The organism is Actinoallomurus sp. NPDC052308, from assembly GCF_040679195.1.
Lineage (GTDB): Bacteria > Actinomycetota > Actinomycetes > Streptosporangiales > Streptosporangiaceae > Actinoallomurus > Actinoallomurus liliacearum.
Map to the genome: position 1 here is coordinate 659,458 of NZ_JBFAUM010000002.1, position 453,076 is coordinate 1,112,533.

428 protein-coding genes, 1 tRNA gene, 5 pseudogenes and 1 riboswitch (1 of these 435 cut by a window edge) are annotated in these 453,076 nt (G+C 71.0%); of the genes and pseudogenes, 211 read left to right on the forward strand and 223 right to left on the reverse strand.

The window, feature by feature from the left end; genetic code table 11:
* Positions 1-843, reverse strand: partial view of a phospholipase D-like domain-containing protein gene (locus AB0L00_RS09145; RefSeq protein ID WP_364430530.1) — the 5' portion only. It extends 387 nt beyond the left edge of the window; the window shows 843 of its 1,230 coding nt (coding positions 1-843); it begins with the start codon at positions 841-843; its stop codon lies off the left edge, out of view.
* A gap of 391 nt (positions 844-1,234) precedes the next feature.
* Between AB0L00_RS09145 and AB0L00_RS09150 the strand changes: the two genes are divergently transcribed.
* Genes AB0L00_RS09150 through AB0L00_RS09160 form a run of 3 tightly spaced genes read left to right on the forward strand, consistent with a single transcriptional unit; the run spans position 1,235 to position 4,010 of the window.
* Positions 1,235-2,257, forward strand: coding sequence for an ABC transporter ATP-binding protein (locus AB0L00_RS09150; protein ID WP_364430533.1), 1,023 nt, complete (start codon positions 1,235-1,237; stop codon positions 2,255-2,257).
* 5 nt (positions 2,258-2,262) lie between these two features.
* Positions 2,263-3,171: a sugar ABC transporter permease gene (locus AB0L00_RS09155; protein ID WP_364431602.1), complete on the forward strand. Its 909-nt coding sequence runs from the start codon at positions 2,263-2,265 to the stop codon at positions 3,169-3,171.
* Complete coding sequence (locus AB0L00_RS09160) at positions 3,168-4,010, forward strand: ABC transporter permease subunit (RefSeq protein WP_364430536.1); 843 nt, start codon at positions 3,168-3,170, stop codon at positions 4,008-4,010. Before AB0L00_RS09155 ends, AB0L00_RS09160 begins: the two co-directional genes overlap by 4 nt.
* Before the next feature lie 60 nt (positions 4,011-4,070).
* Here the strand turns inward: AB0L00_RS09160 and AB0L00_RS09165 are convergent, their stop codons facing one another.
* Positions 4,071-4,424 carry a hypothetical protein gene (locus AB0L00_RS09165; protein ID WP_364430539.1) on the reverse strand — a complete coding sequence of 118 codons (354 nt, stop codon included), beginning with the start codon at positions 4,422-4,424 and terminating at the stop codon, positions 4,071-4,073.
* A 320-nt stretch (positions 4,425-4,744) separates the two neighbouring features.
* Between AB0L00_RS09165 and AB0L00_RS09170 the strand changes: the two genes are divergently transcribed.
* Together AB0L00_RS09170 and AB0L00_RS09175 are read left to right on the forward strand one after the other, a co-directional pair.
* Positions 4,745-5,278, forward strand: a complete 534-nt coding sequence (locus tag AB0L00_RS09170) for a YbhB/YbcL family Raf kinase inhibitor-like protein (protein ID WP_345354966.1) — start codon at positions 4,745-4,747, stop codon at positions 5,276-5,278.
* Between the two features lie 65 nt (positions 5,279-5,343).
* On the forward strand, positions 5,344-5,724 hold the full coding sequence (locus tag AB0L00_RS09175; RefSeq protein WP_364430542.1) for a VOC family protein: 381 nt from the start codon (positions 5,344-5,346) through the stop codon (positions 5,722-5,724).
* 90 nt (positions 5,725-5,814) lie between these two features.
* Here AB0L00_RS09175 and AB0L00_RS09180 read toward each other — a convergent pair whose 3' ends face one another.
* Positions 5,815-7,191 carry a lysine 2,3-aminomutase gene (locus AB0L00_RS09180; RefSeq protein ID WP_364430545.1) on the reverse strand — a complete coding sequence of 459 codons (1,377 nt, stop codon included), beginning with the start codon at positions 7,189-7,191 and terminating at the stop codon, positions 5,815-5,817.
* 396 nt (positions 7,192-7,587) lie between these two features.
* Between AB0L00_RS09180 and AB0L00_RS09185 the strand changes: the two genes are divergently transcribed.
* The 6 genes from AB0L00_RS09185 (at position 7,588) to AB0L00_RS09210 (ending at position 12,247) form a co-directional block, all read left to right on the forward strand.
* Positions 7,588-8,730 (forward strand): hypothetical protein, encoded by a 1,143-nt coding sequence (locus AB0L00_RS09185; RefSeq protein WP_364430548.1) that lies wholly within the window; start codon positions 7,588-7,590, stop codon positions 8,728-8,730.
* Between the two features lie 79 nt (positions 8,731-8,809).
* The gene (locus tag AB0L00_RS09190) at positions 8,810-9,568 is read left to right on the forward strand and encodes a DUF998 domain-containing protein (protein WP_364430551.1); all 759 of its coding nucleotides are present in this window, start codon (positions 8,810-8,812) and stop codon (positions 9,566-9,568) included.
* Positions 9,565-10,413 carry an alpha/beta hydrolase gene (locus tag AB0L00_RS09195; RefSeq protein WP_364430554.1) on the forward strand — a complete coding sequence of 283 codons (849 nt, stop codon included), beginning with the start codon at positions 9,565-9,567 and terminating at the stop codon, positions 10,411-10,413. The genes AB0L00_RS09190 and AB0L00_RS09195 overlap by 4 nt, the downstream gene beginning before the upstream one ends.
* Positions 10,410-10,772 carry a hypothetical protein gene (locus tag AB0L00_RS09200; protein ID WP_345354981.1) on the forward strand — a complete coding sequence of 121 codons (363 nt, stop codon included), beginning with the start codon at positions 10,410-10,412 and terminating at the stop codon, positions 10,770-10,772. Before AB0L00_RS09195 ends, AB0L00_RS09200 begins: the two co-directional genes overlap by 4 nt.
* Entirely contained in the window at positions 10,769-11,932 is a 1,164-nt protein-coding gene (plsX, locus tag AB0L00_RS09205) for a phosphate acyltransferase PlsX (protein ID WP_364430557.1), read from the forward strand. The genes AB0L00_RS09200 and plsX overlap by 4 nt, the downstream gene beginning before the upstream one ends.
* A gap of 78 nt (positions 11,933-12,010) precedes the next feature.
* Positions 12,011-12,247 carry a hypothetical protein gene (locus AB0L00_RS09210; protein ID WP_364430560.1) on the forward strand — a complete coding sequence of 79 codons (237 nt, stop codon included), beginning with the start codon at positions 12,011-12,013 and terminating at the stop codon, positions 12,245-12,247.
* A 191-nt stretch (positions 12,248-12,438) separates the two neighbouring features.
* Here the strand turns inward: AB0L00_RS09210 and AB0L00_RS09215 are convergent, their stop codons facing one another.
* The 3 genes from AB0L00_RS09215 to AB0L00_RS09225 form a co-directional block, all read right to left on the reverse strand.
* Positions 12,439-15,147, reverse strand: coding sequence for a hypothetical protein (locus AB0L00_RS09215; protein WP_364430562.1), 2,709 nt, complete (start codon positions 15,145-15,147; stop codon positions 12,439-12,441).
* A gap of 544 nt (positions 15,148-15,691) precedes the next feature.
* A complete protein-coding gene (locus tag AB0L00_RS09220) occupies positions 15,692-15,802 on the reverse strand; it encodes a DUF397 domain-containing protein (RefSeq protein WP_364430564.1) in 111 nt (36 codons plus the stop codon).
* Between the two features lie 16 nt (positions 15,803-15,818).
* Complete coding sequence (locus AB0L00_RS09225; RefSeq protein WP_364430566.1) at positions 15,819-16,679, reverse strand: helix-turn-helix transcriptional regulator; 861 nt, start codon at positions 16,677-16,679, stop codon at positions 15,819-15,821.
* Positions 16,680-16,954: 275 nt separating this feature from the next.
* Between AB0L00_RS09225 and AB0L00_RS09230 the strand changes: the two genes are divergently transcribed.
* The gene (locus AB0L00_RS09230; RefSeq protein ID WP_364430569.1) at positions 16,955-17,803 is read left to right on the forward strand and encodes an ATP-binding protein; all 849 of its coding nucleotides are present in this window, start codon (positions 16,955-16,957) and stop codon (positions 17,801-17,803) included.
* A 193-nt stretch (positions 17,804-17,996) separates the two neighbouring features.
* Here the strand turns inward: AB0L00_RS09230 and AB0L00_RS09235 are convergent, their stop codons facing one another.
* On the reverse strand, positions 17,997-19,148 hold the full coding sequence (locus AB0L00_RS09235) for a saccharopine dehydrogenase NADP-binding domain-containing protein (RefSeq protein ID WP_364430572.1): 1,152 nt from the start codon (positions 19,146-19,148) through the stop codon (positions 17,997-17,999).
* Between the two features lie 207 nt (positions 19,149-19,355).
* On the opposite strand from AB0L00_RS09235, the gene argS reads away from it, so the two are divergent.
* A complete protein-coding gene (gene argS, locus AB0L00_RS09240) occupies positions 19,356-21,092 on the forward strand; it encodes an arginine--tRNA ligase (protein ID WP_364430575.1) in 1,737 nt (578 codons plus the stop codon).
* Between the two features lie 160 nt (positions 21,093-21,252).
* The gene (locus tag AB0L00_RS09245; protein WP_364430578.1) at positions 21,253-22,725 is read left to right on the forward strand and encodes a glutamate--cysteine ligase; all 1,473 of its coding nucleotides are present in this window, start codon (positions 21,253-21,255) and stop codon (positions 22,723-22,725) included.
* A gap of 4 nt (positions 22,726-22,729) precedes the next feature.
* Here AB0L00_RS09245 and AB0L00_RS09250 read toward each other — a convergent pair whose 3' ends face one another.
* From AB0L00_RS09250 to AB0L00_RS09260, 3 genes are all read right to left on the reverse strand, one after another.
* The gene (locus AB0L00_RS09250) at positions 22,730-22,975 is read right to left on the reverse strand and encodes a DUF2630 family protein (RefSeq protein WP_364430581.1); all 246 of its coding nucleotides are present in this window, start codon (positions 22,973-22,975) and stop codon (positions 22,730-22,732) included.
* 81 nt (positions 22,976-23,056) lie between these two features.
* On the reverse strand, positions 23,057-23,488 hold the full coding sequence (locus AB0L00_RS09255) for a hypothetical protein (RefSeq protein WP_364430584.1): 432 nt from the start codon (positions 23,486-23,488) through the stop codon (positions 23,057-23,059).
* Positions 23,489-23,634: 146 nt separating this feature from the next.
* Positions 23,635-24,672 (reverse strand): hypothetical protein, encoded by a 1,038-nt coding sequence (locus AB0L00_RS09260; protein ID WP_364430587.1) that lies wholly within the window; start codon positions 24,670-24,672, stop codon positions 23,635-23,637.
* 138 nt (positions 24,673-24,810) lie between these two features.
* Between AB0L00_RS09260 and AB0L00_RS09265 the strand changes: the two genes are divergently transcribed.
* From AB0L00_RS09265 to AB0L00_RS09280, 4 genes are all read left to right on the forward strand, one after another.
* On the forward strand, positions 24,811-25,842 hold the full coding sequence (locus tag AB0L00_RS09265; protein WP_364430590.1) for a CoA transferase: 1,032 nt from the start codon (positions 24,811-24,813) through the stop codon (positions 25,840-25,842).
* Between the two features lie 112 nt (positions 25,843-25,954).
* On the forward strand, positions 25,955-28,831 hold the full coding sequence (locus AB0L00_RS09270; protein WP_364430593.1) for an AAA family ATPase: 2,877 nt from the start codon (positions 25,955-25,957) through the stop codon (positions 28,829-28,831).
* A gap of 146 nt (positions 28,832-28,977) precedes the next feature.
* Positions 28,978-29,127: a hypothetical protein gene (locus AB0L00_RS09275; protein ID WP_364430595.1), complete on the forward strand. Its 150-nt coding sequence runs from the start codon at positions 28,978-28,980 to the stop codon at positions 29,125-29,127.
* 9 nt (positions 29,128-29,136) lie between these two features.
* Entirely contained in the window at positions 29,137-32,028 is a 2,892-nt protein-coding gene (locus AB0L00_RS09280) for an AAA family ATPase (protein ID WP_364430598.1), read from the forward strand.
* Positions 32,029-32,127: 99 nt separating this feature from the next.
* Here the strand turns inward: AB0L00_RS09280 and AB0L00_RS09285 are convergent.
* Positions 32,128-32,454: pseudogene (locus tag AB0L00_RS09285) on the reverse strand (DUF5753 domain-containing protein); the annotation flags it as partial.
* Here AB0L00_RS09285 and AB0L00_RS09290 point away from each other — a divergent pair.
* The gene (locus AB0L00_RS09290) at positions 32,414-32,839 is read left to right on the forward strand and encodes an ATP-binding protein (RefSeq protein WP_364430601.1); all 426 of its coding nucleotides are present in this window, start codon (positions 32,414-32,416) and stop codon (positions 32,837-32,839) included. The pseudogene AB0L00_RS09285 and the gene AB0L00_RS09290 overlap by 41 nt on opposite strands.
* Positions 32,821-33,240: a Uma2 family endonuclease gene (locus AB0L00_RS09295; protein ID WP_364430604.1), complete on the forward strand. Its 420-nt coding sequence runs from the start codon at positions 32,821-32,823 to the stop codon at positions 33,238-33,240. The genes AB0L00_RS09290 and AB0L00_RS09295 overlap by 19 nt, the downstream gene beginning before the upstream one ends.
* A gap of 230 nt (positions 33,241-33,470) precedes the next feature.
* On the opposite strand, the gene AB0L00_RS09300 is transcribed toward AB0L00_RS09295, so the two are convergent.
* The 3 genes from AB0L00_RS09300 to AB0L00_RS09310 all read right to left on the reverse strand — a co-directional run bounded on the left by AB0L00_RS09300 (position 33,471) and on the right by AB0L00_RS09310 (position 36,627).
* Positions 33,471-34,220 carry a hypothetical protein gene (locus AB0L00_RS09300; protein WP_364430607.1) on the reverse strand — a complete coding sequence of 250 codons (750 nt, stop codon included), beginning with the start codon at positions 34,218-34,220 and terminating at the stop codon, positions 33,471-33,473.
* A gap of 599 nt (positions 34,221-34,819) precedes the next feature.
* Complete coding sequence (locus AB0L00_RS09305; RefSeq protein ID WP_364430610.1) at positions 34,820-35,620, reverse strand: class I SAM-dependent methyltransferase; 801 nt, start codon at positions 35,618-35,620, stop codon at positions 34,820-34,822.
* A 260-nt stretch (positions 35,621-35,880) separates the two neighbouring features.
* The gene (locus tag AB0L00_RS09310; protein ID WP_364430613.1) at positions 35,881-36,627 is read right to left on the reverse strand and encodes an IclR family transcriptional regulator; all 747 of its coding nucleotides are present in this window, start codon (positions 36,625-36,627) and stop codon (positions 35,881-35,883) included.
* Positions 36,628-36,791: 164 nt separating this feature from the next.
* Between AB0L00_RS09310 and AB0L00_RS09315 the strand changes: the two genes are divergently transcribed.
* From AB0L00_RS09315 to AB0L00_RS09350, 8 genes are all read left to right on the forward strand, one after another.
* Positions 36,792-37,274, forward strand: coding sequence for a hypothetical protein (locus AB0L00_RS09315; RefSeq protein WP_364430615.1), 483 nt, complete (start codon positions 36,792-36,794; stop codon positions 37,272-37,274).
* 233 nt (positions 37,275-37,507) lie between these two features.
* Complete coding sequence (locus AB0L00_RS09320) at positions 37,508-38,194, forward strand: response regulator transcription factor (RefSeq protein WP_364430618.1); 687 nt, start codon at positions 37,508-37,510, stop codon at positions 38,192-38,194.
* Positions 38,195-38,232: 38 nt separating this feature from the next.
* Positions 38,233-39,603 (forward strand): HAMP domain-containing sensor histidine kinase, encoded by a 1,371-nt coding sequence (locus AB0L00_RS09325; protein ID WP_364430621.1) that lies wholly within the window; start codon positions 38,233-38,235, stop codon positions 39,601-39,603.
* 34 nt (positions 39,604-39,637) lie between these two features.
* Positions 39,638-41,524 carry an acyl-CoA dehydrogenase family protein gene (locus tag AB0L00_RS09330; RefSeq protein WP_364430624.1) on the forward strand — a complete coding sequence of 629 codons (1,887 nt, stop codon included), beginning with the start codon at positions 39,638-39,640 and terminating at the stop codon, positions 41,522-41,524.
* 151 nt (positions 41,525-41,675) lie between these two features.
* Positions 41,676-42,221 (forward strand): RNA polymerase sigma factor, encoded by a 546-nt coding sequence (locus AB0L00_RS09335; RefSeq protein ID WP_364430627.1) that lies wholly within the window; start codon positions 41,676-41,678, stop codon positions 42,219-42,221.
* Complete coding sequence (locus AB0L00_RS09340) at positions 42,214-43,305, forward strand: CU044_5270 family protein (RefSeq protein WP_364430630.1); 1,092 nt, start codon at positions 42,214-42,216, stop codon at positions 43,303-43,305. The genes AB0L00_RS09335 and AB0L00_RS09340 overlap by 8 nt, the downstream gene beginning before the upstream one ends.
* Positions 43,306-43,430: 125 nt before the next feature.
* On the forward strand, positions 43,431-49,217 hold the full coding sequence (locus AB0L00_RS09345; protein ID WP_364430632.1) for a hypothetical protein: 5,787 nt from the start codon (positions 43,431-43,433) through the stop codon (positions 49,215-49,217).
* A complete protein-coding gene (locus AB0L00_RS09350; protein WP_364430635.1) occupies positions 49,214-50,671 on the forward strand; it encodes a hypothetical protein in 1,458 nt (485 codons plus the stop codon). Before AB0L00_RS09345 ends, AB0L00_RS09350 begins: the two co-directional genes overlap by 4 nt.
* Positions 50,672-50,708: 37 nt before the next feature.
* On the opposite strand, the gene AB0L00_RS09355 is transcribed toward AB0L00_RS09350, so the two are convergent.
* Entirely contained in the window at positions 50,709-51,539 is an 831-nt protein-coding gene (locus AB0L00_RS09355) for an alpha/beta hydrolase (RefSeq protein ID WP_364430637.1), read from the reverse strand.
* Between the two features lie 49 nt (positions 51,540-51,588).
* Here AB0L00_RS09355 and AB0L00_RS09360 point away from each other — a divergent pair, with 49 nt between their 5' ends.
* Both AB0L00_RS09360 and AB0L00_RS09365 read left to right on the forward strand, forming a co-directional pair.
* Entirely contained in the window at positions 51,589-52,170 is a 582-nt protein-coding gene (locus AB0L00_RS09360) for an ABATE domain-containing protein (RefSeq protein ID WP_364430639.1), read from the forward strand.
* Between the two features lie 35 nt (positions 52,171-52,205).
* Complete coding sequence (locus AB0L00_RS09365; RefSeq protein ID WP_364430642.1) at positions 52,206-53,156, forward strand: hypothetical protein; 951 nt, start codon at positions 52,206-52,208, stop codon at positions 53,154-53,156.
* Positions 53,157-53,263: 107 nt separating this feature from the next.
* On the opposite strand, the gene AB0L00_RS09370 is transcribed toward AB0L00_RS09365, so the two are convergent.
* Together AB0L00_RS09370 and AB0L00_RS09375 are read right to left on the reverse strand one after the other, a co-directional pair.
* A complete protein-coding gene (locus AB0L00_RS09370; RefSeq protein WP_364430644.1) occupies positions 53,264-53,617 on the reverse strand; it encodes a MerR family transcriptional regulator in 354 nt (117 codons plus the stop codon).
* Positions 53,618-53,738: 121 nt separating this feature from the next.
* A complete protein-coding gene (locus AB0L00_RS09375; RefSeq protein ID WP_364430646.1) occupies positions 53,739-54,884 on the reverse strand; it encodes an acetyl-CoA C-acetyltransferase in 1,146 nt (381 codons plus the stop codon).
* Between the two features lie 182 nt (positions 54,885-55,066).
* Between AB0L00_RS09375 and soxR the strand changes: the two genes are divergently transcribed.
* Together soxR and AB0L00_RS09385 are read left to right on the forward strand one after the other, a co-directional pair.
* Positions 55,067-55,582, forward strand: coding sequence for a redox-sensitive transcriptional activator SoxR (soxR, locus tag AB0L00_RS09380; RefSeq protein ID WP_364430648.1), 516 nt, complete (start codon positions 55,067-55,069; stop codon positions 55,580-55,582).
* Positions 55,583-55,667: 85 nt separating this feature from the next.
* Complete coding sequence (locus tag AB0L00_RS09385) at positions 55,668-56,459, forward strand: hypothetical protein (protein WP_364430650.1); 792 nt, start codon at positions 55,668-55,670, stop codon at positions 56,457-56,459.
* Here the strand turns inward: AB0L00_RS09385 and AB0L00_RS09390 are convergent.
* Complete coding sequence (locus AB0L00_RS09390; RefSeq protein ID WP_345355100.1) at positions 56,380-56,946, reverse strand: DUF4142 domain-containing protein; 567 nt, start codon at positions 56,944-56,946, stop codon at positions 56,380-56,382. The genes AB0L00_RS09385 and AB0L00_RS09390 overlap by 80 nt on opposite strands.
* A 134-nt stretch (positions 56,947-57,080) precedes the next feature.
* On the opposite strand from AB0L00_RS09390, the gene AB0L00_RS09395 reads away from it, so the two are divergent.
* Together AB0L00_RS09395 and AB0L00_RS09400 are read left to right on the forward strand one after the other, a co-directional pair.
* A complete protein-coding gene (locus tag AB0L00_RS09395) occupies positions 57,081-57,251 on the forward strand; it encodes a hypothetical protein (RefSeq protein ID WP_345355103.1) in 171 nt (56 codons plus the stop codon).
* A 73-nt stretch (positions 57,252-57,324) separates the two neighbouring features.
* Positions 57,325-57,960, forward strand: coding sequence for a class I SAM-dependent methyltransferase (locus AB0L00_RS09400; protein ID WP_364430652.1), 636 nt, complete (start codon positions 57,325-57,327; stop codon positions 57,958-57,960).
* Here the strand turns inward: AB0L00_RS09400 and AB0L00_RS09405 are convergent.
* On the reverse strand, positions 57,920-58,921 hold the full coding sequence (locus AB0L00_RS09405) for a zinc-dependent alcohol dehydrogenase family protein (protein ID WP_364430654.1): 1,002 nt from the start codon (positions 58,919-58,921) through the stop codon (positions 57,920-57,922). The two genes, AB0L00_RS09400 and AB0L00_RS09405, sit on opposite strands and share 41 nt — an antisense overlap.
* 146 nt (positions 58,922-59,067) lie before the next feature.
* Here AB0L00_RS09405 and AB0L00_RS09410 point away from each other — a divergent pair, with 146 nt between their 5' ends.
* The 3 genes from AB0L00_RS09410 to AB0L00_RS09420 all read left to right on the forward strand — a co-directional run bounded on the left by AB0L00_RS09410 (position 59,068) and on the right by AB0L00_RS09420 (position 61,380).
* Entirely contained in the window at positions 59,068-59,544 is a 477-nt protein-coding gene (locus tag AB0L00_RS09410) for a VOC family protein (RefSeq protein WP_364430656.1), read from the forward strand.
* A gap of 125 nt (positions 59,545-59,669) precedes the next feature.
* On the forward strand, positions 59,670-60,227 hold the full coding sequence (locus AB0L00_RS09415; protein WP_345355115.1) for an RNA polymerase sigma factor: 558 nt from the start codon (positions 59,670-59,672) through the stop codon (positions 60,225-60,227).
* The gene (locus AB0L00_RS09420; RefSeq protein ID WP_364430658.1) at positions 60,220-61,380 is read left to right on the forward strand and encodes a CU044_5270 family protein; all 1,161 of its coding nucleotides are present in this window, start codon (positions 60,220-60,222) and stop codon (positions 61,378-61,380) included. Before AB0L00_RS09415 ends, AB0L00_RS09420 begins: the two co-directional genes overlap by 8 nt.
* 55 nt (positions 61,381-61,435) lie before the next feature.
* Here AB0L00_RS09420 and AB0L00_RS09425 read toward each other — a convergent pair whose 3' ends face one another.
* Positions 61,436-63,664, reverse strand: coding sequence for a SpoIIE family protein phosphatase (locus AB0L00_RS09425; protein WP_364430660.1), 2,229 nt, complete (start codon positions 63,662-63,664; stop codon positions 61,436-61,438).
* 99 nt (positions 63,665-63,763) lie between these two features.
* Positions 63,764-64,477 carry a metal-dependent transcriptional regulator gene (locus AB0L00_RS09430; protein WP_364430662.1) on the reverse strand — a complete coding sequence of 238 codons (714 nt, stop codon included), beginning with the start codon at positions 64,475-64,477 and terminating at the stop codon, positions 63,764-63,766.
* A gap of 162 nt (positions 64,478-64,639) precedes the next feature.
* On the opposite strand from AB0L00_RS09430, the gene AB0L00_RS09435 reads away from it, so the two are divergent.
* Positions 64,640-65,287, forward strand: coding sequence for a UdgX family uracil-DNA binding protein (locus AB0L00_RS09435; RefSeq protein ID WP_364430665.1), 648 nt, complete (start codon positions 64,640-64,642; stop codon positions 65,285-65,287).
* A gap of 76 nt (positions 65,288-65,363) precedes the next feature.
* Here the strand turns inward: AB0L00_RS09435 and AB0L00_RS09440 are convergent, their stop codons facing one another.
* The 3 genes from AB0L00_RS09440 to pdxH all read right to left on the reverse strand — a co-directional run bounded on the left by AB0L00_RS09440 (position 65,364) and on the right by pdxH (position 68,784).
* Positions 65,364-66,635 carry an FG-GAP and VCBS repeat-containing protein gene (locus AB0L00_RS09440; RefSeq protein ID WP_364430668.1) on the reverse strand — a complete coding sequence of 424 codons (1,272 nt, stop codon included), beginning with the start codon at positions 66,633-66,635 and terminating at the stop codon, positions 65,364-65,366.
* Between the two features lie 173 nt (positions 66,636-66,808).
* Positions 66,809-68,131 carry an MFS transporter gene (locus AB0L00_RS09445; protein WP_364430671.1) on the reverse strand — a complete coding sequence of 441 codons (1,323 nt, stop codon included), beginning with the start codon at positions 68,129-68,131 and terminating at the stop codon, positions 66,809-66,811.
* A complete protein-coding gene (pdxH, locus tag AB0L00_RS09450) occupies positions 68,128-68,784 on the reverse strand; it encodes a pyridoxamine 5'-phosphate oxidase (RefSeq protein ID WP_364430674.1) in 657 nt (218 codons plus the stop codon). Before pdxH ends, AB0L00_RS09445 begins: the two co-directional genes overlap by 4 nt.
* A gap of 175 nt (positions 68,785-68,959) precedes the next feature.
* Here pdxH and AB0L00_RS09455 point away from each other — a divergent pair, with 175 nt between their 5' ends.
* The 3 genes from AB0L00_RS09455 to serC all read left to right on the forward strand — a co-directional run bounded on the left by AB0L00_RS09455 (position 68,960) and on the right by serC (position 71,658).
* A complete protein-coding gene (locus tag AB0L00_RS09455) occupies positions 68,960-70,066 on the forward strand; it encodes a citrate synthase 2 (RefSeq protein WP_364430677.1) in 1,107 nt (368 codons plus the stop codon).
* 73 nt (positions 70,067-70,139) lie between these two features.
* Positions 70,140-70,421, forward strand: a complete 282-nt coding sequence (locus AB0L00_RS09460; RefSeq protein ID WP_364430680.1) for a hypothetical protein — start codon at positions 70,140-70,142, stop codon at positions 70,419-70,421.
* 130 nt (positions 70,422-70,551) lie between these two features.
* Positions 70,552-71,658: a phosphoserine transaminase gene (gene serC, locus AB0L00_RS09465; RefSeq protein ID WP_364430683.1), complete on the forward strand. Its 1,107-nt coding sequence runs from the start codon at positions 70,552-70,554 to the stop codon at positions 71,656-71,658.
* Between the two features lie 107 nt (positions 71,659-71,765).
* On the opposite strand, the gene AB0L00_RS09470 is transcribed toward serC, so the two are convergent.
* Together AB0L00_RS09470 and AB0L00_RS09475 are read right to left on the reverse strand one after the other, a co-directional pair.
* Positions 71,766-73,211, reverse strand: coding sequence for a DUF234 domain-containing protein (locus AB0L00_RS09470; protein WP_364430686.1), 1,446 nt, complete (start codon positions 73,209-73,211; stop codon positions 71,766-71,768).
* Positions 73,212-73,573: 362 nt separating this feature from the next.
* Positions 73,574-74,938 carry a hypothetical protein gene (locus tag AB0L00_RS09475; RefSeq protein WP_364430689.1) on the reverse strand — a complete coding sequence of 455 codons (1,365 nt, stop codon included), beginning with the start codon at positions 74,936-74,938 and terminating at the stop codon, positions 73,574-73,576.
* A 134-nt stretch (positions 74,939-75,072) separates the two neighbouring features.
* Here AB0L00_RS09475 and AB0L00_RS09480 point away from each other — a divergent pair, with 134 nt between their 5' ends.
* Both AB0L00_RS09480 and AB0L00_RS09485 read left to right on the forward strand, forming a co-directional pair.
* Positions 75,073-75,465, forward strand: coding sequence for a hypothetical protein (locus AB0L00_RS09480; RefSeq protein ID WP_364430692.1), 393 nt, complete (start codon positions 75,073-75,075; stop codon positions 75,463-75,465).
* Complete coding sequence (locus AB0L00_RS09485; protein ID WP_364430695.1) at positions 75,462-75,947, forward strand: GntR family transcriptional regulator; 486 nt, start codon at positions 75,462-75,464, stop codon at positions 75,945-75,947. Before AB0L00_RS09480 ends, AB0L00_RS09485 begins: the two co-directional genes overlap by 4 nt.
* 111 nt (positions 75,948-76,058) lie before the next feature.
* On the opposite strand, the gene AB0L00_RS09490 is transcribed toward AB0L00_RS09485, so the two are convergent.
* From AB0L00_RS09490 to AB0L00_RS09510, 5 genes are all read right to left on the reverse strand, one after another.
* A complete protein-coding gene (locus tag AB0L00_RS09490) occupies positions 76,059-77,240 on the reverse strand; it encodes a CU044_5270 family protein (protein WP_364430698.1) in 1,182 nt (393 codons plus the stop codon).
* Positions 77,237-77,773, reverse strand: a complete 537-nt coding sequence (locus tag AB0L00_RS09495; protein WP_364430701.1) for a sigma-70 family RNA polymerase sigma factor — start codon at positions 77,771-77,773, stop codon at positions 77,237-77,239. The genes AB0L00_RS09490 and AB0L00_RS09495 overlap by 4 nt, the downstream gene beginning before the upstream one ends.
* A gap of 230 nt (positions 77,774-78,003) precedes the next feature.
* Complete coding sequence (locus tag AB0L00_RS09500; RefSeq protein ID WP_364430703.1) at positions 78,004-79,941, reverse strand: hypothetical protein; 1,938 nt, start codon at positions 79,939-79,941, stop codon at positions 78,004-78,006.
* A gap of 34 nt (positions 79,942-79,975) precedes the next feature.
* Positions 79,976-80,995 (reverse strand): hypothetical protein, encoded by a 1,020-nt coding sequence (locus AB0L00_RS09505; protein WP_364430706.1) that lies wholly within the window; start codon positions 80,993-80,995, stop codon positions 79,976-79,978.
* 151 nt (positions 80,996-81,146) lie between these two features.
* Entirely contained in the window at positions 81,147-81,722 is a 576-nt protein-coding gene (locus tag AB0L00_RS09510) for a Uma2 family endonuclease (RefSeq protein ID WP_364430709.1), read from the reverse strand.
* Between the two features lie 108 nt (positions 81,723-81,830).
* Here AB0L00_RS09510 and AB0L00_RS09515 point away from each other — a divergent pair, with 108 nt between their 5' ends.
* Positions 81,831-84,086, forward strand: coding sequence for an ATP-dependent RecD-like DNA helicase (locus tag AB0L00_RS09515; protein ID WP_364430712.1), 2,256 nt, complete (start codon positions 81,831-81,833; stop codon positions 84,084-84,086).
* Positions 84,087-84,190: 104 nt separating this feature from the next.
* On the opposite strand, the gene secY is transcribed toward AB0L00_RS09515, so the two are convergent.
* Positions 84,191-85,489 carry a preprotein translocase subunit SecY gene (gene secY, locus AB0L00_RS09520; RefSeq protein WP_364430714.1) on the reverse strand — a complete coding sequence of 433 codons (1,299 nt, stop codon included), beginning with the start codon at positions 85,487-85,489 and terminating at the stop codon, positions 84,191-84,193.
* 179 nt (positions 85,490-85,668) lie between these two features.
* Positions 85,669-86,193: a hypothetical protein gene (locus AB0L00_RS09525; protein WP_364430717.1), complete on the reverse strand. Its 525-nt coding sequence runs from the start codon at positions 86,191-86,193 to the stop codon at positions 85,669-85,671.
* Between the two features lie 431 nt (positions 86,194-86,624).
* On the opposite strand from AB0L00_RS09525, the gene AB0L00_RS09530 reads away from it, so the two are divergent.
* Positions 86,625-87,077 carry a nuclear transport factor 2 family protein gene (locus tag AB0L00_RS09530; protein WP_364430720.1) on the forward strand — a complete coding sequence of 151 codons (453 nt, stop codon included), beginning with the start codon at positions 86,625-86,627 and terminating at the stop codon, positions 87,075-87,077.
* 41 nt (positions 87,078-87,118) lie between these two features.
* The gene (locus tag AB0L00_RS09535; RefSeq protein WP_364430723.1) at positions 87,119-87,442 is read left to right on the forward strand and encodes an SDR family NAD(P)-dependent oxidoreductase; all 324 of its coding nucleotides are present in this window, start codon (positions 87,119-87,121) and stop codon (positions 87,440-87,442) included.
* 19 nt (positions 87,443-87,461) lie between these two features.
* Here AB0L00_RS09535 and AB0L00_RS09540 read toward each other — a convergent pair.
* A pseudogene (locus AB0L00_RS09540) lies at positions 87,462-87,566 on the reverse strand (oxidoreductase); the annotation flags it as partial.
* Positions 87,567-87,571: 5 nt separating this feature from the next.
* On the opposite strand from AB0L00_RS09540, the gene AB0L00_RS09545 reads away from it, so the two are divergent.
* Positions 87,572-87,859 carry an SDR family oxidoreductase gene (locus AB0L00_RS09545; RefSeq protein WP_364430726.1) on the forward strand — a complete coding sequence of 96 codons (288 nt, stop codon included), beginning with the start codon at positions 87,572-87,574 and terminating at the stop codon, positions 87,857-87,859.
* 174 nt (positions 87,860-88,033) lie between these two features.
* Entirely contained in the window at positions 88,034-88,873 is an 840-nt protein-coding gene (locus AB0L00_RS09550) for a phosphoribosylaminoimidazolesuccinocarboxamide synthase (RefSeq protein ID WP_364430729.1), read from the forward strand.
* 104 nt (positions 88,874-88,977) lie between these two features.
* Here the strand turns inward: AB0L00_RS09550 and thpR are convergent, their stop codons facing one another.
* The 3 genes from thpR to AB0L00_RS09565 form a co-directional block, all read right to left on the reverse strand.
* Complete coding sequence (thpR, locus tag AB0L00_RS09555) at positions 88,978-89,532, reverse strand: RNA 2',3'-cyclic phosphodiesterase (protein ID WP_364430732.1); 555 nt, start codon at positions 89,530-89,532, stop codon at positions 88,978-88,980.
* Positions 89,533-89,684: 152 nt separating this feature from the next.
* Positions 89,685-90,929, reverse strand: coding sequence for an MFS transporter (locus tag AB0L00_RS09560; protein ID WP_364431605.1), 1,245 nt, complete (start codon positions 90,927-90,929; stop codon positions 89,685-89,687).
* The gene (locus AB0L00_RS09565) at positions 90,926-91,369 is read right to left on the reverse strand and encodes a MarR family transcriptional regulator (protein ID WP_364430734.1); all 444 of its coding nucleotides are present in this window, start codon (positions 91,367-91,369) and stop codon (positions 90,926-90,928) included. The genes AB0L00_RS09560 and AB0L00_RS09565 overlap by 4 nt, the downstream gene beginning before the upstream one ends.
* A gap of 303 nt (positions 91,370-91,672) precedes the next feature.
* Here AB0L00_RS09565 and AB0L00_RS09570 point away from each other — a divergent pair, with 303 nt between their 5' ends.
* Entirely contained in the window at positions 91,673-91,927 is a 255-nt protein-coding gene (locus tag AB0L00_RS09570; RefSeq protein ID WP_364430737.1) for a DUF2530 domain-containing protein, read from the forward strand.
* A gap of 122 nt (positions 91,928-92,049) precedes the next feature.
* Here the strand turns inward: AB0L00_RS09570 and AB0L00_RS09575 are convergent, their stop codons facing one another.
* Entirely contained in the window at positions 92,050-92,895 is an 846-nt protein-coding gene (locus tag AB0L00_RS09575; RefSeq protein WP_364430740.1) for an NAD(P)H-binding protein, read from the reverse strand.
* Positions 92,896-92,978: 83 nt separating this feature from the next.
* Here AB0L00_RS09575 and AB0L00_RS09580 point away from each other — a divergent pair, with 83 nt between their 5' ends.
* Complete coding sequence (locus tag AB0L00_RS09580) at positions 92,979-93,581, forward strand: TetR/AcrR family transcriptional regulator (protein WP_364430743.1); 603 nt, start codon at positions 92,979-92,981, stop codon at positions 93,579-93,581.
* A gap of 94 nt (positions 93,582-93,675) precedes the next feature.
* Here the strand turns inward: AB0L00_RS09580 and AB0L00_RS09585 are convergent, their stop codons facing one another.
* Entirely contained in the window at positions 93,676-96,819 is a 3,144-nt protein-coding gene (locus AB0L00_RS09585; protein ID WP_364431608.1) for a hypothetical protein, read from the reverse strand.
* Positions 96,820-97,172: 353 nt separating this feature from the next.
* Positions 97,173-97,985, reverse strand: a complete 813-nt coding sequence (locus AB0L00_RS09590) for a DUF3027 domain-containing protein (protein WP_364430746.1) — start codon at positions 97,983-97,985, stop codon at positions 97,173-97,175.
* Between the two features lie 60 nt (positions 97,986-98,045).
* Between AB0L00_RS09590 and AB0L00_RS09595 the strand changes: the two genes are divergently transcribed.
* Positions 98,046-99,449, forward strand: a complete 1,404-nt coding sequence (locus AB0L00_RS09595; RefSeq protein ID WP_364430749.1) for an MFS transporter — start codon at positions 98,046-98,048, stop codon at positions 99,447-99,449.
* A gap of 24 nt (positions 99,450-99,473) precedes the next feature.
* Here the strand turns inward: AB0L00_RS09595 and AB0L00_RS09600 are convergent, their stop codons facing one another.
* Both AB0L00_RS09600 and AB0L00_RS09605 read right to left on the reverse strand, forming a co-directional pair.
* The gene (locus tag AB0L00_RS09600; protein WP_345355226.1) at positions 99,474-99,860 is read right to left on the reverse strand and encodes a cold-shock protein; all 387 of its coding nucleotides are present in this window, start codon (positions 99,858-99,860) and stop codon (positions 99,474-99,476) included.
* Between the two features lie 45 nt (positions 99,861-99,905).
* On the reverse strand, positions 99,906-100,529 hold the full coding sequence (locus tag AB0L00_RS09605) for an HAD hydrolase-like protein (protein WP_364430752.1): 624 nt from the start codon (positions 100,527-100,529) through the stop codon (positions 99,906-99,908).
* A 242-nt stretch (positions 100,530-100,771) separates the two neighbouring features.
* Between AB0L00_RS09605 and AB0L00_RS09610 the strand changes: the two genes are divergently transcribed.
* Both AB0L00_RS09610 and AB0L00_RS09615 read left to right on the forward strand, forming a co-directional pair.
* Complete coding sequence (locus tag AB0L00_RS09610) at positions 100,772-101,176, forward strand: hypothetical protein (protein ID WP_364430754.1); 405 nt, start codon at positions 100,772-100,774, stop codon at positions 101,174-101,176.
* Positions 101,177-101,279: 103 nt separating this feature from the next.
* Positions 101,280-101,897: a helix-turn-helix domain-containing protein gene (locus AB0L00_RS09615; RefSeq protein ID WP_345355235.1), complete on the forward strand. Its 618-nt coding sequence runs from the start codon at positions 101,280-101,282 to the stop codon at positions 101,895-101,897.
* Positions 101,898-102,006: 109 nt separating this feature from the next.
* Here AB0L00_RS09615 and AB0L00_RS09620 read toward each other — a convergent pair whose 3' ends face one another.
* From AB0L00_RS09620 to AB0L00_RS09630, 3 genes are read right to left on the reverse strand one after another with little or no spacing between them, the layout of a single operon-like run.
* Positions 102,007-102,879: an ABC transporter permease gene (locus AB0L00_RS09620; RefSeq protein WP_364430757.1), complete on the reverse strand. Its 873-nt coding sequence runs from the start codon at positions 102,877-102,879 to the stop codon at positions 102,007-102,009.
* A complete protein-coding gene (locus AB0L00_RS09625) occupies positions 102,791-103,615 on the reverse strand; it encodes an ATP-binding cassette domain-containing protein (protein WP_364430760.1) in 825 nt (274 codons plus the stop codon). Before AB0L00_RS09625 ends, AB0L00_RS09620 begins: the two co-directional genes overlap by 89 nt.
* Positions 103,612-104,181: a MarR family transcriptional regulator gene (locus tag AB0L00_RS09630; RefSeq protein ID WP_364430763.1), complete on the reverse strand. Its 570-nt coding sequence runs from the start codon at positions 104,179-104,181 to the stop codon at positions 103,612-103,614. Before AB0L00_RS09630 ends, AB0L00_RS09625 begins: the two co-directional genes overlap by 4 nt.
* A 261-nt stretch (positions 104,182-104,442) precedes the next feature.
* Here AB0L00_RS09630 and AB0L00_RS09635 point away from each other — a divergent pair, with 261 nt between their 5' ends.
* On the forward strand, positions 104,443-105,696 hold the full coding sequence (locus tag AB0L00_RS09635; protein WP_364430766.1) for an MFS transporter: 1,254 nt from the start codon (positions 104,443-104,445) through the stop codon (positions 105,694-105,696).
* Between the two features lie 65 nt (positions 105,697-105,761).
* Positions 105,762-108,098 carry a helicase-associated domain-containing protein gene (locus tag AB0L00_RS09640; protein WP_364430769.1) on the forward strand — a complete coding sequence of 779 codons (2,337 nt, stop codon included), beginning with the start codon at positions 105,762-105,764 and terminating at the stop codon, positions 108,096-108,098.
* A gap of 25 nt (positions 108,099-108,123) precedes the next feature.
* On the opposite strand, the gene AB0L00_RS09645 is transcribed toward AB0L00_RS09640, so the two are convergent.
* Positions 108,124-108,561 (reverse strand): pyridoxamine 5'-phosphate oxidase family protein, encoded by a 438-nt coding sequence (locus tag AB0L00_RS09645; RefSeq protein ID WP_364430771.1) that lies wholly within the window; start codon positions 108,559-108,561, stop codon positions 108,124-108,126.
* Positions 108,562-108,756: 195 nt separating this feature from the next.
* Positions 108,757-109,957: pseudogene (locus AB0L00_RS09650) on the reverse strand (transposase).
* Between the two features lie 25 nt (positions 109,958-109,982).
* Here AB0L00_RS09650 and AB0L00_RS09655 point away from each other — a divergent pair.
* The 3 genes from AB0L00_RS09655 (at position 109,983) to AB0L00_RS09665 (ending at position 112,696) form a co-directional block, all read left to right on the forward strand.
* Positions 109,983-110,429, forward strand: coding sequence for a hypothetical protein (locus AB0L00_RS09655; protein ID WP_364430774.1), 447 nt, complete (start codon positions 109,983-109,985; stop codon positions 110,427-110,429).
* 75 nt (positions 110,430-110,504) lie between these two features.
* Positions 110,505-110,969, forward strand: a complete 465-nt coding sequence (locus AB0L00_RS09660; protein WP_364430777.1) for a hypothetical protein — start codon at positions 110,505-110,507, stop codon at positions 110,967-110,969.
* A gap of 74 nt (positions 110,970-111,043) precedes the next feature.
* Entirely contained in the window at positions 111,044-112,696 is a 1,653-nt protein-coding gene (locus AB0L00_RS09665; protein ID WP_364430780.1) for a DNA repair helicase XPB, read from the forward strand.
* 74 nt (positions 112,697-112,770) lie between these two features.
* Here AB0L00_RS09665 and AB0L00_RS09670 read toward each other — a convergent pair whose 3' ends face one another.
* Together AB0L00_RS09670 and AB0L00_RS09675 are read right to left on the reverse strand one after the other, a co-directional pair.
* Positions 112,771-112,992 (reverse strand): hypothetical protein, encoded by a 222-nt coding sequence (locus AB0L00_RS09670; protein WP_364430783.1) that lies wholly within the window; start codon positions 112,990-112,992, stop codon positions 112,771-112,773.
* Positions 112,993-113,212: 220 nt separating this feature from the next.
* Positions 113,213-114,142: an EamA family transporter gene (locus tag AB0L00_RS09675; protein WP_364430786.1), complete on the reverse strand. Its 930-nt coding sequence runs from the start codon at positions 114,140-114,142 to the stop codon at positions 113,213-113,215.
* 113 nt (positions 114,143-114,255) lie between these two features.
* Between AB0L00_RS09675 and AB0L00_RS09680 the strand changes: the two genes are divergently transcribed.
* A complete protein-coding gene (locus tag AB0L00_RS09680; RefSeq protein WP_364430789.1) occupies positions 114,256-114,378 on the forward strand; it encodes a hypothetical protein in 123 nt (40 codons plus the stop codon).
* A 73-nt stretch (positions 114,379-114,451) separates the two neighbouring features.
* Here AB0L00_RS09680 and AB0L00_RS09685 read toward each other — a convergent pair whose 3' ends face one another.
* Positions 114,452-115,042, reverse strand: a complete 591-nt coding sequence (locus AB0L00_RS09685) for a phospholipid scramblase-related protein (protein WP_364430792.1) — start codon at positions 115,040-115,042, stop codon at positions 114,452-114,454.
* A gap of 35 nt (positions 115,043-115,077) precedes the next feature.
* A complete protein-coding gene (locus tag AB0L00_RS09690; RefSeq protein WP_364430795.1) occupies positions 115,078-115,650 on the reverse strand; it encodes a TetR/AcrR family transcriptional regulator in 573 nt (190 codons plus the stop codon).
* Between the two features lie 256 nt (positions 115,651-115,906).
* On the opposite strand from AB0L00_RS09690, the gene AB0L00_RS09695 reads away from it, so the two are divergent.
* Positions 115,907-116,224 carry an HXXEE domain-containing protein gene (locus AB0L00_RS09695; protein ID WP_364430797.1) on the forward strand — a complete coding sequence of 106 codons (318 nt, stop codon included), beginning with the start codon at positions 115,907-115,909 and terminating at the stop codon, positions 116,222-116,224.
* Between the two features lie 75 nt (positions 116,225-116,299).
* Positions 116,300-116,761 (forward strand): pyridoxamine 5'-phosphate oxidase family protein, encoded by a 462-nt coding sequence (locus tag AB0L00_RS09700; protein ID WP_364430799.1) that lies wholly within the window; start codon positions 116,300-116,302, stop codon positions 116,759-116,761.
* 131 nt (positions 116,762-116,892) lie between these two features.
* Here the strand turns inward: AB0L00_RS09700 and groL are convergent, their stop codons facing one another.
* The 4 genes from groL to thrC all read right to left on the reverse strand — a co-directional run bounded on the left by groL (position 116,893) and on the right by thrC (position 121,193).
* On the reverse strand, positions 116,893-118,524 hold the full coding sequence (groL, locus tag AB0L00_RS09705; RefSeq protein ID WP_364430801.1) for a chaperonin GroEL: 1,632 nt from the start codon (positions 118,522-118,524) through the stop codon (positions 116,893-116,895).
* A gap of 462 nt (positions 118,525-118,986) precedes the next feature.
* Positions 118,987-119,187 (reverse strand): cold-shock protein, encoded by a 201-nt coding sequence (locus AB0L00_RS09710; protein ID WP_252778085.1) that lies wholly within the window; start codon positions 119,185-119,187, stop codon positions 118,987-118,989.
* Between the two features lie 486 nt (positions 119,188-119,673).
* Positions 119,674-119,952: a MoaD/ThiS family protein gene (locus tag AB0L00_RS09715; protein ID WP_364430803.1), complete on the reverse strand. Its 279-nt coding sequence runs from the start codon at positions 119,950-119,952 to the stop codon at positions 119,674-119,676.
* The gene (gene thrC / locus AB0L00_RS09720) at positions 119,949-121,193 is read right to left on the reverse strand and encodes a threonine synthase (protein ID WP_364430806.1); all 1,245 of its coding nucleotides are present in this window, start codon (positions 121,191-121,193) and stop codon (positions 119,949-119,951) included. The genes AB0L00_RS09715 and thrC overlap by 4 nt, the downstream gene beginning before the upstream one ends.
* A 15-nt stretch (positions 121,194-121,208) precedes the next feature.
* Positions 121,209-121,374: riboswitch (SAM riboswitch) on the reverse strand.
* A gap of 265 nt (positions 121,375-121,639) precedes the next feature.
* On the opposite strand from thrC, the gene AB0L00_RS09725 reads away from it, so the two are divergent.
* On the forward strand, positions 121,640-123,070 hold the full coding sequence (locus AB0L00_RS09725; protein ID WP_364430808.1) for a trehalose-6-phosphate synthase: 1,431 nt from the start codon (positions 121,640-121,642) through the stop codon (positions 123,068-123,070).
* 80 nt (positions 123,071-123,150) lie between these two features.
* Here the strand turns inward: AB0L00_RS09725 and AB0L00_RS09730 are convergent, their stop codons facing one another.
* A complete protein-coding gene (locus AB0L00_RS09730) occupies positions 123,151-123,717 on the reverse strand; it encodes an RNA polymerase sigma factor (protein WP_345355312.1) in 567 nt (188 codons plus the stop codon).
* 54 nt (positions 123,718-123,771) lie between these two features.
* On the opposite strand from AB0L00_RS09730, the gene AB0L00_RS09735 reads away from it, so the two are divergent.
* Both AB0L00_RS09735 and AB0L00_RS09740 read left to right on the forward strand, forming a co-directional pair.
* Entirely contained in the window at positions 123,772-125,670 is a 1,899-nt protein-coding gene (locus AB0L00_RS09735) for a protein kinase (RefSeq protein WP_364431611.1), read from the forward strand.
* Between the two features lie 44 nt (positions 125,671-125,714).
* Positions 125,715-126,254: a PadR family transcriptional regulator gene (locus AB0L00_RS09740; protein WP_345355315.1), complete on the forward strand. Its 540-nt coding sequence runs from the start codon at positions 125,715-125,717 to the stop codon at positions 126,252-126,254.
* 21 nt (positions 126,255-126,275) lie between these two features.
* On the opposite strand, the gene otsB is transcribed toward AB0L00_RS09740, so the two are convergent.
* Positions 126,276-127,088, reverse strand: a complete 813-nt coding sequence (gene otsB, locus AB0L00_RS09745) for a trehalose-phosphatase (protein WP_364430810.1) — start codon at positions 127,086-127,088, stop codon at positions 126,276-126,278.
* Positions 127,089-127,246: 158 nt separating this feature from the next.
* Positions 127,247-127,546 (reverse strand): DUF3263 domain-containing protein, encoded by a 300-nt coding sequence (locus AB0L00_RS09750; protein WP_364430813.1) that lies wholly within the window; start codon positions 127,544-127,546, stop codon positions 127,247-127,249.
* Positions 127,547-127,645: 99 nt separating this feature from the next.
* On the opposite strand from AB0L00_RS09750, the gene AB0L00_RS09755 reads away from it, so the two are divergent.
* The 3 genes from AB0L00_RS09755 to AB0L00_RS09765 are packed head-to-tail and all read left to right on the forward strand — an operon-like array spanning position 127,646 to position 130,335.
* Positions 127,646-128,464 (forward strand): SAM-dependent chlorinase/fluorinase, encoded by an 819-nt coding sequence (locus AB0L00_RS09755; protein ID WP_364430816.1) that lies wholly within the window; start codon positions 127,646-127,648, stop codon positions 128,462-128,464.
* Positions 128,465-128,515: 51 nt separating this feature from the next.
* On the forward strand, positions 128,516-129,709 hold the full coding sequence (locus tag AB0L00_RS09760; protein WP_364430819.1) for a hypothetical protein: 1,194 nt from the start codon (positions 128,516-128,518) through the stop codon (positions 129,707-129,709).
* Positions 129,710-129,756: 47 nt separating this feature from the next.
* Positions 129,757-130,335, forward strand: a complete 579-nt coding sequence (locus AB0L00_RS09765) for a MarR family winged helix-turn-helix transcriptional regulator (protein WP_364430822.1) — start codon at positions 129,757-129,759, stop codon at positions 130,333-130,335.
* Between the two features lie 8 nt (positions 130,336-130,343).
* Here the strand turns inward: AB0L00_RS09765 and AB0L00_RS09770 are convergent, their stop codons facing one another.
* Complete coding sequence (locus AB0L00_RS09770) at positions 130,344-130,586, reverse strand: SHOCT domain-containing protein (RefSeq protein ID WP_364430824.1); 243 nt, start codon at positions 130,584-130,586, stop codon at positions 130,344-130,346.
* A 331-nt stretch (positions 130,587-130,917) separates the two neighbouring features.
* On the opposite strand from AB0L00_RS09770, the gene AB0L00_RS09775 reads away from it, so the two are divergent.
* From AB0L00_RS09775 to AB0L00_RS09790, 4 genes are all read left to right on the forward strand, one after another.
* Entirely contained in the window at positions 130,918-133,350 is a 2,433-nt protein-coding gene (locus tag AB0L00_RS09775; RefSeq protein WP_364430827.1) for a S8 family serine peptidase, read from the forward strand.
* Between the two features lie 100 nt (positions 133,351-133,450).
* Complete coding sequence (locus tag AB0L00_RS09780) at positions 133,451-134,239, forward strand: DUF4097 family beta strand repeat-containing protein (RefSeq protein ID WP_364430830.1); 789 nt, start codon at positions 133,451-133,453, stop codon at positions 134,237-134,239.
* A 116-nt stretch (positions 134,240-134,355) separates the two neighbouring features.
* A complete protein-coding gene (locus AB0L00_RS09785) occupies positions 134,356-134,817 on the forward strand; it encodes a luciferase family protein (protein WP_364430833.1) in 462 nt (153 codons plus the stop codon).
* A 30-nt stretch (positions 134,818-134,847) separates the two neighbouring features.
* Positions 134,848-135,513 (forward strand): DUF402 domain-containing protein, encoded by a 666-nt coding sequence (locus AB0L00_RS09790; RefSeq protein WP_364430836.1) that lies wholly within the window; start codon positions 134,848-134,850, stop codon positions 135,511-135,513.
* A gap of 82 nt (positions 135,514-135,595) precedes the next feature.
* Here AB0L00_RS09790 and AB0L00_RS09795 read toward each other — a convergent pair whose 3' ends face one another.
* A complete protein-coding gene (locus AB0L00_RS09795) occupies positions 135,596-136,852 on the reverse strand; it encodes an acyl-CoA thioesterase/bile acid-CoA:amino acid N-acyltransferase family protein (RefSeq protein WP_364430839.1) in 1,257 nt (418 codons plus the stop codon).
* Between the two features lie 125 nt (positions 136,853-136,977).
* Positions 136,978-137,256 (reverse strand): hypothetical protein, encoded by a 279-nt coding sequence (locus tag AB0L00_RS09800; RefSeq protein ID WP_364430842.1) that lies wholly within the window; start codon positions 137,254-137,256, stop codon positions 136,978-136,980.
* 139 nt (positions 137,257-137,395) lie between these two features.
* On the opposite strand from AB0L00_RS09800, the gene AB0L00_RS09805 reads away from it, so the two are divergent.
* The 6 genes from AB0L00_RS09805 (at position 137,396) to AB0L00_RS09830 (ending at position 145,873) form a co-directional block, all read left to right on the forward strand.
* Complete coding sequence (locus tag AB0L00_RS09805) at positions 137,396-140,497, forward strand: FtsX-like permease family protein (protein ID WP_364430844.1); 3,102 nt, start codon at positions 137,396-137,398, stop codon at positions 140,495-140,497.
* Positions 140,494-143,055 carry an FtsX-like permease family protein gene (locus AB0L00_RS09810; RefSeq protein ID WP_364430847.1) on the forward strand — a complete coding sequence of 854 codons (2,562 nt, stop codon included), beginning with the start codon at positions 140,494-140,496 and terminating at the stop codon, positions 143,053-143,055. Before AB0L00_RS09805 ends, AB0L00_RS09810 begins: the two co-directional genes overlap by 4 nt.
* Complete coding sequence (locus AB0L00_RS09815) at positions 143,052-143,978, forward strand: ABC transporter ATP-binding protein (RefSeq protein ID WP_345355357.1); 927 nt, start codon at positions 143,052-143,054, stop codon at positions 143,976-143,978. Before AB0L00_RS09810 ends, AB0L00_RS09815 begins: the two co-directional genes overlap by 4 nt.
* Positions 143,965-144,615, forward strand: a complete 651-nt coding sequence (locus AB0L00_RS09820; RefSeq protein ID WP_345355360.1) for an ABC transporter ATP-binding protein — start codon at positions 143,965-143,967, stop codon at positions 144,613-144,615. The genes AB0L00_RS09815 and AB0L00_RS09820 overlap by 14 nt, the downstream gene beginning before the upstream one ends.
* Before the next feature lie 198 nt (positions 144,616-144,813).
* On the forward strand, positions 144,814-144,975 hold the full coding sequence (locus tag AB0L00_RS09825; protein ID WP_364430850.1) for a hypothetical protein: 162 nt from the start codon (positions 144,814-144,816) through the stop codon (positions 144,973-144,975).
* Between the two features lie 76 nt (positions 144,976-145,051).
* Positions 145,052-145,873: an inositol monophosphatase family protein gene (locus tag AB0L00_RS09830; protein WP_364430853.1), complete on the forward strand. Its 822-nt coding sequence runs from the start codon at positions 145,052-145,054 to the stop codon at positions 145,871-145,873.
* 67 nt (positions 145,874-145,940) lie between these two features.
* Here the strand turns inward: AB0L00_RS09830 and AB0L00_RS09835 are convergent, their stop codons facing one another.
* Complete coding sequence (locus AB0L00_RS09835) at positions 145,941-146,273, reverse strand: hypothetical protein (RefSeq protein WP_364430856.1); 333 nt, start codon at positions 146,271-146,273, stop codon at positions 145,941-145,943.
* Between the two features lie 311 nt (positions 146,274-146,584).
* Between AB0L00_RS09835 and AB0L00_RS09840 the strand changes: the two genes are divergently transcribed.
* Both AB0L00_RS09840 and AB0L00_RS09845 read left to right on the forward strand, forming a co-directional pair.
* Complete coding sequence (locus tag AB0L00_RS09840) at positions 146,585-147,058, forward strand: carboxymuconolactone decarboxylase family protein (RefSeq protein ID WP_364430859.1); 474 nt, start codon at positions 146,585-146,587, stop codon at positions 147,056-147,058.
* Between the two features lie 85 nt (positions 147,059-147,143).
* Positions 147,144-147,422, forward strand: a pseudogene (locus AB0L00_RS09845) (MerR family transcriptional regulator); the annotation flags it as partial.
* On the opposite strand, the gene AB0L00_RS09850 reads toward AB0L00_RS09845, so the two are convergent.
* On the reverse strand, positions 147,402-147,956 hold the full coding sequence (locus AB0L00_RS09850; protein ID WP_364430862.1) for a hypothetical protein: 555 nt from the start codon (positions 147,954-147,956) through the stop codon (positions 147,402-147,404). The pseudogene AB0L00_RS09845 and the gene AB0L00_RS09850 overlap by 21 nt on opposite strands.
* Between AB0L00_RS09850 and AB0L00_RS09855 the strand changes: the two genes are divergently transcribed.
* The 3 genes from AB0L00_RS09855 (at position 147,955) to AB0L00_RS09865 (ending at position 149,717) form a co-directional block, all read left to right on the forward strand.
* On the forward strand, positions 147,955-148,290 hold the full coding sequence (locus tag AB0L00_RS09855; protein WP_364430865.1) for a YnfA family protein: 336 nt from the start codon (positions 147,955-147,957) through the stop codon (positions 148,288-148,290). The genes AB0L00_RS09850 and AB0L00_RS09855 overlap by 2 nt on opposite strands.
* 165 nt (positions 148,291-148,455) lie before the next feature.
* Positions 148,456-149,058, forward strand: coding sequence for a TetR/AcrR family transcriptional regulator (locus AB0L00_RS09860; protein WP_364430868.1), 603 nt, complete (start codon positions 148,456-148,458; stop codon positions 149,056-149,058).
* The gene (locus AB0L00_RS09865) at positions 149,055-149,717 is read left to right on the forward strand and encodes a VC0807 family protein (protein WP_364430870.1); all 663 of its coding nucleotides are present in this window, start codon (positions 149,055-149,057) and stop codon (positions 149,715-149,717) included. Before AB0L00_RS09860 ends, AB0L00_RS09865 begins: the two co-directional genes overlap by 4 nt.
* A 581-nt stretch (positions 149,718-150,298) precedes the next feature.
* On the opposite strand, the gene AB0L00_RS09870 is transcribed toward AB0L00_RS09865, so the two are convergent.
* Positions 150,299-150,685, reverse strand: a complete 387-nt coding sequence (locus AB0L00_RS09870) for a hypothetical protein (RefSeq protein ID WP_364430873.1) — start codon at positions 150,683-150,685, stop codon at positions 150,299-150,301.
* 123 nt (positions 150,686-150,808) lie between these two features.
* Positions 150,809-151,234 (reverse strand): protein kinase, encoded by a 426-nt coding sequence (locus tag AB0L00_RS09875; RefSeq protein ID WP_364430875.1) that lies wholly within the window; start codon positions 151,232-151,234, stop codon positions 150,809-150,811.
* Positions 151,235-151,470: 236 nt separating this feature from the next.
* On the opposite strand from AB0L00_RS09875, the gene AB0L00_RS09880 reads away from it, so the two are divergent.
* Complete coding sequence (locus AB0L00_RS09880; RefSeq protein WP_364430876.1) at positions 151,471-152,709, forward strand: serine hydrolase domain-containing protein; 1,239 nt, start codon at positions 151,471-151,473, stop codon at positions 152,707-152,709.
* Positions 152,710-152,894: 185 nt separating this feature from the next.
* Here AB0L00_RS09880 and AB0L00_RS09885 read toward each other — a convergent pair whose 3' ends face one another.
* Complete coding sequence (locus AB0L00_RS09885; protein WP_364430878.1) at positions 152,895-153,461, reverse strand: helix-turn-helix domain-containing protein; 567 nt, start codon at positions 153,459-153,461, stop codon at positions 152,895-152,897.
* 110 nt (positions 153,462-153,571) lie between these two features.
* Between AB0L00_RS09885 and AB0L00_RS09890 the strand changes: the two genes are divergently transcribed.
* A complete protein-coding gene (locus AB0L00_RS09890; protein ID WP_364430879.1) occupies positions 153,572-154,528 on the forward strand; it encodes an NADP-dependent oxidoreductase in 957 nt (318 codons plus the stop codon).
* Between the two features lie 273 nt (positions 154,529-154,801).
* Here AB0L00_RS09890 and AB0L00_RS09895 read toward each other — a convergent pair whose 3' ends face one another.
* Both AB0L00_RS09895 and AB0L00_RS09900 read right to left on the reverse strand, forming a co-directional pair.
* Positions 154,802-155,197, reverse strand: coding sequence for a VOC family protein (locus AB0L00_RS09895; RefSeq protein WP_364430881.1), 396 nt, complete (start codon positions 155,195-155,197; stop codon positions 154,802-154,804).
* A gap of 136 nt (positions 155,198-155,333) precedes the next feature.
* Entirely contained in the window at positions 155,334-155,462 is a 129-nt protein-coding gene (locus AB0L00_RS09900; RefSeq protein WP_364431614.1) for a hypothetical protein, read from the reverse strand.
* 473 nt (positions 155,463-155,935) lie between these two features.
* On the opposite strand from AB0L00_RS09900, the gene AB0L00_RS09905 reads away from it, so the two are divergent.
* Both AB0L00_RS09905 and AB0L00_RS09910 read left to right on the forward strand, forming a co-directional pair.
* Positions 155,936-156,100, forward strand: coding sequence for a hypothetical protein (locus AB0L00_RS09905; protein WP_364430884.1), 165 nt, complete (start codon positions 155,936-155,938; stop codon positions 156,098-156,100).
* A 163-nt stretch (positions 156,101-156,263) separates the two neighbouring features.
* On the forward strand, positions 156,264-156,497 hold the full coding sequence (locus AB0L00_RS09910; RefSeq protein WP_364430887.1) for a hypothetical protein: 234 nt from the start codon (positions 156,264-156,266) through the stop codon (positions 156,495-156,497).
* A 479-nt stretch (positions 156,498-156,976) separates the two neighbouring features.
* On the opposite strand, the gene AB0L00_RS09915 is transcribed toward AB0L00_RS09910, so the two are convergent.
* The 3 genes from AB0L00_RS09915 to AB0L00_RS09925 all read right to left on the reverse strand — a co-directional run bounded on the left by AB0L00_RS09915 (position 156,977) and on the right by AB0L00_RS09925 (position 157,887).
* Positions 156,977-157,306: a helix-turn-helix domain-containing protein gene (locus AB0L00_RS09915; RefSeq protein ID WP_345355395.1), complete on the reverse strand. Its 330-nt coding sequence runs from the start codon at positions 157,304-157,306 to the stop codon at positions 156,977-156,979.
* The gene (locus AB0L00_RS09920; RefSeq protein WP_345355398.1) at positions 157,303-157,677 is read right to left on the reverse strand and encodes a type II toxin-antitoxin system RelE/ParE family toxin; all 375 of its coding nucleotides are present in this window, start codon (positions 157,675-157,677) and stop codon (positions 157,303-157,305) included. The genes AB0L00_RS09915 and AB0L00_RS09920 overlap by 4 nt, the downstream gene beginning before the upstream one ends.
* A 137-nt stretch (positions 157,678-157,814) precedes the next feature.
* Positions 157,815-157,887 (reverse strand) — tRNA-Thr (locus AB0L00_RS09925).
* Between the two features lie 136 nt (positions 157,888-158,023).
* On the opposite strand from AB0L00_RS09925, the gene AB0L00_RS09930 reads away from it, so the two are divergent.
* Positions 158,024-158,638 carry a TetR/AcrR family transcriptional regulator gene (locus AB0L00_RS09930; RefSeq protein ID WP_364430890.1) on the forward strand — a complete coding sequence of 205 codons (615 nt, stop codon included), beginning with the start codon at positions 158,024-158,026 and terminating at the stop codon, positions 158,636-158,638.
* The gene (locus AB0L00_RS09935; RefSeq protein ID WP_364430893.1) at positions 158,635-159,549 is read left to right on the forward strand and encodes an SDR family oxidoreductase; all 915 of its coding nucleotides are present in this window, start codon (positions 158,635-158,637) and stop codon (positions 159,547-159,549) included. Before AB0L00_RS09930 ends, AB0L00_RS09935 begins: the two co-directional genes overlap by 4 nt.
* 51 nt (positions 159,550-159,600) lie before the next feature.
* Here AB0L00_RS09935 and rlmB read toward each other — a convergent pair whose 3' ends face one another.
* The 4 genes from rlmB to AB0L00_RS09955 all read right to left on the reverse strand — a co-directional run bounded on the left by rlmB (position 159,601) and on the right by AB0L00_RS09955 (position 163,675).
* Complete coding sequence (rlmB, locus tag AB0L00_RS09940) at positions 159,601-160,530, reverse strand: 23S rRNA (guanosine(2251)-2'-O)-methyltransferase RlmB (protein WP_364430896.1); 930 nt, start codon at positions 160,528-160,530, stop codon at positions 159,601-159,603.
* A gap of 98 nt (positions 160,531-160,628) precedes the next feature.
* Positions 160,629-161,228, reverse strand: coding sequence for a Clp protease N-terminal domain-containing protein (locus AB0L00_RS09945; protein WP_364430898.1), 600 nt, complete (start codon positions 161,226-161,228; stop codon positions 160,629-160,631).
* Positions 161,229-161,371: 143 nt separating this feature from the next.
* Positions 161,372-162,763, reverse strand: a complete 1,392-nt coding sequence (gene cysS, locus AB0L00_RS09950) for a cysteine--tRNA ligase (RefSeq protein WP_364430901.1) — start codon at positions 162,761-162,763, stop codon at positions 161,372-161,374.
* Between the two features lie 60 nt (positions 162,764-162,823).
* The gene (locus tag AB0L00_RS09955; RefSeq protein ID WP_364430904.1) at positions 162,824-163,675 is read right to left on the reverse strand and encodes a DUF6585 family protein; all 852 of its coding nucleotides are present in this window, start codon (positions 163,673-163,675) and stop codon (positions 162,824-162,826) included.
* 376 nt (positions 163,676-164,051) lie between these two features.
* Between AB0L00_RS09955 and AB0L00_RS09960 the strand changes: the two genes are divergently transcribed.
* Both AB0L00_RS09960 and fahA read left to right on the forward strand, forming a co-directional pair.
* Positions 164,052-165,587 (forward strand): DUF2637 domain-containing protein, encoded by a 1,536-nt coding sequence (locus tag AB0L00_RS09960; protein WP_364430907.1) that lies wholly within the window; start codon positions 164,052-164,054, stop codon positions 165,585-165,587.
* 64 nt (positions 165,588-165,651) lie between these two features.
* Positions 165,652-166,860, forward strand: a complete 1,209-nt coding sequence (fahA, locus tag AB0L00_RS09965; RefSeq protein WP_364431617.1) for a fumarylacetoacetase — start codon at positions 165,652-165,654, stop codon at positions 166,858-166,860.
* A gap of 160 nt (positions 166,861-167,020) precedes the next feature.
* Here the strand turns inward: fahA and ispF are convergent, their stop codons facing one another.
* Both ispF and AB0L00_RS09975 read right to left on the reverse strand, forming a co-directional pair.
* Complete coding sequence (gene ispF, locus AB0L00_RS09970) at positions 167,021-167,482, reverse strand: 2-C-methyl-D-erythritol 2,4-cyclodiphosphate synthase (protein ID WP_364430910.1); 462 nt, start codon at positions 167,480-167,482, stop codon at positions 167,021-167,023.
* Positions 167,483-167,507: 25 nt separating this feature from the next.
* Entirely contained in the window at positions 167,508-167,990 is a 483-nt protein-coding gene (locus AB0L00_RS09975; RefSeq protein ID WP_252778128.1) for a CarD family transcriptional regulator, read from the reverse strand.
* A gap of 284 nt (positions 167,991-168,274) precedes the next feature.
* On the opposite strand from AB0L00_RS09975, the gene AB0L00_RS09980 reads away from it, so the two are divergent.
* On the forward strand, positions 168,275-169,006 hold the full coding sequence (locus tag AB0L00_RS09980; RefSeq protein WP_364430913.1) for a hypothetical protein: 732 nt from the start codon (positions 168,275-168,277) through the stop codon (positions 169,004-169,006).
* A gap of 194 nt (positions 169,007-169,200) precedes the next feature.
* Positions 169,201-170,109 carry a hypothetical protein gene (locus tag AB0L00_RS09985; protein WP_364430916.1) on the forward strand — a complete coding sequence of 303 codons (909 nt, stop codon included), beginning with the start codon at positions 169,201-169,203 and terminating at the stop codon, positions 170,107-170,109.
* Between the two features lie 232 nt (positions 170,110-170,341).
* Here the strand turns inward: AB0L00_RS09985 and AB0L00_RS09990 are convergent, their stop codons facing one another.
* Both AB0L00_RS09990 and AB0L00_RS09995 read right to left on the reverse strand, forming a co-directional pair.
* Positions 170,342-171,028, reverse strand: coding sequence for a response regulator transcription factor (locus AB0L00_RS09990; RefSeq protein ID WP_252778131.1), 687 nt, complete (start codon positions 171,026-171,028; stop codon positions 170,342-170,344).
* Positions 171,028-172,206, reverse strand: coding sequence for an ATP-binding protein (locus AB0L00_RS09995; protein ID WP_364430918.1), 1,179 nt, complete (start codon positions 172,204-172,206; stop codon positions 171,028-171,030). The genes AB0L00_RS09990 and AB0L00_RS09995 overlap by 1 nt, the downstream gene beginning before the upstream one ends.
* 153 nt (positions 172,207-172,359) lie before the next feature.
* Here AB0L00_RS09995 and phoU point away from each other — a divergent pair, with 153 nt between their 5' ends.
* Entirely contained in the window at positions 172,360-173,022 is a 663-nt protein-coding gene (gene phoU, locus AB0L00_RS10000) for a phosphate signaling complex protein PhoU (RefSeq protein ID WP_364430921.1), read from the forward strand.
* Positions 173,023-173,091: 69 nt separating this feature from the next.
* Here phoU and AB0L00_RS10005 read toward each other — a convergent pair whose 3' ends face one another.
* The 4 genes from AB0L00_RS10005 to mshA all read right to left on the reverse strand — a co-directional run bounded on the left by AB0L00_RS10005 (position 173,092) and on the right by mshA (position 176,622).
* Positions 173,092-173,838, reverse strand: a complete 747-nt coding sequence (locus AB0L00_RS10005; protein WP_345355440.1) for a phosphoglyceromutase — start codon at positions 173,836-173,838, stop codon at positions 173,092-173,094.
* A 30-nt stretch (positions 173,839-173,868) separates the two neighbouring features.
* The gene (locus tag AB0L00_RS10010) at positions 173,869-174,681 is read right to left on the reverse strand and encodes an SAM-dependent methyltransferase (protein WP_364430925.1); all 813 of its coding nucleotides are present in this window, start codon (positions 174,679-174,681) and stop codon (positions 173,869-173,871) included.
* Between the two features lie 122 nt (positions 174,682-174,803).
* Complete coding sequence (locus AB0L00_RS10015; RefSeq protein WP_364430931.1) at positions 174,804-175,340, reverse strand: YbjN domain-containing protein; 537 nt, start codon at positions 175,338-175,340, stop codon at positions 174,804-174,806.
* Between the two features lie 19 nt (positions 175,341-175,359).
* Positions 175,360-176,622 carry a D-inositol-3-phosphate glycosyltransferase gene (gene mshA, locus AB0L00_RS10020; protein ID WP_364430933.1) on the reverse strand — a complete coding sequence of 421 codons (1,263 nt, stop codon included), beginning with the start codon at positions 176,620-176,622 and terminating at the stop codon, positions 175,360-175,362.
* Positions 176,623-176,720: 98 nt separating this feature from the next.
* On the opposite strand from mshA, the gene AB0L00_RS10025 reads away from it, so the two are divergent.
* The 3 genes from AB0L00_RS10025 to AB0L00_RS10035 all read left to right on the forward strand — a co-directional run bounded on the left by AB0L00_RS10025 (position 176,721) and on the right by AB0L00_RS10035 (position 179,257).
* Positions 176,721-177,485: an SDR family NAD(P)-dependent oxidoreductase gene (locus AB0L00_RS10025; RefSeq protein WP_345355449.1), complete on the forward strand. Its 765-nt coding sequence runs from the start codon at positions 176,721-176,723 to the stop codon at positions 177,483-177,485.
* A 64-nt stretch (positions 177,486-177,549) separates the two neighbouring features.
* On the forward strand, positions 177,550-178,437 hold the full coding sequence (locus AB0L00_RS10030) for a class I SAM-dependent methyltransferase (RefSeq protein WP_364430937.1): 888 nt from the start codon (positions 177,550-177,552) through the stop codon (positions 178,435-178,437).
* A gap of 109 nt (positions 178,438-178,546) precedes the next feature.
* Positions 178,547-179,257, forward strand: a complete 711-nt coding sequence (locus AB0L00_RS10035; RefSeq protein ID WP_364430939.1) for a hypothetical protein — start codon at positions 178,547-178,549, stop codon at positions 179,255-179,257.
* Between the two features lie 132 nt (positions 179,258-179,389).
* Here AB0L00_RS10035 and alaS read toward each other — a convergent pair whose 3' ends face one another.
* Positions 179,390-181,933, reverse strand: coding sequence for an alanine--tRNA ligase (alaS, locus tag AB0L00_RS10040; RefSeq protein WP_364430941.1), 2,544 nt, complete (start codon positions 181,931-181,933; stop codon positions 179,390-179,392).
* 182 nt (positions 181,934-182,115) lie between these two features.
* Positions 182,116-182,610 (reverse strand): hypothetical protein, encoded by a 495-nt coding sequence (locus tag AB0L00_RS10045; RefSeq protein WP_364430944.1) that lies wholly within the window; start codon positions 182,608-182,610, stop codon positions 182,116-182,118.
* Between the two features lie 198 nt (positions 182,611-182,808).
* Here AB0L00_RS10045 and AB0L00_RS10050 point away from each other — a divergent pair, with 198 nt between their 5' ends.
* From AB0L00_RS10050 to AB0L00_RS10070, 5 genes are all read left to right on the forward strand, one after another.
* Positions 182,809-183,168: a BlaI/MecI/CopY family transcriptional regulator gene (locus tag AB0L00_RS10050; RefSeq protein ID WP_345355467.1), complete on the forward strand. Its 360-nt coding sequence runs from the start codon at positions 182,809-182,811 to the stop codon at positions 183,166-183,168.
* Between the two features lie 6 nt (positions 183,169-183,174).
* Positions 183,175-184,092 (forward strand): M48 family metalloprotease, encoded by a 918-nt coding sequence (locus AB0L00_RS10055; protein WP_364430947.1) that lies wholly within the window; start codon positions 183,175-183,177, stop codon positions 184,090-184,092.
* Positions 184,093-184,324: 232 nt separating this feature from the next.
* Positions 184,325-184,459 (forward strand): hypothetical protein, encoded by a 135-nt coding sequence (locus tag AB0L00_RS10060; protein ID WP_364430949.1) that lies wholly within the window; start codon positions 184,325-184,327, stop codon positions 184,457-184,459.
* Between the two features lie 770 nt (positions 184,460-185,229).
* On the forward strand, positions 185,230-185,421 hold the full coding sequence (locus tag AB0L00_RS10065; protein ID WP_364430952.1) for a DUF6229 family protein: 192 nt from the start codon (positions 185,230-185,232) through the stop codon (positions 185,419-185,421).
* A gap of 18 nt (positions 185,422-185,439) precedes the next feature.
* Positions 185,440-188,313, forward strand: a complete 2,874-nt coding sequence (locus tag AB0L00_RS10070) for a type 2 lanthipeptide synthetase LanM family protein (protein ID WP_364430955.1) — start codon at positions 185,440-185,442, stop codon at positions 188,311-188,313.
* Here the strand turns inward: AB0L00_RS10070 and AB0L00_RS10075 are convergent.
* The 5 genes from AB0L00_RS10075 to AB0L00_RS10095 form a co-directional block, all read right to left on the reverse strand.
* A complete protein-coding gene (locus AB0L00_RS10075; RefSeq protein WP_364430957.1) occupies positions 188,287-189,216 on the reverse strand; it encodes a sulfotransferase domain-containing protein in 930 nt (309 codons plus the stop codon). The two genes, AB0L00_RS10070 and AB0L00_RS10075, sit on opposite strands and share 27 nt — an antisense overlap.
* 6 nt (positions 189,217-189,222) lie before the next feature.
* Positions 189,223-189,324, reverse strand: coding sequence for a DUF397 domain-containing protein (locus AB0L00_RS10080; protein WP_364430960.1), 102 nt, complete (start codon positions 189,322-189,324; stop codon positions 189,223-189,225).
* A 371-nt stretch (positions 189,325-189,695) separates the two neighbouring features.
* Positions 189,696-190,502 carry an alpha/beta fold hydrolase gene (locus AB0L00_RS10085; RefSeq protein WP_364430962.1) on the reverse strand — a complete coding sequence of 269 codons (807 nt, stop codon included), beginning with the start codon at positions 190,500-190,502 and terminating at the stop codon, positions 189,696-189,698.
* A gap of 340 nt (positions 190,503-190,842) precedes the next feature.
* Positions 190,843-190,974 carry a DUF397 domain-containing protein gene (locus AB0L00_RS10090; RefSeq protein WP_364430965.1) on the reverse strand — a complete coding sequence of 44 codons (132 nt, stop codon included), beginning with the start codon at positions 190,972-190,974 and terminating at the stop codon, positions 190,843-190,845.
* Positions 190,971-191,780, reverse strand: a complete 810-nt coding sequence (locus AB0L00_RS10095) for a helix-turn-helix transcriptional regulator (protein ID WP_345355493.1) — start codon at positions 191,778-191,780, stop codon at positions 190,971-190,973. Before AB0L00_RS10095 ends, AB0L00_RS10090 begins: the two co-directional genes overlap by 4 nt.
* Positions 191,781-191,892: 112 nt before the next feature.
* Here AB0L00_RS10095 and AB0L00_RS10100 point away from each other — a divergent pair, with 112 nt between their 5' ends.
* The 3 genes from AB0L00_RS10100 to AB0L00_RS10110 all read left to right on the forward strand — a co-directional run bounded on the left by AB0L00_RS10100 (position 191,893) and on the right by AB0L00_RS10110 (position 194,953).
* Positions 191,893-192,555 (forward strand): ATP-binding protein, encoded by a 663-nt coding sequence (locus tag AB0L00_RS10100; RefSeq protein ID WP_364431620.1) that lies wholly within the window; start codon positions 191,893-191,895, stop codon positions 192,553-192,555.
* The gene (locus AB0L00_RS10105) at positions 192,552-193,391 is read left to right on the forward strand and encodes a methyltransferase domain-containing protein (RefSeq protein ID WP_364430969.1); all 840 of its coding nucleotides are present in this window, start codon (positions 192,552-192,554) and stop codon (positions 193,389-193,391) included. The genes AB0L00_RS10100 and AB0L00_RS10105 overlap by 4 nt, the downstream gene beginning before the upstream one ends.
* Positions 193,392-193,657: 266 nt before the next feature.
* Entirely contained in the window at positions 193,658-194,953 is a 1,296-nt protein-coding gene (locus tag AB0L00_RS10110; protein WP_364430972.1) for a styrene monooxygenase/indole monooxygenase family protein, read from the forward strand.
* A gap of 90 nt (positions 194,954-195,043) precedes the next feature.
* Here the strand turns inward: AB0L00_RS10110 and AB0L00_RS10115 are convergent, their stop codons facing one another.
* Positions 195,044-195,394 carry a MerR family transcriptional regulator gene (locus AB0L00_RS10115; RefSeq protein WP_364430974.1) on the reverse strand — a complete coding sequence of 117 codons (351 nt, stop codon included), beginning with the start codon at positions 195,392-195,394 and terminating at the stop codon, positions 195,044-195,046.
* Positions 195,395-195,455: 61 nt separating this feature from the next.
* Between AB0L00_RS10115 and AB0L00_RS10120 the strand changes: the two genes are divergently transcribed.
* Positions 195,456-196,019, forward strand: a complete 564-nt coding sequence (locus tag AB0L00_RS10120; protein WP_364430976.1) for an alpha/beta hydrolase — start codon at positions 195,456-195,458, stop codon at positions 196,017-196,019.
* An 80-nt stretch (positions 196,020-196,099) separates the two neighbouring features.
* Here AB0L00_RS10120 and AB0L00_RS10125 read toward each other — a convergent pair whose 3' ends face one another.
* Positions 196,100-196,495, reverse strand: a complete 396-nt coding sequence (locus AB0L00_RS10125) for a MerR family transcriptional regulator (protein WP_364430979.1) — start codon at positions 196,493-196,495, stop codon at positions 196,100-196,102.
* A gap of 94 nt (positions 196,496-196,589) precedes the next feature.
* Between AB0L00_RS10125 and AB0L00_RS10130 the strand changes: the two genes are divergently transcribed.
* Complete coding sequence (locus AB0L00_RS10130) at positions 196,590-197,330, forward strand: SDR family oxidoreductase (RefSeq protein WP_364430981.1); 741 nt, start codon at positions 196,590-196,592, stop codon at positions 197,328-197,330.
* Between the two features lie 132 nt (positions 197,331-197,462).
* Here the strand turns inward: AB0L00_RS10130 and AB0L00_RS10135 are convergent, their stop codons facing one another.
* Positions 197,463-198,416 carry a helix-turn-helix domain-containing protein gene (locus AB0L00_RS10135; RefSeq protein ID WP_364430983.1) on the reverse strand — a complete coding sequence of 318 codons (954 nt, stop codon included), beginning with the start codon at positions 198,414-198,416 and terminating at the stop codon, positions 197,463-197,465.
* Positions 198,417-198,612: 196 nt separating this feature from the next.
* Between AB0L00_RS10135 and AB0L00_RS10140 the strand changes: the two genes are divergently transcribed.
* A complete protein-coding gene (locus AB0L00_RS10140; protein ID WP_364430986.1) occupies positions 198,613-199,158 on the forward strand; it encodes an RICIN domain-containing protein in 546 nt (181 codons plus the stop codon).
* A 276-nt stretch (positions 199,159-199,434) separates the two neighbouring features.
* Here the strand turns inward: AB0L00_RS10140 and AB0L00_RS10145 are convergent, their stop codons facing one another.
* Positions 199,435-201,636 (reverse strand): MMPL family transporter, encoded by a 2,202-nt coding sequence (locus tag AB0L00_RS10145; protein WP_364430988.1) that lies wholly within the window; start codon positions 201,634-201,636, stop codon positions 199,435-199,437.
* Between the two features lie 129 nt (positions 201,637-201,765).
* On the opposite strand from AB0L00_RS10145, the gene AB0L00_RS10150 reads away from it, so the two are divergent.
* Both AB0L00_RS10150 and AB0L00_RS10155 read left to right on the forward strand, forming a co-directional pair.
* Positions 201,766-202,389, forward strand: a complete 624-nt coding sequence (locus AB0L00_RS10150; RefSeq protein ID WP_364430990.1) for a TetR family transcriptional regulator — start codon at positions 201,766-201,768, stop codon at positions 202,387-202,389.
* A 145-nt stretch (positions 202,390-202,534) separates the two neighbouring features.
* Positions 202,535-203,557 (forward strand): DUF5937 family protein, encoded by a 1,023-nt coding sequence (locus AB0L00_RS10155; protein WP_364430993.1) that lies wholly within the window; start codon positions 202,535-202,537, stop codon positions 203,555-203,557.
* Between the two features lie 106 nt (positions 203,558-203,663).
* Here AB0L00_RS10155 and AB0L00_RS10160 read toward each other — a convergent pair whose 3' ends face one another.
* Entirely contained in the window at positions 203,664-204,284 is a 621-nt protein-coding gene (locus AB0L00_RS10160) for a hypothetical protein (RefSeq protein WP_364430995.1), read from the reverse strand.
* Between the two features lie 229 nt (positions 204,285-204,513).
* Between AB0L00_RS10160 and AB0L00_RS10165 the strand changes: the two genes are divergently transcribed.
* Positions 204,514-205,701: a LamG domain-containing protein gene (locus tag AB0L00_RS10165; protein ID WP_364430997.1), complete on the forward strand. Its 1,188-nt coding sequence runs from the start codon at positions 204,514-204,516 to the stop codon at positions 205,699-205,701.
* Positions 205,702-205,747: 46 nt separating this feature from the next.
* Here AB0L00_RS10165 and AB0L00_RS10170 read toward each other — a convergent pair whose 3' ends face one another.
* Positions 205,748-206,473, reverse strand: a complete 726-nt coding sequence (locus AB0L00_RS10170) for an alanyl-tRNA editing protein (protein ID WP_364430999.1) — start codon at positions 206,471-206,473, stop codon at positions 205,748-205,750.
* A 49-nt stretch (positions 206,474-206,522) separates the two neighbouring features.
* On the opposite strand from AB0L00_RS10170, the gene AB0L00_RS10175 reads away from it, so the two are divergent.
* Positions 206,523-207,248, forward strand: a complete 726-nt coding sequence (locus tag AB0L00_RS10175) for an SGNH/GDSL hydrolase family protein (protein WP_364431001.1) — start codon at positions 206,523-206,525, stop codon at positions 207,246-207,248.
* Positions 207,249-207,266: 18 nt separating this feature from the next.
* Here the strand turns inward: AB0L00_RS10175 and AB0L00_RS10180 are convergent, their stop codons facing one another.
* From AB0L00_RS10180 to AB0L00_RS10195, 4 genes are all read right to left on the reverse strand, one after another.
* A complete protein-coding gene (locus AB0L00_RS10180) occupies positions 207,267-207,599 on the reverse strand; it encodes a DUF2516 family protein (RefSeq protein WP_345355538.1) in 333 nt (110 codons plus the stop codon).
* Between the two features lie 182 nt (positions 207,600-207,781).
* Complete coding sequence (locus AB0L00_RS10185; RefSeq protein WP_364431004.1) at positions 207,782-208,162, reverse strand: hypothetical protein; 381 nt, start codon at positions 208,160-208,162, stop codon at positions 207,782-207,784.
* An 8-nt stretch (positions 208,163-208,170) separates the two neighbouring features.
* Positions 208,171-208,557: a helix-turn-helix transcriptional regulator gene (locus AB0L00_RS10190; protein WP_364431007.1), complete on the reverse strand. Its 387-nt coding sequence runs from the start codon at positions 208,555-208,557 to the stop codon at positions 208,171-208,173.
* A gap of 100 nt (positions 208,558-208,657) precedes the next feature.
* Positions 208,658-209,548: a LysR substrate-binding domain-containing protein gene (locus AB0L00_RS10195; protein WP_364431010.1), complete on the reverse strand. Its 891-nt coding sequence runs from the start codon at positions 209,546-209,548 to the stop codon at positions 208,658-208,660.
* Positions 209,549-209,688: 140 nt separating this feature from the next.
* Between AB0L00_RS10195 and AB0L00_RS10200 the strand changes: the two genes are divergently transcribed.
* Both AB0L00_RS10200 and AB0L00_RS10205 read left to right on the forward strand, forming a co-directional pair.
* Positions 209,689-210,453, forward strand: a complete 765-nt coding sequence (locus AB0L00_RS10200) for an alpha/beta hydrolase (protein ID WP_364431012.1) — start codon at positions 209,689-209,691, stop codon at positions 210,451-210,453.
* A gap of 32 nt (positions 210,454-210,485) precedes the next feature.
* Complete coding sequence (locus AB0L00_RS10205; RefSeq protein WP_364431015.1) at positions 210,486-211,295, forward strand: alpha/beta hydrolase; 810 nt, start codon at positions 210,486-210,488, stop codon at positions 211,293-211,295.
* A 124-nt stretch (positions 211,296-211,419) separates the two neighbouring features.
* On the opposite strand, the gene AB0L00_RS10210 is transcribed toward AB0L00_RS10205, so the two are convergent.
* Both AB0L00_RS10210 and AB0L00_RS10215 read right to left on the reverse strand, forming a co-directional pair.
* Positions 211,420-211,614 carry a hypothetical protein gene (locus tag AB0L00_RS10210; protein ID WP_364431018.1) on the reverse strand — a complete coding sequence of 65 codons (195 nt, stop codon included), beginning with the start codon at positions 211,612-211,614 and terminating at the stop codon, positions 211,420-211,422.
* Between the two features lie 81 nt (positions 211,615-211,695).
* Positions 211,696-212,196, reverse strand: a complete 501-nt coding sequence (locus AB0L00_RS10215) for a hypothetical protein (protein WP_364431021.1) — start codon at positions 212,194-212,196, stop codon at positions 211,696-211,698.
* Positions 212,197-212,250: 54 nt separating this feature from the next.
* Here AB0L00_RS10215 and AB0L00_RS10220 point away from each other — a divergent pair, with 54 nt between their 5' ends.
* Positions 212,251-212,481 (forward strand): hypothetical protein, encoded by a 231-nt coding sequence (locus AB0L00_RS10220; RefSeq protein ID WP_364431024.1) that lies wholly within the window; start codon positions 212,251-212,253, stop codon positions 212,479-212,481.
* A 63-nt stretch (positions 212,482-212,544) separates the two neighbouring features.
* Here AB0L00_RS10220 and AB0L00_RS10225 read toward each other — a convergent pair whose 3' ends face one another.
* Together AB0L00_RS10225 and AB0L00_RS10230 are read right to left on the reverse strand one after the other, a co-directional pair.
* Positions 212,545-213,750, reverse strand: a complete 1,206-nt coding sequence (locus AB0L00_RS10225) for a neutral zinc metallopeptidase (RefSeq protein WP_364431026.1) — start codon at positions 213,748-213,750, stop codon at positions 212,545-212,547.
* 13 nt (positions 213,751-213,763) lie between these two features.
* Positions 213,764-214,612 (reverse strand): neutral zinc metallopeptidase, encoded by an 849-nt coding sequence (locus AB0L00_RS10230; protein WP_364431029.1) that lies wholly within the window; start codon positions 214,610-214,612, stop codon positions 213,764-213,766.
* A gap of 325 nt (positions 214,613-214,937) precedes the next feature.
* Between AB0L00_RS10230 and AB0L00_RS10235 the strand changes: the two genes are divergently transcribed.
* Entirely contained in the window at positions 214,938-216,596 is a 1,659-nt protein-coding gene (locus AB0L00_RS10235; RefSeq protein WP_364431032.1) for a DUF2207 domain-containing protein, read from the forward strand.
* A 14-nt stretch (positions 216,597-216,610) separates the two neighbouring features.
* On the opposite strand, the gene AB0L00_RS10240 is transcribed toward AB0L00_RS10235, so the two are convergent.
* The 3 genes from AB0L00_RS10240 to AB0L00_RS10250 all read right to left on the reverse strand — a co-directional run bounded on the left by AB0L00_RS10240 (position 216,611) and on the right by AB0L00_RS10250 (position 219,867).
* On the reverse strand, positions 216,611-217,531 hold the full coding sequence (locus tag AB0L00_RS10240; protein ID WP_364431035.1) for an asparaginase: 921 nt from the start codon (positions 217,529-217,531) through the stop codon (positions 216,611-216,613).
* A gap of 114 nt (positions 217,532-217,645) precedes the next feature.
* Positions 217,646-218,476, reverse strand: coding sequence for a 3-keto-5-aminohexanoate cleavage protein (locus AB0L00_RS10245; protein WP_364431038.1), 831 nt, complete (start codon positions 218,474-218,476; stop codon positions 217,646-217,648).
* A 113-nt stretch (positions 218,477-218,589) separates the two neighbouring features.
* Positions 218,590-219,867, reverse strand: coding sequence for a serine hydrolase domain-containing protein (locus AB0L00_RS10250; RefSeq protein WP_364431041.1), 1,278 nt, complete (start codon positions 219,865-219,867; stop codon positions 218,590-218,592).
* Between the two features lie 138 nt (positions 219,868-220,005).
* Between AB0L00_RS10250 and dtd the strand changes: the two genes are divergently transcribed.
* On the forward strand, positions 220,006-220,455 hold the full coding sequence (gene dtd, locus AB0L00_RS10255) for a D-aminoacyl-tRNA deacylase (protein WP_364431044.1): 450 nt from the start codon (positions 220,006-220,008) through the stop codon (positions 220,453-220,455).
* A 90-nt stretch (positions 220,456-220,545) separates the two neighbouring features.
* Here the strand turns inward: dtd and AB0L00_RS10260 are convergent, their stop codons facing one another.
* From AB0L00_RS10260 to AB0L00_RS10280, 5 genes are all read right to left on the reverse strand, one after another.
* Complete coding sequence (locus AB0L00_RS10260) at positions 220,546-220,746, reverse strand: hypothetical protein (protein WP_364431046.1); 201 nt, start codon at positions 220,744-220,746, stop codon at positions 220,546-220,548.
* Between the two features lie 146 nt (positions 220,747-220,892).
* On the reverse strand, positions 220,893-221,345 hold the full coding sequence (locus AB0L00_RS10265) for a hypothetical protein (protein WP_345355574.1): 453 nt from the start codon (positions 221,343-221,345) through the stop codon (positions 220,893-220,895).
* A 90-nt stretch (positions 221,346-221,435) separates the two neighbouring features.
* Positions 221,436-222,398, reverse strand: coding sequence for a glycine cleavage T C-terminal barrel domain-containing protein (locus tag AB0L00_RS10270; RefSeq protein WP_364431049.1), 963 nt, complete (start codon positions 222,396-222,398; stop codon positions 221,436-221,438).
* A gap of 10 nt (positions 222,399-222,408) precedes the next feature.
* On the reverse strand, positions 222,409-222,825 hold the full coding sequence (locus AB0L00_RS10275) for a Fur family transcriptional regulator (protein WP_345355580.1): 417 nt from the start codon (positions 222,823-222,825) through the stop codon (positions 222,409-222,411).
* 497 nt (positions 222,826-223,322) lie between these two features.
* Positions 223,323-223,808, reverse strand: coding sequence for an FABP family protein (locus AB0L00_RS10280; protein ID WP_364431052.1), 486 nt, complete (start codon positions 223,806-223,808; stop codon positions 223,323-223,325).
* A gap of 89 nt (positions 223,809-223,897) precedes the next feature.
* On the opposite strand from AB0L00_RS10280, the gene AB0L00_RS10285 reads away from it, so the two are divergent.
* Genes AB0L00_RS10285 through AB0L00_RS10295 form a run of 3 tightly spaced genes read left to right on the forward strand, consistent with a single transcriptional unit; the run spans position 223,898 to position 225,697 of the window.
* A complete protein-coding gene (locus AB0L00_RS10285; protein WP_364431055.1) occupies positions 223,898-224,623 on the forward strand; it encodes a GIDE domain-containing protein in 726 nt (241 codons plus the stop codon).
* Positions 224,624-224,673: 50 nt separating this feature from the next.
* Positions 224,674-225,324 (forward strand): GIDE domain-containing protein, encoded by a 651-nt coding sequence (locus tag AB0L00_RS10290; protein WP_364431058.1) that lies wholly within the window; start codon positions 224,674-224,676, stop codon positions 225,322-225,324.
* 10 nt (positions 225,325-225,334) lie between these two features.
* Positions 225,335-225,697 (forward strand): DsrE family protein, encoded by a 363-nt coding sequence (locus AB0L00_RS10295; protein WP_345355592.1) that lies wholly within the window; start codon positions 225,335-225,337, stop codon positions 225,695-225,697.
* Between the two features lie 81 nt (positions 225,698-225,778).
* Here the strand turns inward: AB0L00_RS10295 and AB0L00_RS10300 are convergent, their stop codons facing one another.
* The 9 genes from AB0L00_RS10300 to AB0L00_RS10340 form a co-directional block, all read right to left on the reverse strand.
* Positions 225,779-227,203: a metallophosphoesterase family protein gene (locus tag AB0L00_RS10300; protein ID WP_364431061.1), complete on the reverse strand. Its 1,425-nt coding sequence runs from the start codon at positions 227,201-227,203 to the stop codon at positions 225,779-225,781.
* A gap of 173 nt (positions 227,204-227,376) precedes the next feature.
* Positions 227,377-227,778: a VOC family protein gene (locus tag AB0L00_RS10305; protein ID WP_364431064.1), complete on the reverse strand. Its 402-nt coding sequence runs from the start codon at positions 227,776-227,778 to the stop codon at positions 227,377-227,379.
* 165 nt (positions 227,779-227,943) lie between these two features.
* The gene (locus tag AB0L00_RS10310) at positions 227,944-228,327 is read right to left on the reverse strand and encodes a thermonuclease family protein (RefSeq protein WP_364431067.1); all 384 of its coding nucleotides are present in this window, start codon (positions 228,325-228,327) and stop codon (positions 227,944-227,946) included.
* Between the two features lie 387 nt (positions 228,328-228,714).
* Positions 228,715-231,597: an ATP-binding protein gene (locus AB0L00_RS10315; protein ID WP_364431070.1), complete on the reverse strand. Its 2,883-nt coding sequence runs from the start codon at positions 231,595-231,597 to the stop codon at positions 228,715-228,717.
* A 10-nt stretch (positions 231,598-231,607) separates the two neighbouring features.
* Positions 231,608-232,612, reverse strand: a complete 1,005-nt coding sequence (locus tag AB0L00_RS10320) for a phosphotriesterase-related protein (RefSeq protein WP_364431073.1) — start codon at positions 232,610-232,612, stop codon at positions 231,608-231,610.
* A gap of 79 nt (positions 232,613-232,691) precedes the next feature.
* Positions 232,692-239,750 carry a hypothetical protein gene (locus tag AB0L00_RS10325; protein ID WP_364431076.1) on the reverse strand — a complete coding sequence of 2,353 codons (7,059 nt, stop codon included), beginning with the start codon at positions 239,748-239,750 and terminating at the stop codon, positions 232,692-232,694.
* Positions 239,751-239,753: 3 nt separating this feature from the next.
* The gene (locus tag AB0L00_RS10330) at positions 239,754-240,134 is read right to left on the reverse strand and encodes a YbaB/EbfC family nucleoid-associated protein (protein ID WP_364431079.1); all 381 of its coding nucleotides are present in this window, start codon (positions 240,132-240,134) and stop codon (positions 239,754-239,756) included.
* Between the two features lie 326 nt (positions 240,135-240,460).
* Positions 240,461-242,392 carry a hypothetical protein gene (locus AB0L00_RS10335; RefSeq protein ID WP_364431082.1) on the reverse strand — a complete coding sequence of 644 codons (1,932 nt, stop codon included), beginning with the start codon at positions 242,390-242,392 and terminating at the stop codon, positions 240,461-240,463.
* Positions 242,380-242,658, reverse strand: a complete 279-nt coding sequence (locus tag AB0L00_RS10340; protein WP_364431085.1) for a hypothetical protein — start codon at positions 242,656-242,658, stop codon at positions 242,380-242,382. Before AB0L00_RS10340 ends, AB0L00_RS10335 begins: the two co-directional genes overlap by 13 nt.
* 39 nt (positions 242,659-242,697) lie before the next feature.
* Here AB0L00_RS10340 and AB0L00_RS10345 point away from each other — a divergent pair, with 39 nt between their 5' ends.
* The 3 genes from AB0L00_RS10345 to AB0L00_RS10355 are packed head-to-tail and all read left to right on the forward strand — an operon-like array spanning position 242,698 to position 244,384.
* Positions 242,698-243,267, forward strand: coding sequence for a hypothetical protein (locus AB0L00_RS10345; RefSeq protein ID WP_364431088.1), 570 nt, complete (start codon positions 242,698-242,700; stop codon positions 243,265-243,267).
* On the forward strand, positions 243,264-243,884 hold the full coding sequence (locus AB0L00_RS10350; protein WP_364431091.1) for a hypothetical protein: 621 nt from the start codon (positions 243,264-243,266) through the stop codon (positions 243,882-243,884). The genes AB0L00_RS10345 and AB0L00_RS10350 overlap by 4 nt, the downstream gene beginning before the upstream one ends.
* Before the next feature lie 41 nt (positions 243,885-243,925).
* A complete protein-coding gene (locus AB0L00_RS10355; RefSeq protein WP_364431093.1) occupies positions 243,926-244,384 on the forward strand; it encodes a hypothetical protein in 459 nt (152 codons plus the stop codon).
* On the opposite strand, the gene AB0L00_RS10360 is transcribed toward AB0L00_RS10355, so the two are convergent.
* The 8 genes from AB0L00_RS10360 to eccD all read right to left on the reverse strand — a co-directional run bounded on the left by AB0L00_RS10360 (position 244,320) and on the right by eccD (position 252,727).
* Positions 244,320-245,474, reverse strand: coding sequence for a hypothetical protein (locus AB0L00_RS10360; protein WP_364431096.1), 1,155 nt, complete (start codon positions 245,472-245,474; stop codon positions 244,320-244,322). The two genes, AB0L00_RS10355 and AB0L00_RS10360, sit on opposite strands and share 65 nt — an antisense overlap.
* Positions 245,475-245,514: 40 nt before the next feature.
* The gene (locus tag AB0L00_RS10365) at positions 245,515-246,930 is read right to left on the reverse strand and encodes a S8 family serine peptidase (RefSeq protein ID WP_364431623.1); all 1,416 of its coding nucleotides are present in this window, start codon (positions 246,928-246,930) and stop codon (positions 245,515-245,517) included.
* Between the two features lie 24 nt (positions 246,931-246,954).
* A complete protein-coding gene (locus AB0L00_RS10370; protein WP_364431099.1) occupies positions 246,955-248,130 on the reverse strand; it encodes a hypothetical protein in 1,176 nt (391 codons plus the stop codon).
* A gap of 145 nt (positions 248,131-248,275) precedes the next feature.
* Complete coding sequence (locus AB0L00_RS10375) at positions 248,276-248,749, reverse strand: hypothetical protein (RefSeq protein WP_364431102.1); 474 nt, start codon at positions 248,747-248,749, stop codon at positions 248,276-248,278.
* Positions 248,750-248,886: 137 nt separating this feature from the next.
* A complete protein-coding gene (locus tag AB0L00_RS10380) occupies positions 248,887-249,180 on the reverse strand; it encodes a WXG100 family type VII secretion target (protein WP_345355639.1) in 294 nt (97 codons plus the stop codon).
* Positions 249,181-249,227: 47 nt separating this feature from the next.
* Positions 249,228-249,551: a WXG100 family type VII secretion target gene (locus tag AB0L00_RS10385; RefSeq protein WP_345355642.1), complete on the reverse strand. Its 324-nt coding sequence runs from the start codon at positions 249,549-249,551 to the stop codon at positions 249,228-249,230.
* A 281-nt stretch (positions 249,552-249,832) separates the two neighbouring features.
* On the reverse strand, positions 249,833-251,275 hold the full coding sequence (gene eccB / locus AB0L00_RS10390; protein ID WP_364431107.1) for a type VII secretion protein EccB: 1,443 nt from the start codon (positions 251,273-251,275) through the stop codon (positions 249,833-249,835).
* Between the two features lie 15 nt (positions 251,276-251,290).
* Positions 251,291-252,727 (reverse strand): type VII secretion integral membrane protein EccD, encoded by a 1,437-nt coding sequence (gene eccD, locus AB0L00_RS10395; protein WP_364431110.1) that lies wholly within the window; start codon positions 252,725-252,727, stop codon positions 251,291-251,293.
* Between the two features lie 124 nt (positions 252,728-252,851).
* On the opposite strand from eccD, the gene eccCa reads away from it, so the two are divergent.
* Entirely contained in the window at positions 252,852-256,802 is a 3,951-nt protein-coding gene (gene eccCa, locus AB0L00_RS10400; RefSeq protein ID WP_364431113.1) for a type VII secretion protein EccCa, read from the forward strand.
* Between the two features lie 88 nt (positions 256,803-256,890).
* Here eccCa and AB0L00_RS10405 read toward each other — a convergent pair whose 3' ends face one another.
* Positions 256,891-257,406: a hypothetical protein gene (locus AB0L00_RS10405; RefSeq protein ID WP_364431116.1), complete on the reverse strand. Its 516-nt coding sequence runs from the start codon at positions 257,404-257,406 to the stop codon at positions 256,891-256,893.
* Positions 257,407-257,473: 67 nt separating this feature from the next.
* Between AB0L00_RS10405 and AB0L00_RS10410 the strand changes: the two genes are divergently transcribed.
* The 5 genes from AB0L00_RS10410 to AB0L00_RS10430 all read left to right on the forward strand — a co-directional run bounded on the left by AB0L00_RS10410 (position 257,474) and on the right by AB0L00_RS10430 (position 260,943).
* A complete protein-coding gene (locus AB0L00_RS10410) occupies positions 257,474-258,526 on the forward strand; it encodes a hypothetical protein (RefSeq protein ID WP_364431119.1) in 1,053 nt (350 codons plus the stop codon).
* Positions 258,527-258,570: 44 nt separating this feature from the next.
* Positions 258,571-259,026 (forward strand): YbaB/EbfC family nucleoid-associated protein, encoded by a 456-nt coding sequence (locus AB0L00_RS10415; protein WP_364431122.1) that lies wholly within the window; start codon positions 258,571-258,573, stop codon positions 259,024-259,026.
* A gap of 104 nt (positions 259,027-259,130) precedes the next feature.
* The gene (locus tag AB0L00_RS10420) at positions 259,131-259,637 is read left to right on the forward strand and encodes a hypothetical protein (RefSeq protein ID WP_364431125.1); all 507 of its coding nucleotides are present in this window, start codon (positions 259,131-259,133) and stop codon (positions 259,635-259,637) included.
* Positions 259,638-259,741: 104 nt separating this feature from the next.
* Positions 259,742-260,161: a hypothetical protein gene (locus AB0L00_RS10425; protein ID WP_345355669.1), complete on the forward strand. Its 420-nt coding sequence runs from the start codon at positions 259,742-259,744 to the stop codon at positions 260,159-260,161.
* Between the two features lie 38 nt (positions 260,162-260,199).
* Positions 260,200-260,943: a hypothetical protein gene (locus AB0L00_RS10430; protein WP_364431128.1), complete on the forward strand. Its 744-nt coding sequence runs from the start codon at positions 260,200-260,202 to the stop codon at positions 260,941-260,943.
* Between the two features lie 25 nt (positions 260,944-260,968).
* On the opposite strand, the gene AB0L00_RS10435 is transcribed toward AB0L00_RS10430, so the two are convergent.
* Complete coding sequence (locus AB0L00_RS10435) at positions 260,969-261,424, reverse strand: YbaB/EbfC family nucleoid-associated protein (RefSeq protein ID WP_364431130.1); 456 nt, start codon at positions 261,422-261,424, stop codon at positions 260,969-260,971.
* An 86-nt stretch (positions 261,425-261,510) separates the two neighbouring features.
* The gene (locus tag AB0L00_RS10440) at positions 261,511-262,881 is read right to left on the reverse strand and encodes a S8 family serine peptidase (protein WP_364431133.1); all 1,371 of its coding nucleotides are present in this window, start codon (positions 262,879-262,881) and stop codon (positions 261,511-261,513) included.
* Between the two features lie 207 nt (positions 262,882-263,088).
* Between AB0L00_RS10440 and AB0L00_RS10445 the strand changes: the two genes are divergently transcribed.
* The 5 genes from AB0L00_RS10445 to AB0L00_RS10465 all read left to right on the forward strand — a co-directional run bounded on the left by AB0L00_RS10445 (position 263,089) and on the right by AB0L00_RS10465 (position 265,952).
* Complete coding sequence (locus tag AB0L00_RS10445; RefSeq protein ID WP_364431136.1) at positions 263,089-263,919, forward strand: hypothetical protein; 831 nt, start codon at positions 263,089-263,091, stop codon at positions 263,917-263,919.
* Positions 263,920-263,923: 4 nt separating this feature from the next.
* The gene (locus AB0L00_RS10450) at positions 263,924-264,259 is read left to right on the forward strand and encodes a hypothetical protein (RefSeq protein WP_364431139.1); all 336 of its coding nucleotides are present in this window, start codon (positions 263,924-263,926) and stop codon (positions 264,257-264,259) included.
* 4 nt (positions 264,260-264,263) lie between these two features.
* Positions 264,264-264,758 (forward strand): hypothetical protein, encoded by a 495-nt coding sequence (locus AB0L00_RS10455; protein ID WP_364431142.1) that lies wholly within the window; start codon positions 264,264-264,266, stop codon positions 264,756-264,758.
* A gap of 106 nt (positions 264,759-264,864) precedes the next feature.
* Positions 264,865-265,335, forward strand: coding sequence for a hypothetical protein (locus AB0L00_RS10460; RefSeq protein WP_364431144.1), 471 nt, complete (start codon positions 264,865-264,867; stop codon positions 265,333-265,335).
* A 26-nt stretch (positions 265,336-265,361) separates the two neighbouring features.
* Entirely contained in the window at positions 265,362-265,952 is a 591-nt protein-coding gene (locus AB0L00_RS10465; protein ID WP_364431147.1) for a hypothetical protein, read from the forward strand.
* Positions 265,953-266,010: 58 nt separating this feature from the next.
* Here the strand turns inward: AB0L00_RS10465 and AB0L00_RS10470 are convergent, their stop codons facing one another.
* Positions 266,011-266,610 carry a YdeI/OmpD-associated family protein gene (locus tag AB0L00_RS10470; RefSeq protein ID WP_364431150.1) on the reverse strand — a complete coding sequence of 200 codons (600 nt, stop codon included), beginning with the start codon at positions 266,608-266,610 and terminating at the stop codon, positions 266,011-266,013.
* 254 nt (positions 266,611-266,864) lie between these two features.
* Here AB0L00_RS10470 and AB0L00_RS10475 point away from each other — a divergent pair, with 254 nt between their 5' ends.
* From AB0L00_RS10475 to AB0L00_RS10485, 3 genes are read left to right on the forward strand one after another with little or no spacing between them, the layout of a single operon-like run.
* Complete coding sequence (locus AB0L00_RS10475; RefSeq protein ID WP_364431153.1) at positions 266,865-267,464, forward strand: hypothetical protein; 600 nt, start codon at positions 266,865-266,867, stop codon at positions 267,462-267,464.
* Positions 267,461-268,045 (forward strand): hypothetical protein, encoded by a 585-nt coding sequence (locus tag AB0L00_RS10480; protein WP_364431156.1) that lies wholly within the window; start codon positions 267,461-267,463, stop codon positions 268,043-268,045. Before AB0L00_RS10475 ends, AB0L00_RS10480 begins: the two co-directional genes overlap by 4 nt.
* An 11-nt stretch (positions 268,046-268,056) precedes the next feature.
* Positions 268,057-268,641, forward strand: coding sequence for a hypothetical protein (locus AB0L00_RS10485; RefSeq protein WP_364431158.1), 585 nt, complete (start codon positions 268,057-268,059; stop codon positions 268,639-268,641).
* Here the strand turns inward: AB0L00_RS10485 and AB0L00_RS10490 are convergent.
* The 10 genes from AB0L00_RS10490 to AB0L00_RS10535 form a co-directional block, all read right to left on the reverse strand.
* On the reverse strand, positions 268,526-269,818 hold the full coding sequence (locus AB0L00_RS10490) for a hypothetical protein (protein ID WP_364431161.1): 1,293 nt from the start codon (positions 269,816-269,818) through the stop codon (positions 268,526-268,528). The genes AB0L00_RS10485 and AB0L00_RS10490 overlap by 116 nt on opposite strands.
* A 103-nt stretch (positions 269,819-269,921) precedes the next feature.
* Complete coding sequence (locus tag AB0L00_RS10495) at positions 269,922-270,230, reverse strand: DUF1416 domain-containing protein (protein ID WP_345355703.1); 309 nt, start codon at positions 270,228-270,230, stop codon at positions 269,922-269,924.
* Between the two features lie 42 nt (positions 270,231-270,272).
* Positions 270,273-271,112 carry a sulfurtransferase gene (locus AB0L00_RS10500; protein WP_364431164.1) on the reverse strand — a complete coding sequence of 280 codons (840 nt, stop codon included), beginning with the start codon at positions 271,110-271,112 and terminating at the stop codon, positions 270,273-270,275.
* A 78-nt stretch (positions 271,113-271,190) separates the two neighbouring features.
* Entirely contained in the window at positions 271,191-271,613 is a 423-nt protein-coding gene (locus AB0L00_RS10505; RefSeq protein ID WP_345355708.1) for a DUF4395 domain-containing protein, read from the reverse strand.
* A gap of 56 nt (positions 271,614-271,669) precedes the next feature.
* Entirely contained in the window at positions 271,670-271,915 is a 246-nt protein-coding gene (locus AB0L00_RS10510; RefSeq protein WP_364431166.1) for a putative leader peptide, read from the reverse strand.
* Between the two features lies 1 nt (position 271,916).
* A complete protein-coding gene (locus tag AB0L00_RS10515; protein ID WP_364431626.1) occupies positions 271,917-272,228 on the reverse strand; it encodes a thioredoxin family protein in 312 nt (103 codons plus the stop codon).
* A gap of 207 nt (positions 272,229-272,435) precedes the next feature.
* On the reverse strand, positions 272,436-273,152 hold the full coding sequence (locus tag AB0L00_RS10520) for a zf-HC2 domain-containing protein (RefSeq protein WP_364431169.1): 717 nt from the start codon (positions 273,150-273,152) through the stop codon (positions 272,436-272,438).
* Positions 273,149-273,658 (reverse strand): sigma-70 family RNA polymerase sigma factor, encoded by a 510-nt coding sequence (locus AB0L00_RS10525; protein ID WP_364393095.1) that lies wholly within the window; start codon positions 273,656-273,658, stop codon positions 273,149-273,151. The genes AB0L00_RS10520 and AB0L00_RS10525 overlap by 4 nt, the downstream gene beginning before the upstream one ends.
* Before the next feature lie 79 nt (positions 273,659-273,737).
* A complete protein-coding gene (locus AB0L00_RS10530) occupies positions 273,738-274,442 on the reverse strand; it encodes a DUF2993 domain-containing protein (protein WP_364431171.1) in 705 nt (234 codons plus the stop codon).
* Between the two features lie 187 nt (positions 274,443-274,629).
* Positions 274,630-274,884: a MoaD/ThiS family protein gene (locus AB0L00_RS10535; RefSeq protein WP_364431174.1), complete on the reverse strand. Its 255-nt coding sequence runs from the start codon at positions 274,882-274,884 to the stop codon at positions 274,630-274,632.
* A gap of 135 nt (positions 274,885-275,019) precedes the next feature.
* Here AB0L00_RS10535 and AB0L00_RS10540 point away from each other — a divergent pair, with 135 nt between their 5' ends.
* Complete coding sequence (locus tag AB0L00_RS10540; protein ID WP_345355719.1) at positions 275,020-275,727, forward strand: response regulator transcription factor; 708 nt, start codon at positions 275,020-275,022, stop codon at positions 275,725-275,727.
* 68 nt (positions 275,728-275,795) lie between these two features.
* On the opposite strand, the gene AB0L00_RS10545 is transcribed toward AB0L00_RS10540, so the two are convergent.
* Entirely contained in the window at positions 275,796-276,068 is a 273-nt protein-coding gene (locus tag AB0L00_RS10545; RefSeq protein ID WP_364431176.1) for a hypothetical protein, read from the reverse strand.
* Positions 276,069-276,229: 161 nt separating this feature from the next.
* On the reverse strand, positions 276,230-277,069 hold the full coding sequence (locus tag AB0L00_RS10550) for a hypothetical protein (protein WP_364431178.1): 840 nt from the start codon (positions 277,067-277,069) through the stop codon (positions 276,230-276,232).
* Between the two features lie 129 nt (positions 277,070-277,198).
* Here AB0L00_RS10550 and mshD point away from each other — a divergent pair, with 129 nt between their 5' ends.
* The 5 genes from mshD to pstB all read left to right on the forward strand — a co-directional run bounded on the left by mshD (position 277,199) and on the right by pstB (position 282,182).
* Positions 277,199-278,041, forward strand: a complete 843-nt coding sequence (gene mshD / locus AB0L00_RS10555) for a mycothiol synthase (protein ID WP_364431629.1) — start codon at positions 277,199-277,201, stop codon at positions 278,039-278,041.
* Between the two features lie 290 nt (positions 278,042-278,331).
* Complete coding sequence (gene pstS / locus AB0L00_RS10560) at positions 278,332-279,432, forward strand: phosphate ABC transporter substrate-binding protein PstS (protein ID WP_364431181.1); 1,101 nt, start codon at positions 278,332-278,334, stop codon at positions 279,430-279,432.
* Positions 279,433-279,539: 107 nt separating this feature from the next.
* Positions 279,540-280,517 carry a phosphate ABC transporter permease subunit PstC gene (gene pstC, locus AB0L00_RS10565; protein ID WP_364431183.1) on the forward strand — a complete coding sequence of 326 codons (978 nt, stop codon included), beginning with the start codon at positions 279,540-279,542 and terminating at the stop codon, positions 280,515-280,517.
* On the forward strand, positions 280,514-281,392 hold the full coding sequence (pstA, locus tag AB0L00_RS10570; protein WP_364431185.1) for a phosphate ABC transporter permease PstA: 879 nt from the start codon (positions 280,514-280,516) through the stop codon (positions 281,390-281,392). Before pstC ends, pstA begins: the two co-directional genes overlap by 4 nt.
* Before the next feature lie 13 nt (positions 281,393-281,405).
* Entirely contained in the window at positions 281,406-282,182 is a 777-nt protein-coding gene (gene pstB / locus AB0L00_RS10575) for a phosphate ABC transporter ATP-binding protein PstB (protein WP_364431187.1), read from the forward strand.
* Between the two features lie 86 nt (positions 282,183-282,268).
* Here pstB and AB0L00_RS10580 read toward each other — a convergent pair whose 3' ends face one another.
* Together AB0L00_RS10580 and AB0L00_RS10585 are read right to left on the reverse strand one after the other, a co-directional pair.
* Entirely contained in the window at positions 282,269-283,303 is a 1,035-nt protein-coding gene (locus AB0L00_RS10580) for an inorganic phosphate transporter (RefSeq protein WP_364431189.1), read from the reverse strand.
* A gap of 43 nt (positions 283,304-283,346) precedes the next feature.
* The gene (locus tag AB0L00_RS10585) at positions 283,347-283,964 is read right to left on the reverse strand and encodes a DUF47 family protein (RefSeq protein ID WP_364431192.1); all 618 of its coding nucleotides are present in this window, start codon (positions 283,962-283,964) and stop codon (positions 283,347-283,349) included.
* Between the two features lie 223 nt (positions 283,965-284,187).
* On the opposite strand from AB0L00_RS10585, the gene AB0L00_RS10590 reads away from it, so the two are divergent.
* Positions 284,188-284,469: a metal-sensitive transcriptional regulator gene (locus AB0L00_RS10590; RefSeq protein WP_345355737.1), complete on the forward strand. Its 282-nt coding sequence runs from the start codon at positions 284,188-284,190 to the stop codon at positions 284,467-284,469.
* Between the two features lie 87 nt (positions 284,470-284,556).
* Here AB0L00_RS10590 and AB0L00_RS10595 read toward each other — a convergent pair whose 3' ends face one another.
* Complete coding sequence (locus AB0L00_RS10595; RefSeq protein ID WP_345355739.1) at positions 284,557-284,745, reverse strand: hypothetical protein; 189 nt, start codon at positions 284,743-284,745, stop codon at positions 284,557-284,559.
* Positions 284,746-284,841: 96 nt separating this feature from the next.
* Positions 284,842-289,314 carry a hypothetical protein gene (locus tag AB0L00_RS10600; RefSeq protein WP_364431194.1) on the reverse strand — a complete coding sequence of 1,491 codons (4,473 nt, stop codon included), beginning with the start codon at positions 289,312-289,314 and terminating at the stop codon, positions 284,842-284,844.
* Between the two features lie 205 nt (positions 289,315-289,519).
* On the opposite strand from AB0L00_RS10600, the gene AB0L00_RS10605 reads away from it, so the two are divergent.
* Positions 289,520-290,107 (forward strand): RNA polymerase sigma factor, encoded by a 588-nt coding sequence (locus AB0L00_RS10605; protein ID WP_364431197.1) that lies wholly within the window; start codon positions 289,520-289,522, stop codon positions 290,105-290,107.
* Positions 290,100-291,248, forward strand: a complete 1,149-nt coding sequence (locus AB0L00_RS10610) for a CU044_5270 family protein (protein ID WP_364431200.1) — start codon at positions 290,100-290,102, stop codon at positions 291,246-291,248. The genes AB0L00_RS10605 and AB0L00_RS10610 overlap by 8 nt, the downstream gene beginning before the upstream one ends.
* Before the next feature lie 102 nt (positions 291,249-291,350).
* Here the strand turns inward: AB0L00_RS10610 and AB0L00_RS10615 are convergent, their stop codons facing one another.
* On the reverse strand, positions 291,351-291,878 hold the full coding sequence (locus tag AB0L00_RS10615; RefSeq protein WP_345355747.1) for a gamma carbonic anhydrase family protein: 528 nt from the start codon (positions 291,876-291,878) through the stop codon (positions 291,351-291,353).
* Positions 291,879-292,092: 214 nt separating this feature from the next.
* Here AB0L00_RS10615 and AB0L00_RS10620 point away from each other — a divergent pair, with 214 nt between their 5' ends.
* From AB0L00_RS10620 to AB0L00_RS10635, 4 genes are all read left to right on the forward strand, one after another.
* Complete coding sequence (locus AB0L00_RS10620) at positions 292,093-293,013, forward strand: DivIVA domain-containing protein (RefSeq protein ID WP_364431203.1); 921 nt, start codon at positions 292,093-292,095, stop codon at positions 293,011-293,013.
* A 57-nt stretch (positions 293,014-293,070) separates the two neighbouring features.
* Positions 293,071-293,601: a peptide deformylase gene (gene def, locus AB0L00_RS10625; protein ID WP_364431205.1), complete on the forward strand. Its 531-nt coding sequence runs from the start codon at positions 293,071-293,073 to the stop codon at positions 293,599-293,601.
* 189 nt (positions 293,602-293,790) lie between these two features.
* The gene (locus tag AB0L00_RS10630) at positions 293,791-294,534 is read left to right on the forward strand and encodes a GNAT family N-acetyltransferase (protein ID WP_364431208.1); all 744 of its coding nucleotides are present in this window, start codon (positions 293,791-293,793) and stop codon (positions 294,532-294,534) included.
* A 130-nt stretch (positions 294,535-294,664) separates the two neighbouring features.
* On the forward strand, positions 294,665-295,606 hold the full coding sequence (locus tag AB0L00_RS10635) for a type IV toxin-antitoxin system AbiEi family antitoxin domain-containing protein (protein ID WP_364431211.1): 942 nt from the start codon (positions 294,665-294,667) through the stop codon (positions 295,604-295,606).
* Positions 295,607-295,871: 265 nt separating this feature from the next.
* Here the strand turns inward: AB0L00_RS10635 and AB0L00_RS10640 are convergent, their stop codons facing one another.
* A complete protein-coding gene (locus AB0L00_RS10640; RefSeq protein ID WP_364431214.1) occupies positions 295,872-296,441 on the reverse strand; it encodes a hypothetical protein in 570 nt (189 codons plus the stop codon).
* A gap of 424 nt (positions 296,442-296,865) precedes the next feature.
* On the opposite strand from AB0L00_RS10640, the gene AB0L00_RS10645 reads away from it, so the two are divergent.
* Positions 296,866-297,072, forward strand: a complete 207-nt coding sequence (locus AB0L00_RS10645) for a hypothetical protein (RefSeq protein ID WP_364431216.1) — start codon at positions 296,866-296,868, stop codon at positions 297,070-297,072.
* A gap of 321 nt (positions 297,073-297,393) precedes the next feature.
* Here the strand turns inward: AB0L00_RS10645 and AB0L00_RS10650 are convergent, their stop codons facing one another.
* The gene (locus tag AB0L00_RS10650; protein ID WP_364431218.1) at positions 297,394-298,854 is read right to left on the reverse strand and encodes a DHA2 family efflux MFS transporter permease subunit; all 1,461 of its coding nucleotides are present in this window, start codon (positions 298,852-298,854) and stop codon (positions 297,394-297,396) included.
* A gap of 287 nt (positions 298,855-299,141) precedes the next feature.
* Entirely contained in the window at positions 299,142-299,570 is a 429-nt protein-coding gene (gene arfB, locus AB0L00_RS10655; protein WP_364431221.1) for an alternative ribosome rescue aminoacyl-tRNA hydrolase ArfB, read from the reverse strand.
* 188 nt (positions 299,571-299,758) lie between these two features.
* Here arfB and AB0L00_RS10660 point away from each other — a divergent pair, with 188 nt between their 5' ends.
* Together AB0L00_RS10660 and AB0L00_RS10665 are read left to right on the forward strand one after the other, a co-directional pair.
* Positions 299,759-301,390, forward strand: coding sequence for a carboxylesterase/lipase family protein (locus AB0L00_RS10660; protein ID WP_364431224.1), 1,632 nt, complete (start codon positions 299,759-299,761; stop codon positions 301,388-301,390).
* Positions 301,391-301,483: 93 nt separating this feature from the next.
* Entirely contained in the window at positions 301,484-302,305 is an 822-nt protein-coding gene (locus AB0L00_RS10665; RefSeq protein WP_364431227.1) for an oxygenase MpaB family protein, read from the forward strand.
* Positions 302,306-302,350: 45 nt separating this feature from the next.
* Here the strand turns inward: AB0L00_RS10665 and AB0L00_RS10670 are convergent, their stop codons facing one another.
* The 5 genes from AB0L00_RS10670 to AB0L00_RS10690 all read right to left on the reverse strand — a co-directional run bounded on the left by AB0L00_RS10670 (position 302,351) and on the right by AB0L00_RS10690 (position 306,592).
* Positions 302,351-303,115 (reverse strand): crotonase/enoyl-CoA hydratase family protein, encoded by a 765-nt coding sequence (locus AB0L00_RS10670; protein ID WP_345355775.1) that lies wholly within the window; start codon positions 303,113-303,115, stop codon positions 302,351-302,353.
* A gap of 7 nt (positions 303,116-303,122) precedes the next feature.
* On the reverse strand, positions 303,123-303,896 hold the full coding sequence (locus AB0L00_RS10675; protein WP_364393026.1) for an SDR family NAD(P)-dependent oxidoreductase: 774 nt from the start codon (positions 303,894-303,896) through the stop codon (positions 303,123-303,125).
* A gap of 85 nt (positions 303,897-303,981) precedes the next feature.
* Positions 303,982-304,467 (reverse strand): hypothetical protein, encoded by a 486-nt coding sequence (locus AB0L00_RS10680; RefSeq protein WP_364431230.1) that lies wholly within the window; start codon positions 304,465-304,467, stop codon positions 303,982-303,984.
* A gap of 33 nt (positions 304,468-304,500) precedes the next feature.
* Positions 304,501-305,367 (reverse strand): RNA polymerase sigma-70 factor, encoded by an 867-nt coding sequence (locus AB0L00_RS10685; protein WP_364431233.1) that lies wholly within the window; start codon positions 305,365-305,367, stop codon positions 304,501-304,503.
* Positions 305,368-305,410: 43 nt separating this feature from the next.
* The gene (locus AB0L00_RS10690) at positions 305,411-306,592 is read right to left on the reverse strand and encodes an FAD-dependent oxidoreductase (protein WP_364431235.1); all 1,182 of its coding nucleotides are present in this window, start codon (positions 306,590-306,592) and stop codon (positions 305,411-305,413) included.
* A 189-nt stretch (positions 306,593-306,781) separates the two neighbouring features.
* Between AB0L00_RS10690 and AB0L00_RS10695 the strand changes: the two genes are divergently transcribed.
* From AB0L00_RS10695 to AB0L00_RS10710, 4 genes are all read left to right on the forward strand, one after another.
* Entirely contained in the window at positions 306,782-307,456 is a 675-nt protein-coding gene (locus AB0L00_RS10695) for a response regulator transcription factor (RefSeq protein ID WP_364431238.1), read from the forward strand.
* The gene (locus AB0L00_RS10700; RefSeq protein ID WP_364431241.1) at positions 307,453-308,760 is read left to right on the forward strand and encodes a HAMP domain-containing sensor histidine kinase; all 1,308 of its coding nucleotides are present in this window, start codon (positions 307,453-307,455) and stop codon (positions 308,758-308,760) included. The genes AB0L00_RS10695 and AB0L00_RS10700 overlap by 4 nt, the downstream gene beginning before the upstream one ends.
* Positions 308,761-308,818: 58 nt before the next feature.
* Entirely contained in the window at positions 308,819-309,769 is a 951-nt protein-coding gene (pip, locus tag AB0L00_RS10705; RefSeq protein WP_364431632.1) for a prolyl aminopeptidase, read from the forward strand.
* A 173-nt stretch (positions 309,770-309,942) separates the two neighbouring features.
* Positions 309,943-311,379 carry a cellulose binding domain-containing protein gene (locus AB0L00_RS10710; RefSeq protein WP_364431244.1) on the forward strand — a complete coding sequence of 479 codons (1,437 nt, stop codon included), beginning with the start codon at positions 309,943-309,945 and terminating at the stop codon, positions 311,377-311,379.
* 70 nt (positions 311,380-311,449) lie between these two features.
* Here the strand turns inward: AB0L00_RS10710 and AB0L00_RS10715 are convergent, their stop codons facing one another.
* Positions 311,450-311,851 carry a spore-associated protein A gene (locus tag AB0L00_RS10715; protein WP_345355793.1) on the reverse strand — a complete coding sequence of 134 codons (402 nt, stop codon included), beginning with the start codon at positions 311,849-311,851 and terminating at the stop codon, positions 311,450-311,452.
* A 252-nt stretch (positions 311,852-312,103) separates the two neighbouring features.
* Between AB0L00_RS10715 and AB0L00_RS10720 the strand changes: the two genes are divergently transcribed.
* A complete protein-coding gene (locus tag AB0L00_RS10720; protein WP_364431247.1) occupies positions 312,104-313,300 on the forward strand; it encodes a UDP-N-acetylglucosamine--N-acetylmuramyl-(pentapeptide) pyrophosphoryl-undecaprenol N-acetylglucosamine transferase in 1,197 nt (398 codons plus the stop codon).
* Positions 313,301-313,605: 305 nt separating this feature from the next.
* On the opposite strand, the gene AB0L00_RS10725 is transcribed toward AB0L00_RS10720, so the two are convergent.
* Positions 313,606-314,478 (reverse strand): putative protein N(5)-glutamine methyltransferase, encoded by an 873-nt coding sequence (locus tag AB0L00_RS10725; protein WP_364431250.1) that lies wholly within the window; start codon positions 314,476-314,478, stop codon positions 313,606-313,608.
* Positions 314,479-314,767: 289 nt separating this feature from the next.
* On the opposite strand from AB0L00_RS10725, the gene AB0L00_RS10730 reads away from it, so the two are divergent.
* The 11 genes from AB0L00_RS10730 to AB0L00_RS10780 all read left to right on the forward strand — a co-directional run bounded on the left by AB0L00_RS10730 (position 314,768) and on the right by AB0L00_RS10780 (position 325,742).
* The gene (locus tag AB0L00_RS10730) at positions 314,768-315,646 is read left to right on the forward strand and encodes a glycosyltransferase family 2 protein (RefSeq protein ID WP_364431253.1); all 879 of its coding nucleotides are present in this window, start codon (positions 314,768-314,770) and stop codon (positions 315,644-315,646) included.
* The gene (locus AB0L00_RS10735; RefSeq protein ID WP_364431256.1) at positions 315,643-316,773 is read left to right on the forward strand and encodes a GNAT family N-acetyltransferase; all 1,131 of its coding nucleotides are present in this window, start codon (positions 315,643-315,645) and stop codon (positions 316,771-316,773) included. Before AB0L00_RS10730 ends, AB0L00_RS10735 begins: the two co-directional genes overlap by 4 nt.
* Positions 316,770-317,732 (forward strand): glycosyltransferase family 2 protein, encoded by a 963-nt coding sequence (locus AB0L00_RS10740; protein ID WP_364431259.1) that lies wholly within the window; start codon positions 316,770-316,772, stop codon positions 317,730-317,732. The genes AB0L00_RS10735 and AB0L00_RS10740 overlap by 4 nt, the downstream gene beginning before the upstream one ends.
* Positions 317,725-318,498: a polysaccharide deacetylase family protein gene (locus AB0L00_RS10745; protein WP_364431262.1), complete on the forward strand. Its 774-nt coding sequence runs from the start codon at positions 317,725-317,727 to the stop codon at positions 318,496-318,498. Before AB0L00_RS10740 ends, AB0L00_RS10745 begins: the two co-directional genes overlap by 8 nt.
* A 50-nt stretch (positions 318,499-318,548) precedes the next feature.
* The gene (locus tag AB0L00_RS10750; protein ID WP_364431265.1) at positions 318,549-322,046 is read left to right on the forward strand and encodes a hypothetical protein; all 3,498 of its coding nucleotides are present in this window, start codon (positions 318,549-318,551) and stop codon (positions 322,044-322,046) included.
* Positions 322,046-322,459 (forward strand): hypothetical protein, encoded by a 414-nt coding sequence (locus tag AB0L00_RS10755; RefSeq protein WP_364431268.1) that lies wholly within the window; start codon positions 322,046-322,048, stop codon positions 322,457-322,459. The genes AB0L00_RS10750 and AB0L00_RS10755 overlap by 1 nt, the downstream gene beginning before the upstream one ends.
* Before the next feature lie 337 nt (positions 322,460-322,796).
* Entirely contained in the window at positions 322,797-323,195 is a 399-nt protein-coding gene (locus AB0L00_RS10760; protein WP_364431270.1) for a hypothetical protein, read from the forward strand.
* Between the two features lie 152 nt (positions 323,196-323,347).
* Positions 323,348-323,905, forward strand: coding sequence for a hypothetical protein (locus AB0L00_RS10765; RefSeq protein ID WP_364431273.1), 558 nt, complete (start codon positions 323,348-323,350; stop codon positions 323,903-323,905).
* A gap of 44 nt (positions 323,906-323,949) precedes the next feature.
* Positions 323,950-324,303: a hypothetical protein gene (locus AB0L00_RS10770; protein WP_364431275.1), complete on the forward strand. Its 354-nt coding sequence runs from the start codon at positions 323,950-323,952 to the stop codon at positions 324,301-324,303.
* Between the two features lie 246 nt (positions 324,304-324,549).
* The gene (locus tag AB0L00_RS10775; protein WP_364431278.1) at positions 324,550-325,086 is read left to right on the forward strand and encodes a hypothetical protein; all 537 of its coding nucleotides are present in this window, start codon (positions 324,550-324,552) and stop codon (positions 325,084-325,086) included.
* A 188-nt stretch (positions 325,087-325,274) separates the two neighbouring features.
* Positions 325,275-325,742 carry a hypothetical protein gene (locus AB0L00_RS10780; RefSeq protein ID WP_364431281.1) on the forward strand — a complete coding sequence of 156 codons (468 nt, stop codon included), beginning with the start codon at positions 325,275-325,277 and terminating at the stop codon, positions 325,740-325,742.
* Positions 325,743-325,776: 34 nt separating this feature from the next.
* Here the strand turns inward: AB0L00_RS10780 and AB0L00_RS10785 are convergent, their stop codons facing one another.
* Together AB0L00_RS10785 and AB0L00_RS10790 are read right to left on the reverse strand one after the other, a co-directional pair.
* Positions 325,777-327,099: a xylan 1,4-beta-xylosidase gene (locus tag AB0L00_RS10785; RefSeq protein ID WP_364431284.1), complete on the reverse strand. Its 1,323-nt coding sequence runs from the start codon at positions 327,097-327,099 to the stop codon at positions 325,777-325,779.
* Between the two features lie 11 nt (positions 327,100-327,110).
* Positions 327,111-328,373 carry a cytochrome P450 gene (locus AB0L00_RS10790; RefSeq protein ID WP_364431287.1) on the reverse strand — a complete coding sequence of 421 codons (1,263 nt, stop codon included), beginning with the start codon at positions 328,371-328,373 and terminating at the stop codon, positions 327,111-327,113.
* A 129-nt stretch (positions 328,374-328,502) separates the two neighbouring features.
* Between AB0L00_RS10790 and AB0L00_RS10795 the strand changes: the two genes are divergently transcribed.
* A complete protein-coding gene (locus tag AB0L00_RS10795) occupies positions 328,503-329,312 on the forward strand; it encodes a mechanosensitive ion channel domain-containing protein (RefSeq protein WP_364431290.1) in 810 nt (269 codons plus the stop codon).
* A 71-nt stretch (positions 329,313-329,383) separates the two neighbouring features.
* Here AB0L00_RS10795 and AB0L00_RS10800 read toward each other — a convergent pair whose 3' ends face one another.
* From AB0L00_RS10800 to AB0L00_RS10810, 3 genes are all read right to left on the reverse strand, one after another.
* Complete coding sequence (locus AB0L00_RS10800; protein ID WP_364431292.1) at positions 329,384-330,706, reverse strand: serine/threonine-protein kinase; 1,323 nt, start codon at positions 330,704-330,706, stop codon at positions 329,384-329,386.
* A gap of 65 nt (positions 330,707-330,771) precedes the next feature.
* Positions 330,772-332,928: an aminodeoxychorismate synthase component I gene (gene pabB, locus AB0L00_RS10805; protein ID WP_364431295.1), complete on the reverse strand. Its 2,157-nt coding sequence runs from the start codon at positions 332,926-332,928 to the stop codon at positions 330,772-330,774.
* A 65-nt stretch (positions 332,929-332,993) separates the two neighbouring features.
* Positions 332,994-333,902 (reverse strand): helix-turn-helix transcriptional regulator, encoded by a 909-nt coding sequence (locus tag AB0L00_RS10810; RefSeq protein WP_345355850.1) that lies wholly within the window; start codon positions 333,900-333,902, stop codon positions 332,994-332,996.
* A gap of 226 nt (positions 333,903-334,128) precedes the next feature.
* Here AB0L00_RS10810 and AB0L00_RS10815 point away from each other — a divergent pair, with 226 nt between their 5' ends.
* Positions 334,129-334,899, forward strand: a complete 771-nt coding sequence (locus tag AB0L00_RS10815) for an SAM-dependent methyltransferase (protein WP_364431635.1) — start codon at positions 334,129-334,131, stop codon at positions 334,897-334,899.
* 33 nt (positions 334,900-334,932) lie between these two features.
* On the opposite strand, the gene AB0L00_RS10820 is transcribed toward AB0L00_RS10815, so the two are convergent.
* On the reverse strand, positions 334,933-335,133 hold the full coding sequence (locus AB0L00_RS10820) for a hypothetical protein (protein ID WP_364431298.1): 201 nt from the start codon (positions 335,131-335,133) through the stop codon (positions 334,933-334,935).
* A gap of 168 nt (positions 335,134-335,301) precedes the next feature.
* Here AB0L00_RS10820 and AB0L00_RS10825 point away from each other — a divergent pair, with 168 nt between their 5' ends.
* A complete protein-coding gene (locus AB0L00_RS10825) occupies positions 335,302-335,946 on the forward strand; it encodes an NlpC/P60 family protein (protein ID WP_364431300.1) in 645 nt (214 codons plus the stop codon).
* A gap of 360 nt (positions 335,947-336,306) precedes the next feature.
* Here the strand turns inward: AB0L00_RS10825 and AB0L00_RS10830 are convergent, their stop codons facing one another.
* Positions 336,307-337,116 carry an SAM-dependent methyltransferase gene (locus AB0L00_RS10830; RefSeq protein ID WP_364431303.1) on the reverse strand — a complete coding sequence of 270 codons (810 nt, stop codon included), beginning with the start codon at positions 337,114-337,116 and terminating at the stop codon, positions 336,307-336,309.
* Between the two features lie 548 nt (positions 337,117-337,664).
* On the opposite strand from AB0L00_RS10830, the gene AB0L00_RS10835 reads away from it, so the two are divergent.
* Positions 337,665-339,002 (forward strand): UDP-glucose/GDP-mannose dehydrogenase family protein, encoded by a 1,338-nt coding sequence (locus tag AB0L00_RS10835; RefSeq protein ID WP_364431306.1) that lies wholly within the window; start codon positions 337,665-337,667, stop codon positions 339,000-339,002.
* 45 nt (positions 339,003-339,047) lie between these two features.
* On the opposite strand, the gene AB0L00_RS10840 is transcribed toward AB0L00_RS10835, so the two are convergent.
* From AB0L00_RS10840 to AB0L00_RS10895, 12 genes are all read right to left on the reverse strand, one after another.
* The gene (locus AB0L00_RS10840) at positions 339,048-339,881 is read right to left on the reverse strand and encodes an NAD(P)H-binding protein (protein WP_364431309.1); all 834 of its coding nucleotides are present in this window, start codon (positions 339,879-339,881) and stop codon (positions 339,048-339,050) included.
* 123 nt (positions 339,882-340,004) lie between these two features.
* Positions 340,005-342,317 carry a penicillin acylase family protein gene (locus AB0L00_RS10845; protein ID WP_364431311.1) on the reverse strand — a complete coding sequence of 771 codons (2,313 nt, stop codon included), beginning with the start codon at positions 342,315-342,317 and terminating at the stop codon, positions 340,005-340,007.
* A gap of 180 nt (positions 342,318-342,497) precedes the next feature.
* A complete protein-coding gene (locus AB0L00_RS10850; RefSeq protein ID WP_364431314.1) occupies positions 342,498-343,043 on the reverse strand; it encodes a hypothetical protein in 546 nt (181 codons plus the stop codon).
* Positions 343,044-343,386: 343 nt separating this feature from the next.
* Complete coding sequence (locus AB0L00_RS10855; RefSeq protein WP_364431317.1) at positions 343,387-343,743, reverse strand: hypothetical protein; 357 nt, start codon at positions 343,741-343,743, stop codon at positions 343,387-343,389.
* Positions 343,733-344,848 carry a hypothetical protein gene (locus AB0L00_RS10860; RefSeq protein ID WP_364431320.1) on the reverse strand — a complete coding sequence of 372 codons (1,116 nt, stop codon included), beginning with the start codon at positions 344,846-344,848 and terminating at the stop codon, positions 343,733-343,735. The genes AB0L00_RS10855 and AB0L00_RS10860 overlap by 11 nt, the downstream gene beginning before the upstream one ends.
* A 9-nt stretch (positions 344,849-344,857) precedes the next feature.
* Positions 344,858-345,241, reverse strand: coding sequence for a hypothetical protein (locus AB0L00_RS10865; RefSeq protein ID WP_364431322.1), 384 nt, complete (start codon positions 345,239-345,241; stop codon positions 344,858-344,860).
* A gap of 66 nt (positions 345,242-345,307) precedes the next feature.
* Positions 345,308-345,676: a hypothetical protein gene (locus tag AB0L00_RS10870; protein ID WP_364431325.1), complete on the reverse strand. Its 369-nt coding sequence runs from the start codon at positions 345,674-345,676 to the stop codon at positions 345,308-345,310.
* A gap of 16 nt (positions 345,677-345,692) precedes the next feature.
* Positions 345,693-346,898 carry a S8 family serine peptidase gene (locus AB0L00_RS10875; RefSeq protein ID WP_364431327.1) on the reverse strand — a complete coding sequence of 402 codons (1,206 nt, stop codon included), beginning with the start codon at positions 346,896-346,898 and terminating at the stop codon, positions 345,693-345,695.
* Positions 346,891-348,369: a hypothetical protein gene (locus tag AB0L00_RS10880; RefSeq protein WP_364431330.1), complete on the reverse strand. Its 1,479-nt coding sequence runs from the start codon at positions 348,367-348,369 to the stop codon at positions 346,891-346,893. The genes AB0L00_RS10875 and AB0L00_RS10880 overlap by 8 nt, the downstream gene beginning before the upstream one ends.
* A gap of 13 nt (positions 348,370-348,382) precedes the next feature.
* Positions 348,383-348,823, reverse strand: a complete 441-nt coding sequence (locus tag AB0L00_RS10885) for a hypothetical protein (RefSeq protein WP_364431332.1) — start codon at positions 348,821-348,823, stop codon at positions 348,383-348,385.
* 180 nt (positions 348,824-349,003) lie between these two features.
* On the reverse strand, positions 349,004-350,515 hold the full coding sequence (locus tag AB0L00_RS10890) for a hypothetical protein (RefSeq protein ID WP_364431334.1): 1,512 nt from the start codon (positions 350,513-350,515) through the stop codon (positions 349,004-349,006).
* 28 nt (positions 350,516-350,543) lie between these two features.
* Complete coding sequence (locus tag AB0L00_RS10895; RefSeq protein ID WP_364431337.1) at positions 350,544-352,490, reverse strand: hypothetical protein; 1,947 nt, start codon at positions 352,488-352,490, stop codon at positions 350,544-350,546.
* Positions 352,491-352,742: 252 nt separating this feature from the next.
* On the opposite strand from AB0L00_RS10895, the gene AB0L00_RS10900 reads away from it, so the two are divergent.
* The 8 genes from AB0L00_RS10900 to AB0L00_RS10935 all read left to right on the forward strand — a co-directional run bounded on the left by AB0L00_RS10900 (position 352,743) and on the right by AB0L00_RS10935 (position 365,997).
* Positions 352,743-353,615: an RNA polymerase sigma-70 factor gene (locus AB0L00_RS10900; RefSeq protein ID WP_364431339.1), complete on the forward strand. Its 873-nt coding sequence runs from the start codon at positions 352,743-352,745 to the stop codon at positions 353,613-353,615.
* Between the two features lie 88 nt (positions 353,616-353,703).
* The gene (locus tag AB0L00_RS10905; protein ID WP_364431342.1) at positions 353,704-354,891 is read left to right on the forward strand and encodes an FAD-dependent oxidoreductase; all 1,188 of its coding nucleotides are present in this window, start codon (positions 353,704-353,706) and stop codon (positions 354,889-354,891) included.
* A 347-nt stretch (positions 354,892-355,238) separates the two neighbouring features.
* Positions 355,239-356,738 carry a TIGR02677 family protein gene (locus AB0L00_RS10910; protein WP_364431345.1) on the forward strand — a complete coding sequence of 500 codons (1,500 nt, stop codon included), beginning with the start codon at positions 355,239-355,241 and terminating at the stop codon, positions 356,736-356,738.
* Between the two features lie 22 nt (positions 356,739-356,760).
* Positions 356,761-357,885, forward strand: coding sequence for a TIGR02678 family protein (locus tag AB0L00_RS10915; RefSeq protein ID WP_364431348.1), 1,125 nt, complete (start codon positions 356,761-356,763; stop codon positions 357,883-357,885).
* Positions 357,882-362,045 (forward strand): TIGR02680 family protein, encoded by a 4,164-nt coding sequence (locus tag AB0L00_RS10920; protein WP_364431351.1) that lies wholly within the window; start codon positions 357,882-357,884, stop codon positions 362,043-362,045. The genes AB0L00_RS10915 and AB0L00_RS10920 overlap by 4 nt, the downstream gene beginning before the upstream one ends.
* Entirely contained in the window at positions 362,042-363,394 is a 1,353-nt protein-coding gene (locus AB0L00_RS10925; RefSeq protein ID WP_364431353.1) for a TIGR02679 family protein, read from the forward strand. The genes AB0L00_RS10920 and AB0L00_RS10925 overlap by 4 nt, the downstream gene beginning before the upstream one ends.
* Before the next feature lie 30 nt (positions 363,395-363,424).
* Positions 363,425-364,042: a hypothetical protein gene (locus tag AB0L00_RS10930; RefSeq protein WP_364431356.1), complete on the forward strand. Its 618-nt coding sequence runs from the start codon at positions 363,425-363,427 to the stop codon at positions 364,040-364,042.
* Positions 364,043-364,194: 152 nt separating this feature from the next.
* A complete protein-coding gene (locus AB0L00_RS10935) occupies positions 364,195-365,997 on the forward strand; it encodes a hypothetical protein (protein WP_364431359.1) in 1,803 nt (600 codons plus the stop codon).
* Between the two features lie 124 nt (positions 365,998-366,121).
* Here the strand turns inward: AB0L00_RS10935 and AB0L00_RS10940 are convergent, their stop codons facing one another.
* The 4 genes from AB0L00_RS10940 to AB0L00_RS10955 are packed head-to-tail and all read right to left on the reverse strand — an operon-like array spanning position 366,122 to position 367,963.
* The gene (locus AB0L00_RS10940; RefSeq protein ID WP_364431362.1) at positions 366,122-366,478 is read right to left on the reverse strand and encodes a hypothetical protein; all 357 of its coding nucleotides are present in this window, start codon (positions 366,476-366,478) and stop codon (positions 366,122-366,124) included.
* Positions 366,465-366,941, reverse strand: a complete 477-nt coding sequence (locus tag AB0L00_RS10945) for a Swt1 family HEPN domain-containing protein (protein ID WP_364431365.1) — start codon at positions 366,939-366,941, stop codon at positions 366,465-366,467. Before AB0L00_RS10945 ends, AB0L00_RS10940 begins: the two co-directional genes overlap by 14 nt.
* Positions 366,942-366,959: 18 nt before the next feature.
* Positions 366,960-367,730: a methyltransferase domain-containing protein gene (locus AB0L00_RS10950; protein WP_364431368.1), complete on the reverse strand. Its 771-nt coding sequence runs from the start codon at positions 367,728-367,730 to the stop codon at positions 366,960-366,962.
* Complete coding sequence (locus AB0L00_RS10955; RefSeq protein WP_364431370.1) at positions 367,721-367,963, reverse strand: transposase; 243 nt, start codon at positions 367,961-367,963, stop codon at positions 367,721-367,723. Before AB0L00_RS10955 ends, AB0L00_RS10950 begins: the two co-directional genes overlap by 10 nt.
* 366 nt (positions 367,964-368,329) lie before the next feature.
* Between AB0L00_RS10955 and AB0L00_RS10960 the strand changes: the two genes are divergently transcribed.
* Complete coding sequence (locus AB0L00_RS10960) at positions 368,330-368,812, forward strand: GNAT family N-acetyltransferase (RefSeq protein ID WP_364431372.1); 483 nt, start codon at positions 368,330-368,332, stop codon at positions 368,810-368,812.
* Between the two features lie 324 nt (positions 368,813-369,136).
* Here AB0L00_RS10960 and AB0L00_RS10965 read toward each other — a convergent pair whose 3' ends face one another.
* Positions 369,137-369,550 (reverse strand): hypothetical protein, encoded by a 414-nt coding sequence (locus tag AB0L00_RS10965; RefSeq protein WP_364431374.1) that lies wholly within the window; start codon positions 369,548-369,550, stop codon positions 369,137-369,139.
* Positions 369,551-369,727: 177 nt separating this feature from the next.
* Positions 369,728-370,207 (reverse strand): ATP-binding protein, encoded by a 480-nt coding sequence (locus AB0L00_RS10970; RefSeq protein ID WP_364431376.1) that lies wholly within the window; start codon positions 370,205-370,207, stop codon positions 369,728-369,730.
* Between the two features lie 278 nt (positions 370,208-370,485).
* Here AB0L00_RS10970 and AB0L00_RS10975 point away from each other — a divergent pair, with 278 nt between their 5' ends.
* Positions 370,486-370,977 carry a hypothetical protein gene (locus AB0L00_RS10975; RefSeq protein ID WP_364431378.1) on the forward strand — a complete coding sequence of 164 codons (492 nt, stop codon included), beginning with the start codon at positions 370,486-370,488 and terminating at the stop codon, positions 370,975-370,977.
* Positions 370,978-371,187: 210 nt separating this feature from the next.
* Complete coding sequence (locus AB0L00_RS10980; RefSeq protein WP_364431381.1) at positions 371,188-371,733, forward strand: hypothetical protein; 546 nt, start codon at positions 371,188-371,190, stop codon at positions 371,731-371,733.
* Positions 371,734-371,866: 133 nt separating this feature from the next.
* Here AB0L00_RS10980 and AB0L00_RS10985 read toward each other — a convergent pair whose 3' ends face one another.
* Positions 371,867-373,108, reverse strand: a complete 1,242-nt coding sequence (locus tag AB0L00_RS10985) for a SpoIIE family protein phosphatase (protein ID WP_364431383.1) — start codon at positions 373,106-373,108, stop codon at positions 371,867-371,869.
* A gap of 233 nt (positions 373,109-373,341) precedes the next feature.
* Positions 373,342-374,103 (reverse strand): SDR family NAD(P)-dependent oxidoreductase, encoded by a 762-nt coding sequence (locus tag AB0L00_RS10990; protein WP_364431386.1) that lies wholly within the window; start codon positions 374,101-374,103, stop codon positions 373,342-373,344.
* A gap of 222 nt (positions 374,104-374,325) precedes the next feature.
* Between AB0L00_RS10990 and AB0L00_RS10995 the strand changes: the two genes are divergently transcribed.
* The 5 genes from AB0L00_RS10995 (at position 374,326) to AB0L00_RS11015 (ending at position 383,136) form a co-directional block, all read left to right on the forward strand.
* On the forward strand, positions 374,326-375,585 hold the full coding sequence (locus AB0L00_RS10995; protein ID WP_364431388.1) for an HNH endonuclease signature motif containing protein: 1,260 nt from the start codon (positions 374,326-374,328) through the stop codon (positions 375,583-375,585).
* A 488-nt stretch (positions 375,586-376,073) separates the two neighbouring features.
* The gene (locus tag AB0L00_RS11000; protein ID WP_364431391.1) at positions 376,074-377,516 is read left to right on the forward strand and encodes a hypothetical protein; all 1,443 of its coding nucleotides are present in this window, start codon (positions 376,074-376,076) and stop codon (positions 377,514-377,516) included.
* Between the two features lie 7 nt (positions 377,517-377,523).
* The gene (locus tag AB0L00_RS11005) at positions 377,524-380,418 is read left to right on the forward strand and encodes an AAA domain-containing protein (RefSeq protein WP_364431394.1); all 2,895 of its coding nucleotides are present in this window, start codon (positions 377,524-377,526) and stop codon (positions 380,416-380,418) included.
* Complete coding sequence (locus AB0L00_RS11010) at positions 380,415-381,602, forward strand: hypothetical protein (RefSeq protein WP_364431397.1); 1,188 nt, start codon at positions 380,415-380,417, stop codon at positions 381,600-381,602. Before AB0L00_RS11005 ends, AB0L00_RS11010 begins: the two co-directional genes overlap by 4 nt.
* A 316-nt stretch (positions 381,603-381,918) precedes the next feature.
* Entirely contained in the window at positions 381,919-383,136 is a 1,218-nt protein-coding gene (locus tag AB0L00_RS11015; RefSeq protein WP_364431399.1) for a hypothetical protein, read from the forward strand.
* 63 nt (positions 383,137-383,199) lie between these two features.
* Here AB0L00_RS11015 and AB0L00_RS11020 read toward each other — a convergent pair whose 3' ends face one another.
* The 3 genes from AB0L00_RS11020 to AB0L00_RS11030 all read right to left on the reverse strand — a co-directional run bounded on the left by AB0L00_RS11020 (position 383,200) and on the right by AB0L00_RS11030 (position 387,878).
* Entirely contained in the window at positions 383,200-383,325 is a 126-nt protein-coding gene (locus tag AB0L00_RS11020) for a hypothetical protein (protein WP_364431401.1), read from the reverse strand.
* A gap of 496 nt (positions 383,326-383,821) precedes the next feature.
* A complete protein-coding gene (locus tag AB0L00_RS11025; protein WP_364431404.1) occupies positions 383,822-385,675 on the reverse strand; it encodes a DUF262 domain-containing protein in 1,854 nt (617 codons plus the stop codon).
* A gap of 58 nt (positions 385,676-385,733) precedes the next feature.
* Positions 385,734-387,878, reverse strand: coding sequence for a DEAD/DEAH box helicase (locus AB0L00_RS11030; protein WP_364431406.1), 2,145 nt, complete (start codon positions 387,876-387,878; stop codon positions 385,734-385,736).
* A 272-nt stretch (positions 387,879-388,150) separates the two neighbouring features.
* On the opposite strand from AB0L00_RS11030, the gene AB0L00_RS11035 reads away from it, so the two are divergent.
* Together AB0L00_RS11035 and AB0L00_RS11040 are read left to right on the forward strand one after the other, a co-directional pair.
* Positions 388,151-388,666 carry a DUF4365 domain-containing protein gene (locus AB0L00_RS11035; protein ID WP_364431408.1) on the forward strand — a complete coding sequence of 172 codons (516 nt, stop codon included), beginning with the start codon at positions 388,151-388,153 and terminating at the stop codon, positions 388,664-388,666.
* A complete protein-coding gene (locus AB0L00_RS11040) occupies positions 388,663-389,775 on the forward strand; it encodes a hypothetical protein (protein WP_364431410.1) in 1,113 nt (370 codons plus the stop codon). The genes AB0L00_RS11035 and AB0L00_RS11040 overlap by 4 nt, the downstream gene beginning before the upstream one ends.
* Before the next feature lie 83 nt (positions 389,776-389,858).
* Here the strand turns inward: AB0L00_RS11040 and AB0L00_RS11045 are convergent, their stop codons facing one another.
* The 4 genes from AB0L00_RS11045 to AB0L00_RS11060 all read right to left on the reverse strand — a co-directional run bounded on the left by AB0L00_RS11045 (position 389,859) and on the right by AB0L00_RS11060 (position 393,650).
* A complete protein-coding gene (locus tag AB0L00_RS11045) occupies positions 389,859-390,977 on the reverse strand; it encodes an endonuclease/exonuclease/phosphatase family protein (RefSeq protein ID WP_364431412.1) in 1,119 nt (372 codons plus the stop codon).
* Between the two features lie 128 nt (positions 390,978-391,105).
* On the reverse strand, positions 391,106-391,354 hold the full coding sequence (locus tag AB0L00_RS11050; RefSeq protein WP_364431415.1) for a hypothetical protein: 249 nt from the start codon (positions 391,352-391,354) through the stop codon (positions 391,106-391,108).
* Positions 391,351-392,016, reverse strand: a complete 666-nt coding sequence (locus tag AB0L00_RS11055; RefSeq protein ID WP_364431418.1) for a restriction endonuclease subunit S — start codon at positions 392,014-392,016, stop codon at positions 391,351-391,353. The genes AB0L00_RS11050 and AB0L00_RS11055 overlap by 4 nt, the downstream gene beginning before the upstream one ends.
* Positions 392,013-393,650 carry an N-6 DNA methylase gene (locus tag AB0L00_RS11060; protein ID WP_364431421.1) on the reverse strand — a complete coding sequence of 546 codons (1,638 nt, stop codon included), beginning with the start codon at positions 393,648-393,650 and terminating at the stop codon, positions 392,013-392,015. The genes AB0L00_RS11055 and AB0L00_RS11060 overlap by 4 nt, the downstream gene beginning before the upstream one ends.
* 387 nt (positions 393,651-394,037) lie before the next feature.
* Here AB0L00_RS11060 and AB0L00_RS11065 point away from each other — a divergent pair, with 387 nt between their 5' ends.
* The 4 genes from AB0L00_RS11065 (at position 394,038) to AB0L00_RS11080 (ending at position 396,694) form a co-directional block, all read left to right on the forward strand.
* The gene (locus AB0L00_RS11065) at positions 394,038-395,024 is read left to right on the forward strand and encodes a hypothetical protein (RefSeq protein ID WP_364431424.1); all 987 of its coding nucleotides are present in this window, start codon (positions 394,038-394,040) and stop codon (positions 395,022-395,024) included.
* Positions 394,990-395,481, forward strand: coding sequence for an NUDIX domain-containing protein (locus AB0L00_RS11070; RefSeq protein ID WP_364431427.1), 492 nt, complete (start codon positions 394,990-394,992; stop codon positions 395,479-395,481). The genes AB0L00_RS11065 and AB0L00_RS11070 overlap by 35 nt, the downstream gene beginning before the upstream one ends.
* A gap of 329 nt (positions 395,482-395,810) precedes the next feature.
* Entirely contained in the window at positions 395,811-396,581 is a 771-nt protein-coding gene (locus AB0L00_RS11075) for a DUF5753 domain-containing protein (RefSeq protein WP_364431429.1), read from the forward strand.
* Positions 396,578-396,694, forward strand: coding sequence for a DUF397 domain-containing protein (locus AB0L00_RS11080; RefSeq protein WP_364431432.1), 117 nt, complete (start codon positions 396,578-396,580; stop codon positions 396,692-396,694). The genes AB0L00_RS11075 and AB0L00_RS11080 overlap by 4 nt, the downstream gene beginning before the upstream one ends.
* A 66-nt stretch (positions 396,695-396,760) precedes the next feature.
* Here AB0L00_RS11080 and AB0L00_RS11085 read toward each other — a convergent pair whose 3' ends face one another.
* The 7 genes and pseudogenes from AB0L00_RS11085 to AB0L00_RS11115 all read right to left on the reverse strand — a co-directional run bounded on the left by AB0L00_RS11085 (position 396,761) and on the right by AB0L00_RS11115 (position 412,974).
* Entirely contained in the window at positions 396,761-397,876 is a 1,116-nt protein-coding gene (locus AB0L00_RS11085; RefSeq protein WP_364431638.1) for an ATP-binding domain-containing protein, read from the reverse strand.
* Positions 397,859-398,746, reverse strand: a pseudogene (locus AB0L00_RS11090) (DNA/RNA helicase); the annotation flags it as partial. The gene AB0L00_RS11085 and the pseudogene AB0L00_RS11090, both read right to left, overlap by 18 nt.
* Positions 398,747-398,758: 12 nt before the next feature.
* Positions 398,759-399,373 (reverse strand): hypothetical protein, encoded by a 615-nt coding sequence (locus AB0L00_RS11095; protein ID WP_364431435.1) that lies wholly within the window; start codon positions 399,371-399,373, stop codon positions 398,759-398,761.
* A gap of 63 nt (positions 399,374-399,436) precedes the next feature.
* Entirely contained in the window at positions 399,437-403,528 is a 4,092-nt protein-coding gene (locus AB0L00_RS11100; protein WP_364431438.1) for a DNA methyltransferase, read from the reverse strand.
* Positions 403,525-406,365 carry a helicase-related protein gene (locus tag AB0L00_RS11105; protein ID WP_364431441.1) on the reverse strand — a complete coding sequence of 947 codons (2,841 nt, stop codon included), beginning with the start codon at positions 406,363-406,365 and terminating at the stop codon, positions 403,525-403,527. Before AB0L00_RS11105 ends, AB0L00_RS11100 begins: the two co-directional genes overlap by 4 nt.
* 109 nt (positions 406,366-406,474) lie before the next feature.
* Complete coding sequence (locus tag AB0L00_RS11110) at positions 406,475-411,676, reverse strand: DEAD/DEAH box helicase (protein ID WP_364431443.1); 5,202 nt, start codon at positions 411,674-411,676, stop codon at positions 406,475-406,477.
* 347 nt (positions 411,677-412,023) lie between these two features.
* Complete coding sequence (locus tag AB0L00_RS11115) at positions 412,024-412,974, reverse strand: HNH endonuclease (RefSeq protein WP_364431446.1); 951 nt, start codon at positions 412,972-412,974, stop codon at positions 412,024-412,026.
* A 576-nt stretch (positions 412,975-413,550) separates the two neighbouring features.
* Here AB0L00_RS11115 and AB0L00_RS11120 point away from each other — a divergent pair.
* Entirely contained in the window at positions 413,551-416,211 is a 2,661-nt protein-coding gene (locus AB0L00_RS11120; RefSeq protein ID WP_364431448.1) for a DEAD/DEAH box helicase, read from the forward strand.
* Positions 416,212-416,635: 424 nt separating this feature from the next.
* Here AB0L00_RS11120 and AB0L00_RS11125 read toward each other — a convergent pair whose 3' ends face one another.
* From AB0L00_RS11125 to AB0L00_RS11135, 3 genes are all read right to left on the reverse strand, one after another.
* Positions 416,636-416,995, reverse strand: coding sequence for a hypothetical protein (locus tag AB0L00_RS11125; protein ID WP_364431450.1), 360 nt, complete (start codon positions 416,993-416,995; stop codon positions 416,636-416,638).
* A 13-nt stretch (positions 416,996-417,008) separates the two neighbouring features.
* A complete protein-coding gene (locus AB0L00_RS11130; RefSeq protein ID WP_364431453.1) occupies positions 417,009-418,202 on the reverse strand; it encodes a GNAT family N-acetyltransferase in 1,194 nt (397 codons plus the stop codon).
* A gap of 201 nt (positions 418,203-418,403) precedes the next feature.
* Positions 418,404-419,297, reverse strand: coding sequence for a helix-turn-helix transcriptional regulator (locus AB0L00_RS11135; RefSeq protein WP_364431455.1), 894 nt, complete (start codon positions 419,295-419,297; stop codon positions 418,404-418,406).
* Between the two features lie 182 nt (positions 419,298-419,479).
* Between AB0L00_RS11135 and AB0L00_RS11140 the strand changes: the two genes are divergently transcribed.
* A complete protein-coding gene (locus AB0L00_RS11140) occupies positions 419,480-420,439 on the forward strand; it encodes an SDR family NAD(P)-dependent oxidoreductase (protein ID WP_364431458.1) in 960 nt (319 codons plus the stop codon).
* A 188-nt stretch (positions 420,440-420,627) separates the two neighbouring features.
* On the opposite strand, the gene AB0L00_RS11145 is transcribed toward AB0L00_RS11140, so the two are convergent.
* The 4 genes from AB0L00_RS11145 to AB0L00_RS11160 all read right to left on the reverse strand — a co-directional run bounded on the left by AB0L00_RS11145 (position 420,628) and on the right by AB0L00_RS11160 (position 424,362).
* Positions 420,628-421,623, reverse strand: coding sequence for an RNA polymerase subunit sigma-70 (locus AB0L00_RS11145; RefSeq protein ID WP_364431461.1), 996 nt, complete (start codon positions 421,621-421,623; stop codon positions 420,628-420,630).
* 124 nt (positions 421,624-421,747) lie between these two features.
* A complete protein-coding gene (locus AB0L00_RS11150; protein ID WP_364431464.1) occupies positions 421,748-422,089 on the reverse strand; it encodes an EthD family reductase in 342 nt (113 codons plus the stop codon).
* Between the two features lie 67 nt (positions 422,090-422,156).
* On the reverse strand, positions 422,157-423,149 hold the full coding sequence (locus AB0L00_RS11155) for a zinc-binding dehydrogenase (RefSeq protein ID WP_364431466.1): 993 nt from the start codon (positions 423,147-423,149) through the stop codon (positions 422,157-422,159).
* A gap of 289 nt (positions 423,150-423,438) precedes the next feature.
* Positions 423,439-424,362: a LysR family transcriptional regulator gene (locus AB0L00_RS11160; RefSeq protein WP_364431469.1), complete on the reverse strand. Its 924-nt coding sequence runs from the start codon at positions 424,360-424,362 to the stop codon at positions 423,439-423,441.
* Positions 424,363-424,499: 137 nt separating this feature from the next.
* Between AB0L00_RS11160 and AB0L00_RS11165 the strand changes: the two genes are divergently transcribed.
* Complete coding sequence (locus tag AB0L00_RS11165) at positions 424,500-424,802, forward strand: muconolactone Delta-isomerase family protein (RefSeq protein WP_364431472.1); 303 nt, start codon at positions 424,500-424,502, stop codon at positions 424,800-424,802.
* A gap of 162 nt (positions 424,803-424,964) precedes the next feature.
* On the opposite strand, the gene AB0L00_RS11170 is transcribed toward AB0L00_RS11165, so the two are convergent.
* From AB0L00_RS11170 to AB0L00_RS11180, 3 genes are all read right to left on the reverse strand, one after another.
* The gene (locus AB0L00_RS11170) at positions 424,965-425,387 is read right to left on the reverse strand and encodes a hypothetical protein (protein ID WP_364431475.1); all 423 of its coding nucleotides are present in this window, start codon (positions 425,385-425,387) and stop codon (positions 424,965-424,967) included.
* Positions 425,388-425,434: 47 nt separating this feature from the next.
* Positions 425,435-425,974, reverse strand: a complete 540-nt coding sequence (locus AB0L00_RS11175) for a hypothetical protein (RefSeq protein ID WP_364431478.1) — start codon at positions 425,972-425,974, stop codon at positions 425,435-425,437.
* A gap of 116 nt (positions 425,975-426,090) precedes the next feature.
* Complete coding sequence (locus tag AB0L00_RS11180) at positions 426,091-426,678, reverse strand: HD domain-containing protein (RefSeq protein WP_364431480.1); 588 nt, start codon at positions 426,676-426,678, stop codon at positions 426,091-426,093.
* Between the two features lie 159 nt (positions 426,679-426,837).
* Here AB0L00_RS11180 and AB0L00_RS11185 point away from each other — a divergent pair, with 159 nt between their 5' ends.
* On the forward strand, positions 426,838-427,326 hold the full coding sequence (locus AB0L00_RS11185; protein ID WP_364431641.1) for a cupin domain-containing protein: 489 nt from the start codon (positions 426,838-426,840) through the stop codon (positions 427,324-427,326).
* Positions 427,327-427,387: 61 nt separating this feature from the next.
* On the opposite strand, the gene AB0L00_RS11190 is transcribed toward AB0L00_RS11185, so the two are convergent.
* The 4 genes from AB0L00_RS11190 to AB0L00_RS11205 form a co-directional block, all read right to left on the reverse strand.
* Positions 427,388-428,647 carry a glycoside hydrolase family 76 protein gene (locus tag AB0L00_RS11190; RefSeq protein ID WP_364431483.1) on the reverse strand — a complete coding sequence of 420 codons (1,260 nt, stop codon included), beginning with the start codon at positions 428,645-428,647 and terminating at the stop codon, positions 427,388-427,390.
* 386 nt (positions 428,648-429,033) lie between these two features.
* The gene (locus AB0L00_RS11195; RefSeq protein WP_364431485.1) at positions 429,034-429,783 is read right to left on the reverse strand and encodes a DUF899 family protein; all 750 of its coding nucleotides are present in this window, start codon (positions 429,781-429,783) and stop codon (positions 429,034-429,036) included.
* 69 nt (positions 429,784-429,852) lie between these two features.
* A complete protein-coding gene (locus tag AB0L00_RS11200) occupies positions 429,853-430,182 on the reverse strand; it encodes a metalloregulator ArsR/SmtB family transcription factor (RefSeq protein ID WP_364431488.1) in 330 nt (109 codons plus the stop codon).
* Positions 430,172-430,603 carry an SRPBCC domain-containing protein gene (locus AB0L00_RS11205; protein ID WP_364431491.1) on the reverse strand — a complete coding sequence of 144 codons (432 nt, stop codon included), beginning with the start codon at positions 430,601-430,603 and terminating at the stop codon, positions 430,172-430,174. Before AB0L00_RS11205 ends, AB0L00_RS11200 begins: the two co-directional genes overlap by 11 nt.
* Positions 430,604-430,768: 165 nt before the next feature.
* Between AB0L00_RS11205 and AB0L00_RS11210 the strand changes: the two genes are divergently transcribed.
* Positions 430,769-431,209 carry a DUF6086 family protein gene (locus tag AB0L00_RS11210; protein WP_364431494.1) on the forward strand — a complete coding sequence of 147 codons (441 nt, stop codon included), beginning with the start codon at positions 430,769-430,771 and terminating at the stop codon, positions 431,207-431,209.
* Positions 431,210-431,484: 275 nt separating this feature from the next.
* Here AB0L00_RS11210 and AB0L00_RS11215 read toward each other — a convergent pair whose 3' ends face one another.
* Together AB0L00_RS11215 and AB0L00_RS11220 are read right to left on the reverse strand one after the other, a co-directional pair.
* The gene (locus tag AB0L00_RS11215) at positions 431,485-431,814 is read right to left on the reverse strand and encodes a hypothetical protein (RefSeq protein WP_364431497.1); all 330 of its coding nucleotides are present in this window, start codon (positions 431,812-431,814) and stop codon (positions 431,485-431,487) included.
* Between the two features lie 193 nt (positions 431,815-432,007).
* Positions 432,008-432,853 carry a hypothetical protein gene (locus AB0L00_RS11220; RefSeq protein WP_364431500.1) on the reverse strand — a complete coding sequence of 282 codons (846 nt, stop codon included), beginning with the start codon at positions 432,851-432,853 and terminating at the stop codon, positions 432,008-432,010.
* Positions 432,854-433,114: 261 nt separating this feature from the next.
* Here AB0L00_RS11220 and AB0L00_RS11225 point away from each other — a divergent pair, with 261 nt between their 5' ends.
* The 5 genes from AB0L00_RS11225 to AB0L00_RS11245 all read left to right on the forward strand — a co-directional run bounded on the left by AB0L00_RS11225 (position 433,115) and on the right by AB0L00_RS11245 (position 437,327).
* Positions 433,115-433,678, forward strand: a complete 564-nt coding sequence (locus tag AB0L00_RS11225; RefSeq protein WP_364431502.1) for a hypothetical protein — start codon at positions 433,115-433,117, stop codon at positions 433,676-433,678.
* A gap of 55 nt (positions 433,679-433,733) precedes the next feature.
* Positions 433,734-434,603, forward strand: a complete 870-nt coding sequence (locus AB0L00_RS11230; RefSeq protein ID WP_364431505.1) for a hypothetical protein — start codon at positions 433,734-433,736, stop codon at positions 434,601-434,603.
* A gap of 58 nt (positions 434,604-434,661) precedes the next feature.
* Complete coding sequence (locus AB0L00_RS11235) at positions 434,662-435,081, forward strand: hypothetical protein (protein ID WP_364431508.1); 420 nt, start codon at positions 434,662-434,664, stop codon at positions 435,079-435,081.
* Positions 435,078-436,082 (forward strand): hypothetical protein, encoded by a 1,005-nt coding sequence (locus AB0L00_RS11240; RefSeq protein ID WP_364431511.1) that lies wholly within the window; start codon positions 435,078-435,080, stop codon positions 436,080-436,082. Before AB0L00_RS11235 ends, AB0L00_RS11240 begins: the two co-directional genes overlap by 4 nt.
* 216 nt (positions 436,083-436,298) lie before the next feature.
* On the forward strand, positions 436,299-437,327 hold the full coding sequence (locus AB0L00_RS11245; RefSeq protein WP_364431514.1) for a hypothetical protein: 1,029 nt from the start codon (positions 436,299-436,301) through the stop codon (positions 437,325-437,327).
* On the opposite strand, the gene AB0L00_RS11250 is transcribed toward AB0L00_RS11245, so the two are convergent.
* Entirely contained in the window at positions 437,311-440,691 is a 3,381-nt protein-coding gene (locus AB0L00_RS11250; RefSeq protein WP_364431517.1) for a phosphodiester glycosidase family protein, read from the reverse strand. The genes AB0L00_RS11245 and AB0L00_RS11250 overlap by 17 nt on opposite strands.
* A 382-nt stretch (positions 440,692-441,073) precedes the next feature.
* Between AB0L00_RS11250 and AB0L00_RS11255 the strand changes: the two genes are divergently transcribed.
* From AB0L00_RS11255 to AB0L00_RS11285, 7 genes are all read left to right on the forward strand, one after another.
* Entirely contained in the window at positions 441,074-442,540 is a 1,467-nt protein-coding gene (locus AB0L00_RS11255; protein ID WP_364431520.1) for an FG-GAP-like repeat-containing protein, read from the forward strand.
* Between the two features lie 164 nt (positions 442,541-442,704).
* A complete protein-coding gene (locus AB0L00_RS11260) occupies positions 442,705-443,517 on the forward strand; it encodes an SAM-dependent methyltransferase (protein ID WP_364431523.1) in 813 nt (270 codons plus the stop codon).
* Between the two features lie 139 nt (positions 443,518-443,656).
* Positions 443,657-444,406 carry a hypothetical protein gene (locus AB0L00_RS11265; protein ID WP_364431526.1) on the forward strand — a complete coding sequence of 250 codons (750 nt, stop codon included), beginning with the start codon at positions 443,657-443,659 and terminating at the stop codon, positions 444,404-444,406.
* Positions 444,403-445,404, forward strand: coding sequence for a J domain-containing protein (locus tag AB0L00_RS11270; RefSeq protein ID WP_364431529.1), 1,002 nt, complete (start codon positions 444,403-444,405; stop codon positions 445,402-445,404). Before AB0L00_RS11265 ends, AB0L00_RS11270 begins: the two co-directional genes overlap by 4 nt.
* An 81-nt stretch (positions 445,405-445,485) precedes the next feature.
* Positions 445,486-445,881 carry a metalloregulator ArsR/SmtB family transcription factor gene (locus tag AB0L00_RS11275; RefSeq protein WP_345367505.1) on the forward strand — a complete coding sequence of 132 codons (396 nt, stop codon included), beginning with the start codon at positions 445,486-445,488 and terminating at the stop codon, positions 445,879-445,881.
* Positions 445,856-446,338 (forward strand): SRPBCC family protein, encoded by a 483-nt coding sequence (locus tag AB0L00_RS11280; protein ID WP_364431533.1) that lies wholly within the window; start codon positions 445,856-445,858, stop codon positions 446,336-446,338. The genes AB0L00_RS11275 and AB0L00_RS11280 overlap by 26 nt, the downstream gene beginning before the upstream one ends.
* Positions 446,338-447,099, forward strand: a complete 762-nt coding sequence (locus tag AB0L00_RS11285) for an SDR family oxidoreductase (RefSeq protein ID WP_364431536.1) — start codon at positions 446,338-446,340, stop codon at positions 447,097-447,099. Before AB0L00_RS11280 ends, AB0L00_RS11285 begins: the two co-directional genes overlap by 1 nt.
* 99 nt (positions 447,100-447,198) lie before the next feature.
* On the opposite strand, the gene AB0L00_RS11290 is transcribed toward AB0L00_RS11285, so the two are convergent.
* The 5 genes from AB0L00_RS11290 to mmsA form a co-directional block, all read right to left on the reverse strand.
* The gene (locus AB0L00_RS11290; RefSeq protein ID WP_364431539.1) at positions 447,199-447,813 is read right to left on the reverse strand and encodes a TIGR04222 domain-containing membrane protein; all 615 of its coding nucleotides are present in this window, start codon (positions 447,811-447,813) and stop codon (positions 447,199-447,201) included.
* Positions 447,814-447,954: 141 nt separating this feature from the next.
* Positions 447,955-449,004: a galactose-1-phosphate uridylyltransferase gene (gene galT / locus AB0L00_RS11295; RefSeq protein WP_364431541.1), complete on the reverse strand. Its 1,050-nt coding sequence runs from the start codon at positions 449,002-449,004 to the stop codon at positions 447,955-447,957.
* 28 nt (positions 449,005-449,032) lie between these two features.
* A complete protein-coding gene (locus AB0L00_RS11300) occupies positions 449,033-450,067 on the reverse strand; it encodes a LacI family DNA-binding transcriptional regulator (RefSeq protein ID WP_345367495.1) in 1,035 nt (344 codons plus the stop codon).
* Between the two features lie 23 nt (positions 450,068-450,090).
* The gene (gene mmsB, locus AB0L00_RS11305; RefSeq protein WP_364431544.1) at positions 450,091-451,335 is read right to left on the reverse strand and encodes a multiple monosaccharide ABC transporter permease; all 1,245 of its coding nucleotides are present in this window, start codon (positions 451,333-451,335) and stop codon (positions 450,091-450,093) included.
* Positions 451,332-452,879: a multiple monosaccharide ABC transporter ATP-binding protein gene (gene mmsA / locus AB0L00_RS11310; RefSeq protein WP_364431547.1), complete on the reverse strand. Its 1,548-nt coding sequence runs from the start codon at positions 452,877-452,879 to the stop codon at positions 451,332-451,334. The genes mmsB and mmsA overlap by 4 nt, the downstream gene beginning before the upstream one ends.
* Between the last annotated feature and the right edge of the window lie 197 nt (positions 452,880-453,076).

A 453,076-nucleotide genomic window follows, 5' to 3' on the forward strand; every position in this document is an offset into this window, starting at 1 on the left:
GAGCCGCTCGGCGACGTCCGTACGGCTGAGGTTGAAGGTCGTGACGCGCACCGAGGTGCCGCCCGCGCAGCCGACGCGTCCGAGCAGCGCGTACAGGGTGTCGGTCTTGGCCGAGTCGCCCGCGCGGGGGAAGGTGTACGCGGTGACGCGCCCGCTGCGGGTCACCCGGTAGTGGTCCCGCTCGTGGTGCCGGGCGGCCAGCGCGCCGAAGTAGCGGACGTACGCGTCGTAGAGCCGCGCGTCGCTGATCGTGAAGGCGTTGTTCCAGGCGTTGACGCGGTTGCGCGTGGTCAGGTTGGCCGAGGACTGCACGACGACGTTCCGAGCCCGCCCGGTGCGGGAGAACAGGAAGAACTTGTTGTGCATGATCGTGTCGCCGACGCAGCCCTTGTGGCAGGCCACCACCCACGACGACTTCTTGCGGCTGGTGCCCAGGGCCCGCTCGACGCGGCGGTAGGCGTCGTTGTCGCGGGTGCTCGCGTCGACGACCAGTTGGACGTGCGCGCCGCGTCTCTTGGCGTCGATCAGGGTCCGGGCGAACGCCTGCGACGTGAACATGAAAACCGCGATCCGGATCACCGCGCCCCGGGGCGCGTCGGCCGTCAACTGGTTGACGTGGTGGGCGATGGCGTTCTGCTCCGCCGCCGATCCGGAGGGGACGTTGAACACCGCGGAGGGCCGCAGGGCGGCCGTCGGGGTGATCCCCGGGTCGGCTCCGAGGGCTCCCGGCACGGCGGTGCCCCGCGCCGTGTCCGCCGCGGCCACCGGTGCCGTCGACCGGGCCGGTGAGGAGGCACTGGCGATGGCGACCGCACTGACGGCGGCAATGGCAAGTCCACGCATGTCCTGACTTCTCCCCGTTTTCTGAGCGAACGGCCTGAGCGAACGGCCTGGGCGAACGGCCTGGGCGAACGGCCTGGGCGAGCGGCCTACCCCGTACGCCGCCCAGAGCTCGACTGATCTAGATCACGCACTGTAGCGCCTTGGTCACACAGAACACACGGGTTACCCAAGAAAAGCCACGGATGCGGACCTGTGCGGCAACTGCCGCTGGAAGCCCGGCCAAGATCGATCTACTTTCGAGGGAGGAACCTCTGCACGGGGAAGGTCCCATGCCGGATCGACGTCCGCTGTCCCGACACGACTTCCTCTCCCACCGTCTCCTCCGTTCCGTCCCTTCCGTCACTCCGTTCGCGCCCGCCCACCGGTGAGGGTCCTCGAGGCGCGGGGCCTGGTGAAGGTGTACGAAGGCCCCCGTAAGAAGCACGTGCGCGCGCTGGACGGCGTGGACCTGGCCACCGAGCAGGGCGAGTGCCTCGCCCTGCTCGGAGCGGCGGGCGCGGGCAAGACCACGCTCCTGCGCACCATCGCCGGCCTGGAGTCCCCGACCCAGGGCGAGGTCTACCTCGGCGGCCACCTGATGAACGGCCTGCCGCCGAGGATCCGGCGGGTAGGGCTCGTGGTCCCGTCGTACGCCCTGTATCCGCACAAGAGTGTGCGCGGCAACATCGAGTTCCCGCTCAAGGCCGAGCGCGTGCCGCGCGCGATGCGCGAGCGCAAGGCGCGGTGGGCCGCCGACCTGCTCGGCATCCCCGGTCTGCTGGGCCGCCGCCCCGACCGGCTGTCCGCGGACGAGCGCCGCCGGGTGGCCCTGGCCCGCGCCCTGGTCCGGGAACCGGCCGTGCTGCTGCTCGACGAGCCGCTCTCGGGCGTCGACCCCCGCCTGCGCGCCGCCGCCCGCGACGAACTGCGGGCGCTGCAGCGGCGGCTCGGCACCGCGATGATCTGTGTGACGCACGACCAGGCCGAGGCGACCGGTCTCGGCGACCGCGTCGCGATCCTGGACGCCGGGCGGCTCCGCCAGGTCGGCACGCCCCAGGACCTGTACGACGAGCCGGTCGACACCTTCGTCGCGACCCTCATCGGCACGCCCCCGATGAACCTCGTGCCGCGCGGCGACCGGCTCATCGGCTTCCGCCCCGAGCACCTGCTGCCCGCGGAGGAGGTTCCGCCGGAGGGACGCGTCACGATGCCGCTGCGCATCGACCGGATCGAGCACCTGTCGGGCGATCGGCACGTGTACGGCTCGGTGACGCGGATCGGCCGCGAGACACGGGTGATCGCACGGCTGCCCGCCACCGTGACCACTCCGCTCGCCGCCGGGCAGGCCCACGAGTTCGCCGTGCCGGGCGACCGTGTGCGCTTCTTCGACGCCGAGTACGGCAACCGCACGGCGCCCGTACGGATCGGCGGGTGAGCCGGATGGCGGCGAACACCGCGCCGCGCGCCCGCCTCCGAGGCGCGCTCGCGGACCGGGCGGGCCTGCTCACCTGGCTGTTCCTGCTGCCGTCGGTCGTCTACCTGACGGCGCTGGTCCTCCTGCCGGTCGCACTCGCGGTCGCGCTGGCGCTGTCCGGGGTGACGGCGGCGGCCCCCGCGTACCGGTTCACCGGCGTCCGGCATTTCGGCTCGCTGCTGGGGGACGGCGCGTTCTGGCAGGCGCTCGGCGACACGCTGCTGATCACCGGCGTCACCACGGTCCTCGTGCTGGCCTGCGGGCGGGCCCTCGCCCACGTCCTGGCGGCCCGCTTCCGCGGCCGGTGGGCGGTCCGGCCGCTCGTGCTGCTGCCCTGGGTGACGCCGGCCGCGCTCTCGGCGACCTCCTGGCGGTGGCTGCTGGACTCCCCGCACTCCCCGGCCGGCCCGCTGCTGCGGGCCGCCGGCGTCGCGTCCTGGCACGGACGGCCCGCCGTGGCCCTGGGCGCGGTCGTCGCCGTGCACGTCTGGCGGCTGACGCCCCTGGCCGCCGTGGTGCTGACGGCCGGGCTCGCCGCCGTGCCCCGCGACGTACGGGACGCCGCGCGCGTCGACGGCGCGGGCGCGGTACGGCGGGCGCTCGAGGTGACGCTCCCGCTCGCGCTGCCGTCGATCACGGTGGCCGCGCTGCTGACCGCCGTCCTCACCGGCGCCGACGCGGTGATCGGCGCCGTGCTGACCGGCCCGGGCGGCCCGCCGCGGCCGCTCGCCGTGCTCGCCTTCGCACAGGGTGTCGACGGCGGCGCCCTCGGACGCGGCGCGGCGCTCGCCGTCCTGCTCCTGCCGCTGCCGCTGGCCGGAATGGCCGGCCTGCTCCGGCTCGCCCACCGGCGGGCGGATTCGGAGGCCGCATGAACGTCGGGGGGCTGGCCGCGCGTACGGCGGCGCGGGAACTCGCCCGGCAGCGGCGGCGCCAGACCGTGCGCCACGCCCTGGCGCGTTCGGTGCTCTACGCGCTGGCGACCGGGGCCTCGGTGCTCTGCGCGGCGCCGTTCCTGTGGAGCCTGTGGACGGCCGCCCGGGAGGTCCCGGTCGAGGAGAGCGTGCGCCTGCTGCGGACGACCTCGTACGGATCATGGGTGGCGCACACGCTGGTCGTCGGCGCGCTCGTCACCGTCGCCACGCTGCTCCTCGCCCTGCCGGCCGCGTACGCGCTGAGCCGGAGGCGGTGGGGTGGCTCGGTGGGCCGGATCGTCGCCGTCCTCGCCCTCGTGCCGTCCGTACTGCTCGCCCTGCCGCTGTCGTGGGCCGCGAACACGCTCGGGCTCGGCGGCTCCCTGTGGACGCTCGTGCTCGTCGAGCCGGTGGCCACCGTCCCGGTGGCGGTGCTGCTGTTCGGCGGCTTCCTGCGGGCCGTCCCCCTGGACCTCGAGGAACAGGCGCTCGTGGACGGGCACAGCCATCTCGCGGCGTTCCTGCGGGTCGTCGTGCCACTGCTGCGGCCCGCGATCGCCGCCGTCGCGGTCCTGGCGTTCACGCTGGCGGCCGGGGACTTCGTGTACGCGCGGGCGCTGGCCGGGACGCACTCCACCGTGACCGCCGGCATCCCCGCCCGGCTCGACCACGGAACGGCGTCCCTGTGGCGGTCTCTGCAGTTGGGCGTCGCGGCGGTCTCCATCCCCCTCGCCGCGGCGACCGGCCTCGTACTGGAAAGGGTCATCGCGGCGTCGGCGGCCGTCGCCGGCCGGACGTAACCGCCGAATCGGGGGCGCAGCGGCGGCACGCCGGAGATGCGCCCCCGATTCACGATCGGCTCAGGCTCCCCAGATGTCAGGGTCGGGGAGCTTGGTGTGGCGCCCGGAGAACGGGTTGAAATCGGCGCTTATCTTCGAACGATTCTGACGAACCTGGTTCAGGCTGGAATTGTCAGCGCCGGAAGCGGACTCGGGCTTGGCCGGAGCCGACTCCGTCGGCCCTTCGACGCCTTTCGCCGGCCGAACGGCGCCGATCCCGGAGCCCGAGTCGTCGCCGTTCTTCACATTCGGAGCGCCACCCGAATCCGACTGACCGGTGTTCGGCTGCGGATTCACGGCGTATGCGGGCGCTGCGGCCGCGCCGAGCACGGCCGTCAGCACCGCGCCGGCCAAGACGATCGCCTTGAGGTTCATACGCTCTCCCTTCGAATAGGACGGGCAGCGTGAGAAGCCGCCCCGCATCGCCACACGAAAGGTGAATACCCATGATCGCGGCGTCGCCACGAATTCCATGTGGCCTTTGCGGACTATCTACATCTCGGCGGATGGCACAGGGCCACATGCCGCAAATTGAACTCCGAATCAGCCGGAATCCGCGACAAATGGCGATAGCCCCCGGCCCGGCGGCCGGGGCGGCTCCGGTCGCCGTCTCGTACGGGGAGGATCACCGCGGCCGAAGTGGGCACGGCTGATAGGACTTAGACGTATCCGTCGAACCGACCGAGGAGGTTGCCATGGCAGGCCGGCCACCGCTGCCGCACGAATTCCTGCCCGAGGTCCCGTCCTTCACCGTGACCAGCGACGACGTCGCGCACGGCGAGCGGTTGTCCAACGCGCACGTGTTCAACGACTGGGGGTTCAACGGCGAGAACCGCTCCCCGCACCTGCGCTGGGAGGGCGCCCCCGCGGAGACCAAGAGCTTCGCCGTCACCTGCTACGACCCGGACGCCCCCACCGGAAGCGGCTTCTGGCACTGGGTCCTGTACGACATCCCCGCGTCCGTGACCGAGCTGCCGGCCGGTGCGGGCGGCGGTGACTTCAAGGGGCTCCCCGAGGGCGCCGAGCACGCCCGTAACGACTACGGGACCAAGGAGTTCGGCGGGGCCGCTCCACCTCCGGGAGCGCCGCACCGCTACGCCTTCACCGTGCACGCGCTGGACGTCGAGAACCTCGGCGTCCCCGAGGACGCGTCGCCCGCCGTCGTCGGCTTCAACATCACCGGGCACACCCTGGGCCGCGCGCAGATCGTCCCCGAGTACGAGAGCTGACGGCTCCGCACCCGCCGGGGCGGCCGGCGCGCCCGCCGGCCGCCCCGGCGGCTTACACTCGGCCCGTGATCGAACTGGTGCGCCTGGACCATCTGGTTCTGACCGTTGAGGACGTCGAACGGACCGTCGGGTTCTACACCCGCGTCCTCGGGATGGAGCCGGTCACCTTCGGCGACGGCCGCAGAGCGCTGAACTTCGGGCCGCACAAGATCAACCTGCACCGGCGGGGAGCGGAGTTCGAGCCGAAGGCCGCCCGCCCGACGCCGGGCTCGGCGGACCTCTGCCTGATCACCGGTACGCCGATCGACGCCGTGGTGCGCCACCTCGAGGATTGCGGTGTGCCGATCGAGGAGGGACCCGTCGGACGTACCGGCGCGCAGGGGCCGATCACCTCGGTGTACTTCCGCGACCCGGACGGCAACCTCATCGAGGTCTCGGCGTACTGAGCACGGGTGGCCGTTCGTGGGGCCGCACCAGAGGTACGGCCCCACGGTCATCGGCGCCAGGTCGCCGAGAGGGTCATGCGAGCCGGTCGGTCAGAGGGACGGGCCCGCCGCGACGACGTCGTGCGCCGTCACGTCTCCACCCGGGACGTGCCCCTCGAACGGGAACCGGTCGCCGAAGGCCGGCCGCAGATCCGTCAGCCACACGGCCTCCGGGTCGTACTTGGCGAAGAACGGCCGGTTGACGAACTCCGGGTCGCGGCACTGGATGAAGTGCAGCATGAACAGCTTCTCCCCGCCGATCTCGACGACGCCGTCGACGCAGACCTTGCCGGGGGTGGCGGACATGGACGGACCGCGAACGGTGCGGCAGAGCCCGGAGGTGTTCTTGTACGCGTCCCGGAAGACCTCGTAGGCGCGGGCGAGCGGCACGGCGAAGTAGTCCTGTGGGCCGGTGTCACGTTCCACGAACATGTAGTACGGGATCATGCCCATCCGCAACTGTCGCCGCCACATGGTCTCCCAGGTCAGCGGCGCGTCGTTGATCGTGCGGATGAGCGGGGCCTGGGTACGGATCACCGCGCCGGTGGAGCGGATGCGCCTGGTCGCCTCGGACACCAGGTGCGGTTCGAGCTCGCGCGGGTGGGTGAAGTGGGCCATGAACGCGAGGTTCTTGCCCGAGTTGACGACCTTCTCGAACAGGCGAAGCGTGTCGTCCGCGTCGGGGTCGGTGACCCAGCGCTGCGGCCAGTAGGCCAGGGCCTTGCTGCCGATCCGGATGGACTCGAGCTGCTCGAGTTCCAGCAGCGGCTCGATGTAGCGCCGCAGGACGGGCTCGCCCATGATCATCGGGTCGCCGCCCGTGAACAGGACGCTCGTGACCTCCGGGTGCGCCCGCAGGTAGCGCTTGAGCCGGTCGACATCGTCGCCCGCCATCTTCAGGTCGGGCTCGCCGACGAACTGCGCCCACCGGAAGCAGTAGGTGCAGTAGGCGTGACAGGTCTGGCCCTGCTTGGGGAAGAACAGCACGGTCTCGGGGTACTTGTGCTGCACCCCGGGCATCGGTTCCTCGTGGAGGGTCGGGACGTTGAGCTGCAACTGTCCCGCCGGGTGCGGGTTGAGTTTCAGCCGGACCTCGTGGGCGGCGGCGTTCACCTCGGCGCGGGGCACTCCCCGACGCAGCAGGTCGGAGATGCGGGCGACGTCCTCCGCGGGGAGCATGTCCTCCTGCGGGAAGACGAGCCGGTAGATGGGGTCGTCCGGGGCGGCGGACCAGTCGATCAGTTCATCGACGACGTAGCTGTTGGTGCGGAACGGCAGGACCGTGGCGACCGCCTGGATTGCCAGGCGTTGCTCGGTGGTCAGTCCGGCGCGAGCGGTGAGCTCGTCCAGATGCTTCGCCGTGAAGGCGCGGAACCTGCGGCCGGTGGTGTTCACCGCGGCCGGCACCGCGTCATTGACCAAGGTCACGTTGACGTTACTCCTCCGAGTCGACGGGAAACGCGCAAGCAGAGCCGCGCGGACCGGGCCGAAGGCCCCGCCGCAGGCGACTCGCCGTGGAGATCTCCTCCTTCACAGTCGGACCGCGACGCCATCGCGTCGCGGCATGCCACGCTCCCCACCCCCATTGAACCTGTTGAGCCCCGTTTCTTACGAATTTGATACCCGCAGAGAGGCTTACCGATGCGCAGGCGTGGGTCCCCCTAAATGATCAACGTTCGAACAGGCGCGGAAGTGTCAGGCCCGACACGCGACCCCAGTTAGTGATCTTGTCGGAGGGCTACGCCATACTGCGGGTGACGAATCCCAGCAGCGACAGAGGCCACCGTGGTCAGCGGTGTCCCTGCCGCCCCACGAGGAGAGGTCGTGGGCAGACACCGTAAGCGCCGCGCGGCACCCCGGCTGAGCCGCAGGATCGCGCTGCTCTCGGCCGGCCTGCTCATTCCCTGCACCGGCGGCGCCGCCGTACTCGCCGCGACGACCGACCTGGACCAGCACGCGGTCCCGTCGGCCCGTTCGCGCGCCGCCTCCCGGCCCGGTGCGGCGATCACGGAGGTGCCCGGCTCGCGTTCGCGCCCGGCCACCGCCCGCCCGGCGCCCACCGCCTCCCCGACCAGGGCGGCTCCGGATCCGACCGCCTCGGCCGCTCCGGCCGCCGACGTCCCCTTCGCGCCGTACGCCGACGTGCTGAGCTGGCCTCCGCTGGACTTCGCCAAGGCCTCGGCGCGGACGGGCGTACGGGACTACACCCTCGGGTTCGTCGCGGCCGGCCAGGGATGCACGCCGACCTGGGGCGGCCTGACGCCGCTCGACGACGCGGTCGTCCGCAAGCAGCTCAAGAAGGTCCCCGGAGAGACCATCGTGTCCTTCGGCGGCCCGCACGCCACCGAGCTCGCCGGCGGCTGCGCCGACACCGACGCGCTCACCACGGCGTACCGCTCCGTGCTGACCACCACCAAGGCCGAGCGGATCGACTTCTACCTCACCGACAAGGCGCTGGCCGACGGCGCGGCGGCGGGCCGCCGCGCCGAGGCGCTGGCCCGGCTGCAGCACGACCGGCCCGGGCTGCGGGTGTCGTTCACCGTTCCGCTGCGCCGCTCCGGTCTCGCCGACGACGCGCTCGCCGCGCTGCGGTCGGCGATGACGGCCGGCGTCGACGTCTCGATCGTGGACCTCGTTCCCACCGGCGGGGCCGGATCGACCGTGATCGCCTCCGCGACCGCCGCCCACGGCCAGCTCGAGCGGCTGTACCACCAGGACGCCGACACGGTGTGGCGGCGGATGGGCGTCGCGCCCGTCATCGGGGTGACGGGCACCGGCACCGGGGTGCAGCCCGCCGACGCCCGGCAGATCCGTACGTGGGCCACCGCCCGTCACCTGGGCCGCCTGTCGATGTGGTCGATCACCCGGGACACGCCGTGCACCGCGGACACCACCGCGCAGAACGACACGTGCAGCGGGCTCGACGAGGACCCCGGAGTCTTCTCCAGAATCTTGCAAGGATCGTAAGAACCTGCAGCTCTGCGGCTTAAGTCCACCGCCGTTGGGTAGTCCCAGGGACCCGCTCGGGACGCCTAGATTGGAAGCTGTGACTTCGGCGAGACCTGCACGTGAGGCGGCGATGATTCCGGCGTTCCTGCCGGTCCTCGCCGCCGTCGCAGGCGTCGTCTACAGCTCCTGGGTCCTGCAGTTCCTGATCGATCCGAAGCTGGACGCGGTCAACGGGTACGTCAGCGAGCTGTCCGCCACCGACCAGCCGTACCACGGGTTCTTCTCCGGCTGTGACTTCCTCGCGGGCACCTTGTCGATCGTGGTCGCGGCCGTCGTACTGCGCCGGCTGCGGCCCCGCGGCTGGGCGCTCGTCGGCTGGGCGGCCCTGCTGCTGTTCGGCGTCTTCTCGATCGGCGACTCCCTGTTCGCCATGGACTGCGCGCCGAACTCCGACCCGACCTGCGCGCTGCGCGAGCGGGCCGGGACCGTGTCGTTCGCCCACGAGTTCCACTCGGTGACGAGCACGCTCGTCGTCACCAGCGGCATCGTCAGCCTCATCGCCCTGACCATCGCCGCCCGCCGGTACGGCCGCTGGCCGGTGCTCGCCCGCTGGAGCTGGCCCGTCATGGTCGTGGAGACGGGCACCGCGCTGGGCACGCTGCCGCTGATGTACTTCGGCCTGATGCTGGGCGTCATGGAGCGCGTGCAGGTGACGGTGATCTCCGTGTGGCTGTTCGTCATCGCCGTCGAGCTGTACACCGGCCGGCGGCGCGCCCGCGCCGCATGGACCGCCCTCCGCCCGGTCGGGCCGCCCGACGATCGGAGCGCCGTACGGGAGAAGGCCGCCAGCCCGTGAACGACCGCCTGCCCGGCGATCTCATGACCGTCGGCGGAGACCACCTGCACGTCGTCGCGGAGGGTACGGGGAAGCCTCCCCTGCTGCTCAGCGCGGGGCTCGGCGGCGCCTGGTTCGACTGGATCCCGGTCGTCGCCCTCCTGCGCGACGCGTACCGCGCGATCGCCTTCGACCGGCCCGGCCTCGGCGGCAGCCCGCCCGTACGGCGCGCCGCGACCCTCCGCGCGGAGGCCGACCGGCTGGCCGAGCTGGCCCGGTGGGCGGGGGCGCCGGTCGTCCTGGTCGCGCACTCGTTCGCCGGGTTCCACGCCGAGGCGTTCGCCCGGCTCCACCCGGAGCTGGTCGGCGGCATGGTGCTGGTCGACCCCAGCGCGGAGCCGCGCCCGCCGAAGTACTCCCGTCCGCTCACCCGCCTCGAGCCCCTCGCGCGCCTCGCCGGCACGGTCGCCGGCGCGACCGGCGTCGCCCGGCTGGCGGGCCCCGCCGCGTACGGCCTGGCGATGCGGCTGCTGACCACGCGCGGGAACGTCGCGCCCCCGGAGTACGTCCAGGCGGTGTGCACGCGCGGGCACGTCCTGGGCACCCTCCTCGCCGAGGACTCCGTCTACCGCCAGATGGCCGCGGACCTGCTCACGCTGCGGTGCCACCGGGAGTTCCCCGACATCCCGCTGCGGGTGATCACCGCCCTGGGCGACATGCGGGGCGGCCGGGACGCGTGGCGACGCGCGCACGCCGACCTCGCGGCGCTCAGCCCGCGCGGCCGGCAGGTCGTCCTGCCCGATGTCGGGCATCTCGTTCAGATCGACCGGCCCGAGGCCGTGGCAGAGGCGGTCCGGGACCTGTGAAGGCCGTCATCCTCGCCCTGATCCCGCTGCTCATGGTGGGGAGGTGCGAGAACCCCGTCCGCAAGGTCGCGGAGAGCTCGCTGCGCAACGCGACGGCCCGCGGCGCAGCCGACGAGCTGCGCGGCCTCGGGTACACGGTCCGCCCGGGGATGCGCTGCCGTACGCTGTCGGCCGACACGCTGTCGGTCGTCCGGGTGCAGTGCGTCGGCCGGACCCGCCGCGGCGAGCCGGTCCGGGTGAACGCCGTTGCCTACCAGGCGAACTCCCCTCATCCCCGTCAGGAGTACGTGATCACGGTGAGCGGCCGCGAGGTCGTACGCAGACCCTGCCTCGGCCAGGGCTGCCAGGACCCGCAATGACGGGACCGGTCGAGGGGCGCGCCGGGAAGCGGCCGAACGCGCCAGGCGAGGGCCGCCTGGAGGCGCGGGCCGACCGGCCCGGCGAGACGGCCGGGGGCCCGCGGGTCGCGGTGGACGCGATGGGCGGCGACGATGCACCCGAGCAGGTGGTGGCCGGCGCCGTGGCCGCGGTCCGCGAGCACGGCGTCCGCGTCGTCCTGGTCGGCCACGCCCGCCGCGTCCGGGACCTGCTCCGCGAGCACGACGCGCTGGGCGAGGTCCCGATCGCGCACGCCGAGGACGCCCTCGCCATGGACGCGGGCGCGCTGGCCGGGTGGCGGCGGCCGCGTTCGTCCGTGGCGGTCGCCTGCCACCTGATCCGACGCGGGCACGCCGCCGCGCTGGTGTCGGCCGGGTCGACCGGCGGCGTGGTGGCGACCTCCCGCCTGCGCCTGCGCGGGCAGCCCGGGGTCATGCGGCCGGCGCTCGCCGTGGTCCTGCCCACGCGCCCGCGCCCGACGGTGCTCCTCGACGCCGGCGCGACCGCCGACGCCAAGCCCGAGATGCTCGTCCAGTTCGCCACGCTCGGCACCGCGTACGCCCGCATCCGGCTCGGCGTGCCCGCACCACGGGTCGGGCTGCTGACGATCGGCGAGGAGGCCGGCAAGGGCAACAAGCTGACCCGCCGCGCCCACGAGCTGCTGTCCGGGGACCTGCCGGGCGTCGACTTCGTCGGCAACATCGAGGGCGGCGACCTGATGGCCGGCGCGGTCGACGTGGTCGTCACGGACGGGTTCACCGGCAACGTCGCGCTCAAGACCGTCGAAGGGGCCGTACGGCTCGCGGTGACGGAGATGCGCGCGGCGATCGGCTCCGGCCTGCTCGCCCGCGTCGGCACGCTGCTGCAGCGCCGCGAGTTGCGCCGGCTGCGGGACCGCCTGGACCCGGAGACGCACGGCGGCGGCGTCCTCCTCGGCCTGAACGGCACCGTGGTCATCGCCCACGGCGCCTCCCGCGCGCCCGGGATCGCCGCGGCCTGCGTCCTCGCCCGCGACCTGGCCGCCGGCCGGATCGTCGAACAGATCGGCGAGGGCCTCGCCGCCACCCGCCAGAACCGCTTCTCCCGCCGCCCCCACCCCGACCCGGACCCCGGAGCACCCCTCGACCACCCCGACCCCTGACCCGCCCTGTACCCGGCGTCGCGTGATAATCGCTCCGAAACAGATCGGTTCCAAGGCCTGCTGTCTTACATTCGTTCCGTGGCAGACACGATCACCATCTGTACAGACGCGGAGATCGAGCATGCACTCGAAATCCTCACCAGGGACGGCACCTCACGCTCGGCCGCGATCCGGATGGCGGTACTGGAAGCCGCCATGCGGAAGGAACGCGCGGCGGAGATGCGCCGCGGCGTCCTCCAGATGCCTCTGGGCGAACCAGACGGGGTCAACATCGCAGCAGAACTCTCCGCCGTCCGCGATCACGAACGTCGGTAATTCACGTCGACCCCATGGCGGTCATGCAGTTCTTCGCCGAGTATCTTACGCCTCACTGGAGACAATATACGTATTAGGGATTCGCCTTCCGCTCTCCCCGCCAGCGCGGTTCAAGGTCTAGACGCCACCATCCTCTGCAGACAGCACTCCGGACGTGATCCGATCACCCGAAGTCATGACGTCTCCGGAGCTCACAGGTCACCAGACCGGCGTCTCAACTCCTTATGGATGCTTAGGACCGGCGGGCGACGCATCGCCTTGAAACCCAGAGCCTGGCGGTAGATCTCCGGCATCCAGTACTCTCCCTTGACTTGCGCTATCACGCCGCTTGATGAGAGCAGTTCGACATCTTCCAGCCCCAAGCCAAGCTTCTCGGGATCGAACGGCACCTTGCGCTCATCCGAATCCAGCTGACGGAGTTTTGTGAAGACGGCTTTGATTGCGGGTATCTCTTCGCCGATTGACGCCACCTTATCGTCACTACACGCCTTGAGGGCCGCCCGCATCGCGGAGGGCGATAGAAGCCGATCGGGCCATTTCGACTCCTCGGCGGTAAGTCGCGCCGCCTCTGCGAGGAAACCTACGACGTCGCGCGCCTGAATTTGCCCATTGAAATCTGACATCACTGCGAGGAACCACTCCTTGGAACGTGCCTCCTTTGACTTCGCAGTGCCAAGCTGCTTCCCCCAGATCTTCAGCAGATGTTCGGAGAGCTGATCATCCGATGCCGAGTGGAGGTCCATTCCTGGAGGGAGTTTAAGCGCATCAGACTGATCAGCCGTCCAAGCGACTAGACGCAGAACCTCCGTCTGATTCCATCGCAAAGCATGATTCCGGTAACGAGCCAAGAACTGAGCGGAATTCTGCTGAATAGCCCTCTGCACCAGGTCTCGCCTAACGAAGGCGACGAGTCCGAGCGGACGACCACGGAGCGACCTAAACCAATCGGGGCAGCCAGTTAGCAGCGCTCGAAGCGCCCGCTGCTGAGCCTGATCACGATGGAAGTCCTGAAAAATATCCTCCAGGCCATCAAGGACGAAAACTGCACGCTTCCTTGCCGCTAGATCAACCAGGTCTTCTTCAACAGTTTCTACTGCAGCACCGGAGATTCCCGCTGCTCGCGCGAGGCATACCAGCCAGATACGCCGCCACTCACTGTCCGTTCGATTTTCTCGGAGGTTATCCTTCAGGAAATCTTGAAGATTGGAGACTGCCGTCACTTCCGTTTCAGACAGGCTACGGATAGCTGACTCACGAATGCTTTCGATACGCTCCCGTGGCTCGTCGCCGAGATACTGCGCGGCCAGAACGGGGACGAGCGGAGCATCGACCTGAACCCCTTCGACCCCTATATCGCTTGCAAAGGTGCGCCAATCACCTCGAGTGCACATTGTAAGATATGTGAAGGTCTTGCCCGCCCCCTTAGCCCCTACAACGATCTCGATTGGAAGATCAGTTTTATGTGACGAGGCTAGACTCAACAGAGCATCCGTGCGAAGGAACGCCCTCCCACTAGCTTTTCCACTCTCCGCATATCGGAAGTCTGCAGCGAAAAGAGCCAACTTCTCGCGGTCCGCTGCAACACTTTCTACTGCAGGTGTTTCAGCGAACAACGCGTCTTCGGCACCTTGAGTGAGTTCGAGGGCCAGCGGCTCAAGCGTATCGGCGACGGCGTTGCTCATCAGCGCGTCGCGCACATCATCCCAAGCCGCCGGCAGAGCAAGGAGAGAGGGATTGAACGGGCTGAGAATCGGATCACTAACCAGTTCACGTGTCGTCTCATCGGCCTCCGAACCTTTAACCACCCCGGCAATCGCCTCTCCGATCGCACTCGAAGCGGAGCCGACGAGGTCGGCGTGATTCCGAGATTGGAACTGTGTGATTATCGCTGCCGGCACCGGATCGGTATCACGGACACTCGGTGCACGCTTACCGAGTTCACCCAGCAGGTGCACGGTGCCCTGTACAGACTGATCACTAAGAGTGGTCACAAAGATGCGCTTGACACGAGGGTCGAGAAGCACTGGCGCACTAAGCTCGCTCATTCCAGCCCGTAGATCGACTAGAATCACGTCAGCCCCTATGTAAGCAGTAAGCTCAGCCAGAGATTCCGTCAGGAAATATGGAGAGCGCCGCGGTGTAAGTAGGTGGCGCGGTTCAATGCGAGGCTGGCCAAATCTTTCGGGGTTCCGCTGTGCCGGTAGAACGAAAATGCCGTCCGCTTCCTGATTAACAAGATAGGACTGCGCGACCTGGACGGCTTTGGTGCAGTCCCCATCGATTGATCCGTGCAACAGTGCAAGGAAGTCCGAAAACGAGAAGTCGATTCTTATTCCCTGCGCGCGCAGCATCCACGTAATACCTGGAGCTTCTAGATCTGCATCCACCAAGAGGACACGAGCACCGCGCTCCGCGGATATTCTATGCGCCAAAGCGACCGTATGCAGAGTACGACCCACTCCCCCCTTGAAAGAGTGAAAAGCGCTAAATGATACATTGTGCGGCAAGGCTGCAGATTCGGGCGCTTGCAGGGGCTGACTGAGTGCCCTAACGATGCGACTATCGGTCCATTCAAGTCGCCGTGTAATTGGTGTTGGCAAGTGGTCGTCGACTGCTCTGACCGTCAAGGGTAGGGCTTGGTCCTCACCTTCGGGGTCGAGCAGTATAGTCGCCGCCTCTGTGTCTACACTCAACGGGCCGATTGCGTGGCGGAGCCATGACCATATCTCTTCACGGGAAGGGTCACCACCTACAGTGAGTTCGACACCGTCCCAATAGGCACTGGCCTCGTGCAACCACTCAGGCCAAGCACCTTGCACAGCAAGCGCACGGAAGTGCTCATCGATGTCAACCCATGTCAGCAGCCTGTCTGGAGGAGTTACTCCGGCTTCGAATGTCATCGTCCCAATTCCTCTCTCAGCCACTCCAGGAGGGTACCCAGGCAGGCAGCTATCCGTTTCTGATCATCGTCTCTCAAGGCGGCACCATATCGCCAGACCTCGTGCAATTCCGCTGGCGCAACCTTTCGACCGACGTCCACCTTAAGAGTTGGCTCACGCACCAAGTCGACGTATTGATCAGGCGGTAGTCGCAAAGCTTTCGCCAGCGCACGAAGATCATGAGTCCTGTACTTGCTGTCTAGATCCTCAGTCCCCCGGCCGTTCTCCCTATGTAGCAGTGAAGCCTTCAGCCCACATTCCACCGCATAAACACGAAGCAGACATGCAGACGCTCCGTCGCTGAGCTTGTCCGCCTGGTCCCGGTGCCCCACGTACGAGGCACGTAGTCCCGCCAACCCCACGTCGATCGCCACAGGTAAAGCCTAGGCAATGCGATGGCAGGCTGTCGCGGTGTGACGCGAATCAAGCTCCACTACCGCTTCGGGCTGGTCGTGTCCCCGAGAGTCCCCACCCTCCTGTCTCAAGCCTGTTCGCGAGCATGCGATCATCTCTGATTGGAGACGGCCGTGACAGCAAGCGCTACCTCCACACAGGCACCCTGGTTCTCACTGCGAGTCGTCTTGCGCCAGTTCGTGACGATCTGGGGGGTGCTCATCACGTAACACTCTCCTTCATCCAGCACAGATGCTTTCGGCTACTTGGATTATGAACTCCCGACTCGCCTCGATCGGCAAGGCGGCTTCTCGGAGACTGTCGTACAGCCTGAGGTGCGGCGCGACCTGGTCAGGGTCGGTGAGCGCTACGTATGAGGTGACGGTCTCGATCCCTATGACGGTGGGATCGCCGACTTCTGGGTAGCTGAACGCCGTGAACGACGTGGCCGGGATGTTGTAGTCGACCAACTCTGCGGCGATGGGGAGCACACGAATAGTGATCCGCTCCTCGTCGGCTCTCTTGGCGATGTGCAGGAGTTGCTCGCGCAGCACCGCTGCTGGCGCAGACCTACGTCGTACGGCGAACTCGTTGAGGATGACCTCATAGGTCGGGCCATCCGGCTGGCGCAGTCGGCGCTGGCGACCGGCCCGGCCTCTCAATATTCCTTCTTTGGTGACACCTGGCTGCAGGGGAGTGGGATCTGCCTCGATGCGTGTGCGGGTGTACTCCGGCATCTGCAACAGGCCAGGGATGATCGTTTGTTGATACTCGCAGATGGAGATGGCGCCGGCCTCGAGGTCGGCAGCGAGGGCCTGGCGCTCGCCCATGGCGCGGGCGGCGGAATCCCACCAGCCTCTCGACCCGGCGTCGTGCGCGGCCTTGACGATCTGGGAGTACCGCTCCCCCTCGACCTTGAGGGCTTCGAGGATGGCCAGCACCAGGTCGATGTCGAGACTGCGGCCGTTCTCCAGGCGGCTGATCGGCTGCCGGTCCCTGCCGACCAGCTTGCCGAGCGCGGCATGGGTCAAACCGGCTTCAGCGCGAAGGGCGACCAACTCGGCACGTAGCCGGTGAGCGCGTACATAGGGGCTGACCATGGGGGCTCCTCTAACGATCGCGTCGGCGGGGCAGCCGAGTTGGCCAGCCAGGCGAAGGCAGAGCTTCACGCCTCTCGGACCGGCGCTCGTATCGCTTGGCTAGCGATCATAACAGATTGTTGCGATCTGATTGCGGAGCGCTTTTAACTAGCTCATACTCATCATCTGGTTACGACTGGTGAGCAGTACGAGACCAGTGAGAAGCGCATACAGATCATCTGTAGTCCGAGACAGGGGCGGCACATGACGAAGGATCTCTACGACGAGCGCCCCAGGTGGTCGGCGTCTACGCCGGGCCGGGAGTCGTCCGGCTGGAGCCCGCGATGACCACGGGCGCGCCGATTGGCCCTTCGGCCGAGGCGGTCCGGTCCGGTGCCTGCGTCGCGGTGCCGCTGCCCATACGCCCGGAGTCGGCGCACACAGCACGGCAGGTGGTGGGACGGGTTGCTGAACAGCTCGGCCTGCCATCGACTCTCGCCGACGACTTAATGCTCGTCGCATCGGAGCTGGCGACGAATGCGCTGCGGCATGGCGGCGGGCGAGTGCGGTACCGCGGCGATCAGCCAGTGGAGGGCCTGCCGGAGTTGTGGCTCTACCTCCGAGGCACGCGTCGTACCGAACTCGTGGTCACGGCGTTCGACACAGGAGAGTTCTGGGACGCGGGGGTGAGAGTTCCGGAGAATGGCGCGGTACTGCCGGGCGTCAGCGGGCGGGGCCTTCAGATCGTCGCGGCCTTGGCCGAGACGGCCGGGGGCCGGTGGGGAATGCATCCGAGCAGGGCGCGCCTCGGGGAAGGACGGCCCGCTGGCACTGCGGTCTGGTTCGCAGTTCCCGTGCCGGACCACGCCCGTGTCTCCACGCGGGGCGCAACAACACCGGCCGGAGCCATCGACGAACTCCGCGAACTACTGCGGCTTCGCGGACTCGATCACTTGATCGCCCGTACGAACGGCCGGGAGGCGGTGCTCTCACTTCCCGGCCTCACGGTCTGGTACCGGCGGGAGAGCTACTCATGGTGCACCTCCAGCGGTGTCCGCCACGTAGTCGTCGCTGATGTCGTCGATGCCGGCGAGCAGGTTCTGGCGGAGTCCGAGCGCCTGAGTCGGAGAGCACCAGGGCTCTGATCAGCGGATGCCCAAATTCCTGCCGCTCGGGCGTGGAAGTGTGGGCACGATGCGCGGTGATGGGCGGGGCCGCAGGCTGCTTTCGGGCGGTTTGACCGCTCGCCGGGTGTCCTTTGCCGAGCGTTTCGCACGCTGCCGGATTGGTCGGCCGGGATCAGCGCCCGGCACTGCGGCCTGCGGTCTCCGTGCCTCGTCAGGCGGTCGAGCCGATGACCGTGAACTCCAGACCGGCGCGCTGGAGGCGCTCCAGGAGGGCGTCGCCCATCGCCTCCGCCGTGGTGACCTGGCCGGCGGTCTCGGGGAGGTCGTCGAAGGCCAGGGACAGGGCGGACTCGGCGAGCATCTTGGCGGTCTCGCCGTAGCCGGGATCACCGCCGGAAACCCTGGTCACGACCTTCCGGCCGCCGCCCTCTCCCACGAAGTGCACGCTGAACCAGCTCCTGGCCCGCCTTTCCGCCGACGGACCCTCCCCGGGCGTGAAACGGTCGAGCAGCCGATCTCGTACGGGGCCGATCTGGGCGGCCGCCACGGCCCCCGCCGTCCCGGCGGCCAGGCCGACGGCGGACGCCAGGTGCCGTACCGCGGCGAAGTGGCTGTAGGAGAAGTCGGGACCGTAGCGATCGAGGGCGGCCGCGGAGCGCCGGACCACGTCGGGGTCCAGAGTCGGCAACGGCAGCGCCCAGGCGCCCAGCCCGGCGTTGCGGTGCGGGCGCCCCTGGACGGCCCGGATCCGGCGGCCCGGCACGGGTGGCTCCGCCGCTCGCCGTCTGCGGTGCACCCTGGCCGCCTCACGCAGGTGGGCCATCGCGGTGATCGCGGAGTGGAGGGTTCCGCCCGACGGCACGCCGCCGGCCTGGACGTATCCGCGCACGCTCAGCGGGACGTCCTCGGGGAGCCGCTGGACGGTGAAGTAGACGCCGAGATCGTGCGGCACCGAGTCGAACCCGCACGCGTGCACGAGCCGCGCCCCGGTCTCGGCCGCGCGTGCGTGGTACTTGAGGTACATCAGGTCGACGAACTCCGGCTCCCCGGTGAGGTCGACGTAGTCGGTGCCGGCCTCGGCGCACGCGGCCACGAGCGGCTCGCCGTAGGTGACGTACGGGCCGACCGTGCTGATCACCACCCGGGCGGCCGCGGCGATCTCCCGGAGCGAGGCCGGGTCGGTCACGTCGGCGCGCAGCAGCGGCAGGTCCACGCCGAGGCGGTCGCGCAGCGCCTCCAGCTTGGCCGGGTTCCGCCCCGCGACCGCCCAGGTCCCGGTCCCGTGGGCCGCGAGGTACTCGGCGGTGAGGGCGCCGGTGAACCCGGTCGCGCCGAAGAGGACGATGTCGTACGGCCGGTCCATGGGTTTCCCTCCGTCGGACGTACCTGTCTGCTTACCGCGTGCGCCGGGCTTCGTGAAGCGGCCCGCGCCGACTGTGGCGCAGGTCGCACGATCACCGGCGCGCCGCCCGGCCGAAGGGGATATTCGGATGGGGCTGCGGCTGCTCGCCGATAGGCTTTGAAGACGTCGCAGCCGCAGCTGCCGAAGCCGTACTTCACGAGGATCCCGATGTCCGACCCGCAGCACGTTCTCGCCGCCCGCGTCCAGGCCGCCCTCGGGGCGGCGTTCGGAGAGCCCGACGCCGACCCGGTGATCCGCCCGTCGCAGTTCGCCGACTTCCAGGCGAACGTGGCGCTTCCGCTCGCCAAGAGGCTCGGCCGCAAGCCGCGCGACATCGCCGCCGAGCTCGTGGCGCACCTCGACGTGTCCGACGTCTGCTCGAAGGTCGAGATCAGCGGTCCGGGGTTCGTCAACCTGACCCTGAGCCCGGAGTGGATCGCCGGGCAGGCGCAGGAGATGCACGGCGACGAGCGGCTGTCGGTCGAGAAGACGGGCGCTCCGCAGACCGCGGTCGTGGAGTACTCCTCCCCGAACATCGCCAAGGAGATGCACGTCGGTCATCTCCGGACCACGATCGTCGGCGACGCGCTCGCGCGGGTGCTGGAGTTCCTCGGGCACAACGTGATCCGGGACAACCACATCGGCGACTGGGGCACGCCGTACGGCATGCTGATCGAGCTGCTGCTCGACGTCGGTGAGGGCTCGGCGGAGGCCAAGCTCCTGGAGACCGACCCGAACGCCTTCTACCAGATGGCGCGGCAGCGGTTCGACTCCGAGCCCGAGTTCGCCCAGCGGTCCCGGGAGCGGGTCGTGACGCTCCAGGCCCACGACCCGGACACCATCCGGCACTGGGAGCGGCTGGTCGAGCTGTCAAAGGTCTACCTGCACAAGGTCTACGGCCGGCTCGGCGTGACGCTCACCGACGATGACATCCGGGGCGAGAGCTTCTACGACGACATGCTCGGCGTCACCGCGGACGAGCTGCGGGACAAGGGCATCGCGGAGATCAGCGAAGGCGCGCTGTGCGTGTTCCCGCCCGGGTTCACCGGCCGGGAGGGCGACCCGCTGCCCGTGATCATCCGGAAGAGCGACGGGGGTTACAACTACTCCACCTCCGACCTGGCCACGGTCCGGTACCGCGTCGACAAGCTGAACGTCGACCGGATGATCTACGTTGTCGGCGCGCAGCAGGCGCTGCACTTCCAGATGGTGTTCGCGGTGGCGCGGATGGCGGGCTGGCTGCCGGAGAGCGTCAGTGCCGAGCACGCCCAGATCGGTAACGTCCTGGGCCCCGACGGAAAGATCTTCCGGACCCGGAGCGGCAAGTCGGTCAAGCTGACCGAGCTGCTGGACGAGGCCGTCGAGCGGGCCGGCGCGGCGTTCGATGAAGTCGCGCACGAGGTCGCGTTCGACGACGAGACCCGGCGGCGGATCGTCGAGGCCGTCGGCATCGGCGCGGTCAAGTACGCCGACCTGTCGGTCGCCCGCGGCAGCGAGTACATCTTCGACTTCGACCGGATGATCTCCTTCCGGGGCAACACCGGGCCGTACCTCCAGTACGCCACGGCGCGGATCCGGTCGATCTTCCGCAAGGGCGGCCTGTCCCCGGAGGAGGCGGCGGGGCCGATCACGCTCGGCCACGAGGCGGAGCGGGCGCTCGCCCTGCACCTGCTGGGGTTCGGCACCGCGCTGCAGCAGACCGGCGAGACGACCGAGCCGCACCGGCTGTGCGCGTACCTCTTCGACCTGGCCTCGGCGTACACCACGTTCCACGAGAACTGCCCGGTGCTGCGCGCGCCGGACGAAGCCACGAAGGCGTCGCGGCTGGCGCTGTGCGCGCTGACCCTGCGCACCCTCACCAAGGGCCTCGAACTGCTCGGCGTGGCCACTCCCGAGCGCATGTGAGCCGAAGGCCCTCGGCGACGAGGGCCTTCCGCGCAACTTTCGTCCCGGCGTGAGACTCTCGCCACGTCGGCCCCGAAAGATCCGGGTGCGATTCTTACCATCGCCGACGAGGGGTATGCCCCTTCGGGAACGGTGGGACGAACACGCCCGGAGGGTTGGCATGGGCAGGGACGTGGCGGCGGTCGCCATCACCAAGGAGGACCGGCGGCGCTACAGGGACAAGGTCCGGCGTTGTCTGGAGGCCCTGTCGGCGATGCTGCGCGACGGCCGGTTCGAGGAGGACCGTGCCAGCATCGGGATGGAGGTCGAGCTCAACCTCGTCGACGAGACCGGTCGGCCCGCGATGCTGAACGCGCCGGTCCTGGAGTCGATCGCCGATCCGGGCGTGTGGGCGACCGAGCTCGCGCAGTTCAACATCGAGATCAACCTGCCGCCGGGGTCGCTGGCCGGCAAGGCGCTCGCGATGCTCGAACAACGCATCCGCGACAACCTCAACCACGCCGACGGCCGTGCGCGGGCGGTGGGCGCCGAGCTGATGATGGTCGGCATTCTGCCGACGCTGCGCGAGTCCGACGTCAGTGAGGCGACGCTGTCGTCGAACCCGCGGTACAAGCTCCTCAACGAGCAGGTCCTCGCGGCCCGCGGGGAGAACCTGCCGCTGGAGATCGAGGGCGTCGAGCTGCTGCGGACCTCATCGGACTGCATCGCGCCCGAGGCGGCGTGCACGAGCGTCCAGTTCCACCTGCAGGTCCGCCCGGAGCACTTCGCGGCGTGCTGGAACGCCGCCCAGGCCATCGCCGGCGTGCAGGTCGCCCTCGGTGCGAACTCCCCGTACCTGTTCGGCAAGGAGCTGTGGCGGGAGACCCGGCTGCCGCTGTTCGAGCAGTCGACCGACACGCGGTCGGAGGAGCTGAAGGCACAGGGCGTACGGCCCCGGGTGTGGTTCGGCGAACGCTGGATCGACTCGGTGTACGACCTGTTCGAGGAGAACTCGCGGTACTTCTCCGCGCTACTGCCGATGTGCGAGGACGAGGAGCCCATGGAGGCGCTCGCCCGCGGCGAGACCCCCGAACTGGCCGAGATGTCGCTGCACAACGGCACGATCTACCGTTGGAACCGCCCGGTGTACGCCGTCGTCGACGGCCGCCCGCACCTGCGAGTGGAGAACCGCGTCCTGCCCGCCGGCCCGACCGTCGCGGACACCATGGCCAACGCCGCCCTCTACTACGGTCTGGTACGGGCCCTGGCGGAGGAGGAGCAGCCGGTCTGGGAGCGGATGTCCTTCGCGGCCGCCGCCGACAACGCGCGCCGGGGCGCGCGGTACGGCCTGGACGCCCGGCTCTACTGGCCCGGAGTCGGAGAGGTGCCGGTCACCGAGCTGGTGCTCGACCATCTGCTGCCCCTCGCCGCCGCCGGCCTCGACGGGTGGGGCGTCGACACGGTGGTCCGCGACCGGCTGCTCCGGATCATCGAACAGCGCTGCGCCACCGGCCGAAATGGTGCGACGTGGCAGGTCGCGGCCGTCCACGCGGCCGGCGGCGACCGCGAGGAGGCGCTCCGGCTGATGACGCGCCGCTACGTCGACCACATGCACACCAACGAGCCCGTGCACACCTGGCCGATCGAGGACTGACCACCTACTGGAGGTAGCCCTCGACCTCGCCGGTCGGCCGGGACTGGGCGCCGTCGGGGTCATCTCCGGCGTCCCGCCGCGCCCTGCGCTGGCGCAGGAGGTCCCAGCACTGGTCGAGCTGCTCTTCGACCGTGCGCAGCCGCTGGTGCTCTTCGTCGGCGGTCAGCTCGCCCTTCTGCAGCCGCTCGCGGAGTATGTGCTCCTCGTCCACCAGGTCGTTGATATGACCGAAGATCTCGTTGTCCTGCATCCCTGTATCACCTCTCGACGACAGTGTGGCAGTTCCGGGTCGCGAGTGGCGTTCGGGAGGGGTCTGCGCCTTTCCGGCCGGTCACCGCCGCTTGCGGCCACCGACCCGCCCGGTCAGGAACCCGACGAGGCGTACCGGTACGGCCGTGATGGGCGACTTGGCGACGGTGACCACCGCGTTGGCCGCGACGGCCGTCATCTTCGACGCGGCGGACGAGACCGTCGTGACGGCGGTCGGCGTGGCCGATTTCCTCTTCGCCGTGCTCGCGGGCCTTCTCGCCGTGCGCGCGGGTTTCTTGGCGGCCGGCTTCTTGGCCGCCGGTTTCTTGGCGGTCGGCCTCTTGGCGACCGCTTTCTTGGCCGCCGGTTTCTTGGCGGCGGCGGTCTTCGCGGCGCCGGCCTTGGCCTTGCCGGTCTTCGTGCCGCCGGCCTTCGCCCTACCGGCCTTCGTGGTGCGGCCCGAGCTCGCCGTGGAACGGCGGGCGGTCGACCGCGTCGTCGTATTCGTGGGCACTGATCCATCCCCCCGGTATTGATCAGGTACGAAGGAATGCATTCCACAATCGGCGACCATTCACACACCGACCGTAGGCATTCGAATCGGTCGAAGCGACGGGGGCGCCCGCCGTACCCGGCGGACGCCCCCGAATCTCGGCGGGATCAGCGGCCGTACTTGACGATCACGTCGGCCTTGTCGATGTCATCGCCGCCGACCGGCGCGGTCAGCGTGCCGACGCCCCAGATGGAGGTCGCCCCCTTCACCTGGGCCAACGCATTGATCTGCGTCTTGTAGCCGGTGCGCTGCGGCAGGGCCGCCAGGCTCCAGTGCCCGGCGCGGTAGCGCAGGAGCCGGGTCCCGTCCGCGACCGCCCACAGCCCCTTCGAGCCGTCGGAGACGAGGGAGCCGATGCGCCCGACCCCGGACACGGGCGAGGCGGACGCCCACTTCCTGCCGTTCCAGTGCAGGATCACGCCGCTCATGGCTCCGGACACCCAGACGTCCTTCGCGCCGAGCGCCCGGACGCCGCCCAGCATCGGGTCATCGACGGGGATCGGCACCCTGCGCCAGGTCCTGCCGTTCCAGTGCATCACGGCCGATTCGTACTGCGTCTTCCCGCGCACCAGGCCGATCGCCCAGATGTCACGGCTCGACACCGCGCTGACGTCGGACACGTAACCGGGCACGGCGACGGTCTTCCAGCGCTGGCCGTCGAAGTGCCGCGCCTTGCCCGCCCCGAGGTCGCCGGCGCCCATGCCCAGGAGCCAGACGTCCTTCGTGCCGACGGCCGCGATCGCGTCACCGGCCGGCTCGAAGGTCGTACGCGTGGGGGCGGTGTGCCACTTCTTGCCGTCCCACCGGAGCGCGTAGGCCTTGTCGCGGCCGTCCGTGCCGGTGACCCAGACGTTCGTGCCGGACGACGCGGCCACGTGGTCGAGGTAGATGCCCTCGACGGCGGAGGGGACCGCCACCGTCTTCCATGCCTTGCCGTTCCAGTGCCGGACGAGCGCGCGGTTCTTGCCGGAGACGGTCCGGCTGCCGACGGCCCAGACGTTCTTGGCGCTGACGGCCACGACGGCGCGGAGCGCCGCGTCGGCGTGGCTGCCCGCGATCCGCCAGCCGGTCGCGGCGACGGCCGACGAGGTGAAGGCGGCCGTAAGCGCCGTGGCCGTACCGACCACGGCGAGAGAGCGTCGCATGCAGAGCCTTCCGATCGAGAGGGGGAGGCCGGAGCAAGATCACAACCTACGCGAGACGACCGTTCGCGGCGACGGTATTCGGCGTGGATCGGAACTCCCGGACCAGCGAGCCGAGCAAATGCTTGGTATAACGGTTACATGGGTCTGCTCGACGGGTTGCGGGTGCTGGATCTGACGCGGTGGCGCCCGGGGCCGTACGCCACGCAGTTGCTGGCCCAGCTCGGCGCGGACGTGCTGAAGGTCGAGCCGCCGGGCGGCGAGCCGATGCGGGCCTTCCCGAGCCACTTCGAGCTGCTGAACCGGAACAAGCGCAGCACCGTCATCGACCTGCCGGCCGGCGCTGCGGGCTGCCTGGAGCTCGCGGCCGGCGCGGACGTCTTCGTCGAGGGCTACCGGCCCGGCGTCGCCGACCGGCTCGGCGTGGGCTACGACGCCGTACGAGCGGCCAACCCGCGGATCGTCTACTGCTCGATCTCCGGGTACGGTGCGAGCGGCCCGCTCGCCGCGCTGCCCGGCCACGACGTCAACTACCGCGCGTACACGGGCACCGCGCCGCCGGACGACGGCGGGCACGAGTTCCCGGTCGCGGACATGGCCGCCGCGATGATGGCCGCGTTCGCGATCACGGCCGCCTGCCACAAGGGGCGGGGCGAGCGCATCGACCTCGGGATGGCCGACGTGCTGGCCAACTGGATGGGCACCGTCCCGGTCTCCGCGGCGGCGGAGGCACCGGAATCCCGGGGACCCGTGCCGGGCTACGGCGTCTATCCGGCCCGGGACGGCGCGCGGGTGAGTCTCGGCGTCGTGTCGGAGGATCGGCTGTGGACGGCCGCCTGCCGGGCCCTCGGACTCGACCACCACGCCGGCCTGTCCTTCGCCGAGCGGCTGCGCCGCGCCGGGGAGCTCGACCGGGACCTCGCCGGCCGGATCGCCGAGCTGCCCCGTGACACGGTCGTCGCCCGGCTGACCGAGGCGGGCGCGCCGGTCGCGCCGGTGCTGTCCCCCGCCGAGATGAGGACCGTCGACCATTTCCGGGAGCGCGGCGTCCTCGACGGCACTCCCGTACGGACGGTGCTCGACCCGCCGCCGCCTCCGGGCCGCGCACCGGACCTGGGCGGAGCGCGCGGGTGGGCGCGGGCGCGCCCGGAGCCCCCGCCCGAACGCGCCTGATGGCCCTACGACCTACGTCCCTGCGGCGGCCACGACGTACCGGCGACGGTCTCGGCTAAGCCAAGGGAAAAATCACGTCTGTTTTGTCCCGCCCTGATGGCATTCTTGGGGAGTGCAGAGTCAGCAGGGGGTCAGCGCCGTCCTGGCCGGAAGAGGGGATGAGCTCGCCTTCCTGAACAGGGCTCTGCGGGAGGCGCCCGGCACCGTGCTCGTCGGCGGCGAGGCGGGCGTGGGCAAGAGCCGGCTGATCAGGGAGTTCCTGGACGCGAACCCCGACGTACGGACCTTCTGCGGCGGCTGCCTCCAGATCAGCGCGGAGGGTCTGCCGTTCGCTCCGTTCAGCGCGATGCTGCGCCGCCTGGTCCGGGAGATCGGCGTCGAGGGCGTCGCCGCGCTGCTGCCCGGCGGAACGCCGGCGGGGCTGGCCCGGTTGCTCCCGGAGTTCGGCCGGCCCGACACCGAGAGCGGCACGGCGGAGGCGCGCATCCGGCTGTTCGACCACGTGCTGCTGCTGTTCGAACGGCTCACCGAGAAGGACCCGGCCGTCCTGGTCATCGAGGACGTGCACTGGGCGGAACGTTCCACCCGCGACCTGCTCAGCTACCTGATCCGCAACCTCCCCGCCGGCCTGCTGGTGATCGCGACGTACCGCTCCGACGAGCTGCACCGCGACCATCCGCTCCGCCCGCTGCTCGCCGAGCTCGGCCGGGTCGACTGGGTCCGGCGGCTCGACCTGGACCGCCTGCCCCGCCGCGCCGTGGCCGAGCAGGCCCGCGGCATCCTCGGCCGGGACCTCGACCAGCCGAACCTCGACGCCGTCTACGAACGGAGCGAGGGGAACCCGCTGTTCGTCGAGGCCCTGCTGAGCTGCGACGGCCAGATCAACAGCGAGCTCCCCGACTCGTTGTGGGACCTGATCCTCGGCAGCGTGCGCAAGCTGCCGGAGGAGACCCAGGACGTTCTGCGCGTCGCCAGCGCCGGCGGTGACCGCGTCGAACACGCCCTGCTCGCCGCGGTCACCGGCCTGGACGACGGCGCGCTGTCCCGGGTGCTGCGGCCCGCCGTCGCCGCGAACGTCCTGGTCGTCGACGGTGAGGCGTACGGCTTCCGGCACGCCCTGATGCGCGAGGCCGTCCACGGCGACCTGCTGCCCGGCGAGCACACGCGCACGCACACCCGGTTCGCCGAGGCGCTGGAGAAGGATTCCTCGCTGGTCCCGATGGGCCGCGCGGCCGCCGAGCTCGCCCACCACTGGTACTCCGCGCACGACGCCACCTGGGCGCTGGTCAGCGCGTGGAAGGCGGCCCAGGTCGCCAAGGAGGCCACCGCGTACACCGAGTGCCTGCGCATGCTCGACCGCGTCCTCGAGCTGTGGGAGAAGGTGCCGGACGCCGCCGAGCGGCTGGGCGTCGACCACATCACGGTCCTGGAGCGGGCGATCGACGCCTCCGACCTCGCCGGGGAGACCGCGCGCGGCGTGGCCTTCGCGAAGGCGGCGCTGAAGGAGATCGACGACCCGATCCGGGCCGCCGAGGTCCTGGAGCACCGCGGTCGACTCAAGATCCACCTCGGCCATCCGAAGGCGCTGGACGACCTGCGAGAGGCGGCCCGGCTCGTGCCCGCCGACGCGCCCAGCGGGGCGCGGGCGCGGGTCCTGTCCACCCTCGCCCAGCAGCTCTACCTGCTGCCGACCGGCGCCGAGGAGGCACGCGCGCTCGCCGTCGAGGCCCTGAACACCGCCCGCGCGGTCGGTGACGCGACGGTCGAGGCGCACGCGCTGACGACGATCGCCGGCATCGACTTCTCCGACTCCGACGGCGAACGCCATCTGGCCGAACTGGCCAAGGCCGAGGCGGTGTACATGCGCGGCGGCGCGGACGACTCGGCCATGCTGCGCATCGCCACGAACCTGTCACACGTCCTGGAGGGGATGGGCGAGCACGAGCGCGCCGTCGAGGTGGCGCGGCGCGGCGTCGCGCTCGCCGGCAAGCACGGCTTGGCACGCACCTCCGGCGCGTTCCTGAGCATCAACCTGGCCGAGCCCCTGGTGTCGCTCGGCCGCTGGGACGAGGCACTGGAGGTCGTCGAGCACGCCCTGGAGCTCTCTCCACCTCCACTGACCCGCGCCTCGCTGCACCACATCATCGGCGTCATCGCGGTCGCGCGCGGCGACCTCGACACCGCCGCCCGCGCCATCGCCACGCTCGACGCGGTCCTCGCCCCGACGTTCTCCCGTACCCAGGAGCTCTTCCCCTCCGAAGGCCTCCGGATCTGCCTGCGGGTCGCCCAGGGTGACCTCGACGGCGCCCTGGACGCCGTCGAGTACGTCCTGGCGGAGCTGCAGCCGTCGGTCAGCGCGCGCTACGGCCTGCCGCTGCTGTGCGCGGCGGCGCGGGCGTGCGCGGAGGCCGGCGGCGAGCGCGCCGCGGGCCTGCTGACCCGGATCCGGGCGGCCGCCGAGAAGACCACCGACGGAGACAGCGTCCAGCAGGCGTACAAGCTGCGTTTCGACGCCGAGGCGGCCCGCGCCGACGGCGTGCTCGACCGGGCGGCGTGGGCGGCCACCGCGAGCGCCTTCGAAGCCCTCAAGGAGCCGTACCCCCTCGCGTACGCGCTGCTGCGGACCGCCGAGGCGAGCGATCCGCAGGACGGCGACGGCCGGGAGGACATCGCCGCGCGGCTCCGGCAGGCGGCCGAGATCGCCGACGACCTCGGCGCCCGGCCGCTGCGGGAACGGATCGAGGCGCAGGCCCGGCGGTCCAGGATCGCGCTGGGCGGCCGGACCGACGCCCCGGTGCTCGGCCTCACCCCACGGGAGCTGGAGGTCCTCCGGCTCGTCGCGGACGGCCGCAGCAACCGCGAGATCGCCGGCCGGCTGTTCATCTCCGCCAAGACCGCGAGCGTCCACGTGTCCAACATCCTGGCGAAACTGCAGGTCGCGAGCCGCGGCGAGGCCGCCGCGGCCGCGCACCGACTAGGCATCGTCTGAGCGTCTGAGTCCCTTAGGGCCGCTCAGTACGAGGAAGTACACCGGATAGGCGGGTGAGGGCCGCCGGATAGGACGTTCACCCGATGTGCCGGGTCCCGTCTTAGAACGAACCTGGATGGTGTCAGCGACTCACGCAGGAGGACACCATGCACCCCGACATCATGTACGCGCTCAGCACCGAGCGTTCGCGGGACCGGCAGCGGGAGGCGGCGCGGGAGCGCCGGGCCCCGCGCCTCCCCCGCGCCCGGCGGCTGTCCCTGCGGACGCCGCGGCCGCGTGCCCTCAAGGCAGCCTGAGATTCCGACATGCGTGGCATTCTGGACGGCGTGCGCGCGCATGAGGTCAGCCCCGCCTTCGTCGGACGGCAGCCGGAGATCGCCGTCCTTACCGACGCCCTCCGGCGGGCCGAGGCCGGGACTCCCGGGGCCGTGTTGATCGGCGGTGAGGCGGGTGGCGGCAAGACCCGCCTGGTCGGCGAGTTCGTCGACCGGGTGCGCCGCGAGGCCCTCGTCCTCACCGGCGCGTGCCTGCAGCTCAGCACCGTCGGCTTCCCGTACGCCCCGTTCACCGCCGCGCTCCGCCAGCTCGTACGAGAGGCGGGCGCGGCGGAGATCGCCGCGCTCATGCCCCGGGACGGTGCCCGCGACCTGGCCCGCCTGCTCCCGGAGTTCGGCGAGCCGGCCGCCGACCCGGACCCCGACAGCGCACGGGTCCGGCTGTTCGAGCAGATGCTGGTGCTGCTGGAACGGCTGGCCGACCGCCGTCCGCTGGTCCTGATCGTCGAGGACGCCCACTGGGCCGACCGGTCAACACGCGACCTGCTCACCTTCCTGCTGCGCAACCTCCGGCATACCGCCGTACTCCTCGTCATCACCTTCCGCTCGGACGAGCTGCACCGCTCCCACCCCATGCGCCCGGTGATCGCGGAACTCGAGCGCATCGAGGGCGTGGTCCGGCTGGACCTGCCCCACCTGACCCGTACGGAGACCGCCGGGCAGCTCGCCGGCATCCTCGGCCGCGAGCCCGAGCCCAAGGTCGTCGACGCGGTGTACGAGCGCAGCGCCGGCATCCCGCTGCTGGTCGAGGCGACCGCCGACTCCCCCGACTGCGGCATGTCCGAGTCCGTACGGGACCTCGTCCTCGTCGGCGTCGACCGGCTGCCCGAGGAGACGCAGGACCTGCTCCGGCTGGCCTCCACGGCGGGGGTACGGTTCGGGCACGCGCTGCTCGCCGCGGTCACCGGGCTGGACGACGGGGCGCTGTCGTCGCTGCTGCGCCCGGCCGTCGACGGCAACGTCCTGGTGGCCGACGAGCGCGGGTACGCCTTCCGGCACGCGCTGATCTGGGAGGCCCTGCACGACGAGTTGCTCCCCGGGGAGCACTCCCGTGCCCACCAGCGGTTCGCGGAGGCGCTGGAGGCGGACCCGGCGCGGAGCGTCGGGGACCGGCCGACCGTCGAGATCGCGATGCACTGGGCGAACGCGCACGACCCCGAACGCGCCCTGTGGGCGGCCTGGCAGGCGTCCCGCGAGGCCGAGGCCGCGTTCGCCTACGCCGAGCAGTTGCAGATGCTCGAACGCGTCCTGGAGCTGTGGGAGCGGGTGTCCGACGCGGCGGAGCGGACGGGCCTCGACCACGTCGGCGTGCTCCGGAAGGCCGCCCAGGCGGCCGACGCGAGCGGCGAACCCGAACGCGGCCTGGCCTTCGTCCGCGCCGCCCTCGCCGAGGTCGACGAGGAAGGCGACCCGGAGCAGGTCGCGCTCATCCTCCAGCGCCGCGCGCGGCTGAAGCGGGACCGGGGGCACGCCGGTGGCCTGGACGACCTGTGGCGCGCCGAGCGCCTGGTCTCCGAGCCCTCGCCGGCCCGAGCCTCGGTCCTCGCCCCCCTGGGCCGGATCCTCATGCTGCTGGGTCGGGGCGACGACGCCCGGCCGATCATCGAGGAGACACTGGAGCTCGCCGATCGGTTCGCCGACGACTGCGCCGCGGCCGACGCCCTGAACAACCTGGCCATCGCCGAAGCCCATCAGGGCCGGTTCGCCGAGGCAACGGACACTCTGCGGAAGGCGACGGCCCGTGCCGAACGCGTCGGAGACGATGACGCGCGGCTCCGCTCGCTGGTCAACGTCTCCGACGCCCTGCAGGCCCAGGGCCGGTCGGAGGACGCGGTGGCGGCGGCGCAGAGGGCCCTCACGATGGCCGAATCCCTCGGCCGGGCCCGTACGCACGGGGTCTTCGCGGCGGGCAACCTGGCCGAGTCGCAGTTGTCGCTCGGCCGCTGGGACGACGCGATCGAGACACTGGAGCGGGCCGAGGAGCTCTCCCCCGTCCCGGGCCTGCGCGGGCAACTGCTGCTGAGCCGCGCGCGCATCGCCATCGCCCGTGGAGACGGCGACGTGGTTCCCCCGATCGTCACCGAGCTGACCTCGTTGTGCGCGGTCGGCGACCCGTACCCGCAGCAGGTCCTTCCGCTGGCCGGGCTGCTGATCGAGTGGCGCCTTGCCGAAGGTGACGGCCCCGGCGCGGTCGCGGCCGCAGAGCGCGCCGTCACCGAGCATGAGCTGGACGGGGACCCGCGGCACAGCTGGCCGATCCTTCTCGCGGGCATCCGTGCCTGCGCCCTTCATCCCGCCGACACGCTCGCCGCCCGGCTGCGCGAGATCGCCGCGACGACGCCGGCGCACGGCCCGGTGACGGCCGCCCAGCGCACGACCTTCGAGGCCGAGTCCGCACGGGCCGCGGGCGTGCTCGACCGGACGGCCTGGACGGCCGCCGTGGCGGCGTGGGACGCGCTCGGCTGGCCGTACCCGCTGGCGGAGGCGCTCCTGCGGACCGCCGAGGCCGCCGTCGCCGAAGGGGACCGCGACGAGGCGTCGACCCTCCTGTGCCGCGCGGCGGACCTCGCCGACCGCCTGAAGGCGAGGCCGCTGCGCGCGGACATCGACCAGGTCGCCCGGCGCGCCCGGCTCCGTCTCGACGGCGGAACGGCCGGTCAGGCGCCGCTCGGGCTCACGCCCCGCGAACAGGAGGTGCTGCGCCTCCTCGCGGAGGGACGCAGCAACCGGGAGATCGCCGAGGAGCTGTTCATCTCCGCCAAGACCGCCAGCGTCCACGTCTCCAACATCCTCGCCAAACTGAACGTCCCCACCCGAGGCGCCGCCGCAGCCGCCGCCCACCGCCTCCGCCTCACCGAATGACAGAAGACCCCCGGTCACCGACCGGGGGTCTCCTCGTTCGTTGTTCAGACGGCGGAAAACACGCTGATACTGGGCGACGCCCTCGCTCTCGATCAGGAGTTCACCGCCGATGGTCTCGATATAGACCGCGTCCGGGGCCTGGCCCGGAAAGCTGATGATCGTGAAGCGTCCGCCTGTCGCGGGATGCGGGCCTGCTTCGAACGGAATGACCTGAATGGTGATGTTCGGCCGGGTCGCCATCTCCATCAGGTGCTTCAACTGAGCGCGCATGACCTCAGGACCACCGACCGTACGACGCAACGCGGCCTCGTCGATCACGGCGAACAACCGCACGGGATCGTCGCCCTCAAGGATGCGCTGCCGCTCGGCCCGAATCCTCACCCGCTTGCCCGAACCGGCGGCGACCGTCGCCGCCGCATCCCCCATCGCGCCGCCCCGGCCGTCGTGGCTGGCACTGCGCGCCCGACCCGAATGCGTCGCCAAGGCGCGTTCGTTCGCCTCGACCGCCGTCTTCGGCCACCCCTTCGACGCCTACGAGATCGGCTTAATCGCCAGCGAGATCGTCACGAACGCGATCCGCGCAGCCTGCGCACTACGCACCTGGCCGGACGACCTCTGGCCGATCGGCGTGGAGATGACCGTCACCGCCCGATGGGCGCACCTGGCCGTCACCGATCCCGACCACCGACCCATGCCCGGCAGCGACGAAGGCGGGCAACTCGCCGAGAACGGGCGCGGCCTGTCCATCTCGCGGAGGCCCGCGCCACCCGGCCGGGCTTCACCTGGCGCTGCGTGCAGACGACCGATCTGAACCTCATCCGGCTCGGCGACGGATACGTGCCCGACCTGCTCGTGATCGACGCCGACGTCGCGCGCGAGGCGCGGCGGACCGGCGCGCGTTACCTCCTGCCGCCCCAGATCGACCTGGCCGTCGAGGTCACGTTCCCGTCGAACGCCGCGAACGACCGGGAGCCCGACCTTCTAGGCCAAAAGCCCACGAAGTGGGACGGGTATGCCTCGACCGGAATCCCGTACTACCTGCTCGTCGACCGCGACCCGCGGACGCCCCGCACCACGCTGTACGCCCGCCCGGACGTGCACGCGGGGACGTACGAGGTGCTGACCACCTGGAAGTTCGGGGAGACGGTGCACCTCCCAGAGCCGTTCGGACTGGACATTCCGACCGACGAGTGGGAGCCCTGGGACCGCTGAAGGAGGTGCAGTCGCCGGGCTGTCACAACCCTCGCGCTCCGGGCCGTGTCGTTCGAGCACGTGATCGCCGCTCTTGTGACGGCGCTGGCTACGAGCGTGTCGCCGGCTCCGGCCGCGCAGCGGAACCCGGCCCGTACGCGTGTCACGTGGCGAAAGGTCTTGGGGTGGTGCGGTGAGGGAGAACACGGCCTCCCTCACCGCGATCGGAAGCGTCACCGTTCGGTGACGCTTCAGTCGTGTTCGGTATTTTTTTGTTGCTCTTCTTTGCTGCCCTGGAGAGCGAGAAGCACTAACGCGCCGAATACGGTTAGCATCCCCGCAAGGCTGAGGCCACTGGGAGTCTGATGGAGAACGAAGAACGCCACCACCCCACTCAGCAACGGCCCGAAAGCGCCCAGAAAACCCTCCATCTCACGGGACAGCTCGAAGGTCTCGATGGCCGTGTTGTATAGAACGGTCCCGAGTACGGCAAGGAATCCGGCGACCAGACCGTGAATGACGATCGCTCCATTCCAGTGACTGCCGATCTTTAGAAGCATCGGGAGGCTCACGCCCAACCCGACCAGCTGGGAGATACCCATTCCCTTGACGAGGATCCCCGCCACGTTGAGCCGTTGCACGGCTCGCACGGTAGCCGCAGAGCACAAGGCTCCGCCGATAGCAGCGACCAAGCCGATCGAGTCGAAGCCGTACCCCCACGGAATCATGGCCACGACCCCCAGAACCGCTAACAGCGGCAGCGTCAGGCTGGTTCTGCTGGTCCTCGATCGCACGGCGACACCGTATGCCACCGCTCCCAATGCGGTGATGGAGTTGCCGGTCGCAGCCGGCAGCCGTGCCAGATACACCTGGGAAAGGTACCCCGAGAGCAGGAGGGGGAGCGTCACCGAAGCGACGGTTCCGATCCAACGGTACCGCCGGTCGAAGCCGACGATTCCCGGCAGGAACCTTCCCAGCACGGGAAGCGCGAATTCGCGCATCCCGGGCCCTGGTTCCGCTGTTGCGAGCGATCCGTTATCGCGTTTCTTGTACCCCACTATCGATGTTACCCAGTAGGTGATACAAGAGATCGCTCCGGACACCGAACTCGCCTCAAGCGGCGTCAGGTAGTGTGACGCAACGAACGGCTGTAGCTGAAACCATCCGATGCGCTGGAGAACCGCAGAAGCAAAGAACAGACCCGCTGCGGCAAGCACCTTCCGTCGCGCCGTAGAATGGGGGCTGATTCCCCATCCGAACACTCGACCGCGCAATCGACTCTGCACAAGCGATAAAGAGCGCTTGCGCCTATTCTCCACGCTCATCTTTCACCTTCTCTGGTTTTTGGTTCCTACCGCCGCTTTAGCGACGTTGGGCCCAGGCCCTCATCTCGGGACAGCGACCTTTCGACGACACTGCCCGGCAACCGTTGGTGACTGTGCAGGGGGCAACGCGGGCGGCAACCCGCGCCCCATGCGACGTAGGTCACCCGTTCGGAGCGCTCAACGGATACAGATATTCGTACTTCCGCCACTCAAAGAATTACGCCCAGGATTCCGGTCGTCAGAACGACCGGAATCCTGGGCGTAGGCGCTGCGAACTACTCCGGGACGCGGGCGACGCAGAAGACGGTCTGGCCGAAGGGCGGGCGGACGACGCGCTCGATGAGGCGGGTGGTCGGCACGACCGTCCGGTCGTAGATCTTGACGAGCTTCGGGTCGGGGTAGCCGGCGCCGCCGCGGCGGACCGCGGCCCACCAGGCGATGCCGCCGAGGAAGTTGATCGGCTTGAGCACGTCGATGCCGAGCCCGGCGCCCTTGACGGTCGCGGCCAGGGTCTTCGGCGTGTAGCGGGTCACGTGGCCGACCTTGCGGTCGAAGTCGCCGTACAGCTGCATGTAACCCGGCACCCAGATGACGATGCGCCCGCCGGGCTCGACCACGGCGGCGAGGTCCTTCAGCGCCTGGACGTCGTCCTTGATGTGCTCGAGGACGTTCATCATGACGACGGTGTCGACCTTGCGCTTGATCTTGATCTCGGCGGGCAGCGCGAGGTCGAGCACCTCGACGTCGTCGTTGCCCTGGTAGCGCTTGGTCAGCTGCTCGACGCAGTAGGGGTCGTTGTCGCTGACGACCAGGTAGTCGAGGCGGCCCGCGAACTGCTCGGAGAAGTGGCCGAGGCCGGATCCGACCTCGAGGAGCGACCGGCCGACGTGCGGGGCCACCGTGTCGTACTCGTACTGGCGGTAATTCTTCGCCTCATCGCCGCCGAGGTGGTTCTCCAACTGGCCTTCGCCGGCGGCCGGCTGGTCATCACCTTCGAAGGTCTCCGGTGCCGGCCGGCCGCTGCCGAGCAGGCCGAGCAGGGAACGTGCGATGGAATTCTTCTGCGCTGGTGGCATGCGATCACTCGCTGAATGTCGACGACGGGCCCAGGTGGGTGAGAAGTCTATCCACAGCCGGTACTCATGCGAGCACCGCGAACCCGTCGAGGAGGTACCCCGCCCCGGGCCATGATGGCCGGAAGGCCGTGACCCTTCGACAGCCGTGGCCATGAGCACATCGAGGTCGGACCATGGCCCGGGACGGGAATCTGTGGGGGCCGCCGCCCTCATTGCACAAAGGTTCACGATAACGGGCGATAGCCGCAAGATGACTGTTTTCAGATGGTGAGTGCCAGATTGATCCGTGCGGCGGCCTCCCGGATGCGCGGTGCGAACGCCTCCACTTTCACCAGTTTCGCCGGGCTGCAGGAGACCGCGACGGCTCCGACCGTCTCCCCGGCCGCGTCGGTCACGGGGACCGCGGCGCATCCGGTGCCCAGGAGGTACTCCTCGCGGTCCAGCGCGAGTGGCGAGTCGAGCCGGCGTTCGAGCTCGCCCTGGTGGGTGATGGTGTGGGGCGTCAGGCCGATCAGCGGGTGCCGTGACAGGTGGTCGCGACGGGCGAGCGGCGGGAGCTGGGCCAGGACGCACTTGCCGATCGCGGTGGCGTGCGCGGTCTGGCTGAGGCCCACCGACAGGTCGACCCGGGGCGTCCGGGGACCGTCCGCGATCTCGACGACGCGGATCTCGCCGTCCTCGTACAGGCTGAAGTACGCCGCCACCCCGAGCTCGTCGCGAAGCGTCCGCAACTCCACGCGAATGCGGGCGACGCGGTCCTGGGCGCGCCGGTCGTCCTGGAGGGGGTCCACCCGGTCCCCGAGGAGATAGGCCCCCTCCGCCGTGCGCACCAGGTATCCCTCGTGGACGAGGGTGCGCAGCAGGTGGTAGGTCGTGGCCAGCGGCAGTCCGACCTGGCGGGCGAGCTGTTTGGCGGGCGCGCCGCCGGGATGCGACGCCACCGCCTCCATGAGACGCAGCGCGCGCTGCACCGAGACGATGAGAGTCGGTCTCCGTGTCTCTTTCATCACGGACAGCGAACCCCGCCTTGACCCCTCGGTCAAGCGATTCGCTCAATCTCTCGTCTTTTGGACCGTTCCTGGCCACTTCCCACGGATTTCCCAGAATCCTCCCCCAGGTCTTTAAAGTCTTTCCTTTTGACTGGATGACGGCAACCTGAAAGGAGGCCGAGTTGAACAAGAAGATTCTGGGCGGTGTGTCCGCGCTGGCCGTCGGGGTCGTCGGCACGGGCGTCTACCTGGCGGTTCCGGCGTCGGCCGGTCCGTCGCCGAGCACCACCGCCAAGGCGGCGAAGCAGCATCCGGGGCACCGCGCGCGTCGCGTCCGCGCCGTACGCGGGATCCACGGTCAGGCCACCGTCCGTACGAAGAAGGGCTTCGCGCAGGTCGACTGGCAGCGGGGCACGCTGACCGCGACGAGCGGCGGGACGCTCAGCGTCCGCAGCGTCGACGGCACGACCTGGCAGTGGAAGACCGACGGCACCACGAAGGTCCGCAAGGACGGCGCCAAGTCCACCGTGTCGAAGCTGGCCTCGGGCGACTTCGTCGTCATCCTCGGCCGGGACACGAGCGGCGCCCGTACGGCGAATCGGGTGGTCGTGCCGAAGAAGGTCCCGGCGAAGGCGACGACCTCGCCGACCCCCTCGCACGGCTGAACCGGCGTCCCGGGCAGGAACGGCGGCGCGCGCCCGCCCGGCCTGGGGCCGCCCCCCGAGCCGGGCGGGCGGCCCCGGGCCGCGGGCGCGCCCGGGCACGACCGTGGGCCGTTCACGGCGGCCGTTCCGGGACGGGGACGGCTGCCCCGGCCCAGGGGCGCGACCCTGAGCCGGGGCAGCCGCCCCCGGGCCGTGGGCCGTTCCGGAGCGGGCATGGCGCGATGATGGAGCCGATGGACGATCCCCGAGTGCTCGTCGTCGACGACGAGCCCAACATCCGTGATCTCGTGGAAGTCGCCCTGCGCTTCCACGGATTCGCCGTCGTGACGGCGGCGACGGGAGACGAGGCGCTGCGCCGGGTGCGTGAGGACCGGCCGGCGCTGATCGTGCTCGACGTCATGCTGCCCGACCTGGACGGCTTCGAGGTGTGCCGCCGCCTGCGCGGTGACGGCGACGAGACGCCGGTCATCTTCCTCACCGCCCGGGACACCTCGTCGGACACGGTGACCGGCCTGGCCCTGGGCGGGGACGACTACGTGACGAAGCCGTTCGCGGTGGACGCCCTGGTCGCCCGCGTGCGGGCGGTGCTGCGACGCGCCCGGCCGCCGGCCGCGTCCTCCTCGGCCGACGAGGTGCTGCGCGTCGCCGATCTGGAGGTCGACGTCGCCCACTGGACGGTGCGCCGGTCCGGTACCGAGATCGAGCTGTCGCCGACCGAGTTCCGGCTGCTGATCTACTTCATGCGCAACCCGGGCCGGGTGCTCAGCCGCGCGCAGCTGCTGGAGAACGTCTGGGGCTGGGACCATTCCGCGGGCTCCCCGGTCGTCGAGACCTACGTCAGCTACCTGCGCCGCAAGCTCGGCTCGGATCTGATCCACACCCAGCGCGGCGTCGGCTACGCCCTGCGGCCACCGGCATGAGGCCGGCGATATGAGGGCGCAGGCATGAGGCCGCGGACATGAGATCGCTCAACACCCGGCTCGTCGCCGGGCTGCTCGCCGTGACCGCGGTGGGGCTGACGCTGATGGGCCTGGTCAGCGCGGTCGTGCTGCGCGGTTACCTGCTGCACCGGGCCGACAATCAGCTCGAGGACGTCCGCCGGCGGCCCGCCCCCGCGCACGCCGCCGACACGGTGGCCCCCGGCCGGTACATCGTCCTCACCGCGACGCGGGACGGCCGGGTCCGCGCGGCCGCCGGCGGGCCCGACCCGGCGCGCGCCCTCGACCGCGCCGTACGGCTCGGCCCCGGTCCGCTGTTCGCCGAGGGGCGGCGGGGCCGGCCGTTCGGGTTCGGGGGGATGCGCGCGATCGCCCGTGTCAACGCGCGCGGGAACCTCACCGTCGTCGTCGATCCGCTCACCGAGGTGCACGCGGCCCTGGCGGGCCTCCTCGTCGTCGAGGCGGCCACGGGGGTGGTCCTGCTCGGCCTGGTGGCCCTGCTCGGCCGGGGGCTGGTCCGGCGCGGGCTGGCGCCGGTGTCGCGGATGGCGGCCACGGCGCACGGCATCGCGAGCGGCGGCGACCTGAGCGCCCGGATGGAGGAGTCGCCGTCGGAGGTCGGCCGGCTGGCCGGGGCGATCAACGTCATGCTGGGCCGGATCGAGCAGGCGTTCCTCGCGCGACTGCGGTCGGAGGCGAAGGTACGGGAGTTCGCCGCGGAGGCGTCGCACGAGCTGCGCACGCCGCTGACGACCATCCGCGGCTACTCCGACCTGTACGAGCAGGGCGCGGTCAGTGCCGAGGAGGCGATGCGGCGGATCTCCGGGGAGGCCGCGCGGATGGGACGCCTCGTCGACGAGCTGCTGGAGCTGGCGCGCCTGGACAAGGGGTCGGCGCTCGCCACGGCGCCGGTCGACCTGACCGTGCCGGCGCGGGACGCGGTGGCGGACGCGGCGGTCGTCGAGCCGGACCGGCCGATCACCCTCGACGCGCCGGACTCGCTGGTCACCGTGGCCGACGAGGCCCGGATCCGGCAGGTCCTGGCGAACCTGCTGGCCAATGTGCGCGCGCACACGCCGCCGCGCACGCCGGTGACCGTACGGCTGGCGCCGACCGACACGACGGTCGTCCTGGAGGTCGCCGACGAGGGACCGGGGATGGCGGCGGAGGAGGCCGCGCGCGCGTTCGACCGGTTCCACCACGCGCAGGGCAGCGACGGCAGCGGGCTGGGCCTGGCGATCGTGGCGGCGATCGCGGCGGCGCACGGCGGGCATGCCGCGCTGCGCTCGGCGCCGGGGGCCGGCACGGTCGTACGGGTGGAGCTGCCGCGGCTGGCACCGGTCCCGGGGCCTGCGGACAACCTTCCGCATACCGGGCCTACTGGCGGGTAGAACCAGGGAGTAACTTCCTACGGAGGTGATCCTCATGGCGCACGTGGACGAACGCACCGCCCGCCGCGTCGCCGAAGAGGCCCGCGAGACCGCGTGGCGTCTGCCCAGCTTCGGCAAGCAGCTCTTCCTCGGCGACTTCCGGCTCGACCTCATCCACCCCCATCCACGGGCGGATGAGGAGGCCCAGGGCAAAGGAGAGGAGTTCCTGGCCCGGCTCCGGGAGTTCTGCGAGACGAAGGTGGACCCCCAAATCATCGAGCGCGAGGCCCGCATCCCGGACGACGTGATCAAGGGGCTGAAGGCCCTGGGCGCCTTCGGCATGAAGATCCCCGAGGAGTACGGCGGCCTCGGCCTGAGCCAGGTCTACTACAACAAGGCGCTCATGCTCGCCGGGTCCACCCACTCCGCGCTGGGCGCGCTGCTGTCCGCCCACCAGTCCATCGGCGTACCGCAGCCGGTCAAGCTGTTCGGCACCGACCGGCAGAAGCGGACGTTCCTGCCCCGCTGCGTCAACGAGATCAGCGCGTTCCTGCTCACCGAGCCCGACGTCGGCTCCGATCCGGCCCGGCTGCGCACCACGGCCGTCCCGGACGGCGACGAGTACGTCATCGACGGCGTCAAGCTCTGGACCACCAACGGCGTCGTCGCCGACCTGCTCGTCGTCATGGCCCGCGTACCCGAGTCGGAGGGCCACCGCGGCGGGATCACGGCGTTCGTCGTCGAGGCGAACAGCGAGGGCATCACCGTCGAGAACCGCAACGCCTTCATGGGCCTGCGCGGCATCGAGAACGGCGTCACCCGCTTCCACCAGGTCCGCGTGCCCGCGGCCAACCGTGTCGGCAAGGAGGGCCAGGGCCTGAAGATCGCGCTGACCACGCTGAACACCGGGCGCCTGTCCCTCCCGGCCATGTGCGCCGGGGCGGCCAAGTGGTGCACCATGATCGCCCGCGAGTGGTCGAAGGAGCGCGTCCAGTGGGGCCGCCCCGTCGGCGAGCACGAGGCCGTCTCCGCCAAGATCTCCTTCATCGCCGCGACGGCGTACGCGCTGGAGGCGATGGTCGACCTGTCCAGCGCCCTCGCGGACGACGAGCGCAACGACATCCGCATCGAGGCCGCGCTGGCCAAGCTGTACGCCTCGGAGATGGCCTGCCGCGTGGCCGACGAGCTCGTGCAGATCCGCGGCGGGCGCGGGTACGAGACCGCCGAGTCCCTGGCCGCGCGCGGCGAGCGCGGCGTCCCCGTCGAGCAACTCCTGCGCGACCTGCGCATCAACCGCATCTTCGAGGGCTCCTCGGAGATCATGCGGCTCCTCATCGCCCGTGAGGCGGTCGACACCCACCTGTCGGTGGCCGGCGACATCATCGACCCCGACGCCGACCTGAAGGCCAAGGCCAAGGCCGTCGGCCGCGCCGGCGGCTTCTACTCCACCTGGTTCCCCACGCTCCTCGCCGGGGCGGGGCAGCGGCCCGGGTCGTACGCCGAGTTCGGCCCGCTGGCCCGGCACCTGCGCTACGTCGAGCGCTCCTCCCGCAAGCTCGCCCGCTCGGTGTTCTACGCCGCCGGACGCTGGCAGGGCGGCCTCGAACGCCGGCAGGGCTTCCTCGGCCGCATGGTCGACATCGGCGCCGAGCTGTTCGCGATGAGCGCCGTGTGCGTCCGCGCGAAGGCCGACGACCGGCCCGAGGCGTACGAGCTGGCGGAGGCGTTCTGCGCCCAGGCGCGCGTCCGGATCGGCGAGCTGTTCGACCGGCTGTGGCACAACACCGATGCCCTCGACGGCAGGCTGGCCCGGAAGGTCATGGACGGCCGCTACACGTGGATGGAGGAGGGCGTGCTGGACCCGTCCATCCCCGGCCCGTGGATCGCCGAGCCCGAACCCGGCCCGAGCCGGCGCAAGAACGTCCGTCACACCGTCGCCTGAGCACCTGCCGAGATCCCCGGCCGGCCGCCGCGCCGTACGATGCGGCGACCGCCGGGGATCGCTCATGTGGCGGGGAAAGCGTTCGGGACTTCGTCGGAGTACCGGTGACAGATCTCGCTCACCGGAAGGTGCCCACGATGGACGACCGACCATGAAGGGCGTGCGGGTCGCCGAGCCCGTCGTACGCTCACCCGACGCGTTCGCGGCGCTCTACGACGAGCACTTCCCGTCGATCTACAACTATGTCGCGAGCCGGCTGGGCCGCGACGTGGCCGACGACGTCGCCGCCGACACGTTCGTCATCGCCCTGCGCAAGCACGGGGGTTACGACCCGGAGAGGGGCGCCGTACGGCCCTGGCTCTTCGGCATCGCGACGAGGCTCGTCGCGCAGCACCGGCGGCAGGAGACGCGCCGGTACCGCGCCCTGGCCAAGGTCGGCCGTGAGGAGATCACCGACAGCCACGAGAACCGGGTGATCAACTGGGTGCGGGCCGAGGGCCTCCAGCCCCGCCTCGCCACGGCGCTGGCCGCACTCCCGCGCGGCCAGCGCGACGTCCTGCTGCTCAGCGCGGTCTCCGAGCTCTCGCATGAGGAGATCGCGCAGGCGCTCGGCATCTCGTACGGAACGGTCGGCTCGCGGCTGAGCCGGGCCCGCAAGAAGGTGCGCTCCGCACTCGGGGAGGACAACGATGAATGACGAGCGCATGATCCGCAGCCTCCTGCGGGAGGCTCCGCCGTCCGCCGACGTCGTCGCCGAGGGCCGGCGCCGGCTGTACGCCGCGCCGCCGCGCCGACGGCGGTGGCGGGCACCCGGCCTGGGCATCGCCGGGCTGGGCCTGGCGGCCGCCGCCACGGCCGCCGTGGTCGCCGTCACCGCGAGCGGCCCGCCGCCCGCGTCGGAGCACGCGCCGCCGAAGTCGATGAGCGCACGGCAGGTGCTCCTCGCGGCCGCGGAGAAGGCGGCGAGCGAGCCGGTCGGACGGTACTGGCACACCCACGTGATCAGCGGCCAGGCGTACCACGTCGCGAAAGGCGACTACGTGATCGACGGCGCCCGGCACGAGCTCGACCAGTGGACCGCGCGCAGCGCCGAGGACGACGACGTCTTCCGCAGCCGGTTCGCCGGCGCGATCCCGCAGACGGCGGCCGACCGGGCGGCCTGGCGGCGGGCGGGCTCGCCGAAGTCCTGGCGCGTCCTCTCGAACGGCCAGTACATCCGGCAGACCACCGCCGCGGACCGGTGGGATCTCGTCCGGATGACACCCGCCGAGAAGAAGGGCTACGAGAAGCTGGTCGCCCGCGTACGTAAGCAGTGCGCCGGTCACCCGCAGGGCTGCCCTCAGCAGGAGCTCACCCAGGCCCAGCGGGAGGCGCTCGCCGACGACCCGGCGGCGCTGCGGCAGCGGCTGCTCACCACGTCGGGCAAGGGCGGTCCGAGCAACGTCCTCGCCCAGGCCGGCGAGTTCCTCGCCCAGCCCGGCTCGCCGAAGCTCAACGCGGCCGTCTTCCGCGTCCTGGCGGACACGCCGGGCATCCGCAACGCCGGGTCGGTGACGGACCTTCGGGGACGGACCGCGATCGCGCTCACCGCACGCGCCACGGATTCGAGTGGCGTGTTCGACACCCAGCTTCTGCTGCAGCCCGGCACGTACCGCGTGCTGGGCACCCAGACCGTGCTGGTGGCGGGCCGGGGGGCCGAGACGGCGGGGATCAAGCCGGGCACCGTCTACACGGAGCAGCTCTTCCTCGAGATGGGCTGGACGGACTCCGCTCCGCGCTGAGCCGCCGGGATGATGATCCCTGCGGTCGGCCGTTCCAGCGGCCGGCCGCAGGGATCGTCCCGGGGACCGGTTACACCGCTCGCACCCCTCTTGGCGGTGCGTGACCGCTCTGGCAGTATCCCGGCATGGGGACGCCGGAGGCAGGACTCAGGGCATGGTTGATCGGCCTGGACGATCGGTCGCTACGGGCGTTACTGCTTCTCCCCGGCCCGCTGCCGACGCTCTCGGGCATCGGCGCCGCCCGCAACGGCGCCGCGCTGCGCGTGGGGCGCCGTGAGCTGCGCTCCGCCCATGTGGCGCTGAACCGCGCCCAGAGCCGCGAGCTCGACATGATGGCCGGAGCCGCCGTCGCGTACGCCGCGTACATCCTGCAAGAACACTTCGGCTACTCGGAGTCGGAGGTCGCCGGACCCGACCTGCCGACGCTCACCGCGATGTTAGAGCGCCTCGAACCTGTTCTGGCCCGGCTGACCATGTACGGCATCGTCATCCGCGAGGCACCGGCGAGCCGACTGGTGCGAGAGCACTGGGACGAGCTCCTCGAGGCCGCCGCCGGGCCGGGCGAACCCGGCGGGCCCGCACAGGACGAGCAGGACGAGCAGGGCGAGACCGCCTTGCACGGGCTTCCTTCATCGACGCCGCCGGAGCGGACCGCGGAAACGGAAGAGGACGACGCTGTGCCGGACGAGACCACCGGAGCCGACCTGACCGCCGCGGCCGAGGCGCTTCGCGCTCGGGCGGACTCTCTGGCGATGACACTGGACCAGGCGGCGGCACGGGTCCGCGCCGGTTCCCGGGTCCCGGACGAGCTCGTGGACGAGCTGTCCGCGTGGTCGTCGGAACGGACGGGCCTGGCCACCCGGCTCGCGGAGGCCGGTCGCCCCTGGCCGGACGAGGAGGACTTCGCGGAACTGCGCCGGCTCATCGCGGAGATTCGGGCCGAGGAGGACGCGAAGACCAGGCGGGCCAGGGAACTGGCCGGGTTGCGCGTCCAACATGAGCAGCTCTCCGGGGCCCTCGCGACGGCGTCGCCGGGCGCACCTCATCTCGGACCGCTTCGCGAGTCCCTCTCCCTGCTGGAAGACCGGATATCCGCCCTGCTCGGCGGAGTGACCGTGCCCGGCGTGGCGCCCGCGGACGAGCGCGCGCCCGCTCCAGAAGCTCCAGCAGCTCCAGCCGCCGATCCTCCCGGACCGTCCCAGGCCGGTGAACAGGCGGAGAGCCCGGAGACGTCCGCCATCCTCGATGAACCGGTGGCGACGCCGACCGCCCCGCAGACGTCCGCCGCCCTCGACGAACCGCCCGCCGCACCCGGCGAACCGGAGCCCGCGCCCGTGGGGCGCGTGGACGAGTACCCGTCCGGTACCGCGTCCGCGGCACCGTACGACGTGGATGCGCACCCGTCCGGCACCGGGTCCGCGGCACCGTACGACGTGGATGCGCACCCGTCCGGCACCGGGTCCGCGACGCCGCACGACGAGGAGGTCGCGGCCGCGCCCTCCGGCTCGTCACCCCGCGCGGAAGAGCCCGCCTCGGGTGAGGAGCAGCCGCCGGAGACGGAGTTCCTGCCCTGGCGGCCGCTCGCCGCGACGGCCGACACCGCGCATCCGGTGGCGCAGGACGCACCGGTGGCGCGGCTCGTGCGGGAGGGCCGGTTCCAGGAGGCCTACTGGCTGACCGCCGGCTCGAGCGAGAAGACGCACCGGGCCGACTGCCTGGCCTTCGCCCACGCCGCCTTCTCGTGCGGCGGTGAGGATGAGGCGACCGCGGTGCTGACCGGCTTCGTGCCGGATGTCGACGCACTCCGGTCCGACCGGCCGGCGCTCGTGCTGACCGCCGCCGCGTCCGTACGGGCGGGCATGCTCGTCGGCTGGCAGAACGACTTCCTCCTTCAGACCGACCTGTCGACCATGATCTCCGGTCCGTGGGGGCGGTTCCTCGAGAGCGCCGTCGGCGTGCTGCGCCATTTCGAACGGATCGATCCCGTGGGGGACGGGCTGAGCACCACCAGAGAGCCGCTGCTCACCCGGGAGCGCCTGGGGGACGAGGCCACCGAGCTCGTGACCGACCTGCCGCGCCAGCGGGTCGGGTACGCGCGCGCCACCCACGTCCGGACGCGGCTGCTCCGCCAGGAACAACCCCTCGGGAAGGCCCTGACCGTCATCCGCGCCTGGGCCGACGGCCAGGCCGACACGGCGGCGCTCGAAACGGTCTGGGAGCTGTTCCGCAAGCGCGGCTCGGCGGAGCGCATGATCGAGGAGGCGGACGCGGCGATCCGTACTCCGAAACAGGCCAAGGAACCGATCGAGGCGGCGGCGAAACGGGCGCTGCTGCGCAGCATCGACCAGGTGTCCGACCTGCTCTCCCGGGCTCGGGCCCTGGCCGCGCCCGCCGTCGGCGACCGCGCCGACTGCATCACGGCCCTGCGCCGGTCTTTGGAGCAGGTCCGCGACGTGGCACCGCTGCCGGGTGTCGATGGAGCCGCCCTCATGCGGTTGCGCACCTGGCTGCTCGGCGCGGACCGGCCCATCGTCCCGGTGCCCGTTCTGGAGGCCGAGGCCGGACAGCCCGACGGGCAGCCGGGCGCGGAGTCGCTGCTGGCGGCACCGGACCTGCCGCGTTCGCACGAAGGCGTGCCCCTCCCCGACGCGGACGGGTTCACCGACGCTCTCCTGGCACTGCTCGATCCCGTCGACAGCCGCGCGGTGCTGCGCGCCTACTCCCAGAACGGCGACCTCCACCTGGCCGACGCCTTCGTGGCCGCCCTCGAACGCGACCTGGTCCCGTGCGTTCCGGCGGGCCGCGACGCGATTCCGGGCGACTGGCGTCAGTCGCGCGAGATCGAATGGGCACGCTGGTCGAACCGGCACCGCGAGACCCACCGGGCCGCGGCGGGCCTGCTGGCCGAGCTGCGCACCCAGCAGAACCTCAGCCCGGAGACGGAACGCGACTACACCGGACGGCTCGAGCAGTTGGAACGGCCCGCGCCGGAGGGGGCCTTCGGCGGCACGATCGACCAGATCCGCGCGCTCCAGGAGGAGCTGCGGTCGCGGGTCGACGAGTACGTCGAACGACTGCGGGGCAGCCTCGGCGCGCTCAACCTGCACGCGGACGAGCGGGAGCGGCTCACCGCGCTGCTCGACGCGGGTGACACCGTGACCGCCGAAGAGTGCCTCGCGCTGCTGCGCAAGGGTGACCCCCTGCCCGATTGGAGCGGTACCGACTGGGGTGCGGAGCTCGCCGCGTTCACCGCCGGGATGGAGCTCGACACGGCGGTCAAGACCGGCCAGGGTTACTCCGCCCGGTCCTGGGCCGATCACTTCCTCGGCGGGCAACCGCTGACGTCCGGCGCCGAGGTCGCGCTCGACGCCTGGGACGCGCTGTGCGATCCGACGAAGCGGGGCTCGGAGTGGCAGCGGCACGTGCCCTCGGTGCTGCGCCTGCTCGGCCTGGAGTGCGAACAGACGCCGGTACGCGACGACCGCCGGGTGCGCGGACTGCTCCGCCTGACCGCCCGCGCGACGCCGATCGAGTCGGCGCCCGGCTACGTCGCCGCGCTCGGCTCCGCGGCCTCCGCCTACACCATCCTGGTGGTCTCGGACGAGCAGCGCGGGCGGAGCCCGCTGGACCTGCTCGACAGCGGCGACACCGGTGCCTGCATCATCATCTACCTCTACCCCCTCGGCCTCGGTGGCCGCCGGGCGATGGCGGAGAAGGTGCGCACGTCGTCCCAGCAGGCGCTCGTGGTGGATCCGGCCGTCTTCGGATGGGTCGCCGCGCGGTCGCCTCGCTCCTTCCGCGCGGCTCAGCGGCTGACCCTGCCCTGGACGGCCTTCACCCCGTACACCCCGTTCGTCGCCGGACTCGTGCCGCCGGAGGTCTTCTACGGCCGCGGGCAGGAGATGGCGACCGTCACCGACCCGCTCGGCGCCCTCTTCCTGTACGGCGGGCGCCAGCTGGGCAAGTCGGCGCTGCTCCGCAAGGTGGAGGCGACGTTCCCCGACACTCCCGAGCGGAAGGCGATCTACCTCGACCTGAAGGCGCGCGGGGTCGGCGAGGCCGAGCCGGCCGAGCGCATCTGGCCGGTGCTCGCCGGTGAGCTGCAACGCGTGGGGGTCCTCGGCCGCAAGGTCTCGCCCGAGGCCGGACCGGACGTGATGCTGAGCCAGGTGCACCGCTGGCTGGAGGAGAATCCCCAGCGGCGGATCCTGGTGCTCGCCGACGAGGCGGACGCCTTCCTGACCGCCGACTCGAAACCCGTGCCCGGTCGCGGCGGCGACGGAACGTTCGCCAACGTCGTCCGGCTCAAGGGCCTCATGGACCGTACGGACCGGCGCTTCAAGATCGTGTTCGCGGGTCTGCATCAGGTCCAGCGCTTCAGCCACCTGTCGAACGTGCCGCTCACGCACGGCGGGCCCGACGTGCTGATCGGACCGCTGAAACCGGCCGAGGCGCAGCGCCTGGTGGTCGAGCCGATGGCCGCCTTCGGCTACCGCTTCGAACGCCCCGAACTCGTCTGGCGGGTTCTCGCCGCGACGAACTACCAGGCGTGCCTCGTCCAGATCTTCTGTGACCGGCTCGTCGCGGCGCTGCGCGAGAAGCCGCTGGGGTCCGCGCAGTGGCCGATCGCCGTGACCGACGAGGACGTCCGCGCGGTCGCCAGCTCCGCGCAGGTCCACCGCCACATCGCCGAGCGGCTCCGGATCACGATCAATCTCGAGGACCGCTACCGCGTGCTGGCCCTGGTGATCGCGCTGCGCAGCCAGGCGGACGGCTTCGCCCGCGGCTACAGCGCCGACGAACTGCTGAGCGCCGCCAAGCAGCACTGGCGGGAGGGTTTCAGCTCGCTCACCGCCAGCGACGTACGGATCTACCTGGACGAGATGGTCGGACTCGGTCTGCTCATCCAGCAGGCCGACCGGCGGCGTTACGCCGTACGCAGCCCGAACGTCGTGCACATGCTCGGCACCCGCGAAGACCTCGAGCTCGAGCTGCGGCAGACCGAGTTCGACCTCCCGTACGACTACAACCCCCGCTTCTCCCGGCGCCTGGTCGGACAGGACAAGAAGGAGGGCATCGCCCGCTACAGCCCGCTGACCGAGGACCAGCTGCATCTCGCCACCGGCCCGGGACTGTCGGCCGTCTGCCTGACCACCGCGTTCGCTCCCGCCCTCGTCAAGTTGGCGGTGCGGTCCTATTCCGACGCCCGGGGCCTGCGCGTGCGCGTCGCCGGGGCGGACGACCTGGCCGACGTGCTGGCCAACGACGCGCGGGACCGCAAGCCGAGCATCGTCCTGGCCGATCTGCACGGCTGCGCGGAGGCGGAGCTGGAGAGCTGCGTCGAACGGCTCGGCCGGCACACCTCGCCGGACGACCCGCACCGTGCCGCCGTGCTCCTCGTCGATCCCGTGACATGGGACGGCCGGCAGGACGAATCGGTCACCAGCGTGGTGCACCCGCAGCGGTGGAACGCCGACAGCCTGCGGGCCTGGCCCGAATGCCCATTCGACACGCCGGACAAACGCCGCAACCTGGTCGAGGTCACCGGAGGGTGGCCGAAGCTGGTGGAGCGCACGGTGCACCGCACCTCCCGCCAGGGGGCCACGCTGAAGACGGCGCTGGACGAGATGCTCCTGTACACGGGGCGGATCGAGTTCGCCCGCGCCCACCTGGAGGACGTGCAGCTCGATGACCGGCAGATCGAGCTGCTCTCCGAATGGACCGCGTACCTGGAGCCGGGTGAGGCGTCCAGCCCCGCCGACATCGCCTCCGTCACCGGCCTCGGCCTGGAGCAGGTCCACGCGCTGACGCGGCGGTTGGTCGAGCACGGCGTGCTCGACGACGGGGACGACGGGTACACGCTCGACTGGGTGACCTTCCGCGCGCTCGCGTCACTGCGGAACTCTTCGTGAGTCTCGCCTCGACCGTCGATCCGACCGCCCTGCCGGGCGTACGGGTCTGGGTGCGCCGTGTCCTGGAGGATCTTCAGCGCGGCAGGAGCTGCCTGTGCCTGCTCCCCGACTCCCAGGTCCGGCCGACGGACGCACCGGTCGAGAGGATCCTGGGCGAGTTGCTGCACGAGCTCGGCGACTTCCTGCTCCTGCCGCCGGCGGAGCCGGATCGCGTCGCGCGGGTCCCACGGCCGCGCGCCCCGCAGGCCGCACCGGCCGGCCGGTGGACGCCGAGTGAGCCGCTGCTGGACTACGACGACGGCCTCTCGGACTTCGAGCACCACACCCGGCCGCTCCCGGCGACGCCGGCGATCATGGCGCCCGTCCCCTCGGTGCCCGTGCGGACCGCCACGGCCGACCTGCTGGAACGGCTGGCCAAGGAACTCCAGAACCATGGTCCCGCCGTCGAGGGGCTGGACGACGTACTGGCGCGGTTGACCGAGGACCGGCCGCCGTCCCACGGCGGCCAGGTGATCGTCGTACGAGCCTGGCGGGAGGCGTCTCCCACCGCCGCGACCGACCTGCTCCGGCGGCTGACCGCGGCCGTCAAGGAGGCCGGACTGACCCCCGCCCGGCGCCCGCGCATGCTCGTGGTCGCCACGCCGTCGGGGCTGCCCGCCGAGCTCCCGGACCAGATCTCCCGGGAGGACACGGCCGTGCACTGGTGGTGGGGGGTCCTCGGCCGGTTGGACACCGCCACCGTCGTCTCCGTGGCCCGGCCGCACTCCCCCGGCCCGGCGGCACATCACCAGCTCCTGGAATCGGTCGTCCAGGCGGCAGTGGTCGAGGTGTGCGGGCCCTTTCTCGACCTGGCGACGGAGCTGGCCACCCGCTGGGACGGCGTTCCGGCGACCCTCCTCGATGAACTGAGGCACGTGGTCGGTGCCGTGACCGCGGAGTCCGCCTCGGCGGGGTCCGCTCGCCGGGGACGTCGCTCCCCGCTCCAGCCGGACAACACGCTGCGCCCCGGCTGGAATCAGGGGCTGCTCGACGCGTGGGACGGGCAACTGCGCTGCCACCCGGGATACGAGCCCGATCTGGAGCACACCGTGCGGACCAGGCTCTGGCTCGCCCAGAACCGTGTTCTTCTCCCCCTGCTGGACGACGCGCGCGAGGAGTTCACCGAGGTGATCCGCCGCCGGTCCCGGCTGCCGCCCGGCCGGCTCGCCGAGCGCTACCGGTCGGGCCCGGTGGGCGCCGCGTCGGCGCCGCCGGCGGACGGCGGCCCCACCGACGCGCTGATGGGGATGGAACTCGGCGCGATGTGGGGCGCCCACCTCAACAGCCACGTCCGGCTGACCCGCGAGGAGGCCGACCGGCTTCGCGTGCTGTGGGACGCCCGCAACCGCCTGGCCCATCGCGCCGCGCTCGACGACCACCGGTTGAAACGGCTGGTGACGGAGCTCTGCCGGTGATCGATTCGCGGTCCGTCGCAGGTGGCCACGGCGGGCGTCAGAGCCCGGGCAGGAACCCGCGGAGCTCCGCCAGGACGGCCTCGGGGCGTTCCTCGGCGAGAAAGTGGCCGCAGTCCTCGATCATCGTGCCGGTGACGTCCTCGGCGTAGTCGCGCCAGACCGCCACGGTGTCGATCGTCTGCAGGAAGCTGTGCTCGCCCCACAGCGCCAGCAGCGGCATCGGGATCCGCCGGCCGGCGTCGGCCTCGTCGTGCTCGGCGTCCTCGTCGGCGGCGCGGTAGTCGTCGAACCCGGCGCGCAGCGCGCCCGGCCGGGAGAACGCCCGGACGTATTCGGCGATGTCCTCCTCCGGGAGCGGCACGTGCGCCCAGTCGTCGATGAGGTACCGCAGGTAGGCATCGGGGTTCGCCCCGGCCAGCAGTTCGGGCAGGTCGGGCCGCAGGTGGAACAGCCAGTGCCAGGTGCCGCGGGCAAGGCCGGCGTCCATCCGCCGCCACATCTCGCGCGTCGGGATGATGTCCATGAGGACGAGCCGCTCGACGTCGCCGGGATGGTCGAGCGCCCACCGGTGCGCCACCCGGGCACCCCGGTCGTGGCCGATCACCGTGGCCGACTCGTGGCCGAGGGCGCGGATCAGCCGGTGCAGGTCCTCGGCGCGGGTGCGCTTGTCGTGCCCGTCCCTCGGCAGGTCGCTGCGCCCGTAGCCGCGCAGGTCCGGAACGACGACCGTGTACGCCTCGCTGAGCGGCCCGACGAGGTGCCGCCAGCAGTGCCCTGTCTGGGGCCAGCCGTGCAGAAGGACGAGCAGGGGCCCGTCGCCCGCCTGCCGGTAGTACATGCGGATGCCGTTGACCGTTGCGATCGCCATCTCTAACCCCCTTATACGGTTATAGCCAATCTAACCATATGATGGGGTTATGGCGGACTGGCTCTGGGACGGCGGCCGGCCGAGCGTCGACCTGGTCAACACGATCCGCGACCGCAAGCTCGGCGGCCGCGAGACCCTGCGCACGCCCGCCGACCTGGCCGCCTGGCTGCGGACGGCGGATCTGCCCGGCGACGCCGGCGACGCCGACCTGCGGGCCGTACGGCGACTGCGCGAGGCGATCGACCTCCTCGCGTTCCCGGACGTGAGCGCGGCCGACCGGGGGGCCGTGGCGGAGGTCGACGACGCGCTCCCCCGGACCGCACGGGAGGCGGTCGACCTCGTCAACGCGGCCATCGCGGCCGCGCCGCCGGTCCCCCGGCTGGCCCTGGACGACGCCGGGCGTCCCGTCGCCGCGCCGCGCGAGGAGACGACGGCGGCCGCGATGGCCCGCCTCGCCGTCGACGCGATCGGCCTGCTGACCGGCGACGACCTGCTGCGCGTCTGCGCGGCGCCCGACTGCGGCGTACGGTTCGTGGACCGCTCCCCCGCCCGGAACCGCCAGTGGTGCTCGATGCGGCGCTGCGGCAACCGGAACAAGGCCCGCCGGCACTACGACCGCACACGGTCCTGAGCGGAGATGTCGTCCCGCTCTGCGATGATCGCCCTGTGATCGACACAGCGGACCAGGACGAACTCCGGAACACCATCCGCGAGGCCCTCGCCATCGGGGATCTCGACTTCGACGCGATCATCGAGGACTGCGTCGAGTACCTTCACGGGGTCGCGGAGGCCGACACTGTGCGCGCGGCCGCCACCGAGATCGCGACGGAGGAGTTCGCCGCCTACCGCTCCGACCAGGAGACCTGGCCGGACGTCCTCGACGCCGACCGGCTGATCCGGGCGTTCCGGGAGCTGGAGACGGCCGGGATCATCGCCCGCGAGAACTTCACGTGCTGCCAGAGCTGCGGCACCGCCGAGATCGGTGGCGAGGCTCCGGAGGGCGCCGAGCCCCGCGGCTACGTCTTCTGCCACCACCAGGACGTCCAGGCCGCCGTCGGCGGCCATGGGGTGTACCTGTCGTACGGCGCCTTCGGCGGGGACGAGGCCGCGACCACCCGGATCGGCGAAGAGATCGTCGCCGTGCTGCGCCGCCACGGCCTCACGCCGGACTGGAACGGCGATTCCGGCCGGCGGATCGCGGTGCCCCTGACGTGGCGGCGGCGGCGCTTCGGGCGGCTCGCCGCCTGGCCCGGCGGCCCCGAGCCGGAGAACGCCGGCCCGCTCATGGTGACCTACCGCGACTACGCGCGAGGGCGTGGCGAGGACGACGCGGTCCCGATGCCGCTCGCCGCGGCCCGCCGGACCCTGCTCGACCTGACGCCGCGGAAGGGCAACTTCGCGACGTTCGAGGGCCGGTCCGGCGCCATCGTGCAGATGATCTGGGAGGACGGGCCCCGGCTGTGGCTGGAGAGCCCGGACGTCGCGACGCGGAGCTCGCGCGGCCGCCACGTCACGCCGGCCGAGGCCGAGGACCTGATCCGCGTCCTCGCCGAGGAGGACCGCGCGGACCTCGCCCGCCTCGGCGACATCGAGGTCCGCCCCTGGTCCACCGGCTGAGCCACCGAGGACGACCCCCCAGGCGTCCCACCGGCTGAGCCGTCGAGGACGGGCCACCGGCTGAGCTGTGGAGGACGGGTCCCCGCCGCGTCCCGCCGGGTGGGCCGTCAGAGCGGCGGGATCCGCTCGCGGCGCATCCGCGGGATCACCGGGCGTTTCTCCATCTGGAAGACGCGGTCCCAGGCGGCGTCGAGCTGGGCCTCCAGCTCCCGGACGCGCTTCTCCAGTCCCATGATGTGGCGGATGCCGACCAGCGTGACGCCTTCGTCGGCCAGTTCCATGACGCGGCGGATCCGGCCGATCTCGTACGCCGAGTAGCGCCGGTGGCCGCCCGGCGTGCGCCGGGGTTGAACGACGCCGTACCGGTCGAGACGGTGCAGGAACCGGCGGCGCGTCTCGAGCATCTCGGCGGCCTGCCCGACGGAGTACAGCGGCCGGTGTTCTTCTTCAGTGAGGACCATGACGCGAGCCATCGTGGGGCACGGCACACCACTCGGATGCCCCGTACACGCCCAGGTTGTGGGCTTCTTTACGCACGAAGGGCGGGGCGCGTCGGCACCCCGCCCTTCCGATGGTCGTCGGTCAGAGGCGCTCGATGATGGTGGCGTTGGCCTGGCCGCCGCCCTCGCACATCGTCTGCAGGCCGTAGCGGCCGCCGGTGCGCTCCAGCTCGTGCAGGAGCTTGGTCATCAGGATGCTGCCGGTGGCGCCCAGCGGGTGGCCGAGCGCGATGGCGCCGCCGTTCGGGTTGGTCTTCTCCAGGGAGGCGCCCGTCTCGCGCGCCCACGCCAGCGGGACCGGCGCGAACGCCTCGTTGACCTCGAACACGTCGATGTCGTCGATCGACAGCCCGCCCCGCCGCAGGGCCTTCTCGGTGGCGGGGATCGGCCCGGTCAGCATGTACACCGGGTCGGAACCCTCGACGACGAGCGTGTGGATGCGGGCGCGGGGCGTCAGGTTGTGCTCCCGTACGGCCTCCTCGGAGGCGATGAGGAGCGCGCCGGCGCCGACCGAGATCTGGGAGGCGATCGCGGCGGTGAGCTCCCAGCCCTCGCGCAGCGGCTGCAGGCCGGCCATCTTCTCCAGCGAGGTGTCCGGCCGGGCGCCCTCGTCCTTGGTGACGCCGGCGATCGGCGCGGTCTCCCGGTCGAAGTAGCCGTTATCGATCGCGTTGACGGCGCGCTGGTGGCTCTCCAGCGCGAACGCCTCCAGATCACCGCGCTTGAAACCCCATTTCTCGCACATCAGCTGCGCGCCGCGGAACTGCGAGATCTCCTGGTCGCCGTACCGCGCGGACCAGCCCTCGCCGTACGGGAAGGGCATGCCCTTCTCCAGCGCCATGGCGACGCTGGAGCCCATCGGGACCATGCCCATGTTCTCCACGCCGGAGGCCACGACGAGATCCTGGGTGCCGGACAGGACGCCCTGGGCGGCGAAGTGGATCGCCTGCTGCGACGACCCGCACTGCCGGTCGATGGTCACGCCGGGGACCCGCTCGGGCAGGCCCGCGGACAGCCAGGCGGTACGGGCGATGTCGAGCGACTGCGGGCCCACCTGCATGACGCAGCCCATGATCACGTCGTCGACCGCCTCGGGGTCGACGCCCGTGCGCTCGACGAGCTCCTTGAGAACGTGCGCGCCCAGGTCGGCCGGGTGCACGGCCGCGAGGGCGCCCTTCTTGGTGCCTACGGGGGTACGGACCGCTCCGACGATGTACGCCTCGGCCACGACGCCTCCAAGTATCTTCCCGGGTTCCGTCCCAACAAGAACCGAACAACATTCGGTCAGTACGAGGTTACCTCGCCCGGTCCATCCGTCGATATGACCGGGCCCACTCTCCTCGCCCTGAGCGCATACCGAATGCTCGGCCATTCCACCTGAACCATTGTCGAGGTTCTAGAGTGGCGCGCATGGAACATCCCCGATGGGACGTGTGCGAGCTCACCGTGGGCCAGGTCGCGGAGCGGAGCGGGGTCGCCGTCTCCGCGCTGCGCTTCTACGAGGCTCAGGGCCTGATCCGCAGTCGCCGTACCGCGGGCAACCAGCGCCGCTACACCCGCGATGTGCTGCGACGCGTTGCGTTCATCCGGGTCTCCCAGCGCGTCGGCATCCCGCTGAAGCAGATCCGCGACGCCATGGCCCGGCTTCCGGACGAGCGGACGCCGACCCGGAAGGACTGGGCCGCGCTGTCCGCCTCCTGGCAGAGCGAGCTCACGGCCCGCATCGAACAGCTCCAACGGCTGCGCGACGACCTGACCGACTGCATCGGCTGCGGCTGCCTGTCGCTGAGCCGCTGCCGCCTGTCGAACCCGTTCGACGAGCTGGGCGAGCAGGGCCCCGGCCCCCGGCGGCTGCTCACCGAGACGGCGGCGCAGGCGGCGTCCGCCGCCGGACCGGACGCCTGCGACGGGGATCACTGCGGCTGAGGTGACGGGGTCCCGAGCTGCCGGTCGTACGCGGTGACCAGGGCGTCGAGCACGCCGGGGAAGCGGGCGTCGAGGTCGGGTCGGGGTGAACGCCCTCATCGTGCCGCCGGTCCACCTGCGGAACGCCCGCCGGACCATCGAGTCCGTCGCCGACGAGCTGGCCGAGCTGCTGGAAGGGGCGGCCGCCACGCTCCGGGAGACCTGGGAGGCGGAGACGGCCGCCAAGTGGCTCCGCAAGGCCGAGCGGACGTCCGCACACGCCGAGGACGCCTGGGCGGCGATCGACCGGGGCCGGGAGAGCCTCCGGCTCAACCCCCGTCGGCGACGGGCCGAGGATCCGGCCCCGGCACCCGCCCTGCTCCCGTTGGAGGTCGTCGCCAAGCGGACGGCGAGCCTGCAGCGCTCGCTCGTCGACGCCTTCGAGGCCGGGACGCCCCAGGCCGACGGAGAGCTCGTCGCGCTGCACTGCGACGTGCTCGACCACGCCGCCGACACCGTACGGGCGTTCCGGTGCCGGCATTTCGCGACGCCATGGTCGCCACCGGCCGGGAGGGACGCACTGCGGGAGACGGACGGCAGGCTCCGGGACCGGCTGCGCGCCCGGCGGTCCGGCCCACAGGGACGGGCGGTCGACGAGGCCCTGTGCATCCCGATCGACCGGCTCCTCACCGCGCTCGACGACCTGCTCGCCGAGTCCGCCCCGCCGACGCGAACCGGTGACCGCCCCCGCCGACACGGAACCGGTAACCACTCCGGCCGACGCGAGCCGGTAACCGCGTCGGCCGGCCGGTGGGCCGTCAGCCGGAGGACTGGGCCTTCCGCACCATGGCCAGGTGCTCGCGCAGGTGGGGCAGCGCCTGCTTGGCGAGGGCGATGACCTGTTGCGACGATCCCTGGGAGATCTGCGTCTTGGTGTCGGCGATGGCCTTCTCGTGCCCGCTCGCCATCGTGGCGAGGTAGTCCTGGTCGAAAGCCTTCCCTGATTCCTCCTTCAGCCGCTTCGCCACCTCGGCGTCGGCGGGCGCGACGGACCCGGGAAGGGAGACACCGACCCGGCGGGCGACGCTGGTCACCTTGTCCTCGAGGTGGGTGTGGTCGTTCGCCAGTCTCCGGCCCACGGAACGGACCGCCGAGGTGGCGCCCTTCTTCTCGGCCAGGTTCCCGAGCTCGACCTCCGCGAGGTTGACCTGGTGGATCTCGGTCAGCCAGCTCCGGTCCTGCTGGGACAGTCGGCCTTCGCCCGTCGGCGAGGTGGTCGGCGAGACGGTCACCGTCGGCTGGGCGCCGCCGGTGCCGCATGCCGTGCCCACCGTGGCGATGACGGCCGCCGCCGAAAGCGCGAGCAGGTACGGATGACGCTGCATTGACGTGCCCCCTGTCGGTAGTCACTGCGTCACCTTCCGTGACGCTCTTCGCCGTACCCGCGGATGAGCGGCGTCATGCAACGGCGGCCTCCACCGGGTTACGCTTGACGCGGGTCGGACCGGAGGAGAGAAGCGTGAGTGGGGTCGTAACGCTCGCCCTGTTGGCGATCCTGGTGGCGTTCATCGTCAGCCGCGTCGCGAAGAAGGTCGGGCTGGGCATGTCCCGGGACCGCGTGATCGGGCTCATCGTCGTCTTCGTCATCGTGGTGTTGATGGTGTGGGGGCAGAAGACCGGCGGAAAGTAGCGTCCGCCCTGAACCGAAGTGGCCCCTGGGACGTCTTATCGCGTACGAAGCACTCTTCTGCTGGGAGACATCCATGCCACAAGCCAGCGCGCACGCGAGCGACGCCACCTGTCACCTGCGCAGGCTTGTGGACTTCGCCGAGCCCCGGCCGGACGACACCTGTCTCGACCTCGGCTGCGGCGCCTCGGACGTCCTCGGCCCGTGGGTCCACCGGGTGACCAGCGCCGACGCCGCGTCTCTGCCCGAAGGGCCGTTCACGCTCATCACCGCGAGCCTGACTCCGACGCTCGACGCCGACCCCGTCGACCTGCTCCGGCGGCTCCTGGGCGTCTGCGCCGGGCGGCTCGTCATCGCCGACGTCGTACGGACCCGGGCCGGCGACAGCGGCCGCGTCGAGCGCGTGCGCGACCCGGCCCGTACGACGACGCGCTCCTTCGACGAACTGGTGGACCTGGTGCGCCAGGCCGGCGGTGCGACGCGCCGCCTCGACGTGTTCACCATCGAACGGCCGGTCGAGCCGTGGCTCGCCAAGGCCGGCGGCTGTGAGGACCTCCGCGCGGAGCTGACCGCCGAGCTGGACGGCGGCCCGAAGACCGGTGCGCGCCCCCGCCTGATCGGCCGGGAGCTGTGGTTCACCCAGTCGTGGGCGTACGTCGCGGCCGAGCCCATCAGCGGGGAGCGGGCGGAAGCAGCACCGCCGCGCCGTTGACCCGGTCACCGGCCAGGTCCGCCAGGGCGCGGTCCGCCTCGGCCAGGGGATAGGGCGTCACCGTGACCTTCAGCGCGAGCCGGTCGGCGAGCCGGAGGAACTCCTCGCCGTCCGCCCGCGTGTTCGCGGTGACGCTGCGGAGCCGGCGCTCCTGGAACAGGTGCGCCTGGTAGTTCAGCGCCGGGATGTCGGTGAGGTGGATGCCGGCGATCGCGAGGGTGCCGCCCCGGTCGAGGCGTTCGAGGGCGACCGGGACGAGCTCGCCCGCGGGCGCGAAGATGATCGCCGAGTCGAGGGGCTCCGGGCTCGGGTCGAACGAGTCCTGCGCCGACGCCGCGCCGAGGTCGAGCGCGAGCTCGCGGGCCGCCGCCGCCCGGGTGAACACGTGGACCACGGCGCCCTGGGCGATGGCGACCTGCGCCGCCAGGTGCGCCGACCCGCCGAAGCCCCAGATGCCGAGTCGGCCGGCCGGCGGAAGCGCGGCGCCGCGCAGCGCGCGGTAGCCGATGATCCCCGCGCACAGCAGCGGCGCGAGCTCCGCGTCGGGCCGGTCGCCGGGTAGCGGGTAGACGTACGCCTCCGGGGCGACCGCGAACTCGGCGTACCCGCCGTGCGCGTCCCAGCCGGTGTAGACCGAGCGGGGGCAGAGGTTCTCGTCGCCGCGCCGGCAGTACGCGCACCTGCCGCAGGTGCCGCGCAGCCACGCGACGCCGACCCGGTCCCCCGCCGCGAACCGGTCTCCCGGGGTGACGACCTCGCCGACGATCTCGTGGCCCGGGGTCACCCCGGGCAGGTGCGGCGGCAGATCGCCCTCGGCGACGTGCAGGTCGGTCCGGCACACGCCACAGGCGCGCACGCGCAGCAGCACCTCGCCGGGCCCCGGCTCCGGAACCGGCCGGTCCACCGCCCGCAGCGGCCCGGTCCCGATCGGCCCGGGCGCGCGGACCTCCCACGCCAGCACCCCTCCACCCTAGGGACGCCCGCCGCCGCCGTGAACGCGGACCGCGCCGATTCGCCGTCACCGCACGAGATCGACAGGGGTATGGGGAACGGTATGGCCGGCCCGCCGGTTCGGATAGAGATCACGCCGATCCGATGGGAGCCATCATGACCGAGAATCACGGGCCGTCGCCCGTCCGTCAGCTTCGCCTGGTCGTCGAGGCGGAGGACTACGAGGCGGCACTCGCCTTCTACCGCGACGCGCTCGGCCTGCCCGAGCAGGCGGCCTTCTCCGAGAACGGAGACGCCCGGGTGGTGATCCTCGACGTGGGCCGGGCCACTCTGGAGATCGCGAACCCGGCGCACAAGCAGTACATCGACGAGGTCGAGGTGGGCCGGCAGGTGGCACCGAAGATCCGGGTGGCGTTCGAGGTGGACGACGCCCGGGCCACCGCGGACCGCCTGGTGACCGCCGGCGCCGAACAGGTGGCGCCGCCGACCCTCACGCCGTGGAAATCCCTGAACGCCCGGTTCGACGCGCCCGCGGGCCTGCACATCACGGTGTTCCAGGAGACGCTCACCGAGGACGAGCGCCGGTCGCTCGACGGCTTCGGAACCGAGACGGCGGGACCGGCCGAAGACTGATCCCCGATCAGGGCGGGCTCCACCGCGCGGAGCCCGCCGCTGAGCTTCTTCGCGGAGCGGGAAAGCGGCGGCCGGGAGCGGGTGATACCCAGGTGACCGCCATCCGCGCCATGGAAAGGCACCACATGACAGGGGACCCCCCGCCCGACCCGGCCGAGCGTTTCGATGAGGTCTTCGACGCCTACTTCGCCGAGATCCATCGGTACGCGGCCAAGCGGCTCGGCCCGGACGCCGCCGCGGACGTCGCGGCGCAGACGTTCCTGGAGGCGTTCCGGCATCGTCGGCGCTACGACCCGATCCGCGCGAGCGTGCGCACCTGGCTGTACGGCATCGCGACCAAGGTGGTCGGCCGGCACCAGCGGACCGAGACGCGCGCGCTGCGGGCGCGCGCCCGCCTCGGTCCCGGCCGCGACGCCGAGGAGCACACCGAACGGGTCGACACGCGGGTCAGCGCCCAGGGCCTTCGTGGCGAGCTCGCCGGGGCGATCGCGGCACTGCCGCGCGGGCAGCGCGACGTGCTGCTGCTCGTGGCCCTGGCCGACCTCAGCCACGAGGAGGTCGCGGCGGCACTGGGGATCTCCTATGGCACGGTCGGCTCCCGGCTGAACCGTGCCCGAACCAAGCTGCGCAAGGCGCTGGGCGGGACCAATCCGATGCTCACTCTGGAGGAACAACATGGATGAGGTGCGGATGGTCCGGGACGCCTACCCCGAGCCCGCTCCACCCACCGCCCGGGACATCGCCCGGGCGAAGGCCCTGCTGACCAAGGCGCCGCGCCGTACGACGCCCCGCCTGTGGTGGGGGCTCGGCGGCGTCGTCGCGGCGGGCACGGCCGCGACCGTGGCGATCACGCTCGCCGGAGGTAACACGACTTCCGGGACGAACACGCCCGCGCCGTCCGGCACGGTCCGGCTCGACACCAGAAGCGCCTTCCTCGCGGCGGCGACGAAGGCCGAACAGCAGCCGACCGGAAAGTACTTCTACGCCGACGTCGTCGAAGGTCAGGCCTACATCATGCGACCCAAGACGGGGACCTACGCGATCACCGGTGCGACCACGGAGGATTTCGTCTGGACCGGCGCGAAGCGCGGCATGGGTGAGGCGTACTACGGACGCGACCTCCCCGCTCACCCGGTGTCCGACCAGGACAAGGCGCTCTGGCGCAAGGCCGGGTCGCCGACGAGTTTCCGCGTCTGGTCCGGCGATGCCTACCACACCTACACCGCCAAGGCGACGAAGTGGAGCTCGGACGGCCCCAACCGCGGGATCATCTCCAAGGGCGGCGGAGAGTTCATGGGCCAGTCGACCGAAAAGCTGCAGAAGCTGCCGACCGACCCCGCCGAGCTCGCGAAGATCTTCCTGAGCGACTCGAACAAGAAGATGGGTATAGCGGCGAAGCTGCCGCCGGCCGCGACGGCCAACCTCAAGATGCAGAAGGTGGCGGGCCTGGTGGGATGGACTCCGACGCCGCCGAAGGTCCGGGCGGCCCTGATGCGGGCGTTGGCCGACCAGCCGGGCGTCCACGCGATCGGGCGCGACACCGACCCGCTGGGCCGCCAGGGCGTCGCGCTGGCCGCCGGCGAGATGACGGCGACGCGCACCGGCGAGTACGGCGGCCCGAAGGCCGAGCAGGGGACCTACCGCTGGCGCAAGGTCGACATCTTCGATGAGCACACCGGCGCGCTGCTGTCCGTGCAGACCGAGCTGACCAAGCCGGGAGGCCCGTACTCGGAGATGAAGCCGGGCTTCATCATCGACTACCAGGCCAACCGCTCGGCGGCCTGGACCGACACCAAGCCGACACCGCCGCCCGCGCTGCCGTTCGACCTCCGCTAGGACCGGAGTGTGGGGCCCGGGAGCCGTCCTGGACGGCTTCCGGGCCCGACGTGGGTCAGGAGGACTTCAGGGGGATCTCGAACCAGACGGCCTTGCCGTCGCTGGTGGGGCGGGAGCCCCAGCGGGCGGCGAGCTGGTCGACGAGGTAGAGGCCGCGGCCGCCCTCGTCGGTCTCCCCCGCGCTCCGGATGCGGGGCAGGCGCATGTCCTTGTCCAGCACCTCGACCCAGACGGCCTTCTCGCCGCGCCGCAGCCGGAGGGTGAACTCCTTGGTCACGGGCTCGCGCCGGCGCAGGTCGGGCAGGTCCCAGGTGTCCTCGAAGCCGCCCGGGCCGTCAAGGCCCAGCGCGCCCTCGAGCACGAACTCGCGCCGGGGCGCCGGGGTGTTGGCCGCGTGCAGCACGACGTTGGTGACGACCTCGGAGACCAGCAGGCAGGCGAGCTCGGACTGCTCGTCCAGCATCCCCCAGTCGGCGAACGTCTCGGCGGCCAGCCGGCGCGCCTCCGACACCATGATGGGCTCGGCGGGGAAGGTGCGCTCCTCGACGTGCAGCCGGCTCGGCGCAGTGCGCACCACCACGATGGCCACGTCGTCGTCGATGTCGCCGGGCACGGCCTCGTACGCCGCGTTGGCGATCGCCTCGACGCCGCCGCGCGCCGCCTTGCGGACCGCTTCGTACAGGAGCTCGCGGGCCTCTTCGCGGCTGTGGTGGTCGCCGTCCTCCTTCGGGCGGCGCTCGATCAGGCCGTCGGTGTAGAGGACGAGGGTGCTGCCGGGCGGCAGTTCGCGGGTCTCCTCTTCGTACCGGATGTCGCCACCCAGGCCCGGCTGGCGGACGCCGAGCATGGCGCCCCGGCCGGTGGCCTCCAGCTCCCCCACCTCGCCGTCGAGGACGAGCAGCGGCGGCTGGTGACCGGCGTTGGCGAAGGACAGGATCCGGGACCACGCGTCGTACACGAAGTAGGTGACGGAGACGAGCGGGGTCTCCTCGCCCTCGGGGGCGCCGGAGCGGACCGGGGTGCTCATCGTGCGCACCCACTCGTCCAGCTTGGTGAGGATGTCGGCCGGCGGCTTGTCGTCCTGGGCGAACGCGCGCAGCGCCGCCCGCAGCTGTCCCATCACGGCGGCGGCACGGGCGCCCCGGCCCTCGACGTCGCCGATGACCAGGCCGACCCGGCCCGCGGACAGCGGGATCACGTCGTACCAGTCGCCGCCGACCTGCGTCTGGATGCCCTGCCCGTGCGACTCCAGGGGACGGGCCGGCTCGTAGCGCCAGGCGATCTCCAGGCCGTCGAGGGCGGGCGGCCGGTCGCCCGGCAGGAGGTACTTCTGGAACGCCAGCGCCGTTTCCCGCTCCTCCTCGAACAGCATCGCGTTGTCGATCGCGAGCGCGACCCGGCTGGCGATGGCGCCGACGAGGTCGCGGTCGAACCCGTCGTAGTGCGGATCGGGCCGGACGGTGACGCCGGACAGGGCCAGGCTCATCACGCCGAGCAGCTCCCCGCGCGCCAGCAGGGGGGCCGAGATGATCGACGTCACGCCGACCTCCTCGGCGAGCCGCTTGCTCGCCGGGGTCGGCGCCTTGATGTAGTCGGCGACGACGTCCTCGATCAGCACCGCGTCCCGGCGGGCCATGGCCTTGGCGTTGAAGTGGCCGGGCGGGTACTCGACGACCTCGCCGGGGTCGGCCCAGGTGCCCGGCGGCGGGGTCCAGGTTCCGGCGTGCCGGGACACCCGGCGGACGAGCTTGTCCCCGCTGAACAGGTCGATGAAGCAGTGATCGGCGAACTGCGGGACCAGCGTGTCGGCGACCCGGCGGAGCGTCTGCGGCAGCTCCAGCGAGGCGGCCAGCCGCTCGCCGACGCGCTCCATCAGGCCATAGCGGTCCTGGTCGCGCTGGTTGCTGCGCAGTGCCTCCCGGCCGAAGATGACGATGCCCTCGATGCCGCCCGAGGGGTGGCGCAGGGGGACGGCGTACGCGCGGGTGTAGATGGTGCTGCCGTCGGCCCGGACGTTGCAGAAGGTGCCCTCCCACACCGCGCCGCGAAGCACCCGCCGGCCCAGGTCCTTGGCCTGCTCGTGGTCCTCCTCGGCGACGCCGAGGGACAGCCACGACCGGCCGATGTACTCGGGGCCGCCGAATCCGAGCAGGGTCTCGGTGAAGGCGTTGGTGTAGAGGACGTTGCCGAAACGGTCACAGACGATGACCGCCATCTCGACGGCGTCCAGCACGGTCTTCGGCGGCAGGAGCGCATCGACGGGTAGGTCACGCCAGCGCTTCATGAACGTGTCACCTTGCGATCGCTCACTCGGCCCCCCGGATGTGGTCGCCCCGGACTATTGAACGACGAACGCCGCGCCGGGATACGTCGAACCGGCAACTCAGCGCTTCGATACGAAGACGTGAGAGGCGACAAGGCGCGAGATCTCGACGGGGTGGCTGTCGGCTGTGTCGTCACACGTCACTCGGATACCGTCGTCGGCGGCCGCAAGCGTCACCTCTCGTCCCGGTTGGATACCGATCTCCTTGAGTTGCACCATCAGCGCGCGGTCGCCCTGCACCTGCTCGCTGATCCGCTGGACGACCACCGGCACGCCGCCCGCGGTCGCGACCTCGGTCATCAACTCCAGCGGCTCCGCCGTCCGCGCGTCCGCCCACGCCTTGACGTCGGCGCCGAGCTCGGCCAGGCCGGGGATGGGGTTGCCGTGCGGGCACGTCGACGGGCCGTCGAGCAGGGTGACCAGCCGCCGCTCGACCTCCTCCGACATCACGTGCTCCCAGCGGCACGCCTCGACGTGGACGTCCTCCCAGGGCAGGCCGATCACGTTGACGAGCAGGCACTCGGCGAGGCGGTGCTTGCGCATGACCCGGACGGCCAGCGACCGGCCCGTGTCGGTGAGCTCCAGGTGGCGATCGCCCTCGACCTTGAGCAGGCCGTCGCGCTCCATCCGCGCGACGGTCTGGCTGACCGTCGGACCGCTCTGCGAAAGCCGCTCGGCGATGCGCGCGCGAAGGGGGACGATGCCCTCCTCTTCGAGCTCGAAGATCGTCCGGAGGTACATCTCCGTGGTGTCGATCAAGCCGTGTGCGGTCAAGGCTTCCTCCAGTCTCGCCCCATGCTACGGCGGATCAGCGACGGTTGGGGAACCGAAGACGGCGGGGGGCGATCCACTTACTCTCTTTGGTGAAGAACGTCCGTTGCGGACCTGGTCTTCCCACCGGGTTCAGGCCCCCACCCTGGGTAGATTGAGCGCGCCATGACACGTTTCGAAGGAGCCGAGCGCTACGTCCCGGCGGGGACGGATCTCGACGGTCTACGGCGCGCGGTCCAGGACTGCCGAGGCTGTGACCTGTACGAGAACGCCACCCAGGCGGTGCTCGGGTCGGGCACCGCGGCGGCGCGGGTGGTGCTGGTCGGCGAGCAGCCCGGTGACCAGGAGGACCGGCAGGGGGCGCCCTTCGTGGGCCCGGCCGGCCGGCTGCTGGACAGGGCGCTGGCCGAGGCGGGCATCGAGCGGGGCGATGCATATGTCACCAACTCGGTGAAACATTTCAGATTCCAGCAGTCCGGGCCCGGGAAGCGCCGTATCCACCAGACGCCGGACGCCGCCCACATCTCGGCCTGCCGGCCGTGGCTCACCACCGAGCTGCGGATCATCGACCCCGAAGTGATCGTGGTGCTCGGCGCGACGGCCGGCAAGGCGCTGCTGGGCCCCTCGTTCCGGGTGACGAAGCAGCGCGGCCAGCTCATCCCGCGCCCGCCGCTGGACGACGAGTCGGCCACGCAGAACGGCTTCTACGTCCCGACGATCCACCCGTCGGCCGTCCTGCGCGCCGACGACCGCGACGCGGCCTTCGCCGGCCTGGTCTCCGACCTCAAGGTCGCCGCCCAGGTCCTGCACTGACCCTAGGCCCGGCGGCCCGTACGAGCGGGGCGACCTACGGGGACGCGACCGATCGGCCGATCGCGGAGCGGGCCGGTCAGCCGGACAGGGCGGTGCCGAAGGCGGCCTTGGCGGCGGACAGGCCGGCGGACCTGCCGCCGAACACCGTCATGCCCGCGATGCCCTGCCCGGGGTAGATCGAGACACCCCCGTCGCCACCGTTCTCGCCGGGGGCGCCGACGGCGAGGTCCAGCTTCGTGTCGCCGTCGAGGTCGGCCAGGGACAGCGCGGCGCCGTAACGGTCGCCGGTCTCGGCGACGCCGGGCACGCCCTCGGTGTCCTGGCTGAACGAGGTGGAGCCCGCGGCGAGGTTCCAGTGGGCGTCGCCGTGCAGGACGGTGACCGCCCCGGCGTCCCGGCGTTTCCCGATGTCCTCGCCGGGGGCGCCGACGACCACCTCGGCGTGCCCGTCGCCGTCCCGGTCGCGGGCGACGACCGCGGCGCCGAACTCGTCGCCCCGCTCGCCCTTGCCGGGCACGCCCTTGGTGTCCTGACCGTACGCCCGGGGGTGCCGCAGGTCCCCGCCCGGGTAGATCTTCACGACTCCCCCGTGGGCCCCGGCGGGGTCGCCCGCGACGACGTCCCCGCGGCGGTCCCCATCGACGTCCGCGATCGCCAGGCCGCCGGTGGACCCCACGCTCGCCGTCTCGGACACCGCGCGCAGGCCGGTCTTCGAGCCGTGGAGGAGGCGGAGGACCCCGTCGGCGTTCCAGGCCGCGTCCGCGTACCCGTCGCCGTTCAGGTCCCCGGCCGCGATCGCGACCTTGCGGGCGGTCCGGCCCCTGACGGTGGCGACGACCTTCGGGGCGCCGGTGGCGAAGCCGATGACCAGGAGCGCGGAGTTCCCCGCCGCGAGCAGTTCGGGACGCCCGTCGTGGTCGACGTCGCCGACCGCCAGGGCCCGGCCCGCCCCGTCTCCGGGGGTCAGAACGGCCCGGCGGCTCAGGCCCGACCTGCTCCCGGTGAAGATTTCGATCGTGCCGTGGCCGGGCGCGCCCACCGCCAGATCCGTACGCCCGTCCCCGTCGAAGTCCGCCGTCGCGACCGCCGTCCCGAACGCCCCTCCGGACCGGAGCGGGGCGAGGACCTGGTGGTGCCCGAGGTCGGCGCCGTCCCGTGAGCCGTACACGACGGTCACCCGGCCGCCGCCGCTCGCGGCCGGCGCCCCGATCGCCAGGTCGCCGTGGCCGTCGCCGTCGAAGTCGGCGACTCCGGGGGTACGGGCGGCCGCGTGGGCGGGGGCCGCGCCGAGCGCCGCGGGCAGGCCGATCAGGGCGAGCGTCATCGCCGCTCGCAGGCGTCGCTGCATGAAGGTCCTCGGTTCCGGGCGGGTCGGAAGATCACTTAGGCGGTGCGAACGGTAGTGCGCCGGTCGCGCACGGGCAACGCCCCGCCACGGCGAGTCCTCTCAACACCCGGCCGCAGCCGGTCCCCGCGACGCCCCGCCGCGGCGAGCCCCCTCGGCGGCCCGCGGCCGCCCGGTCATCCGTCCGTGGTGTACCGGAGGAAGGACGGGACGGCCAGTCCGACGAGGACGACGAGGATCGCGCAGGCGAGGCCGCCGCCGACCCAGGACGCGGTCGCGCCGGCCGCGGCGCCCACCGCGCCGGCGCGCAGGTCGCCCAGCCGGGGACCGCCCGCGACGACGACCGTGAACACCCCCTGCAGGCGGCCGCGCATCTCGTCGGGGGCGTACGTCTGCAGGATCGTCTGCCGGAACACCGCCGAGACGAGGTCGGCCGCGCCGCCGAGGGCGAGGAACAGCAGGGCGAGCCAGAGCGCGTGCGCGAGCCCGGCCGCCGCCACGGCCAGCCCCCAGGCCGCGATGACGGCGATCAGGGCGATGCCCTGGCGGCGGATGCGGCCGATCCAGCCGGACAGCAGGCCGCCGACGACGGCGCCGACGGCGATGGCCGCGACGAGCCAGCCGACGGCCTCCTCGCCGCCGAACCGGGTGTCGGCGACCTCCGGGAACAGCGCCCGCGGCATGGCCACGCCCATCGCGATGATGTCGACGACGAACGACATCAGGAGCACCGGCCGGGTCACCAGGAACCGCAGGCCCTCGATGACCGAGCGCAGACCCGGACGGCCGGTCTCGTCCCCGAGCGGCGGCATCGCCGGCAGGCGGATCGCGGCGTACAGCCCGACCGTGAAGAGCACGGCGTCGATGCCGTACGCCAGCGCGTACCGGCCGTTTCCGATGACGACGCCGGCCAGCACGGGACCGATGAAGGTGGCGGTCTGGGACGCGGTGAAGTTGAGGGTGTTGGCCGCGGGGACGAGTGTGACCGGCAGCAGACGCGGGATCACGGCGCCACGGGTCGGCGAGGTGATCGCGAACCCGACCGACTGCACGACGACCAGCCCGATGATCAGTGGAACGTTCCTGACGTGGAGCAGCGCCTGGACGAACAGCCCCAGAGTGGACGCCCACGTGACGAGGGAGGCCAGGACGAGCAGCCGCCGGCGGTCCATGGTGTCGGCGACCGCACCGCCCCACAGTCCGAAGACGATCAGTGGGACGAGGTTGGCGGGACCGAGCAGCCCGACCCACAACGAGGACTTCGTCAGGTCGTACACCTGGACGGAGATCGCCACCGAGGTGAGCTGGAAGCCCGTGAAGGAGACGGCCTGCCCGAGCCAGAGCCGCCGGTACGCCGGGTGGGCGAGCGGACGCGTGTCGATGGCGGCCCGCCGCGCCAGTCCGCCCAGCCGCGAGGGCCGGGCGGGGGGCGGCGCCGGAGAGGGGGCGTCCTCGGCGCGGGAGTCGAGCTCGGAGGGGGGATCGGGGTTCGGACTCACGGCCTAAGTCTCTCGATGACCCATTCGACCCCCTCGTCCGGGTGTGCGCGGCGGTAGCGAAGCCGATCGTGTAGGCGGTTCGTACGCCCCTGCCAGAACTCCACGGACGCCGGGAGCACCCGGTAACCGCCCCAGAAGTCCGGCATGGGCACCTCGTCCGGCCAACGCGCGGCCAGCTCGGCGAACCGGCTCTCCACCTCGTCGCGATGGGCGACGACCGCGGACTGGTACTCGCTCGCCCAGGCCCCGAGCTGCGAGCCGTGCGGCCTGGTGCGGAAGTACTCCTCCGACTCCTCCCGCGACAGGCGCTCGGCGACGCCCTCGACGATCACCTGCCGGCGCAGCGGGTGCCACGGGAACAGCAGGGCGACCCGGGGGTCCGCCTCGATGGCCCGCGCCTTGCGGGACCGATGATTGGTGAAGAAGCGAAAACCTTCCGGGCCGTACCCCTTCAGCAGGACCGTCCGCGCGCTCGGCCTCCCGTCGGCGTCGACGGTGGACAGGATCATGGCGTTCGGCTCGGGCAGACCGGCGCCGACGGCGTCGGTGAACCATGATCCGAATTGCGTCAGCGGGTCGGCCGCGAGGTCGCGGGCATGTAGGCCCACACCGGAGTACGACTCACGGAGGGCGGCGACATCAAGGTGCTCCACGACAGGACATCCTCTCGCGAGAGACCATGGACGACGAGACAAGGTTCCCGCGAGAGTTGCCCAAACGGAAAGAATTGCGCATCTCACACCCCCCCGGGTACGGCTCACGGAGGATGAAGCGGTTCAATTACCAGTTGGCGTCTGTACATCAAGGGGACGAAAGGCAGGACAGAACATGTCCGACTTCAAACCCGGCCTCGAGGGTGTTGTGGCCTTCGAGACTGAGATCGCTGAACCGGACAAGGAGGGCGGGGCTCTCCGGTACCGGGGAGTGGACATCGAAGATCTCGTTGGCCGCGTCTCCTTCGGTGACGCATGGGGGCTGCTGGTCGACAACAGCTTCACCCCCGGCCTGACTCCGGCCGAGCCGCACGTGCTGCCGGTGCACTCCGGCGACGTGCGCGTCGACGTCCAGAGCGCGCTGCCGATCATCGCCCCGGCGTACGGCATGCGCCCGCTGCTGGACATCAGCGACGAGCAGGCTCGCGAGGACCTGGCCCGTACGTCCGTGACCGCCCTGTCGTTCGTGGCGCAGAGCGCCCGCGGCCTCGGCCTGCCGATGGTCCCCCAGAGCCGCGTCGACGAGGCTGGGACGATCACCGAGCGGTTCATGGTCCGCTGGCGCGGTGAGCCGGACCCCAAGCACGTGAAGGCCATCGACGCGTACTGGGTCTCCGCCGCCGAGCACGGCATGAACGCCTCCACCTTCACCGCCCGCGTCATCGCCTCCACCGGCGCCGACGTGGCGGCCTCGATCTCCGGCGCGATCGGCGCGATGTCCGGCCCGCTGCACGGCGGTGCCCCGGCGCGCGTCCTGCCGATGATCGAGAAGGTCGAGCAGCTCGGTGACGCCCGCAAGGTCGTGACCGACATTCTGGACAACCACGAGCGGCTCATGGGCTTCGGCCACCGCGTCTACCGCGCCGAGGACCCGCGCGCCCGCGTGCTCCGCCGTACTGCCAAGGAGCTGGGCGCGACCCGCTACGAGGCGGCCAAGGCCCTGGAGGACGCCGCGCTGGCCGAGCTGCGGGAGCGTCGTCCCGACCGTCCGATCGAGACGAACGTGGAGTTCTGGGCCGCGGTGATCCTCGACTTCGCCGAGGTTCCGCCGCACATGATGCCGGCCATGTTCACCTGCGCCCGTACCGCGGGCTGGGCCGCGCACATCCTGGAGCAGAAGCGCACCGGCCGGCTGGTCCGTCCGAGCGCCCACTACGTCGGCCCGGCGTCCCGCCCGGTCACCGACGTCGCAGGCGCCTCCGAGGTGCTCGACAGGCGCTGAAGAAGTCCCGCTCCGTACGGCCCGTGATGCTCCCCGCGCCACGGGCCGTTTCGCGCGGAGGGAGGATCAGGCCATGTACACCGGCCCTCGCGACGAGGAACCCGACGAGCGCGACCTCGAGCTGCTGCGGTACGAACGCGAGCGGCGCGAGCGCGCCCGGCGGCGTGACGCGGCCTCCTGGCGGATCATCGCCTGGGTGATGGCCGGGGCCCTGGGGCTGCTGGCGTACGACTCCGGCGGCGCGGCCCTGGACGCCCACCGGTCGGGCCGGCCGTGGCTCTACCCGGCGACCGTCTCCGTCGCCTGCGCCCTCGGCCTCCTCGCCCTGATCGCCTGGTCCGTCCGCCGCCGCTGAACCGGAGGCGGCCCGGCCCGGCGTCTTGGGCGCTCCGCCGCCGCTAGGCCCTGGCGACCGCACCGGCCCGGCGTCTCAAGTCCTGGAAGGTCCGCTCCGAAACCGCAGGCCTGAACTAGGCTTGCTGCACGTGACCGACATCGTGATCCCCGACAGCCTCAAGCCCGCCGACGGCCGCTTCGGCTCCGGGCCGTCGAAGGTCCGTCTCGAGCAGCTGGCCGCCCTGGCGGAGTCCGGCTCGACCTACCTCGGCACCTCGCACCGGCAGCGGCCGGTCAAGTCCCTCGTGGGACGGGTCCGTACGGGACTGGCGGAGCTCTTCTCGCTGCCCGACGGGTACGAGGTCGTCCTCGGCAACGGCGGCACCACGGCGTTCTGGGACGCCGCCGCGTTCGGGCTCGTACGGGAGCGGTCCCAGCACCTGGTGTTCGGGGAGTTCTCCTCGAAGTTCGCCAAGGTCACGAAGAAGGCGCCCTGGCTGTCCGACCCGTCGGTCATCCAGAGCGGGCCCGGAGCCCACCCGGCCCCGGTGGGGGACGACACGGTCGACGCGTACGCCTTCACCCACAACGAGACCTCCACCGGCGTCGCCATGCCGATCGAGCGGCCGTCGGACTCGGGTCTGGTGCTCGTCGACGCGACCAGCGGCGCCGCGGGCCTGCCGGTCGACGTGGCCGAGACCGACGTGTACTACTTCGCGCCGCAGAAGGGCTTCGCCTCCGACGGCGGCCTCTGGCTGGCGCTGATGTCCCCGGCCGCGCTCGCCCGGGTCGAGGAGATCGCCGCGTCCGGCCGCTACATCCCGGACTTCTACGACCTCACCATCGCGATCACCAACTCCCGCAAGGACCAGACCTACAACACCCCCGCGGTGGCGACCCTGCTGCTCATGGCCGAGCAGATCGAGTGGTTCCTGGAGCGCGGCGGCCTGGAGTGGTCGACCGGGCGCAGCGCCGACTCCGCGCGCCGCCTCTACACCTGGGCGGAGAAGACCTCCTACACCACGCCGTTCGTCGCCGACCCCGCCCACCGCTCGAACGTCGTCGGCACGATCGACTTCGAGGGCGTCGACGCCGCCCAGGTCGCCACGGTGCTGCGCGCCAACGGCATCGTCGACACCGAGCCGTACCGCAGCCTCGGCCGCAACCAGTTGCGCATCGCGATGTACCCGGCGATCGACCCGGACGACGTCGAGGCCCTCACCGCCTGCGTCGACCACGTCGTCGAGCGCCTCTGACGCCACCGTTGCAAGCGCCGCACGCCGCTCCGCCCGTGACGACCACCGCGGAGCGGCCCCTCTCCCCCGCCCGCCGCCCGCGCCCCGCCAGGACGGCCTGACGCGCATCACTCTTCGGTCGTGTCCCCGCCCGGCCGCCACGCGGCGAGGAGATCATCCGGGCCGAACACCGAAACGCCGGTGACACCCGCGTCGACACCGTTCCGGGAGATCGCCAGCAGGGGCGTGGAGTCGTCGGCGCCGGGCAGCTTCGACCGATGCACGATCAGCCGCCCGAGGTCCGCGCCACCGAACGGCCGTTTCTCGAGCCACTTGATCGACCCCACGCAGGTGACGGCCTTGGCCACCGGCGCACGGTCGGCGCCCACCACGTCGATCTCCGGGTCATTCGTCCGTGTCCAGTAGCCACCGACGGCCTGCGTCCCCTCGGGAAGGCGATCCGGCAGGCGGCGCAGCGCCTCCCGGATCACCGGCTCGACGGCCCGTCCGCGCCACGTCGTCCACGACCGCCGGATGCGCCCCATGACGAGGTCCCCACGCCCCCGCTCGATCTCCGAAATGTACGGGCCGAGGTGGGCGAGCCAGAATCGTAGGTGCGGATCAGCGACCGAGTACCGGCTCTCCCGGGACGGCTTCACGGACAGCGGGACGTCCACGTCGACGATGCGCTTGGTGACCAGCAGGTCCAGCGCCCGGGTCAACGAGGCATGCGCCAGATCACCCGCCGCCCGGCCGATCTGCGTGAACGTCCGCTCCCCCGACCCGATCGCGCCCAGCACCCGCCGCGCCTGCGAGTCGGCGGGGAACTCTGCGGCCAGCGACCGCTCACCGCTGACCAGCAGCGCCGAAGTGGGATCGGTGACGGCCTCGGCAAGGTAGTCCAGTGTGGAGAGCCCGCTCGGCCACTCGTCGAGGATCAGCGGCAGACCCCCGGACACGAGGTACGCGTCGAACGCCTCCGCCGCCGGGAGGTGAAGCATCGTGGCCGTGTCCGCCGGGCTCAGCGGCGGCACCACCATCTCGGTCGCCCGCTGGTGGAAGGGGCGGCCGTACTCGTTCAACGCCTCCATCATCGCCAGATCCGACCCGACACAGATCAGGAACACCGGGCGCCGAGCCAGCTCCCGATCGAAGATCTTCTGCAGGGTGCCCTCAAAACCCGGATCGTTCGCGATGAGGTAGGGCATCTCGTCGATGACGACCACGCTGGGCCGATCCGGCAGACCACCGGCGAGCAGGCGAAGTGCCGCGTCCCAGGTCCGTGGCGACTGGTCGGCGAACAGCGCGGCGGCCGGCAGGTCGCTGCCGGCGACGGCCTCGGCGAAGAGCGCCAGATCGGCTTCGACGCTCGGCTGGGCCGAGGCCGTGAAATAGACGTACGGCACTCCGGCGCGGTCCACGAACTCCTCAACGAGCCGCGACTTACCGACCCGCCGTCGCCCGCGCATCAGCAACGCCCGCCCCGGCCGCCCGGCCCGACCCCCGCGAGCGACCCGCCCGAGCATCCGATCGAGCACCGCAAGCTCACGCTGACGCCCAATGAAGTCATTCACACATCGATGATACTTCCAATGATGGAAGTATCATCGATGAAAGTATCATGTCGAGGATGGCCACGCCCGTCTCCAACTCGTCAACGCCTTCTCAGCTCCGGCTCCGCGATGACTTCGCCGTCGTCGTGGCCACGTTGCCGTCGACGGCGACGGATAGATGACCGGTTTGCCGGTTCCGCTACGTCAACACTGACGTCAAAGTGGCTGATCGATGGGGGTAGCGGACTCCACGCCTCGGACAAGACCAGCTCCGCGACCTCATGACGCAAGCCGCGCGCCCGGAGACGAGCGCAACGCTCGGCCAGGGCAGTTTCGGTGATCACTGGCATCTGCTGCCGATAGAGAGCAGTGAATGCCAGTGATCAGGTCGACTGTCCGACCGCCGCCCGTCTCAGCTCGAGGTATCGCTCGTGGAAGTCCCGCGCGTACCCCGTCTCGGCATGTCGCGCCGTCAGCACCGCATCCAGGTCCCCGGCCCTCGCGAGGACGGACTTCACGTACCTCGGTGATGCGAGGGCCTGCCGTCCGAGGTCGACGGCTGCGTCCGGCTCGCCGAGGTGAGCGACGGCCAGGGCGAGGTCGATCCGTACGATCGCCTCTCTGCTGGGAGAGCGGTCCTTCGCGGGACCGCTCTCGCTCGCGGCGAGAGCGGCTTCCGCCTGTCGCCGCGCCTTCCGGTAGTCCCCCAGCCAGAGGGACGCCGAAGCCGGGTGCGCGGCCATCGCGTAGTCCGCCAACGCGCGGCTTTCGATGCCGTGGTGGACGGGAGCCCGGACAGGCAGGCGGTCGTACAGGTCAGCGGCTTCTTGAAGCAGGTCCTCACAACCATCGCGGTGCCCAAGCCGGGCGTGCGCCCGCGCGGCCTGGGCACGCAGGCGGACGGCGACGGGGTGGCGTTCGGGGGCTCTGGTGATGCCTTTGTGGGCGGCGGCGACGGCCCGGTCGGGGCGGTCGGTGTAGGTGGCGATCGAGGCGAGGGCGTCGGCGGCCCAGGCGCACAGTTCGTCGTGACCGGCCTGGTCGGCATGCTCGAAGGAGTCGATCGCGTACGCCTCGGCGGTCAGCGGGTGGCCTAGGTCATGGGCGAGCCAGGCCAGCAGTTCCGACAGCCAGGCCGCCCAGACATACAGCTCACGACCCTGCTTGAGCGTGTGCGGGCCACGGATCAGCTCCTGCACCCGGGCCCGGTAGGCGCGGGCGACCGCGAAGACCTCAGCGGGCGGCTCGGTCACGTAGGACCGGTCGATGGCGGCGACGGCCGCCTGCAGGTGATCAAAGGTTCCGGCCCCCACCGCCGAAGCCCCGGCGAGCCGCGTGAACTCCATCGCTTCACCGGCGGCCTCACCGAGCACGGCCGCCAGCGCGGCGGGCGCGAGCGTGGCGGCGAGACCGACGCGTAGTGCGTCGCGGCGCTTCGTGGCATCCACCTCCCACCCTGAGCCTGCGCCGCCCTCACCGCCCACGGCCAGGCCCAAATGCGATGGATGCCCGAACAGTTCCTCTTCGGTCATGCCGTACGCCGTGGCATAGGCCGCCGTCCAGTCGCGGGGGAAGTGTTCACCCTTCTCCCAGCCGAGGATCTGCCGGACCAGCGAGGTCACGGGCGGATACGGCACACCGGCGGCCTTATGCAGCCGGCGCGCCATCTCGTGCTTGTTCCACGAACGTCGCTCCCGCTCCGTTCTTAACCGTTCAGCCCACCACGGCAGCGCCTCTTCACCGGCCATGACCTCGTCCTCCGGCCCACCCCGAGTCCGGACACCCTCAGTGTCCATGCGATGTCGCCCAGTATCGGTCTTCTGGCGGATCGGCGCAGCGACTTCACTCAAGGTCACCGACGAACACGAAAGGTGACGCATCGATGTCGAGTTCTCCCCCTGCGGGTCCGGTGACGCCGGCGTCCGTCGACGCTCGTGCGGCGCAGCTCACCGGACGGCTGGCGGACGCGTTGACCGCACGCGGATTGCGCGCCCGCGTCGGGCAGGGCGCCCGGGTGCTGGCGAGCAATCCCGCCGGTGAGCCGCCGGACGACGACCACCGCGCGAAGGTCCTGAGTCCCGGGCTGCGGCAGACCGTGGTGTGCGGGGTCGGCCGCGACGGGCGGCTGATGTGGTTCTGGCAATGGTCGGGCCCCACTCGCGAGTCGCCGCCGGAGTACGAGCCGCTCTGCGCGGCGGACGACATCTCCCACGCGGCGGACAGGATCGCCTACGTTCTGCGGCTCGGCGGGCCGTCCCAGGAGGCGGAGCGGTGACGCGCGCGGCGGCCCGTACCCGGCGGCCTTCTCAGGCGTCGGGCAGCGCGGGCCGGAATCAGCGCGCAGAGGCGGTCGCGACGAGTCTGCAGAGCGCGTACGGCGGCTGGGTCATCATCTGGTCGCCCTGGCGGCAGGCGTTCACCGCGTTCTGCGCGATCAGCACCGAACGGGTGATCATCGATGAGGCGTCCGTGTCCGGGCTGCTGCGGCGGATCGGCGAGGTCGAGCTGGCCGCGAGGACGCCCGGCCGCGGCGCGGACGACGCGGTGCGGCGGGCGGCCGAGACGATGCGGGACCGCATCGTCGGCGGTGACTGGCCGCCCGGCCGGAAGATCCTTTCCTGCGACGAGCTCGCCCCGATCCTCCGGGTCGACCGGCGGGCCGTCCATCAGGCGCTGTCGCACCTCGAGCGGATCGGGTACCTGAGGACGGTCCCCGGCAAGGGCATCTACGTTCGGCGGCCTGCGGACTGGCCCTGACGGCCTCCTCAAAGCCGCCAGGACGGCGGGTGTCCGGACTACCTCTTCCGGACGTGCGGCGCGGACGCGGACGCCGCCCCGAGGCGTGAGTCTCAGGGCGGCGTCCGCGGATCACTTGAAGGGCAGCGAGGCCGGCGGAGAGGGCTTCTTCTGCGTCCAGCCGGAGCTCCGCGCCAACGAGTAGCGGATCACGAATCCCGGCTTCCGGGTGTGGTACTCGGCGCCCGGCTTCACCAGGACCTGCTGGTCTCCGAGGTACGCGCCGGTGTGCGGGTCGAAGAGCAGTTCCTCACGGGCGATGTAGCCGACCTTCTCCCAGCGCGGCTTCCCGTCCTTGCCGCGGCCTGCGGGACGGCTGTCGGTCCAGTCCGCGCCGATCGCGATGGCACGCCGCCCGAGCGGGTCGGTGACCGTTCCGAGGCTCCGCACGCCAGGCTGCGCGGCGACGGTACGCATCAGGGCGGCGTGCACCTTCGGCGGCAGCGGAGCGTTGGCGAACGCCTCGCCGGCCTGCAGGACCACGTGCGCGGGGTCGCTGGCCCACTTCGTCCCGGCGGGGTCGACCTTCGCCCGCATGGGATTCCTGACAGTGACCAGGAATGTCTCTTTGAGCGTGGCCGAGTCCGTCGGCAGCTTCTGCAGATCCGCCGGGCTCAGCTCACGGGCGGCGTGCGGGACGAAGAACTTCCCGCCCGTCTCGTGCGGCACGTCCGCCTTCCACCGGCCCGCCTTCGTCGTCAACGTGTCGTAGTGGTCTCCGACCCAGACCTGGAAGCTCGTCGGTGCGCCCGCCCTGCGCCAGGCGGCCTGGTCCTCCTTGGTGACCGGCCGGGTGGGCAGGTCGCGGCCGTAGTACAGATGGCCTCCGCCGGCCTTCAGCGCGGTCCACTCGAACGTCTCGGAGTGTGCGCCGGTCATCGCGTAGCCGCCCTTGACGATGAGGGACAGGCCATGAATCTGATCGGTGAACCAGTAGTTACCGGTGGGAAGCTTCTCCGCCTCCTCGGCGGCGGCCAGCAGGACGGACCGGCCGTCGAGGGGCGTGGACCTCGGCCCGCCCGGCGCGGGGGCGTGCCCGCCGGCATCGACCGTCAGCGCGACCGCCGTGACGGCGGCCGTTCCGGCCAGAACGGCCGGGATCAGCATCCGTCGGCGTCGCCGCTTGAGCCTGGTCTCGCGTGGCTGGGTGAACGCCCGGTTCAGTTCCGCGGTCCGAACCGCGTCGTCGATCGGTCCATCGCCGCCGAGGTGGGCGGGCCGGGCCTCGGCCAGCCGCCGCATGAGGTCGTTCATCGCCACTCCATCTCGATCGCCGTGGCCTGCCGGTGCTGTCTCTGAGGGGCTGCGGTGCTCATCGCCGCGGCCAAGCGCCTGCGCGCCCGGTGCAGCCGTACGCGCAGCGCGGCCGTGCTGCAGCCGACGACGCGGGCCGCCTCGCGGGGGCTCAGTCCCTGCCAGGAGACGAGCGTCAGCACCTCCCGGTCGCCGTCGGGCAGTTCGGTGAGGGCGCGCAGCATCGTCATCCGGTCGACGACGCCGTCGGCGACGTCGGACTCGGCCTCTCGCATCCAGGTCCGCAGCTCGGCGGCGAGGGAGTCCCGCCGCGTCTGCGCTCGTACGGAGTCCCGGATGACGTTCCGGGCCACGCCGAGCAGCCACGGCAGCGAGGCCGCCGGCATCTCCGCGAAGCGCCGCCACGCCACCATGAACGTCTCGCTCACGACCTCATCGGCGGCCTGACCGCCGACACGAGAGGCTGCGTACGCCCACACCCGCATTCGATACGCGTCGTACAGTTCGGTGAACCGTGCTCTGTCGTCATCCACTCGCTCTCCCGTGACTGGGGGCTTGTTCACGACGAAGTGGCCGCAGAACGACGAGAGTTACGACGATGATCGAGAAACCGGCCGACCGCACGCCGCGCCGGGCCACGCCGGGCCACCCGTGATCACTGGCATCTGCTGCTCATAGAGGGCAGCGATGACCAGTGATCATGTCGCCTGACGTCGGCGCCGGCCCGCCACCGGCGGACCACACCTAGCGCGGCTTACGGCGGTCAGAGTTCCGGGGGTGGGGCGGCGCCGTGGTCGGCGTCGGGCGGGCCCCAGGGGAGGCCGTGGCGCTCGCAGGCGCGGCGCAGCTCGCCCAGGTCCGGCGGGAAGGACACCCGGCGCAGCACCCGGCCCACCGGGCTCCACACGACGAGCCGGGGCGCCTCGGACTCGTCGATGCCCACGCCGCCGAGCGCCTGTCGTGTCACGCTCCATTCGGTCCGTCCGAGGCGCGTCACCGAGGAGATTCCCGACGCGGAGATGCGCAGCTGGGGCCGGTTCCGGTCGTACAGCCACGTGCCCGCGAGCCCGAGGACGAGTCCGGTCGGCGCGGCCCACGACAGTGAGGTCCAGAACCCGCCGAGGTCGCCGCGCAGCCAGATCGATCCGAGGACGGCGACGAGCTCGCAGAGCGTCGCGGTGACGGCGTAGGCCAGCACGCGGGTGCGCCGGGGCACGTCGAGCTGCACCGGCGGCAGGGTCTCGTCCTCCTCCTGCGTGAGGGTGATCGAGGGGTCCAGGGCCGCCTCGATGCGGGTCATGGAGCCGTGGAAGGCCGCGTTGACGTACGCGTCGTACTCCGCGTCGGTGATCGGCAACTGCATCCGACGCGCGGACTCGCGCAGGTCCGTGCGGGAGATGCGCAGCATCGACAGCGGCGCGGCGAGGAACTCGTCGCCGTCGTCGTCGTACATGCGCAGCCAGGCGTGGCCGTCGACGGTGAGGAGCTCCATGCCGCCGATGCGGTCGCGCGGCATCCGCAGGATGACGTCGCCCGCGCCGTCGGCCCAGCCGATGCCGTCCTCGTCGACGACGAGGCGGCCGCCGGGCACGCGCGCGAAGATGTCCGGCAGGCCCGCCAGCCCGTACTGCGACGGCCGGCGCGCGCCCTGGTCGGGCGTGACGACCTGGTAGCCGCGTTCGCTGAGCGCGTGCGTGAGCTGGAAGACGTCCAGGCCCTGGGCGGGGAGCCGCGCCAGCACCTGCAGCCGGTGGCCGAACACGGTCACGACGGTGTGCCGTCCGGTCAGCGCGCCCGACACGGGGTCGACGGCCGTTCCCGGGCCGACGACGACGGCGGCGACGTGGTCGGCGCGGACCCGCCACTCGGCGACCGTGGCGTGCCGAACGCGCAGCTCCGTGGGGCTGATGGACCAGGACAGCGGCGCGCTGGTCAGCCGCCGGCGGCGGGCACCGAGGACCGCGACCGCGCCGACGACCGCCCACAGGCCGCCCATGACCCGGTCGCCGAGGCCGAGCGCGCCGTCGAGCGCGATCCGGGCGAGCATCGTCAGGGCCAGCAGCGCGAGGAGGAGCCCGAGCGCCACCGCACGGCGCCGGCCGGTGACCGGGTTGCCCAGCGTGGCGGGCGTGGTCTGCACGGCCGGATACGGCTCGTGCGCGACGGCCAGCAGCGTCGCCTCCTGGTCGCGCAGGCGCTGTTCGGCGCGGCGGCCGAGCGCGCGGGGCGCGTCCTCCTCGGCGGGCAGGTCGCCCTCGTCGAACACCGAACGGTCACCGTCGATGACGTGGGTGGTGATGCCCAGCCGGCGGGCGGTCATGTAGAACGTCAGCGGGTCGAAGCCCATGTCGGTGAGCGTGCCGGCGGTGGTCGAGCCGAACTTGTGGAAGATCGTCAGGATCTCGTCGTCGGCGGTGACGCTGAACTCCTCGATCCGGTCCCGTTCGTACGCCTCGACCACCGAGCCGTCGGCCGCGAGACGTTCGAGACCCGCCGCGGACAGCCGCCAGACGCCGGTACGGCGCGCCCGCAGGCCGAGCAGCCACGGCATGGCGTTGCAGGCGACGATGACGCCTGCCCACACGGCGGGGTTGGAGATCGGCAACAGGGCCACCAGCAGGGACAACAGCGCGAACGGGCCGGGGGCGACCGGACGCGACCGCCGTACGGGGGCCCGAAGGCCGATCAGCTCGAGGTCCACGAGAAGAGATCGTGACACGTCACCGTCCCATTCGTCATGACGCTCGTCTGCGAGCGAACACCACAACACCGGCCAGGGCGAGCGCCCCGACGACCACTAGGCCCAGCATTCCGCGGCCCGGCTTCATTCCGTCCCCGGTCCCGTCCGCGGGGCTCGCGCGCCCTTTGGACTTCGGCGTCGGGGACGGCAGCGCCTCCTTCGGCACGGGCTCCCGCCACAGCGGCTGCCGTACGCCCTCGCCGCTGAACAGCAGCGACCTGCCGTCGGCGGTGTACGTGATCCCCTCGCCGAGCTTCTGGTCCGGCACCTTCACCCCGGTCAGCTCCTTGCCGGGCGCGGTGTAGATCTCGGCGTCCCAGTAGCCGCGGATGACGAACGTCCGCCCGTCGGGGGCGTACGCCCCGTCGGTCGCGTACAGCGGGGCGTCACCGACGTGGCGCATGACGTTGAAGCCGCTCGTGCTGAGCTTCTTCGGCCCCTCGTACAGCGATCCGCCGAACTCCTTGCTCGCGACGTAGAGCCGGTTCGTCCGCGGATCGATCATCAGCGTCTCGGCGTTGTGCGACCCGTCCTCGAACTTGATCCGGTACGCGGTGGCGCGCACGGTCTGCGTGCGGATCGTCCTCGGCTCCGGGATGCGGTAGACGGTCGAGTACGGCTGGTCCTTGAGGTTGTCGCCGATGTCGCCGACGTACAGGTCACCGTCGGCGCCGATCGCCATCGCCTCCCAGTCGCGGTTGCGCGCCCCGCCGAGGGTGATCGCGGCCCGGACCTCGCAGTCGTCGATCCCGAGCGCGAAGAGCCGCGGCGACCCGCCCGAGTCGTTGAACGTGTAGACGATGCCCGGATGGCGGCGGCTCGCGGCCAGGCCGCTGGACTCGTCGATGCGCGGGTCGTCGATCGTGCAGAGCCGCTTGGCGCCCTCGGCGACCGCCCGCGCGTCGGCCTGGGCGGGCACGGCCCACAGCAGCGGGCCGCCCGCCGCGACGACGGCGGCGAGCGTACGTGCGCGCGCCTCTCGTGCGGGGGACCCGCCCCGGCGCGGCCGCCTCAATGGAGCAGCGTGCCCAGTACGACGGCGAAGACGAGCGCGGCCAGAACGGTCGGCAACAGCCATCGAGGAGCACGGTTCACACGCCGAGCCTATGCGCTCCGGTGCGAGATTCGAGCAGCCCCCGCCCCCGGTGTCGCCACCGGACGGCCGGTCAGCGGTCCCTCACCCTCCGCAACCGGGCCGGATCGATCTCCACGGCGAACGGCCGCGTCAGTCCGACCGGCTCCTGCGAGGCGACGACCTCCCGGTACGCCCCGTCGACCAGTTCGAAGGCGGTCAGCCTCGGGACGGGTACGAGCTCGGCGACCCAGTAGTGCGGGATGTCCGCCTCGGCGTAGGCCTCGAGCTTCTCTCCGAAGTCACGGTTGCGGCTCTGCCTGCTTCCGCTGATCTCCACGACGAGCGCCACGTCGGCCGCGTCGTACACCTCCGGCTCCGCCTCGAAGGCGTCCAGGGTCACCGCCACCAGGTCGGGGACCTTCAGCCAGTCGTCCCGCCGATGAGTGACGACCTCCACCGTCGGCAGGACCTGGTATCCGGTGGTCCGGGCAGGCGCCTGGAGGACGAAGGCGAGGTGCAGCAGGGCCGCCTGGTCGGGGGACGCGGGAGGGGGGCTGACGATCAGGACCCCGTCGTCTATCTCGTACCGGTAGAGATCGTCCTCCGCAGGTCGGCGGAGATCCTCGACGGTCCACCGACCGCAATGCTCCGCGAACGAAATCGACACCCCGTATCCCTCTATACGACTCGTTGTGATTGGTGCGCTACAGAACGTACCGGAGAATCGTTCGGTGGGTCGGCCGGACCTGTCAGTGATTTCGGGCAGTATGACGACGTGGCGGACGCAGAGGCGGCTTCACCGGGAACGCGGGTACTGGAGGCCGTACTCGAGCGGATCACCTTCGCCAGCGAGGACACCGGGTACACCGTCGCCCGAGTGGCCCCATCGGGGGCGGCGGGGCGTGGCCACGGGGGTGAAGCACACCGGAGCAGCTCGGAGCTGCTGACGGTCGTGGGGCCGCTGCTGGGCGCGCAGGTCGGGGAGAGCCTGCGGCTGACGGGGCGGTGGACCTCGCATCCGAAGTACGGCCGCCAGTTCGAGGCGGTGTCGTACACCACCGTGCTGCCCGCGACCGTCCAGGGCATCCGCAAGTACCTCGGGTCCGGCCTGATCAAGGGGATCGGCCCGGTCATGGCGGACCGGATGGTCGAGCACTTCGGCACCGACATCCTGCGGGTGATCGAGGAGGAGCCCGAGCGCCTGGTCGAGGTGTACGGCCTGGGGCCGAAGCGCTCGGGCCGCATCGCCGCCGCGTGGGAGGAGCAGAAGGCCATCAAGGAGGTGATGGTCTTCCTCCAGGGACACGGCGTGTCCACGTCGCTGGCGGTACGGATCTACAAGCAGTACGGGGACGAATCGATCTCGGTGGTGCGGAAGGAGCCGTACCGCCTGGCCGCCGACGTCTGGGGCATCGGGTTCAAGACCGCGGACACGATCGCGCGGGCCGTCGGCATCCCGCACGACAGCCCGGAGCGCGTCAAGGCGGGGCTGGCGTACACGCTGTCCCAGGCGGCCGACAACGGGCACTGCTACCTGCCCGAGCCCAACCTGATCACCGAGGCGACCAAGATCCTGGAGGTGCCGCGCGAGCTGGTCGGCCCGTGCCTGGAGGAGGCGGTCGCGGCCGAGGAGGTGATCCGCGAACGGGTCACGGCCGAGAACGGCGAGATCCCGGCGGTGTACCTGCCGCCCTTCCAGCGCGCCGAACGCTCCCTGGCCACCGGGCTGCTGGAACTGCTACGCACCGGCACGGACCGGCTGCCCGGCTTCCGCGACGTCGACTGGGACAAGGCGCTCGGCTGGCTGCGGCAGCGGACCGGAACCGGCCTCGCCCCCGAGCAGGAGGACGCCGTACGCCTGGCGCTGACCGAGAAGGTCGCCGTGCTGACCGGCGGCCCCGGCTGCGGGAAGAGCTTCACCGTACGGTCCGTCGTCGAGCTGGCCCGGGCCAGGCGCGCGAAGGTCGTGCTGGTCGCGCCCACGGGACGGGCGGCGAAGCGGCTGGCGGAGCTGACCGGCCACGAGGCGGCGACGGTGCACCGGCTGCTGCAGTTGCAGCCCGGCGGCGACCCGAAGTTCGACCGCGACAACCCGCTCGACGCGGACCTGGTCGTCGTCGACGAGTCCTCGATGGTCGACGTCATCCTCGCGAACAAGCTGGTCAAGGCGATCCCGCGCGGTGCGCACCTGCTGCTCGTCGGGGACGTCGACCAGCTCCCGTCCGTGGGCGCCGGGGAGGTGCTGCGCGACCTCCTGGCCGCGGACGCGATCCCCCGCGTACGCCTCACCAAGATCTTCCGGCAGGCACAGCAGTCCGGGATCGTGGTCAACGCACATCGGATCAACGCCGGACAGTTCCCGCAGACGCGCGGCTTCCCGGACTTCTTCCTGTTCCCGTGCGAGGAGGCCGAGGCGACCGCGGAGCTTACCGTGGAGATCGTGGCGGAGCGGATCCCGCGCCGGTTCGGACTGGACCCGCGCCGGGACGTCCAGGTGCTCGCGCCGATGCACCGCGGCCCGGCCGGCGCGGGCAGCCTCAACACGCTCCTGCAGGAGGCGCTCACGCCGCACCGCGACGGGCGGCCCGAGCGGCGGTACGGCGGGCGGGTGTTCCGCGTCGGCGACAAGGTCACCCAGTTGCGGAACAACTACGACAAGGGCGCCGCCGGGGTCTTCAACGGCACGGTGGGCGTGGTGACCGGCCTGTCCCTGGAGGAGCAGACGCTCAGCGTGCGCACCGACGAGGACGAGGAGGTCGACTACGACTTCGCCGAGCTGGACGAGCTCGCCCACGCGTACGCGGTGACGATCCACCGCTCTCAGGGCAGCGAGTACCCGGCCGTGGTCATCCCGCTGACGACGAGCTCCTGGATGATGCTGCAGCGCAACCTGCTCTACACCGCCGTCACCCGCGCCAAGAAGCTGGTCGTGCTGGCCGGCTCCCCCAGGGCCCTGGCCGCCGCCGTCCGCACGGCGGGCGCCGGCCGCCGCCACACCGCCCTCGACCACCGCCTCCGCCCCGACGCCTGACGCCGATGCGAAGGCTCGGCGAAGGAGCGGCTGAAACGGTGATTCTTCGCGAATCTCCGCCCTTACCGGCTCCTTCGCCGAGCATCGCGTACGCCGCCCGGCCGCTAGCGCAGGAACCCCTCGTAGGAGTGCTGCTGCAGCCGGCTCTCGATCTGCTTCACGGTGTCCAGCGCGACGCCGACGACGATCAGGAGGCTCGTCCCCCCGAACGGGAAGTCCTGCGTGGCTCCGAACAGCGACAGCGCGAGCATCGGGATGAGCGAGATCAACCCGAGGTAGAGCGCGCCGGGCGCGGTGATCCGGGTGAGCACGTAGTCGAGGTATCCGGCGGTCGGCCGTCCCGGGCGGATCCCGGGAACGAACCCGCCGTACTTCTTCATGTTGTCGGCGATCTCGGTCGGATTGAAGGTGATCGCGACGTAGAAGTACGTGAAGAACACGATCAGCCCGAACAGCGTGACCATGTGCCAGGGGTCGTCCTGCCGGGTGAGCGGGGCGAGCGTCCGGTTCAGGAAGGCGTTCCCGGGCCAGAGCCGCGCCGCGAGCGTCGGTACGGACAGCAGCGACGATGCGAAGATCGCCGGGATCACGCCGGCCTGGTTGACCTTCAGCGGAATGTAGGTCGACGTCCCGCCGTACGATCGCCGGCCCACCACCCGCTTGGCGTACTGGACCGGGATGCGCCGCTGGGCCTGCTCGACGAAGACCACTCCGGCCATCACCGCCAGGCTCGTCAGCGTCACCAGGGTGAAGGTGAACCCGCCCTTCCTGGTGTAGATGTTCCAGAACTCCGTCGGGAAGACGGCGACGACCTGAGTGAAGATCAGGATGGACATGCCGTTGCCGATGCCCCGCTCGGTGATCAGCTCGCCGAGCCACATGATGACGGCCGTACCGGCGACCATGCAGGTCACCATCGTGACGACGGTGAGGACCCCCATGTCGTGCAGGATCCGCTGCCCGCAGCCGGGGAAGAGGTTCCCGGACGCCGCCATCGCCACGACCGTGGCGCCCTGCAGGATCGCCAGCGCGACCGTGAGGTAGCGGGTGTACTGAGTGATCTTCGCGGTGCCGGCCTGCCCCTCCTTCTTCAGCGTCTCCAGACGCGGGATCACCGTCGTCAGCAACTGCAGGATGATGCTGGCGGTGACGTACGGGTAGATGCCCAGGGCCATGACCGAGAGCTTGAGCAGGGCGCCCCCGCTGAACAGGTTGACCAGGCTCAAGACGTCGGCGCGGTCGCCATGGGCCGCGGCCTGCGCGCACGCCTTCACGGCCGACACGTCGACGCCCGGCGCGGGCAGGTTCTGGCCGAACCGGAACACCACGATGATGCCGAGCGTGAACAGCAGTTTCCGGCGCAGGTCAGGGGTCCGGCAGGCTCGCAGGAAGGGGGTCAGCATCCGCCCTCCCGGGGAGAGGCGGCCTCAAGGCCGGTACGGCGGGCGGACGACGATCGGGGCAACGCGAGTGATCCGGCGAGCACCGAGCGCGCTCGCCGCAGGGTTGTACGAGAGATGACATGCCTCCACACGGGAACGCCGCGGCCGTCGAAGGACGCCGCGGTCGACGAACGGGAACGTCAGGAACCCGTGTGCGGAGGAGGACCGCGGAGACTGACCGCGGACAGGAAGACGGCCGACGGCGTGACCGTGCGCGCCGCGACGACGGCGGTGATCGCGCGCCGGACCACGCGGACGCGATCCGCGACCGCCGATACCGCCGCGCCCGGCCCGGCCCCACCGGCCTTCGCCGAGACGGCGCCCAGCCGGCCTCGTCCAGCGACCGCCGAAACGGTGCCCGGGCCGTCCTCGTCCGGAACGGCGAGGGCGCCGGCGCTCGACGTACGAGACGGGGCCGTCGTTCCTCGGTCGCCCGGCGTGTCCGCCGGGGCCGCGCGGGAGTGCTTGGAGCGCCGGCTTCGGTCGAGGGCGGCCACGGTGGCCGCCGACCCACCGGTCCCAGCGGCGTTGGCGGTCTCCCCGACGCGGATGACCTCGGCGACGGCGGTTCCCGGAATCGCCGAGAGCACGACGGTGATGACGAAACCGAAGAATCCGGCCAGTAGCGTCAGTAGCCGTCGCCGGAGCCCGGTGTGGCTCTTCACGCCCACCCCCGCCGGCCGTCCGCCCCGCCCTGTTCCGACCGGCGGCATTCAGCGCGCGCATCGGCCGATCGTCGATCACGATAATCCGCGATCGCGCACGACGTCCACGTTTCGCCCGAGGCCCGGATGAACCCCCAGGTGGCGACCACGCCTGGCGACGGCCACCACACGACGTGCCGTTGGCCGCCGTCTTGCCGCCGCGAGCCGTGTCTCGGGCCGTAGCCGAGCGAAACGCTCGGTGAACAGGCCACCGGACCGGGTGTTTTCCGGCGTACCGCCGCCGATCGGCACCGCTTCACCGAGATTCGGGTCCGCCTCCGGGCCGACGGTGCAACCGAGCCCGGCCCGCCGGGGTTCTTGGGACGGCAGCGCACGACCGGTGCACCAGAGGGGTGCTCGGGCGCTGACGCGACAAGAAGGGTCCGGATCCCATGAGCCCTCACGAAGACGTCCGCACCGTGCTCGATGAGTTCTTCGCGGCGGAGGCCGCCTATATCTCCGCGGGCGGCCCTGGCGTCGCCGACTTCGGCGGCATGGCCGCGCATCTCGACCCCGACGTCGTGATGCACCAGGCGCCCACGCTGCCCTACGGCGGCGTGTGGCGTGGTCACGACGGCATGGAGCGCTTCATGGCTGCGATGAGCCGCGCCTGGCGGTCACTCGAGTTCCTCGAAAGACGGCAGTGGACGGACGGTGACACCGTCATCGTCTCCAACCACGGCAGGCTGACCGCCCGCGCCACCGGCCGGTCGATCGAGACGACGGTGCTCCAGGTGTTCACCGTCCGCGACCGCCTCATCGCGGAGATCCGCCCCTTCTACTGGGACACCGCCGCGGTCAACGAAACCCTGCGGACGGCCGTGTCCACCGGCGTCACGGCGTGACGTCGACTCCCCCACTCACCAGGAACAGAAAGAGGACGAGCATGTCCCGTCTTACCGGCAAGGTCGCTCTGGTCACCGGCGGCAGCCGCGGCATCGGCGCGGCGGTCGCCTACCGGCTCGCCCACGAGGGCGCCGACGTGGCGATCACCTACGTGAGCTCCGACGAACAGGCCCAGCAGGTGGTGACGAAGATCGAGGCGACGGGTCGGCGCGGGATGGCCGTCCAGGCCGACGCGGCGGACCCGCAGGCGGTCGTGGGCGCGGTGGACCGGGTCGCGGCCGAGCTGGGCCGCCTCGACATCCTGGTGAACAACGCGGGCATCCCGGGCCGGGCACGTGTGAGGTCAGGCTGGAGCCGATGTTGACGATCCGCCCGCCGTCGCCGAGGTGCCGGGCGGCCGCCTGCGACGCGAGGAACACGCCTCGGACGTTCACGGCGAGCGCTTGGTCGACCTGCTCCAGCGACAGGTCCTCCAGCGGGCCGATCACCCCGGATGAGCGTCTACGCCATGAGCAAGTCCGCCCTGGTCGGTCTGACGAAGGGCCTGGCGCGTGAGCTCGGCGGGCGCGGCGTCACGGTCAACGCGCTGCACTGCGGGGCGGTGGACACCGACATGAACCCCGTGGACGGCCCGTTCGCCGAGGGACAGCGGGCTCTCACCGCCGTCGGCCGCTTCGGCACCCCCGACGAGATCGCCGGCATGGTCGCCTACCTCACCGGCGACGAGGCCGGATACGTCACCGGCACCGCGCTGACCATCGACGGCGGTCACGCCGCCTGACCCACCGCCGCCCACCACTCGGGCCGCGTGGGCGGCCGTCATCGCCATCCCCGCTGGGCCGCGCGGGCAGCCGTCGTGGCCTCCCCCGCTCGGGCCGTTCACCTGCTGAACCGATACGTTCTCAGTAGCGGTGAGTAGGCCCGAGCGGGGCCGCGGGTGAGATTGTGAGAGCGCATGGAGCTGGTGCATTCGGGCAAGGTCCGCGACGTCTACGCGGACGGCGACGACCTGATCCTCGTCGCGACCGACCGGGTGAGCGTGTACGACGTGGTGCTCCCGACGCCCATCCCCGACAAGGGGAAGATCCTGACCCAGCTGTCGCTGTGGTGGTTCGAGCGGCTCGCCGATGTCATGCCCAACCATGTGATCTCCGCCGACGACGTGCCGGCCGAGTGGGCCGGGCGGGCGATCCGCTGCCGCCGGCTGGAGATGCTGCCGGTCGAGTTCATCGCGCGGGGCTATCTGACCGGTCTGGGCCTGAAGGAGTACCAGAAGCAGGGGACGGTGTCCGGGGTGGCGCTCCCACCGGGGCTCGTCGAGGCGTCTCGGCTGCCGGAGCCGGTGTTCACGCCCACCACGAAGGCGACTGCCGGGCACGACGAGTTCATCACCTTCGACGAGGTCGTCCGGGAGATCGGCCCGGAGACCGCGGAGCGGCTGCGGGACGCGACTCTGGAGATCTACCGGCGCGGAGCGGAGCTGGCCGCCGAGCGGGGCATCATCATCGCGGACACGAAGCTGGAGTTCGGCCGCGCGCCGGACGGCACGCTGGTGCTCGCCGACGAGCTGCTGACCTCCGACTCCTCCCGCTTCTGGCCGGCCGACGAGTGGGAGCCCGGCCGCCCGCAGCACTCCCTGGACAAGCAGTTCGTCCGCGACTGGTCGTCGACGGTGACCGGCTGGGACCGCACCCCTCCGGGCCCGGAGATCCCCGCCGACGTGGTCACCGCGACCAAGGCCCGCTACATCGAGCTGTACGAGCGGATCACCGGCTCATCCTGGCCGTCGGCCTGACGTCTGTGCGCCACCGGCACCGATTGCACCGGTGACTCCGCGATCAGGCGGGCGTACCCCGCGACGGCCTGGACGGCCGACGGTCCGCCCGGTGGGCGTGGGCGTCATCCTGCGCCGGGCTCGGCGAGCGGCCACGAGTGCAGGGTCTCGTAGCGCGCCTCGCGGCCGAGGTGGCTGCGGATGAGGTGGATCTCACCGGCCGTCCACAGGCTGCCCTCGTAGTCGCCCAGCTCGGAGACGAGGGGCCGCAGGTCCACGGGGCCGCGGGCACGGGCCATCGTGAGATGCGGGTGGAAACGCTTCCCCTCGTCGACGTCGATGCCCTCCCGGCGTGCGGCGGCCGCGCACGAATCGGCGAGGCGCCTCAGGTCGGACTCCAGACCGGTCCACAGCACCCGGGCGGACGCCGGACGCGGGAAGGCGCCCGCGCCCGCGAATATCGCGGTCCGGCGCGGGTGCCGACCGGCGGCGCGTTCGAGCCTGGGCAGCAGCCGCGGCACGATCCGCTCGTCGACCTCGCCGTAGAACGCCAGCGTCACGTGCCAGGACGGGCGGCGCGTCCAGCGCAGGTCCGGGTGGGCGGCCCGGTGCGGGGCGAAGGCGGCCTCCACCTCGTCGAGTACGGTCTCCGGCGGCAGCAGCGCGACGAAAAGCCTCACGGACGCCAGCCTCTCACCCCGTCACCGGCGGCTCTCTCGGCCCGGCCACAGGGCCACCTCGCGGCGACCCGCCCGTACGGCTCACCTTGTGGCGAGCGGCCGGCCCACCCCTACGGTCACCTCGTAGCGAGCCGCCGGCCTGACCGTACGGCTCACCTTGTGGCGAGCAGTTCCCGGAGGCGGCCCGCTCGTACGGCGTCGAGCGCGGGGCGCGGGGCCATGAGGATGATGACCCCGATGACGGCCGCGAGGGACACGACTCCGCCGATGATCAGGCTCGACCGCGGTCCGAAGATCTCGGCCAGCCAGCCGATCAGCGGCGAGCCGATCGGCGAGCTGCCCGCGAACACGAGCATGTACAGGCCCATGACCCGGCCGCGCATCTCCGCCGGCACGCTGAGCTGCATGACGGCGTTGGCGGCCGTGTTGAAGGTCAGCAGCGCCATGCCCGTGGGGACCAGCAGGACGAGGAAGGACACGTAGTTCGGCATCAGGCCGGACGCGATCTCCAGGACGGCGAAGAGCGTCGCGGCGCCGAAGAGCAGGCGCATCCGCAGGTTCCTGCGGCGGGCGGCCAGCAGCGACCCCGACAGCGCGCCGACGGCCAGCATGGTCGAGGCGAAGCCGAACGAGGACGCGCCGCTGTGGAACACCTGGCGGCTCATCAGCGCCGTCGTCATCTGGAAGTTCATGCCGAACGCCGCGACGAACAGCACCAGGGTCAGCACCATGACCAGGTCACGGCGCTGCCGGACGTACTGCAGCCCTTCGCGCAACTGGCCCTTGGCCCGGGGAACCGGCGCCTTGAGGTGCAGCTCATCCTCGCGCATCAAGTAGAGGCCGAGCAGCACGGCGCCGAAGGATCCGGCGTTGACGAGGAAGACCGGAGCGGTGCCGATGGCGGCGATCAGCACGCCGGCGACGGCCGGGCCGAGGATTCGCGCCATGTTGAAGATGGCGCTGTTCAGCGCGATCGCGTTGGCCAGGTCGGCGGGGCCCACCATCTCGACCGCGAAGGTCTGCCGGGTCGGGTTGTCCACGACGGTGGCCATGCCGAGGCCGAACGCGAGGGCGTAGACGTGCCATACCTGGGCGGTGCCGGTGAGCGCGAGCAGGCCGAGCACCAGGGCCAGCGCGCCCATCACCGCCTGGGTGACCATGAGCACGCGCCGCTTGCGGTACCGGTCGGCCAGCACGCCGCCGTACAGCCCGAACAGCAGCAGCGGCAGGAACTGCAGGCCCGTGGTGATGCCGAGCGCCGCGCCGCTGCCGTGGGTCAGGTCGAGGACCAGCCAGTCCTGCGCGACCCGCTGCATCCAGGTGCCGGTGTTGGAGACGACCTGGCCGCCGGCGAACAGCCGGTAGTTGCGGTTGCGCAGCGACCGGAAGAGGCTCAGACCTTGCTGAGGCGCTCCAGGATCGGCGCCGCCTGGCGCAGGATCTCCTGCTCCTCGGGGGTCAGCTCCGCCAGCCGCTGGGCCAGCCACGCCTCCTTGCGGCGCCGCTCCTCCTTCAGGAGCCGCTCGCCCTCCTCCGTCACGTTCAGGATGACCTGACGCCGATCCGTCGGATGCGGGCTGCGGGTCAGCAGGCCGCGTTCCTCCAGCGCCGCGATCACGCGGGTCATCGAGGGGGGTTGCACCTTCTCGTGCTCCGCCAACTCGCCGGGTGTCAGCGAGGCGTGCCGCGAGACCGCGCCGAGCGCGGCGAGCTGGGTGGCGCTCAGCGACCCCGCCTGAGCTCGCATTCGTCGGGACAGCCTGCTTACGGAGACGCGCAGGGCGGCTGCCAGGCCCGCACGGCTTCTGGTCTGTGAAGTTGGCATGTTCTTTAGCATGAGTCATTACTTTTGCTAACGATACGCGCGTGTCTCGCATTCCGCAATCTCGTTAGCAAAGCGTACGACTCTGCCCTCCTCCCGGAGAACGGCACAACGTGCCACCGATCGCCGAGCCCTGCCGTCGACGAACCGCCCCGGCGAGCACCTTGCCCCGGAAGGTAACGCACCAGGTCACCGCGTAACAGAGCAGGGTTCGACAAAACCGGCGACACGCCTCGATCTCCCTCGAACGCCCACGTCACCCGGCGGCGTCGGACCTGGCGATCCCAGTGATCAACCGGGCCGGTTACGCTGATTGCCATGAGTCCCGAGCGGCGTCACGTCCCGGAACCGATCAAGACCAACGACGTCCTGACCGCCGCCGCCGGCGCGGCGGCGTTCGCCGTGGCGTTCATCGTGCTCCTGCTCGTCCCGCTGCCCGCCCGCGACCACTGGTGGCGCTGGGTCTGCGTGACCGGCTTCGCGATGGGCGTCTTCGGCTGCTGGTACATCCCGCGCCTCCAGCGGGCCCGCGAAGCCGCCGCCCACCGCCACGCCCACACACCCGAAGCCTGATCGCGGCGTCCCGCCACGCTCCCCCCACCCCGCGAGAGGGCGGGAACGGCCGCCTGAGATGCCGTTCCCGCCTACGTTGAGTACCTACCCGATCGACCGACGGTATTCCTCCGAGTCGTGCGTCAGCGGAAGACGGCGGCGTTGCGGTGCGCCCAGGCCGCGAAGGGACGGGGCGCGCGGCCGAGGACGCGCTCGACGTCGGGGCTGACGCGCTGCTCCTCGGGAGTCGGCTCACCGAGGATGGCGAGGGTCGTCTCGGCCACCGGCTCGGGCATGAACCGCACCATCTGCGCGAGGGCCTCGTCGCGGGTCTGCTCGACGAACCGGATCGGCTCGCCGATCGCGGCGCCGATCGCCTCCGCCTGCTCCCGGGGCGTGACGGGGGCGGGGCCGGTCAGCGTGTAGACCCGCCCGGTGTGGCCGTCCTCGCGCAGGACCGCGGCGGCGACCTCGGCGACGTCGTCCGGATCGACGGTCGGCAGGCCGACACCGGCGAACGGCGCGGCGATGGTCCGCTGCGTACGGACCGGTTCGGCCCAGGCGTACCTGTTGGAGTCGAGGCCGCCGGGCCGCAGGATCGTCCAGTCCATGCCCGACTCCCGGACGGCGTCCTCGATGGACCGCATCACGGCCCCGTGGGAGGGCGACTCCGGCCGGGTCGCGACGCCCTGGGAGGACAGCAGCACCACCCGCGTGACGCCGCCGGCCTTGGCGGCGTCGAGGATGTCCCGCGTGTTGAGCTGGTCCGCGCTGGCACCGCCGTTCTGCAGGAACAGCGCGTCGGCGCCGTCGAAGACGGGGAGGAGGCCGTCCGGAGCGGTCAGGTCCGCCCGGCGGTGCCGGACACCCTGCGGCACGTCGGCCTCCGAGATCCCGCGGGACGTCGCCCGCACCTGCTCACCGGCCTCCGCGAGGATCCGCACGAGGGACCGGCCGACGTTGCCGGTTGCGCCTGTCACCACGATCATGTCGATCTCCAGAAAGTTAGTTAGTTGACTGACTAAGCAAGACGGTAGCACGGTTCCCGGGGGCGCTGTCTATAGTCAGTTGGGTGACTGACTCAACGAAGTCCCGGGCGCGCGGAACGGACAAGCGCCGCCGCCTGACGGCGGCGGCCGCCGAGGTCCTCCACCGGCAGGGCGTCGAGCGCACCACCATCGCCGACATCGCCAAGGCCGCCGACGTGCCCGTGGGGAACGTCTACTACTACTTCAAGACCAAGGACGACCTGGTCCAGGCCGCCCTGTCCGAACATGAGGGAGGCCTGGCCGAACTGACCGCCGAGCTGGACAGGCTCCCCGAACCCCTCGACCGCCTCAAGGCCCTGGTCCACGCCTGGGTCGGCCAACGCGACATCGCCGTCCGCTTCGGCTGCCCCACCGGAACCCTCGCCGTCGAACTCGACAAACGCGCCGACGGCACCCTCGACCAGGAGGCGGGCCGCGTCATCCGCGTGCTGCTGGCCTGGGTGGAGCACCAGTTCCACGCGCTCGGCCTCCCCGGCCCCGGCGACCTCGCCGTCACGCTCGTCGCCGGCTACCAGGGCATGTCCCTCCTGGCCAACGCCCTGCGCGACCCTGACATCATGATTCGCGAAGGCGACCGACTGACCCGCTGGCTCGACACCCTGGCCGCCGGCGGCGCCGCCTCCTGATCGACGGGCTTCCCACGCTCAGGCGCCGCCCGGGTCGGCCCGTGAGGAGCAGCGGGGCCCGAATCCGGCCGCGGCAACCGGCCCCGCGGGTCGATCAGGCTCGGCGGGTCTCACGGGCCAGGTCCTCCTCGGCGAGGAGGTCCGGGAGGTTCTCCGGCTCGCGCAGGGCCGCCTCGGCGAGGAGGCGGTCGGGCCAACGGTCGCAGGCCCAGGCCAGGCCCCGCGCCAGGCCCGCCGGGCCGCTCGCGTGCACGGCGCCGTCGGCGTACCACCAGGGGATCTCCTGGCCGTCCACGATGAGCCGCTCGTGGTGGACGTAGGACGCGGGCGCGCCGGGCAGCACCGCGCGTGCCGCCTCCGGCACCGGGCGCTCCTCCCCCGCCGACCCGAGCGCGCCGGGGACCTCCTCGCTCCCCAGGGCCAGCTCCAGGAGGTCCGCGAGGTGCGGCGGCACGAACAGCAGCGGCTGGCCGCGCAGGAGCGGCAGCAGGTCGGGGCGGTCGACGACGATGGCGTCCTCGGCCGGGACGATCTCCGGCTCGCCGTCCACCAGGGCCCGTACGCGGTCGGGCGGCTCGACGTCCAGGTCCTCCGTACGGGCGAGCGCCGCCCACAGCTCACGCAGCCGCTCGCGGGACGGCGTACGGGCCGGGTCGGCGAGGCGGTCGAGGAGCTCGGCCGGGCCGTCCGGCTCGGCGAGCAGCGCCGCCACGGTGGTGCGCACGCCGAGCGCCCTGGCGATCCCCGCGTCCAGACGCGGCGGGGCCGGGTCGTACAGGTCGGCCAGGTCCTCGCCGAGGCACAGTTCGTCGGGGCGCCGGCCGTCCAGGACGGGATGCCGGCCCAGCCACCACGCGGTGTACGAGGGGGCGTCCACCTGGCGGCCGTCGGCGAGCACGACGCGGGCCGGTCCGACGATGGCGGCCCGCAGGTCCGGCTCGGCCAGCAGCCGGAACGCGCCCGCCCAGTCGGCGACGAACTCCAGGTCGCGGACCGCGGTGAACTCCGGGATGACGTACCCGGCGCCGAACCGCTCCGCCCACAGCTCCTCGTCGTCGAGGTGGAACTCCGGCTCGATGACGTCCTCGGCCCGGACCAGCGCGAACGTCCGCAGCACGCCGGCGGCCTCGAGGACCTCCGCGCCGTACCGCTCGACCAGGTCGGCGTCCGCGACCCCGAACGGCGCGTCCTCGGCGATCACCTCGGCCAGCGGCGCTCCCGGCAGCAGGAGTTCCCCGGCGGGGTACGGCTCGCCGTCGTCGCCGGGCAGCGCCAGCTCGGCCAGCCACGGCTCCTCGCCCGGCCGCAGGTGGGCGCGGCCGACGAGGGTGAGGACGGCGTGCCAGATCGGCTCGGGATCCTCCTCGTCGTACGACGCGGTGACCGCCGCGCGCGTCGCCGGGTCGGTGAGCACGGCGCGCGGGCCCGCCTCGACCGCGCCGAGCCGCAGCAGGAGCGGATGCGCGGCCTCGGGGTGGACGACGCGCAGGCCGAGCGCGTCCAGGCCCTCCGGGTCGGTGACGAGGAGCCCGCGCGGCCCGCGTACGGTGCGGCCGTCGGCGAGGGGCACGGGCAGCCCGGCGAGCGCGTCCCGGTCGGCGCCGTCCAGCGCGGCGTACAGCCGCCGCCACCAGGCCGGCTCGCGGTCCAGGCCGGCGAGCGCGTCGGCGACGTCGGCGAGGCTCAGGCGGCGGACGCCGAGCGCGGCGAGCGCCGGGTGACGGGCCGGCCAGCCGGCGGGCAGCAGACCGGGCAGGACCTCCGACAGCACGGCGGGCAACGCGCCGGGACCGTCGACGACCACGGCGTCCCGCCCCCGAACCCGGACCCGCCCGGCTCCAGGCTCCGCGTCGAGCCCGAAACCCGGCTCGACCCTCAGGCCGCCGCCGGGTTCGGCGCCTGACGCGGCCCACGGCCCGCCCGGACCGGCACCCGGCTCGATCCCCGGCTCGCCGCCCGGACCGGCCCAGGGACCGCCGTCCGATCCGGAGCCCGGCCCGCCGGCCGGGCCGGCGCCTGGCGCGGTCGGCCGCTCACCGTCCAGGCCGGTGCCCGCCACGTCCCGGTCCGTAGCCGCGTTCTCGACGACGGGCAGGAGCGGGAGGTCGGGGAGGCGGATCAGGATCGCGCGGCGGAGCCGGGCGTCCAGCTCGCCCTTGGCGACCGGGCCGGGCACGAGGTCGAGGAGACGCGGGGTCGGCGGCAGCAGCGCGGTGTACGCCTCGGCCGCCCGCTCGACCAGGAAGTCGGTCAGCGGGCCGGGGGCGACGTGCCGCCGGTCGGGGGCCAGCGGGAAGGACGCGATGAGCAGCGCGGGCAGGCCGAGCGGCTCGTCGCTGGGCGTGGGCGCGTGAATGACGGCCGGTACGTCGTCCGGCAGCGGCTCGTCGGTGATCGCCCAGCGCACGTGCCAGTACGGCCGCTCCTCGACCGGGCGGTCCGCCAGCAGCTCCGCCGCGACCGTCCCGTGGGCCTCGGCGATGCGCCAGGTCGTGCCGTTCACGGTCACCGCGCGGGTCGCGGCCCCCTCCGCCGGGGTGTCCCAGGTGGCGCGGAGCGTGCGGACGTCACCGTCGACGTCGATCGTGATCTCGGCGAGGGCCGGCAGGGACAGCAGCAGGGCCGGTCCGGTCTCCACCAGCAGCCGCCGGACCAGCCCCTCGGCGTCCGCGTCGCGCAACGGCAGCCGTACGAGCGTGTCGTAGCCCTCGGGGACGGGGGCGGCGGGCGCGACGAACGGCAGGCGCAGAACCGGCACATGACCGCCGCGCCGGTCCAGCTCGGCGGCGAGCGCGGGAACCGGCTCGGCGGCGGCGCGGGTGCGCTCGGCGGACCAGGCGACCGCCGGACCGGCGCCGGAGACGATGGCGGGCTCGTCGCTGACCGCGACCACGGCGGCGAAGCCGACACCGAACCGGCCGACCGCGTGAGCGTCGTCGCGTTTGGCGGAGGCGCGGAGCGTGCTCAGCGCCTCGACCCCGGCGGCGTCCAGCGGCGCGCCGACGTTGGCGGCGCTCAGGATGCCGTCCCGCAGGGTGAACCGGATCCGGCCGGGCACGCCGGCCCGGGCGGCGGCGTCGGCGGCGTTCTGCGCCAGTTCGACGATCACCCGGTCCCGGTAGCCGCCGCGCGTGTGGTCCTCTTCGGCGTTGGCGTCCTCACGGAACCGCGCCGGCGACGCGCTCCAGGCGGCCAGCACCCGCTCCCGGATCGCCGTGGTGCCGAACGGGTCGTCCATTTTCTGCCTCTCCACGGCTGCTCCGGTGCCGGCCGCCGTCACTTGCGGCCGGTCATCTGCGCCAGTCACCTGCGGCCGGTCGGCTGTGCCCCGTCACGCTGGGACAGGTCGTTCGCGGCCCGTCACCGGCCCCGGTCGCGGCCGGCCACCTGCGCCGATCACACTACGGCCGGCCGGCCGCGCCGCTCGCACCACGGCCGGTCGCCTGCGCCAGTCATCTGCGGCCGGTCCAGCCGGGCCGGCCATCTGCGCCGGCCGCACTACGGCCGGTCGGCTGTGGCCGGTCCGGCTCGGCCGGTCGCCTGCGCCGGTCGGCTGTGGCCGGTCGGGCGGGGCCGGTCGGGCGGGGCCGGTCAGCTGTGGCCGAGGGCCTCCTCCTCGGTGAGCGTGGCCGACGGCACGACGTCGTAGCCCATCTCGTCGACGATCGGCGGCGCGGCCTCGGTCGCGGGCGGCGTCACGACGGCCTCGGAGTGGGCGCCGCACCCGTGGTCGACGGCGACGACCTTGCCGTCGTCGGGCGCGTACTCGTTGGCGCACACGCCGAACACCTGCCTCAGCGAGCCCGCGATCGGCAGGAAGAACCCGCAGGTCGCACACTGCGCGGGGGCTGAACGGGCGATCGGGGTGTCGGGGCCGGCGTCTCCGGCGTGCCAGCGGACCGCGGCCTCCTCGCGGCCCTCGGCGGACAGCACGCGGGCCTTGCCGAGGCCCAGCTCCCAGCCGAGCTCCGCGCCGACCTCCTCCGACGGCGCGAACCCGGGTGCCAGGCGCGGGTCGTCCGGCGGCGTCGGCAGCAGGTCGCCGGGGCCGAGATCGCCGGGGCGCAGCCGGTCGCTCCACGGCACCCACTCGGGGGCGAGCATGGCGTCCTGGCCGGGCAGCAGCACAGCCTCGCTGACGGTGGCGTGTTTGGCGCGGGCCGCACGGACCACCGAGACGGCCCACCGCCAACCGCGGTATGCCGGGTCCAGGCAGGCGAAGTAGTGGGTGACGACCCGGTCCCCTTCGGGAACCATCCCGACGTGGTCGCCGACGAACTCCGGCCGAGACGTCTCCCCGGCTGCCGCGCGTGCCAGATCAACGGCCTCGGCGGCGATGGCGTCGATCACGGGGGTACGGCTGCGCCGGTTGGCGGCCGGACTGGTGGAACGCACAGGACTCACATACACGATTGTCGCCCATGGACGGGCATGGGTTTGCCGCGAAGAGGCAGACTGGACGGCATGAGTTTGTGGTCACGTACGGGTTCCGCCGGGCGGGCGGTGCGCGCGGTGGCCCAGAGGGTGGGGCGGGCGACGCGCCGGGCCACTCACGCCGGGGGCGCGGGCGGCAGCGGCCTGGGCGCCCTGATCGAGCTGAACGCGCTGAACAGCGCCGGTGACGCCCTGATCGCGGTGGCGCTGGCGGGCACGATGTTCTTCAATCTGGACGTTCAGCAGGCCCGCGGTCAGGTGGCGCTTTACCTGCTGGTGACGATGGCGCCGTTCGCGCTGGTCGCGCCGTTGATCGGCCCCGTGCTCGACCACATGCGCCACGCCCGCCGGATCGCGATCGCGGGCACGATGCTGGCCCGCGGCCTGCTGTGCTGGGGCATGGCCGGGGCGGTGCTGCACAAGGATCCGGTCACGCTCATGCCCGCGGCCTTCGGCGCGCTGGTGCTGTCCAAGGCCTTCGGGGTGTCACGGAACGCCGTCACGCCCCGCGTGCTGCCACCCGGCCTGGCCCTGGTCACCGCGAACGCCCGCGCCTCCTTCACCGGCCTGGTCGCCGCGTCGATCATGGCGCCGCTCGGCGCCGGGCTGGTCGCCGTCGCGAACGCGGGCTGGGCGCTGCGCGCCGCCACGGTGCTCTTCATGGTCGGCGCGATCTCCGCCATGCGGCTGCCGTCGCACGTGGACACGCCCGAGGCCGATGTCGCGCAGGCCCGGAGCGAGGAGGGCGAGGCGACCGGCGGCGCCGAGGAGCGTACGGACGGCCGGGGCCGGTGGCGCACCCTCCTGCGGGTCGGGCCGGTGGTCGCCGAGGCGATGCTCGCCAACGCCGCCCTGCGGGCGTTCAGCGGGTTCCTGATCCTGTATCTGGCGTTCCTGCTGCGGACCAAGGGCTTCGTCGACGCCGTCTCGCCGAACATCGCGCTCGGCATGCTCGCCGCCGCGGCGGGCGCGGGCGGCCTGGCCGGTACCGGCATGGGCGCCCTGGTCAAGGCGCGGGCGCCGCGGGCGATCGTGTTCGGCACGCTGCTGGCGGCGACCGTGACCGCGGCGGTGTGCGCGGCGTTCTTCGGGCTGATCGCCGCCCTGGTGGTGGCGTTCGTCGGCGCGCTCGGCCAGTCCCTGGGCAAGCTGGGCCTGGACGCGATCGTGCAGCGCGAGGTCGGTGAGGAGATCCGCTCGTCGACGTTCGCGGTGACCGAGACGGTGCACCAGCTCGTCTGGGTGGTCGGGGGGCTGACCGGCCTGGGCATGTCGATCGTGGCCGCCAACGGCCACATCGCGCTCGCCGTGGTCGCTGGCGCGCTCGCGCTGTCGCTGATCACGCTGGCGGCTCCGCGCAGGAACCGCCGCGCCGTACGACGCCGGGAACGCGCCGCGGAGAGCGAGCCCAGCGTCGCCGACACGACCGCCTGACGCGGCGGGTTCACCCCCGCGTCGCTACTGCGGGTCCAGGTCGTCCGCGACCGCGCGCAGCACCTCGCCGATCTTCTTGGCGACCCGGCCCTCGGGGTGCTTGCCTCGCCGGTACGTCGTGGAGACGCCGTCGAGAAGCTTGATGAGGTCCTCGACGATCGGCACCATCTCGTCGGGCTTCTTGCGCTTGCCCTTGACCACCGACGGCGGGTTGTCGAGCGCGCGGACGCTCAGCGCCTGCTGCCCCTTGCGGCCCTCGACGACCCCGAACTCCACGCGCTGCCCGGGTTTGAGCGAGGTCACGCCGCCGGGCAGCGCGGAGGAATGAACGAACACCTCACCGCCGTCATCGCGGGTGAGGAAGCCGAATCCCTTGTCGGCGTCGTACCACTTGACCTTGCCAGTGGGCACAGGGGACCTCGTTGCTAGCTCTTGTCCGGGCGAGTCACATCAAGGCTATTGCCTCGACGGGGAACCAGGATTGATCAGTTCGTTCAAAGTGTCCGGGAAACCCCGCAAATCGGGCAACACGATATCGGCTCCGTAGGCTCGGAGCGCCTCCGAATCGTACGGCCCGGTGGCGATCGCGACGCTGCGGGCACCCGCCGCCCGCGCCGCGTCGATGTCGGCGACGTGGTCCCCGGCGTACGCCGTGGCGCCGAACCTTCTCAGCGCCTCGCCCTTGCCCGCGGCGTAGAAGCCGCCGGCCACCTCATCGACCTGCAGGTCGAGGAATCGGACGGTGGCCTCGGCGTCGTGCTGGTTCTTGGCGGTGACGACGATGACGCGGCCGCCCCGGTCCCGTACGGCGTCGACGGCCGCGCCCGCGCCGGGCATCGGCAACGTACGGGGCACCGCGATCTCTTCGTAGACGGCGCGGTATCGGGAGGCCATCTCCGGAATGTGCTCGGGCGGGAACCAGTGGGCCAGCTCGAGCTCCAGCGGCGGGCCGAGCCGCGAGACGACGGCGGCGATGTCGATGAACACCCCCGTCTCCGCCGCCAGCCGGTCGTAGACCGCGGCGATGGCATCCCGGGTATCGGCGAGTGTCAGGTCCAGGTCGAATCCCACAGCGAGCACGCGCCATAGGGTACGTACCATGCGCAGACACGCGTGCCCGCGCCCTCCCGGTAGTGGCGATGCGACGGGATCCGAGTGGGAGGGCGCGGAGTCTGCGCGAAATCTGGATCTATTGATTTGGTCACCGGTCGAGCCCGCATTAATTACAAGCCCGTAACTGCGGTTACGTGTTGCGGATATACCCAGTGACCACGCTCCGAACCGCACAGACGTCGATCCGCTCCCGAGAGTAAGAAAAGAAAATGGCGAGATGGCGTAGTAAGTCTGGAAATGTCGCCGAGGATTCCGGCCAGGACGCCGCCGAGCGGACCGTTCCGCACTCCGGACGGCACCGGCCCGACGGCGAGCGGCTCAGGAACGGCCTGGGCAGGGCCACGGGCGTCCTGGCGACCCTGGTCGCGGTCGCGGCGACGGTCATCGCCGTCGTCCTGGCCCTGCACATCGCCTTCGTGGTGTTCTCGGCCAACCAGGCGAATCCCATCGTGCGCACGGTGAACGACTGGTCACGCGGACTCGCCTGGGAGTTCCGGGACCTGTTCACGCCCAAGGACAGGCGGGTGGCGGTGCTCGTCGACTACGGGATCGCCGCCGTCGTGTACCTCATCGCCGGAAGGGTCGGCGCCGGGCTGATCCGGCGGATTCACTGAACCCGCGCCCGTAACCCCCGGCGCGGTGCCACATACGGCCGTTCCGTCGGACATCGGCCGACCGCTCGATGGCCTACGCTCTTTCTCGGAGGAGCTACCGAAAATGCAAAGATCGACCCGAGAACGGATCGTCGCCGAGGCGCTCCGGCTCTTCGCGGAGCGCGGATACGCCGCGACGTCCGTCGCGGAGATCGAGGCCGCGGCGGGCCTGTCCCCCGGGGCCGGCGGGCTCTACCGCCACTTCCGCTCCAAGGAAGAGGTCCTGGGCGCCGCCGTGCGCGAGCACATCGCCCGTACGGCCGAGCAGATCGCCAAGACCTTCGAGCAGTCGGCCGCGATCCGCGAGCAGCCTCTGGCGGACCGGCTGCGCCTCGCGGCCGCCGCGGGCCTGCGCAAGATGCGGGAGGAGGCCGATCTCATCCGGGTCCTGTTCCGCGATCTCGACAAGTTCCCGGGCCTCGTGACCGAGATGCGCGAGGGCATCGCCAACCCTCTGTACGACCTGTTCGCCAAGTGGCTGTCCGGCCAGCCGGAGATGGCCGGGATCGACGAGGACTGGGACGCCGTCGCCCTCGCGCTCGGCGGGTCGATCGTCAACTACTGGCTGGCCCAGGACGCCCTGTACGAACCGCCGAACCGGATCGACGAGGAGCGTTTCGTCGCCGGCTGGACCCGCCTCGCCATGGGCCTCGTCGGGACCACGGCGGAGGCGGTCCAGTAACCCCGGGCCGGCGGATCGACCGGCTCAGCGGTTCGGCCGGCCCAGCCGGCCGGCGGACCAACCGGCCCAGCCGGTCCAGTGGACCGGCCGGGCCGGCGGTTCGGTCGGCTCAGCGGACCAGGCGGCCCAGCAGCGCCGACGCGGCGGCGATCCCCGCGATCGCGGCGACCACGAGCACGCCGAGGTCGAGGAGCAGGTGCCCCGGCGTGCCGATGAGCAGGTTGCGCAGCGCGTCGACCTCGTAGCTCAGCGGGTTGATGTGGCTGATCGCCTGGAGCCACCCCGGCATCAGGTCGACCGGGTACAGCGCGTTCGAGCCGAAGAACAGCGGCATCGTGATCGCCTGGCCGATGCCCATCAGCCGGTCGCGGGACATGGCCAGCCCGGCGATGGTCATGGACAGGCAGGAGAAGAACGCCGTGCCGAGCATGACGACCACGACCACGCCGAGCCACCGCAGCGGGTTGACCGTCAGGGCCACGCCGAGCAGCGCGGACAGCACGAGGATCGCGACGGCCTGCGCCAGCGAACGTACCCCCGCGGCGAACGCCTTGCCGGTGACCAGCGCTGCCCGCGGGGTGGGCGTGACGAGCAGCTTGGCCAGCACGCCCGCGTCCCGCTCCCAGATGATCTGGATCCCGTAGAAGATCGCGATGAACAGCGCGGACTGGGCGAGGATCCCCGGCGCGAGGTAGTCCAGGTAGGGAACCTTCCCGGTCGGTATGGCCTTGATCCGGGAGAACGTCTCCCCGAAGATCAGCAACCACAGCGCGGGCTGGATCGCGCGGGTGTACAGCTCGGTCCGGTCGTGCCGCATCTTCTGCAGCTCGACGATGCACATCGCGGCGACCCGGGCGAGCAGCAGCCGCCAGGGGGCGCGAGGGTGCGCCGGTTCAGCCGAGCCGGCCCGCGGTGCGCCGAGTTCGGCGGGCGTCGCGGAAGCCGTCTCCCGGCTCGTCGAGCCGGTCTCCGGTGTAGGCACGGAACACCTCCTCCAGGGTGGCGCCCGGTTCGAGCCCGGACTTGAGTTCGGACGGGGTGCCGAGCGCCTGCACCCGGCCCCGGTGCATCAGTGCGATCCGGCCGCAGTGCTGGTCGGCCTCGTCCATGTAGTGGGTGGTGACCAGGACGGTCATGCCGGTCGCGCGCCGTACCTCCTGGATACGCTCCCAGACGCCGTCGCGCGCGACCGGATCCAGGCCGATCGTCGGCTCGTCCAGGATCAGCAGGCGCGGCGCGCTGACGAGGGCCTGGGCCAGCTCGAGTCGCCGGATCATCCCGCCGGAGTACGTCTGGGCGCGCCGTTCGGCGGCGTCGGCGAGCCCGACGGCGGCCAGGACCTCCTCGACGCGTTCCTTGCGCTCCCGGCGCGGCACGTCGAACAGCCGGGCGAACAGCTCGACGTTCTCCCGTCCGGTCAGCGCGGCGTCCGCGGACAGTTGCTGCGGCAGATAGCCGATCGCCCGGCGTACGGCCATCCGGTGCCGTGCGACGTCGAGCCCGAACACCTCCACCATGCCGGCCTGGGCCGGCAGCAGCGTGGTGATCAGCCGGATCGTCGTGGTCTTGCCGGCTCCGTTCGGCCCCAGCAGGCCGAAGATCTCTCCTTCGGCCACGTCGAGGTCGACCCCGTCGACCGCGACCTTGTCGCCGAACGCGTGCCGCAGCCCCCGGCATACGACCGCATGTCGATCGGCCGGTCCGCTCTCGCCGTTCATGCCTCACCCCCGTGGTCGGAAGATGGGTGTTCCTGTGCGCCGTCCGAGTCACCGTTCGCGTCGCCGTCCCCGCCACCGCCCGCCTCGCCGTTCGGGACGGCGCGCGGGGCGCCGTCCGTGGGCTCGGCCAGGCGGGCGAGCAGCCGGCGCAGGGCGGGCAGCGCCGCGGTGATCGTCTCCCGGTCCTCCTCGGACAGCTCCTCGAGCCGGGCACCGACGAGGCGCGCCCGCCGGTCGCGCCAGTCCGCGATGCGGCGGCGCGCCGCGTCGGTGACCTCCAGCCGGGCGGCCCGGCGGTCGTCCGGGTCCGTCTCCCGGCGCAGCATCCCGGCCCGTACGAGCTGGTTCACCAGGGTGCTGACCGAGTTGTCGGCGAGCCGGAGCTCGCGCGCGGCCGCCGCCACGCTCATCCCGGGGTTGCGGTCGACGACCACCATGAGCTCGACCTGCGCGGGACGCAGGTCGGGCGGTGGCGCCGCGTCGCGCAGCCTCCGCCGTACGAGGCGGCGCATCGCCATGGTCACGTCCATGAGGTCGCCGCCCAGCCGGACGCCATCACTACCCATAAATCCGGATATTACCTCCTTAGCAGAGGTAATCAATTCGGCTGGGGTTCCCGGGGCCGACGTGACCGGTGAGGATGTGGCGACGAGGGAAGTGACCTCCGCCCATCGAGTTACTCGTCACGGATGGTAAAGCGGACGCTCCATAGAGTGGTCGGCCATCAGACGTGGTCGACGCGGACCCCAGGCCCGGACCCCCCGCCCTGCCTCCGGCCCGCCCCGACATTCGGATCGGAGCGCCATGTCCGTACGAGAGGAACAGCAGTGATCGCCACGGTGCGGGGGTTCGTGGCTCTGGGCCGTCCCGCCAAGATCCTGCTGGTCAACGAGATCGGGGAGATGGCCGGGCTCCTCATGATCGCGCCGTACCTCGCCGACCACCTCACACACCACATCGGGCTGGCGGTCTGGCTCGTCGGCCTCGTCCTCGGGCTCCGCCACTTCAGCGAGGGCCTGTTCGCCATGACCGGGACCCTGGCCGACCGCATCGGCTACAAGCCGGTCCTGGTGGTCGGATGCGGGCTGGAGGCGATCGCCTGCGCGCTGTTCGGCCTGTCCGCGGCGGTGCCGTGGCTGATCGGGGCGTCGATCTTCAGCGGGCTCGCCCGCGCGCTGTTCGTCCCCTCCCGGCGCGCCTACCTCGCCCAGGTCGAAAGCGAGCGGAAGGCCGAGGCGTTCGCCCTGGCGGGCGTCTGCCGCCGGATCGGCGTGCTGATCGGCCCGATCGCCGGCATCCCGATGATGCACGCGGGGTTCGAGGCGATGTGCCTCACGTCCGCCGCGATCTTCGCCGTCCTCGCGCTGGTGCAGTGGCGGCTGCTGCCGTCCTGCCCCGGCACCCACCAGGGCTCGGACCGCCCGTTCTGGTCCGAGTGGAAGGACGCGCTCAGCGACCGCGTCTTCGTCGCCTTCGCCCTCACGATGTTCGCGTCGTACTCGCTCGTCCACCAGCTCACGTTCGGGCTCCCGATCGAGGTACGCCACGTGTCCGGCGGGCGGGGCGGCATCACCGCGCTGTTCGTCGTGTCGGCGATCCTCGGCCTCGCCGGGCAGGTCCGGCTCACGCTGTGGTGCGAGCGGCGCTGGACGCCCGGTCAGGCCATGGTGCGCGGCCTGATCATCATGGGCGTCGCGTTCGTCCCGCTGATGCTGCCGCCCGCGCACGGCGGGACGCTCGTCCGGCTGTTCCCGATCATGCTGTGCGCGGCGATCCTGACCATCGGCACGATGATGGTCTTCCCGTTCGAGATGTCCACCATCGCCGACCTCGCCGGTGACCGCGGCGTCGGGACGTACTACAGCGTCAACAACCTGCTGTCCGGGGTCGGCTCCGTCTTCGGCAACCTGCTCAGCGCCGCCGCGATCGGTCTGTCCCACACCCTCGACATGGCGGGCCTGCCATGGCTCGTGCTGTTGCTGCTCGCGCTGGCGTCCGCCACCGCGCTGACCTTCGTGAACAGGGGAGACCGCCTCTCCGCAGGCCGCCTGGCCGGCGCCGAGGTCGGCGCGACCCCCTGACGACGGGTCGATTCGATCCCGCGCTCGGGACCATCAGGTCGTCATCCGCGAATACCGTTGTGGTCGTGAGCACGGACACCTACGCCGACTGGCTCAGGGCGCGCGACGACGAGGATCTGCGCGCCCTGTTCGCGGCCCGTCCCGAGCTGATCACGCCCGTGCCCGCGGACATGGGAGCGCTGGCGGCCCGGGCCTCCGCGGCATCCGCCGTGTCGCGGGCGCTCGACCGCCTGGACCGGCTCGCCCTCGACCTCTTCGAGGCGTTCCTGGTCCTGCCCTCGCCCGTCGCGTACGGCGATCTCCTGGCGGCCGTCTCCGCCGGGCCGTCCGACGCCGCCTGGGTCCGGGAGACCGTCGATCGGCTGCGCGTCCTCGCCCTGGTGTGGGGCGAGGACGACGCGCTGCGGGTGGTGCCCGGCGGGCGGCAGGTCATCCCGCACCCGGCCGGTCTGGGCCCGCCGCTCCGGGAGGCCTTCGCGGCCTACCCGTCCGACCGGCTGGCCGAACTGCTCGGCGGCCTCGGCCTGGAGTCGGTGGACGAGCTCCCCGGCCGGGTCGGCGCGCTGATCGAGGACGCCGGCCCGGAGGCTCGGGCCGCCCTCGACCGGCTCACGTGGGGACCGCCGGTCGGCCGGGTCGAGGGCGCCCGCCGGCCCGTGACCCTCGCCACGGCCGCCTCCCCCATCGAGCGCCTCCTCGCGCGCGGCCTGCTCGCCGCGACCGACGACCGCACGGTGACGCTGCCCCGCGAGGTCGGCCTGCACCTGCGGGGCGGCCGCGTGTTCACCGAGCTGCGGACGGCGCCGCCGCGGCTCGGCGGCACCGCGCGCGCCGCCCGGCTGGTCGACCGGACCGCCGGCGGCCAGGCGTTCACCTTCGTGCGCACCGTCGAGGAGCTGCTCGAACGCTGGGGCGTCGACCCGCCCGGCGTGCTGCGCGGCGGTGGCCTCGGCATCCGCGACCTGCGCGCGACGGCCACCGGGCTGGACGTGCCGGAGTGGACGGCCGCGCTGCTGATCGAGGTCGCGTACGCCGCCGGGCTGCTCGGCCGCGACGGCGACCACGACGGGCCCGCGGGCGCGTGGTGGCTGCCGACCCAGGCGTACGACCTGTGGCGGCTGCGCGACGTCGAACGCCGGTGGAGCGACCTGGCCGCCGCCTGGCTGCTGACCGACCGCGCGCCCGGCCTAGCGGGCGAGCGCGACGACCGCGACCGGCTGATCAACGCGCTGTCCGACGAGGCCGTACGGGTGAGCGCGCCGCAGGTGCGCCGGTCGGTGCTGGGCGCTCTGTCCGACGCGGAGCCGGGCACGGCCCCGAACGCCGGGGAGGTCTTCGCCTACCTCACCTGGCAGCAGCCCCGGCGCGGCGGCACGCTGCGCGAGCGCCTCGTGGGCTGGACGCTGCGCGAGGCGGAGACGCTCGGCGTCACCGGGCTCGGCGCGCTGTCCGGCCACGCCCGTGCCCTCCTGGCGGGCGCCGACGCGGGCAAGGTGCTGGCCAAGGTGCTGCCCGAGCCGGTCGACCACGTGCTGATCCAGGCCGACCTGACGGCGGTCGCCCCCGGCCCGCTCGTCAGCGACCTGGCCCGCGAGCTGGCACTGGCCGCCGACGTCGAGTCGACCGGCGGCGCCACCGTCTACCGCTTCACGCCCACGTCCGTACGCCGGTCCCTCGACGCGGGCCGTGGCGCGGCTGAGCTGATCGACCTGCTGAAACGGCATTCGGCGACCGACGTGCCGCAGCCGCTGACGTACCTCATCGAGGACGTCGCCCGGCGGCACGGCCGGCTGCGGGTCGGCGTCGCCTCGGCGTACGTCCGCTGCGACGACCCGGCCGTGCTCGACGAGATCCTCGCGGACCGGCGGTCGGAACAGCTCCGGCTGCACCGCCTCGCGCCGACCGTCCTGGCCTCGCGCGCCTCCCGGGGCGAGCTGCTGGACTCGCTGCGCACGCTGGGGTACGCGCCGGTGGCCGAGTCGCCGGAGGGCTCCGTGGTGATCACCCGCCTCGACGCGCGGCGCGTCGAGACGACCCACGGCACGTACGAGCCGGCGCACCACTCCCAGATCAGCGTCGCGGGCCCGGACCAGTCGGTCGTGACGGCCGCCGTACGCGCGCTCCAGGCAGGCGAGCGCGCCTCCCGGACCACCGCCCCGGACGGCGCGCCGCCGCGCTCCCCCGCCATGGCGATGGTCAAGCAGCTACGGCAGGCCGCGGACCGGGGCGCACGCGTGTGGATCGGCTACCTCGACCAGCAGGGCCAGGCGTCCAGCCGCATCATCGAGCCGGCCCGGGTGGAGGGCGGGTTCCTCACCGCGTACGACGCGACGCGGGCCGCCGTCCAGCGGTTCGCGCTGCACCGCATCACCGGCGTCGCGGAGGTCGACGGGTCGTCCTGAGCGGGTCGGTGCTGTTCGCGGTCGGTTACTCCGAGCGTTTGCCGAAGTCGGCGCTGCACCAGTGTTCCGGGCGTACCCGGAAGAGCGCGAGACCCTCGTCGCTGGTGCTCCGCAGGTAGCGGTCGCCGAGCTCCTGGCCCAGGTAACGGTGGGCCAGTTCGGCGCGCTCGGTCTCACCGGCCGGCTCGTCGACGGCCGTGACCGGCCCCTCGACGGTGACGTACCGGTAGGGCGGGTCGTCGTTGTGCACGCACAGCGAGACCCGGCCGGCCTCGCGGATCGACTCGGCCTTGCGGCTGTGCGCGCCGGTGATGAAGTACAGCTCGCCACCGGGCCGGTAGGCGTACCACAGGGGCATCGTGACCGGCCCGCGGTCGCCGCCGTCGTCGGTGACGCTCAGCACGCCGATCCGCACGCCCGCCAGGAACGCCTCGCGCTCCTCGACGCTCATCACCTGGCTCACGCGGGGATCCTTGCCGCGCCGCGCCCATCGCCAACGCCCGCGGCGGCAAAGATTCGGCGCGGGTTCCCGGGCGTGTCCGGTGGATCTTCGTCCGCCGCCCGGCGTCCTAGCCGCCCGCGTACCGGCCCGGGGTGACGCCGAAGGCGTGCCGGAACACCTCGTTGACTTCCTCCCCCTCGTGAACCTGGGGGATTCCTACGGCTCGCGCCGTAGAGCTTCCTGCTTCAGTGCCGACAGCCCCGACCGGGAGGAATCCCGCCCGAGGTCTTACCGCGGCTCCACAGGCCGACACCGCCAGCCCGGCGGCCAGAAGGTTCTTGGACTGCGTTCACATCCCGATCATGAGTCGTACCGCACTCACACGTCCAAGTACGGACGTCCAAAGACATCGCGCCTGTCAAGGCACCGCAGACCGAACACAGCTTGGACGAGGGGAACCGCCGGTCGACCACGATCACCTCGCGGCGATACCACTGTGCTTTGTACGTCAGCATGTTGCGAAACTGCGACCACGCGGCATCGGAGATGGCACGGGCCAGTGCGTGGTTCTTCAACATGTTCTGGACGGTCAGGTCCTCGATCACGACCACTTGGTTTTCGCGGACGAGTCGAGTGGTGAGCTTGTGCAGGGTGTCGCGGCGCCGGTCGGCGATCCGCGCATGGATCCGGGCGACCTTACGCTGGCCCTTGGCCCGGTTGGACCCATCCCCCTTGGCCTTGCGGGACAACTCCCGCTGTGCCTTAGCCAGGCGCTTGCGGTCCCGACGCTCATGCCGGGGATTGGTGATCCTTCCCCGGTGGACAACGTCAGCAAATACTTCAGCCCGGCATCCACCCCGACAGCATTGCGGTTGCCCGGGAGCGGCTGGATGCCGGGGTCTTCGCACAGCAGGGACACGAACCAGCGTCCCGCCGAATCCTGAGACACCGTCACCGTCGAAGGCTTCGCGCCCTCCGGGAGAGGCCGGGACCAGACGATGTCCAGCGGCTCGGTCATCTTGGCGAGGGTGAGTTTCCCTTCGCGGAACCGAAACCCGCTGGCGGTGTACTCAGCAGACTTGCGGGACTTCTTCTTCGCCTTGAAACGCGGATACCTCGCCCGCTTGGCGAAAAAGCTCGTGAACGCGGTCTGCAGATGCCGCAGCACCTGCTGAAGCGGAACCGAGGACACCTCATTGAGAAACGCCAACTCCTCGGTCTTCTTCCACGCCGTCAGCATCGCCGAGGTGGCGTTGTAACCGAGATGTTCCCGCCGTGACCTCCAGGCCTCGCTGCGGGCCGCCAGCGCCAGGTTGTAGACCTTCCGCACACAACCGAACGTACGCGACAGCTCCGCTGCCTGCGCATCGGTCGGATAGAAGCGATACTTGAACGCACGCTTCACACAGCTGGTCACAGTTAGTGAACTATAACGTCAACGTGTGACCGTCCGCAGGTTTTCCGGTGGTGGACGCCGCATCGCCGACCGGATCGGCCTGGTCCGCACGGTCCAGCTCGGCGGGGTCGTGGCCCTTCCCGCGCTGGTGGGTCTCCGCCTGGTCCCCGGGGCCACCTTCCCGCTGCTGTTCGCGGTGCTGAGCGGCGTCGCGCTGAACATCCCGTTCGCGGTGCTCGTCAAGCTGGGCCAGGACTACCTGCCGACGCGGCCCGGCACGGCCGCCGGGGTCACCCTCGGCCTGGGGGTCAGTGTCGGCGGTCTGATCTCACCGGTGTTCGGCCTGGTCGCCCGGGCGTACGGCCCGCAGGGCGTCTTCGTGGCCCTGTGCGGGGTCCCGGTCGCCGCCCTAGTGCTGGGCCGTTTCCTGGTCGAACCGGGCGGGGTCAACGGCAATTCGCCTTCAACACGGCAAGATGGAACCAAACGGTGATCGGATGAGTCGTATTTATCCGCCATGCTTGGCGTGTCGATTACATCCCTCGACCTACGAGCTGGGGGGCTCCCCGTGACATGGCAGGACCCGTACGGGCAGTACGGCCAGAGCGGCCAGAACCCCTACGGCCAGGACCCTTACGGTCAGCAGGGCCAACAGGGGTGGCAGAACACCCAGCCCGGCTGGCAGGACCCGTACGCCCAGCAGCAGAACACGTACGGGCAGCAGCAGGGTTACGGCTACTACGGGCCGCCCGGAGCGCCGCCCGCCGGCTCGAACGGGAGCGCGGTCGGGGCGCTGGTCGCCAACATCGTCTCCGCCCTGCTGTGCTGCGGCGGCATCGCCTGGCTGCCCGGGATCATCCTCGCCGCCATGGCGATGAACCGGAACAACACCGACCCGCAGTCCGCCAAGCAGCTCAGCATGTGGTCGTGGATCTGCTTCGGGATCAACATCGTCCTGGCGATCGTCCTGATCGTGGTGCTGTTCGCCATCGGCACGTTCAGCAACACGGGCGGTAGCACGGCCACATACTGACCGATCGGGCGTGGGAAGCCTCACGGGGTCTCCGGCTGTTGGACACTGAGACCCCACCGCCAGAAAGGCATCACGTGACCGACGGCCCGCTGATCGTCCAGTCCGACAAGACCCTGCTGCTCGAGGTCGACCACGACGCGGCGAACGCCTGCCGGAAGGCGATCGCGCCGTTCGCCGAGCTCGAGCGCGCGCCCGAGCACGTCCACACCTACCGGATCACCCCGCTCGCGCTGTGGAACGCCCGCGCCGCGGGTCACGACGCCGAGCAGGTCATCGACGCGCTCATCACGTACGCGCGGTACCCGGTGCCGCACGCCCTGCTCGTCGACGTCGCCGACACGATGGGCCGGTACGGCCGGCTGCGGCTGGAGAAGCACCCGACGCACGGCCTCATGCTCGTGTCGTCGGACCGCGCGGTGCTCGAAGAGGTGCTGCGGGCCAAGAAGCTCAAGTCGATGTTCGGCGAGCGCGTCGACGACGACAGCGTGGCCGTGCACCCCAGCGAGCGCGGCGCGCTCAAGCAGGCGCTGCTCAAGCTCGGCTGGCCCGCCGAGGACCTCGCCGGGTACGTCGACGGCGAGGCACACGCGATCAGCCTGGAGGAGAACGGCTGGGAGCTGCGGACGTACCAGCGGGACGCCGCCGAGTCGTTCTGGCACGGCGGCTCGGGCGTCGTCGTGCTGCCCTGCGGGGCGGGCAAGACGATCGTCGGCGCCGCCGCGATGGCGCACGCCTCCGCGACCACGCTGATCCTCGTCACCAACACCGTCTCGGCCCACCAGTGGAAGCAGGAGCTGCTGCGCCGCACCTCGCTGACCGAGGACGAGATCGGTGAGTACAGCGGCACGAAGAAGGAGATCCGGCCGGTCACCATCGCGACGTACCAGGTCCTGACCACCCGCCGGAAGGGCGTCTACGCCCACCTGGAGCTGTTCGACGCCCGCGACTGGGGCCTGATCCTGTACGACGAGGTGCACCTGCTGCCCGCGCCGATCTTCCGGATGACCGCCGACCTGCAGACCCGCCGCCGCCTCGGGCTGACGGCGACGCTGGTGCGCGAGGACGGCCGGGAGGGCGACGTGTTCTCCCTCATCGGCCCGAAGCGGTACGACGCACCGTGGAAGGAGATGGAGGCGCAGGGCTGGATCGCCCCGGCCGACTGCGTCGAGGTCCGCGTCACGCTCACCGACTCCGAGCGCCTCGCCTACGCCACCGCCGAGCAGGAGGAGCGCTACCGCTTCTGCGCGACCACCGCGACCAAGACGGAGGTCGTGGAGGCCCTCGTCGGCCGCCACCGGGGCGAGCAGCTCCTCGTCATCGGCCAGTACATCGACCAGCTCGACGAGCTCGGCGAGCGCCTCGACGCCCCGGTCATCAAGGGCGAGACCAAGATCAAGGAGCGGGAGCGGCTGTTCGACGCGTTCCGCAGCGGCGAGCTCCAGGTCCTGATCGTCTCCAAGGTCGCGAACTTCTCGATCGACCTGCCCGAGGCCGCCGTCGCCATCCAGGTGTCGGGGACGTTCGGGTCACGGCAGGAGGAGGCGCAGCGGCTCGGCCGCGTCCTGCGCCCGAAGGCGTCGGGCAAGGGCGCGCGGTTCTACTCCGTCGTCGCCCGCGACACGCTGGACCAGGACTACGCCGCCCACCGCCAGCGCTTCCTGGCCGAGCAGGGCTACGCCTACCGCATCGTCGACGCCGACGCCGTCCACAGCGACGAGGACATCTGAGCGGGGGCCGGCTCCGGGCCCTGGGCCCGGAGCCGACCCACCGTGGTCACAGCACCGTGGTCACAGCACCGTGGTCACAGCACCGAGAAGGCGTACAGCTTGTTGTTGTGCGCGCAGTCGTAGGTGCCGTCGTCGCAGAGCCCGAACCAGTAGCCCGACCCCCAGAAGACGGAGCCGCCGGCGATCGCGGCGCCACCGATCACCGCGCCGCCGCTCTTGGCGAGGCCACGTCGCCGCCCAAGGTCGCGCGTGTCCGCGATCGAGCACGGCGACATGAACAAGGTCGAGGTCGCCACGCTGCGCTCCTACGTCGAGGCGCTCGGCGGGAGGCTCCGGATCATCGCCGACTTCGGCGACGACTCCTGCATCGTCGCCTGAGCTGGGGCGTGGCGGTCGCCCGTCACGCCCTCCCCGAAGAACCTCGTCCCCTGGTCCCCGCCGCGCCCTTGACCACGACGGGCACTGGTCGAACCTTCCGGCCGGTGGCCTCATCGACTCCGAGACCCGGACTTGCGGCTATGAACCGACCAGGTCGGCCGAAGCGGGCGCGGCGGGATCGGCCTCCTCGACCGTCGCCGGTTCCTCGGATGACATCTCGGCATCCGGGCCGTGCTCGTGCACAGCGACACCGAGCACGACGGCCGTCAGGCCAATGATCTCGGAGAGCGAGGGCAACTGCCGCAGCACCACCACGCCGACCACCGTGGCCGTCGCCGGCAGCAGCGAGAGCAGCAGGGCGTAGGTCGACCGCGCCATCCGGGCCATCGCCATCTGGTCGCAGACGTACGGCAGCACCGAGGCGACACCGACACCGATCGCGGCGGCGAGAGATCGCGGGCCGGCGAGCGCCGGCACGACGTCCCGTGCCGCGAACGGCACGGTGACCACGCAGGCGACCAGCATCGCCGCCGCCAGCCCGTCGATGCCTCCAAGCCGCCCGGGCAGATGCCGCGCGGCCCGGTGGGCGACCACGATGTAGAGCGCGAACATCAGCGCGTCGGCGAAGGCGAAGAGGAACCCGAGCGGCGCTCCGGCCAGCCGTGCGTCGGTCAACACCACGACGCCCACGGCGACGGCGAGCACCGCGGCGAGGTTTCGCGGTGTGCGGGCGCCGAAGGTCGCCAGACCGATCACCGGGAGGAACTCGATCGCGGCCACGGTGCCCAGCGGCAGGATGGCGATCGCCTGATAGAAGGCGATATTGAGCAGAGCGAGGACGGCACCCCACGCCAGGATCATGCGACGGCCGACCGGGCCGGCGTCCCTGAGAGTCCGCCACGGCCGCCTCCACACCGCCAACACGAGAGCGCCGGTCCAGATGCGGAGCGCCGCAGTGCCGGCGGGAGCGAGCCGCACGAAGATCACCGTCGTGAGCGCCGGACCAAGGTAGCTGGACAGCGCGGAACCCACGAAATACGACCACGTGACGGCTTTCCGCATGATCATGGGAGGATTCTGACGATAAAGTCGCCGCTCCGGAGTGAAGACGAGGAAATTGACGCTGTACGCCGGGATAAGTCAACCGAACCGGCGGGTTACCCGACTGTGATCACGGCGTCGTGAACGAGTCCGGCTCCGAACCCGGCGACATGAACAAGGTCGAGGTCGCCACGCTGCGCTCCTACGTCGAGGCGCTCGGTGGGAGGCTCCGGATCATCGCCGACTTCGGCATCGTCGCCTGAGCCGGAACTGCGCAGATCACTGGCGATCGCTGCGCTCTATCGGCAGCGTTCGCCAGGGATCAGGTGGTGCCGGCTACTTCTTGTTCTCCCTCAGCACCACGTCGATGGTGATGGCCGTCGAGATGACCAGGCTGCGTAGCGGGTCCGGGAGCTGGTACGGGATCTGGACCGCGTAGCGGTCGGCCGTCGTGAACCAGGCGGCGGCCAGCCCCTCCCACTGCTTGTTCACCCGGGCGACCTCGACGCCCTGCCAGTCGGTGATCGTGAAGTCCCAGGCGAAGAAGTCGCCGCGGATCTCGCCGAGCTGGCGGTCCTGCGGGTCGAGCAGCGTGAACCGCGGCCGGAGGCCGAAGTGGCACTGGATCGCGCCGATGGGCACGCCGTTCGGCCAGCTGATCTGCACCTTGGGCGTCACCAGGGCGAAGGGCTTGTCGATGATCAGCATCGGCATGCCGTCGGGCCGTACGACGTGCAGGGTGTGCCGGGTGTTGCCCGAGTACTCCGAGAACATGAAGCGCATGGCCTTCTTGCCACCGGAAAGGTTGGGCTCCCCCACCGTGGCGACCGGTTGGCCCTGGCCGTTGAAGACCGTGTACCGGGACTCGACGGCGAAGACCTTCTTGGGCTGCTCGACGAGCAGGACGGGGGAGTTGAAGAGATCCACGGCCGGAAGCTTACGACCTTGATCCGACCGATGTCCTAATGATTCCGCGCTCCGTGGATCACCAGGTCGAAGACGGCGGAGGCCGACGCGGCGGTGGCCGGGACGCCCAAGGCGATCGGCCGGTACAGGGACGGACCCGCCACCGCGTCCATGAGGAGGTTCGGGTCGACGTCGCTCCGCAGCAGGCCCTGGTCGATCGCCCGGCCGATCAGCGCTCGCGCGCGCTCCCGGAGCGGGTGGACGAACCGGCGGCGGTACTCCTCCGCGAAGCCCGGATCCCCCATGATCTCGGCGGCGAGGGCCGGGAGCGCCCGGCCGGCGACGGTCTCGGCCAGTCGCTCGTACGTGACCTCGAGCAGCCGGCGAAGGTCGTGTAGGGGGTCGCCGGTCTCCTCGATCGACCGGTCCCCCAGTTGTGCGGCGATGGCGTCGAGGACCATCTCCCCCTTGGACGGCCAGCGCCGGTAGATGGTCGTCTTGGCCACTCCGGCCCGGCGCGCGACGTCGTCGATCCGGAGGGCGGGGTACCCGGCCTCCGCCAGCAGGTCGAGCGTCGCCGCCAGGATCGCGCGGTCACGCGCTGCGTCACGCGGCCTTCCGATACTCACGGTTGCGTATTATGCCAGCAACCCTTTACGCTACTCACGGTTTCGTTAAGGAGGCGGCGGTGGCCGGGTGGAGACGGTGGTCGTGGGCGCTGGCGGGCGCGTTCGCCCTGCACAACGCAGAGGAGGCGCTGACGATGCGCCGATTTCCCGGGGCCGCGGGCCGGCTCGATCAGGCCTCGCTCAATGGGCTCATGGCGGTGATCTCCGGGCTCGGGATGGCGGCCGTCGCCGTCGGTACGACCGGCCGCCCCACCCCGTGGAAGCGTACCTGCCGGCCGGGATGGCCGGGGTCATGCTGCTCAACGTGGCGCTTCCGCATGTCCCCGCGGCCGTCGCCGCGCGCGGCTATGCCCCTGGCCTCGTCACCGCGGTCGGACTCAACCTGCCGATCGGCCTCGCGGTGCTGCGCGGCGCGGTACGGGAGGGCGCGGTCACCCGGCGCGGCCTGCGCCGCACCGTGCCCGTGGCGCTCGGCGTGCTGGCCTGCGCTCCCCTCGCCGTGGCCGCCGCCCGGGCGGCGACTTCCGCTGGCCACCCTGAGCACCGAAGTTGGTCGCCCCGAGCCAAAAGCTGAGGGGTTCATCGGTCGCTGGGAGTAGGTCCTGCGCCTCAGGCGCGCTTCGCGCCTGCTTGGCTAGGGTCGGTCCGCATGGAGACCACAGGAATCGTTCGTCGCCCGACGGCGGAGCGTATGCGCGACGCTCTGGAGCGGCTCGTTACCGAACGGGATGTATGGGTGTCGACGGCTCACCCCGATCACGGGCCGCACCAGGTGCCGCTGTGGTTCTTGTGGGATGGGCGAGCAGTGTGGATGTGCACCGGCGCCACTTCCGTGACTGCGCGAAACGTCCGCAAAGAGCCGCGCGTGCGCCTGTCGCTACCGGACACCTTCGACGTGGTGCTCCTCCAGGGTGAGGCGGAATGCTTCCCGGACCAGGAGGTGCCCGGAGGCGCAGCGGAGGCGTTCGCCGACAAGTTCGGGTGGGATCCACGCGTGGAAGAGGGATCCTTTCTGTATGTACGCGTGGTCCCGAGGACTGTGCGCGCTTGGCGCGGCGAGCCAGAACTACGCGGAAGAGTCATCATGCGCGACGGGATGTGGCTGGAATAACGGCCGTCCCTCGCCGACGCGCCTCCTGAAACGCTGATCGCGGGCGATGTCTGCCACGAGGCGGCGGCTGAGCCCCGGGCATGCGAAAGGGGCGGTTCCAGCACCGGGAACCGCCCCTTAAGCGAGTGGACTCAGAAGTCCATGCCGCCCATGCCACCGTCGGGAGCGCCGGCCGGAGCCTTCTCCTTCTCCGGCTTCTCGGCGATGACCGCCTCGGTGGTGAGGAACAGCGCCGCGATGGACGCGGCGTTCTGCAGCGCCGAGCGCGTCACCTTCGCCGGGTCGATGATGCCCGAGTCGAACATGTTGACGTACTCGCCGGTCGCGGCGTTCAGGCCGAAGCCCGGCTCGAGGTTGCGAACCTTCTCCGCCACGACGCCGCCCTCGAGGCCGGCGTTCACCGCGATCTGCTTCAGCGGCTCCTCCAGCGCACGGCGCACGATCTGCGCACCGGTCGCCTCGTCGCCCTCAAGGTCGGTCTTCTCGAACGCCCGGACGCTCGCCTGCAGCAGCGCCACGCCACCGCCAGGGACGATGCCCTCCTCGACGGCGGCCTTCGCGTTGCGAACGGCGTCCTCGATGCGGTGCTTGCGCTCCTTCAGCTCGACCTCGGTCGCCGCGCCGGCCTTGATGACGGCCACGCCGCCGGCCAGCTTGGCGAGACGCTCCTGGAGCTTCTCGCGGTCGTAGTCGGAGTCGGAGTTCTCGATCTCCGCGCGGATCTCGTTGACGCGACCAGAGATGTCGTCGGGGTTGCCGGCGCCATCGATGACGGTGGTCTCGTCCTTGGTCACCACGATGCGCTTGGCCTGGCCGAGCATGTCCAGCGTGGTGTTCTCCAGCTTGAGGCCGATGTCCTCGCTGATGACCTGGCCACCGGTCAGGATCGCGATGTCCTGCAGCATGGCCTTGCGGCGGTCGCCGAAGCCCGGGGCCTTGACGGCGACGGACTTGAAGACACCGCGGATCTTGTTGACGACCAGGGTCGCCAGGGCCTCGCCCTCGACGTCCTCGGCGATGATGACCAGCGGCTTGCCGGCCTGCATGACCTGCTCCAGAATCGGAACCAGGTCCTTGTTCGCCGAGATCTTCGAGCTGACGATCAGGATGTACGGGTCGTCGAAGACGGCCTCCATACGCTCCGGGTCCGTCACGAAGTAGTGCGAGATGTAGCCCTTGTCGAAGCGCATGCCCTCGGTCAGCTCGAGCTCCAGACCGAAGGTCTGGCTCTCCTCGACCGTGATGACGCCTTCCTTGCCGACCTTGTCCATCGCCTCGGCGATCATCTCGCCGATCGAGGTGTCGCCGGCGGAGATCGAGGCCGTGGAGGCGATCTGCTCCTTGGTCTCGACGTCCTTCGCGATGTGGGACAGCTGCTCGCTGACGCGCTCCACCGCCGACTCGATGCCCCGCTTCAGGGACATCGGGTTGGCGCCGGCGGCGACGTTGCGAAGGCCCTCACGGACCAGCGCCTGGGCCAGCACGGTCGCCGTCGTCGTGCCGTCACCGGCTACGTCGTCGGTCTTCTTCGCGACCTCTTTGACGAGCTCGGCCCCGATCTTCTCCCACGGGTCCTCGAGCTCGATCTCCTTGGCGATGGAGACACCGTCGTTGGTGATCGTGGGAGCGCCCCACTTCTTCTCCAGAACGACGTTGCGGCCCTTGGGACCGAGGGTCACCTTCACGGCGTCGGCAAGCTGGTTCATGCCGCGCTCGAGGCCGCGCCGCGCGTCCTCGTCGAACGCGATCATCTTTGCAGCCATAGGCTCCAGATCCTCCCGGAACGGGGTGGCTTTCACGCGGATCGAGTCGACGCCCGCGACGGACGGCCCCACCCGACGACTTCCATTCCGTCGCCGGATGCGAGGCCTCATCGCCTCGATCACTTGGTTGGCACTCTCAATACTAGAGTGCCAACCGCTTGTTTAGCACTCTCCCCCTGAGAGTGCAAGCGGAGTCGACCCTCACCAGGGTGAACATCTCGCCAATGCGGCTTCACCGTATAGGCCAAGGTGAGGAGGCGGTGGTCGTACGGGGAGGACGCGCGCCGGACGAGGGGCGAAGGGATGGCCCAGGCGGCCGGAGGGACGATCCCGGCGAGCCGGGGACGATCCAGCGGCGCGGGCGTGCGCCCGAAGGCACGCGGCGGGGCGGCGGTCGCCGGAGCGCGCTCCACGGCCGGAGGCCCGGCGCCGAAGCGCCGGGCCTCCGTCAGGCTATGGGACTTAGAGCGCCCGAACCGCGTCCGCCTGCGGCCCGCGGTCGCTCTGCGTGATCTCGAACTCGACCCGCTGCCCCTGCTCGAGGCTGCGGTAGCCATCCGCGACGATGGCCGAGTAGTGCACGAACACATCCCTGCCACCGTCGACCGCGATGAAGCCGTAGCCTTTGTCCGCGTTGAACCATTTGACGGTGCCTTGCGCCATTCCAAACAACTCCCACCCGGGCAATTCCCGCGACCAATGGCCACGGTTACTGATTCGAGCCCGCGGACCACTGCGGAACCCGTCGATCGCCCGCCGACTCGGCTGCGGCGGCCATCGCCGACCCTACACACGGCTACCGTCCGTGGAACAGCCTTTACCCCAGAAGTGCGGGCGGCCGATGCTGGTCAAAAGTCGGGATCCCCGAACCGGAACTAACCGTCGATGTCCAAAAATCCGGATAAGGAAAACGCAATTCCCGCTCAGGAGCGTGGAGCAGACCACCTCGAGTCCGACATTTCGGCGGCCCAACGCATGATCCCCGGTGCTCGCCGAGTCGATGGACTCGGTGAACACCGGGGATCGCGGGGAGTCTCGCTCACGGGGTGTCACCCGTGAGCGCCGTCGCCCGCCCGGGACGACGGCCGCAGGTTCGGCGGATCAGCGGATCAGCCGCGAACTCCGCGGTTCAGCCGTAGGTTCAGCGGATCAGCCGCCGGCGACGGCCGGGATGATGGAGATCTGGGCGCCGTCGGGCGTGGCCGTGTCGAGGCCGTCGGCGAACCGCACGTCCTCCTCACCCACGTACACGTTGACGAACCGCCGGATCCTGCCGTTGTCGTCGAGGATGCGGGCGGCGATGCCGGAGTAGTTGGCCTCCAGGTCGGCGACGACCTCGCGCACGGTCGATCCCGTCGCCTTCACCTCGGCCTCGCCGCCCGTGTAGCTGCGCAGGATCGTCGGGATGCGGACACTGATCGAGCTCACGCCAGACCTGCCTTTCGGAATGCCTCGAGGGTCGGGGCGATGTTCGCGGACGGCTTGGCGACCGGGGCCACCGCGTCCAGGGTCTTGAGGCCGTCACCGGAGTTGATGAACACCGTCTCGGCGTCGGGGTCGAGCACACCGGCCGACAGCAACTTGCGCAGCGCGCCCAGCGTCACGCCGCCCGCCGTCTCCCCGAAGATGCCCTCGGTGCGGGCGAGCAGGCCGATGCTGTCGACGACCTCTTCGTCCGAGACGTCCTCGACGGCCCCTCCGGTGCGGCGCACGGCGTCGAGGACGTACGGCCCGTCGGCCGGGTTGCCGATCGCGAGGGACTTGGCGATGGTCGAGGGCTTGACGGGCTGCACGACGTCGTGGCCGGCCTTGAACGCGGCCGAGACGGGCGAGCAGCCGGTCGCCTGGGCGCCGAAGATCTTGTACGGCCGGTCCTCGACCAGGCCGAGCTTGATGAACTCCTGGAACGCCTTGTCGATCTTCGTGAGCTGCGAGCCGGACGCGACCGGGACCACGATCTGCTCGGGCAGCCGCCAGCCGAGCTGCTCGGCGATCTCGTACCCGATGGTCTTGGAACCCTCGGCGTAGTACGGCCGCACGTTCACGTTGACGAACGCCCAGTCCTCCTGCTCACCGGCGAGCTCGGAGGCCAGCCGGTTGACGTCGTCGTAGTTGCCGTCGACGGTGACGAACGTCCCGCCGTACACCGCCGTCGTGATGATCTTCTGGCTCTCGAGGTCGGAGGGCACGAAGACGGCGCTGCGGATGCCGGCGCGCGCCGCCGCGGCCGCGACCGCGTTGGCGAGGTTACCGGTGGACGGGCAGGCCAGCACCTTGAAACCCAGCTCACGGGCGGCGGCGAGCGCGACCGCCACCACGCGGTCCTTGAAGGAGTGGGTGGGGTTGCCGCTGTCGTCCTTGACCCACAGCGACCGCAGGCCCAGCGACTCGGCGAGGTTGTCGGCGCGTACGAGGCGGGTGAAGCCGGGCTCGGTGTTCGGCGTGTCGATGACGTTCGACGGAACCGGCAGCAGGCCCCGGTAACGCCAGATGTTGCGCGGCCCGGACTCGATCTGCTCCCGGGTCACGCCGGTGTGGTCGTAGGAGACCTCAAGGGGGCCGAAACACAGCTCACAGGCGTAGCGAGGGCCCAGATCGTAGGACTGTCCGCATTCACGGCACGTCAATGCGGTCGCGGGGCCGAGGTTTCGGGCGGCGGTCTGCGACATGAAGCGAGGCCTTTCTCCTCATCTTTCCCGTGCCACCTTGGTCACGAGCCGGAGTTGGCACCTGTCCCGGGCGGCCTCGCTGGGGCGAGTCGGCGACGCGTCGTCGCACGCTGTGAACCGCATGTCCGGGAGGGTTGCCGGGGCTTCAACGGGCCGGTCCCTCCACCCCTCTGGATGAGCGTTATTAAGTTGTCGTCCGACGACTTGTATACGTGACCGACCGGTTCTCCGCCAAGCGCGTCTCAGGTCCCGAGACGCCGGCGCGGCCGGTTCCGGCCCGCTCCCGTCCGGGGGCGCGTCGTCGACAGGCCCTGTCCACGTGCGGATTCAGCGGGGTGACATGCCCGGGCGGCCCGGAGTGGGACCTGTGTGGAATGTCATCCCGAAGTGTCCGACCACTGGACCTTCCTCGCCCCCCGTTCACGTCCTCCGGTTACGCTCCCCACATGGATGACTCGCAGGTCCTGGTCGCGTCCAACCGCGGACCCGTCTCCTTCAAGCTCGCCGACGACGGCACGCTCTCGGTCCGGCGCGGCGGCGGCGGTCTGGTCTCGGCCATGGCCGGCCTGGACGGGGACATCCTGTGGATCTGCGCGGCGCTGTCGGACGCCGACCGCGCCGCGGTCCGCCGGGCGGAGGACGGGCGGCTGGACGAGTACGGCGCCGGCGCGGTCCGCATGCTGGACATCCCGGCCGGCACCTTCCACCGCGCGTACAACGCCGTCGCCAACTCGACGCTGTGGTTCGTCCACCACATGCTGTACGACACCCCGAACAGCCCGCACTTCGACGCGCGCTCCCGGCGGGATTGGCAGTCGTACGAGGCGTACAACGCGGCGTTCGCCGACGCGCTCGCCCGGGACGCCCGGCCCGGCGCGAAGGTGGCGATCCAGGACTACCACCTGACGCTCGCCCCGGGCATGCTGCGGGAGCGCCGCCCCGACCTGAAGATCGCGCACTTCTCGCACACGCCGTGGGCGCCCCCGGAGTATTACTGCCTGCTGCCCGACGACATCGGCCGCCAGGTGCTCGAGGGCGTCCTCGGCGCCGACCACGCCGGTTTCCACGCCGAGCACTGGGCCGACGCGTTCATCGACTGCTGCGCCTCCGTGCTGCGGGCGAAGGTCGACCGCGTCGCCCGTACGGTCGTCCACGCCGGGCGCGTCACCCGGGTCGGCGTGCACGGGCTCGGCGTCGACGGCGTGTCGCTGCGCGCCCGCGCCGCCGAATCCGACGTGCGGGCCCGCAGACAGGCCCTGCGCGAGCAGGTCGGCGATCGCAAGCTGATCGTGCGGATCGACCGCACCGAGCTGTCCAAGAACATCGTGCGGGGGCTCGCGGCCTACCGGGAACTGCTGGCCAAGCATCCGGAGTGGCACGGCCGGGTCGTGCACCTGGCCTTCGCCTACCCCTCGCGGCACGACCTGCCGGAGTACCGCGAGTACACCGCCGCCGTGCAGCGGATGGCGGCCGAGATCTCCGACGAGTTCGGCGACGCGGGCTGGGAGCCGCTGATCCTCCAGGTCAACGACGACTATCCGCGCTCGCTCGCGGCGTACGGCCTGGCGGACGTCCTGCTCGTGAACCCGATCCGGGACGGCATGAACCTCGTCGCCAAGGAGGGGCCGGTGCTGTCCGAGGACGGCTGTGCCCTGGTGCTGTCCCGCGCGGCGGGCGCCGCCGCCGAACTCGACGAGGACGCGTTGATGATCAACCCGTTCGACGTGTCACAGACGGCGGAGGCCCTGAACCAGGCACTGCTCATGCCGCGCGCCGAGCGCGCCGAGCGCTGCGCCCGGCTGACCGCCGCCGCGACGGCCCTGCCGCCGCAGCGCTGGTTCGCCGCCCAGCTCGACGCCCTGGACCGCCGACCGTAGACGCGCCGCCGATCCGCCGCGCCGGGCGGACGCCGAAACCATCGGCGTCCGCCGTCGCGAGCGCCGGCCCGCCTCGTCGATCAGGACTGGGCGGCTGATCCGTAGTCGTTGCCGAGCGCCTGCCGGAACTGTTTGCGGGCCTCGTGGATGCGCGACTTCACCGTGCCGAGCGGCAGGTTGAGCTGCTGGGCGATCTCGCTGTACTCCAGCTGGGACACGTCGCGCAGCACCAGGGCCTCGATCAGGTCGGGCTTGCGCCGCTCCAGGTCCTCCATCGCGTCGAGGATGTCGACGCGCGAGCCGGCGATGACGCTCGTACGATGCGGGTCCGGGCGCTGTTGGGGCAGCTCCCCCGCCTGCTCGACCGAGCGGCGCTTGAGCGACCGGTACGTCGAGCGCGCGGAGTTGGCCACGACCACGTGCAGCCACGTGCTGAACCGCGACCGCCCTTCGAACCGGCCGATGTTGCGGGCGACCTGCATGAGGGCGTCCTGGCAGGCCTCCTCGGCATCCTGGCGGCAGGGCAGGAACCGGGAGCAGTGCCGCAGAACGTCCGGCTCGATCACGCGGAGCAGTTCGTTCAACGCGTTCCGGTCACCTCCCGCAGCACGCGTCGCCAGTTCCTCGGTCCGCTCGTCGTACGCCATGACCCCGCCTCGCCCTCGATATCGCCCGGCTTTGGGCATGATACGGGGGTGTCCATGCCTTCAGCCGTCGGTCGTTACCGAATCGATCGTGTCCTCGGATCCGGGGCATTCGCCTCCGTGTGGCTCGCCCACGACGAGTTGCTCGACGCCCCGGTGGCCATCAAAGTGCTGGCCGGAGGTCTCATCGACGACCTTGACGTACGCAACCGGTTCCTGGAAGAAGCCCGGATCCTGCGCCGCGCCGACTCCGAACGCCTGGTGCGGGTCCATGACATCGGCGAGCTCGAGGACCGCCGGCCGTACTTCGTCATGTCGTACGCCGACCGGGGTACGCTCGCCGACCGGATGCGGGAGCGGGAGCTCTCGGTCGCCGAGACGCTGCGGCTCGCCATCGAGATCGCCCACGGCGTCGAGGTGATCAACCGGCTCGGTGTCATCCACCGTGACCTGAAACCGTCGAACATCCTGTTCCAGTCGACGACCGACGGCGGCGAACGTCTGCTCATCGCCGACCTCGGGCTCGCCAAGGCGCTCGCGCACGCCTCCGGCGCGTTCACGATGCCGGTCGGCACGCCGGGGTACATGTCCCCGGAGCAGGCGCGGTTCGGCGGCGGCCTCGACGTCCGCGCCGACGTGTACGGTCTGGGCGCGCTGACGTATCACCTGCTCACCGGGGACCCGCCGGGCCCCGCGCCGGTGCAGTCACCGCCCAGCGCGGCGCGGCGCGGCCTGCCCCCGACCCTCGACGAGATCGTGATGCGGGCGCTCGAAGGCGACCGGGAGCGTCGCTGGCCGTCCGCGGAGGCGTTCGCGGCCGCGCTGAGCGTTCCGCTGATGTCCGTCGCCGACGACGCGACCCTGCGGGACGCTCCCGCCAGGGCGGACGAGGCGACGATGGCGGACCCCGGGTCGGGCGCGTGGCCCTCGGACGGCCCGCAGGACGCGGGGCCGGCGGATCGGACCGGTGACGAGGGCTCCGGCCGGACCTTGCGGGTCTTCCCGATCCCGGACGATCCGACGGGGCCGGGCGGTCCGACGGCGCCGGGCGGTCCGACGGCGCCGGGCGGTCCGACAGGGCCGGGCGGTCCGGCGGGATCAGGCGATCCGACAGGGCCGGGCGGCCCCGACGACGGGCCGTCGAGCCGTACGCTCCGGGTCCCCTCGCTCGGCGACGATCCGGGCTCGGCGCCGCCGTACGACAACACCCGCGACGCGACGATCCGGACACCGCCTCCCTCGGTAGGCGGCAACGAGACCGTGGTGGACCTGCGCGTCGAGCGGCCGCGCGACCGGCGCGACGCCGGAGGCCACCGTCCCCCGGACCCGTCCGGATCCGGGCCGCGCCGGCCCGGTGATACGGACGGCGGCTCGTCCGGGGAACCGAACCGCAAGCGGCTGCTGGTCGTGGCCGGCCTGGCCGCGGTGCTGGTCGTGGGGGGCGGGGGCGCCTTCGCCATCAGCAAGCTGACGGGCTCCTCGCCGGATCCCAAGCCCGGGGACGGCCTCGTCACCGTTACCGACGTGACGGGCCGGCTGAGCATCCGCGTACCCGCGGACTGGAAGCTGCAGACCGAGCACACCACCTGGCCGGTCACCGTCTCGGACCGCGCGAAGGCGCCCGCGCTGCGCGCGACCCCCGACTACGCCCAGTTCGTCAAGGACGACGTCCCGACGCCGGGCGTCTTCGCCGGGCTCACCCACGACCTGAACGTCACCCTGCCGCCGCGCGCCCTGGGCAGCCACCGGGCCAAGTGCACGCCGGGCGCCGCGCAGCCGTACAAGCACGGCACGCTGGTCGGCCAGATCAACCCGTGGCGGTGCGGCTCGATCACCATCAACGAGGTCGGCCTGAAGGACAAGAACGGACGGTACGCGATGTGGGTCCGGGTGAAGCTGGCCGGCTCGCCGGACATCACCCGGAAGATCCTGGACAGCATCCAGGCCAAGGGCTGACCCGCCGTACGATATATCGTTCGACATATCGGCGGAGAGAGGTCATGCGCAGAGGATCAACACACCGGGAGGAGCGCGCGGCGTTCGGCGACTGGGGGCCGGCGTTCGGCCCGCGCGGTCGTGGTGGGCGCGGTGGGCGCCGTACGAAGCGCGGCAACGTACGGGCCGCCATCCTCGCGCTGCTGGCCGAACGCCCGATGCACGGCTACGAGATGATCCAGGAGCTGGAGAGCCGGACCGGCGGGATCTGGCGGCCCAGCCCCGGCTCGGTGTACCCGACGCTGCAGCTTCTGGAGGACGAAGGGCTCATCTCCGGACAGGAGTCGTCCGGTAAGCGGCTGTTCGCGCTGACGGACGCCGGCCGTGCCGAGACCGCGGCCGCCGCCGGGCGGACGCCGCCGTGGGCGGAGATCACCGAGGACGCCGGCGCGGCCGCCACCCACGTCCACTCCGCGACGGGCCAGCTGATGATGGCGCTCCGGCAGGTCATGCACGCGGGCAACGAGGAACAGCGCGAACGGGCCCTCGACGTCATCAACGACGCCCGGCGCCGCCTGTACGGCATCCTCGCCGACGACGACTGACCCGCCGCCGCGAGGCGCGCGTCAGGCCAGCTCGGCGGCGAGGCTCTCGACGAGCCCGACCACGCCGGCCGGGCCGTCGACGATGACGTCCGCGCGCTCGGCCAGCGCGGTCACCTCGTCCGAGGAGCTGCACACCTTCACGCCGGGAGTGCCCTCCTTGCGCAGTGCGTCGATCGCGTCGTACGCCGCGAGGTCGCCGAGGTCGTCGCCGGCGAACAGCACCGCCGACGCGCCGCGCTCGGCGGCCAGCCCGCGCAGCGCCGCGCCCTTGTCCATGCCCGGCGGCCGCAGCTCGAGCACGAACCGGCCCGGCTCGACGACGAGGCCGGTGCGCTCGGCGAGCGCCTCGAGGAGGCTTCGCAGGCGTTCGAGGGCGACCTGCGGCTCGGCGGCACGCCGGGTGTGCACGGCCAGCGCGAGCCCCTTGTCCTCGATGGCGACGCCCTCGGGGGCGTTCGCCAGGATCCGGGGAAGCTTGGCGCGGACCTCCGCGACCCCCGGCGGCGGCTCCGGAGCCTGCAGGACGCCGTTCTCCCAGCGCTCCCGGCCGTACTGGCCGAGGACGACCAGGCCCTGGAGGTCGGCGAACCCGCCGACCTCGACGGCGGTCGCGGCGGGACGGCCGGTGATGACCGCGACCGTACCGACGAGCGGCGCCAGCCGGCGCAACGCCGGCACGACGCCCGGATGGGCCCGCGCGGCGGCCGGGTCGTCGACGATCGGCGACAGCGTCCCGTCGAAGTCGAAGCCGATCAGGGCCTCCCGCGGGCGGGCGCGGATCGCGTCCAGCCCACCGGCTCCAGCGTCCGTCTGCGACTCCACCGCCACGGTCATGTGGCCTCCTTCGTCGGCGGAGTGACCAGAGGTGCTGTGCTCATCGGCTCACTCGCTCCGCTCCTCACGGGGCCTCCTTCGTCGGCGGAGTGACCAGAGATGCTGTGCTCATCGGCTCACTCGCTCCGCTCGCTCACGGGGGGCCTCCTGAGTAGGCGTCAGGTTCGGATACCGAGCCTACGCGCCGCCCGCTGGCGCTGGCGGGCGGACCGCTGACGACGCAGCCGTTTCACCAGCATCGGGTCGTGCTCGAGCGCCTCGGGGCGGTCGATCAGCCGGCCCAGGATCTGGTAGTAGCGGGTCGACGACATGTCGAACAGCTCCCGGATCGCCTGCTCCTTGGCGCCGGGGTGCTTCCACCACTGTCGTTCGAAGTCGAGGATGTTGCGGTCGCGCTCGTCCAGGCGGCCGTCGTCTTCCTTGTCAGGGCCATCGCCCCGGGCATTCGCCGGTTGCATCAGGTCCCCTCTTCACGGGTCGGGGGGCTGTCATGCTACGCGTGATCGGCGACTTGTTCGCGGTGTTCGCCGGGACGGGCCTCGACGTAGTCTGCAAGCGTGGCGCCCACCAATTGCGTATCGCTGCTGACCGACTACGGGCTGGAGGACGGGTTCGTGGCGGCCTGTCACGGGGTGATCGCGCGGATCGCCCCGGCCGCCCGCGTCATCGACATCAGCCACCTGGTCCCGCCCGCCGACGTGCGACGCGGGGCCGCCATCCTCGCCCAGACGGTGCCGTACCTCCCCGAGGGCGTGCACGTCGCGGTCGTCGATCCCGGTGTCGGCACGACGCGGCGGGCCGTCGCGGTGGCCGGCGGCGGCCGGATCTTCGTGGGGCCGGACAACGGCGTGTTGTCCTGGTGCGTCCCCGACAGCGGCGCGCGCGCCTTCGAGCTGACCAACCGCACGCTGTGGCTGGAGCCCCTGTCGGCGACGTTCCACGGCCGCGACATCTTCGCGCCGGTGGCGGCGCACCTGGCGGCGGGCCTGGACATCGCGGCCGTCGGGGAGGAGTTCGACGTCGCCGACCTCGTGACGCTGCCCCGGCCGACCCGCCGCGTCCAGGAGGGCACGGTCGACGGCGAGGTGCTGACCGTGGACCGGTTCGGCAACGTGCAGCTCTCCGTGACCGCCGATGACCTGCGCCGGATCGGCGCGGTCATCGGCGTGCCCTTGGGCATCGTGCTCGGGCGCCGGACGCTCACGGTGCCGTACCGCGAGACGTTCGGCGCCGTGCCTCCCGGCGAGCTGGTCGCCTACGTCGACTCGGCGGGCTGCCTGGCGCTCGCGGTGAACTCCGGAAACGCGGCGCAGCGCCTGGGTCTGCCACCGGGAGCGCACGTCCGCGTCGCCGCCGCGCTCACCTCGACGTACTGAACCCCAAGGAAACGTCAAGTCCGCAGGTCCGAATGCGGCATGATCTCCGCCATGGGATTTTCGCGTTCCGACTGGCGCCTTATCGCCATCACCGTGGTGGCGGCCGCGGCGGCCGGTGTCACGCACTTCGGCAAGATCGGCGGGACGGTCGTCCCGTTCGTCGTCGCGGCGATCGCCCTGGCGCTGCTGGCGAGCCTGGTCGGGCGCAGCGTCGAGAACCTGGCCGACCGGCTGGGCGCGGGGGCGACCGGCGTCGTCCAGAGCGCGCTCGGCAACCTCCCCGAGCTGTTCGTCGTCCTGTTCGCCCTGCAGAAGAAGCTGTACGACGTGGCGACGGCCACGATCGTCGGCAGCATCCTCGCCAACGTCCTGCTCGTCCTGGGGCTGGCGTTCCTGCTCGGCGGGATCAAGAACGGGCCGCAGAAGTTCGGCAGTGAGGCCGCCCGCACCCTGTCCACGCTGCTGGTCCTGTCGGTCGCGGCGCTGCTGGTGCCCTCCCTCACCGCGGCACTCGGCTCGCACGCGACCAAGGCCGCGCTGCACGAGCGCAACCTCTCGGTCGTGGTGTCCATCCTGCTGCTCTGCCTGTTCGCCGTGTCGCTGCCCAGCTCGATCAAGCGGCAGAAGGCCGACGAGGCGCACGTCCCGGCGGAGCTGCCCGTGAAGGCCGCCGCCCTGAGCGCGGAGGGGACCGCCGTCGGCGACGGCGTGGCCGGAACCGCCGAGCCGGCCGCGGCCAAGCCGGAGCCCGCCGCGGCCACGGCGAAGGAGTCCGCCCACGGGCCGACGTGGCCGCTGGCCGTCGCCCTGACCATGCTGGCCCTCACCGGAGTCGGCGCGGCGTTCGTCTCCGACTGGTTCGTGGCCGCTCTCGAGCCCGCGATGGACTCCCTGGGCATCTCCCAGGCGTTCGCCGGACTCGTCATCGTGGCGATCGCCGGAAACGCCGTCGAGAACGTCGTCGGCATCCAGCTCGCCCTCAAGAACCAGTCCGACTTCGCGCTGTCGGTCATCCTGCAGAGCCCGCTGCAGATCGCCCTGGTCGTCGCGCCCGCCCTCGTCCTGCTCTCCCCGCTGGTCGGCGCGTCCTTCACCCTCGTGCTGTCGCCGCTCCTCATCGCCGTGCTCATCATGGCCGTCGTGATCACCGTGCTGGTCGTCCTCGACGGCGAGTCGAACTGGCTCGAGGGCGCGACGCTGATGGTGCTGTACGGGATCATCGCCACGGCGTTCTGGTGGGGATGATCCCGCCAGATGCGTGCGGAGGTGACGCGCTGAATTACTGTGACGATGTGGGTACCGACATCGACCCGAGCGTCGCGGAGATCGAGCAGGCCGCGTTCCAGCTCCGCAGGCTCTGGGTCAAGCCGCAGCTGCTACGGCGGCTGCGCGAGAGCTGCGAAAACGGACGAAGCATCCAGCTGTCCAACCTGATGGTCATCTACGCCGTCGCCCGGCAGGGCGAGGAGCGCGGTGACGTCACCGTCGGCGCCGTCGCCGAACTCCTCGATGTCGACCCGTCGACCGCCAGCCGGCTCGTCGGCCACGCCATCGACGCCGGCTTCGTCTCCCGCCGGGCGTCGCCGGTCGACGCCCGGCGCGCCCACCTGCAGCTGACCGACGCGGGCCGCCGGATCAAGCTGATGGCCGACGAGTTCCGCCGGCACTTCATCGGCCGGCTCGTCGCCGACTGGACTCCGGACGAACGCTCGCAGTTCGCCCGGCTGCTGCGGCGCTTCAGCGAAGCGGCGGCCGGTGTCTCCATCGACGAAGAGGAGGCCGGCAGGCTCCTGGAGGCGGCGACACCGGCCGCCGACCGGTCCCACGAGACCTCCCCGGAGGTCACGCGGCACCGCCCGAACGCCTCTTAGTGTCCGCCTCAGGAGCGCAGGACGGCCAGCCGCTCCCGGTACTCCTCCTCGTCGATCTCGCCCCGCGCGTACCGCTCGGCGAGCACGGACTCCGCGCTGCCCGGTGACTTCGCGCGCCGCCAGAGCAGGTAGCCGCCTCCGCCGAGGACGAGCAGCCAGAACAGACCGAACGCGAGAGGGATGACGGGCCACCAGCCGTGGCCGCCTCCGTCGTGCCAGGGACCATGCCCGGCCAGGATCATCGCTTCCATGCCCCGATCGTGCGCCCGCGTCACCCGCCGGGTCGTCCTACGGCGGGAGGCTTCCGCCGTACGCCGGGCGGAGCAGACGAGCCCAGGCTCCCGGACCGGAACCACCGAGCACGCGAGCCTAGGCCCCGGACCGGAACCACCGAGCACGCGAGATCAAGCCCCGCGTGGGCACCGCCGAGACCGCCCGCATCGTTCCGGGCCGCCGGGGCAGTTCCGCGACGCCGCGTGACGGTCCGGGTCCCCAGCGCTCCGAAAACGGTACTTCGTGGGAGCGTTCCGCGGCCCTCCCGTGGCAGAATGACGCCCGCCGCCGATACCGGGGAGGGAACCGGTGCCCGTGTCCGAGCCCCGCCGCACCTTTCCTCGCCTCGTCTCCGCGCTCCTGGCCGGAGCCGCCGTCGCCGTCCTGTCCATCCCGGCCGCCCAGTCCGCCGTGCCCGGGCGGCCCCAGCGTCCGGCCGTCCGTACGGCAACGGCCGACCTGTTCCGCGGCCAACAGTGGACACTGGGCGCTCTGCACCTTCCGCGGGCCTGGAAGTACTCCCGCGGCAACGGGGTGACGGTCGCCGTACTCGACACCGGGGTCGACGGCCACCAGCCGGACCTCACGGGACGTGTGATCGACGGCCCCGACTTCACCGGCCACGCGCGCAAACCGGGCACTCGCTACTGGGGCCGCCACGGCACCGAGATGGCCAGCCTGATCGCGGGACACGGTCACGGCACCGGCGGCAGCGCGGGCATCATGGGCGTGGCGCCGGAGGCGAAGGTCCTGTCCATCCGGGTCACCTGGGAGCTGGGCGACCCGATGCGGAACGACCACGCGCAGGTGGCGCACTCCCGTGACTCCATCGCCAGGGGCATCCGGTACGCCACCGACCACGGTGCGCAGGTCATCAGCATGTCCCTCGGCGGCGGCAAGCTGTTCTACAACGGCAACCCGCTGGAAGAGTCGGCGATCAAGTACGCCCTGGACAAGGGCGTCGTCCTCGTGGCGTCGTCCGGCAACGACGGCGCCACCGGGAACCGCCGCAACTATCCGGCCGCCTACCCCGGTGTGATCGCCGTCGGCGCGGTCGACCGGGCTTTCAAGCCGGCCAAGTTCACGAACCGCCACGCGTACGTCTCGGTCGCGGCGCCCGGCGTCGAGATCGTCAGCGCCGACGTGGCGGGCCACGGCTACGTCCTGGGCACCGGGACCAGTTCGTCGGCCGCGCTCGTCGCCGGGGTCAGCGCGCTGGTGAAGGCCCGCTATCCGCACCTGTCGGCGGCCGAGGTCAAGCAGGCGCTCGAACAGGGCACGACCCACCACCCGGCCGACGGCCGGAACCCCGCGATCGGCACCGGCGTGGCCGACGCCCTGGGTTCGCTGCGCGCGGCCGCGCGCATCAACAAGGCCGAACACGGCGGCGCGACCGTCGACCAGCCGCAGTCCTCGTCCACCCGACCGGGCGCCACCGGGCATCCGGCGGGCGGCGGCCCGGATCTCATGCTCGTCGCCGTCCTCAGCGGCGGCGGCACGCTCCTCGTGCTCAGCCTGATCCTGGGCTGGCGGCAACGCCGCAGGCGTCTCGCCCGCGCCGCGGCCGACGCCGAGGAGGACCTCGCCCCGCCGGTCGCCGCCTCCAGCCGTGCGGAGGACGATCCCCGGCGGCCACGCCCGCCCGCGCACCCCCCTCGGCAGGGTGGATCGTCGGGCCGCTCGCCCTGGGAGCCCAGGACGTCCGAGACGCCCTCCCCCTGGGAACCACGGCCGACCCGGTCGCCGTCGCCGTGGGAGCCTCGCTCGCCCGAGCCCCCGTCACCGTGGGAGTCCCGCTCCCCCGAGCCGTCGTCGGCCCGGGAGCCGCTGCCGCCGGACCTCACGCCGGGGCTCTCCGGTCGCCCCGACGTCTCACCGCGGCCGGGTCAGGGCGAGCCCGGCTCCGCCACCGCCCGGTGGCGGTCCCGGCAGTCGGACCCCCCGCCCGGGACTCCGGCATCGCCCGGCGGTGGGATCCCCGACGCCGGTCCGCCTCCCGCGTCCGGGTCGCCCGATCCGGCGCCCTTCTCCCGTACGAGCGGCCGGTCCCCCGCCGAGCCATCGCCCTGGTCAGGGACCGCCCCGGCGGAACCACCCCGCACCGAGCCCTTCGCCGCCCCGGCATGGTCCCCGGCAGCGGACCGCGCGCCCTCCTCCGGCCCGGGGCTGCCACCGGCTGCGGACGGCCGACTCCCCTCCGGCACGGGAACGCCGCCGGCGACCGGCAGCGTGCCCTCCGCCGGCCCGGGGGTACCGCCCGCGGCGGACGGCGGGCTCCCCTCCGGCCCGGAGGTACCGTCGGCGGCCGGCGGGAGGCCCTCCTCCGGTCCGCCGTCCTTCGTGCCGCCGGCCGGGCCGGCGTCTCCGGCGGAGTCCTCGGGAGCCCCGGACGAGCCGTCGCCCGCCGACCCCGTACGTCCGCCGTCCGCACCGGAACGCCGGCCGATCTGGACGCCGCCGGGCGAGCGCGGTGACGAGACGACCTCCGGCGGCCGGTTCCCGGACGTCCGGGGCGCGGACCCGCTCAGCGACGGGCCGATCGACTCCTCCGCCGTCGGCACTCCGCTCGCGGACGAGAGCTGGGACAGCATCCACCGCGGGTTCGACCGGCTGAAGGAGGACACCCGCAACTGGGGGTCACCGCTGAACGGCGGAATGTTCGGTTGGTCGAGCTCGTGGAGCTCGTCGGAGGAGCCCGCGGACCCGCCGCCCGCCGAACCCGACGACGACTCCGAGACCTGACGGGGGCTAACCCCACCTCCGCGACGCCTGCCGTCCCCATGGGCGGGGCCGGGCGTTCCCGATAGCGTGCTGGGCAGTCCGACGGGGAGGGAGTTCGCTCGTGCGTAGAGGTGGCCTGGCCCTGCCGCTGCTCGCCGTCCTCGCCCTTTCCGGGTGCGGCTTCGGGGTGCGCTTCGGCGACTACAAGCACGAGTTCACCTCCGACGTCACCGTGAGCGGTTCGGTGAAGGTCGTGGACATCGACTCGGGCACCGGTCGGGTGACCGTCACGCCGGGCGGCACCCAGGTGAGGATCCGCCGGATCGTCCGGTACCAGGACGGCAGACCGCACTTCGGCCAGCGGCTCGACGCCGGAACCCTGACGTTCACCAAGGACTGCTCGCGCTGCACCATCGACTACGAGCTGGTGGTCCCCGCCTCCGTCGCCGTCCGGGCCCACTCCGACAGCGGCGGGATCGACGTCCGCGGGGGCGCGACCGCCGACGCGAGCAGCGACTCGGGCTCCGTGACGGTGCGTTCGGTCAAGGGCGCGGTCCGGGCCCACAGCAACTCGGGCGCGGTCGTGGTCGAGGACGTCGGCGGCCCCCTCGACCTCATGACCGACTCGGCGTCGATCCGCGCCCGCCGGCTGGGATCGCCGACCGTGCAGGCGAAGTCCGACTCCGGCAGCATCCGGCTCGAGTTCGCCACCGCTCCAACGAACGTACGCGCGACGACCGACTCCGCGTCACTCCGCGTCGCGGTCCCCGGCGGCCCGTACAACGTGGACGCCGAGACCGGCAGCGGCGGCAGGGACGTCTCCGGCGTTCCGCACGACCCGAACGCTCCGCGACGGCTCTACCTGCGCACCGACTCGGGCCAGTTGACCGCCGAGCAGACGACGCCCTGAGACGGTGCCGCGCGTCCGCTTCCTGAACCGTTGATGGCCGCGAAGCATCCGTCCCAAGAAGCCTCTTTTGCCACAAGGCTTCCGATCAGGGGGTCGGAGGGTGAACCATGCTTCTTATGCGGGAAACAACGGTTCCGGCAACGTCGTACGCCGACCGCGCGATGGCGCGGGTGGCCTCGTGGCCCGGTGTACGCAGCGGACGCGCCGCCTGCGGCCTCGGTACGGCGCTGAAGGTCGGCGGTCGCCAGCTCGCGCACGTGCACGCCGACGGCTGCGCGGAGTTGCGGCTGACCTGGCCGGTCATCGGCCGGTTGCGCCGCCCTCTCCTGGAGTCCGGTCGCGTGCAACTGGCCCCCGGCGGGGACTGGATCCGCGTACGGCTCGACACCGACGGCGACGTCGACCTGTTCACCTCGCTGGCCAGCGTCGCCATCAAGGCGAACACCTCCGCGGGACGCCGGAGAACCGCCGGGGCCTGCATGACGATGGCGCAGGCCAAGGTCAAGGAGGCCATGCGGTCCGGCCGCCCGGTCGCCGTACCGGACGACCTGCGCGAGCCCCGCCTCCGCACGCCGTAGGACTCCCGCCGTGATCCCTGGCGCAAGAACGTGACGGTCGATGGAGCCGGGGCGGCGGTCTTCCGTGAAGGGGCCACGGTGGTCCGCCGGGACGTGCTGGGCGGGAAGGTGTGGTCGGCGACCCCCGTCCGGGTGATCCGGGACAGCGGCGCCACGCTGATGCTCGCCTGCTGGCCGGGGGTCGAGATGCTCGCGCCTACCACCTGGATCGAATGGCTGCGCACCGGTGACGACGCCGTGCGCGGGCAGGCCGTCCGGAACCTCGTCGCCGGCCGCTGGGAACTCGGCCGGTGGGTGTGGCGGGACACCACCGTGCTCATGCGGTACGAAGCCGGCCGGCACTTCAGCGTCAGCCGGTTCTTCGACGCCGAGGGCCGCTGCGGCGGCTGGTACGTCGACTTCATCCGGCCCGTCCAGCGGACACCCTTCGGCGTCGACACCTTCGACCTGCTGGTGGACCTGGTCGTGACCGCGGACCTGTCGGAGCACCGCTGGAAGGACGAGGACGAATACGCCCAGGCGCGCCGCCTGGGGCTGATCGACGACGCGCTCCACCGGCAGGTCGAGGCCGCGCGGCAGCAGGTCATCTCCCTCATCGAGTCTCGCCAGGGTCCCTTCGCCGACGACTGGTCGTCGTGGCAACGCGATCCGGCCTGGCCGGTGCCCAGACTTCCCCGGGAGACACCCGCCGGTTGAGGACGCGGCGCGCGCGGCCCGGCCGAGCATCGATCGACGAGTCGGCACCGGTGTTGGCGCAGCGAGCCCGCCGGAACCGGCGTCACCGGCCCATCGCGGCCAGGAAGGCGAGTGTCCTCGGCCAGCCTTGCTCCCGCGCGGCGGCGTCACCGGCACGGGTGCCGCCGTGCTCGAGGAGCGCGCCGGTGGCCGTCGGGCCACGGATGCCCGTTGCGAGGTAGGGGAAGGTGCCGACGCCGTGACCCGCTCCCGGGTAGATGAGCGCCTGGTGGGGGAAGCGGTCGTGGTCGTGGTCGAGCTCGGTCATGATCTGCAGGGCCCAGGTTCGGGAGTCCCAGAGCCGGTCCTGGGTCCCGGCGATCGCCAGGAGCGGGCCGTCGAGGTGGTCGAGTGGGATCACGTCCTGTGGGACGGGACGGCCGTGCCAGGTCCAGGCGTTCACTTCCTCCCCGTTGGTGCCGAGGCCCGGGTTGACCCTGTTCGACGGCGCGTACACGATGACGCCGTGGATCAGCCGAGGGTAGAGCTGGCCGAGCAGCAGAGCCGCCTCGGTGCCGCGTGAGTAGCCACGGGCGACCACATGGGCCGGGTCGACCTGCGGTTGGGCCGCGAGGAGCCGGGCCGCCCTGGCGAAGTACTCCAGCGGGATGTTCTGGAGGGTGGCGGGCAGGCCGGGATCGTGGAAGTAGGCCAGGGACAGCGCCGGGTAGCCGTGGGAGGCGAGCAGGGCGGCGTCGAAGTTCCCCCGGTTGCCGCCTTCGGAGCCGCCGAACAGCAGCACCGCCGGGTGGCGGCCCCGGTCCGGCGGGGGCAGGAACAGGTCGCCGTCCACCTTGTCGGCCGCGACCGTGAGGCTCTTGCGCGTGACGCCGCTGGCGCGCCACTGCCGGGTCAGGGTCCGGGCCGCCAGCCGGCGGCCGTGTGCGGTCACGGTGATCTGCACGTCATAGGCGGACTGCTGCTCCGCGGGCAGCGGGAGGAACATCCTGTCATCGGCGTTTCCGCCGGGCGGGACCATCGACCAGAACAGCCCCATCCCGTCCACGCCGGTGTACGTGCCCGCCCGGGGACGGGCGCGGTCCAGATCGACCGTCCCGTGGCCGTCCGCGCGGAAGACGGCCCGGCTGTGCCAACCGTCCCACCGGTAGTCCCGTGCGGCCGCGCCGACCTCGACCGTGTCGTGCGGCGCGAGGCCGCGGATCGTCAGGTGGATCGGCCGGTCGGCTAAGGCGACCGGGGCGTCGACGCCGATGACGGCATGGTCGCTGTGCCGCGGACCGCACCCCGCCACCACGCAGCCGGCCGCGACGAGAAGAGCCGCCGGCACACGGTTCCTCAAGCCCATCTCATCCCCCAGGCACCGCGTTCATCACCGCGAGACCAGACGATAACGCCGGTTCTCCCCGACCCGGAGCGGTCCGGCCGAAGGCGGCCACGGCGTCCGGGAGGGCACCGCTCCCGAGCTCAGTCGAGGACCTCGTACTCGGGCGATGGGTCGAGCAGTTCCGGGTGCTCCCGCCAGTAGTGGGCTCCGTGGATGGTCAGCATCGCCCAGTGCCAGGCCTCGTCGTGGAAGACGAGTCCGCGGAACGGCGCGTCGCTCGCCTCGTAGGGATAGCAGTCCAGGGCCGCCGCCTCCGCCTGAGCCGGCGGAAGACCTCCGTACCGTCGCATCACCCACGCGAAGCGTCGACGCTCGGCCTGGAGGTATTCGGCGTATTCCTCTTCGGACCAGTCGGCCACGCTCCACCATAGAACGACGCCCGCCGACCGGCGTTACCCGCGCGGGGCGTGACCAAATTGCCACCTTTGGATGCCTTGCCCCCTTTTGGGGCTGCCCGTGAGGATGGCATGATCGCGGGCTGGTGAGGAGGGCGACGGGGTGCGGGGAGCGGGGTTCGTGGTCCGGCGCGCGCTCGGCCATCGGCTCCTCGTGCTGGCGGCCTCCGCGACCGTGCTGTTCGCCGTCACGATCCTGACCTCGCTCGGCGGCTACGCCGCCACCGTGACCGGTGACGGACTGCGCGCCACGCTGGCCGGAGCGTCCTTCGACGACGCCGGCAGCCGGATCACCACCAGCGTCGCCGCGCACGACATCCCCGCCGCGCAGCGCACGGTCACCGCCGCCGTCCGCAGGACATACGGGCACGTCCCGGCGACCGTCTCGCTCAGCGCGCGCGGCGACTCGTACGCCCTGCCCGGCCAGGAGCAGAGCCCGCACCCGGAGCTCACGACGTTCGCGACGTACGACGGGCTCGAGGATCACGCCCGGCTCGTAGCGGGCCGCTGGCCGGGCACCGCCGGGATCGAGGCCGCGCTGCCCGTGCCGGCCGCGCGGGCGATGCGGCTGTCCCCCGGCCGCACCGTCACCCTGCACGGCCGGGTCGGCGGCCCGCCGGTCACGGTCACGATCACCGGGTTGTTCGAGGCGCGGCACGCGGACGACTGGTTCTGGGGCGGCGACCGGCTCGTCACGACCGGCGTCGAGCGCCTCGGCTACACCACGTTGGGCCCGCTCGTGGTGCCGCCGGCCACGTTCAGCGCGCGCTTCACCACGTCGGTGACCGCGCGCTGGCTCGTGTCCCCCACCATGCGGGACATCCGCGCGGGCGAGCTGGCGGACGTCACCGCGCGGGTCCGCGCCCTGCCCGCCGCGCTCGGCGGCTCCTACAGCGTGAAATCCGCCGCGCCGGACCTGTTGACGCGGGTCGGCCGGGCTCTGCTGGTCGCCCGGTCGACGCTGCTCATCCCGGCGTTGCAGCTGGTGGTCCTCGCCGTGTACACGCTGACGCTCGTCGCCCGGCTCCTCGCGGAGCACCGGCGGGTCGAGGTCATGCTCATGCGCGCCCGTGGCGCGTCGACGCGTCAGATCGCCGCCCTCGCCGCCGCCGAGGGCCTGCTGCTCAGCCTCCCGGCGGCGGTGGCCGCGCCGTTCCTCGCGCCGCCGCTCGTGCGCGCCGTCGAAGGAGGCACCGCCACCGCCCCGTCACCCGCGCTGGCCTGGGCGATCGCGATCGCCGGCGCGCTCGCGTGCGCCGCCGCCCTGAGCCTGCCGGCGCTGAGCGGCGTGCGGCGCACGTACGTCGCGACCCTCGCCGAGCGCGGCCGGGGCGAGCGGCGGGCCGCGATCCAGCGGGCCGGGGGCGACCTGGCCCTCGTGGTCCTGGCGGCGCTGGCGGTCTGGCAGCTCGCGCACTACGGCGGCCCGGTGACCGCGACCGCGACGCGGGGGCTCGGCGTGGACCCGCTCATCGTCGCCGGTCCGGCGCTCGCGCTCCTCGCCGGCGGCGTCCTCATCCTGCGGCTCGTCCCGGTCGCCTCGCGCGCCGGGGAGCGGGCCACCACGCGCGGCCGCGGGCTGGCGCCCGCGGTGGCCACGCGGCAGGTCAGCCGCAGGCCACTGCGTACCGCCGGCCCCACCCTGCTGCTGGTGATGACGGTGGCCGTGGGCGTGCTGTCGGTCACGACCGGCGTGACGTGGCGGCAGTCGCAGGTCGACCAGGCGGACTTCCAGGCCGGCGCCGACCTGCGGGTCACCGCGCCGACCGACGACACGTCGCCGCGCACGGCGGGTCAGGGCGGCCGGTACGCCGCGCTGCCCGGTGTGACGTCGGTCAGCCCCGTTCTGCGGGCGTTCGGCGGGACCGCCAGTTCGGACGTCACGGTGCTCGCGGTCGACGGCGCCAAGGTCGGCGGCATGCTGCGGACACCGTTGCCGGTGGATCCGGCACGGCTCGCGGCGGGCCGTACCGGCGCGGCCGTGCCCGTCCCGGGACGGCCGTCGCGGCTGTCCGTCGAGCTGCGCGCCGACGGGACGGGGATCGGCCCCGTGCAGCTCTCAATGATCGTCACCGACGCGTTCCACGTGACGTACGAGGTCGACGCCGGCAGCGTGCCCGCCGACGGGCGCACGCACACCGAGGACGTCGACCTGTCCACCGCCGCCGGGCCCGGCGGCGTCATCGCCTACCCAATCGCGGTCCGGGGGTTCCGGTTCTCTTACGTCGGCGCGCCCGGAACCCGTCCGGGGGACCTCACGGTGACGATCCCGGCGCTGCGGCCACCGGCCGGTGCGCACTGGGCCGGGCAGGTCACGACGGTCACCGGCGTCGGCCAGAGCCTGCGTTTCGGAACCGGCGGGCTGATGAGCGTGCGCCTGCCCGCCGCGGCCGTCGCCGACTGGCAGTCGGCGCAGCTCATCGGCAGCGCCGTGCTGCGCGGCGGACCGGACGCCGCCGCGCTACCGGCGATCATCACGCGTGACCTCGCGACCCGCGCGCGCGTCGGCGTCGGCGGCCGGCTCGGTCTCGACCAGGGCGGCGTCCAGCAGCCGATCACCGTCGCGGGCGTCGTCCCCGCACTGCCGTCGGTTCCGCCGGACGCGCCCGCGGTGATGGTCGACTGGGCCGCGCTGGGCGACCGGACCCTCGCCGCCGGCGTCACCGTGCCGACGCCGACCGAATGGTGGCTCTCGGCCCGCGACACCGCGCCGGCCGCCAAGGCGCTCGCCGGGACGACCGTCGTCGACCGGCTCGCGCTGCGGCGCCAGTTGCGCGACGCCCCGCTGGGCCACGGGTTGCGGGGCGCCCTGATCCTCGGGTTCGGCGCCGCGCTGGTGCTCGCGGCGATCGGGTTCGCGGTCCACACGGCCGTGTCGGCGCGGGAACGCGCCGGTGAGTTCGCGATCCTGCGGGCACTCGGCGTCGACGGGCGGCAGGTCCTCGGGCTCGTCGCCGTCGAGCAGGCGTTCCTCGTCGGGCTGGGCCTGGCCGGTGGCCTGCTGCTCGGCGTCGTGCTGGCCCGTCTCGTCGTGCCGCACGTCGTGCTCACGGCGGGCGCCACGACGCCGTACCCGCCCGTGCACGTCATCCTGCGGTGGCCGACGATCGCCGCCCTGCTCGGCGCGATCGTCGTGCTGCTCGGCGCGGTGCTGCTGCTGTTCGCCCGTTCGCTGCGGCGCGCCCGTCCGCTGGAGGAGCGATGATCCGGCGGACCGCGCGGGCGCACTGGCCGGCACTGCTCGTCCTCGGGCTGCTCGTGCTCGTCACGACGTTCCTGGTCGACGCGGGCCCGCGCACGCTCGTCGCCGGGTACGACCGCGCCGCGCGGGAGACGGTGGCCGGTGCGCCGCCCGGCTCCGCCGATCTCGTCGTGTCGTCCGGGCTGCCGTCGGTCGCGCCGTCCGACGAACAGGCGCGCGGCGCGCGTCTCATCGCGAGCGCGGACGGGCTCGCGACGGCGGCGCGGCAGTGGCGCGCGACGTTCCCGAAGCCGCTGCGGGACACGATCGTGACGGCCGACCACTTCGCCGGCTCGTCGTTCCTGCCGCTCGCGCACGGCGTGAACCAGACGCTCTCCCTCGGCTTCTCCAGCAGCGCGAACGCCCACATCCGGTACGTGTCGGGGCGGCCGCCCGGCCCCCGGCTCGAGACCGCGCTGCCGGAACGCGCGGCGCGGCGGCTGGGCCTGTCGGCCGGCGACGTCGTGCGCACCGCGACCCAGCCGGCCCTCAGCGTGCGCATCACGGGACTGTTCGTCCCGGCGGACCCCGGCAACGGGTACTGGGCGTCACAGTCGCACGCGAAGTTCGCGGACGCCGAGCTGAAGAAGACCCCCGACGGGAACGACGTCACCCTGGCGACCGGGTTGCTCGACCCGGCCGGCTACCGCGCGCTGTGCACCGAGACCCCGTTCGGCGTCAACGCCGCCTGGACGTACACCCCCGGCACCGCCCGGATCACGGGGCGGTCCGCGACGACGCTGCGGAACAACGTCCACCAGGCCGCCGAGTCGATCGCGGGCGACGCCTCGCTGAGCACGCGGCTCGACTGGGTGCTGGACGACTTCACCCAGCGGCTGCGGACGACGCAGGCGCTGCTGTTCCTGTCCGTCTCGGGGCTGTTCGCCGCCGCGCTCGGCGTGCTGGTCCTCGCCGTCGGGCTCCTGCTCGGTCGCATGCGCACGGGCCTGCACCTGCAGGCGGCCCGCGGGGCCTCGCGGCTCCAGCGCGCCGGGCTGACGGCCGGTGTGACGAGCCTGGTGACGGTGCCGGCCGCGGCCGCCGGCCTCGCGCTGTCCGCGCTGCTCGTCGACGGCCCGGCGCAGACCACGTCGTACGCCGCGGTGGCGATCCTGGTCGGCACGGCGATCGGCGGGCCGGCGGCGGCCGGGCTCCGTCTCCCGGGGCGCCGGCTGGTCGCCGAGGGCCTGGTCGTCGTGCTCGCGGTGGCCGGGACGTACCTCGTCCGGCGGCGGGGCCTGCCCGCCTCCGGGAACATCGATCCGTTCCTGTCCGCCGTGCCGGTGCTCCTGGCCGTGGCCGCCGGGCTGGTGATCCTGCGCGCCCTGCCGTACGTCCTGCGGCCGGTCAAGCGGATGCTCGCGCGGGGGCGGTCGGCGGTCCCGTTCATCGGCGTCGCCCGGGTGTCGACGGCGGCGCTGCCGCTCATCGTCGTGCTGCTGGCCGTCGCCGTCATCGGGTTCGGCTCGACGGTCGAGGCCAGCCTGAGCCGCGCGCAGCGGCTCGCGACGTACGCGTCGGTGGGCGGTGACGCGCGCGTCGACGCCGTCACCATGAGCCGGGACGTGATCGACCGGGTGCGCCGCTCGCCGGGCGTACGGGCCGCCGTGCCCGCGCAGACCGTCCACGCGGCCCGGCTGTCCGTGGACGGCACGCTCAGCAGTGAGCTGACCGTGATCGGCATCGACCTGCCCGCCTACCGGCGGATGATGGCCGACACTCCCCTGCGGCCGCCCACGTGGCCGGGCGGCCCGGGGATCCCGGCGCTCTTCTCCCCCACCGCGCACGCCCCGAAGACGGGGATCAGCGTGTCGACCGACTACGGCATCGCGATGCCGCTGCGGAACGCCGGCACGGTCACGAACTTCCCGGGCCAGTCCCCCGACGACCCGTTCGTCCTCGTACCGGCCGACGCGCTCGGCCGCGCCACCGGCGGCGGGAACACCGGTTCGGTGTCGATCTTCGTTCGCGGCGACCACATCGACGTGGCGGCGCTACGGCGCGCCTCCGTCCAGCCGTCGCTCGGCGCCGCCGAGAAGAACGCGGTGTCGACGTACCGGGAGGAGCACGCCGCGCTCACCGAGGGGACGCTCGGCCGGCTGGTCGGACAGGGGTTCGGCGCGACGGCGGTGCTCGTGACCTGTTACGGGACGCTCGCGATCCTGGTGCTGCTCTTCGCGGGAGCGCGGGGACGCGGGCGCGCCGTGTCGTACCTGCGGACGCTGGGGCTGAGCCGCCGGCAGGCGCACTGGCTGGCCGTCGTCGAGATCGCGCCGGTGCTGCTCGTCGCGTTCGCCGCCGGATGGGCGCTCGGGCTCGTCCTGCCCCGTCTCCTCGGACCCGCCATCGACCTGAGCCCGTACACGGGCGGGTCCCCGGTCCGGCACTTCGTGCCGGACCTGACGGTCTCCGTGCTGCTCGGCGGCGGACTGCTGGTGTTCGCGGCCCTGGCGGTGCTCATCGACGCCCTGGTCGCGACGCGGCGCGGCCTCGGCGGTGTGCTGCGGATCGGAGAGGTATGAGTCTGGACGAACCCGACCTGGCGGAGCTGGAGCGCCGTGCCGGCGGCACCGGGCCGGCGTACGGCGCGGACGCCCACGTCGTCTGCGACAACCTGGTGCGGATCTACCAGACGCAGGGCGTCGAAGTGATCGCGCTGCAGGGCCTGGACCTGCTCATCGGCGAGGGCGAGATGGTGGCGCTCGTCGGCGCGTCCGGGTCGGGCAAGTCGACGCTGCTGAACATCCTGGCCGGGCTGGACGTGCCGACCGCCGGGGTCGCGCGGGTGGCCGGGGTGGACCTGCTCGACATGTCGGGCCGCGACCGGCTGCGGTTCCGGCGGGAGCTGGTCGGGTTCGTGTGGCAGCAGACCGCGCGGAACCTCATCCCGTACCTGTCGGCCGTGGAGAACGTCGAGATGCCGATGCGGTTCGCCGGTCTCCGGCGGAACGCGCGGCGTTCGCGCGCCCTCGAACTGCTCGACCTGGTCGGCCTGGCCGACCGGGCCGCGGCGCGACCGGCCGAGATGTCCGGCGGCGAGCAGCAGCGCGTCGCCATCGCGGTGGCGGTCGCGAACGGGCCGAAGGTCGTCCTCGCCGACGAGCCGACCGGCGAGCTCGACACGGCGACCGGCGCGTCGGTGTTCGCCGCCCTCCGCACGGCGAACCGGTCGCTCGGCGTCACGACCGTCATCGTCACCCACGATCCGGACGTCGCCGGCAACGTCGACCGTACGGTCGGCATCCGGGACGGCCGGACGAGCAGCGAGATCCTCCGCCGCACCTCCGAGTCCGGGGACGTGGTCGTCGCGGAGTACGCCGTGCTCGACCGCGCGGGGCGGCTGCAGTTGCCGCGGTCGTTCACGTCAGCGCTGGAGATGAAGGACCGGGTACGCCTGGAACTGGAGACGGACCACATCGGAGTCTGGCCTGATGATCACCGTTGAGGGGCTGAACAAGTCGTACGGCGCCAACCACGTCCTCCGGGACGTGGGCTTCACGGTCGACGCCGGAGAGCTCCTGGCCGTGCGCGGCCGCTCCGGCTCGGGCAAGACGACGCTGCTGAACCTCATCGGCGGGCTCGACGCCCCGTCCTCGGGCCGGGTCGTGATGGGCTCGTGGGAGGTGACCTCGCTCGGCCCGGCCGAGCTGCAGCGTATGCGGCGGGAGACGGTCGGGTTCGTGTTCCAGTCGTTCGGGCTGATCCCGGTGCTGTCGGCGGCGGAGAACGTCGGCGTGCCGCTGCGGCTGACGCGTACCCCGGCCCGCGCCCGCGAGGAGCGCGTACGGCTGCTGCTGGCCATGGTCGGCCTCGCCGACCACGCCCGGCAGCGCCCGTACGAACTGTCCGGCGGCCAGCAGCAACGCGTCGCCATCGCCCGCGCCCTGGCCCGGTCGCCCCAGGTGCTCATCGCGGACGAGCCGACGGGACAGCTCGACTCCGAGACGGCCCAGTCGATCATGCAGTTGATCCGTGCCGTGGTCCGCGACCAGGGCGTGACCGCCGTGGTCGCGACCCACGACCCCCTCCTGGTCCGCCAGGCCGACCGCGTCATCGAACTCCGCGACGGCGCCGTGCGCTGAGGACGCCGAAGCGCCCACCGGCCGCGCGCGCCGGGTCGACGGCCCGCGCCCGCCACCGCGCGGCCACAGGGCGCGACATGGCGACCGCCCATGCGCGATCTGGCGACTCCCTCCGCTGGGGATCCGCATAGTCTGCCTCGTCCGTCCGAGAACGGAACGGCATACGGCACGAGACGCAGACGCGGACCGGGAGTGGCGATGGCGGGGAGACGTTGGTGGCCGGTGTCGATGTGCGCGCTGGTCCTGACCATCGGGGACGAGATCCTCGGCCTGTCCGGCGCGGCTCTCGCGGGGATCGCGACCGCGATCGGCGCGCGTAAGCGCCGGCCGCCGGGCGGTGACGCGGACCTGGCGGCGTAGCGGCCGTCTCGGCGGCGTGAGCGCACCGCACGGAGGGAATCCCTTGTGCGCTGGATGTCCGGTCTATGCTGCGCGCATGTCGATCACGGATGAGGAGTTGGCGCTGACCGCGGCGCAGGCGGGAGCCGCTGTCGTGCACGCCCTGTACGGTGCGTCGCTGGCGCGCTTCGAGAAATCCGCGGGTGACTTCGCCACGGCGGCGGACGTCGAAGCGGAGAAGGCCATCCTCGACGTCATCCGCACTGCCCGGCCCGATGATGGCGTCACGGGCGAGGAGAGCGGGCGCGCGGGCCCGGAGGGCGCGGAGCGCGGGTGGCTGGTCGATCCGCTGTGCGGCACGCTGAACTACGCCGCGCGCAACATGCTGGTCGGGGTGAACGTCGCGCTGCGCGTGGGCTCCGAGGTCACGGCTGCGGCCTGCGCCGACCCGTTCGCCGGTGAGGTGTTCTGGACCGATGGCGCTCGCGCGTACGTCCGCCGCGACGGCGCGGACGAGCCGCTCGCACCCTCGTCGGACTCGCGGCTGGTGGACGTCAACCTCGATCCGCCGTTCCCCAACGAGCCGGACTTCCGGGCCGTTCGGCTGCTTGCCGAGGCCGGCTTCGTCGAGCGGTTCCGGCCACGGGTCGTCTCCACCACCCTGGCGGTGGCGTGGGTCGCCGCCGGCCGGCGGGCCGCGTACGTCACCGACGGCCATCTGCGGGACAGCGTGCACTTCGCCGCCGGGATCGCGTTGTGCCGGGCGGCCGGCTGCGTGGTGACCGGCATCCACGGTCAGCCCCTGCACACCGGCGTGGGCGGGCTCGTCGTGGCGGCCGACCAGGAGACGCACGCCGCACTGCTGGAACTCATCGACGCCCAGCGGCGGCTGGGCTCGCCGTCGGTGTTGCCGGGATAGAAGGCCTACACAGGACGAAGCGCGCTCCACTGCGGCGGCGAAGTGGCCGTGTCGGCGGCGCGGGCGGCTATCCGCCGTGTCCGTCGGGGATGACCGGCAGCTTCTGCGTCAGCACGCTCTCGGAGGCGACGGTGGCCTTGGCGAACACGGTCTTCTGGTGACGCAGTGCGCCGTTCTCCCGCAGCAGGTCGTCGGCTTCGGCGCGCAGCCGGGCCACCCTCGCGCTCATCCGTACGTGGACGGCCACCCCGCCCACTCCGATCCCGACGGCGAACGCGGCCAGCGCGGGAATCCACGGCGCGGTGACCGCGGCGACCGCCAGAGGCAGCAAGATCAAGATCACGCGGGACTTGTCGGCCGCCCGGTCCAACGCGGCGTTGAGACGCCTCGGGATCTTCACGCTTGCTTCCCCTCTCGACCGCACCCGATCCGACAGCGAAGGTCGTTCTTCCACCAGGAGCCGGAACATAACCTCGGGGATCTGCGGGCGGCCTCGGCGCGATCCGCAACGCCCTCGACGACGTCGAGGAACGCCACTTCACCCCCACCGCGCTCGCCGCGCGAGCCGACCGCGTCCCGAACGCCTGACGACACATATGCGGACCCAGTGGCACGAATGGGGAGACGCGCGTCACATCCGGCCGGCGTGTCACATTTTCGCGGGCCGTGCCGTCAAGGAGGTGTAACAGCCACCCCGGCAAGGAGATCACGATGGAAGCCCGGCTCAACTACTACGGCAACCCGGTCGCGGCGAAGTTCGCGAAGTACATCAACTCGGCGGGCAAGGTCGTGTCGGACTCGACGCTGCCGGCGGCGACGCAGGAACTGGTGAAGATCCGCGCCAGCCAGATCAACGGCTGCGGCGTCTGCCTCGACATGCACACCAAGGACGCCGCGCACGCCGGGGAGACCCCGCTGCGCCTCAACCTGATCGCGGCCTGGCGGGAGGCCAAGGTCTTCACCGAGGCCGAGCGCGCCGCCCTGGAACTGACCGAGCAGGGCACCCGCGTCGCCGACGCCGCCGGTGGCGTCACGGACGAGGCCTGGGCGAGCGCGGCCAAGCACTACGACGAGGAGCAGTTGGCCGCCCTCGTGTGCCTGATCGCCGTGATCAACACCTACAACCGCATGAACCTCATCACCCAGCAGCCCGCCGGCGACTACGAGCCCGGCCAGTGGGGATGACCGACCGTCGGCCTGACCCGGCCTCCCCTCGCGGGGCCGGGCCGGGTCGACCTGCGACCGGCTCTTGACCTTCGAGTCGACTCGAATGTCTACCGTCGGTCCTGTGCGCATCTCTCAACTCGCCGAACGTACCGGCGTCCCGGCCACCACGCTGCGCTTCTACGAGACCGCCGGTCTGTTGCCGGCGGACCGGACTCCGGCCGGATACCGCAGCTACGGCCCGGACGCGATCGAGCGGCTGTCGTTCATCGGCGCCGCCAAGCACTTGGGCCTGCCGCTGGAAGAGATCGCCGAACTGCTGGTGGTCTGGGAGTCCGGCGCCTGCGCGGACGTGAAGGCCGATCTACGGCCCCGGGTGGCCGCCCGCCTGGCGGAGGCCGAACACCGTACGGCGGAGCTGACCGCCTTCGCCGCCTCGCTGCACCGGGCGCTGGCTCGCCTGGACGCCCTGCCCGACCGGGCCGGCCGGTGCGATCCCGAGTGCGGCCTCCTCACCCCGGCGCCGGCCGAGTCGTCCCCATGCGCGGAGCGCGACGGCGAACGGTGGCGCACCGCACCGGTGGCCTGTTCGCTCACCGGCCGGGACGTGGCCGAACGCGCCGGGCACTGGCAGCGGCTCCTGGCCGGTGCCGGGCGGGAACCCATCCACGAGGGCGTACGGCTCACGCCGCCCGCCGAGCACGCGGGCGAACTGGCCGCGCTCGCCGCCGAAGAACAGCGGTGCTGCCCGTTCTTCGACTTCCGCCTCCACCTGGACGGCCCCGTGGCGCACCTGGAGGTCCGAGCCCCCGCCGACGGCGCTACCCTGCTCACCGACCTGTTCGGCCCAGCCACCCGACCGGCCGTCGTCCTGCGGCCCGAAAGCCGGGCCGCTGCGCAGAAAGATCCGTTCCGTCATGCTCGTCGCCCGCTCGATCGCCCTGTTCCTCCTTGCCGCGCTGTTCGAGATCGGCGGTGCCTGGCTGGTCTGGCAGGGCGTACGCGAGCACCGTGGCTGGGTCTGGATCGGGGCCGGCCTCGTCGCGCTGGGTGTCTACGGCTTCATCGCCTGCGGTCAGCCCGACACGCACTTCGGCCGGATCCTGGCCGCCTACGGTGGCGTCTTCGTCGCCGGATCACTCGCCTGGGGCATGGCCTTCGACGGATTCCGCCCTGACCGCTGGGACGTGATCGGCGCGCTGATCTGCCTCGCCGGGGTGGCCGTCATCATGTACGCCCCCCGCGCCCACTGACGCCCACCGGCCTAGGCGCCGATCTCGTAGGTGCCGTGATCACTGGCAAATGACGTCTATGGAACGCAGCGATCGCCAGTGTTCACCGATGCCAGGCGGGCAGGCGGCGCTTGTGACTCAGGCCTCCGCTTGCGCCGATTTGCTTGAGCGAGCTAGTTTTTGCTTATGCGAGCAAGAACGTTCACCGAGTCGGGCAGGCGCGCCCAGATCGTGCGGGCGGCGATCGAGGTGATCGCCGAGGTCGGCTACGCCAAGGCGTCATTCAGCCGGATCGCCGAACACGCGGGCCTGTCCAGCACCGGCATGATCAGCTACCACTTCGCCGGCAAGGACGACCTGCTCGCGGCGTGCGTCGCCGAGATCGAGGAGGTCACCGGGGCGTTCATGCAGCCGCGCATCGACGCCGCCGAGGGCCATGTCGCGCAGTTGCGCGCCTACGTCGAGGCGAACGTCGCGATGGTCGGCGAGCACCCCGCCGCCGTCCGCGCGCTGATCGACATCGTGAAGAACTCCGCAGGGCAGAGCGCCGCCGTCAACGGACGTCTCGCCGTCTTCGAGGAGCACTTCCGCGCCGGGCAGGCCGCGGGCGCCTTCCACTCCTTCGACACCCGGACCGTGGCGATCGCCCTCACCGCCGGCCTGGACGCCGTCGTAGTCACCGCGGCCGCCGCCGCACCCGACCCCACCGAGCTCACCCGGCTGGGCCGCGAACTCGCCGACCTGTACGTGCGGGCGACCGCAGCCGATCCCAGGGATGGATCCGCATGATGATCGACGAGAAGGCCGCGCCCGACGCGGGCCTGCGCCGGGTGATCCGCGCCAACGTGATGACCGTCGTGTTCGAGGTGGTCGTGCCGATGGTGCTCTTCTACGGTCTGCGCGCCGCGGGTGTGAGCCAGTGGTGGGCGCTGATGGCCGGCGTCCTGGTCGCCGCGCCGTACGCGGTGTGGACCATCGCCCGCGACCGCCGGATCGACCTGCTCGCCCTGGTCACGTTGAGCATCCTGCTGCTGTCCGTCGTTCTCGGCCTGCTGTCGGACGACCCGCGCAGCCTCGCGATCCGGGAGGGGTGGACGGCAGCACTGGGCGGCCTGTTCGGCGCGTGGATGCTGGTCTCGGTGTTCGTCGGCAGGCCCGCCCAGCTCACGCTGGGCCGCGCGATCGCCGAGATCAAGCGCGGCGCCGAGGGCGCGGCCGCGTGGGCGGCCCGCTGGGACACCGACGCCCGCTTCCGGCGTGGGCTGCGCATCGACACCGCCGTCTGGGGCGCCGTGCTGCTGGCCAACGCGGTGGTGCACGTCGTCCTCGTCTACACCCTGCCGATCGACCTCATCTCCCTGGTCACCACCGTGGCCTGGTTCGCCCCGATGGCCTGCCTGATCGCCTGGCACGTCTGGTACCTCCGCAAGGAGAACCTCGAGGCCTGACACTCTGACGACAAGCCGTGTTCAGGAGGAAGGCATCAGGCCAGGGAACGGACCCCGCATGGCGGCGACGCCACTCACACCGCCCTACTTGGAGCCTCGTGGGTGGTGGCCGGTATGCGGCTTAAGGGGTCGCCGCTTGGGCGGGCAAACGCGGTGACATGAGATCCGCACCCAGTGCGGGCAGCGCTGATGGCGCCGACATTTCGGGCGTATGGTGCGACACACTTTCCGACATCCCTCGGCCGGCGTGCACGGAGCAGTGGTCGACACATGCTCCGCAGAGAAAAAACTCGCTCGTGTCGCGGCGGCGGCTATGGACGCCTCGGATATCGCTCCTCCGGCAACCGCCAGGCCGAGCATTGCGGTTATCAGGCAATGTCTGATCTTCACCGGGATTACCTCCCCTGGGGATTCGACTTCCGCAGAGGCAGTACTACGCCACTTGCTCCGCCCATGCCCGGATCAGGATCGACAAGAAACGACTTATCAGGCAAATCTCCTACGAGTTGAGCGCAAGGTTACGGAATGTCGATTCAGCCGCTGAGTCGCAGGCCTCGACGTGCTCCACCCCGACCGGCTCGCTACTGCCCCCTGTAGTTGAGCCACCCGCACACCCAGTACCGGCCGTCGGAGTCCTGTTCGACGATCCATTGGTTGTCGATGTCCCCGGCGCTCCTCCCGGTGTCGGGGTCCTGTTGGGTGAAAGTGGCCTCGACACTGAGCTCGTCCGCGTCCGGGGGGATGGTGTACGGCTTCAGCTTCCATCGGCCGACGTAATAGCCGTTGAGGGCGAACCCGAGCAGGGTGGAGCGCAGCCGGGGACAGGACGCCGCTCGCAACTGCGTCATGTCGTGGTCGGCGAGGCCGTTCATGTACTTCTTGAACACCCGGTTGATGGCGTCGGCGCTCATCGGCGTGTGCGCCGGGGCGACCGGGTAGCTGGTGGCAGAGGCCGGTGGTGTGTACACGGGAGGCCACGAGGACAGCGATGATCACCGGTACGTGTGGGCGCGGTGGAAGGACGGCCCGTGTCGGCAGCGGTCCGGCGCCGCGGCTGAGTTCGGTAAGGAGCCGGTGGGCGTCATGAGCGTTCAGCCGCCGTGCCGGATCCTTGCCGAGGAGCCCCGTGAGGACGGCCGTGAGCGGTCCGGCGTGGACGACGGATGCGGGTCCTCGGTGGCGATGGCGACGAAGATCCCGCCGGTGCTGGCTCCGCCGAACGGCACCCGCCCTTCCACGGCCGCGTACAGGGTGGCTCCGAGCGACCACAGGTCGGTTTCGGGGGTGGCGTCCTGGCCCCGGACCTGTTCGGGGGCCATGAACGCAGGTGTCCCGAGGATCGCGCCGGACCAGGTGAGAGTGCTGTCGCCCTCGAGGGTGGCGATGCCGAAGTCGGTGAGGACGACCCGGTCGAGATCAATGTCCCGGGCCCGCCACACGACACCCATCCCGCCTCGGCCGATGACGTCGAGCAGCCGATACCGCCCCGCCAACGGCTCGTCAGGATCGGTACGCACGGGGTGATCTTACTGAGCGATCGGCATCAAACAAACAATGCCGTCTATAAAGGCTCCGGGATCGCCGCCAGGGGCGGACGACGACGGCCTCGGCCTCGGCACGACGACGCCTCGGAACGTGTATCGCGGAGGTATCGAGAATCGCATACGCCACCGCAACGGTCTCCCGTCTTCAGTGGAGGCATGGACCACAGCGCATCAACGGTCGGTGCCTCCATCGGGAAAGGACTGTGATCATGAACTCGGATTCCGCAGGTGGGGTCGACCGGCGGCGGCTGCTCGGGTGGGGCGGGTTGGCGGCCGCCGGCGTGGTGGCCGGCGCGTCGCTGGTGGGCGCCCAGCCCGGCCACGCCGCCCCGGCCCCGACCGACGACGACCAGATCCCGCCGGACACCCTGCCCGGCGGAGCCTACGACCGGTACGTGGCGAAGCTGGCCGCCGAGGGGAGGTTCTCCGGCGTGGTGCTGTTGTCGCACCGGGGCCGGACGGTGCTGTCCCGCAGCCATGGCATGGCCGACAAGGAGAAGGGGATCGCCAACCACGAGGGCACCGCGTTCAGCCTCAGCTCGGCGGGCAAGCCGTTCCACGCGGTGGCCATCTTGCAGCTGGCGCAGCAGGGCAAGGTGAAGCTGTCGGACACGGTGGGCACCCATCTGAAGGGCTTCGCCAAGGAGATCGCCGAACAGGTGACCATCCACCATCTGTTGTCCGGCGCCTCCGGGCTGGACAGCCCGGATGAGGACGTGCAACGCGTCTTCCAGAGCCGGGATGAGGTGCACGAGTACTACGAGCGGCGGGCCCGGCAGGCGAAACTGGTGGGCGTCCCGGGCGTTCCCGACACCGCCCACGCGGAGGCGGAGGTCACCATTGCCGCGCTGATCGTGGAGGCGGTGACCGGCAAGACGTACTGGGACTACGTGCAGGAGAACATCTTCGGGCGCTGCGGCATGACCGGTTCGGCGTTCTACACCAGGCCGCAGTGGCTCGCCGACAAGCACATCGCGCATCCGTACATGACGCTGGCCGACGGCAGCGTGGTGGACGCCGTCCGCAACCTGGACAAGAGCAGCCCGGGCCCGGACGTACCCGGTAAGAATCCGGGCCGCGCCTTCATCGATGCCCCCGGGGACAGTGGATTCGCCACCGCGCCGGATCTGGTCCGGTTCGCGCGCGCACTGGGCGACGGCACGCTGCTGGAGCGGCCCTGGGCCGCCGTGCTCACCGCCGCCAAGATCCCCCACGGGCCCCAGTCGTTCGGCGCGTACGGGATTCCGGTCTCCATCGTCAACGGCCAGTGGATGTACCAGCGCGCCGGCGGCAACCCCGGTGTCAGCGCCAACTGGGACATCTACCCATACACCGGCTGGGTCGGCGTCATCCTCGGCAACTGCGATGGCGTGCCGCTGCCGGAGATGATCGGGCAGGAGATGCAGGCCATCACCGGGGCTCCGGCCGGCGGGGGGACGGGCGGCTGAGCTAGCGGGGAAGGTCTAAGGAATACGTTGAACGAACCCGCATCCGGATGTGCTGGCCGCGCAAGGGCGGGCACGCGCTCGGGTCCGCAGCGAACACCATCGCCGATGGGGGCGTCCTCAGCCCCGAGCCGCGTGACCAACCTGGTGATCATAGTGGTCACCGCACTAGCCGCCTCGATCCGGGCTCAGGCCGGCCGGGCGGCGGGCCGGAGGCCGTCCATCAGGAGGTCCAGCAGGCGACCGGCCTTGGCCTCATGCGCGGGCCGGGGGGCCACGGTGAAGATGCCGATGAGGGAGGCGGCGATGTCTTCGGCGGTGACGTCGGAGCGGAGGTCGCCCGCCGCGCGACCGGCGTCGAGAATCGTGGTGATGGCCGCCAGTAGCTCGGTCCGGGTCTGCGCATGGGCGATCTCGCCTGACTCGATCATCGCAAGCAGCGTGTCGAGCATGCCGTTCTTGGTCGCGATCCAGTCCCCGAACAGGTCCATCCAGCGCCGCATCGCCGCGGCCGGGGGCAGTTGGCCGAGCAGTTCGCGGGCGCCGGTCGTCAGCCGTACGACCTGGTCCCGGTAGACCGCGTCGACCAGCGACTCGCGGGTCGGGAAGTGCCGGTAGAGCGTGGCGATGCCGACTCCGGCCTCGCGGGCGATCGCACGCATCGACGGCTCGGCGTCAGCCGACACGAACACGCGGGTCGCCACCGCGAGCAACTGGTCGCGGTTACGGGCTGCGTCCGCCCGTGGCGCGCGCATCTCCGCCTCAGTCAAAACGGATCACGCTCCGGTTGTGTTACGGTCATCCATGGAAACGGAGCATAGTCCGTTTCAAGGCGTTCCCTCGATCCCCAAGGAGACAGGCGTACATGCAGGAACAGAGCGATCAACCGCCGACGAGTAGGAGCAGGGCGGTCCGGCTCGATTCATTCGGCGGCCCCGAAGTCCTGGAGATCCGTGAGGTTTCCGCTCCGCAGGCCGGCCCGGGACAGATCCGTGTGCGGGTCACCGCGGCCGGTCTGAACCCGATGGACTGGATCATGACCGCCGACGCGGACACCGCCGCCCGGTTCGACTTGAGCCTCCCGGCCGGGTTCGGGACCGACTACGCAGGTGTGGTGGACCAGGTCGGTGACGGGGTGACCGGCTTCGCGCCCGGCGACCGGGTGTTCGGGGGCGCCCTGTCCCGCGCGGTCGCCGACTTCGTGGTGATCGACCCGGCCGGGGGGATCTCGGCGAACGAGGCCCATCACACCCCCGACGGCATCGACGACCGCACCGCCGCCACCCTTACGATCGCCGGCCGCACGGCATCCGCCGCCCTCGCCGTGGTCGACCCCGGCCCGGACGACACAGTGCTGATCGGCGGCGCGGCGGGCGGGGTCGGGGTGTTCGCTGTCCAGCTGGCCAGGATCGCAGGAGCGCGCGTGATCGGGACGGGATCGGCGACATCATCCGATTTCCTGCGCGATCTCGGAGCCGAGCCGGTCGCCTACGGCGACGGCCTGGCCGACCGGGTCCGAGCCCTCGCCCCCGGCGGTGTCACCGCCGCCATCGACCTCCACGGGACGGAGACAGTGCACGCCGCAAAGGAACTCGGCGTCCCGGACGGCCGTATCTGCACCATCGCCGCGCAAGTCGACGGCGTGTCGGCGGCCAACGGCGCGAACGCCGCCCCCGGCGCCCTGGAAGAGGTCGCCCGCCTGGTCGCGGCGGGCCGACTCCGGGTGCCCATCGCGGCGAGCTTCCCGGTCGAGCAGATCCGCCGCGCGACCGAGCTCCAGGCCGGCCGGCACGTGCACGGCAAGGTCGTCATCGACCTCTAGATCAAGGCCGTCGCGACGATGAACGCTATGTCGTCGTCACTGTCAGGGGTGGAGCCTCCCGCCGGATTCGAGCCGGCGACCTGCCGCTTACCAGGACAGCTCACACAGCATCCACCGAAGTCAACGGCGGTGAACGTGGGCCAGTGGCTGTCCCCGGTTGCCGTCGTTGCCGTCACCGTTGCCGTCAACCAAGGCGGGGCGGTGGTGGTCCTGGCCGTCGCGCCATCCCCTTCTGGCCGCTCATGTCAGCGGGTTAGTTCGATGACGGTGACTCTAGTTGGGCGGTGCCAGGGTGCGCAGGACGTCGAACTCGTTGCCCTCGGGATCGGCCATGACCACCCAGCTCCGGCCGGCGCCCTGGCCCACGTCCACCTTGGCGGCGCCAAGGCCGAGCAGCCTGGCCACCTCGTCGTCGGTACTGCCGTCGATCGGGCTGACGTCCAGGTGGAGCCGGTTCTTCACGGTCTTGCCCTCAGGCACCCGGATGAACACCAGGGTGGGCGGCATCTGGCGGGCCCGGACCTCCTCGACGGTCGGCTCCCAGGAACCGATCTCGACCTTGCCCTCGCTACGGTCGATCACCTTGAAGTCCAGGACCGCGCACCAGAAGGCCGCGAGGCGCTCCGGATCGTGGCAGTCGACAACCAACTCGGTGAACCTACTTGTCATCGACTCCCCAGACAGTGCGGACGGGGGCTCAGCTTATGGGGCCCCGCCACCCGTTAGAAGGGGTCCGACGCGCGGGCGCGGGTGTCAGTGGTGGCTGTCGTTGCCGTCACCGCTGCTGTCGCGGACGCCGGTGGCCTCAAGCGACCCTTACGGAGTGCGGGCCGACGCTGACGGTGATGTCAACGTGTCCGCCCAAGGCCGTCGCATAGGCACGAAGCGTCTCGAGTTCCATGGCCTCGATCCTGCCGTTCTCGATCTGCGAGATTCGGGACTGGGCCTGTCACACGACCGTCCGCTCGCGACTCTCATCGTTGCTGTCAGGGCGGCCTTGGCCGATCAGCCTCTCAACGGCTCTCACCTTGGGGAAGGAGAGCCTCCGGCCGGATTCGAACCGGCGACCTGCCGCTTACAAGGGATACGGACACCCCTGCTCGCGCCGCGTCCGCCGAGGTAGACCGTGGCCCGGGTGCGGGCTTGAGTGAACGTTGGTTGCTGTCGCTGCTGTCACCCGCGCTGGCGCCGTGGGTTGCGTCCACGGACGTGGTGTACGAGTTTCCGCTGATCAAAGGCGTGGCGTCGTGAACTGAGACGGCCAGCGCTGCTCACCGCTCCCCTGGGCACTTGCCGGGTCCCCGTAAATCTTGACAGTCTTATCCAGTCTCGGTCACCAATGTGGCTGAACCATTCCCTCCGGAGACCCTGCAGAGGGACAAGCCCTGAAAAATCAGAGGAGAAACAATGACCGCGAGCGACTCGGGCCAGCCGAACGACGCGACCAATCCCTGGCCCCGCCACGACGATCTGGCAGACCCGTTCGACGAAGAGTTCTACCGCCTAATCCGGGAAAACCCCCCGGCAGGGGGAACGAACCCCACCACAGGCGGTGGCCAGGGAAACAACTGATCAACACCGCTGAACCGGTGCCTGCACATTACGAGCCGCCCGACATGATTCGTGGCTGACCGTAAATGGCCAAGACGCCACTTCGCCGGCTCTCGCACCAGGGGTGCGAGAGCCGGCTCCCGCTTCCGTTCCCAGCCCGTCACCGTTGCCGTCAGCGTCCCTCATGCCGACGGCTTTACAGAGGGTCGGCAATTCCGCCTCTACTCCTCCGCTGACCTGGGGTTTCGCCACGATCGCAGTCCCGCACCCGAAGACGTACCAGGGCTATGAGGGCGTTGTACGCCGTCACCTCATCCCCGAGTTGGGCAGGAAACGGCTCGACAAGCCGACGGCGCGTGATGTCCGTCTGTTCATCACGCGGCTTCGTGAGTCGTGCCCGTGCCGCCGGAACGGCTGAGACGCTGCCCGCGAGGAACGGCGCTGCTGCCGCCAAGCCGGTGCCGGAGTGCTGCGGTTCCTGGCTGTCCATCCGCATGTGTCGGCCACCGCGACATCGGGGCTAACCACGACGATCTACGCATACGCGGCGCTCGGTGAGAAGCGGAAGGCGCTCGGGAGGCTGGTGATGCCCTCGGCTGAGGCGGGTGAGGAGCTTCAGGCTCCCGCCTGAAAGTTCTCGCAGAAGCTGTGGTTGCGTTCACGGTCTCTGACGAGCGTTACCGTCAAAAAGACCCCGGGCGATCGTCGCTCGAGGTCTTTCGCTGGTCAGGTGGGAGCCTCCGGCCGGATTCGAACCGGCGACCTGCCGCTTACAAGGAATACGGACACCCCTGGTCGCACTCCATCCGCCAAGGTAGAAGGGGTCCGACGCGCGGGCGGGGGTGTCAGTGGTGGCCGTCGTTGCTGTCACCGCTGCTGTCACGGACGCCGGTGTCCTCAAGCGACCCTTACAGAGTGCGGGCCGACGCTGATGGTGATGTCAACGTGTCCGCCCAAGGCCGTCGCATAGGCACGAAGCGTCTCGAGTTCCATGGCTTCGATCTTGCCGTTCTCGATCTGCGAGATTCGGGACTGAGACACGCCGAGGGCCCGCGCCAACTCCACCTGAGTCTTACCAACGGCCTTGCGCAGCTCCTTGAGGTGGTGGCCGGCCACATACGCGTCCAACTCGGCACGCGCCCTGGCCTGACGCTCGGGATCTGCCAGCTCAGGATGCCGTCGATGGGCCTCAGCCTTGACGTCCCGCCAGTTGCGTCCGGTGCTCATCGGCCGCCCTCCTCATCCTTCTCCGCCCGATAATCGGCGTACCTGGCCTCGGCGAGCGGAATCGCGTCCTCGTACCAGCGGGACCATCTCCCGGTCTTGTCACCCGCAACCAGGAAGATCGCTGCGCGATCCGGATCGAAGACGAACAGCATGCGTATCTCCGACCGACCGCGAGAGCCCGGCCTCAGCTCCTTCAAGTTACGCAGCTTGCTGTGCTCCAGCGTGTCGACGAGCGGCCTGCCAAGGGTCGGCCCGACAGCGGCAAGCCGGTCGATGGCCTGCTCGATCAAGGCCGCCGAGTCCGGCTCAGACTCGCAGAGCTTCAGGAACCACGTCTCGACAGGCTCTAAGAGGATGACTTCCCACGTCACCCCATCAATATAACCTGTAGCTCATTTTTTCGGCTAGGGCACGCGGTCACACGACCGTCCGCTCGCGACCCTCATCGTTGCTGTCAGAGCCGCCTTGGCCGATGAACCTCTCAACGGCTCTCACCTGGGAGGACGAGAGCCTCCGGCCGGATTCGAACCGGCGACCTGCCGCTTACAAGGCGGACGCTCTGCCAGCTGAGCTACGGAGGCGCGCTGCTTTCGCAGCCTCACCACGATAGCGCGTATACGCCGCGAGTCAGACTCCGTACCGGGCGCGTTCTCCTCGCCGTCACACCGGCCGCAGAGTGCCTGGCACCAGTTAGTGAACCGTGGTTCAATAACTGGCATGGCACGGCCGAGGAAGTTCACCGATGAGCGTCTGCTGGCCGCCGCGGGGGTGGCGATCAGCCGGCTCGGGCCGGGGTTCACGCTGGCGGACGTCGCGCGGGAGGCGGGGGTCGCCGTCGGGACGGTGGCCCAGCGCTTCGGGTCCAAGCACGGGCTCTTGGTCGCGATGACCAGGGCGGCGGTGCGCACTACCCGGGAGGGCATGGGCGCGGCCGCGGCGGCGCACGGCGATCCGGTGGCCGTGGTGGTCGAGGTGCTGGTGGCGGCGTTCGGGCCGCTGGACGATCCCGCCCGGGCGGCGAACAACCTGGCTCAGCTGGCCGTCGACCTGGCCGACGAGGAGTTGCGCGGCCTGCTGGCGGAGCTGCACACCGCCTTGGAAGAGGGACTGGTCCCCCTCCTCGACCGGGCGGTGCGGGAGGGGCGGCTGCCCGGGGCGCCACCCGCGCCGGTGGCCGCGCGGATTCTGGCCGCGGTCACCGACGGCACGACGCTGCACTGGTCGGCACGGCCCGTGGGCGGCCTCTGCGACCGGCTGCGCGCCGATCTGGACGCGGTGCTGGCCGGCTGGAGCCACGGTTCAGACGCAGGAACGATCGAGGAGAGCATGTGACCGGTCCGTTGAAGGAACACGTCGCGCTGGTCACCGGGGGTACCCGGGGGGCCGGCCGCGGCATGGCGGTGGAGCTGGGCGCGGCCGGCGCGACGGTGTACGTCACCGGCCGCACGACGCGGGAGTCGCGCAGTCCGCTGGGCCGCCCGGAGACGATCGAGGAGACCGCCGAGCTGGTCACCGAGGCGGGCGGCCGGGGCATCCCGGTGCGCTGCGACCACATGGTCCCCGCCGACGTACGGGCGCTGGTCCGGCGGATCGAGGAGGAGCAGGGCGGCCGCCTGGACGTCCTCGTCGACGACACGTGGGGCGGCGACCAGTGGGTCGAGTGGAAACCGCTCTGGGAGCACGACCTGGAGAACGGCCTGCGGGCGCTCCGGAACGGCCTGGAGACCCACCTGATCACGCTGCACACGGTCCTTCCCCTGCTCGTACGGCGGGGGCGCGGGCTGGTCGTCGAGATCACCGACGGGGACGACATGTTCAACGACCGCTACCGAGGGTCGATGTTCTTCGACATGGTGAAGGTGGCGATCACGCGGCTCGGCAAGATGCTGCGCGACGAGCTGGCCCCGCACGGGGTCACGTCGCTGTCGCTGACCCCCGGCTTCCTGCGCTCGGAGGAGGTCCTGGAGCACTTCGGCGTCACCGAGGAGAGCTGGCGCGACGGGATCGCCAAGGACAAGTGGTTCGCGATCTCGGAGACGCCGCGCTACATCGGGCGGGCCGTCGCCGCGCTGGCCGCCGACCCGAAGGTGGCGCGCTGGTCCGGCAAGGCGCTGTCGTCCGGGGTGCTGGCGAAGCACTACGGCTTCACCGACCTCGACGGCTCGCAGCCGGAGGCGAGCCGGTTCTTCGAAGAGGTCTATTTCGGCGACAAGAAGGACGCCCCGGTCGAGGACTACCGCTGATCTGCGCCCCGGTTTTCCGTCGCCATGGCGACGAAGAACCGGGGCGTTGTTTCAGGAGCGGCGACGGCGGCGACTCGAGATCTCGTACATCGCGATGCCCGCCGCTACGCCGGCGTTGAGCGACTCGGCGTTCGGGCCCATCGGGATGTTGATGAGCAGGTCGCAGGTCTCGGCGACCAGTCGTGACAGGCCCTTGCCCTCCGAGCCGACGACGAGCACGAGCGGGCCGCTCGCGGCCTCCAGGTCGCCGACGCCCACCGCTCCCCGCGCGTCGAGGCCGGCGACGAACAGACCGGCGCTCTGGTACGACTTCAGGGCCCGTACGAGGTTGGTGGCGCGGGCCACCGGGACCGAGGCGAGGGTCCCCGCGGAGGTCTTCCACGCCCCGGCGGTCACGCCCGCCGCCCGGCGCTCGGGGACGAGCACGCCGTTCGCGCCGAACGCGGCGGCCGAGCGGACGATCGCCCCCAGGTTGCGCGGGTCGGTCACGCCGTCAAGGGCCACGACGAGCTGCGGGGTGCCGCCGCGCTGCAGCAGATCGTCGGGGTGCGCGTAGCGGTACTCGGGGACCTGCAGGACGATGCCCTGGTGCACGGCCCGGTCGGTCATCCGGTCGAGCTCGGTCCGGCCCGCCTCGAGCAGCGGCACGCCGGCGTCCGTGGCCAGCTTGATGGACTCGCGGACGCGGTCGTCGGAGGCGCCGGTCATGACGTACAGGGCACTCGCCGGGATGCCCGCGCGCAGCGCCTCGACGACCGGGTTACGGCCGGTGACCAGCTCCGGACCGTCGGGCGCGGACCGTCGCCCGGTGCGCTCCGCGGGCGCGGACGAGGAGGGCGTACGGCGGGTGGTGCCGGCGGTGGTGGGTGTGCCGGTCCGGGTCGCCGACTTGGCGGCGCGGGCGGTCTGCCGCTTGCCGTACCAGTGCCGGTCCTCCGCCTTCAGGGTGTGACTCGGCCCCTTCTTGCGACGCTTCGCCATGGTTGCCCTCCGCTGGTGCACAGGGCGCTGTCCCGCCCTCCGAAAAAGAGGCGATCTCTCGCCCGTCGAAAAGGCGATCTCTCGCCACTCACCAGACTCTACGCGGATCCGGGACCCGGCCTGTCCCGTAGGAGCCGCTCGATGCGCTCCAGCCGGCCTTCGATGGCGCTCAGCCGCCGCTCGATCGCCGACTCCGGGGTGGACGGGCCCTCCGCCGCCGGGGGCTCGGCCGCCGGCTCCTCGGGAGGCGGTTCGGGGCTGCGCAGCGTGGCCATGACGTCGCGGCGCAGGTCGGAGGCGTCGACGCCGCACCGCTGGAGGACCCGGGCGCCGGCCCCTTCGGTCTCTCTGATCAGGCCGAGGAGGATGTGCTCGCTGCGGATGTAGTCGTGGCCGAAGTACAACGCCTCGCGCAGCGACAGTTCGAGGACCTTCTTGGCGCGGGCCGTGAACGGCACGTCGGTATCGGGCGGCGTCGTTCCCCTCCCGACGAGCTCCTCGACGTCCCCGCGGGCGGTGTCGAGGGTGAGGCCGGCCGCGTCGAGGGCGCGCACCGCGCCGTCGGTGTCGCCGCGCAGCAGGCCGAGGAGAAGGTGCTCGGTGCCGATGTGCCCGTGCTCGAAGGCGCGGGCCTCTTCCTGGGCGTGGACGACGACTCGGCGGGCGGTGTCGGTGAACCGCTCCAACACGTGCACCACCTCGGCAGGGGAGGTACGGCCCGGCCGGGGCGGCCGGTGGGACCCAATCTCCTCGAACGGTACGTCCCCACCGGAACGGCCCGGTTAACCGGATCGGACGCCGCCGTGTCGCGACGTCCGGTCCTGTGACGCGTCCGCGCCGGTCAGGAGCGCTTGAGCTCCCAGCGTGGGCCGCGCGGGGTGTCCTCGATGAGGATGCCGGCGGCGGTCAGGCCGTCGCGGATGGCGTCCGCCGCGGCGTAGTCCTTGCGGGCGCGGGCCGCCTGCCGCTGCTCCAGGGCCACCGACACGAGCGCGTCGACGACGTCGCGAAGGTCGCCGGCCGTGCCCTCCCACTGCGCCGACAGCGGGTCGAGGCCGAGGGCGCCGAGCATCGCGCGCACCTCGCCGAGGGCGCGGGTCACGGTGTCCTTGTCGCCCGCGGCGAGCGCGGTGTTGCCCTCGCGCACCGCCTCGTGCACGACGGCCAGCGCCTGCGGCACACCCAGGTCGTCGTTCATCGCGTCGACGAACGGCGCCGGCAGAGCGCCGGGCTCGACCCGACCGGACAGCTCGACGGCGCGCGTCACGAACCCCTCGACGCGCTGGTACGCCACCGCGGCCTCGCGCAGCGCCTCGTCGGAGTAGTCGATGATCGACCGGTAGTGCGCGGCGGCCAGGTAGTAGCGGACCTCCACCGGCCGGGCCCGGTCCAGCAGGTCGGTCAGCAGCACGACGTTGCCGACGGACTTGCTCATCTTCTCGCCGTTCACCGTGAGCAGGCCGTTGTGCAGCCAGTAGCGGGCGAACCCGTCACCGGCCGCGGTCGACTGCGCCAGCTCGTTCTCATGGTGCGGGAAGATCAGATCGACGCCACCGCCGTGGATGTCGAACGTCGCGCCGAGGTACTTGGTCGACATCGCCGAGCACTCGAGGTGCCAGCCGGGACGGCCGGGGCCCCACGGCGTCTCCCAGCTCGGCTCGCCCGGCTTGGCGCCCTTCCACAGCGCGAAGTCGCGCGGGTCGCGCTTGGCCGCCTCGTTGGGGGTGTCGCCGGCCGGCCGCATGCTGTCGAGCCGCTGGTTGGACAGCGCGCCATAGCGGTCGGCCCAGGACGCCACGTCGAAGTAGACGTCGCCCTCGACCGTGTAGGCGTGGCCGGCCTCGATGAGGCGGCGCATCAGCACGATCATCTCGGGGACGTGCCCGGTCGCCCGCGGCTCGATGGTCGGGGGCAGGCAGCCGAGCGCGTCGTAGCCGCGGCCGAAGACGCGCTGGTTGGCCTCGGCCACCGCGAACCACGGCACGCCCGTCTCCGCCGACACCCGAATGATCTTGTCGTCGATGTCGGTGATGTTCCGGACGAACGTCACGTCGTATCCGGAGGCGAGCAGCCAGCGGTAGACGAGGTCGTAGATGACACCGGAACGCATGTGCCCGATGTGCGGGGCGGCCTGCGGGGTGGCACCACACACGTAGATCCCCGCCCGGCCCGCCTGCAGCGGGACGAATTCGCGGATGCCACGGGTACCGGTGTCGTAAAGGCGCAGGCTCACGCGTAAGAGGCTATTCGATGCCGGTCCGGTCCCGTCACTGAAATCGCGTCCCTCACCCATTCATGACCTCACCGGTCGGCCGGATTCCCCGTCCACCCGAGCCCCGTCGTCCAGGCCGCGCAGCCGCCGGGTCAGCTCGCCGAACGCCACGACGTTCGGGACCTCGGCGGCGATCGCCGTCAGCCCGGCCGGGCGGTCGGCGCGGTCGATGTGGACCATGCCGCCCTCGATCTTCACCCGGTCCACGTTCTCCCACGGCACGTACTCACCGCCTTTGGCGATGCCCTGACGGGTGACGCCGAACGGTCCGAGCCGCACCTTGCCGCCGGTCTCGACGCGGGACAGATACTTGGGCAGCATCCGTTCGGTCACCGCGCGGGACACGGTCTCGACCAGTTCCCGGCCGCCGGGGACGCTCCCGTCGATCAGAGCCTCGGCCTCGGCCCCCGCCCGGCCGGTCAGGGTCAGCCGCCACGTGACCGTCCCGGTCGCGGCCCGGCGTACGCCGGAGACGCGCACTTCGGTAACGGCGTCCCAGGCGAGGGGCGTGGCCGCGCGCCAGGAGGACAGTACGACGCCGTTCTCGAACAGGTGGACCGTCGAGCCCCGCGCCGGCAGGACCTCGCGTACGAGGACGCGGCCGGCCGCGCCGAGGTACGCGGCGGTGAGCAGCAGGGCGAGACCGGACGCCCACCCTAAGCCGTCGAACAGGAACGCGACGGTGAAGGGCAGCAGCAGAAGCCCCGGCAGGCCCAGCAGCACCAGCCAGGCGCGGGACCGCCGGTCGACGGGCCGGGGATCGTGCCCGGCCCGGAACTCGCCGAGCCGCTCATCCTCGGCGACCCGGCGGACACGAGGCGGGAGATCAGTCGCGGTCCCCGCTTTCACCGCGAAGAGGGGGAAATTGGACATCGACCGGCCGCATACCCACGAGCGCCCCCTTTGAAGCCCGACCGCCGGATCCGGCCACACCCCGCCCCCCATCCCGGCGCGGCACACCCCGCCCCCGTCCCGGCGCGCCACACATCGCAGCCCCATCCCGGCGCGGCACACCCCGCCCTCGCCCCGGCCCGGCAGACCTCGGACCCCGTTCCGGCCCGGCACACCCCGACCCGGCCGCGGCACACCCACGCCTCGTCCCGGCGCGGTGCATATCCCGCAGCGCCACCGGCGCGGCGTGGCGCATCCCGTGCCGCGCCGGGCGACACGCGGTGCGGGATGAGAGCGGGAACACGTTGATCCGGTCAAGATAAGGGAACCCTCCGAGACGATGGTTGGCTTCCCTGCTATGAGTGACTCCCCCGCTCCGTACTCCCCGGCGCAGCGGCGGCTGCTGACGGCGGCCGGCGGCCTCGGCGTCGCGGCGCTGGCCGGCGCGACGTTCGTGCTGTCCTACGACGACCTGCGGGCGCTCGCCCTCCAGGGCGGCGCTGCCCGCGACCGGGCGTTCCTGTACCCCGGCATGGTCGACGGCCTGGTCGTCGTCGTGATCCTGTCGATCCTGATCGCCCGCCGGGCGCCCTGGTGGGCGCGCGCGGTCCGCTGGCTGCTGCTCCTGGCGCTGATCGTCGGCGCCGGCGCGGCCGGCGTCGAGCGCGCGGTCCACGGCTACGGCGGCCTGTCGCACGCGTGGCTGTCCGGAGGGGTGGCGGCGGCCCCCTGGGTGATCCTCGCCGTCGCCGTCTGGCTCTGGCTGTCCATGATCAAGCAGCTCGTAAGGACCCGGCGGCGGGACGCCGCGACACCTGCGGCCCCGGAGCCCTCGCCGGACACACCGGACGACGACCGGGCGTTCATCCCCGGCCTCACCGATGAGGCGTACGCCGAGACCCGGCCGCTCCCGCGGCCCGCCCCGCCCCGAGCTCTGGAGCCCGGCCCCGGCGCCGTACGGGACCGGCCGCACGAGAGCGCCTCTCCAACCGTGTCCGACGGTCCGGCGGCCGAGCCCGTACGGGACCGGGAACCGTTGCCGGACCTCCCGCCGGCCGAGCCCGTACAGGACCACGGACCGTTGCCCAGCCTCCCGCCGGCCGAGCCCGTACGGGACCGGGAACCGTTGCCGGACCTGCCACCGGCCGAGCCCGTACGGGACCAGGGACCGTTGCCAGACCTCCCGCCGGCCGAGATCGGCGGCGACGACGGTCCAAAGCCGGAACAACCGCTCGAGACCGCGCCGGACCGGACGCGTGAGGACCGGCTCTCCCCGCTCCTCCCGGTGGCCGACACCGGTGCGGAGCCGGAGCCGGCGCTCCCGCCCGAGTTGGAGCGGCAGGCGGATCGCGCGTGGCAGCCCGGCCCAGCGCTGCCGCCCGGCGTGGCGCCCAAGACCGATCACGGCACCGACCAGGATTCCCGGCCCGCGGGACACACGGAGCCGGACAGTGACCTCGTACCGGATACGGACCCGGAGGTGGTGGCGCCCATGCAGAACACGCCCGTGGACCCGGAGCAGGAGGAGCCCGCGCCGCGCTGGGTGGCCCGGACCTCGCTGCCGACGGACGTGCGGCTGGTCGGGCCGCCGCAGACCAGGCAGCGGCTCGGCGACACGCAGCCCGACGGCATCAGGCTGCCCGACACCGACCCGGACGGCATCCCGATGCCCGGTGTGGCCGACGAGACGCCCGCCGGCGAGGAGGAGGACGCGTACGCCGACGACCGGGCCGAGGATCCGGACGTCGGCGCCGAGGCCGACGACGCCCGTCCGTGGAGCCCGCCGGAGGACGGAGGTCCGTGGGCCTCCGGCTCCGGAGGGTCCGGCGGCGGGGAGGAGCCGACGCCGCCGTCGAGCAAGTTCCGCAGCTCGCCCACCCCGCCTCGCGGCTGAACCGAGCGCGCGGACGTGGTCCGCCGGACGTAACGGATCCAGAAGCACGCCTGGAAAGGTAGGGATCATGGAGACGTGGGTCGACGTGCCCGAGGGCAGCGGTTTCGGGGTGGAGAACCTGCCGTACGGCGTGTTCTCCCGGCGCGGCGAGCTGCCGCGGGTGGGGGTCGCGATCGGCGACCACGTGCTGGACCTGGCCGAGCTCGCGGCGGCGGGGCTGCTGGTCGACCGGCGCTGGTTCGCCGCCGGAACGCTGAACTCCTTCATGTCCGCCGGACGCCCCGTCTGGCAGGCGACCCGAGACCGCCTGATCACGCTGCTCACCGACCCGGGGCATCGCGGATCGGTCGAGCCGCACCTGGTCCCGCTGCGCGAGATCGAGCTGCACCTGCCGTTCGACGTCGCCGACTACGTCGACTTCTATTCATCCCGCGACCACGCGGTGAACGTCGGCCAGATCTTCCGGCCGGGCGCGGAGTCGCTGCCGCCCAACTGGCTGCACCTGCCGGTCGGCTACCACGGCCGGTCCGGCACCATCGTGCCGTCCGGGACGCCGATCGTACGGCCCTGCGGCCAGCGCCGGACTGATGACGGGCCGGTGTTCGGGCCCTCGGTCAAGCTGGACGTCGAGGCGGAGGTCGGCTTCGTCGTGGGCGTGCCCTCGGCGCTCGGCCGACCGGTGCCGACGGCCGGGTTCCGGGATCACGTGTTCGGCTTCGTCCTGGTCAACGACTGGAGCGCGCGGGACATCCAGGCGTGGGAGTACCAGCCGCTCGGGCCGTTCCTCGGCAAGTCGTTCGCGACGTCGATCTCGCCGTGGGTGGTGCCCCTCGCGGCGCTCGAGAGCGCCCGTACGACCCCGCCGGCCCAGGCGCCGGAGCCGTTGCCGTACCTGCGCTGCGACGAGCCCTGGGGGCTCGACCTGACGCTGCGGATCGAGCTCAACGGGCACGTGGTCAGCCACCCGCCGTTCGCGACGATGTACTGGACCGCGCCGCAGCAGCTCGCGCACGCGACCGTCAACGGCGCGGCGCTGCGCACCGGCGACCTGATGGCCTCCGGGACGGTGTCCGGGCCGGGCCGGAACCAGCGCGGCAGCCTCATCGAGCTCACGTGGGACGGCCGGGATCCCCTGGTGCTGCCCGACGGGCGGCGCCGGGGCTACCTGGAGGACGGCGACACCGTACGGATCCAGGCGACCGCGGCCGGGCCCGGCGGCGCGCCGATCGGATTCGGCGAGGTGACGGGGACCGTCACGCCGGTGCTCTGCTGACCCGTGGGGAACCGCCCGATCGCCCCTGAGGCACGTACGCCGCAGCGGCGGTCGGCCGAGCCCGAGGCGTGCCGGAGACGTTTCGGCGAGCGCGCGTGCCGGAGACGGTCAGACGAGGCGTGCCGAAGACGTTCGGCGAGCACGGGCGTCCCGAAGGCGGTCAGACGAGGACGAGGGCCGTGGCGATGGCGGCCAGGCCCTCTCCGCGGCCCGTGAGGCCCAGCCCGTCCGTCGTGGTGCCGGCGATGCTGACCGGGACGCCGCCGAGCGCCTCGCTCAGTGTCTTCTCCGCCTCCGCCCGCCGCTTGCTGATCCGCGGGCGCACGCCGATGACCTGGATCGAGACGTTGCCGATCGCGTGGCCCGCCGCCGTGATGCGGCGCTCGACCTCGCGCAGGAGGTCGACGCCGGAGGCTCCCGCCCAGCGTGGGTCGGAGGTGCCGAAGACGGCGCCCAGGTCGCCGAGACCGGCGGCCGACAGGAGTGCGTCACAGGCCGCGTGCGCCGCGACGTCGCCGTCGGAGTGGCCCGCGAGGCCGTCGCCCTCGTCGGACCAGTCGATGCCGGCCACCCGGAGCGGGCGGCCCGAAGCGAACGGGTGGACGTCGACTCCGACGCCCACCCGTGGAAACCGTGTCGCCAAGGCGCTAGTTGGCCAGGACCTCGTCGAGGAGGGCCTCGGCCTTGTCCTCGTTGGTCTTCTCGGCCAGCGCCAGCTCGCTGACCAGTATCTGCCGCGCCTTGGCCAGCATCCGCTTCTCGCCTGCCGACAGGCCGCGCTCCTTGTCACGCCGCCACAGGTCTCGGACGACCTCGGCGACCTTGTTGACGTCGCCGGATGCGAGCTTCTCGAGGTTCGCCTTGTAACGCCTCGACCAGTTCGTGGGCTCTTCGGTGTAGGGTGCGCGGAGCACCTCGAACACCTTCTCAAGCCCCTCCTGGCCCACGACGTCACGAACACCGACCAGCTCGGCGTTCTCCGCCGGAACGCGAACGGTGAGATCGCCCTTATCGACCTTCAGGACCAGGTAGGTCTTGTCCTGACCTTTGATGGCACGAGTCTCGATGGCTTCGATCCGAGCAGCCCCATGGTGGGGGTAGACGACAGTGTCGCCGACCTTGAAAGTCATGTGACAAGTACCCCTTCCGCTATGGATAAGGGTAGCACGCTGCAGGGACCTGCTGAACCGACCATCCGGACATATACGCAGGTCAGCGCGGTAATTAGGGTATTGACAAAGCGCGAATTCGGTGTAACACCCGGCCATGACGATTGGATTGGGCCACACCGCTCACACGGCGACGGAAGCGGCTCATACTGGAGATGGACGAGCCGACACGGGCCCGTGATCTCTCTGTGGACGAGGCATGGGACCGGGTGGGGCCGGCAGCGGTCCGAGAAGGTAGGTGTGGCGTGGGGCTTCACGGCGACCCTGACGACTACGGGCTTCCCAAGGTCGACATCGTCGTCCCGGACGACGCGCGGGAGCTCGACCGCGACGTGCTCGCGTACCGCCGTGAGCTGCGCCAGAAACGCCGCCGCGAACGGTGGCAGCGGATCGCCCGCCCGTTCACGCGCTACGGTCTCGCCGCCCCCTTCATCGCCAGCGCCGTCCTCGTCGCCCTCATCAGCGGCGTGCTGATGACGGTCGTGTCGCCGCGCCCCACGACGCACACCGTCCAGGTGCCGCCCACGGGGATCGTCCACCACCAGCCGGGCGACATCGGCGGCGGGCTGCCCGCCGGCGACCTCTTCGTGAACGGCCGGCGGATGCCGGTCGGCACGCTCATCAACGTCGCCGGGGTCGTGCTGATCGTGCCGCGCGGCTGCAACTGCGACGCCGCCGTCACGCACGTCGCTCAGCAGGCCGTGGGGCAGCGGCTCCAGACCTGGCTGATCGCGGACGGGCGCGCGGGCAAGGACGCGGACGACGTACGACGGCTCGCCGACACGGTGCCGCGCGGCGACGCCATCCCCGCCGAGGACCCCGACCGCGTGCTCTCCACCGCCTACCACGCGGCGCCGGTGGGGCTGACGGCGGTGCTCGTGGGGCCCGATAGGATCATCCGCGACGTCGTCCGCGGCGTCCAGCCGGACCGGAACCTCACTGTTCGGGACCTGCAGACCCTGCACACCCCGAGCTGAGCGCTCCGCCCCGGCACGGACGTCCACCCGGCCGGCCGGCCCCGTCCGCGTCCACCCGAGCGGCCCGGCGTCCGGGGTGAAACCACTCAAGCCAGCCCCCCGTCAGGGCCGGTGAGGATACCGTCGCTACGCTCTAGTTCGGGCGTTCCGTACGCCTCGGAAGACCCAAGCCCTCCCAAGGAGAGAACGACGCCGTGAGCCGCAACCGTCGCCGGGCCGCCGCCATGGCCATCGCCGGTGCCTTCGCCGTCGCGCCGCTGGTGTCCGCCTGCGGTGCCGGCCAGCATCCGCAGTCGGTGCTGCCGACCCGCCTGACCGAAGGCGTCAACGCCTCCGTGGGCCACATCGACGTGCGCAACGCCTTCGTGCTCGGCCCGGAGCCCGGCCAGCGCCTTCCCGTGGGCGCCAACGCGCCGTTCTACGCCTACATCGTCGACAAGGGCACGTCGGACCGGCTCGTCGGCGTCGAGGCGCCGGGCGTGGCGCAGTCGGTCCAGATCGCGGGCGGCGGCATCGCGCTGCCGCCGAACCAGCTCATCTCGACCAACCCGCAGGCCTCCGCGCAGCCGTCCGGGGTGCCGACCCCCGGCACCTCGCCGAGCGGCACGCCGGGTGCGGCCGCGACCCCGGGCGCGAGCGGCGCGCCGACCAAGGCCCCCGCGAAGAAGACCACGGCCGGCAAGCCGGCCAAGCCGGGTGGCACGGCGACCCCGCAGAACACCCCGAGCGGCCCGGCCACGAGCGCCACGCCGGGCGCCGCGAGCCCGACCGGCACCACCGGCGGGGCGACCCCCCTGGTGATCCTCACGGGGCTCACGACGCAGCTGAACGGTGGGGAGAACATCCGGCTCACCCTGCACTTCGCACAGGCCGGCGCGCTCACCGTGAACGTCCCCGTCGTGCCGCGGGCGGACTACTACTCGACCTACCCGCCGGCGCCGAGCGGCGGCACGGCGACCACGCCGAGCCCAGGCGTCCCGGGCTCCGCCACGACTCCGGGCGCGACCCCGGCGCCGGGCGCGAGCGGCAGCCCGACCACGGGCGCGGCCACGCCCACCAAGCACGCGAAGGCGAAGAAGGCCTCGGCGAAGCCGACCGCCTGAGCGCCGCGCAGCTCAGCGCGCACGCGAAAGCCCGCCGGCCTCCGCATCGGAACCGGCGGGCTTTCGCGTTCGGCGATGTACTGGTCGGGCTCGAGGTCGCAGCCAGGCCCCCCGACTCCACATCGGAGCCGACGGGCTTTCGTTCGGCGACGTACGCGTCGGGCGCGAGGTCGCAGCCGAGCCCGCCGGACTCCGCGTCGAGGTCGGCGGGCCTTCGCGTTCCGGACGCTCGTTACTCGTCGGGCTCGAACTTGTAGCCGAGCCCGCGCACGGTGATGATGAAGCGCGGCGTCGAGGGAGCCGGCTCGATCTTGGCGCGGAGACGCTTGATGTGCACGTCCAGGGTCTTGGTGTCGCCGACGTAGTCGGCGCCCCACACGCGGTCGATGAGCTGCATCCGGGTCAGCACCCGCCCGGCGTTGCGCAGCAGCACCTCCAGCAGCTCGAACTCCTTGAGCGGCAGCGGCACCTCGTTCCCGGAGACGGTCACGACGTGACGCTCGACGTCCATCCGCACCGGCCCGGCCTCGAGGGTCGCGGGCGCGAGTTCCTCACCGTCGCCGCGGCGCCGCAGCACCGCGCGGATGCGGGCGACGAGCTCCCGGGAGGAGAACGGCTTGGTGACGTAGTCGTCCGCGCCGAGCTCGAGCCCGACGACCTTGTCGACCTCGCTGTCCTTGGCCGTCAGCATGATCACCGGGACGTTCGACTTGGTGCGCAGTTCCCGGCACACCTCGGTCCCGGGCAGGCCGGGCAGCATGAGGTCGAGCAGGACGAGGTCGGCGCCGGAGCGGTCGAAGGACTCCAGGGCGTCCGGCCCGGTCGCCGCGACGGCGACCTCGAAACCCTCCTTGCGCAGCATGTACGACAGCGCGTCGCTGAACGACTCCTCGTCTTCCACGACGAGCACTCGGGTCACTAGGGGGCCTCCCGTACGGTGTCTTGCTCAGGTGATTCATCCGCGGGTGCGGAGGTGGAAAGCAGCGGAAGACGGATGGTGAAGGTCGAGCCGGATCCCTCCTTGCTCCAGACGTTCACATCGCCCCGATGCCGGGTCGTGACGTGCTTGACGATCGCGAGCCCCAGGCCGGTGCCCCCGGTCTGCCGGGACCGCGCGGGGTCGACGCGGTAGAACCGCTCGAAGATGCGCTCGAGGTCGGCCTCGGGAATGCCGATGCCCTGGTCGGTCACGCTGATCTCGACGTGCTGCTCGTCGGCCAGCCGCGTGCAGACGACGACCCTCGTGCGTTCGGGGCTGTAGGCGATCGCGTTGTCGATCAGGTTGCGGACCGCGGTGATCAGCAGCTCCTCGTCGCCGTGCACCCGCAGGTCGTCGCGGCCGCCGATGGCGAGGGTGATGTCCTTGGGCTCCGCCTTGAGGCGGCACCGGTCGACGGCGTCGTGGACGACGTCGTCGAGCGTGACCGTCCGGGGCCGCTCGACGGCCTCGCCGCCCTGCAACCGGGTGAGCGTGATCAGGTCCTGGATGACGTTGGTCAGGCGCGCGGACTCGTGCTGCATACGCCCGGCGAAGCGGCGTACGGCCACGGGGTCGTCGGCGGCCTCCTCGACCGTCTCCGACAGCAGGGACAGCGCGCCGACGGGCGTCTTGAGCTCGTGGCTGACGTTCGCCACGAAGTCGCGCCGGACCGCCTCGACGCGCCGGAACTCGGTCAGGTCCTCGGCGAGGACGAGCACGAGGCCGTGCGATCCCATGGGCGCGACCCGGACCGCGAACCAGCGGCCCTCCCGGCGGCCGTGGACGACCTCGATCTCCTCTTCGCGGATCTCACCGTCGCGGCGTACGAGCCGGGCCATGGCGATGAGCTCGTCGACGAGCAGGCGGTCCCCGCTGACCAGGCCGAAGGCCCGGGCGGCCGAGCTGGCGCGCAGCACGCGGTCCTCGCCGTCGATGACCACCGCCGAGGACGGGAGGACGCTCAGCACGGACGCCACGCCGCTCGGCAGACCGGACACCGGCGAGGGTGCGTCGGCGGGCCGCTGCGCGCGCTCGCTGACGCGCACGGCCAGCCCTGCCACCAGGCCGGTGAGGAGCCCGGCGGCGCTCGCCAGTCCGGCGACAACCTCCACATTCACATCTTGGATGGTAGGCGGCGGTCTGCCTAGCTCCGCGCGCGGATCAGGACGCACGCAAGGACGTTCGTCAAAAGTTAACCTGCACCTACGCGACCGTTCATGCCACCCCACGATGCTGCCAACTGGATATCCACGCCTGAACTAAGGATCTTTATGCGAGACGCCTACCACGAGGAGCTCGACGGTCTCTCCGACAAGCTCGTGGAGATGACGCGGCTGGTGCGGTCGGCGATGACCCGCGCCTCCACGGCCCTGCTCGACGCCGACCTGCGGCTCGCCGAAGAGGTCATCAGCTGCGACGAGCAGGTCAACAAGATCAACACGGAGATCGAGGAGACGGTCTTCGATCTGATGGCGCGGCAGCAGCCGGTCGCCCGCGACCTGCGGATGCTGATCGCCGCGCTGCGGATGAGCGGCGACATCGAGCGCATGGGCGACCTCGCCGTCCACCTCGCCAAGACGGCCCGGCGGCGCCACCCCGAGTCGGCGATCCCGCCGGAGCTGCAGGCGACCGTCCTGGAGATGGGCCAGATCGCCGAGCGCATGATCGCCAAGGCGGGCAGCGTCATCGCCTCCCACGACGTCGAGATGGGCCTGGAGCTCGACGGCGACGACGACCAGATGGACCGGCTGCACCGGAAGCTGTTCGACGCGCTGCTGTCGCCGAAGTGGCGGCACGGCGTCGAGCCGGCCGTGGACATCTCCCTGGCCGGCCGCTACTTCGAGCGGTTCGCCGACCACGCCGTGCACGTCGCGGAAAACGTCGTCTACCTGGTCACCGGCGAGCACGCGGCGGACATCGGCCTCGCCGAGTAGCCCCGGCCCCGGAACGAACGGATCCCGGCAGCGGACGCTGCCGGGATCTTCGACTGTCGGGGCGAGGTCTTACTTCTTGCCCTGGTTCGCGACGGCCGCGATGGACTCCTTGGCGGCCTCCGGGTCGAGGTACTCGCCGCCCTTCTTCAGCGGCTCGAAGTCCTCGTCGAGCTCGTAGAGCAGCGGGATGCCGGTGGGGATGTTGAGCCCGGCGATGTCCTCGTCGGAGATGCCGTCGAGGTGCTTGACCAGGGCGCGCAGCGAGTTGCCGTGCGCGGCGATCAGGACCGTGCGGCCGGCCGCGAGGTCCGGGACGACCGCGTCGTACCAGTACGGCAGCAGGCGGTCGACGACATCGGCCAGGCACTCGGTGCGCGGGATGAGCTCCGAGGGCAGGAGGGCGTACCGCGGGTCGTTGATCTGGGAGAGCGGGTCGTCGTCGGCGATCGGCGGCGGCGGCGTGTCGTACGAACGGCGCCAGGTCATGAACTGCTCGTCGCCGTACTCCTCCCGCGTCTGCGCCTTGTTCTTGCCCTGCAGGGCGCCGTAGTGCCGCTCGTTGAGCCGCCAGGAGCGGCGTACGGGGATCCAGAGCTGCTCGGCCGCGTCGAGCGCGATGTTGGCCGTGCGGATCGCCCGCTTGAGCACCGAGGTGTGCACGACGTCGAGCTTGAGGTCCGCGTCGAGCAGCAGGTCACCGCCGGTGACCGCTTCCTCTTCCCCCTTCTCGGAAAGATCGACGTCCACCCAGCCCGTGAAGAGCCCCTCGGCGTTCCAGACGCTCTCGCCATGCCGGAGAAGTACCAATGTCGCCATGACAAGCGAGCCTAGTGCCTCGGCTCGACCTCACGGTTTGCGGGCGACGCCCGCCAGGAAGTAGCCCTGCGGATACCGTTCGTTGACCCGCTTGGCCTCGACCGTGTCGGGGCGCCACGCCGAGACGTTGACGAGTCCCGGTTCGACCAGTTCCAGGTCGCCGAAGAAGCCGCGGATCCGCTCGGTGCTGCGGGTGATGATCGGCGTGGAGGAGCGCCGGTAGATCTCGGTGACGGGCGCGACGGCCTCCGGGAGCGCGTCCCCGCAGACGTGGCTCAGCACGAGGTGGCCGCCCGGCGGGAGGACGTCGCGGAACCTCGCAACGATCTTCTCGGGGTCGTCGGCGTCCTGGAGGAAGTGGACGATCGCCACGAGGAGGATCGCGAACGGCCGGTCGAAGTCGATGCGCTCGCGGACCTCGGGACTCTCGAGGATGTCCTCGGGGCGGCGCAGGTCGGCCTGGACGATGTGGACGTTCTTGGATCCGGCGAGGATCGCGCGGCCGTGCGCGAGCACGACCGGGTCGTTGTCGACGTAGACGACGGGGGCGTCGGGAACGACCGCGTGCGCGACCTGGTGCACGTTGTTCTGGGTGGGCAGTCCGGTGCCGACGTCGAGGAACTGGCGGATGCCCGCCTCGGCGAGGTAACGCACGGCCCGGCCGAGGAAGGCGCGGTTCTGCTGGGCGGCGATCCGGATCTGCGGGGCGATCTGCAGGACCATCTCGGCGGCGGCGCGGTCGGGCGCCAGGTTGTCCTTGCCGCCGAGGAAGAAGTCGTACATCCGGGCCGCGTTGGGCGTGCTCAGATCGACGCTCTCAGGGGCCCTGTCGCGATCTGTCACTCCATACCCCTCCGGTCTGGCCTACTGTGACCGGAGGTAGCTTAGCTACTTAAAGCCACCAATGATGCGCAAAACGCACAACTGGTGGGACCGGTTACCGACCTGGGGGCCTGACCGATTCGTCATGAAGGGCCGAGCTTGGGGCCGGAGGCGGCCTGGTCCGCCGCGCCGCCCTCGGCGACTTCGGGCAGGATGCGGGCGAACGGCCGGAGGTTCGCGACGCTCTCCCCGCGGCTCACCCGCCACTCCCACTCGCGCCTGATCGACTCGGCGAACCCGAGTTCCAACGCGCGGTCGAAATTGTCGTCAGAGTAAGTGAGGACGCAGCCGAGAATGCGGTCGATCTCGTCCGGCGTCACCGCCGAGAGCGGCAGCCGCCCGACGATGTACACGTCGCCGACCGGGTCCAGGCTGAACGCGACGCCGTACATCCCGCCGTTCTTGCGCAGCAGCCAGCGGTAGAACTCCTCGTGGTTCTCGTCCGGCTGCCGGCAGAAGAACGCCTCGACGTGCAGACTGTGGTCGCCCGCGATCAGCCAGGTCATGGTGGCGAGCTTGTGGCGTCCGGGCAGCTTCACGAGGTACGCGCCGGGGCGCGGCCGCTCGTACTCCAGCCCCTGTTCGTCCAGGATCGACTGCAGGCCCTTGTCAAGGTCCATGCCGTCCTCCTCTCGTTGGTCAGGCCGAGACGGCCATCGTCCGGGCCTCGACGGCCTCGGCGTAGACCTCCAGGAGGCGGTCGGCCGTCTCGTCCCAGCCGAACGCCCTCGCGTGGCGTACGGCGGCGTCCGACATCGCGCGCAGCCGCCCGGGCGCACCGAGCAGGCCGCGCAGCACGCGAGCGTAGTCGGAAGGGTCGTGGCCGTCGATCAACACCCCGGACCGGCCGTCCCGTACGGCGAGGCGCAGCCCGCCCACCGCGGCGGCGACCACGGGGGTGCCGCACGCCTGCGACTCGACGGCGACCAGGCCGAACGACTCGCTGTGCGAGGGGACGACGGTGATGTCGGCGGCGCGGTACCAGTCGGCCAGCTCGTCCTGCGGGCAGGGCGGTTCGAACCGTACGACGTCCGCGACGCCGAGCCGGTGCGCGAGACGCCGCAACTCCTCCGGCTTGGCGCGGCCGGACCCGCTCGGCCCGCCGACGATCGCGACGAGCAGGCGGTCCCGGAGACTCGGATCGTCCTCGAGCATGCGGGCCGCGGCGCGGACGAGGACGTCGGGCGCCTTCAGCGGCTGGATCCGGCCGACGAACAGCAGGACGGCCGCGTTCTCCGGCAGCCCCAGCCTGCGCCGCGCGCCGCCGCGCGGGGTGAAGCGGGACAGGTCCGCGCCCGGGGGGACGGTGGCGACCTGGCCGGGGTCCGCGTCGTACAGGGAGACGAGCTGCCGGGCCTCTTCGGCGGTGTTGGCCACGAGCCGGTCGGCGGACTCGACGACCTGCTGCTCGCCGAGCACCCGGCCGAGCGGCTCGGGTGAGTCACCGGCGGCCAGCGCGAGGTTCTTGACCTTGGCGAGGGTGTGCATGGAGTGGACGAGCGGAACGCCCCAGCGCTGCCGCGCGGCCCAGCCCGCCTGGCCGGAGAGCCAGTAGTGGGAGTGGATCAGGTCGTAGTGGCCGGGCTCGTGCGCGGCCTCGGTGCGCAGCAGGTCGGAGGTGAACGCGCACAGATGGCCGGGCAGTTCGGACTTGTCGAGCTCCTCGAGCGGCCCGGCGGCGACGTGCCGGACCGACACGCCGGGCGCCAGCTCGGCGACGGGTGGAAGGGATCGCGTGGTGGCACGGGTGAAGACGTCCACCTCGACGCCGCGTTCGGCCATGCGCTTGGCGACCTCGACGATGTAGACGTTCATCCCGCCGGCGTCGCCGGTCCCCGGTTGCTCCAACGGCGATGTGTGAACACTGATCGTCGCTACCCGGGCGAGACCCGACACGGACACCACCTCCGATAGAGCAACTTACCGGCCACGGCACCACATTCCCCCGGCGCGGGTCTCCCCGCGAAGACGCAGGACATGCGCCTGAGAAGATGGCGATCGTGCGGAAAACAGCAGTAGTCACCGGTGCAAGCAGTGGAATCGGCGCGGCGACCGCCCGACGGCTCGCGGCGGAGGGGTTCGACGTGGTGCTCACGGCGCGTCGTGTCGACCGCCTGGAGAAGCTGAAGGCCGAGATCGAGAGCGCCGACCCGGCCGGGCGGCGGAACGCCGTCGCCGTGGTCGCCCTGGACGTCACGTCCCAGGAGTCGGTCGACGCCCTCGCCGAGTCCCTGCGGCAGTGCCACGTCCTGGTGAACAACGCCGGCGGGGCGGCCGGGCTCGACCCGGTCGCGAACACGGACCCGGCCGACTGGCAGTGGATGTTCGAGACGAACGTCCTCGGACTGATGCGCGTCACCAAGGCGCTGCTGCCCAAGCTGATCGACAGCGGCGACGGCCACATCGTGAACGTCACCTCGCTGGCGGGGCACGTCGTCTACGAGGGCGGCGCCGGGTACACCGCTGCCAAGCACGGGGCCGCCGCGGTCAACGACACGCTCCGTCTCGAGCTGTACGACCAGCCGGTCCGCGTCACCGAGGTGGCACCCGGGATGGTCAAGACCGACGAGTTCTCCCTCGTCCGGTTCAAGGGCGACGAGGACAAGGCGAACAAGACGTACGAGGGCGTGGCCGAGCCGCTGGTCGCGGAGGACGTCGCCGACTGCATCGCCTGGGCCGTGACCCGCCCGTCGCACGTCAACATCGACCGGATCGACGTCAAGCCGCGCGCCCAGGCCGCCGCCCACAAGGTGCACCGCGTCTGATGCCTTAGGGGTCGTAGCGGTCTTAGCGGCCGTGGCGGTCCGCCGGTGGCCGCACACTTGGTGCGTGTCCCGTCCCCCACGGCCCGAAGGCGTCATCACCCGCGGCACGACCGCGCCCAACCGGCTCCGCCGCGCCGACCGCTGGATCGTCTCGGTGCACGGCCCGCTGCTCCGGCGGGCCGACCGGCCCCTCGTCGTGGACCTGGGGTTCGGGGCCTCGCCGGTCACGACGGCCGAACTGTTCGGGCGGCTGCGCGCGGCGCATCCCCGGGTGGAGGTGGTCGGCGTCGAGATCGATCCCGCCCGGGTGGCCGCCGCGAAGCCGCGTGAACGCGAGGGGCTGTCGTTCCGCCTCGGCGGCTTCGAACTGCCCGTCGACCGCCCGCCCACACTGGTCCGGGCGTTCAACGTGCTGCGCCAGTACGGAGAGGGCGAGGCGTGGGCGGCCTGGGAGCGGCTGTGCGCGGGCCTGGCCCCCGACGGCGTACTGGTGGAGGGCACCTGCGCGGAGACCGGCCGCCGCGCCACGTGGGTCACCCTCGGCTCCCGGGACGCGGGCCGGGCGCGGGACCGCCGTGCGGTACGGCCAGGCGTGTCCGATCCGCGGACGTCGACCGGAGTACGACCGGGCGTGTCCGATCCGCGGACGATCACGTTCGCCGTCCACCTCCCGTCGCTGTCCCGGCCGTCGGACCTGGCCGAGCGCCTGCCCAAGACGCTGATCCACCGCAACGTCCCCGGCGAACGGGTGCATGACCTTCTGGCCGCCTTCGACCGCGCGTGGGCGACCGCCGCGCCGCAGTCGGTGTTCGGGCCGCGCCAGCGCTGGGTCACCGCGGTGGAGTTGCTGGCGCGCGACCATCCGGTGCTCACCGTGCCGCCCTTCGGCGGCCGGGCCCGCTGGCGGCTCGGGGAGGTCACGCTCCCCTGGTCCGCCGTCGCCCCGGACTAGATCTCCTTGATGCCGTCTTTGCGCGAATAACGACTTTTCGCCATAGATACGGCATTTCGGGCGGACGACCGTTGGAGTACTGGTCGATTCCACCGGGGGGATGATTCACATGGGCGAACGCCACGAGATGCGCTGGGGTGGGCTGGCCGGTATCGCCGCCGTCGTCTTCGCGGCCGTCGGCCGGATCGTGCTGGGCCGCATGCCGCGCCTCACCGACCCCGCCGGGGTGGTCACCATGTACCTGGCGACCCATCGGGCGCAGATCATGTGGGGAACGATCCTCTACGCCATCGGAATCGCCCTCTTCCTGTGGTTCGGCGCCGCGCTGTCGACGGCGTTCCGGCGCGCGGACGAGGACAGCGACGCCCCGACCGTCGTCCTCGCCGGCTTCATCGTCGTCTCCGCGCTCGCGTTCATGGCCTTCTCGGCGTTCGCCGGGATGACGTACGCCATGACGGAGTACCGGGCGCTGCTGCTGTTCGCGCCCGCTCCGTACGCCACGATGACGGTCCTGGGGACGGTGGGGGGCGTGGCCACCGCCCTGACCTTCGCGGCCATCGCCGTGGCCATCGCCCGTACCCACGTCTTCCCCAGGTGGATGGCGTTGTTCGCCGGAATCGTCGCGGTGGTCCGGCTGCTGGCCGCCTTCACCCTCGGGGTCACCGGAGGCGTCCTGGTACCCGGCGGATGGCTGGAGACCTACGTCCCCGGCATCCTGGCGGCGCTCTGGATCCTGACCGCCAGCGGGCTCCTCATCCAGGAGCACGTCCCGGCCCTCCGGATGCGCGCGCCCCGCGTCATGGGCCCCCACCGCGCCTGACCCGGACCGGCGCGGCCGGAACGGCGCCCGAACCCGGCCCGCGCCACCGAAGGGCGCACGACCGGGGCCGCACGTCACCGAAGGGCGCACGACCGGGGCCGCACGCCACCGTCCTGACCGGCGCCCAGCCCGTCACCCGCCGCCCAGGAGCGCGCGGGCGGACGTCGCGGCCAGTCGCAGCGCCTCGTCCAGCCGTCCCGTGTGCCGGCCGCCGGCGTTCGCGACGGTCCCCTTGCCGCCCGCGCCGCCGCCGATCGCGGTCGCCGCGGTGGTCAGGACCGTACGCGCGGGCTCGCCGAGGTCCGGGCTGACCGCCGCGACCAGCAGCGCCCGGCCGCCGATCTGCGCGCCGAGGACGACGACGCCGCCTCGGCGTTCCAGCACCTCCGCCGCCAGGGGCCGCAGTTCGTCCGCGTCGACGCCGGACACCCGCTGGACGACCAGCCAGCCCTGGCCCACGCGCTTGGCGTGCCCGGCCAGGCGGACGGCCTCCGCGGTCAGCTCCTCCCGCCGGTGCCGCTCCAGCACCCGGCGCGCCTCCGCAAGCTCGGCCAGCCGCTGCCGCAGGCGTTCCGGCGCCTCGTCCGAGCGGACCCGCAGCAGGTCGGCGAGCTCGGTGAGCAGCCCCCGCTCCCGATCCTGGTGCCGCAGCGCGTCCACGCCGGTCAGCGCCTCGATGCGGCGTAGGCCCGAGCCGATCGAGGACTCACCGAGCAGGTGGACCGGCCCCGCCTGGGAGCCGTGGCCCACGTGCGTGCCGCCGCACAGCTCACGGGAGAAGTCGCCGATGTCGACGATCCGGACCCGCTCGCCGTACGTCTCGCCGAACAGCGCCACCGCCCCGGCCGCCTCAGCCTCGGCGCGGTCCGCGTGCCACACGCGGACCTCCGGGTCGTCGAGCAGCCGCTCGTTGACCAGCGTCTGCACCGCGCGCAGCCGTTCGGGCGAGAGGGGTTCGAAGTGCGCGAAGTCGAACCGCAGCCGCCCCGCGTCGACCAGCGAACCCCGTTGCGTCGCGTGCGCGCCCAGCGTCCGGCGCAGCATCGCGTGCAGCACGTGCGTCGCGGTGTGGGACCGCGCGACCGCCGCCCGCCGCTCGGCGTCCACGACCGCCTCCGCGTCGCCCGGCACGACCTCACCCGACTCGACCCGCGCGACGTGGACGTGTCCGGGGCGGGTGTCCGTCACGGTGAGCACCGCGCCGGACGCCGTACGGATCACGCCGCGGTCGCCGACCTGGCCGCCCGCCTCCGCGTAGAACGGCGTCCGGTCGAGCAGCACCTCGACCTCGTCGCCCTCGACCGCCGCCGGAACCTCCACCCCATCCCGCAGGATCGTGCGCAGCCGCGCCTCCGCGCGCGTCGCGTCGTAGCCCACGAACGCGGTCGTCCCGGAGCCCGGTCGCGGTCCCCGGCCCGGCTCCGTACGGCCGGACCGGCTGCGCCGCCGGCGCTCCTCCAGGAGGGCGCCGAACGCGTCCTCGTCGACGGTGAGACCCGCCGCGCGGGCCGCGTCCACCGTCAGGTCGAACGGGAAGCCGTACGTGTCGTGCAGGTCGAACGCGACCTTCGGCGACAGGCGCCGCTCCCGGATCGCGGTGTCGAGGATCCGCGACCCCTGCCGCAGCGTCCGCGCGAAGCCCTCCTCCTCCGCGGTCACGACCTTCTCGATCAGCGGGCGCGCCGTCTCCAGCTCCGGCCAGGTGGCGCCGTGCAGGTCCACCACCGCGCCGGTGAGCGTGGGCAGCACCGCCTCGTCGACGCCGAGCAGCCGCGCGTGCCGGATCGCCCGGCGCAGGAGCCGCCGCAGGACGTACCCGCGCCCGTCGCCCGACGGCAGGACGCCGTCCGCGATCAGGAACGCCGCCGCCCGCGCGTGGTCCGCGACGATCTTCAGCGAGGTGTCGTCCCCGAAGCCCGCCAGCTCCCGTACGGTCTCCAGGATCGGGAGCAGCAGGTCGGTGTGGAAGATGTCGGGCACGTCCTGGAGCACGATCGCGAGGCGGTCGACGCCGAGGCCCGTGTCGATGCTCTTGGCCGGAAGCTCCCCCACGATGCGGAAGTCCTCGTCGCGGACGTCCTGCATGAAGACGAGGTTCCACAGCTCCAGGTAGCGCTCGCCGCCGGACGCCGGGCCGCCGCCGGGACCGTACGCCGGACCGCGGTCGTAGTGGATCTCCGAGCTCGGCCCGCACGGGCCCGCCATGCCCATCGACCAGTAGTTGTCCGCCTTACCGAGCCGCTGGATCCGCTCGCCGGGCACGCCGAGCCGCCGCCACAGGCGCTCGGCCTCGTCGTCGTCCTCGTAAACGGTGATCCAGAGCCGGTCGCGCGGCAGGCCGAACCCCTCGGTGATCAGCTCCCACGCCCACGCGGTCGTCTCCTCCTTGAAGTAGCCGCCGAAGGAGAAGTTGCCGAGCATCTCGAAGAACGTGACGTGCCGGGCGGTACGGCCGACGTTGTCCAGGTCGCCGGTGCGCACGCATTTCTGCAGCGTGGTCGCGCGGCGGAAGTCCGGGGTGGCGCGGCCGAGATAGTACGGCTTGAACTGGTTCATCCCCGCGTTGGTGAGGAGGAGCTCCGGGTCGGGTGAGACCAGGGAGCTCGAGGGCACCTGACGATGCCCGCGCGCGGTGAAGAAGTCGAGAAAGGTGGAACGGATCTGCGTGGAACGCATGACGGAGCCTCACGAGGTCGGCGGGACGGTGGCACGCACTCGCCGAGCCGGGCCGGGCCGGGACTACCCGTCCCCCGGCTCGGCGCGGCTAGCTCGCCGCCCCACCTCGTGCAGATCCATGGTCCGGGACCGTACCTACACGGTCCCGGACGGCACAATCGTTTTTCCGCCCGATGGCGTGACTAGCCGCAGAGGACCTTCTTGCCGGTGACCTCGACCTTGGTCCAGCTGTTGGTGTTGATGGAGCCGTACACGTAGAGGCACCGATGCGGCGCGTACACGTAGACCGGCCCGGCGTACCAGCTGTACCTCTTGCCGTAGCCGTCGGTCTTGCAGCTGCCGTACTTGGTCCGGGCCTTGTTGTAGACGCAGAGCTTGAGCTTGGCGCTGTAGAGCGGCATCGACCCCTTACGGACGACCAGCGCGCAGTTATAGCCGTTCGAGGAGTTGTAGTAGACCTTGAGGTAGCCGCGGAGGCTGGAGTTGATGTACATCCGCTGGGTGCTGCGCAGGGCGTACCTGGACCCGCAGGACGGACCCGACGCGCTCGCCGGCGTGCTCGAGGCCAGCACGGTCGTCAGCGCGAGGGTGGGAAGCACGGCGGCGGCGAGGGCCAGCGAACGCCTTCCAGAAAGGATCATGAGCCGTACCGTCCAGCCGCCGGACCATTCGGCCATCGTCGTACGCGAAGGTCGGAAAGGCCGGATCCGGCCGCCGCACGGCCGGTCGCCGGAGGGCGGCGGCGTCAGGCGTCAAGATCCATGCCGGCAGCGAACCAGACCGGTGCGAGGAGCCACGCGGGGACCGATTCACGGCTCGCATCTACATACCGTAGTACTACGGTCGGTAGTACTACGAGAGATAGGATGCATCCCGTGAAGGGTCTTGGAGAGCTTGAACGCACGGTCATGGAGGTCCTGTGGGACCGGGAGAACGGCGCGACCGCCCGTGAGGTCGGCCGTGCCCTCGCCGACGATCGCGACCTGGCGCACACCACGGTCATGACCGTTTTGGACAGGCTGGCAAAGAAAGGTTTCCTGGTTCGGGAGAGGGAAGGCCGCGCCTGGCGCTACCGTCCGGTAGCGACGAAAGAGGCGTACGTCGCCGAACTCATGCTGGGGGCGCTGAACATGACGGGCGATCGCGACGCCGCGCTGGCGCACTTCGCACGCTCCGTCTCCGGCGACGAGGCCGACCTGCTGCGCCGCGCACTCGACGAGGTTGAAGGGACATAACCCGGGATGACCGGCACGGCCCTACTCGCCCTGGTGGCGGCCGGTAGCGCGTTCGGCGCACACCGGCTGACGCGCGCCCGCTGGACCTGGCGGACGCCGCGCACCGCGATCCTTCTCTGGCAGGCCCTCGGCCTGGCCTGGGGCCTGGCCTCCATCGGCACCCTGCTCGGGTTCGGCGTCGCGCCGTACGGCCAGGGCGTCTTCGTCGGCGTCTTCCACTTCTTCACGGACCCGCACGCCCTGTCGCCGATCCGCATCGCCTCGGTCGCCGCCGGCCTCACCTTCATGCTGATGCTGATCGCCGTGCTGCTGGTCGCGATCGCCGGCGTCGTACGCGCGCGACGGCGGCACCGCGCCCTGCTCGCCCTGGTGGCGCACGGCGACCCGGAGATGCCCGGCACACTCGTCCTCGACCACCCCGCGGCCGCCGCCTACTGCGTCCCCGGCGTCCGTTCGCCCAAGGTCGTGGTCAGCGCCGGCACGCTGGAGATCCTCGGCCCGTACGAGCTGGCGGCCGTGCTCGACCACGAGCGCGCGCACGTCCGCGAACGCCACGACCTGGTCCTGCTGCCCTTCACCTCGCTGCGCCGGATCTTCCCGCAGGCCCGCATCGTCGGCCGCACCCTCGACGCGGTCGAGCTGCTCGTCGAGATGGCCGCCGACGACCGCGCCCGCCGCCACCGCCCCGACAAGGAGCTGGCCACCGCGCTGCTCCGCTTCGCCGCCGCCCGCCCGGCCCCGACCCCGGCCGGCACCCTGGCCGTCACAGGCGCCATCCCCGCCGACGAGACCAGCCCGACCCTGGTCCGCGTCCGGCGGCTGCTCTCCCCGGCCCCGCTCCCCCGCCCGCTCCGCGGCGCGATGCTCGCCGCCGCGACCTTCGTCGCCGTCCTCCCCCTGATCCTCTACGCCATTCCGGCCTGACACCGACCTCGTCCTCGGCTTCCGGCCCTGCCGTCTCCGCGACGAAGAAGCCGCGTCGCGGTTCCACAGGCATGCCAGACTCCCTGGAGCCGTCGTTCCACGACGGGATCATCCCCGGTGGCCGCGACGTCCCAACGCCGGACTGTCCCAACCGGTCCCGCCACAAAGAGGCGGACCGTTCCCTCCGGGCGTTTTCGGGAGGGGACGAAGACAGAGCGAGGAGAGGATCGAAATGCCCGACCAGCTTGCGTGTGGCTGCATCGGCGCGTGCAACGGCGACTGCGACCGTGCCCTCCGCGAAATGATCGAGCAAGGACAACAGACCCTGCGCGACGAGGCTGTCCGAGGCGCGCTCTCGGACGACTGATCGACAGCATCAGCGGCGAATGGGTGACAACGTCAGGCCTTCGCCATCGGAGGGTCCGGTCGCCAGGCCGGACCCTCCCTTCCCTTATTGAGTCCGCCGCTGCCGCTACCGGGACTCGGCGTACGGAACGCTCGGTGAACGGCGTAGAGCGGAGGCGTTTCACACCGATTCGCCAACCTTCCCTGGGCCGGTGGGGTCCGTCCGCCGAGCGTTCGGCTGCGGCGCACGCGCGCCGCCGCGTCCCTCGTCGGCACCCACGCGGCCCCGCCTATGGCGGAGTGGAACTCCCGCCCGTTCCGCCCGGCGGCCCGCGGGCGGTCGCGCGCACAAGTCTCGGCGAACACGGTCGGCCGGACGCGTTTTACGGCGATTCGCCGCCTTTCATGGTCCCCTTCGAACCCTCTCACCGAGCATTTCGTCCGCGACCCCACGCTCATCGCCAGCCCCGCCGTCACCGCCCTCCGGCTCTCTCGGTGGCGCGGCAACCGTTTTCATCAGCGCCGAGGCCACGCGACATTTCTCCGATTTGAGGCGCATCATAAATCGATGGGAAGCGTTGAACGTCGACTCTTTATAAAGATTCGCTGCCGCCCAGAAATAGCGAAGGCCGTAACGGACGTATCGGCACCGATACTGAAGCATCACTGCCGAGGATGACTGCGGGCCCTTTAGGACAGTTCGTGGTGCAATTCGCGGATGGCACGATGAGCCGGATTGGTGATCGGGCCAATTGGCATACTGCCACCCCGCCGACACGCCGGAGGCACCACATGACCGTCAAGGATCTCCAACTCGCCGAGCAGACCGTCGAACAGTGGCGGACCGTCGCGTGCGCCGACAACCCCGCCGGCCCGCTCTACGCGTCCGGGACGTTCGCGGAGGCGGACCTCATCGAGGCGGAGACGAGCTACACGGGCGTCTGCAGCGCGTGCAGCGCCTCGCACACCCACCCCTGCTGCTGAGCCTCCTGGACGCGGGTGGTGAGCACCGACACGAGCGCCGCCATCGGTGACCTCACCCGGTCGCTGAGCTGCCTGGTCGAGCCGGCTCTGGACGGACTGTGGAAAGAACTCGCAGCCGTCCCGGGCCTGGCCGAGTCCGAGCGGACGGCGATCCGGGAGGGAACGGCGGCCGCGCTCTATGAAACGGCGCACCGTAAGGTCGCCCGCGTCCTGATCCTGGAGCTCAACGCCGCGCGGATCACCGGCCGGTTGACGGCCGGTGATCCCGCCGCGCGCTGGGCCGAATTCGCGGAGATGTCGTCGTCTCCGCACTACTGGGAGTCATTGACCCGGCATTACCCGCCGCTGCCGTCCCGGATGCGCACGGTGCTGTCGGGGCGGAGCGCCGCGGCGCTGGCGCTGGCCCGTCGGCTGGCCGCGGACCGGGACGCGCCGGCGAGGCTGCTCGGCGCGGATCCCGGACCCTTGTCCCGGGTCGCCTTCGGCGCCGGGGACAGCCACCGGGCGGGCCATACGGTCGCCCTCCTGGAGTTCGGCGCCGGCACGGTCGTCTACAAACCGCGGCCGGTGAGCGTGGACGCCGTGCTCGGCGAGATGCTGGCCGAGATCTTCCGCGACGTCCCGGAGAAGGCCCGGATCCGGGTCCCTCGGGTGGTGCCCGGTGACGGGTACGGCTGGGCCGAGTTCGTGACCCACCGCTACTGCGCGGACGCCGGGGAGCTGGCCGACTTCTACCGCGGCATCGGGCACTGGCTGGGCGTGATGCGGTTGCTCGGCGGCAGCGACCTGCACGCCGAGAACATGATCGCCTGCGGGCCGGTGCCGGTCGTGGTGGACTGCGAGACGCTGTTCACGCCGGTACACCCGATTCCTCCGTCCGGGCTCGGGCTCGCGCCCGACCGGGCACGCGCGCTGGTCGGCGCGACCGTACTGCGGACCGGGATGCTGCCCAACCGGGGCACGGCCCTGGGCTGGCGGGGCGTGGACGCCTCCGCGGCGGGATCGCTGCCCGGTGAGCAGCCGCTCACCGAGTTGCCGGTCATCGTCGACGCGGGCAGCGACCAGGCCCGGATCGGGACCCGGCCGGTCGAGCCGGCGATCGGCGCGAGCCATCCCAGCCCCGAACCGGTACTGGCCGACCACTGGGAACGCGTCCTCGACGGCTTCACCGAGGCGACGGAGGCGTTGCGGTCGCTCGACCGAACCGGTGCCCTGGAACCGCTGCTCGCCCGGTTCGCCGACTGCCCCATCCGCGTGGTCCTGCGCTCCACCGAGGCCTACACCGAACTCGCGCGGATGCTGTGGCATCCGGTGTCACTGCACGACCCCGGCCCTGCCACGGACCGCGCCGCCGACCTGCTGACCTCGATGGCCGAGCACGTTCCCGGCGCGCCGGGCGATCCGGACGTCGTCGCGGCGGAGGTCGCCGACCTGCTCGACGGTGACGTCCCGTTCTTCGCCACCACTCCCCGCCACGGACGGCTGGACGGCCCGCGCGGCACGTCTTACCTGCCCGAACAGGACCTCGTGACGGCCGCGCTGCACCGGTGGCGTACGGCCGACCTCCGGCTGGACACCCAGGTCATCCGGGCCACGCTGGTCAGCGCGTACCTCAACGACGGCTGGCTGCCGGGCGATCGGCGGATGCGGGCGGATCGGCCGCGCCGCGACGACCTGGACCGCAGACGGCGCCGGATCACCGCCGCGCTGATCCGCGAACTCCGCGACGCCGCGCTCCGCGCCGAGGACGGCACCGTCACGTGGATCGCACCGGTGCTCGGCCCGGCCGGCTGGGCCGTGCAACCGCTGGGACCGGACACCTACGGTGGCCTGTCCGGAGTGGCCGTCCTGCTCGCCGCGTACCGCCGGGAGAGCGCCGCCGGCCGGGCGGACGACGTCGACGGCGTGGCCGGGCTGCTCGACGACGTGCTGCGCACCGTACGCGCGGCGGAGGACAAGGACGCCGCCGTACGCCGGGCGGAGACCCGGTTGCGCCCACCGCCGCCCGGCGGGTACATCGGGCTCGGGTCGCAGATCTGGGCGTGGCTGACGCTGTACTCCTGGGAGGCGGCCGGTCCGGACGGCCTGGACCGCGCCCGCGCGCTCGCCGCGGTGCTGCCCGAGGCCGTCGCGGCCGACGATGGGTTCGACCTGCTGACCGGGATGGCCGGGGCGGTCGTGCCGCTGCTCCGACTCGCCGCCGTGACCGGCGAGGAGCACTGGACCCGCCAGGCCGTCGTCATCGGCGAGCGGCTCATCGCCGGCGCCCGGCGCGAGGCGGGGACCCTGTGCTGGCCCTCGCAGCGTTGGCCCGGCGGCATCGGCGGCTTCGCGCACGGCGTGACCGGCATCGGGTGGGCGCTGGCGCGGCTCGCCCTGGCGACCGGCGGCACGCGGTTCGCCGACGCCGCACGGGCGGCGTTCTCCTTCGAGGAGACGCTCTACGACCCGGCCGCCGGCGGCTGGGTCGACCTGCGCGACCCGGACGAGGACGTGTTCTCGGCCGCCTGGTGCCACGGCGCCGTCGGCATCGGAATCGCCGCCGCCGACCTGGCGCGGCGCGGCTGGGACGGCGCGGACGACATCGTAGGGCGGGCGGCCGGCCTCTCCGCCCGGCGCGGGTTCGACTGGAACCACACCCTGTGCCACGGTGACCTGGGCTGCTGGGAACTGTTCGACGACGCACTGGCACTCGGCCGTGCCCCGGCCGAGCTGGACCGGCGCGGGCTCGACGCGCGGATCATCACCAGCCTGGAGGACAACGGACCGGCCAGCGGACTGGCCCGGGACGCGTACTCGCCGGGCCTGCTCGCCGGCCTGGGCGGCATGGCCTACCAGTTGCTACGACTGCACCCCGACAGCGACCTACCGTCGGTCTTGAAGCCGGACTGACCCTGAACCACCGGGCGCGTGGAGCCAGGCGACGAGGTCCGGCGCCGCCAGCGACGCCACGCGGGCGCGATAGGCGGCGAGATCCTCTTCGGTGAGGATCTCCTCGGCGGCGCCTGGCCGTCCACGCCGGAAGAACGACGTGCCGCTCTTGATGATCCCGCCACAGGGGACGTACCGATCGGCGCCGCCCCGCATCCGCTCGAAGGTCGCCGCCCGCACCAGCGTCGGCCAAGCGGATTCGGGCACCGCGATCCCCAGCCGATCCGCGAGCCCGCGCATCTGACCTTCCAGGTCGCGGCACAGATCCTCATAGCGGATCAGCAGCACGTTGCCGTCGCCGCGCCTGGCCCAGGCACCGCCCAGGTGCCGCATGACGCCGGGCAACGAATCCGGGTTCGTACGCGGGTCCGCGTCATGGGAGATCCAGTCGAGCAGCCAATCCCGGAGCGTCTTGCGCGCCGCCGACGGCTCGGTGGGCAGGTCGTTGCCGGTCAGTTCCCGCATCCGGCCGATGTCGATGTTCGTGGTGTGGTGGTACAGCGACACCGCCAGGTCGAGCGGCTGCCTGGCCGTCACGATGTACGTGACACGGCGATCGACCGGCAGAGCGTCCAGCGGCATATGCGTCTTGATGAACCGGCGGTGCCGCTGCCGCGCGAGCAGCGCGTACACCTCGTCACGCGGCATCGTCAGATGATCGAGCCACGGCGACAGCCGGCCCAGCGGGGCGGGCAGGTCCGGCGTCTGAAAGATCAGCAAGGCACAGATCATCTGCGTCCAGGTCGTACCGCTCCTGGGCCGCGTGCTGATCACGATGTCGCCGTCCCGAAACGGAAACCCGTCCCAACGGCCGCTGTCGGCATCAAACGACCGATGCCGAAACGGCCCCGACGCCCCGCCCACAGATTCTCAGCCGCGCCGGTCGGCGACGGTCCCGAGGACAGTCACCTCGAGGCAGTCGGATTGAGTGCTGGTGCCACCGCTGTAGCTGGACTTCCGCCAGATGGTCATGAGATTCGCTCCATCGCTTCGACGATCAGGCCCGACAAGGCACCTTGGGCAACGCGACGTCGCCGATGAGATCGAACCACACGCGGTAGGAATCTGTCCCAGCCGCCGCCGGTGCGCAAGCCACGAAATGCGGGCGTGCGGGACGCTCGGCCAACGTGGCTCGCCAGGTCCGTTCTACGGCGACTCGCCGCCCTTGAAGATCCCCGTCTGGGCACCTTCACCGAGCATTCGACCCGCACCACCCGGGAGCGCCCTGCGGCTGCGGCCGGTAACGCGTCTCCTACGAGCAGGTCCGACATAGGGTTCGTGGGCAACGCGACGCCACCGATCGGACCACACCCGAGACGAGATCGTCCCGCCCGACCATCGGGTCAGGCCGGCGTGAGGAACTCGTCGATCAGCCGGTTGATCTGTTCTGGATTCTCGAGGGCGGCGAGGTGGGCGACCTCGTCCAAGGCCAGGAACGTGGATCCGGGGATCGCGTCGGCCATGGCACGCGTCTCGGCGACGGGGAAGGTCCCGTCCTCATTCCCGGCGATGACCAGGACCGGGGTCTCGATCGTGTTGAGTAGACCGAGTTGGTCCGGGCGGGCGGGTACGACGCTCTTGACCGCCCAGGAGGCCGAACGAATGTCGACGCGCTCCAGCGACTCACGGACGGTCGCCACGACCTCGGGCCGTGTTCGGAGGGTGGTGGGGCCGAGGAAGGCCTTGACGGCCGACCGGGTCACCGGCGGCCGGATGCCGCCCAGCGTCTTGGCCATGCGGAGCAGGAGGGCGAACTCCGCCTTCTGCCGTCGGCCGGCCGCCGAGCCGGTGCAGTTCATCAGGACGGCACTGCCGATCCGATCGGGGTGGCGCGCGGCGAAGGTGCCACCGATCATCCCGCCCCAGGAGTTACCGACGAAGTGCGTGGTGGTGATCTGGAGATGGTCGAGGATCTGAGCGATACAGCGGACGTTGTCCTCGAAGCTGAACATCGAGGTGAGCGGCTCGCTACGGCCGTGGCCCGGCGGATCGACCAGGATCACCCGGTACCGGTCGGCGAAGTGGGTCGCCTGGGCCGCCCACATGTCGCCCGTCATGAGCAGACTCGGCCAGAACAGCATCGCCGGGCCCTCACCGCCGACCCGCACATGGATCCGGCCGAGCACGGTCGGGACCTCATGATCGATCATGCCAACGCCCACCTTCACGGAAGCAGCCCCACCAACGACACCATTGAACCGAATGCGGTTCAATGGTGTCGTCAGCCGCCACTGCCGCCAAACCGAAGCTCATCCTCTCGAGCCGCAGTCTGCCTCCGGGGGAGTGGAGCGTTCCCGAACGCCCCGCCCGGCCATCTGCGGGTGGTCGGCGCGCACAAGTCTCGGCGACCACGGCCGAACGTGCCCGTTTCAACCCCAGTCGCCGCCTTTGGCGGGCCCGGTCGGACCCGTTCACCGAGCGTTTCGTCCGCACCAGGATGCCCAGCGGTGGGCTGAAGCGCTCCAGCCAGCTACGCAGCAGCCGATTCCATTACTGCCGAGGATTTCGGTCGCTCCCGCGACCGAAATCCTCGGCAGAGACCAGGAAGATCCGAGCCACCTCGACGCAGTCGGATTGAACGCTGGTACTACCGCTGTAGCTGGACTTCCGCCAGGTGGTCATGAGAATCGCCCCATCGCTTCTACGAGTAGGTCGAACGAAGCGTCCTTGGGCAACGCAACGTCGCCAACGAGATCGAACCACACGCGGAAGGAATTTGTCTCGGTTGCGTCCTGAATGAGCCGTCCTCCGCCAGGGGCGAGCGTGTAGACCGTATCCGTACCAGCGACAGTCATGATTTTGAACGAGCCGTCTCGACCGACGTGAGCACCGACGGATTGGGGTACCACTCGTACGCTGATATGCGGCAGCCTGGCCAGTTCGATCACCTGGACGAGTTGCTCGCGCATGATCTCCGCCGAGCCGACCGGTTGCGTCACCACCCGCTCATCAATGATCACCCACACGCGAGGAGAAGGCGTACGGTGCAGGCATTGCTGTCGCTCGAGCCGGGCCTTGACCCCTTCTTCGGCGCCCTCGATACCCGCCGCTTCGAACATCGCGCGGGCGTAGTCCTCCGTCTGGAGGAGACCGGGCATCCAGCTGAGCTCCCAGATGCGAAGTTCGTCGGCGTTGGCCTCCAGCTCTAGGTGGGTCGCGGACCAGGTGACGTCGTGCCCGAGCTTGGCGAATCTGACGAGGCGGCTATAGAGGCCGCCGGTGCGCCAGGCGTCGTCGATCTTGACGGCGTGCTTCTCCTGGAGCTTCGTTGTGCCGTTTTCAACGTAGGCGACCAGAGATCGGTCCCGCCCGATGATGTCGCCGACGACGTTGAGGGATATGTCGCGCTCCTGGCGCTGTCGCCTGAGGTCGAAGGCGATTAAGTCCCACAAATTCTTGTCCGGATCGAACCCGGCGCGGTAGCGCATTGTGACTCCTTGCGTTGAATTTCGTGATCTCTCCTGGTCAAGTTAGCCAATCACGGCGCATGCTGTCAGGCGATCACAGAATGTGGTGAACAGAAAGCGATCGGTGACGACGATGACCTTCGACGAACCTCAGATTGCGGGCCGCTCGAGCCCCGGCCGCCATGCGGCACCGGCCGTGGATCCGCTGGCCGTCCTCCCCCCGACTCCGGCGATCAGCCGGCCGTCGTGGATCGCGCTCAGCGTCAGCCGTACGTCGGTGGCGAGGGCCAGGCGGTTCGCCGCCGCGGTCATCCGGGACCACGTCAGCGACCCCGACCACGCGGATTCGATCGTGCTCGTCGTCTCCGAGCTCGTCACGAACGCCCGGCGGGCCGCCGCAGAGGTCCGGCGATGGGAGCCCCACGACCTTCCCCTGCGGTTCGGCCTCCTGGCCACCGACCGCTGGGTGCACCTCTACGTGACGGACCCCGATCCCCGGCCCCTCCAGCCCAACCCGGCTCCGGCCAACGGCTGGGGCCTCGGGATCGTCGACACGTACGCCGCCGCCCGCTGGGTCGGTTACACCCAGGTCGACAAGACCGTCCACGTCCTCGTGCCCGCACCGGGCGTCACGCTGACCGCGGCAGAGCTGAAGGAGAGAACAAGAGACATGGGCACGCACAAGCGGGAAGCGGACTGCTCAGCCTGCAACGGGAAAGGCGGTTCCTGGAAGAGCCACGACGGAGACCGATTCTGGGCACCCTGTGTGCTGTGCAACGGGACGGGCAAGCAGTGAACGCTCACGAGGCCCTCGCGGCGATCCCCAGAGAGTCCTTCATCCCCGACGAGATCTTCGTTTCGGACGAGCAGGGCCGGCTGGTGCCGCTCCGGCGCTCCGACGACCCCGAACGCTGGTCCCGGCACGTGGCAGCCGACGCTCCGGTTGTCACCCGTACCGCCTTCGACCCCGACGTGCCCGCCGAACTGTGCGACGCGGCGACGGGCAGGGGCGTCGAGGCGACCAGTTCCAGCAGCGCGCCGTACATCATGGCCCGAATGATCGACGCGCTTGAGCTGCGACGCGGTATGCGGCTCCTCGAGGTCGGGACGGGTACCGGTTACAACGCCGCCGTCCTGGCCCACCTGCTCGGCGCCGAGAACATCGTCTCCATCGAGATCGATCCAGTGGCCGCCGCGAGGGCCGGCAGGGCGCTGGAGAAGATCGGCCATCCGGTCGAGGTGATCGTCGGGAACGGCGAGAAGGGTCATCCGGCGCGGGCGCCGTACGACAGGATCCTCGCCACCGCGTCCGCGCACACCGTCCCGTACGCGTGGGTGGAACAGGTTCGGCCGGGCGGAGTCATCGTTGTTCCCTGGGCGCCCACGTTCCACCCGGACTGGCCCCTGTGCCGTCTCGTCGTGCGGCCGGACGGAACCGCCGAGGGCCGCTTCGTCGGGCCGTCGCTGTTCATGCCGCTGCGCGGTCAGCGCGTACGGCCACGTGTCATGCAGCAGGCCGAGGAGCGATGGATCGCAGCGGGAAGGCCCGACTGCAGCCGTTATGGGGTAACCGTCTCCCCTGAGGGCCAGCGCGTCTGGCTCGACGCACCGGACAACCCGATCGACTGCTGATGCCAGGTGGACGTCGCGACGTGATTTCCTGGCGAATACTGCGTTCTATCGGCAGCATCTGCCAGTGATCACAGTGACGTCAATTGCGGTGTCGACATGGGTCGATTTTTCCTGCTATTCGGAATTGCGATCAGCGGGGCCGGGTGGAGAGCGTCCCATTGATGAGCACGCTCCGATCCCCTTGGTGACCATTACGTCACCGTGTGGAGGCTCCCCGGCGGCGCATGGTTCTCGTAGGTTCCGAGTGGTCTGGAGGGAGTGCCGGAATGGGAAAGCACGCCGAGCGAGTCGACCGTTCGATACGCGCGAAGCGGAAGATCTTAATCGTTGGGGCCGGTCAGGCCGGGCTCCAGCTCGCGCTGAGTCTGCCTGCCGACCGCTACGACGTCACGGTCATGACCACCCGGACCGCTGAGGAGATCCGCGACGGGCGGGTCATGTCGACCCAGATGATGTTCGGCCCGGCCTTGGACCGGGAACGCGAGAACGGCCTGAATCTCTGGGAGAGTCAGGCTCCGGCCGTCACGACGTTCAACGTGACCGTGGCCGGCCCGCCGGGAGCCGAGCCGCTCCGCTTCACCGCCGCGCTCGACGCACACGCCCAGTCGGTCGACCAGCGGGTGAAGATGTCCGCGTGGCTGGAGAGGTTCCGCGCCCGCGGCGGCGAGGTCATCGTCCAGCACGCGACGGCCGCGGAGCTGCCCGCTCTGACCGAGCAGTACGACCTCACGATCGTCGCCGCCGGCAGGGGCGACCTGGTCGAGCTGTTCGACCGCGACCCGGACCGCTCGCCGTACGACCGGCCGCAGCGCACGCTATCCGTCATCTACGTCCATGGCATGGCGCCCAGGGACGGATTCTCCGCCGAGCACGTCGGCATCACGGTGCTCCCGGGCGTCGGCGAGCTGTTCACCATGCCCGCCCTGACGACATCCGGTCGGTGCGACATCATCTTCTTCGAGGCCGTTCCCGGCGGTCCGCTGGACCGCTGGGACACACTGCTCGATCCGCCGCGGCACCTCGAGCTCGCCCTGGACCTGATGCGCCGGTACGCGCCGGCCGAGTACGAGCGCTGCGGTGACGTCCGGCCTGCCGACGAGCGCTGCAATCTCATCGGCGCCTACGCCCCTACGGTCCGCCGCCCCGTCGGGGAACCGGCCGGCGGCACACCGGTGCTGGGGATGGGTGACGTGGTCGTCGCCAACGACCCGATCGCCGGTCAGGGGGCCAACAACGCCGCGCACTGCGCGGCCGTCTACGCGCGGGCGATCCTCGAGCACGGCGACCGGCCTTTCGACCGCGCGTGGATGCGGCGGACCTTCGAGGCGTACTGGGGTCACGCCCGCCACTCGACGGCCTTCAGCAATCTTCTGCTCGGCCCGCTTCCCCCGCACGTCCAGCAGGTGCTGGGAACGGCGGCCGGGGATCCGGCCGTCGCGCGCCGCTTCGTCAACGGGTACGCCGATCCCGGTGCCTTCACCGGCTGGTTGACCGGCCCGGACGGCGCGAGCACCCATCCGGGGACGCTGACCGATACGGCGGACCGACAGCGGGTCCCATGAAAGACGGCCGCGGTGTCGGCCGTTCCTTCCGGGCTGCGTCTCGTCCTCGACAATCGCATGACGTCCGCCGGAGCACGGCTCCGGCGGGCGTCATGTCGCTGATGCGAGCCCGCACAAGCGTCGCCGCGTCTCCCGGAGCTCGGCCTGTTGAGCGTCGAGGCGTGTGGCCAGGGCGTCCAGCTCGGCCCGCAGGTCCGGACACATCTCAAGGTAGATGCCGTGATCGCCGGTGCGGACGCAGTCGAGGTACCGCTGGATGGTCGAGGTTCCCAGGCCAGCGGAGATCATCGCCTTGATCTGGGCTACGCGGGTGACATCGGACTCGGCGTAGTCCCGGTACCCGCTGCCGTCGCGTGCCGGGACCAGCAGTCCTCGGTCCTCGTAATGGCGTAGCGCTCGCGCACTCACACCGGTCAGCTCGGCCAGCTCGCTGATCAGCACCGTCGATTCCTCTTCATCGGCTTGACCTTCACGCTGGTGTGAAGGCATATCGTTCCGCGCCATGACGACTGGAACAACCCGGCGACGTGCCTCGATCATCCACGGCTATGGCGCAACTCCCGAAGATCACTGGTTCGGCTGGCTTGCCGAGCGACTCGAAGCGAGCGGCATCGCGACCACGGTCCCGGCTCTGCCGAACCCCCAAGCCCCGGACCCCGCGCAGTGGGCGGAGGCCGTACGCGCCGACGTGGGGACCCCTGACGAGAACTCGGTGATCGTCGCGCACAGCCTGGGCAGTCTGACCGTGCTGCGCCATCTGCGTTCACTGCCGGATACCTGGCGCCTTGGCACCCTCGTGCTGGTCTCCGGATTCGTCGACCGGCTACCCGCGCTCCCGGAGCTGGACTCCTACATCGGAGACGGCTGTGACGTGGAGGGGCTCAGCAAGCACATCGATCGGCTCACGGTCATCCGGTCGGACGCGGACCCGCTCGTTCCGCCTGGTCACACCGACCGTCTCGCCGATCTGCTCGGAGTCTCCGCTGAGGTGGTCCCCGGAGCCGGTCACTTCCTCGCTTCTGACGGCGTCACTTCGCTCCCCGAGGTTCTCAAAGCGATCGTGTGAAGCCCCCGCAGCGCCCCGACGCGACGTGGCTCTCTGGCGGATGCCGCTGTCCATCAGCAGCATCCGCCGGAGACCGGCGTTCAGCGTCGACGCGCGAGCGAGGCCGGGTCGGTGGTCGCGCGGTCCGACGCCGTATCGATCACTTCGTCCAGGACCTCCCGCGAGCGCAGCAGATCCGTGATCATGCGGTCGATGCGGTCGCGCTCCGTGGTGAGCTCGTTGACCAGCGTGGGGGTGGCGATCTCGTTCGGGCGCCCGTCCGCGTCTCTCATGCAGGGCAGCAGTTTCGCGATCTTCTTGCTGTTCAGGCCCGCGGCGTAGAGCGTCTGGATGCGTATGACGCGGTCGACCGCCGACTCGGCGTAGTGCCGGTGGCCGCCGGACGTGCGCTCCGACTGCAGCAGCCCTTGTGCCTCGTAGTAGCGCAGGGAGCGCTCACTCACCCCGGTGCGCCGGGCCAACTCGCCGATCCGCATTCCTCACCTCGCATGACGACGACTTGAACCTGACATTAATGTCAACTTCTACCATGCCGGCGCGACGAGCACGCCATCTACGGAGGAGGCATCGATGAGTGAGCTGACCGGCAAGGTAGCGCTGGTGACCGGCGGCAGCCGAGGGATCGGCGCGGCGATAGCGAAACGGCTGGCCGACGCGGGAGCGGCGGTCGCGCTGACCTACGTCCAGGCAGCGGACCAGGCGCACGAGGTCGCCGAGCGGATCAAGGCCGACGGTGGCAGGGCCGCGGTCATCCAGGCCGACCTGACCCGTCCGCAGGCCGCGACGGATGCGGTGGAGCGGACGGTACGGGAACTGGGCCGCATCGACATCCTGGTGAACAACGCGGGCTTCCTCACCTACGGCCCGCTGGCGGAGGTGTCCGCCGCGGAACTGGACCGGGTGCTCGCCGTCGACGTTCGGTCGGTGTTCCTGGCCGCGCAGGCCGCCGCCCGGCACATGGGCGAGGGCGGGCGGATCATCAGCGTCGGGTCGTGCTTCAACGGCCGCGTTCCCGGCTCGAACTTCGTCCTGCAGGCGATGGCCAAATCCGCGCTCACCGGGCTGACCAAGGGACTCGCCCGGGAGCTGGGACCGCTCGGGATCACCGCCACCATCGTGGACCCGGGCCCGATCGACACCGACATGAACCCGGCCGACGGCGAGACCGCCGACTTCCAGCGCTCCCTCACCGCCCTGGGGAGTTACGGCGAGGCCGAGGACATCGCCGCCGCGGTGGCCTACCTGGCAGGACCCGGCGGCCGCTACATCACCGGCACCGCCCTCGCCGTGGACGGCGGGTACACCATCTGACGACTCCCTCTCCGCCCGACCGGCGGAGAGTGCGCGGGTGCTCGGTGCTGCCGGTTCGCGCTTCGCGGCTTCAGCCGGGGATTCTCGTCGCTCCCACGACCGGAGTCCTCGGCAGAGACCGAGACCGCCGTCTTACCGGCGGCGGCGATGCTCGCCCGGAGGAATACCGTACGCGGCTTTGAACGCCCGGTTGAAGGACGCGCCGTCCTGGAGGCCCCATCGTGCTCCCACCTCCGCGACGGACAGGTGGATCAGCCTCGGGTCGGCCAGGTCGGTGTGGCAGCGTTCCAGTCGTCGGCACCGGATGAAACCGCCGAGGTTCTGTCCATCCTCGTGAAAGAGGTGATGCAGGTATCGCACGGAGATGTGATGCGCCTCGGCGATCATTGCGGGCGACAAGCGTGGCTCGTGGAGGTGGTCGAGCACGAACGTCTTGATCTGAACCAGGAGTGCCTGCTGCCGTGTCTGCGCCGGTATCCGGTCTTCCGTGTCGGCCAGGTCCGCGAGAAAGGCCGTCGCGAGGCCGACGGCCGCAGGCTCCAGCCGGCGGCCGACGCCGCCATGAATCGCTGTGGTCTGCTCGGCACACCCGGCCATGAAACGGGCCAGGAGGATTCCCGCTCCCGTCCGTGACGGCATCGGCCGCGCCACCAGATTCCGCAGTTTCTGCTCCGGGATCGGCAGCACGCGCCTGGGCAGATGCAGCACCACCAGACTCGCCAGGGTGAGGCCGAGGGACACCTCCGCCACGAAGGGCCGGGACGTGTCGTACAAGACCAGGTCACCGGCTTGCAGAGCCGTCTGGTTGCGATTCTGCGTGAGCTGCAGGGACCCGGCGCGCACGAGCGCGAGCTCCCACCAATCGGGATCCGAGCGCTCGACCAGGCGGCGGGTACGGACCGAACGCAGCGCGGAGAATTCCAGTACCGAGGCCTGTAGCCCGCCCAGCTCCAGTTGACTCACCGCCGCCCGGAAGACCGCCGTCCGGTCGATGGTGATCCGCGTGGGCACCAGGTCGCGAGCCGTGAGCTCGCACCACCAATCGAACCGGTCCGCAGACGGTACGTCAGAGCTGCGCAGCTCCACCGCCGCACCTCCCGATGGCCTATTGCTCTACGGATCAATGATCTGTGCGTTCAGCGTCAATGACACCCTAATGACCATCGAAAGATAATCGACGGGTTGCGCTGCGGACATCGTGGTAAACCCTGATCACCCCAGAAGAGGAAGGGCGCGCCCCCATGTCCGAAAGCGTTCTCGTCGAGACTGGAAGGTAGAGAAGGTGTCCATTCGAAATGGCTCCACGTGGAGCCGCGTCCTTGGGGTTCTCGTCGCGACGGCCTCCCTCTCCGTCATCGCGGGTACGGCGGCGGAGGCGGCACCGTACCCCATCCCGCACATCAAGGCGAAGAGCTCCAAGAAGTGCGTCAGCGTACTGGGCTGGTCGAAGTCCAAGGGCGCTCACATCGTTCAGTGGAGCTGCTACAACGGGCGCGCGAACAATCAGCAGTTTCAGACGATCTACTACAAGACTTGGAAAGGAGTTAAGGAGGTGCAGATCATGAACATGCACAGCCGCCTCTGCCTCAGCGTCAACGGCAAGAGCACAAAGAACGGTGCTTACGTCAACCAATGGTCATGTAACGGCGCCGACAACACCCTCTGGGCTATTTATAAGGCCGACTCGAGTTCCTACGTTCTCCAGAACATGTGGAGCGGAAAATGCCTCGATGTGGCCGGCAACAGCAACAAGAACGGCGCGTGGCTGACCCAGTACACCTGCGGCAGGTACAAAAACGAGGACTTCACCTTCCCGGTCAAGGTCTGACCGGGGTCTGACCACGCGCCAGCGACGATCCCGCCCGCGAGAGGTTCGATCATCAGATCGAACCTCTCGCGGGCGGGGCGTGCGGAACGCTCGGGGAACGGCGTCTCAAGGCCAAGTTTCACGGTGATTCGCCGCTTTCGTACGGGTGTTCACCGAGCATTCGAATGCTCGGAGAACGCGGCCGCAGCACACCGTTCTGCGCCGATTCGCCGCTTTCGCGGCGGCGGTCGCCGAGCATCGCGTCCGCTCGCCCGACGGCGAGCCGTCGGCCGGGGATCAGACGTGTTCGAGGGTGCGTTCCTCGGTGCTGGGCCGGGGCGGGACCGGGCGGCGGCGGCCGGGGAACCACCAGTTGGCGTGGCCCAGCAGGCTCATCAGGGCCGGGACCAAGACAAGGCGGACGATGGTGGCGTCGACGGCGACGGCGGCCGCCAGGCCGAGGCCCATCATCTTGACCGTCGTGTCCGGCTGCGGGAGGAACGACAGGAAGACACAGATCATGATCAAAGCGGCCGAGGTGATGAGGCGGGCCGTGGAGGCGATGCCGGTGACGACGCTGCCGTGCGGATCGTTGGTGCGGAGGTACTCCTCGCGGATCCGGGACAGGAGGAACACCTCGTAGTCCATGGACAGCCCGAACAGCAGCGCGAACATGAAGAGCGGGACGAACGCCACGATCGGGACCGGTCCGTCGAGGCCCAGCAGCTTGATGCCCCAGCCCCACTGGAACACCGCCACCACCACGCCGTACGCCGCGCCGATCGACAGCAGGTTCATCACGGCGGCCTTGACCGGCACGATGATCGACCGGAACGCGATGACGAGCAGCACGAGGGCGACCGTCACGACGGCGATGACGACGTACTGCATGCGCTGCTTCACGATGGTCGCGATGTCGATGATCGCCGGTGACTCCCCGCCGAGGTAGGCGCGCGCTCCGGGGAACCGGGCGACGGTCGGGGGGATCACCGACTTCCGCAGGTGCCGTACGAGGTCGGCGGTCGCGGCGACCTGCGGCGGCGAAGTGGGCACGATCTTGACGGTCGCGCTGTCGCCGACGACCAGCGGCGCTTCGGCGGAGGCGACGCCGGGCACCTTCTGGAGGCTGCGCCGCAGCTCGTCGCCGAGGCGGCGGGCCTCCGGGTTCGGGGTGGGCCGGTCGTTCGGGCTGAGCGCCAGCCGGCCGCCCGGCTCCTGCCGCAGGGCGGTCCATCCCTTGGCGGTCTTCGTGCTCTCGGCGGCCTGCGGCGGCTCGGCCGGGCTCGGGACCGTGGCCACGACCACGAACGGGCTGTACCAGCCGGGGCCGAACTGCTTCGCCGTCACGTCGTACGCCCGCCGCGCGCCGTTGGAGTGCGGCAGCGTGCTGTCGGCCATGATGCCCAGGCGCAGGGTGAGCACCGGCAGCGCGAGGAAGACCAGCAGGAGGGTGGCCGCGATGGCGTACGGCCAGGCGTGCCGGTCGACGTGCCGGCCCCAGCGCTCCCAGCGGTACGTCGAGCGGTCGGGCCGCATCCGGGGCAGCCGGTACCGGTCGATGTTCGTGCCGAGGGCGCCGAGCACGGCGGGCAGCAGGGTCAGCGCGGCGGCCACCATGAAGGCCACGGTGATCGCCGTGGCGAGGCCGATGATGCCGATGAACGTGATCCCGGAGAACCACAGCCCGCAGATCGCGAACACGACCGTGCCGCCGGCGAACACCACCGCGTGTCCCGAGGTGGCCAGGGCCTTGCCCACCGACTCCTCGACGCCGATGCCCTCGGCGAGCTGCTGGCGGTGGCGGGTGACGACGAAGAGGGCGTAGTCGATCCCCGCGCCGAGGCCGAGCATGGCCGCGACCATGGGCGCCGTCGGGTGCACCTGCCAGATCGACGCGCCGAAGTGGATGAGCGAGTACGCCACCACCATCGCGCACAGGGACACGACGATCGGCACACCGGCCGCGAGGAACGAGCCGAAGGCGAACAGCAGCACGCCGAGGGCGAGCACCACGCCGACACCCTCCTTGGGACCGGCCTTGGGCTGGTTGAGGATCGTCGTCACGATGCCGCCGAACTCGACGTCGACGCCGGCCTGCCGGGCCGGTTCGGTCGCCTCCTCGAGGGAATGCAGGTCGTTGATGGACAGGTCGCGGGCGGTGCCCTTGAAGTGCGCGACCGCGACGACGGCGTTCGCGCCCTTGGCGCCGCCGGTGTTCCCGTAGGGGTTCTCCGCCATCGAGACGCGCGGCAGCGCGCCCACCTGCTGGATGGCCTTGCCGACCTGCAGCGCGACGCGCCAGTCGGACAGGGACACGCCCTGCTGCGGGTGGAACACGATCGTGGCCGTCGGCCCGGTGAGGTCGGCGAAGTTCTTTCGGAGCAGGTCGATGGAGCGCTGGGTCTCGGTGTTGGGAAGCCGGTCCTGCTGGACGAAGGTGCCGCCCCTGGCCACGCCGAGGATTCCGGTGCCGACCGCGAGGGCGAGCCAGATGAGCATCACCCACCGCGCGTGTCGGGCACAGAACCGCCCAACACTCTCCAGAATCCCCGACATGGTCCCAGAAGAGCACGGGCCGGAAAAATTTGCAACGCCTGCAACTTCGCACTGAGTGTATATATTGGTGAGATGGATCACATGGGCCTGCGGGAGCGGAAGAAGCGCCAGACGCGCCACGCGATCGCGGAGGCCGCCCTCCGCCTGTTCGCCGAGCGGGGCTACGAGGAGACGACGATCGCGGACATCGCCCAGGCCGCCGACGTGTCGCCGCGCACGTTCTTCAGCTACTTCCCGTCCAAGGAGGACGTCGTCTTCGCCGAGATCGACGAACGCCTGGCCGAGGTGCGCGAGGGCATCGAGCGCCGGCCCGCGGACGAGACGCCGCTGGAGTCCATGCGCCGCATCGTGCTGGAGATGATCGAGGCCATCGCCGCCGAGCACGGCGAGTACGGCGCGATCCAGGTGCAGCTCGTCCTGGAACGCCCGTCGCTGCAGGCGCGCGCCCTGAAACGGATGAACGACACCGAGCAGTACGTCGTCGAGCGGCTGACCGAGCTCTGCCCGGCCATCGACGAGATCGACGCGGTCGTGATCGCCGGCGCGCTCGTGGGCGGCATGAAGGCCGTCATCACCCACTGCCGCGCGCACGGATACACCCCGGAGTCGACCCGCAGTGCGGTCGACCGCGCCCTGGCCATCGTCGAACACGGCCTCGGCTCCGTCCCCGCCCTCACCCGCCGGGCGGCCGAATAGCCGGCCCGGCCGACCTGCGCCCTGAGCAGCCCGAACAGATTCGAACAGGGTCGAACAGCCCAATCCTTGCCCGCGTGTCCGGCCGCTTCCTTAGATCTGCATGGAGGCCGACACCGAACCAGGTCGCATCGACCGGAGGGCTGCAATGCTGCGGATCCATTTCGACTCCGAAGATCTTGCCCGGACCACCGTCGCCCCATCGGCGGACGTGCTCTGGGAGATCCTCCTGAGCCTGCACGCGCTGCAGGAACGCAACGAGGATGTCGCCCTGGACGGCTGGCGGCGGCGTACTCGTCCCCTCATCCCCGCGTCGCTCCGGCCGCTGCTGGAGATCGCGCCGCCGCGCGGCTACTCGGCCGACTTCCTGACGCCGACGCGCGGCACGGCCGACCTCGGTGAGGGGGTGGACCGGATCCTCGCCACCACCCCGAACGAGCTGACGCGCGACTTCACCGAGTTGGCGCGCCAGGGCGGTACGCCGTTCATCGCGCGGTCCCTCGACGGACGGGAGGCCGTCCGCCGAGTGGCACACGACGTGGACAGGTTCTTCAAGGTCGCGCTGGCGCCCTACTGGAGGCAGATCTCCCGCGACATCGAGGCCGAACGCACCCAGTTGGTGCGGATACTCGCCGACCACGGCGTGGAACGCCTGCTGGGGACGCTGCACCCGTACGCGCGCTGGGAGCACCCGGTCCTGCACGTCGATCACTATGTCGACCAGGACGTCACGCTCGGCGGACGCGGCCTGGTGCTCGTGCCGTCCTTCTTCTGCCGGCACCACCCGATCACGCTGCGGGATCCCGAACTGCCGCCCCTGCTGGTCTTTCCCATCGGCCGGCGCACGTGGCTGAGGAGGCCACAGACCGGTGAGCAGGGCGGAACCAGGCCGCTGGAAGGGCTGCTCGGCCGGACCCGTACGACGGTGCTCAAGACGGCCATGACCGGCTGCAGCACCACGGACATCGCCCGGGCCGCCGGCATCTCGGCGGCCTCGGTGAGCCATCACACGAAGGTGCTGCGCGAGGCCGGCCTCATCACGACCCGCCGCGACGGCTACTCCGTCTGCCACGAGATCACCGACCTGGGGCTCAGCCTGCTGACCTCTACGGGCGCGCCGATCAGGCGGCGACGGACGCTCCCCGCCGAGGTGAGCCGCCAGGCGATCTGACCAGCCCTCCGGCCGGAGCCCTTCCGAGCGAGAGCGGACGCGGAAATGGCCGGTGGCCTCGACTGATACGCCGAGGCCACCGGTCGTCCCCCGAATTCCGGACAAGTCAGGAGATCTTCTTGTAGCGGTAGGCGCCGAACTTGTGGCCGTTCTTCTGGTCCGTGTGGATGTTGAAGGTGTCCTTCCGCAGCTTCTTCCTGCCGTAGTCGTACGCGTAGTACGAGCCCTTCTTCTTGTTCTTCCACGCGATGAAGAGACGAACGTGCCCGCTGCTCCCGCCGCTTCCCCAGCCGAGGAACCCGGTGTAGTCGCCCGGCTTCATGCTGCTCGGGCTGATCACGTACCCGTACGTCGAGTTGACGAACTTCCCGTTGGCGTTGCGCTTACCCAGCAGCTCGGTGTTCGGACTGCCCTTCAGGTGCAGCGCCATGCTGACCAGGCCGGAGCAGTCCTGGCGGTACGTGTGCTTCTTACTGTCGATGTCGCGGTGCCATTTCCCCCCGTAGTACATGCTCTTGTCGTTCCGGTGCTTGTACCAGTACGCCGCCCGCTTCATCACCTCGGCGCGGGAGATCTTGCCGCCCATCTTGCTGGACTGGACCGAGACCTGGCCGGCGGACGCCGCCGGAGCGGCCGACGGCGCGGCGCCCGCCACCGGGGCCGCGGCGACGAGTGCGGCCGAGGCGATCGAAATCGCGCCGACCAGTCCCACGATCTGCTTGCGCATTGAGACTCCTCTGGAATTCCCGTGCTCCGGCTCGGCCCGGTCTCGGCAAGGGCGATGCTGCAGCTTTTCGACCTCGCTTTGATACCGGGCTTCTGCACCGGAACTTCCGTTCGTCACAGACTCTGGCAAGTGATGACAAGGAGCGGCAAGGCTTTAGATCGCGACCGAAATCAGCAGTTCATGTGGCAAAACCATCCACCGAGGCCCGGCGGGAGGTAGGTTGTCTTGGGTGTCTTTGGAGAGTTCCTCCCCGGATCCGCGTGAAGCGCGTAGTGCGGCCGATTTCGTCGCGCAACTGCGGCGACTCAAGGCGTGGTCCGGCCTGACCTACCGCGAACTGGAGAAAGCGGCGGGACGCCACGGATACGTTCTGCCGCACAGCACCATCGCCTCCGCGCTGAAGCGGGCGTCACTACCCCGGGAAGAGCTGGTCAAGGGCTTGGTGACCGCGTGCGGCTGCTCCGCGGAGGCGGTCGAGACCTGGGTGGCCGTTCGCCGCGTCCTGGCCGTCGGTGAGCACCCGGCCGCCCTGGCCGTGGCCGGCTCCTCCGATCACGGCGACCCGACGCCCCGGCCGTCCACGGCCGCTCCGTCTCCCCGGCCGACCGGGACGACGAGCACGCGCGCGGGACGCCGGCGGGCGCGGCGACCAACGCGAGCCGGGGTGCTCGTCCCCGTGCTGCTGGCCCTGTCGGCGGTCAGCGCCGCGTCCCGTCCGGTCCCGGACGAGCCCGAGCGTCCTCCGGTTCGGGTCGCCGTACCCCCGTTGCCCGCAGCGGCCGGGTGGTGGCGGTTCGAGGAGCCCGGCGGGCCGACCGCGCTGGACTCCTCCGGCCATGGCGTGCCCCTGCGGATCAACGGCGACGTCTCCCGTGTGGCGGCTCCTCAGGGCCACGCGCTGAGCTTCGGCGGCAACGGGCACGCGGTCGCCGACCGGCCCGTCATCCGCACCGACGCGCCGTTCACGATCACGGCCTGGGTCCTCCTCGAGGAGGCCGGCCGCTTCGGGACGGTGGTCGCCGCGCACGACGCCGGGGGCGCACCGGACGTCGTCCTGCTGGACTACGACTCGGAGCACCAGGACTGGGCCCTCATGGTCCCCGACCGCGCGAACGGCTGGGCGAACGGGCAGGAGACCGTCTTCAGCGGCCGACGTCCCGCCGTCGGGAACTGGACGCACCTGGCGGCGGTGTTCGACCCGGGTGGCCGGCGGCTCTGCCTCTATGTCGGTGGCGTCCTCGGCGCCTGCCGGGCCCGTACGGTCGTCGCCCGCGCGGCCGGCCCGCTGGACATCGGGCGGGCGTTGCTCAAGGGGGCGCCGATCGACGGCTGGCAGGGGGCCATCGACGACGTACGGGTGTTCGACGTGCCGTTGTCACCGCGGCAGGTCCGCCAGGTCGCCGCCCAGCGGGCGTGACCTCGGACCGCTTCCCGACGTTCGCCGCGGCGGCCTCGCGGCGCGCTCAGTCGACGATCTTGATACGGACGCGGCGGAAGCCGCGGCCCTTGTTCTCGATCTTGGCGACCTGGAGGCGGCCGATCTGGCGGGTGGAGGCGACGTGGGTACCGCCGTCGGCCTGGGTGTCGAGCCCGACGATGTCGACGATGCGGACCTCCTCCACCTCCGGCGGCACCAGGTTGGTGGCCGTCCGGATGATGTCGGGGATCGCGAACGCCTCCGCACGCGGCAGTGCCTTCACGTCGATGCGCCGATCCGCGGCGATCTCCGCGTTGCAGGCGGCCTCCACGGCCTCTTTGAAGCCGGGCGGGACCTCGGGGAGGTTGAAGTCCATCCGCGCGACACCGGGCTCCATGTTGCCGCCCGTGACGAGGCAGCCGTAGTCGCGGAAGACGACACCGCACAGAACGTGCAGGCCGGAGTGGGTCCGCATGAGGCTCGTACGGCGGTCGTCCTCGACGGCCCCGCGCACGGCCGTGCCGGCGGGAGGCAGCGGGTCGTTCTCGTCGGGGAGCAGGTAGAGCTCGTCACCCTTGCGGGCGCCGACGATCCGGGTCTGCACGCCCTGCCACAGCAGAACTCCGTGATCCGGCGGTTGTCCGCCGCCACCCGGATAAAATGCCGATCGGTCGAGGACGATCCCCCCGGGTCCCGAGTCGAGCACGACCGCTTCCCACTCGCGCAGCGTCTGGTCGGTCAGCTCAAGCCGCCGCGTCCGGTGTGTCGTCATGAAGTGCAGCCTAGAACGCCCGCCCCAGGGCGCTGACCCAAGGAGCGGGATGAGACGACGCGCCCTTCGTTGCCTCGCCGCGGCCGGCGTGCTGCTCGCGCTGACGGCGTGCGGCGGCTCGGAGCGCCGGGCGCGGGCGGAGAGCTCGGCCCGCACGCCGAAGCGGCAGGCGTCGCGCACCCCCGTCGTCATGTTCCTCGGGGACAGCTACACGACCGGCAAGCTCGGGCAGCAGCCGGAGCAGACGTACGCCGCCGAGACCGCCCGGCTGCTGGGATGGCAGGTCATCCTCGGCGGGTACCGGCAGACCGGCTTCATCGCCAAGGGACAGATCGGCAAGGACTTCGCGCAGTTGTTCACCGACCAGCTCGCCTGGCGGCCGGCTCCCGACCTGGTGATCATCTCGGGTGGTCACAACGACCGGCGGCGTCCGGCGCAGGACGTCGGCGCGGCGGCCCTGGGGCTGATGGACACCGTCCGGCAGCGCTGGAGCACCTCGCGGCTCCTGCTCATCGGCCCGATGTGGGGCGGCGGCGAGCCGCCGCAGGAGGTCCTGGAGATCCGGGACGCCATGGCGGCGGCCGCTCAGGAGACGAAGGTGCCGTTCATCGACCCGCTGCAGGAAGAGTGGATCACCGGTGACCGTAAGAAGGGCACCGGCAACGCGCCGCAGTACATCCTGTCCGACGGCACCCACCCGACCGTGGCGGGCGCCCGGCACATCGCCGAGTGTCTCGTCGCCGACCTGAAGAAACTCAAGCTCACCAAGCCGTGACGGCCCGGCGGCCGACGATCACCAGGGGCCGTACGGGCCGGAGGAGGAGCCGCCCCGGCCGTACTGCCGCACGGCGGGCCGGACGTCGGCGAGGTAGACCGCGGCGGCGATGAAGCCGATCACCGGCAGCATCTGAATGATCGAGACGAAGCGGACCGCACCGGCCAGGCCGAACAGCAGCGCGACGCCGAGGATGATCAGCCAGAGCTGCTTCGTGAGCTTGCCGGCCGCCGAGTAGGCCCCCGCCGGCCGTCGTACGGCGTCGGCGAACGCCCAGATCTCAACTATGAAAGCGGCGATGGCCACGACCCAGAACAAGATCCCGACGAAACTCTGGGCTGGTTCGAGCACGATCGACCCCCTGTAGCGGGGCGGCGTCGTACGAGCGCCGCGTCATCACTTGTCATCACGTACGGGCCCAGCGTATGTGTTCCGCCGGGGTCCTGCCGATGGTGCGTGCGGACGGAAAGCGCGGGAGCCCGGGCGGATGGTCCGCCCGGGCTCCCGGTGCGTCCTCGGACGCGCTCCGAAGATCAGTTGCCGACCTTCTTGGAGGCGTCGGTCGCGGCCTTGCCGGCCGCCTTCGCGGTGTCCCGAGCGGAGGCGGCGGTGTCCTTGGCGGTGCCGGTGGTCGACCGGGCCTTGCGGACGGTCGCCTTGGCCCGCTGCTCGAGCTCCTGCGTGGACTTCTGACGCTCCACGCGGCCCACGATCTTCTTGCCGCGCTCGGCCAGCTCGTCCATGACCTCGGCGGCGCGGCCGCCGACCTGGGTGACGTAGGACAGGGCGGCGCCGCCCAGGTCCTTGTCGATCTTCTTCGGCATCTCGCGGATCTTCTCGACCGCGAGGTCGCCGGCACCGGCCGCGACGTAGAAGGCCTTTGACTCGCGCAGCTTCTCGGTGATGTTCGGCATGTCTGGATTCACCCTTCAGTCGATGGGGTCGCTTCGGTGGCGGCTTCTCCGCCGGGCTCCCCTTCCCGGCGGAACGACTCGTAGATGTCGAGCAAGACCTGCTTCTGGCGCTCCGACAGGCTCATGTCCGCCCGGATGGCGGCCTGGACGTCCGTGTCGGACTCTCGCTCGTCGAGGATCCCTGCTTGCACGTACAGGGCTTCGGCGGAGATGCGCAGGCCCTTGGCGATCTGCTGCAGGATCTCCGCGCTCGGCTTGCGCAGCCCACGCTCGATCTGGCTGAGGTACGGGTTGGAAACGCCCGTGGCCTCGGCCAGCTGGCGCAGCGAGACCTTGGCCCGCTTGCGCTGCTCTCGGATGTACTCCCCAATGGAGCCGACTTTGGAAGTCGCCATGTCTCCACTGTGCGCCTCTCTGCTTGCTATTGCAAGCAGACTTGCAAGCACTTCGGCGTGAGTCGAGTCACATCGCGATGTGACGCGTCTCGGCCGGCCGTCACCGCTCGACTTCGATGCAGGCGTCCAGGAGCGCGGCGAGGCGGCGGGACGGCGGCCCGGGGCGTACGGCCAGGTAGGTCTGGACGCCCGGGGCGGGCGCCGTGAAGCGCCGGAACGAAACGCGGGGAGCGGGCTGGATCTCGGCCTGGGCCGCGTAGTAGACCGTCCAGCTCGGCCTGCCGGAGGCGATGGCGGCGAGCGTGTCCTGGTCGGTGGTGAAGGCCGGGCCCATGATCGGTTCGAAGCCGGCCGCCCGGCAGGCGCCGACGACCGTGTCGACGAGGTGCGGGTTCGCCTCCCGGGGCACGATCCGCAACGGCAGGTCGGCCAGGTCGGCGAGCGCGACCTCCTTCTCGGCGGCCAGGGGATGCCGCGCGGGCAGGGCCGCGACCAGGTCATCGCTCCAGAGCGGGAGGAGCTCCAGGCCCGGCCCGTGGTCGGGGCCCCGGATGAAGGCGGCGTCCAGGTCCCCATCGCGCACCCGCTGGAGCCGGGCCGCCGAAGCCGCGCTGACCAGCTCCACCATCAGCCGCGGCGCCCGTTCGGTGAGCGCGGTCAGCAGGGCGTCCAGGCGGCTGCCCAGCCCGACGGTGGTGCCGAGCCGCAAGGTCGACTCCTGCTCCTCCCGCAGGGCGGCCATCGCCTCGGTCGCCGCGAACTCGGCCCCCAGGATGGCGCGGGCGTGCGGCAGGAAGGCCCGCCCCGCGGCGGTCAGCGTCACGTTCCGCGTGGTGCGGTCGAACAGGTCCAGCCCGAACTCGCGCTCCAGCCGCCGGACCTGCTGGCTGACGGTCGGCTGCACGATGTGCAGCCGGTCGGCGGCCCGCCCGAAGTGCAGTTCCTCGGCCACCGCCACGAAGTACCGAACCTGCCGGAGCTCCACACCCACCGCCCATTCATCACGATCCTTGATCAGTCTAAGAGCGGGCTGCTCATTGGTCGGCGCCGGGATCTCCGCTGAAATCGTTCACGTCAGCGCAGCTCAACGGGCGGCCCTGGGAACGGGACCGCGGCGAGAGGAAGACGACGATGGCTTACGCGACCGTCAACGGGACCCGGCTCTACTACCAGGACCTCGGCGCCGGCCGTCCCCTGGTGTTCCTGCACGGCTGGGGCACCAGCGGCCGGGTGTGGGACGCCCAGGCGGCCGACCTGATGACCGACCACCGGGTGATCACCGTCGACTGGCGGGGCTGCGGCCGCTCGGACCGGCCGGCCACCGGCTACACCATCGCGGACGTCACCCGCGACGTCCTGGAGTTCGTCGATGTCCTGGCGCTGGAGCAGCCGGTGCTGATCGGCTCCTCGATCGCGGGAGCGTTCACCATCGAGGCGGCCCTGGCCGCCCCCGACAGGATCGGCGCGATCATCCCGGTCGACGCCGGCGTCCACCACTTCTCCGGGATGCGGGAGGCGATGGACAAGCTGCTGGTGGACCTGCGCGCCGACCGGGCGGGCACCCTCGCCGACTTCGTTCCGCACTGGTACCGCCCCGGGGCCAGTGCCGCCATGATCGACTGGACGGTCCGCCAGCTCCTGGACTCGACCTTCCTCATCGACCAGCTCGTCGTCGACCAGGCCGGCTACGACCCCCGGGCCCGCCTGGACCAGGTGCGCGTGCCCGCCCACTTCCTGCACGGCGAGCTGGACACCGAGGTCCCGCTCTTCATCCCCGAGGAGTGCGCGAGCCTGATCCCCGGCGCCCGCCTGACGGTCATCGAAGGCGCCGGCCACATGTCGCAGCAGGACCAGGCCGAGCGTTTCACCCGCGCGCTGCGCGCGGCCCTGCGCTAGTCCCCCGGATCCCCCCTTCAAAGGAGAGCATCGTGCCCATCGTCGACGTCCCCGTCACCGGCGGTATCAGCAAGGCCAACTACTTCGTCACCGGAACCGGACCGGGGCTGGTGCTCGTGCACGGCACCGGAGCGAGCGGCCAGGCCAACTGGGGGCCGCTCATCGAGGCTCTCGGCGACCGGTACACGATCGTGGCGCCGGACCTGCCCGGCTCCGGCGACACTCGCGACCCCGGCGGCCCGATCACGATCCGGGACCTGGTCGCCCACGTCGTGGCGGCGGCCCGGGACGCCGGTCTCGAGGACTTCCACCTCGTCGGGCACTCGCTCGGCGCCGTCGTGGCGACGGCCACCGCGGGTCTCCACCCCGACCTGGTCCGCTCCCTGACCGCCCATGCGGGATGGGTGAAGGCCGACCCGCAGATGGTGTTCCAGTTCGAGCTGTGGAAGCGGCTGGTGCTCGAGGACCCCGCCGCGATGGCGCGGCTGCTCCTGCTGACCGCCATCGGCAAGGAGACGCTCCGCACCTGGGGGCAGGCCGAGTTCGACCAGGCGGCGGCCGCGTTCACCGACCTGCTCGACGGCGCCCGTGAGGGGGTGGCCCGCCAGTCCGAGGCGAACATGACCATCGACGTCACCGAGTTCCTGCCGCACATCGCCGCCCCGACGTTGGTCATCTCGAGCGCCGACGACCGCATCGTCCCGCCGTACCACCAGCAGGACCTGGCCGACCGCATCCCCCAGGCCACCCTGCTGCGCGTCCCCGCCGGGCACGGCCTCCCGGCCGAGAACCCCGCGCTGCTGACCGCCAAGGTCGCCGAGCACCTCGACCAGGCGCGCTGACATTCACCACTGCCGCCGGGCCCGACGCGGGCCCGACGAAGAGCCGGGGGCTCGGCGAGACGTCTTCGCCGAGCCCCATGGCCATCACCGATGACATCGGCGATGGTCTACGCCAGAAAGGCCATCAGGCCTGCACGATGACCCATCCGCTCATGGCGTTCTTGTACTCGCACTTCCCGAACTTCTGATGATCGACCACCTTCTGGCACGCCGCCTTCGTCGGGTAGACCGTGATAGCGGAAGCGGGTGATGCTGCTCCCAAGGCGATCGCGCCCGCGGCCCCCGCGACCGTCATGGCCGTGAGCATCTTCATCTTCATCTGTGTTTCCTCCCTGGAGATGGTGACTGTCAGAAGCTCGTCGAGGCGGCGTTCGAGGCGCCGACCCTCGTGTTCGGGTGCTCAGTATCGGTAGGTGTGAACCGAGTCGAACTGGTACGGGCCCACGAATCCGCCTTCGACCCGGAACGTGCCGGAGCGGGTGGAGGGGTTGTGCACGGCCGGGGTCTCCACGCTGGAACGTGTCGTCTTCTCGGCACGCTTGGTCACCTTGTGGTGCGGCTTGTCCGAGAAGGAGATGGCGGCGACGGTGAAGAGCGGCCGGTTGGAGTACTTCTTCAGCTTCACGGTCTTGACCCAGATCGTCTGGCACGAATCCGAAGCCCAGACCTGGAGCGTGCCGCCCGGAACACCGTGCACGGACTCGTCCCCGCCGGTGATCTTGTAGTGCGCGACCAGGCGAGGCGCGTACTTGCCGTGGGCCTTCGCGCAGACGCTCGCCACACTGGTCGAGCCGCCAGTGGCGGTGGCCGCTACGGCGGGCACGGCCGCCGTGGCCAGACCGCCGGCGACCGCACCGGCGACGATGAGGGTACGAACCCGGCGGCGGGTCTTCGATTCCACAGTGCACTCCCCGAGAGACGAGTGAGCGCCACAGGCGCTCAAGATCATTTCAAGGTGTCTGATGCCTTGCCCGCAAAGATCGTTCGCAAGCCTCGGCAAAGAAATGACCAAGACGCACGGCGGGCGCCGACGACCGCATCGTCCCCCCCGTACCACCAGCAGGACCTGGCCGATCGCATCCCCCAGGCCACCCTGCTGCGCGTCCCCGCCGGGCACGGGCTGCCGGCCGAGAACCCCGCGCTGCTGACCGCCAAGGTCGCCGAGCACCTCGACCAGGCGCGCTGACGCCGCGCCCCGTCTCACCACTGCCGCCGGGCCCGTACAGGCCCGGCGGCGAGGGCGTCGCGCTCAGTCCACCGAGCCGGGCGAGGCCGCCCAGGTGTTGCAGGTCGACGTCGTGCCGTGGGTGTACCCGAGCTGGACCCAGCCGCGGTAGTGCGCGTCCGTGCCGTGGTCCCGCTGCTCGACCGGGCGCCCGTCGTCCCCGCGCTCGTACGAGTCGCGCAGCGCCACCGCCCACTGCTCGGGCGTCACGGGGAAGGTCCCGCGCACCGAGCTCATGAACACGCCGGACAGGCACTGCGCCTGCAGCTCGCTCCGCTTGGTCACGGCGTTGCGGGCCAGGGTGCTCGTCGCCTCGGTTCGCGCCCGCTGGCTGTAGTCGAGGATCCCGGTCTGGTCCTGGATCGCGTGGCCGTACTCGTGCGCGACCTCCCGGGCGTACGCCACGTTGTAGCGCACGGGCATCCCCCCGGCCGCCTTCTGCGCGTCGGTCACGCCGATGTAGATCGAGGCGTTGCTCGGGCAGTAGAACGCGGCGACGCCCGGCGACGGGTAGGTGCCGCAGGGGCTCGACCCCGACGTCGACCAGAAGACCCGCGTCGGCGCGGTGAACTTCAGGCCCGCGCCGGCGAAGCCCTTCCCCCACGCCTTGTCCAGGCAGTCGGTGGTCTCGTTGAGGAAGGCCCGGAACGACGCCGGGTCGCCCTGGGTGATCTGCCGTCCCCGGCAGCCGTCGGCGGGCAGCCGGCCGACCTTGTACAGCGGGCTGTCGGCGGCGTTCTGGGACGGGGCGGTGGGCGCGCTGACCGGCGGCCGGACCGGTGTGTACCCCGGCCTGGCGATCAGCTTCAGCGCCATCGAGCCGCCGACCCCGACGATCGCGAGCAGGCCGAGCACCCCGATCACGCGCACGCCCCCGCCGCTCTTCCGCCGGCGCGGCGGCGCGTACCCGTATCCGGGAGCGGCGTAGGGCGGGCGGCCGTGCCCTGGACCGTACGGCGGCCTGGGCGGCGGGCCCTGCGGGCCGTATCCGGGACCGTGGGCGGGCGGCCGGCCGTAACCCTGGGGCGCGCCGTGGCCCTGAGGTGCGCCGTAACCCTGAGGTGCGCCGTAACCCTGCGGGCCGCCGTACCCCTGGGAACCGCCGTAGCCCTGCGGGGCGCCGTGCCCCTGGGGGCCGCCGTAGCCCTGCGGGGCGCCGTGCCCCTGGGGGCCGCCGTAGCCCTGGCCGTGACCCCGGGGCGGGGGCCCCCATGAGCCGGGTCCAGCCATCACTCTCCTCCTGTCAGGAAACGTCCGAGGGGGCAGCCGTCCACGTGTTGCAGGACGACAGGACGCGCTGCGTGTAGCCGCGGGCCACCCAGCCCGCGTAGTTCGCTTCGGAGCCGTGGTCGCCCCGGTCGGCCGGCTGGTCCACGTCGCCGCGCGCCCGCGCGTCGGCGAGGACCGCCTCGTACTGCTCGGAGGTCATCGGGAGGCTGTCGCGCTCGGCCGACAGGAACGCGCCGGCGAAGCACTGCGCCTGCAACTCGATGCGGCGGCTGACCTCGTGGCTCGTGGCGGCGGCCGAGGCCGCCATCAGCGCGTGGCCGTACTCGAGGATCCCCGCGTCCTCCTGGACGTGGTGGCCGTACTCGTGCGCGATCACCCGGGCGTACACGCCGTAGTGCGAGACCGGTTCGCCGCCCGCCGTCTCCACGACGTCGTCGAGGCCGACGTACAGCGTGTCGTTCGCCGGGCAGTAGAACGCCGCCGCGCCGGGGGCCGGGTAGGACCCGCACGGGCTGGTGCCCGACACGCTCCAGAAGATCCGGTGCGGCGCGGCGAACCCCGGCACGGCCGCCTTGGCGAACTGCCGTTGCCACGCCTCGTCCAGGCAGTCCGACAGCCGGTCCAGGAACGCCCGCATCGACTCCTCGTCGTGCTCCCGGATCCGCGGCAGCGCGCAGTCGACCGGGTCGAGCGGACCGCTGCGGTACAGCGGTCCGGCGAGCGCGGCCTGCCTGCTGCCGGCGCGCGTGGCACCGTCGGCGGTGCCGATGCCCGCCGCGGGATGCCCCGGACCGGCCAGCGAGTAACCGACGATCGCGACCACGCACAGCGCGGCGACGCCGCCGAGAACGCCGACGACCATGCCGGCCGTGCTCCGCCGCCGGGGCGGGCGGCGTGGTGGCAGGTAACCGAGGTCCCGTGCCGGCCGACGCCACAACCGGGACGGCGGGCCATACGGCTCCGGGCCGCCCGGCGGACGCCGCCGATAGGGACTGACCACTGTCGTCCGTTCCTCCCCCTGAGACCGGGCACGCCGGGCTCCGCGCGGGAGGGGCGACCGCGTCGAGAATCATCCCATATCACCGAAAACGGCGATCACTTCACAGGAGCGTTTCCGACCTTTCACACGAACCGTCAGTGCCGCAGGTCACGCAGGGGGCCGCACTTCACCGGTACGCTGTGCGGCCATGCTGGTTCGCACGCGGCTCCTGATCGCCCCCCTCGTCGCCGCCGGACTCCTCACCGGCGCGGCTCCCGCGTCGGCGGCCTCCGCGCAGATCGTCAAGGACACCGTCGCGATCACGGTCGCGCCCGACGGGTCCCTCCAGGTCAAGGAGACGGTCACCTACAAGGGGGCCGCCCCCGCGCGCACCCTCATCCGCCGCAAGCACCTCGACGACCGGCAGGACCGCCGGTACGACGTCGGCGACCTCAAGGGCGGCACGCTCCAGAACCAGGGCGACCGCGCGATCCTCCGGGTCTCCGGAGGCGGCGGCGCCGGGCAGCGGACCGCGCAGCTCTCCTACACGGTCAAGGGCGCGATCACAGCGCAGCGGAGCGGCGAGCAGCTCGACTGGGTCGCCGCGGGCGGCTGGCACGTCCCGGTCGGGCAGACCCGGGTGACCGTCGAGTCCAGCGCGGTCGTGCAGAACCTGAACTGCTTCGCCGGCGACCTGTCGAGCACGGTCGGCTGCACCCAGTTCTTCACGAACCACACCCACACCCAGGCGGACTTCCGGCAGGAGGAACTCCAGCCCGGCGAGTACGTCACGGTCATGATCGGTTACCCGGCCGGCACGACCAAGGGCGAGCCGATCATCGAGCAGCGGCACACCGTCACCACCGCCTTCACCGTCAACGGGCTCACCGGCGGCACGCTTCTCGGCCTGCTCGTCCTCCTGCTCGGCGGGGTCGCCCTCCTCTACGTCACCCGGGGCAGGGACGCGCGCATCGTCAACAAGAAGGCCGCCGAAGGAGATCAGGCGCCCCTCGACTCGACGGGGTTCGCCCCGCCGGACGGCGTGCGGCCGGGCCAGATCGGCACGCTCATCGACGAGCAGGCCGACGTCGTCGACGTCACCGCGACCATCATCGACCTGGCGGTGCGCGGCTACCTCCTGATCGAGGAGCTGCCCCGCGAGACGTACGGCCGCATCGACTGGCAGTTGCGCCGCCTGCGGCGCGCGCCGGACGACCTGCTGCCGTACGAGCGGATCCTGTACGACGCCCTGTTCACCGGGCGCGACGTGGTGGCGCTGTCCGAGCTCGGCGGCACCTTCGCCGACCAGCTCGCGGCGGTGCGCGGTGCCCTGTACGAGGACGTCGTCCGGCAGGGCTGGTTCACCCGCCGGCCGGACTCCGAGCGGACCCGCTGGACGACCATCGGCATGGTCCTGGCCGGCCTGGGCGTGGTCGGCACGATCGTGCTGGCCGTCTACACGAACCTCGCCCTCATCGGCCTGGCCTTGATCATCGCCGGCGCCGCGCTAGCCGTCGGCGGCCAGTACATGCCGGCCAAGACGACGCGCGGCGCGACCGTGCTGGCGCACACGCTCGGGTTCCGGGCGCACCTGTTCCGCGGCGAGGTCCCGGACGCGCCCGCCGGTCACCGCGTGGCGCTGTTCTCGCACTACCTGCCGTACGCGGTGGTGTTCGACGTCGTCCCGCGCTGGGCGGAGACGGTGGCCGACGTCGGCGCGGGCAACAGCGGTCCCTCGGACAACCTCTACTGGTACGAGGGACCGGCCGAGTGGGACCTGTCGAACTTCGCCGAGTCGATCCGCAGCTTCACCCTCGCCACCTCAGGAGCGATCTCCGCCTCCCGGCAGTTCCGCAGCCTCTCCTGAGGCCCCGGAGGCCGTCAGAGACCGACCGCGCGGATCTCGCCGACGATCACGTCGCCGCCGTACAGGGGGACGGTGGCCAGTTCGTCGGGGACCTCCGCGCCGAGGGCGCGCAGCGTCGCCACGGTCACCGGCGTACGGGCCCGCATCGACCCATCGTCGATCTTGATGGCGCCGGCGCGCCCGTCCGCGAGCGCGAACGCGTCGACGCCCTCGGCCCCGCACTTGACCAGCAGGCCCGGCACGGCGGCCATGAGGCGGCGCTCGTCGCGGTGGGTGCCGGAGGTCCACTCCGGGTGGGCGCGCATCGCGTCCGCCAGGCGCCGCTCCGGGGTGCCCGGCTCGGCGGTCACGATCGCGCGCAGCGCCCGCGCCACGCCGGTCAGCGAGACGGCGAACAGCGGCGCGCCGCACCCGTCCACGCCGGTCGCGGCCACCCGCTCTCCGGTGAGCTCCTCGACCGTCTCCCGGACCGCCACCTGCAGGGGGTGGTCGACGTGCAGGTACGACTCCGTCGGCCAGCCGTTCACGACGCAGGTGGCGAGCATCGCGGCGTGCTTGCCCGAGCAGTTCATCCGCAGCCGCGACTTCTCGGTCCGGACGGCGACCTCCAGGTCGAGCGGCCACTGCGGCGGGCACTGAAGGGCGTCCGGGGTGAGCCCGGCGTCGGCGAGGATCTTGCGGGCGCCCTCGACGTGGAAGTCCTCACCGGAGTGGCTGGCCGACGACAGCGCGAGCAGCTCGTCCTCGAGGGCGAGCCCGCTGCGCGCCATCGCGACCGCCTGCATCGGCTTGTTAGCCGACCGGGGGAAGACCGGCTCGTCCGGGGACCCGACGGTCACCGCCGGTGAGCCGTCGACGGCGAGCGCGGCCACCGATCCCCGGTGCCGGGACTCCACGAATCCGGAACGTTCCACTTCGACGAGGACGGGGTGCATGCTCTCTCTTCGGGGGGTCGGCGGTCGGCTGGGACGCTCTGGGGACGGGCGGTCGCGTGCTCTCGGGGCGGACGGCTGCGGCGTGGTCTCGGTCGGGCTCCGGGGCGGACGGCGTCAGCTCTGGCGCGGCTTCACGCCCAGGAACGACCGCGCCTCGTCGGCCGGCATCGGGTCACGCTGGGCGATCCGCGCCAAGGTCGCCGCACGCTCCACGAGCTCGGCGTTGGCCGTCACCGGTCGTCCCTTGGCGTAGGTCAGCGTATCCTCCATGCCCACCCGCAGATGCCCCCCGGCCGCCAGCGCCGCGTACATCACCGGCAGGCTCGTCCGGCCGATCCCGGTCGCCGACCACGTGGCCCCGGAGGGCAGCGCCTCGACCGCCGCGACCAGCGTCCGGGCGTCCCCCGGCATCCCGCCCGGCACGCCCATGACCAGGTCGCAGTGCACGTGTCCCCCGTACGGCGCGCCGTACTTGTCCAGCAGCCGGTGCAGGGACGCGATGTGGCCGAGGTCGAACAGCTCGAACTCGGGCACGACCTGACGCTCCTGCGTCCGCTGGTACAGCTCGACCATGAACGGCCACGGGTTCATGAACACGTCGTCGCCGAAGTTCACGGTGCCGCAGGTCAGCGAGCAGCCGTCCGGCTCGGCGTCGAGGACCCGCAGCCGGTGCTCGTACGGGTCGGTGACCGCGCCGCCGGTGGACAGCTGCACGATGAGGTTCGTGCTCGCGCGCAGGGCGGCGACCGTGTCGCGCAGCCGCGCGAGGTCGAGGGTGGGCCGGGCCTCGGCGTCCCGGATGTGCACGTGGATGACGGCGGCGCCCGCGGCCTCGCACTCCTTCGCGGTCTGGACGAGCTCGTCGAGCGTGACGGGCAGCGCCGGGGCGTCGGCCTTGTCGGTCTCCGCTCCGGTGGGCGCAACTGTTATCAGCGTTCTGGCCATGGACAGCATGATTTCAAGACCAGAGCCCATTTGGCGAGAAAATCTTCAGCAAAGAAGCTCAGGGGAAGGCCGCGTGTCCCGGCTCGGACGCTCGGGGGCGGCCGCCGCGAGGGCTAGAAGTAGGTCGAGGTGAGGTTGCCGGTCGGCCAGGTCTTCACCGCGTTCGCCGCCTTGTGCAGGGCGGGGTCGATGTCGGAGTAGCTGGGGGCGCTGCCCTCCTGCCGCTGGTCGAACAGCACCGCCCACGTCAGCCCGTCGTAGCGGCGGACCAGCAGGGTGCTCGTTCCGCCGAGGCTCCCGTCGTGCCAGGTGTTGATCTTCCCGCTGCCCACGGGCCGCACCATCCAGCCGCACCCGTAGTACCAGCCGTCGCTGTTGACGCCGGTTGCGGGCTTGGCGAACGCGGTCTTGATGGAGGCGGCGTTCAGGATGGACCCTCCGTCGTAGATGCCGGCGAAGCGGGTGAGGTCCATCGCCGTGGCGAGCCAGCCGCCGTGGGCGTCCATGTTCTCCAGATTGAACCCGCCGTAGGGGTAGGACACCTTCTTCCCGGAGTTGTCGAACACGGTCGTGCCGGTGTAGGTCGAGTAGTAGGGCACCTCGCCGCTCGTCCGGTAGAGCGTGCGCCCCAGGCGCATCCTTTCGATTGTCCCGGGGGTCAGCACCTTCGACTGCACGTAGTTCCGGTAGCTCAGCCCGGAGACCTTCTCGATGATCCTCCCAAGGAGCATGAACCCGTAGTTCGAGTAGGCGTAGGTGGTGCCGGGCGCGTGGTCGAGTTTGCGGCCCGAGGCGTACCGCATGATGTCGGCCTGGCTGATCGGCAGCGGGACGCCGAGCGCCTTGGCGATCGCGAGGTCTTGGAACATCAGGTCCGGCGAGATGGCCCGGTCCCAGCCGCCGAGGTGCTGGAGCAACCGCAGCACCGTCACGTCCTTCAGCCGTGGGTCCGCCGCGGTCGACAGCCCGAGCAGTGTCGCGACCCGGTCGGTCAGCTTGAGCTTGCCGTCCTGGACGAGCCGCAGCACGGCCGTCGCGGTCACCGGCTTACTGATACTGGCGATCCGGAACAGCGAAGTCGGCTGGGTCTTCAGACTCGCGTCCGCGCTCCAGGTGTAGCCGCGGGACAGCACAAGCTTGCCTTTGCGGACGACGGCGAGCTGTCCGCACGGGATGTTGCGCGCCTGCATGAAGCTCTTGACCGTCGCGTCGAAGCCGCCGAGCCCCGCCAGCGCCTTGCCCGTCACCTTCCAGGTTCGCGTGGCCGCCGCCCCGGCCGCCGTACGGGCGGAGGAGCCTCCCGAGCATCCCGCCAGAAGCGTCGGCGCCGCAGCGCCGGCCCCCGCGAGCGCGGCCGCCTTGCCGAAGTTCCTCCTGGTCAATTGCGTCACGCCGTCCCCCTGAGATCGAATGTCTGAATCGCGCCAACAACGCACCTTAGGACAATTCGATCTTGATGGCGGGAGAATGTCGCGTCCGGGCGGAGGGCCCGGGCGCCGGCGGGACCGCGTACGGCAGAATGCGGTGGCGTGCGAGCGGTCGTTCAGCGTGTGAGTCGGGCCGACGTGACCGTCGAGGGTCAGGTCGTCGGCGCCATCGAGGGGCCGGGCCTGCTGGCCCTGGTCGGCGTGACCCACGATGACACCCCCGAGCAGGCGAAGAGGCTGGCGGCCAAGCTCTGGGGGCTGCGGGTCTTCGACGGCGCGACGGAGGGCGCGCCGGAGGCGTCCTGCTCCGACCTGGGCGCGCCGCTGCTCGTGATCAGCCAGTTCACCCTCTACGGTGACACGCGCAAGGGGCGGCGGCCGTCCTGGATCGCGGCGGCCCCCGGCCCCGTGGCCGAGCCCCTCGTCGACGAGGTCGTCGCCGAGCTGCGCCGCCTCGGCGCCCACGTCGAGACCGGCGTCTTCGGCGCCGACATGAAGGTCTCCCTCCTCAACGACGGCCCCATCACCCTGATCCTGGAGGTCCCGGCCTGACCATGGCGCGGGAAGGCCCTTCCCCTAGGTGGGGAAGGGCCTTGTTGTGGGGGTCGAGCCGCCGACATGGACGGCCCGGCTGCGTTCGGGTCAGCCGCGCGGCCGCCGGTCGACGACCTCGACGATCACGGTGCCCTCCACGTCGTACCCGGGGCGGGTGCTGTCCTGCAGGCCCACCACGCTGCTGGGCGTGCCCGTGCGGGTGTGGTTGAGGCCCACGAGGTCCTCGCCGCCGAGCTTGACATCCGTCCTGTTGTGCCCGGGAACCTTGGGAACCACGACGAACTTCATCAGAATCTCCTGGAGTCTCTGCGCTGTTCCTCCCGCGATGCGGGGAGGCGACCGGCCGTTTGTTGGCCGGATCTGCCGTACACCGTCCGTCCGTCGCGATCACCCGCCACTTCGGGACTGGTGCCACGGACTCGGGCAAAGGGTCTTCAGGAGCTCAGGCCGGTCACGGCGAGGACGAGCGCGACGATCGTGCCGACGGTGGCGAGCGCCAAGAGGTTGCGGTCGTTCTCCGCCAGCTTGGCGCGGACGCTCGGGGAGTAGACGACGACGCCCGTGTCGCGGTTCGGGTCGGGCGCGGACTCCCGCTTGAAAGGGTTCGGCAGCCGGACCGCGCCCCACAGGGCGTCGTTCTTCACCTGCTGGTGCGCGGCGGAGCACGCGAACAGGCGCCCCCGGATCGGCTCGTGGCAGGCGAACCCCTGCCGGGTCATCACCCGGCACACCGTCGGCACGAGCGAGAACTCATACAGGCACCAGCACAGCAGCCCGATGAGCGCCAGCCGCCACGACGTCAGCAGCACGGCGGCCACCAGCAGCACGCCGATCCCGATCCACCAGACGTAGCCGGGCTCGCGCACCCGCCGCCGCCGTCGCCCCATGTGCTCTTTCCTCGTCGAGGTCTCGTCCGACGGAGAAAACCCTGCCATGTGCGCCGCCCATCATGATCCGGTTCTCGGCGATTTACGGACTTATCGGCGTCGAAGATCGATTTTGGCGTTGGCTCCGGTGTCCGGGGAGACGACGACCTCCTGCGCGGCCGCGACCCCTCCGGCCAGCAGCGGCTCGTCGACCGGGACATTGCGCTTGATCAGGCCGAGGGCGATCGGGCCCAGCTCGTAGTGCCGGGCCGCGGAGCCGACGAAGCCGACCGTACGGCCGCCGACCTCGATCGGCTCGCCGTGCGCCGGCAGCCGGTCGACGCTCCCGTCGAGGTGCAGGAACACCAGCCGCCGGGGCGGGCGGCCGAGGTTGTGCACCCGCGCGACCGTCTCCTGGCCGCGGTAGCAGCCCTTGTCGAGGTGGACCGCCACGTCGATCCAGCCGACCTCGTGCGGGATCGTCCGGTGGTCGGTGTCCAGCCCGAACCGGGGCCGGTGCGCGGCGATCCGCAGCGCTTCGTACGCCCACAGGCCCGCCGGCCGCGCCTGCCAGTCGCGCTCCAGCTCCTTGCGGGGCACGATCAGCCCGTCCGTCGTCACCAGGGCGTCCGCGGGCGGCTCGGCGCCGCTGAGCGTGACGACGGCGTACGCGTCGGACTCGTCGGTGACCTCGACGTCCAGCGTGAACTGCATCATGTCGAGGAAGCGCGCCAGCTCCGGCGCCGTGCCCGGCTCGACGTGCGCCCAGACCGCCTCGCCGTCGTCGACCAGGGCCAGGTGGTGCTCCACGTGACCGTGCGGACTGAGCAGCAGGGCCTCGGTCGGCGTGCGCGGCGGCAGCGCCTCGAGGTGCTGGCTGGTCAGGCTGTGCAGGAGGCGCAGGCGGTCCGCCCCGCCGAGCCGTACGACGCCGCGGTTGCTCCGGTCGACGATCGCCGCCCCCGACGCGAGGGCGCGCTGCTCGGCGAACGGCTCGCCATAGTGCGCGGCGACACCCTCATCCGGCGGATCGGCCGGTACGGCCCCGGGCGTGCTCAACAGCGGGCTGTCCATGACCGTAAGACTACGTCTTCCGGCAGTCGCGGCAGCGGCCGTAGACCGTGAGGTGCTGCACGTCGGTCTCGAAGCCGTACTCCCGCTCCAGGACGTCGACCAGTCCGTTCGCGACGGTCGGGGTGACGTCATAGACCTCGCCGCAGCCCCGGCAGACCAGGTGGACGTGGTCCGCCTCGGTGGCCAGGTGGTAGGTCGGCGGCTTGTGCCCCAGGTGGGTGTGCTTGACCAGCCCGAGCTGCTCGAGCAGCTCCAGGGTCCGGTAGATCGTGGAGATGTTGACGCCGCGCGCGGTCCGCTGCACCTCGGTGCAGATCTCCTCGGGGGTGCCGTGACGCAACGCGGTGACCGCCTCCAACACGAGCTGGCGCTGCGGGGTCACGCGGTAGCCCCGCGCCCTCAGCTCCTCGTGCCATGGTTCCGCCACGACGCCGAGTTTATGTCCCCCGGCCGCCTTCCCGCCGGGCCTCACGATCGACCGGCGAGGCGAAACCTCCGGAAAATCCACTTGCCATCGGCTCGGCGGGAACCTAATCTGCGGGCTAAGCGGGAAAGGAGGTGGTCCGAAACTTATGCATAGTACGAGGACTCGTGAGGTGGCTGTCCGTTAGCCGCTGTCCCCCCTCAGCCTCGCCCCGACGCGGGTGAGGCGACCGGCCGAGGACGCGGCCGGCGAATATCAGGCAGACACCCGACCCCCGGGCCGGTCGACCCAGTCCTGTCGACCCCTGCGCGAGCAGGAGCAGCCCGGGGGTCGTCCTTTTCTCCGGACGACCCGGCCGCAGGCCCTCCGGCGCCATGGGTCGCTCCCGGGAGCCGGTCCGGTTCCCCGGTGGATTCTCCCGGAACGATCCCGCGACAGGACGGCTCCGGCCCGGCTCCCCCTGAGGCTCAGGACACGCGCTCGAGCTGGGCCGATGAGGCTCAGGACACGCGCTTGAGCTGGGCCGACAGGTGCGACTGCAGGCCCTGCCCCTCCGCCGCCATGTCGTACGCGTAGCCGAGATCCTCGCCGATCAGCCCGTACAGCCGCTTGCCGGCGGTGTACTCCTTCGCGGTCTCCGTGCGCGCCACGACGTCCGTGACCAGCTCGACCCGGTTGAACGCCGCCTGGCCGACGTAGATCTCCGCGATGCCCGTCGGGTGCGCCAGGACCAGCTCGACCTTCCCGCCCGGGTGCGCGCGCCAGTAACCGCTCTCGCGGGCGAGGGGAGCCGCGAGGTTGCCCTCCTCGTCCAACCGCCAGGTACGGCTCGTGTAGATGAGGTACGGCTTGCCGATGTGGCTGAAGGAGATCTCCTGTCCGAAACGGAAGCTCTCGATCGTCGGATAGCCGCCGACCCCGGCCCCCTCCCAGTCTCCGAGGAGGAACGCCAACGGTTCGAGGTCTGGATGCAGCTCAGGTTCCATGTTCGGCCAGCGTAGTGGCCCCTGCCCGGAGCGACGACACCGCGCGGAATGCAGGATGATGCCCGGAATGATCCCTCGGAGGTATCGGCGTGCTCTACCCCTCGATCCTTGTTCTTCTCGGTGTCGCGGCGCTCATCTGGGCGTACGTCCAGCAGCGCAAGCGCGACGCGATGCTCGCGACGCCGACCCGTACCTGCGCTGAGATCGCCGAGTACGCCCAGCCCGTCACCTGCGAGGTCAAGGGCACGGCCGGGCCGGGGCCGCAGGGGCCGGTCCAGGCGCCGTTCTCGGGGCAGCCGTGCGTCTGGCACCGCACCAAGGTGACGGTCCGCTACGAACACCATGAACAGCGCGACGGCAGGACCGTGACGACGACGCGCGAGCGGACCGTGCACGACAAGACGTACGGAGCGCCGTTCAGCGTCCGCGACGCGACCGGGGAGATCGTCGTGATCCACGGAGGCCGGTCGATCGACAATGTCACGAAGTCCCTGTCGCACTTCGAACGGGCGGGCACCGACGTCGACCTGTTCGGCCTGCGCCTGCGGGTCAACCTCAGCAACGTCAAGGGCCACCAGTACGAAGAATGGCTCATCCCCGCCGGCCAGCCGATGTACGTTCTGGGCGGAGCGGCGGCGGAGAACGGGCGGCTCGTCATGCGTGACCCCGCCGAGGGGCCGTTCCTCATCTCGACGCGGTCGGAGGAGGCACTGTCGTCCGCACTGCGGATCCGCTTCCTGACCGGTTACATCCTCGGCGGGGCGGTCATCGTCGGCGGCCTGATCTGGCTTGTGGTGAACTTGATCAACGGGTGAACCGCTCGTTCCCTCACCGCGTCTGATGGTCCCGGGTCCAAGGAGGACGGTTGTACGCGCTCATGACACTGATCACGGCCGGAGTCGAGGCGGGCGCCGACGCGATGGCCAAGACGATCGGGAAGGCCCGTCGCCGGCGGGCCATGGACGCCGCCGAACCCCTCACCGACAACCTCCCCGGCGCGCCCCGCGAGGTCAGCGGGCGCGCGGTCGCCGGCCCGGCCGGACCGGTGACGGCGCCGCTGTCGGGGCGGCCCTGCGTCTGGTACTCCATCACCGTCTCCGAGCGCTACTGGGCCTGGCGGCCGGGCCCCCTCGGCCCGACCAAGGTCGTCCGCCACTCGACGACGGCCGAGCTGATCAGCGGGCCGCTGCACGTCACCGGGGAGACCGCCGCCGTACGCGTCGACGCGCGCGGCGCGGAGCTGGAGCTCGGCGAGCCGGCGTTCGCGGAGTTCGAGGACTCGCCGTACGGCCCGCTGGCCGCGCGCCTCGCGGCGCTCCTGGGCGCGCCTCCCCGCCCGCGGCACCGCGACCGGACGATCGGCTTCCTCGTGGAGGAACGCGTCGTCGCGGCCGGTGAGCCGCTCCGGGTCGTGGGGGCCGCTCGTACCGAATTGGGAGACCTTGTTCTTGGTAAGAGCGGACTGCGGCCACTGATCATCTCGCGGAGCGTGCCGGTTTCCGGCCCGGGCGACTAGTGTGCCGGATATGGCACGATCACTCGTCATCAAGGTGACGGCGGGCGCCGACGCGCCCGAGCGCTGCAACCAGGCGTTCACGGTCGCCGCGGCCGCCGTCGCCAGCGGCGTCACCGTATCCCTCTGGCTGACCGGCGAATCATCCTGGTTCGCGCTGCCGGGCCGGGCCAAGGAGTTCGAACTGCCGCACGCGACCCCGCTGGAGGACCTGCTCGGGATCGTGCTGTCGGCCGGCCGGGTCACGGTCTGCACGCAGTGCGCGGCGCGCCGGGACATCACCGACGACGAGGTGCTGCCCGGCATCCGCATCGCGGGCGCGCCGACCTTCGTCGAAGAGATCATGACCGAAGGCGCCCAGGCCCTCGTCTACTGACACCGGACGCCCCCTGTCCGCGTCCCGCAGCGGCACGCGCCAGTGCGGCCGGAGGCAGGCGTCAGCGTGCCGGGGCAGGCGTCAGTGTGCCGCGCGCAGGCCCGACAGGTCGCGGGCGGTCACGCTGTTGCGGTCCGAGACGGACGGACCGAACGAGAACTGCGGCCACAGCCCGTCGATCTCCTGCCGACTGCGTTCGCTCCACTCCCTGGCGAGGTCGTCACGGGTCTTGTAGAAGTTCAGGGCGAACCCGCCACTGTGCACGCGCAGCAGGTTGAAGCCGCCGGGGTACTCCTTGGTCGCGCCCACCTCCTGCTGGGTCACGTACCGGCTGCCGGGCAGCACCGTCCGCTTGTTCCGGTGCGTGTGGCCCGCGTGGTGCAGGAACACCCCGGGCGTCCGGTCGTACGCCGCCATGATCGCGACCGTCTGCCCGGCGTTCAGCGAGGTGCCGCCAGTGACCGCGAGCGGGTCGTCGAGGGACAGCAGCGGGTGGTGACCGAACACGATCGTGGGCTGGTCCTTGTGCGCCTTCAGCTCGGCCTCGAACCAGGCGAACTGCTCTTGGGACAGGCCGCCCGCGTCCCCTCCGTTGCCCGGCTTGTCGTAGGTGTCGAGCCCGATGACCCGCAGGCCGCTCAGCTCGTCGCTGAAGTACGTCGGCCCGTCGGAGAACACGTCGCGGAAACAGTCGTGCCCCTGCCACCGGCCGACTTGGCAGGCGGCGTACGCGGAGCCGTCGTGCGCGCGGTCGTGGTTGCCGCGGGCGACGAGGTAGTCGCGGCGGTAGGTGCCGAAGCCGTCGAGGATCCGCTTGGCCTCATCGAGGTCACCGGGCACCGCTTCGGAGGAGACGTCACCGGCCGCGAGGAGGTAGGTCGCGCCGCGCCGCCGCGCGTCCCGCACCATCGCCTCCGCCATGATCTTCGGGTACGGCGGCCGTCCCGGCACCTGCGAGATGCCCTTGAACGGCAGGCCGCCGATCAGCCCCGCGACGGTCTCGCCCAGGTGCAGATCGTTGCAGAGCGCGATGGCGAACAGGAACCGTCCGGGCGGCGGCTGCGGCGTCGTGAACGAGAAGGTGTCGCCTCCCAGCGGCGTACCGGCGGCTCCGGCCACCGAGGTCTGCGACGCCGTCCGCCCGCGCGAGCGCGCCTGGTAGTAGTACGTCCGGCCGGGCTCCAGGCCGGTCACCTCGACGTAGTGGTACGGCGTCTGGCCGATCCCGCCGACGACGCGGGTCAGCCGTCCCGGCCGCGTGCCGATCCTGATCTCGCCGTCGGCCGCGGCGGGCCGCATCCGCCCGAGCCCGTCGTCGGTTCCGGCGACGCCGGTGTACCACGTGAAGATGGCGCTGGTCTCGGTGAGGGTGACGAGTTCGAGGTTGACCGGCCGTACGTCGGACGCGCGCGCCCGCGTCTCCCCGATCATGGAGGTGAGCGCGAACCCGGAGACGATCGCGCTCAGGCGCAGCAGGTCCCGACGGCCGGGCCGACAGCAGAACATGGGCCGGACGCTAGGCCGCCACGAAGCTCAGGTCCATAGCGGCACAGCGACAACACCCGAGTCAGGCCACACCCGGCCATCACTGGTCGACGTCGGTCATGGCCCCGGGCCCGCGAGCGATCCGCTCGCGGGCCCGGGGTTTTCCACATGCTGTGGAAAGGTGACGCCCAGCCTTATCGAGGCGCGTTCTCCCCGCTCGGGGTGACCCACTCGACGAGTTGCACGACCACCCCGTTCGGGTCGGTGACCTGGAACAGCCGCTCCCCCCACGGCTCTTCGCGCAGCGGCATCGTGATCGGCACCCCCTCCGCGCGCAGGCGGGCCTCTTCGGCGGCGAGGTCGGTGACCACGAGCGCGATGATGAGCCCGGCCGCGTGCTGGTCCCGGAAGCCCTCCGGAAGCACCTCGATCCCCCGCCGCAGGAAGACCACGTCCATCGCGTCGTCGTCGCGGTGCAGCGAGACGAACCCCTCGGCGGACATCACCTCCTCGTACCCGAAGTGCGTGGTCAGAAAGGCGGCGGACGCCGCGACGTCATCGACGGTCAGCGAAACCGCTGACGCAGTGACCTGCATGGGACTCCCCTTTCACAGTTATTCCGTACACCGTACGACGTACAGCGTACTGAATAAGTTCCCGAGCGGTCACCTTGATCGAGGACAGACACCCCGGAGGCCGATGCCGGAGCGCGGACCGCCGCCCCGCCGGCTCGGCAACGGGGCGGGGTCGGTCACGGCGGATCACCGGCAGGCACCCCACAACCCCGCGCCCGCGCGGCGCGCCACGGCCTCCGCCGCGCCCAGCACCGCGGCGTAGCGGGTGTTGGGCGGAATGACCAGCGTGCGGGCGAATCCGCTCCGCACCAGGTCCGCGGTGACGAGACGGCCGTTGCCCGTCCACACGTGGAGGAGCCGCCGGCCGAAATGGTCGTACGGCTCGCGGTCGGCCACGACGCGCAGCTCGGCGCCGACCGGGGCCAGCCGGCGGAGCGCACGGGACGCCTCGACGCCGAAACAGTCATGGCGGGTCCAGGTCTCCGGCGCGTCCACTCCGATGAGCCGGACCCGCCGGCCCCGGCCCCCGACCTGCAGCACGAGCGTGTCCCCGTCGACGACACGCAACACGCGCGCGACCCCCGCCCCGGACGGCGGCCCGGGACCGGCTCCGCCCACCCCCACGGCACCCTCCGGCAACCGCCCGGCGCTCCGCCCTGCAGGCGGTGGTCCGGAATGGATTCCACTCACCCCCATGGCGTCCTCCAGAAGCCGTGCGGTGGTCCGCCCCGGGGCCGTCGCGAGGACGGCGCAGAGCGCCGCGAGCGTCCCCGCTCCGACGAGAGCCCATCTCCTCATGACGAGGAGTGTCCGCCGGCGCACCGACAGTCGCCAACCGCCGTTTACGCCGACCGGCGGTGCCGGACAGCGAGCGGGGCGTCGTGCGGGGCCGGTGGCGGCGACGGGGGTGGGGGCAGTGGTCCCCGGGGGGGTGGGAGGGCTGGGGGGCTCGGCGGGTCAGGGGGTGGGGAAGGGTGGGGCGCCGTCGGGGTCCGCGAAGCCGGCGATGAGGGTGTCCGGCCAGGACAATACGTGGGGCAGCCATGCCGCCCGCATCACCTCTGCGACGTGCCGCAGCCGGTCGTCGGCGTCGACGCCGATCGCGACCACCGCGAGGTCGCGGTCGAACTCGGCGTGGTCGTCGCCGCCGAGGATCGCCGTCCGGGCGATCGGCCGGTTCGCGTCCAGGGCCATCGAGAGGGGGTGCCGGCGCAGCGCGCGGACCCGGTGGCCGAACAGCGGCTCCGCGGGCTGCCGCAGCCCTGGCAGCTCGTAGTCCAGCGGGGGCGCGGGCGCGTACTTGTCCGGCACGCCCTGGCCGGCCGGGAACAGCCGGTCCATCTCGTGCAGCCAACGTAGTTGCGGGATCACCCATTCGGCGCCGGGCCGGACGCCCGCCAGGCCCGCGTCACCGCCGAGCAGCCGGTCCGCGGCCCCCGCGACGGTGGCGGTGAGCTTCTCCGGGGCGTACGCGGTGCGCAGCGCCGCCGAACGGCGGCCGACGGCGCGGTCCAGGACGGTCGCGAGCGTGCACTCGCGCAGCCGGGCGGGCTGCGCCGCCCACTCGACGCGGAGGTCGGCCGGTACGGCGGGCGTGGGGCGGTCGGCCACGTGCGCCAAGACCAGCGCGTCCACCCAGACCCGGAGCCACGCCCACGCGGTGGCCGACGCGAGCAGGTCGGCCTCCCGCAGCTCGTACAGCGAACAGGCCCGGCCGTCGCGACACGCGCCACCGCAGGCGGCCGACCGGCGGCCGGCGACCGGCGGGACGGGGCCGGGCAGCACGCGCTCCCGGTCCTGCCCGAGGGGGACGCGGAGCCGTACGGGCCGGTCCATGCCGTCCGCGAAGGCGGCGGCGACACCGGGCGGCAGCGACACGACCTCGCGGGACTGGTGGTCGTCGAGGTTCATGGCGGCGCCGACGAGGCGGCGGTCGTCGTGGGCCGGCAGCCGGTGGACGACCTTGAGCGCGGTGTTCTTGACGACGTCGGGGACCAGTTTCGTGGGGATCTGCTCGGCCACGACGATGCCCTCGCCGTACGCGCGGATCTCGGCGAGCATCCCGGCGAACAGCTCGACGGCGTGCGCGCCGGCGCTGTTCTCGCCGCGGTTGCGCAGCAGGCGGTGCGCCTCCTCGATGACGATCACGTGCCCGAGGCCGCTCGGCGTCCGCCCGCTGCGGGCGCGCAGCCGCAGGTGCTCGACGATCCGGATGATCAGCGTCCCCATGAGGAAGGCCTTGTCCTCGTCGTTGGCGACGTCCTCGATGGCGAGGACGGTGTTGCGGCTCAGCAGCCCTTCGATGTCGGCCGGGTGGCCGCCCTGGAAGAACCGGCCCGCCGAGCCGATGCGCAGCGACCGGAGCCGTACGTCGACGAAGCCCCGCACGTCGGCCATCAGCTCCTTGCCGTAGCCGACATCGCCGATCACGTCGAGGGCGGCGTCCTGCAGTTGCTCCAGGGTCGGGACGCCCGGTTCGATCGGTGAGCCGGGACGGCCCCGGCCGGTGACGACGTCCCAGCCGTTCGCCTCGTACACGCGCTGCAGCGCCTGCGACATGATCTGCGGGAACGGCTCCTCGGCGTCGAACGCCGCCTGGAACAGCGCGCGGACCATGTCGATGTGCGCCTGCACCGGGTACCCGGGCTCGGGCGCGAGGGGGTTCACCGAGAGGGGCACCGCGGCCGGGTCGGACGGGTTGATCACGGTGACCGGCGCGCCGACGCGGCCGGACATCGCGGCGTACTCGGACTTGGCCGGTTCGATGGCCAGCCAGGGGATGCCGCTTCGGGTGAGCTGTTCGAGCAGGTGCCGGACGGTCTGCGACTTGCCCGACCCGGTGGACCCGGTGACGAAGACGTGGCGGTTGATCGTCTGCAGCGGCACCGTGAAGGTCCCGACCCCGCGGTCCTGGCCGTCGAGGATCGCGCCGAGCGCGACCCCGGCCCCGTCGGCCGCCGGCTCGCCGCCGACCTCGGAGGTCACGTCGAAGTAGCCGGCGTCGAGCACTCGCAGGCCCGGCACCTCGCGGCGCGGCAGCCCGGCCAGCGCGGAGAGGGCGCCCGCGGTCGCGACGAACGGCGACCGCAGGTCCCGGTCCTGCGTGTCGACGTGCACCGCCTCGTGGAAGCGCACGGGGCGCTCGCCGGAGCGGAGGCGGTACGGGTGGTGGCTCATCTCCACCGAACCGACGAGCACCGGGGCGATCTGTTCGAGCGCCTCCGCCGACTCCGCGCCCGCGAGGACCCGGACGTTCCACAGGCCGCCCTCCTGGAAGGCGTCGAGCTCGGCCATCCGCCGCTCGAGGCGCTCGATGGCGAGCTCGTCGTCGCCCCGGCGCCGCATCTGCAGCTCGTACTGCAAGTCGGTGACCTGGTCGCGGAGCACCTGCTCGCCGCACTGCTCGGCGATGACGAGCCAGCCGAACGGCCGGTTCATGAGCGTCACGAGCGTCGACTCGAACAGGCTCGGCCCGGCGTCCGCCCGCGACGAGGCCAACGGCGGCGCCAGCCGCGCCGGGCAACGACTCCACGTCATCGCCGCGGCGTCGTCCAGCCAGTCGTCACCGATCGGGACGCCGCGGGCGCCGTGCGGGAACAGCAGCCCCTGCTGCCGGTCGTGCGTGAGGTGCAGCGGCCCGGCGTTGGTGATGAGCTGAAGCGGCGCCCCGCCGCCCCGCGACATCCAGCCGACCACGAACGGCCGCCGGCTCTGTGCCGCGGACAGCACGGCCGGCAGCACGGTCACGAAGTCCCACTCCGCCGACGCGGTGTGCGCGGGCGACAGGATCGCCTGAATGCGGTACCACGGCCCCTTGAGTCCCCCTGTCACACCTGCCACACCGGAAGGATTACAGGGCCGGGCCCGCCATGCCAGCCGTGGTGAAGTACCGCCGCGGGTTGCCGACCAGCATCTGGTCGAGCTGCGTGTCGGAGATACCGAGTTCGACCAGCGCGGGCAGCACGTCGTCGCTGATGTGCTCGTAGTTCCAGTTGGGCATGGCGGCGGACCGCACCTGCTCCTGGTTGCCGCCCAGCCAGTCGATGAAGCAGCTCGCGTCGTGGCTGAGCACCATGCGGTCGGCGTATCCGCGCCCGCACAGGGCCGCGATCGTACGGACGCGGTCCGGTGTGGGGTTGTAGATGTCCAGTCCGAAACGGTCCATCCCGAGGATCGCCCCGCTGTCGGCCAGTTCCATCAGGTAGTCGAGGTCGTTGCTGTCCCCCGCGTGCCCGATGACCACCTTGGACAGGTCGACGCCCTCCTTGCGGAACAGGGCCAGGGCCAGTCGGCCCGTCTGGGCCGGGCCCGAGGTGTGCACGGTGATCGGCGCGCCCGTCTCGCAGTGGGTGCGCGCGACGGCGCGGGCGATCCGCTCGACGCCCGGCGTGAGGCCCTGGGCCTCGATCGCGCACTTGAGGAACGCCGCCTTGACGCCGGTGTCCCCGATGCCCTCGACGATGTCACGGGTGAAGTCCTCGACCATCGGCTCCGGCACGTCGACCAGCAGCCCCGGTCCCCGGTTCTCGTACTGGAAGGGCAGCGCGTCGTAGGAGTACAGCCCGGTCGCGACGATGATGTTGAGTTCCGGCACCTGCTCGGCGATCCGCTGGATACGCGGGATGTAACGGCCGAGGCCCCACACCGTCGGATCGACGATCGTGGTGATCCCCTTGGCCACGATGGCGCGGAGCTTGGCCACCGCGTCGTCGACGCGTTCCTCCTCGTCCCACCACGCGCCGGCACCGTGGTTCTGCGCGTACTCGGTGGACAGGACGAAGACGTGCTCGTGCATCAACGTCCGCCCCAGCTCGGCGACGTCGACGGCACCGCCAACGGTCTCGACAGTGGACAATGAACGGTCCTTCCTCAAGACATACCAACCGGTCGGTAGGGAACCTAGGCCCGGTACCGGATCGGCGTCAATGATCACTTTACGGAGTGTCGGGTCGCCCCTCTTCAGGGCGGGGCACCGGTTCCGCCTCCCGGCCTCCCGGGGACGCCAGGAGGCCGCCGGACTTCGGCGCCGGCGGGTTCTCGATGCCGGCGGGCCGGCGGATCAGCCCAGGGTGACGGCGGTCGAGTTCGGCTGCGGCGTCCTCGGTGAGCCTGATGTGCAGCGCGTCCGCGACGTCGACGAGCAGGTCCCGGGCGCCCTCCCGGTGGAACACCAGCACGACGTCGGCGGAGTACATGACGTTCTGGTCGGTGACCTCGATGTTGCGCTCCCGGATGTTGGAGCCGTCCGCCTCGCCCGCGACGGCCGACCCTCTGCCGCGACCGTGCGAGGCCATGCCGCCGTGGCCTCCGGAGGAACCGACCGACCCACCGCCCCGCAGGCCGGCGTCCGTCGCCGTCGTCACGCCGTCCCGCTGCGTCGTCGCGGTCTGGCTGTACTCCCGCCGCTTGAGCAGTGCCTGGGCGTCCTCTTTCAGGCCGACGACGTTCATGCCCACGGTGACGGTCTCTTCCGGCCGCAGCCCGGCCACCTCGTACGTGTGGTCGAGCAGCGACGTGACCTCCGACATCAGCGTCGCCGAATCGGTCTGCCGCCAGAGGGTCATGCCCTGCGGCCGGCTCAGTTCGAACCCGGTGGGGCGTTCGGTCCGCGCGGGGACCGGGCCGCGACGCTCCGGCGGCAGCGCGGCGAGCGGCGCGTACTCGTGGACCACCTCGGCGCCCGGGAAGGAGATGCGGCCGACCATGCCGCCGAGGGCGCGGTTGACCTCGGTGGGCGGCGTGTGGTCCGACCACCGGGGGAACCGGCCGGTGACCGGCTCCCAGCCCGGCACGTCGGCGCCCTCGCCGGCGACCGTGGTGAGGTGGTGCGGGACGACCAGCCGGACGCCGCCCCCGACCGTGGCGGTCTCGGTCTCCACCGACAGATGGCGGTCGAAGTACCGCGAGGCGACATCGTTGCCGGTCAGGCGCGTCAGCGCGTCCGCGCCGCGCCGGATGGCGTTGACGCCGTGTTCGAGGCCGTGCGGCGGCTCCTTCGACTCGACGACCTCGATCTCGTACCGGAGCCCGTGCGTGAACTCCTGAGAGCCCTCCCGGGTCTGCCGCCGGTCGATGTCCTTCACGCCGACACCGTCGCTGTGCCCGGTCTCGGACCGGTGGATCCGCCCGCCGCCGAACTGGCCTCCGCCGGTGGCGCCCTTGCCGTGGCCGTGCCGGCCGCCGGCGGGACCGTGCTCGCCGCCGCTCCGGCCGTGCTCGCCGCCGCCGCTCGCACCCTCGGCGGTGCCCCGTACGAGACCCTTCCAGCCCCGGCCGAAGCCGCGCTCCCGGACCGCCTCGGAGCCACCCAGTCCCTGGACGCGGGCCATATGGCCGACGTCCGGGCGCTCGGCCGTGTGCGCCCCGCCCTCCAGCACCGCGCGGACGCGGACGCCCACGTGCCGGGTGAAGCCGTACGCCGACTCGACCGGGTACCACTGGACGACACCCCTGCGCAGGGACGCCATGTTCGCGGCCAGGGCCGGCTCGCCGAACGCCGCCCGGAGCAGCTCCCGCGCCACGGCGTCGCCCTCGGGCAGGAGTCCCCGGCCCTCGAGCATGCTCTCGACCTTCGGCAGCACGTCCCGGCCGTCGAAGCGCTCGACGTGCGCGGAGGTGATGGCGAGGTCGGGCCGGTACGTCCGCGGCTCGCTCACCGGCCGGGCGACGACGGGCTCGCCGTCGTGACCGTGGACGTCCGGCGACGCGGCCAGGTGGTGATCTCGGGCGATCCGGTCCGGCATCATGAACTCCGCGCCGCCGTGCACCCGCAGGTGCGTGGTCGGCGCGTGCCGCCCGGCCGGTACGTCCGGGGTGACCGACAGGTACAGGTCCGAGCCGCTGAAGGAGTGGGTCAGCCCGCCGCTGCTGTACGTGCCCCGGATGACGTCGCTCGCCCCGGTGTACGCGCTGGTTCCCCTGCGGCGGTCCACCTCGGCCACCCCGCCGGCCTCACCGACGCCCTTGAACTCGGTGTGGGCCGTGGTGACCTTGCCGCGGAACCCCGCCTTCAACTCGCCTTCGACCCGAAGGTCCGTGCTCGTCCCGACCCTCATCCGGGAGTTGGCGGCCCGGTAGTGCTCGATCTCGATGCCCGTACGCGCGACGGCGTGCTCCGGTCGGCCGAACCCCGCCCGGAGGGTCACGCCCCGCGTGGTGCCGCCCGGCTGGGTGACCTGGATCCGCCACCCGTCCCGGGACGTCAGGTCGGCGAGGTGCGCCTCCAGCGACGACGGCCGGGTGGCGTCCAGGATCTCCGGGGGGATCCCCAGGAGGTCGGCCGGCGCCGGTCGGCCGTTCGCCTCCGCCTCGACCCGCGCGACCTCGAACGGCAGGTCGTGCGCCGCGGCGATGCTCGGGAAGACGGCGGTGGTCTGACCCGCGAAGTCGATCCGGTCGTCGGGCAGTGCGTCCACCCGTTCGACCCGGCCGACCTTCGCGACCTCCTCCGGCGTGACCGCGGCCGCCGGGCGGTGCTCCTGCGGGACGACGACGCGGGCGGACACGTCGTCTCCGCGCACCGTCCACGACCGGTCGGTGAGCTGCTTCCCGCCGTCATGCACCCGCAACGTGACCTCGTGCCGCATCTCCTTGGTGATCTGTGTGACGGGCCCGTCGGTCTCGGTCCGGCGGTACTCGGTGGTGCCGCCCATGAAGCTCACGGTCTTCGACCGGCTGCCGCCGCCGTGCAGCGCGACCTTCGGCGCGTCGAGCCCGAACTCGCCCAGCGCGAACCGTACGTTCCCGGCGACCTCCACGCCGACGCCCGACGACCTGCTCTGCCCGGCGGACGTCCCCGCCCCCGCGACCTTCCGGTCGTTCACCGTCATGTCGAACTCTTCGGCGGACCGGCGTTCGCCCAGCTCGGCCCGGTGCGAGATCTCGATCCGGTGCCCGCCGACCGTGATCCGGTGGGTGCCGCCGTGCAGCAGGTCGGAGAGCGACACGCCCTCGAGAGCCGACCGGCCGAACCGCGCGTCGAGGTCCCGTACGAGCTGCCGCCGGGCCGGCTCCGGCAGGTTCGGCAGTGCCTCGTCGATCGCGTCGCGCAGTCCCCGGACGACCTGCTCGGAGCCGGGAAGAGCGGTCAGCTTGCCCAGCCCGGCCCCGTGCCCCGCCGCGAGATGCGCCGGCTCCGCGGGGTGCGGCTCGTGCGGCGCGACCGGCGGCGAATGCTCCGGACCGGCGGGCACGATCGATCCGTGATCGGGGGCCCCGGGACCGTCACCGTCCGGGTGAGCCGCGCCGAGCTCCGCCGTCTTCACGCCTCCGAGGAGATCCCTCTCGAATCGTGACGCGTCGGACGCGCGCACGGCCAGCTCCATCGGGACGTCTACGGGGAAACCGCCGAACCGGGTCTGGACCTCCATCCGTACGATCGCGTGGTACCGGGCGAGCTCGTCCTTCCGCACCAGGGTGATCTTCGGCAGAGTCGTGTGCGAGTACGACAGGACGTGGTTCTTGCCGCCCTGGTAGCTGCCGCCGATCCGCGCGAAGAACTTCGCCGCCGGATTGTCGACGCCGAGCTTCATCCCGGCGGTGACGTTCCACCTGTGGCCGAACTGCCGGGAGTCGTTCGTCGTGGTCAGCAGGCCCTGATCGTCGCGCAGCACCGCCTGGCGGATCGGCGTGTCACCGGCGGGCAGCTGCTCGAGACGCAGGACACGTGAGGTGATGGTGGCGTCCGGAGTCGTCAGCTCGCCGTTCAGCAGGTCCCGGCTGCGGTTCAGCAGGATCTGCTGACCGATATGGCTCGCGAGTTCCCGGTTCACGACCTCCGCTACCCGCTTCGGCGACATGCCCGCCTGCAACGCGCGGCGCTGGAACTCCGTCACCAGCCGGTCGGGCTGGACGGCGGTGACGATCACATCGTGCTTACGCACGTCGGGCGCCCGGTCCGATGCGACCAGGTGGCGGGGCATCGGCGGCCGGTCGCCCCCGCCGCCGGGCGTACCTTCTCGGTGGAACTGCTCCGGGAAGGGGACGGTCAGGGAGACGCCGTCGACGGCTCCGCCGATCCCCGCCTCGCTCCCGTCGACGTGGGCCTCCACCCGTACGGTCCAGTCGAAGAAGTCGTGTTTGAACGCCACCGTCTTGTGACCGGCCATGACCTCGGTCGTGGCGGTGTGCGCCCGGCCCGAGACCTTGCTCACGCCCGGTCCGGGCAGGCTCACGCGCTCCAGGCCGTCGGAGTTGTCCAGCATCTCGACGACCCCGGCGGAGTTGTCGCGATGCGTGCGTACGGTCTCCTTCGCCCCCGCGCCGGAGCCGCCGAAGGAGACCGTGTACCGCCGGGCGCCTTCGGGCGGCTGCACGTGCGTGTACGCGTCGAGTCTCGGCTTGAGCCACACCACGTGACCACGGGACTCGAACGCGATGCCGTTCTGCAGCAGGTCGGTCCACCGGTCGGGGTTCGGGTCGCCGAGCAGGTAGCGGACCCGTGTCTCGATCTCGGCGCGGAGCCGCGGCGGGAGGTAGTCGGGAAGGTCCTCCGCCCATCGCCGCGCGGCCTCGTGCGGGTCGGCGGGCAGCCGAGCGCCCTCCACCGCCGTTCCGTCGCCCAGCGCGCCGTAGTCGGTGTACCGAGGCGGGTGGATCTCGGGCCGCGGCTCCGGCGCGGGCTCCTCGCCACTCGTCCCGGTCCGGGGCGCGGTCGGCGTCTCGGCCCGGGAGGCGGTCGGCGTCTCGGGCGAGGGGGCGGTCGGCTCGGTCGGGCCCTGGCGCGTCGGGGGCTCCCCGGCCCGCTCGGGCTCCTGACGACCCGTGGGGCCGGTCCCATCCGGGTGCCCGGTGCGGCTCGACGGCGTCTCTGCCGCGCCCGACCGCGCCTCCTCACGGGAGGGGTTCGGCTCATGGGATGGGTTGAGCAGCCGCTCGATCCGCGACGCCTCGCCCCCGCCGGAGCGGGACGACGGTTCCTCCGCCGTGCCGCGCGGACGGCCGGGCTCGGCGCCGGATCCGCCGTGGGCTCCCGGAGCCGGACCCTCATGCCGGGGCGGCCTCGGGGCGCCGCCGAGGACGTCGACGATGCTCCGGCGATCGCCGCCCGGAAGACCGGCGACCGCCGCGCCGCCGGGCCCGTGCGGCTGGCCGGCGTTCACGCCCCCGTCCCCCGGTGTCATGAGGACCGTGGGTCGCGTGGCCGGTTCGGGCACAGGGGGGACGGCCGCCTCCCCGGAATGCCCGGCCGCGGCCGCCGGGGTCGGAAGGTCGGCCCCGCCCTTGTGGCCGCCCACGGCGGCGAGATCGGCGTGGCTCGTGCTCCCGGAGGCCGCGGCGCCGTCGCTCTGGCCGCTCCCGTGCGTCTGAAGGCCGCCATGGGACTGACCTCCGCTGGAGGAGGGGCCATCGTGGGACCGACCACCGTCGTAGGACTGGCCGCCGTCGTACGACCGGCCGGCGGGGTGCGTCGCGCCGCCGTACGGCTGGCCGCTCCCGGTCTGAGGGTCGCCCGCGCCGCCGGCGGGCCGGCCGTGGTCGCCGGGGGTGCCGGACACCGGCACGCCGTCGCGCGCGATGACCTCGCCCTTGAGGTGGTAGCCGAGGCCGCTGTCGGAGGTGTGGACGTAGTCGTTCCGGGGGTTGGGAGTGCCGTCGTCGGCGAACGGCGGTGTGGTGCGAGAGCCCGGCCCCTCGCCGCCGGTCCCGCCGGCCGTCGGGTCGCCGGGAACGGTTCCGGGGCGGCCGGGGAGACCGAGCCTGCCCGCGAAGTGCCGCCCCGCCTCACCGGCGGCGCCCATCCCGGCCATGCCGAAGCCGAACCCGGCGGCCTGGGCGAGGTCCACGTGGCCGCCCTCGAGAGCCGCCTGCGCCGCGATGTTGCCCGCCGTGCCCGTCGTACCGGCGAACAGGAAGCGGGCTCCGGCGCCCTTCAGCCCCGCGGCGCCCATCCAGTCGGCCAGGGCGGCGGTGAGCCGGGTGTTCCGGGCCGCGACCGCCCCGCCGGCGGCGCCCATCACGCCACCGGCCAGGCCGCCCTCGCCGATCGCCTTGAAGAACTCCCCCTTGTTGAACCCCTTCTGGACGCCCTGCTGGATCCGGGCGTACTGCCCGACGGCGTCCATGCCGCCGGCGTACCACATGCCCTGGGCCACGGCCTTGGCGACGGTCTGCAGGAACGTCTTCAGCACGAAGCCCTCGGCCTCGGTGGTCGCCGTCGCGGCCGCGATGGAGGAACCGGCGGTGAGCCACGAGATGGCCCAGGCGATCGCCCACGTCGCCGCGAGGAAGACCAGCGACAGTTCGAACTGCTCGCGCGCGGCCCTCTTCTCTCGGATCAGGAAGTCGACGCTGTCGCCCAGCCCCTTGCACACGTCCGCGAGCCACAGCAGACCGCCCTGTTCGCCGCCGCCCCGCAGGGCCGCCGCGAACGTGGCGAACTTCTCGACCGTCTTCCCGACGTTGTTGACGCAGACGTTCCGGGCGTGACCGCCGACCTCATCGGCCGTGGCCCGTACCGCTCCTCCGGCGGCGTAGAACGCGTCCCGCAGCGCGGCCAGCGAGTCCAGGTTGCCGTCCGGCCACTGGCACCCGCCGACGAGGATCTCCAGGAAGTACAGGATCTCCTCGAACCCCGACGGCGGCGGATCGGACTCCACGAGCGCGTCGGCCACCGCCGGAAGCCGGTACGGCCGCTCCGCGGCGAGCGCGCCCTCGTCCGCGCCCTTCGGCAGCTTGGCACCGAGCGTGCCGGCCTCTTCGGCGAGCCGGAAGGTGTGGCCCGCCAGGATCAACGAGCCGCCGGTCGCCCGGAGCAGGTTGACCATGTCCGCGAGATCCGCCAGCAGCGCGTCGCGCGACGCCCCGAAGCCGGCCGTCTTGTCGTCCCCGTTGAAGAACGCGCGCCCGATGTCGTCGTTGCCCCAGCAGTCCCCGAGCGCGCCCAGCGCACCGCACAGGACGTCGACGGCCTGTGCGAGGGCGTCGGCCGCCGCGCCGACTCCGTGACCGGAGACGACCCAGGTGTGCGAAGCGGTGACGTAATCCGCGGTCACCGGTCACTCCCAAGGAGACTTCGGCGTTCGAGGAGCGTCCGGCAGGAACGCCGTGACGTCCTCCTCGCCGTCGCGCAGCCGGGCGGCCAGCTCCTCCGGCAGGAACGCCGCGGTCATGTCCCGCGCCCGGCCGGTCGCCTCCTGCGTCGCCTCGGCGACCAGGGCCAGGACCGTACGGGCCAGTTGCCCCGCGTTCGTCCGCTGCAGTGCCCGTGGCTCGAACCGGAGGTCGCGCAGTTCGCCGCGCGGCCCGACCGTCACCGTCACTCCCCCGTCGCGGGTCCGCGCGGTCGCGGTCACGTCGCGGATGTCATGCTGCAACCGCCGCAGCTTCTCCAGGCGTTCCCGGTAGTTCTCAACGACGTCATGGTCGAACGCCGGCATTTCCCCCGACCTCCAAAACGACCGCTGTCGCGCCACCCCGAAACGGGACGTCCAGGGATTAAATGATCTTTCTGAACGATGTTCTCCCGGTTTCGGGATTCGTCAACCACGCGTCCTCGCCGGGCCACGCCGCCACGCCGACGCCTGTGACCTGCGCGGACGTCGTCGGCGGCAAGACGCAGGCAGGCCGTGGTTCCGGCGCGGGGAACGAAGCGTTCACGACGAATTCAGCCGGCTCCCGGCCCTGTCCGGCCGCGTTCGCCGACGCCGGCCGCGTCTCCCGGTCGGCAGGCGACGAACCCGGAAGGGGGCGGGCGCCCCGCCGGTCAGCGCTTCTTCTTCCGGAAGTCGAGGCGCTCCGGCGGCGGCCCGAGGTTGGGCGCGGGGCGGGGGACGTCCTGCGGCAGGTCGGGCTTCGCGTGACGGGCCCGGGAGGGGGCCGTGGCCTCCTCGAACTCCTGGATGTTCGCGGTCGGCAGCGTCATGATGCCGGGATTCGCGTCGACCAGGATGATCCGCCGGCCGGTCGACTCCGCGTGCGTGAAGATCATCGCGGTGGGCGGCAACTGCTGCAGCTCCTGGGGCTCGACCGCCAGCTCGCGAGAGCCCTTGCCCGCCTCGGCCGCGAGGGAGGTGCTCTCCCCCCAAGCGGTGGCGCGGCCGATGCCGTCCGGCAGCGCCGCGTCGGTGGGCTCGTTGTCGTTGAAGACCGGCATACGCGCGGCCGGGCCGACCGTGCTGACGTACGCCTCGTCCTTCGAATGGGACACCGCGTCCCCGACCTTCTCGGTGAGCTCGGCGACCTCCACGGTCTGCTCCGTGCCGATGTGCTCGGCCGCGACCCGGGCGTCCTCCGCGTTGCCGAGCCGCATGAAGGCGACCGCGGCGTGCCCGCGGCCGAGCCGCTCCTTCACGTGCGGCGGGATCGTGCGGTACAGCAGGACCAGGCCGGTCGACGTGGCCTCACACGAGTCGATCAGCCGGTCCAGGACGTCACCGCGCAGCTTCTCGGCGCCGCACAGCATCAGGGTGTGCTCCCACGGCTTGCCCCGCGCGGAGCCGCGGAGCACGTGGGTGAGCGCCGCGGTGACGTACGTGCCGAGCACCCGGTTGGTCAGCACCCCGGCCCGGCGGTCGGTGGCGATGACGCGCAGCCTGCTGGGCGGGAGCAGCGTCGGGCTCGAGCCGAGCTTCTCCAGCTTCCGCAGCTGCGACTCGAGGGCCCAGGCGCGTTCGATGACGACGCGGTCGGCGGCGCCCCGGCCGAACATCGTGGTGATCTTGGCGAGCTCGTCGTCGGTGATGAGACCGTCGCGCAGGTCGTCGCGCGGGTCGCCGACCTGGGCCAGCGCCCGGAGCGCGGCGGTGATCCGGGGGATCGGCGCGCGGCCGCCGAAGACGCCGAGGACGCGTTCGAGGATGGCGTTGTCGAACGACAGGTCGCGGGTGCTGCCCTGCTCCTCGCTGACGCTGACGACGAGCGACAGGACGTCGGCGAGCTCCTCGGAGCCGAGGCCGTGGGTGAGGTCGAGCTGCGGCAGGTCCCCGGGCAGCACCCACACCTGAGGCCGCTCGCCCTGGTCGTTGCCGAGTTCGATGAGCTCGCGCGCGACCGCGCCCTCCGACAGGTCGAGCACGGTGACGTGGGAGCCGGCGGCCAGGCGGGCCGCGCCCATCATCGTCACCGTCGCCGACCAGCCCGCCAGCGTGCCGCCGACGACGTCCACCCGGTCGACGCCCTGCGGAAGGGTGACGGCGTACCACTCGTGCTGGGACTCGTACGCCTCCCGCCGGTGCTGCCACTCCCGGTACGCGCGGGCGTGCTCGGCGTGGGCGACCTCCAGCCGCCGCCGGCGCTCCTCCTCCTTGCGTTCGAGGCGGTCCCGCTCGGCGGCCTCGCGGGCGCGCAGCGCCTGCCGGCCCTGCCACGTGGAGTACCCCGTGATCAACACGACCAGGACGCACGCGACCAGCCCGGCGGCGGCGAACGCCCAGGGCAGGGTGCCGGTGACCGCCGCGACGACGAAGAGCACCGCGGCGACGCCCGTGGCGATCCTGACGATCTTCAGCGGACGGTTCAGGAACTTGTCGTCGCGCCGCTGGACCGTCACCCACTCCTTGTCGGGCGGCTCGGCCTCGGGCGGAGTCGGCCGCTTGGGCGGCGGTCCGGGATCGTCGTGCACCTGCGCGTAACGCCAGCCGACGTAGACGCGACCCGGTTGCAGTAACCGGGTTTCGCGGGGTGTCACATCGACCACGTCCCGAACTCCTTGAGTGCTCCGTGCGGCACAGCGTAGAAAGCTTCGCCCGAACAGGGGTGCGGTTTCAACCGGGGGCCGCCCTCACCCACCGGTTCGACGCGTTTCGACCGGAGCGCGCCGTCGCTCACCGGCTTGACGCGTTCCAACCGGAGCACGCCGTCGCCCACCGGTTCGATGTGTTCCAACCGGATCTCGTCGGCGCCCACCGGCTCGGCGCCCGGCGGTGGAAGGCCGACATCGGCCCATCGGGTGACATCCCGCACTCGCATCCCGCTACCCTCTCACCTTGCCCCGGGGAGATCATGCGCCGCCGACTGCTCCTGACCGCCTCCGCGATGTGCGCCGTCGCATTGCTCGCCGGCCTCTGGGCGACGGGCGGGCTGCGGGCCGCGCCCCGTCCCGCGCAACGCTCGGCGAGGAACGCCGTCGACCTCGGCCGGTACCGTCTCCGCGTGGCCGACGTGGTCGTCCGCCAGGTCGAGCGGGGCGGCGCCACGCTGGTCGTCACGCTCCGGGTCACGGTGCGGGACCGCCGGACCGTACCCGTCATGGACTTCGCGGTGAACGCCCTGTCGCTCGACGTCCCGCGGGGTACGCAGATCACCCCGATCAGCGCGGTAGGCCGCAGTCAGGACCTCGAGGTGAGCATGCTGAACCCCGGTGTGCCGACGACGGTCGTCCTGACGTACGGGCTCGGGCACGGGCCGGTCCCGGCCGGATTCCACGCCCGCCTCTCGCTGTGGCGCTACGAGCACCGGGAGGACTTCTTCTACGGGTACCGGCACTGGATCCCCCGCAAGCCGGACAAGCCCAAGGACGGCGACGTCGCCGACTACGTCGTGCCACTGCCGATCCGGTGGGCGAGCGCATGAGGCGCGCCGTCGCCGTCCTCCTCGGCGTGGCGCTCGCCGGCGCCGCGATCTGGGTTCGGTCCCACGCCCCCGACGACTACGACCGCCGGTACGCGCCGCTGGCCGTCACCGGGCACGTCGGAACGGCCGTGACCGCCGGGAGGTTCACCGTGCGGGTGGAGAGCGTGACGGTGGCCCGGTCGATCTCCTCACCGCAGAAGGAGCTCCTCCGACCCGAGGGCGTGTTCGTCGTGGTGACGACGGCGGCGACGAGCCGCCGCGACCCCGTACAGATCTCGACCGCGCTGCTGCGCACCAAGGACGGGCGGGAGTTCCGGGGCAGCGGCAAGGACGTCACCACCCCGGCCGCGACGACGCTCGACGACGTCACCCTCTCCCCCGGCCTGTGGCGGCGGGGCCCGTTCGTCTTCGAGATCCCGCCGTCCCTGCTGGCGGGGGCGACCCTGCTCATGTCCGACCGGCTGCCGGACGACAAGAAGGTCCCGGAGGGCTTCCCGCCGTTCGGGTTCGAGCTGACCGCGCAGGCGAACGTCCCGCTCGGGATCGGCGAGGCCGCCGCCCGGCGGATGGTGGCCGCCGCGGCCGAACGGGTCACGGTCCCCGGAGCCCGCTCATGAGCCGCCGCAGCCGAACGGGTGACCCTCCCCGGAGCCCGCTCATGAGCCGCCGCGCCGCCCTCGCCCTCATCGTCGTCCTGCCGTTGGCGGTGGGCCTGCCGCTGCGCGAGAAGCTGCACTACTACGCCACGCACCGGGCGCGCGAGGCGCTGACCACCGTGCCGACCGGCGGCGCGGGCACGCTGAACCACGCCTCCTGGCGCCTTCGCTCCATCCGGCCGGTCGGGGACCGGGTCGAGGTGGTCCTGGAGCAGACCGCCCTCGACCAGGAGGGCACCATCCAGCTCCAGAACGACTACCAGCTCCGCGACCGGTCCGGCCGCCGGTGGGAACTGGATCATGTCTCCGGCGGCGACCCGTACGAGCCCGGCGAACGCTCCACCCGCAAGATGCGCGGGCGCGTTCCGGCGGACGTCGCCGGTCAGGTGGAGTTCGTCATGCTGTTCCGGCCGGCCCCGCCGCGACCGGGTCCCCTTCCGGGGCTGCGGTTTCGTCGCTGACCCCGCCCGCCACCCCGACGGCTGCCGCCAGCAGCGCCACGTGCAGCACGGTGCGTACCAGCTCGCGCGCGAACTCCAGCGGCACGAGGACGGCCGGCCACGCCGCCGGGTCGTGGTCCGGTCCGACGAGGTGCAGCGCGCCGCGGAAGCCGTACGCCACCGCCAGGTCGACCGCGTAGTAGCACAGGCAGAACAGCCCGAGCGCGGGCGCGCCCGCCCGCAGGATCAGGCGCGTGGCGTGCAGGAGCGGCACCCAGCGTTCCCGCTGACCGGACAGTAGCCGCACCAGGTGCCGGTGTTCGGCGCCCGCCTGCGCCACCCCCTCCAAGCGGGTGCCCTCGAGCACGGCCTCGTGATCGTCGGGCTCGACACCGAGGCCGTACACGACGCTCGCCATGGCCAGCCACACCAGCGGCAGGGCCAGCGTGCTGAACGCGAAGCCGACCGCCTGCTGGTACGGGAGGTCGCCGCCGCCCGGCCAGCCGCGCCGGCTCGTCACCCAGTCGGTGCCCTTGCCCGCGAGCAGCAGGACGGAGGACACGGCGAAGAGGTTGAAGGCCGTCTCGCAGTAGGCCAGCAGCACGGCCAGCGGCCGCCGGCTCCGGTACCGTTCGAGGCCCGTCCTGAGCGCCCAGGCGACTGCGGTCGCCGCCAGCGCGAGCCACAGGTTCCTGACGTCCAGCGCGAATCCGGCGACGGAGCCGTGCGCCGCGCTGTTCAGGTTGCGCTCGACGTCGGCCCGGGCGAACGCGCGGACGTCGTCGACGTACATCCCCCAGGCGACGTAGATGACGACGAAGGGCAACAGCGCCCGGCCGATCGCGTCGAGGAACGGCTCGCCGTCCGTGCCGCGCAGCGCGTTGAGCATGCCGACGGTCACGGCGAGCGTGATCGTGATCAGGCCGGTCAGGATCAGCACCGCGAGCACCCGTCGCAGCTGCTCGTGGTGTCCGTGGCTCACCGCGACGCCCGCCCAGGTGAGCGCGTACCGCGCGAGATATCCGATGCCGAACAGGAGCGTGAGCGTCGCCAGATGGCGCCCGGCGAGCCGCAGGGCCGTCACCGGCAACAGCACCACGCCTCGCGACATGCCGCCAGAGCTTACGCCTGCGGGCCGGTCGGCCACGGCGTCAACGGGTCGGCGGATCTCCGTGGTCCGCCGGAGGAAGGAACGACGGCGGCGGGCCGGGACGGGGCCCCGGCGAACGGTACGGGTCGTCTCCCTGTGTGCCGTACGGGCTCTGCGGACCCGCGGAGGGCCCGTACGGGCCCTGCCCCAGCGGCTGCTCGTGGACGACCGGGCGGGATCCTCCGCCCCGGCGACGGGCCAGCAGCACCACGACGACCACGATCACGACGAGGACGACGGCCGCGACGATTCCGATCACCAGGCCGGAGCCGGAACCCGAGCCCGACTTCTTGGCGGCGGGTTTCGCGCTGTGCGCCGGACCCGTGGCGAGGTTCTTCCCATGCGTCGCCAGCCACTGGTCGAGTCGCTGGTAGGGCGGATTGGGCGCGGCCTTGTCCACGTCCTTGGTGAGGGCCCAGATCGGAACGACGGCGCCGCTGCCGGTGTAATCGTCGTGTCCCGCCGGGCCTGCCTCCACCGTCGTGTTGATGATCTTTTGCACGACGTCGCGTGCCGACAGGTTCGGGTACTTGGAGCGGATCAGCGCGACGGCGCCCGAGGTGAGGGCGGAGGCGGCACTCGTGCCGTTGCCGTTGGGCGCGAAGCGGCCGTCCTTACCGACCGAACCGACGCCGACGCCCGGCGCGGCGACCGCCACATAGGGTTGGTGCTCCCCCTGATTCCAGGCGAGTTTCTTACCGCTGATCGCGCCGACGGCGAGGACGCCTGCGCAATTGGCCGGAAATATCGGAGAGTTGGTGGTGGCGCCGGAGTTTCCGGCGGCGGCGACCACGACGACATCCTTCTGCGCCGCATAGGCGACCGCCTCCTGGAGGACGGACGCGTACGCGACGCAGGTCGGGCCGGGATCGTCAGAGGAACCGAGCGAGATGTTGACGACCTTGGCGCCGTGATCGACGGCGTAGCGGATCGAACTGGCCAGCGTGTACGGGGAATCGTCTGCGGCGATCGGCAGGATCTTCGCGCCCGGGGCGACACCGACCATGCCGTCGTCCTGCCCCTGGCCGGCGATCAACTCGGCCATCTGGGTGCCGTGGCCGTACTTGTCCGTGTCGACGCGGCCGTCTCCCGTGCCGTTCCTGCGGGCGTTGGTGCCGCTCAGCACGACGTTCTGCAGGCCGGGCAGGCTGCCGTTGACTCCGGTGTCGATCACCGCGACGGTCACGCCCTGCCCCTGCGTGATCGGCCACACCTTGTTCTGGATGTCCCAGAAGCTGAACCACCACTCCTCGAGGCGCGGGCCGGGAGCGGCTGCCGCTTCCGCCGCCGTACCCGTCGGCAGGATCGCGACGGCCGCGAGCGCGATCGCAGCCACACCTCGGACGAGCTTTCGCACGTGAATCCTCCTGGGTCTAGAACCGGGCGGGCCCTGCGGGATCCGCCCGCCCGATTCCATCAAGACTGCCGGATCGCGGGTGGCTCAGCCGATCACCGGCGGCGCGACGTCACCGTCGCCTCCCCAGACGTCCTCGTCCTCGGTCAACCAGGTGGAGCGCTCGCGCTCCTGCTCTTGACCGCTGCCCGCCCCCATGCCGCCCATCGGCACGCCGGACGCGCCGTTGGCCCCCTTGGCGCCTGCCATCCGCGCCGCGGCGGCCTCTTCCTCGGCGGCGAGTCCGCCTGCGGCACCACCGGACGACCTGCCCCCTGCCGTCCCGAGCCCGCGTGAGCCGCCGAAGCCTCCGACACCGCCGCCGAGGCCGTTGCCGAGACCGCCCCCGGAGCCGCCGAGGCCGTGTCCCAACCCGCCGCCGGGATTACCCAGACCGCCGCCACCGTGGCCTAGACCGTCGCCCAGCCCACCAGGGTTCCCTTGGTGCAGCCCGGCGAGATCTCCACCACCGCCGCTTCCCACGTGCGGGACGTTCCCGCCGGTGCCCGGGTGGGTCCCCCCGCCGGTGCCCGGGTGGGTCCCCCCGCCGGTACCCGGATGGATCCCCCCGCCGGGGTTGGGAACCCCGCCACCGGTGCCCGGGTGGATCCCCGCGCCGGGGTTGGGGATCTTCCCGCCGGGGCCGCCTGGATGGCCGGGGGTGGCACCGGAAGGAATGGGATGCTGATTGTCCAGCGGAGGCGTATCCAGGGGAGTGACCGTCGGGTTGTTGACCTTCATGGTCTCCGGAACGCCGCCGTTGTCGAACATGGTCAGCTTTCCCAGGGAGTCGTTACCGTTCTCCAGATACCCGACGTTCATGTAGCGCTGGGCACGGTCCTTGTTCCGCTTGTCGATCTCGTCCTTGCTGTCGTTGAACGCACCGAGGATCGAGAACTCCGACGGGCTGTACCAGTCGGTTCCCGGGTTGTACCAGTGAGCGTCGTCCTTGGTCGGACGGTTCTTCGTGTTCTCCGCGTAATCCGCGATGGTCTGCGCCTGGTTGTTGAACAGGTTGTTCTCGAGCATGCTCGCCGCGGTGGTGAGCTCACGCGCCTGCTCCCAGAGCTCCTTCAGCTTCTCCTGCATCTTGGCGGCGGAGTCGCCCTTCCACACCTGGGAAAGCTTGTACCCGGTCTGATAGATCGTCTCCGCGGCACCGGCCAGCAGGGCCGCCGCCGCCTGGTAGCTCTGCTGGTTGATCTTCAGGCCCTGAGACGACATCCCATCGAGGATGCGAACCATGTCGTCCCATTCGCCGTCCCATTTCCCCTTGGCACCATAGGTGTCCTGAAGGTGAACAGGGGGCTTCGGATCCGGGTCGCCCGGTGCCATGAGGAGTCCTCCCTTTCAGGTCAGCTCGTCGGTGTCAGGTCTGAGGGGTCTGGCCGGTCGCCGAGGGCTGGTTGGTGGTCGTCGGCGTGGTCGGCTGAGTGCCCGTCGTGCCAGGAAGTTGGGAGTCGGTCTCGGCCTTCAGGTGCACACCCGCCGCGCTGTAAAGCGCCTCGACGACCTGTTTGTAGGCGTTCACCCATTCGGTGTATGCCTTGGGGAACTCCGCGGCGACGTTCTGGATCGACTGCCAGATGACCTCACCGGCCGGATAGCTGGTCTTCTTGCCGTCACCGCCCGCACCGACGTCCCGGGCCGAGATCTGCTTGGCGACGTTGACGAGGTCATCGGGGTAGCCCTTGCCGCCCTGCCCCTTGCCGACGAGGAGGTCTCTGCGAACCCCGTCGAGCTCGTCGATGTAGCTCCTGACCAGCTTGTGGTCGACCACGACCTCTTTTGTGTTGTAGCCCTCGATGGTGGGCCATGACTGCTCGTAATACGGGTTGCCCACTGTGGCCTCCGCGCCTTCGCCACTCACTCGATCGGCTTCGGCCGCGTGGTCGCCTGCGACAGCACCGATCCTTCAGTCTCTTGGTCGGCCGTCGGCCCGCTCGGCGCTGGCGAGCGGGCCGACCGCCATCACGCGCATCAGTCGAAGAGGTTGACGCCGTACTTCTCGGCCTGCACGTAGTTGTCGTGCGCCGTGCCGATGGCGAGCCCGAGCCGCTGAACGACGGCCTGCATGTCGGCCGCCGCCGCGTCCCACTGGGCCTTGTACTTCCAGTAGGCCTGCTGGGCGTCGCCCTCCCACTCCGTGAGCTTGCTCTGCAGGTGCGTCTGCAGCTCGTCGAGCTCCTTGCGGATGGCGCCCGCCACGATCGCGAAGTTCTCGGCCGAGCTGGAGAGAACGCCGAGTTGGGCCGAGGTGGTGATGTCGCTCACTGTTCCTCCGTCAAGAGTCCGTCGTGTCCTCGGTGCCGCCGCCGGGATCAGCCGCCGGCCAGGAGCCGCTGCACCTCGCTGGCCGCCTCGCGGTTCTCCTGCTCCTTGGCCTCGAAGGTGATCGCGGTGTTGGTGAGCGCCTCGTGCATGCCCTCAAGGGCCTGGATGACCTTGGCGAAGTCCTCGTTGAACTCCTTGTGGACCGCACCGAACGTCATCGCCGCTTCGCCGCCCCAGCCACGCATGAGGTCGTCCTTGTGACCTTCCAGCGTGTTCTGCAGGCCCTTGATGATGTTGGCCTTGTCGTTGATCTCTCCCGCGGCCTGACGCATGGCCGCGTGATTGGCCTTGTGTGTACCGGACTCGGCCATCGGTCACCTCCTGTGACGTCGCGTGGTGCGCGCTCTCGCTCGTCGGTCTGGCTATCGGACGTGGGGAACGGTCGCACGGTTCCACCCATGCCACACCCCGTTGGCGACGATGACACCTCACCAGCCGACCCCCGCGACCGGCGCCGTCGAACAGACCGACAGGTGACGCATCATGACGCGAATCGCAAATAACTGTAAAGGTATCGACCGCCGCCTGTCCATGGCATTAGAAGGAGATTCGATACCTCGCAGCCGGACGTTCACTAAGTGCGACCGAATATTCATCCGGTCGGTTGTGCGCTCGGCTGACCAGCCTGGACGATCGGATTCCGGGCTGCGGTCGGGTCGAGTATCGGTCCGTTCGGTATGAGTCCCACGACACCGGCCGGAACCGGCACCGCGTCGGTCGACAGCGTGTAACCGAGTTTTTGTGCCACGTCCTTCGACTGCAGCGCGAATCGTCTTCCGTCAGTGACAAGAAAGACGGTGTTGATCTCATCTCTCTTTCCCTGTCCGGGAAGGACGCCGACCAGCGCCGCGCCGCCCGGCGGGAAGATCAACTGATCCGCGTTGCTCGCTCCGCCGTACGCGTTGTCGGGCGGCGCCGACAGCGTCGCGCCCAGCGTCACCTGGGCGCCGGCGTTGCCGCTCGCGTCGCTGTACGTCGCGCAGAGCGGGGTCGTGTCGGAGTAGGTGATGAAGCCCGGCATCCCGCCCTGCAGGTCGGGATTCGTGATGCTCCCGGCGTGCTTCGGCGCGCCGCTGAAGGCGTCGGGGCTGATCCGGTACGGACCGGCCTGGTCGCCGAGGGCGGCCTTCACCGCGGGGTCGATCGTGAGGAGGCGCGCCTCGATGTCGCTGACGGGGGCCAGTCCGTCGGCCATCAGCACGTACGACGCGGCGTTGGTCCCCGTCACGTTGGGCACGGTGAAGACCTGGCCCACTCGTCCCTGACCGTTCGGTCCGGTGGCGTTCTGGCCCAGACCCGGGATCGCGGGCGCCCGGAAGTCGGCGCCCGGGGTGAGCGCGTTGAGCCACTTCGGTGCCACCTTGGGCACGCTCGCCGTGGACGTGAGGGCGGGCAGCGCCTGCGCCGACACGCGCATCCGCTTGTTGTGCCAGATCATCCAGGGCTGCTGGTCGGCCTGGACGACGATCGCCTGGTAGGCGGGGAGCGGGTTGCCGCCGACGGTCTTGCCGGCGACCAGCGTGACCAGCGAGGTGTGTCCGCCGTTCGGCAGGTCGGCGGCGCGCACGCAGGCGGACCAGGGCATCTTGACCAGCTTGTTCGCGTCGGGGAGGGTGTCGGGCGCGCCGGGGATGCCGACGGTCTGGCCGCGGTCGTACTTCGCCAGGGAGTCCCGGGAGACGAGGTGCTGCTTCGAGGCGTCGGCGCCGGACAGCAGCTTCGCCGAGGTGTAGTTCGCCACCGGGCAGAGCTTGCGACTGCCGTCGAGGCACCAGATGTACCGCGCCCCGGTCTCCTTCTCGATGATGATCGTCCCCGGCTCTTCCAGGCCCTGGGTGCTCCCACCGTTTCTGATCAGCCCGATGATGCCGAACCCCGCCATCACGAGGATGGCGACCATCACGCCGATGAAGGACGCGACGTTCAGCCGGCGCATCGGCTGTTCGGGGGTGTCGGGCTCGCCGAGCATCAGCGCCTGGGACGCGCGTTGCGTCATCAGCCGATGCGCCTGGAGGAGGTCCTTCCTGGTCTGCATCTCTTCTCCGCCGGGTCAGCCCGCGAGATCGCGGATGTAGTCGTACAGGCCGAGCACACCGGGAGCGAGCGCGATCAACGCGACGATGAGCAGGATCTCCACGATGTCCCCCGCCCGTGCCCAGAACGGTGACGGGCGGTTCTCCGGCAGCCAGCCGCCCACCGCGACGACGACGAGCGCGCCGACGACCAGGGCGATGAGCACGACGACCCGTGACACCTGCTCGGTGGCGTGCAGCGACTGGCCGACGGCCAGCATGACCAGCCCGGCGAACCCGGAGAGCAGGAACCACAGCCGCTGCGCGCGGCCGCGGAAGATCCTCGAGCGCAGCAGCAGGGTCAGCGACGTGACGGCGCAGGCGACCGGCGCGGCCCAGCCGCCGGTGAACGCGAGCGCGAACTCGCCCACCAGGCCGACCAGCGCGATGCCCACGGCCATCCCGGTGACGAACCGGTCGGCCCGCCGGGTGCGGCCGAGCACCGCCTGGCCGTCCACCATCAGCGTGTCGCGGCGCAGGTCGTCGGCGCTGGTCGGGACCGGCGGAAGCGTCACCCGGGCCATCCGGAACGCCAGCGTCGGGATGAGCGGCGTCAACGCGAGGGTCACCGCCACCGTGACGGCCGCGACACCGCCCGCCGACACGCCGTCGTAGAAGAGGGCGACCGTCGTGCCGATCGTGCCCATCAGCGCGGCGAAGGCTGCGCCGAGGAACGTCGGCACTCCGTCGGCGATCGCGAACGCCGCGATCACCGCGACCAGGACCACCGCGGCGAACCCGGCGACGAGGTGCGGCGCCCCGAAGTCCCAGGGCGGAGTCGTCTTCTTCATGGGGCCGAGCAGGCCTGCCACGAAGGCGTACGGCAGCGCGACCAGGCCGATGACCGAACCGGCGACGCCGTCGCCCATGGCCCGGGACAGGGTGACCCCGGCGACGAGCAGCAGCAGGCCGACGGCGCCGGCGGTGATGGCGGGCACGACCCAGGACGGTCCGGAGAACAGCGGGAGCACCGATCCGACGGCCGGCACCGCCGCGCCCACGCCGATGCCGACGCGGCGGGCGTGCTCCGGACGCCAGCGGTCCGGCTTCTCGTTGACGCCCGTCGCCACCACGTCGGCGACGTCGTCGAAGGCCATCTCCGGCAGTTGCGACATTCCGGGACGGAGGTAGACCACCTGGCCGTCGCGAAGGCCGGCCTGGTTCGGCGTCGCGCTGGGGTCGAGGGGCGGTTCGTCCAGCCTTTGCAGCACCCAGCCGCCCTGCCCGAGGCCGACATTGGCCAAATCGTCACCGGCGTGTCGAAGAATGGTCGGGAAAAGTTCGGCGAAAGGCACATCCGCGGGGAGCGAGATGTCAAGCCTCCGGCTCGGCCCCACGACCGTGACCCTGCACAGATCCGCTCCAGCGGTCGGGCTCACGCGACTCCTCGCTTCCTCTCGGGTCGGCGATGACATCGCTCACCACCGGAGGAATCACTTACTCCGCCGGTGATGACTCTTAAGATGACAGCTCAGACCAGACGACGCCAAAATTATCAACAAACGAGCGCTCGACCGCTGGACGCAGGAGAGAAGCCCGATGAGCACCGTCCTCGTGCGACGCAAGGAGCGCCGGCAACCCCCGGAGATGCCGCGCGGCGAGATCCTGCTCGAGTCGCCGCCCGAGCTACCCGAGGTGGTCGGCAACTCGTTCCAGAACGTCCTCATGTACCTGCCGATGGCGGCGGGCGCGGGTGCGATGGTCTTCATGGTGGTGAACCCCAACTCCAGCCCACTGCAGTGGGTGTCCAGCGGCATGTTCGCCCTGTCGATGTTCGGCATGATGCTGGGCCAGGTCGGCCGGCAGAGCGGCGAGCGCAAGATGAAGCTCAACGGCGCGCGCCGCGACTACCTGCGCTACCTCGGCCAGGTCCGGCGTCAGGTCCGCCGCGCCGCGAAGATGCAGCGTGAGGCGCTGGAGTGGATGAGCCCGACCCCCTCGGGCCTGTGGTCCATCGTGATGAGCGCCCGGCTGTGGGAGCGCCGTCCCGCCGACCCTGACTTCGGGCAGGTGCGCATCGGGACGGGCGCGCAGAAGCTGGCCGTGCAGCTCATTCCCCCGGAGACCAAGCCGGTCGAGGACCTGGAGCCGATGAGCGCGGGCGCCCTGCGCCGCTTCATGCGCACGCACTCCAACGTGCCCGACCTGCCGGTGGCCATCAACCTGGCGTCGTTCGCGCGCATCTACCCGACGGGTGATCCGGCCGCCGTCTACGGCATGGTCCGCGCGATGGTCGGGCAGATCGCCGCCCTGCACTCCCCCGACGACGTGCGCGTCTCGGTGTGCGCCTCCCCGGAGCGGATGCCGTGGTGGCAGTGGGTGAAGTGGCTGCCGCACGCGCTGCACCCGACGGAGTACGACGCCGCGGGGCAGGTCCGCCTGCTCGCCCGCACGATGACGGAACTGGAGTCGCTGCTCGGCGCGGAGATGAAGGACCGGCCGCGGTTCAGCCCCGGTCTCACCGCCTCCGACCTCCCGTACCACATCGTGATCGTCGACGGCGGCGAGGCGTCGTACGACTCCCAGATCGCCGCGGACGGCATCGACGGCGTCTGCGTCATCGACCTCACCGGCACGACCAACCCGGTCGGCGAGGCGCACATGCTGCGGCTCGACGTCACGCCCGACCGCGTCTCCATGCTGCAGCGCGACCGTACGGGAAAGGACCTGGCCCGGCCGATCTGCCGGCCGGACGACATGTCGATCCAGCAGGTCGAGGCGCTGGCCCGGCAGCTCAGCCCGCTGCGGACCAGCTCCGCCAGCGCACCGGACGACGACGCGCTGTCGGCCGACCTCACGCTGACGTCCCTGCTCGGTGTGCAGGACCCGTACAACGTCGACCCCGCCGTCGTCTGGCGGCCCCGCGCCCAGCGCAACCGGCTCCGGGTGCCGATCGGCATCGACGGTGACGGCCGCGCGGTCGACCTGGACATCAAGGAGGCCGCGCAGGGCGGGTACGGCCCGCACGGGCTGGTCATCGGCGCGACCGGTTCGGGCAAGTCCGAGCTGCTGCGCACGCTCGTGCTGGGCCTGGCGATGACGCACTCCTCGGAGATCCTCAACTTCGTCCTCGTCGATTTCAAGGGCGGCGCGACGTTCCTGGGCATGGACGGTCTGCAGCACGTCTCGGCGGTCATCACCAACCTCGAGGACGAGCTCCCGCTGGTCGACCGGATGTACGACGCGCTGCACGGCGAGATGGTGCGCCGCCAGGAGCTCCTCCGGGCGGCCGGCAACTACGCCTCCCTGCGCGACTACGAGCGCGCCCGCGCGGAGGGGGCATCGCTCGCCCCCCTTCCCACGTTGTTCGTGGTGCTGGACGAGTTCTCCGAGCTGCTGTCGGCCAAGCCCGACTTCGCCGAACTGTTCGTCATGATCGGCCGGCTCGGCCGGTCGCTGGGCGTGCACCTGCTGCTCGCCTCGCAGCGCCTCGAGGAGGGCAAGCTGCGCGGCCTGGACACCCACCTGTCCTACCGCATCGGCCTGCGCACCTTCTCGGCCATGGAGTCGCGCGTCGTCCTCGGCGTGCCCGACGCGTACGAGCTGCCGCAGGCGCCCGGTAACGGATACCTGAAGATCGGCACCGAGTCGATGGTCCGGTTCAAGGCGGCGTACGTCTCCGGGCCGGTGGAGGCCGACGTGTCGTCCGCGGGCGGTCGCGGCACGGTCGTACGGCAGATCGTGCCGTACGTCCCGGACTACATCCGGCCCCAGGTCATCGAGGAGTCCCAGCCCGAGGAGGCGGAGCAGCAGAACAGCCAGGACTCCCTGTTCGACGTCGTCGTCCGCCAGCTCGATGGGTACGGCCCGCCGCCGCACCAGATCTGGCTGCCGCCGCTGGACGAGCCGCCGACGCTCGACCAACTGCTGCCGGCGCTGGCGCCGACGCCTCATCAGGGTCTGACCACCCCGGCGGGCTGGGACGGGCGCGGCAGGCTGCTCGCCGTCGCCGGCATCGTGGACAAGCCCTTCCAGCAGCGCCGCGACCCGTACTGGGTGGACCTGTCGGGCGCGGCCGGCCACGTCGGGATAGCGGGTGGTCCGCAGTCCGGGAAGTCCACCGCGATCCGGACCCTGATCGCCTCGCTGGCGCTGCTGCACACGCCGCAGGAGGTGCAGTTCTACTGCCTCGACTTCGGTGGTGGCACGCTGGGGGCGCTGGCCGGCCTGCCGCACATCGGCGGTGTCGCGAGCCGGCTCGACGCCGACCGGGTGCGCCGCACCGTGGCGGAGGTCACCCAGCTGCTCGACCGCCGCGAGCAGGAGTTCGCCGAGCGCGGGATCGACTCGATGGCCACCTTCCGGCGCCTGCGGGCCTCCGGCGAGTACGCCGGGGACGGCTACGGCGACGTGTTCCTCGTCGTCGACAACTGGCTCACACTGCGCCAGGACTACGAGAACCTCGAGGGCACCATCACCCAGCTCGCCGCGCGCGGCCTCGGGTACGGCGTCCACGTCGTCGCGGCGACCAACAAGTGGACCGAGTTCCGGTCGAGCGTCCGCGACCTGTTCGGCACCAAGCTCGAACTCCGCCTCGGCGACGCCTTCGAGTCCGAGATCAACCGCAAGCTCGCCGATAACGTCCCGACCGGACGGCCCGGCCGTGGCCTCACCCCCGACGGGCTGCACTTCCTCACCGCGCTGCCCCGGATCGACGGCGACGTCGCCGCGGACTCCCTCTCCGACGGGGTCGGCAAGCTCGTCCGTTCCGTCGCGGACTCCTGGCACGGGCCGACCGCGCCGCAGGTCCGCATGCTGCCGAACCTCCTGCCCATCGAGCAGTTGCCGCCGGTCGCGCAGACCGGCGCCCGGATCCCCATCGGCATCGACGAGGACGCGCTGTCGCCGGTGTACCTGGACTTCGCGCACGACCCGCACTTCCTGATCTTCGGCGACGCCGAGTGCGGCAAGTCCAACCTGCTCCGCCTCATCACGAAGAGCATCGCCGAGCGCTACGAGCCCGAGAACGCCCGGATGATCTTCATCGACTACAGCCGGGCGCTGTTGGACGCGGCCGAGCTCGAACACCGCATCGGGTACGCCGCGTCCTCCACCGCCGCCGCCACCCTGGTCAAGGACATCCAGGCGGCGATGACCAAGCGGCTGCCCCCGTCGGACCTGACCCCGGACCAGTTGCGCAGCAGGTCCTGGTGGACCGGGCCGGAGTTGTTCCTGATCATCGACGACTACGACATGGTCGCGACCTCGGAGAACCCGCTGCGGGGCATCGCCGAGCTCCTCCCGCAGGCGCGTGACATCGGCCTGCACGTCATCGTGTCCCGTTCCTACGGCGGCGCCGGTCGCGCTCTGTACGACCCGGTCATCCAGCGCATCAAGGAGATGGGCTCCCCCGGCATGGTCATGTCCGGCAACAAGGACGAAGGCGTCCTGCTCGGCAACATCAAGGGCCACAAGCTGCCCCCGGGCCGCGGCTACCTGGTCGACCGCCGCAGCGGCACCCGCCTCATCCAGACCGCCCAGTCCGAGTAGCCATGGGAACCGCCCGGATCCAGTAGCCATCGGAGAGAGCATGACCTTAACCAGGCGATCGGTGGGGCCGCGAGCCGCGGCCACCGGCTCACTCGGCTACGTCGTATCGCCAGCGCTCGCCGGCCCGCGCCTTGCATGCCGCGATGAGTTCTTCCGCGCCGTGCCCGAGGTCGTCGACCTTGCACAGGACGAGACTGTCGGATTCGGCGGACCACCGAGGATAGAAAAAGCGCCTTTCCGACGTTGGCTTCCCGGGCTTGAGGGAAACGGAGAGAAGCAGGATCGCCTGCCCACCACTGGGCGCGACCTCTATGCCGATGGCATCGATCTGATCCCAGCCGATGGAGGTCTTCTTTCCCGCCATGGCCACATGGACCGCCGACCCGTCCACGGCGACGTAGAACGGCAGAATCGATACCGCGACGAACATCAGGGCGATAACGAGGAAGAGAGCCACTGCGGCGCCCAGCATGTAGACAGAACCGGAAACACTTTCCTCCTTCGCGAACAAAGGAATGAGGGCCAAGGGCACGGCCGCGACCAGAGCCGAGACGACCGCCGCACCGACATAATTCGTTTTCTTTCCGCGGGAGACAGCTTCCACGACCGAAGGTTACCATGCCGGCCAGAGCTTTCAATAGAGCCGAAACCGCCGACCGAAGGAGCACTAGATGGCGCCATCACCCGAACTAGTGGCCAATTGCAAAAAGATCGCAGGCCAGGGCGGTGAACTGGCGTCCGAACCACACGCCTACATGAATCTCGCCCACGAATATACGGAAAAAGCCTGCAAGATGCCCTGGCTGGCCTTCGGCATCATCGGTAGCCTGTTCCTTTCGGACGAGTACGAGGCCTCGCGACACGGCATCTCAGAAAGCATAAAGGGAGGGGTCAAGCAGCTCGAGACCGCCTCCCAGGGGCTCGTCAAGGTCGCCAATTCAATCGCAAAAGCGGAGGTTGCCAACACGGTTGACGCCAAAGCGAAGAGGGATCCTGGTTTCAAATATGTCGAGCCGTCGGGAAGCGGAGGGTTCACCAACTTCGAAGCCGCCGGCCTGTTCGGAGGTGTGACTCTCGCGGCCGAGAACGCAGCGATCGCCGTGGTGAACGGCGCGTCTGCGACACTCGCGCCGACAGCCATCCTCGCGACCGTAATCTGGGCCATGTTCATTCCGGATGACGACGCGCTCTCCAAGGCGGTCGGCGGGTGGGACGCTGCCGCAACTAACATCAAAGGGGTGACCGGGGACACCTGGAAAGGCGTCCTCAAGACGCTCGACGATAATTGGAAAGGTGACTCACACACAGCCTTCTCCACCTGGTCCGACATCTTCAGCACGGAAGTCGATCAGACCGCGACCGCAGCCGAGACCAACAGCAAAGCCCTTAAGGACATTGTCAATAATCTGCATCACCTGCAGAATGAAATGTTCATCTTCGCGATGGGCTGCTTTGCTGCGATCATCGCTTTTGCGATAGGCGAAAAGCTCCCCTACATAGGCCCGATCTGCGCCGTACTCAAGCAGATTCAGGGGGCAGTGCTGAGCGGAGGAACCGCGACTTCAGTCGCGGCCGTGGCCGGCACTCTGGCAACGGTGCTGGGGCCGCTCAAGCAGATGTTCGACTCGTTCGGCACCAACTTCGCCAAGCTCGAGCCGAACAAGGGCGGATCAGGCAACTCGTTCCAGGACATCAACATCAAGTGGGCCAGTCCTACTATCTGAGCACGACCAGAATTCTAAGGCGAATTAAGTGAGAGGAGCCACTCATGGCGGGCACCGGAAATCCAGAACTGGATCGCGAGGTGCAGAAGATCCAAGAACGCCTGCAATATGCGCTTTCTGCGGCATCGCAGCTCAGTGAACTCAAAGGCGAAGCCCAGAATAAAGACGGACACGTACGTGTTGTCATAGAATCCACTGGCATGCTCTCCGAACTGGAGATCAACCCGAGAGCCATGAAACTGGGATCCGCGGCACTCGCGGAAGAGATCAAGGCCACCGTGGTCGCGGCGCAGACGGATCTGTCACAGCGCAGCCAGGAGTTGATGCAGCCGCTCATGGGCGACATCGGAAGGCTGCAGCAGGCCAGGTCCAGCGGCGCGCTGCAGGAGGTGGCAGACGATCTCCTCAACGGGCCAGCCGCGGTCAGTCGTTCCTCGGATCCGGTCGCCGAGGCCGTACGCCAGTTCCAGCGCGTACGCGAGATGATGGGGCTTGAATAGCGACGGCCCCGGAGGCTGTCGTCCTCCCTTGGTTCGACGTTGCATCACCCACCGGGTCCATCGGAAAGCCCCAGCCGCGGCGATCGGCTCGATAACGTGACGACATGCCGCAAGGTGAGTTCTGCCTGCACGACAACCGAGCCGGACTGGCTCGGCTCACGGCAGTCTTCGGTGGTATGGGGGTCGTCGCGTCGGCGGCCGGATTCCTCTACAACCCGCACTGGTGCATTTTCGGGGCGTTGGGAATCGCAGTCGGCGCGATGTTCGCTCTGATCGGGATACGTAATCCGTTAACGGTCACACTGTCGGGCGCGGGACTCACCGCGCAGGGGCGCGACGGCGTCGGCGTCATCCCCGCGTCAGCGATCGAGGCGGTGGGTCTTTCCAAGATCGGCCATGTGCACTACGTCATTCTCTGGTACGACGCGGCCGTCGTCCCATCGATACCCCGGGCCTTCGACCGGTATCTTCGCGCCATGGCGCCGGGCGTCCCCGGGCGGATTCACATCGGCGCGTTCAGCGAGACCGACGACGCCGAGAGGATCAGCGAGCTCCATCGACTGGTCGCCGAGACCGGCCTCGGCGAGTGGCGAGACCATCCTGCCGACTGATGCCCGGCGGCCCCACGGGCCGCGCATGCGTCCTCCTACCTAGCGGTGTAGGGACACCTGTGGTTAGCCTCTTATTCACCGATCTTGACGGAGAAGGAGGCCACGTGGTCGAAGTCAACACCGCCGCGCTGAAGACCGCCGCGAGCGATTTCTCCAACACGCTCCTGCCGCTGGTCGAGTCCGTGAAGACGCTCGTCGACCAGAACACCGAGCTGCCGGCCATGTCGTGGGGTGTGATCGGCGCCATGACCGTCAGCGGTAATTACCATCCGGCCCGCGACTACCAGCTCCGCCAGCTGAAAGACGCCGTCAAGTGCCTGCACGGCGTGAACGCCGGCCTGTACAGCGTCGCGCTCCACTACGACGAGAAGGAACTGGAGAACGCCCGGGCCGCCTACCAGGCCGCCAACGGTGTCACCGACCAGTCCAAGGCGGCGGCCAAGGTGCACGAACTCGAGCAGCGGGTGTCCAAGGACACCGAGGAGTTCAACACGGCCAAGAAGAGCGACGACTCCTACCACTAGACCGGCGTCCGCGCACACCCGAACGAGGAGGACCGTCAATGGCAGGTGAGGGCGAGGCTTACACCGCCGGTGTCGAAGTCGGCGCGATGGGCCTGATGAAGTTGCTGGCGAGGTGGATCCCGGCCTTCTCCAAGATCCAGTTCGCCGGTCGGCTCGCGATTCCCGCGGCGGGGGCGGGGGCGATCTGGCTCCTGGCCAAGCCGTGGGGCGACGACGACATCGAGAAGAGCTGGAACGCCTGGCGCTCGGCGAGCCAGAACCTCCAGGACATGCGGTTCAACGACTGGGACAACAAGGTCAAGGCGATCCAGGCCGCCTGGCCGGAGGGTGCGGACCGTCAGCAGTTCGACAAGTTCATCGCCACGGTCAAGAACGAGTTCTACCAGACCGACCAGGCGCTGGGGGCGATGTCCACCGCCGTGCAGAACGCCCAGACGCAGATCCACCAGATCATGCACACGGTCGGCATCGTCGCGGACCTGCTGCTCGCGACCATCATCGCCTGCGAGCTCGCGGAGGCGGCCTTCCCACCGGACGCCCCGATCGTCGAGGCGCTGAAGAACGCCACCGGCGCGGTCCTCATGGGCGTGACGGCCGTCGGGGTCGGGTCGGTCGTCGTGGCGCTGCTCTACAACCTCGGCAACATCGCCGCGCTGGCCTCCTCCGAGACCGCCTTCCCACAGCCGCAGCCGAACCGCGGGAGCGGCAGCCTCACCAAGAACACCGACTTCGACGACATCAAGGTCCAGAACACCCAGCATGGGGGCTGGACGTACTACTGACCGGGCTGGACGTACTACTGACCGCTCAGAGCCCGTACCGGCGACGCATTTCCTGGAACTGCCGCATCGCGTCCTTGAGCTGCGGGTCGTGCAGGTCGGACTCCGCGTCCGGGTTAAGGCTGAGCAGCTTTCCCTGCAGCATCTGGCTGAAGTCGGCGCTGCGTCCGGTCACGGAGCCCATGATCTCGTTCATGCGCTCGGCGGCCTCTTTGGCGGCATTCCCGGCCGCCTCGAGGATGGCCTCGGCGAGCGCCTCCGACCCGAGGCGCATCGCCCGCGGGTTGATCTGCAGCGACGACAGCGCGCCGCTGGGCAGGACTTCGACCTCGACCTGGCCGTCGGCGGCGGTGGCCCGCCCCTTCAGCGACGAGAGCTCTTTCCGCGCCTCCTCGAACCGCTGCATCTGCTCGCCGACCTGCGCCAGGATCCGATCGAACTCTTCGTTCCCGGTGTGACCGAAGAAACCGTTGTCCGACGCCATGTGTCCCTCCGGGGAAATCGCCGTTCAAGGGGCGGTTTCCCCCACCTTAACGGCGTTGATCTTGCTAAGGGAGATCCCGCAGTCCGTCAGCCCGTCTCTTCCCGCTCGGACGACGGCGTACGGCGGCCGGGGCGCCAGTTGCGGCGGCGGCCCGCCGGGATGATGATGCCGCCCGCGACGACCGCGCCGGCGATGCCGAGCGCTCCGCCGACGAAGGACAGCGCCACCGTACGGCTGAAGGTGTCCTTGTGCTCCGCGGTGACGATCGCCACCGGCTTCGGCTTGACGGTGGCGGTGCCCGCCTGGCCGTTCTCCTCCGGCAGCACCGCGGTCACGGCCCGGAGGGGATTGAGGATTCCGGCGCCGGAACCGACCGAGGTGCGGCCGTCGGCGGTCGCCTCGATCCGGTGCTTGATCTGGGCCGCGGTCAGGCTCGGGTGGTACGCCTTGATGAGCGCGGCCGTGGCGGTGACGTACGGCGCGGCGAAGCTCGTCCCGGGTCTGCTGGCGTAGGAGTCGTGGGGCCACGTGCTGTTCACGTCCACGCCCGGCGCGACGACCGACACGCGTGACTTGGTGTCGGTGAAGGCGGCGACCTTCCCGTCACTTCCGACCGCGCCGACCGAGATGACGCCGTCGTAGCTGGCCGGATAGAGCTCCTGTTCGGTGGCCTTCTTGTCCTTGTCCGTGTTGCCGGCGGCCGCGACGACGAGTGCGCCCTTGTGCTGGGCGTACTCCACCGCGCTCTTGAGGAACGAGTAGTTCGGCAGCGTGATGGAGACGTTGATGATGTCGGCGCCGAGGTCGGCGGCCCGCCGGATGCCCTCGGCCACCGGGCGGGGCGGGTTGTTGGTGTCCTGGGTCGCGGCCTTCACGGAGATGAGCTGGACCTTCGGCGCGACGCCGAGGAACGGCACGTGGCTGCTCCGCTGGTCCTGCGCCGCGATGATGCCGGCGACCATGGTGCCGTGACCGTTGCAGTCGCGTTTGTCGGTGTTCGTCACGTCATACGTGTCGATCGGAGGCAACTGCGGATGCGAGGTGTCGACGCCACTGTCCACGATGGCGACCTTCACGCCCTCGCCGCGGGTCAGCGGCCAGACGTCGGTGAAGTCGAGCATCAACTGGGGATACGGCGCCGCCGTCATGCCGGATGCGGGATAGCCGTTGGCGACGTCACACCGCTGCGGCGGCGCCACCGTCTTGGTGACCGTGGGCGCGGGCGTGGGTGTGGGCGTGGGGGTGGTCTTCGGCGTCGGGGTGTGACTCGGCGGCTTCGGCGTCGTCGTGTGCCGGGTCGGCCTCGCGCTCGTCTTCTTCGTCGTCTGGGCCGCTCGCATGACCGGCATCCCCGCCGCGCCGCTCGGCCGTGCGGTCAGCGCGATGGGAACGGTGACCACGGTCGCCAGTCCCAGGCCGCCCGCGACGGCGACGGCCGCCGGCTTCAGTCTGCCCACCGCGCACCTCCCCACCACTCGTCGAAGACTCTAGACGATCTGCCGCGAACGAGCCCTGTGCCGGAAAACCACGACGGATCGCCCGGCTGTGGAGGATCCAGATCGAGGTCGCGTGCGTCGTACCTGAGGAGTGAGCTTGAGGAAGGACACCAAGGTACGGAAACCGTAAAGTAGGCAGGGCCGAATCGTTAAAAGGGGGGACTCTCGGTGCCAGAGCCACTCGACGACGTCGAGCTGGAGCGCCTGATGCACGAGACGCACACCGCGATCGAGTCGCTGCGCACGAAGAGACCCTCTCCTGAGGAGGCGACGGTCCGCGGCGAGGGGCAGGCCTCCGACGAGCGGGTCCGAGCGTCCGTGCACGGCGGACGCGTCGCGTCCGTCACCCTCGACCCCCGCGTGCTCCGCCTGTCTCCCGAGGAGTTCGGCGGCCTCGTCACCGAGGCCGTCAACGCCGCGCTCGACGACCAGCGTGGCAGGTCCACCGCGGCGGCGGGCCCGGTTCCCGACCTCGCGGCGCTCGCGGAGACCCTGCGCGAGGTCCAGAACGAGAGCCTCCGCCAGATGGAGGTCATCACGCAGGGCATCACGGACGCGATGGCACGCATCCGGGAACGCACCCGGATCAGCGGCGACCCGACTCCGCGCGGCCTGGAGGACCTGTTCGGCCTCACTCGGCGCAACCTGGAGGACGCGCTCACGGTCACGGGCGGCACCGCCGACGCCCGCGGCGAAGGGGAGAGCGCGCGCGGGCGGATCCGGGCCGTCGCGATGGTCGGCCGGGTCGAGTCGGTGACGGTCGAACGGCAGGCGATGCGGATGGCGTCGCACGAGCTGGCCGAGCAGCTCAGGATCGCCGTGAACGCCGCCCTGGACGACCTGGGGGCCAAGGTCGGTCCCGGCGGACGCGCAGGCGGGGCGGACGCCGAGGAACTGCGCAAGCGGGTGAGTGCGGCCCAGGACATGAGCATCGACCAGATGCGCACGTACACGCGTGCGCTGCGCGACATCATGTCGAGCATCGAAGGACCGGAGTGAGCGGATGGGTGACGTGGGTGACGAGCTCGAGGTCGATCCGGCGAAGATGCGCGAGGCGGCCGGTGGCATCAACACGGCGACCAACACGCTGCAGTCCCAGTCCGCGGGCTTCCAGCAGGAGCTCGAAGCTCAGTCGGACGCCTTCGGCACCGATGACCTCGGCTCGCTGATCGCCGGCTTCTACCAGGCCATCCACGAGATGGCGTTCGGATCGTACGACGACAACACCGGCGCGATGAGGGGTCACGTGCAGAGCGTGCACGACCTCGCGACCGCCTACGAGACGGGCGAGCAGGCGAACACCGGTGAGATGAACGACGTCCGCAAAATTCTGGGGTGATGGGATGGGTCTGCAGTTGCCCGGCGAGCTCGCCACGCTTCTCAACGACCTCGGCTACACGTGGCCCATGAGCGACGAGGACAAGCTGCTCAACATGGGCAGCGGCTGGCTCGGGTTCACGAGCACGATGGATCAGCCGGTCGGCGACGCGAACGCCCACGCCACCTCGATCTGGACTCAGCACAAGGGAGAGGGCGTCCAGGCGTTCGCGAACACCTGGAACGCCAAGGAGGCTCCGCACAACAACCTCCTGGACGGCAAGACGGGCGGCAACATCATCGGCGCCGGTCTGATGATCTGCTCCGCGATCGTGCTCGCGCTGAAGATCAACGTCATCGTCCAGCTCGTCCAGTTGGCGATCGAGATCGCTCAGGCCTTCGCGACCTCCGCGGTGACGGCGGGCGGCTCCCTCATGGAGATCCCGGTCTTCAAGGAGATCACCAGCAGGCTGGTGAACCTCTGCGTCAGCCTCGCCATGAACGCCGTCCTGGGTGGCTAGCGGAGCGGGCGCGGGGATCTTCAAGGCTGCACAGAAGTTCTTCCGATTCCTCCGGAAGGAGGAGGGGACGGCGGCTCATGCGCATCCGAGGCCACCGCGTTTCAAGATGAAGAAGATGGAGCGCGAGTACCGGGGCGAACACCTGCCCGCGCCCAACAAGTCCTGGACTCACGGGTCACAGGTCCAGTACCTCGACGATGCGGCACGCCAGCGGTACCGCCTGACGGTGGGGAGCGACGGGCGCCTGTACGACTCCTCGGGCCGTCTCTTCGACACGAGGAGGGGGACGTCCGCATGGACACCCGACCGGGGGCGGGCCATCTACGTCATGGACGAACACGGCAATCTCTACGCCTCGAACACTCAGGTCGTCGGTCAGTTCCACCACTCGAGCTTCCTCGCGGGAGGTCCGGTCGCCGGGGCCGGGGAGCTCGAGGTGGTGAACGGTAACCTCATGGCCATCTCGCGACAGAGCGGCCACTACAAGCCGACGCCCCAGCACCTCCAGCAGGTCACCGACCATCTGAGGGGTCAGGGACTGTTGTTCGGGCCTCATCACATCGAGTGGGGGATCTGATGACCGTGGACGGAAGGACGGACCCGTTGACCGAACCGCATGGACTGATCAACGGCATCCTCTACGCCACGCAGTTCGAGCGGACGCTCGACGATGAGGTGGTCGGCCGGATCGCCCGTGCCCTGATCGAGGAACCGATCCTGCATCTCACTCCTGAGCAGGAGTACGAGGGGATCGTCGCCGGCCTGCGCTCCGAGGAGCCGCTGACGGGGCAGATCCCCCAGCCGCACGACGAGGAGGCCGTTCGTGAGTTCCTCGGGAAGGTCGTACGGCGGCTGGACGCGCTGCGCCCCTGGCCGGAGCTCCCCATCGCGACGATCGGCCCCGAACACTGGACCGAGTTCGGCGGCGCCCGGCCGATCGCCCGGGTGCAGGTGCCGATCCTCGACGTCCAGGGCCGGCTCCGCGCCGTCTTCCACCGGCTCGACGACGGCCACGACATCCTCCTCCTCCGGCTGCGGTCCGGGGCGGAGGTCGCCCTCATCACCCCCTGGTGGGTCGGCAGCGACGACTCCGCGCTCCTGCTGAAGAGCCAGGACGTACCGGCGCAGCACGTGATCGAGGAGTTCAGGGCGGCCACAGGCTGGGGCCCGGACGACGTCACCCCTCTTCCCTGAGAGACGACATCCCGCTCATCACGGGGTCCCGGCCCGAGCCGCAGTGCGGCGTCGGTGGTCAGCCGCCGAGGCCGCGTTTCTGCGGGTGGACCGTCTCGCCCCGGGCGAGCATCTCAACGAATTGGGTGATGCGGCGGGCTCGGGTCTCGGCGCGTTTGGCGTTCGTGACCCGGTAGAGGATGGTGTAGCGGTTCTGGGAGGTGAGGATGTCGAACATCGCCTTCGCCCGGGGCTCCGCGGCCAGTGCGGCGGCCAGGTCGGCCGGCACCTCGATGCCGGCCTGTCCCGCGTAGGCCGTGTCCCAGCGGCCGTCGGCCTTCGCGCGTTCGACCTCGGCCGTTCCGGCCGGATGCATCCGGCCCTCGCCGACCAGCCGGGTGACGATCGAAACGTTCCGCGCCGACCAGGTACTTTGCTTCCCCCGGGGAGTGAAGCGCTGGCAGAAGGTGCTCTCGTCCCGCCGTCGTAGCCGACTATCGATCCAGCCGTGGCATAGCGCCTCGTCGAGCGCCTGGTCATAGGTCAGGCTGGTCGGCCCGGTCGTGTTCTGCTTGGCGAGGACCAGCCACACCCCTGCCGAGCTGTCATGGTGCTCGCCGAGCCACTCCCGCCAGGCTCGGGCATCGGTGACGGTCAGTTCCGGTAGTTCGTCGCTCATCGTCATGCCTTGGCGGAGATGGGCTTTTCGGTGGAGGAGTTCGCGGTCATGCCGGCAGACGCTACGGCATGTCTCCGGCAGCGACCAGGCCGCCCTGTCGGCGCTGCTCGAACTACGCCAGGTGTTGCCGGCCAGGATCGCCGACCGGCTTGGCGAGCTGGACGCCGCGTTCACGACTCGGCAGGGGAGTCACCGGACCGACCGCGCCCGGCTACCTGGACCCCAATATCCGAGCGAATCGTTACGATCGACCAGTGGCTCACACCGTTACCGTCGCGGAACGACCCCGCCGACGCCCCCGGACCGCCGTCGGCGTCATCGGCGTACCGGTGGTCGTCATCGGGGTGACCGCGGCGTTCGGCGGCCTGCGCGCCGCGCCGACCGGCCCGGCGAAGACCGCGGTGGGCAGGCCGATCGACCAGGGCCCCTTCACGGTGACCGCGTTGAACGCCCGTACCGCCGACGTGAAGCAGTTCAGCGGGCCGCCCAAGCACTCCCTGATCGTCACGGCGCGGGTCGTGAACACCAGCGCCAAGTCCTGGGGGATCGTCACCTTCCTCGGCGGCGTCGTCGCGGAACCCAAGCCGGGCCGCTACGCCGACGCGGACCCCATGGACTCCATCGGAATGATCTCCGGCGCCAAGACCAGCGACCTCCACCCTCGCCTGCCGCTCGACGTGCAGTTGGTGTGGGCGCTGCCGGCCGGCACCAACCCGGGCGACGTCACGCTGGCCTTCCGCAAGTGGACGTACGGCCAGAGTTTCACCAACGACACCTTCGACTGGACGGTCACGAAGCAGTCGCCGTTCACCGCGAAGGTCACCCTCCCCGTACGAGCGAGGGCGCGGTCGTGACGATCCTCCGGCGAGCGCTCGCCGGCCTGGGCGCGGTCGTCCTGTGCGCACTGGCCATGTGGTTCACCTCCGTCAAACCCCACCTCGTGGCGCGGCTGCAGACGCCGCTGCTCGCGCACGGCCGCGTCGGCGCGGTCGTGGACAACCGTGTCTTCAGCGTCAAGGTCGATCGCGTGGACGTGGCGAGCGGCCTCGTCAAGCACGACTCCCTCGGCGGCGACCGGCGGATGACCACCCCCGGCATCTTCGTCATCGTCTATGTGAGCGCGAAGAGCAACCTCAAGCCGCTCCAGCTCGGCCACGCGCGGCTGGAGACGCCCGGCGGCCTCTCGTACGACGAGACGGGCCGGTCCGACATCTTCACCTCGGACGCCTCGCTCGAGCCGATGCTGTGGCGGTCGACCTTCTACGTCTTCGAGATCCCCAAGGACCGGCTGGCCGGCGCGCGCTTCGTCGTCGGACAGAGCGACCTTGTCAACAATCTGTCCGCGGAGACCGCCGTGGACCTCGGCCTCACCGCGAGCCGGACGGCCCGGCTCCTGACCGGTCCCCCGACCGACTACGCCCTCAAATCGAGCTGACCATGTACACGATGCCGCCGCCCGATCCGCTGGAGACCACGGTCCCGGACCCGGTCGTACGCCGCCGGCCGCGGCTGTCCCCCGGCCGGCGCCGGATGGTCGAGGCCGGCGCGTTCGCCGTGCTGGCCACCGCGTACCTCGTCACGGAGTGGACGGACCACGTCCATCAGGCGTCCTCGACCTGGACCCGGCCCGAGAAGGTCAGCGTCGTACGCTTCGGGGCGGCCGGCGTGCTGGGCCGGGCCGAGTGGCGGATGCTCGGCCGGGACCCGGCCGCGTCGGCGAGGTCCCGCCTCGCGCCGCCCGGCGCCGTGCACCTGACGCTCCTGCTGCAGGTCCGCCCGCTCGACGCCCAGGGCGTGAAGGACGCCAAGGGCGCCGCGTTCCAGGTACGGGACCCGCAGGGGCACATCTGGACGGCCTACGGCGACGTCGGTGGCGGCAAGGACCCGGCCGCCGGCTCGGTGACGCGGGTGACGGTCACGACGGACGTCCCGGCGAAGGCGGCGAGTACGGTCCTGCTGGAGGTACGAGGGAACGCACCGTCCTCGGGGAGGCAGACCGGGCCGATCCGAATTCTGCGGTTCGCGCACTGACGCGGCCGACCACCAGGTCGAAGGCGGCGGCCAGCAGGCAGACGCGCAGCACCTGGTGGACCAGCTCGACGGGGAACTCGACCATGGTCAGTCGCGGCTGCCACCATCCGAGCTCGTGCGGGCCCAGCAGGTAGTACACCCCTCGCTCGGTCACCGGGACGAGCGCCTCCAGGCCGGTGAACAGCGCACAGAACACCCCGAACGGCAGCATCCCCGCCCGGAACACCATCCGGAAGCCGTACACCGCGGGCAACCACTTGTCGCGCAGCTCCCGCGTCAGCACCTCCCGAGGGGTGTGCGGACGGTCGATGCCGCTCGCGGAGACCACCTTCCGGCCGAGCCACCCCTGACCGAGCGCCGCCTCCTCCTCCGCGGTGACGCCCAGGATCACGCCCGCGATGACGAGCCACACCAGAGAGCCGAGGACCGCGTCCTTGAAGAGCGGCCACAGCGTGTTGAACGTCCCGAACACCGGTCCGAGGAGCCTGCCCAGATCCACCCAGGCGACCCGTCCCGTGATCCAGCCGGTGACGCCCTGCCGCGCCTGGTCCACCGTGAAGATCCCGAAGAGCGTCCAGTTCACCTCGCAGAAGGCGACGCAGATCCCGCCGAGACCGGACCACCGCGGTTCGATGACGCGCTCGGCGACGAACTTCAGGGCGAAGAAGACGACCGTGCAGATGATCGCGACCCAGACGTGGTCCTGCAGGGCTATCAGGATCTTCATCCCGGCGATCGACCCGTAGACCCCGCCCTGGGCCGTACCCCGCCCGGCCGCGCTCTGCACGAACTCCTTCGCGTCGTCGGAGAACCAGCCCCAGGCCAGGTAGAAGATCATGAACGGGAGCAGCGCCCTGGTGATCGCGTCGAGGATGCCCTCCTCCTCGTCGGCGGCCCACGACGTCAGGCGCTCGTCGACCTCGCGCGCCTGGACGGCCGGCAGGCCATCACGGACGCTGTGCACCATCGCGACCGTGACGCCGAGCGACACCATGACCGTGAGGCTGAGCACGATGATCGGAATGACGGAGTTGTGCAGCCCGAAGTGGTATCCGGCGAGGAAGAACAGGTAGCGGAGCACCTGCCCGACCGTGAACCACAGGGCGAGTGGAACCGCGAACCGGCCGGCCAGCCGGAGCGTGGTCCAGGGCAGCATCACCGGGGACGTACGAAGCACAGTTCGCGATCGTAACGACTTCCGGCCACAAGTCCGTAGAGGCGGACAAAACAGAAGGTCCCGCCGCCACCCGAGGGTGACCGGCGGGACCTTCGTGTCGATGCTAGATGGCGACCTCGAGCGCGGCGATCTCGCCGGTCGTCGCGGTCACCTGCGAGTCGACGCTGACGCCGCCCGGAGCGAGCACGCGGATCGTCCAGTCGCCGGGCGCGGCGAAGAACCGGAAGACCCCCTCCTCGCTCGTGACGACCTCACCGGTGAACTCACCGGTCGCGTCGAGCAGGCGCGCGTACGCGCCGGACACCGGGGTGCCCGCGCGCACGACCGTGCCCTGGATGACCGCTTCGTTCGCCAGATCGACCGTGGCAGGCAGGCTCGCCGTCTGGGTCGGAGCTCCGCAACCGTCGCTCATTGTTCCTCCTTGCTGCTATGCGCGTCCTTGGCCGGCGAGCGGCTACTTGGCCTCGCCGAGCTCGACCGGCACGCCCACGAGCGAGCCGTACTCGGTCCAGGAGCCGTCGTAGTTCTTCACGTCCGGCAGGCCCAGCAGCTCGTGCAGGGCGAACCAGGTGTGCGACGAGCGCTCACCGATGCGGCAGTACGCGATGGTCGGCTTCGCCAGGTCGACGCCGGCCTCCTCGTAGAGCTTCTTCAGCTCATCGTCCGACTTGAAGGTGCCGTCGTCGTTGGCCGCCTTCGACCACGGGATGTTGCGCGCGGTCGGGACGTGGCCGGCCCGCTGCGCCTGCTCCTGCGGCAGGTGCGCCGGGGCGAGGAGCTTGCCGGTGAACTCGTCGGGCGAGCGGACGTCGACGAGGTTCTTGGTGCTGATCGCCTCGACGACCTCGTCGCGGAAGGCGCGGATCGCGTGGTCCTGCTCCTGGGCGACGTAGTTCGTCTTCGGACGGGACGGGACGGCGTCGACGAGCTCGCGGGAGTCGAGCTCCCACTTCTTGCGGCCGCCGTCGAGCAGCTTGACGCTCTGGTGGCCGTACAGCTTGAAGTACCAGTACGCGTACGCGGCGAACCAGTTGTTGTTGCCGCCGTACAGGATCACGAGGTCGTCGTTGGCGATGCCCTTCTCGGAGAGAAGGTTCTCGAACCCGGTCTTGTCCACGAAGTCGCGGCGCACCGGGTCCTGCAGTTCGGTCTTCCAGTCGATGCGGACGGCGCCACGGATGTGGCCCTTCTCGTAGGCGCTGGTGTCCTCGTCGACCTCGACGAGGACGACACCCGGGTCGTCGAGGTGAGCCTGCACCCAGTCGGCTTCGACCAGGACGTCGGAGCGGCTCATGCGTGGTCCTCCTTGGTGGAGTCGGCGGATCGTTCTTCGGGTGTTCGTGGCATGGCCGTGGTCTCAGGCGAACCCGGCCTAGGGTGCGACTCGCCGTGGAGCGAGCCGCCGGATCAGCAGATAAGCCTCGCAGCCCAGGCAGAAGCCGAAGGCCGCGTTGAGGAACGCCGCGACCAGCGCGAACGCCGTCGCGGTCATTCCCACCGCGGGGACCTTCAGGAGGTATCCGATCACCCCGGTGAGGGCGAACGCCGCACCCACTCCCTGTGCGAAGCGGGGCGGTGCCTCCGGCTCGAGCTCCCGCGGAGCGCCGAGCCGAGGGCGGATGAGCGCCTGGTAGATCAGGCCGTACGGGGCGTTGCGGAGCCCGAAGACGACTCCGACGACGAACACGACGGCCTGGGCCGCCAGTAGCAACCAACTACCGGTCACGAGAACGACGACCAAGACGAACGATGTGAGGGCCGCGCCGAAACGCTGACCCCGTGGGTCGACCTGCATCGGATGATGCTCCCGGTGACTGCTGTGGTGCGACGGGCTGGACGGGCTCAGATGCCTCAGGCCGCAGGACAGAGCGCGGTGGCGACGCGGCAGAAGTCGACCGCCCGTCGCTTCGTCAGCAACTCTGTCCAGGAACGCACGGACACGATGGTAAGCGCCGTCTCGCTCAACGTAAAACCCCGTCTCGGCAATCGAGACGTGAACCCGGCCCCATGAACGCCGTCGACCTGCGCGAACCTTTTGGGAAGGATCTTGAACACCGCGGCGCGCCGAGGCCGCTCCACGGGGGTGACGTGGCGCATCTCAGGCGACGGCTTCGCCGAGGGCGGCGATGATGTCGGCCTTGCGGGGCAGGCCGGAGCCGCGGCGTACGATCCGCCCGGACGCGTCGAGCACCAACACGGTCGGGGTGCGCAGGACGTTCAGCCGGCGGACGAGATCGAGATGCGCCTCCGCGTCGAGCTCGACGTGGATCACGCCATCGACCATGCCGGCCACCTCGCCCAGGATCCGCCGGGTCGCGCGGCACGGCGCGCAGAACGCCGAGGAGAACTGCACCAGGGTCGCCCGGTCCCCGAGGTCGGCCCCGAGCTCGGCGGCGTCGAGACGCTCCACGTCACCCTCCCTCCGCGCACGCAGCACGCCGCTCCGGTGCCGCCAGATCAGGCCGAACACCGTAGCCAGGACGAGCGCCGCCACCGCGACGTAGACACCGGTCATCACCGGTTCTCAAGGCGCGCGCCGCGCCCGGCATTCCCGCCGGCCGGAGGAGATCGATCACGGCCCGGCGAGCGCCGCGATCCGTGCGTCCTCCCCCGGGCCTCAGAGCCGGACGCTGAGCAGCCGCCGGCCGTCGACGGTACGCACCTCGACCGCCGCGATCCGGTCCTTGGGGATCATGGTTGATCCGGCGAACTCGGCGGAGCCCTCGTACTCCACCTCCCAGCCGCCCGCGATGTCCCGCCGCCCGTCCCGGTCCACGGCGACCAGGTGGCAGCGGGTCTCCGCCGGGGCTCCGGTGAGACGGACCGTGAACGCGGTCCCCCAGTCCTGGGCTCGCATGGTGATCCGGGCGCTGACGCCGGTGGCGGCGTCCCTGCCCTGGACGGTCGTGGCGGCCGCCGAGGGATTCGAGGTGGGCGGGCCCGGTGTGGGCGTGGCCGCGGGACCGGCGACCGGCCGGCCCGTCCCGAGGCCGAGCCCTGCGGCGACCCCCGCCCCTCCCGTGACGAGGGCGACGGCCGCGGCGACCGCCAGCCACCGGCGGTTCCGGTGGCTCCGCGCCCGGTGCTCGGCGGCGGCGCGGTCGAGCACCGACTCCAGGAGTTCCGGCGGCGGGGCGTCGACCTCCGCGATCTGCTCCTCGGTCACCCGGCCCAGCAGGGCGGGCAGGCCCGCGAGGCCGACCAGTTCGTCGCGGCACCGGCGGCACTGCTCCAGATGTTCGTCGACCAGGGCGCGCTCCGCGGGGTCGATCGCGCCGAGGACGTACACCCCGAGCAGCGCCCGGAGATCGGCGCATCGGGCACTCGTCGTCATGGCGCCAACCCCCGCTCCTCCAATGCCAGTTTCAGCGCGCGCAGCGCGTAGTACGTCCGCGACTTGACCGTCCCCGCCGGTATTCCCAGCACCGCCGCCGTCTCGGCCACCGATCGCCCTCGGTAGTAGGTCTCGACCAGCACGGCTCGGTGCTCGGAGCTGAGGTCCGCCAGCGCCTCGGCGACGGTCCACGACTCGAGGGCGCGGTCGATGTCGTCCCCGGCGGGCAGCGCGGCGAGCGCCGCCTCGCCGATCTCGGGCGGTCGCGACCGCCGCGACCGGAGCGCGTCGACGACCAGGTTGCGGGCGACCGTGAACAGCCAGGGCCGTACCGGGCGGCCGACCAGCGCGCCGGGATGACGCCAGGCGCGCAGCAACGTCTCCTGGACGATGTCCTCGGCCTGCTGGCGATCGCCACCGGTCAGCCGCAGGACGTACCCCAGGAGCGGGCCGCCGTGCTCGGCGTACAGTGCGCGGAGCAGCCGCTCGTCCGCAGTGGGTCCCACACCCTCGACACGTATCCGGACGGCGGAAGGTTCATCGGGACTTCCGGGTCGTCTCCCGGGCCGATCGTCCCGATCCCGTTCAGTGGACGTTGAGGCTGTCGAGTTTGACGTGCTGCGCGGTGGTCGACACGCGCAGGCCCTGCTGCTCGACCTTGACGTCGGTGATCCGCGTGTTCAGCGGAAGGCCCTTGACGGACATCGTGAAGGTGAACGCCTGACGGACCAGGCCCACCGGCACGGTCGTCCCGCCCGCCTTGACCGACTGCGGGACGACCCGGACGCCGCGGCCCGCGGGCTGCACGGTCACCGTGGCCGTGACCGTCTGCGTGACGCCCAGGACGGTGTAGGGGCCGCGCACCTGCAGGTCGGAGCCCGCGGCCGAGACCTTCATGTCGTGCGGCGCGGACTTGTTCACGTCGTCGTAGCCGACGGTGGCCGTGGAGGTCGCCGAGTCCGCGACCATCTTGGAGGAGTCGCCGTGCATCGCGTCGGACATCGGCGCGGTGACGCCCTTGAGCGCGACCGTCGTGCCGGTGAGGTGGACCCCCTGCTCGGTGACGTCCCCCACCTTGATGTCGATCTCGTCGTACCGCCCGTCGATCGCCTGCGTCAGGAACGGGAAGCCCTTGATGGACACGTCGGGGGTGTGGTCGAGCTGGTACTGCGAGGCGACGTTCTTGGCGATCTCGTTCTGCGCCACCCGGCGGCCGATGATGTCGCCGGCGATGGCGATTCCGCCGAAGACGATCAGCAGAATCAGGCAGATAACAAATGCTTTGCGCATGTCTCCCCCGGTCGGCGATAGGCGATCACCATACCGATGGCGTCACGGCGTCGGGGTCACACCGGGTGATGAGATCGGCCACTGCCGGGTCGCCCCGCAGGACCAGGCGAGGACGCGTCGGCCACGACCGGGGCGCGGCGGACGCCGACCGGCCCGGGACCGGTTCGGCGTCGCGGCCGCGGCCGTCTCACCCGCCCGCGAACGGGGGCAGGACCTCGACCGTGCCGCCGTCGGGCAGCGTGACGGCCGCGGGGTCCCGCGTGCCGACCGGAGCACCGTCCACCAGGAACGAGCTGCGGGCGAGAACACGCCCGAAATCCGTCCCCCGATCGGCCGCGGCGGCCGTCAGGGCCTCCGCCAGCGTGGTGGCGTCGTAGGGTTCCTCCGCCGTCCCCGCCGCCGCGCGCGCGGCGGCCCAGTACCTGATCAGGCCCTTCGCCATGCTCCCCCTTTCCTGGTCTACACCACTCGGGTAGTGAGTCCTTTTCCCACGTTCGATATCCTCGCCTATTAGGGATCCGGGCAGCGTCGCCCTCGGGTCCTCGACGTCTTTTTGGGCCCCAAACGAGGAGGCCGTATGAGTAGCCTGCTGTTGCTGACCAACGTGCTCGAGCCCTCCGACGAGGTCCTGCCCGCCCTGGGCCTGCTGCTGCACTCCGTTCGCGTCGCTCCGGCCGAGGGCTCCGCCCTCATCGACGCGCCCCCGTCCGACCTGGTGCTCGTCGACGCGCGCCGGGATCTCGCCCACGCCAAGAGCCTCTGCCGCCTCCTCCGCACCACCGGCCTCGACGCTCCACTCATCGCGATCGTCACCGAGGGCGGCCTGGCCGCCCTCACCGCGGAGTGGGGGCTCGACGACGTCTTCCTGCAGACCGCCGGTCCCGCCGAGGTCGAGGCGCGGATCCGGCTGGCGGTCGGCAAGGTGGCCGCCGGCCAGCCCGATGACGTTCCCGGCGAGATCCGCAGCGGCGAGCTCACGATCGACGAGGCGACCTACACCGCGCGGCTGCGCGGGCGCGTGCTCGACCTGACTTTCAAGGAGTTCGAGCTGCTCAAGTACCTCGCCCAGCACCCCGGCCGGGTCTTCACCCGCGCCCAGCTGCTGCAGGAGGTCTGGGGGTACGACTACTTCGGCGGCACCCGTACGGTCGACGTGCACGTCCGGCGGCTGCGGGCCAAGCTCGGCGCCGAGTACGAGTCGCTGATCGGAACGGTGCGAAACGTCGGGTATCGATTCGTCGCCGATACCCGGCCGACCGAGGAAGGAGCCCCCGCCCACCGCTGAGCGGGGGACGCCGCTCGCGGCCTTGACCCTGGCGGATGCCGCGCCTAGAGCGCAGTCGATGCCAGGGATCAGCCTGTGTAGGGACCGTTCTGCGGGCCGCCCGGCTGAGGCGGGAGGTGGCCGCCGTAGGGGCCTTGGCCGCCCGGGGCGTAGGGGCCGCCTCCGGGCGGGTTCGGCGGCGGCCCGTACGGCGCGCCGGGCACCGGCGGGTAGGGATGTTGCGGGCCCGGCCCGTACGTCGCAGGCGGCTGTTTACGGCGCGACGCCAACGCGATCACGAAAATCAGGCCGAGGAACAGCACCAGCAGCACCAGGATGATCAAAAGTACGAGTAGCCCCATCGCGCCGTCGCCTCCGTTCGCTTTTCTTTCCCGGCCGTCGTCTCAGCGGGAACCGTAGGGACCGCCGTCCCCTGCGGGGTCGAGGGACCACCATACGGGGCGTTCGGCGGCGGGCCGGGCGGGTTCTCACCCAGGCTCTCTCGCCGGGCCGCACGTGGCGCTCAACGAGAGCCGTACGGGCCGTACGGGAAACCCTGTGGGTCGTCGGGAGCGGAGCGCCGCGGATCACGGTACCCGGATGGCTCGGACCGGTCGTACGTGTAGGCGGTGTCCGCGTACTCGTCCTGCGGAGCGGGTGACCCGTACGAGTCCCGCCCGGCGGAGCCGGGGGTGGAACGCGGCGGCGCGTACGGATCACCGGTGGCCGCGCCGTACGAGTCGGCGGGCGCGCCGTACGAGTCGGCGGGCGCGCCGTACGAGGGCTGTGGGGGCGTCTCTCGCGACCGTCGCGGGGCCGGCACGTACGGCTCCCACTCCGAGCTCTGAGCGGCCTGGGACGGCGCGTACGGCTCCCAGTCGGAGACCTCGGCGGGCCGGGACGGCGCGTACGCCTCCCCGTCCGGGCTTTGCGCGGCTCGAGGCGACTCATACGGCTCCCAGTCCGAGCCATGAGCGGGCCGGGGCGGCGCGTACGGCTCCCGCGCGGGTCGGCCGTAGGGTTCGCGGGGCTGTGTGGCGTACCCGTCGCGGCGGGCGGCGTGGGAGTCGCGCGGCCGCGCGGTGGATCCGTACGCGTCGTAGGCCGCGGGGACGGGCCGGTAGGCGTCGTACGCCGTCGAAGCGGTGTGCCGTGGCGGCTCGAGCGCGGGCCGGTACGGCGTGGGCTCGAGGTCGTCTTCCTCGTACTCGGCGTCGTAGCCCTCGTAGTCCTCCGCGAAGGCGGCGTCCGGACCGGTCAGGACCCAGCGGCGGCCCATTAGTGCGAGTAGGAGAACGAGGAGTAGCACAGCGACGGGCACGGCGAGCGCACCGGCCATGATCGGGAGTCCGGGATCGCCCACGACGACCGCCTTCCGCGCAGGTGAGGGCCTGATCGTATGGCAACGTTCGCGCCGGATGGAAGGCTCCGGACAGATCTTCTGACTTCAATGGTCAAAGGGGCCGAGACTACGCTCGCGGTCGTGGACGTGATGACACGGGAACATTTGACGGACGACGAGGTCAGGGGCGCGTTGGCGGTCGTGGAGGCGGCCGCGGCGGCCGACGGCGTAGGACCGCTGGGCGAGAGCGCGCTGTTGCGGTTGCGGGACGGCGGTGGCGCGGTCCTCACGCGCGACGGGGGGACCCTCGCGGGGGTCGGGATCCTCGACCGTGACGTGGCCGAGTTCGCGGTTCATCCGGAGTTCCGGCGCCGGGGGCACGGCCGTGCCCTGGCCACCGCCCTGCGCGAGCAGGCCGGTTCGCTCCGGGTGTGGGCGCACGGTGAGCTGCCGGGCGCGGTGGCGCTGGCCGGTTCGCTGGGCTTCGAGCGGTTCCGGGCGCTGTGGCAGATGCGCCGCCCGCTGGACGCGTCGCTGCCGGAGGTGACGTGGCCCGCGGGCGTGCGGCTGCGGACCTTCCAGGCGGGGGCGGACGAGGACGCCTGGGTGCGGGTGAACGCCCGGGCCTTCGCGGACCACCCGGAGCAGGGCGCCTGGACCCGCGCGGACCTCGAGCGGCGGGAGCGTGAGCCGTGGTTCTCCCCGGAGGGGTTCTTCCTCGCGGAGCGGGCCGGCGAGCTGATCGGCTTCCACTGGACCAAGGTGGAGGACGGTGTCGGCGAGGTGTACGTCGTCGGCGTCGACCCGTCCGCCCAGGGGCTCGGGCTCGGCCGGGCGCTGACCCTGACCGGCCTGCACCACCTGAGGTCGCTCGGCCTGCCGACGGTCATGCTGTACGCCGACGAGTCCAACACGCCCGCGACCAGCCTGTACGAACGGCTCGGCTTCGAGCACTTCGCCACCGACGCGATGTACCGCGCCCCGGCCCGCTGACCCGTCCCGGCACCGGGACGGACCGGCTGCCGCATGCCGGAGCAGGCCGGCACGGATCCCCGCTCGGCTCCCTAGGGGGCCGGGCGGGTGCCGCATCCTGGGGTGTTAACCCTACGGATGCCCTACGGAAGGGCTCCTTTCCCGACAAGTCACGATCACGTTCATCTTCCGTTCATCTGGATCGGAGTGACTGGACATCTCTCCTCCTTAGCGTCGGGACTCGACGGTGCCCCCCGATCGTGCGAACGCTCGGGGCCCCGCCCCCACACTTGATTCGAGGAGAGACTTCGGTGATCAACAGCACTCGGCTGGCCGCTCTTGGCGGCGTAGCCCTTGCGGGTGCGCTCGCGCTGACCGCGTGCGGTACGGACGACAACGGCAGCAAGGGCAGCGGCAGCGGTGGCACCGCTGCCAGCGGCGATTGCGTGAAGACCACGGTGAACGCCGCCGGCTCGACGGCCCAGGCCAACGCGATCAGCGAGTGGACCAAGGGCTACCAGCAGAACTGCGCCGGAGCGAACCTCAACTACAACGCCAACGGTTCGGGCGCCGGCATCCAGGCGTTCACGCAGGGCCAGGTGGCCTTCGCCGGCTCCGACTCCGCGCTCAAGCCGGAGGAGCACGGCCCGGCCGACGCGCGCTGCAAGGACGGCAAGGCCATCGACCTGCCGATGGTCGTCGGCCCGATCGCGGTGGTCTACAACCTCAAGGGCGTCGACGGCCTGCAGCTGTCGCCGACCACCCTGGCGAGCATCTTCGCCGGCAAGATCAAGAACTGGGACGACGCGGCGATCAAGAAGGACAACCCGCAGGCGAAGCTGCCCAGCACCCCGATCAAGACGGTGCACCGCGCCGACGACTCGGGCACGACGGACAACTTCACCAAGTTCCTCACGGACACCGCGCCGGACATCTGGAAGTTCGCGGGCGGCAAGAAGTGGACCGCTCCGGGCGGCCAGGGCGCGACCAAGTCCGACGGCGTCTCCACGGTCGTGAAGCAGACCGACGGCGCGATCTCCTACGCGGAGCTGTCCTACGCCACCAACGGCAAGCTGCAGACCGCGAAGGTCGCCAACGGCTCGGGCCAGTTCGTCGAGGTCTCCTCCGACACCGCCTCCAAGGGTGCGGCGGGCGCCCAGATCGCCGGCACCGGCAATGACCTGGCCCTCAAGGTCGACTACAAGACCAAGGACGGTTACCCGATCATCCTGGTCACCTACGAGGTCGCCTGCGAGAAGGGTCTCCCCGACCAGCAGGCGAAGTTCGTCAAGTCCTACCTGACCTACACCTCCAGCCAGCAGGGCCAGTCGGTGCTCAGCGGCCTCGGCTACGCGCCGCTGCCCGACTCGATCCTGACCAAGGTCCAGGCCGCCGTGAAGGGCCTGTCCTGACCGAAGTGAGTACCGAGCCGGTGCGGGAGACCCGTACCGGCTCGGTCGCATGCATGTGAAGAGATCTCTATGAACGACAGGGTGAGTCGGTGGGCATGGGAGGCCGGATGACCAGCGAGACCCTCGAGCAGGGCGCGACACGCGCTCTGGGCGGCAAAGCCCGCAAGATGAGTACCGGGCGTCTCGGGGACCGGCTGTTCGGCCTGTCCGCGAAGGGCTCCGGCATCCTGCTGCTCGCGATCATGGCGGCGATCGCGGTGTTCCTCATCGTGAAGGCGCTGCCGGCACTGCGGGCGGACAAGGCCAACTTCCTCACCTCACAGGAGTGGAACCCCGACGCCGCGCAGTCGCGGTTCGGGATCGCCCAGCTCACCTTCGGCACGGTCCTGTCGTCGGTGCTCGCGCTGATCCTGGCCACGCCCGTCGCGGTGGGGATCGCGCTGTTCATCGCGTTCTACGCGCCGCGGCGGCTCGCGGACGGGCTCGGCTACGTCGTCGACCTGCTCGCCGCGGTGCCCAGCATCGTGTACGGCCTGTGGGGCCTGCAGTTCTTCGTTCCGAAGATGAACGGCGTGGCGACCTTCCTGCACGACGACTTCGGCTGGATCCCGCTGTTCGGCGGCGACACGGTCGGCGGGCAGTGCATCCTGACCGCCTCGATCGTGCTGGCGATCATGATCCTGCCGATCATCTCGTCGATCACCCGCGAGGTCTTCCTCCAGGTGCCGCGGCCCAACATCGAGGCCGCCCTCGCCCTGGGCGCGACGCGCTGGGAGGTCATCCGGCTGGCGGTCCTGCCGTTCGGCCGCTCCGGCATGATCAGCGCCTCGATGCTCGGCCTCGGCCGGGCCCTCGGCGAGACGATCGCGGTCGCGCTGGTCCTGGGCACCGCCTCCGGAATCAGCCTGCACCTGCTGAAGCCGGGCGGTAACACCTTCGCCGCCAACATCGCCAACACGTTCCCGATGGCCGGGAAGACCGGGCAGAGCGCGCTCATCGCCTCCGGCCTGGTGCTCTTCGTCATCACCCTTCTCGTGAACATGGCCGCCCGCGCGGTCATCGCCCGCCGCAAGGAGTTCGTGTGAGCACCGTCGACCTCACCGGCCCGTCCGGGGTCCGCAAGTTCAAGGACAAGCTCGCCTTCGTCGCGGTCTGCGGCGCCTTCGCGCTGGCCGTCATCCCGCTGGTGACGCTGCTGTACACGGTCATCAAGAACGGCGCCAAGCGGTTCGACATGGAGTTCTTCACCCACTCCATGAACGCCATCGGCGGCCGCGACGCGGGCGGCGGCGCGTACCACGCGATCATCGGCACGATCGAGCAGGTCGGTCTGGCCAGCGTGATCTCGATCCCCATCGGCGTGCTCACCGCGGTCTACCTCGTCGAGTACGGCGGGAACCGCAGGCTGGCGAAGGCCGTGACGTTCTTCGTCGACGTCATGACGGGCGTGCCGTCGATCGTGTCGGGCCTGTTCGTGTTCGCGTTCTGGATCGCGCTGCTCGGCTTCGAGTACATGGGCTTCGCCGGCTCGATGGCACTGGCGGTGCTGATGCTGCCGACGGTCGTCCGGGCCACCGAGGAGATGCTCAAGCTCGTCCCGAACGACCTCCGCGAGGCGTCGTACGCGCTCGGCGTGCCGCGCTGGCGGACGATCTGCTTCGTCGTCCTGCCGACGGCCTTCACCGGCATCATCACCGGCGTCATGCTGGCCATCGCCCGCGTCATGGGCGAGACCGCGCCGCTGCTGATGACGGTGTTCGTCACCACGTCGATCAACAACAGCCCGTTCAAGGGCCCGCAGATGGCGCTGCCGCTGTTCGTCTGGGACCAGGCGCAGCTCCCCCAGCAGGTCGCCGTCGACCGGGCGTGGGCCGGCGCGCTCACGCTGATCCTCTTCGTCATGCTGCTCAACCTCGCGGCGCGCCTCATCGCCCGCCTGCGCAAGCCCGTATCCCGATAGGAGTACTCCCCCCATGGCCAAGCGGATCGAGGTCTCCGGGCTGAACGCCTACTACGGCAAGACCCGGGCCATCGAGGACATCTCGATGACGATCGAACCGCGCTCGGTGACCGCGTTCATCGGCCCCTCCGGGTGCGGCAAGTCGACGTTCCTGCGGACCCTCAACCGGATGCACGAGGTGATCCCGGGCGCGCGGGTCGAGGGCAAGGTGCTCCTCGACGAACTGGACCTGTACGGGTCGAGCGTCGACCCCGTCGCCGTACGACGGGTGATCGGCATGGTCTTCCAGCGACCGAACCCGTTCCCCACCATGTCGATCTACGAGAACGTCGTCGCGGGCCTGAAGCTCAACGGCGTCCGCCGTAAGGCGCAGCTCGACGAGATCGTGGAGAAGTCCCTGCGCGGGGCGAACCTGTGGAACGAGGTCAAGGACCGGCTGGGCCGCCCGGGGGCCGGCCTGTCCGGCGGTCAGCAGCAGCGGCTCTGCATCGCCCGCGCCATCGCGGTCGAACCCCAGGTCCTGCTGATGGACGAGCCCTGCTCGGCGCTGGACCCCATCTCGACGCTGGCGATCGAGGACCTGATCGCCAGCCTGAAGGACCAGTACACGATCGTCATCGTCACCCACAACATGCAGCAGGCGGCGCGGGTCAGCGACCGTACGGCCTTCTTCAACCTCGCGGGACCCGGCAAGCCGGGCCGGATGGTGGAGATCGACGACACCAACAAGATCTTCACGAACCCGAGCGAGAAGACGACGGAGGACTACATCACCGGCCGCTTCGGCTGATGCCGGACGAGAACGGGGCGGGAGGGCCGCTCGGCCCTCCCGCCCCGCCCGGCGTACCGCCGGTGTTGGCCCGTTCCACGGACGGATCAGGCGAACAGGTGCTCGATCCAGTAGGCGAGAGCGGCGACGATGCCCGCCGCCGGAATCGTCAGGACCCAGGCGAACACGATATTGCCCGCGACGCCCCAGCGGACCGCCGAGATCCGCTTGGTCGACCCGACGCCCATGATCGCGGCGGTGACCGTGTGGGTCGTGGACACCGGCGCCTGCCAGATGAACGCGGTCGCGTACAGGACGCTGGCCGCGGTCGCCTCGGCGGCGAACCCCTTCGGCGGATCGAGCTCGATGACCTTGCGGCCGAGGGTCCGCATGATCCGCCAGCCGCCGGCGTACGTCCCGAGGGACAGCACCGCGGCGCACAGGAGGATCACCCACACCGGGACGTGCGAGTCAGCGGCCCCCTGGTACCCGGTCGTGACCAGCGCGAGCACGATGATGCCCATGGTCTTCTGGGCGTCCTGCAGGCCGTGGCCGAGGGCCATCGCCGCCGCGGACAGCGACTGCGCGATGCGGAACCGCCGCCCGACCTTGCTGGGGTTCGAGTTGCGGAAGATCCACAGCATCATGACCATCACCAGGTAGCCGAGGACCAGCCCGATCAGCGGCGACAGCACCATCCACAGGACGACCTTGTAGATGACGCCGTGCCACAGCACGCTGCTGGACGCCGCCAGGGCCGCCCCGATCAGCCCGCCGACCAGTCCGTGGGTGGACGAGGAGGGCAGGCCGTAGTACCAGGTGACGAGGTTCCACACGATCGCGCCGATCAGCGCGGCCGCGACGATCGACAGGCCGTGCAGGTCCTTCGGCGGATCGATGATGCCGCTGCCGACCGTCTTGGCGACCCCGGTGCCGAGGAACGCCCCGACGAGGTTCATGACGGCGGCCATCGCCAGGGCGGCCCGGGGGGTGAGCGCCCTGGTGGAGACGGACGTGGCGATCGCGTTCGCCGCGTCGTGGAAACCGTTGGTGTAGTTGAAGAACAGTGCGATGCCCACGACGACGATGAGGGCCGTCAACTCCACGTCGGCGTCCCCTTCCTCGCGGCGAACCGCGGACATCGGTTCGCGGGCATGGCGATCACACGCGTCGGCGACACGGAGATCACGATTCCTTGACCGCGATCGTCTCGACGATGTTGGCGACGTGCTCGAACGCGTCCGCGGCGGCCTCGAGCTGGTCGACGACCTCCTTGACCTTCAGGACGGTGAGCGCGTCGTACTCGCCGCTGAACAGCTCGGCCAGCAGTCGCCGGTAGGTCTGGTCGCCCTGGTTCTCGAGCCGGTTGATCTCGATCCAGTACTCACTGAGATCACGCAGCCCGCGCAGGCGCGGCATGGCCTCCGCGGTCAGCTCGGCCGCCCGCTCCAGCACCTCGACCTGGGCGACGACGTCGCGGGGCAGCTCATCGATCTTGTAGAGCAGTACGAGGTCGGCCGCCGCCTCCATGAAGTCCATGACGTCGTCGAGTGTCGACGCGAGCCGGTAGATGTCCTCCCGGTCGAAGGGCGTGATGAAGCTCTCGTTGAGCCTACGCATGATCGCGTGAGTGAACTCGTCGCCCGCATGCTCGCAGGCGCGCATCTTCTCCGCGATCGCCTCACGGTCGGCCCCGTCGCCTATCAGCTCCACGAGCAGCCTGGCACCAGTCACCAAGTTGTTCGCGGAATCCGCGAACATGTCGTAGTAGCTGTCCTCACGCGGGGTGAGTCGGAATCGCACGTCCTTCTCCTGAAGTGCGGGAACAGTCCGCTGAGGATGGTACGGCTTACCAGGGGGAAAGCGAACCTTCGCCCCCCTGTTACTTCACCGCACCACTCCTCGCGTGTCGGGTCGGTCACGGCGACCCACCTCGGGCCTCGGGGTCGTTTCGTCCCCTGCCCCGGGGCGTACGCCTCAAACGATCACTTGGGTCTCTACCCCTAGGGGGTATAGAGTGGCCGGTATGCACGGGTACGCGAAGGACAAAGACGCCTACCTCGTCCGGTTGCGCCGGATCGAGGGCCAGGTGCGGGGCCTGCAGCGGATGGTAGCCGAGGATGAGTACTGCATCGACGTTCTCACCCAGGTGTCGGCGGTCACCCGTGCCTTGCAGTCCGTCGCACTCGGGCTGCTGGAGGACCATCTCGGCCACTGCGTCGCCCAGGCCGTGAGCGAAGGCGGCCCGGCGGCCGAGGAGAAGGTCAAGGAGGCCTCGGCGGCCATCGCGCGCCTCGTCAAATCGTGACCGTCACCGGCGGGTGAGCCGGTGAGCGGAGAAGCCGATCGGGGGGAAACCGGTCGGCGCATCCCCGCGTGCGCCGACCCCACGTCGTTACGACCGTGTCGCGTGGCCGATCCCGAGCACCAAGTCGATCTCATCGGTCGTCAACGGCCGATCCGCCGTCGCGACGGCGCTGAGCATCTCGGAGTACAGCTCGATCTCATCCAACGCGACCCGGTCGTGGACGCGCATATCGAGGTTCGACTGGCGCACCGCGTCCACCTCCGTTCGTCCCCACACCTGTGGAAAAGGCTACGCGCCCGACCCGTCAACGGACATGACCCAAGAGGGCCATTCGGCCGCCACCCGCCGAGGTGGGTTCGGGACCACCCAGGACTACCGCCGGGTACGGTCCTCGTGGAGGCTCCGCAGCAGCCGCTCCGCCTGCGAATCGGGCAGGTCACGCACGGTGAGGCGGGCCACCGTCGCCGCGTCGACCCGAGCCCCCGCGAGTCGCGCCGCCTGCCGCGCGACGATCGCGTCGAACAGCCGGCGCACCGTCTCGGCGAACGCGAACCGCCGCGATCCGCGCATCTCGCCGAACCACCCCAGCAGTTCGACGCGCAGCTCCTCGTCCAGCAGGTAGAGCTCGCGCTCGGCGAACCGGGAGAACAACTGCACGAGCTGACGGTCGGTCGGCTCCCGGAACTCCACGATCGCCCCGAACTCCGCGCGGAACCCCGGATTCGCGAGCAGGAAGCCGTCCATCTCGTCCGGTTCACTGGAGCAGACGACCAGGAACCTGTCGCGGCGGTCGGCCATCTGCCGGAGCAGCGCGGCGACCGCCCCGGGCATCCGGTCGAGCAGGGAGGCGTTCTCGATCAGCAGCACGCCCCCGGCCGCCCGGTCCACCTGCGCCGCGACCTTGGCCGCCGCGTCGCCGCCGGCGAGGTCGCGCGCGTCGCACACCACCACCTGACCCGAGCCGAGGAGACCCAGCGCGGCGTACGCGCCGCCGACCAGCCCGGCGACCGTCCGCTTCCCGGTGCCCGGACGGCCCAGGAAGATCAGATGACGGCCGGACGGCAGCTCCCGCGCCGCGCGCTCGGCGGCGCGTCGCGCCTCGGCGACCAGGCCACCGACGGTCTGCTTCACCTCGTCCAGGCCGATCATCTCGTCGAGCGTGCGCAGGAAGCCGTCGACGTCCCCCGGGGCCCGCAGGGCCGGCTCGATCTCCTCCGCCACGCCGCCGAAGTCCTCCGGAGTGAGGACCAGTCGATCGCGGGACGCCCCGAACCGGTCGGTGTGCCGCGCGACCGCACGGTCGAGGTACGCCTCGACGAGACGCGCGTTCACCAGGTCGCCGTACCCGGACAACCTCGGCAGGTCGGCCCTGACGGTGTGCAGGGCGGGAGCGTTCACCGTCACGCGGCGCTCGTCCGCCAGCACGTGGACGAGCGCCAGCCGGGTCTCCACGTCGGCCAGGTCCGGCAGCCGGAACACCCGGAACACCGTCGCGAGCTGCGGGAAGTCGGTCTTCAGCCGGTCGTACGCGTTCGGCTCGCAGGTCGCGATCAGCGCGGCCGCACCCTCCCGGGAACGGACGACCGCCGCCGCGACCGCCGCCGGGTCGGACGCCCGCCGCAGGGCCGCGTCGATCCATTCCAGCAGCAGCGGCACGCCACCGCCCAAGGCGGCGCCGAGAATCCCGGTCGCGTCACCGAGCTCGGTGCCGTCGACCGTACGGACCGAGCCGTCGCCCCGGCCCGCGCCGGCGAGCGTACGGGCGAGGAGGCGGGCGAACCTGCGCTGCCCGCTGTGCGGAGCGCCGACGACGAGCAGGGCGGGCGCCGTCTCCTCCCCGGAGGACGCCCGGCGGTGCACATCGTCGAGGAGCCCGGCGAGATCGTCGGCACCGGACACGAACCGGATCCCGAACCGCTCGGTCACCTCGGGCAGGACGGCCCCGGAGGGCGGCGGCTCGATCTCGCCGACCGGACGGCCCGGCACGGGCGCGCCCAGGAGGTCGCCCACCATCGTCTGCGACATGATCCGCGTGCCCGGCCGCTCCCCCGCGCCCTCGCCGAGGACATGGGTACGAGGAGGTCCGGACGCGGCCCCACCGGCCCACGCGCCAGGCCCCGGCGCCGGCGGCTCCCCCGGCCCCCGCATGCCCGCCCCCTCACCGAGGACACGCGTACGCGGAGGTCCCGGGGCCGCCCCACCGGGCCACGCACCGGCCCCCGGCACCGGCGGCTGCGACGCGTGATCCGGCCTCGGCTCCCCTTGCTGCGGCCGATCCCCCGGCGCGCCGCCCCGCCACGGGGCATCGGCCGGTCGCGGGACGCCACCCGGCGACGGCGCATCGGCCGGTCGCGGGGCGACGCCTGGGGCCGGTGGCGCGAGAGGTCCGGGCATGCCCGGTGGGAGCACGGGGGCGGGGGGCACAGGAGGCCCGGCCGGCGAAGGCGGGGCGGAGGGCAGTGGCGGCGTGCCGCCGACCGGCATCCATCCATCCGCCCGAGTGCCGTCCACCAGCGGCGCGACGTACGTGGCGTCGGCCGACGCCACCGGCGACAGCGGCGGATCCAGCATCGTGGCCTCGTCCGCGTGGGCACCCCCTCCCCACACGGGCGCGGACCCCGACTCGGCGGACGACCGCCAGAGCCCCGTCGAAGGCGGCACCGGCACAGACGAAGCCATGCCGGACGCCACGTCCGCCGAGTCGTCCGGGGAGGCGTCCGGCGAGACGTCCGGTGCGTCGTCCTCGATCCGCGTCGCGAGGGGGTCGCCCTGCGCCGGATCACCCCCCGCCTTTTCACCGGCGAATCCGTCAGGAACATCGGCCGAACCGCCGTCCGCCTTCCCTCCGGCGGAGCCGACGGGAACCTGCGCCGGACCGGCGTCCTCACCTTCCGGGGCGGATCCGGCAAGAGTGGGCGCCGGGTCGCAGTCGGTCTTTTCACCGGCGGATCCGCCAGAAACACGGGCCGGACCACCGTCCGCCTTTCCCTCGGCGGAGTCTGCGGAAGTCTGCGCCGGACCGACGTCCGCCTTCTCCCCGGCGGAGTCGGCGGGAACCTGCGCCGGACCGGCGTCCTCACCTTCCGGGGCGGATCCGGCAGGGGTGGGCGTCGGGTCGCCTTCCGCACTGTCCCCGGCGGAGCCCGCGGCCGCCACCGCGGCCCGGGCCACTGGCGGAGGGCCCGCGTCCACCATCGTCCCGTCCACAGGCGGCACCGCCGAAGGAGCAACCTGCGCCGGGCCCGCGCCCATCGCCGCCGCGGCGCCTGCCGGATCGGCGTCCGGCGTGCTTCGGGTCGGGGCCGGGGGTGCCGCCCAGGCGGGGGCCTGGCCGGGCGGGCCGGTGGGCGGTTGATGCGCGACCGGCGGTACGGCCGGCGGCGCCTCGGGGGCCGGGGCGGAGGGATACTGCCGGGCCAGCGGGGCGATGCCGGGGGTCGGTGTCACCGGGTCTGCGGGTGCCGCCGACGCGGCGCGGTCGGTGCCGAGGATCTCGGCCAGGACGGCGACCGGCACGGGGAAGCCGCGCGGGCGGGCCGGGATGCCGCCGCCCAGCCGGCACCAGGCGAGATCCGCGGCGTACACCGTGGCGAGGAGCGCGCCGCGTGCCGCCGGCCGGAGGCTCTCGACGCGCCGCCGGAGGAGAGGCGGCAGCCGGCCGTCCTGCGGCCAGAAGCGCCGCAACGGGTGGTCGGTGCCGGCGAGGATCGCCTGCGTCGCGCGCCGGGTCTCCGGGTCGAGCCAGACGATCACCTGCTCGACGACGTCACGCCGGACGACCGCCAGGTCGGCGGCCAGCAGTGCCGCCGCGATGAGGCGGGGCTCGACGTACCCGTGTTCGGCCGGGTCGCCGGCGATCGAGGCGAGACAGACGGCCAGGTCGTAGAACGCGTTGCGGAAGTGCTCGCCCGCCGACGCCTCGATGCGCAGCGCCGGCGCCAGGGCGGGCGGACATCGGGTGAGCCACTGCTGGACGATCGCCTGGTCGCCGTACGGGAGGGCGCCGTAGTCGACGGTGGGGTTGTGCAGAGTGGCGCCGAGGATGGCGAGGAGGGCGTCCGCGCGGGCCCGGAAGCGCGTGTCCTCGCGGAGGGCGCTGGCCATCGCCCACATCGTCCGCAGGATGACGACGGCCGCGTCGACCCGGTGAGCGCGCAGCCGCTCGGCGTACAGGCCGACCAGGGTCTCCAGCGGCGGCGGGGTGAGCCAGCGTGGGCCATCGGCCCCCGGCAGCGGGCGGGCGCGGTACGGCGACCACAGGCCGAGCAGTTGGGCGTCGAGCCCGGAGTAGAACACCGGGACCGCGGCGGACCAGAGCATCACGCCCCAGCCGACGGCCACCGTGCTCGGCGTGGACGGGCTGAAGGCGTTCCACCAGTGCGGGTAGTCCTGCGCGGGGAGGGCCGCCGCCGACTCGACCGTGGCGCGTACGCGGGCCGTCACCTCGGGCCGTACGTCGACGTCCACGAAGGGCAGCGACTGCGGCGGTTCGACGGTGAAGTCGGGGCCGGAGGGCACCAGGTGGGGAGGGATGCGCGGCACCGGCATGCCCTGGCCGAGGGGCCGCGCCGACGTCCGCGTCATCGGCAGCCGGGGCGGCGGGCAGAGGTGCCACTGGCCGTCGGCCGGTAGCCAGCGGTACCAGCGGGCCCAGGCGCCGAACAGCCACCACGTGCCGTCGGGCAGGACGAGCATCCGGCCGGCGACGAGGTTCTGCCGCTGGAGGGGCGGCGTCGTGGGCCACCAGCCGGCCGTGACCATGGCACGCGTGTCACGCTCGACCACCGCGAACGGATCCTGGGCGGCGGCCGAAGGCACCTCGCCGTACGCCTGCCCCCAGACCACCATGCAATGGTAAACGCCACCCCAAGACCGTCGGGTCACCGCGATCACGGAGCAGAACCACCCGATCGCCCCTACGTGTCGGCCTCGGCGAATCCCTCGGACCGGAAAATCGCGGATCGGGAGCGAAAGCGATCGGGCGAAGGCGCGGAGTACAGGTGTCCGCTGACCACCTCGCCCGGGAGGCGCCCATGACGGAGAGCAAGACGTGACCGGCCTGGCCGGCACGCGGACGGCCGGGAGGATGAGCGACGCCGACCTCGTCCGGGAGTACCGCCGCGACCCGGACGGGTTCACCGCCGTGTACGACCGGTACTTCGGCGACGTCCACCGGTACGTCGCAGGACGGCTCGACACCCAGGTGGCCGACGACATCGCGGCCGAGACGTTCCTGGTGGCGTTCCGCAAGCGGGAGCGGTTCGACCCTGCGCGCGGGGCGCTCCGGCCGTGGCTGTTCGGCATCGCCACCAAGCTCGTCGCCCAGCATCGGCGCGTCGAGGCGCGGCACTACGAGACCCTCGCCCGCGCGCGGACGGCCCCCGACGACCACGGCCACGAGAACGAGGTCGTCACGGCGGTCGCCGCGGCCGGTCTGCAACCGCAGCTGGCCCGGGCACTCGCCGCGCTGACCCGCAAGGAGCGGGACGTCCTGCTGCTCGTGGCGCTGGCCGACTTCAGCCATGAGGAGGTCGCCCAGGCTCTGCGCATCCCGTACGGCACCGTCGGCTCGCGTCTCAACCGGGCCCGGAAGAAGCTTCGCACCGCACTCGAGAAGGAGATCGACGGCAATGGATGAGCTGCGCATGGTCCGCACGATGCTGGACAAGCCGGCGCCCGACCACGTGGCCGTCGCGCAGGGGCGCGACCGGCTCCGTACGGCGATGGGCGGCCGACGCCGTACGATGCCCGCCCGCCGGACCCTGTGGATGACGGGCGGCCTCGGCCTCACCGCCGCGACGGCCGCGGCGGCGGTCGCGATCGCCGCGACCGGCACGAGCGGTACGGCCGGCGACCGGCCGACGGCCCGGCGGGGCGGTACGCCCACGACGACACTGAACGCGCGTTCGATCCTGCTGGCCGCCGCGACCGAGGCGGACGGGCAGGCGGACGGTGTCGGCGCGTACTGGCACACCACGATCGTGGACCGGAACACCTACCGGGTGGTCGGCGGCGGCTACACCGTCGTCGAGCAGGGGCAGCACGAGCAGTGGACGCCGAGCCGGCCGGGGCGGCCGCAGTGGGCGAGTGACCGCTCGCTCGGCGCACGGCCGGCGAGCGCCGCCGACACGGCGGCCTGGCAGCGGGCGGGCTCCCCCGGCACGTTCAAGGTGGCGGTGCCGGGCAAGCGTCTCGCGCCGATGACCCTCTCCACGCAGCCGGGCAAGGCGAGTGTCGACCGCGCCCCGCTCGTCGACGGCGACAAGGTCTTCTGGCTCGGCCGCAACGTCACCATGAAGGACCTCCGCGCGCTGCCCGCCGACCCGCAGCGGCTGAAGGCCGCCCTGAAGCGCTGGTACCAGGGGCACGACACCGAGTCGTCGAGCCTGCCGATGTCCTCGGACCTGTGGCTGTACACCGTCGCCCATGGCCTGATCACGGAGATGCCGGTGACCCCGCAGGTCCGGGGCGCGGCGTTCCGGATGCTCGCGGACCTGCGGACGGTCACGGCGATCGGCCGGGTCAAGGACGCCCAGGGCCGGCCGGGCACGGCGATCGGCATCACCGAGCGGACGAAGCTCGGCGGCACGATCCAGCACCGCCTCATCATCGACACCGCCGCCGGACGGGCGCTGGGCGAGGAACTCGTGGTCGTCACGCCGGGCGAAGCCACGGCGGGCCTGGCGCCCGGTTCGGTGTCGAGCTCCACGACGGTGGTCACGCAGGGCTGGACCGACTCGGCGCCGACCAAGCCCACCGGACCGCAGCGCGGCCGCTGACCCCCGAACACCGCTGATCGCGCGGGCCGGACCGGACACCACCGGCGTACAGGGGCTCCGGCCCGCGCGACCCGCCCCGGCCGAACGTGGTCGGGGTGGGCGTCAGCTCCAGCGGGCCTCGCGGTGCAAGGCGGCCTTGCGCACGTACGTCTCGGGCGTGTAGGCGAGCACCGCCCGGTCGTCGTCGTTCAGCTCCCGGACGACCTTGCCGGGGACGCCCGCGACGAGCACACCGGAGGGGATCTTCTTCCCGGGGCCGACGAGCGCGCCCGCCGCGACGAGCGTCCCCGCGCCGATCCGCGCGCCGTTCAGCACGATCGCGCCGATGCCGATCAGCGAACCGGTCTCGACGTACGCGCCGTGCACCATGGCCTTGTGCCCCAGGCTCACCCGGTCCTCCAGCACCGCGGGCATGCCCGGGTCCGCGTGCAGGCAGGACAGGTCCTGGATGTTGCACTCCTCGCCGACGATGATCTCCTCGTCGTCGCCGCGCAGCACCGAGCCGTACCAGACGTTGGCCGCCCGGCCGAGCCGCACACGGCCGACGACGACGGCTCCGGGGGCCACCCACGCCTCCGGATGGATGTCGGGTCGGTGGTCGCCGAGGGTGCCGTGGAAGAAGTCAGTCACGGTCGTCAAGTCTAGAAGCGGCGGCGGGGCCGTCCCCGGCCGGTCGGCGCGGCATATTTCCCAAAAACTGCATTTTGCGATATTTAACCTGGGAAGACTCTCGTGTCGCCGCACCGACGGGCCAGGAATTCCTGCGAGTAGCCGCATTCCCCTTGCGTGAAAAGGGGGGAACCATCGAGAGTCGACACAGACGTTCCTTCGACCCCCAAGGGCTATGAGCAACGAAGCCGAGATCCTGCCGAACCTCTTCCGCGAGGAGCCCCTCCGCGAGGAGACGTTCGAGATCGTCATGCGCGGCTACAACCGCCGTCAGGTCGACGAATACATCGCCCGTACCCGCAACCAGATCCGCGAGCTCGAGGCCCGCCTGTCCCGGGCCCTCGACGAGGTCGAACGCACGCGCCGCGAGATGACCGAGGTCCGCGAGGCCCGGCGTCCGACCGGTGACGACCTCAGCGAGCGGCTTCGTCAGATCATCAACCTCGCCGAGGAAGAGGCCCAGTCGAAACTCGGCGAGGCCGAGCGCAACGGCGCCCAGATCCAGCAGGACGCCGAGCGCCAGGCCAAGCAGATCATCGACGAGGCCCAGGGCAAGTCCGAGCGAGCGGTCGCCCAGGCCCAGGAGAACGCCGGCCACATGCTGTCGGCGGCTCAGCAGGAGGCCGAGCGGATCGCGACCGCGGCCAAGAACGAAGCGGACACGCTGGTCACCGAGGCCCGTACGGAGGCCGAGCGCACGCTCACCACGGCCGAGCGCCGTTCGTCGGTCATCAACGAGGACGCCTCCGCGCGCCTGGCACAGCTCACGAAGCAGCACACGAAGGCCCTCGGCCGGCTCAGCGAGATCACCGAGACGCTCGTGACGCTGCTGGAGCAGGAGGAGAAGGCCGGCCCGCTGGAGGAGATGGTCGCGGGCGCCGTCGCCCAAGGCGATGCGGAGCGGCCCTCGGCCCGTCCCGAGCAGCCGCAGCAGGCACCGCAGGCGCAGCAGCAGCAGCCGCCGGGCGGCCGCCACCACCAGCCGTCCGGGCCGGCCCAGCCGCCGGTGCCGCCACAGGCCCAGCCCCAGCCGGTGCAGCAGCCCCAGGAGCGCAATGTCCAGGTGTTCCCGGCGAGCGGCGAGCCTGCGGAGTGACGATCGGGCCGGTGACCGTTGGTCGGTCACCGGCCCGATCATCTAGAGTCCTGGTCTGTGAGACGACGACGCGGCGGTGCGGGCACCGTACGCCCGATCCGCTACATGGGCGATCCCGTTCTGCGCACCGAGTGCGATCCGGTGCGGTCCTTCGACGCCGACCTGCGGCGACTCATCGACGACATGTTCGCGTCGATGTACGCCAATGACGGCGCCGGACTCGCGGCCAACCAGATCGGCGTCTCCCTCCAGGTCTTCGTCTACGACTGCGATGACGACGCGGGCCGCAACCACGTCGGCCACGTCGTCAACCCGGTGCTGGTGTCCGCCGACGGCGAGACCGTGACGGACGACGAGGGCTGCCTGTCGCTGCCCGGCCTCCGCTTCCCGACGCCGAGGTACGGCCACGCCGTCGTCGAGGGCGTGGACATGACGGGAGCGCCGCTGCGCGTCGAGGGCACCGGCTATTTCGCCCGCTGCCTCCAGCACGAGACGGGCCACCTGGGCGGCCGGCTGTACGTCGACACGCTGCAGGGCGACGTGCGCAAGGCCGCGCTCCGCGCCGTCCGCGCCGCCGACTGGAGCTGACGGCTCCGCCCTCACGGGAAGATCGTTTCCTGTTAGAGTCGTCCCGTGCCGACCCTCATCGCCCATTGGTGGCGCCGCCCTTAGGCGGCCTGTCGTCACTGTTCCCCCAGACCGCCGCTCCAGAGCGCGGGTCTGGGCAGGGGTCGCCCCGGTGCCGGACGCTCGGGAGCCGACCAGAGGACGGACCCCATGCCCAACGACGAGCTCGCCGCGATCCGCGCCCAGATCGACGGACTCGACCGCCGGATCGTCGCGCTGCTGGCCGAACGCGAGACCCTCGTACGCCAGGCCGGCCGGCTGAAGACCGACGCCGGCGCGGTACGAGCCCCGCGACGCGTCGCCCAGGTGGTCGAGCGCGCCCGGTCCACCGCCGTGGAACTCGGCGCGTCTCCCGATGTCGTCGCACGCACCTACCAGGCGATGATCAGCGCGTTCATCGACCTGGAACTGGCGAGCGTCGGAGTCGCGGACGCCCCGCCGATCGAACCCGCGGGACCGGAGGACGCCGGGGAACTGCTGACGCTGCAGCGCGCCGCGTACGCGACCGAGGCGCGGATCTACGGCGATCCCGAGCTACCGCCGCTGGTCCAGACCCTCGACGAGCTCGTCGCGGAGCTGGACCGGGGCGTCGCCTTCAAGGTCACGTACGGCCGCCGGATCGTCGGCGCCGTACGCGGCCGCGTCGAGGGCGACCTTCTGCGCATCGGCCGGCTGACCGTCGCGCCGGACTTCCAGGGCCGGGGGCTCGGCACCGCCCTGCTCGCGGCCATCGAGGAGTCGGTCGTCCCCGGAGCCCGGCGCGCGACCCTCTTCACCGGGCACCTCAGCACGGCCAACCTCCGGCTGTACGAGCGCCTCGGCTACGCCGAGGAGCGCCGCGTGCCACTCGGCCCAGGAGTCGACCTGATCCATTTGACCAAGCCCCTCACCTGACCAGCAGATACGTTGTGCCGAGGATTTCGGTGGTCAGAGCGACGGAAATCCTCGGCATAGTGTGGCCGCTTGTCCACAGACGGCGATCCAGGGCTTCCGCTGTCCCTCCACCGACGGTCAGGCTGGTGGCGTGCTCGAAGAGGTGCTCGTCCGGCAGCACGGGGTGGTCGCGCGGTGGCAGGCGCTCGCGTGCGGCCTCACCGAGGCGGCGCTGCGCGCCCGGGTCGGGAGTGGCCGGTGGCAGCGGATCTTCACGGGGGTGTACGCCGCGTTCAGCGGCCCGCTGTCCCGGGAGGCGGTGCTGTGGGCCGTCGTCCTGCGGGCGGGTCCCGGAGCCGCCCTCAGCCACCGCACCGCGGCGGAGCTCGACGGGCTGGTCGACGACGTGCGAGGTCCGATCCACGTGACGGTCGGCCGCGGCCGCACCGTGGTCCCGCCTGAAGGCGTCCGGCTGCACTATTCGAGCCGGATCGACGACGCCCGGCACCCCGCGCGGCTACCGCCGCGCACCACGGTGGAGGAGACCGTCCTCGACCTGGCGGTTTCGGCGCCCGACCTCGATGAGGCGATGGCCTGGCCTGCGCGGGCGTGTCAGCGTCGCCGCACCACGCCGGAGCGGCTGCTGCGAGCCCTCGGAAAGCGGAAGAGGGTGCGATGGCGGGCCGAGCTGACGGCGGCGCTGGCGGACGTCGACGAGGGCGCGACCACGCCGCTGGAGATCAGGTTCGTCCGTGACGTCGAGCGGGCGCACGGGTTGCCGCCGAGCGCCAGGCAGGTCCGGTCGCTGCACGGTGGGCGCGTGACCTACGAAGACGTGCGCGCCGAGGCGTACGGCGTCGTCATCGAGCTGGACGGGCGGGCGGCGCACCCGTTCGCCGAGCGGCACCGCGACATGCGCCGCGACAACGCGGCCGTGCGAGCGGGGCGGGCGCCGCTGCGGTACGGCTGGGCCGACGTCACCGAGCGCCCGTGCCTCGTCGCAGCGGAGATCGCCGACGTCTACCGACGCCGAGGCTGGACGGGGACGCCCCACCCCTGCGGAGCAGGATGCCTCCTCACCGCCGCAGCGTGAGCATTGCCGATCGAAGGCGTCCGGCTGCACTATTCGAGCCGGGGCGACGACGCCCGGCTACCGCCGCGCACGGGTCGCCAGAAGTTGTGCCCCGGATTTCGGTCGTCAGCACGACGGAAATCCGGGACACAACGACGGTGCGGTCGCGGCGCACCGTGGCGTGGATCGGGCCTCGGACGTCGTCGACCAGCGCAGATATGTTGCGCCGAGGATTTCGGTGGTCAGAGCAGAAAATCCGGGGCACAACGTCCGGCGATCCCCCACCTCAGCGGGCGCGGCGGTACTTCGCGCGGGGGCCCCAGGGTTTGGCGACGGAGAGGACGACGGTGGTCGTGTAGAGGGCGATCGCGACGCACGAGATGATCACGAGGTTGTACGGGAGGAAGCCCAGGTCCATCCGTTCGATCGACCCCGTGGGATGCCGGGTCGCCGCGTGCGCCGCTTCGTGCAGGCGGGCGGTGAGCGCGAGGTTGGACGCCACCGTCGCGGCCAGGGTCAGCCAGAACTTCACCGCCACCCAGTGATACCGGAACAGCCGCCAGGGCGTGCCCAGCGCGAGGATCAGCCCGCTCGCCGGCGAGGAGAGGCTGAGCGGCAGGATCAGCGCGTCGCCCAGCATGGGCATGGCACGGTAGGCGGTCCGCAGCGCGTCCGCGTCCGAGGTGGCGAGGGCGGAAAGGGCGAGGACGAGCACGCAGATCATCAGCGTCAGCCACCCCATCGACGCGATGAGGTGGACGACCAGCGTCGTCTTGCGGGCGGTCGGCGAGAGCCGCAGGCGCAGCGGCCCGCGCGAGGCGGACGCGGACGAAGGCGAACCGGGCACATCGGTCATGGCCGACACGATTCCCGTGTCAGCCGGGGTGGGTCGTCCGCTCCCCGGAGGCACTGCCCCTACTCCACCGGGCGTACGGGCACCTGTGACGCGGGCTCCCGCCCGGCTGCACGCCACTCTGCGCCAAGCCCAGGTCCATCCGTTCGATCGACCTCGTGGGATGCCGGGCCGCCGCGTGCGCCGCTTCGTGCAGCCTGGCCGTGAGCGCGAGGTTGGACGTCGGCGTGGCCGCCGGCGTCAGCCACCCCATCGACGCGATGAGGTGCACGGTCAGCGTCGCCGATCACCTAACCGAGGCCGCAGCACAGGGTGATCGCGCGGTGGCAGGCGCGCTTGCAGCGTTGACCGGGTTCAGGACGGTCTTCATCAGCTTTGGCAAAGGAACCGAGCACCGAACAACCAAGAGAAAGCCGAGGTAGGCGAGATGGCCAACGCACGGACCACCACGTCGAGCGAGGTCAGGAAGCTGCGCAGGGCGGCCGAGTACGCGCTGGCCTGTGGTGCTTCGCCTGAGCAACTGCGCGAGGCCGTCGATACAGTCGGCCTGGTGACATTCGCCAACGGACTGGCCCGTGGCGCGTCGCCCGAGACGGTACTCGCGGCCGGCCGCGTCGCGCGCCGTCTGGGCTGATCAGTGTGTCGTGGCCGGTACAACCCGGTCACACGCATCAAAACCACAGCGCAGTCCCTCAGGGCTGCGCTCTTCTTTTACGCGACCGCCAGAGCCCCGGGTTCGGCCCGTCGGCAGTCACCTCGTGCGGCATGGGATGCCTCTTCACCGCCGGGGCGTGCGCATCACTCCGTGCCGAGGATCTCCGTCGCGCCGGCCACTGAGATCCGGGGCACAACCTCCGGTGACCCCTCACCTCAGCCGGCCTCGCGGCCGCGGCGGCGGGAAAAGGGGCCGGCCCCGCGGCTGGGAGGCCGCGGGGCCGGGTGGTGCTCGGTGCGGTCAGTGCATCGGCATCGGCGTGTCCGACGAGTCGCCGGCCGGCTTGCGGCGGGGCAGGAACAGCGCGGGGATGAAGGCCAGCGCGAGCAGGCCCACCGCCCACCAGTAGGTGCTCTGGAAGGCATCGGCCATCGGGCCGACGATCTTCTGCATGATCTGCGGCGGCAGCTTCGCGGCGGCGGACAGCCCGCCGCCGCCCGCACCGCCGCCGAGCTTGGCGGTCAGGTTGTGAGCGAGCAGGACGGACATCAGCGCGGTGCCGATGGAGGCGGAGACCTGCTGAATGATGTTCAGCATCGTGCTCGCCTTGGGCACCTCGTCGTGCGAGAGCGTCTGGATGGCGGCCGCCATGGTCGGCATCATCGTCATGCCCATGCCCAGGCCCATCACGAACAGCACGCCGCCGAGCACCCAGTACGAGGTGTCGGCCTGCAGCACCGCGGTGAAGCCGGCCACGGAACCGACGACCGCCACGAGGCCGATCAGGACGACGCGGCCGGGGCCGATCCGGTCGGTGAGCTTGCCACCGATCGGCATCGTGACCATCGCGCCGATGCCCTGCGGGGCGAGCAGCAGACCGGAGGAGAAGGCGCTCTCGTGCCGCACCACCTGGTAGTAGAGCGGCAGCAGGAGCATCGCCCCCATGAACGCGCACATGAACAGGACCATCGTGCCCGCGGCCGCCGCGACCGAGCGCCGCTTCACCAGCCGCAGGTCGATCAGCGGGACGCGGGCGGTCAGCGCGCGGATCGCGAACAGCACCACCAGGACGGCACCGGCGACGGTGGTGATGAGGACCTCGGGCTTGCCGAAGTCGCTGTCCTGGGCGCCCTTGGCCAGACCGTAGATGAGCGAGGCCAGGCCGGGGGACAGCAGCACGAGACCGAGGAGGTCGAGCCGCTCGCCCGGGCGCGGGGTGTCGCGTTCGAGGATCCTGGCGGCGAGGAACAGCGCGACGACGCCGATCGGCAGGTTGATGAAGAAGATCCAGCGCCAGGAGACGTCGTCGACCAGCCAGCCGCCCAGGATCGGTCCGCAGATCGGCCCGAGCAGCATCGGAATGCCGACGACGCTCATCACCTGACCGACGCGCGACGGCCCGGCCTTCTGGGTCAGGATCGTCATGCCGGCCGGCATGATCATGCCGCCGCCGAGGCCCTGCAGGACGCGGAAGGCGATCAGCGACTCGGCCGACCAGGCCATGCCGGCCAGTGCCGATCCGAGCACGAAGAGCGCGATGGAGATCATGTAGAGCCGCTTGGTGCCGAAGCGCGCCGACGCCCAGCCGGTGACCGGGATGACCGTGGCCAGGGCGAGCGTGTACCCGGTGGCCACCCACTGGATGGTGGACAGCGGGGCCTTGAACGCTCCGGACAGGTGGTTGATCGCGACGTTGACGACGGTGACGTCCAGGATCGACATGATCGCGCCGAGGACGACGACCATGGCGACCGCGAGCACACCCCGATCAAGCCCGGCCGGTGGCGCGGAAGTCTGTGGCGGATCGTCCGCAAGCTCGGGTGGTGGCGCGGTGCTCATTCGGGTGTTCCAATCGTCAGACGCCCACGTGGGCGGTTAGCTGCGCTTTGAGTCGACGGACCATGATGCCGGGTGCCACCGACAAACTCGCAATCGAATTAATCCGCAGGCAGCGCCGCCTGCCGGCCCCCGGGCGCGGACGCGCCTCCGCGTCCGTCATAGGACGGCTGAGGACGTCCCGGCGAGGTCAGGAGGTGATGAACGTCACCTCAGACGTCGAAGCGGCCGGAGCGTCCGCGCTTCACGTCGCCGCGACGGCGCTTGTTCTCCAGGCGGCGTTCGTGGACGCGGCGGCTGGGCTTGGTCGGGCGGCGCGGCTTCGGCGGAGGGGCGGTGGCCTCCGCCAGCAGGGCGGCCAGCCGGGCCTTGGCGGCCTCCCGGTTGCGCAGCTGCGACCGGTACTCCTCGGCGCGGATCGTGATGACCCCGTCGACGAGGCGTCCGGCGAGGCGCTCCAGCGCCCGGTCCTTGTACGTCTGCGGGAGCGCCGCCGACCGGGCGAGGTCGAAGGACAGCTCGGCGGCGGTGTCGCTGGTGTTGACGTGCTGCCCGCCCGGCCCCGACGAGCGGGAGAAACGCCAGCGCAGCTCGGCGTCGGGGATGACGACCGAGCCGCGGACACGCACGGGTTCGGACATACGCCCGATTATCCCCGGCTAGCGCGTTTCATGTCGCCTGATTTACGACCCGGCCGCACGGGGTGGTGCCAGGTGCACCGGGACGGTGCCGGCGCGGCGACCCCGCGAGGGGGCTCAGGCCTCCTGACCCGGCGGGCGCGCCGCCGCAGAGTCGAAGGCGTCGATCCCGAGCGGTGGAGGTGGCGTTGATGCCGGAGAGACGGAAGTACGCGAAAGCATGGTGGGTCGCCGTCGCGGGCGCGGTGGGGCTGGCCGGGGCCGTCGGGGCGGCCCTCCCGGCCGCGGCCGCCGAGAGCGGGGACGCCTCGGTGGTGCGGACCGCGGAGGGGCCGGTGCGCGGAACCGTGACGGGCGACCATCGCGTGTTCGAGGGCATCCCGTACGCGGCGCCACCGGTGGGGTCCTTGCGCTGGACCTCGCCGCAGCCGGTCTCCCCGTGGACGCGGACCCGTGACGCGACCAGACCGGGAAACGCGTGCGCCCAGACGGCCGGCTTCCTCGGCGACGCCCCGAGTGAGGCCGAGGACTGCCTGTACCTCAACGTCACGACGCCCCGGCACGTCACCGGGCGGCGGCTGCCGGTGATGTTCTGGATCCACGGGGGCGGGTTCTACTCCGGGGCCGGGGACCTGTACGACGCCCGGCGGCTGGCGACCCAGGGCGACGTGATCGTGGTGACGCCCAACTACCGCCTGGGCGTCTTCGGCCTCCTCACGCATCCTTCGCTGGACCGGGGCGGACGGCCGACGTCGGGCGACTTCGGTCTGGAGGATCAGCAGGCGGCGCTGCGCTGGGTGCGGCGGAACGCCGCGGCGTTCGGCGGCGACCCGGGCAACGTCACCATCTCCGGTGAGTCGGCCGGGGGCGTGAGCACCTGTACGCACCTCACCGCGCCGGGCTCGGCCGGGCTGTTCCGGCGCGCCATCGTGCAGAGCGGTCCGTGCGCCGTCACCGACGAGTGGCCCTACCACGACGGCGAATGGGTCGTACGGCCGCGCGCGGAGCGGGCGCGCCAGGGCGCGTCGCTGGCGGCGAAGATCGGCTGCGGCGACGCCGCGGACGTCGCCGCCTGCCTGCGCCGCCTCCCGGTGTCGGCCCTGTTGAACGCCTCGGACGGCGGCCAGGGGTTCGGCCCCGCCGCGGGGGGCACGGTGCTGCCGGTCGCGCCCGCCACCGCGCTCGCGACGGGCCGGTTCGCGCACGTCCCGGTGATCCAGGGCACGACCCGCGACGAGCACCGGCTGTTCGTCGCGGCGGTCGAGAGCTTCAGCGGGCACGTCACGACCGAGGCCGACTACCGCGGTGAGCTCGAGGACTTCTTCGGGCCCGTCAAGGCGGCGAAGGTCCTGGCGGAGTATCCGGTCCGGCGGTACGGCTCGGCGAGCCTGGCGCTGGCGTCCGTGTGGACCGACTACGCCTGGGCGTGCCCGGCGGGCCGTACCGACCGGCTGCTGAGCGAGCGGGTCCCGACGTACGCGTACGAGTTCGCCGACGAGAACGCACCCTGGGCCAGTGACACCCCCGCACCGGCCTTCCCGACGGGCGCGTTCCACGCCTCGGAACTGCAGTACCTGTTCGACCAGTCCGAGTTCCGCGGGCCGCTGTCCACGGCCCAGCGCCTGCTCTCGGACCGGATGATCGGCTACTGGACGCGGTTCGCCCGCACCGGCGACCCGAACGGCGGCGGCGCGCCGACTTGGGCGCCCACCCTCCCGGGCGCGGAGCGGGTGCTGTCGCTGGCCTCCGGCTCCGGCGGCATCCGGCCGGTCGACCTGGCCCGCGAGCACCGCTGCGGGTTCTGGACCTCCCTCGGTCACTGAGGAGGCGCACCGCCGCCACCCGCGCTCGGCGGGTGGCGGCGTCCGCTCGTACGACGACTCGCCGCCATGCAAGTACTCACTTACACTGAGGTCATGGGCGATGGATACTTCGAGGACGGTGACCTCATCCGCACGGTGGGCCGGGAAGGGCTGTTAATAGCCGTCGGCGGCGCCGCCTCGCTGCTGCAAACGGCCCACCCGAAGATCGCGCAGGGCGTGTACGACCACAGTTACACCGCCCGGGACCCGCTGGGGCGGCTCCGGGGCACGATGCAGTGGTTGTACGCCGTGGAGTTCGGTTCGCGCGAGGAGGCGGACCGGCTCAGCGCCGTCGTCCGGCGGATGCACACCACCGTGACCGGCGAGGGTTACCGGGCCGACGACCCGGAGCTGCAGGTCTGGGTCGCCGCGACGCTGTTCGCCACCGCCGCGCACGCGTACCGGCTGTTCTTCCGCGCGCTCACGCGGGAGGAACTGGCGGACTACTACGAGCAGAGCAAGGTGTTCGCGACGATCCTCGGCTGCCCGTACGCCATGATGCCGGCGACGTACGCGGACTTCCGCGAGTACTACGCGCGGACGCTCGCCGAGCTGCGGATCAGCGACGCCTCCCGGGCGATCGCCGACCAGGTGCTGCACCCGCGGCTGCCCGGCGGGCCGCTGAACCGGCCCGGACTGGCCGCCATCCGTCTCCTCACGGCCGGCCTGATGCCCGAGCCGATCAGGCGGCAGTACGGCTGGCGGTGGGACCGCGCCCGGCAGGTCCGCTTCCACCTGCTCGTGCGGTCGCTCCGGCTGGTCTATCCCCGGCTGCCGCTGCCGGTCCGTACGCTGCCCCGCGACCGCTACCTGCAGGATCTCCGCCGCAGGCTCGACAGGGCTCCGGCCCGGCGGACCACGCCCCGTACCGCCTGACCGCGCCGGGGGCGGGACCGGCCAGACCCGCCCCCGGCGCGAAGGTCACTCGCCGGACCAGTTGGGCGAGCGCTTCTCGGCGAAGGCGGCCGCGCCCTCCATCGCGTCCTTGGACCCGAAGACGGGCATGATGATCTCGCCCTGCCGGGCGAACTGCTCGTCGCTCGGCCAGTCGCGGGACTCGACGATGACGCGCTTGGTGGCGGCCAGCGCCAGCGGGGCGTTCGCCGCGATCTTGGCGGCCAGCTCCTTGGCGGTCCGCAGCGCCTCCCCGGGCTCGGTGACCCGGTTGACCAGGCCGAGCTCGGCCAGCCGTGCGGCCGGGTAGTGGTCGCCGGTCAGCGCGATCTCCAGTGCGGCGTGGTACGGGATCCGCTGCGGCAGCCGCAGCAGGCCGCCCGCGCCGGCGACCAGGCCGCGCTTGACCTCCGGCAGCCCGAACTTCGACTCCGAAGACGCGACGATCATGTCGCAGGACAGCGCCAGCTCGAAGCCACCCGCCAGGGCGTACCCCTCGATGGCGGCGATGATCGGCTTGGCCGGGGGCCGCTCGGTGATGCCGCCGAAGCCGCGCCCGCCCTTGGTCGGGTCGTCACCGGTGAGGAACCCCTTGAGGTCCATGCCGGCGCAGAAGGTGCCGCCGGCGCCGGTGAGAACGTAGGCGGAGACGTCCTTGCGCGCGTCGAACTCGTCGATCGCGCTCGCGATGCCCTGGGCGACGGCGCCGTTGACGGCGTTCCTCGCCTCGGGCCGGTTGATCGTGATGACGGCGACGCCGCCGTCCACCTCGGTCAGGACCGCGTCCGACATCAGGACCTCACTTGGGCTGGAAGCGGATACCGCCGTCGAAACGGATGACTTCGGCGTTGACGTAGTCGTTCTCGATCAGGGAACGGACGAGGTGGGCGAACTCCGACGCCCGGCCCATGCGCTTGGGGAAGACGACCGGCGCGACGAGCTTCTTCTTGAACTCCTCGGCCTGCTCGCCCTGCCCGTAGATCGGCGTGTCGATGATGCCGGGGCAGATCGTGTTGACGCGGACGCCGATGGCGGCCAGGTCGCGGGCGGCGGGCACGGTCATGCCGACGATGCCGCCCTTGGAGGAGGAGTAGGCGATCTGGCCGGTCTGCCCCTCGAGGGCGGCGACCGAGGCCGTGTTGATCACGACGCCACGGGTGTTGAACTCGTCGACCGGGTCGGTCTTGGCGATCGCCGCCGCGCCGAGCCGCAGGCCGTTGAACGTGCCGATCAGGTTGACCTCGATGACCTTCTTGTACGACGCGAGGTCGTGCGGGGAGCCGTCGCGGCCCACGGTCCGCGTCGCCCAGCCGATGCCGGCGCTGTTCACCACGACGCGCAGCGGCGCGCCGGTGGCGACGGCCGCGTCGACGGCGGCCTGCACCTGCTCCTCGTCGGAGACGTCGACCTTGACGAAGACGCCGCCGATCTCGTCGGCGATCGCCTTGCCCTTGTCCTCGTTGAGGTCGGCCACGACCACCTTGGCACCGTGCGCGGCAAGGTCCCGCGCGGTCGCCTCGCCCAGTCCGCTCGCGCCGCCCGTGACGACGGCGGCAACTCCGTTTACGTCCATAAGCAGGAGGTTACCGGAGAAGGCCGAATCAAATTCTAGTGATGTTACTCACGCGTATCAAAAAATTGTCCAAGCGGTGCGACCGCTATTGATCCTGCACCTGAACGGCGGGCGCGTGGCCGTTCCAGGTGCAGAACAACGACGAGGTGTGGGCGCCCTCCGTGAAGTCGACCCGCAGCCAGCCCGCCGCGTGCCACGTCCGCACCTCATGCCCCGCGGCCGGGGTCGCCGACACCAGCCGGGCGGCGGTCGCGGTCATCGACAGCACGACCTGCCCGCCGGCGAGCGTGTAGCTCCGGGTCTCCGTGTGCGGCGACGGCGTGGGCCGCGGACTCGACGGCCGCGCCGGCGTGTGCCGTACGGTCCGCTTCGGCGTCGCCCGGACGCTCGGACTCGGCGGCGGGGAGGACGGCGCGGCGGCCGAGGCGGGCACGTGGTCGACGACGGAACGGGCCGGCGGCGGGCCGAACACGGCGTTGTGGAGCACCGGACGCGCGCCGAACCAGACCAGCATCACCGCCAGCGAGGTGGCGCCGCCCCAGGCGGCCACGTACGTCATCGCCCGTCGCACCGCCCCATGGTGCCGCACCGGCCGTGCTCCATGTCAGTGACCGGAACCGGCCGCCAGGCCGCCGAGCTTGTCGGGGTTGACCTGCATCCGCAGGTTCTGGATACGGCCGTCGACCAGGTCGAAGGTCAGGGCGCCGGCGGGAAGGCCCTGGATGGTGAACAGCACGCCCAGTTCGCCGTTGATGGGGGCGGGTCGCATGACGCCGCCGGCCGATTCGGGTTTGGCCAGGACGCCGAGCATCCAGCGGGCGACGTGGTCGGGGCCGAGCAGGGGGCGGCGGGCGGCGGTGACCTTGCCGCCGCCATCGGACCAGAGGGTCACGTCGGGCGCGAGCACCTCCATGACCGCGCCCAGGTCGCCGCCCGCGCAGGCCGCGATGAACCGGGCGGTGACCTTCTCACGCTCGGCCGGGTCGCTGTCGAAGCGCGGCCGGCGGGCCTGGACGTGCTCGCGGGCACGGTGCGCGATCTGCCGGACGGTCGGTTCGGGCCGCTCCAGGATGTCGGCGATCTCGGCGTGGGAGTACCCGAAGACCTCACGGAGCAGGAACACCGCGCGCTCGACGGGGCTGAGGGTCTCCAGCACCACCAGCAAGGCGGTGGAGACGGTGTCGGCCATTTCGGTCTCCTGCGCGGCGTCGGGCGCGGTGAGCAGCGGCTCGGGCAACCACGGGCCGACGTAGGTCTCCCGGGTCGCCCGAGTCGAGGTGAGGCGGTTCAACGACAGGTTGGTGACCGTCCGTACCAGGTAGGCCTTCGGGTGCCGGATGGCGGCGCGGTCGGCGGCGTTCCACGTCAGCCAGGCGTCCTGGAGGACGTCTTCGGCCTCGGCGACGCTGCCCAGCATCTGGTAGGCGGTGGCGAACAGCAGCCGCCGGTGTTCGAGGTACGGGTCGGTCATGGGGTGATCCTCTCGATGCGCCGGTCCGAGGGAAGGCCCGCCGTCAGGCGGCGGCCCTGCGGGTGGCGCGGCCGCCCTTGGAGAGGGTGGCGCTGACGTTCATCCGCTTGCTGATCCGGTACATCTTCAGCGGGCTGCCGCTGACGGTCTCCTTGTACATCACGGCGGCGCGGCCCTTGAGGTAGGCCCGGCGCGGGGTGTCGTCGGCGCGGGTGAACTGGATGACCGCGTCACGGCGGCCGAGGCTGACCGGCTGGTGGAAGTAGCCGAACCGGAACGGCCTGACCGGCCTGCCGCGCAGCAGGCGGGCGATGGCGTCGGCGGTGTACTGGGCGGTGGGCATGCCGCTCTGGCAGGTGCCGTGGATCCGCCCCCACGCCATGCGGATCGCGGCGGCGTCACCGATGGCGTGGATGTCGGGGTGGGACACCGAGCGCAGCGTCGCGTCCACCACGATCAGCCCGCCCTCGTCCACGGCGATCCCGGCGTCGGCGGCCAGCGGCGACACCGTCACACCCGCCGTCCACAGGCACGCGTCCGAGGCGATCGTCTCCCCGCCGTCGAGTTCGACCGCGTCGGGCAGCACCTTGGCGACGCGCGCGCCCACTCTGACGGTGACGCCGAGGCGGTCCAGCGCCCGGTCCACATGGGCGCGGGCCCGGTCGCCCATCATCGCGCCGGGCCGGTCGGAGCTGATCAGGGTGACGTTCAGGCGGGGGTGGGTCTCGGCGAGCTCGGCCGCCGCCTCCACCCCGGTCAGGCCGCCGCCGCAGACCGTGACCGTGCCGCCGGCCGCCGCGACCTCCCGCACCCGGGCGGCGAAGCGGGCGGCGGTCCGCGGGTCGTCGAGGGTGAAGGCGTGGTCGCCGGCGCCGGGGACCCGGCCGGTGTCGGCCGCGCTGCCGAGGGCGTACACGAGTGTGTCGTACTCCAGCCTCGCCGCCCCGCCGTCGATCACCACCGTGCGGTCGTCGGGGTCGATCCGGGTGGCCCTGCCCTGCACGAACGTAATCCCGGTCCCGGCCAGCAGGTCGGGGATCCGGTGGTCGGCCAGTTCCTGCCCGGCGGCGGTCTGGTGCAGCCGCAGCCGCTCGGTGAACCGGGCCGAGGGGTTGACCAGCGTGATCCGGACGCCGGTACGCCGGGTGCGGTGGGCCAGGCGGATCGCGGCCAGCATGCCGGTGTAGCCGGCGCCGAGTACGACGACGCGGTGGTCGGTCCTCATCTCTTCACTCCCCACGTTCGGGTCACCGGGCCAGGGCTCCGTGCCGGTGACGCCCATGGGACAAAGACCTCCGCCCCGAAGTGACACCTTGAGGATGTGATCCACGTCTCACAACGGCTCGCTCTTACTGACGCGCACTTTGTCGCGATTTCGGCAGTTATGCCGCCGTCAGGTTCTAAGGTGCCGGGCATGGCGAATGTGCTCGTGGTGGAGGACGACCAATTCGTACGGTCGGCACTGATCCGGGAGCTCACCGAGCGGGCGCACGCCGTCCGCAGCGCGGGCACGGCGCTGGACGCCCTTCGCGAGGTGGCGCGCGCCGCGCCGGACGTCGTCATCCTGGACCTGGGGCTGCCCGACCTCGACGGCGCGGAGGCCCTGAAGATGCTGCGCGGCGTCTCCGACGTACCGGTGATCGTGGCGACCGCGCGCGACGACGAGACCGAGATCGTACGGCTGCTGAACGCCGGGGCCGACGACTACCTGATCAAGCCGTTCTCCGGCGAGCACCTGAGCGCCCGCCTCGGCGCCGTGCTCCGCCGCTCCAAGCAGTCGGCCCAGCCGCGGACGTACCAGGTCGGCGGCCTGCGGGTGGACCCGGACCGGCGCGAGGCGTTCCTCGACGACCGGCCGCTGGACCTGACACGCCGGGAGTTCGACCTGCTGGCCCATCTGGCGTCCCGCCCCGGTCACGTCGTATCCCGGCGGGAGCTGCTGACCGAGGTGTGGCAGCAGCCGTACGGCGACGACCAGACGATCGACGTGCACCTGTCCTGGCTGCGCCGCAAGCTGGGCGAGACCGCCTCCCACCCCCGCTACCTGCACACCGTACGCGGCGTGGGGGTCAAGCTGATCGCGCCGTGAGGCGGTCGCTCGCGCTCGTGTCGGCGGCCGTCACCTCAATGGTCGCGCTGGCGTTCCTCATCCCCCTCGCCCTCATGGTCAAGGAGATCGCCCGCGACCGGGCGCTGAACGACGCGGAACGCCAGGCGGGGTCGCTCGCCCCGGCGCTGGCCATCACGACCGACCGCACCGCGCTGCAGCGCGCCGTCGCCAGCACCCAGGCCGGAGCGGCGGGCCGGATGGCGGTCCACCTGCCGCCCCGGGCCGGCGGCACGGTGGGGACCTCCCGGGCGCGGCTCGCGGACCTCGCCACCGCCACCGAGCGCGGCCGGTCCTTCTCGACCCCGGCGTCCGGCGGCTACGTGCTGCTGCAGCCGGTGGCGCTGGACCAGGACCGTACGGCGATCGTCGAGGTGTACCTGCCGCGCCAGGACCTGGCACGGGGGGTCCAGGCCGCCTGGGTCACGCTCACGGTCGTGGCCGCCGTGCTCGTCGCCGGGTCCGTCGTCGTCGCGGACCGCCTGGGCGCCCGCGTCGTCGGCTCCGCGCGCACCCTGGCCCGCGCGGCGACCGCCCTCGGCGACGGCGACCTGCGCACCCGCATCGACCCGCAGGGGCCGCCCGAACTGCGCGACGCCGGGCGCGCGTTCAACACGATGGCCGACCGCGTCGAACAGCTCCTCGCCGCCGAACGCGAGCTGATCGCCGACCTGTCCCACCGGCTGCGGACCCCCCTCACCGCCATGCGGCTGAACGCGGCCGCGCTCGGCGCCGAACCCGCGGCCGAGCAGACCCGGCTCGCCGTCACGCGCCTCGAGGAGGAGGTCGACCAGATCATCCGCTCGGCGCGCAAGCCGACGGAGACGGCCCGGTGCGACGCCGCCGAGGTGCTCCGCGACCGGATGGCCTTCTGGTCCGCGCTGGCCGAGGACCAGGAACGCGACTGCGAGCTGATCGGCGCCGACGGGCCCGTCGCCGTCCCGGTGCCGCGCGCCGAGCTGAGCGCGGTGCTGGACTCGCTGCTCGGGAACGTGTTCCGGCACACCCCGGAGGGCACGGCGTTCGCGGTGACGCTGCACGCGGGCGCGGGGCTGGTCGGGATCCTCGTCGCGGACGCGGGTCCGGGCATCACCGACCCGGAGGCGGCGCTGCGCCGGGGCGCCAGCGGCGGCGGGTCCACCGGCCTCGGACTGGACATCGCCCGCCGCATGGCCGAGGCCGCGGGAGGCGACGTACGGATCGACCGCTCCGCGCTCGGGGGCGCGCAGGTACAGATCTGGCTGCCGACGACGCCCAAGCGCCCGCGCCGGAGACGACGGCCCTAGCGTCGCGGGACCGCGCGGAGTGCTGATCAGTGATCGGGTACTAATTGCCCGTATGGCGTTGAAAGAGCTCTATCCCCCGATCGAGCCGCATGAGTCCGGCCTCCTCGATGTCGGTGACGGCAATGACATCCACTGGGAGGTCTGCGGGAACCCCGCCGGCAAGCCCGTGGTCTTCCTGCACGGCGGGCCGGGCGGCGGCATCCTGCCCGGCTTCCGCCGATTCTTCGATCCGGCCGCCTATCGCATCGTGCTGTTCGACCAGCGCAACTGCGGTGCCAGCCGGCCGAGCGCCGGCGACCCGCGGGTCTCGCTGGAGCACAACACGACTCCGCACCTGATCGCCGATATCGAGCGGCTCCGCGAGCATCTGCGCATCGACCGCTGGCTGGTCTTCGGGGGAAGCTGGGGCAGCACTCTCGCCCTCGCGTACGCCCAGGCCCATCCGCACCGCGTCACCGAGCTCGTGCTGCGCGGCATCTACCTCGTCCGCCGGTCCGACGAACACTGGACGTTCGCCGACACCGGCATCGCCCAGCTCTTCCCCGCCGAGTGGGCGGCGTTCCGCGACGCCGTCCCCGCCGCCGAGCGAGACGACCTGCTCACCGCCTACGGCCGCCGCATCGGCGACCCGGACCCGGCGGTGCACCTCCCCGCGGTCCGCTCCTTCATGGCCTGGGAGATGTGCGCCAACACCCTGCTCCCCGTCGAGCCGCCGGCACTCGACGACGCGACCCTCCTCGCCTTCGCCCGCATCCTCCACCACTACATCGCCAACGGTGGCTTCCTCCCCGACGGCGGCCTGCTCTCGGGCATCGACCGCATCCGGCACATCCCCGCCGTGATCGTCAACGGTCGTTACGACATGAAGACCCCGCCCCGGCAGGCGTGGGATCTGCACCAGGCCTGGCCCGAGGCCGAGTTCCACGTCGTCGAGGACGCGGGCCACGGCAGCATGGAACCCGGGATCCGGCACCGCCTGATCGACGCCACCGACCGCTTCCGTACCTGACTCGGGTGGCGTGAAACCGGGCGTTCCGCTCGGAGCCGGGCATCGGGTCAACCGCGCTTCAACCGCTCCTTAAGCGCGCCTTAACGGCGATCCACGGGGCGCCGCGCGGCCGTACGTTTGCACCGCCCTGCAGGCGCACACCCCGCACCCGGCTCCACTGGAGGTACCCCCTCATGAACGCAGACCGCGCGCGCCGCCGACGGCGGACGCCGCTGCTGGTCGGCCTCGCGGCCGTGCTCGGCGCCGGCGGCGTCGCCCTGGCGACCGGCGGCGCGAGCACCGGTGGCCTGCTGGCGGCGAGCGGCTCGGCCGACACCGCCTCCGTACGGGCCGCCTTCCGCACCGTGTCGTCCTGGGATTCCGGCTACACCGGCCAGTACACGCTGACCAACGGCGGCACCGACACCGTGCACGGCTGGGACCTGTCCTTCGACCTGCCGGCCGGCGCCAAGGTGACGAGCCTGTGGAACGGTGTGTCCCACCAGGACGGCACGCACGTCACGGTGAAGAACGAGAGCTGGAACGCCGACCTCGCGCCCGGCCAGGAGCGGCAGGTCGGGTTCACCGTGGACGGCAAGGCGACGACTCCGACCGCCTGCCAGGTGAACGGCGCCTCCTGCTCGGGCGGCGGCGCACCCACGCCCACGCCGACCAAGACCACTCCGGCCCCGCCGTCGCCCCCGACTCCCGAGCCGTCGAGCACCGCGCCGTCCTCGTCGAGCGGCGGCTTCGCGCCGTACGTCGACGTGGGCCTCTACCCGCCGTTCGACCTGACCGGCACGGCGTCCAGGACCGGGGTGAAGACGTTCAACCTGGCCTTCGTCGTGGCCGGTGGCGGCTGCACGCCCAAGTGGGGCGGCTCCCAGGCGCTCGCCGACAACGACGTCGCCAAGCAGATCGGGGCGCTGCGCACGGCGGGCGGCGACGTCCGCGTGTCGTTCGGCGGCGCCAACGGCACCGAGCTCGCCCAGGCCTGCTCCGACTCAGGGGCGCTCGCGTCCGCGTACAAGCAGGTCATCGACGCGTTCAAGCTGAAGAAGGTGGACTTCGACGTCGAGGGCGCCGCGATCGCCGACCAGGCCGCGAACACCCGGCGCGCCCAGGCGATCGCCTCGCTGCAGAAGCAGGTACCCGGCCTGGACGTGTCGTTCACCCTGCCGGTCCTGCCCTCCGGGCTCACCCAGGACGGCGTGAACCTCCTGAAGAACGCCAGGCAGAACGGCGACTCCGTCTCGGCCGTCAACGTCATGGCCATGGACTACGGCGACGGTCAGGCGCCGAACCCGAGCGGCAAGATGGGCGACTACGCCATCCAGGCGGCGACCTCCACCGAGGCCCAGGTACGCGACGCGCTCGGCCTGAGCAGCGCGTGGAGCAGGATCGCGGTCACCCCGATGATCGGCGTGAACGACACGAACACCGAGGTGTTCACCGTCGCCGACGCCAAGAAGCTCGCCGCCTTCGCCAAGCAGAAGAACCTCGCCTGGCTGTCGATGTGGTCCGCCACCCGCGACAAGCCCTGCCCCGGCGGTCCCCAGCAGTGGGCGAGCGCGACCTGCAGCAGCATCGCCCAGAACGACCTGGACTTCACCAGGGCGTTCACCGGCTAGAGCCATTCTCTCCCCGCTCGGTGGCGGGCCGTGCGGCGCACGCGCGGCCCGCCACCCTTTTTCGCGCGGGTCAGCCGCAGTGGCTCCAGCCGCTGTACCAGAAGCCGCCGGCCGAGGTGCCGCCGCCCCAGACGATGCACTTGCCGGCGGCGCTCTGCCGGACCGGCCCGGCGTAGGTGGTGTAGTCGTCGGTGTCCTCGACCGGCGTCTTACCGGAGACCTGCAGGTAGGCACCCGTACGGGTGGCCTTGCCGACCGACGTCGTCTTGAACGTGACGACGCAGTTCGACGAGCCGTTGAAGAGCAGGTAGATGGTCGAGCCGGACATCGTGTGCTTGTCGATCTGGGAGTAACCGGATCCGCACACGCCGGCCGGGGTGGCGGCCGACGCGGGCGACGCGAGCGCGACGCCACCGGCGATGCCGCCGGCCACCGCCGCGCCGGCGACGAGCGTCCTGAGAGCCTTCTTCATGATGACCGCTTTCCTGAGATGTTGGGAGGTCAGGGAGATGATCATGTTGACGCCCGGAACGACGGGTTAACGGAGCACGTCGGGACGTGGATGATCTAGCTTCTGGAACGTGACAAACGCGTCGTACGCGGACGACGGCGCGGGGCGGGAAGAATCACATGGACGCCGTTTCCGCGACCTGTCCGCGCGGGCCTGGCTAGCGTGGGAGCCGCCGGCTCAAAATCGACCGGTTACGTCGACCGAGGTTGCTCCGTGAACAATGAGATCGTCTCCCACCCGCCCGTCAACGCGGAGCGGCCGCTCCGCCTGATCGTCACGGGCGGAGGGACCGGCGGCCACACGTACCCGGCTCTCACCGCGGTGCGGACTCTCCACGCCCGGCTGCAGGGCTCCGGCCGGGCTCTCGAGGTGCTGTGGGTCGGGAAGGCCGACAGCCTGGAGTCCCGCGTCGCCGCCGGCGAGGGCATCCCCTTCGCCTCCGTCGTCACCGGAAAGATCCGCCGCTCCAGCAACCCGATCAAGCTCCTGTCACCGGCCAACGTGAAGGACATGCTCCGGGTCCCGCTGGGCATCCTCCAGGCCCGCAAGGTCATCTCGAGGTTCCGCCCGGACGTGGTCCTCGCCACCGGCGGCTACGTCGCCGTTCCGGTCGGGATCGCCGCCGCCAGGCTGTGCCACCGCCCCCTGGTGGTCCACGAGCAGACCGTCCGGCTCGGGCTGGCCAACCGGAGCCTCGCCGGCCGGGCCACGCGCGTCGCCGTGTCCTCGGAGTCGACCCTCCCGCTGCTGCCCGAGAAGTCTCGTGCGAACGCGGTCGTCACCGGCAACCCGGTACGGCCGGAGGTCCTGCAGGGACGGCCGGAGAAGGCGATTCACGCGCTGACCCTGAACGGCTTCGACCGCCGCCTCCCGACCGTCTACGTCACCGGCGGCGCCCAGGGCTCGCAGCAGATCAACACCCTCGTCGCCGGCATCCTGCCGTGGCTGCTGTCCCGTGCCAACGTCATTCACCAGTGCGGACCGGACAACCTCGCCGGGCTCCGGCAGCACACGGCGTCCCTGCCGCCGGAGCTCGCCGCCCGCTACCTGCTGACCGACTACGTGGGGCCGGAACTGCCCGACGTCCTCGCGCTGGCCGACGTGGTGATCTCCCGGAGCGGCGCGGGCACGATCGCGGAGCTGACCGCGCTCGGCAAGGCGGCCGTCTTCATCCCCCTCGCCTCCTCCGCGGGCGATGAGCAGGCCCACAACGCGCGTCACCTCCAGGAGACCGGCGCCGCCGTCGCCCTGCTCGGCGAGGCGACCCCGCAGGCCCTGGGCGCCGCCGTGGAACCCCTCCTCGCCGACCCGGCGCGACGGGCCGCCATGGCCGAGCGGGCACGCGCCGCCGGCCGCCCGGACGCCGCCGACCGCCTGGTCGACGTCCTGCTCTCCGTCGCCGGCTCCTGACCGACCGGCCGAAGCGCGCCAGAGCCCCCGCCCATCCGGGCCGGGGGCTCTTCCCATTCGCCCGAGGAACCGCAGCGGATCTGGCGGGCGCGTCCGTGACGGAACTCGAACCGTGCGCCGAACTCAATGGGGCCACCCGTCGAGGGCCCCGGCGATGCGGCTGCGTACCGACAGCTCGGCAACCCGACTGCGGAAGAGGACAAGGCCCGCGTATCAGCGCCGCGGACGGCCCTTTCCCGAGCATCCGGTACGGCGGTGAGGGAGCCGCTCACATCGATCGCAGGCCCCGGGTCTCGTCCGGCGGTCTACGCGAGGGTGCCGATGATCACCGTGGCGTCGGTGTCCTCGCAGGTCGCCACCCGAAAGGAAAGGCCGGCGCGGGCGACGGCCTCGCGGGCGGCCGGGACCTGGCGGCCGCTCGTTTCGAAGAGCAGGTGACCGCCCGGTGCGAGCCACGCCGGGGCCTCGGCGATGACGCGGCGGGCGACGTCCAGGCCGTCCGCGCCGCCGTCCAGCGCGACCCGCGCCTCGTGGTCGCGCGCCTCGGCGGGTAGCAGGGCGACCTCGCCCGTGGGGACGTACGGCACGTTGGCCAAGAGGACATCGACCCGGCCGCGCAGCGTCGCGGGCAGCGGTTCGTACAGGTCGCCCTCGTACGCCCGGCCGCCTACGGCCGCGAGATTGCGGCGGGCGCAGGCCACGGCCGCCGGATCGACGTCGGCGGCGTACACCTCGGCCGCGCCACGCCCCTCGGCTCGGCCGCCCGCTTCCGCCCTGCCGATCGCTTCCGCCCTGCCGCCCGCTTCCGCCCTGCCGCCCGCTTCGGCCCCGCCGAGCAGCGCGGCGAGCGCCGCGCCGAGCGCGCCGGAGCCGCAGCACAGGTCGAGGACCACCGCGCCCGGCCGGGCGAGGGCGGCGGCCTGCCGGACGAGGAACTCGGTACGCCGCCGGGGCACGAACACCCCCGGATCGACCGCGACCCGCAGCCCGCAGAACTCGGCCCAGCCGAGGACGTGCTCGAGCGGCAGGCCGGCGACGCGCCGGTCCACCATCGCGGTGAGGTCGCCGGGCGTACGTGCGGTCTCGAGGAGCAGCCGCGCCTCGTCCTCGGCGAAGACGCAGCCGGCGGCCCGGAGCCGGGCGACGACGGCGGAGGGGGAGAGAGAGGAGGTCGACATGAGAGACGGCAACCTTACTCGGACCGTCACGCACGGCGCACTCCACGTCCCATTCGGGCCGTCCCGTACAACGTGCCCCATAGCCACCCGAGTCGTCCTGCGCGGCGCCGCCGCAGGTGGGGGCGCGGTGAGGTCTCCGTCACCGCGGGCACCCTTCGGCTGACGTAGGCCGGTTGCGTCATGCGGGGGAGGGCTTTCCGCGCCGTCCGGCAGACGATCGATGGTGTCAGTCGACCTCGGCAGGATCTCGTCCCCTCCGAGTCTCCCCTGCCTAACCGGGGGCACCACCATGCACGAGCCGGACTTCTTCCACGGCGCCGGCGTCCGAACCGGCGCGCTCCTGCATCATCTGGACGTCGCGCGACACCGCGCGTCATGGCCGACCGTTACGGCCGTCATTCCCACCCTCAACGAAGCCGCCAACCTGCGATGGCTCCTGCCCCGCCTGGCCGGGGTGGACGAGGTCGTCGTCGTCGACGGCGAGTCCGCGGACGGCACCGCCGACGTGGCCCGGCGGCTGCGGCCGGACGCCGTCGTCATCAGCCAGCCGCCCGCCGGGAAGGGCGCGGCGATGCGGGCCGGTTTCCGGGCCGCCACCAGCGACGTCATCGTCGCCATCGACGCCGACGGCAGCATGGACCCCAGGGAGATCGACGCGTTCGTCGCGTTGATCTGCTGCGGGTTCGACGTCGTCAAGGGCTCCCGCTACTGCGTGGGCGGCGGCTCCGACGACCTCACCCTCCTGCGCCGGGCCGGGAACCTCTGGCTGACCAGGCTCGCGAACGTGCTGTACGGCGTGCGCTGGACCGACCTGTGCTACGGGTACATCGCGCTGCGCCGTTCCGTCGTCGACCGGCTGGACCTGGCCGCCGACGGGTTCGAGATCGAGACGGAGCTGTGCGTCAACGCCGTCACCACCGGGCTGCGCATCGCCGAGGTGCCCAGCCACGAACTCGACCGCAGGTCCGGCGTCTCGAAGCTGAACGCGGCCCGGGACGGCCTGCGGGTGCTGCGCACGATGGTCCAGGGCCGGCGGGGACCCGCGAACCGGTCCCGGCCGCGTACCGTCCCGCGCGGGCCCCTCGCGAGTGAACGGACGGCTCTGGAGCGGACCGCGCGTGAGCGGGCGGCCCTGGAGCAGGTCCACCTGGAGGAGGCCCCCGGGTGAGGTTCGAGATCACGCGCCCGGAGGACCTCGGGGAACCGGAGCTGGCGCGCTGGCGCGCACTCCAGGGCGCCGGCCCGGCCCTCGGCAACCCGTTCCTGTCTCCGGAGTTCACGCTGGCCGTGGGCCGGTTCCGGCCCGACGCGCGGGTGGCCGTGCTGAGTGACGGCACCGGCGTCGTGGGCTTCCTGCCGTACGAGCGGCACGCGCTCGGGCTGGGCCGCCCGATCGGCGCCGGCCTGACCGACTGCCAGGGTCTCATCGGGCCGCCGGACCTGGAGTTCGACGTACGGGCGCTGCTGCGCGCCTGCCGCCTGTCGGTGTGGGAGTTCGACCACCTGCTGGCCGACCAGGCGGCGTTCGCGGCGTACCACGCCGAGACCCGCGTCGAGCCGGTGATGGACCTGCGCGCCGGGTTCGCCCCGTACGCGGAGGAGGCGCGGAAGCGGTCGCCGAAGACGCTGAAGACCGTCCGGTACAAGGAGCGCAAGCTGGGCCGCGAGGCCGGTCAGGTGACCTACACGTTCGATGAGCGGGACCCGGCGGAGCTGCGGCGGCTGATGGCGTGGAAGTCCGACCAGTACCGCCGGACCGGCCGCACCGACCGGTTCGCCGTGCCCTGGATCGTGGCGCTGGTGACGCACCTGCACGAGACCGGCGTGGGCGTGCTCAGCGTGCTGCGCGCAGGCGGCCGTCCCGTCTCCGCGCACCTGGGCCTGCGGGCGGGTCCGGTCATGGCGGGCTGGTTCCCCGCGTACGACGTGGAGTTCGGCCGGTACTCCCCCGGCATGGTCGGCCATCTGCGGATGGCGGAGGCGGCGGCCGGCGCCGGGATCGGCTGGATCGCGATGGGCCGGGGCGGCCGGGAGTACAAGGACTGGCTGAAGAACGCCGAGTTCGCGATCGCCGAGGGCCGCGCCGCCCGCGTGTCGGCCGCCGCCGGGCTGCACTGGATCCGCGAGGCGCCCGTGCGCCGGGCGCGCAGCGCGGTGCTGGCCCATCCGGCGCTGTACGCGGGGGCGGACCGGGTGCTGCGGACGTACGCCCGGCTGCGCACGAAGGGCCGCGCGGCCGGGGTCCAGGAGGCGACGGCCGGGCGCGCCGCGGCCGGAAAGGGAAACGCCGCGTGAGAATCTCCGTGGTCATCTGCGCCTACACCGAGCAGCGCTGGGACGACGTCCTGGCCGCCGTCGAGTCCGTACGGGCCCAGCGGCTCGCCCCGCAGGAGATCATCCTTGTCGTCGACCACAACGACGCGCTGCTGGCCCGCCTGAAGGCCGCGCTGCCGGACGTCCGGGTGCTCCCGAACACCGGGCCGCAGGGCCTGTCCGGCGGCAAGAACACCGGCGTGGCCGCGGCGTGCGGCGAGGTGGTCGCGTTCCTCGACGACGACGCGGTCGCCCACCCCGACTGGCTGTCCGTGCTGGCCGCCGGGTACGCGGAGCCGGACGTCGCCGGGGTCGGCGGCCGTACGCTGCCGCTCTGGCCGTCCGACGCGCCCCGCTGGTTCCCCGAGGAGTTCGCGTGGGTGGTCGGGTGCACCTACCGCGGGATGGCCGCCGGGCCGATCCGGAACCTCATGGGCGGCAACGCCTCGTTCCGGCGCGCGGCGTTCGAGGTGGCCGGCGGTTTCCGCAGCGGGATCGGGCGCGCCCCGGGCAAACGGCCGCTGGGCTGCGAGGAGACCGAGTTCTGCATCCGGCTGCGCCAGGCCGCGCCGGAGACGGTGCTGCTGTTCGACGACCGTGCCGTGATCTGGCACCGCGTGCCCGGCGAGCGGGCGCGCTTCGCGTACTTCCGCACCCGCTGCTACGCCGAGGGCCTGTCGAAGGCGATGGTCACTCAGAGCGTGGGGGTCGGGGACGGGCTGGCCAGCGAACGCCGGCACGCGCTCGTGGAGCTGCCGCGCGGCGTCGCGCGCGGGGTACGCGCCGCGCTCACCGGCGACCCTGCCGGGTTGGGGCGGGCCGGGGCGATCGTGGCCGGGCTCGCCGTCACGCTGTCCGGGTACGCCGCGGGTTCCCTCCGGCCGTCCCGGTACGCCGGTTCCCTCCAGGCCGCCGGCCCCCTCGGGAGGTCCCATGGGTGACGCACCGCCCGCTCCCGTTCCGGTCCTGATGTACCACTCCATCGGCGGCTCGGATCGGCTTGCGGTCCGCCCGGAGGCGTTCGCCGAGCAGCTCGCCTACCTGCGGGACACCGGCCGCACGCCGATCACCTTCGGTGAGCTGGCCAAGGGCGGCCCGGCGCCCGTGCGGCCGGTGGTGATCACGTTCGACGACGGGTACGCCGACTTCCACGAACGGGCGCTGCCACTGCTCGACCGGTTCGGCTTCCGCGCGACGGTGTTCGTGACCACCGGCTGGATCCGGGACGCCGGGCCGTACGCCGCGGGCCGGCCGCTCGGCCGGACGCTCAGCTGGAGCCAGGTCGCGGAGATCGCGTCCTGCGGGATCGAGGTCGGCGGGCACGGCCACAGCCACGCCGAGCTCGACCAGCTCCGCGACGCGGTGCTGCGCACGGAACTGCTGCGCAGCAGACGGCTCCTGGAGGACCGCGTCGGCCGCGCCGTGACGACGATGGCCTACCCGTACGGCTACTCGAGCGAGCGCGTGCGCCGCGCGGTCCGGGCGGCGGGGTACGACGCGGCGTGCGCGGTCGCGAACGCCCTGGCGGCCGACGGCGCCGACCGGCTGGCCGTGCCCCGGGTGACCGTACGGGCCGGCACGTCGATCGGGGCGTTCGAGCGGGCGCTGCGCGGCCGCGGATTCCTCGTCGACCACGCGCTGACCAAGGGGTACGCGGTCGTACGCCGGTCGCGCTACGCCGTACGACGCCTCCAAGGAACCGTGTGACGCGCCTCAGGACACTTGCGCGAACGGACGAAAGGGCGACACTGGAGCCCATGGCGGCCCTGCGGAGCGAGCTGTCCAATCCGCTGTTCCGCAACGCGTACGCCCTGATGATCAACGGCGGGCTCACCGGCGTGCTCGGGCTCGGCTACTGGCTCCTCGCCGCCCGGTTCTACCCGCCCGCCGAGGTCGGCCGGCAGTCCGCGCAGAACCAGGCCATGATGTTCCTCGGCGGGCTGACGGCGCTGAACTTCATCCTCATCCGGTTCGTCCCGGAGATGGGGCAGGGCACGAGCCGGCTCGTGCTGCGAACGTACCTCGCGGGCATCACGGCCGCCGCGACGCTCGCCGTCGGGTTCCTGCTCACGCTGGGCTGGTGGGGTCCGTCGTTCGCGCACCTGTCCGGGGCGAGCACCGGGATCTTCTTCGTCGTCTCCGTCGTCTCGTGGAGCCTGTTCACCGCCCAGGACGGGGTGCTCACCGGGTTGCGGCACGCCACCGGCGTGCTCGGCAAGAACACGCTGTTCGCCGCCATGAAGATCGTGCTGCTCGTGGCCCTGGCGGGCGCGCTGCCGGAGGATGGGATCGCGATCTCCTGGGTGCTGGCGGCGCTGCTCCTCCTCATCCCGGTCGAGGGGCTGCTCCACCAGCGGCTCATCCCACGCCACGTCGCCGCGACCGACGGCGACCGGCCGGTCCCGACCGGCGCGGAGATCGGCCGGTACCTCGCCGGCGACTACACCGGAACGCTCTTCTACTACGCCCTGTGCAACCTCGTGCCGGTCGTCGTCGCCGCCCGCCTGGACGCGCGTACGAACGCGTACTTCTACCTGGCGTGGGTGCTCGGCGCGACCGTCGACGTGCTGGCCGTCAACATGGCGACGTCGCTGACGGTGGAGGGGGCGTTCGACGCCGGGGGGCTCGCCGCCGCCTGCCGCTCGGCGCTGGTCCGGATCACGCTCATCCTCCTGCCCGCCGTCGTGGTCATCCTGTTCGGCGCCCGGCTCGGCCTGTCCGTCTTCGGCCCCGGGTACGCCCGCGAGGGCGCCCCGCTGCTGCGGCTGCTCGCCCTGGCCGTCCTGCCCAAGGCGCTGATCGAGGTGTACATCGGCGTGCTGCGCGTCCGGCGGCGCACGCGGCTCGTCGCGCTGCTGCAGGGCGTGCGGTTCACGGGCGTGCTCGCGCTCCTGCTCCTGCTGCCCGGCGGCGCGCACGCGACCGGCCCCGGATACGCCGTGCTGACGGTCACCGTCGCGCTCGCCGTCGCCGTCCTCCCGGCCATGCTCCGGGTGATCCGTCCCGCGCCATCGCCCATTGCGGCGCCCGAAGACCGCACGACGACCGAGGCGGCCCTCGTAGCGGCACCCGAGGCCGCCCCCGAAGCGGTGCCTGAGGCGGAGCCCGAAGCGGGGTCAGAAGCGGTGCCTGAGGCCGGATCCGAGGCCGCACCCGGAGCGGCGCCTGAGGCGGTGGTGGTGCCCGGTCCGGTGCGGTCGTCCGCGCGGCGGGTCGCCGCGCGCCGGCCGAGCAGGGCGCGGGCCGCCTGGCCGGTGTGGGCGCTGTTCGCCGCCGGGCTCGGCCTGTACTGGCTGCCGCTGCGGCACGTGCGGCTCGCCCGGATGAACGGGTACGGGCTGATCTCGGTGCTGCCGGTCGCCACCCTCGTGGGCGCCGGGCTGCTGGTCGCGGCGTTCTTCGGCACGCTGTGGCTGAACCGGCAACGCCGGGTGCTCCTGCTCCTGCAGCTCGTCTCGATCGTCGTCGCGCTGCACGGCCTGGCCCCGGCCCTGGAGCCGTACGCCCGGCCGGAGACGGCCTGGCAGCACTACGGGTTCGTGGAGTACATCCGGCGAACCGGCGCGGCGGACTACGCGCTGGACGCGCGGTTCAGCTGGCCGGGGTTCTTCGCGCTCGTCGCCTTCGTGAGCCGGGTGGCCGGCCTCCGCGACCTCGAGCCGCTCCTGCACTGGGCGCCGGTCGCCGCGCAGGTGCTCTACCTCGCGCCGCTGTACCTCATCCTGCGGACGATGCGCGCGAACTGGCGCGCGTGCTGGCTGACCGCGTGGCTGTTCGTGGTGGGGGACTGGGTCGGGCAGGACTACTTCAGCCCGCAGGGCTTCACCTACCTGCTGTACCTGCTGTTCGTCGGCGTGCTGCTGAACTGGTTCCGCCCGGCGGTGCGCCCCGCCGACTGGCGCCCGGCCACCGGCCGGGTCCGGGCGTTCGTCCGCGGGCCGCTGGCCGCCGGGGACCGGCCGCCCGTCGACGCCCCGGTCGGTACGCGCACCGTCCTGCTGGTGCTCCTCGTGCTGATCTTCGCGGTGACCACGGCGAGCCACCAGCTCACCCCGTTCCTGACCCTGTTCACCTGCGCGGGGCTCGTGGTCGTACGGCGCTGCACGGCCCGTGGCCTGCCGGTCCTGCTCGCGGTGATGGTGGCCGGCTGGGTCGGCTTCATGGCGACGGCGTACTGGGCCGGGCACATCGGCGACCTGTTCTCCGGCGCGGGCGCGCTGCTGTCCAACCTGACCGGCGGGGTCGCCGGCCGGGTGAGCAACGGCAGCGAGAGCCTGGCGACGGTGCAGCTCGTGCGGATCCTCATCGCCGCCGTGACCATGGTGCTGGCGTTCTACGGGGCGGTACGCCGGCGGCTGCGCCGCCTCGACGACCGGGTGGCGCTGGTCCTGCTGGCCGCGCCGTTCCTCGCGGCGGGCCTGCAGAACTACGGCGGCGAGATAGCGCTTCGGGTGTACTTCTTCGTCCTTCCGGGCGCCTGTCTCCTCGCGGCGTACGCCTTCTTCCCGGCGACCTTCGCCGCGCCCCGCCGTACCCTCGCGGTCGGCGGCGCGGCGCTGTGCGGGCTGCTGCTGGCGGGAGGCTTCCTGTTCGTCCGCTTCGGGAATGAGACGTTCGAGCAGGTACGTCCCGGCGAGGTGCGGGCGTTCGAGACGATGCTGCGGCGGACCCCGACCGGCGTGATCAACGTCGTGTGGCAGGCGGACCCGCAGGACGACGCCGGATACTTCCCGATGATGCCGTGGGGCGAGCGGGCGATGGAGCGGTTCGACTACACCGCCGTCCGCGCTCCCGTGAACCCGTCCGACATCTCCCGGATCATCGCGGCCCTCCGGGAGGAGCCCGGCGGCTACTTCGTCACCAGCCGGGCCAACGAGGCGTACAACCACTACAACTACGGCCTGCCCGCCTCGTACGCCGGCCGCATGCGGGCGGCGCTCGCGGCCGCTCCACAGCTCCGCCCGGTGTTCGTGGACGGTGACGCCGCCGTCTACGCGCTGCGCACACCGCCGCCGGGCGTCCCGGCCGCCCCGGTCCGGGCCCGGCGCTTCCGGTTCGGCTCGACGAGCTGGACCCCGATCGGCCTCGCGGTACTTCCGCTGCTGATGGTCCTCCTGGTCGCGCGCGAGGCCGTACGGCTGCGCCTCGGGCCGGGCCAGGAGCGGCGGCTGCGGCCGTTGACCCGTGCGTCCGTCTTCCTGCTGCTCGTCCTGGCGGCAGTGATCGTCGAGCGTTTCCTGGTGTTGGGGTCGTGATGCGCGGACGACGAATGCTCCTCCCGGCGGCCGCGACGCTCCTCCTCGCCGGCCTGGTCGCCGTCGCGCTCCTGCCCTCCGGCGCACCGCGCCCCGGTCCGCTCGCCCTGGCGCTGGCCCTCGGCACGCCCGCCTGCTGTACGGCCTGGCTGCTCGCCGGTCTCGACGGGGCGGCCCGCGGCATCCTGGCCGGCCTGGTGGCGATCGCGCTGAACGCCGCCGTCGCCGAGGTCATGCTGGTCTGTTCGATGTGGTCGCCGCGTGGCGGACTGGTGGCCGTCGCGGCCGTCTCCGCGGGGCTGATGGTCCCGGCCTGGGCAATCCGCGCCAAACGCGGGAATTCGCCGGAAACGCCATTTGAGAGCCCGGTAGATATGGACGGCGACGACGAGTCCTGGGCGTTCGACGGCTGAGCACGGAGGCGGCGGCCGTAGGAATGGCGCCCCGAACCTAGCCGTGGCGGGGTGGCCCGCCGACGGCGACACACCGGGTGAGGCGGACTCCAGGACAAGATCCGATCTTGCTCAGGAGATTGACCTGTCCAATGTGCGGGGCCATGAGCGGACAGGTCGCGGAACAAGACGAAAAGTCCGGTTTCTTGAATTCGCTCTTTAGTGCCATCTTACCCTGTAGTGATCTAGCCGAGAAAGTGCGCGGGAATGTTACAAACAACGGCGTCCACCCGAAACCGGGCGGCCAACGCCGTTTCGCGAAGGCCATCGCGCCATTCCGAGATATAAGGAGACCGACGTGCTGAAGAAGACGTTCGCCATCGGCGGTCTGGCTATCGCCACCGCTACGGGTGCGATCCTCACCGCTTCCCCGGCGTCCGCCGCGCCCATGTGGGGCGGCGGCGGCTGGGGTGGTGGCGGCTGGTCCTCGTCCCACCACTTCCGTCACTTCTCGCACCACCGCAACTTCAACGCGAATGAGAACGATCTGTTCAACCACATCCGCTTGCGCATCCGCAACCGCAACAACAACGTTGCGATCGCCCGGAACGACCAGGCGCAGGCCCAGCGTGAGAACCAGTTCCAGTTCGAGCGGCAGCGCCAGCGGCAGGACGAGCGGCAGCGGCAGGAGGAGCGGGACCGCCGGGACCGGGACGACAACAACCGCCCGGGCGCCCCAGGCGCCCCGGGCGTCTGAGCCCAGGGGGGCTGACCCAAGGCGGTGATCGCCGGCATCACACGGCGGTGGCTTGAAGAACCACGCGGTGACATCCGCAAGCCGTCCGGTCAGGAAAGGGCGCCGGAGAGAACCTCCGGCGCCCTTCTCCCCGACGACGAAAGGAGATCGGCGTGCGTAAAACAAGAAGCGCCTCTCTCGGCTTGGTGGTATCGGCCACCGCCGGCATCCTGCTCACAGGATCGCCGGCGAACGCCCAGGCCGACCTCGCCGGTTACTGGCACCACCATCGCCACAGTTTCCGTTTCATGCACAGACACGGACACGTGAGCCTCAATCACAACCGTCCGCGTATCTTCATTCGGATCTTCATCTACAACCGGAACAACAACGTCGCGATCGCCCGGAACGGCCAGGCCCAGAATCAGCGTGAACGGCAGTTGCAACTGCAGCGGCAGCGCGAGTTCGAGCGCCAGCGGCAGCAGGGCGGGGACCCCGGCACGGAAACGCGCCGCCCCGCTCTCCGACCCGCGAACGCTCCCCTGGCGGCACCGGCCGGGACGACCCAACAGGTCCGGCCACAGGTCGGGCCACAGGTCGCCGGCGGCCCCAGCGCCGCACGCGACAACGGCGTCGCGCGCGATCCCGGCACCGCTCCGGCCCGCCAGAGCGCGAGTCAGAGCGCCAGCTCCGACGAAGGCGCCGGGAGCAGCGAGTGGCAGACGCCCTGACCACCTGCCACATCATTCGAAACGAGCATTGACAGGAGATTGAGATGTCGAAGAAGTCCTTCACCATGGGCGGCCTCGTGATCGCTTCGGCCGCGGGCGTGCTGCTCACCGGCTCGCCGGCGTCCGCCACGCCCACCTGGGGCGGCGGCGGTTGGGGCGGCGGCGGCTGCTGCTCCTCGCACCGCAGCCACTTCTTCTTCGCGAACCGGCACCGCGCCTTCAACGGCAACGAGAACGACATCTTCAACCACATCCGCCTCCGGATCCGCAACCGCAACAACAACATCGCGGTCGCGCGGAACGAGCAGGCCCAGGCCGAGCGGCAGAACCAGTTCGAGCGGCAGAACCAGCGGCAGCGGGAGGACCAGTTCAACGACGAGGACGGCCGGCGCCGCTGAAGCATCGGGCGTCCGACCCGAGTGACATAGCGTCCAGCGACGCGGGCCACGTCGGCGGCTCGAACCGATGGAGGCGGCGGTGACACCGCTTCCGAACAAAATAAGCGGCCTTTTCCTGCAAATCATGGCATCAGCCAGTAGGTAAAGAGCCGCCGACAGAATGACCAGCCCCGGGGCAGGGAGTACGAACTCCCACCCCGGGGCTGGTGTCGTCTTCGCCGCTTTTATGGGCAACTTACGCCGAGATTGCCGCCTGAGGAGAGTGGTCGGGAAAGTACGGCTATGGCGCCCAAAACGGGCGCTGATGGCCATCGGGCCATTTCCGGCAAGAAGGAGATGAACGTGCTGAAGACGACAAGCGCCGCCGGCGGCCTCATAGCCGCCGCCGCTACAGCCGGCATCCTGCTCACCGGTTCGCCCGCGTCCGCCCAAGTTCCCACCTGGCACGGGCACCACCGCTTTAGCGCGCACAACCACAACCGCAACCGGAACGTCAACGTGAACCGGATCATCGTCCGGGTCCGCGTCCACAACCGGAACAACAACGTCGCCATCGCCAGGAACGAGGGATTCCAGCCCCGCCGCTTCTTCGACCGCGGCTTCGTCGACCGCGGCTTCGTGGACCGCGGCCGCGGCTGCTGCCGCCGGTTCGACGACGATGACGACTTCATCGGCCGCGGCCGCGGCCGGTTCTTCGGTGACAGGGACGGCGGCGCCACGGCGGTCATTCGCGGCGGCGACGTGTTCGCGCGCGCCGGTGACGCCGCCGCGTTCGTCGACTGACCGGAACGCCGATGCGTCGCCGGATGACAACGGCGGCGGTCGGCGTCGGACGACCGCGCCCTGAGGCGTACGGCGGGGCGTGACGGTCCACCGCACGGGGCGCCGGAGTGGCCACTCCGGCGCCCCTCTCACTCCGAGCCTCACGCGAGATCAGCCCGATTGTCCGTACTCGGCAGAAGGAGTTCGATGTGCTGACCAAGAAGAGCGCCGTAGTCGGCCTGCTGAGCACCGCGGCCGCGGCCGTGGTGTTCGCGGCGACGCCGGCGACCGCGCAGACCGGCCTCATCCGCGGTCCCGCCCGCGCGACCACGGCACCGGCCGGCGCCGTCCCTGAGGGCACGGCGCCGACGGGCGTCGCCGAGGGCACGACCGACCAGGTCACGGTGGTCCAGGGCGACCACCATCGCCGCCGCCACTTCCGGCATCACCGCCGCCACTTCCGGCATCACCGCCGCCACTTCCGGCATCATCGCCGCCACTTCCGCCACTACCGGTACTACGGGCATCGTCACTTCCGGCACTTCCGGCACGGCCACTTCCGGCACTTCCGGCACGGGCACTTCCGGCACTTCCGGCACGGCCGCATGGGGTTCCGCCACGGTGGCTTCAGGCACGGCGGGTTCCGCCACGGCGGGTTCGGGCACGGCAGGCACTGAGCGGGCTAGCTGAAACGACGATCGCCGGGCCGTCCTAGCGATCCAGCCAGCGGATCTCGTACGGGGCGAGGGTCAGATCCTCTCCGTCGATCCGGGTGCGGACCCGGCGGTCGCTCACGTTGACGGCGACCGCCTGACGCGGCTGGGCGAGCACCCGCACCCGAGGGTCGGTCGACGACAGGCCGACCAGCCTCGTCCCCGCCGGGAACCACCGGGCGAAATCCTGCAGGAGGGTCAGCATGCCGCCGGGCGCGCCACCGTTCCGTACGAGGGTGCTGATCCACAGGCAGCCCTGGCAGCGCGCGTCCTGGGCCTCGTTGTTCCAGTACAGGACGGTGGTGACGCCCGTCCTGGCCAGCTCGATGAGGGCCGCCGCGTTGATGGCGATCCGCTTCTCCTCCGTCCAGGGGAGGCTCTCCGGCTCGACGTAGTACTCGTCCCACCAGATCGGCAGGTTCGTCTTCGAGCGCAGCCAGGCGTTGATGGCGCCGAGCTTGTCCAGGGCGGTCACCTCGTCCGGGTAGACGTCCCGGTCGTCGCTGGCCGTCGGCCCGTCCACGGCGATGAAGTCGGCGCCGTGCTTGTGCGCCAGCCAGTAGTCGACGGCGTCGATGACGCGCTGGTCGACGCTCCCCCACGGCCCGCTCACCGCGGACCGGTGAGTGCCGCCGACGAAGCTGTACATCGGGATGTACGGCCCGCCGACCTGGGCTTTCGGATTCACCGCCTTCACCGCGTCGTACACCGTGTTGTAGAAGTCGGTGAAGTCCTCGTACCTCCAGCGGTCGGCCGTCTTGTCGAAGAAGCCCTTGAGCTCGTTCCACACGGCGAAGTAGTGCACGTCCGGATAGCGCCGGGCGACCGTGGCGGCCAGTTCGGCGTAGTCGCGGAAGTGGTCCCGGGTCGGCGCGACCTCGAGTCTGCTCCAGTCCGTCTGACCGGGCTTGCCGCCCTTCATCCAGTCGGGGGCGCAGCACAAGGTGATGATGGGAACGCCGTGCGTCTTCCTGACGTACTCGATGCGCCGGTCGAGGGAGCGGAAGTCGAACGTCCCGGGCGAGGGCTCCGGGTTGTCCGCGCCCCACCCCATGATGTGCTGGTTCTGCAGCACGGGCCGGTGTGCGATGGCGTTCGCGGCGGTGCCGCTGGCCGGGCCCTCGTCGGCGCTGTAGTCGGTGTGGGTGAAACCCCACACCGGCCAGTCGGTGACACCGGGCGCCCCCACCACACCGATCGGCCGCGCCTCCTCACGGTTCGAGGTGGCCGCGCGCTGAACCGCGAACCCGAGGGTCGCGATCAGCGCCACGAACAGGGTGGCGAAGACGATCAGCATGGGCAGGCGCGAGCGGAAGGCCACGACGATTCGCCTCAGATCTCGTACGGTAGGCGCTTGATCCCGTTGTCGAAGCCGGACAGCAGGTACTCCGGCTCGCCGGTCACCCGGATTCCCGGCGCGCGCGTGAAGAGTTCTCGGAACATCGCGGTCAGCTCCCGCCGGGCGAGGTTCGCGCCCAGGCACAGGTGCGGCCCCGGACCGCCGAAGCCGACGTGCGGGTTGGGAGTTCGCCCGATGTCGAAGACGTCCGGATCGGCGAACACGCTCTCGTCCCGGTTCGCGGACACATAGAACAGCACGACCTTGTCGCCCTTGCGGTAGGACTGCCCGTTCATCTCGTAGTCGCAGGTCAGCGTGCGCCGGAACTGCATGATCGGCGACACGTGGCGCACGATCTCCTCGATCGCCCCGCCGATCCGGCCGTCGAAGTCGGCGAGCAGCCGCGCCCGCTGCTCCGGATGCTCGCTGAACAGCCTGAGCCCGTGCGCGAGCGCGTTGCGGGTCGTCTCGTTCCCGGCCACGAGCAGCAGGTCGAAGAACGCGCCCAGTTCGCGCAGTGACAGGCGCTCGCCGTCGACGTCGGCGGTCACCAGCGCCGACACCAGGTCGTCGGCCGGCCGGCGGCGGCGCTCGCGGCCCAGCCGCGCGACCAGGCGGTGCAGCACGACGATGGCCCTGAGGTTGCCCGCCAGGAGGCGCAGCGTGCGGAGCCGTACGACGTCGCCGCGGACCCCGGAGTACTCCGTCATGGCGTCCACGCAGGCGGCGACCTTCGCGTGGTCCCGTTCCGGAACGCCCATCATCGCGCAGATCACCTTGATGGGCAGACGCGCGGCGACGTCGGTCACGAAGTCGCCCGACCGGCGCGCTAAGACATCGTCGACGACCTCCCGGGCGGTCGCCGCGATGTGCTCGTCGATGCGGCCCAGCCGGCGCGGGGTGAACGCGCGCGAGACGATCCGCCGCAGCCGGGCGTGGCGTGGATCGTCCATGTTCACCATGGGCCGCCCGAACAGCAGGACGATCCACGGCGGCGGCTCGGGCGAGGTGGCCGCCGGCTCGCTGCTGAAGACCTTGGCGTTCCGGCTGGCGTGCACGACGTCGGCGTGGCGTACGAGCGCGTAGAAGCCCCGCCCGTCACGGACGAACGGCACCCGCTTCTCCTTGACGAACACGGGCCCGTCGTACGAGCGCAGGCGCGCGAAGGCCGCCAGCCGCTCCTCGGCGGGGCGCGCCCAGAACTCGAGTGCGGCGAGGTCGGCGTCGTGGTCGTCGGCCCGGGTTCGCGCGCCCATGAGACCCCCATCGCGGTTCGCGTGTCACCTTCTTGGACGCTAACTCCTGCGACCGCGGTTGACGCGTTATCGGCCGGATCGTGCCATAGGATGCGCGCGATTCAGCCAACGGTCGTGAAGGGTGCGTGCGTGAACCAGATCCACCTGGCCGATCAGGTCGCCAGGGTTCGCAGCCGGGCACGGCCGTGGCGCTCGATCATCGCGACGGTGCTGGCCGTCCTCGCGATGGCCGGGTCGATCCTCGCCCGCCAGCAGTCCCGGCCGCCCGGCCAGCGGCTGCCCTGGCAGCTCGCGGCCGTCGGCTGCGCGGCGGTGTTCTGCCTGCTGGCGTTCGCCGCGACGCTGGGCCTGTCCGGCCGGGCGCGGGACCTCATGCTGCCCCGCTTCGGGACCAGCCACGCGACGATGGTGCGGCTCGTCCTCGTGCTGATCGGCGGGCTCACGACCCTCGTGGTCACGCTGCAGTTGTTCGGCCTGCCCGTGGGGCAGCTCGTGCTCGGGGGCGCGCTGACCGGAGTGCTCGTCGGCATCGCGGCCCAGCAGACCCTCGCCAACCTCTTCGCGGGCATCATCCTGCTGCTGTCGAGGCCCTTCACCGTCGGCGACGAGGTACGGCTGTCGTCGGGCCCGCTGGGCGGGGAGTTTCAGGGCACGGTGCTGGAGATCGGCCTGACGTACGTCCGGCTCGCGTCGGAGGACGGCGACTACCACCTCCCGAACGCCCAGGTCCTCTCCGCCGCCGTCGGCCCGCCGACGGCGAGCCCCGACGCCGAGACCGCCCCGGCCGCGCCCGGCGCCACGAGCACCCCCGACGGCACGGGAACTCCGGACGCGGTGGGCCCGGCCGCCGTGGCGGGTATCGCCGCGCAGACCGCCGCCGACGGGTCCGCGGAAGGCGACGGCCGCGGCCCGGACGGAGGCGCGGCCCCGCAGCGGTGAGCGCCGCACCCGGCCGGGACGAAGAAGCGCCGTCTCAACGGTGAGCGCCGCACCGCGGTCGCCGCGGGCGGTCAGTGGTGCTTGCCGTGTCCCGGCCTCTTGTGCTTCTTCGGCTGCGGTTTCGGGCGGGGCTTGGGCCGCTTGAGGGTCGCCTGCGCGTTGGGCCGGGATGGCCGATGGACGGTCGGCGACGGCCGGGAGGAGGCCGGGTGCGAGGTGACCGGCGCGGAGGACGACGACGTGGTCGCGGGGTGGTGCGGGGACGTGGGGCGGGCGAACCAGCCCACTCCCCCCGCCAGCAGGGCGATCGCCAGGCCCCCGACCGCCAGCGGGAGCGCCCGGCGGCGCCCGGCCGGCTCGTCGGCCGTCGGCATGGCCAGCACCTGGGTCGCGCCGCCCGGCGGGTGACCCGTCCCGCCGCCTGGCGGGTAGCCCGTCCCGACCTCGACCGGCGGGTGATGCGTCGCGCCGCCGACCGGGTACGACGGGGGCGTCGCCGCGCCGACCGGGTACTGCTGCGGCAGCGCGACCCCGTCCACCCGGGTCCCGCCGGCCACGGTGACGCCCGGATCGTCGCGTAGCCGGGCGGCCCGCTCGGCGACCAGCGCCGCACCGGCGGGCCGCATCGCGGGGTCCTTGGCCGTCAGCGCGCGGACCAGGTCGCGGAGACCGGAGGGCACGGACGCCGGAAGCTCGGGCAGCGGGGTGTCGCGGTGCGCGACGAGCACCGCGGTCGCGGGTCCCTCGTAGGGCGGTCGCCCGGTGAGCATCTCGAAGGCGATGATGCCCAGCGCGTACAGGTCGGTGGCGGCCGTCGCCTGCTTGCCCGTCGCCTGCTCCGGCGCGAGGTACAGCGGGGTGCCCATGAGCATGCCGGTCCGGGTCAGCGGAATGGCGTCCACCGCGCGGGCGATCCCGAAGTCGGTGATCTTGATGGAGCCGTCGCGGCCCACCAGCAGGTTCCCGGGCTTGACGTCGCGGTGCACGAGCCCGGCGGCGTGCGCCACCGCGAGCGCGGTCGCGGCGGACACGATGATCTCGAGCACGCGGTCCGGCGGCGTCGGCGCGTCCCGGGCGATCGTCGCCGCGAGGGACTCGCCCTCCACGAACTCCATGACGAGGTACGGCGGCTCGTCGCCCCGGCCCTCGTCGTAGTCGAAGACCTGGGCGATGCCGGGGTGCGACAGGGCCGCGGCGTTCCGCGCCTCGAGGCGGAACCGCTGGCGGAACTCCGCGCTGTCGGCGTACTCGCCGCGCAGGAGCTTGACCGCGACCGGGCGGCCGAGGGCGGTGTCCTCCGCCCGCCAGACCTCGCCCTGGCCGCCGACGGCGATGCGCTCGACCAAGCGGTACCGGTCGCCGAGCACCGTGGTGGGGCCGAATGTCATAGTCATCGTTCGCGCCACGATACCGACCCGAACCGTCATGATTCACTCACTTCGGTCGGCGCTCGGCGGGCTCAGCCGGCGTCGGGCGCGGTGCTCAGGCCCAGGGCGTCCGCCATCGCCCGGGACTTCACCAGCGTCTCCTCGAACTCCGCCGCCGGGTCGGACGCCGCCACGATCGCTCCGCCGACTCCGAAGGCGACCGTCTCGGGCGTGATCACGATCGTACGGATGACCATCCCCAGGTCGGCGGCGCCGCTGAGGGAGAACCAGCCGAGCGCGCCGGAGTAGACCCCGCGCGGGCCGTCCTCCAGCCGATCGATGATCTCCATGGTGCGCAGTTTCGGCGCCCCGGTCATCGAGCCGCCGGGGAACGCCGCCCGTACGCAGTCGACGGCGGAGGCGCCGGGCCGCAGCACACCCCGGACGGTCGACACGAGCTGGTGGACCGGGGCGTACGTCTCGACCGCGAACAGGCGCGGCGCGTGCACCGACCCCACCTCGCAGACGGCGCCGAGGTCGTTGCGGACCAGGTCGACGATCATCAGGTTCTCCGCCCGGTCCTTGGCGCTGGCGCGCAGCTCGCGCCGGAGGGCGGCGTCCTCCTCCGGCGTCGCGCCGCGCGGCCGGGTGCCCTTGATCGGCTTGGACTCCACGACACGGTCGGCACCGACGGACAGGAAACGCTCGGGCGAGGCGCTGAGCACCGCGACGCCCGGGAAGTCCAGCAGCGCCCCGTACGGGACCGGGCTGACCCGGCGCAAGAACGCGTACGTCCGCAGCGGGTCGGCGGCCACGGGAGCGACGGCCATGTTGGTCAGGCAGATCTCGTACGACTCGCCGTCGTGGATCTCCCGGCCGCACTCGGCGATCCGTTTGAGGTAGGCGTCCTCACTGTGCCGCAACTCGTACGGCAGGGCGGGCGCGCGGCCCGGCGCGGGCGGGCGCTCCCCCTCGGCGGGCAGGCGGCGTACGCGCGCCTCGGTCGCGTCGAGCCACGCGCCGGCGCGCGGGTCGTCGGCGCCCTCACCGAGGCACAGCAGGAAGCAGGTGCGCTCCCGGTGGTCGAACACCAGCGCGCGGTCGGCGAAGAGCAGCGCCGCGTCGGGCGTCGGAGCGTCGTACGCGGCCGTGCCGCCGGTCTCGGCCTTCAGCTCGTACCCGAGGTAGCCGACGTAGCCCAGATTGAAGTCGAACGGCAGCCGCTCGTCCGGCGGCAGGGCGCGTTCCCGGAGGCGGGCGTCGAGGTGGTCGAAGACCGGTCCTGACAGGAGCTCCACGGGCCGCCCCGGCCGCTCGACCCGTACGGTCCGCTCGCGCACCCGGTAGGTGACGAACTCCGCCAGCGGCCCCGTCCCGTCCCCCATGATCGAGAAGCGGGACCCGATGGCGGCCCCGGCCGCGCCGTCCAGCCAGAAGCTCCGCGGCCGGCCCGCGAACAGCTCCCGGTAGGCGGTCTCCGGATCCGGCGCCCGATCGATCCGCCGCACCTCGAGCCGGTACGGCGGCTCGCCCGAGGCGTGTGCCGGGGCCGGGACGGCGGACGCCGCCCGTGCGGGCGAGCGGGGGCGGTGACCGCCGAGGTCACGGGAACCGCCGAGGCCTTGGGAGCCGCCGAGGTCACGGGAGCCGCCGAGGCCTTGGGAACCGACGAGATCGTGCGAGCCGACGAGGTCGCGGAAGTTGGCGAGGAGCTCCCGGCCGTACTCGGTGCCGATCGACTCCGGGTGGAACTGCACGCCCCACAGCGGCCGCTCCCGATGGCGTACGCCCATCAGGACGTCGTCGGGTGTCCACGCGAGCGGCTCGAACTCCTCCGACAGCGCGGTCACGGCCAGCGAGTGGTAGCGGACGGCCGTGAACGGCGAGGGGATCCCCGCGAACAGGTCCCGCCCGCCGTGGTGGATCGGCGACGCGAGGCCGTGCACCGGCTCGGGGGCGTACCCGACGGTGCCGCCGAACAGCTCGCACAGCCCCTGGTGACCGAGGCAGACCCCGAGCACGGGCCGGTCCCAGTCGCGGATCGCGCGGGCGCTGACCCCGAAGTCCCGTTTCCGGCCGGGACGCCCCGGACCGGGCGAGATCACCACGCCGTCGAAGTCGCGCGGGTCGAGCGAGGACCATTCGACGTCGTTGCGGACGACCACGGGCGGGCGTCCGTTCACCTCGGCCATCAGATGGAAGAGGTTGTAGGTGAAGGAGTCGAAGTTATCGATCAGGAGTGTTCGCATCGAGCGCGGGACCTCTCAGTGGTGTCCGCGGAGCTCACCTCGAAGGATATGCGCCCCCCCGGAACTCAGGTCTCGCGGAGGATCCGCTGGAGGATCTTGACGGAGGCGTTGGGCGGCTCCGCCTCGATGACGACGCGGTTCAGTACGTGCCAGTAGTAGTCGACGTCGCTCGTCTTCGTGGCGTAGACGGCGTTCGTGAGCTGCTCGAGGTAGACGACGTCGGGGATGTCGTCCTCGGGGAAGCGCAGCAGCGTGATCGGGCCGCCCGCCGCGGCGTGGCCGCCGGCGCTGAACGGCATGACCTCGACGGTGACGTTCGGCAGCTCGGCGACCTCGAGGAGGTGGCGGAGCTGGGCGCGCATGACGTCCGCGCCGCCGATGGGACGGCGCAGCGCGGCCTCGTCGATCACCGCCCAGAGCTTCGGCGGGTTCGGCCGGTGCAGCAGGAGCCGCTGCCGCTTCATCCGCAGCGCGACGCGCCGGTCGATGACGGCCTCGGACTGCTCGCGGTGCGCGAGACGGATGACCGCGCGGGCGTACTCCGGCGTCTGCAGCAGACCCGGGATGAACTGCACCTCGTACGTGCGGATGACGCTGGCGGCCTGCTCCAGCCCGAGGTAGTCCTCGAACCAGCGCGGGACCACGTCGGCGTACTCCCGCCACCACGGCGGTTCGGTGGCCAGTTCGGCGAGTTCGAGCAGGGTCGCGCGCTCGGCGCCGCCGTCCACGCCGTACAGCGTCAGCAGCTCGGAGACGTCACGCTGCTTGAAACCCCGCCGCCCGAGCTCCAGGCGGCTGATCTTGGAGTGGGACGCCTGGATGGCCGCGCCGGCGCTCTGACAGGTGAGGCCGCGCGCCTCGCGCAGCCTGCGGAGCTGGGCGCCGACGAGCATCCGCAGCACCGTCGGACCGGCCTGGCGGTAGGCCAGCAGAGCGCTGTCGGCCACGCCACCAGCGAGGGGGCCAGTGACCATGCCGTTTACTCTCCGCTCCACAGTCGTCGCCGACACTGATCGCGTTCGAAGCCTCTCACGATAGCCTCGGCGGTGCGAACCGGATTGGACGGTTTGCCCTACGGCATCCCTCCAGCGGCATCGAGGAAAGGTCTTCCCCGTGACCGACGACGCGCACGCATCCGATCGACAGCCCTCCGAAACCGACCGCAGACTCCCCGAACCCGACCGGCCGGCCCCACCGGAGATCGACACGACCGTGCCCCACTCGGCGCGGATCTGGAACTACTGGCTCGGCGGGAAGGACAATTACCCCGTCGACCGGCAGGCCGGTGACGAGTTCACCGAGGTCTTCCCGGGCATCGTCGACGCCGCCCGCGCCGTCCGGCACTTCCTCGCCCGCGCGGTGCGTCATCTGGCGGAAGAGGCCGGAATCCGGCAGTTCCTCGACATCGGCACGGGCCTGCCGACCGTCGACAACACCCATGAGATCGCCCAGCGCGTCGCCCCGGAGTCGCGGATCGTCTACGTCGACAACGACCCGCTCGTCCTGGCGCACGCCCGTGCCCTCCTGACCAGCACCGCCGAGGGCGCCACCGACTACATCGACGCGGACGTGCGCGACCCCGACCGCATCCTCGAGGCCGCCGCCCGGACCCTCGACCTCGGCCGCCCGGTCGGGCTGATGCTGATGGGGATCATGGGCCACATCGACGATCGGGAGGACCCGTACGCGATCGTGCGCCGGCTGCTGGCCGCCCTGCCGTCCGGCAGCCACCTGGTACTGAGCGACGGCACCGACACCGATCCGCGACGCCGGGCGGCCCACCAGCGGTACAACCGCGGCGGCGCGGTGCCGTACCACCTGCGCTCCCCCGAGGCCCTCACCCGCTTCTTCGACGGCCTGGAACTCCTGGAACCCGGCGTGGTGCCGGTCTCCCAGTGGCGCCCCGAACACAGCCCCTTCGGCCTCCCACCCCGAGTGGAAACGTTGGGCGGAATGGCCCGCAAACCCTGACCGCCCAACGCCCGCCCCGACCGACCTCGAGGGTCAGGGTTCGGTGCCCCGGCGCCAGGCTCTGTCGTCGAAGAAGATCCGGACGGAGGAGGCGGTGCGGGCGGCCGGGCCCAGGTCGGCGGCGCGGGCGGCGGGGTCCATACGAAAGAACGGACCGTGGTGGCGACACCGCCGCGGGGCCGCCTCGTGCAACCGCCGGAACTCGCCGGAGAGCCGGGTCGGCGCCTCACTCATTCCACGCCTCCTCTGTGCGACCATCCGGATGCGAACAGTTACCGAACGTCATGGTAAAGCGCCCGTGAGCAGGCCGGACACTGTTCGCCCGAACAGGCGCCGGTGGCCGCACCACTACCGGCGCGGGCTGAATCGGAGCCGTCCGACCTCGAACCGAAGGGACGCACGATGCGCATCGCGATCAGTGGCGCGGCAGCCGCCGCCGCAGTGACACTGCTCCTCACGACCCCGAGTACCGCCCTGCCCATGGCGCCGGCCTTCGCCGGAGCGGCCGGCCTCGGCGCACAGGCGGCACCGACCCAGGCGTGCGCCGACCACGGCCGCAACGTCGGGCCGGCCGGCCCGACCGGTGGCACCGCCCAGGAAAGGATCGAACGGGTGGTCGCCGCCGCGGCGTCGATGACCGGCAGGGGCCTGTCCTACTCCTGGGGCGCCGGCGGAAAAGGCGGCCCGTCCTGCGGAATCGCCGACGCGAGCCCGGGCGGCCACCACGACTACAACGTCCTCGGCTTCGACTGCTCCGGTCTGACCCTCTACGCCTTCTGGAGAGGCACCGGCATCGACATCGGCAGCAGCTCTTCAGCTCAGTACCGCAACGGCACCAAGATCCCGCGAGACCAGATGCGACGAGGCGACCTGATCTTCTGGAAGACCCACGCCGAGCACCTCGTCCACGTCGCCCTGTATCTCGGGAACAACAAGATCATCGAAGCGGCGCCACCGCGTGGCACGAACAGCGTCCACGTCACCGACCTGTACTCCAGCGGAGGCGGCGACGTGATAACCGACCACGCCGTCCGCTACATCGGCTGACCCCACTCTCCTGCCGGAGGCCCAGCGAGCCCGCCCCTCCCGCATCGACGGCCCCCACCGCGCGGCGGGAGTGACGGTGCGGTGGGCCGCGCTCCCCTCGCCGTGCGGCCCCCGGTCACCCGGACGTACGGCCGGAGTCGCTGGCCGACTATCGGCGGGCGCTCGACTCCTACGGCGCTCGACGCCCGTGACGCCGAGCGGGTCCGGCAGGAGCCGGCCTACGCCAGGAACGCCCTCGTCCGGCTCGACGCCCGCGCCCACGGGCTGCCGGCCTTGAGCGCTTTCACTGGCGTCCACTGCGGCTAGAGCGCAGCGAACGCCAATGATCAACCATGCCGTTTCAACGGCGCGGACGGCGGGTCAGGGTTTGCGGCCGATGCCGCCGTACAGGGCGACGTCCTCCTCAGGGGTCAGTGGCGACACCTCCGGCCGCCACAGCGGGCACGACACCACCCCGGGCTCGATGGGTTCGAGGCCGTCGAGGAAACCGGCGACCTGCTGCGGGGTGCGCAGGTGGTACGGGACCGCGCCGGTGGCGTTGTACTGGCGGAGCGCCTCCCGGTAGGCCGGGTCCGTGTCGACGCCGTCGCGGACCGCGAGGAAGCTGCCGGGCGGCAGCGGGTCGAGCAGGCGACGTACGATCGACCGCGCCTCGTCGTAGTCCTCCACGTGGGCGAGGATCCCCATGAGGATCACCGCGACGGGCCGGTCGAAGTCGAGGGTCCGGGCCGCCTCCGCCAGGATCTTCTCCGGCTCGCGCACGTCGGCGTGGATGTACTCCGTCGCCCCCTCGGGAAGTCCGGTCAGCAGCGCCTCGGCGTGCGCGAGGACGAGCGGGTCGTTGTCCACATAGACGACCCGCGCATCGGGAGCCACCCGCTGTGCGACCTCGTGGGTGTTGTCCACGGTCGGCAGGCCGGTCCCGATGTCCAGGAACTGCCGGACCCCGGCCTCTTCGGCGAGGTACCGGACCACGCGGCCGAGGAAGTAGCGGCCGATCCGCGCCAGGTCGACGATCTGCGGGAACAGCTCACGGACGCGGTCTCCGGCCTCCCGGTCCACCGGATAGTTGTCCTTGCCGCCCAGCCAGTAGCCGAAGATCCTGGCCGAGTGCGGCACCGAGGTGTCGATTTTGGGGCGCTCGGCCGGTGGGGACAGTTCATCAGACATCGACTCAACTCCTGCCAAAACGGTTAACCCCAACGTTGCGAACGTAACCCACGCACCACTTTTCACTCCTCCATCGGCACGGCGCGGCCACAGGTGGCCGGAGGTGGCCGCCGGACCGGCGCGCCCCGAAGCCGAGGCGCTGCGGAGCGCGCTCGGCCAGGCGAAGCCCGGTAACGTCATCCGGCTGTCGCCGAGCACGGGAGGGCACCACCGGCGGCCGCGTCATCGGCAACGTCTTCGACGGGTCGAAGATCGGCGGCGACGAGCACAACGACTCCTGGGTCGACGTCAAGGGCAACGGCTACGTGTATCCAGGACAACACCGGGACGAAGACCCCCGCGGACGGTTTCCAGACCCACCAGATCATCAAGGGGTCGGGTACCGGCAACATATTCCGTGGCAACAAGATCGACTTGGCGGGCGGCAACGGTGTCGGCATCAACGACACGGCCGACGGCAACACGATCCTCTGCGACAACACGGTGAGCGGCGGTCGGCTCACCAAGGACGGCATGTGCGTCAACAAGTGAATCAAGGAGACAACTGCATGAACCCGAAGCCGACCGAGCTGCCCCGGCTCACCGTGATCGGCACCGGTTACCTGGGGGCCACCCACGCGGTCTGCATGGCCGCCCTGGGGTACGAGGTCCTCGGCGTGGACGTCGACGAGAAGAAGATCTCCAAGCTGGCCTCCGGCGAGGTGCCCTTCTTCGAACCCGGCCTGCCCGAGCTCCTCACGAAGGCGCTCGACTCCGGACGCCTCCGGTTCGGCACGTCGTTCGAGGAGGCGGCGGCGTTCGGCGACGTCCACTTCATCTGCGTCGGCACCCCGCAGCAGCCGGGCTCCGACGCCGCCGACCTGACCTACGTCGAGTCGGCCGTCCGCGAGCTCGCCCCGCACCTGGAGCGCCGCGCCCTCGTCGTCGGCAAGTCGACGGTGCCGGTCGGCACCGCGTACCGCCTCACTCACCTGGTGCAGGAGCTCGCGCCCGCCGGCACGGAGGTCGAGCTGGCGTGGAACCCGGAGTTCCTGCGCGAGGGCTTCGCCGTCGAGGACACGATGCGCCCCGACCGGCTCGTCTTCGGCGTCGCCACCGACTGGGCGAACGAGCGACTGCGCGCGGCGTTCGCCCCGATCCTGGACCTGGGCACGCCCGTCGTCCGCACCGACCTGGCCACCGCCGAGCTGGTGAAGGTCGCGGCGAACTCCTTCCTCGCCACCAAGATCTCCTACATCAACGCGATGGCCGAGGTCTGCGAGGCGGTCGGCGCCGACATCAAGGACCTGGCCGACTCGCTCGCCCTCGACGACCGCATCGGCGGCAAGTTCCTGCGCCCCGGCCTCGGCTTCGGCGGCGGCTGCCTGCCCAAGGACATCCGCGCCTTCGCGCACCGGGCCGAGGAGATCGGCGTGGGCCAGGCCGTGTCGTTCCTGCGCGAGGTCGACGCCATCAACCGCCGCCGCCGCGCCCGTACGGTCGACCTGGTGCGCGAACTGCTCGGCGGCCGGCTCGCCGGGGCGAACATCGCGGCGTGGGGGGCGGCGTTCAAGCCCAACTCCGACGACATCCGCGACGCGCCCGCCCTCGACGTGGCCCGCACCATGCACGGACTGGGCGGTTACGTCCGGGTGTTCGACCCGGCCGCGCTGGACAACGCCCGCCGCGCCTACCCGGAGCTCCGCTACGGCGACAGCGCCCTGGACGTCGCGCGCGACGCCGACGTCGTGGTGCTGCTGACCGAGTGGGCCGAGTTCCGCGAGGTCGACCCCGCCGCGCTCGGCGAGGTCGTCCGGCACAGGCGGATCGTCGACGGCCGGCACGCTTTGGACGCCGACGTCTGGCGCGCCGCCGGCTGGGAGTACCGCGCCCTCGGCCGCAACTGACCCCCGTGGCGGCGCGGCCGGTGAGCCGGCCGCGCCGCGCTTTCTTCAGCGGAAGGCGTCGGCGCGCTCCGCCACCCACTGGCGGAACGTCAGCGCGGGCGCGCCGGTGAGCTCCTCGACCGTGCCGGTCACCTCGGCGGGCCGGTCGTCGGGCCCGCTCAGCAGGGCGTCCACGAGCGCGGGCGGCCAGCCGTCGCCCAGCATCGACGCCCGCGCCGCCTCGGCCGTGGTCTGCTCGAAGCGCAGCGTACGGCCGATGACCTCGCCGATGATCCGGACCCGGTCCGCCGTGGTCAGCGCCTCCGGGCCGGTCAGGACGTACTTGGCACCGTCGTGGCCGTCCTCCGTCAGCGCGCGGGCCGCCACGGCCGCGATGTCGGCCTCATGGATGATCGCGTTCTGCCCGGCGAAGGGATAGCGGACGACGTCCCCGGTACGGACCTGCTCGGCCCAGCCGAGCGTGTTGGCCGCGAACGTCCCGGCCCGCAGGAAGGTCCAGTCCAGGCCGCTCTGCTCGATGGCGCGCTCCAGGTCGGCATGGAACTGGTTGATCAGGTCGGCCTGCCGCTCGGCCCGGTCGTCCACGCCGAGGGAGGACAGGTAGACGACGCGGCGGGCCCGTCGCTTGATGGCGTCGAGCACGGCGGGCGCGCCCTCGGCGTCGAGGAACGGCCAGACCAGGAACACCGAGTCGACGCCCTCGAGGGCCGCCTCCAGGCTCTCCGGCCGCCCCAGGTCCCCCGCCACGGTCTCCACCCCGGCGGGCAGCCCGGCCGCCTCCGGGTCACGGGTCAGCGCACGGACGCGGACACCCGCCGCCGAGAGACGAGTGACGAGATGCCGGCCAACGTTGCCGGTCGCCCCGGTGATCAGAATCATCTGGCTCCCCCTCTTACGCGAATCCTCTCGACGGGGACCGTACGACCTCAACCAAAGTTGAGGTCAACCGGGCGTGCGGCGGCGTCCGCCGGGGACGGTCCCCGGCGGACGCCGCGCGGTGCGTCAGCCGGTGACGCGGGTCGTGCGGTACGCCGGATCGGCGGCGATCTCGGCGTCGGTGAACCGGTCCTGGACCCACCGCTTGGCCGAGAACAGGCGGGTCTGGTCGGTGTGGTGCGGCGAGCTCGGGTTCGCCGACTCGGAGTAGGTGAGGATCGTCGACGCCCGCGGCCCGGCCGGCGTGAGGGACACGGCCATGATGAAGCTCGAGCCGGAGGTCACGTCGGAGTAGGTGCCGTCGGCCTGGAGCGGCAGGCTCGCGGGATAGATGGCGTTGAAGCAGCCCTCGGCGCCCGGGCAGCCGGGGATCGCGATCCCGGCGTACCGCTGCGCGGCGCCCAGCGGCTCGTCCAGCGGCACCTTCAGCGCCGTCATCCGCTGGACGGTGTCGGCGAGGGCACGGCCGACGCCCGGATCGGCGGTGTTCAGGTCGCGCGGCGTGGTCACCGGGTGCGCGGGGTCGAACGGCGTGCGGAACAGCCGTGACGCCGCCGCGGCGAAGAAGAACGCCCGCCACAGGACGGCGCCCTCGCTGCCGGTGTCGGTGCGCAGGTCCCAGGCCGCCAGGACCCGGCACGCGGCGCGTACGTCCACCGACGTTCCGTCGGTCGCGGTCAGCGTCGGATGCGCGCGGCAGTAGGCCACGAGCTGGTCGCGCAGCAGCTCGGCGCTCAGGTCGCGGTCGCCGAGCATGGTCCGCCGCAGGCTCGCCAGGTCGAAGCCGCGCGGTCCGAGCCCGTCCGTTCCGGCCAGCCGCTGCTTCACCATGTCCAGGCCGAGCCGGGTCCGCAGCGACCGCTCGGTGCCCGTGTCCCCGAAGATCCGCGGGAACCCGGTCAGCGGCACGTCCGGGTTGGTCAGCCAGGGGCTGTTGTTCGAGTTGGTCACATAGTCCGTACGGGACAGGCGCGGCGTACGGGAGGGCCCGAAGATGCCCGGTTCGATCGCGTCCGGGTCACTGCCCCACGCGCAGCGGGACGTCGACCCGTCCAGCGCCGGCTCCGGGCCGTCGACCGCGCAGCTCTTCAGCTGGTCGTCGGTGACGTGCGGGGCGACCGACGCGTCGGCGTAGTACGCCTGCCCGGTCGAGTCCGCCGCGATCGTGTTGGTGAACGGGATGCCCTGGTAGGTGTCCTGCGCCTTGCGCAACTGCGCGACGCTGTCGGCCCGGTCCATCGCGAGCCAGGTGTTCATCGCCCGTACGTTGCGCGCGTTGACGTCCCGGATCGCGTACGCGTTCGTGGTCGTCCAGCCGTCCGCGACCACGGGCCCGTACCGCGAGTCGTACAGCGTCCGGCTCACGCTGCCGAGTCGGCCGTCCTTGCCGCGCACCTGGACCGTCACGGTCCGCTTGGTCATCGCCTCGCGGTGCCCGTCCACGACGTACGCGGTGGGGTCCCCGGGCACGAGCGTCAACCGGTAGAACGTGGCCCGCGCGGCCGTGGAGACGGTGTGGCTCCAGGCGAGATGCTCGGTGTGCCCGATCTCGACGAGCGGCGTCCCGTACAGGGCGACGCCGCTGACGTTCAGCCGGCCGGGGATCGTGAGCTGCACCTGGTAGAACCGGCCGACGCCCGCCCAGGGGAAGTGCGGGTTGGCCAGCACCATGCCGCCCGTGCCGCCGCGCGTCGCGCCCCGGCCCAGCCCGTACGCGTTGCTGCCGGCGTCGGCCTTCGGCAGCACGGGCGGCTTCGTCCGTACCGCCTTGCCCGCCGTGGGCGGCGCGGCGTCGACGATCGGGTCGATCGCCTGCTCGACGCCCTCGATCTGCGTGACCTGGTACATGTCCCGGTAGACGTCCAGCTCCGTCATCGGCCGCACCCACGCGGCACCGCGGCAGGTGGAGTCGGGAAGCCGGGAGACGCCGGTGTCGCGAAGGTAGCGGTTGTAGCCCGCGACGTAGCCGCGGACGATGTCCCGCACCTCCCGCGTCGGCCCGAGCGGCGCGGGCTGCGCGATGAGCCGGCGTACGGTGCCGGACCGCAGCTCGGCCTGCTGGTACACGTCGCTGGCGAGGTTCGACGTGCTCACCAGCGGATCGTCGGTCGCGGCGTCCGGCCCGAAGTACCGCGACCGCTCCCCGGCCAGGGTGACCAGGTGCGACGCCATGACGCACAGGTTGTCCTGGGCGAACGCGTACCCTTCCCCGAACCCGAGACCGGCGTAGTCGGCCGCCTTGATGTGCGGGATCCCGTACGCCGTCCGCCGGATCTCGGCCCTGTAGGGCCCGGTGGGCGCGGCCCCCGCCGGTACGGCGACGGCCAGGGGGAGTGCGGTGAGCGATGCCACCGCGCACGTGACGAGCTTCCATCTCATGGAGATCACCTCGGGCTCATGATCCGGCCCGGTTGATCCTCTTACATCGCCCCTGCGACGGGTTCCGCCTTCCCCCGAACGGATGACCCCGCCCACCCGTCCACCCCAGGTCGTACGCCCTCGGACGAGTCACAGAACAGCCCGAGACGTCAGGGCGTACACGGATGCGAAGACCGCAAGTCAATCTCGGGAAGCGTCGACTCGCTCCACCCACTGAAGAAGATCTACGTCGAAGCCGACCAGAACCTCAATCGACCCCCCGGAATGCCTCTCGCGCATGTTCCCGGAGTAGACCTCATTGTAGGAGAAATTCTCCACCAGATGCGCTCTGCTCAAGGCAGGCAGCACCTCTTCCTTGAGGGAGCCCCACGGACGCAGATCCTCAACGGCGTCGATTCGCGGCATCGGTACATCCGGCCGACGCCCGAGACGCTGCCCCCAAGAATAACGGCGTGGCGTCACATTGACCAAGAACATGTAGTCGCCAAAGTTGGGAAGTTCGAACGCGAACACCCTGGAGTCCTTGAAACGCTCCGGAAGCTCCGAATTCTCGTCGGCGAGATCGAACTGATACTCAGGCTCACCCAGGATGGAGATCTCAACATCTACCGTGTGGACCATCTTGCCGAGCTCCGTTCGCCTCGCTGATTCCAGGACTCGCTTGGCGTCATCCCACGACGCGTCGAGTTCGGCCAGCACTTCGGCGACTTTCTCCGAGTACGACATGAAACCCAATAGGTATAGCTGAAATTCTCGTATCCCAAACCTTTCCATTAGATAGCCCCTTACGGCCGGCGCACCCGCAGTCCGGAATCAACTAGCCATGGGTACAGCATAATCGGACGCTGGAGCCTCACCGTGGAAGCCGGACCGCTGCCCAGCCCCGGTCTCGGCCGTAGCAGCGCCGCCGGGCAATAGGTAGACCGATATTTGGGTGACGCGCCGTTCGCGAAGGTCACCACACCGGGCACTAAAAATAACACAGCAAAGAAGAGCACCCCGAATGCGACCTGCCGCCGCAGGTCCTCCGTGCTCCTCTTCTAAAGCTTATCGAGCCTCACCTTAGTCATCAGGAATTTCCGTTCTCTGCTTCGAGCTTCGCGCGTAGCCGGGCGAGCATCTGTTCACTGGACGCGGCGAGCCTCTTCCGTTCCGCCACCGGACGCTGTTCGATCTTCTGCCAGAACTCCTGGTAGTCGCCGAACAAGGCTTGGCCGTACGCCTCGGTTTTCACGGCATCGCGCAGCTTCAGCCGTCCCGCCAGGACCTCTCGCGCCATCTCCTGCAGAACGGGGCCTCCTGAGCCACGGGCCAACTGCCGCAGAGCCGCCCGCATGATCTCCGTCCGCGCGATGTCCCCACGCGTGATGTCGGCCAATTCTTTCTCGTATTCCGCACCGGCGGAACGCTCTTCCTCAGTGGGCATATCCACTCTCCATCGGGCTGTCGTAACCCGTGTCCGGAAGCGGGAACCTACTGAACAGTGACATCTGCCCGACCTGGCCGTGCACGACGCCTACATACCCGTTACAGATTCCCGTACCGATCTCGCGCAGCTTGCTGAACTTCTCGTAGTCTTCGACTATCAGTGCCGCTTCTGCAGCGGCGGTTCCTCCGCAGACAGCACCGCCGAGGACGGTCTCACTCGAGGCCGCCGCCGCCGCCAATGCGATCGAACCGATGATCGCGTGGTCGATCATCCCTTTGTAGAGACCGGCACCGTCTTCTGCGAGCTTGGCGACCCCGGCCGCAGCCTTCTTGTACTCCGCGCCGATCGTGGAGAAGACGGTGTCCTGCTGACCGACGGCGGTGCTGAGGTTGCTGAAGAAGCCCTGCGCCGCGTCGGCGGCGTTCCCCTGCCAGGAATCCCGCAACTCATTGGCGCCTTGCTGGATGTTGGTGCTGACGCTGTTCATCATCGCGCCGATGTTCTCGAAGGCACCACCACATTCGGCGTAGGCCTTCCAGTCTCCGCCGAACCACTCGCCCGCCTGTTCGGCCGGGTCATGCCCGGTCACCATCTTGACGAACTCGACCACCGTCGTGGACGGCGCCACGGCCTCGAACAGTGAGGTGACGTCGTCCATCGGGCCTGCGGACGCCTCGACTTCGCCGACGTCGGGCTCTTTCAGGTAGGTCAGCGGGTCTTCCTGATCCTCGAAATGATGCGTCTGCACCGGGGCACTGCCGAGGTCGGTCAGGTGCGATCCCGGTCGAGCGGCCTTCGGGTAGGTGGCGTCCACTTTCGCAGCCGTCTTGTGCTCGGTCTTCCGGTAGTAGACCGCGGCCCCTTGCAGGCCGTGGTAGGACCGCCAGCCGGCCTTCTGCAGGTTTTCCAACACTTGGTGAGCCGAGTAGATGGCGCTATGAGACGCAGGGTTGATGATTTTTATCAGCAGTCCGTCGGCACTGCCCAGATCCGAGTACCTGGAAAGATATTTGTCGGCCCGAACACCCTGGTCGCCGACACGATTCACCAGTTTGCCGTACGACTCCAGGTCGTCAGGGGTAACACGCAGTTCGGTCATCATCCCTCGAATTCAATGTCGATCGATAACGAGCAGGCGCATGACATAGGCCAAGGGGGTACCCACGATGATGGTGACGATCGCCCAGCCATAGAGCGCCCTCGTCATGTGAACGAATCGTTTGGACAGCTCCGGCAGCAGGACGCCGAGATTCACGGCTATCACGAGTGCGCCGAAGATGATCCGGCAGATCCAGTCCCCGACGTCCGGGCGGTAGTCGATCACGTCGGGCGGCAAGAAGATGAAGAGACCCATCGGCCAGGTCGCGAAGAAGACCACGAGCCTTCGCAGGTAGAGGAACTCAGCCTGCACCGCCCCCACCGCAGCGGCTTTGGCTACGATGCCGACCTTTTCACGACGCGACCGCGTCAACCGTGAATCGTTCTTCTCGGTCATCATCTTCTCATTCCGCGCGCACGGCGAGAGTGACCATACTAAGACCCCTAATCCGAATAATACGCGTCAGGTGTAGACGGTTCCGATAACAGCGATCAACACATAGGACGCCACCAGTAGACAGAAGGCGATCAGCGACAAGCGGTTCTTACGACGCTCATCCCCTGATCCGTTCATGGACATGACGGCGAGGACGTCGGCAGCGACCATGAGGCCGATGATGACAAAAAGCATCCCCCAAACGGGCAGCAATTGGACCGAGATCCTGGGTGACGCGCCGCTCGTGAAGGTCGCCATGCCGGGTACCAGGAAAAACGCGGTGAAGAAGAACACTGCGAAGGCGACCTGCTTTCGCAGATCCTCCTTGCTCCTCTTCTGGAGTTTCCTAAGCTCCACCCCATAGTTCGGCGGCAATGGCCTGTTCTGCCGTCCCATTCGCCATCCTCCACCATCATGAGAGAAAATGCCGCCTGCGGCGGAATACGAAAACCCCGATACCGGCCACCAGCGAGAGAACCGCGATCCCTCCGACCGCGTACAGGATCGACGATGAGCCGCCGGATCCACGGTCTGGCTTCGCCACGACCGAATGGGGGGCCGAGGAGGTCGGGGAGGGTGTGGCGGTCGCGCTGCTATGTTGCTCCTTGTCCCAGCGCTCGTAGACCGGGTTCGGCGCGTTCGCGGGCACCCTGTCGGTCAGCGCGTGGTACGGGCGGAGCAGGCCGTAGCCCGTCTGGAGGTCGACGCCCCGGGGGCCGGTGTCGAGCGCCGAGGCGATGATCCGCTGCACAACCTGCCGCCCCGACATCTTCGGGAACTTGGCCCGCACCAGCGCTACCGCTCCGGCCGTCAGCGCGGTCGATCCGCTGGTCCCGGAGGCGTTGCTGAACACTCCGGCCCGGCCGATCGATCCGGTGTCCACTCCAGGCGCGGCGACAACGACGTAGGGCTGCCGGGCAGTCTTCACCCAGGGTCTCGCCTGGTAGTCGACGGCCCCGACGCCGACGACGCCGGGGCATGATGTCGGGGAGGCGGTCGCGTTGGTCGTGTCTCCATCGTTACCGGCGGCGGAGACCAGGACCACGTCGTGCTTGATCGCATAGTCCACCGCGTCCTGTATGTAGTAATCACAGTGCAGAGGTCCGCGCGGGCTCACGTCCCCGGTCGACATGCTGATCACCTTGGCCCCGTGGTCGACTGCGTAGCGAATTCCCTTCGCTTGCGTGTCCTCGAGGGCGTAATTCGCGTTGTCCCGGTATACGGTGACCGGCAGGATTCTGACTCCCGGTGCGATTCCCACCATCGTCGGCCCCTGGCCGGCGATGAGAGCGGTCATACCGGTGCCATGGCCGCCGCCTTCCGCGTCGAAATCCGTGCGGCCGTCGTCCTTCCGCCCGGTCAGATCGGTTCCAGGCAAGACGACGTCCGCGAGGTCGGCGAGCCTCGCGTTCACTCCTGTGTCGAGTACCGCGACGGTGACCCCTCTGCCGGTGGAGAGCGGCCAGACCTTCTTTTGGATGTCCCAGGTCGAGAACCACCACTCCTCAGCACGAGGCTGAGGAGTGGCCCCGGCCACGGGCGTCCCGGTGAAGGTGACCGCCATCGCGCCGACGGCCGCGAGGACGCGGCGCGCCCAGAGCGCCGTCCGCCTAGCCATTCAGCAGCCGGTCGATGTCATTGACCTCTTCGACGCCCAGGTCGTCCAGCAACCCGGGGGACGCACCGGCCGCACTCTTCGAGGTACCCGCCGTCTCCTCTTCGGGGGCGATGATGACGTCGAGCAGTTCCTGGAGGCGTTCGGGATCCAAGATGTCCGACTCCTTGACCACCTCGAGCACCTCACCGGCAACTGCCTCGTCGTGCCGCGGCGGTGCCTCCCCGATCGTGCCCGACCCCGCCGTCTCTCCCCCGGTCCAGACGTCCTCGTCTTCACCCAGCCAGTTCTTACGTCGCAGCTCGGTCTCCGACTTGCCGTCGGACCCGGCGGCCGTCGGCGTTCCGAGCGCCTGGCCGATGACGTCCTCCTCAGCGCCCCACGTCGCCTCTTCTTCGGCGAGCCACGTCGTGCGCTCACGTTCGGTCTCCGTTGTCCCGGCCGCACCACCGGTTGCGCCCGGTGCGCCCGGTGCCCCCACCACTCCGCGCGCCGCTTGCGACGCCTCGGCCTCTTCTACCGCGGCGGCGCGGGAGGCCGCCACCTCCTCCGCACTGCTCATCCCGGACTCCGACGGCACTCTGCCGGCACCCGGACCGCCGCGGGGAAACGCGCCAGGCCCTGGAAGCAGCGACGGTCCGCCGATACCGCCCGACGTGAGGCCGCCGACGGGGCTCGAAGGGGCTCCGCCGGACAGTCCCGGGGGCAAGGGGTTCCCGGTGTCCGGAGGTGTGGTGCCCAACCCACCACCCGTCGAAGGACCGCCGCCCGCGAGGTCCGCACCATGCCCGCCGTCCGGGATCGTGGGAAGCCCGTTTTCGCTCCCCCGCGGAACATGTGGCAAGCGCGGCGAATGCGGCAGCCGGCCACCGGTCGGTGCACCACCGCCACCGCCACCGCCGCCTACGCCACCACCGACTCGAGGAGAGCCGACGCCGGGACTGTAAGGCGTCTCCCTTCGATGACCGCCCAGAGTCGGCAGGTTCTGCTGCACCTTGTCCGGCATGGCGTCCCAGGCCGCGGCGATCTGATGGTTGACGGCCTGCATCACCCTGTTGGCGGCCGTCTGACGCCCTTCGTCCTCGGCTGGGCTGGCGCCGCCGGTCGGCCAGTTCGGCCATTGGAGACCTTTGAACTGCTTCAGTGCCGCACCGTAGGTCTGCAGCGCCGCACCGGCCTGCTGGCTCCGCCCGAACAACTCGTTCGCGGTCGCATACAGCTGCCCGAGCGCCTTCTGCGCCGCGTCGGCGTCGGCGCCCTCCCACTTCTCCGACAGCTTGGTGCCCACCACGTACAGCTCGTGCGCGACCATCCCCACGATCCTGGCCGCGTTGTTGTACGCCGCACCGGCGGTCGACACCTTCTCATGGTCCGTGGCCTCGAGAAGGGTCTGTATCTCGGTGTAGTTGTAGTTGGCGGGATGTCCCGACGGCCGCGCGCCCGTCTTGATCCGATACGTCTTGGAGCCGCTCATTCGTGTCCCCGAATCAGTCCACGGACGGCGCGGTCCGCTGGGTCGGGATGGTCGGTGGCAAAGGCGGAGCCTCGCCGTCGTCCAGCCGCCGTGACGCCTTGGACGACGCTTCCTCGGCGTCGTTGTGATTGCGGTGCTGGGTGAGGAGCAGTTGGGACGCGGCTGCGAGTTGACGTTGGAACTCCCGGTAGACCTCGAGGATGTTCTCGTGAGCGGTCTTGACCGTTCGCGCCAGTTGTTGTCCGGCGTCCCAGTTCCCGATGGCCTCGGCCCCGACGAGCCCCTCTTCGGCGATCATTCTCATGGCCTCGTCCAGGCCGTCGAGATGCCCGTCCAGTGCCTTCGACGCCGTCGGCAGGCTTCCGTCGGTCGGGAATTTGACGTGTCCACGAGCACTGGGCCACCAGTCGGGAAGCCTCAGCGGCTCATGTCGATCGTCCTGCTTCCCCGTCATCCCCGTTCCTTCCGTCTACCGCCGCCCCCGTGAGTCTCCGGGCAAGAGCCGGGGAACCGTGCCAGACTCCCGCCTGAGACCGCACAACGCGTGCAAGATAGAAGAAACCTGACTGAGAGTCGATAGAGAGTAAAGCAATCTTTACTCGCCACTTGCGGCCACATCTGTCGTACTCGGAGGTCAGGAGGAGGAGGAGACATCGAGGACCGTCCGCTTGCCGTCGGGCGCTACCTGGATGACCGGGATGAGACGGTGCGCGGGGTTGCCGGTCGGGCCGAGGTCGATGTCGCCGGACGCGCCGAGTACGCGGTTCGTGGCGTGCTGGGCGTAGAGCATGTTCCGGACGTTCTCCGGAATGGGGTCGTCCTTCCCCGCCGGACCGGTCGTACGGCGGATCGCCTGCGCCGCCGTGAGCATCGCGTCGTGCGCCATGATCGCCCAGCCGGTGCGCAGGTCCGCCACGTCGAAGTGGCGCCGGAACTCCGCGAGGAAGCCCAGGTAGGCGTTGCGGGAGGGATTCCGGTCCCCGGCCAGCACGTCGGGGTCGGCCAGGGCCGCGTAGATGATCGAGCCGGGTCCCGGGTAGTCCGCCATCGCCGAGGCGTCGGAGCCGGTGACCAGCGTGATCGGGCGACGGCAGCGCTCCGCGAGGTAGCCGAACAGTGTCTTGATGAACTTCTGCCGCCCCGCGTAGAAGATCATGTCCGGTTGGTCCGAGCCGCAGATGTTGCCGGCGATGACGGAGAACTGGTTCGGCAGCCCCGGCTCGTCCGGCCGGTCCGCGGTGAAGACCTCCTCCAGCGCGTGGTGCCGTTTCAGGTACGAGTCGAGCACGGCATTCCTGGTGAAGTCGGTCCGCAGCGACCTGGCGTACAGGTCGGTGGCCTTCTGGTCGGTCACCAGGGTCGCCGTGCGCAGGTCGTGCCGTTTGGCCAGGACCTTGCCGATGACGTCGAGCTCGTCGGCGACCTGCGGGTTGACGCGGGTGAGGCCGGGGATCGGGCCGCTGCCCAGGCCGACGGCGGCCCGCGCCGCGCCTTCGGTGTCGAAGCCGTCGCCGGAGATGACGTCCCCGACCATCGGGATCTTCGCCTTGGACAGTTCGAGGGCCGCCTGGACGGTCGCCGCGGTGCTGAGCGTCAGTCCGGCCACGGCGACGAGGTGGTCCGGTGCCCCGGTCATGTCCTCGAGCCGGCGGACCACGCGCCGCCACTCGCTCTGGTCGCCGCCCTGGTTGGCGAGGACGAGCCGGATCTGCGGGCGATCGCCGCCGCCCTCGCCGCGGTTCGCGCGGAGCTGCCCGACGTACGCGCCTTCGAGCTCGGGGATGATGCGGCCGGTCGCCAGGTCCCGCTCCGGGGCCGAGGAGAACGGTCCGAGGTAGGCCACGGTCACGTACTCCTTGCCGCTGTGGCGTACCCGCTGGTTCTCGTCCCAGATGGCCTTGAGGAGCGGTTTCCAGTTCTTCTCCTGGCCCTTGGCGGCGAACCACGGGTGGTCGTGGTCGCGCCCGTCCGTCACCCCGACGCACTCGCCGTGGATCCGCGGTACGCCGGCGGCGCACCGCCCCAGCCGGCCGACGATCACGACGACCGTGACGGCGACGAGGAGGAGCACGACCACGGCCGCGCCGGCGAGCAGCAGGCGGCGCCGGTGCCGGGGCCGTTCGAACGGGTTGTCGCCGCTGGTCACGCTGTCACCCTCCCGGAGTCGGCCGGCCTCAGTCCCATAGCGGCGCCTCGTTGCGGTGGTCCTGGGCCCGCAGCCGCAGCACCTGCCGCCGACGCGGGCAGAACCGTGTGATCGCGTCGTAGCCGGCGGCGGCGTCGTAGTGCAGGTCCCGGCGCCGTACGCCGGTGAGCGGGTCGGTGACCAGCCACAGCGCCGTCACCAGCGGGGCCAGCGCCTGCACCGCCGGGGGCTCCTTCTCGGTGTCCGCCCAGGCGGCGAGCGCCTGCGCCTCCTCGGCGGGCTCGGCGCCACCGCTCGTACGGCGCGGCGCGGCCACGACCGCGTCGAGCAGTTCGAGCCACGATTCGCCGTCGAGCCCGGCCAGCCGGTCGGCGAGCCGCCGGGTCACCAGCGGAACGTCGCCCAGCGCGAGGGCGTGGTACAGCTCGCCGGCCTCGTCCTTCTCGGCCTGCGCCGCGACGCGGAGCCGCTGGTGCACGGTGGACCAGTCGGCGGCGCCGTCGGCCGTGGCCAGGCGGCGGAGGAGCACTCGCCGCAGGACCGGCTCGAGCACGGCGGGCTCCGGCGGGTCGCCGCCGCCCCACAGGTCCGGCGTGTGAACGGTCTCGGCGTCGGAGTCGAGCAGCCCGCGGGGAACGGTCAGGCGGTCCGCGTCGTCCTGGTGCCGGGCGGCCGCCGCGATGAGCAGCTTGTCGAGCTCCCGCTGCGTACGGTGGCCGAGCAGGTCGGCCGTCAGCCGCTCGCCGACCGTGCCGGTGCCCGACGGGTCCGGCCGGTCGAGCAGGTCCCGCACGTCGTACGGCCCGTCCGGCTCGTCGGCGATCGCCCAGAGCAGGCGGCGAGTGCCGCCCGGGTGGCCGCCGGTGAACTGGTAGATCATCGTGGCGATGCGGCGGTCGTTGGCCGCTTGCAGGCCCAGCCCGGTCACCATCGTCGTGACCTGGCCCTCGTCGAGGTCGGGCAGCACGATCGGGTACCACCAGCGTGCGGCCGGGCCGCGCCGCCGCCGGTCGGTGCGCCCGGCGTTGTCGGGGCGCGCGTACGGCCGGATGTTCCGGGCGACGCGGGTGGTCAGCAGCCCCCGGCTGGTGGCCACGAACGTCAGCGGGTCGGCGGCGCGGCCGTCCGCCACCCGGTCCTGGCGGCTACGCGCGAGGTCGAGGAGGAACTGCTGGCCATCCCGCGTGTCGGCGTTGTCCAGCAGCACGGCGGCGGTGAACGGCTGTTTGGCCGCCCGCCGGTTCTCGAAGTTGTCCCTTAGGTCCGCCAGGAACGCCGCCATGAGCAGGCCGTCGACCATCTCCCGGTTGTCGGCCTGGAAGCGGACGTTCAGCCGGATCAGCTCGTCGATGGGGTCCCGGCCCAGGCCGAGGTCCTGGTCGCCGTACCAGTCCTGGCCCGCGCCCAGCAGGAGCCGGCGGCCGCGCCGCCCACTCGCCAGCAGGCCGTCGACGAGCAGCCCGGCGAAGTCCGGCACCGGGATCTGCTGCGGTATCCCGAGGATGGCCTGCAGCGGAGGCGCGACCCGCTGGACGAGCCCGCGCAGGGCCGCGACGTTGCGGTACTGCTCCAGGCGGGCCTTGACCTGGGCGTACGCCCGCGCGTGGTCCTTGACGTCGAGCTTCTCCTCCAGGACGGCGCGCCCGATGATGAAGCGGGGGAATCCGAGCCGCCCGTAATCCCCGCATTTGCGATTGAGCTCGAAGGCGAGCGCCGCCAGCACCTCGTACCCCGCGACGCTGCCGATCGCCTCGAAATCGACGCGGGCGTACGGGACGTTCCCCTCGAGAAAATCACCGAGACAATCGAGCAGTGCGGTCTTCCCGCTGCCGCGCGGCCCCTCGAAGAGCAGGATGGGAGTCTCCCGCGTGACGCGCTTCCGCTCCTGCTCAGGGCGTTCCATGAACTCCTGTACGACCAGGACGGCGCGGTCCCGGCCGAAGATTCGGGCACGCCCACCCGGCGGCATCGCCATTCCCGCCCCCTGTCTTTACCCGCACGCGAGATCGACCAGCGTAACTGCCGCCTTTCCACGGCAGCAATATGACGACATCGAGCGCCCGGCGGTTCATTTCCCGATTAAGATCGTCGATCGCACGTCGGGAACAGAGCGCCCAAAATCGGAAAACCGAAAAAGCCATTTCAGGCAAGTCGAATAGACCCCCCTCGTGCCCCGTCCGGCGTGCGATGGAGAATGCGGTCCGCAGGCGCCGTACGAGGAGGGGGCATGGACGAGGTCGCGGAGTTCGCGGAGCATCGGCCGCGGCTGTTCGGTCTGGCGTACCGGATGCTCGGCGAGGCCGCCGAGGCCGAAGACGTGCTCCAGGACGCCTATCTGCGCTGGGCGGCGAGCGGGCCGGTCGAGGTCCCGGTGGCCTGGCTGACCAAGGTCGTGACGAACCTCTGCCTCAGCCGCCTCCGCTCCGCCCGCGCCCGCCGGGAGAAGTACGTCGGCCCCTGGCTGCCCGAACCGATCCTCACCGACGACGGCCGGCTCGGCCCGCTGGAGACGGTCGAACAGCGCGAGTCGCTGTCGTTCGGCGTCCTCATGCTGCTCGAACGCCTGACCCCGCCGGAGCGCGCGGCGTTCGTGCTGCGCGAGGCGTTCGGGTACCGGCACGCGGAGATCGCCGACGTCCTGGACATCGACGAGGCCTACGCCCGACAGCTCTACCGGCGCGCCCGCGAACACGTCGGCGAACCCCGCCGGCGGTTCACCGCGAGCCCCGCCCACCGCGAGGAGATCGTGCTGCGCTTCCTCGCCGCCGCCACGGAGGGCGACGTCGCCGGCCTGGAGAAACTGCTCGCCGAGGACGTCGTCGCCTGGTCCGACGGCGGCGGCAAGGTCACGGCCGCCCGGCGCCCGGTCGTGGGACCGTCCCACGTGGCGCGGATGATCTGCGGCCTGGCCGCCCACCCGCGCGCCGCCGGCATGGACATCGAGATCCGTACGGTCAACGGCCGGCCGGCGGTCGTCCTGAGCGAGGCGGGCGCGCCGTACATGGTCCTGGCCTTCGAGTTCGCCGGTGACCGGGTGGCCGCCCTACATTCCGTGCTCAACCCGGACAAGCTCGCGTACGCCGCCGCCCACGGCATGTGACCACCGTCACCGCCGGAGCTGTCACGAACCGGCGGGCCTACCGAGTCACCCCTGTCGACGGACATCCTCCGGCGAAGGGACGGTTGAGATGACGGCACGCATTCTGGTGCTCGGCGCGGGCTACTCGGGTCTGGTGGCGGCCCGGCTGATCGCCAAGGACCACGGCGCGCGGGTGACGCTGGTCAACGCGAGCGACCGGTTCGTGGAACGGGTACGGCTGCACCAGGTCGCGGCGGGCCAGGACGTACGGACGCGGGCGATCGCGGACCTGCTCGACGGCGCGTCCGTCGACTTCGTCCTGGGCCGGGTCACCGCGATCGCCCCGGCGGAACGCGAGGTCGAACTGGCCGACGGGCGGCGGCTCGGCTACGACACGCTCGTCTACGCGCTCGGCAGCAGGTCGGACGCCGAGAGCGTCCCCGGCGTCGCCGAACACGCCTACCCGCTCGCCCTCGGCGAGGACGCCGTACGGTTGCGGGAGCGGCTCGCCGCCGGCGGCACCGTCGCGGTGGTCGGCGGCGGCCTGACGGGGATCGAGGCGGCGACCGAGCTCGCGGAGACGCGGCCGGAGCTGACCGTACGGCTGCTGACCGCCGGCCGCCTCGGCGCCGCCCTGTCCGAACGCGGCCGCCGCCACCTGCGGCGCGCGCTCGACCGGCTCCGCGTGGACGTTCTGGAGAACGCGCGGGTCACCGAGGTGCGCGCGAACGGCCTGCTGCTGGCCGACGGTGACCACGTGCCCACCGACACCGTCGTGTGGGCCGCCGGCTTCAGCGTCCCGGACCTGGCCCGGAAGGCGGGCTTCGCCGTCGACGAACACGGCCGGATGCTCGTCGACGCGACGCTGCGCTCGGTGTCGCATCCGGAGGTGTACGCGATCGGCGACGCGGCGGCGATGCACCGGCAGGACGGCCAGGAGCTCCGCATGGCGTGCGCCACCGGCCTGCCCGCCGCCCGCCACGTGGCCCGCACGGTCCGCCAGGGCCTGGGCCGGCGCGCGCCGAGCCCGTTCCGGTTCCGCTACCTCAACCAGTGCATCAGCCTGGGCCGCCGCGACGCCCTGATCCAGTACGTACGGGCGGACGACAGCCCGGTCGAGTTCGTCCTCACCGGCCGCCTCGCCGCCCTGTACAAGGACGTCATCGTCCGCGGCGCCCTCGCCGCCCAACGCCACCCGGGCCTGGTCGCCCTCACCCCCGGCGGCGGCCCCTCCCGAAGTCGGATCGACGCGACCGACGTCACCCGTCTCGCCGACCACGCCACCGCGCGCCGTTGATCAGAAGCGGAAACCGAAGAGCCCGCCATCAAGAGGGTGACTCGGCGCCCTTCGGGCGGATACCGACGTCCTGCGCACGGACCTCGGCGCGTTCGGGGACGGTGCCGGCGTCGTGCTGGTGGGGCCACTCCTACGGCGGGATGCGATCTCCGAGGTGGCCGGTCACCCCGCCGTACGGCGCGGCCTACCTCGCGGCGGCCTTCCCGCAGGAGGGCGAGTCCCTGCTCGGCAACGCTTCGTCGGCCTGACCTCTGTTCCCCGAGCGGGGAGGTCGCGCAGGCCACATCGGGTCGCGGATACGGCGAGTCGTCCGTTCCCGTACGGTTCGGCGCGTACGGTGGCTGACCGTGGAGGGAGACCTGGAGCGGCTGACCGCGTACACGTATCTCACCGTGCCGGACCGCGCGGCGTACATCGCGATCATGCGGGTGTTCACCTCGACGCTCTTGGCGGATCTGTCGGCGCACGACCTGGCCGAGCGTCTCGACGATCAGTACCCGGTCGAGACGGTCGCCGCGAAGCTGGACGCGTTGACGACCTGGGGGAATCTCATCCCCAGCTCCCGGCCGGTGAAGGCGGGCAGCATCCGGGAGTACCACCGGGTCCGGTCGCGCTACCAGCTGTCCGCTCTCGGAGAGCGGATCCAGCGGCAGGCGGACGAGATCCTCGTCAACGCCGACGCCGCGCGCGAGGTGAGCCGGGAGCTGCTCGCCCTCGTGGCCCGGGGGCTGGCCGAGCTGGAGGAGTCGGCCGGACGGCCGGGCGGCATCGACCCGCGCGAGGCGCTGGACCGCGTCTCGACGCTGTTCGCGCAGTTCGGTCAGTTCGCCGACTCGGTCCGCGACTTCTACGCCTACCTCGGCCAGGTGATCTTCCGGTACGACCTGGACGGCGCGGAGTTCACCGGGTTCAAGGAGCTGCTGCTGGACTACGCGGAGACGATCACCGATGAGGTGGCGCTGTTCGCCCCGCAGATCGAGGCGAGCATCCAGGGGCTGTGGCCGCGGCTGCCTGCCCTCCTGGCGGGCATCGACGCGGCGGACCAGGGCCTCGCGGCCCTCCAGGACGCCGACGTGCGGATCCAGCGGAGCCGCGGCCGGGAGCTCGACGACTGGGCGGGGCTGCGCGCGTGGTTCTTCGACGACACCGGCCAGGGGAGCCAGGTCGACCAGCTTCGCGACGCGACGCTGCGGGCCTTGCAGGCGCTGCTGGCCAACGCCAAGCGCATGATCCGGTCGGCGGGCGGCGGGCTGTCCCGCCGACGCGACCTGATCCGGCTCGCGCAGTGGTTCGACGGCGCCGACGACGCGACCGCGCATGACCTGTTCGTCGCGGCGTTCGGGCTGTACGGGGCGCGTCACCTGGGTGTCGCCCCGGACACCGACCAGGACGTGCCGGCGACGACGAGCTGGTGGGACGGCCCGGCCGCCCGCGTCCCCGTGGCGCTGAAGGAACGCGGCTCGCGCGCGCCCCGGGGCCGTACCGCCGGGCCGGAGGACTACGCGGACCAGCGGGCGCGGCTGCGGGAGCGGGCGGAGGAGGACGCCCGCCGGCAGCGTGCCGCGGCGGCCGAGCTGCGCGCGGCGGGCCCGCGGCTCGGTGACGTACGGCTGTCCGCCCCGGCCACCCGGCTGTTCCTCGACCTGCTCGCGCGCTCCCTGGCCGCGGCCCCGCCGCGGTTCGACGACGCGGAGACCTCCGACGACGACCTGGACGTCCGGCTCCGCCTCATCCGTACGGCCGGGGCGGCGACCGTCGTCCACGGCGCGGACGGCGACCTGGTCCTCGACGGGCTGCGCGTCGACCTCGGTGCCGCCGCGCGCCCGGACCTGGAGGCGGCCGGATGACCACAGGCCCGAAGGAGCGCGCATGAGTGACTTCGCCGACGAGCTGGCGGCCGAGCGGCGCGCCGCGGCCCGGCTGCTGCTGCGCGAGCCCCTGGTCACCCCGGTGACGCATCCGGAGGAGTTCCCGTTGATCCGGCGGCACGCCGACGAGCTGGCCCGGCAGTTCGGGCAGTTGCTGGGGTACCGCCTCGTCGTCGAGCCCGGCTTCGCGCGGCTGCTCAAGGCGGGTCTCGGCCGGAGCTCCGGCCGGTGGCTCGAGCGCGCGTCCGGCGCGCCGTTCACCCCCCGCACGTACGCCTATCTCGCGCTGGCGCTGTCGGTCCTGGTCACGGCGCCCGAGCAGGTGCTGCTGTCGGAGATCGTCACCCGTACCCGCGCCGCCGCCGCGGAGGCGGGCATCGAGCTGGGCGAGCCGAACCGCATCGTCGAACGCCGCGCGCTGGTCGCCGCGCTCAAGCAGCTGATGGCCTGGCACGTGCTGGCGGAGGACGAGGGATCGGTGGAGTCCTACTCCGGCGACGGCGGCGCCGAGGCGCTGCTGACCGTCGACCGGGAGATCGCGCGGCGCCTGGTGAGCGGCCCGATCGGCCGGGCCTCCTCCCCTGACGAGCTGATCGGGCTGGCGGCCGCGCCCGAGCACGCCGGTCCCCGGCACGCCCTACGGCGGCGGCTGGTGGAGACCCCGGTCGTGTACGTCGACGAGCTGACCGACGAGGAACGCGACTGGCTGCGCCGCAACCAGCGCCGCGAGCAGCGCACGTTCGAGGAGTTCTGCGGCCTGGACGCCGAGATCCGGGCGGAGGGCGTCGCCCTGCTCGATCCGGCCGGGGAGCTGAGCGACCTCGAGTTCCCCGGCATCGGGACCGTGCCGTGGGCCGCGCTGCTGGTGCTCGAACGCCTGGTCGCCGAGCTGACCCCGGACGGCGGCTCCGCCGGCATCCCCGAGGGGCGGATCGAGTCCGTGCTCGCCGAGCTGGTCGAACGGCACCGCAAGGCGTGGGCGGAGCGGTACACCGACGCGCCCGAACTGCTGCACGCGGCCGTCACCGACCTCCTGCTGCGCATGCGCCTGATCGACCGGTCCGGCGACGGCGGCCTGCGCCTGCGCGCCGCCGCCGCCCGCTACTCCCCGGAGGTGACGACGTGACCCCGCTCCCGAGGAACCCGCACCGGTTTCGGCTGAGCCGCGCCGGGATCCACCAGGTGTGGCAGTACGACGAGGAGTTCCTGTTCGGCGGCGGGCGGCTGCTGCTGCGCGGCAAGAACGGCGCCGGCAAGTCCAAGGCCCTGGAGATGCTGCTGCCGTTCCTGCTGGACGGCGACACCCGCAGGATCGACGCCGCCGGCGGCGGTAAGACGACGCTGAAGTGGCTGATGCTGGACGGCTGGGCGGCCGGCACGAACCGGCTGGGCTACCTGTGGATCGAGTTCACCCGGACCACCGGCGACGGCGCCGACGAACGCCGCACGCTCGGCGCCGCGATCCGGGCGTCCAAGTCGACGGGCGAGGCGAAGCCGACGTTCTTCGTGACCTCGCTCGCCGTCGGTGACGACCTGCCGCTGCACGACCCGGCCCGCCGGCCCACGCCCGCCGAGCTGCGGGAGCTGATCGGCGCGGAGAACTGCTTCGACCGCGCGGCCGACTACCGCGCCCGCGTCGCCCGGGACCTGTTCGGCCTCACCGACCTGGCGCGGTACCGCAACCTGGTGCACCTGCTGTACGGGCTGCGCCGGCCGACGATCGGCGACCGGATCGAGTCCGGTGAGCTGGTGAAGGTGCTCAGCGACGCCCTGCCGCCCCTCGACGACGAGGTCATCGACAAGGTCGCCCGCAACTTCGATGACCTCGACACCGTACGCGACGAACTGGCGCGGCTGGAGCGGACCGACACCGCGCTGACGACGTTCCTGACCGCCTACCGCGGCTACCTGCGCGGCGTGCTTCGCGGCCGGGTCGCCCAGGTCGACGACGCGCTGGGCCTCCTGCGCGAACGACGGCGCGCGGCCGGGAACGCCGAACGCGCCCTCGCCCAGCTCAAGGACCAGGAGGCCGAGACGGAGGCCCAGGTGGCGAGCCTGGAGCAGGCCCGCGACACGGCCGACGCCGACCTGCGGGCGCTGCGGGAGAGCGCGGCGTACGGCGCGCTGAACGACCTGCGGGAGAAGCGCAACACCGTACGCGCCGTGGAGGACGCCGCGCGCAGCGCCTGGACCGCCGCCGACCTGGCCCGCAAAGGTGAGGCGACCGCGGCGGACCGGCTCTCCACGGGAACCGCCGAGATCGCCCGCGACCTGACCGACCTGCGCGGTTCGCTGCGCGACGCCCGCGTCGGCAGCCGCGCGTGCGGGATCGACGAGGCGCTGCTGGGCGAGCCGCCCGCCGGGACGGTCAGGACGCTGGCCACGGTGGAGAGCGAGCCCGTCACCGATCCGGACGGCCGCGCTCAGCAGGTCGTACGCCCTGGTGGCGGGACGTTCCGCGAAGGGACGGCCGAGGAGCTGGAGGCCTGGCGGGACGGCCTGGCCGAGGCCACCAAGGTGGTCAGGCAACGGCAGCGCGCCGCCGACGCGCTCACCGAACGACTGAATGAGGTCACCGCCGCGGAGAGCCGCGCGGCGGCCCTGCGTCAGGACGCCGAGCGCCTGGAGGCACAGCTCAGCGGGGCACAGGACCGCGAGCGGCAGCGCGGCACGAACCTGGTCGAGGCGTCCGCCGCGTACGCCCGGCTCGTCCGCGAGTGGGCGGACCGGCTCCCGGACCCGGCGACGGTGCGGACGCTCGTCGCCCTGCCCGGCGAGGACGACGACCTGCCGGTCACCGAGCGCTGCCTCGACCGCGACGTCCCCGAGACCCTCGCCCAGGCCGCGCACGAGGTGACCGACCCGGTGCTCGCCGCCTGCGACGTCGAACGCGACGACGCCGTCGCCCGCGAGCGCTCCCTCGCCGCCGACCTGTCCGAGGCGCGTGCCGAGCGGAGCCACTGGGAACGGCAGTCCGATCCCGAACCGCCACGCTCCCCGTACGCCACCGCCGACCGGCCACCGCACGGCGGCGCTCCGCTGTTCCGGCTGCTGGACTTCGCGGACGGGCTGCCCGACGCCGACCGCACCGGCCTGGAGGCCGCGCTGGAGGCGAGCGGCCTGCTCGGCGCCTGGGTGTGCGCCGACGGCACCGCGCTGGCCGCCGACACGCGCGACGTCCTGCTCCGCCCGGGAACCCCGGTCGTCGGCCCGAGCCTGGCCGACGTCCTCCGGCCCGTACCCGCCGAGGGCGTGAGCGCGGCCGATCTGGAGCGGCTGCTGCGCTCGATCGGGCTCGGCGAGACGGAGTCGGCGTCGAGCTGGGCGGCCGCGGACGGCCGCTGGCGGCTCGGCGTGGCCCGCGGCGCATACGGAAAGGACCATCCGGAGTACGTCGGCGCGGGCGTCCGCGCGGCGACCCGGCAGCGCCGCATCGCGGCCCTGACCACGCGGATCGAGGAGCTGGCGGCCGCGCTGGAGACCGCGCGATCCACACGCGCGCGGATCGAGGAGCGGCGCGACGCGCTCCGCAGGGTGCTACGCGAGATCCCACGCTCACGCGCCCTCACCGACGCGTGGACGGCTTACGACGAGGCGATCGCCGAGACGGGACGGCTCACCGCGGACCTGGCGGGCGCCCGCCGCGCGGCCGAGGCGTCCCGCGCCGACGCCGTGCGGCTGCGCACCCGCGCCGAAGCACAGGCCGGCGCCGACGGCCTGCCCGCCGACCGAGACGACCTCGCCCGGATCCGCGCCGACCTCGGCACCCTGCACGCCCGGATCGGCGCGCTCGGCCGCGACGCCGGACGCGTGCTGGACCGGCTGTCGGCGCACGACGCGGTCCGCGGCGGCTGGGAGAGGGCCCGCGCCGACCGTACGCGTGCCGAGAACGATTACGCGTCCGCCCGGTCGGCGCTCACCGCCGCACAGCGCGAACTGACACTGCTGGAGGAGTCCGTCGGCGCGAGCGAGCAGGAGATCCTCGCGCGGGAACGCGAGGCTCAGGACCGCCTGGACACGGCGGCACGCGGACTCCCGCCGCTCCGGTCCCGGCACGACGAGCTCCTCAGGGACCGCATCGAGGCCGGCGTACGCCGCGAGAACGCCCTCACCGCGCTCGCCGAACAGGAGCGGAACGTCGTCGACGGCGGTGTCCGGCTGCGGCGCCCGCTCGGCCTGCCCGGCCTGCCGCTCGCCGCCGGCCTGGGCGACGTCGAGGAGCCGCTGCGTGCGTACGACGCCGCGCAGGACGGCGACGTACGCGCCCGGATCAAGGCGCTGAACGCCCTCGCCGACGACCTCGGCGCCCGGCTCGGCCCGGCGTCCGCCGACGTCAGCGACTCGCTGATCCTTCGCCGCGGAGAGGAACTGCGCGACAACCTCGCGGGCGGGTACGACGCGGGCGTCGACGAGGTGGACGGCGTGAAACGATTCGCGCTGCACGACGACACCGGGGCGCACGACGTCGCCGTCGTCGGCACACGCATCGGCGCGGCCCTCGCCGAGGCCCGGCTGCGGCTGTCCACCCGCGAACAGGAGGTGTTCGAGCGGTACCTGCTGGGCGAACTCGGCGACCACCTGTCTCGGCAGGTCCTCGCCGCGCACAACCTCGTCGCGGCGATGAACGAGACCCTCGAGGAGGTTCGCTCCTCGCACGGCATCGGCACCCGCCTCGTGTGGGAGCTGCCGGCCGGCGGCGACGCCGACATCCGCGCGGCCGTCGACCTGCTCCGCCGCCCGTCGGCACTGCGCACCCGCGACCAGTCCACCCGCCTCCGCGACGCCCTGCGCCGCCGCATCGAGGACGCCCGGCGCGCCGACCCGTCCGCCGGATACGCCCTGCACCTGCGGACGGCGCTGGACTACCGGGCCTGGTTCGCGTTCCGGGTGAAGGTGACCGACGAGGCCAACCCCGACCGGGAACGGGTGCTCAGCCACCGCACCGCGCTCAGCCAGGGCGAACAGCGCGTCGTGTCGTACCTCGTGCTGTTCGCGACCGCCGCGGCGCACTTCTCCTCGCTCGGCGACGCCGCCCCGGCCGCACCACGCCTCATCCTGCTCGACGACGCGTTCGCCAAGGTCGACGAGCCGACGCACGGACGGCTGCTCGGCCTGCTGGTCGAGCTCGACCTGGACTTCATCATCACCAGCGAACGCCTGTTCGGCTGCTTCGCGACCGTGCCGAGCCTGCACATCTACGAGTGCCTGCGCGACCCGCACGTCCGAGGCGTCGCCACCGTCCACTTCACCTGGGACGGCCGGCACAAGCACCTGGTGGGCACGTGACCTCCACCGCCGGACCCGGGATGGCCGCCGGGGAGCCGGAGGCGTCAGGCTCCGAGCGTGGGATGACCGCGCGGGCTCGCGCGTGGCTCGACCAGCCCGCCCTCGCCCGGCTGTGGGACCGGCTGCGCGACCGTCTCGAACGCAACGGCCTGCAGGTACGCGGCCGGCTGCGTCTCGACGGCGTCACCGTCGCCGAACGCGAGGCCCTCGCTCTGCTCACCGGCCGGCCGTACGCCGGAGGCACCGTGTCGATCGCGCTCGCCGACCTCGACGCGCAGCTCCGTACGGGCGCGGCCGAGCGCGGCCTCGTCGAGGTCGTCGCGGAACTCCGCGGCCCCCTCACCGACCGCCCCGCCGCCCGCGACGCCCGCCGCGCCGCCGCCGAGGCGACCTGGTCCGCCGCGGATCACGCGCTACGGTCCCACGGCCTGGCCGACGCGAACTGGCCGAGGCCGTGGCTGGAAGAGGTACGGCGCGCCGGCACCCTGGCCCGGCTCGCCCCGGACAACGCGAGGCGGCTGATCGTCCAGGCCATCGACATCATGGCCGTGCTGACCGGCCCGGGCGCGGCCCTGGGAGCCGTGGCTTCGGATGTGGCGGGCCTGCCGGGCCGTGGCGAACTCGCCGAACGCGTGACCGGAACCGCGCACGGCCTGGACGACGGCACCCTGCTGTCGCGGATCGTCCTGCGCGCCCTCGCCCGGGTTATGGAGGTGCCGCCGCCACAGGACGCCCGCACCCGGCGCGAGCTGTGGGAGGCGGCCGGTGTGGCCGTCGACCGCGTGTCGACCACGGTCCTCACTCTCGGGCTCGCCCCCCTCGGCGACGAACCCGCCGTACGGCTGCTCCGCGACCGCACACGGGCCGGCTACGAGACCCACCTGACGCTGCGCGACCTGACCCGCGTCACGTGGCGTCTCCCTCCGGGCACCGAGGTCTTCGTCTGCGAGAACCCCCGCGTCGTCGAGGCCGCCGCCGACCGCGGATGCGTCCGGCCGCTGGTCTGCGCATCCGGCAACCCGACGACCACGGCCCTCACCCTGCTCGACGCCCTCCACGCCGCGGGCGCGCGTCTCACCTACCGGGGCGACTTCGACTGGCCGGGGATCGCCATCGCCAACCGCGTGATCGACCGATACGCCGCCCGCCCGTGGCGCATGCGAGCGGCCGACTACGAGCAGCACGTCGCCACGGCCCGCGACCGCGGCACCCCGCTGCTGCCGCTGACCGGCGCCCCCGTCGACGCGCTCTGGGACCCGGAACTGACCCCCGCCATGACCGCGCTCGGCGTCGCCGTCCAGGAGGAGTCCGCCCTCGAACTCCTCCTCACCGATCTGCTCTCAGCCTGAGAGACGCCAGTACCTCTAAGCTCCAGCCTCATGTCCATTCGCTTTGATCAGACCGGCTGGGAGCAGTTGGGGCCCGGCGCCTGGCGGAACTCCGACGGCGACATCGCCGAGTTGCACGGCTTCGACATCCCGCCCAACCTCGCGGCGCCGCTGGAGAACCTGGAGGCGCTCCGGCGCGACACGGTGGCGCGCACGGCCGCCTCCGGCGGCGGTCTGATCGAGTTGGACCCGGTCGCCCTGCACGGCCTCCCGGCGTTCCAGCAGATCGTCAAGCTGCCGCTGCCCGACCGGCCCGGGGTGGCCTACATCCCGTCCTTCACCCTGCCGCGGGCCGACCGCAGCCTGGTCTTCAAGTTCATGTGCGTCGAACAGGGCGTGACCGGGATGCGGGACACGGTGGCGTTCGACCGTTTCATGACCGAGCACGGGAACGGCCGACCCCCTCAGGAGATGATGCGGTACTGGGCCCAGCACCCGTACGCGCCCGAGGTCCAGGGCGGCCTGCCGCGCAACTGGTCCGAGGACCCGTGGTGGGACCAGCACTTCCCCCAGCATCCGCTGTCCCGCGCCCGCCGTCTCCTCCACGCCCTGGCTCCGACGATCGAGGTGCACCCGGACTTCCACGCGGCACCGCCCTGGCGCGGCTAGACCCTCGGAGCGCGCCAGGCTCCCGACCGGCTCACGCGCGGGCGCAGGGCCGCCGCTCTCCGTATGAACGGCCCGCGTCCGGTGGGCAAGATCTCCCTGGCCGTGGCCGCGAATCCGCGATCTCCGCCGTGGAACGTTCCTAGGATGCCCGGATGGCGGAGATCATCGACTACGGAAGGTTCACGGAACGGCTCGCCCGGCCACGCCCGCGCTGGGAGCTGCTGGACGAGGTGCAGCGCGAGTGGGGATACGAGGATCCCGGCGGCGAACCCCTCGTGACGCGAGAGGGCGAGGCGCCGGGGTACGAGCTCGACGAGTCCGATCCCATTCCGGCGGCGCTCGTGGAATGGTGGGACTCTCCCGTCAACTCCTTCGCCTTCCGGCCGCGCCTGTACTGGACGCACTCCCAGTGGCCGCCGTCCGCGCCCGACACGGTCGAGAACCCGCCGGGTGACGAGATCCGTGTCATCATGGCCGAGTACGAGTACGTCACCCAGTGGGGCTACCTCGCCTCCGAGGCGCACCTTCCCGACCCGAAGGTCGTGGTCAACACCCATGAGGGCTGGGTGGTGCAGAGCCGGTCCATCTCCGAGTTCTTCCTGCAGCTCGCCCTGGAACGGCTCCCCGCCTGCTTCGGCTGGACGCTGCGGGTCCCTCGTTCCGTCGTGGCCGGCGACCCCGCGATCGTCGAGCGGCTCCAGGCGTCGTACCGGGATCTGGGCCTGCCGCCCTGGCAGGAGTCGGGCACCGACGCCCTGTCGTACGGGGCTCCGGACGCGCTCATCCGCCACGGCCGGGGATCGGGCGCCACCAACGCGATCGTGATTCAGGGCCGGACCCGCGAGGCCGTCGTCCAGGTCGCGGACACCTTGGGCCTCACCTGGACGGACAAGGAGCTCGGGGCGCCGGGCACGCTGCCGTCCCCCGTCGCGGACCTCGCCCCCGCGTCCTTCACCGAAGGCGGTACGGACGACCGGCTCCGCTGGACGGTCGTCTCGACGGCGGCGACGCCGCCGGTTCCGGCCGTCCCCGACGTCCCCGGACTCCGCGACCTGCCGGGACGTACGGTGGCCGCCGCCGACCAGGACGGGACGACGGCCGTCGCGGGAGACTCTACCGGCCGGGTCCACGTCCGAGCGACCGACGGCTCGCAGCTCGCCGACCGGGCGCTGCACCGCGCGCCGGTGACGGCCGTCACCTGCCACCGGCTGGAAGACGGCGCCCGCCTGGTCATGAGCGGCGACGCCCACGGCGTGCTCCGCTACTGGGTGACCGGCCGCGAACCGATGCGCCGGGCTTTCGACCGGCGAAGGGCACCGGTCGCCGCGCTCACGTCCGCGCGCCTGGCGACCGGCCCGGCGCTGGCCGCCGCCTGGGCGGACGGGCTGACGCGGGTCTGGGACCTGCGCTCCATGGGCGTCGCCGACCTGCCGCTCGGAACCGGCGTCGAGTCCCTCGCCCTGGCCTCCGACGGCGTGCTGTACGTGACCACCGGCGAGGGCACCGCGGCGCTCCGGCTCGACCCGGACCGGCTGTGGCCGACCCGCGGGCTACAGCTGCGGCTCGACGAGATCGACTGGGACTCCCTCTGGAGCAACCGCGGCCCCGCCTACGAGGTCCCCGACCTGATCGCCGAGGTGGCCTCCGACGACGAGGACGAGGCTCAGGCCGCGGTCAAGGGGCTTTATGAGCTCCTCGTTTCCAAACACACAACGCTCAGCGCGGCCGCCGCCGCGGTGCCGTTCCTGGTCGAACGGATGCTCATCCCCACCAACCGGGCGCGCAACACCCTGCTGCTCCTCATCGCGGACATCGCCGACGGTCCCGGCGAGGAACGCGAGGCGGTCATCGCCGCGGTCCCCTCCCTGCTTCACCTGCAGGAAGACGAGCACCCGTCCATCCGCTGGGCGGCGGGAGAGCTCGTACGCATCTGCGGCGCCCCGACCGCCCAGTGACGTCGACCGAGTTCGGGCCGCGAGATTAGAAGCCGTACGATTCCGCACCCGTTCTAACAAAGGAGACCCCGGCGGTTGAACGAATCGCCAACCGCCGGGGTCCCTTCAGAAAACGAAGAGCAGATCAGGCCCTCTTCAGGTAAGAGGAGTAGACCCATCCCCACTTACCGGTGTTGGCGCCGCTGGTCACCTTGCCGTAGGTCCAGACCTGGTCGCTGACACCGATCCCGTACGACGGGTCGTACTTGCACGTGCCGTAGAACTTGGTCCCGGTGGAGAGGCTGCCCAGGGCGGTGTAGCCCGTGCTGGGTCCGGTGCGGAATTTGACGGTGGTGGTCGTCTTGTACGTGCTGTCGGTGATGTTGACGGTGCACTTGGAGGAACCCACAGCGCTTGCGGCGGTGGCCGTGGCGACCACTCCGCCGAGAGCGACCGCACCGGCAACGACCGCCGTAACGGCGCTCTTCTTAAACTTGTTCATGCCTCTTCCAAGAATCGATTGGCACGTTCCAGGGGAATCTAACATCCGAAAAGTTCGTCATGATCAGCGCCCCCCGATCTTTCGGAACCGACTCCTGGCGTCCCTCGTCTCGCTCCCGCGCGCCGGCCTCCCGAAAACGCCGACCGCCATCTCGGACGCCCGGTGTGTATGCGCACCCGCCTCTCCGAGCGGGTCGGTCATCCACCGGATTCGGACAACTGCAGCAGGAACCCGGCGTCCCCGTTCCCCGGGCCTGCCGCGGTCGGTTCCTGGTTTCGCGCAGCTCACCGGCGTAGGACCGGGCCGACCGAGGCAGCACACCGTCGAAGACCTGCCACCGGAACACCAGCACGCGCAGCTGCAACGCGGGGTCGGTCATCGTCAGCCGGCGCGGATGGCCGAACCGGGCATGATCCTCGGCCTCCAGGCCGGTCAGCCGGTCCGGGCCATCGACGGCGCTCATGCGCGGGGTGAGGTTCGCTCAGTGCTTGTGTGCGGTGACCAGAGCGAAGGAGAGGAATTCTCCGCGGTCTTGGGTGAGCATGTCGATGACGGGCTGCTTCGCGCTCTGGCTGGCCGGGTCGTGCTCGGCTCCTGCCCTGGTCCACAGCAACCAGTCCCGCCAGGCGTCTTGCTGCAGTCGCGCGGAGGTGACTTCGACCAACTCGGTGATCTGCCACTGGAAGCGCCACCAGTCAGCCGTATGCCAGGCGATCGCCTCCCAGCCGACCACCTTCTTGATGTGGGGCGGGATGGCCCCGAGGTCGCGGACCTCCCGTGTCATGGCGGGAGTCGCCATGCCCAATTGTCCGCCAGGGCGGAGGAACCGCACCAGGTAGGGCAGATAGCTGTCCGCCGTACCGAAGTACTCGAACGCGTCCACGCTCACTATGGCGTCGAAGCTCTCCTCCTCGAACGGCAAGGCGTGTGCCTCAGCTTGAACGGCCGCCACCTGGTCGCCGACGCCCGCCTCGGCGAAGACGGCTGCCGCGTCCTCGGGGGCGATCCACAAGTCGGCCGCAACGACCTGGGCGTCGTATTCGCGGGTCAGGAAGACCGACGTGGCACCCTTGCCGGAGCCGAGGTCGAGAATCCGCATCCCCGGACGCAGATCAAGGTTCCGGGCGAGGTCCTCCAGCAGCCACAACGGGTTCGGGCCCATGTCGAGGTCGAGCAACCAGGCGGGCTCATAACGAGAGGAACGCGGATAGCGGTCCGGGCGTATGAGGTCGTTCAAGTTGGTCACGAGCACGAACTAAAGCTGATCACCAGCCTGGGAACAACCCGTTTTCGCCTCACCATCTCGGCTCCCGTCAACGGGTATGGTGCGGCGGCACTCTCGTAACTCTGGTCACGGGCGGAGCCAGATGAAGAGTGCGGCGGTGGTGACGGTGCCGAGGAAACGGTCTGCCACGGGCCGAAGCGTTCGGGCAGCCCGCGCCACTGGCAGCTGGTGCTGAGCCGATGGATAATCCCGTTGATCACCTGGCGGTGGTCGCGTCACCGGCCGCACCGGTTGTTGCTCTGGGCAGTAGCGGCTTCAGCACCACCCACTCGGCGTCCGCGAGATCCCCTCTGCTGGGCATGACCACGACAACGAGCAACCCAGTGAAGAGATACGACCTTCAGCGAGCCGAATGTGTGTTGCCCAGGAGGGCGATCAACGATTACCGTGACGCCAGCGCGACATACGCGTGATCGCGGGATGAGGAGGTTGATGAATATGGCCGTCGTCGGCCCTCATCAGCATGCCCTCATCCGGCCCGCGCGGTAGCAGAGCGCGGCCCGGGTCGTTCCAACGACCAGGAGAGACACGTGTCTTCCCTTTCCTACTCGTCTACCCCCGCCGATGTGATCACCAAGCGTCTGATCCTGCGGCCCTGGACCACGAGCGAGGCCACTGCGGTCCTCGACGACACCCGCTGCCCGCACTGGGCGGACGACTTTCCCGCCGAAGGCGATCGTGTGATCGCGGGCCTTCTCGTTCAGCACCCTGCCTGGCTCGGCACATACGGCCACCGACTGATCATCGAGCGCGAGAGCGGCTTGGTGGTGGGCTCGATCGGTCTGTTCTGGCCGCCTGACGAGGGTGTTCTCGAGATCGGTTACGGCATCGTGGTCTCCCGCCGGGGCCGAGGCTATGCCCCCGAGGCGACCCGGGGCCTGGCGGAGTTCGCCCTCGCCGCCCCTGACGTCCACGCTGTGTCCGCGAACGTGGAACTGTCGAACTCGCCCTCGATCCGAGTGCTGGAGAAGGCCGGCTTCCATCGGTCGGCGACCGAGGAGAACACAGCCCGGTTCAGGATGACGCGCCCGGATCCCGATCGGCGCTGATTCCCCAGGGCCCTGGAGGCGATGCCTCCAGGGCCCCATCGCTGACGCCGAGTGCCCGGACAACCGGAGTGATCGGAGAGACAGAACCTGGCCGAGCTCCGACCGGAGGGACGGGATCATCGGCGACGACGACTATTCCCGGGTGACAGGAGCGTTGCCGTCAGGGGACGCGGTCGGCTCAGCCGGGTTCGACATAAGGCAGGCGGGCACTTCGTCGCGTACGACCCGCGGTTCCCCTGTGGAACGAGGTGTAGCGCCTCCTCGCTGAGCGCCCGGGCCAACGGCGCAGGCGAACCGGACCCGACTCCAGGCCCGGCCGCTCGTTCAGCGGCGGCCGAGCGGGCAGTGGGCGCTCCGATCCCGGTTGGGACAGCAGACGATGGCGAAGCCGGCGAAGTTGCCGCCGCTCAGCCACCACGCCCAGACGATGTCGTTGCCGCGCCGCAGGGTGTCCAGCGCGGTCGCGGCCATGGTCCGTACGGTCGGCGCGTGGCGTCGCAGCTCGGGGTGGGCGATCGACGACTCGATCTCGACGTATTGCCGTTCCAGCCAGGCGACCGCGTCCACCGGGTCCTCCCAGGTGCCCTTGATGAAGCGAGCGGGCTTGGCGAGCCACGCGGCGGTGCGCTCGGGCGGGACGGGCGAGCTGTCGAACCCGGCCCCGCCCGGCGACCGTACGGCGTCGTAGGGCCGGACGGCCTCGCCAGGCCCCCGGTAGCCGTACGCGTGGAAGTGCACGGCGCCCCCTCCCGTGGGCGCGGCCCGGGACGAAACCCGGGGCCGCCGCCCGTCGCTCACGGTCGGACCGCCTCGACGACGGCGACGAGAACGCACGCCTCGCCGTCCTCGCCCGTGTAGCCGCCGCACCGGGTCGTCTTGCGCCACGACACGCCGCTGAGCTGGTATTCCATCGTTTCACCTCCCCCCTGCCGTCGCGTGGGACCCGGACTCCGGGCAGGGGAGGACGACCGTCGCGGACGGTTCCGCGGCGAAGACGGCGGTGACCGTACGGCCCTGGTCGTTGCCGTGCCAGCCCCAGCTGTCGGCGAGGAGCGCGACCGTACGCAGGCCGCGCCCGCACTCGGCGAACTCGTCCGCGTCGGCGACCGCAGGCACGGCCGGGCCGCCCTGGTCGGTCACGGAGATCTCCGTACGGCCGGCCGCGTGGTAGACGTCGACGGTGAACGAGCCGCCCTGCCCGGAGCGGGTGTGCCTTAAGGCGTTCGCCACGAGCTCGCCGACGGTCAGCAGGACCTCGTCCAGCCGCGGCCGCTCGGGCAGCAGCGTGGCGACGAACGCCCGTACGGCGTGGGCCTGGTCGGGGGTGCCGGGGAACACCGCCCGCCAGTACATGACCGGCGCGACGACAGCCGGTTCCGGTTGCGCGAGAAGCATGGACACCTCGTGGGGGTGGACGATCGGCGGCGTACCGCCGGAGTGCTTCTCACCTCACACGAGGCACATGGGTCGTCACAGCCGGTAGGCGGACCTGAACGCCCGGAACCGGGATTCGCACGCGAGATCGCGGCACGCCACCGATCGGCGAGCACCGTGCCGGAGCGTCACCCGGCGGAACGTTCGGCCGTCAGCTCACGCTTCGGGCCGACGAAGCACGAGGAACCGCACGTTTGGAAGACTGTCCGGATCTTGACGTCTGTTCTCGGAGTTGTTGAATGCATCGCCGGGCCCTCATCTGCCTCCCGCGCGTTCTGCTGGCCCTGAACGCCTGCCGGGACAACGGCAAGTCCAGCGCCGCCCCCTCGGCACCGCCGTCGGCCGCGACCACCTCCCCGACGGCCGCCCCGGCGACGAGCACGCCCGTCCCGAGCCCGACGCACGCGAAGACGCACCGCCCCGCCCCTTCGCCGACCACTCGCAAGCCGGCGCTGGCCGGACCGGGTAAGACCTGTGGCACCGTCCAGCCGCCCGGCAACGGCCCGATGGCCGCGATCGGCGTACTCAAGGGACACGTCAACTGCGCCACGGCAGTGGCGATCTTCCGCACCTACTACCGGACGGACCCTCCGAAGCAGGGCAGCGCGGGCGTGGCGACCGTCCACGGCTGGCGCTGCGCCAGCAACTCGGCCGCCCAGACGAACCTCAGCGGCCGGATGTCCACCTGCCGGACCTCGACCATCACGATCGCCGCCGACGTCATCCCCTGATCATGATGAAGACCCTCGGTCGGCACGCTTTTCGAAGCCGCTCTCGGTCTCAGTGTGGGGAACGTTCGCGGGGGCAAGGGGTGCTCAGGGGATTTCGGCTCGGCGCCGAAGACGACTGGTGACGAACCGTTTCGGGCTCGAGAGCGCTCAGCGCCGAGATCCCGGTTACGGTAACGAGATGATCTTCGTGAGCGGTCAGAGTCCGTTGCCGTGAGGCGGCGCATTATGGTGGGCGCGCCGATCGGCGCCGCCCTGGTCGCGGTCGCCGGAACGGCCGCGTGGTGGTTCTGGCCGCCTCATGTCGATCACTCGCTGATGGCGGAGGCCTCTCCGATCATCGACCGCCACCTGGAGAACAGGTCGGCAGGACTTCCCGGGGAGATCTCCCCGCCCGCCGAGTCGTCCGCGCGCTGGTTCTGTGCGGAGAGAACGATCGAGACCCACCGGCGCGGAACCGAGATGCTCGTCAGTCTGATCACCGACTGCAGGGAGTACGCCCTGCACGGAACGGAGCTCCACTATGACTCCGCTTCGCAGGAGCCACTGCTCGTCACCCTGGACCGCGCCTCGGGACGGCTCGTCGTACGGCGCGTGACGGCGGCCCTGGAGGGGGCCATGTTCGACCCGTCACTGAAACGGATGTTCTCCCGGCGCGCGTACCGAACGTACCGGCTCGACGACGAACCCCCCTCCCCCGACGCCGAGGCCCGGCGAGCCTTCGGCCTCCCCTCCGACGCTCCCGTACATTCGGTCTGACGGCGCTCCACCCGCGGGGCCGCCGCGGCGTCCAACCGACGTTCCCCGACACGAACGATCGCCTTCGCGCGCCGGCGAGCCCGCTGCGCGTCTTCGGGAGAACGCCCGGCACCGCCGCGCTCCGGCCGGTGTCTCAGAGGCGGACGACCACCAGGGCGATATCGTCAGAGGCGCCGGAGCGGAGCCGGTCCAGCAGGGCGTCGGCCAAGTCCTGCGGTGGCAGCCCCCGGTACTCGGCGAGGGCGGCGGTGAGCCGGGCCACCCCGATGTCGATGTCCTCATCGCGGCGTTCGATGAGCCCATCGGTGTAGAGGACGAGGGTGTCCCCCGGACCGTACTGCAGGGTGGCCTGGGGCCGGGGGACGGCTTCGGGGCGGACGCCCAGCGGCGGGTCGGTCGCCTTGTCGAGCAGTTCATGACCACCGCCGGAGTGCGCGAGCACCGGCGGCAGATGACCGGCGCTGCTGTAGGCGATGATGCGGCTGCGGGGGTGGATCACGGCCTTGACGGCGGTCGCGGCGAGCGCCCCTTCTACGGAACCGGCGTACTGGTCCAGGGTCTGCAGCGCCTGCGCGGGGCTGTGGGTGTTCCGGACGGCACCGCTCAGGATGAACCGCAACGTCCCCATGATGGCGGCGGCCTCCAACCCGTGGCCGACGACGTCGCCGACCGCCATGGACAGGGCCCCCTGGGGCAGGTCCACCACGTCGTACCAGTCGCCGCACACGTTCAGCGTGTCGGTCGCCGGCTCGTACCGCACCGCGATCTCCGAGTGCCGGGCCAGGTCCGGCGAATGCAGCATGCGGTCCTGGATGGCCAGGGCGACCTGACGTTCGCGGGCGTACGACTGGCGCAGCTCATCGTTCAGCCGCTGCAACTCCCGCGCCCGGTCGAACAACTCGGCCGCCAGCGCCTGCTCCCGCCCGCTCGGGTTCTCGTTCGGCGGCCGGTCACCGGAGTCGCAGAAGTCGACGAACGCGGTGACGTCCATCGTCCGCATCAGAAGCCACGCCAGCGCGCCGCCCGGGCCGACCACGGGGGTGGTGATCGACGACCACCAGCGTTCCTCGAACTCCCCAGGCCGTCCCGGCACCGGAACGTCATACCGGATCGGCGCCATCGTGTCGGGCCGGTGCGACATCGCCACCCAGCGCAGCGAGGCCTCCAGTCTGCGCTTCCCGTCACTGGAGGGGCCTGCGGGATCGGCCGGGAAGACCTCGAACAGGTTCTTCCCGATCAACTCCTCACGGGTCCTCCCCGTCACCTCGAGAAGCGCCTGATTGACGTCTGTGATCACGAAGTCGGGGTCCAGCACCGCATAAGGAGTCGGAGCGACCGCGAACAGCGCTCCATAATCGATCTTCGCAGTACTCACGGACCCCCACCCATCCTCCTGCTACCTGACGATTCACCCACCGAAAATGCTATTTCAGATGGATTCGACAGGCCCCTGCGGGGCGGTCAGGTCGCCACTTCCGTAACACGGATCCCAAAACCTCGAAATCGTCGCATAGCCCAAGAGCGCCCATACGAGCCCCACTCCCGACGGGGTCGGGGTCCGCTCTGCCGCCACGACGATGTCGGCCTGGCCGTCTCGACCTCGAAGTACTAACGGAGGTAGGAGGCACCGTTGAGGTCGATCACCGCGCCGCTGGCCCACAGGGCGTCCGGCGAGGCAAGCCAGGCCACCGCGGCGGCGATCTCCTCAGGCTCGGCGACGCGACCGAACGGGCTCTGCGCCCGGATGGCCTCGCCCGCCGGGCCGGAGAGCATCGTCTCGACCATGTCGGTCCGTACGAACCCGGGGGCGACGGCCGCGACGCCGATGCCGTACGGCGCCAGGGCGACCGCCAGCGACTGGGTCATCGCGTGCACCGCCGCCTTGCTCGCCCCGTACGCGACGGCGACCGGCTCACCGCGGTAGGCGCCGCGCGAGCCGACGTTGATGATCCGCGCGCCCTCGGCGCCCTCCGGCCGGGTGCGCAGGTGCTCGACGACGCACCAGGTCACGTTGGCCGTACCGTGCACGTTGACGTCGATGACACGCCGCCAGCCCTCGTGCCACTCCTCGTACGAGGTCGCATCGATCGGCTGATGGCCGTGGACCGCCGCGTTGTTGACCAGCACGTCCACGCCGCCGAGCCCGGTGATCGCCTCGCCGACGAACTCCTGGACCCGGGCCGGATCGGCGAGGTCGCCGGAGACGACGACGTGACCCTCACCCGGAAGCCCGGCGACGACGGCACGCGCTGCGGGAACGTCCGACCCGCAGTGGACGGCCACGGTGAAGCCGTCCGCCGCCAGCCGCGCGGCCACGGCCGCGCCGATGCCCCGCGACCCGCCGGTGACGAGCGCACGTTTTCCGGACACGCGATCCCTCCTCGCAAGATGTCTGACAAACGTAGCGGGCTCGCCGGTACAGCGCGCGGATGGGAGCACCCGCCAGGAATGCGGCGGCGTCCTCGCAGATCCCCGGCGACGGCACCCCTGTCGACCAGGCCACCGGCGCCTGCCTGACCGACCCCGCCGACAGCCGCACCGTCACAGCCCGGCATGCCCGACATCGTCACATAGTGGGCGTACGGTGCGATCATGGCGCTCACCGACATCACGCGCGAAGCGGTCCTCGCCGCGATCGCCGAATTCGACCGCCTGGGCCGGGACTCCTTCCTGGAGAAGTACGGGTTCGACTCCTCCCGGGTGTACTGGCTCGTGTACGACGGAACGCGCTACGACTCCAAGGCCATCGCGGGCGCCGCCCACGGCTACCTGCCCGGCCGGTCTCCCCTGGGGGCGAAGGACTTCTCCGGCGGCAGAGGCCACGCGGAGACCGTCCTGCGGCGCCTCGGCTTCGAAGTGCCCAGCGCCCCTAACGCCGACTCGTCCGGCCTTCGCACCACGGACGAGATCACCTCGACCATCGGCGACCTGCGTCCTGCCTCGGCCTCCGGCAAACCGATGCTCAAACAGGCCGTTGTCCTCCTGTGGGCGATCGGCCGTGCCCGCGCCGGCCACGACCGTCTCCTGGGATGGCCCGACACCGTTGCCGCGCTGACCCCGTTGCTGAAGACCCATCGCCGAGACGGCGAAAGCCGCCACGGCCGGCCGGACTACCCGATCGCCGCGCTGTTCCATGCCGGGCTGTGGGAGCTGCCCGGCCACACCGACGTCCCACGGGCCCACGGCACCGCTGTATGGACGTGGTTCGCCGAACACGCACCCGAAGGCGGCCTACCGGAGACCGTCTACACGCTCGCCCGCCGCTCGGGTCCGGTGCGGGTTCGAATGATCGAAGCGATCACCGCGCGGTTCCTCGACGACTTCGACGAAAGCGAACTCCTCACCGCCGTCGGGCTCTACGACGAAGACGTCGCCACCGACGAAGCACCGCCGCCCGGAGGCTCCGGCCAGGAGACGGCACCCGGGGGCACCCCCGAGGCCGACTACGCCCGCCTGTGCGAACTGGTGGCGCGCCGGGAGAGCCGCACATACGGGCAGCGGCGCACCAGGATCGCCAACGACCCGATCCGGGTCGGCGTCGCCCGCCGGGCGGTCCTGCTCCGCAGCGAAGGCCGCTGCGAGAACCCCGGATGCGCCAAGCCGGCCCCGGACCGCAACGACCGCGGAGAGCCGCTCCTGGAAGTCGACCACATCGAGCAACTGGCCGACGGCGGCCGGGACCATCCCGTCCAGATGATCGCCCTGTGCCCCGACTGCCACCAGGTCAAGACGCACGGACAGAGCCGCCACCAGCTCATCCCCGTGTTGGCCCAGCAGGCACGCGAACTCCACGACCAGTGGATGAGCGCCGACGGCTGGCCCTCGAGAAGAGCCGTGGAGGGCGAGCGATGACGCTAGCTGGCGAAGGTCTGCGCCCACCAGACCGCCGGGCCAGTCGTGCTGCCAGGGCGTCGGCCGAACCCGCAGAGTTGGCCGACGGTCTTCAGATGCTCGGGCACGTTGTCCGGGACAGGGCATTCGACCGGTTGCTCGGCAGGTGGCCTCAGGTACACCCCGGCGGCTCTGTCGATTGCTGGAGGCTCGCCTCACCGGCTTCCTGCGGGCAGGATTCCGTGCCTTGACGGCGCGCACGAACGAGTACATCTGGCCCGGCATGCTGAATCCATAGCCGCGTCGGCCGACGTTCCGCAGTGACCCGCCCGCAGGTATGGGTCACCGCGGAGCAGACCGTACGGTCGGCACGGGCCGAATGTCGGGTGGCCTGGCGAGAGCCGGGCTGAAGGGCGATTAAGGCGGCAATCGATCATTTATTCTGCTGAAGAACGGTGGTTGGGTCATGCGGGACGGGGGGTCGAATGCGGCGTGCCGCGCGGGATGAGGTGACCCGCACCATCCGGGAGGAGCCCGGCCTGTTACGACGGCTGCCCGCGACCGGGGTCCTCGTCGTCCTGGCGTCATCTGCGCTCAGTCCGGTCCTGGAGGCGGCACTGAGCGGCAGCTCTGTGGCCGAGGCGATCGCCGGTGTTGCGGGGAATGTCGGTAGCGGCTACCTGACGAACCTCATCACCAACGTCGCGGCGCGTGTACGCGGCGGTGGATCGTCCGATCTCGGCGAGGCGAAACAGCTGCTGACCGACGAGCTGCAGGCCGCCCTAGACAGAGGCGATGCCGCCGCGGATGAGTTGAACGGCCTATGCATCTCCCTCATTCACAAGATCGGCGGCCTAGAGGCGGCAACCGATGACCTGCGCAAACATTTGCTGGCTCGTTTCGAAGAGCTCGACGCGCGCGCCCGGGAACGTGACGCCGTACAGCAGCGGCTTGAGCAACGTCGGAACGCCGCACAGCGCCGTCACAACGAGCAGGTCCGGCAAGAGCTTCAGGAGATCCTCGAGCGACTTCGCTTTCTCACCTGGGACGTCGGCGGCCACGCCAGTCCTCCGACTCGCCCGGTGGTCACCCCGATGGTCGTGCCCTCGGGCGCCCGGCCTGGCGCGGGTGCCGACGCCGCGTGGCAAGGCGGCAACGAGCTCACCGTCGGCGACCGTGTCTACCTACTGCAGGGTGTCCTGCTCGACGAGCGGCCGCACCACGACGGAACGGTCTGGCGGCAGGCTCGGGCACTGCGGACGATTCCGCCTGGCGGGCCGGACCGTTACGTCTGGTTGCGACAGGTCCGGGCGAACCTGGACGTACCGGAGGCGCGTCGCGCGCTCTGGGCGCTGGATCGGGAACGCAGGCTCCTGTCCCGGCTCGGCGAACCGCGCCTCAGCCAGTACGCGGCAGATGAGCACATGGCCACCATCGCCGTTGCCTGGCCGACATCGCGACGACACGGCCCTGCCAAGCCGCTCTCCCCTTCTGACCCACCGGGGATGTTCTCCCTGCTCGGCGGCCTGGCAGGGCTGTGTGACACCCTGGCGCGGCTGCACGCGTTGAACGCGACGCATCGTCTGCTGGTACCGGAGCGGATCGTCGTCCACGACGACGGCCGGCTGTCGTTCCTCGACCTTGGCCTGGCAGGCCACGACCCCACGCCCGGCGAGGGCACGTCCGACTATCAGGCACCCGAACAGCGGCGGCGCAGCAGCGCCCGGCCCGGCCCGCATACCGACGTGTACCAGCTCGCCGCGCTCACATACCACCTGGTGACCGGGCATCCGCCCCACCCGCGGACTCCGCTGCCCGTAGGCGGCCAGTCCCCCGGCCTTCCCACGCCTGCCGGCGCGGCCATCGACGCGGCGTTGAGCACCGATCCCGGCGCACGCCCCACTGCCCCCTCGTTCGGCGCCGCGCTCCGGGCGGCTCGTGACCAGCTCTGAGGAATGCATGCTGAACGTCGATCTGCCCGGCCCGCTCGTCCTCGTGCCGAGTTCGAAGCTGGACGCCTCCATCCGCGAGCACCGCGACCGGGCTTGGCTGCCCGCCGGCGCCGAGGCTCTCATCAAGGACTTGAACACCCGCCCGGGCGGCATCCCGGTGACACTGGCCGAGCCAAAGGCCGCCGACAAGGACTGGAGCATGCTCGTTTACGGCCGGACGTACGTCGCCCGGCTGTACGTCTCGGGCCGCGGTGACGCCTACCGAGTCGTATCGGTCCGCCCGTTGTGGAAGACCGACTACCGGAACCTGGTGAACGGCCATCTCATGCTGCGCCCGCACGGCTGGCGTCTCGCGTACGAGCTCCGCCGGGTGCCCGAGGGGATGGACGCGCATTGGCCGACCATCACCCGCGCGTGGCAGGGCCTGCTGGCCGAGCAGGCCGCCCGGCAGGGGGCGTCCCGGCTGGACGACGAGCGATCCGCCTACCTTACGACGCTGAGTGCGCTGGTCGATGCCGAGCAGCGGATACGGGCCGAGACGGCACCGCGGATGTACCCGTACCGGGCGGTCATGCCGGTCGGCGACCGGCGCTACGGCACGAACGCCGTCTACGACTTCGACCTCGTCGGTGGGCAGGTGCCCGAGGAGCGGACGTTCGTGCAAATCCACGGCGAACCGGAGCTACGCGGCCAGGTCACGCGTGTCACCGGTGCCCGCGCCACCGTCCGGTTCCACCAGGCGGTCGGCTGGAATCGAGTTCAGGGCCAGGGTGAGCTGGAGGAGACGCCGAACAGCACCGTCTACGACAAGCAACGCGAGGCGATCGCGGCGCTCCGGGACGGCCAGACGCGTAACCCGGGCCTGCTGCCCGCCCTCGTCGACCACCACGTACGGCCGATCCCCGTCGCCGTCGACCGGCCTCCCGAGCCTCTCGACGAAGACCAGACCGCCGCGTTCCGCAAGGCGCTGCACGTCCCGGACGTGCTGTTGGTCCTCGGCCCGCCCGGAACGGGTAAAACCCGCACGATCAGCCAGATCGCCGACGCCTGCGCCGAGCGGGGTGAACGAGTCCTGGTCACCTCGAACAGCCACCGCGCGGTCGACAACGTGCTGCCCCGGTTGCCGCGGCGCCTCGTCGCGGTGCGTGTCGGCGCCGAGGGTAGCGTGACGAGCGATGGTCAGGCCTACCTGCTGGACCGTCAGGCGTCCGACCTGGTGCAGCAGGTGCTCGCGAACACCTCGCCCGCCCTCGCCGCCTACACGGAACTCCCGCACGCCGAACGCTGGGCGGCGGAGCTCAACGCGAGCCTCGCACGGCAGGCGGCCGCGGCCGAGGAGGTGCAGCGCGCCGAAGCGGGCCTACACGCCGCCCGCCGGGCCGCCGGTAACACGCTGCGGGACCGCATCGCCGACCTCACGGCCGAACTGACCCGCTGTGAGCGCGAGATCGCCCGCGCCCGGGAGCACATCGATCGATGGTCCGCCCGACGGGACCGCACGGCGGCACGCGTCACGCTGCCCGTGGTAGGCCAATTCTTCGACATCCTCGGACGACGGCACGAGCGGCGGGTGGCCGCCGGCCGGCGGCGGCAGCGCGAGGTGGAGGAGGCGGCCGCGCGCATCCGCGCCGAGCTTGCCGGCGCGGAGGAGGAGCTCGAGACCGTCACCCGCGACGACCCCGCCGTACGGAAGGCACGGACGGCGCATGAACAGAGCATTCAGCGGCACGGCCGGTGCCGGGAGGAGGCAGTCGCCGCCGCGCGCTTCCTCCACGAGGCCGTACGCGCGGTTCCCGGCGCGGTGTCGCCTCCGGAGGATCCCGGTGAACTGCGGGAGTGGGCGGCCGAATGGCTACCCGTCCTGGCGGCGCGCGGCAGGCTCCTCGCCGAGTGGCACGAGAAGGTCTCCACCGAGACCGACGATCTGTATCCCGAACTGATCCGCTACGCCGACGTCGTCGCCGCGACCTGCATCGGCGCGGCGTCCCGGCCTGAGCTGGCGGACGTGGACTTCGACGTCGCCATCGTCGACGAGGCCGGCCAGATCGGCACGAACACCGCGCTCGTCCCGCTGGTCCGCGCCCGGCGGGCGGTGCTGGTCGGGGACCACAAGCAGCTCCCGCCGTTCCTGGACACCGAGCTCGAGGAGTGGGGCGCGGCGGACGACGATTCTCGCGTCCGTGACCTGCTCGCCAAGAGCATCCTGGAACTGCTGTGGGACGGCTTCCCCAACAGCCACCGGGTGCTGCTGTCCCGGCAGCGGCGGATGCCCGCCACGATCGGCGACTTCATCTCGGCGGAGTTCTACGGCGGCCGGTTGCGCACGGACGTGCGGCGCGAGCACCGGGACCCGCTGTTCGGCAGCCCGATGACGTTCGTCGACACGTCGGCCCTGCCCGTAGCGCAACGGCGAGAACAGCGTTCCGGCCTCGACCACGTGAAGCTGTCCGGCTACACGAACCCGGCCGAGGCCGAGCTCATCGCCCGGCTGGCCGCGTTCTACCACCGGCTGAAGGTCGAGTGGGCGGTCATCCTGCCGTACAAGGCGCAGGTGAAGGAAGTCAGGGCCCGCGTCGACCGGCTCACCGGGCGCGAGGCGGACACCCTTCTCAATGTCGGCACGGTCGACGCCTTCCAGGGCGGCGAACGCGACGTCATCCTGCACGGCTTCACCCGCAGCAACGAGCGCGGGAACGTCGGCTTCCTGTCCGAACTCCGCCGCGCGAACGTCGCTTTCACCCGGGCCAAGCAGCAACTGGTCCTGGTCGGCGACCTGCGGACGCTGACCGGCGCCCGCGAACCGGGCTTCCGCGCACTCGCCCGATCCCTGCAGGACCACCTGCGCACCCACGGTGAGATCCGCCCGTACGCCGAGATCCGCTCCCTCCTGGAAGACATATGAACGATCGCTTGATCCGGTACGGAGAAGACCGCGCCCTGGAACACGTCGCGTTCGCGTTGGGCCGGACGCCGACCCGCATCATGCGGCTGCTGCTCCCTGTTTACCGCGTCGAGATCGAGGCGACGGTCACCGAGGGCCGTCCGTACGCGCTGATCGACCGTTTTCTCGAACACGGCATTGCCGAGGGCCGCCGGCGGTCCGTCGCGGAGCTGGCCGACTTCTTCTTCCTCGACCCGAACCTCGTGGACCGCGCGATCCGCTTCCTCACCGCGATCGGCCACGTGCGGGAGGCCGGCGGCGTGCTGTCGCTGACCGAGCTTGGGTACCAATCGGTCCGCGACGACAAGCGGTACGAGAGGGTGGAGCGGGACCGGCGCGTCCTGTACTTCGGCGGTTTCGGCTCCCGGCCGCTCAGCCGCCGGTACTACGGCTCCGGCCGCGTCACGTTCCTGTCCCCCGCCGACCATCATGACCGGTTCACGTTGGTGTCTAGTTTCGGGTCCTTCGAGCCGAAGGCGCTCACCGACCTCGCCCGCGATCCGAACCGCGACCACTACAACCTCCCCGGGCGCGTCGACGACCTGCGGGTGCTGCACGCCGAGCAGGTCTTCCTCCCGGCGTACATCGTCCGCACCCTCGAGCCGGAACGCGACCGCTACATCGCCTACACGCAGCTCGGCGAGGAGGACGACGCCGAGATCACCGCGCTGTACGCGGGCACACCCGAGGTCGCGTCGCTGCTGGAACTGGAGGAGAACGCGAGCGAGGGCGGCCTGGACCTCTCCTACGCCCGGAAGTGGCTGGCGAAGAGGGGCCTGGGCGAGTTCGAACCGAAGCGCCGCGCGGATGGAACCTGGCAGGTGGTTCTTCCCGCCAGGGCGTTCGGCCGGGCAGGCGGGGAGAACGGCCTGTCGGCGTTCAAGGTGGGCTCATTCATCGTGCTCGGCAGCGACCTGATTCACGTCTGGTGCCCCGACGAGAAGCTCCAGACCGATGTGCTGCTGAAGCGCATGGACGCCTTCCTCGCCCAGCGGTCGCGCGTCGACGCGAACGACGTCGGGATCCTCCTCTGCCGGCTCACGCGCCAGCTCGAGCTCGGATCGATCGACCTACCGGCCCTCCGCCACATGGCCGCCAACGCCGGCCTCCACGGTCTCGCAGCCCAGCTCTCAGAGGTCTCATAGATCTCCACGCCGATGCAGGCACTCGTCCAGCATGATTCGATCTTGAAGTCCCGCGTGCCACAAACGCTTCATCTACAGGAGATGGCAACCGGTCGACATCATGTACATCTCATAGCTCCCGGGCTGAGCAGACCGTCTTCTTTCCCATCAATGGAGGACAGGCACCGCAGCTCGGCACGTTAGGCGACACAAGGGGTCGTCGGTTCACTACTCTTGTCGGTAGCCGTACCAAGTGACGCTACCCCGCCCGGCTCAACGCTACGAGAGAGCAACCGCGCCGCCCAACTAGTGACGGTGACCTATCCGAGGAAGTGCAGTGGCCGCAGCAGAAGAACAGACCGAAGCGTTTCGCGAGTTCACGCAAAACCTCGACTACGCAAAGAGACTGGTGAACGGGGGTGAGCGACTCGCGCAACTAAAAGTTGGCGCGTTCGACGTCGACGATCTCTATCGAGCAGCCTGGGTGCAGGCAGTGGCCGCCTTGGATCATTGGGTAACACGTGAAATCGTCGACCGCGCAGTCGCCCTCGCCGAGAATCCAAAAGCCGAGCGCCCTTCAGCATTTAATGCACTGACCGTTCCCGTAGAACTATTCGAACAAATTCATCACCACAATCAACCACTTAGCGCTACTTTTCGCGAGCATCTTGAGCAAAAATTTGGCTTCACCAGCTTTCAAAATCCCGACAAGATCAAAGAGGGATTCTCCCATATCAGCAGAATCGATCTCTGGAAAAAAGTAGCGGGCATCCTCAATCAAAATCGCACACCGGCCGACCGAATTAGCGCAAATGAAGTGCGCTCCACGCTTAGGAATATCGCTATACGACGGAACAGAATCGCTCACACAGCCGACCGCGATCCACAGAATCCCGCCAAGAGAGCGGAGATAAGTGCGACCGACGCGTCATTCGCAATAGATTATCTTATGCAGATCGCCAAGGCGATCTCTGATGCATTGGGTCCGATCATTAAGACGAACCCCCACGATGCATCCGCTGAAGGCATCGACCCATCGGAACAGGCCGCATCCAACCCTGCAGGCCACCTACCCGCTCCGAAAACACATAGCCGCTGGAATGAAGAAGACCTCTTTCAACAAATATCGAAAACATGCACACCAAGTGCCACCAATCTACTCATAGCGGTTTACCAACAGGCGCAACGGCATTCCTCCTTCTCAGGGTTTTATTTTGGCGAGGGCAAGAAACCATCAGTCACGGCATGGTTCAATGTCGGAGAAGATGAATCTGCCGCAGTCTGGAGCATCTATACCGACGAAAACAAGTCGGTACTGGCTGTCAACTTCCAGTGGATGCGGGATCGTCGCGCTCTAGCTAAGCGACTGGCTCCACTCGCTGAAACCCTAAGTGCGCTCCCGGAGCTCCACGATCTGCCTAGAGATTTGGTAGCCAAAGACTATAGACGACGCCCTTCGCTGGGAGCGACGATACTATCCGCACCCCACGCCAAAGAAACCTTCCTTAAGGCTTTTGAAAACCTCCTATCCGAGCGTAAGCGCAGACCCTTTTAGATCGCAATAAAAACGAAGCGCGCGAGTTTTACCATCCATATTGGGGTCGTTGGTCTCATCAAATCACCGTCGGGCATCGCCGACGTGCGTCTCGATGAGCCGCCGGCTCCGCCAACTCCGCTTCGCGGCGCGGGCGGCCGACGACGCCTTCCGCAGCCCGGCCAGCTCCCGCTCGTACTTACCAATCATGGCCAGATGAGGACGGGTGGTGCGGCGGAGGGTCGCAAAGCGTCCTGCGCCCGCTTGCGCGACTGCTGGCCCGCCGCGAGTCCGAGGCGCATGGCCGATGGCTTAACCGTACGCGCCGTGATGTGCTCCAGCCCGCCGCAGCCCGTGGCACGATCCTGCTCCGCAGCAAATGCCGGTGCGAGAGGCCCGGATGCGGGCCCCCCCGCCGGACCTCAACGCCTAGAGCCGGCTGCTCCTAGAGGTCAACCACATCGTGGGCCTCACCGACGGGGGCAGCGAGCATCCTGAGCAGTGATCGCACTCTTCCCAACTGCCACCGGGTGAAGACCTACCGAGAGATCCACCACGAGCTCTTCACCACGCTGGCGCCCACGGCCAAGGGGCGCCACGACCGGTGGATGACCAGGAACGACGACGGCTGACCGCAGTAGGACGTCGGTCCCTCAACGGAATCGTGGTCCGCGAGCACCGGTCGTCCGTTTACCTCGCTTGGGATTCAGACACCTACGTCGTCCAAATCCGGAATCACAGCGATGTCCTCCGGATCGAACCTCCCCAGGATTTCCTCGCCCTCGTAATCGATCAGGTCGTTCTGGACCGGTTTGCCCGTGGCCCGCTCGATGAGCGAGATGATTCTCCCCAGGCGTCTGTCGAAGAAGGCGTCGAAGTTATCGGCCCGGAGCTCTGCAGCAGCCACCAAGTGCGTCGCGACGACGGCGTTCAGTTGCGCCGGATTAATGCTCGCCCATTTTTCGATCTTGAACAGGTACGCGGATGGCGCCACGCCACCGATGGCACGGTTTGTGTCAGCTGAAAGCGGGGTCTTGTTGACGATACTCTCCCGCAGCGCCGGGTCGATGCCGTGGTCGATGCACCACTTCGACGGGAAGATGTGGTGAATATCCACCTTGAGGTCTACGTACTGAACCTTGTCGAGCGCTTTGTCGTACATCCAGTCCTTCGCGCCTTGGGACAGTATAAGCGCGTAAATACCCTTGTACGCCGCCGCATTCTTGGTTCGTAGTGACAGCAGGCGGGATGCCGCGAAGGTACAGTCCGCGACGGTCCGGGGCACCGCCGTCTCAATGCCACGCGCCCAGTTGGGCACGGATTCGACGTCACGCACGAAGCGCGTCTCGATCGTCGAGCCGTAGAGCTCACCGAGGATGCCGCACCAGAACCACTGGGCCAGCTTGGCGCGTACGCCGTGCAGGTCGGCGTCGTTGCCGAGGACGACCTTGATCGCCGCAAGCGGGACAAGCTGCTTCGGGTACGGGATGAACTTGGTCTCGAATATGTGGTGGTCAGCGAGGAAGTTCGCGGTCCAGATGAAGGCGTCGCGGACGGGCTGGACCCACTTCAGGTAATCGACGAGGCTGAGCTTGAGCAGGTCTTCCTTCCGGGCGGAGACGGCGCGCGGCCGGTCGGAGGTGTCCTCCTTAGCCCGCTTAAGGGTCGCAAGGAGGCTCACGGCCTGAAGGAAGTCGGTGTTCTCCACCGAGGACAGGACGGGATACGGGGCGAACGCCTGCTGCGTGGCCTGCCAGTCGTCGTTGAGCCGGAAGTCGGTTCCGTGGGTGTCGTAGTACTTCTTGTCGCCGGCAAAGGTAGCCGTGAGGAGTTCGAATACGTTGAGCGGCAGGCCGCCCGTATTCACCTTCTCGAAAACGGTGGCAACAGCCGCCTTGGTGGTCGTCTTGTCGAGTTCAATGGACGGGATTGTGTACTTCAGGCAGGGCTCGATGACCTTTGCGTGAAACGTACTGGCTTGCTCCTTGTCATCGCAGGCGAAGAGCCAGTTGACGGTCTCCGCCCCGGCGAAGAGAAGACGAGCGGGAAAGTATCCCTCGGCGCGCTCGCGCTCAAGGGTGGACAGGTCACGCACGATGTCCTTGCCGAAGTTGCTGCGTAGGACACCGTCGCCGGGCATGGAAATGACCGCTTCGTCCATCCGGTCCTCTCCGAGCAGCGCCGTCTTCATGTGGATGTAGTAGCGGCGGTCCATAAGCTTGCCGCGGCTGTCCTTTGTGTGGACAACGCCGTCACCGGTCAGCGCTTGCGTGAGGGACGTGAGCCGCTGCTGGCCGTCGAGAAGCAGCAGGTTGGGTTCCGTGCCGTCGGGGAGAGTGACGCCATCGATGGCACGCGGCTTGAATCGAATCTGGTCGTTGCCCGTCTCCAGCATCATGACGACGCCGAGCGGATGACCCCGGAGGATGGTGACAAGGAGCTGACGGATGCGCTCGTCATCCCACTTGTAACTACGCTGGAAGTCGGGGAGCTGGATGTATCCGCTCGTCGTCCATTCCAGGTATTTGGCCAGTGGGTGAAGGGGGGTCTGGAAGCCCAAGATCACTATCCCTTTCAGAACTGTGAGTTGAAACGAGGTGCGGGGCGAACGGCGGGGGTCAGTGCGACCGCGCCGCGACCGGGAGGAAGACGCTCGGTTTGCCGTGCCAGGAGACGTACAGGTCGTCTCGGGCGCGGGTGCAGGCGACGAACAGGAGCGAGCGTTCGGCGAGCATGTCGACCTCGTGCTGCATCCGGTCGACGTCGGCCGGGGTGACGGCGGGCTCGAACGGGAAGGCGCGGTCGCCCACGCCGATGGTGGCGACGCAGCGGAACTCCAGGCCCTTCATCGCGTGCATGGTCGCGATCCGCACGCCCTCGTCGGCGGGGTCCGGGCCGTCTTTGAGGGCGACCGCGGGGATGCCGGCGTCGACCAGCCGGTCCTTGGCACGCGCCCCGAACTGGTGGAAGCGCGTGGCGACGGCGATCTCGGACGGCGTGACGCCGTCGTCCACCCAGGAACGAACCTTGGTGACCAGGGCGTCGAGCTCGGCCGCCTGGTTCACAGCCGGGGTGACGGTCGGGCGTCCGCCGTGCAGCGCGGAGCGGTATCCGGCGAGGGTGTCGGAGCCGCCGTCCAGGTCGTCGACCTGCTCGCCGGTCATGATGCCGGACGACCAGGCAAGGATCTCCTGGGTGCTCCGGTAGTTGATCTTCAGCCGGCTCGACCGGCCGATGACGCTGATGCCGAGCGAGCGCAGGGACACGCGGGTGTCGTAGATCCGCTGGTGCGGGTCGCCGGCGATGAACAAGTCGTCCGGTCCCTGAGCGACGACGCCGCGCAGCACCCGCCACTGCGCCGGGTGGAGGTCCTGCGCCTCGTCGACGACCACGTGGTCATAGCGCGGGCCGGCGGTCTTCAGCAGGTCGGCGGCGTCGGCGCACAGCTGCAGGTACGTCCGCTTCCCCTCCGCACCGAGCCGGTGGGTGAACTCCTCGATGGCCCGCCAGACCTGTTCGCGCTGCGCGGCCTGGAGCGAGGCCCCGCGGCCGGCCCGTGACGCGCGGAGGTACTCTTCGATCGAGCCGATGCCCTGGGCGAGGACGACGTGCCGGTACTCGAGCGCCAGGAAGTGCTCGCTCCACGGCAGGTCGAGGCGGCGTACGATCCGCTGCCAGCGCCGGCGGGCGTCCGCGTCCGCGTCGGGCACCAGGAACGGTACGGTGCCGTGTTCGGCGACGACCTGGTGGGCGACGGCGTTCACGGTGGTGATGTCGACGCGTTCGAGCAGCGCCGGGTCGTCGACGAGCAGGGCGAGGTTCTCCCGGAGCGAGTCGGCCAGGGCGTTGGTGAACGTCGTCAGGAGAATCCGGGTGTCGTCGTCCTTCTCCAGCAGGTGCTTCACGCGGTGGAGGGCGACGACGGTCTTGCCGGTGCCGGGCCCGCCGGATACCTGCGCCGGTCCGCTGTACGACGGCCGGTAGGCCACCCGGCGCTGCGCCGGGTGCAGGAAGATCCGCCAGGCGCTGAACGGCCTGGTGAGGATGTCCTCGAGCTCTTTCGGGCCGGACACGAGCGCGATGCGGTCACGGGTGTTGGCGATCGCGGTGGCCAGGTCGGCCGGTTCGGCCGCGGCGGCCTCGGTGGCCGGGCGTCGTACGGACACGACGTCGCGCCAGACCTCGTCCGGACTGTGGCCCTCCGCGAGGTAGAACAGCACCTCGAACTGGTCCTCGGGGAACAGCGTGGCGAACGCCATCAGCTGCGGCTTGTCGATGATCGTGCGTACGGCCGGCAGCACCCCGTCGTCGATGCCGAGGCGGCGCAGCACGGTGTCGGAGTGCTCCTCGAACAGCAGCGACGGCGCCGTCTCGGCCGCGTGCTGGAGCATGGGGGTGAGCTCTTCGATGGCCGCGACGTTGCGCATCTCCAGCCCGCCGGTGGCGGCGTTGACCGTGGCGACCCGCTTTATCGCCCACTCGTACGCGGCGTCGTGCTGCATGACGCGCAGCAGCAGGAACGTCTCGCTTCCGTCGTCCGGGGCGAGGACCACGCCCCGCCAGAACCCGGTGATCCGGATGCTGCGCATCCGCGGGTCGCGCGCCTTGGCCACGGGCTCCAGGTGCAGGCCCTTGTCGGCGTGCAGCTCGGCGACGGTCAGCCGCTGGAACTTGTCTACCGCGTCCCGGACGCCCTGCTTCACCGGCTTCTCCAGGCGCTCGTACTCCTGGAGGAAGCTGATGGCGAATGCGAGCTGTGGCACTGATCCCCCCGGGCGACGCCATTGACCGTTATGCGAAAAACACAGGGTAATTGATCGATGACGAATCTTCAGCACAGCGCGCCGACGAATCGCCCTTTCAGCCCCACGATGTCCATATCTGGTCACGGACATAAAAGCCATAACGGTCGGGCCGGCTTCCGACGACCCCGCTGCATCGCCTTGCATTGCCTTGACGTCGCGTTAAGAGGTGGATTAACCGTAGGACGCTAGAGCCGGATGAGCCGACGCGCGGAGAGGCATCCCACGAGACCGTGGACCGAAACAATCATCAGGGCGGTTACGCGGAGGCCCTCGTCCGGGTGCTGAGCGCCGCCGCCGGCCTGCGGCTCGCCAAGCCGGAGCCCGACCTTGACGGCATCGACTTCTGCCTGTGGCCCGATCGCGTCGGGGCGCTCAGAGGCGCGCGGTCGACGCCCATCAACGTGCAGGTGAAGTCCGACTCGGTCGCGGCCGGGAACACCACCCACTGGCACCACAACCTCAAGGTCCCGCACTTCAACGCCCTCGCCGATCCGGAGACGACCTTCCCGACCTACCTCTTCCTGGTGATCGTCCCGCCGGAGCCAGGCCAGTATGTCAGCATGCACCCGGACGGCCTGCTGTTGCGCAAGAGCGTGTACTGGCATTCGCTGGCGAACGAGAAGCCGGTCGTGACCGCGAAAAAGGACGCGAAGACAAGGGTCGACATTCCCAAGACCAATCTGCTGACCGTAGATTCGCTTCGTATGCTGGTAAGCGCTGCCGACCCTGGTGGGGGACCGCCGTGACCGCGAGCCGCGCCGAGCTGGAGCGCCTCACGCCCGACGACATCGGGCGTTACCTGCGTACCTCCGGGTGGCGGCCGGTCGGGGACCTGAACGGCCGCGCGACGATCTGGACCTTGGAGCAGGACGAACTCGAAGTGGTCGTCCCGGTCTCATCCCGGTTCCGCGACTACCCGCAGCGGGTCAACGACGTGATCCGTACGCTCGCCGAAGCCGAATCCCGTCCCGAATCGCAGATCATCCACAGCGTCACCGCGTCGCACGTCGACCGGCAGTACATCCGGACGTTCCCCGACGCCCCGTCGGGCATGATCTCGGCCGCCGACGCCGCCGAGGCGTTTCAAGGCGTACGCGAGCTGCTGATCGCCGCCGCGTACGCCGAGGAGACCCGCCGCAGCGAACTCGTCCTGCCGCGCCGCAAGCCCCGGATCGTCGAGGAGTTCCCGACGCGCACGCTCGTCACCACCGGTCCGGGCAGCTTCGTCATCGCCACCCACATCGAACTGCCGCGGGGCGACACGCTCTTCCCCGAGTCCCCTTTCGAGCGCCGGGCGCTGGTCAAGCTGCGGGAGATGCTGCTCAGCACACGGTCCGCCGCGGCGGAGGCCAACGAGGTCGCCGATCTGTCGCCGTTCACCGAGCGCGTCGACGAGGGGATATCGACGACGCTCTGCCGCGGGTTGGCCAGGCTGGGCGGCACCGATCGTGATCGACCCGTTGAGATGTGGTTCGCCTGGGCCGGCAACGAGGAGGCGGATCTGCCCGGCGCGCCCATCCGCTTCGAGGCGGAGCAGATCACGATGCTCAGGCACGCCGCCGAGGATCTGGGCCGGAAGGAGACCACCGAGCAGGCCGTGGTTCACGGCCTGATTCAGGGACTTCGCCGGGAGGGTCCCGACCAGCCTGGATGGGCGGTCGTACGAGGCAGCGTCAGCAGCAAGCGCGGCGACCTGCAACGGCAGGTCTGGGTGGAGCTACCGGCCGACGACTACGATCGCGCCCTGCGCGCCCACGGTCAGGGCCTCCACGTTCGTGCCGCCGGCGTCCTCAGACGCACTGGCCGCCGCACCGAGCTGACATCGCTCACTCTGTTCCGGGTGCTGCCGACCTGAGCGGACGCCGTCCCCGTCGGACGACGCCGGTGTGGAGCGCGGATTCCCGGATTCCGGGACGGGATCGACGCTGTCCGGCGGGTTCACCAGCCGATTCGGGCCGCCACCGGGAGGTGATCGCTGCCGGTGGCCGGGAGCACCCACGAACGTACCGGCCGCACGCCTCGGACCAGGATCTGGTCGACCCGCACCATCGGGAACGTCGCCGGCCAGGTGAAGCCGAAGCCGTCCCCGGCCACGTCCTGGGCCGAACGCAGCCGCGCGGTGATGCCGGCGAACACGCGGTCGTCCATGGTGCCGTTCAGGTCGCCGAGCAGCACGATCCGCTTGTTCTGCTCGGCGGCGACGGCCTTGGCGAGCGCGTGCGCACCGGCGTTCCGCTCGCTCGTCCAGAAGCCACGCCGGGGCATCACCCGTACGGACCCCAGATGGGCCACGTACACCGCCAGCGGCCCGTGGTCCGTGGCCACGGTGGTACACAGCGCCCGGATCTTGTTCATCGCCGGGTCGCCGCCGATGTCGAGCGGCCGGGTGTCCGACAGCGGCAGCCTGCTCCACAGCCCGACGTTGCCTTGGATCGTGTGGTACGGGTACGCCTCCCCCAGCACCTTCTCGTAGGTGACCGTTGCCTGCCGGGCCCGTAGCTCGGTGGGGTCGACCAGTAGCCGCGCGTCGTTCTGCGCCAGCTCCTCCAGCGCCACCATGTCCGCCCCGGATGCGATCAGGTCGCGGGCGGTCCCGGCCGGGTCGGCGTTGCCGGCGCTGACGTTGTGGCTGACCACGGTTAGGTCGCCGCCCGGGTGAGACTTGTCGCTGAGCAGCCCGCCGAAGAGGGCCGGCCACACCGTTACCGGCAGCAGCAGCGCGGCCACCGCGGAGGCGGAGCGGCGCCAGAGCGCCCCGGCCAGCAGCACCGGGATGAACACGCCGAACCACGGCAGGAATGTCTCCACCAGGCTACCGAGGTTCCCGATCCCGTTCGGGATCTGCGCGTGCAGCAGCATGACCAGGCCCAGCAGCAGCGCCAGCGCGGCGAGGACCAGGCCGCGCTTCCACGGCCCCGGCCGGCAGCCGATGCGGATCGCCCGGCGGATACCCGCGCGCCCGGCACTGGAGCCGGTATCCGGGCGGCCGGCGCCGCCCTGTCCGGCCTCCGCCGTGTCCACCTGCGCCGTCGTCTGTTCTCGCTCACTGCCGGTCACTGCTGCATCCCCCGTTCTCGCCAGATCCCCAGTCAACGCAGTGTGGTGTTGCCGGCGTGTATGCGGTTTTCGATATGCCGGCGATATGCGCCCGGCACTCAGGGTCTCCTCTCCGGGCGGACCGGCCGTCACTTCCCACCGGGCGTCCGCGGCCGTGTCTCCTTCACCCGCTTGCGTCCGCGTGACGACGGCTTCTCCTCCGGCTCCGGCCGGACCAGGATCCTGAGGGTCTCCCGGGCGTCCCGGCGGCGCCACGCCTTCTTCGAGCGAGCGGCCGTGAGCGCGACGACGGCGATCGCGCCGGCTTTGATCAACGCAGGCAGGCCCCGGGTCGCCACCAGGGTGGTCAGGCTCGTGAGCACCGACGTCGCCGTCATCGGTCGTCCCCCGGCCGTGCTCCGTACGACGCCGGCAGCGCACCGGTCAGGAGCAGCGGCGAGAGCTGGTCGCGCAGCTCCCCGGCACGGCGGCTGATCTCGGCGTGGACGGCCATCTTCTCGTCGAGCGCGCTCAGGACGCCACCGATCGACTCCTGTACGGGCATGGGGGGAAGGACGAGCGGTAGCTGCCGGATCGTCTCGGTGTTGATGCTGTGGATCGTCGACTTCAGCGAGTTCTGCTCGACCCATTCCCGTACGAGCGGGTTCCGTAGGTAGTGCAGGAGATAGGCGGGATGCACGTGCTCCCTGTCCGGGCGGATCCGCAGGCAGGCCGTGTTGAACAGTGAGCCCGCGTGCTCCACGCCGACGAGCGCGTACCGGCCGATGCTGGCCGTCCGGACACCGACGATGTCTCCGGGCTCGAGCCAATAATTCCTCAGCCGTTCGGCCCTCTCCTCGGAGACGTAGGCGGGTTTCTCCGCGACGATCCGGCCCTCGACGATGTTCTTGGGGACGATCAGCGGTACGCGGGCCCCGCCGGTGCCCGGCCTTCGCCGGGTGCGGGCCGCTCCGCCGGACGGCCCGGCCATCACCTTGCAGAACGTCTTCAGCGGCTCCGTCTGCCAGCCGTCGGGCACGTCTCCGATCAGGGTCCTCATCGGAGCACCTCACTCACCTGGTCGTCGACGAAGGCGTCCACCTCGGCCGCCCGGCGATGCAACTTCTTCAGCTCCTCGTGGAGCCGGCGCACCTTCTCCTCGGCGTACGGGTCGGAGCTCGGCTCGGCGGTGACGTACCTGCTCGCCGCGAGGCTGCACGCCAGGTCCACGATGGTCGCCGCCGAGGCGACAGCGGCGAATCCCGCACTGCCCTTGTACGCCGGGCCGAGCCGCCGCCACTCCTCGTACACTCCGGCGATCTTGTCGATGTCCTCCGGCCTCAGGACCCGGTGTTTGCGATCGACCTTGACGCCCAGCTTCCTCGCGTCGATGAACAGGACGCGGCGGGAGTCGTCCGAAGGGCCGCTCCGCAGCAGCCAGAGCGTCACGGGCACGGGCGTCGACCGGAAGAGCTGCTCGGGAAGCATGATGAGGCAGTCCACGACGCCTTCCTCGACCATCTTTCGGCGGATGCCGTTCTCGTGGGTGTTGGCGGAGACCGCCGCGGTGTTCGGCATCAGCATGGCCGCCCGCCCGCTCGGAGACAGCTTCGCGACGGCGTGCTGCAGCCAGCCATAGTTGGCGTTGTGCCGGGGCGGAGGCCCGAAACGCCGCCACCGCGGATCGTCCGCCGGATCACCCCGGCTCCAGTCCCGCATGTTGAACGGCGGATTGGCGAAGATGACGTCGAAGTCCCCGGTGCGGGAGGGGTCCTCGCGCAGCGCACTGCCCCGCCGGAGCTCCGTGACCGTCGTCAGGTTGTGAATTGCCAGGTTGAGCGTGGCGATCCGTAGCGACCGCACGCTCATCGTCTGCCCGCCGAACGAGAGCGACGGCGACGTGCCACCCCGTTCCTCGACGTGGGCGGCGGCGCCGGCCAGGAACGCGCCGTCCCCGCAGGCCGGGTCGTAGACGTGGTCACCGGTCTCGGGAGCGAGCAGGCGGACCGCCAGCTGGACGATGGAGTCCGGGGTGTGGAACTCCCCGCCGCGTACGCGATCGTCCGTGGCGAACCCGTCGAGGAGCGCACGGCACACGACGGCCGCCCGTGTCATGGTCGGCGACGCGTCCCGGCGCTCGCCGACGCAGACGTCTTCGAGGATCCGCACGACCTCGGCGAGTTGCCGGTCCGTCCAGATCTTCAGGTGGACGTTCCGCACGGCGTCACGGACGACGGGGTATCGCTTCTCGTGCTCGCCGAGGGCTCGTGCCAGGACCGTCCCGAAGGGGAGCGGCGCCGCCTGACGGGCCGCCCGCGCCAGCGACACCCAAAGCCGCGGATCGTGGCGGCGCAGGTGGAGCAGCACGAGCAGCAGCTCCTCGTAAGACTCCGGGTCCCCCTCACCGCGCCACTTCTCCAGGTCCGGCAGGAGATCCCGGGGCGGCTTCCACGCCGAGTCGGCCGCCGAGCGCCCCGCCGCCTGCGCGGGTTCCGGGTTCTCCGTCTGTGGTATCAGGCCGAGGCTCCGGGCGAATCGCTCCCCGTAGGTAGTGCCGGCGGGTTCACCAGGCCGCAGCACGTTCGCCGGAATCGGCCGGCGCATGAGCCACCGTGCCATCGCCTCGATCTCGTAGCGGTCTCCCTCATCGACCGGCGGGGGGAAGTCGGCATGCCGCTTCTCCCAATTGTTCACAGCTGGCCTGCCGACACCTGCCGCCTTGGCGATCTCGGCCTTTGACAAGCGCCTACCACTCGCGTCTACCATCGCATCCGCTCCCCTGCCATCTCGTCCAGCGAGAACGAAGCTAGCGCGTAGCCGAGACAGGCCGCCACTGCGCACCGCTGTGCGCTGGAAGTGTGAACTCTCCCTCGCGGCGGACTCCGTGAGTCGCACGCGCGATTGCGGCACTCCCCCGATGGCCAAGCGCCCCGCCGGAACGTCGCTGCGCGGAACGATCGGCCGTCGGCCGCTGACCGAGCGAACGGTCGCGCTGCTGCTTCACGGGCGATAGCAGAACGTTCCGCTATGGAACGTTCTGCGGGAGACCGGATACCGACATACTGCTGGCAGTGTGATTCGATGCCGGATCGCAGACGGGGCTCCTCCATGGACATCAGCGCGGTGCTGACAGTCGCCACCCAGGCGGCGGGCGCGTCGGGAATGGTCACGGTGTCAACCCGTGCGGCCCGCTGGATGCGGACAAGAGCACGATTCCGAGATCAGGCCAATGTCGCCCGTGAGCTGCTAGGTCTCCACCAGAGTAAGCTCATCGCCTATCGGCACGACTCGAAGCACGTCCTGTACGGCGGCACGGAGACCCTCCACCCCGACAATCTCCACAGCCTCGCCGCCGCGAGCGGCAACGCCTACGTGGCCGCACAGCAGGCCGGACGTCTTCGCGTCGAGGATGAGATCCTCGCCCACGCCGCCCACGACCTCGTGCTCATCGGCAGCCCTACCTCCGAAGGGCTCTCTCGGCTGCCGTTCGGGTACGCGCCGGACGGCGGCCCTGATTCCCTGGCCGTCGACCAGATACCGCTCGACCTGCCGTTCCGCTGGGTCATCTCCAAGAACGAGATCGCCGACTCGGCCGTGGCTCGGAGACTGGTCGCCGGCCGGAGCCTGGTCGAGCGCCCGAACTGGCGCATCGCCGGGCCGAACCGGCTCTACGTGCCGCGGGTCGACGAGAACGGTCTCCTCTTAGAGGACTATTTGCTCGTCGCTAAGGTACGGAATTACCTGTCCCAGAGCGCGATCGACGAAGGCCACTTCATCGTCAGCTTCGGTGGCAGTCACGGAACAGGCACTCGCGCCCTGGAGCTCCTCTTCAAGGACCGCGAGGTCCTGAGCAGCATCGCCGACCGGCTTCGACAGCGCCCGGCCGCCTTCCAGATGCTGCTGCGGGTGAGCGATGTCAAACACGACCGTACGGTTGGCAGCTACGCCCGTAAGATCGAACTCGTCGACGACCCGATCATCCTCCCCGATCACGACTCGATCTGGCGCACTGCGACCGCTCAGAGGGGCATCCATGGCAGCTCAACGGCGCAACCGGACCCGCCCTGAGATCAAGTTCGCGCCGAGGGAGGTCTTCGACCAGCTCCTGGAGTGGAGCGTCATCCCGACGTTCGACCTCGTCGTCGAGCTGCCCGATGAAGCCGGCGTGGTCCTGGTCCGCCGGACCATCGCGCCATACGAGAACTGCTGGGCCCTCCCCGGCCTGCGAATGTTCAAAGGTGAAGGCATCGACGACGTCATCGCCCGCATCGCCGAGGACGAGCTGGGCGTCGAGGTCGACGTCGACGGCAAACGCTTCCTCGGCCAGTACGTCGGCCGATTCAAGACCGAGAACGAGCGCCAGGACCTGTCGTCGGGCTACGTCGTGAAGGCTTTCAGCAGCGAGCTTCGGATCAACACCGCCCACTTCTCCGGCCATCGGGTCATCAAGAAGCACAGCGAAGTGCCGCCTTCCACGGGCGCGATGTACCGGTTCTACCTCTCCCGGTACTTCGACGCCGAGTAAGGCCGACAGCCAATCCCGCGACCGACGGGGCCTGCGGCGCCGACCGCGCCGAGCATGCTCGCCATCGCGCAGAAGCGCTCCAGAGCCGAACGTTCGCGCCGCGCGCCGGTCCGGGCGCCAGACCAGCGCGAATGTCCGTCGATTCCTTAGCGTGTTCGAACAACACATGCTGTAATCAGCCTCGATACCCCCTGATCGACGACCCGGGGAGGTCGACGATGAGCAGTCCGTTCGTCCGCCGGCGACGCCTCGCCGCGGAACTGCGCACGATCCGCGAACAACGTGGCATGACCGCCGACCAACTCGCCTGCCGGATCCACTAGTCGCGCATGAAGATCTCGAAGCTGGAGAACGCGCACATCCGCCCTGACCTCGCCGAGGTGATGAAGATCCTCGACGTGTTAGGAGTCACCGGGGAGAGATGGCACGAGATCGTCAAGATCGCGCGCGACGCCGCCGAACGCGGCTGGTGGGACTCGTACGGCGACGCGATGGGCGACCGGCAGCGGCTGTACGCCGACATCGAGTCGGGCGCAAAGACGATCCGCGAGTACCAACCCGGCGCCATGCCCGGCATCCTGCAGACCCCGGAGTACACATGGGCGCTGATCGAGCACGCCAAGGCCGAAGGCCCGATCACCTACGTCCCCGAACGTCTGGTCGAGGCCCGCGCTCAGCGCCAGCGCACCGTCCTACGCCCAGGCGGCCCGGACTATGAGGTGATCTTGGATGAAATCGGCCTGCGTCGCTTCAGCGTCCCACCCGACGTGATGTATGCCCAGCTCCACCATCTGATCAAGATCGCCGAAACCCACGCCCGCGTGACAGTACGGGTCTACCCGCTGGTCACCCGAATGGTGACGGCCTTGATGCCTAAGTCGCCGATCATGGTCTTTACGTTCACCGACGCCGCGGATCCGCCGATGGCGGTCGCTTCGACAGTCTTCGCTGATCTCATCCATACGGAGCCTGAGAAGGTGGCGGGATACGTCGGCAGGTACGACTATGTGCGTAATGAGGCACTATCGGAGGTAGGTACGCTCAGCTTCTTGAGCGAACTGGCCGACCAGATCATCAGTACGTTAGGACCCGGGACATGAGCACGAACGAGTTGCACTGGCGCAAGTCTCGTCACAGTGAGCCCAACGACTCCTGCGTCGAAGTCGCATCCGTTGAATCGGCAGCGAGCGCGACGGTATCACCGAGCATGTGAAGCACCCACTACCGATATCGCTGCTGCCAGTCAGGGCGAACGACAACCTAGACACCGGCAGAAACGTTACTCTCCTCCGCCTCGGCCGAGGGCCACCGACACCTGCTCTCCAGCCCAGCCCTCGCGCGTGCGCCAGATGACCGAGATCCCGAACGCTTCTCGGATCGCTTCTGCGGCCCATGCCTCGGCGGGCTCTTGAGGAAGCACAAGGAATCGGTGGTCAGGATTCTCGCCCTCGGCGTACTGGACCTCCATGATGCGTAGGACGGCTTCGCGCATCCGCTCATACGTATGGCCGTCCTCGCCAAGCACCTCGTACAGCACGGTCCCCGCCGGTCCATTGCAGGCGATGTCGATGGTCGGGAGGTTGACCACCGGATTGAGACGAGCTCCGTACATCAGCTCGCCGATCAACAGGTGTCGTATCCCTTCGTGCACCGGAGACTCTCGTTCGGAACGTACTCGCTTCTCGAGCGCGGCAACGAAGTCGTCGAACGCGTTGGTCGACTCGGACTCGTTCTCGGTGTTCTCATTTTGCGGTGAGACATCGGTCTGCGTGAGGGGCAGGGCTTTTTCCTGATCGGGGTCGTCGGCTCCCGTGAGGACGCCGGGAAGCGGTTCCGCGTGCACGATCGTCAGCGATTGCGTACATCGGGTGACGGCGATGTACAGCCGTCGCAGGCCGGCGGGCTCACGAGTGATCGCAGCAGGCTCAGCAACAACTACGTGATCGAACTCCAGGCCTTTAATCTGGGAGGACGGGAGGATATGGACGTCGGGCGTTTCCTCTTCGCGCATATCGGCGAACTTCTTCTCCGCCTCGCGGACGAGCTCCGCATTGTCCGGGACGATAAGTGCCGTGGAGCGACCGGTGCCGATTTCAGCTTCTGCAAGGATGATCGCCTCCGTAACTGCTGAATCGAGCAGTTCTGATCGGTCTGCCATGAGCAGACGAAGTGGCGCACCGCCCTCTGGTCGGACAGAGGTTGGGAACGTGGTGCTCGGCGCGAGTTTCGCCGCCAGTGGTGCCGCGAAGGTCATCACCTCGGCGGGCAGGCGGTAGCCGTAGGTCAGCTCTTCCAGATGCCACCCATCGCGACCGGCCAGAATCTCAGCAAGTTCATCCCAGCTGTCGTACGGGTGTGCGCCAGTCGCCTGGGCGAGATCCCCGAGTACGGTCATTGAGCCGCTCGGGCACCGGCGGGCCAGCGAGCGGGCCTGCATCGGTGTGAGGTCTTGTGCCTCGTCGATAACGATGTGCTGATAGCGACGTGGACGGACCTCCGCGCCCAAGATCGCACGAAGTTCTTCGAGGCAGACCTTGTCGGCGACGGACCACTGCTGTTGGGAGACGCGGGCGGCTTGAGGGCGGTAGATCGCCTTCTGCTCGTCTTCGTCGAGAATTCCAGCAGTTGCTGCGAGCAGGGTCTCACGATCGCCGAGTAGGCCGCGCAGGACGTTTTCGGCCGTCATCTGCGGCCACATTGACAGTGTGATGCCCGTAAGCCCGGGATGTCGCGCGATGCGGCTTCGCACCGCAGCGTCACTCGCGTGCCGAGGCCGGGCGACGCTGTAAGCACGCATCAACAAGTCGACAAAGCCGTTGATGAAGCGGTGACGCTGTGCTCGATAGGTGAGTTTGGCGTCTCCAGACTCGGCCAGAACGGCGACTTCCTCCGCAGACACACTCAGGCTTACGGCTTCGAAGCTGAAGTGGATCTGACCATCGCGTACCCATCGGTCCAGCGCATCGACACGGACCAGGTTCTGGACGGATTTGCGCAGGACAACGGCCATTCGCCCGTCAGATTTTACTCGCGCCGTCTCCACCGAATCCGTGAACTGGCCGCGCCCTCTTGTTCGGCTTGGATCCGTCCACAGCAGGTCCAACTCGACCATCCGGGCGCCCTGGATGTCGAGAGCAGGGAGCACCCGGCTGATGTAATCGAAAAAGCGACGGTGTGGCCCGACGACGAGAACCTGGTCACTCTTGACGATCTCGTTGAAGAGCAACCAGGAAACGCGGTGGAGACCCACCGCCGTCTTCCCGGTCCCCGGCCCGCCCTAGACTACGAGCATGCCCTTGCGCTCGTCTGACACCAGCTCGAACTGGTCCTGCCGGATCGTCTCAACGATGTCCCGCATCCTGCCGTCGCGGGCTCGATCCAGGTCGTCGAGCAGGAAGTCGAGCATGCGCTCGGGGCCCTGTCCCTTCACTACAGCCGGTAGCGCGGGATCCGCAGCGGTCCGGTCGGAGACGAACTCGTCGCTGTAGTCGTTGACCTGGCGGCCATCGCAACTCAGGAGCCGGCGCAGCAGAACTTCGCCGGGCGCATCCCGCTTCGCCCGCATCCACTCCTTGACGATGCGGGTCTGCCACGACACCACGAGGAGCTCACCGTCGGAGTCGTGCACTACCCTGCGCCCGATGTAGTAGGTTCGGCCGCCTTCCTCGGTGGTATCGACTCGCCGGAAGACAAGCGCCTGACCATCGAGATCATCCTCGAATCTCACCTCGGGGGGCGTCTCCGGGATGAAGCTCGTCCCGGCGGACGCGTCGGTCACATCCCACGACCGCTTCTTGAGCCCGCGGTTCTTGGCCAGCTTCGCCTCATAGCAGCGGTACGCGCGATCTACCGCACGCTGCTCCTCTGCGATGACGGCCGCCCGGTCCCCCATGCGCACACTCCCTCTTTGCAGTGAGAGGACGATAGCTCCGACCTCTGACAGATCGGTTATCGATCAAATTCGAGCCGGGTGGCGCGCTCCCTGCCCTGGTGGCGGGTTAAGGATCGTCTGATACGACTCCCCAGTCCGGATCGCCTGATCCATCGCGTCGTAGACATCAAGGATCAATTCCTTGGTTTTGTAGGCCCCGAAGGCCGCTACGTCTTTCTTCTTCACTATCGGGAACGTCTCCATGATGTAGTCGACGCCATCCCGGTCGATCCCATACAGATGGAAGAACGCCGAATCCAGCTCAGCTCGCAACAAGCGCCGCCGCTCTTCGTCCCATAGGAACGGCGTTCCTGTATCCCCGAGATCACGCGCAAAAGGAGCCATTCCACGATCCGTATACACGAGCTCGAGGATACGAGAAGCGATGAACGATGCCCGAGAGTCCAGAATATCGAATGTCAGCACAGGGAGCTGCATCCAGATGAAAAGACTCATACTGGTGCCCCCTATCTTCTGACGGCTTACATAATCGAACGCCATGGAACTTTGCATGGCAATGAGCGCTGCGAGACGTATCATCGGCTGGTTTGATAGCGCTAGTAGGAATTTATGCCCCACTGCGACGCGTGGAATAAAGGCAGGAATCGCAGTACGCTCATCGGTCGCTCTACATACATCGCGCCATCCGAGGAGCCAGCCATGGTGCCATTCCTTAGCAGTCAGGCGCGAGGCAATACCAGCATCAATTATGGGACGGCATTGTTTATCAAGCCCACCCGTCGGAATGTCGTGCTCCGGAGCCCAGTAGCGCGGCATCACGACGAAGTTTGGGTCTCGCTTCTCGGTCGAAGTGACGTCACGGATTGAATCGTCTTGTTCGTAGGTGGCCCAACGGTGGTCGTAGTGATGCAGCATCTTCGCTTCATACAGAGGAAGGTAACGATGGTCGCCGCGAACGAAGATGTTGCCCTGCAGGCGCCAGCCGTCGGCTTCGAGCTGTTCCCGGGTCCGGAACAAGCGAGCATCGTTGGCCATATGGAACATTGTCATAAATGAAATGCCCCACGGGTTGCCGTCAGGATCGCCTTCACGGACCAGAACGGGAAGGCGCCGGTAGATGCCGAGCGTGATCTCAGCGTCGCGGCGGCTACGGAAGACCGGGCAGGTTCCTGTGTTCGGGTTGATCAGGGCGATCTCTTCGGGACTCAAGGAGAAACGCTTGAGCGGCACCCCGAGTTCGGCGGGGTTGTGTAGGAAGAAGGCGAAGTCGGCCTTCGACTCTCGGGCCTCGCGTCCAGTAAGCGTGAGTAGCGCAAACTTGAATGACCTATGCACACTCGAAAAGAGCGGTGCCGCGTTCTCAAAATCATAGAGCGAAGCAAGGGAATCAGACTGGGCGACGTCGCGGAAGAAGTATTGTGTGGTGGCATCGGTGGCGATTCCCGTAGGCACGATCACGCCCAGTCGTCCATGTGACCCGAGCATGTTCCGGTCGGCCTCGGCGAACACGGCGTACGTATTGATGTCGCCACGGCCGGTGAGCGGGTAGCGACCGGACATGCGAAGGAAGTGGCTTTCCGCCTCGGCCTGTCGCTTGGCACTGCCGAATTCGGCGTATAGCTTGGGCTCATTCTCTCTCAGCGCCTCGATGAGGCGCGCCCGGGCAGCCTTGTTCGGCGCGGTCGCGATCTCCTCGTCACGCGTCGCGAAGAACTCCTGCTCTTGAAGCTTGATGCGCTCCCACGGCGGATTGCCTAGGACGCAGCTGAAGCCGCCGGTCCAGCCGGTTCGCTCATCGACGCCTGATGCTTCTTCCTCCTCGGGCACGCCGAAGACCTCGGGGAACTCCAGATGCCAGTGGAAGAAGCAGTACTGCTCGGTGAGCTTCTCTAGCTCGGCGCCGATCTCGGGGGCGATCGCGCCGCGTTTGACGTCGAGCAGGTTGTCCATCGTGATCGCGGGCGCGCGTCGCTGGGTGCCGACGTAGCCCTTGTCCTCGACCTTCCACCAGACGAACGCGGCGCACCAGGCGTCGGCGACGCGCTTCTTGTCGACGTATGCCGCCGACTCCTGGAGGGCTTGGAAGCCCTTTTCCTGGGCATCGATGTCGGCCCAGGTGCCGTCGCCACGCTGAGTGATGCCGGTCGCCGCTTCGGCCAGGTCCGCGTTGCCCGACCGCAGGCCGAAGTCGTCGAACAGCTTCCCCTGCAGCTGCGAGGCTCGCTTCTCCCACGCCTCGCGCTCGGCCTTGTTGCGCTTCTTCAGCGCCGCAGCCCACTTCTTGTCGTCACCCTCGATCGGCTTGAAGGCGTCGTCCGGTAGGCCGCCGGCCAGCAGCTTCGGGGTCGTGCCGAGGAGCGCGTTGCCGACCTTGAGGTGGGCGTCGAGGAAGCCGAGCGGTTTGCCGGGCTCCACCGTCTCCAGCCAGAGGGAGACCTTGGCCAGTTCGATGGCCATCGGGTTGAGGTCCACGCCGTAGATGCATTGTGAGACGACCTCCCGCAGCGCGTGCCGTACGTCTTCGATGCCCGGCTCGGGGTCACCGGTACGGACGGATGCGAGGCGCTTCGCGATTCGGCGGGCGGCGGCGACCAGGAAGTGACCAGAGCCGCAGGCCGGGTCGCAGATGGTCAACGCGAGCAGCGCCTTCTCCTGCTCCTCCTTCGTCCGGGCGGACTTCACGGCGTCGTCGATCACCGGGTCGAGGGTCGTGTCGAGCAGGCAGTCGACGAGCGAGGTCGGCGTGTAATACGAGCCCGTCTTCTTGCGGTCGTTGCCGCTGAGTTCCAGCAGCGCGAACGTCCGCTGCGCCGCGTCGTGCTTCGGCACGTACTCCAGGAGCCACTCGTACACCGAGCCGAGTTCCTCCGCGCCCAGGTGCCGGAAGTCGACCGGACGGATCCGCCGAGCCTTGAGATCCCGTACGCGTGAGAGCGACCGGACGGCCGTGAAGAGGTGCTCGTTGGCGAGCGCGCAGCCGAACAGGGGCCGGTCGGCATCGGTCGGCTTGAAGATCCCGCCCAGGGCGGGTACCCCGAGCTCGGGCAGGCCGTCCTTCCGGCCGAGGCCGTCGAGGACCAGGCTCAGGGCCTGCCACTCGTCGGAGTGCGGGCCGCCGTGGCGGCGGGCGGCCAGGCGGCGGAGCCGCGCCGTGGCGAAGAACGCCATGTACCGGTCCTGCGCCGCTACCGGGGTGTCCAGCGCGAAGAGCACGCCGCGGTCTTCGATCACGAACAGGAACAGCAGCCGGTACACGACGCGCAGCAGCGCCCGGTGCAGCGTCTCCGGGGTGACCTCCGTGTTGTCCCGGTCGGCCAGGGCTTTACGCAGCACGTCGTTGTCAGGATGCTGGATGAAGCCGGTACCGAGGGCCTCGATCGCCGCCTTGACCGACAGCCGGAGCTGATCGAGGACGCGGAGCCCGGAGTCGATGGCCTCCTGGCGCCACTTCTCCAGCCAGCAGGACGCGGGGCCGGCGTCCTCGCCCTGGGTTTCGAAGCGGGAGACGTGGGCGACGCGGTACAGCAGCACGAAGGCGTCGAACGCCTCGCCTTCGAAGATGGCCTCCAGGTCGAACTCGACGTACGCGGAGCCGGCGAGCGCGCTGGAGTCGCGCAGCGCCCGCAGCAGCCTGCCGTTGGTGACGATGCCCCACAGGGCGGCGTCGCTGCGGTTGAGGTACTCCTGCACCAGCGACTGCGGGGCCGAGTCGGCCGCGCCGGGCACGCCCTTGGTGCGCTTGTCGAGCGCGACGCCCCAGCCGAGCTGGTGAATCGGGACGTGCTGCCACTGATGGCTGATGGCGAACTGCTTCTCGCCGTCGTCGCTGGTCAGTCCCCCGGCGGGGGTGTGCGGCAGGCGACCGAAGCCGAGCTCCTGGAACAGCCGGCCCAGCCAGTACTCCCGGGTGACGCCGATCGCCGGGTCGTCCTCGGACAGCTTGGCGAGCTGGTCCTTGAACGACGCGTACCGGCCGCGCAGGTACGTCCAGGCGCGTTCGGCCGCGTCGACCACGGTCTCGTCCTTGCCGAGGTGGTAGGCGGCGGGCGTGGTGCCGGGCAGGCTGTTGCCGGTGGACAGGCGGCGCAGCGTCTCCTCGGGCAGCAGGCCGCCGACCGAGGCGACGCCGACGGGGAGGGTGCTGGTGCGGCTCATCGGGTGGCCTCTCCGGTGATCGGCAGGTAGACGTACAGGCCGAGGACGTCGGCGTCGGGTTCGGCTTCGACGCGCAGGCCGCGCCGGATCGCGCCGACGGCCTCGCGGACCCGCGCGTGCGACGCGCGCAGCGCGTCGGCGAGGTCGGTGCCGTACTGCTCCAGGTGGGGGCGGATGGCGTCCAGGCCGTCCAGGACGCGGGTGGCGGTGGACCGGGCGAACTCCGGCGCGGTGTTCTCGTCGGCTCGTGCGTCGAGCAGGGCCAAGGCCTCGTCCTCGGTGAGCCATTCGGCGTTGGCGGGGCTGCCGCGGAAGGCGAGGACGCGGGCATCCTCGGCGATCTGCTGGCGGCGTCCGCCGTCGCGGGTCGGCAGGTACAGGTGGAAGCGGTAGCGGACCAACAGCAGGGTGGTGCGCTTGGGCACGGACCTCGTACGGATGACGCCGCAACGGCGCGCCGGACGCTGCCAGCCGTCCAGCTTCGGGTCGAGGGCGGCGTCCAGGACGAACCGCGCGATGGTGCCGACGGCCGCGTCCGTACGGGTCAGCGCGGCCTCGCCGCGTTTCACCGGTGGCAGCGGATGGAAGGCGATGTTGCGCGCGTGCTTGGCGCCGAGCACGGCTTCCAGGCCGCTGAGCAGCGCGGACGGCAGGCCGGCGGTGTCGGCGGTGAAGCCGCCGTCGGCCGCGGGGGCGACCTGCCCGCGCAGCTTCACCAGGGCCGTCTCGGTGAACTCGGCGACCTCCCCGCCGGAGCCGAGCACGGCGCGAACCTCGGCGACCTCGCGGGCCACGTCCTCGGCGCGGATGGCGTGCTGGGCGAAGCGGGCCCGGGACGCCTTCTCGCGTTCGGCGGCGCTGACCCACTCGGCGTGCAGGTCGTCGCGCCGGGAGGTGACGCCGAAGTCGAGGGTGAGCTGTTCGGCGTCCTCGCGGCGCAGCAGCAGCCCTTCGAGGACCGCGTTGATCACGCTGTCGGACTCGTCGAGGACCGCGACGGACACGCCCGTGGCCTTGCGGATCTCGGCGTGCTTGCGGATCAGGACGTCCAGGACGATGCCGTCGATCTGGTTGTCCGCGCCGTACAGGGTGACGGCGCGGACGACGTCACGGCGCTGGCCGTACCGGTCGACGCGGCCCTCTCGCTGCTCGTGGCGGGTCGGGTTCCAGGCCAGGTCGTAGTGGATGACGGCGTCGAAGCCCTCCTGGAGGTTGACGCCCTCCGACAGGCAGTCAGTCGCCACCAGCACCCGGCGCTCCGGCGGCTCCCGGTCCTCGATGTCGTCGGCGGTGGCGCCGGAGACCAGACGCTGGACGCGCGACTCGCGCTGCGCCGGGGACAGCGTGCCGGTGACGGCGGCGACGGCGGTGTTCTTGCCGAGCGCGGCGGCCAGGTGCTCGGCGACGTACTCGGCGGTGGGGATGAAGCGGCAGAAGACGATCGGGTTGTAGCCCTCTTTGAGCAGGTCCTTGACGATGGCCGTCAGCTCGGTGAACTTCTTGTCGGCCTTGCCCTCCAGGGCGTCGGCCTGCTTGGCCAGCCGGCGCAGCCGCTGCTGCGGGGCGCCGCCGGTGCCGTCCTCGGTGTCCGCCCCGGGCGCGGCGTCGACGACCTGGGTGGAGTCGTCGTCGGTGAGGTCCAGGACGGCGGCGCGGCCGAGCGCGTCGGCCTCCTCCTTCGAGGTCGCCTCCAGGTTCGCCGCGCGGGTGCGGAGGGTCTGCGCGGCGGCACGCGGAGACGACGCCAGGGAGCGCAACAGCGCCAGCGCCGACCACCAGCGGACCCGCTGCCGTACGACGCCGTCGCTCTCGTCGAGCGCCTGTTCCCGGGCGTAGTCCAGTACGGCTTCGAACAGCTTGCGGTAGTCGGCGGACAGCTTGTAGGAGACCTCCAGGCTCTTGCGGTCCTTGGGGAACGGGGTCTCCTCGCCGATGAACGTACGGATGTCGGCGCGGCGGCGCTGGACGAAGTGCCGGGCGAGCCGCCGGCGACCGGCCTCGGTGTCCAGCTCGACGGTCTCCAGCTCCGGGTCGAGCAGGCCGAGGAGCGTGCGGAACGACTCGTCCTTGCCGCTGTGCGGAGTCGCGGTCACCAGCACCAGGTGGCGGTCCTGGCCGTCGGCCGTCTGCTTCATGGCGACCTGCCGGACCAGGTCGTAGCGGAGCTGCCTGCCGTCACGGCTACCGGTCGCGGCGGGGACGCAAGTGTGCGCCTCATCGACGATCACCAGGTCCGGGCAGTGCCGGACGAACTCGTCGCGGTGCCTCGGGTTCTTGATGTAGTCGGTGGAGACGATGACGTTCGGGTACCGGCCGAACAGCGACTCTCCGACGTCGAGGGAGCGTTCCAGCCGCCGTACGGTGGAGGCCAGCACCAGCTCGGTCTCGATGCCGAACTTCGCGCGCAGCTCCTCCTGCCACTGCTCGGCCAGCGCCGGGCTGCACAGCACGGCCAGGCCGGTCGCCTCGCCCTGGGCCAGCAGCTCCGCGGCGATCAGCCCGGACTCGATGGTCTTGCCGATGCCGACGTCGTCGGCGATCAGCAGCCGTACGGTCTCCTGCCGCAGCGCCATCAGCAACGGCACGAACTGGTACGAGCGGGGGTCCACGGCGAGCTGCGCCAGGGAGCGAAACGGGCCCGCGCCGGAGCGGAAGCCGATGCGCAGCGCCGAGCGCAGCAGCCCCGCGGACGACTGGTCGCCCAGGTCGTCGGCGGTCGGCGGCGGGAAGCTGGCCGGCTCGACCTTCTCCAGCGCCGGGAGCACGCCGACCAGGTCGTCCTGAGCGCCGCCCAGCGGGCGCAGCACCAGCAGGTCAGTGTCCGAACCAGGCTGCACGACCCATTCGCGTCCTCGGGCGCGTACCAGTGCACCGGGGGCGTATCGGACGGCTTCCGGCGCGTTCGTGCTCATGAAGTGACGTGTCCTCTCGGGGGGTCGCCGCGGCTCAGTTCTCGCCGGGCCCGAAGATGCTGCGGTTCTCCTGGACGACGCAGTCCCAGTCGTCGTCATGGCGGAAGCGGATGACGTGCCAGCCCGCGTCGATCAGCCGTTCCTCGGCCTCCGCGTCGCGGGCGGCGACCGGGCCGGTGTGCGCCGGGCCGTCGACGAACACGGCGACCTTGGCCCCGGGAAGTCGGTAGACGTAGTCGGGCTGGGCGACGGCCTCGGTGACCAGGACCTGCTGCTCGGTGGGCAGCCGGTAGCCGCGGTTACTCAGCCAGGTGATCAGCTCGCCCTCCAGGCGGCTGTCGGCCTTCTCGATCAGCTCCTCGGCGTCCTCTTTGCGCCGGATACGGCCCGCCGCCAGGCGAAGCAGCAGGTCGCGGACCGTACGCCGGTCGATCAGGTGGTGGACGCCCTGGTTGCCGAACGACAGCAGGCAGTCGTAACAGCCGCGCTCGCAGCGGGTGCGAATGAGCGGGCCGCCGAGGTCCGCGCCGGTGTCGGGGTCGAAGTGCGCGATGCGCAGCGCCTCCCGCGCGACCCGCGCCAGCTCCCCAGACTCGGCCTGGAGACGCCGCAGCACGCCCGCGCCGCCCTCGGCGCTCTCGATGAACAGCATGCGCATCCGGTCGGGCCCTGCGTCGGGCGGCAGCGGCTCGCTGGTCAGCTCCGAGTCCTCCAGCTGGAAGACCGCCTCGATGCCGCGTTCCAGCGCGTACTGCAGCGACGTCGCGACCTCCACCGGGACCGGCTCGGCGAGGGTCAGCACCAGGATGTTGCGGCGGTCCTCGACGTACGGGATGACGCGCTGGCGTCGTACGGTGTCCTCGGTCTCGCCATCGGCCAGGCCGGTCTCCTCGTCTGTGATCTCGGTGCCCGGCGTCGGCTTCTTGGGGTCCCGCGACGGGAGCCAGCGACCGTTGACCGTGTCGAGCCAGAAACCCGTCTCGCGGTTCCGGCCCCGGCGATATCCGAGGTTGGCGACGCGGACCGTGGCGCTGTCGCCGTAACTGAGCTGGGCGACGCGGCCGTCCTCGTCGGCCGCGACGGCGTCCAGGCGGCCCTTCCGCCGGCCGTGGTCCTGGAAGCGGTAGGAGGTCTCCAGCTCGAACCCGGCCCTGCGGCGCTCCTCCTCGTCGGAGCTGATCCGCTCGCGCCGTTCGGTGAAAACGGTGTGCAGCTGCATCAACCCGCTGACCGCCGTGGGCAGCGGCATGTCGCACATCTCGCAGCGGTCGGTGCCGACTTCGGGCGTGTGGTGGTAACCGCAGTTACCGCACCGGCGCGCCTCTCCCGTCGCGACCTCGCCACTGGCCTCGGTCGGCACCTGGACGCGCCGGACCTGGAACGTACTGCCCTCGTGGTAGATCAGCGCGCCGGGGCCGAATTCCCGGATCGCGATGAAGCGGGAACGCTGCAGGTAGTCGCCGTCCCGGTCGGCCTTCAGGCCGCCGCGCCCGGGGATGTACGCGGCGAGCGGCAGCCTCGGGAACGAGTAGCCGGGCAGGAAGCCCTCGGAGGCGAGATAACGGTACGGGTTGAAGTCCGAGAGGATCTCGCCGTCCTGCTCGTTGCGCAGCAGCCGGAGCTGGGTCTCGGCCTCCGCGCGGCGGCGCTTGGCGCGGTTCCGGGCCTCTGTCGTCAGGGTGTAGTCGTCGGCGCGCAGGTGCTGGGTCTCGCGCTCGGTCTTGGCCTTGCGGTAGAGGTCACGCCACCGCTCGCAGGCAGTCTTGAATTCACCGGGGGCCGACCGTACGACCCGCTCCAGCCACTCGTCGTCCCACCAGGAGGTCTCCTTGCCGAGCGTCTCCTCCAGGCCGGCGAGCATCCGCTGCGCGCGGCCCAGGGCGCGGTCCTGGGCCTGCGGGTCGCGGAGCTGGTCCCAAACGTGGTCGTGCAGGGGCAGCTTCCGCTCGTCGGACAGGTCGATCAGCTCGGGCATCGCCCGGCCCAGCGGCAGGTCCGTCTCCGCGAGCCAGATGGCGTGGACGTGCGAGCGGATCAGGTCCTCGTTGCTCAGGTCGAGCCGCGGTGGCGCCACCGCCCCGGCCACCATCTCGTCCGAGCGGCGGAAGTAGTACCGGTCGTGGCTGTTTCCGCTGGCGCAGTACGTGGTGACGAGGGCCGCCTGCCCGGACCGGCCGGCCCGGCCGCTGCGCTGGGCGTAGTTCGCGGGCGTCGGCGGGACGTTCCGCATCGTCACGGCGTTGAGGCCGGCGATGTCGACGCCGAGCTCCATCGTCGGCGAGCAGTACAGCAGCGGCAGCTTCGCGGTGCGGAACGCCTGCTCGCGGTCCTGCCGGACCGGGCCGGGCACCTGCGCGGTGTGCTCGCGGGCGAACAGGCCGGCGAAGCCCCGTGACCGGTTCCGGTAAAGGTTCCGGAAGAACGGGTTCACGCGCGGACGGTTGTCGGTGCCGTTGAACTGCCAGCGCAGCGGATCGGCCACGCCGTACTCTCCGTCGCCCGCCCGCCAGACGATCGCGGCGGCGTTGATGCGGTAACCGGGTGCGCCGCCGTCCCTCGGCTGGACGACCTCGGTGGCCAGCCCGTGCACGGCCAGGGTTTTCAGCAGGTCCGAGATGATCCGCTGCGCGTCGTCGGTGTCGACCCGATCGGTCCAGGCGGCGAAGCGCCCCGGCCGGCGCAGGTAGCGGCCGAACCTGCTGCGGCCCGACAGATTGAGCTCGCTGCGGCTGCCGCCCGCTCGGCCAGACCGGGCAAACGCCGTGCCGACCGGCGCCATCTTCTCCCGCTCGGCGAGCGCCCACGGGTCCTTCAGCTGCCGCGACAGCCGACTCATCTCCTCGAAGCCGAGGTCGGTGAGGCAGCCGACGTCGATGGCCAGGACCCGCCGCATCTCGTCGAGCAGGATTCGCATCAACTCCGCGCGGAGCCCGGGTTCGGCGGTGCGCAGCGGACCGTACGCGCCCTCCCACACGTCCTCTTTCGCGGCCAGTTCGTCGAGGTCGGCGTAGTCGATGCTGATCAGGCCGGTCTGCTCCAGGTTGGGCATGGTGACCCGCCAGCCGCGCTCCAGGTCGACGTACAGCCGGTACGCGATGACGTCCCGCAGCGCCTTCTCCGTACGCCGGCGCTGCGTCGTCAGCTCTTCGGGGTTGGCCGCGTAGTCGGCATGACCGAGACCGAGCTGGGCGGCCACCGCTTGGGCGACGTTCTCGTGGTGCAGGCCCTCGTCGCCGACCTCGGCGGCGGCCCGGTAGAGGGCACCGCGCAGCTGGGCGACCTGCGCGAAGTCGTTGAAGTGACCGGCTTGGAGACTGGCGTCCTGCCGGTTGTCGACGAAGGTCAGCAGCTTGCGGGCGTTCTCGCTCAACTCCTCGGGCGGCATCTCCTGGAGGCTGCGGACGACGCTGCCGCTCAGCACGGACACGGCCGAGCTGCGGCCCTCCTGGTCGAGCCTGGCCAGCTTGCCAAAGTCGTTGCCGCGCATCTGGTCGTACGCGACGCCACAGCTCAGGCAGAACCCGAACGGCGTCGGGATGAACGCCGCCCGTACGCCGCCGGTGCCGCCCAGGTCGCGGTCGAGGATCGTCCCGTCGGGCAGGACGTTCAGGACCTGGGGAACGTACTTGCGCCGGGAGGGGATGACCTCCGGGTTGCCGCCGGAGTCGACGGCGAGCCACGAGTCGGGCAGCCGCTGCTCGGACAGGGCCTGGGTCAGGCTGTCCGGCCACGGGGCGGCTGCGGAGATGTAGAGGTATCCGGCCTCGCCGTCCTCGTCGCGACGGTGCCGGATGCGCGGGCGGCCGCCACTGTCGTCCCGCGCGACCGACAGGTACTCCTGGCCGCACTGGCGGCAGAAGGCCAACGGGAGCAGCAGCTTCTCCGGCTCCCCCGGGACCCACAGCTGGTAGTCGCGGGTGATGTGGCGGGTGTCCTCGGGCTCGAGCGAGACGTAGACCGTCTCCCCCTTGGACAGGAACTGGTGCAGCCGGAAGGCGAACAGCGCGCGGTTCTTCTGGGGATGCAGGGCCTCGGCGCCCGCCCGGAGCGTCGTCTTGATCGCCTCGGCGCAGTCGCCCTCGTCCTTCCCGGTGAGCGCTGCGAGGTCGGCGGCGGCCCGCCGGATGGTCGTGGGACGACGGCGGATCAGCCGGCCGGTGCCCTTCTCGGTGTCCAGGCCGAATGTCGACTCGATCCACCGGGCGAGGGGATCGCGGGTCAGCTCGTCGTACGTCGCCTTCGACGTCGGCGCGTCGACCTTGGCCACCAGCTCCGCCGAATCGTGACGGCCGTCCTCCGTGGCCCGCCGCAGCGTCTCGCCGATGACCCGGTCCGGCTCGATCGGGACGCCGAACACCTTGCTCGCGACGTCGGCGACATCGCGTCGCTGGTCCTCGCTGCTGCCGCCGCTGGCCATGGTCGCGGAGGTGCCGACGCATTGCAGGTCGGGTGCCTCGCACGCGTCACGGACTCGGCGCACCAGCATTGCCACGTCGGCGCCCTGCCGACCGCGGTACGTGTGCTGCTCGTCGAGCACGAGGAAACGCAGGCCCGAGGCGGCCCGGATCAGGCCCTTCCGCTCGCGCGGACGCGTGAGCATCAGCTCTAGCATCATGTAGTTGGTCAGGAGGATGTCCGGCGGGTCGTCCAGGATGTCCCGGCGCTCGGCCTCCGTCTCCTGGCCGGTGTAGCGGGCGAACCGCACGGGCTCGCGGCCGTTTCCGTAACCATGCTGCAGGTACTTGGCCAGCTCCTCCCGCTGGCTGTTGGCCAGCGCGTTCATCGGGTAGACGATGATCGCCTTGACGCCGCCACGGATACCCTGGTCGCGCTCGCGCAGCACCCGGTCGACGACGGGGACGACGTAGGCGAGCGACTTGCCCGATCCGGTGCCGGTCGTCAGGACGTAGCTCTCCCGCGTGCGAGCGGCCTCGATCGCGTCGCGCTGGTGCCTGTAGAGCTCCATCGGCTCGCCGTCGAGGGAGTCCTCTGGCTTATCCCTCCGGAAGATTCGCTCGCATTCGGGGTGGAGCACGCCCGCCTTGACGAGGTCCGGGACCGTGCCGCCGCTCTCGAAGCTGGGGTTGAGGGAGAGCCACGGATCCGGCCACTGCTCGCCGTCGTCGAGACCCTCGCGCACCTTGGCGGCGATGTTCTCGTCCCTGACGCTGACGGCACCAGAGGTGAACGCTCGGTAGTCGTCGATGAGCTGGCCATGAACCCGAAAGACGTCCACGCACTCCCCTTTGCACCCCGCGCACGCCTGCGGTCCTCCGGGATGCCCCGACATCCTCCGCCCGCAGCAACTTCGCCACGCAAGTTACCGATAAAGGCGCGAATCGTCGATAGTAGACCTCGAAATGTTATTCGGAGGCCACAACCCGTCGGTACGAGTACATACCAGGACAGGAGCAGAGAGAAGCCCTCGCGGCCGAACTACGGAACTTCAATGCCGGATATCGACAACCGTCGACACGCGAGAACAACCCAACCCGCTCACGTGAATCAGACGCCGAGCCCTCGAGATCGGTTGACACAATCAACCACTATCACCCTGACCTGGGGAAACTATCCGAGAAATGATCAGCCCCGTCGTGACGCCTTGAAGATGCGCGTCTCATGCCATTCGAGGAAGTCCCGGTTGGGGCGGTCGGCGGCACGCTGGGGCAGGGCGATCGGCTGACCGGCTCGCGCGTAGAGCTCCTCGCCGTCCTCGAAGTCCGCCTGCAACCGTGGACTGACCTTGAGCCGGTAATCCTGGTCCACGCTGAGGTAGCCCTTGTCGAACAGGACATGCACGTCCGCACGCAGCAGCAGGCCGTTGTCCAGGCTGTGCAGACCACCCTCACTGACCGGGAGGATGTGCGCGGCCTGGAGGGTCGGGCGGATCCGGCTGCCCGTGATCGCGCACCGCCGGCCGTACGCTTCGAGCACGGCCGTCTTGAACGAGCCCTGCCCGAGGCGGCGAGGCTGCAGGCGAGGGTCGCCCAGAACAGGCCCGGGCAGATGCCATGGCTTCGAGTCGTCTATCTCGACGTCGTATCCGAGTAGTCGAGTGGCCAGGCGAGTGAGGTAGGCGGCCTCCGGGTGTTCCTTGAGCTTGTACCCCCTCCCCTGCACGAGGTTGCGTGCGAAGTCCTGGGGTGGGTCGGCCTCCTGTCCTGCGGGGAAGAAGCGCACGTCACGCACCAGGATGCATCCGATGACCGGATCATCACCGACCGCGATCGGGTTGCTTCTCCGGTTCGCGTTGAGGCGCTGCCGCAGCTCATCCAAGCTCGCCGCGCCGTTGGCCTCGCCGAACAGGTCCCACGCCTCCGACAGCGGAAACCGCTCGAAGCCGCTGAAGAAGCCACCACCGACGATTCGGTTGTGCGGCGCCTTGGTCTTGAAGAAGAACGGATCGCCTCGGTTAAGCGCCTTGAACTCATCCTTGCTGGACGGCCGCCAGAAGTTGACCTCACCGAGCTCCGGGCGTTCGGCAAGGAACCGATACCACGATCCGTCTGTGACCCCGACCCACGCCTTCTTCACTCATCGGATTATCCAAACTCAACGATCATTTCGCCAATATCGGGCACTTCGCTTCTTGCGGCAGCATGCGTCCTTCTGATGGCTCTGACGAGCATCGTGCGAATGTTTCGGCAGCTTTTTGCCTCACAGTCCTACCGAAACATCGGAGGGACGGCCACCCCGCTGCACTTGCACCTCTCACGGGAGCGACATCGATCGGCCTCCGCTCGATCGGCCTTCTTCTAAGAGGGGGCGGCGCCAACGACCTGGGGCTCTGGCAAGTCGGCGGCGATGCCCGTGGTGGTAAGGCGCCGAAGTCGACGTCGGCGAAGGTGGTGGCGGCGTACCAGAACTGGTCGTGTGCGAGGCCGACGGGACCGACGGTCACCCGGACACCCAGACATCGGACACGAGATCCTCGAGCCTCACCCGTTGCCTCCGGATCGACGGCCTGCCGCCAGGCCCTATTGACGAGCATGACATCGCTGATGAGCGCGACATCGACGCCGCTTGTGGCCTTGGAGGTCGCATCCCCCGTCGCAGGTTTCTCCTTTACCATCACTCAAGCTGACCCGTCGACCATCTCCGTGGCGAGGCATGGACAGAACAGAGCGCGAACAGGTTCGTCACCTCGTAGCGGATTTCCGGCGATGGAGTGAACAAGCCACCGACGTCCGGTCCTGGCGCCAGGCGATCTCGGACAGCGCCGACAGCGCCGAACAGAACCTGCTCGCCCGCAGCCTCGTGATCGACCGGACGGGCGAGTCCGCCTGGCGGGTCGTTCCGCTCGGCAAGGACGACGCCGGCGTCGTCCGGCACCTTCGGGAACGCGCCAACCTGCCGGTGACGACATCCGCCGACCAGTCCCTGCTGCGGCTGCTCACCGGAGATGTGCCCCGCGCTCTCGCGGACGTGGCCCGCGGGCTCGGCGTACGCCGTTTCCTCAGCGGCTCGGCGAAGAAGCAGACGGCCGACGAGGCGGCCGAATTCCTGCGCAGCCGGCATCCGAGGATCGTCGAGGCAGACGCGCTGCGGCGCCTGGAGTGGCTCGGCGTCTTCTCCACGCCCGTCGACCGGGCGGACTCCGGATTCGAGGCACTGCTCGACCCGGCCCTCCGCTTCTCCCTCCTGCCGGGGCCGAGCGGTCCGGAACCCGAGCTGCTCGACCGGTCCGCCGTCGACGGCTTGGCCGAGGCCCTCGACATCATCGACCGTGCCGTCGCGGGCGAAGCCTCGTACCGTTCGGCCGCGCTCCATGCGGGGCAGCAGGTCCGGGCCGCCGACGTTCGGCGGATGCTGCAGGAGATGCCGGTCGAGGCGTTGAAGGCGGCCACCGGCGAACGCCTCCGGCTGGGCGCGCTCACCCAGGCGGGCATCCGTACGGTGCAGGAGGTGCTGGAACGGGACGGCTCGCTGCAGACGCTCCCGGGTGTCGGGGAGACCTCGGCACGGTACATGCTCGGAGCCGCGCAGACGATCTGGCAGGCGACGTACGACGAGATGCCCGTACGGATCGACATCGACGACCGTCGTCCGGAGACCACCGAGCTGCTGCGCCGCCTCTCCGAGTGGGACGCGTACCGGCAGACCCGTGGTGCGGCGGCCGACCTAGAGCGTGCCGCCGAGCTCGCGCCGTTGCGGACGGCGATCGGCCGCAGGACGAGTCATCTCCTGGTGATCCCGACGGGAACGCTCGCGGTCGCGGACCTGCGCGAGAGCATCGACATCGTCAAGCGGCGCGCCGAACTGCTCGGCGACTCCCCCACGCCCGGCCGCCGGAAGGATGCCGCCGCGGACCCGTGGGAGGACTTCCTCGCCCGGCCCGCCGACTACTTCGCGATGCTCGCCGAGCTCGGTTTTCTCACCGAGGACGAGGACGCGGTGCACGGCGATCTCCCCGAGGAGATCGTCAAGGCCGTACGCGACCAGGCGCTCAGCGGCGAGTACCTGACCGCGTCACTGCGCGGCTACCAGAGCTTCGCGGCCCGCTTCGCCCTCGTGCAGCGCAAGGTGATCATCGGGGACGAGATGGGCCTCGGGAAGTCCGTGGAGGCCCTCGCCGTCCTCGCCCACCTGCGCAGCCGAGACGAGACGCACTTCCTCGTCATCTGCCCGGCCGCGGTGGTGACCAACTGGATCCGCGAAGTGACGAGCAAGTCGAAGCTTCGGGCGCACCGGGTGCACGGGCCGGAGCGCAACCGCGCGGCCCGCGCCTGGCGGCGTGATGGCGGAGTCGCCGTCACAACGTACGAGACCTTGGCGTGGTGGGAGCCGGCCCTGGCGCAGATCGACGATCTGGCGTGCGTCGTGGTCGATGAGGCGCACTACATCAAGAACCCGGAGGCCCAGCGGACGGTCAGGACGAAGCGCCTCATCCAGCGATGCGACCGCGCGATCCTCCTCACCGGCACGCCGCTGGAGAACAGGGTCGCCGAGTTCCGCAACCTGGCGTCGTACGTCCGCCCCGACCTCGTCGTCGACGCCACGGGATTGTCGCCGCGGAAGTTCCGGCGGCAGATCGCGCCCGCGTACCTGCGCCGGAACCAGGAGGACGTGCTGACCGAGCTTCCCGAGCTCATCGAGGTCGAGGAATGGCTGCCCATGTCCGCGGCCGACGCCGACCGCTATCGCACCGCCGTCCGGCGTTCGAACTTCATGGAGATGCGCCAGGCGGCCATGCTCCACGGACACCGGTCCCAGAAGGTACGGCGACTCATCGAGATCGTCCGCGAAGCGGAGGCGAACGAGCGGCGGGTCATCGTGTTCTCCTACTTCAGGGAGGTGCTGGACCTGGTCGCCCGATCGCTGTGGGGGCCGGTGTTCGGGCCCCTGACGGGGTCGGTGCCGGCGGACCAACGGCAGCAGATCGTGGACGACTTCTCGTCGGCCGAGCACGGGGCCGTCCTGGTCGCCCAGATCGTGGCCGGCGGCGTCGGGCTCAACATCCAGTCCGCGTCCGTCGTCGTCATCTGTGAACCGCAGCTCAAGCCCACTTCCGAGGCCCAGGCCATCGCCCGCGCGCACCGGATGGGGCAGGTGCAGTCGGTGCAGGTCCACCGGCTGCTGTCGGAGGACAGCGTGGACCAGCGGATCGTCGAGTTGCTGGCGCGGAAGAAGCGGCTGTTCGACGACTTCGCCCGGGTCAGCGATCTGGCCGACTCCACTCCCGAGGCGGTCGACCTGTCCGAGGCCGAACTCGTCCGCCAGGTCGTCGCCGCCGAACGCCGGCGCCTCGCCGAGCGCGCCGCCGAGCGCTGATCTCGTAGAAAGGGCGGAGGTCGCTGGGACGGCCACGCTGCTGGTCTTACGCGGGAGGTCGTTGTCCGAGCCGGGTCACCGTGTGATGTTCTAAGCCAAGCGGGAGCGAACGCGGAGACGTGATGAAGCGACCTTGGGAGGCCGACCCGGCAGCCGGCTTCAGACGGCGCCTCGGCAAGACGGCCTTCGAACGGGGGAACACGAACGCCACCCCGGCGTGCCCCGGTATCTGGGAACTCGACAACGGCGACATCGCGGTGATGGGCCGCGACATGACCGAGCAGTATGTCAGGCGCTGTCGCCGCACTCGCCGGCATCGACCCGCGAACCCGGACCGTCACCCTGACCGGGTTCCCGACCAGTCCGTGACACCCGGGCAGGTCGGCGGGCGGCGCTCCTGGGAGGTGTCGGGCGCCGCTGTCGCTCACGCCGGCGTGGCCGCCGAGGGCCGGCCGAGCCGCACCGGGGGATCGGAAAGGATCCGGGCGTCCAGGATGTCGTACCACCGGCCTTGTTCGATGCGCCGCGCCTCCCATTTCGGATCCCGGCTCTTGGCCGACACGGCCCGGCGGTAGGCGCCCCACGCCGCTTCGTCGGCGAATGCGACGAAGTGTTCGACGCAGTGGACGTCGGGGCCGATGGTGCGCACGAACCAATCCGTCTTCAGCACCATGTCGAGCCCGTCATAGAACCAATCTTCGCGATCACGTACCCATTCCCAGAACTCCGGCAGGTTCTCCTGCGCGTAGGGGGTCGGCCGGAACGTGTACACCAGATGAATCACTTTCTGTCCTCTCTCAAAACCACTCTTCCCAGGAGGCGTCGAGCGCGTCCGGCCGGGACCGGAAGCGTTTGCGCCAGGAGCCGGCGACACGGTCGTTGTGTGCCGCGATGTCGAAGTTCGATACCAGGTCAGGACCGCCATCCGCGGAAACGAGCGCCATCGCCAGCGGGTACAGTCGCGCGCCGCGACGCACCTTGGCCTCCCATGCGGATACCGACAGATGGATGCGACGAAAACCGTGGGCCGCGGCCCAATCCACCGCCGCGTAATGCGTCAGGACGTAGTACGTGAACGGCGGGACCTTCTCCTCAGCCCCCCAATAACGGCCATAGAGCCAATCATGGTGCCGGTAGAAGACCGCGGCGGCGCCGACCCGTCCGCCGTACCGGGCGAGGCAGACGACGGCGGCTCGTGCCACCCCCGCCGTGTGCTGGGCGGCGAGCACGCGGCGCATCCACTCGACGCCGCCGGCGGCCCCGTACCGGGTTCGCGTCCCCGCGACGAGTTCGGCCACCCGGTCGGTGTCCACATCGGCCAGCGATCGCCATTCGACCACGCCACCGTACGCTTCGAACGCTCTCAACTCTCGCCGCCATTTGGTGCGGTCCTCGCGTCGCGCATTGGCCGCCAGACCTTCCATGCCGTCAGAAGGAACGTGCAGTATCGCGTCCGCCGTCTGCAGCAGGGCGCGGGCGCCAGGCGCAGATTCGGCCAGTTCCCGCGCCGCCGGACCCGGCAGGTACGGCCAGACGACTCCGGCAGCGCCTCGGTCCCGGGCCTCCGCGCACGCCTCCGTCACCAGCGCGTGCAGGACGGCCGCCCGCCCTGTTCCAGAGACGCACGGCACCGCGTTGGCGGTCGCCCTCCGGCCGCCGATCCACAGGAATGGCCGGTCCCACGGCCCGGCCAGGCCGTCGGTCAGCGCTCCGAGGGAGAACAGTTCGCGGTCGGCCGGATCGCCACCCCAGGTGGGTGCCAATCCCGCGATGCCGTCTCCGGTCCTCGCCACGATCACTGGGTCCGGACCATGCGCGAGTTCCAGCGAACGGATCCATTCACGGCTCGAATAGAACCCATCTGGTCCGAGCAGGGTGTGCCACTCGTCGGCGGAGACGGCTTCGGCCGTGGCGACTCTCGTCACTTCCAGGTCGCCGATTCGCCCAACACGGTCGGTACCTACGCGCAAGAGGATCCGCTCCGTTCTCATTGAACGAAGGCACCATAGCCGATCGAATCGAGGGTTGATCATCCGGCCTCTGGGCGATGTGCGCGTCACCGCCGAGTCAACGACGCGTATCCAAGGATTCAGTCGGCGTTCAGGTAGGCGTGCAGGCGTTCGAGGGGCCAGGTGTTGACGACGTCGTCCGGGGTGAGCCGGCCGCCTGCGCGGTGCCAACGGCGTGACGGCTCACCGAACGTACGGGGTGGTCCGGTCGTTCTCGTGCGGGGTGTCGGCGGTCCAGGCGGCCAGCAGGCGTAGGGCCTCCTCCGCCGGGCTGCCCGGTTCGGCGGTGTAGACGCCCAGGAGCTGGTCGGGGTCGTCGGTCACCGCGAGCACGTCGTAGTTCAGCGTCAGGTCGCCCACCACGGGATGGTGGAAACGCTTAGAACCGTGCGTGCGGCGTGCCACGTCGTGGTCGGCCCACCACCGGCGGAAATCGCGGTCCCGTACGGACAGTTCACCCACGAGTTCGGCGAGCCGGGGGTCGTGCGGGTGCCGTCCGGCGTACAGGTGCAGGGCCGAGACGCTGCTGCGGGCGACGGTCTCCCAGTCGGCGTACAGGCTCCGGGCGGCCTCGTCCAGGAAGATGTAGCGGGCCATGTTCCGGTCGCGGTACGGCAGGGCGTCGAAGTCGGTCAGGAGCGCCCGTGCCATGCGGTTGGCGGCCAGCACGTCGGTGCGGTGGCCGACCACGAACGCCGGGTTGTCGCCCATCGTCTCCAGGATCCGGTGGACGCTGGGCCGTACCCGCTGGGGCGGCACCGGCCGTGGCCGGCCGCGTACGGGCCGGGCGAGCGCGTGCAGGTGGGAGCGCTCGTCGGCGGTGAGACGCAGGGCGCGGGCGATGGCGTCCAAGACGGCCTCGGAGACGTTGACGTCCCGGCCGCGCTCGAGGCGGACGTAGTAGTCGACGCTCACTCCGGCCAACTGCGCGACCTCCTCCCGGCGTAGCCCCGGCACCCGGCGGACCGTCGGTACGGGGGTCAGACCGGCGTCCTCCGGCTTGACCCGCCCGCGGCGCGTACGCAGGAACTCCCCCAGGTCGGAGCGGTCGCGTCGTGCGGAAGAGTGCGCGTCCATGCCATCCACCGTACGTGCGCGGTCGCGGTGGATCCGGCGCCAGAGGGGTACTGCCGGTCCCCCGGTCGAGCGGGGCCCGTCGTGGGGCTCGGCGGGCTCGATCGGGCTGCTTCGCTGGAGGTACGGCACTCACCGCCCGGCGCGCGACCGACCGCCGGGCGGCAGCACAGGAAGGCACTCTCATGACGGCACGTGTCACCACTCCGTTCGGCGCGCGGACCACGGCGGCGGAGGTCGTCGCGGGCGTCGACCTCACCGGTCGCCGGGTGATCGTCACCGGGGCCTCGTCGGGCATCGGCGCGGAGACCGCGCGGGCGCTCGCCGCCGCCGGTGCCGAGGTCACCCTCGCCGTACGGGACGTCGCGGCGGGCGAGAAGGTCGCCGCCGGCATCACGGCGGCGACGGGCGGCGTACGGGTCCGGGTGGCGCCGCTCGACCTGGCCGACCGGGCGTCGATCGCGGCGTTCACGGCCGCGTGGGACGGGCCGCTGCACGTCCTCGTCGCCAACGCGGGGGTCATGGCATCGCCGGAGACGCGGACCGCGGAGGGGTGGGAGCTACAGTTCGCCACGAACCACCTCGGTCACTTCGCGCTCACCACCGGCCTGCACGACGCGCTCGCGGCGGCGGGCGACGCCCGGGTCGTCGTCGTCAGCTCGGTCGGGCACCTCAACGGCGAGGTGCTGTTCGAGGATGTCAACTTCGAGCACCACCCGTACGACCCCTGGGCCGCATACAGCCAGTCGAAGACGGCGAACATCCTGTTCGCCGTCGAGGCCGCCCGCCGGTGGGCCGCCGACGGCATCGCCGTGAACGCCCTCAACCCCGGGCGCATCGCCTCGACGAACCTCGGCCGGCACATCGGGGAGCCCACGAACGCGCCGGCCTCGTACGAACCCGGCCGGAGCAACGGTGTGTCGGTCAAGGACATCGAGCAGGGCGCCGCGACCTCGGTGCTGCTCGCCGCCTCGCCCCTGGTCGAGGGCGTCACCGGGAAGTACTTCGAGGACTGCCAGGAGGCCGAACCCCATCGGCCGGGCGTACGCCGCGGCGTCGCGGACCACGCGCTGGACCCGTCCAAGGCAGCCCGGCTGTGGCGGCTCTCACTCGAGCTGCTCGCCGCCGCCGAGCAGCGCTCCTGACCTCCCACGGCTGCCGGCGGTCACCGAACCTGGTGGTGGGCGGCCGGCAGGACTGGTGGTCGACGGTCGGGGGTTGGTGGTGGGCGGCCAGGCCGGGAGGTGGGAGGTGGCCGACGAGCCGGTGGTAGGCGGGCAGGGAAAACGGGGGCCCGCGGTCGGGCTGGGGTTGATCCGGCGCCATCGTGGTGTCAGTGCGCGAGCACGTCCGGGAAGCCGAACGTCGCGGCCAGCGCGGGATCGTGGAACTTGATCACGCGGGAGACGCCGGTGGCGGTGGCGGCCAGCACCACGGCGCCGTCGGCGCGGAGCGCTCCGTCCGCGTCCCGGTGGTAAACGACGGCGGCGGGTTGGCCGTTGGCCGTGCTGGCGATCATCCGCCAGTCGCCCGGTGTGCCCAGCACGTACGCGTCGAGCATGTGGATGCACATCGCCCGGCCTGCCTGCCAATCGCGGAATGGCGTCGCCTCCAGCGTGGCGTCCGTGCGCAGTACCTGTTCCAGCAGACCGGCGTCGGAGCGTTCGAAGGCTGCGATGTAGCCGTCGAGAAGCGCGCGTGCCCGTTGGTCGGTCGGTTCGAGCAGTTCCTCGGGCTTCGGCTCCAGTTCGTCCAGCCGGGCACGGGCGCGCTGCAGACCGCTCTTGACCGCCGCCGTGGTGGTGTCGAGGACCTCCGCGGTCTCGGCCGTCGAGAACGCCAGCACCTCGCGCAGGATGAGGATCGCGCGTTGGCGGGCGGGCAGGTGCTGCAGGCTGACGATGAGCGCCAGCCGCAGCGACTCGCGTTCGACCACCACCGCGGCCGGATCGTCGGCGGGCGGGGCGATCCATGCGTCCGGCAGTGGTTCCAGCCAGGAGACCTCGCCCGGTGCAACGGGACTCGGCGGGCGATCGGGTCCGTCGTACGGGCCTGCCAGGCCTGAGGGCAGCACCCGGATCGGGCGCGGCTTCAACGCCTTCAGGCAGACGTTGGTGGCGATCTTGTAGAGCCAGGACCGAATCGACGCCCGGCCCTCGAATCCGGAGTAGGACCGCCACGCCCGCAGATAGCTCTCCTGCACCAAGTCCTCGGCGTCGTGCGCCGAGCCGACCATGCGATAGCAGTGCGCCAACAGCTCCCGGCGGAACCGTTCGGTCTCGGCGGTGAACCGGTCCTGATTCGGCGCCGCCCGAAGTTCCGATGTCACGCCGGGAGCCTAGTACCGCAGCACGTCTGGGCATGGTCCACGTGCCGACGCCGCCGACAACGCCAGGCGCCGGCTCGGGCACTGTCGACGAGGCGGGACCCTCTCGCAGCGGCGGCGTCCACGATCAGACCTCGTCGAGCTGCAGGATCATGCCGCGAAAGGTCGCGTAGCGGGCCAGGTTCGCCGCGGCGTCCTCGGCGGTGCGCCGGCCGATCTCCGACCCGAGCGCGGCTTCCAGCGCGGCCATGTCGTCCCAGTCCAGCATCACGACCATGTAGCACGGCTCGCCGATCACGGCTGCCGGCTCGTGACTGCGCGTGTAACGACGCAGTCCCGGATACTGTTTCGCCAACGGGATGTGGACGTCGTTGTAGTGACGTTCGAACGCGTCGACGTCGGAGGGCGTGTCGTACAGCACGACGAATCGCGCCCTCTGCTCAGTGGCCGGGTCCACGGTTGCGGTCATCTGTTCCAGCTCCTGTCATGAGAACCTCCGGTGTGCGGCGTCACCGGCTCGGTACTACGGGGTCTTCTCAGGGCAGCAGGGCCAGTTTGCCGACGGTGGCCCTGGCTTCCAGTTCCGTCAGCGCTTTCGGGCCGTCGGCCAGTTCGTACACGGTCGGCCGGCTGGGGGCGAGCACGCCGGCCGCGATCAGCGCGTACAGCTCACCCATCAGCTCGCCGAAGATCTGCGGTGCGGCCTGGATCAGCACGCCGATATTGAGGCCGACGATGTGGACCTGGTGCTTGTACACCAGCTCCCAGTTGGTGATCGGGGCTTCGCCGCCTGCCACGCCGTAGACGATGACCCGGCCGGTGACCCGCTTGGCCGCGGCCAGGCTGGCGGCGAAAGTGGCGCCGCCGGCGGACTCCAGGACCACATCGACGCCGGAGCCACCGGTCAGGTCCATCACCTCGGCGGCGAGGTCGCCGCCGAGAGAGTCCAGGACGTGGTCGGCTCCCAGTGCCAGCACCATCTCGTGCTTGCCCGGCGAGGCGGTGGCGATGACCGTCGCACCGTAGTGCTTGGCCATTCTCACCGCGGCCTGGCCGGTCCCGCCCGCCGCGGCGTGGATCAGCACGACATGATCGGCAGCGATGCCGCCCAGGGGCCTGAGCGCGGCCAGCGCGGTGGGCCAGTTCACGACCAGACCCAGCGCCTGCTGCTCCGTCCATCCCGCGGGCACCGGCACCGCCGCAGCCGCGGGCAGGACCATGTACTCGGCGAAAGCGCCGGTTCCGACGCCGACGACGCGGGCCCCCGGTTGCGGCCCGGTCACCGCCTCGCCCACCGCGACGACCTCACCGGCGGCCTCGAAACCCGCCAGGTACGGTGGCCGCGGGCCACCTGCGAACGTACCGTGGGCCTTCGAGATGTCGGCGAAGTTGACCCCGGCGGCGGTGACGCGGATCAGGACCTCGCCCTGGCCGGGGCTCGGCACCGGCGCGTCGGTGATCAGGCGCATGTCCTGCGGGCCGTTGAGGGAAGTCTGCTGCAGCGCGCGCATGGTCGCGGGAATGCTCATTGGCGATCAGCCTTACTTTCTCGGCGTAGATGAGAGAGACCGAACGGCCCGTCGCGCGGGCCCGCCTCCCACCCATGTAGACCCCGGCCGCCGCACAAAGGAATCGACCGCCCCCGAACCGCACGGGGTCGGCTTCCGCCGAGGGTGAGCCTGCCGTTCATGTCGAGCCGGCCTTCTTCCGTACGGGAGCACGTGCGACCAGAACAGCGGAGTCAGGCCGCGCCTGTCCCCCGGGCACCTGGCGGGGTCCATATCGTCGGCGGTCGACCTCGGCCTGGAGCGGCGGTGGCTACCGCTTGTACGGGTCGTCGGCGGGCAGCCAGGCGTCCGGCTCGTGGATTCCGAGGTCGCCGACGCTCTCGGTCAGAGTCTCGGCGGTCGCGAGCGCGGCGGGCCGTACCTCGCTGCTGCGCCAGACGAGTGACCAGGTCCAGTAGACCTTCGGGGCGGTCACCGGGCGCTGGACGAGATCCGGGGGCAGCGCGGTCGTCTGGCCTTTGGGCGAGTTGATGATCGGGCGTCGGCTGCGGCGGACGTGGTCGAAGAAGGCGGGGCCCGCGATGCCGCCGTCGGAGATGCGTACCGGGCGGGCGCCGGTGTCCCGTGCGAGTTGTTCGGCGAAGAGGTTCCATGAGCTCCAGGAACCGGTGTCGTCGTCGATGAGGACGGCGGTGTCGCGAGCGTGAATCTCGCTGGTGTCCTCGCCGGTGGAGACGGCGTAGAGCCGGTCGGCGCCGAGCAGCCGGGCCCGCAGGTTCAGCTCGGCGAGATCCGTGGTCCGTACCCAGCACACCGCGAGGTCGAGGCTGCCGTCGGCGACCCTGCCCGCCTGGGCGTGGGAGGGAACGATCCACGTGTCGACGTGCAGTTGCGCGACCGCGGAGGTACGGGCGGTCAGGTCGGCGGGCACCCAGTTGACGTATCCGAGCCGTACCGGTTCGGAGCCGGAGATCCGGGCCGCGCGCCGTTGCAGGTCATCGGCGCGTTCGAGCAGGTCGCGGGTGTGTGGCACCAGGGCCGCGCCGGCCGGTGTGAGGGCCACCGAGCGGCGGTCGCGGTCGAACAGGCGCACCCCGAGGTCGCGTTCGAGCGCCTTGATCTGCTGCGACAGGGAGGGTCCGGCGATCAGCAACCGCTCGGCGGCCCGGCCGAAGTGCAGTTCCTCGGCGACCGTGAGGAAGTACCGCAATTGGCGCAGCTCCACCTTCGCCATGGTACGGCTCTGGGAGGCTCCGCCTATCAGCAGGGAGAAAGCCGGTCGTGGCGTCGGCACTGGTCACGGATGCACTCTGGGGCCATGGAGATGCGCGGCACGTCATGGCGCCCGCCGATGAGGATGAAGGTGCGGCCATGAGGGAGTTTCTGGTCGAGATCACTACGGATGTCCCGGCGGGCACCGACCCGGCCGAGGTCGAGCGCCGTCGCGCCGCCGAAGCCGTACGGGCCGGCGAACTGGCCGCCGCCGGCCACCTGGTCCGGCTCTGGCGCCCGGTCGGCGAACTGCGCAGCGTCGGCATCTGGCGCGCCGCCGACGAGGCCGAACTGCACGAGAAGGTCCTCGGCACCCTGCCCCTGCATGACTGGATGGCCTTCGCGGTCACCGCCCTGAACCCCCACCCCAACGATCCGGGCCGAAGCGACGCCGCCGGCTGACCACGAGGCGCCCCTTCCCCTGTGGCTCGCCGCCGTCGCCCCTGCACGGTGAGAGCCTCTCCTCGGCTCCCCGCCGTCTTCCCGGCGGTGGGGAGCCGGTCTCTTTCGACTCACTCAATGGCAGCTGATGACCGATTCTCCGGTCAGCATCCGCTGCCGCGCCTAAACCTCGTATTCGTCTCGGGCGGCGACTGCGACGAGACCTAGCCGCGCGAACGGAAGGAGCTTGCTCAGGTACCAGGGCAGATCGGTGAGTTCCGGGGAGTAGTCCAGCGTGCGGCGAGACAAGTCCAGACCGACGTTGATACGGGTCATGCCCGGGCGGAACATGAGGTTGATCCCAGGCCCCTCGGCCGTCCATAGCGATATTGCGGCGTCATCGTCGTTCGCCAGTGTGCTCTTCAAATCTTCGCGGACCTCGGCATAGTGCCCGGAACTCGCGAAGCTCCAGTCGTAGTCTCCCGACGCGTAAAGGATCTCATCGTCCTTTACGGGGATCCAGCCGGCGCTGCCCAGTTCCTCTAATACTTGATCAAGGCCGACCGGTACCCGGAACGTCAAGTCGAGTTCCGCCCTGCGTCCCAACCCAAGCTCCTTTATCCGCACTGGTAGGCGATGCAGCGCCATCAGTTCTACGCACTGAGGCTGGGCGTATGGGGGCCGGTGAGCGCGTGCTGGGCGGTGTCGAGGATGAGCGAGCGGGCGAGCTCGGCCGGTGCGTGGGCGCCGTGCGGGAGGAAGACCATGTGGTCGCGGAAGCAGTAGCGGGCGGTCGACCAGACCTGCCAGGCCTTCTCGCGGAGCGGGGCTCCGCGGCGGAAGGCGCTCATTCGTACGTAGCCGATGACCATGCAGATCAGGCCCGGGAGCCAGAGCGGAAGCGTCATTAACAGGGGTGCCACGACGGACGCCCACATCGGCGCGGGATGTGACGAGCTGTGGCGTGCATGCAACGAGACCAGCACGAACAGCGCCGCCAACGGCACGCCGATCAGCGTGAGGATCCATCCGGCGGTGACCATGCCGCGCGGCGGCCGTACCACCGGGAGACTCAGCATCCCCGCCAGGTTCGAGCTCGCCGCGCCGTACGCGCGGTAGCCCCGGACGTACGCGCTGCTGTACGACGTCTGGGACGAGACGATGCCGGGCACCGGCTGGGTCTGGTCGGTCATGCGGCAGACCGGGCAGGCGCTCGGAGCCGGGCCGAAGTCCATCCGCGAACCCCCTGAGCGATCTGCCGAAACGGTAATGCCGACAGGAACATACCGGACGTTGATCGACTCCACCCTCAAGCGATCGGGTAGGCGGACTGGAAGGCGAGGCGGCGGTCGGCGTCGGCGGTGATCCGGGTCAGTAGGTCGTCGAGGTCCAGGAACGCCTGCCACGCCTCCTGGCCGCTCGCCTTCGCCAGGTGATCGACCACCCGCTGCTCCAGGTCGGGGACGCGCTTGGCCTTCCAGACCTTGTCGGCGAGGCTGACCAGCAGGTCCTCGAGCGTGATGCCGGGTTCGGTCCAGGCTGCGTGCGTACGGGCGAAGCGGGCCAGGCGTTCTTCGACTCCGTGGTCCAGGAGCAGGCGGTGGCCGGCCTTCTCGTGGGCCGATCCTGGGCCGGACAGCTCATCCGTATGGATGGTCTTGCCGATGTCGTGCGTGGCCGCGCCGAAGAGGACCGCCTCACGGTCGGCTGCCACGTCGCCGTGGTCGCGGTCCAGCCAGTCGAGGATCTGAAGGGCGACGTCGTGGACGGCGCGCAGGTGGGCGGCGAGCCTGGGTGGCGCGTTCAGTTCGCGGAGCAGGGCCTCGGCGCACGGAGAAAGCGGGCGCAGGTCCGGGCCGGGCTCGGTGAGGGCACGCTGCAGAGCGGTGGTGGCCACCTGGCCACGGTAACCACCGACCTCCCCCCAAGATCAAACAGCGCCCAGTACGTGTCAAGATCGTCTTATGCGGACGAACCGGTGTACATGCCCTGATCCGGCTCCGCCGTTCCTGCGCCGTGATCCCGTGACCGCGGTCGAGTTCGTGGGCGCGTGACCATGGCCGTTGAGGAGAACGAGGCGGTGGGGCGGCTGCTCCGCCCGTACGTGCTGGGCGCGGGCGAGGGAGACATGGCGGCGGCGCCCGAGGGCTCGGTCATGAGGCTCAAGGCGTCCGCGGAGTCGACCGGTGGCGGGCTGGGGCTGCTGGAGGGCGTCGACGCGCCCGGCTTCGCCACTCCCCTGCACCGGCACGACGTCGCCGAACTCTGGTACATCCTCGACGGGCACTACGACTTCTACGTGGCCGGCGAGTGGGTGTCGGCCGGTACCGGAGCGGTGGTCTTCGTGCCTGGCGGGCTGGTCCACGGTCTGCGTGCGGGGCCGGCGGGCGGGCGCAAGCTGACCATGATCATCCCCGGTGGGCCGGAGGGCTTCTTCCGTGACGTGCATCGCGCGATCGAGACGGACGCGGCGACACCGGAACGGATCCGGGAGTTGGGGGCCGAGTACGGCATCGAGCTGATCGGCCCCCTTCCGGAGCGCTGACCCGTCTCCCCGGGTATGGGTGGCAGACCCGTCGGCCACGTGCGGCTCGACGCGGATGCGGTTATCCGGCGGCGTTCATCAGGTCCACGCCGCTCTGCTGGCGAGCCGCGTCGGTGGAGTCGAGGGGGCCCGCCCAGTGGTAGCCGTACTGGTCGAGGGGGTTGCGGTCGTGGGCGTAGGCGGAGTCGGCCTGGCGGTTCAGGTAGGCGGTGTACGGGTGGTCGCCGAGCGTCTTGTTAAGGGCGGCCAGGCCGCGGGCGTACACGCCCTTGAACGACGGGCCGTCGGCGCCGCCGTTGGACTGGGGTTCGCCCGGGTCGGCGAGGATGCCGTTCGGGTTGAGGGTCTGGTCGGTCGTGGAGGCGCCCGCGAGCGTACGGGCGTCGGTGAGCACGCCGGCGTCGCCGGTGGCGCGGTACAGCTCGGTCAGGCCGTTCAGGACGACGCCCTGGTTGTAGGTGTAGACGGGCTGGCCATTGTTCTTGCACGTCGACGTGGTCAGGCCGTCGTTGATCAGGTGGGCTGAGTTGATCAGCCCGGAGGCCTTGAACCAGGACCACTCGTTCTTCGCCTGGTTCAGGTACTTGGTGTCGCCGGGGATGCGGTTGTGCAGGGCGGCGGTGAGCTGCAGGTACAGCTCGTTGGTGATGGCGTTCTTGTAGTCGCGCTGAGTTCGCCACCAGACGCCGCCCCCGCACGTGCCGTCGGCGTACGAGGTCATCCAGTCCGCGTCGGTCTTGGCGGTGGTCAGGTAACGACTGTCGCCGGTCAGGTCATAGGCGTCGACCCAGGCCAGGCCCCACCAGCCGGTGTCGTCCATATAGTCGTTGCGAAACTGGCCGCTCTGGGCGGACAGATTGTCGTCGTACGTGGTGGCGATCGCGTACTTGTAGCTGCCCATTCCGCTGACCCGGACGTTGTCGATGACGGCGGTCAGCGCGTTGGCGGAGTTCCACCAGTTGGTGGTGTTCCACAGGCCGGTGCCGTTGTTGTAGTACATCATCAGCGCGGTCGCCGCGGCCGTGGACCGGCTGCCGGCGTTCCAGGTCGTACGGGCCCAGGGGGTGCAGGCGATCTCGGCGCGGTCGCCGGCCTTGCCGCAGGCGCGTACGGCGCCGACGCCGCGGTTGTTCCAGTCGTCGACGTTGTACATGAGGGTGCGCCACCCGCGACTGCCGCTCGGGACGGTGGTGTCGCCGAGCCTGCTGCCCTGGCTCCAGCTCTGGCCGCCGTCGAAGGAACGGTCCAGCCATACTTCGTCGGCCGGGTTGCCGTTGTCGATGCTCGCCCAGGCCATGTCGTCGGCGTCGTCGAAGTGCAACGCGATCTGCCGCGCGTAGATGGTGGTCTGGACGGGCGTACGGTCGCCGGCGGCCAGGGCCGGGTCGCGGCCGTCGCAGTACTTGTCGCAGATGGACGCGGCGGCCGCGCCCGTTCCGGCGAGTGCGGGGATGCGGCGCTGAGAAGGGAGGCGATCGTCAGGAGCCGAATGAACCGGCGAACGGCTGGGCGGGCGGGGCTCCGTCGGCCTGGAGCGGGGCGGGGGGACGACATGACCGACTATTGATCCGGACAGACGGTCACGTCAATGGTCAGGAGAGAAGCGTGGAGCGTTGCGGGCTCGATCCACGTCCTGCGGTGAGCCGTTCAGGAGCCCGGCCTCCGCTCAATGCCGGGCTGCGCCCAGATCGTCGGACCGGCCTCCGCTCAGTGCCGGGCTGCGCCCAGGTCGTCGGAGCGGCCGGATTCGAGGCGGGACCATTGGGCGGTGGGACGTCCTTCGGTGCGGACCTGGTCGCCGGTGGCCTGATCCCACGGTTTCGGCCAGCCGGCGGGCGAGTCCTCCCAGGTCTCCTGCCGGCCGTAGACGGTCAGGTCCAGCAGGGCGTAGCTGTAGTCCATCGCCTCGACACCGCGGCCATTGGTCCAGTAGGTCTCGAAGACCCTGTCGCCGTGCCGCAGGAAGCAGACCAGGTGGAACATGCCGACCTGACGCCCGGCGAGCAGGAGGCCGGCGGAGTCCTGCGCGGAGTACCAGGGCACGTCCCACCCCATGAAGTCGCGGTAGCGGACGGTCTCCTCGTACGGGCCCTGGCAGAACGTTGCATAGGTGACGTCGCGGGAGTGCAGGTAGGACAGCTCACGGACCTGCCCGTTGTAGAAGGTGCAGCCCTCGCACTGCTCGGCGGCGGAATGCCCCGTGTGCCACATGTGGAAGTACGCGATCAGCTGCCGGCGGCCCTCGAACACCTCCAGGAGCGTGACCGGTCCCTGCGGGCCGATCAGCGTGACCGCGGGGTCGATCTCCACCATCGGGAGCCGCCGGCGGGCCGTCGCGATCGCGTCGCCCTCGCGGGTGTGCGCCTTCTCCCGAATCCGCAGCGCGTCAAGTTCGGCCTGCCAGGTGGCCCGGTCGACCACCGCCGGCATCGCCGTGTTCGTCGAGTCGACGTTCATGGATCTCCTCCGTTCCGAACCGTGCGTTTCTCGTTCCGGCGGGGCCTCCGGGAGGCCGCGGGCCGGGGTTCATGTCTCGAGGTGGTTCTTCAGCGCGTCGAGCGCGCCGTCCCAGTCGCGGGCGAGTGCGGCCAGGAACTGCTGCGCCACCCGCATCGGCGCCGATCGGAGCCGGTACCGTACGCGGCGCCGCTCCCCCGGCTCGGCCGTCACCAGGCCGGCGTCGGACAGCAGGGTCAGGTGCTTGGCGATCGCCTGCCTCGTGATGGGCAGGCGAGCGGCCAGATCCGTGGCCGTGACCGGCCCCCTGGCGGCGAGTTCGGCCAGGATGGCGCGCCGGGTCGGGTCGGCCAGTGCGACGAATACCTGCTCGGCGATCGCTTCGTTGTCAGGCGGCATCGAGGTGGTCGGCCAGTTCCCCGAGTTCGCTCGCCCATCCCTGGGTGTGGGCGTCGTACTCCTTGCCATGGACGTCGTCCGGGAGCTGGGCGAACCCGGTCTCGACCACGGTCAGCCGGGTGCCCGCGCCGGCCGGTTCGAGGGTGAACTCCACGTAGGTACGGCGCGGGTCGTCCTCGGGCAGCCCGAGGTTCTGCCAGGTGAACCCGAACACCGTCGGCTCCTCGACCCGTTCGACCCGCATGTCGACGGCATGGCCCTCGGACCAGGTCACCCGGCCCGCCCCGCCTGGACGCAGGTCGATCGTCGCCTGGTCGCCGAACCAGGCGGCGAGTCCCTCCGCCGTGGTGAGCGCCGTCCACACCCTGCTCGGCGGGGCGGCGACCTCCACGGTCCGTTCGATGCGATCGGGAAAAGCCACGAGGACCTCCGCAGGGTTGGCAACCGTCTGGTTGCGAGACTATGGCAACCAGACGGTTGCATCAACCCGTTCGGGCCGAACCGGTGCCGATCCCATGCCTTCGCCGGAGCGGACCGGCAGGCACCGGTCCGTGCCCGGCCGCGCCGCGAACCCTCCCTGGCGTGCATGGACCGTGATCGAGCGGGCATCAAGGGGCCGTCAACGATCAGGGTCGGTCGCGCTGTCGTCGGGGTTGGAGTGGTCAGGGTGGGTTGCCTGTTCAGGGTGGGCGGAGAGACCGTCTGGGCCCCGTCGGCGGAGGCCGGCCGGCTGTACGTTGGGATGACGAAGTGCCTCGCGGCGGGCGGAGGCCGGGCGACCGGCGTCAGGACGGTCGCCGAGGACGTGTTCGAGATCGACCCGCAGCCGTTCGACACCCTGGTCGAGGTGGCCTACAAGGAGTACTTCGCCTCGACCAACCGGGTGTACCGCAGCCAACTCCACGGCTGGCTGCTCACGTCACTCGTCCTGCTGGCGCGGGCGGGCGTCACGGTGACCCCGTCCACCGACGAGGAGCGCGAGTTCGTCGAGCACATCTGCGAACACGCGAAGGCGATGCCCTCCTAGACCCCGCGCTCACTTCGCGATACGAACGCTCCGCACCATCTTGTCCATGTCGGCGTCGCCGAGCGCGCCGGGCCGGCCGGTGTGGACGTACAGAACCCAGGACAGCGAGCCGCCGCTCTTGAGCGGAATGATGACGATGCGGATGGTCGTGCCCGTCGACCCGCAGTTCCTGGGGTCCGGGGCGTGGCTGACGCGCGCCGCCGCGACGGTGACGGTGCCGGCCGCACCGCCGACGGTGCGGCTGGGCGTCCCGGCTACGTCTCAGGAGACGGTGGTCAGGTGGTGCCGTACCAGACGGTCGGAGAGCAGTACTGGGCCACGCAGAGCTGGAAGTAAATCGTCTTGTGTTCCTTCATGTTGTATTTGGCGTGGTAGACGCCGACCAGGGTGGACCAGTCCTTGCGGTGGATCGTCTCGCTGCCCTTGTACCGCCACAACAGGTGAACGGTCCCGCTGACGTGCAGGTTCTCGTTGTAGTAGACGTCGAACTTGTCACCCTTGGGGTGGAACACGACCCCGGCGGCGTTCGAGTATCCCTGGGCGCTGACGCGGGTCCAGTTTCGGTGTGAACTCGCGGCGTTCGCGGCGGTGGCCCCCAGAGTCATGCTTCCGAGCGTGAGCGCAGCAGTCGCCCCGAGCGCTGCCAGTGAGGTCTTCAGCGTTGGCACTGTCCTACCTCCTCCGATGTGGCCCCCGTTTGACCACATCTTTGATAAGCAGCGGACATTAGCATTTTTGGCGTTGTTTTCCGGCGCTTTCCGGCGAGTGGCCGGACCAGGACGGGGTGATGCGGTACGGCTACCAGGCGGCGCGTTGCCAGCGATTCTCCGCAGCGCGGGTGAGGATGTGGCGGGTGGCGTCGGTGATCGCGATCGCGATGACCTCGCCGTAGCTGAGCAGCAGGTGCTGTCCGGTGCGGTCGAACGACAGGCGTACCTCGTCCGGGTCGTCCCACGAGCAGGGGCGCCGCCAGAGCACGCGAAGCGGACCGCCGCCGACCGGCAGCACCGCGACGTTGAAGGTGGCGCCCCCGTCGCCGGTGTACGCGAGGGCCAGCCGGGAGCCGTCCGCCGAGATCTCGGCGGCGCGGAGCTGATGGATGCCGTGGTCACCGTCCTCGACGAGCAGGACGCCCGAGGACGGGGTGCGCGACCGGACGACGCGACGGTGCTGCGTGCGGCCGGTGGCTCCGACGGTGAGGATCGCGAGGTCGCGGTCCGGACCGGCCGAGATGCCGAGCACGTGGGCGGCCGGGTCGAGCGGCCAGACGCGGACCGGGCCGTCGCCGGACGCGGGCGCGACCAGGAGGTACTCCTCCCGTTCGGTGTCGCCGGCGTCGAGGACGAGGAAGATGTCCGCGCCGTCGGGCGAGATGGCCAGGTCGATCGCGCGACCGTGGCGGATGGGCGGGAGCGGCACCGGCCGGACGCCGCGCGCCTCCGTGATCGTGTAGAGCCTGGGCGGGGTCGCCGGGTCGTCGATGGAGTGGGTGGTCGCGGCGATCGTGTCGCCCCGGACGGCGACGGTGGCGTCCCAGGTCTCGCCCTGCGGTGGGGCGACGTGGACGGGGTGGCCGTCGGGGGCGGCGTGGTGGACGACCAACTCCTGCGGGATGGATCCGTCGGTTCGCCCGCCAATCGTCACAAAGCGCCCCATGCTCATCGGAACTCCAGCAAATAATGTTCCACCGCGCACCATGGTATTTCAAAACACCGCAATAGAGCTTCTTGAATGCCCGAAACATGGGCATTCAAGATCATCAAACTCCTGCTTGAAATCTTGATCCGCAACTCGCGAATAGCCTATGATTACCGACGGCTAACCTTGTGATTACATGGAGCGACGACGGGGAGTATGAGCCCCTGTCCGGCGTGCGATCAACAGACCCCGAGGAGGCGGTGCACCATGGATCTTGCGGACAGACTCTTATCACTGGCCGTCACCGCCACATCGCCCGATGGACGGATAAGTGCCACTTTCGGCGGCCAGGGGGAAAGAATACAACTCGCATTTCGCCCGGGTGACTACCGGCACTACTCCGGCACCTCATTGGCGCAAGAGCTCTCCCGGTTGGCGATGCGGGTCATGGCGGGATATGTGCGCGCCCAGACGAAGCTCATCGACGCGACGGTGCCGGACGTGATCCACGACGACGCCATCGAATACGGGCTCGAAGACCGTGAGTTCCGCCGGCGTCTCGCGGCGATCAGGACGGCCGCCACATCACCCGACGGGCGGATCACCGTCGTCAGTCAGGCGCTCGTCCGCTGGGACGTGCGCATCGCGGACGGCACGATCGGGCGAGTTCCCGAGGACGCGTTCACGACCGGTCTCCTCGCCGCGTTCCGGGAGGTGCTCGCTCGTCACCAAGCTGAGGTGCGAAGGCTCAAGGACGAGCACTACGGCTCGGGCATCTCCGGTACGGCGCGCCACCGGTTCGGTCCTTCCGAGCGGCGCACACCGCGGTAGACACGACGGGAAGGCGACGATCGTGGGCAACCACACGGATACGACTCTCACTCCTATGCCCGACCACGGGACGGGCGGCCGAAGCGCTCGGTCGGCACGCCGCTTCGTCGCGGTCGTCACACTGACCACGGTGGCGACCGCCTGCGCCTCTTCACCTCATCCTGAAGTTCACCGCACGCCGCGCGCGCAGCCGTCGACGCACGGACCGTCGTGCGAGGTGCGGGTCGCCGAGTCGGCGATCACGCGCCAGAACCACTACGCACTCGGCGCTCGGGACCAGCGTAACGACCTGTTTCTCGCAAGCGCGATCCTTGAGAATCCCTGCCGACGGACCGCGACCAATGCCAGGTTCGTCGTGTCGGCGTTGGACGACCAGGGACACGAGCTGATGTCCGCGGGCCGACCGGTCCAGGCTCACTTCACCATTTCGCTGATCATGCCAGGTCAGCGGGCCGGCGGCTGGACCTACTTCGACCGCCAGGAGGCACACGGTGGGGTCGCGAGCCTGAGGGTGCAGCCGGATACCGAGCCGTTCGGGGGCGAAGTCTGCTGGATCGACCCTTCCACCTCGGGCTACCAGACGGCTGCCCATGCCACCGATGTCACGGTTGGGAAGCGCGATGACAGTCCAACGCTGCTGAACGGCCAGGCGGACGTGTCCTTCAAGGTGACGTGGAGGCCCGCTGAGGTCTCTCCGGGAAGACGCGCAGCTTCGGTGATCTTTCGGGACTCGTCCGGGCGGCTGCTCGACATCAACGGCCAGAGCATCGGCCCGGATCTGAAGCTTGGTCAGCGGGTGCGGTTCGTCGCATGGGCCCCGAAGGGCGCCGATCCGGCGCGGACCGACGTCCTGCTGGATCCCGATCCGCAATCGCCCGACCTGCCGTTCTTCAGCCCGTCATCGTCATGCCTGCCGAGTTCGTGACGGCGGCATCCGGCGACCCATTACCCGATCCGGCGCACCGACATGAACCGAGGGCGCAATGACAGAATCCTTCCTGGTCGTAGAGCTCAACCACTTGTTGGCGGCCGGGAGAATCACCCTGCCGCACCTGGCTCGGACCTATGCCACGTTGAACAATCGCGTCGCCGACACCTCCGGCTATGACAACACCGCGTTCGCCCCCTGTCCCGCAGCCGGCGGGGCACAGGACCAGCTTCGCGCACCCTGGACCGCGCTGCGCAACAGGCTTCAGGATGTCCTCGGCCGGTCGGCCAAGAGCTTCGAGGCGGCAGGCGACGCCATGGTCCACGTCGCCGCCCATTACGAGGCCGCGGAAGCCGACGCCGCAGCGCAGGTCCGGAAGGCGTGGCGCGGTGGAGCGCCCGACCGCGTCCTCAGCATCGCTGACGACAAGAAGCTGCCCCCGCCGCCGCCCCGCGTGATCATGACTCATGAGTGACGGAGGAATGCGGCGTGTCATATCACCATGCTGACGAGATGAGTGCGTGCGGCCGGCAGGTGCTGGAGGCGGCGCTCAAGGCGATTCGGCACAACTACAGCGCCACCGTAGACCCGTACAGGGGACAGGCCGAGATGAACCAGGTCAACACCGAGTACGCGGGCGTCCCTCAACTGTTCGCCTCATACGGCATGACCGACCCGGCCACGTCCCAGTCGGCGGTCGATGACCTGTTCAGCGTCGCCGATAACCTCGAACCCGCGAACGCCGTGAAATTGGATCCGCGGAGCGGGGACTCCGGCAAACAGCTCCTGAGCCCGCTGCCCAAGCACACCGGAGGATGGACCGACCGCCTATCGATCGCCGATCGTACGCACGACATCGGCACCCATCTCGAGAACTGGCAGGGTGCCGCGCGCGCTCAGTTCGACCTGTTCTTCGTCAATCACATCGAGACTGCGATCCCGTTGCAGGCCGCGCTGGCCAGGTCGCTGGCGCTCATTCTGCAGGCGCATCAGGAGATTCGGGCCCGTGCGAACGCCGATGTCTGGGAGATCGGTCAGAAGACCGTTCAGGCGCTGCACGCGGAGTCGGCGATGTGCAGTTGCTCCCCCTCCACGATCACGGCGACCGTCACCGTCGGTACCGCCGCCGCCTCGGTGCTGACCGCCGGGGGTGCGCTCGCGGCGACGATGGCCGCCTTCTCATTCGCCAATGCGATCGCCAATGCCTCGATGGCGGGGTCACGCGAGGACAAGGCGAAGATCTCGGGCGGAACCCCGTTGGCGATCCTCGCCAACATGCGGACAGCGGTCGACCAGGTCAAACAGGCGATAGCCGATCAGGAGCGCGAGCTGGCCACGCTGACCAACACGCTGGCGGACAACGTCGCGAGTATCGGGGAACGCATGGAGATCCCCTCCCCGAACGACGCTCCGGGATTCCGGGCCGCCATCCGGAACCCCGACGACCCATGCGGATTCCGCCCCACGTCGAGGTGACGCGGCCGCTCGGCCTGCGGCGCCTGCGAGCCGTGGACGCCCCTCCCAGTGATCGGATCGGCGGATGGGAGCGGATCCGGGTCGGACGGGTTCCCGGCATAAATAATGGATCAACTAATTAGGTAACTGTCTTCCCCTCGGAAAGGTCAGCGAGCTATCATGGTATGCCCCCTTGATTGTGATGCCATACGAATAGTTTCCTAACCGAGGGCAGTAGTGGGAAAATCCAAGCGTAGCGGAGGCCGAAAAATAGCAAAATCACGACGAGCGTCCGATCCTTCTGGCAGGCGCACGGGAAAAAAGAAGAAGACAGGCTTCTGGGCGAGGGCATGGAAAAAGTGGCGAAGACTCGGCCTCGGATCAAAGGTAGTCACTTTTTCTGGCACAGTAGCGGCGGTCGGCGCAATCGTCGGCGCAGTATGGTCCACGGCTTCAGCCATTTATCCGTCCGCGAGCCTCAAAGACAAAATCCGCAGCATCTCCAGCTATGCCATCTCGGTGAACGTCGACCGCCTTGGCGACCTGAACGGCGAAGGAATAGATTGGGTTTTTCCTCGGCGGATCTCGTTGACGACAAGCCAAATGCATGGCATGGATTACGCATTGAACGGAGCAGCGAAAGATGGGGCCTACATACTCAATGAGGCACTTATAGGGCTCCGGATCAGCAGCCGTCGCAACGAGCAGATCATCATAACGGACGTGGCTGCGGTCGATGTCGCCCGGGTTCCGGCGGTCAATGGCACATTGATTCATCTCAATGGCGCCGGTGAAGTACTCTCAAAACTAGTCATCAGATTCGACCAGGCGCCCCCGGTGGTCGAAGCACATCGACTGCGCGCAGGAAATTACGGGATAAGTGATCTTGACGATCCACGCGCGGTCGGCGACTTGTATTCCGCGCATCCGGACATCGCCCTGAACAATGGTGACACAGCCGCAATGTCAATCGGTGTCGCTTCGGTAAGATATGCGGTCACATTTCGACTGAGAGTCACCTATGCCATCGGCGGACAGAAACAACAATCAGTGACGGTCGGCGCCGATTCAAAACCACACGGCATGCCTTTCCGAGTTACCCCGTCATGCGTCAACGGCCATCCCATCCGTTATGCCAATGCGTATTCCTGGGGCAATGAGGGAAGCGAGGCGGATCTGAGTCCGATGCCGAAGTTCCTGTTCAACGCGACCGTGGCTAATGGATGCGGAAATCTGCCTCGGCCCGTCGTCAGGCGGCCGGGGTGATGGTGACGGGGGCGGACTTGGTCTGGGGGCCGGCGGTGACCGTGACGGTCACGGTTCCGGGGCGGAGGGCGGTGAGGGTGCCGGTCTCCGGGTTCAGGACGGCGAGGACGTCGCGGCGGTGGCGGGCGGCCTTGGCCTCCTCGGGCGACGCGGTCACCAGCAGGCCCGCGCCTCCGCTCCAGGTCACGGTGGCCGGGTAGCGCAGCGGGAACTTCAGGCCGAAGCCGCTCGTCAGGCCGGTCGCGGTGACCTTCTCGGCCCCGCCCACGGGCAGCGGTCCGGGCGCCGGCAGGTCGATGCCGTCGATCAGCGGGCGGCTCTCCGCCTGCAGCCAGTCGCGGGTCCCGGGGTCCGGCAGCCCTGCGGGCACGCGACCCGGGTGCGGGTCGACGCCGATGCGCATCCAGCCGAAGAAGCCGCCCTGGTCCGGGGAGCTGTAAGGGGTCTTGCCGACCGCCGGAGTGTTCACCTCGAGCACGCCGTCCGCGCGCGTGACGGCGGCGGTGTGGGCATGGCCGCTGAACAGCGCGACCGGCTTGCCGGACTCCTCCCTGAACGTCGCCAGCCATCGCTCGACCAGCCCGGCCTCGAGCTGGTCGGTGAGCTGGGAGTCGCCGGCGCCGGACGGGTCGTGCGGCGGGTGGTGGAAGACCACGACGACGCCGGTGACCGTACGGTCGGTGGCGGCCTTGTTCAGCTCGTCCTGCAGGGCGGGGATCTGGTCCCAGTCGGAGGTGCGCAGGCTGCCGCTGTGCGAGTCGAGCAGGATGAAACGCGTCCCCTTGTGGTCGAACACCTGCCGGGTCTTGCGCCCGGTGGCGCTGACGAAGTTGTCGAGCCCGCCGTTCGACCCGAGGCCCGCCTCGTGGTTGCCGGGCACCCAGTAGACGGGCAGGCTCGCCGGGACGTGGTCCTTCAGCAGCTGCTGGGCGAACGCGAAGTCCGCCGCGCTGTCGCTGTCGACGAAGTCCCCGTTGAGCATGATGAAGTCCGGCTTGGCGGCGACGGCCTGGTCGAGGGCGGCGGCCGCCTGCTTGGCGGCGAACGAGTCGGCGCCCGCGGCGGCGCTGACGTGCAGGTCGGACATCAGGGCGTACGTCCAGCGGCCGGCGCCGACGCCGCGCTGCTCCAGGACGTACGGGTCGGAGGCGGGTGGCTCCTGTGCGTCGGGCTGCTCGCCGACCTGGGCGGCGAGGGCGTCGAACTCCAGCTCCCCGGCGTCCTTCTTGTCCTGCGCGGTCTCGACGACGTAGACGTTCAGCAGCGTGATGGGGGTGGCGAACCCGGCGGGCAGGGTGCCGGTGACGCGGCGCCAGCCGGTCCAGTCGACGCTGAGCGCGAACGTGAACGGCACGTTCGTCGTGCCCTGCGAGCGGAGGGTGGCGCGCAACCAGTGCTCCTTGCCGTCGCCCTTGACCCACAGGGCGAGGCCGCTCGCGCCGCCGGGCAGGGTGAGCGGGGCCGGCTGGACGACGGCGTACCCGGCGGAGGTGCTGGGCTGGCCGGTGAAGTCGTACGTCAGGCGCAGCGCGTGGTTGCCCGCAGGCGCGCCGGGGCGGTCGGGGGCCTCGACGGTGGTGACCTTCGCGGTGCCTCGGGCGGCGGACGCGGTCCACTTCTCGTCCGGTTCGAACTCGGCGAGGGACTTGTCGATGAGGCCGACCGCGATGGGGACCTTGGCGGTCACGCCGCGCACGGTCGCGGTGAGGGTGGTGCCGGTGCCGGTCGCGCCCGGCTTGCCGGTGACCTTCAGGTCGCCGTCGGGTTCGGCGGTGACGTCGATGGCGTCGTGGTCGTAGGAGAGGGTGACGTCGCGCGGGGCGACGGGGGCGCTGAAGCCGTCGGCGTCGTAGCCGGTCAGCCCGATGCTCGTCGCGGTGCCGGGCTGCAGCGTGACGGCGCGGCTGGTGAAGGCGAGCCGGTGCAGCGGGCCGAGGACGCGCAGGTCGTGCTCGCCGCTCGCGGCCCCGGCGTGGGCCCGCAGCCGGCCCGAGCCCGGCGCCGACGCGTGGAAGACGCCGCCGCTCACGTGCCCGAGTCGGCCGGGGACGGCGTTCCAGGAGACGTTCCGTCCGCTCACGGAGACGGCCGCGTACGTCTCGTCGTAGCCGGCCGCCGCGACGTCACGGGTCAGGCCGGGGAAGACGCGGTCGGCGCGCGGCCGTACGTCCAGGCCCTGCAGCGTGCCCGAGCCCTTGCGGCTGAACAGGCCGACGCCGTTCGGGACGGGCCGCTCGTTGCCGTCGGACGGGGTGTTGACGACGCTGACGCCGGAGTCGCCGGGGCGGCGCGCGACGGCCTCGGTGGAGCCGCCGCCGTCGAGCATGTACGCGTCGCCGGCGCCGAGGCGTGCCATCAGCCGGGCCGTGTCGTCGAAGGACAGTCCCGCCGAGAAGCTCGACGATCCGTCCACGGCGACGAGGAGCAGGCGGCGGCCGCCGTCGCTCCAGCCGATGGCGGTGCGGGGTTTGAGCGCGTCGTTGCCGGTGCTCGGCGGGAAGTCGACCGCCTCGCCCTGGTGGACGAGGACCGCGCCGCTGCCGAGCGCCGCCTTCAGCTTCGCGTCGGTCTTCGGGGCGAACGTGATGGCGGCGGTGTCGCCCGGCCGGGCGGTGGCGAGCTGCTGCGCGGCGGCGCCGCGGCCGAGGAGGACGAGGCCGTCGTCGGGCACGGGCGTGGTGGTGAGGTGGTCGCCCACCGCGGTGACCTTGCCGCCCGCGACGACGACCTCGGTGTACGGGCCGGAGTCGCGGATGAGGGTGCGCAGGCCCGGTCCCCACTGCGGGGTGAAGGCGTCGATGCCGTCGGCGGGCACGCTGGATGAGTTGAGCGCGGCGAGGGGGCGTTCGGTGCCGGCGACGGTGACGGTGCCCTGGATCGCGAGGTCGGCGAGGCGGGCGAGGCCGTCCGTGCCGATGGCCGCGACGGTCGACGGCTGGGCCGTGCCCTTGCGAATGGCGCCGTTCTGGATCTCCGGGCCGATGGCGGCGTTGGTCTCGGTGATATCGAAGTAGTCGCCGTTCACGGCGGCGACCGCGCGCTGCTCGTCGGCGGCCTGGGCGAGGGGCCGTGCCTCACTGACCTTGCGGCCGACGAGGTCGACGCCGACCGAGTGGTCGCTCAGGTCGGCGCTGAGGACGTGGACGCGCGTCCAGCCGGTACGGCCGAACGTGTCGAAGGTGGTGCGGACGATCCCCGGCGCTACGGGCTGGTCGACCCGGTCGGCCTCGACCGACTCGCCGGGCACGGCGGTCTGGTAGGAGGGCGCCGGGACGCGCGGCGGCCGCTCGGCCCAGGCCGGAACGTTCCAGCCGAGAACGCCGAGGGCGAGGGCGCCTGCGGTCAGCAGGGATCGTACGCGCATGGAGGCCTCCGTGGGGGTGCCGCAGGAGGTTAGCGCTCCGTGGCGGTGGATCACTATTACCGATCTTGACGGGTCGCCGTCGCGCAGATGAACATCTTTCGCCACGGGGTTTCTTCCCCGACAAAGATCGTGTTCCGGTACGATCCGGGAACCGGCCTTTGGAGCGATCCATCAGCGATCCCCCTATTTCAGAGACCGGCATACGACGACGTCCCGGCCTGTCCTCGGCGTGCCACCCCGCCCCTTTTCTGTGGATCCATCCCTGACGCGGCACCGTCGAAGATCGTGGCCGGTATCCGACCGGCCGTCCCCCGTCCGGCGCTGCCCGCCCTCCGAGGCCGGCCCCGGCCGCGGCGGACCGGCATGAACGTGAGGAGATCGAATGAGGTCGTTCGGCCGACGGGTGCTGCCGATGGGCTCGGTGGCGGCGCTTATCCTGGCGGGTGGCGGTCTGACGGACGCGGCGGACGCCGCGCCGGCGCCGCCGAAGCCGGGCGCGAACCTCGTCGCGCGACCCGCAACGACGGCCATGGCGCCGAAGGTGGCCGCCGCCGCGGCGGCCGCGGCTCCGACGTCGGCGAAGCTGTCCCTGAAGGGGCAGTACCAGGCCACGAACATGAACTGCGTGCCGACGTCGTCGTCGATGAGCCTGTCGACGTTCGGCGTCTCGGTGAGCCAGACCACGCTGGCTAAGCAGATGGGGACCAGCGCCACCAAGGGCACCACGGGCGCCCAGGCGCGGCCCGTGCTCAACTCCTACGTCGACCCGCTGGGCTACTCGTACGGCTTCGCGGACGCCTCGACGTCCTCGAGCCTGATGGCGAAGGTGTCCTACGACGTCGGCGTGCTCAAGCGGGCGCCCGTGCTCGGCGTGTGGATGGAGAAGCTGCCGTGGAACTCCAAGATGACCGGCAGCAAGGTCGGGCACGCGATCGTCGCGTACGGGTACGACCGTAGCGCCGGGACGATCACCGTCTTCGACCCCTGGAAGTCCACCGGCGGAACGCACACCATCGCGGCCTCCAAGCTCGCCGCGGACATGCAGCCGACCGGGATGTTCCTGGTCACCGGCCGCACCGACGTAGGGCTGTCCACCCTCGGCGACCAGACCGGCGACGGCACGGCCGACGCCGTGGCGGTCGACCAGGCCACCGGCAAGCTGTGGCTGTACCCCGGCCCGAAGTTCGCCGCGACGAGCCGGAAGCTGATCGGCAGCAGCGGCTGGAACGGCATGCGCGAGCTGACCGGCATCGGCGACCTGACCGGCGACAAGAAGGCCGACCTGATCGCGGCGCAGAAGAGCGACGGCACGCTGTGGCTCTACCCCGGCGCGACGAACGCCGTGGGCACCCGCATCAAGATCGGGAACAGCGGCTGGAGCGGCATGGCCGAGCTCACCGGCATCGGCGACATCACCGGTGACGGCCGGGCCGACCTGATCGCGGTCCAGAAGAGCGACGGCACGCTGTGGCTGTACCCGGGCGGCGTCAACAAGGTGGGCACCCGGATCAAGATCGGCAACAGCGGCTGGAACGGCATGGAGAAGCTGGCCGGCGTCACCGACATCACCGGGGACGGCAAGCCGGACCTCCTCGCGGTCCGCAAGTCGGACGGCACCCTGTGGGTCTACCCCGGCGGCGTCAAGAAGGTGGGGACGCCCAAGCAGCTCGGCTCAGGCTGGGGCGGCATCCGCTCGCTGACGCTGACCGGTGACATCACCGGAGACGGCGTCTCGGACCTCGTCGGCGTCGAGGCGAGCACCGGTGTGATGTACGTCTACGCGGGCCGCGCCACCGGGTACTCCGCCCGGCAGCAGCTCACGACCGGCTGGAACGGCTCGGCGAGCTGATCCGGGACCCGCACGTCCCCGACGGGCGCGGTGCCGCGAGGCGCCGCGCCCGCGCGCGCTCCCGGCCCCGGCCGAGGCCGCCAGGGAACAGAATGATCTTCACATTCGTTGCCTGAGTCGACAAACTTGTCAGAACACGCGTACCGAAAAGAGGGGGGACCGCGATGGGAGACGAGGAGATCCCGGTTCACGACCTTCGTACGGACCGGCCCACACCGGCCCGGATGTACGACTACTACCTTGGCGGCAAGGACAACTTCGCCGTCGACCGGAACGCGGCCGAGCAGGTCCTGTCGGCGGCCCCGGAGGTGCGCGTGCTGGCGCGGGAGAACCGCGCGTTCCTCGGCCGGGTCGTGCGCTTCCTCGCCGAGGAGGCCGGGATCCGGCAGTTCATCGACGTCGGGACCGGGCTGCCGACGCAGGGCAACGTGCACGAGGTGGCCCAGGCCGTCACGCCCGACGCCCGCGTCGTATACGTCGACAACGACCCGATCGTCCGCGCCCACGCGAAGGCGCTGCTGCCGGACAACGGCACGACGGCCGTGGTCGAGGCGGACATGCGGGACCCGGGCCCGATCCTCGACCACCCGGCGACGCGCCGTCTGATCCGGTTCGACGAGCCGGTGGCCGTGCTGTTCATGTCGGTGCTGCACTTCATCACCGACGAGGAGGACCCGTACGGGCTGGTCTCGGCGTTCCGGGACAGGTCCGTGCCGGGCAGCTACCTGGCGCTGTCCCACATCACCCCGCCGGAGCAGGGCGCCGACGGCGCGGCGTCGGCCGCCGACGTGTACAAGCAGCGCGCCACCTCACCGGCCGTCCTCCGCTCGCCGAAGGAGATCGAGGCGCTCTTCGACGGCTACGACCTGGTCGAACCCGGCCTCGTCAACCTGCCGAAGTGGCGGCCCGACGACCCCGAGGCCGTGAAGGACGCCGATTCGGTCTGGATGCTCTGCGCCGCCGGCCGCAAGCGCTGAGGGTGACCGTTCGTCCTCCGTCCCCCGCACGGGTCGTCTTCCGAACCTCGCAATGACCCTCCTCCGCCGGGACAGCGGATCACCGGTATCGACATAATGGGGTCAACGGTCGACAGGAGCTGGTCAGGAGGCTCGGCGCGTGGACTCGTCTTTCCCCATGGTCCCGACCGGCGGCGACCGGTCGCCGGCGCGCGGTGGCGGCGGCGGGCTGGACCGCTTCTCGGGGGCCACGGCCCCGTTGCACCAGGCCTCGCAGATGGGCCTGGACGGCGGCGAGAAACTCCGCCAGGAATGCTGGGAGATGATCGGCCAGCGCACCCGGGAACGCCTGATGGAGCTCGCCGGGGGCGTCATCGACTGGTACGCCCGGCGTGACGGCTCGAGCCTGGACGGCCGGCCGTACGCCGTCGTCTTCGGCGACCGGGGTCTGGCGATCGCCGAGCCGCGGATCAGCACCGAGCACCGGCCCGTCTACGCCATCTCGGCGTTCGTGTTCGAGCCCGGCTCGCTGCGGCACGTCCAGGTGGACCACCGGCCGCCGCCGCACACGCCCGCGTCCGGTCCGGCCCTCGCCTCCGGGGCGCGCTCGCCGGTCGCGCCGGTCGACGGCCTCAGCGCGGCCGACCGGGGGCTGCTCGGCAACCTCCCGCCGCGCACCCAGGAACTGCTGCAGACCCCGTTCACGTCCGGGCAGCGCGTGCTGCGCTGCAACTGGGCGTACGAGGGGTACGAGCACCAGCTGACCATGTTCATGGTCTTCCTGGCCGGGGCGCGTGACGTCACCGTCGCGTGCGGCACCAAGGTGATCCCGGCGGGCCACTCCGACGCGACCGCGCACTGGTCGCTGACGTGCTACCGGGCGTCGGTGGCGCGCCGGATCGGGAGGTGAGGTCGGCGGACTTCGCCGAGCTCGAGGGAAACGACGCGTACGACCTGCTCGGCGTCGATCCCGACGCCACGCAGGAAGAGATCCGGCAGGCGTTCCGCGCGCTGGCCAAGAAGTACCACCCGGACCTGTACCCGGATGCGCGGGCCAAGGTCATGGCCGAAGAGGTCATCCGCCTGCTGAACGCCGCCCGGGACGTCCTGCGGCACCACCGCGCCGAATACGACGCCTACCGGTCCGGCGCGGTGGAACCCGAGGAATACGACGAGTACGAGGAGTACGACGAGCCGGATGACGCCGAGGCCGTCGACGACCCGTGGGCCCGCGCGGCACCGGGCGCGGCGCCGCCCCGGGACCCCTGGGCGGAGGCCGAGACCGGCCCGGCCGCTCCCCCGGACCCCTGGGACGCCGCCGACCTCGGCCGCCCGCCGCCGCAGTACCGGCCCCCGCCGCAGTACGAGAATCCGCAGTACGAGAATCCGCCGCCCGGGGGATACGAGTACGAGCCACCGCCGCCACCGGGGTCGCCGCCACAAGAGCGGTCGCTCACGGAGAGCATCAAGCGTGCCTTGAAGATGACCTGGTGGACCGTGGTCGTGACCGCGGTCAGCGTGTGGCTGCTCGGCCACCTGTTCTCCGGGAAGGACGAGCACGGGCCCAAGACGGCCGTCCCGGCCTCATTCGCCGGCACGTGGTCGGGAACGGTGCGGGACGCGACCGAGCGGAACGGCAAGCCGGTCCGGTGGAACGCCGAGGTGACGCTGCGCGCGGGCAAGCACGACGGCAAGGTCCGCTACCTCGACGGCAAGTGCGTCGGTACCGCCGTGCCGACGTCCGTCACCCGGGACCGGCTGACGGTCAACACCGTCTTCGGGTCGGGGAAGCACGGCTGCGACGTCGGTGACCTGCACCTCGTCCCCCGCAAGGGCGGCAAGCTGGCTCTCACCTACTACGACGCGAACGGCAAGGTCACGGCGTCGGGCGTGCTCACCCGGCGCTGAACCACCGCACCACGCCCCTTGACGGAGTCGCCCTACGCCCTGATTATTAACATACTCGTTCTAAAACAAGGTGGTTATGAAGTGCCGGACGACCGGATCAGCCTGGTCTTCGCGGCGCTCGCGGACCCGACGCGGCGCGCCATCCTCACGCGGCTGACCGAAGGCGACGCGACCGTGGCCGAGCTGGCCGCGCCGTTCGACGTGTCCCAGCCGGCGATCTCCCGGCACCTCAAGGTGCTGGAGAACGCCGGGCTGATCTCGAGGACCCGCCGCGCGACGGCCCGGCTCAGCCACCTGCAGGCCGAGCCGCTCCGTGAGGTGACCACCTGGCTGGCCCGGTACCAGCGGTTCTGGGACGAGAGCCATGAGCGGCTGGACGAGTTGCTCGCGGCACTGCAGGGACGAGGACCGGACGGCCGCACCGACGCGGCCGCGAAGGAGGAGGACGACGATGGGCAAGACCGAGATCACCGCTGAGCCCGGCATCCCGCAGATCGTCACCGAGCGGGAGTTCGAGGCGCCCCGCGACCTGGTGTTCCGCGCGTACACCGACCCGGATCTGATCGTGCGCTGGCTGGGTCCCCGCGACCTGACCATGCGCTGGGACCGCCACGAGCCGCGCGACGGCGGCCGCTGGCGCTACGTCAGCGTCGACCCCGCAGGTCACGAACACGGCTTCCACGGCGTCTTCCACGGCGCGCCGTCGGTCGACGGCGGCATCGTGCAGACCTTCGAGTACGAGGGCGTGCCCGGCCACGTGGCGCTGGAGACGGTGACGTTCACCGAGGCCGACGGCCGGACGCTGGTGCGGTCGGTCTCCGGCTTCCAGTCGGTCGAGGACCGCGACGGCATGATCGCCTCCGGCGCGGAGTACGGCGTCCGTGAGTCCAGCGAGCGCCTCGAGGAGCTCCTCGCCGACCTCCAGGGCCGCTGATGCCCGGCACGGGGATGCTCGACGGAAGGAACGCCGTCGTCTACGGGGGCGGCGGGATGATCGGCGGCGCGGTCGCGCGGGCGTTCGCCCGCGAAGGAGCGCGCGTCCACCTGGTCGGGCGGACGGCGGAGCCGCTCGAGGCGGCGGCCGAGCGGATCCGCGCGGCGGGCGGCGCGGCCGAGCTCGCGGTGTTCGACGCGCTCGACGCCCGGGCCGTCGACGACCACGCCGACGCGGTCGCCTCGGCCTTCGGCGGTCTGGACGTCTCGGTCAACCTCATCTCGCACGGCGACGTCCAGGGCACCCCGCTCGCCGAGATGTCCCTGGCGGACTTCGAACGGCCGGTCGTGACGGCGATCCGCACGACGTTCCTGACCGCGCGGGCGGCGGCGCGCCACATGACGCGGCAGCGCTCGGGGGCGATCCTGCTGTTCGGCGGGTACGGCCCGCCGACGCCCCGGGTCGGCGGGCTGCAGGTCGCGTTCGGCGCGCTGGAGTCGCTGCGCGGTGCCCTCGCGTGTGAACTCGGCCCGTACGGCGTGCGCGTCGTGACCCTGCAGACCGGCGGCGTCCCCGAGACGCTGCCGGCGGGCTTCCCGGGCGACGAGGCGATCGTCGAGGCCATCGAGGCGCGCACGATGCTGGGCCGCGCGGCGACCCTCGAGGACGTGGGGAACGCCGCCGCGTTCGCCGCCTCCGACCTCGCCCGTACGATCACCGGCACGGCGATCAACATCACCTGCGGCTCCGTCCCCGGCTGAGCCGCACGCCGCGGGCCGCCCGGAGACGAGGAGCCCGCCACCGGCCGCGACCCGGCGTTCGACCGCGCCGTCGCGCTCCCGCGGCACTGGGACGACCGGCTACCAGCTGCCGCCGCCCGCGTCCATGCCGCCCGTGTCCACGCCGTCCGCGTAGTAGCCGGACACGGCGTCGTTCAGGCGGGTGTCGGGCTGCAGCAGGTCGACGGGCCGGTCGCGCTTCGGGTTCGTCAGCGGCGAATGCTTCGGCGGCGTGTAGACGTGGGTCTCGAAGATGGTCCGGAGCTCGTCGTCGGCGATGCCGGCGACTCCCCGGACCGCGACCCGCATGAGGCCCTCGGGCGCCTCGGCCAGTTCGCGGCGCAGGGACCGGATCCTCCTGATCCGGTCCCGCCGCCAGAGCCCGCTCAGGCGGGAGCCGGGGAGCAGTCCGTCGGCGTACAGCCGTCGCCCGACCTCCGTGACGGCCGGGGAGAACGTGATCAGCATCCTGGTCAGGCCGAGTACCCGGCCGACGGCCGGGATGAGGGCCAGCGCGGCCGTCTCGACCGGATGCAGGTCGCCGTCGCGCGACTCGGCGTAGACGCGGTGCCGGTCGGCCGTGATCCGGACGCGCCCGTCGGTGTGCAGGCCGACGAGCGCGACGACCGCCACGCGGTCGGGCCCGGCGAACAGGTAGGCGACGTCGTACGGGGACAGGTCGTGGTCGGGCGTCATGCGCCGTCACCTCCCGCGCGGGGCACGTGTCGTTCCCCCCGACACCCGATGGGACGCACGGCGCCCCACGCCGGTTGCCCGCACCGGGCCACCGGCCGTCGCCCGCACCGGAGCAGCGGCCGCCGGCCGAGGGGACTGCTCCTACATCTCGCGGAGGCGGGCGGCGGCGGTCTCGGGGAGGACGTCGTTGATGTACGCGCCGCCGCCGGTCTCGGCCGTCGCCAGGAACTTGAGCTTGTCGGCGGTGCGCTGCGGCGTGTAGATCCGGGCGCACAGGTGGGCCGCGTCGCGCGAGACCCGTGCCGGGGCCTGGTACCAGCAGGCCATGTACGGCGTCGCGTGCTCGTAGAGGGCGTCGAAGCGGCGCAGCACGTCGGCGTACAGGCCCATGAGCTCGTCGCGCCGCGCGGCCTCCAGGGCGGGCAGGTCCGGCACGCAGGCGCGCGGGGCGACGTACACCTCGTACGGCCAGCGGGCGGCCTCCGGCACGTACGCGAGGAAGCCGTCGGTCTCGGCCACGACGCGCGGCCCGGCGGCCTCGCGGGCGACGACGTCGCACATCAGGCACCGCCCCTGCTCGGCGCGGAACCGCTCGGCGGCGGCCAGCATCCGTCGCGGGGTCGGCGGAACGTACGGGAAGGCGTAGATCTGGCCGTGCGGGTGCGGCAGGGTCGCGCCGATCGCCGCGCCGCGGTTCTCGAAGAGGAAGACGTACTCCACGTCCGGCCGGGCGCCGAGGTCCGCCGTGCGGTCGGCCCAGGCGCGGCCGACGGTGGCCAGCCGCTCGGGCGACAGGGTGGCGAAGGACCCCTCGTGTTCGCTGGTGAAGCACAGCACCTCGCAGCGCCCGCCGGCCGGGCCGCCGAGCGAGGGGAAGCGGTTCTCGAACGACACGACGTGGTAGTCGGCGGCCGGGATCTCGCTGAGGTGGTCGCCGTGGGAGGGGCAGAGCGGGCACTCGCCGGGCGCGGGCTGGTAGGTGCGGTTCTGCCGGTGCGCGGCGATGAGGATCTCCTCGCCGTGCAGCACGTCGTAGCGCAGCTCGGCGGCGGGCGCGTACGGCGGCAGGTCCCGCCGGTCCGGTGCGGAACGGTCCAAACCGGGCTTGTCGTCGAAGTAGATGATTTCTCGTCCGTCCGCGAGCCGCACGGACGTGCGAGCGGCGGACGCGGTGACGGCGTGGGCGGACATCGTCTTCCTTTCGCGGAGACCGGGCGTACTACGCGGGAGGTCGCCCGGCGCTGCTGCGGCTGACCAGCTCGGTGGAAATGATGATCTTCTTGTCGCTGCGGCGGCCGGTCTCGATCTGCTCGAGCAGCAGGTTCACGCTGGACCGGCCCACGGCGGCGAAGTCCTGCCGGATCGTGGTGAGCGGCGGGATGAAGTACGCCGCCTCGGGGATGTCGTCGAAGCCGATGACGCTGACCTCGTCGGGCACCCGGCGGCCCGCCTCGTGCAGGGCGCGGAGCAGCCCGAGGGCGTTCTGGTCGTTGGAGGCGAACACCGCCGTGACGTCCGGGTCGGCGGCCAGCGCGAGGCCCCGGTCGTACCCGGACCCGGCGCTCCAGTCGCCCGGGATGGTCGGCGGCACCGGCGCGCCCGCCTCGGTCAGCGCGTCGTGCCAGCCCCGGGCGCGCTCGCGCGACTCCAGCCACGACATCGGGCCGGGCAGGTGGTACACCGTCCGATGGCCGAGGTCGAGGAGGTAGCGCGTCGCCGCCTTCGGGCCGGTGTACTGGTCCACCCCGACCGCCGGGACGACCGTCTCGCTCTCCATGACGACGACGGGCAGGTCGGACGGCAGGTGCTTCGTGGTCTGCGTGAGCGGCACGTGCCCGGGGATCACGATGAGCCCGTCCACGCCCTGCCCTCGCAGCCGCTCGGCCGCCGCGGAGATGGAGCGCTCGCTGGCCGACTGCAGCGCGATGACGCTGGTGAAGTAGTCGGCCTCCCGAGCGCACCGCTCGATCTCGCTGATCATCGACGCGGGCCCGAACAGGGTGGCGTCGAAGCTGACCACGCCGAGCGTCCGCGACCGGCCGGTGGCCAGGGCGCGGGCGAAGGCGTTGGGCCGGAAGTCGAGTTGGGCGGCCGCGGCCAGGACCTTGGCCCGGGTCTCCGAGCTCACCCGTGGGTGATCCTGGAAGACCCGGGACACGGTCTGGTGCGACACCCCGGCGAGCCTGGCCACATCCCGGAGGCCGGGGCGCGCCGTGACTCGCGCGTCGCCCCGCTCCTCGGGGTCTGCGGTCATGGAATCGATCCTATTGAGCGGGGCTAGCGGGCCGCGCCGGCGCGGCGCTTGGTCCAGATGTCGAACGCGACGGCGGCCAGCAGCACCAGACCCTTGATCAGCATGACCCGCTCGCTCGGCGCGCCGAGCAGCGACATGCCGTTGTTGATCACGGCCATGATCAGACCACCGGTGATGGCGCCGACCACCTTGCCGACACCGCCCTGCACCGCCGCGCCGCCGATGAACGCCGCCGCGATCGAGTCCAGCTCGAAGTTGGTGCCGGCGGTCGGACCGGCCTGGTTGAGCCGTCCGGCGAAGATGATGCCGGCCAGCGCGGCGAGCACGCCCATGTTGACGAACAGCCAGAACACCACGGACTTGGTCTTGATGCCGGACAGCCGGGCGGCCTGGAGGTTGCCGCCGAGGGCGTAGATGTGCCGGCCGAAGACCGCGCGGGTGGTGACCAGGGTGTACGCGAGGACGAGGACGGTCAGGACGACGAGCACGACCGGCATGTTCTTGAACCGCGAGAGCTGCACCATGATGAACATGACGACCAGCGCGGCGAGGGCCATCTTCACGACGAACAGCGGCAGCGCCTCGACCTTCTGGCCGTAGCCGACGCGGCCCTGGCGGGCCCGCCACTGGGTGCCCACGATGCCCACGACGGCGATCACGCCGACGATGAGGGTGAACAGGTCGCCGCCGCCCAGCGGGCCCAGGCCGACGTTGCCGAAGTAGCCGGGCAGGAAGCCGTTGGCGAGCGTGCGCACCTGGTCGGGGAACGGGCCGATGCCCTGGTTGCCCAGCACGGTCAGGGTGAGGGCGCGGAAGACGAGCATGCCGGCCAGCGTCACGATGAACGCCGGGATCTCGAAGTAGGCGATCCAGTAGCCCTGCCACGCGCCGATCACCGCGCCCGCGACCAGGGTGAGCACGACGGCGAGGGGCCAGGCGATGTGGTGGTTCACCATCAGCACGGCGGAGATCGCGCCGCAGACGGCGACGACCGAGCCGACGGACAGGTCGATGTGCCCGGCGATGATGATGAGGATCATCCCGATCGCCAGGATCAGGATGTAGGAGTTCTGCACGAGAACGTTGGACATGTTCTCCGGCGAGAGCAGGTCCCCGTGTGTGAGGATCGCGAACAGCGCGACGATCAGCGCGAACGCGACATAGATGCCGTTCTGCCGCAGGTTGACGGAGAAAATCCGGTCGGCCACGCTGCGGGACGGGGGCGGGGCCTCGCCCTGGTCCGAGCGGGCCGGTGCCACGCTGCTCATGAAACTACCTGCTCCTCGTCGTAACGGGTCATGTACTGCATCAGCCGCTCGGGCGTGGCCTCCGCGCGGGGGACCTCACCGGTGATGCGCCCGGCCGACATCGCGTAGATGCGGTCGCAGATGCCGAGCAGCTCGGGCAGCTCGGAGGAGATGACCAGAACGGCCTTGCCCTGGTCGGCCATCTCGTTGATGATCGAGTAGATCTCGTACTTCGCGCCGACGTCGATGCCGCGGGTGGGCTCGTCCAGGATCAGCACGTCCGGGTCGGTGAACAGCCACTTGGACAGCACGACCTTCTGCTGGTTCCCGCCGGACAGCTTGCCGGTGATCGCCGCGACGGTCGGCGCCTTGATGTTCATGCTCTTGCGGTAGCCCTCGGCGACGCGGGTCTCCTCGTTGTCGTTGACCCAGCCCCGCCTGGCGAGCTTGCGCAGTCCGGCCGTCGAGACGTTCCGCTTGATGTCCTCGATGAGGTTCAGGCCGTACCGCTTGCGGTCCTCGGTGGCGTACGCGATGCCGTGCCGGATGGCCTCGCGGACCGACCGGACGCGGATCTCCTTGCCTTCCTTGAAGATGCGGCCGGTGATGCCCACGCCGTAGCTGCGGCCGAACACGCTCATCGCCAGCTCCGTACGGCCGGCGCCCATCAGCCCGGCCAGGCCGACGATCTCGCCGCGCCGCAGCGTGAGGTTGGCTCCGGACACGACGAGGCGCTCGTGCTGCGTCGGGCTGCGCACGGTCCAGTCCTCGATCCGCAGCACCTCCTCGCCGACGTTCGACTCGTGCTCGGGGTAGCGGTGCTCGAGGTCGCGGCCGACCATGCCGGAGATGATGCGGTCCTCGGTGACGAGGTCCTTCTCCATGTCGAGGGTCTCGATCGTACGGCCGTCCCGCAGGATGGTCGTCGAGTCGGCGATCGCCTTGATCTCGTTGAGCTTGTGACTGATGATCACGCAGGTGATGCCCTGGTCGCGGAGGCCGCGCAGCAGGTCGAGCAGGTGCGCGGAGTCGGCGTCGTTCAGGGCCGCCGTCGGCTCGTCCAGGATGAGCAGCTTCACGTCCTTGGACAGCGCCTTGGCGATCTCCACGAGCTGCTGCTTGCCGACCCCGAGGTCCATCGCCGGGGTGACCGGGTTCTCGTCCAGGCCGACGCGGGTGAGGAGTTCGGCGGCGTCGGCGTTCGTCTTGTTCCAGTCGATGAGGCCCCGGCTGACCCGCTCGTTGCCGAGGAAGATGTTCTCGGCGATCGACAGGTAGGGGCTGAGCGCCAGCTCCTGGTGGATGATGACGATGCCGTGCTTCTCGCTGTCGCGGATGCCGGAGAAGCGGCACGGCTCGCCGTCGAACTGGATCTCGCCCTCGTACGAGCCGTGCGGGTAGACCCCGGACAGCACCTTCATCAAGGTGGACTTGCCCGCGCCGTTCTCACCGCAGATCGCGTGGATCTCGCCGCGTCGCACCACCAGGTTCACGTCCTGCAGCGCCTTGACGCCGGGGAACGTCTTGGTGATCCCGCTCATCCGCAGAATCGCGTCGTCGGTCATGGAACCTCCTTCGTCGGCCCCATGACCAAGGTGCTGCGCCTGTTGATTCCCTCGCTCCGCTCGGTCATGGCATGCCCTTCATGTGACGCCGGGCGGGCGGCGCCGACGAGAAGGCGGCCTACCGCTACCGGTACAGCGGCCTGCGGCTGAACCTGCACACGGGCGGCCACTATGTCCTGGTCTCCGACGGCTGGACC

Coding starts and splice junctions, on each gene's coding strand:
- AB0L00_RS10345 (WP_364431088.1), top strand. CDS start 242,698: ATGCGCCGCCGACTGCTCCTGACCGCCTCCGCGATGTGCGCCGTCGCA.
- AB0L00_RS10660 (WP_364431224.1), top strand. CDS start 299,759: ATGCCGGAGAGACGGAAGTACGCGAAAGCATGGTGGGTCGCCGTCGCG.
- AB0L00_RS09325 (WP_364430621.1), top strand. CDS start 38,233: ATGAGATCGCTCAACACCCGGCTCGTCGCCGGGCTGCTCGCCGTGACC.
- AB0L00_RS10280 (WP_364431052.1), bottom strand. CDS start 223,808: ATGGAACCTGAGCTGCATCCAGACCTCGAACCGTTGGCGTTCCTCCTC.
- AB0L00_RS11300 (WP_345367495.1), bottom strand. CDS start 450,067: ATGACCGCAGACCCCGAGGAGCGGGGCGACGCGCGAGTCACGGCGCGC.
- pstC (WP_364431183.1), top strand. CDS start 279,540: ATGACCAGCGAGACCCTCGAGCAGGGCGCGACACGCGCTCTGGGCGGC.
- AB0L00_RS10410 (WP_364431119.1), top strand. CDS start 257,474: ATGGCGCCATCACCCGAACTAGTGGCCAATTGCAAAAAGATCGCAGGC.
- AB0L00_RS11130 (WP_364431453.1), bottom strand. CDS start 418,202: ATGAGAACGGAGCGGATCCTCTTGCGCGTAGGTACCGACCGTGTTGGG.
- AB0L00_RS09570 (WP_364430737.1), top strand. CDS start 91,673: ATGAGTCCCGAGCGGCGTCACGTCCCGGAACCGATCAAGACCAACGAC.
- AB0L00_RS11225 (WP_364431502.1), top strand. CDS start 433,115: ATGGATCTTGCGGACAGACTCTTATCACTGGCCGTCACCGCCACATCG.
- AB0L00_RS11165 (WP_364431472.1), top strand. CDS start 424,500: ATGAGGGAGTTTCTGGTCGAGATCACTACGGATGTCCCGGCGGGCACC.
- AB0L00_RS09220 (WP_364430564.1), bottom strand. CDS start 15,802: ATGAGCACCCCCCAGATCGTCACGAACTGGCGCAAGACGACTCGCAGT.
- AB0L00_RS10630 (WP_364431208.1), top strand. CDS start 293,791: ATGCCCAACGACGAGCTCGCCGCGATCCGCGCCCAGATCGACGGACTC.
- AB0L00_RS09730 (WP_345355312.1), bottom strand. CDS start 123,717: ATGGCGTACGACGAGCGGACCGAGGAACTGGCGACGCGTGCTGCGGGA.
- AB0L00_RS09165 (WP_364430539.1), bottom strand. CDS start 4,424: ATGAACCTCAAGGCGATCGTCTTGGCCGGCGCGGTGCTGACGGCCGTG.
- AB0L00_RS10750 (WP_364431265.1), top strand. CDS start 318,549: ATGGCGGCCCTGCGGAGCGAGCTGTCCAATCCGCTGTTCCGCAACGCG.
- AB0L00_RS09410 (WP_364430656.1), top strand. CDS start 59,068: ATGACCGAGAATCACGGGCCGTCGCCCGTCCGTCAGCTTCGCCTGGTC.
- AB0L00_RS10690 (WP_364431235.1), bottom strand. CDS start 306,592: ATGAGGACCGACCACCGCGTCGTCGTACTCGGCGCCGGCTACACCGGC.
- AB0L00_RS09855 (WP_364430865.1), top strand. CDS start 147,955: ATGCTCGTCGCCCGCTCGATCGCCCTGTTCCTCCTTGCCGCGCTGTTC.
- AB0L00_RS09770 (WP_364430824.1), bottom strand. CDS start 130,586: ATGGAAGCGATGATCCTGGCCGGGCATGGTCCCTGGCACGACGGAGGC.
- AB0L00_RS09335 (WP_364430627.1), top strand. CDS start 41,676: ATGAAGGGCGTGCGGGTCGCCGAGCCCGTCGTACGCTCACCCGACGCG.
- eccCa (WP_364431113.1), top strand. CDS start 252,852: ATGAGCACCGTCCTCGTGCGACGCAAGGAGCGCCGGCAACCCCCGGAG.
- AB0L00_RS10835 (WP_364431306.1), top strand. CDS start 337,665: ATGAACCCGAAGCCGACCGAGCTGCCCCGGCTCACCGTGATCGGCACC.
- AB0L00_RS10150 (WP_364430990.1), top strand. CDS start 201,766: ATGGATCACATGGGCCTGCGGGAGCGGAAGAAGCGCCAGACGCGCCAC.
- AB0L00_RS10710 (WP_364431244.1), top strand. CDS start 309,943: ATGAACGCAGACCGCGCGCGCCGCCGACGGCGGACGCCGCTGCTGGTC.
- AB0L00_RS10270 (WP_364431049.1), bottom strand. CDS start 222,398: ATGGACAGCCCGCTGTTGAGCACGCCCGGGGCCGTACCGGCCGATCCG.
- AB0L00_RS10350 (WP_364431091.1), top strand. CDS start 243,264: ATGAGGCGCGCCGTCGCCGTCCTCCTCGGCGTGGCGCTCGCCGGCGCC.
- AB0L00_RS10590 (WP_345355737.1), top strand. CDS start 284,188: ATGCACGGGTACGCGAAGGACAAAGACGCCTACCTCGTCCGGTTGCGC.
- AB0L00_RS09420 (WP_364430658.1), top strand. CDS start 60,220: ATGGATGAGGTGCGGATGGTCCGGGACGCCTACCCCGAGCCCGCTCCA.
- AB0L00_RS10905 (WP_364431342.1), top strand. CDS start 353,704: ATGACGGCACGCATTCTGGTGCTCGGCGCGGGCTACTCGGGTCTGGTG.
- AB0L00_RS10745 (WP_364431262.1), top strand. CDS start 317,725: ATGGGTGACGCACCGCCCGCTCCCGTTCCGGTCCTGATGTACCACTCC.
- AB0L00_RS11150 (WP_364431464.1), bottom strand. CDS start 422,089: ATGACCGCAACCGTGGACCCGGCCACTGAGCAGAGGGCGCGATTCGTC.
- arfB (WP_364431221.1), bottom strand. CDS start 299,570: ATGTCCGAACCCGTGCGTGTCCGCGGCTCGGTCGTCATCCCCGACGCC.
- AB0L00_RS09235 (WP_364430572.1), bottom strand. CDS start 19,148: ATGGACCGGCCGTACGACATCGTCCTCTTCGGCGCGACCGGGTTCACC.
- AB0L00_RS09215 (WP_364430562.1), bottom strand. CDS start 15,147: ATGACATTCGAAGCCGGAGTAACTCCTCCAGACAGGCTGCTGACATGG.
- AB0L00_RS10110 (WP_364430972.1), top strand. CDS start 193,658: ATGGGAAAGCACGCCGAGCGAGTCGACCGTTCGATACGCGCGAAGCGG.
- AB0L00_RS10090 (WP_364430965.1), bottom strand. CDS start 190,974: ATGACCACCTGGCGGAAGTCCAGCTACAGCGGTAGTACCAGCGTTCAA.
- AB0L00_RS09265 (WP_364430590.1), top strand. CDS start 24,811: ATGGGTCTGCTCGACGGGTTGCGGGTGCTGGATCTGACGCGGTGGCGC.
- AB0L00_RS10330 (WP_364431079.1), bottom strand. CDS start 240,134: ATGCCGGCGTTCGACCATGACGTCGTTGAGAACTACCGGGAACGCCTG.
- mmsA (WP_364431547.1), bottom strand. CDS start 452,879: ATGACCGACGACGCGATTCTGCGGATGAGCGGGATCACCAAGACGTTC.
- AB0L00_RS10485 (WP_364431158.1), top strand. CDS start 268,057: ATGCCGCCGCCCGATCCGCTGGAGACCACGGTCCCGGACCCGGTCGTA.
- AB0L00_RS10770 (WP_364431275.1), top strand. CDS start 323,950: ATGTCGAAGAAGTCCTTCACCATGGGCGGCCTCGTGATCGCTTCGGCC.
- AB0L00_RS09930 (WP_364430890.1), top strand. CDS start 158,024: ATGGCACGGCCGAGGAAGTTCACCGATGAGCGTCTGCTGGCCGCCGCG.
- AB0L00_RS10725 (WP_364431250.1), bottom strand. CDS start 314,478: ATGTCGACCTCCTCTCTCTCCCCCTCCGCCGTCGTCGCCCGGCTCCGG.
- AB0L00_RS10080 (WP_364430960.1), bottom strand. CDS start 189,324: ATGACCATCTGGCGGAAGTCCAGCTACAGCGGTGGCACCAGCACTCAA.
- AB0L00_RS09725 (WP_364430808.1), top strand. CDS start 121,640: ATGGATGACTCGCAGGTCCTGGTCGCGTCCAACCGCGGACCCGTCTCC.
- AB0L00_RS10005 (WP_345355440.1), bottom strand. CDS start 173,838: ATGGCGACATTGGTACTTCTCCGGCATGGCGAGAGCGTCTGGAACGCC.
- AB0L00_RS10915 (WP_364431348.1), top strand. CDS start 356,761: ATGAGTGACTTCGCCGACGAGCTGGCGGCCGAGCGGCGCGCCGCGGCC.
- AB0L00_RS11285 (WP_364431536.1), top strand. CDS start 446,338: ATGCCCGGCACGGGGATGCTCGACGGAAGGAACGCCGTCGTCTACGGG.
- AB0L00_RS11120 (WP_364431448.1), top strand. CDS start 413,551: ATGGACAGAACAGAGCGCGAACAGGTTCGTCACCTCGTAGCGGATTTC.
- AB0L00_RS10790 (WP_364431287.1), bottom strand. CDS start 328,373: ATGGGCGCGCGAACCCGGGCCGACGACCACGACGCCGACCTCGCCGCA.
- AB0L00_RS11185 (WP_364431641.1), top strand. CDS start 426,838: ATGGCCGTTGAGGAGAACGAGGCGGTGGGGCGGCTGCTCCGCCCGTAC.
- AB0L00_RS11195 (WP_364431485.1), bottom strand. CDS start 429,783: ATGAACGTCGACTCGACGAACACGGCGATGCCGGCGGTGGTCGACCGG.
- AB0L00_RS10685 (WP_364431233.1), bottom strand. CDS start 305,367: ATGACCGACCCGTACCTCGAACACCGGCGGCTGCTGTTCGCCACCGCC.
- AB0L00_RS11140 (WP_364431458.1), top strand. CDS start 419,480: ATGACGGCACGTGTCACCACTCCGTTCGGCGCGCGGACCACGGCGGCG.
- AB0L00_RS09740 (WP_345355315.1), top strand. CDS start 125,715: ATGCGCAGAGGATCAACACACCGGGAGGAGCGCGCGGCGTTCGGCGAC.
- AB0L00_RS10100 (WP_364431620.1), top strand. CDS start 191,893: ATGACCTTCGACGAACCTCAGATTGCGGGCCGCTCGAGCCCCGGCCGC.
- AB0L00_RS09915 (WP_345355395.1), bottom strand. CDS start 157,306: ATGAGCACCGGACGCAACTGGCGGGACGTCAAGGCTGAGGCCCATCGA.
- argS (WP_364430575.1), top strand. CDS start 19,356: ATGTCCGACCCGCAGCACGTTCTCGCCGCCCGCGTCCAGGCCGCCCTC.
- AB0L00_RS09545 (WP_364430726.1), top strand. CDS start 87,572: ATGAGCGTCTACGCCATGAGCAAGTCCGCCCTGGTCGGTCTGACGAAG.
- AB0L00_RS10995 (WP_364431388.1), top strand. CDS start 374,326: ATGGCGCTCACCGACATCACGCGCGAAGCGGTCCTCGCCGCGATCGCC.
- mmsB (WP_364431544.1), bottom strand. CDS start 451,335: ATGAGCAGCGTGGCACCGGCCCGCTCGGACCAGGGCGAGGCCCCGCCC.
- AB0L00_RS10470 (WP_364431150.1), bottom strand. CDS start 266,610: ATGAGCGACGAACTACCGGAACTGACCGTCACCGATGCCCGAGCCTGG.
- AB0L00_RS10125 (WP_364430979.1), bottom strand. CDS start 196,495: ATGCGGATCGGCGAGTTGGCCCGGCGCACCGGGGTGAGTGAGCGCTCC.
- AB0L00_RS10620 (WP_364431203.1), top strand. CDS start 292,093: ATGAGCAACGAAGCCGAGATCCTGCCGAACCTCTTCCGCGAGGAGCCC.
- AB0L00_RS10240 (WP_364431035.1), bottom strand. CDS start 217,531: ATGCACCCCGTCCTCGTCGAAGTGGAACGTTCCGGATTCGTGGAGTCC.
- AB0L00_RS10580 (WP_364431189.1), bottom strand. CDS start 283,303: ATGTCCGCGGTTCGCCGCGAGGAAGGGGACGCCGACGTGGAGTTGACG.
- AB0L00_RS11135 (WP_364431455.1), bottom strand. CDS start 419,297: ATGGACGCGCACTCTTCCGCACGACGCGACCGCTCCGACCTGGGGGAG.
- AB0L00_RS09960 (WP_364430907.1), top strand. CDS start 164,052: ATGAGTGACTCCCCCGCTCCGTACTCCCCGGCGCAGCGGCGGCTGCTG.
- AB0L00_RS10900 (WP_364431339.1), top strand. CDS start 352,743: ATGGACGAGGTCGCGGAGTTCGCGGAGCATCGGCCGCGGCTGTTCGGT.
- AB0L00_RS10825 (WP_364431300.1), top strand. CDS start 335,302: ATGCGCATCGCGATCAGTGGCGCGGCAGCCGCCGCCGCAGTGACACTG.
- AB0L00_RS10730 (WP_364431253.1), top strand. CDS start 314,768: ATGCACGAGCCGGACTTCTTCCACGGCGCCGGCGTCCGAACCGGCGCG.
- AB0L00_RS09595 (WP_364430749.1), top strand. CDS start 98,046: ATGAGTTTGTGGTCACGTACGGGTTCCGCCGGGCGGGCGGTGCGCGCG.
- AB0L00_RS09260 (WP_364430587.1), bottom strand. CDS start 24,672: ATGCGACGCTCTCTCGCCGTGGTCGGTACGGCCACGGCGCTTACGGCC.
- AB0L00_RS09440 (WP_364430668.1), bottom strand. CDS start 66,635: ATGCAGCGACGCCTGCGAGCGGCGATGACGCTCGCCCTGATCGGCCTG.
- AB0L00_RS10640 (WP_364431214.1), bottom strand. CDS start 296,441: ATGACCGATGTGCCCGGTTCGCCTTCGTCCGCGTCCGCCTCGCGCGGG.
- AB0L00_RS11050 (WP_364431415.1), bottom strand. CDS start 391,354: ATGACGGCGACGTCGGTGCTCACGAGCCTGACCACCCTGGTGGCGACC.
- AB0L00_RS09890 (WP_364430879.1), top strand. CDS start 153,572: ATGCAGGAACAGAGCGATCAACCGCCGACGAGTAGGAGCAGGGCGGTC.
- phoU (WP_364430921.1), top strand. CDS start 172,360: ATGCGAGACGCCTACCACGAGGAGCTCGACGGTCTCTCCGACAAGCTC.
- AB0L00_RS09955 (WP_364430904.1), bottom strand. CDS start 163,675: ATGTCCAATTTCCCCCTCTTCGCGGTGAAAGCGGGGACCGCGACTGAT.
- AB0L00_RS09630 (WP_364430763.1), bottom strand. CDS start 104,181: ATGGGTAGTGATGGCGTCCGGCTGGGCGGCGACCTCATGGACGTGACC.
- AB0L00_RS10365 (WP_364431623.1), bottom strand. CDS start 246,930: ATGGAATCGGGCGGGCGGATCCCGCAGGGCCCGCCCGGTTCTAGACCC.
- AB0L00_RS11075 (WP_364431429.1), top strand. CDS start 395,811: ATGAAGATCTCGAAGCTGGAGAACGCGCACATCCGCCCTGACCTCGCC.
- AB0L00_RS10450 (WP_364431139.1), top strand. CDS start 263,924: ATGGGTGACGTGGGTGACGAGCTCGAGGTCGATCCGGCGAAGATGCGC.
- AB0L00_RS09425 (WP_364430660.1), bottom strand. CDS start 63,664: ATGAAGCGCTGGCGTGACCTACCCGTCGATGCGCTCCTGCCGCCGAAG.
- AB0L00_RS11260 (WP_364431523.1), top strand. CDS start 442,705: ATGGGAGACGAGGAGATCCCGGTTCACGACCTTCGTACGGACCGGCCC.
- AB0L00_RS09530 (WP_364430720.1), top strand. CDS start 86,625: ATGAGCCCTCACGAAGACGTCCGCACCGTGCTCGATGAGTTCTTCGCG.
- AB0L00_RS10970 (WP_364431376.1), bottom strand. CDS start 370,207: ATGCTTCTCGCGCAACCGGAACCGGCTGTCGTCGCGCCGGTCATGTAC.
- AB0L00_RS10155 (WP_364430993.1), top strand. CDS start 202,535: ATGCTGCGGATCCATTTCGACTCCGAAGATCTTGCCCGGACCACCGTC.
- AB0L00_RS10265 (WP_345355574.1), bottom strand. CDS start 221,345: ATGGGGCGACGGCGGCGGCGGGTGCGCGAGCCCGGCTACGTCTGGTGG.
- soxR (WP_364430648.1), top strand. CDS start 55,067: ATGGAACATCCCCGATGGGACGTGTGCGAGCTCACCGTGGGCCAGGTC.
- AB0L00_RS09975 (WP_252778128.1), bottom strand. CDS start 167,990: ATGACTTTCAAGGTCGGCGACACTGTCGTCTACCCCCACCATGGGGCT.
- AB0L00_RS10845 (WP_364431311.1), bottom strand. CDS start 342,317: ATGAGATGGAAGCTCGTCACGTGCGCGGTGGCATCGCTCACCGCACTC.
- AB0L00_RS10060 (WP_364430949.1), top strand. CDS start 184,325: ATGCCCGACCAGCTTGCGTGTGGCTGCATCGGCGCGTGCAACGGCGAC.
- AB0L00_RS11095 (WP_364431435.1), bottom strand. CDS start 399,373: ATGGGGGACCGGGCGGCCGTCATCGCAGAGGAGCAGCGTGCGGTAGAT.
- AB0L00_RS11250 (WP_364431517.1), bottom strand. CDS start 440,691: ATGCGCGTACGATCCCTGCTGACCGCAGGCGCCCTCGCCCTCGGCGTT.
- AB0L00_RS11020 (WP_364431401.1), bottom strand. CDS start 383,325: ATGATTGGTAAGTACGAGCGGGAGCTGGCCGGGCTGCGGAAGGCGTCG.
- AB0L00_RS10035 (WP_364430939.1), top strand. CDS start 178,547: ATGGGCGAACGCCACGAGATGCGCTGGGGTGGGCTGGCCGGTATCGCC.
- AB0L00_RS09850 (WP_364430862.1), bottom strand. CDS start 147,956: ATGACGGAACGGATCTTTCTGCGCAGCGGCCCGGCTTTCGGGCCGCAG.
- AB0L00_RS10665 (WP_364431227.1), top strand. CDS start 301,484: ATGGGCGATGGATACTTCGAGGACGGTGACCTCATCCGCACGGTGGGC.
- AB0L00_RS09415 (WP_345355115.1), top strand. CDS start 59,670: ATGACAGGGGACCCCCCGCCCGACCCGGCCGAGCGTTTCGATGAGGTC.
- AB0L00_RS09910 (WP_364430887.1), top strand. CDS start 156,264: ATGCCGACGGCTTTACAGAGGGTCGGCAATTCCGCCTCTACTCCTCCG.
- alaS (WP_364430941.1), bottom strand. CDS start 181,933: ATGCGTTCCACGCAGATCCGTTCCACCTTTCTCGACTTCTTCACCGCG.
- AB0L00_RS09275 (WP_364430595.1), top strand. CDS start 28,978: ATGCACCCCGACATCATGTACGCGCTCAGCACCGAGCGTTCGCGGGAC.
- plsX (WP_364430557.1), top strand. CDS start 10,769: ATGACGGGACCGGTCGAGGGGCGCGCCGGGAAGCGGCCGAACGCGCCA.
- AB0L00_RS11280 (WP_364431533.1), top strand. CDS start 445,856: ATGGGCAAGACCGAGATCACCGCTGAGCCCGGCATCCCGCAGATCGTC.
- AB0L00_RS10145 (WP_364430988.1), bottom strand. CDS start 201,636: ATGCTCATCTGGCTCGCCCTCGCGGTCGGCACCGGAATCCTCGGCGTG.
- AB0L00_RS10175 (WP_364431001.1), top strand. CDS start 206,523: ATGAGACGACGCGCCCTTCGTTGCCTCGCCGCGGCCGGCGTGCTGCTC.
- AB0L00_RS10510 (WP_364431166.1), bottom strand. CDS start 271,915: ATGCGCCACGTCACCCCCGTGGAGCGGCCTCGGCGCGCCGCGGTGTTC.
- AB0L00_RS11010 (WP_364431397.1), top strand. CDS start 380,415: ATGAACGATCGCTTGATCCGGTACGGAGAAGACCGCGCCCTGGAACAC.
- AB0L00_RS10460 (WP_364431144.1), top strand. CDS start 264,865: ATGAAGAAGATGGAGCGCGAGTACCGGGGCGAACACCTGCCCGCGCCC.
- AB0L00_RS09330 (WP_364430624.1), top strand. CDS start 39,638: ATGGCGCACGTGGACGAACGCACCGCCCGCCGCGTCGCCGAAGAGGCC.
- AB0L00_RS10820 (WP_364431298.1), bottom strand. CDS start 335,133: ATGAGTGAGGCGCCGACCCGGCTCTCCGGCGAGTTCCGGCGGTTGCAC.
- AB0L00_RS10930 (WP_364431356.1), top strand. CDS start 363,425: ATGTCCATTCGCTTTGATCAGACCGGCTGGGAGCAGTTGGGGCCCGGC.
- AB0L00_RS09785 (WP_364430833.1), top strand. CDS start 134,356: ATGCGGGAAACAACGGTTCCGGCAACGTCGTACGCCGACCGCGCGATG.
- AB0L00_RS10355 (WP_364431093.1), top strand. CDS start 243,926: ATGAGCCGCCGCGCCGCCCTCGCCCTCATCGTCGTCCTGCCGTTGGCG.
- AB0L00_RS10170 (WP_364430999.1), bottom strand. CDS start 206,473: ATGACGACACACCGGACGCGGCGGCTTGAGCTGACCGACCAGACGCTG.
- AB0L00_RS10495 (WP_345355703.1), bottom strand. CDS start 270,230: ATGAGCGACGGTTGCGGAGCTCCGACCCAGACGGCGAGCCTGCCTGCC.
- AB0L00_RS09320 (WP_364430618.1), top strand. CDS start 37,508: ATGGACGATCCCCGAGTGCTCGTCGTCGACGACGAGCCCAACATCCGT.
- AB0L00_RS09455 (WP_364430677.1), top strand. CDS start 68,960: ATGTCCGACTTCAAACCCGGCCTCGAGGGTGTTGTGGCCTTCGAGACT.
- AB0L00_RS09250 (WP_364430581.1), bottom strand. CDS start 22,975: ATGCAGGACAACGAGATCTTCGGTCATATCAACGACCTGGTGGACGAG.
- AB0L00_RS10130 (WP_364430981.1), top strand. CDS start 196,590: ATGAGTGAGCTGACCGGCAAGGTAGCGCTGGTGACCGGCGGCAGCCGA.
- AB0L00_RS09480 (WP_364430692.1), top strand. CDS start 75,073: ATGTCGAGTTCTCCCCCTGCGGGTCCGGTGACGCCGGCGTCCGTCGAC.
- AB0L00_RS09820 (WP_345355360.1), top strand. CDS start 143,965: ATGATCACCGTTGAGGGGCTGAACAAGTCGTACGGCGCCAACCACGTC.
- AB0L00_RS09895 (WP_364430881.1), bottom strand. CDS start 155,197: ATGACAAGTAGGTTCACCGAGTTGGTTGTCGACTGCCACGATCCGGAG.
- AB0L00_RS09735 (WP_364431611.1), top strand. CDS start 123,772: ATGCCTTCAGCCGTCGGTCGTTACCGAATCGATCGTGTCCTCGGATCC.
- AB0L00_RS10420 (WP_364431125.1), top strand. CDS start 259,131: ATGCCGCAAGGTGAGTTCTGCCTGCACGACAACCGAGCCGGACTGGCT.
- AB0L00_RS09905 (WP_364430884.1), top strand. CDS start 155,936: ATGACCGCGAGCGACTCGGGCCAGCCGAACGACGCGACCAATCCCTGG.
- AB0L00_RS10120 (WP_364430976.1), top strand. CDS start 195,456: ATGACGACTGGAACAACCCGGCGACGTGCCTCGATCATCCACGGCTAT.
- AB0L00_RS10675 (WP_364393026.1), bottom strand. CDS start 303,896: ATGGACGTAAACGGAGTTGCCGCCGTCGTCACGGGCGGCGCGAGCGGA.
- AB0L00_RS10085 (WP_364430962.1), bottom strand. CDS start 190,502: ATGATCGATCATGAGGTCCCGACCGTGCTCGGCCGGATCCATGTGCGG.
- AB0L00_RS10045 (WP_364430944.1), bottom strand. CDS start 182,610: ATGGCCGAATGGTCCGGCGGCTGGACGGTACGGCTCATGATCCTTTCT.
- AB0L00_RS09490 (WP_364430698.1), bottom strand. CDS start 77,240: ATGAACGACCTCATGCGGCGGCTGGCCGAGGCCCGGCCCGCCCACCTC.
- AB0L00_RS10880 (WP_364431330.1), bottom strand. CDS start 348,369: ATGAGCGGCTCCAAGACGTATCGGATCAAGACGGGCGCGCGGCCGTCG.
- AB0L00_RS10500 (WP_364431164.1), bottom strand. CDS start 271,112: ATGAGCCGCTCCGACGTCCTGGTCGAAGCCGACTGGGTGCAGGCTCAC.
- AB0L00_RS11235 (WP_364431508.1), top strand. CDS start 434,662: ATGACAGAATCCTTCCTGGTCGTAGAGCTCAACCACTTGTTGGCGGCC.
- AB0L00_RS09575 (WP_364430740.1), bottom strand. CDS start 92,895: ATGATCGTGGTGACAGGCGCAACCGGCAACGTCGGCCGGTCCCTCGTG.
- AB0L00_RS10545 (WP_364431176.1), bottom strand. CDS start 276,068: ATGGGGCTACTCGTACTTTTGATCATCCTGGTGCTGCTGGTGCTGTTC.
- AB0L00_RS11155 (WP_364431466.1), bottom strand. CDS start 423,149: ATGAGCATTCCCGCGACCATGCGCGCGCTGCAGCAGACTTCCCTCAAC.
- AB0L00_RS09170 (WP_345354966.1), top strand. CDS start 4,745: ATGGCAGGCCGGCCACCGCTGCCGCACGAATTCCTGCCCGAGGTCCCG.
- AB0L00_RS10385 (WP_345355642.1), bottom strand. CDS start 249,551: ATGGCCGAGTCCGGTACACACAAGGCCAATCACGCGGCCATGCGTCAG.
- galT (WP_364431541.1), bottom strand. CDS start 449,004: ATGTCCGCCCACGCCGTCACCGCGTCCGCCGCTCGCACGTCCGTGCGG.
- AB0L00_RS10065 (WP_364430952.1), top strand. CDS start 185,230: ATGACCGTCAAGGATCTCCAACTCGCCGAGCAGACCGTCGAACAGTGG.
- AB0L00_RS10540 (WP_345355719.1), top strand. CDS start 275,020: ATGAGTAGCCTGCTGTTGCTGACCAACGTGCTCGAGCCCTCCGACGAG.
- AB0L00_RS11175 (WP_364431478.1), bottom strand. CDS start 425,974: ATGACCGACCAGACCCAGCCGGTGCCCGGCATCGTCTCGTCCCAGACG.
- pabB (WP_364431295.1), bottom strand. CDS start 332,928: ATGCGAACACTCCTGATCGATAACTTCGACTCCTTCACCTACAACCTC.
- AB0L00_RS09860 (WP_364430868.1), top strand. CDS start 148,456: ATGCGAGCAAGAACGTTCACCGAGTCGGGCAGGCGCGCCCAGATCGTG.
- AB0L00_RS10715 (WP_345355793.1), bottom strand. CDS start 311,851: ATGAAGAAGGCTCTCAGGACGCTCGTCGCCGGCGCGGCGGTGGCCGGC.
- AB0L00_RS11230 (WP_364431505.1), top strand. CDS start 433,734: ATGCCCGACCACGGGACGGGCGGCCGAAGCGCTCGGTCGGCACGCCGC.
- AB0L00_RS09815 (WP_345355357.1), top strand. CDS start 143,052: ATGAGTCTGGACGAACCCGACCTGGCGGAGCTGGAGCGCCGTGCCGGC.
- AB0L00_RS09245 (WP_364430578.1), top strand. CDS start 21,253: ATGGGCAGGGACGTGGCGGCGGTCGCCATCACCAAGGAGGACCGGCGG.
- AB0L00_RS09305 (WP_364430610.1), bottom strand. CDS start 35,620: ATGCCACCAGCGCAGAAGAATTCCATCGCACGTTCCCTGCTCGGCCTG.
- rlmB (WP_364430896.1), bottom strand. CDS start 160,530: ATGGCGAAGCGTCGCAAGAAGGGGCCGAGTCACACCCTGAAGGCGGAG.
- AB0L00_RS09435 (WP_364430665.1), top strand. CDS start 64,640: ATGACACGTTTCGAAGGAGCCGAGCGCTACGTCCCGGCGGGGACGGAT.
- AB0L00_RS11210 (WP_364431494.1), top strand. CDS start 430,769: ATGGACCGTGATCGAGCGGGCATCAAGGGGCCGTCAACGATCAGGGTC.
- eccB (WP_364431107.1), bottom strand. CDS start 251,275: ATGCAGACCAGGAAGGACCTCCTCCAGGCGCATCGGCTGATGACGCAA.
- AB0L00_RS10695 (WP_364431238.1), top strand. CDS start 306,782: ATGGCGAATGTGCTCGTGGTGGAGGACGACCAATTCGTACGGTCGGCA.
- AB0L00_RS10670 (WP_345355775.1), bottom strand. CDS start 303,115: ATGTCGGACGCGGTCCTGACCGAGGTGGACGGCGGCGTCGCCGTCATC.
- AB0L00_RS11100 (WP_364431438.1), bottom strand. CDS start 403,528: ATGAGCCGCACCAGCACCCTCCCCGTCGGCGTCGCCTCGGTCGGCGGC.
- AB0L00_RS09700 (WP_364430799.1), top strand. CDS start 116,300: ATGGAGACCACAGGAATCGTTCGTCGCCCGACGGCGGAGCGTATGCGC.
- AB0L00_RS09400 (WP_364430652.1), top strand. CDS start 57,325: ATGCCACAAGCCAGCGCGCACGCGAGCGACGCCACCTGTCACCTGCGC.
- AB0L00_RS10895 (WP_364431337.1), bottom strand. CDS start 352,490: ATGGCGATGCCGCCGGGTGGGCGTGCCCGAATCTTCGGCCGGGACCGC.
- AB0L00_RS10370 (WP_364431099.1), bottom strand. CDS start 248,130: ATGTCGTCTCAGGGCCTGAAGATCAACCAGCAGAGCTACCAGGCGGCG.
- AB0L00_RS10430 (WP_364431128.1), top strand. CDS start 260,200: ATGGCAGGTGAGGGCGAGGCTTACACCGCCGGTGTCGAAGTCGGCGCG.
- AB0L00_RS10940 (WP_364431362.1), bottom strand. CDS start 366,478: ATGAACAAGTTTAAGAAGAGCGCCGTTACGGCGGTCGTTGCCGGTGCG.
- pstB (WP_364431187.1), top strand. CDS start 281,406: ATGGCCAAGCGGATCGAGGTCTCCGGGCTGAACGCCTACTACGGCAAG.
- AB0L00_RS10295 (WP_345355592.1), top strand. CDS start 225,335: ATGGCACGATCACTCGTCATCAAGGTGACGGCGGGCGCCGACGCGCCC.
- secY (WP_364430714.1), bottom strand. CDS start 85,489: ATGCTGACCCCCTTCCTGCGAGCCTGCCGGACCCCTGACCTGCGCCGG.
- AB0L00_RS10260 (WP_364431046.1), bottom strand. CDS start 220,746: ATGAAGTTCGTCGTGGTTCCCAAGGTTCCCGGGCACAACAGGACGGAT.
- AB0L00_RS09610 (WP_364430754.1), top strand. CDS start 100,772: ATGGCGAGATGGCGTAGTAAGTCTGGAAATGTCGCCGAGGATTCCGGC.
- AB0L00_RS11055 (WP_364431418.1), bottom strand. CDS start 392,016: ATGAGGACCCTGATCGGAGACGTGCCCGACGGCTGGCAGACGGAGCCG.
- AB0L00_RS10645 (WP_364431216.1), top strand. CDS start 296,866: ATGGCCAACGCACGGACCACCACGTCGAGCGAGGTCAGGAAGCTGCGC.
- AB0L00_RS09830 (WP_364430853.1), top strand. CDS start 145,052: ATGTCGATCACGGATGAGGAGTTGGCGCTGACCGCGGCGCAGGCGGGA.
- AB0L00_RS09550 (WP_364430729.1), top strand. CDS start 88,034: ATGGAGCTGGTGCATTCGGGCAAGGTCCGCGACGTCTACGCGGACGGC.
- AB0L00_RS10855 (WP_364431317.1), bottom strand. CDS start 343,743: ATGCCCACTGAGGAAGAGCGTTCCGCCGGTGCGGAATACGAGAAAGAA.
- AB0L00_RS11085 (WP_364431638.1), bottom strand. CDS start 397,876: ATGACCGTACTCGGGGATCTCGCCCAGGCGACTGGCGCACACCCGTAC.
- AB0L00_RS09355 (WP_364430637.1), bottom strand. CDS start 51,539: ATGGCGATCGCAACGGTCAACGGCATCCGCATGTACTACCGGCAGGCG.
- AB0L00_RS09390 (WP_345355100.1), bottom strand. CDS start 56,946: ATGCAGCGTCATCCGTACCTGCTCGCGCTTTCGGCGGCGGCCGTCATC.
- AB0L00_RS10865 (WP_364431322.1), bottom strand. CDS start 345,241: ATGACCGAGAAGAACGATTCACGGTTGACGCGGTCGCGTCGTGAAAAG.
- AB0L00_RS09535 (WP_364430723.1), top strand. CDS start 87,119: ATGTCCCGTCTTACCGGCAAGGTCGCTCTGGTCACCGGCGGCAGCCGC.
- AB0L00_RS10415 (WP_364431122.1), top strand. CDS start 258,571: ATGGCGGGCACCGGAAATCCAGAACTGGATCGCGAGGTGCAGAAGATC.
- AB0L00_RS10225 (WP_364431026.1), bottom strand. CDS start 213,750: ATGGCTGGACCCGGCTCATGGGGGCCCCCGCCCCGGGGTCACGGCCAG.
- AB0L00_RS10305 (WP_364431064.1), bottom strand. CDS start 227,778: ATGCAGGTCACTGCGTCAGCGGTTTCGCTGACCGTCGATGACGTCGCG.
- AB0L00_RS09160 (WP_364430536.1), top strand. CDS start 3,168: ATGAACGTCGGGGGGCTGGCCGCGCGTACGGCGGCGCGGGAACTCGCC.
- AB0L00_RS11080 (WP_364431432.1), top strand. CDS start 396,578: ATGAGCACGAACGAGTTGCACTGGCGCAAGTCTCGTCACAGTGAGCCC.
- AB0L00_RS09825 (WP_364430850.1), top strand. CDS start 144,814: ATGGCGGGGAGACGTTGGTGGCCGGTGTCGATGTGCGCGCTGGTCCTG.
- AB0L00_RS11005 (WP_364431394.1), top strand. CDS start 377,524: ATGCTGAACGTCGATCTGCCCGGCCCGCTCGTCCTCGTGCCGAGTTCG.
- AB0L00_RS09155 (WP_364431602.1), top strand. CDS start 2,263: ATGGCGGCGAACACCGCGCCGCGCGCCCGCCTCCGAGGCGCGCTCGCG.
- AB0L00_RS10360 (WP_364431096.1), bottom strand. CDS start 245,474: ATGTCGCGAGGCGTGGTGCTGTTGCCGGTGACGGCCCTGCGGCTCGCC.
- AB0L00_RS10245 (WP_364431038.1), bottom strand. CDS start 218,476: ATGGCCAGAACGCTGATAACAGTTGCGCCCACCGGAGCGGAGACCGAC.
- mshD (WP_364431629.1), top strand. CDS start 277,199: ATGACACGGGAACATTTGACGGACGACGAGGTCAGGGGCGCGTTGGCG.
- AB0L00_RS09300 (WP_364430607.1), bottom strand. CDS start 34,220: ATGCGCGAATTCGCGCTTCCCGTGCTGGGAAGGTTCCTGCCGGGAATC.
- AB0L00_RS11065 (WP_364431424.1), top strand. CDS start 394,038: ATGCCGGATCGCAGACGGGGCTCCTCCATGGACATCAGCGCGGTGCTG.
- thrC (WP_364430806.1), bottom strand. CDS start 121,193: ATGTCGCAGACCGCCGCCCGAAACCTCGGCCCCGCGACCGCATTGACG.
- AB0L00_RS10535 (WP_364431174.1), bottom strand. CDS start 274,884: ATGGCGAAGGGCCTGATCAGGTACTGGGCCGCCGCGCGCGCGGCGGCG.
- AB0L00_RS10435 (WP_364431130.1), bottom strand. CDS start 261,424: ATGGCGTCGGACAACGGTTTCTTCGGTCACACCGGGAACGAAGAGTTC.
- AB0L00_RS10610 (WP_364431200.1), top strand. CDS start 290,100: ATGGATGAGCTGCGCATGGTCCGCACGATGCTGGACAAGCCGGCGCCC.
- AB0L00_RS09310 (WP_364430613.1), bottom strand. CDS start 36,627: ATGAAAGAGACACGGAGACCGACTCTCATCGTCTCGGTGCAGCGCGCG.
- AB0L00_RS10945 (WP_364431365.1), bottom strand. CDS start 366,941: ATGAGCGCCGTCGATGGCCCGGACCGGCTGACCGGCCTGGAGGCCGAG.
- AB0L00_RS10300 (WP_364431061.1), bottom strand. CDS start 227,203: ATGTTCTGCTGTCGGCCCGGCCGTCGGGACCTGCTGCGCCTGAGCGCG.
- AB0L00_RS09710 (WP_252778085.1), bottom strand. CDS start 119,187: ATGGCGCAAGGCACCGTCAAATGGTTCAACGCGGACAAAGGCTACGGC.
- AB0L00_RS10885 (WP_364431332.1), bottom strand. CDS start 348,823: ATGACGGGGAAGCAGGACGATCGACATGAGCCGCTGAGGCTTCCCGAC.
- AB0L00_RS09750 (WP_364430813.1), bottom strand. CDS start 127,546: ATGCAACCGGCGAATGCCCGGGGCGATGGCCCTGACAAGGAAGACGAC.
- AB0L00_RS09280 (WP_364430598.1), top strand. CDS start 29,137: ATGCGTGGCATTCTGGACGGCGTGCGCGCGCATGAGGTCAGCCCCGCC.
- AB0L00_RS10190 (WP_364431007.1), bottom strand. CDS start 208,557: ATGGCGACTTCCAAAGTCGGCTCCATTGGGGAGTACATCCGAGAGCAG.
- AB0L00_RS10860 (WP_364431320.1), bottom strand. CDS start 344,848: ATGATGACCGAACTGCGTGTTACCCCTGACGACCTGGAGTCGTACGGC.
- AB0L00_RS09760 (WP_364430819.1), top strand. CDS start 128,516: ATGGGATTTTCGCGTTCCGACTGGCGCCTTATCGCCATCACCGTGGTG.
- AB0L00_RS09460 (WP_364430680.1), top strand. CDS start 70,140: ATGTACACCGGCCCTCGCGACGAGGAACCCGACGAGCGCGACCTCGAG.
- AB0L00_RS09565 (WP_364430734.1), bottom strand. CDS start 91,369: ATGCTAAAGAACATGCCAACTTCACAGACCAGAAGCCGTGCGGGCCTG.
- AB0L00_RS09865 (WP_364430870.1), top strand. CDS start 149,055: ATGATGATCGACGAGAAGGCCGCGCCCGACGCGGGCCTGCGCCGGGTG.
- AB0L00_RS09625 (WP_364430760.1), bottom strand. CDS start 103,615: ATGAACGGCGAGAGCGGACCGGCCGATCGACATGCGGTCGTATGCCGG.
- AB0L00_RS10755 (WP_364431268.1), top strand. CDS start 322,046: ATGCGCGGACGACGAATGCTCCTCCCGGCGGCCGCGACGCTCCTCCTC.
- AB0L00_RS09885 (WP_364430878.1), bottom strand. CDS start 153,461: ATGCGCGCGCCACGGGCGGACGCAGCCCGTAACCGCGACCAGTTGCTC.
- AB0L00_RS09675 (WP_364430786.1), bottom strand. CDS start 114,142: ATGATCATGCGGAAAGCCGTCACGTGGTCGTATTTCGTGGGTTCCGCG.
- AB0L00_RS11160 (WP_364431469.1), bottom strand. CDS start 424,362: ATGGCGAAGGTGGAGCTGCGCCAATTGCGGTACTTCCTCACGGTCGCC.
- AB0L00_RS10455 (WP_364431142.1), top strand. CDS start 264,264: ATGGGTCTGCAGTTGCCCGGCGAGCTCGCCACGCTTCTCAACGACCTC.
- AB0L00_RS10830 (WP_364431303.1), bottom strand. CDS start 337,116: ATGTCTGATGAACTGTCCCCACCGGCCGAGCGCCCCAAAATCGACACC.
- AB0L00_RS09475 (WP_364430689.1), bottom strand. CDS start 74,938: ATGGCCGGTGAAGAGGCGCTGCCGTGGTGGGCTGAACGGTTAAGAACG.
- AB0L00_RS10015 (WP_364430931.1), bottom strand. CDS start 175,340: ATGGACCTTGACAAGGGCCTGCAGTCGATCCTGGACGAACAGGGGCTG.
- AB0L00_RS11290 (WP_364431539.1), bottom strand. CDS start 447,813: ATGACGCCCGACCACGACCTGTCCCCGTACGACGTCGCCTACCTGTTC.
- AB0L00_RS10210 (WP_364431018.1), bottom strand. CDS start 211,614: ATGAAGATGAAGATGCTCACGGCCATGACGGTCGCGGGGGCCGCGGGC.
- otsB (WP_364430810.1), bottom strand. CDS start 127,088: ATGACCGTGGCGGTGGAGTCGCAGACGGACGCTGGAGCCGGTGGGCTG.
- AB0L00_RS10840 (WP_364431309.1), bottom strand. CDS start 339,881: ATGATTCTGATCACCGGGGCGACCGGCAACGTTGGCCGGCATCTCGTC.
- AB0L00_RS10230 (WP_364431029.1), bottom strand. CDS start 214,612: ATGGTCGTCGGCGTTCTCGGCGGCGTCGCCGCGCTGTGCGTGGTCGCG.
- AB0L00_RS10505 (WP_345355708.1), bottom strand. CDS start 271,613: ATGCAGGTCGACCCACGGGGTCAGCGTTTCGGCGCGGCCCTCACATCG.
- AB0L00_RS09360 (WP_364430639.1), top strand. CDS start 51,589: ATGGCGGACTGGCTCTGGGACGGCGGCCGGCCGAGCGTCGACCTGGTC.
- AB0L00_RS09370 (WP_364430644.1), bottom strand. CDS start 53,617: ATGGTCCTCACTGAAGAAGAACACCGGCCGCTGTACTCCGTCGGGCAG.
- AB0L00_RS10935 (WP_364431359.1), top strand. CDS start 364,195: ATGGCGGAGATCATCGACTACGGAAGGTTCACGGAACGGCTCGCCCGG.
- AB0L00_RS10520 (WP_364431169.1), bottom strand. CDS start 273,152: ATGACGACGAGTGCCCGATGCGCCGATCTCCGGGCGCTGCTCGGGGTG.
- AB0L00_RS10095 (WP_345355493.1), bottom strand. CDS start 191,780: ATGCGCTACCGCGCCGGGTTCGATCCGGACAAGAATTTGTGGGACTTA.
- AB0L00_RS11200 (WP_364431488.1), bottom strand. CDS start 430,182: ATGCCGCCTGACAACGAAGCGATCGCCGAGCAGGTATTCGTCGCACTG.
- AB0L00_RS09340 (WP_364430630.1), top strand. CDS start 42,214: ATGAATGACGAGCGCATGATCCGCAGCCTCCTGCGGGAGGCTCCGCCG.
- AB0L00_RS10975 (WP_364431378.1), top strand. CDS start 370,486: ATGCATCGCCGGGCCCTCATCTGCCTCCCGCGCGTTCTGCTGGCCCTG.
- AB0L00_RS09615 (WP_345355235.1), top strand. CDS start 101,280: ATGCAAAGATCGACCCGAGAACGGATCGTCGCCGAGGCGCTCCGGCTC.
- AB0L00_RS10185 (WP_364431004.1), bottom strand. CDS start 208,162: ATGCCGAACATCACCGAGAAGCTGCGCGAGTCAAAGGCCTTCTACGTC.
- AB0L00_RS10810 (WP_345355850.1), bottom strand. CDS start 333,902: ATGGTCACTGGCCCCCTCGCTGGTGGCGTGGCCGACAGCGCTCTGCTG.
- groL (WP_364430801.1), bottom strand. CDS start 118,524: ATGGCTGCAAAGATGATCGCGTTCGACGAGGACGCGCGGCGCGGCCTC.
- AB0L00_RS09810 (WP_364430847.1), top strand. CDS start 140,494: ATGATCCGGCGGACCGCGCGGGCGCACTGGCCGGCACTGCTCGTCCTC.
- AB0L00_RS10200 (WP_364431012.1), top strand. CDS start 209,689: ATGGCTTACGCGACCGTCAACGGGACCCGGCTCTACTACCAGGACCTC.
- AB0L00_RS11215 (WP_364431497.1), bottom strand. CDS start 431,814: ATGACTCTGGGGGCCACCGCCGCGAACGCCGCGAGTTCACACCGAAAC.
- AB0L00_RS09585 (WP_364431608.1), bottom strand. CDS start 96,819: ATGGACGACCCGTTCGGCACCACGGCGATCCGGGAGCGGGTGCTGGCC.
- eccD (WP_364431110.1), bottom strand. CDS start 252,727: ATGTCATCGCCGACCCGAGAGGAAGCGAGGAGTCGCGTGAGCCCGACC.
- AB0L00_RS10850 (WP_364431314.1), bottom strand. CDS start 343,043: ATGTCGTACTCGGAGAAAGTCGCCGAAGTGCTGGCCGAACTCGACGCG.
- AB0L00_RS09225 (WP_364430566.1), bottom strand. CDS start 16,679: ATGGTCAGCCCCTATGTACGCGCTCACCGGCTACGTGCCGAGTTGGTC.
- AB0L00_RS10160 (WP_364430995.1), bottom strand. CDS start 204,284: ATGCGCAAGCAGATCGTGGGACTGGTCGGCGCGATTTCGATCGCCTCG.
- AB0L00_RS11070 (WP_364431427.1), top strand. CDS start 394,990: ATGGCAGCTCAACGGCGCAACCGGACCCGCCCTGAGATCAAGTTCGCG.
- AB0L00_RS10875 (WP_364431327.1), bottom strand. CDS start 346,898: ATGGCTAGGCGGACGGCGCTCTGGGCGCGCCGCGTCCTCGCGGCCGTC.
- AB0L00_RS10235 (WP_364431032.1), top strand. CDS start 214,938: ATGCTGGTTCGCACGCGGCTCCTGATCGCCCCCCTCGTCGCCGCCGGA.
- AB0L00_RS11255 (WP_364431520.1), top strand. CDS start 441,074: ATGAGGTCGTTCGGCCGACGGGTGCTGCCGATGGGCTCGGTGGCGGCG.
- AB0L00_RS10800 (WP_364431292.1), bottom strand. CDS start 330,706: ATGACTATGACATTCGGCCCCACCACGGTGCTCGGCGACCGGTACCGC.
- AB0L00_RS09345 (WP_364430632.1), top strand. CDS start 43,431: ATGGGGACGCCGGAGGCAGGACTCAGGGCATGGTTGATCGGCCTGGAC.
- AB0L00_RS09840 (WP_364430859.1), top strand. CDS start 146,585: ATGGAAGCCCGGCTCAACTACTACGGCAACCCGGTCGCGGCGAAGTTC.
- AB0L00_RS10530 (WP_364431171.1), bottom strand. CDS start 274,442: ATGCGCAAAGCATTTGTTATCTGCCTGATTCTGCTGATCGTCTTCGGC.
- AB0L00_RS09880 (WP_364430876.1), top strand. CDS start 151,471: ATGAACTCGGATTCCGCAGGTGGGGTCGACCGGCGGCGGCTGCTCGGG.
- AB0L00_RS10870 (WP_364431325.1), bottom strand. CDS start 345,676: ATGGGACGGCAGAACAGGCCATTGCCGCCGAACTATGGGGTGGAGCTT.
- AB0L00_RS10055 (WP_364430947.1), top strand. CDS start 183,175: ATGACCGGCACGGCCCTACTCGCCCTGGTGGCGGCCGGTAGCGCGTTC.